Annotated in this window: 416 protein-coding genes, 1 tRNA gene, 7 pseudogenes, 2 riboswitches and 1 other annotated feature (1 of these 427 only partly in view); of the genes and pseudogenes, 102 read left to right on the top strand and 322 right to left on the bottom strand. The window is 42.7% G+C overall.

Features of this window, described 5'->3' with window-relative positions; genetic code table 11:
- Positions 1–152: 152 nt before the first annotated feature.
- From AC6IZR_RS04340 to AC6IZR_RS04325, 4 genes are read right to left on the bottom strand one after another with little or no spacing between them, the layout of a single operon-like run.
- Positions 153–986, bottom strand: a complete 834-nt coding sequence (locus tag AC6IZR_RS04340) for a carbohydrate ABC transporter permease (RefSeq protein WP_497848866.1) — start codon at positions 984–986, stop codon at positions 153–155.
- A gap of 13 nt (positions 987–999) precedes the next feature.
- A complete protein-coding gene (locus AC6IZR_RS04335; RefSeq protein WP_023022883.1) occupies positions 1,000–1,866 on the bottom strand; it encodes a carbohydrate ABC transporter permease in 867 nt (288 codons plus the stop codon).
- A gap of 13 nt (positions 1,867–1,879) precedes the next feature.
- Positions 1,880–3,139 (bottom strand): extracellular solute-binding protein, encoded by a 1,260-nt coding sequence (locus AC6IZR_RS04330; RefSeq protein WP_118228040.1) that lies wholly within the window; start codon positions 3,137–3,139, stop codon positions 1,880–1,882.
- Between the two features lie 14 nt (positions 3,140–3,153).
- Entirely contained in the window at positions 3,154–5,316 is a 2,163-nt protein-coding gene (locus tag AC6IZR_RS04325) for an alpha-galactosidase (RefSeq protein WP_497848865.1), read from the bottom strand.
- Between the two features lie 162 nt (positions 5,317–5,478).
- Between AC6IZR_RS04325 and AC6IZR_RS04320 the strand changes: the two genes are divergently transcribed.
- The 5 genes from AC6IZR_RS04320 (at position 5,479) to AC6IZR_RS04300 (ending at position 11,095) form a co-directional block, all read left to right on the top strand.
- A complete protein-coding gene (locus AC6IZR_RS04320) occupies positions 5,479–6,312 on the top strand; it encodes an AraC family transcriptional regulator (RefSeq protein WP_497848864.1) in 834 nt (277 codons plus the stop codon).
- 67 nt (positions 6,313–6,379) lie between these two features.
- Complete coding sequence (locus AC6IZR_RS04315) at positions 6,380–7,387, top strand: LacI family DNA-binding transcriptional regulator (RefSeq protein WP_497848863.1); 1,008 nt, start codon at positions 6,380–6,382, stop codon at positions 7,385–7,387.
- Between the two features lie 8 nt (positions 7,388–7,395).
- Complete coding sequence (gene birA / locus AC6IZR_RS04310) at positions 7,396–8,337, top strand: bifunctional biotin--[acetyl-CoA-carboxylase] ligase/biotin operon repressor BirA (RefSeq protein ID WP_070587220.1); 942 nt, start codon at positions 7,396–7,398, stop codon at positions 8,335–8,337.
- 963 nt (positions 8,338–9,300) lie between these two features.
- Complete coding sequence (locus AC6IZR_RS04305) at positions 9,301–10,404, top strand: ABC transporter permease (RefSeq protein ID WP_497848862.1); 1,104 nt, start codon at positions 9,301–9,303, stop codon at positions 10,402–10,404.
- Between the two features lies 1 nt (position 10,405).
- Positions 10,406–11,095, top strand: a complete 690-nt coding sequence (locus AC6IZR_RS04300) for an ABC transporter ATP-binding protein (RefSeq protein WP_070587216.1) — start codon at positions 10,406–10,408, stop codon at positions 11,093–11,095.
- Between the two features lie 184 nt (positions 11,096–11,279).
- Here AC6IZR_RS04300 and AC6IZR_RS04295 read toward each other — a convergent pair whose 3' ends face one another.
- The 9 genes from AC6IZR_RS04295 to AC6IZR_RS04255 all read right to left on the bottom strand — a co-directional run bounded on the left by AC6IZR_RS04295 (position 11,280) and on the right by AC6IZR_RS04255 (position 21,231).
- Positions 11,280–12,605, bottom strand: coding sequence for a sensor histidine kinase (locus AC6IZR_RS04295; protein WP_497848861.1), 1,326 nt, complete (start codon positions 12,603–12,605; stop codon positions 11,280–11,282).
- Positions 12,602–13,255 (bottom strand): response regulator transcription factor, encoded by a 654-nt coding sequence (locus tag AC6IZR_RS04290; RefSeq protein WP_049491949.1) that lies wholly within the window; start codon positions 13,253–13,255, stop codon positions 12,602–12,604. Before AC6IZR_RS04290 ends, AC6IZR_RS04295 begins: the two co-directional genes overlap by 4 nt.
- 72 nt (positions 13,256–13,327) lie before the next feature.
- Positions 13,328–14,704 (bottom strand): ABC transporter permease, encoded by a 1,377-nt coding sequence (locus tag AC6IZR_RS04285; protein ID WP_497848860.1) that lies wholly within the window; start codon positions 14,702–14,704, stop codon positions 13,328–13,330.
- A 12-nt stretch (positions 14,705–14,716) separates the two neighbouring features.
- A complete protein-coding gene (locus tag AC6IZR_RS04280; RefSeq protein WP_070506320.1) occupies positions 14,717–15,358 on the bottom strand; it encodes an ABC transporter ATP-binding protein in 642 nt (213 codons plus the stop codon).
- Between the two features lie 6 nt (positions 15,359–15,364).
- Entirely contained in the window at positions 15,365–16,627 is a 1,263-nt protein-coding gene (locus AC6IZR_RS04275; protein ID WP_070506324.1) for an ABC transporter permease, read from the bottom strand.
- 459 nt (positions 16,628–17,086) lie between these two features.
- Entirely contained in the window at positions 17,087–17,725 is a 639-nt protein-coding gene (locus AC6IZR_RS04270; protein ID WP_070506327.1) for a YesL family protein, read from the bottom strand.
- A 104-nt stretch (positions 17,726–17,829) separates the two neighbouring features.
- The gene (locus AC6IZR_RS04265; protein ID WP_070506330.1) at positions 17,830–19,392 is read right to left on the bottom strand and encodes a type 2 periplasmic-binding domain-containing protein; all 1,563 of its coding nucleotides are present in this window, start codon (positions 19,390–19,392) and stop codon (positions 17,830–17,832) included.
- 9 nt (positions 19,393–19,401) lie between these two features.
- Positions 19,402–20,298 carry a carbohydrate ABC transporter permease gene (locus AC6IZR_RS04260; protein WP_049475288.1) on the bottom strand — a complete coding sequence of 299 codons (897 nt, stop codon included), beginning with the start codon at positions 20,296–20,298 and terminating at the stop codon, positions 19,402–19,404.
- Between the two features lie 15 nt (positions 20,299–20,313).
- Positions 20,314–21,231, bottom strand: a complete 918-nt coding sequence (locus AC6IZR_RS04255) for an ABC transporter permease (protein WP_021153492.1) — start codon at positions 21,229–21,231, stop codon at positions 20,314–20,316.
- 195 nt (positions 21,232–21,426) lie between these two features.
- Here AC6IZR_RS04255 and AC6IZR_RS04250 point away from each other — a divergent pair, with 195 nt between their 5' ends.
- Entirely contained in the window at positions 21,427–23,094 is a 1,668-nt protein-coding gene (locus AC6IZR_RS04250; protein WP_155198845.1) for a sensor histidine kinase, read from the top strand.
- Positions 23,075–24,619, top strand: coding sequence for a helix-turn-helix domain-containing protein (locus AC6IZR_RS04245; RefSeq protein WP_497848859.1), 1,545 nt, complete (start codon positions 23,075–23,077; stop codon positions 24,617–24,619). Before AC6IZR_RS04250 ends, AC6IZR_RS04245 begins: the two co-directional genes overlap by 20 nt.
- Positions 24,620–24,661: 42 nt before the next feature.
- Here AC6IZR_RS04245 and AC6IZR_RS04240 read toward each other — a convergent pair whose 3' ends face one another.
- The 7 genes from AC6IZR_RS04240 to AC6IZR_RS04210 all read right to left on the bottom strand — a co-directional run bounded on the left by AC6IZR_RS04240 (position 24,662) and on the right by AC6IZR_RS04210 (position 32,760).
- Positions 24,662–24,859: a DUF3272 family protein gene (locus AC6IZR_RS04240; protein WP_497848858.1), complete on the bottom strand. Its 198-nt coding sequence runs from the start codon at positions 24,857–24,859 to the stop codon at positions 24,662–24,664.
- A 38-nt stretch (positions 24,860–24,897) separates the two neighbouring features.
- Positions 24,898–26,574, bottom strand: coding sequence for a DNA polymerase III subunit gamma/tau (dnaX, locus tag AC6IZR_RS04235; RefSeq protein ID WP_497848857.1), 1,677 nt, complete (start codon positions 26,572–26,574; stop codon positions 24,898–24,900).
- Positions 26,574–27,071, bottom strand: a complete 498-nt coding sequence (locus tag AC6IZR_RS04230; protein WP_497848856.1) for a GAF domain-containing protein — start codon at positions 27,069–27,071, stop codon at positions 26,574–26,576. The genes dnaX and AC6IZR_RS04230 overlap by 1 nt, the downstream gene beginning before the upstream one ends.
- A gap of 482 nt (positions 27,072–27,553) precedes the next feature.
- Positions 27,554–28,234 (bottom strand): YoaK family protein, encoded by a 681-nt coding sequence (locus AC6IZR_RS04225; protein ID WP_070588872.1) that lies wholly within the window; start codon positions 28,232–28,234, stop codon positions 27,554–27,556.
- 193 nt (positions 28,235–28,427) lie between these two features.
- The gene (udk, locus tag AC6IZR_RS04220; protein ID WP_003014641.1) at positions 28,428–29,066 is read right to left on the bottom strand and encodes a uridine kinase; all 639 of its coding nucleotides are present in this window, start codon (positions 29,064–29,066) and stop codon (positions 28,428–28,430) included.
- A 648-nt stretch (positions 29,067–29,714) separates the two neighbouring features.
- Positions 29,715–32,126, bottom strand: coding sequence for a flavocytochrome c (locus tag AC6IZR_RS04215; protein ID WP_070506358.1), 2,412 nt, complete (start codon positions 32,124–32,126; stop codon positions 29,715–29,717).
- Positions 32,127–32,151: 25 nt separating this feature from the next.
- Positions 32,152–32,760, bottom strand: a complete 609-nt coding sequence (locus AC6IZR_RS04210) for an NADPH-dependent FMN reductase (RefSeq protein ID WP_070506362.1) — start codon at positions 32,758–32,760, stop codon at positions 32,152–32,154.
- Positions 32,761–32,991: 231 nt separating this feature from the next.
- Between AC6IZR_RS04210 and AC6IZR_RS04205 the strand changes: the two genes are divergently transcribed.
- Entirely contained in the window at positions 32,992–34,191 is a 1,200-nt protein-coding gene (locus tag AC6IZR_RS04205; protein ID WP_070506367.1) for an L-lactate MFS transporter, read from the top strand.
- 74 nt (positions 34,192–34,265) lie between these two features.
- A complete protein-coding gene (locus AC6IZR_RS04200; protein WP_070506372.1) occupies positions 34,266–35,144 on the top strand; it encodes an AraC family transcriptional regulator in 879 nt (292 codons plus the stop codon).
- A 266-nt stretch (positions 35,145–35,410) separates the two neighbouring features.
- Here AC6IZR_RS04200 and AC6IZR_RS04195 read toward each other — a convergent pair whose 3' ends face one another.
- The 9 genes from AC6IZR_RS04195 to yghU form a co-directional block, all read right to left on the bottom strand.
- A complete protein-coding gene (locus AC6IZR_RS04195; RefSeq protein WP_497848855.1) occupies positions 35,411–36,523 on the bottom strand; it encodes a hypothetical protein in 1,113 nt (370 codons plus the stop codon).
- 126 nt (positions 36,524–36,649) lie between these two features.
- Positions 36,650–37,696, bottom strand: coding sequence for a dTDP-glucose 4,6-dehydratase (gene rfbB, locus AC6IZR_RS04190; protein ID WP_070506387.1), 1,047 nt, complete (start codon positions 37,694–37,696; stop codon positions 36,650–36,652).
- A gap of 191 nt (positions 37,697–37,887) precedes the next feature.
- A complete protein-coding gene (locus AC6IZR_RS04185) occupies positions 37,888–38,481 on the bottom strand; it encodes a dTDP-4-dehydrorhamnose 3,5-epimerase family protein (RefSeq protein ID WP_003007862.1) in 594 nt (197 codons plus the stop codon).
- Entirely contained in the window at positions 38,481–39,350 is an 870-nt protein-coding gene (gene rfbA, locus AC6IZR_RS04180; protein ID WP_049488821.1) for a glucose-1-phosphate thymidylyltransferase RfbA, read from the bottom strand. The genes AC6IZR_RS04185 and rfbA overlap by 1 nt, the downstream gene beginning before the upstream one ends.
- Before the next feature lie 92 nt (positions 39,351–39,442).
- Positions 39,443–40,267, bottom strand: a complete 825-nt coding sequence (locus tag AC6IZR_RS04175) for a ZIP family metal transporter (RefSeq protein WP_497848854.1) — start codon at positions 40,265–40,267, stop codon at positions 39,443–39,445.
- A gap of 224 nt (positions 40,268–40,491) precedes the next feature.
- On the bottom strand, positions 40,492–41,607 hold the full coding sequence (locus AC6IZR_RS04170; RefSeq protein WP_155198841.1) for an NAD(P)/FAD-dependent oxidoreductase: 1,116 nt from the start codon (positions 41,605–41,607) through the stop codon (positions 40,492–40,494).
- A 9-nt stretch (positions 41,608–41,616) separates the two neighbouring features.
- Positions 41,617–42,414 (bottom strand): Nif3-like dinuclear metal center hexameric protein, encoded by a 798-nt coding sequence (locus tag AC6IZR_RS04165; protein ID WP_497848853.1) that lies wholly within the window; start codon positions 42,412–42,414, stop codon positions 41,617–41,619.
- On the bottom strand, positions 42,401–43,090 hold the full coding sequence (locus AC6IZR_RS04160; protein WP_070506408.1) for a tRNA (adenine(22)-N(1))-methyltransferase: 690 nt from the start codon (positions 43,088–43,090) through the stop codon (positions 42,401–42,403). Before AC6IZR_RS04160 ends, AC6IZR_RS04165 begins: the two co-directional genes overlap by 14 nt.
- Positions 43,091–43,171: 81 nt before the next feature.
- Positions 43,172–43,963 (bottom strand): glutathione-dependent disulfide-bond oxidoreductase, encoded by a 792-nt coding sequence (gene yghU, locus AC6IZR_RS04155; protein ID WP_070506414.1) that lies wholly within the window; start codon positions 43,961–43,963, stop codon positions 43,172–43,174.
- A gap of 138 nt (positions 43,964–44,101) precedes the next feature.
- Here yghU and add point away from each other — a divergent pair, with 138 nt between their 5' ends.
- Positions 44,102–45,145, top strand: coding sequence for an adenosine deaminase (gene add / locus AC6IZR_RS04150; RefSeq protein ID WP_497848852.1), 1,044 nt, complete (start codon positions 44,102–44,104; stop codon positions 45,143–45,145).
- 18 nt (positions 45,146–45,163) lie between these two features.
- On the opposite strand, the gene AC6IZR_RS04145 is transcribed toward add, so the two are convergent.
- The 13 genes and pseudogenes from AC6IZR_RS04145 to miaA form a co-directional block, all read right to left on the bottom strand.
- Positions 45,164–46,351, bottom strand: a complete 1,188-nt coding sequence (locus tag AC6IZR_RS04145; RefSeq protein WP_214254830.1) for a glycerophosphodiester phosphodiesterase family protein — start codon at positions 46,349–46,351, stop codon at positions 45,164–45,166.
- An 18-nt stretch (positions 46,352–46,369) separates the two neighbouring features.
- Positions 46,370–47,053, bottom strand: a complete 684-nt coding sequence (locus tag AC6IZR_RS04140; protein ID WP_214254829.1) for a DnaD domain-containing protein — start codon at positions 47,051–47,053, stop codon at positions 46,370–46,372.
- 9 nt (positions 47,054–47,062) lie between these two features.
- Positions 47,063–48,007, bottom strand: coding sequence for a homoserine O-acetyltransferase MetA (gene metA, locus AC6IZR_RS04135; protein WP_497848851.1), 945 nt, complete (start codon positions 48,005–48,007; stop codon positions 47,063–47,065).
- A gap of 101 nt (positions 48,008–48,108) precedes the next feature.
- Positions 48,109–48,621 carry an adenine phosphoribosyltransferase gene (locus AC6IZR_RS04130; RefSeq protein ID WP_021153512.1) on the bottom strand — a complete coding sequence of 171 codons (513 nt, stop codon included), beginning with the start codon at positions 48,619–48,621 and terminating at the stop codon, positions 48,109–48,111.
- A 158-nt stretch (positions 48,622–48,779) separates the two neighbouring features.
- Positions 48,780–49,375 (bottom strand): annotated as a pseudogene (locus tag AC6IZR_RS04125) (TipC family immunity protein).
- A complete protein-coding gene (gene recJ / locus AC6IZR_RS04120; RefSeq protein ID WP_497848850.1) occupies positions 49,372–51,597 on the bottom strand; it encodes a single-stranded-DNA-specific exonuclease RecJ in 2,226 nt (741 codons plus the stop codon). The pseudogene AC6IZR_RS04125 and the gene recJ overlap by 4 nt, the downstream one beginning before the upstream one ends.
- Positions 51,598–51,948: 351 nt before the next feature.
- Positions 51,949–52,353, bottom strand: coding sequence for a GNAT family N-acetyltransferase (locus AC6IZR_RS04115; RefSeq protein ID WP_070587188.1), 405 nt, complete (start codon positions 52,351–52,353; stop codon positions 51,949–51,951).
- 1 nt (position 52,354) lies between these two features.
- Positions 52,355–53,065: a class I SAM-dependent methyltransferase gene (locus tag AC6IZR_RS04110; RefSeq protein ID WP_070587186.1), complete on the bottom strand. Its 711-nt coding sequence runs from the start codon at positions 53,063–53,065 to the stop codon at positions 52,355–52,357.
- Between the two features lie 10 nt (positions 53,066–53,075).
- Complete coding sequence (locus AC6IZR_RS04105) at positions 53,076–53,831, bottom strand: SDR family NAD(P)-dependent oxidoreductase (RefSeq protein ID WP_070587184.1); 756 nt, start codon at positions 53,829–53,831, stop codon at positions 53,076–53,078.
- 1 nt (position 53,832) lies between these two features.
- Positions 53,833–54,762 carry a ribonuclease Z gene (gene rnz, locus AC6IZR_RS04100; RefSeq protein ID WP_014713571.1) on the bottom strand — a complete coding sequence of 310 codons (930 nt, stop codon included), beginning with the start codon at positions 54,760–54,762 and terminating at the stop codon, positions 53,833–53,835.
- Positions 54,763–54,765: 3 nt separating this feature from the next.
- On the bottom strand, positions 54,766–55,395 hold the full coding sequence (locus tag AC6IZR_RS04095; protein ID WP_070587182.1) for a cystathionine beta-lyase: 630 nt from the start codon (positions 55,393–55,395) through the stop codon (positions 54,766–54,768).
- Complete coding sequence (hflX, locus tag AC6IZR_RS04090) at positions 55,379–56,626, bottom strand: GTPase HflX (protein WP_268683462.1); 1,248 nt, start codon at positions 56,624–56,626, stop codon at positions 55,379–55,381. The genes AC6IZR_RS04095 and hflX overlap by 17 nt, the downstream gene beginning before the upstream one ends.
- Positions 56,619–57,506 carry a tRNA (adenosine(37)-N6)-dimethylallyltransferase MiaA gene (gene miaA / locus AC6IZR_RS04085; RefSeq protein WP_497848849.1) on the bottom strand — a complete coding sequence of 296 codons (888 nt, stop codon included), beginning with the start codon at positions 57,504–57,506 and terminating at the stop codon, positions 56,619–56,621. The genes hflX and miaA overlap by 8 nt, the downstream gene beginning before the upstream one ends.
- Positions 57,507–57,589: 83 nt before the next feature.
- Here miaA and AC6IZR_RS04080 point away from each other — a divergent pair, with 83 nt between their 5' ends.
- Entirely contained in the window at positions 57,590–57,760 is a 171-nt protein-coding gene (locus AC6IZR_RS04080) for a DUF3042 family protein (protein WP_003014881.1), read from the top strand.
- Positions 57,761–58,281: 521 nt separating this feature from the next.
- On the opposite strand, the gene AC6IZR_RS04075 is transcribed toward AC6IZR_RS04080, so the two are convergent.
- The 3 genes from AC6IZR_RS04075 to rexB are packed head-to-tail and all read right to left on the bottom strand — an operon-like array spanning position 58,282 to position 65,531.
- On the bottom strand, positions 58,282–58,599 hold the full coding sequence (locus AC6IZR_RS04075) for a DUF4298 domain-containing protein (RefSeq protein ID WP_497848848.1): 318 nt from the start codon (positions 58,597–58,599) through the stop codon (positions 58,282–58,284).
- A 3-nt stretch (positions 58,600–58,602) separates the two neighbouring features.
- Positions 58,603–62,268, bottom strand: coding sequence for a helicase-exonuclease AddAB subunit AddA (gene addA / locus AC6IZR_RS04070; RefSeq protein ID WP_497848938.1), 3,666 nt, complete (start codon positions 62,266–62,268; stop codon positions 58,603–58,605).
- Positions 62,265–65,531 (bottom strand): ATP-dependent nuclease subunit B, encoded by a 3,267-nt coding sequence (gene rexB, locus AC6IZR_RS04065; RefSeq protein WP_497848847.1) that lies wholly within the window; start codon positions 65,529–65,531, stop codon positions 62,265–62,267. The genes addA and rexB overlap by 4 nt, the downstream gene beginning before the upstream one ends.
- Before the next feature lie 159 nt (positions 65,532–65,690).
- On the opposite strand from rexB, the gene AC6IZR_RS04060 reads away from it, so the two are divergent.
- Positions 65,691–66,173: a glutathione peroxidase gene (locus AC6IZR_RS04060; protein ID WP_497848846.1), complete on the top strand. Its 483-nt coding sequence runs from the start codon at positions 65,691–65,693 to the stop codon at positions 66,171–66,173.
- 468 nt (positions 66,174–66,641) lie between these two features.
- Here the strand turns inward: AC6IZR_RS04060 and AC6IZR_RS04055 are convergent, their stop codons facing one another.
- From AC6IZR_RS04055 to AC6IZR_RS03990, 14 genes are all read right to left on the bottom strand, one after another.
- On the bottom strand, positions 66,642–67,109 hold the full coding sequence (locus tag AC6IZR_RS04055; RefSeq protein WP_048788724.1) for a GNAT family N-acetyltransferase: 468 nt from the start codon (positions 67,107–67,109) through the stop codon (positions 66,642–66,644).
- 119 nt (positions 67,110–67,228) lie between these two features.
- Positions 67,229–67,531 carry a helix-turn-helix transcriptional regulator gene (locus AC6IZR_RS04050; RefSeq protein WP_295592321.1) on the bottom strand — a complete coding sequence of 101 codons (303 nt, stop codon included), beginning with the start codon at positions 67,529–67,531 and terminating at the stop codon, positions 67,229–67,231.
- Positions 67,532–67,900: 369 nt separating this feature from the next.
- Positions 67,901–69,769, bottom strand: coding sequence for an ABC transporter ATP-binding protein (locus AC6IZR_RS04045; RefSeq protein WP_270299585.1), 1,869 nt, complete (start codon positions 69,767–69,769; stop codon positions 67,901–67,903).
- On the bottom strand, positions 69,759–71,504 hold the full coding sequence (locus AC6IZR_RS04040; protein WP_497848845.1) for an ABC transporter ATP-binding protein: 1,746 nt from the start codon (positions 71,502–71,504) through the stop codon (positions 69,759–69,761). The genes AC6IZR_RS04045 and AC6IZR_RS04040 overlap by 11 nt, the downstream gene beginning before the upstream one ends.
- 393 nt (positions 71,505–71,897) lie before the next feature.
- Positions 71,898–73,685 (bottom strand): glycerophosphoryl diester phosphodiesterase membrane domain-containing protein, encoded by a 1,788-nt coding sequence (locus AC6IZR_RS04035; RefSeq protein ID WP_497848844.1) that lies wholly within the window; start codon positions 73,683–73,685, stop codon positions 71,898–71,900.
- A gap of 232 nt (positions 73,686–73,917) precedes the next feature.
- A complete protein-coding gene (locus AC6IZR_RS04030) occupies positions 73,918–75,063 on the bottom strand; it encodes an FtsX-like permease family protein (protein ID WP_070661963.1) in 1,146 nt (381 codons plus the stop codon).
- A 3-nt stretch (positions 75,064–75,066) separates the two neighbouring features.
- Entirely contained in the window at positions 75,067–75,747 is a 681-nt protein-coding gene (locus AC6IZR_RS04025) for an ABC transporter ATP-binding protein (protein WP_003007931.1), read from the bottom strand.
- A complete protein-coding gene (locus tag AC6IZR_RS04020; RefSeq protein WP_070661960.1) occupies positions 75,744–76,319 on the bottom strand; it encodes a TetR/AcrR family transcriptional regulator in 576 nt (191 codons plus the stop codon). Before AC6IZR_RS04020 ends, AC6IZR_RS04025 begins: the two co-directional genes overlap by 4 nt.
- A 148-nt stretch (positions 76,320–76,467) precedes the next feature.
- Positions 76,468–77,391, bottom strand: a complete 924-nt coding sequence (locus tag AC6IZR_RS04015; protein WP_070661959.1) for an aldo/keto reductase — start codon at positions 77,389–77,391, stop codon at positions 76,468–76,470.
- Positions 77,392–77,488: 97 nt separating this feature from the next.
- On the bottom strand, positions 77,489–78,703 hold the full coding sequence (locus tag AC6IZR_RS04010) for an ABC transporter permease (protein WP_497848843.1): 1,215 nt from the start codon (positions 78,701–78,703) through the stop codon (positions 77,489–77,491).
- Positions 78,700–79,593, bottom strand: coding sequence for an ABC transporter ATP-binding protein (locus AC6IZR_RS04005; RefSeq protein ID WP_003007952.1), 894 nt, complete (start codon positions 79,591–79,593; stop codon positions 78,700–78,702). Before AC6IZR_RS04005 ends, AC6IZR_RS04010 begins: the two co-directional genes overlap by 4 nt.
- An 11-nt stretch (positions 79,594–79,604) precedes the next feature.
- A complete protein-coding gene (locus tag AC6IZR_RS04000) occupies positions 79,605–80,402 on the bottom strand; it encodes a DUF3169 family protein (RefSeq protein ID WP_497848842.1) in 798 nt (265 codons plus the stop codon).
- Between the two features lies 1 nt (position 80,403).
- Positions 80,404–80,613, bottom strand: a complete 210-nt coding sequence (locus AC6IZR_RS03995) for a helix-turn-helix transcriptional regulator (protein ID WP_024056334.1) — start codon at positions 80,611–80,613, stop codon at positions 80,404–80,406.
- Positions 80,614–80,626: 13 nt separating this feature from the next.
- Positions 80,627–80,935 carry a hypothetical protein gene (locus tag AC6IZR_RS03990; protein ID WP_070661953.1) on the bottom strand — a complete coding sequence of 103 codons (309 nt, stop codon included), beginning with the start codon at positions 80,933–80,935 and terminating at the stop codon, positions 80,627–80,629.
- 236 nt (positions 80,936–81,171) lie between these two features.
- Here AC6IZR_RS03990 and AC6IZR_RS03985 point away from each other — a divergent pair, with 236 nt between their 5' ends.
- Positions 81,172–81,642 (top strand): GNAT family N-acetyltransferase, encoded by a 471-nt coding sequence (locus AC6IZR_RS03985; RefSeq protein ID WP_497848841.1) that lies wholly within the window; start codon positions 81,172–81,174, stop codon positions 81,640–81,642.
- A 53-nt stretch (positions 81,643–81,695) separates the two neighbouring features.
- Here AC6IZR_RS03985 and pheT read toward each other — a convergent pair whose 3' ends face one another.
- From pheT to trpX, 5 genes are all read right to left on the bottom strand, one after another.
- Complete coding sequence (gene pheT, locus AC6IZR_RS03980; RefSeq protein WP_497848840.1) at positions 81,696–84,101, bottom strand: phenylalanine--tRNA ligase subunit beta; 2,406 nt, start codon at positions 84,099–84,101, stop codon at positions 81,696–81,698.
- A 157-nt stretch (positions 84,102–84,258) separates the two neighbouring features.
- On the bottom strand, positions 84,259–84,774 hold the full coding sequence (locus AC6IZR_RS03975) for a GNAT family N-acetyltransferase (protein WP_497848839.1): 516 nt from the start codon (positions 84,772–84,774) through the stop codon (positions 84,259–84,261).
- A gap of 2 nt (positions 84,775–84,776) precedes the next feature.
- The gene (gene pheS / locus AC6IZR_RS03970; protein WP_270299551.1) at positions 84,777–85,823 is read right to left on the bottom strand and encodes a phenylalanine--tRNA ligase subunit alpha; all 1,047 of its coding nucleotides are present in this window, start codon (positions 85,821–85,823) and stop codon (positions 84,777–84,779) included.
- A 313-nt stretch (positions 85,824–86,136) separates the two neighbouring features.
- Positions 86,137–86,556, bottom strand: a complete 420-nt coding sequence (locus AC6IZR_RS03965; RefSeq protein ID WP_497848838.1) for a chromosome partitioning protein ParB — start codon at positions 86,554–86,556, stop codon at positions 86,137–86,139.
- Positions 86,557–86,679: 123 nt separating this feature from the next.
- Entirely contained in the window at positions 86,680–87,681 is a 1,002-nt protein-coding gene (trpX, locus tag AC6IZR_RS03960; protein WP_497848837.1) for a tryptophan ABC transporter substrate-binding protein, read from the bottom strand.
- Between the two features lie 132 nt (positions 87,682–87,813).
- Positions 87,814–88,046 (bottom strand) — a binding site (T-box leader).
- 150 nt (positions 88,047–88,196) lie between these two features.
- On the opposite strand from trpX, the gene AC6IZR_RS03955 reads away from it, so the two are divergent.
- Entirely contained in the window at positions 88,197–89,858 is a 1,662-nt protein-coding gene (locus tag AC6IZR_RS03955) for an Rqc2 family fibronectin-binding protein (protein ID WP_497848836.1), read from the top strand.
- A gap of 235 nt (positions 89,859–90,093) precedes the next feature.
- Here AC6IZR_RS03955 and budA read toward each other — a convergent pair whose 3' ends face one another.
- From budA to AC6IZR_RS03940, 3 genes are all read right to left on the bottom strand, one after another.
- A complete protein-coding gene (budA, locus tag AC6IZR_RS03950; RefSeq protein ID WP_049486420.1) occupies positions 90,094–90,810 on the bottom strand; it encodes an acetolactate decarboxylase in 717 nt (238 codons plus the stop codon).
- Between the two features lie 71 nt (positions 90,811–90,881).
- Positions 90,882–92,111, bottom strand: a complete 1,230-nt coding sequence (locus AC6IZR_RS03945; protein ID WP_497848835.1) for a tetratricopeptide repeat protein — start codon at positions 92,109–92,111, stop codon at positions 90,882–90,884.
- Complete coding sequence (locus AC6IZR_RS03940) at positions 92,101–93,276, bottom strand: AI-2E family transporter (protein WP_497848834.1); 1,176 nt, start codon at positions 93,274–93,276, stop codon at positions 92,101–92,103. Before AC6IZR_RS03940 ends, AC6IZR_RS03945 begins: the two co-directional genes overlap by 11 nt.
- Before the next feature lie 165 nt (positions 93,277–93,441).
- On the opposite strand from AC6IZR_RS03940, the gene AC6IZR_RS03935 reads away from it, so the two are divergent.
- Entirely contained in the window at positions 93,442–94,452 is a 1,011-nt protein-coding gene (locus tag AC6IZR_RS03935; protein WP_497848833.1) for a lactonase family protein, read from the top strand.
- A 95-nt stretch (positions 94,453–94,547) separates the two neighbouring features.
- Positions 94,548–94,733, top strand: a complete 186-nt coding sequence (locus tag AC6IZR_RS03930) for a hypothetical protein (protein WP_200773155.1) — start codon at positions 94,548–94,550, stop codon at positions 94,731–94,733.
- A gap of 105 nt (positions 94,734–94,838) precedes the next feature.
- On the opposite strand, the gene AC6IZR_RS03925 is transcribed toward AC6IZR_RS03930, so the two are convergent.
- Entirely contained in the window at positions 94,839–95,741 is a 903-nt protein-coding gene (locus AC6IZR_RS03925) for a DMT family transporter (RefSeq protein ID WP_497848832.1), read from the bottom strand.
- 185 nt (positions 95,742–95,926) lie between these two features.
- Here AC6IZR_RS03925 and AC6IZR_RS03920 point away from each other — a divergent pair, with 185 nt between their 5' ends.
- The 4 genes from AC6IZR_RS03920 to gap all read left to right on the top strand — a co-directional run bounded on the left by AC6IZR_RS03920 (position 95,927) and on the right by gap (position 98,584).
- The gene (locus AC6IZR_RS03920) at positions 95,927–96,403 is read left to right on the top strand and encodes an RrF2 family transcriptional regulator (protein WP_497848831.1); all 477 of its coding nucleotides are present in this window, start codon (positions 95,927–95,929) and stop codon (positions 96,401–96,403) included.
- A gap of 154 nt (positions 96,404–96,557) precedes the next feature.
- Entirely contained in the window at positions 96,558–96,986 is a 429-nt protein-coding gene (gene lacA, locus AC6IZR_RS03915) for a galactose-6-phosphate isomerase subunit LacA (RefSeq protein ID WP_200773153.1), read from the top strand.
- 11 nt (positions 96,987–96,997) lie between these two features.
- Positions 96,998–97,516, top strand: coding sequence for a galactose-6-phosphate isomerase subunit LacB (lacB, locus tag AC6IZR_RS03910; protein ID WP_497848830.1), 519 nt, complete (start codon positions 96,998–97,000; stop codon positions 97,514–97,516).
- A gap of 51 nt (positions 97,517–97,567) precedes the next feature.
- The gene (gene gap / locus AC6IZR_RS03905; RefSeq protein ID WP_497848829.1) at positions 97,568–98,584 is read left to right on the top strand and encodes a type I glyceraldehyde-3-phosphate dehydrogenase; all 1,017 of its coding nucleotides are present in this window, start codon (positions 97,568–97,570) and stop codon (positions 98,582–98,584) included.
- 268 nt (positions 98,585–98,852) lie between these two features.
- Here gap and eno read toward each other — a convergent pair whose 3' ends face one another.
- On the bottom strand, positions 98,853–100,157 hold the full coding sequence (gene eno, locus AC6IZR_RS03900) for a surface-displayed alpha-enolase (RefSeq protein ID WP_497848828.1): 1,305 nt from the start codon (positions 100,155–100,157) through the stop codon (positions 98,853–98,855).
- A 211-nt stretch (positions 100,158–100,368) separates the two neighbouring features.
- Here eno and AC6IZR_RS03895 point away from each other — a divergent pair, with 211 nt between their 5' ends.
- Entirely contained in the window at positions 100,369–100,821 is a 453-nt protein-coding gene (locus AC6IZR_RS03895; RefSeq protein ID WP_497848827.1) for a DUF1694 domain-containing protein, read from the top strand.
- 42 nt (positions 100,822–100,863) lie between these two features.
- Here the strand turns inward: AC6IZR_RS03895 and AC6IZR_RS03890 are convergent, their stop codons facing one another.
- From AC6IZR_RS03890 to AC6IZR_RS03850, 9 genes are all read right to left on the bottom strand, one after another.
- The gene (locus AC6IZR_RS03890; RefSeq protein ID WP_342986996.1) at positions 100,864–101,979 is read right to left on the bottom strand and encodes a glycerate kinase; all 1,116 of its coding nucleotides are present in this window, start codon (positions 101,977–101,979) and stop codon (positions 100,864–100,866) included.
- Positions 101,964–102,632 (bottom strand): phosphoserine phosphatase SerB, encoded by a 669-nt coding sequence (gene serB / locus AC6IZR_RS03885; protein WP_049486078.1) that lies wholly within the window; start codon positions 102,630–102,632, stop codon positions 101,964–101,966. Before serB ends, AC6IZR_RS03890 begins: the two co-directional genes overlap by 16 nt.
- Positions 102,633–102,743: 111 nt before the next feature.
- On the bottom strand, positions 102,744–104,468 hold the full coding sequence (ezrA, locus tag AC6IZR_RS03880; RefSeq protein WP_049486077.1) for a septation ring formation regulator EzrA: 1,725 nt from the start codon (positions 104,466–104,468) through the stop codon (positions 102,744–102,746).
- Positions 104,469–104,554: 86 nt separating this feature from the next.
- Complete coding sequence (gyrB, locus tag AC6IZR_RS03875; RefSeq protein WP_049472422.1) at positions 104,555–106,504, bottom strand: DNA topoisomerase (ATP-hydrolyzing) subunit B; 1,950 nt, start codon at positions 106,502–106,504, stop codon at positions 104,555–104,557.
- Positions 106,505–106,516: 12 nt separating this feature from the next.
- Positions 106,517–107,080 carry an HAD-IA family hydrolase gene (locus AC6IZR_RS03870; protein WP_041826389.1) on the bottom strand — a complete coding sequence of 188 codons (564 nt, stop codon included), beginning with the start codon at positions 107,078–107,080 and terminating at the stop codon, positions 106,517–106,519.
- A gap of 164 nt (positions 107,081–107,244) precedes the next feature.
- Complete coding sequence (locus tag AC6IZR_RS03865; RefSeq protein ID WP_049486074.1) at positions 107,245–107,796, bottom strand: DJ-1 family glyoxalase III; 552 nt, start codon at positions 107,794–107,796, stop codon at positions 107,245–107,247.
- 19 nt (positions 107,797–107,815) lie between these two features.
- A complete protein-coding gene (locus tag AC6IZR_RS03860) occupies positions 107,816–109,045 on the bottom strand; it encodes an FtsW/RodA/SpoVE family cell cycle protein (RefSeq protein WP_497848826.1) in 1,230 nt (409 codons plus the stop codon).
- Between the two features lie 33 nt (positions 109,046–109,078).
- A complete protein-coding gene (locus AC6IZR_RS03855; RefSeq protein WP_497848825.1) occupies positions 109,079–110,059 on the bottom strand; it encodes a YeiH family protein in 981 nt (326 codons plus the stop codon).
- Between the two features lie 4 nt (positions 110,060–110,063).
- Entirely contained in the window at positions 110,064–112,517 is a 2,454-nt protein-coding gene (locus AC6IZR_RS03850; RefSeq protein WP_497848824.1) for a bifunctional DnaQ family exonuclease/ATP-dependent helicase, read from the bottom strand.
- Positions 112,518–112,635: 118 nt separating this feature from the next.
- Between AC6IZR_RS03850 and AC6IZR_RS03845 the strand changes: the two genes are divergently transcribed.
- Positions 112,636–113,271 carry an MBL fold metallo-hydrolase gene (locus tag AC6IZR_RS03845; RefSeq protein ID WP_497848823.1) on the top strand — a complete coding sequence of 212 codons (636 nt, stop codon included), beginning with the start codon at positions 112,636–112,638 and terminating at the stop codon, positions 113,269–113,271.
- A 73-nt stretch (positions 113,272–113,344) separates the two neighbouring features.
- Here AC6IZR_RS03845 and ftsX read toward each other — a convergent pair whose 3' ends face one another.
- The 3 genes from ftsX to prfB form a co-directional block, all read right to left on the bottom strand.
- Positions 113,345–114,271 carry a permease-like cell division protein FtsX gene (ftsX, locus tag AC6IZR_RS03840; RefSeq protein ID WP_049491098.1) on the bottom strand — a complete coding sequence of 309 codons (927 nt, stop codon included), beginning with the start codon at positions 114,269–114,271 and terminating at the stop codon, positions 113,345–113,347.
- Positions 114,264–114,956, bottom strand: coding sequence for a cell division ATP-binding protein FtsE (gene ftsE / locus AC6IZR_RS03835; protein WP_003008021.1), 693 nt, complete (start codon positions 114,954–114,956; stop codon positions 114,264–114,266). The genes ftsX and ftsE overlap by 8 nt, the downstream gene beginning before the upstream one ends.
- A gap of 44 nt (positions 114,957–115,000) precedes the next feature.
- A protein-coding gene (gene prfB / locus AC6IZR_RS03830; protein WP_497848822.1) for a peptide chain release factor 2 occupies positions 115,001–116,096 on the bottom strand; the annotation gives its coding sequence in 2 pieces (ribosomal slippage) (positions 115,001–116,023 and positions 116,025–116,096; 1,095 coding nt in all).
- A gap of 175 nt (positions 116,097–116,271) precedes the next feature.
- Here prfB and AC6IZR_RS03825 point away from each other — a divergent pair.
- Positions 116,272–117,129: a metallophosphoesterase gene (locus AC6IZR_RS03825; RefSeq protein ID WP_497848821.1), complete on the top strand. Its 858-nt coding sequence runs from the start codon at positions 116,272–116,274 to the stop codon at positions 117,127–117,129.
- A gap of 31 nt (positions 117,130–117,160) precedes the next feature.
- Here the strand turns inward: AC6IZR_RS03825 and AC6IZR_RS03820 are convergent, their stop codons facing one another.
- The 3 genes from AC6IZR_RS03820 to AC6IZR_RS03810 all read right to left on the bottom strand — a co-directional run bounded on the left by AC6IZR_RS03820 (position 117,161) and on the right by AC6IZR_RS03810 (position 121,231).
- The gene (locus tag AC6IZR_RS03820; RefSeq protein ID WP_497848820.1) at positions 117,161–117,829 is read right to left on the bottom strand and encodes an MIP/aquaporin family protein; all 669 of its coding nucleotides are present in this window, start codon (positions 117,827–117,829) and stop codon (positions 117,161–117,163) included.
- 121 nt (positions 117,830–117,950) lie between these two features.
- A complete protein-coding gene (locus AC6IZR_RS03815) occupies positions 117,951–120,635 on the bottom strand; it encodes a cation-translocating P-type ATPase (protein ID WP_497848819.1) in 2,685 nt (894 codons plus the stop codon).
- Between the two features lie 212 nt (positions 120,636–120,847).
- Positions 120,848–121,231, bottom strand: a complete 384-nt coding sequence (locus tag AC6IZR_RS03810) for a YwiB family protein (RefSeq protein WP_497848818.1) — start codon at positions 121,229–121,231, stop codon at positions 120,848–120,850.
- Between the two features lie 115 nt (positions 121,232–121,346).
- Here AC6IZR_RS03810 and AC6IZR_RS03805 point away from each other — a divergent pair, with 115 nt between their 5' ends.
- The 4 genes from AC6IZR_RS03805 to AC6IZR_RS03790 are packed head-to-tail and all read left to right on the top strand — an operon-like array spanning position 121,347 to position 125,910.
- Complete coding sequence (locus tag AC6IZR_RS03805; protein WP_497848817.1) at positions 121,347–122,657, top strand: HD domain-containing protein; 1,311 nt, start codon at positions 121,347–121,349, stop codon at positions 122,655–122,657.
- Positions 122,647–123,453 (top strand): sugar-phosphatase, encoded by an 807-nt coding sequence (gene yidA, locus AC6IZR_RS03800; RefSeq protein ID WP_497848816.1) that lies wholly within the window; start codon positions 122,647–122,649, stop codon positions 123,451–123,453. The genes AC6IZR_RS03805 and yidA overlap by 11 nt, the downstream gene beginning before the upstream one ends.
- A 3-nt stretch (positions 123,454–123,456) precedes the next feature.
- Positions 123,457–124,668 carry an aminoacyltransferase gene (locus AC6IZR_RS03795; RefSeq protein WP_497848815.1) on the top strand — a complete coding sequence of 404 codons (1,212 nt, stop codon included), beginning with the start codon at positions 123,457–123,459 and terminating at the stop codon, positions 124,666–124,668.
- A gap of 6 nt (positions 124,669–124,674) precedes the next feature.
- Positions 124,675–125,910: an aminoacyltransferase gene (locus AC6IZR_RS03790; protein WP_497848814.1), complete on the top strand. Its 1,236-nt coding sequence runs from the start codon at positions 124,675–124,677 to the stop codon at positions 125,908–125,910.
- Between the two features lie 76 nt (positions 125,911–125,986).
- On the opposite strand, the gene tpiA is transcribed toward AC6IZR_RS03790, so the two are convergent.
- The 4 genes from tpiA to ftsW all read right to left on the bottom strand — a co-directional run bounded on the left by tpiA (position 125,987) and on the right by ftsW (position 132,490).
- Entirely contained in the window at positions 125,987–126,745 is a 759-nt protein-coding gene (tpiA, locus tag AC6IZR_RS03785; RefSeq protein WP_070661871.1) for a triose-phosphate isomerase, read from the bottom strand.
- 164 nt (positions 126,746–126,909) lie between these two features.
- Positions 126,910–128,106: an elongation factor Tu gene (gene tuf, locus AC6IZR_RS03780; protein WP_003008055.1), complete on the bottom strand. Its 1,197-nt coding sequence runs from the start codon at positions 128,104–128,106 to the stop codon at positions 126,910–126,912.
- Between the two features lie 278 nt (positions 128,107–128,384).
- Positions 128,385–131,210, bottom strand: coding sequence for a phosphoenolpyruvate carboxylase (gene ppc / locus AC6IZR_RS03775; protein ID WP_497848813.1), 2,826 nt, complete (start codon positions 131,208–131,210; stop codon positions 128,385–128,387).
- A 38-nt stretch (positions 131,211–131,248) separates the two neighbouring features.
- Positions 131,249–132,490: a cell division peptidoglycan polymerase FtsW gene (ftsW, locus tag AC6IZR_RS03770; RefSeq protein WP_497848812.1), complete on the bottom strand. Its 1,242-nt coding sequence runs from the start codon at positions 132,488–132,490 to the stop codon at positions 131,249–131,251.
- 250 nt (positions 132,491–132,740) lie between these two features.
- On the opposite strand from ftsW, the gene AC6IZR_RS03765 reads away from it, so the two are divergent.
- From AC6IZR_RS03765 to AC6IZR_RS03755, 3 genes are all read left to right on the top strand, one after another.
- Positions 132,741–133,616, top strand: a complete 876-nt coding sequence (locus AC6IZR_RS03765; RefSeq protein WP_497848811.1) for a GH25 family lysozyme — start codon at positions 132,741–132,743, stop codon at positions 133,614–133,616.
- 141 nt (positions 133,617–133,757) lie between these two features.
- Positions 133,758–134,231, top strand: a complete 474-nt coding sequence (locus AC6IZR_RS03760; RefSeq protein ID WP_497848810.1) for an aminoacyl-tRNA deacylase — start codon at positions 133,758–133,760, stop codon at positions 134,229–134,231.
- A 22-nt stretch (positions 134,232–134,253) separates the two neighbouring features.
- Complete coding sequence (locus tag AC6IZR_RS03755) at positions 134,254–134,877, top strand: histidine phosphatase family protein (RefSeq protein ID WP_497848809.1); 624 nt, start codon at positions 134,254–134,256, stop codon at positions 134,875–134,877.
- Positions 134,878–134,913: 36 nt separating this feature from the next.
- Here AC6IZR_RS03755 and lysS read toward each other — a convergent pair whose 3' ends face one another.
- The 4 genes from lysS to AC6IZR_RS03735 form a co-directional block, all read right to left on the bottom strand.
- Positions 134,914–136,404 carry a lysine--tRNA ligase gene (lysS, locus tag AC6IZR_RS03750; RefSeq protein ID WP_049515026.1) on the bottom strand — a complete coding sequence of 497 codons (1,491 nt, stop codon included), beginning with the start codon at positions 136,402–136,404 and terminating at the stop codon, positions 134,914–134,916.
- Between the two features lie 268 nt (positions 136,405–136,672).
- Positions 136,673–138,016: an ABC transporter permease gene (locus AC6IZR_RS03745; protein ID WP_497848808.1), complete on the bottom strand. Its 1,344-nt coding sequence runs from the start codon at positions 138,014–138,016 to the stop codon at positions 136,673–136,675.
- Positions 138,016–138,711, bottom strand: a complete 696-nt coding sequence (locus AC6IZR_RS03740) for an ABC transporter ATP-binding protein (RefSeq protein WP_003002759.1) — start codon at positions 138,709–138,711, stop codon at positions 138,016–138,018. The genes AC6IZR_RS03745 and AC6IZR_RS03740 overlap by 1 nt, the downstream gene beginning before the upstream one ends.
- A complete protein-coding gene (locus AC6IZR_RS03735) occupies positions 138,695–139,852 on the bottom strand; it encodes an efflux RND transporter periplasmic adaptor subunit (RefSeq protein ID WP_155198819.1) in 1,158 nt (385 codons plus the stop codon). Before AC6IZR_RS03735 ends, AC6IZR_RS03740 begins: the two co-directional genes overlap by 17 nt.
- 179 nt (positions 139,853–140,031) lie before the next feature.
- Here AC6IZR_RS03735 and gorA point away from each other — a divergent pair, with 179 nt between their 5' ends.
- The gene (gene gorA / locus AC6IZR_RS03730; protein WP_155198818.1) at positions 140,032–141,381 is read left to right on the top strand and encodes a glutathione-disulfide reductase; all 1,350 of its coding nucleotides are present in this window, start codon (positions 140,032–140,034) and stop codon (positions 141,379–141,381) included.
- 193 nt (positions 141,382–141,574) lie between these two features.
- Here gorA and AC6IZR_RS03725 read toward each other — a convergent pair whose 3' ends face one another.
- The 3 genes from AC6IZR_RS03725 to AC6IZR_RS03715 all read right to left on the bottom strand — a co-directional run bounded on the left by AC6IZR_RS03725 (position 141,575) and on the right by AC6IZR_RS03715 (position 143,834).
- Positions 141,575–142,306: a cyclase family protein gene (locus tag AC6IZR_RS03725; RefSeq protein WP_371611022.1), complete on the bottom strand. Its 732-nt coding sequence runs from the start codon at positions 142,304–142,306 to the stop codon at positions 141,575–141,577.
- A 12-nt stretch (positions 142,307–142,318) separates the two neighbouring features.
- On the bottom strand, positions 142,319–143,461 hold the full coding sequence (locus AC6IZR_RS03720) for a 5-methyltetrahydropteroyltriglutamate--homocysteine S-methyltransferase (RefSeq protein ID WP_497848807.1): 1,143 nt from the start codon (positions 143,459–143,461) through the stop codon (positions 142,319–142,321).
- 160 nt (positions 143,462–143,621) lie between these two features.
- Complete coding sequence (locus AC6IZR_RS03715; RefSeq protein ID WP_003002541.1) at positions 143,622–143,834, bottom strand: YdbC family protein; 213 nt, start codon at positions 143,832–143,834, stop codon at positions 143,622–143,624.
- Positions 143,835–143,924: 90 nt separating this feature from the next.
- Here AC6IZR_RS03715 and AC6IZR_RS03710 point away from each other — a divergent pair, with 90 nt between their 5' ends.
- Positions 143,925–144,257: a hypothetical protein gene (locus tag AC6IZR_RS03710; protein ID WP_003008097.1), complete on the top strand. Its 333-nt coding sequence runs from the start codon at positions 143,925–143,927 to the stop codon at positions 144,255–144,257.
- Positions 144,258–144,520: 263 nt separating this feature from the next.
- Here AC6IZR_RS03710 and AC6IZR_RS03705 read toward each other — a convergent pair whose 3' ends face one another.
- On the bottom strand, positions 144,521–144,850 hold the full coding sequence (locus AC6IZR_RS03705) for a winged helix-turn-helix transcriptional regulator (RefSeq protein WP_013903886.1): 330 nt from the start codon (positions 144,848–144,850) through the stop codon (positions 144,521–144,523).
- 102 nt (positions 144,851–144,952) lie between these two features.
- On the opposite strand from AC6IZR_RS03705, the gene AC6IZR_RS03700 reads away from it, so the two are divergent.
- Positions 144,953–145,078, top strand: a complete 126-nt coding sequence (locus AC6IZR_RS03700) for a 3-hydroxyacyl-ACP dehydratase (RefSeq protein ID WP_013903887.1) — start codon at positions 144,953–144,955, stop codon at positions 145,076–145,078.
- 40 nt (positions 145,079–145,118) lie between these two features.
- Positions 145,119–146,489 carry an MFS transporter gene (locus AC6IZR_RS03695; protein ID WP_150906377.1) on the top strand — a complete coding sequence of 457 codons (1,371 nt, stop codon included), beginning with the start codon at positions 145,119–145,121 and terminating at the stop codon, positions 146,487–146,489.
- Between the two features lie 182 nt (positions 146,490–146,671).
- Here the strand turns inward: AC6IZR_RS03695 and AC6IZR_RS03690 are convergent, their stop codons facing one another.
- Both AC6IZR_RS03690 and AC6IZR_RS03685 read right to left on the bottom strand, forming a co-directional pair.
- The gene (locus AC6IZR_RS03690; protein ID WP_003002878.1) at positions 146,672–147,958 is read right to left on the bottom strand and encodes a peptidase U32 family protein; all 1,287 of its coding nucleotides are present in this window, start codon (positions 147,956–147,958) and stop codon (positions 146,672–146,674) included.
- A gap of 95 nt (positions 147,959–148,053) precedes the next feature.
- Complete coding sequence (locus AC6IZR_RS03685; RefSeq protein ID WP_223325080.1) at positions 148,054–148,983, bottom strand: peptidase U32 family protein; 930 nt, start codon at positions 148,981–148,983, stop codon at positions 148,054–148,056.
- A gap of 129 nt (positions 148,984–149,112) precedes the next feature.
- On the opposite strand from AC6IZR_RS03685, the gene AC6IZR_RS03680 reads away from it, so the two are divergent.
- The gene (locus AC6IZR_RS03680; protein ID WP_223325082.1) at positions 149,113–149,406 is read left to right on the top strand and encodes a DUF3270 family protein; all 294 of its coding nucleotides are present in this window, start codon (positions 149,113–149,115) and stop codon (positions 149,404–149,406) included.
- A gap of 131 nt (positions 149,407–149,537) precedes the next feature.
- Here the strand turns inward: AC6IZR_RS03680 and AC6IZR_RS03675 are convergent, their stop codons facing one another.
- The 8 genes from AC6IZR_RS03675 to AC6IZR_RS03640 form a co-directional block, all read right to left on the bottom strand.
- Entirely contained in the window at positions 149,538–149,996 is a 459-nt protein-coding gene (locus tag AC6IZR_RS03675) for a YtxH domain-containing protein (protein ID WP_497848806.1), read from the bottom strand.
- 14 nt (positions 149,997–150,010) lie between these two features.
- A complete protein-coding gene (locus AC6IZR_RS03670) occupies positions 150,011–150,394 on the bottom strand; it encodes a DUF948 domain-containing protein (RefSeq protein ID WP_315377450.1) in 384 nt (127 codons plus the stop codon).
- A gap of 3 nt (positions 150,395–150,397) precedes the next feature.
- Positions 150,398–151,180: a prolipoprotein diacylglyceryl transferase gene (gene lgt / locus AC6IZR_RS03665; protein ID WP_497848805.1), complete on the bottom strand. Its 783-nt coding sequence runs from the start codon at positions 151,178–151,180 to the stop codon at positions 150,398–150,400.
- Positions 151,177–152,109 carry an HPr(Ser) kinase/phosphatase gene (gene hprK / locus AC6IZR_RS03660; protein ID WP_347112486.1) on the bottom strand — a complete coding sequence of 311 codons (933 nt, stop codon included), beginning with the start codon at positions 152,107–152,109 and terminating at the stop codon, positions 151,177–151,179. The genes lgt and hprK overlap by 4 nt, the downstream gene beginning before the upstream one ends.
- Positions 152,110–152,288: 179 nt before the next feature.
- Positions 152,289–152,657, bottom strand: a complete 369-nt coding sequence (locus AC6IZR_RS03655) for a hypothetical protein (RefSeq protein ID WP_497848804.1) — start codon at positions 152,655–152,657, stop codon at positions 152,289–152,291.
- A gap of 12 nt (positions 152,658–152,669) precedes the next feature.
- Positions 152,670–152,948, bottom strand: coding sequence for a PspC domain-containing protein (locus AC6IZR_RS03650; RefSeq protein WP_257739024.1), 279 nt, complete (start codon positions 152,946–152,948; stop codon positions 152,670–152,672).
- A gap of 74 nt (positions 152,949–153,022) precedes the next feature.
- Positions 153,023–153,478 (bottom strand): SprT family protein, encoded by a 456-nt coding sequence (locus AC6IZR_RS03645; protein ID WP_497848803.1) that lies wholly within the window; start codon positions 153,476–153,478, stop codon positions 153,023–153,025.
- The gene (locus tag AC6IZR_RS03640) at positions 153,465–155,621 is read right to left on the bottom strand and encodes a Tex family protein (protein WP_497848937.1); all 2,157 of its coding nucleotides are present in this window, start codon (positions 155,619–155,621) and stop codon (positions 153,465–153,467) included. The genes AC6IZR_RS03645 and AC6IZR_RS03640 overlap by 14 nt, the downstream gene beginning before the upstream one ends.
- A 148-nt stretch (positions 155,622–155,769) precedes the next feature.
- Between AC6IZR_RS03640 and AC6IZR_RS03635 the strand changes: the two genes are divergently transcribed.
- From AC6IZR_RS03635 to zwf, 4 genes are all read left to right on the top strand, one after another.
- On the top strand, positions 155,770–155,919 hold the full coding sequence (locus AC6IZR_RS03635) for an SPJ_0845 family protein (protein ID WP_301355455.1): 150 nt from the start codon (positions 155,770–155,772) through the stop codon (positions 155,917–155,919).
- Positions 155,919–156,824, top strand: coding sequence for a permease (locus AC6IZR_RS03630; protein ID WP_014713646.1), 906 nt, complete (start codon positions 155,919–155,921; stop codon positions 156,822–156,824). The genes AC6IZR_RS03635 and AC6IZR_RS03630 overlap by 1 nt, the downstream gene beginning before the upstream one ends.
- Complete coding sequence (locus tag AC6IZR_RS03625; RefSeq protein WP_497848802.1) at positions 156,821–157,636, top strand: TIGR03943 family putative permease subunit; 816 nt, start codon at positions 156,821–156,823, stop codon at positions 157,634–157,636. Before AC6IZR_RS03630 ends, AC6IZR_RS03625 begins: the two co-directional genes overlap by 4 nt.
- A gap of 204 nt (positions 157,637–157,840) precedes the next feature.
- Positions 157,841–159,307: a glucose-6-phosphate dehydrogenase gene (gene zwf / locus AC6IZR_RS03620; RefSeq protein ID WP_257739021.1), complete on the top strand. Its 1,467-nt coding sequence runs from the start codon at positions 157,841–157,843 to the stop codon at positions 159,305–159,307.
- Positions 159,308–159,398: 91 nt separating this feature from the next.
- Here the strand turns inward: zwf and ftsY are convergent, their stop codons facing one another.
- Genes ftsY through rnc form a run of 5 tightly spaced genes read right to left on the bottom strand, consistent with a single transcriptional unit; the run spans position 159,399 to position 166,900 of the window.
- Entirely contained in the window at positions 159,399–161,057 is a 1,659-nt protein-coding gene (gene ftsY, locus AC6IZR_RS03615) for a signal recognition particle-docking protein FtsY (RefSeq protein ID WP_497848801.1), read from the bottom strand.
- Positions 161,058–161,879 (bottom strand): Cof-type HAD-IIB family hydrolase, encoded by an 822-nt coding sequence (locus tag AC6IZR_RS03610; RefSeq protein ID WP_497848800.1) that lies wholly within the window; start codon positions 161,877–161,879, stop codon positions 161,058–161,060.
- Positions 161,876–162,682: a Cof-type HAD-IIB family hydrolase gene (locus AC6IZR_RS03605; RefSeq protein ID WP_497848799.1), complete on the bottom strand. Its 807-nt coding sequence runs from the start codon at positions 162,680–162,682 to the stop codon at positions 161,876–161,878. The genes AC6IZR_RS03610 and AC6IZR_RS03605 overlap by 4 nt, the downstream gene beginning before the upstream one ends.
- On the bottom strand, positions 162,672–166,208 hold the full coding sequence (smc, locus tag AC6IZR_RS03600) for a chromosome segregation protein SMC (protein WP_497848798.1): 3,537 nt from the start codon (positions 166,206–166,208) through the stop codon (positions 162,672–162,674). Before smc ends, AC6IZR_RS03605 begins: the two co-directional genes overlap by 11 nt.
- Entirely contained in the window at positions 166,199–166,900 is a 702-nt protein-coding gene (gene rnc, locus AC6IZR_RS03595) for a ribonuclease III (protein ID WP_497848797.1), read from the bottom strand. Before rnc ends, smc begins: the two co-directional genes overlap by 10 nt.
- A gap of 304 nt (positions 166,901–167,204) precedes the next feature.
- Between rnc and AC6IZR_RS03590 the strand changes: the two genes are divergently transcribed.
- Positions 167,205–167,729, top strand: coding sequence for a DUF8453 domain-containing protein (locus AC6IZR_RS03590; protein WP_497848796.1), 525 nt, complete (start codon positions 167,205–167,207; stop codon positions 167,727–167,729).
- Between the two features lie 31 nt (positions 167,730–167,760).
- Here AC6IZR_RS03590 and AC6IZR_RS03585 read toward each other — a convergent pair whose 3' ends face one another.
- The gene (locus AC6IZR_RS03585) at positions 167,761–167,904 is read right to left on the bottom strand and encodes a hypothetical protein (RefSeq protein ID WP_497848795.1); all 144 of its coding nucleotides are present in this window, start codon (positions 167,902–167,904) and stop codon (positions 167,761–167,763) included.
- Positions 167,905–167,918: 14 nt separating this feature from the next.
- Positions 167,919–168,092 carry a helix-turn-helix domain-containing protein gene (locus tag AC6IZR_RS03580; protein WP_497848936.1) on the bottom strand — a complete coding sequence of 58 codons (174 nt, stop codon included), beginning with the start codon at positions 168,090–168,092 and terminating at the stop codon, positions 167,919–167,921.
- 158 nt (positions 168,093–168,250) lie between these two features.
- Here AC6IZR_RS03580 and AC6IZR_RS03575 point away from each other — a divergent pair, with 158 nt between their 5' ends.
- Complete coding sequence (locus AC6IZR_RS03575) at positions 168,251–168,469, top strand: hypothetical protein (RefSeq protein ID WP_049497371.1); 219 nt, start codon at positions 168,251–168,253, stop codon at positions 168,467–168,469.
- A 188-nt stretch (positions 168,470–168,657) separates the two neighbouring features.
- Positions 168,658–169,308, top strand: a complete 651-nt coding sequence (locus AC6IZR_RS03570; RefSeq protein ID WP_070466323.1) for a hypothetical protein — start codon at positions 168,658–168,660, stop codon at positions 169,306–169,308.
- Positions 169,309–169,588: 280 nt separating this feature from the next.
- Here AC6IZR_RS03570 and AC6IZR_RS03565 read toward each other — a convergent pair whose 3' ends face one another.
- The 5 genes from AC6IZR_RS03565 to yycF all read right to left on the bottom strand — a co-directional run bounded on the left by AC6IZR_RS03565 (position 169,589) and on the right by yycF (position 173,575).
- On the bottom strand, positions 169,589–169,975 hold the full coding sequence (locus tag AC6IZR_RS03565; protein WP_070466325.1) for a YbaN family protein: 387 nt from the start codon (positions 169,973–169,975) through the stop codon (positions 169,589–169,591).
- Positions 169,976–170,008: 33 nt separating this feature from the next.
- Positions 170,009–170,554: a hypothetical protein gene (locus tag AC6IZR_RS03560; RefSeq protein WP_497848794.1), complete on the bottom strand. Its 546-nt coding sequence runs from the start codon at positions 170,552–170,554 to the stop codon at positions 170,009–170,011.
- A 157-nt stretch (positions 170,555–170,711) separates the two neighbouring features.
- Complete coding sequence (gene walJ, locus AC6IZR_RS03555; protein WP_049475139.1) at positions 170,712–171,521, bottom strand: exodeoxyribonuclease WalJ; 810 nt, start codon at positions 171,519–171,521, stop codon at positions 170,712–170,714.
- 7 nt (positions 171,522–171,528) lie between these two features.
- Positions 171,529–172,881, bottom strand: a complete 1,353-nt coding sequence (vicK, locus tag AC6IZR_RS03550; protein ID WP_497848793.1) for a cell wall metabolism sensor histidine kinase VicK — start codon at positions 172,879–172,881, stop codon at positions 171,529–171,531.
- Entirely contained in the window at positions 172,874–173,575 is a 702-nt protein-coding gene (gene yycF / locus AC6IZR_RS03545; protein WP_049483721.1) for a response regulator YycF, read from the bottom strand. The genes vicK and yycF overlap by 8 nt, the downstream gene beginning before the upstream one ends.
- An 886-nt stretch (positions 173,576–174,461) precedes the next feature.
- Here yycF and AC6IZR_RS03540 point away from each other — a divergent pair.
- Positions 174,462–175,511 carry a DUF389 domain-containing protein gene (locus AC6IZR_RS03540; protein WP_295348921.1) on the top strand — a complete coding sequence of 350 codons (1,050 nt, stop codon included), beginning with the start codon at positions 174,462–174,464 and terminating at the stop codon, positions 175,509–175,511.
- A gap of 193 nt (positions 175,512–175,704) precedes the next feature.
- On the opposite strand, the gene AC6IZR_RS03535 is transcribed toward AC6IZR_RS03540, so the two are convergent.
- The 5 genes from AC6IZR_RS03535 to ccpA form a co-directional block, all read right to left on the bottom strand.
- Positions 175,705–177,056 (bottom strand): IS3 family transposase gene (locus tag AC6IZR_RS03535; RefSeq protein ID WP_497848792.1). Its coding sequence is split into 2 segments (ribosomal slippage): positions 175,705–176,615 and positions 176,615–177,056, totalling 1,353 coding nucleotides; the frame shifts between segments, so codons are not numbered across the junction.
- Between the two features lie 108 nt (positions 177,057–177,164).
- Positions 177,165–179,108 carry a threonine--tRNA ligase gene (gene thrS, locus AC6IZR_RS03530; protein ID WP_497848791.1) on the bottom strand — a complete coding sequence of 648 codons (1,944 nt, stop codon included), beginning with the start codon at positions 179,106–179,108 and terminating at the stop codon, positions 177,165–177,167.
- Positions 179,109–179,461: 353 nt separating this feature from the next.
- A complete protein-coding gene (locus AC6IZR_RS03525; RefSeq protein WP_049485662.1) occupies positions 179,462–180,784 on the bottom strand; it encodes a glycosyltransferase family 4 protein in 1,323 nt (440 codons plus the stop codon).
- A gap of 1 nt (position 180,785) precedes the next feature.
- On the bottom strand, positions 180,786–181,784 hold the full coding sequence (locus tag AC6IZR_RS03520; protein WP_003008161.1) for an LTA glycolipid anchor biosynthesis glycosyltransferase, IagA/BgsA family: 999 nt from the start codon (positions 181,782–181,784) through the stop codon (positions 180,786–180,788).
- Between the two features lie 141 nt (positions 181,785–181,925).
- Entirely contained in the window at positions 181,926–182,930 is a 1,005-nt protein-coding gene (gene ccpA / locus AC6IZR_RS03515; RefSeq protein ID WP_497848790.1) for a catabolite control protein A, read from the bottom strand.
- Positions 182,931–183,090: 160 nt separating this feature from the next.
- On the opposite strand from ccpA, the gene AC6IZR_RS03510 reads away from it, so the two are divergent.
- Complete coding sequence (locus AC6IZR_RS03510) at positions 183,091–184,173, top strand: M24 family metallopeptidase (RefSeq protein WP_049518429.1); 1,083 nt, start codon at positions 183,091–183,093, stop codon at positions 184,171–184,173.
- A 240-nt stretch (positions 184,174–184,413) separates the two neighbouring features.
- Here the strand turns inward: AC6IZR_RS03510 and AC6IZR_RS03505 are convergent, their stop codons facing one another.
- From AC6IZR_RS03505 to AC6IZR_RS03490, 4 genes are all read right to left on the bottom strand, one after another.
- Positions 184,414–184,863 carry an Rrf2 family transcriptional regulator gene (locus AC6IZR_RS03505; RefSeq protein ID WP_023918737.1) on the bottom strand — a complete coding sequence of 150 codons (450 nt, stop codon included), beginning with the start codon at positions 184,861–184,863 and terminating at the stop codon, positions 184,414–184,416.
- Positions 184,864–184,975: 112 nt separating this feature from the next.
- The gene (locus AC6IZR_RS03500; protein ID WP_497848789.1) at positions 184,976–185,818 is read right to left on the bottom strand and encodes a metallophosphoesterase family protein; all 843 of its coding nucleotides are present in this window, start codon (positions 185,816–185,818) and stop codon (positions 184,976–184,978) included.
- 165 nt (positions 185,819–185,983) lie between these two features.
- Complete coding sequence (locus AC6IZR_RS03495; protein WP_497848788.1) at positions 185,984–188,707, bottom strand: FtsX-like permease family protein; 2,724 nt, start codon at positions 188,705–188,707, stop codon at positions 185,984–185,986.
- 13 nt (positions 188,708–188,720) lie between these two features.
- The gene (locus AC6IZR_RS03490) at positions 188,721–189,422 is read right to left on the bottom strand and encodes an ABC transporter ATP-binding protein (protein ID WP_347112454.1); all 702 of its coding nucleotides are present in this window, start codon (positions 189,420–189,422) and stop codon (positions 188,721–188,723) included.
- 168 nt (positions 189,423–189,590) lie between these two features.
- Between AC6IZR_RS03490 and AC6IZR_RS03485 the strand changes: the two genes are divergently transcribed.
- Both AC6IZR_RS03485 and AC6IZR_RS03480 read left to right on the top strand, forming a co-directional pair.
- The gene (locus tag AC6IZR_RS03485; RefSeq protein ID WP_003013089.1) at positions 189,591–190,937 is read left to right on the top strand and encodes an Nramp family divalent metal transporter; all 1,347 of its coding nucleotides are present in this window, start codon (positions 189,591–189,593) and stop codon (positions 190,935–190,937) included.
- A 334-nt stretch (positions 190,938–191,271) separates the two neighbouring features.
- A complete protein-coding gene (locus tag AC6IZR_RS03480; protein ID WP_462128947.1) occupies positions 191,272–191,814 on the top strand; it encodes a TetR/AcrR family transcriptional regulator in 543 nt (180 codons plus the stop codon).
- 417 nt (positions 191,815–192,231) lie between these two features.
- Here AC6IZR_RS03480 and tehB read toward each other — a convergent pair whose 3' ends face one another.
- From tehB to AC6IZR_RS03410, 14 genes are all read right to left on the bottom strand, one after another.
- Positions 192,232–193,092, bottom strand: a complete 861-nt coding sequence (gene tehB / locus AC6IZR_RS03475; protein WP_462128177.1) for an SAM-dependent methyltransferase TehB — start codon at positions 193,090–193,092, stop codon at positions 192,232–192,234.
- Positions 193,093–193,222: 130 nt separating this feature from the next.
- Complete coding sequence (smpB, locus tag AC6IZR_RS03470; RefSeq protein ID WP_129824036.1) at positions 193,223–193,690, bottom strand: SsrA-binding protein SmpB; 468 nt, start codon at positions 193,688–193,690, stop codon at positions 193,223–193,225.
- Complete coding sequence (gene rnr / locus AC6IZR_RS03465; protein ID WP_497848787.1) at positions 193,653–196,013, bottom strand: ribonuclease R; 2,361 nt, start codon at positions 196,011–196,013, stop codon at positions 193,653–193,655. Before rnr ends, smpB begins: the two co-directional genes overlap by 38 nt.
- Before the next feature lie 96 nt (positions 196,014–196,109).
- Positions 196,110–196,343: a preprotein translocase subunit SecG gene (secG, locus tag AC6IZR_RS03460; RefSeq protein WP_003008189.1), complete on the bottom strand. Its 234-nt coding sequence runs from the start codon at positions 196,341–196,343 to the stop codon at positions 196,110–196,112.
- 41 nt (positions 196,344–196,384) lie between these two features.
- Positions 196,385–196,534, bottom strand: coding sequence for a 50S ribosomal protein L33 (gene rpmG / locus AC6IZR_RS03455; protein ID WP_003005699.1), 150 nt, complete (start codon positions 196,532–196,534; stop codon positions 196,385–196,387).
- Positions 196,524–197,723, bottom strand: coding sequence for a multidrug efflux MFS transporter (locus tag AC6IZR_RS03450; RefSeq protein ID WP_227223626.1), 1,200 nt, complete (start codon positions 197,721–197,723; stop codon positions 196,524–196,526). The genes rpmG and AC6IZR_RS03450 overlap by 11 nt, the downstream gene beginning before the upstream one ends.
- A 16-nt stretch (positions 197,724–197,739) precedes the next feature.
- Positions 197,740–198,336 carry a dephospho-CoA kinase gene (gene coaE / locus AC6IZR_RS03445; protein ID WP_462128180.1) on the bottom strand — a complete coding sequence of 199 codons (597 nt, stop codon included), beginning with the start codon at positions 198,334–198,336 and terminating at the stop codon, positions 197,740–197,742.
- Positions 198,337–199,161 (bottom strand): DNA-formamidopyrimidine glycosylase, encoded by an 825-nt coding sequence (mutM, locus tag AC6IZR_RS03440; RefSeq protein ID WP_462128181.1) that lies wholly within the window; start codon positions 199,159–199,161, stop codon positions 198,337–198,339.
- A 45-nt stretch (positions 199,162–199,206) separates the two neighbouring features.
- Positions 199,207–200,106, bottom strand: coding sequence for a GTPase Era (gene era, locus AC6IZR_RS03435; RefSeq protein WP_006595864.1), 900 nt, complete (start codon positions 200,104–200,106; stop codon positions 199,207–199,209).
- A 29-nt stretch (positions 200,107–200,135) separates the two neighbouring features.
- Entirely contained in the window at positions 200,136–200,534 is a 399-nt protein-coding gene (locus tag AC6IZR_RS03430) for a diacylglycerol kinase family protein (RefSeq protein ID WP_003008202.1), read from the bottom strand.
- A complete protein-coding gene (ybeY, locus tag AC6IZR_RS03425; RefSeq protein WP_003005431.1) occupies positions 200,515–201,012 on the bottom strand; it encodes an rRNA maturation RNase YbeY in 498 nt (165 codons plus the stop codon). The genes AC6IZR_RS03430 and ybeY overlap by 20 nt, the downstream gene beginning before the upstream one ends.
- Positions 201,013–201,108: 96 nt before the next feature.
- A complete protein-coding gene (gene tetB(46) / locus AC6IZR_RS03420) occupies positions 201,109–202,845 on the bottom strand; it encodes a tetracycline efflux ABC transporter Tet(46) subunit B (RefSeq protein ID WP_462128182.1) in 1,737 nt (578 codons plus the stop codon).
- Between the two features lies 1 nt (position 202,846).
- The gene (tetA(46), locus tag AC6IZR_RS03415) at positions 202,847–204,571 is read right to left on the bottom strand and encodes a tetracycline efflux ABC transporter Tet(46) subunit A (RefSeq protein ID WP_497848786.1); all 1,725 of its coding nucleotides are present in this window, start codon (positions 204,569–204,571) and stop codon (positions 202,847–202,849) included.
- A 507-nt stretch (positions 204,572–205,078) separates the two neighbouring features.
- A complete protein-coding gene (locus AC6IZR_RS03410; RefSeq protein WP_497848785.1) occupies positions 205,079–205,315 on the bottom strand; it encodes a zinc-ribbon domain-containing protein in 237 nt (78 codons plus the stop codon).
- Positions 205,316–205,467: 152 nt separating this feature from the next.
- On the opposite strand from AC6IZR_RS03410, the gene AC6IZR_RS03405 reads away from it, so the two are divergent.
- Together AC6IZR_RS03405 and AC6IZR_RS03400 are read left to right on the top strand one after the other, a co-directional pair.
- Positions 205,468–206,481, top strand: coding sequence for a hypothetical protein (locus tag AC6IZR_RS03405; RefSeq protein WP_497848784.1), 1,014 nt, complete (start codon positions 205,468–205,470; stop codon positions 206,479–206,481).
- Between the two features lie 473 nt (positions 206,482–206,954).
- A pseudogene (locus AC6IZR_RS03400) lies at positions 206,955–207,545 on the top strand (IS982 family transposase); the annotation flags it as partial.
- A gap of 555 nt (positions 207,546–208,100) precedes the next feature.
- Here AC6IZR_RS03400 and AC6IZR_RS03395 read toward each other — a convergent pair.
- A complete protein-coding gene (locus AC6IZR_RS03395) occupies positions 208,101–209,315 on the bottom strand; it encodes an MFS transporter (RefSeq protein WP_497848783.1) in 1,215 nt (404 codons plus the stop codon).
- A gap of 132 nt (positions 209,316–209,447) precedes the next feature.
- Between AC6IZR_RS03395 and AC6IZR_RS03390 the strand changes: the two genes are divergently transcribed.
- Positions 209,448–210,293, top strand: coding sequence for a helix-turn-helix domain-containing protein (locus AC6IZR_RS03390; protein ID WP_049472913.1), 846 nt, complete (start codon positions 209,448–209,450; stop codon positions 210,291–210,293).
- Positions 210,294–210,938: 645 nt separating this feature from the next.
- Here the strand turns inward: AC6IZR_RS03390 and AC6IZR_RS03385 are convergent.
- Both AC6IZR_RS03385 and AC6IZR_RS03380 read right to left on the bottom strand, forming a co-directional pair.
- A tRNA-Thr gene (locus tag AC6IZR_RS03385) sits at positions 210,939–211,011 on the bottom strand.
- A 50-nt stretch (positions 211,012–211,061) separates the two neighbouring features.
- The gene (locus tag AC6IZR_RS03380) at positions 211,062–211,631 is read right to left on the bottom strand and encodes a GNAT family N-acetyltransferase (RefSeq protein ID WP_497848782.1); all 570 of its coding nucleotides are present in this window, start codon (positions 211,629–211,631) and stop codon (positions 211,062–211,064) included.
- Positions 211,632–211,831: 200 nt separating this feature from the next.
- Here AC6IZR_RS03380 and ald point away from each other — a divergent pair.
- Positions 211,832–212,943 (top strand): annotated as a pseudogene (ald, locus tag AC6IZR_RS03375) (alanine dehydrogenase).
- A gap of 304 nt (positions 212,944–213,247) precedes the next feature.
- On the opposite strand, the gene AC6IZR_RS03370 reads toward ald, so the two are convergent.
- The 8 genes from AC6IZR_RS03370 to rplK all read right to left on the bottom strand — a co-directional run bounded on the left by AC6IZR_RS03370 (position 213,248) and on the right by rplK (position 219,987).
- Positions 213,248–214,246, bottom strand: coding sequence for a PhoH family protein (locus tag AC6IZR_RS03370; RefSeq protein WP_045759724.1), 999 nt, complete (start codon positions 214,244–214,246; stop codon positions 213,248–213,250).
- Positions 214,247–214,325: 79 nt separating this feature from the next.
- Positions 214,326–214,541: a YozE family protein gene (locus AC6IZR_RS03365; protein WP_497848781.1), complete on the bottom strand. Its 216-nt coding sequence runs from the start codon at positions 214,539–214,541 to the stop codon at positions 214,326–214,328.
- Between the two features lie 10 nt (positions 214,542–214,551).
- Positions 214,552–215,406, bottom strand: coding sequence for an RNA-binding virulence regulatory protein CvfB (gene cvfB / locus AC6IZR_RS03360; protein ID WP_003005366.1), 855 nt, complete (start codon positions 215,404–215,406; stop codon positions 214,552–214,554).
- Positions 215,407–215,505: 99 nt separating this feature from the next.
- Positions 215,506–216,063: a ribosome recycling factor gene (gene frr / locus AC6IZR_RS03355; protein ID WP_003005165.1), complete on the bottom strand. Its 558-nt coding sequence runs from the start codon at positions 216,061–216,063 to the stop codon at positions 215,506–215,508.
- 19 nt (positions 216,064–216,082) lie between these two features.
- On the bottom strand, positions 216,083–216,814 hold the full coding sequence (gene pyrH, locus AC6IZR_RS03350) for a UMP kinase (RefSeq protein WP_003005706.1): 732 nt from the start codon (positions 216,812–216,814) through the stop codon (positions 216,083–216,085).
- A gap of 389 nt (positions 216,815–217,203) precedes the next feature.
- On the bottom strand, positions 217,204–218,646 hold the full coding sequence (locus AC6IZR_RS03345; RefSeq protein ID WP_070587069.1) for an APC family permease: 1,443 nt from the start codon (positions 218,644–218,646) through the stop codon (positions 217,204–217,206).
- Between the two features lie 128 nt (positions 218,647–218,774).
- Positions 218,775–219,464, bottom strand: a complete 690-nt coding sequence (gene rplA, locus AC6IZR_RS03340; RefSeq protein WP_003005355.1) for a 50S ribosomal protein L1 — start codon at positions 219,462–219,464, stop codon at positions 218,775–218,777.
- 97 nt (positions 219,465–219,561) lie between these two features.
- Positions 219,562–219,987 (bottom strand): 50S ribosomal protein L11, encoded by a 426-nt coding sequence (rplK, locus tag AC6IZR_RS03335; RefSeq protein ID WP_003005369.1) that lies wholly within the window; start codon positions 219,985–219,987, stop codon positions 219,562–219,564.
- A gap of 160 nt (positions 219,988–220,147) precedes the next feature.
- Here rplK and AC6IZR_RS03330 point away from each other — a divergent pair, with 160 nt between their 5' ends.
- The gene (locus tag AC6IZR_RS03330; protein ID WP_070587068.1) at positions 220,148–220,492 is read left to right on the top strand and encodes a DUF3397 family protein; all 345 of its coding nucleotides are present in this window, start codon (positions 220,148–220,150) and stop codon (positions 220,490–220,492) included.
- Positions 220,493–220,681: 189 nt separating this feature from the next.
- Here AC6IZR_RS03330 and AC6IZR_RS03325 read toward each other — a convergent pair whose 3' ends face one another.
- From AC6IZR_RS03325 to AC6IZR_RS03290, 8 genes are all read right to left on the bottom strand, one after another.
- On the bottom strand, positions 220,682–223,000 hold the full coding sequence (locus AC6IZR_RS03325; RefSeq protein ID WP_497848780.1) for an HAD-IC family P-type ATPase: 2,319 nt from the start codon (positions 222,998–223,000) through the stop codon (positions 220,682–220,684).
- Between the two features lie 8 nt (positions 223,001–223,008).
- On the bottom strand, positions 223,009–223,395 hold the full coding sequence (gloA2, locus tag AC6IZR_RS03320; protein WP_371585185.1) for an SMU1112c/YaeR family gloxylase I-like metalloprotein: 387 nt from the start codon (positions 223,393–223,395) through the stop codon (positions 223,009–223,011).
- A 66-nt stretch (positions 223,396–223,461) separates the two neighbouring features.
- Positions 223,462–225,822, bottom strand: a complete 2,361-nt coding sequence (locus AC6IZR_RS03315; RefSeq protein ID WP_497848779.1) for a DNA translocase FtsK — start codon at positions 225,820–225,822, stop codon at positions 223,462–223,464.
- Positions 225,823–225,921: 99 nt separating this feature from the next.
- Positions 225,922–226,464 (bottom strand): hypothetical protein, encoded by a 543-nt coding sequence (locus AC6IZR_RS03310; protein ID WP_497848778.1) that lies wholly within the window; start codon positions 226,462–226,464, stop codon positions 225,922–225,924.
- Positions 226,465–226,589: 125 nt separating this feature from the next.
- A complete protein-coding gene (locus AC6IZR_RS03305; RefSeq protein WP_497848777.1) occupies positions 226,590–227,339 on the bottom strand; it encodes a hypothetical protein in 750 nt (249 codons plus the stop codon).
- A gap of 32 nt (positions 227,340–227,371) precedes the next feature.
- Positions 227,372–227,854 (bottom strand): hypothetical protein, encoded by a 483-nt coding sequence (locus AC6IZR_RS03300; RefSeq protein WP_371585189.1) that lies wholly within the window; start codon positions 227,852–227,854, stop codon positions 227,372–227,374.
- Between the two features lie 63 nt (positions 227,855–227,917).
- Positions 227,918–228,682 (bottom strand): hypothetical protein, encoded by a 765-nt coding sequence (locus tag AC6IZR_RS03295; RefSeq protein WP_497848776.1) that lies wholly within the window; start codon positions 228,680–228,682, stop codon positions 227,918–227,920.
- A 211-nt stretch (positions 228,683–228,893) separates the two neighbouring features.
- Positions 228,894–229,814 carry a DMT family transporter gene (locus AC6IZR_RS03290; protein WP_414333647.1) on the bottom strand — a complete coding sequence of 307 codons (921 nt, stop codon included), beginning with the start codon at positions 229,812–229,814 and terminating at the stop codon, positions 228,894–228,896.
- A gap of 174 nt (positions 229,815–229,988) precedes the next feature.
- On the opposite strand from AC6IZR_RS03290, the gene AC6IZR_RS03285 reads away from it, so the two are divergent.
- Positions 229,989–230,834, top strand: a complete 846-nt coding sequence (locus tag AC6IZR_RS03285) for a peptidylprolyl isomerase (RefSeq protein ID WP_414352620.1) — start codon at positions 229,989–229,991, stop codon at positions 230,832–230,834.
- A 324-nt stretch (positions 230,835–231,158) separates the two neighbouring features.
- Here AC6IZR_RS03285 and AC6IZR_RS03280 read toward each other — a convergent pair whose 3' ends face one another.
- Positions 231,159–232,700 carry an ABC-F family ATP-binding cassette domain-containing protein gene (locus tag AC6IZR_RS03280; RefSeq protein ID WP_371585193.1) on the bottom strand — a complete coding sequence of 514 codons (1,542 nt, stop codon included), beginning with the start codon at positions 232,698–232,700 and terminating at the stop codon, positions 231,159–231,161.
- Positions 232,701–232,907: 207 nt separating this feature from the next.
- Between AC6IZR_RS03280 and AC6IZR_RS03275 the strand changes: the two are divergent.
- The 3 genes and pseudogenes from AC6IZR_RS03275 to AC6IZR_RS03265 all read left to right on the top strand — a co-directional run.
- A pseudogene (locus AC6IZR_RS03275) lies at positions 232,908–233,138 on the top strand (YkgJ family cysteine cluster protein); the annotation flags it as partial.
- A gap of 206 nt (positions 233,139–233,344) precedes the next feature.
- Positions 233,345–235,249 carry an LPXTG cell wall anchor domain-containing protein gene (locus tag AC6IZR_RS03270; protein WP_497848775.1) on the top strand — a complete coding sequence of 635 codons (1,905 nt, stop codon included), beginning with the start codon at positions 233,345–233,347 and terminating at the stop codon, positions 235,247–235,249.
- A 181-nt stretch (positions 235,250–235,430) separates the two neighbouring features.
- Positions 235,431–236,560: pseudogene (locus AC6IZR_RS03265) on the top strand (IS3 family transposase).
- A gap of 54 nt (positions 236,561–236,614) precedes the next feature.
- Here AC6IZR_RS03265 and AC6IZR_RS03260 read toward each other — a convergent pair.
- From AC6IZR_RS03260 to tmk, 7 genes are read right to left on the bottom strand one after another with little or no spacing between them, the layout of a single operon-like run.
- On the bottom strand, positions 236,615–236,968 hold the full coding sequence (locus tag AC6IZR_RS03260) for an arsenate reductase family protein (protein WP_003013024.1): 354 nt from the start codon (positions 236,966–236,968) through the stop codon (positions 236,615–236,617).
- Positions 236,969–236,973: 5 nt separating this feature from the next.
- On the bottom strand, positions 236,974–237,465 hold the full coding sequence (locus AC6IZR_RS03255; RefSeq protein WP_414333652.1) for a methylated-DNA--[protein]-cysteine S-methyltransferase: 492 nt from the start codon (positions 237,463–237,465) through the stop codon (positions 236,974–236,976).
- Positions 237,449–238,030 carry a GNAT family N-acetyltransferase gene (locus AC6IZR_RS03250; RefSeq protein ID WP_003008260.1) on the bottom strand — a complete coding sequence of 194 codons (582 nt, stop codon included), beginning with the start codon at positions 238,028–238,030 and terminating at the stop codon, positions 237,449–237,451. The genes AC6IZR_RS03255 and AC6IZR_RS03250 overlap by 17 nt, the downstream gene beginning before the upstream one ends.
- A 17-nt stretch (positions 238,031–238,047) precedes the next feature.
- Positions 238,048–238,905 carry a 16S rRNA (cytidine(1402)-2'-O)-methyltransferase gene (rsmI, locus tag AC6IZR_RS03245; protein ID WP_214254701.1) on the bottom strand — a complete coding sequence of 286 codons (858 nt, stop codon included), beginning with the start codon at positions 238,903–238,905 and terminating at the stop codon, positions 238,048–238,050.
- A 2-nt stretch (positions 238,906–238,907) separates the two neighbouring features.
- Positions 238,908–239,228 (bottom strand): DNA replication initiation control protein YabA, encoded by a 321-nt coding sequence (yabA, locus tag AC6IZR_RS03240; protein ID WP_003005416.1) that lies wholly within the window; start codon positions 239,226–239,228, stop codon positions 238,908–238,910.
- Positions 239,229–239,237: 9 nt separating this feature from the next.
- Positions 239,238–240,131: a DNA polymerase III subunit delta' gene (locus tag AC6IZR_RS03235; RefSeq protein WP_497848774.1), complete on the bottom strand. Its 894-nt coding sequence runs from the start codon at positions 240,129–240,131 to the stop codon at positions 239,238–239,240.
- Positions 240,128–240,766 carry a dTMP kinase gene (gene tmk, locus AC6IZR_RS03230; RefSeq protein ID WP_205011643.1) on the bottom strand — a complete coding sequence of 213 codons (639 nt, stop codon included), beginning with the start codon at positions 240,764–240,766 and terminating at the stop codon, positions 240,128–240,130. The genes AC6IZR_RS03235 and tmk overlap by 4 nt, the downstream gene beginning before the upstream one ends.
- A 149-nt stretch (positions 240,767–240,915) precedes the next feature.
- On the opposite strand from tmk, the gene AC6IZR_RS03225 reads away from it, so the two are divergent.
- A complete protein-coding gene (locus AC6IZR_RS03225) occupies positions 240,916–241,803 on the top strand; it encodes a YitT family protein (RefSeq protein ID WP_254727188.1) in 888 nt (295 codons plus the stop codon).
- 41 nt (positions 241,804–241,844) lie between these two features.
- Here AC6IZR_RS03225 and AC6IZR_RS03220 read toward each other — a convergent pair whose 3' ends face one another.
- The 15 genes from AC6IZR_RS03220 to AC6IZR_RS03150 form a co-directional block, all read right to left on the bottom strand.
- On the bottom strand, positions 241,845–242,501 hold the full coding sequence (locus AC6IZR_RS03220) for a CBS domain-containing protein (protein ID WP_497848773.1): 657 nt from the start codon (positions 242,499–242,501) through the stop codon (positions 241,845–241,847).
- 150 nt (positions 242,502–242,651) lie between these two features.
- Entirely contained in the window at positions 242,652–243,890 is a 1,239-nt protein-coding gene (locus AC6IZR_RS03215; protein ID WP_049516198.1) for an MFS transporter, read from the bottom strand.
- A gap of 209 nt (positions 243,891–244,099) precedes the next feature.
- Entirely contained in the window at positions 244,100–244,966 is an 867-nt protein-coding gene (locus AC6IZR_RS03210; protein ID WP_049516195.1) for an Rgg/GadR/MutR family transcriptional regulator, read from the bottom strand.
- 443 nt (positions 244,967–245,409) lie between these two features.
- Positions 245,410–246,120 (bottom strand): ABC transporter ATP-binding protein, encoded by a 711-nt coding sequence (locus AC6IZR_RS03205; protein ID WP_003008277.1) that lies wholly within the window; start codon positions 246,118–246,120, stop codon positions 245,410–245,412.
- Positions 246,120–246,884 (bottom strand): ABC transporter ATP-binding protein, encoded by a 765-nt coding sequence (locus AC6IZR_RS03200; RefSeq protein ID WP_003005595.1) that lies wholly within the window; start codon positions 246,882–246,884, stop codon positions 246,120–246,122. The genes AC6IZR_RS03205 and AC6IZR_RS03200 overlap by 1 nt, the downstream gene beginning before the upstream one ends.
- On the bottom strand, positions 246,884–247,831 hold the full coding sequence (locus tag AC6IZR_RS03195) for a branched-chain amino acid ABC transporter permease (RefSeq protein WP_048689708.1): 948 nt from the start codon (positions 247,829–247,831) through the stop codon (positions 246,884–246,886). Before AC6IZR_RS03195 ends, AC6IZR_RS03200 begins: the two co-directional genes overlap by 1 nt.
- A 3-nt stretch (positions 247,832–247,834) precedes the next feature.
- Entirely contained in the window at positions 247,835–248,704 is an 870-nt protein-coding gene (locus AC6IZR_RS03190) for a branched-chain amino acid ABC transporter permease (RefSeq protein ID WP_049515409.1), read from the bottom strand.
- A gap of 81 nt (positions 248,705–248,785) precedes the next feature.
- Positions 248,786–249,943 carry an ABC transporter substrate-binding protein gene (locus tag AC6IZR_RS03185; protein ID WP_061455012.1) on the bottom strand — a complete coding sequence of 386 codons (1,158 nt, stop codon included), beginning with the start codon at positions 249,941–249,943 and terminating at the stop codon, positions 248,786–248,788.
- Positions 249,944–250,051: 108 nt separating this feature from the next.
- Positions 250,052–250,330, bottom strand: a complete 279-nt coding sequence (locus AC6IZR_RS03180) for a DUF2129 domain-containing protein (RefSeq protein ID WP_347112403.1) — start codon at positions 250,328–250,330, stop codon at positions 250,052–250,054.
- Between the two features lie 277 nt (positions 250,331–250,607).
- The gene (clpP, locus tag AC6IZR_RS03175; RefSeq protein WP_214254694.1) at positions 250,608–251,198 is read right to left on the bottom strand and encodes an ATP-dependent Clp protease proteolytic subunit ClpP; all 591 of its coding nucleotides are present in this window, start codon (positions 251,196–251,198) and stop codon (positions 250,608–250,610) included.
- 129 nt (positions 251,199–251,327) lie between these two features.
- Positions 251,328–251,957 (bottom strand): uracil phosphoribosyltransferase, encoded by a 630-nt coding sequence (gene upp / locus AC6IZR_RS03170; protein WP_003005574.1) that lies wholly within the window; start codon positions 251,955–251,957, stop codon positions 251,328–251,330.
- A gap of 219 nt (positions 251,958–252,176) precedes the next feature.
- A complete protein-coding gene (mgtA, locus tag AC6IZR_RS03165) occupies positions 252,177–254,837 on the bottom strand; it encodes a magnesium-translocating P-type ATPase (protein ID WP_347112400.1) in 2,661 nt (886 codons plus the stop codon).
- Between the two features lie 207 nt (positions 254,838–255,044).
- Positions 255,045–255,202: riboswitch (M-box (ykoK) riboswitch) on the bottom strand.
- 35 nt (positions 255,203–255,237) lie between these two features.
- On the bottom strand, positions 255,238–256,401 hold the full coding sequence (locus AC6IZR_RS03160) for a MalY/PatB family protein (protein ID WP_201036728.1): 1,164 nt from the start codon (positions 256,399–256,401) through the stop codon (positions 255,238–255,240).
- A 1-nt stretch (position 256,402) separates the two neighbouring features.
- Positions 256,403–257,500 carry a cystathionine gamma-synthase gene (locus AC6IZR_RS03155; protein ID WP_049471747.1) on the bottom strand — a complete coding sequence of 366 codons (1,098 nt, stop codon included), beginning with the start codon at positions 257,498–257,500 and terminating at the stop codon, positions 256,403–256,405.
- A gap of 138 nt (positions 257,501–257,638) precedes the next feature.
- Positions 257,639–259,267 carry a putative polysaccharide biosynthesis protein gene (locus tag AC6IZR_RS03150; protein ID WP_003013325.1) on the bottom strand — a complete coding sequence of 543 codons (1,629 nt, stop codon included), beginning with the start codon at positions 259,265–259,267 and terminating at the stop codon, positions 257,639–257,641.
- 87 nt (positions 259,268–259,354) lie between these two features.
- Between AC6IZR_RS03150 and AC6IZR_RS03145 the strand changes: the two genes are divergently transcribed.
- On the top strand, positions 259,355–260,800 hold the full coding sequence (locus AC6IZR_RS03145; protein WP_021153677.1) for a UDP-N-acetylmuramoyl-L-alanyl-D-glutamate--L-lysine ligase: 1,446 nt from the start codon (positions 259,355–259,357) through the stop codon (positions 260,798–260,800).
- 34 nt (positions 260,801–260,834) lie between these two features.
- On the opposite strand, the gene AC6IZR_RS03140 is transcribed toward AC6IZR_RS03145, so the two are convergent.
- From AC6IZR_RS03140 to AC6IZR_RS03115, 6 genes and pseudogenes are all read right to left on the bottom strand, one after another.
- A complete protein-coding gene (locus AC6IZR_RS03140) occupies positions 260,835–261,485 on the bottom strand; it encodes a DUF1803 domain-containing protein (RefSeq protein WP_195529716.1) in 651 nt (216 codons plus the stop codon).
- The gene (locus AC6IZR_RS03135; protein WP_021153679.1) at positions 261,469–261,981 is read right to left on the bottom strand and encodes a YiiX/YebB-like N1pC/P60 family cysteine hydrolase; all 513 of its coding nucleotides are present in this window, start codon (positions 261,979–261,981) and stop codon (positions 261,469–261,471) included. The genes AC6IZR_RS03140 and AC6IZR_RS03135 overlap by 17 nt, the downstream gene beginning before the upstream one ends.
- Positions 261,982–262,044: 63 nt before the next feature.
- Positions 262,045–262,980 (bottom strand): manganese-dependent inorganic pyrophosphatase, encoded by a 936-nt coding sequence (locus AC6IZR_RS03130; protein ID WP_021153680.1) that lies wholly within the window; start codon positions 262,978–262,980, stop codon positions 262,045–262,047.
- A 124-nt stretch (positions 262,981–263,104) separates the two neighbouring features.
- Positions 263,105–263,899 carry a pyruvate formate-lyase-activating protein gene (gene pflA / locus AC6IZR_RS03125; RefSeq protein WP_497848772.1) on the bottom strand — a complete coding sequence of 265 codons (795 nt, stop codon included), beginning with the start codon at positions 263,897–263,899 and terminating at the stop codon, positions 263,105–263,107.
- Positions 263,900–264,113: 214 nt separating this feature from the next.
- Positions 264,114–266,426 (bottom strand): DUF8508 domain-containing protein, encoded by a 2,313-nt coding sequence (locus tag AC6IZR_RS03120; RefSeq protein WP_497848771.1) that lies wholly within the window; start codon positions 266,424–266,426, stop codon positions 264,114–264,116.
- A 128-nt stretch (positions 266,427–266,554) separates the two neighbouring features.
- A pseudogene (locus tag AC6IZR_RS03115) lies at positions 266,555–267,319 on the bottom strand (alpha-amylase family glycosyl hydrolase); the annotation flags it as partial.
- Between AC6IZR_RS03115 and treR the strand changes: the two are divergent.
- Positions 267,293–267,871 (top strand): annotated as a pseudogene (gene treR / locus AC6IZR_RS03110) (trehalose operon repressor); the annotation flags it as partial. The pseudogenes AC6IZR_RS03115 and treR overlap by 27 nt on opposite strands.
- Before the next feature lie 185 nt (positions 267,872–268,056).
- Here treR and AC6IZR_RS03105 read toward each other — a convergent pair.
- The 6 genes from AC6IZR_RS03105 to AC6IZR_RS03080 form a co-directional block, all read right to left on the bottom strand.
- Positions 268,057–268,860 carry an ABC transporter ATP-binding protein gene (locus tag AC6IZR_RS03105; protein ID WP_049474005.1) on the bottom strand — a complete coding sequence of 268 codons (804 nt, stop codon included), beginning with the start codon at positions 268,858–268,860 and terminating at the stop codon, positions 268,057–268,059.
- A 9-nt stretch (positions 268,861–268,869) separates the two neighbouring features.
- Positions 268,870–269,763 carry an ABC transporter permease gene (locus AC6IZR_RS03100; protein WP_013903975.1) on the bottom strand — a complete coding sequence of 298 codons (894 nt, stop codon included), beginning with the start codon at positions 269,761–269,763 and terminating at the stop codon, positions 268,870–268,872.
- Positions 269,764–269,773: 10 nt separating this feature from the next.
- A complete protein-coding gene (locus AC6IZR_RS03095; RefSeq protein ID WP_497848770.1) occupies positions 269,774–270,751 on the bottom strand; it encodes an ABC transporter substrate-binding protein in 978 nt (325 codons plus the stop codon).
- 408 nt (positions 270,752–271,159) lie between these two features.
- The gene (locus AC6IZR_RS03090) at positions 271,160–272,509 is read right to left on the bottom strand and encodes a hemolysin family protein (RefSeq protein ID WP_024054783.1); all 1,350 of its coding nucleotides are present in this window, start codon (positions 272,507–272,509) and stop codon (positions 271,160–271,162) included.
- 115 nt (positions 272,510–272,624) lie between these two features.
- Entirely contained in the window at positions 272,625–274,106 is a 1,482-nt protein-coding gene (locus AC6IZR_RS03085; protein WP_049516125.1) for an AcpB/EbpR/MafR family transcriptional regulator, read from the bottom strand.
- Between the two features lie 136 nt (positions 274,107–274,242).
- Positions 274,243–275,370, bottom strand: coding sequence for an AI-2E family transporter (locus AC6IZR_RS03080; protein ID WP_070449283.1), 1,128 nt, complete (start codon positions 275,368–275,370; stop codon positions 274,243–274,245).
- 74 nt (positions 275,371–275,444) lie between these two features.
- Between AC6IZR_RS03080 and AC6IZR_RS03075 the strand changes: the two genes are divergently transcribed.
- Positions 275,445–276,245 (top strand): ABC transporter ATP-binding protein, encoded by an 801-nt coding sequence (locus AC6IZR_RS03075; RefSeq protein WP_497848769.1) that lies wholly within the window; start codon positions 275,445–275,447, stop codon positions 276,243–276,245.
- 201 nt (positions 276,246–276,446) lie between these two features.
- Here the strand turns inward: AC6IZR_RS03075 and AC6IZR_RS03070 are convergent, their stop codons facing one another.
- The 7 genes from AC6IZR_RS03070 to trmL all read right to left on the bottom strand — a co-directional run bounded on the left by AC6IZR_RS03070 (position 276,447) and on the right by trmL (position 282,587).
- On the bottom strand, positions 276,447–278,501 hold the full coding sequence (locus AC6IZR_RS03070) for a cation:proton antiporter (RefSeq protein ID WP_497848768.1): 2,055 nt from the start codon (positions 278,499–278,501) through the stop codon (positions 276,447–276,449).
- A 12-nt stretch (positions 278,502–278,513) separates the two neighbouring features.
- Positions 278,514–278,768, bottom strand: a complete 255-nt coding sequence (locus AC6IZR_RS03065; protein WP_003005673.1) for a hypothetical protein — start codon at positions 278,766–278,768, stop codon at positions 278,514–278,516.
- Positions 278,761–279,318 carry a tRNA 5-(aminomethyl)-2-thiouridylate-methyltransferase MnmM gene (gene mnmM / locus AC6IZR_RS03060; RefSeq protein ID WP_497848767.1) on the bottom strand — a complete coding sequence of 186 codons (558 nt, stop codon included), beginning with the start codon at positions 279,316–279,318 and terminating at the stop codon, positions 278,761–278,763. The genes AC6IZR_RS03065 and mnmM overlap by 8 nt, the downstream gene beginning before the upstream one ends.
- Positions 279,302–280,261 (bottom strand): tRNA modification radical SAM protein MnmL/YtqA, encoded by a 960-nt coding sequence (gene mnmL, locus AC6IZR_RS03055; RefSeq protein ID WP_497848766.1) that lies wholly within the window; start codon positions 280,259–280,261, stop codon positions 279,302–279,304. Before mnmL ends, mnmM begins: the two co-directional genes overlap by 17 nt.
- A gap of 53 nt (positions 280,262–280,314) precedes the next feature.
- Positions 280,315–280,965, bottom strand: coding sequence for a phosphatase PAP2 family protein (locus tag AC6IZR_RS03050; protein WP_223325612.1), 651 nt, complete (start codon positions 280,963–280,965; stop codon positions 280,315–280,317).
- Positions 280,955–281,527 (bottom strand): ECF transporter S component, encoded by a 573-nt coding sequence (locus AC6IZR_RS03045; protein WP_014713735.1) that lies wholly within the window; start codon positions 281,525–281,527, stop codon positions 280,955–280,957. The genes AC6IZR_RS03050 and AC6IZR_RS03045 overlap by 11 nt, the downstream gene beginning before the upstream one ends.
- A gap of 201 nt (positions 281,528–281,728) precedes the next feature.
- Positions 281,729–281,963: riboswitch (FMN riboswitch) on the bottom strand.
- An 81-nt stretch (positions 281,964–282,044) separates the two neighbouring features.
- A complete protein-coding gene (trmL, locus tag AC6IZR_RS03040) occupies positions 282,045–282,587 on the bottom strand; it encodes a tRNA (uridine(34)/cytosine(34)/5-carboxymethylaminomethyluridine(34)-2'-O)-methyltransferase TrmL (RefSeq protein WP_003008338.1) in 543 nt (180 codons plus the stop codon).
- A 333-nt stretch (positions 282,588–282,920) separates the two neighbouring features.
- Here trmL and trkA point away from each other — a divergent pair, with 333 nt between their 5' ends.
- Together trkA and AC6IZR_RS03030 are read left to right on the top strand one after the other, a co-directional pair.
- Positions 282,921–284,276, top strand: a complete 1,356-nt coding sequence (gene trkA / locus AC6IZR_RS03035) for a Trk system potassium transporter TrkA (protein WP_497848765.1) — start codon at positions 282,921–282,923, stop codon at positions 284,274–284,276.
- 5 nt (positions 284,277–284,281) lie between these two features.
- Positions 284,282–285,721 carry a TrkH family potassium uptake protein gene (locus AC6IZR_RS03030; protein ID WP_497848764.1) on the top strand — a complete coding sequence of 480 codons (1,440 nt, stop codon included), beginning with the start codon at positions 284,282–284,284 and terminating at the stop codon, positions 285,719–285,721.
- 223 nt (positions 285,722–285,944) lie between these two features.
- Here AC6IZR_RS03030 and yidD read toward each other — a convergent pair whose 3' ends face one another.
- The 14 genes from yidD to AC6IZR_RS02960 all read right to left on the bottom strand — a co-directional run bounded on the left by yidD (position 285,945) and on the right by AC6IZR_RS02960 (position 295,388).
- Positions 285,945–286,187 (bottom strand): membrane protein insertion efficiency factor YidD, encoded by a 243-nt coding sequence (gene yidD / locus AC6IZR_RS03025; protein ID WP_013904013.1) that lies wholly within the window; start codon positions 286,185–286,187, stop codon positions 285,945–285,947.
- Positions 286,184–286,915, bottom strand: coding sequence for a pseudouridine synthase (locus AC6IZR_RS03020; RefSeq protein WP_013904014.1), 732 nt, complete (start codon positions 286,913–286,915; stop codon positions 286,184–286,186). Before AC6IZR_RS03020 ends, yidD begins: the two co-directional genes overlap by 4 nt.
- Positions 286,905–287,474, bottom strand: coding sequence for an SMC-Scp complex subunit ScpB (gene scpB / locus AC6IZR_RS03015; RefSeq protein ID WP_497848763.1), 570 nt, complete (start codon positions 287,472–287,474; stop codon positions 286,905–286,907). The genes AC6IZR_RS03020 and scpB overlap by 11 nt, the downstream gene beginning before the upstream one ends.
- Positions 287,458–288,177, bottom strand: coding sequence for a segregation/condensation protein A (locus tag AC6IZR_RS03010; RefSeq protein WP_024055478.1), 720 nt, complete (start codon positions 288,175–288,177; stop codon positions 287,458–287,460). The genes scpB and AC6IZR_RS03010 overlap by 17 nt, the downstream gene beginning before the upstream one ends.
- Entirely contained in the window at positions 288,177–288,908 is a 732-nt protein-coding gene (gene xerD / locus AC6IZR_RS03005; protein WP_003005319.1) for a site-specific tyrosine recombinase XerD, read from the bottom strand. Before xerD ends, AC6IZR_RS03010 begins: the two co-directional genes overlap by 1 nt.
- Complete coding sequence (gene cbpB, locus AC6IZR_RS03000) at positions 288,905–289,366, bottom strand: cyclic-di-AMP-binding protein CbpB (protein WP_003008353.1); 462 nt, start codon at positions 289,364–289,366, stop codon at positions 288,905–288,907. Before cbpB ends, xerD begins: the two co-directional genes overlap by 4 nt.
- Positions 289,363–289,884: a metallophosphoesterase gene (locus AC6IZR_RS02995; protein WP_150906426.1), complete on the bottom strand. Its 522-nt coding sequence runs from the start codon at positions 289,882–289,884 to the stop codon at positions 289,363–289,365. Before AC6IZR_RS02995 ends, cbpB begins: the two co-directional genes overlap by 4 nt.
- Positions 289,857–290,837 carry a nucleoside-triphosphate diphosphatase gene (locus AC6IZR_RS02990; protein ID WP_009731509.1) on the bottom strand — a complete coding sequence of 327 codons (981 nt, stop codon included), beginning with the start codon at positions 290,835–290,837 and terminating at the stop codon, positions 289,857–289,859. Before AC6IZR_RS02990 ends, AC6IZR_RS02995 begins: the two co-directional genes overlap by 28 nt.
- Positions 290,834–291,628, bottom strand: a complete 795-nt coding sequence (gene racE / locus AC6IZR_RS02985; protein WP_003008361.1) for a glutamate racemase — start codon at positions 291,626–291,628, stop codon at positions 290,834–290,836. The genes AC6IZR_RS02990 and racE overlap by 4 nt, the downstream gene beginning before the upstream one ends.
- A gap of 77 nt (positions 291,629–291,705) precedes the next feature.
- Positions 291,706–291,951 carry a YneF family protein gene (locus AC6IZR_RS02980; RefSeq protein WP_024055201.1) on the bottom strand — a complete coding sequence of 82 codons (246 nt, stop codon included), beginning with the start codon at positions 291,949–291,951 and terminating at the stop codon, positions 291,706–291,708.
- A 55-nt stretch (positions 291,952–292,006) separates the two neighbouring features.
- Positions 292,007–293,257 carry a diaminopimelate decarboxylase gene (locus AC6IZR_RS02975; RefSeq protein ID WP_497848762.1) on the bottom strand — a complete coding sequence of 417 codons (1,251 nt, stop codon included), beginning with the start codon at positions 293,255–293,257 and terminating at the stop codon, positions 292,007–292,009.
- A 95-nt stretch (positions 293,258–293,352) separates the two neighbouring features.
- Positions 293,353–294,039 carry a Bax inhibitor-1/YccA family protein gene (locus AC6IZR_RS02970; protein ID WP_003008369.1) on the bottom strand — a complete coding sequence of 229 codons (687 nt, stop codon included), beginning with the start codon at positions 294,037–294,039 and terminating at the stop codon, positions 293,353–293,355.
- Between the two features lie 28 nt (positions 294,040–294,067).
- Positions 294,068–294,559, bottom strand: a complete 492-nt coding sequence (locus tag AC6IZR_RS02965; RefSeq protein ID WP_009731511.1) for an HDIG domain-containing metalloprotein — start codon at positions 294,557–294,559, stop codon at positions 294,068–294,070.
- Positions 294,560–294,641: 82 nt separating this feature from the next.
- Positions 294,642–295,388, bottom strand: coding sequence for a TrmH family RNA methyltransferase (locus tag AC6IZR_RS02960; RefSeq protein ID WP_497848761.1), 747 nt, complete (start codon positions 295,386–295,388; stop codon positions 294,642–294,644).
- Positions 295,389–295,461: 73 nt separating this feature from the next.
- Between AC6IZR_RS02960 and AC6IZR_RS02955 the strand changes: the two genes are divergently transcribed.
- Both AC6IZR_RS02955 and yidC read left to right on the top strand, forming a co-directional pair.
- Positions 295,462–295,740 carry an acylphosphatase gene (locus AC6IZR_RS02955; RefSeq protein WP_497848760.1) on the top strand — a complete coding sequence of 93 codons (279 nt, stop codon included), beginning with the start codon at positions 295,462–295,464 and terminating at the stop codon, positions 295,738–295,740.
- Positions 295,741–295,817: 77 nt separating this feature from the next.
- Positions 295,818–296,735: a membrane protein insertase YidC gene (gene yidC / locus AC6IZR_RS02950; RefSeq protein WP_003008377.1), complete on the top strand. Its 918-nt coding sequence runs from the start codon at positions 295,818–295,820 to the stop codon at positions 296,733–296,735.
- A gap of 154 nt (positions 296,736–296,889) precedes the next feature.
- Here the strand turns inward: yidC and greA are convergent, their stop codons facing one another.
- The 18 genes from greA to AC6IZR_RS02860 form a co-directional block, all read right to left on the bottom strand.
- Positions 296,890–297,372 (bottom strand): transcription elongation factor GreA, encoded by a 483-nt coding sequence (gene greA, locus AC6IZR_RS02945; protein ID WP_013904027.1) that lies wholly within the window; start codon positions 297,370–297,372, stop codon positions 296,890–296,892.
- A gap of 57 nt (positions 297,373–297,429) precedes the next feature.
- Entirely contained in the window at positions 297,430–298,959 is a 1,530-nt protein-coding gene (mltG, locus tag AC6IZR_RS02940; protein ID WP_457853204.1) for an endolytic transglycosylase MltG, read from the bottom strand.
- Positions 298,960–299,018: 59 nt separating this feature from the next.
- The gene (locus tag AC6IZR_RS02935; RefSeq protein WP_497848935.1) at positions 299,019–299,528 is read right to left on the bottom strand and encodes a GNAT family N-acetyltransferase; all 510 of its coding nucleotides are present in this window, start codon (positions 299,526–299,528) and stop codon (positions 299,019–299,021) included.
- A 12-nt stretch (positions 299,529–299,540) separates the two neighbouring features.
- The gene (locus AC6IZR_RS02930) at positions 299,541–299,957 is read right to left on the bottom strand and encodes a GNAT family N-acetyltransferase (protein WP_302692439.1); all 417 of its coding nucleotides are present in this window, start codon (positions 299,955–299,957) and stop codon (positions 299,541–299,543) included.
- Positions 299,958–300,038: 81 nt separating this feature from the next.
- Positions 300,039–301,373 carry a UDP-N-acetylmuramate--L-alanine ligase gene (gene murC, locus AC6IZR_RS02925; RefSeq protein ID WP_003008389.1) on the bottom strand — a complete coding sequence of 445 codons (1,335 nt, stop codon included), beginning with the start codon at positions 301,371–301,373 and terminating at the stop codon, positions 300,039–300,041.
- 9 nt (positions 301,374–301,382) lie between these two features.
- A complete protein-coding gene (gene zapJ / locus AC6IZR_RS02920) occupies positions 301,383–302,033 on the bottom strand; it encodes a divisome accessory protein ZapJ (RefSeq protein ID WP_003017389.1) in 651 nt (216 codons plus the stop codon).
- Positions 302,034–302,088: 55 nt separating this feature from the next.
- Positions 302,089–305,187, bottom strand: coding sequence for a pilus expression-regulating Snf2 family helicase (locus AC6IZR_RS02915; RefSeq protein WP_497848759.1), 3,099 nt, complete (start codon positions 305,185–305,187; stop codon positions 302,089–302,091).
- Between the two features lie 563 nt (positions 305,188–305,750).
- Positions 305,751–307,061 (bottom strand): ribosome biogenesis GTPase Der, encoded by a 1,311-nt coding sequence (gene der / locus AC6IZR_RS02910; protein WP_031575509.1) that lies wholly within the window; start codon positions 307,059–307,061, stop codon positions 305,751–305,753.
- Positions 307,062–307,118: 57 nt separating this feature from the next.
- A complete protein-coding gene (locus AC6IZR_RS02905; protein ID WP_070466415.1) occupies positions 307,119–307,832 on the bottom strand; it encodes a nitroreductase family protein in 714 nt (237 codons plus the stop codon).
- Positions 307,829–308,728, bottom strand: coding sequence for a primosomal protein DnaI (gene dnaI, locus AC6IZR_RS02900; RefSeq protein WP_003008404.1), 900 nt, complete (start codon positions 308,726–308,728; stop codon positions 307,829–307,831). The genes AC6IZR_RS02905 and dnaI overlap by 4 nt, the downstream gene beginning before the upstream one ends.
- Positions 308,729–309,907: a replication initiation and membrane attachment family protein gene (locus tag AC6IZR_RS02895; protein WP_497848758.1), complete on the bottom strand. Its 1,179-nt coding sequence runs from the start codon at positions 309,905–309,907 to the stop codon at positions 308,729–308,731.
- A complete protein-coding gene (gene nrdR / locus AC6IZR_RS02890) occupies positions 309,908–310,381 on the bottom strand; it encodes a transcriptional regulator NrdR (protein WP_003005476.1) in 474 nt (157 codons plus the stop codon).
- Between the two features lie 164 nt (positions 310,382–310,545).
- Positions 310,546–311,358 (bottom strand): endonuclease/exonuclease/phosphatase family protein, encoded by an 813-nt coding sequence (locus tag AC6IZR_RS02885; protein ID WP_070586988.1) that lies wholly within the window; start codon positions 311,356–311,358, stop codon positions 310,546–310,548.
- An 85-nt stretch (positions 311,359–311,443) separates the two neighbouring features.
- Positions 311,444–313,636 (bottom strand): PTS transporter subunit IIBC, encoded by a 2,193-nt coding sequence (locus AC6IZR_RS02880; protein WP_480992721.1) that lies wholly within the window; start codon positions 313,634–313,636, stop codon positions 311,444–311,446.
- A 234-nt stretch (positions 313,637–313,870) separates the two neighbouring features.
- Entirely contained in the window at positions 313,871–314,569 is a 699-nt protein-coding gene (locus tag AC6IZR_RS02875) for a response regulator transcription factor (protein WP_021153723.1), read from the bottom strand.
- Between the two features lie 9 nt (positions 314,570–314,578).
- On the bottom strand, positions 314,579–316,003 hold the full coding sequence (gene gnd / locus AC6IZR_RS02870) for an NADP-dependent phosphogluconate dehydrogenase (RefSeq protein WP_150906446.1): 1,425 nt from the start codon (positions 316,001–316,003) through the stop codon (positions 314,579–314,581).
- A gap of 168 nt (positions 316,004–316,171) precedes the next feature.
- Complete coding sequence (locus AC6IZR_RS02865; protein ID WP_371585219.1) at positions 316,172–317,650, bottom strand: SPFH domain-containing protein; 1,479 nt, start codon at positions 317,648–317,650, stop codon at positions 316,172–316,174.
- A gap of 124 nt (positions 317,651–317,774) precedes the next feature.
- A complete protein-coding gene (locus AC6IZR_RS02860; protein ID WP_371585220.1) occupies positions 317,775–318,314 on the bottom strand; it encodes a YceD family protein in 540 nt (179 codons plus the stop codon).
- Between the two features lie 200 nt (positions 318,315–318,514).
- Here AC6IZR_RS02860 and AC6IZR_RS02855 point away from each other — a divergent pair, with 200 nt between their 5' ends.
- From AC6IZR_RS02855 to AC6IZR_RS02845, 3 genes are all read left to right on the top strand, one after another.
- Entirely contained in the window at positions 318,515–319,375 is an 861-nt protein-coding gene (locus AC6IZR_RS02855; protein WP_485767579.1) for a helix-turn-helix domain-containing protein, read from the top strand.
- A gap of 394 nt (positions 319,376–319,769) precedes the next feature.
- Positions 319,770–319,946, top strand: coding sequence for a hypothetical protein (locus AC6IZR_RS02850; RefSeq protein ID WP_497848757.1), 177 nt, complete (start codon positions 319,770–319,772; stop codon positions 319,944–319,946).
- On the top strand, positions 319,943–321,163 hold the full coding sequence (locus AC6IZR_RS02845) for an MFS transporter (protein ID WP_497848756.1): 1,221 nt from the start codon (positions 319,943–319,945) through the stop codon (positions 321,161–321,163). Before AC6IZR_RS02850 ends, AC6IZR_RS02845 begins: the two co-directional genes overlap by 4 nt.
- 299 nt (positions 321,164–321,462) lie before the next feature.
- On the opposite strand, the gene htpX is transcribed toward AC6IZR_RS02845, so the two are convergent.
- Together htpX and AC6IZR_RS02835 are read right to left on the bottom strand one after the other, a co-directional pair.
- Entirely contained in the window at positions 321,463–322,359 is an 897-nt protein-coding gene (gene htpX / locus AC6IZR_RS02840) for a zinc metalloprotease HtpX (RefSeq protein WP_195424034.1), read from the bottom strand.
- A 1-nt stretch (position 322,360) separates the two neighbouring features.
- Positions 322,361–322,921 (bottom strand): LemA family protein, encoded by a 561-nt coding sequence (locus AC6IZR_RS02835; protein WP_070466430.1) that lies wholly within the window; start codon positions 322,919–322,921, stop codon positions 322,361–322,363.
- Between the two features lie 70 nt (positions 322,922–322,991).
- Here AC6IZR_RS02835 and rsmG point away from each other — a divergent pair, with 70 nt between their 5' ends.
- The gene (gene rsmG, locus AC6IZR_RS02830) at positions 322,992–323,705 is read left to right on the top strand and encodes a 16S rRNA (guanine(527)-N(7))-methyltransferase RsmG (protein ID WP_497848755.1); all 714 of its coding nucleotides are present in this window, start codon (positions 322,992–322,994) and stop codon (positions 323,703–323,705) included.
- A 215-nt stretch (positions 323,706–323,920) separates the two neighbouring features.
- Here the strand turns inward: rsmG and AC6IZR_RS02825 are convergent, their stop codons facing one another.
- The 29 genes from AC6IZR_RS02825 to AC6IZR_RS02685 form a co-directional block, all read right to left on the bottom strand.
- The gene (locus tag AC6IZR_RS02825; RefSeq protein ID WP_497848754.1) at positions 323,921–324,823 is read right to left on the bottom strand and encodes a carbohydrate kinase family protein; all 903 of its coding nucleotides are present in this window, start codon (positions 324,821–324,823) and stop codon (positions 323,921–323,923) included.
- Positions 324,824–324,905: 82 nt separating this feature from the next.
- Positions 324,906–325,658: an SDR family oxidoreductase gene (locus AC6IZR_RS02820; protein ID WP_497848753.1), complete on the bottom strand. Its 753-nt coding sequence runs from the start codon at positions 325,656–325,658 to the stop codon at positions 324,906–324,908.
- Positions 325,659–325,662: 4 nt separating this feature from the next.
- Positions 325,663–326,493 (bottom strand): energy-coupling factor transporter transmembrane component T family protein, encoded by an 831-nt coding sequence (locus tag AC6IZR_RS02815; RefSeq protein ID WP_070586981.1) that lies wholly within the window; start codon positions 326,491–326,493, stop codon positions 325,663–325,665.
- On the bottom strand, positions 326,465–328,168 hold the full coding sequence (locus AC6IZR_RS02810) for an ABC transporter ATP-binding protein (RefSeq protein ID WP_070586979.1): 1,704 nt from the start codon (positions 328,166–328,168) through the stop codon (positions 326,465–326,467). The genes AC6IZR_RS02815 and AC6IZR_RS02810 overlap by 29 nt, the downstream gene beginning before the upstream one ends.
- On the bottom strand, positions 328,169–328,942 hold the full coding sequence (locus AC6IZR_RS02805; RefSeq protein WP_497848752.1) for a nucleoside phosphorylase: 774 nt from the start codon (positions 328,940–328,942) through the stop codon (positions 328,169–328,171).
- 157 nt (positions 328,943–329,099) lie between these two features.
- Complete coding sequence (locus AC6IZR_RS02800; protein WP_070586976.1) at positions 329,100–330,005, bottom strand: DUF4299 family protein; 906 nt, start codon at positions 330,003–330,005, stop codon at positions 329,100–329,102.
- A 99-nt stretch (positions 330,006–330,104) separates the two neighbouring features.
- Positions 330,105–331,088: an oxygen-dependent tRNA uridine(34) hydroxylase TrhO gene (gene trhO, locus AC6IZR_RS02795; RefSeq protein ID WP_497848751.1), complete on the bottom strand. Its 984-nt coding sequence runs from the start codon at positions 331,086–331,088 to the stop codon at positions 330,105–330,107.
- Between the two features lie 150 nt (positions 331,089–331,238).
- Positions 331,239–331,730, bottom strand: a complete 492-nt coding sequence (locus tag AC6IZR_RS02790; protein ID WP_497848750.1) for a DUF6773 family protein — start codon at positions 331,728–331,730, stop codon at positions 331,239–331,241.
- Positions 331,731–331,740: 10 nt separating this feature from the next.
- Positions 331,741–332,223, bottom strand: coding sequence for a DUF6773 family protein (locus AC6IZR_RS02785; RefSeq protein ID WP_497848749.1), 483 nt, complete (start codon positions 332,221–332,223; stop codon positions 331,741–331,743).
- A 28-nt stretch (positions 332,224–332,251) separates the two neighbouring features.
- Entirely contained in the window at positions 332,252–332,446 is a 195-nt protein-coding gene (locus AC6IZR_RS02780; RefSeq protein ID WP_003005328.1) for a helix-turn-helix transcriptional regulator, read from the bottom strand.
- A 136-nt stretch (positions 332,447–332,582) separates the two neighbouring features.
- Positions 332,583–333,134 (bottom strand): ECF-type riboflavin transporter substrate-binding protein, encoded by a 552-nt coding sequence (locus AC6IZR_RS02775; RefSeq protein ID WP_049472837.1) that lies wholly within the window; start codon positions 333,132–333,134, stop codon positions 332,583–332,585.
- A 14-nt stretch (positions 333,135–333,148) separates the two neighbouring features.
- The gene (locus AC6IZR_RS02770) at positions 333,149–333,997 is read right to left on the bottom strand and encodes an SAM hydrolase/SAM-dependent halogenase family protein (protein WP_214259965.1); all 849 of its coding nucleotides are present in this window, start codon (positions 333,995–333,997) and stop codon (positions 333,149–333,151) included.
- The gene (locus AC6IZR_RS02765) at positions 333,987–334,583 is read right to left on the bottom strand and encodes an MptD family putative ECF transporter S component (protein ID WP_342983251.1); all 597 of its coding nucleotides are present in this window, start codon (positions 334,581–334,583) and stop codon (positions 333,987–333,989) included. Before AC6IZR_RS02765 ends, AC6IZR_RS02770 begins: the two co-directional genes overlap by 11 nt.
- 12 nt (positions 334,584–334,595) lie before the next feature.
- Positions 334,596–335,288, bottom strand: coding sequence for a methionine ABC transporter permease (locus tag AC6IZR_RS02760; RefSeq protein ID WP_003008487.1), 693 nt, complete (start codon positions 335,286–335,288; stop codon positions 334,596–334,598).
- Complete coding sequence (locus AC6IZR_RS02755) at positions 335,285–336,352, bottom strand: methionine ABC transporter ATP-binding protein (RefSeq protein ID WP_070662629.1); 1,068 nt, start codon at positions 336,350–336,352, stop codon at positions 335,285–335,287. The genes AC6IZR_RS02760 and AC6IZR_RS02755 overlap by 4 nt, the downstream gene beginning before the upstream one ends.
- Complete coding sequence (locus tag AC6IZR_RS02750) at positions 336,345–337,718, bottom strand: M20/M25/M40 family metallo-hydrolase (protein WP_497848748.1); 1,374 nt, start codon at positions 337,716–337,718, stop codon at positions 336,345–336,347. Before AC6IZR_RS02750 ends, AC6IZR_RS02755 begins: the two co-directional genes overlap by 8 nt.
- Before the next feature lie 72 nt (positions 337,719–337,790).
- Complete coding sequence (locus AC6IZR_RS02745) at positions 337,791–338,648, bottom strand: MetQ/NlpA family ABC transporter substrate-binding protein (protein WP_485777621.1); 858 nt, start codon at positions 338,646–338,648, stop codon at positions 337,791–337,793.
- A 24-nt stretch (positions 338,649–338,672) separates the two neighbouring features.
- Positions 338,673–339,500, bottom strand: coding sequence for an amino acid ABC transporter substrate-binding protein (locus AC6IZR_RS02740; RefSeq protein WP_497848747.1), 828 nt, complete (start codon positions 339,498–339,500; stop codon positions 338,673–338,675).
- Between the two features lie 126 nt (positions 339,501–339,626).
- Positions 339,627–340,766 (bottom strand): amidohydrolase, encoded by a 1,140-nt coding sequence (locus AC6IZR_RS02735; RefSeq protein ID WP_497848746.1) that lies wholly within the window; start codon positions 340,764–340,766, stop codon positions 339,627–339,629.
- Between the two features lie 145 nt (positions 340,767–340,911).
- Positions 340,912–342,000 (bottom strand): DUF4352 domain-containing protein, encoded by a 1,089-nt coding sequence (locus AC6IZR_RS02730; protein ID WP_497848745.1) that lies wholly within the window; start codon positions 341,998–342,000, stop codon positions 340,912–340,914.
- A gap of 155 nt (positions 342,001–342,155) precedes the next feature.
- Positions 342,156–343,067 carry a DMT family transporter gene (locus tag AC6IZR_RS02725; RefSeq protein ID WP_272157540.1) on the bottom strand — a complete coding sequence of 304 codons (912 nt, stop codon included), beginning with the start codon at positions 343,065–343,067 and terminating at the stop codon, positions 342,156–342,158.
- A gap of 94 nt (positions 343,068–343,161) precedes the next feature.
- Entirely contained in the window at positions 343,162–344,205 is a 1,044-nt protein-coding gene (locus AC6IZR_RS02720) for a 2,3-butanediol dehydrogenase (protein ID WP_049487948.1), read from the bottom strand.
- 126 nt (positions 344,206–344,331) lie between these two features.
- Positions 344,332–344,748 carry a hypothetical protein gene (locus tag AC6IZR_RS02715; RefSeq protein WP_014713786.1) on the bottom strand — a complete coding sequence of 139 codons (417 nt, stop codon included), beginning with the start codon at positions 344,746–344,748 and terminating at the stop codon, positions 344,332–344,334.
- Positions 344,749–344,848: 100 nt separating this feature from the next.
- A complete protein-coding gene (gene gatB, locus AC6IZR_RS02710; RefSeq protein ID WP_485781176.1) occupies positions 344,849–346,291 on the bottom strand; it encodes an Asp-tRNA(Asn)/Glu-tRNA(Gln) amidotransferase subunit GatB in 1,443 nt (480 codons plus the stop codon).
- Positions 346,291–347,757, bottom strand: a complete 1,467-nt coding sequence (gene gatA, locus AC6IZR_RS02705; RefSeq protein ID WP_497848744.1) for an Asp-tRNA(Asn)/Glu-tRNA(Gln) amidotransferase subunit GatA — start codon at positions 347,755–347,757, stop codon at positions 346,291–346,293. Before gatA ends, gatB begins: the two co-directional genes overlap by 1 nt.
- Positions 347,757–348,059: an Asp-tRNA(Asn)/Glu-tRNA(Gln) amidotransferase subunit GatC gene (gene gatC, locus AC6IZR_RS02700; RefSeq protein WP_497848743.1), complete on the bottom strand. Its 303-nt coding sequence runs from the start codon at positions 348,057–348,059 to the stop codon at positions 347,757–347,759. Before gatC ends, gatA begins: the two co-directional genes overlap by 1 nt.
- A gap of 132 nt (positions 348,060–348,191) precedes the next feature.
- Positions 348,192–348,764, bottom strand: a complete 573-nt coding sequence (locus AC6IZR_RS02695; RefSeq protein WP_003018298.1) for a cysteine hydrolase family protein — start codon at positions 348,762–348,764, stop codon at positions 348,192–348,194.
- A complete protein-coding gene (gene codY / locus AC6IZR_RS02690) occupies positions 348,764–349,552 on the bottom strand; it encodes a GTP-sensing pleiotropic transcriptional regulator CodY (protein ID WP_003018323.1) in 789 nt (262 codons plus the stop codon). The genes AC6IZR_RS02695 and codY overlap by 1 nt, the downstream gene beginning before the upstream one ends.
- A gap of 190 nt (positions 349,553–349,742) precedes the next feature.
- On the bottom strand, positions 349,743–350,957 hold the full coding sequence (locus AC6IZR_RS02685; protein ID WP_049473129.1) for a pyridoxal phosphate-dependent aminotransferase: 1,215 nt from the start codon (positions 350,955–350,957) through the stop codon (positions 349,743–349,745).
- A gap of 209 nt (positions 350,958–351,166) precedes the next feature.
- On the opposite strand from AC6IZR_RS02685, the gene AC6IZR_RS02680 reads away from it, so the two are divergent.
- Positions 351,167–351,619, top strand: a complete 453-nt coding sequence (locus AC6IZR_RS02680) for a universal stress protein (protein WP_214260318.1) — start codon at positions 351,167–351,169, stop codon at positions 351,617–351,619.
- A gap of 36 nt (positions 351,620–351,655) precedes the next feature.
- Here the strand turns inward: AC6IZR_RS02680 and AC6IZR_RS02675 are convergent, their stop codons facing one another.
- Positions 351,656–353,056: a Cof-type HAD-IIB family hydrolase gene (locus AC6IZR_RS02675; RefSeq protein ID WP_045759800.1), complete on the bottom strand. Its 1,401-nt coding sequence runs from the start codon at positions 353,054–353,056 to the stop codon at positions 351,656–351,658.
- Between the two features lie 62 nt (positions 353,057–353,118).
- On the opposite strand from AC6IZR_RS02675, the gene AC6IZR_RS02670 reads away from it, so the two are divergent.
- On the top strand, positions 353,119–354,081 hold the full coding sequence (locus AC6IZR_RS02670) for an asparaginase (protein ID WP_497848742.1): 963 nt from the start codon (positions 353,119–353,121) through the stop codon (positions 354,079–354,081).
- Between the two features lie 614 nt (positions 354,082–354,695).
- On the opposite strand, the gene recG is transcribed toward AC6IZR_RS02670, so the two are convergent.
- The 8 genes from recG to manA form a co-directional block, all read right to left on the bottom strand.
- Entirely contained in the window at positions 354,696–356,711 is a 2,016-nt protein-coding gene (gene recG / locus AC6IZR_RS02665) for an ATP-dependent DNA helicase RecG (protein WP_497848741.1), read from the bottom strand.
- A 60-nt stretch (positions 356,712–356,771) separates the two neighbouring features.
- Complete coding sequence (gene alr / locus AC6IZR_RS02660) at positions 356,772–357,884, bottom strand: alanine racemase (RefSeq protein ID WP_497848740.1); 1,113 nt, start codon at positions 357,882–357,884, stop codon at positions 356,772–356,774.
- The gene (gene acpS / locus AC6IZR_RS02655) at positions 357,871–358,236 is read right to left on the bottom strand and encodes a holo-ACP synthase (RefSeq protein WP_003005615.1); all 366 of its coding nucleotides are present in this window, start codon (positions 358,234–358,236) and stop codon (positions 357,871–357,873) included. Before acpS ends, alr begins: the two co-directional genes overlap by 14 nt.
- Positions 358,237–358,322: 86 nt before the next feature.
- Positions 358,323–359,351: a 3-deoxy-7-phosphoheptulonate synthase gene (locus AC6IZR_RS02650; RefSeq protein ID WP_497848739.1), complete on the bottom strand. Its 1,029-nt coding sequence runs from the start codon at positions 359,349–359,351 to the stop codon at positions 358,323–358,325.
- Between the two features lie 51 nt (positions 359,352–359,402).
- Positions 359,403–361,922: a preprotein translocase subunit SecA gene (gene secA, locus AC6IZR_RS02645; RefSeq protein WP_414345927.1), complete on the bottom strand. Its 2,520-nt coding sequence runs from the start codon at positions 361,920–361,922 to the stop codon at positions 359,403–359,405.
- Between the two features lie 174 nt (positions 361,923–362,096).
- Positions 362,097–363,941, bottom strand: a complete 1,845-nt coding sequence (locus tag AC6IZR_RS02640) for an APC family permease (protein ID WP_497848738.1) — start codon at positions 363,939–363,941, stop codon at positions 362,097–362,099.
- Positions 363,942–364,314: 373 nt separating this feature from the next.
- Positions 364,315–365,055 carry a MerR family transcriptional regulator gene (locus tag AC6IZR_RS02635; protein WP_347089955.1) on the bottom strand — a complete coding sequence of 247 codons (741 nt, stop codon included), beginning with the start codon at positions 365,053–365,055 and terminating at the stop codon, positions 364,315–364,317.
- Between the two features lie 125 nt (positions 365,056–365,180).
- Positions 365,181–366,125 carry a mannose-6-phosphate isomerase, class I gene (gene manA, locus AC6IZR_RS02630; protein WP_497848737.1) on the bottom strand — a complete coding sequence of 315 codons (945 nt, stop codon included), beginning with the start codon at positions 366,123–366,125 and terminating at the stop codon, positions 365,181–365,183.
- A gap of 115 nt (positions 366,126–366,240) precedes the next feature.
- On the opposite strand from manA, the gene queG reads away from it, so the two are divergent.
- Positions 366,241–367,380 carry a tRNA epoxyqueuosine(34) reductase QueG gene (queG, locus tag AC6IZR_RS02625; RefSeq protein ID WP_497848736.1) on the top strand — a complete coding sequence of 380 codons (1,140 nt, stop codon included), beginning with the start codon at positions 366,241–366,243 and terminating at the stop codon, positions 367,378–367,380.
- Between the two features lie 21 nt (positions 367,381–367,401).
- Here the strand turns inward: queG and AC6IZR_RS02620 are convergent, their stop codons facing one another.
- The 8 genes from AC6IZR_RS02620 to AC6IZR_RS02585 form a co-directional block, all read right to left on the bottom strand.
- Entirely contained in the window at positions 367,402–368,028 is a 627-nt protein-coding gene (locus tag AC6IZR_RS02620; protein ID WP_497848735.1) for a GNAT family N-acetyltransferase, read from the bottom strand.
- 83 nt (positions 368,029–368,111) lie between these two features.
- A complete protein-coding gene (locus AC6IZR_RS02615) occupies positions 368,112–368,627 on the bottom strand; it encodes a phosphatase PAP2 family protein (RefSeq protein ID WP_497848734.1) in 516 nt (171 codons plus the stop codon).
- Between the two features lie 707 nt (positions 368,628–369,334).
- On the bottom strand, positions 369,335–371,095 hold the full coding sequence (locus AC6IZR_RS02610) for an ABC transporter ATP-binding protein (RefSeq protein ID WP_497848733.1): 1,761 nt from the start codon (positions 371,093–371,095) through the stop codon (positions 369,335–369,337).
- Positions 371,088–372,890: an ABC transporter ATP-binding protein gene (locus AC6IZR_RS02605; protein ID WP_497848732.1), complete on the bottom strand. Its 1,803-nt coding sequence runs from the start codon at positions 372,888–372,890 to the stop codon at positions 371,088–371,090. The genes AC6IZR_RS02610 and AC6IZR_RS02605 overlap by 8 nt, the downstream gene beginning before the upstream one ends.
- On the bottom strand, positions 372,887–373,333 hold the full coding sequence (locus tag AC6IZR_RS02600) for a MarR family winged helix-turn-helix transcriptional regulator (protein WP_298620032.1): 447 nt from the start codon (positions 373,331–373,333) through the stop codon (positions 372,887–372,889). Before AC6IZR_RS02600 ends, AC6IZR_RS02605 begins: the two co-directional genes overlap by 4 nt.
- Before the next feature lie 135 nt (positions 373,334–373,468).
- Positions 373,469–373,879, bottom strand: a complete 411-nt coding sequence (locus AC6IZR_RS02595; RefSeq protein ID WP_497848731.1) for a peptide deformylase — start codon at positions 373,877–373,879, stop codon at positions 373,469–373,471.
- Between the two features lie 247 nt (positions 373,880–374,126).
- A complete protein-coding gene (gene scrK, locus AC6IZR_RS02590) occupies positions 374,127–375,026 on the bottom strand; it encodes a fructokinase ScrK (protein WP_023918997.1) in 900 nt (299 codons plus the stop codon).
- A gap of 160 nt (positions 375,027–375,186) precedes the next feature.
- The gene (locus tag AC6IZR_RS02585; RefSeq protein ID WP_497848730.1) at positions 375,187–377,079 is read right to left on the bottom strand and encodes a sucrose-specific PTS transporter subunit IIBC; all 1,893 of its coding nucleotides are present in this window, start codon (positions 377,077–377,079) and stop codon (positions 375,187–375,189) included.
- A 378-nt stretch (positions 377,080–377,457) separates the two neighbouring features.
- Between AC6IZR_RS02585 and AC6IZR_RS02580 the strand changes: the two genes are divergently transcribed.
- A complete protein-coding gene (locus tag AC6IZR_RS02580) occupies positions 377,458–378,912 on the top strand; it encodes a sucrose-6-phosphate hydrolase (protein WP_497848729.1) in 1,455 nt (484 codons plus the stop codon).
- Positions 378,893–379,858, top strand: a complete 966-nt coding sequence (locus AC6IZR_RS02575; RefSeq protein WP_462128248.1) for a LacI family DNA-binding transcriptional regulator — start codon at positions 378,893–378,895, stop codon at positions 379,856–379,858. The genes AC6IZR_RS02580 and AC6IZR_RS02575 overlap by 20 nt, the downstream gene beginning before the upstream one ends.
- A gap of 350 nt (positions 379,859–380,208) precedes the next feature.
- On the opposite strand, the gene nusB is transcribed toward AC6IZR_RS02575, so the two are convergent.
- The 5 genes from nusB to uvrA form a co-directional block, all read right to left on the bottom strand.
- Complete coding sequence (gene nusB, locus AC6IZR_RS02570) at positions 380,209–380,640, bottom strand: transcription antitermination factor NusB (protein WP_497848728.1); 432 nt, start codon at positions 380,638–380,640, stop codon at positions 380,209–380,211.
- Complete coding sequence (locus AC6IZR_RS02565) at positions 380,633–381,022, bottom strand: Asp23/Gls24 family envelope stress response protein (RefSeq protein ID WP_003005404.1); 390 nt, start codon at positions 381,020–381,022, stop codon at positions 380,633–380,635. The genes nusB and AC6IZR_RS02565 overlap by 8 nt, the downstream gene beginning before the upstream one ends.
- A gap of 36 nt (positions 381,023–381,058) precedes the next feature.
- On the bottom strand, positions 381,059–381,619 hold the full coding sequence (gene efp, locus AC6IZR_RS02560; protein ID WP_003005479.1) for an elongation factor P: 561 nt from the start codon (positions 381,617–381,619) through the stop codon (positions 381,059–381,061).
- A gap of 290 nt (positions 381,620–381,909) precedes the next feature.
- Positions 381,910–382,977 carry a M24 family metallopeptidase gene (locus AC6IZR_RS02555; protein ID WP_497848727.1) on the bottom strand — a complete coding sequence of 356 codons (1,068 nt, stop codon included), beginning with the start codon at positions 382,975–382,977 and terminating at the stop codon, positions 381,910–381,912.
- On the bottom strand, positions 382,974–385,799 hold the full coding sequence (gene uvrA / locus AC6IZR_RS02550) for an excinuclease ABC subunit UvrA (protein ID WP_497848726.1): 2,826 nt from the start codon (positions 385,797–385,799) through the stop codon (positions 382,974–382,976). Before uvrA ends, AC6IZR_RS02555 begins: the two co-directional genes overlap by 4 nt.
- Before the next feature lie 121 nt (positions 385,800–385,920).
- Here uvrA and AC6IZR_RS02545 point away from each other — a divergent pair, with 121 nt between their 5' ends.
- Complete coding sequence (locus AC6IZR_RS02545; RefSeq protein WP_497848725.1) at positions 385,921–386,865, top strand: magnesium transporter CorA family protein; 945 nt, start codon at positions 385,921–385,923, stop codon at positions 386,863–386,865.
- A gap of 27 nt (positions 386,866–386,892) precedes the next feature.
- A complete protein-coding gene (locus AC6IZR_RS02540; RefSeq protein ID WP_497848724.1) occupies positions 386,893–387,570 on the top strand; it encodes a DUF1129 domain-containing protein in 678 nt (225 codons plus the stop codon).
- 321 nt (positions 387,571–387,891) lie between these two features.
- Here AC6IZR_RS02540 and AC6IZR_RS02535 read toward each other — a convergent pair whose 3' ends face one another.
- The 6 genes from AC6IZR_RS02535 to rpsF all read right to left on the bottom strand — a co-directional run bounded on the left by AC6IZR_RS02535 (position 387,892) and on the right by rpsF (position 392,340).
- Positions 387,892–388,266: a hypothetical protein gene (locus tag AC6IZR_RS02535; RefSeq protein ID WP_497848723.1), complete on the bottom strand. Its 375-nt coding sequence runs from the start codon at positions 388,264–388,266 to the stop codon at positions 387,892–387,894.
- A gap of 11 nt (positions 388,267–388,277) precedes the next feature.
- Complete coding sequence (locus AC6IZR_RS02530) at positions 388,278–390,353, bottom strand: ATP-binding cassette domain-containing protein (protein WP_497848722.1); 2,076 nt, start codon at positions 390,351–390,353, stop codon at positions 388,278–388,280.
- Positions 390,354–390,620: 267 nt separating this feature from the next.
- Complete coding sequence (locus AC6IZR_RS02525) at positions 390,621–391,142, bottom strand: GNAT family N-acetyltransferase (protein ID WP_497848721.1); 522 nt, start codon at positions 391,140–391,142, stop codon at positions 390,621–390,623.
- Positions 391,143–391,250: 108 nt separating this feature from the next.
- Entirely contained in the window at positions 391,251–391,490 is a 240-nt protein-coding gene (rpsR, locus tag AC6IZR_RS02520; RefSeq protein WP_000068664.1) for a 30S ribosomal protein S18, read from the bottom strand.
- 41 nt (positions 391,491–391,531) lie between these two features.
- Positions 391,532–392,029 (bottom strand): single-stranded DNA-binding protein, encoded by a 498-nt coding sequence (locus AC6IZR_RS02515; RefSeq protein WP_497848720.1) that lies wholly within the window; start codon positions 392,027–392,029, stop codon positions 391,532–391,534.
- Between the two features lie 20 nt (positions 392,030–392,049).
- Positions 392,050–392,340, bottom strand: coding sequence for a 30S ribosomal protein S6 (gene rpsF, locus AC6IZR_RS02510; RefSeq protein WP_003005040.1), 291 nt, complete (start codon positions 392,338–392,340; stop codon positions 392,050–392,052).
- A 302-nt stretch (positions 392,341–392,642) separates the two neighbouring features.
- On the opposite strand from rpsF, the gene AC6IZR_RS02505 reads away from it, so the two are divergent.
- From AC6IZR_RS02505 to AC6IZR_RS02495, 3 genes are read left to right on the top strand one after another with little or no spacing between them, the layout of a single operon-like run.
- Entirely contained in the window at positions 392,643–393,695 is a 1,053-nt protein-coding gene (locus AC6IZR_RS02505) for a GtrA family protein (protein ID WP_497848719.1), read from the top strand.
- Entirely contained in the window at positions 393,682–394,584 is a 903-nt protein-coding gene (locus AC6IZR_RS02500) for a phosphodiester glycosidase family protein (protein WP_031576920.1), read from the top strand. The genes AC6IZR_RS02505 and AC6IZR_RS02500 overlap by 14 nt, the downstream gene beginning before the upstream one ends.
- Complete coding sequence (locus AC6IZR_RS02495; protein WP_497848934.1) at positions 394,565–394,972, top strand: hypothetical protein; 408 nt, start codon at positions 394,565–394,567, stop codon at positions 394,970–394,972. Before AC6IZR_RS02500 ends, AC6IZR_RS02495 begins: the two co-directional genes overlap by 20 nt.
- A 64-nt stretch (positions 394,973–395,036) precedes the next feature.
- On the opposite strand, the gene AC6IZR_RS02490 is transcribed toward AC6IZR_RS02495, so the two are convergent.
- The 3 genes from AC6IZR_RS02490 to hutI form a co-directional block, all read right to left on the bottom strand.
- Complete coding sequence (locus AC6IZR_RS02490; protein WP_497848718.1) at positions 395,037–397,145, bottom strand: surface-anchored 5'-nucleotidase; 2,109 nt, start codon at positions 397,143–397,145, stop codon at positions 395,037–395,039.
- A gap of 388 nt (positions 397,146–397,533) precedes the next feature.
- Positions 397,534–399,918, bottom strand: a complete 2,385-nt coding sequence (locus AC6IZR_RS02485; RefSeq protein ID WP_497848717.1) for a phosphoketolase family protein — start codon at positions 399,916–399,918, stop codon at positions 397,534–397,536.
- Between the two features lie 290 nt (positions 399,919–400,208).
- Complete coding sequence (hutI, locus tag AC6IZR_RS02480; RefSeq protein ID WP_497848716.1) at positions 400,209–401,456, bottom strand: imidazolonepropionase; 1,248 nt, start codon at positions 401,454–401,456, stop codon at positions 400,209–400,211.
- 199 nt (positions 401,457–401,655) lie between these two features.
- On the opposite strand from hutI, the gene hutU reads away from it, so the two are divergent.
- The 8 genes from hutU (at position 401,656) to hutG (ending at position 411,807) form a co-directional block, all read left to right on the top strand.
- Positions 401,656–403,686, top strand: coding sequence for a urocanate hydratase (gene hutU, locus AC6IZR_RS02475; protein ID WP_497848715.1), 2,031 nt, complete (start codon positions 401,656–401,658; stop codon positions 403,684–403,686).
- Between the two features lie 84 nt (positions 403,687–403,770).
- Positions 403,771–404,670: a glutamate formimidoyltransferase gene (gene ftcD, locus AC6IZR_RS02470; protein WP_049515960.1), complete on the top strand. Its 900-nt coding sequence runs from the start codon at positions 403,771–403,773 to the stop codon at positions 404,668–404,670.
- A gap of 11 nt (positions 404,671–404,681) precedes the next feature.
- Positions 404,682–405,311: a cyclodeaminase/cyclohydrolase family protein gene (locus AC6IZR_RS02465; RefSeq protein ID WP_497848714.1), complete on the top strand. Its 630-nt coding sequence runs from the start codon at positions 404,682–404,684 to the stop codon at positions 405,309–405,311.
- A gap of 31 nt (positions 405,312–405,342) precedes the next feature.
- Positions 405,343–407,016 (top strand): formate--tetrahydrofolate ligase, encoded by a 1,674-nt coding sequence (locus AC6IZR_RS02460; protein ID WP_497848713.1) that lies wholly within the window; start codon positions 405,343–405,345, stop codon positions 407,014–407,016.
- A 15-nt stretch (positions 407,017–407,031) separates the two neighbouring features.
- Positions 407,032–407,610 carry a HutD/Ves family protein gene (locus tag AC6IZR_RS02455; protein WP_070586926.1) on the top strand — a complete coding sequence of 193 codons (579 nt, stop codon included), beginning with the start codon at positions 407,032–407,034 and terminating at the stop codon, positions 407,608–407,610.
- A 21-nt stretch (positions 407,611–407,631) separates the two neighbouring features.
- Positions 407,632–408,975, top strand: coding sequence for an APC family permease (locus tag AC6IZR_RS02450; protein ID WP_049483793.1), 1,344 nt, complete (start codon positions 407,632–407,634; stop codon positions 408,973–408,975).
- 215 nt (positions 408,976–409,190) lie between these two features.
- Complete coding sequence (gene hutH / locus AC6IZR_RS02445; protein ID WP_070595442.1) at positions 409,191–410,732, top strand: histidine ammonia-lyase; 1,542 nt, start codon at positions 409,191–409,193, stop codon at positions 410,730–410,732.
- Positions 410,733–410,814: 82 nt separating this feature from the next.
- Entirely contained in the window at positions 410,815–411,807 is a 993-nt protein-coding gene (gene hutG, locus AC6IZR_RS02440; RefSeq protein ID WP_480992689.1) for a formimidoylglutamase, read from the top strand.
- 140 nt (positions 411,808–411,947) lie between these two features.
- Here the strand turns inward: hutG and AC6IZR_RS02435 are convergent, their stop codons facing one another.
- The 10 genes from AC6IZR_RS02435 to AC6IZR_RS02390 all read right to left on the bottom strand — a co-directional run bounded on the left by AC6IZR_RS02435 (position 411,948) and on the right by AC6IZR_RS02390 (position 426,928).
- Positions 411,948–414,884 (bottom strand): ATP-binding protein, encoded by a 2,937-nt coding sequence (locus tag AC6IZR_RS02435; RefSeq protein ID WP_480992688.1) that lies wholly within the window; start codon positions 414,882–414,884, stop codon positions 411,948–411,950.
- Positions 414,885–415,016: 132 nt separating this feature from the next.
- A complete protein-coding gene (gene metF, locus AC6IZR_RS02430) occupies positions 415,017–415,892 on the bottom strand; it encodes a methylenetetrahydrofolate reductase [NAD(P)H] (RefSeq protein ID WP_003005168.1) in 876 nt (291 codons plus the stop codon).
- A 113-nt stretch (positions 415,893–416,005) separates the two neighbouring features.
- Positions 416,006–418,255, bottom strand: coding sequence for a 5-methyltetrahydropteroyltriglutamate--homocysteine S-methyltransferase (gene metE / locus AC6IZR_RS02425; protein WP_497848712.1), 2,250 nt, complete (start codon positions 418,253–418,255; stop codon positions 416,006–416,008).
- A gap of 317 nt (positions 418,256–418,572) precedes the next feature.
- Complete coding sequence (locus AC6IZR_RS02420) at positions 418,573–420,180, bottom strand: alpha-glucosidase (RefSeq protein ID WP_497848711.1); 1,608 nt, start codon at positions 420,178–420,180, stop codon at positions 418,573–418,575.
- A 68-nt stretch (positions 420,181–420,248) separates the two neighbouring features.
- A complete protein-coding gene (locus tag AC6IZR_RS02415) occupies positions 420,249–422,480 on the bottom strand; it encodes a glycoside hydrolase family 31 protein (RefSeq protein ID WP_497848710.1) in 2,232 nt (743 codons plus the stop codon).
- A 147-nt stretch (positions 422,481–422,627) separates the two neighbouring features.
- Complete coding sequence (locus AC6IZR_RS02410) at positions 422,628–423,386, bottom strand: CPBP family intramembrane glutamic endopeptidase (RefSeq protein WP_497848709.1); 759 nt, start codon at positions 423,384–423,386, stop codon at positions 422,628–422,630.
- A gap of 122 nt (positions 423,387–423,508) precedes the next feature.
- The gene (locus AC6IZR_RS02405) at positions 423,509–424,174 is read right to left on the bottom strand and encodes a potassium channel family protein (RefSeq protein ID WP_003008667.1); all 666 of its coding nucleotides are present in this window, start codon (positions 424,172–424,174) and stop codon (positions 423,509–423,511) included.
- 9 nt (positions 424,175–424,183) lie between these two features.
- The gene (locus tag AC6IZR_RS02400) at positions 424,184–425,566 is read right to left on the bottom strand and encodes a TrkH family potassium uptake protein (protein ID WP_497848708.1); all 1,383 of its coding nucleotides are present in this window, start codon (positions 425,564–425,566) and stop codon (positions 424,184–424,186) included.
- Positions 425,567–425,597: 31 nt separating this feature from the next.
- The gene (locus AC6IZR_RS02395; protein WP_013904125.1) at positions 425,598–426,362 is read right to left on the bottom strand and encodes a nucleoside phosphorylase; all 765 of its coding nucleotides are present in this window, start codon (positions 426,360–426,362) and stop codon (positions 425,598–425,600) included.
- Entirely contained in the window at positions 426,359–426,928 is a 570-nt protein-coding gene (locus AC6IZR_RS02390) for a sugar O-acetyltransferase (RefSeq protein ID WP_497848707.1), read from the bottom strand. The genes AC6IZR_RS02395 and AC6IZR_RS02390 overlap by 4 nt, the downstream gene beginning before the upstream one ends.
- A gap of 178 nt (positions 426,929–427,106) precedes the next feature.
- Here AC6IZR_RS02390 and AC6IZR_RS02385 point away from each other — a divergent pair, with 178 nt between their 5' ends.
- Both AC6IZR_RS02385 and AC6IZR_RS02380 read left to right on the top strand, forming a co-directional pair.
- The gene (locus AC6IZR_RS02385; protein WP_497848706.1) at positions 427,107–427,850 is read left to right on the top strand and encodes a DeoR/GlpR family DNA-binding transcription regulator; all 744 of its coding nucleotides are present in this window, start codon (positions 427,107–427,109) and stop codon (positions 427,848–427,850) included.
- A gap of 12 nt (positions 427,851–427,862) precedes the next feature.
- The gene (locus tag AC6IZR_RS02380; protein ID WP_497848705.1) at positions 427,863–428,672 is read left to right on the top strand and encodes a Cof-type HAD-IIB family hydrolase; all 810 of its coding nucleotides are present in this window, start codon (positions 427,863–427,865) and stop codon (positions 428,670–428,672) included.
- Positions 428,673–428,762: 90 nt separating this feature from the next.
- Here the strand turns inward: AC6IZR_RS02380 and AC6IZR_RS02375 are convergent, their stop codons facing one another.
- Together AC6IZR_RS02375 and AC6IZR_RS02370 are read right to left on the bottom strand one after the other, a co-directional pair.
- Positions 428,763–429,710, bottom strand: coding sequence for an AEC family transporter (locus AC6IZR_RS02375; RefSeq protein ID WP_070665571.1), 948 nt, complete (start codon positions 429,708–429,710; stop codon positions 428,763–428,765).
- 83 nt (positions 429,711–429,793) lie between these two features.
- Positions 429,794–431,419, bottom strand: coding sequence for a malolactic enzyme (locus tag AC6IZR_RS02370; protein WP_497848933.1), 1,626 nt, complete (start codon positions 431,417–431,419; stop codon positions 429,794–429,796).
- Positions 431,420–431,811: 392 nt separating this feature from the next.
- Here AC6IZR_RS02370 and AC6IZR_RS02365 point away from each other — a divergent pair, with 392 nt between their 5' ends.
- From AC6IZR_RS02365 to AC6IZR_RS02350, 4 genes are all read left to right on the top strand, one after another.
- Positions 431,812–432,162: a helix-turn-helix domain-containing protein gene (locus AC6IZR_RS02365; RefSeq protein ID WP_003008684.1), complete on the top strand. Its 351-nt coding sequence runs from the start codon at positions 431,812–431,814 to the stop codon at positions 432,160–432,162.
- Between the two features lie 111 nt (positions 432,163–432,273).
- On the top strand, positions 432,274–433,149 hold the full coding sequence (locus AC6IZR_RS02360) for a LysR family transcriptional regulator (RefSeq protein WP_049490394.1): 876 nt from the start codon (positions 432,274–432,276) through the stop codon (positions 433,147–433,149).
- A gap of 301 nt (positions 433,150–433,450) precedes the next feature.
- Entirely contained in the window at positions 433,451–434,869 is a 1,419-nt protein-coding gene (locus AC6IZR_RS02355; protein WP_241672890.1) for a VWA domain-containing protein, read from the top strand.
- A 289-nt stretch (positions 434,870–435,158) separates the two neighbouring features.
- Entirely contained in the window at positions 435,159–436,433 is a 1,275-nt protein-coding gene (locus tag AC6IZR_RS02350; protein WP_497848704.1) for a hypothetical protein, read from the top strand.
- A gap of 97 nt (positions 436,434–436,530) precedes the next feature.
- On the opposite strand, the gene AC6IZR_RS02345 is transcribed toward AC6IZR_RS02350, so the two are convergent.
- A complete protein-coding gene (locus AC6IZR_RS02345) occupies positions 436,531–437,412 on the bottom strand; it encodes a LysR family transcriptional regulator (RefSeq protein ID WP_049483781.1) in 882 nt (293 codons plus the stop codon).
- Between the two features lie 120 nt (positions 437,413–437,532).
- On the opposite strand from AC6IZR_RS02345, the gene AC6IZR_RS02340 reads away from it, so the two are divergent.
- Together AC6IZR_RS02340 and AC6IZR_RS02335 are read left to right on the top strand one after the other, a co-directional pair.
- Positions 437,533–438,576: a threonine aldolase family protein gene (locus AC6IZR_RS02340; protein WP_155199869.1), complete on the top strand. Its 1,044-nt coding sequence runs from the start codon at positions 437,533–437,535 to the stop codon at positions 438,574–438,576.
- A 65-nt stretch (positions 438,577–438,641) separates the two neighbouring features.
- The gene (locus tag AC6IZR_RS02335) at positions 438,642–441,356 is read left to right on the top strand and encodes a DEAD/DEAH box helicase family protein (protein ID WP_497848703.1); all 2,715 of its coding nucleotides are present in this window, start codon (positions 438,642–438,644) and stop codon (positions 441,354–441,356) included.
- A 58-nt stretch (positions 441,357–441,414) separates the two neighbouring features.
- Here the strand turns inward: AC6IZR_RS02335 and AC6IZR_RS02330 are convergent, their stop codons facing one another.
- Complete coding sequence (locus AC6IZR_RS02330; RefSeq protein ID WP_497848702.1) at positions 441,415–442,452, bottom strand: zinc-binding dehydrogenase; 1,038 nt, start codon at positions 442,450–442,452, stop codon at positions 441,415–441,417.
- 75 nt (positions 442,453–442,527) lie between these two features.
- Positions 442,528–443,430 (bottom strand): cation diffusion facilitator family transporter, encoded by a 903-nt coding sequence (locus AC6IZR_RS02325; RefSeq protein ID WP_497848701.1) that lies wholly within the window; start codon positions 443,428–443,430, stop codon positions 442,528–442,530.
- A 132-nt stretch (positions 443,431–443,562) separates the two neighbouring features.
- On the opposite strand from AC6IZR_RS02325, the gene AC6IZR_RS02320 reads away from it, so the two are divergent.
- The 3 genes from AC6IZR_RS02320 to AC6IZR_RS02310 are packed head-to-tail and all read left to right on the top strand — an operon-like array spanning position 443,563 to position 444,955.
- Positions 443,563–444,102, top strand: coding sequence for a TetR/AcrR family transcriptional regulator (locus AC6IZR_RS02320; RefSeq protein WP_003008700.1), 540 nt, complete (start codon positions 443,563–443,565; stop codon positions 444,100–444,102).
- A gap of 15 nt (positions 444,103–444,117) precedes the next feature.
- Entirely contained in the window at positions 444,118–444,588 is a 471-nt protein-coding gene (locus tag AC6IZR_RS02315) for an HXXEE domain-containing protein (protein WP_302692534.1), read from the top strand.
- Positions 444,589–444,622: 34 nt separating this feature from the next.
- Positions 444,623–444,955: a glucuronide permease gene (locus AC6IZR_RS02310; RefSeq protein ID WP_302692533.1), complete on the top strand. Its 333-nt coding sequence runs from the start codon at positions 444,623–444,625 to the stop codon at positions 444,953–444,955.
- 48 nt (positions 444,956–445,003) lie between these two features.
- Here the strand turns inward: AC6IZR_RS02310 and AC6IZR_RS02305 are convergent, their stop codons facing one another.
- Positions 445,004–445,942, bottom strand: coding sequence for an AEC family transporter (locus AC6IZR_RS02305; protein WP_049497945.1), 939 nt, complete (start codon positions 445,940–445,942; stop codon positions 445,004–445,006).
- 224 nt (positions 445,943–446,166) lie between these two features.
- On the opposite strand from AC6IZR_RS02305, the gene AC6IZR_RS02300 reads away from it, so the two are divergent.
- Positions 446,167–446,328: a hypothetical protein gene (locus tag AC6IZR_RS02300; protein WP_173018768.1), complete on the top strand. Its 162-nt coding sequence runs from the start codon at positions 446,167–446,169 to the stop codon at positions 446,326–446,328.
- Positions 446,329–446,552: 224 nt separating this feature from the next.
- Here the strand turns inward: AC6IZR_RS02300 and AC6IZR_RS02295 are convergent, their stop codons facing one another.
- The 5 genes from AC6IZR_RS02295 to AC6IZR_RS02275 all read right to left on the bottom strand — a co-directional run bounded on the left by AC6IZR_RS02295 (position 446,553) and on the right by AC6IZR_RS02275 (position 450,856).
- Positions 446,553–447,353 (bottom strand): energy-coupling factor ABC transporter ATP-binding protein, encoded by an 801-nt coding sequence (locus AC6IZR_RS02295; protein ID WP_371496220.1) that lies wholly within the window; start codon positions 447,351–447,353, stop codon positions 446,553–446,555.
- On the bottom strand, positions 447,340–448,176 hold the full coding sequence (locus AC6IZR_RS02290; RefSeq protein WP_497848700.1) for an ABC transporter ATP-binding protein: 837 nt from the start codon (positions 448,174–448,176) through the stop codon (positions 447,340–447,342). The genes AC6IZR_RS02295 and AC6IZR_RS02290 overlap by 14 nt, the downstream gene beginning before the upstream one ends.
- Positions 448,152–448,943 (bottom strand): energy-coupling factor transporter transmembrane component T, encoded by a 792-nt coding sequence (locus AC6IZR_RS02285; protein WP_187538884.1) that lies wholly within the window; start codon positions 448,941–448,943, stop codon positions 448,152–448,154. The genes AC6IZR_RS02290 and AC6IZR_RS02285 overlap by 25 nt, the downstream gene beginning before the upstream one ends.
- Positions 448,943–449,545: an ECF transporter S component gene (locus AC6IZR_RS02280; protein ID WP_371473071.1), complete on the bottom strand. Its 603-nt coding sequence runs from the start codon at positions 449,543–449,545 to the stop codon at positions 448,943–448,945. Before AC6IZR_RS02280 ends, AC6IZR_RS02285 begins: the two co-directional genes overlap by 1 nt.
- A 285-nt stretch (positions 449,546–449,830) precedes the next feature.
- Positions 449,831–450,856: an acyltransferase family protein gene (locus tag AC6IZR_RS02275; protein WP_497848699.1), complete on the bottom strand. Its 1,026-nt coding sequence runs from the start codon at positions 450,854–450,856 to the stop codon at positions 449,831–449,833.
- Between the two features lie 118 nt (positions 450,857–450,974).
- Here AC6IZR_RS02275 and pabB point away from each other — a divergent pair, with 118 nt between their 5' ends.
- From pabB to AC6IZR_RS02255, 4 genes are all read left to right on the top strand, one after another.
- The gene (gene pabB / locus AC6IZR_RS02270; protein WP_497848698.1) at positions 450,975–452,702 is read left to right on the top strand and encodes an aminodeoxychorismate synthase component I; all 1,728 of its coding nucleotides are present in this window, start codon (positions 450,975–450,977) and stop codon (positions 452,700–452,702) included.
- Entirely contained in the window at positions 452,702–453,316 is a 615-nt protein-coding gene (locus AC6IZR_RS02265; RefSeq protein WP_497848697.1) for an alpha/beta fold hydrolase, read from the top strand. The genes pabB and AC6IZR_RS02265 overlap by 1 nt, the downstream gene beginning before the upstream one ends.
- Positions 453,317–453,601: 285 nt before the next feature.
- Complete coding sequence (locus AC6IZR_RS02260) at positions 453,602–454,510, top strand: ABC transporter ATP-binding protein (protein WP_497848696.1); 909 nt, start codon at positions 453,602–453,604, stop codon at positions 454,508–454,510.
- 54 nt (positions 454,511–454,564) lie between these two features.
- A complete protein-coding gene (locus AC6IZR_RS02255; protein ID WP_497848695.1) occupies positions 454,565–455,317 on the top strand; it encodes an ABC transporter permease in 753 nt (250 codons plus the stop codon).
- Positions 455,318–455,337: 20 nt separating this feature from the next.
- On the opposite strand, the gene AC6IZR_RS02250 is transcribed toward AC6IZR_RS02255, so the two are convergent.
- A complete protein-coding gene (locus AC6IZR_RS02250; RefSeq protein ID WP_497848694.1) occupies positions 455,338–456,225 on the bottom strand; it encodes a sensor histidine kinase in 888 nt (295 codons plus the stop codon).
- Positions 456,225–456,914 (bottom strand): response regulator transcription factor, encoded by a 690-nt coding sequence (locus AC6IZR_RS02245; protein WP_070586883.1) that lies wholly within the window; start codon positions 456,912–456,914, stop codon positions 456,225–456,227. The genes AC6IZR_RS02250 and AC6IZR_RS02245 overlap by 1 nt, the downstream gene beginning before the upstream one ends.
- Before the next feature lie 203 nt (positions 456,915–457,117).
- Between AC6IZR_RS02245 and AC6IZR_RS02240 the strand changes: the two genes are divergently transcribed.
- Positions 457,118–457,651 carry a hypothetical protein gene (locus AC6IZR_RS02240; protein WP_070586881.1) on the top strand — a complete coding sequence of 178 codons (534 nt, stop codon included), beginning with the start codon at positions 457,118–457,120 and terminating at the stop codon, positions 457,649–457,651.
- 114 nt (positions 457,652–457,765) lie between these two features.
- Here AC6IZR_RS02240 and AC6IZR_RS02235 read toward each other — a convergent pair whose 3' ends face one another.
- The 3 genes from AC6IZR_RS02235 to spxB all read right to left on the bottom strand — a co-directional run.
- On the bottom strand, positions 457,766–459,205 hold the full coding sequence (locus tag AC6IZR_RS02235) for a 6-phospho-beta-glucosidase (RefSeq protein ID WP_070586879.1): 1,440 nt from the start codon (positions 459,203–459,205) through the stop codon (positions 457,766–457,768).
- A 188-nt stretch (positions 459,206–459,393) separates the two neighbouring features.
- On the bottom strand, positions 459,394–459,741 hold the full coding sequence (locus tag AC6IZR_RS02230; RefSeq protein WP_070586877.1) for a VOC family protein: 348 nt from the start codon (positions 459,739–459,741) through the stop codon (positions 459,394–459,396).
- Positions 459,742–459,995: 254 nt separating this feature from the next.
- A protein-coding gene (spxB, locus tag AC6IZR_RS02225) for a pyruvate oxidase (RefSeq protein ID WP_497848693.1) crosses the window boundary here: on the bottom strand, positions 459,996–461,373 show its 3' portion. The gene runs 398 nt beyond the window's last position; 1,378 of the gene's 1,776 nt are visible here — the last part of the coding sequence; the start codon falls outside the window, past its right edge; it ends in the stop codon at positions 459,996–459,998.

The raw sequence follows: 461,373 nt of genomic DNA, 5'->3' as shown, positions 1-461,373 counted from the left end.
CTACAGAAATTTTCAGCAAGCTGAATCGTCCCTTTGTATACGGAATTGAACACGCCCTAAGCTCTGTGTGAAAAAGATGAATCTTCAAAGAAGCCAAGGCTTCTTATTCAGATTCCCTATTTTCACTGTGAGCTTTTGACGGGCTTTGTATCTTATTTCACTGCGCCGTTGCTCATTCCTGCAATGATATGGCGTTGGAAGAAGAGATAGACAATGGTGATACTGATGATACCGACCACGTAAGAGGCAAAGCTTGGTCCGTAGTCGTTGAAATATTGGCCTGCGTAGTTGTATTGGAACAAAGGCAAGGTCCACATTTTGGAATCGCGGTTCAAGACAAGGAGTGGCAACATGAAGTCATTCCAGAACCAAAGGGCATTGATAATCATGGTTGTCGCATGCATGGGTTTCATCATTGGGAAGATGATGCGGAAATAAGTTGTAAACTTATTAGCCCCATCGATCTCTGCTGCTTCATCCAGACTTTCTGGGATAGAGATTTTGATATACCCTACATAGAGGAAGAGCGTCTGTGGAATCGCATAGGTCAAGTAGAGCAAGATCAAACCAAAGGTGTTAGCCAAACCGAGTTTACTCATCATAACCGTAATCGGAATCATGATGACTTGGAAAGGTACGAAAATCCCAAGGATCAAGAGGGTGTACATGATGGTAAAGGCTTTTCTCTTACTCATATTACGAGCGATGGAGTAGGCTGCCATAGGGATAAAGATCATTACTGCAAGTAAAGACAAGACAGTGATGACGACTGAGTTCCAATAATAGCCTCCGATTCCATCAGCCAAGAGACGGCTAAAGTTGTCCCATGTGAAATTGGTCGGGAATCCAAAGAAATTGTCTACGATATCCTTGGTTGGTTTGAAGGAACTAAAGAGGGTGGCAAGGAGTGGCACTAAAATCAGAACCGATCCTAGAATCAATAGAATGTATTTGACAATCAAGGCTTTTCTTTCATCTTGTTTCATCGTGCTTCTCCTCTTAAATTTCAAATTTCTTAGATACTCTCAATTGGATGATTGAAATCACTACAATCAAGAAGAACAAGATTACGGCAATGGCATTGGCATAACCGAATTGGTTATTTTTAAAGGCATAGTTATAAACCAAGAGTCCAAGTGAGGTTGTGGCATTGTTTGGACCACCACCAGTCATGGCAAAGACTTGGTCAAAGGCGGTAAGCCCACCTTTTAGGGCTAGGATAAAGACCATAGAGACACTTGGTAGTAAGTAAGGTAATTCAACATTCCAGAAGACTTGCTTGCTAGTCGCTCCATCAATTCTTGCTGCTTCTGTAATCTCAGTTGGAATGGATTGCAGACCAGCTAGGAAGATAATGATGGGCATGGCTACCCCTTGCCAAAGAAGGACAAAGACAGCCGCAAAGATCGCTCCCCACTTGGTCCCTAACAGACTGGTTTGGAGAAACTCGATATGAAGGGCATTCCCAATCGCTGGTAGACCGTAGTTGAAGACTTGTTTGAAGATCAAAGCCACTGTCAAACCAGACAAAACAGCTGGGAAGAAGAACCACGCACGGAAGAAGGTTTGGCCTTTGATTTTAGAGTTCAAGACACGCGCGATAAAGATCCCAAGGGCAATCTCACCAACCACCATGGCAATCGTGATGATGGCAGTAAAGCCAATCGCATTCATGAATTTTGGATCCATAAAGAGGAGCTTAAAGTTGTTCAAGCCGACAAACTTGTAGTTATAGGTCAAACCTGTCCAGTTGGTAAAACTGTAAAAGGCTCCTTGGAACATTGGCACATAGAAGAAAATTGCTTGTAATAAGAGGGGAATGACCACAAAAGCCCAAGCCCAATATTTTTGTAATACTTTTTTCATCGTCTCTCTACTCCTAATCCACATCCGCTTTCATCGGGTTAAAGAAGGCATTCAAATCATTGACCATTCCTTGTTTATCACCTGTCAAGACATAGTTCATCGTCAAGGTATGGAAGTCTGCTTCACTGGTCCAGTATTGTTGCAACCACACCAAGTGACGATCCGTAAAGGCATATTTGGTCATCCCAGCAAGCGGTGAATCCTCTCCTGCTTGTTTGACCCCTTCGATCGCTGTTGGAGATCCGTCCACATCATAGTACTTTTGCATGACTTCTGGACGGGTCATGTATTCCACAAAGGCATTGGCTTCTTTTGGATGTTTGGTAGTAGCTGAGATAGACCATGCTAAGTCTCCCGCACCAACGGTTAAGCTTTGTCCTTTTTCTTTCCCTGGAATCATGAAGGTCCCAATCTTAAATTTTGGTTTTTGTTCATTGATCGCGGTGATAGCCCAAGATCCATTTGGTGTCATGAGGACATCCCCACGCGCAAAGGCTCCGATAACGTCTGTATAACCTGCCCCTTCCCAGTTCTTTTGCTTCGAACCTTTAATGCGAAGAATATCCATGACCTTGATGTCATCTTTCATAATCGGATCAGACAATTTAATGGAATTTGGCTTAGAATAACGAAGGTATTGGTTGGCTTCTTTTCCTCCACCTGCTGCTGTCGCAAAGGCCAATTGATTGTAACCATTGAGGGTCCAAGCTTCTGCTCCTGCAATCCCAAATGGGGTTTGTCCTTTGGCAACGATGTCTTTTACCAACTGTTCAAATTCGTCCCAAGTTTCAGGAACCTTCAAGCCCAATTCTTCGAATTTATCTTTGTTGTAGTAGATTCCGTAAGCATTGGCTGTGAAAGGAACGTTGTAGACTTTTCCATTTACGGCATATTTTTCAGCGTAGCCGTTTTTCACGCGTTTGAGATAGTCTTTATTGCTTAAATCTTCGAAGACACCCGCTTTTGCCCATTCTTGCAATTCGATGGACTGTGGGTAAATATTGACCACATCTGGCACATCTCCTGCGAGGACACGTGTTTTCAATACTTCACCACCATTTGGTACATTGACAACTTTGACCTTGACCTTTGGATTTTCCTTTTCAAAATCACGCGCGATTTCTTCCAAGGTTTTGGTCATTTCTTTTTTCTGGTTGAAATACTCGATGGTCACTGTGCCATCCGCAGATTTTCCATCGTTGGAGCAAGCACCGAGCCCAAACAAGGCTAGGCCTGTAGTCGCAAGAAGTCCGATTTTTTTATACCATTTCATTTGGCTGTCTCCTTTTATTTTTTGACAAAAACATATTGTTTAGTGAGGAAATCTCCCTGAGGAAGAACGACGGTTAAGCCGGCGTACATGAGCTCAGCTCCTGAATAGACTTGGTCCGTCCCTTTTAAGCTATAGAGCGCATCTTCTTCCAATCCTTTGAGTTTCAGGGTCGGCTCGATCTCCTCAACCGTTGATAAGACCCGTACATAAGTTACAACCGTGCGATCTTGATAAGTGAACTGGACGGCTGCTTGATTGCTACCTTGGCTTGGATTGATCAAGCGGTAGTGTTGTCCGAATTGGACAACTGGTCGAATGGTTTTGTAGTGAGCGACTTGAGATGCGATCCTATCCAACTCTTCTTGAGAAAGGCTGGTCAGATCCAATTCATAGCCAAGATTTCCCATCATGGCTACATGCCCACGCGTTTCAAGCGGTGTGATCCGCCCCATCTGGTGATTTGGCACAGCTGATACGTGGGCTCCCATGGAAATGGTTGGATAGAGGTAGCTAGATCCATACTGGATGGGAAGTCTGGCCATGGCATCCGTATTGTCACTTGCCCAGACCTGAGGGAAGTAACGCATCATACCCAGGTCATTGCGACCACCACCACCTGAGCAAGACTCGAAGAGGATGTTCTCGTACTTCTCTGTTAAGGAAGAAACCACTTCATAGAGACCCAAGATATAAGCATGGGATTGCATCTTGGTTTCAAGGTAGGTTTTACCATTTCCAAGTTTGGTGATATTGCGGTTCATATCCCATTTGATATAGTCGATCTCATGCTTTCCAAGTAAGTCATCCAAGACCTGCTTGATATAAGAAACCACTTCTTTATTTGCGAAATCGAGTACTAGTTGATTCCGTGAATAGGTGTGTTCATAGCCTGGGACTTGAATAGCCCATTCCGGATGAGCCCGGTAGAGGTCGCTATCAACAGAAATCATTTCTGGCTCCACCCAAAGGCCAAATTGAAGTCCCTTGTCATGGATGCCTTGGATCAATTCTGCTAGGCTTCCTCCTAATTTTTCTTCATTAACAGTCCAGTCACCGAGAGCCCGGTTGTCATCATAGCGATTGCCAAACCAGCCATCATCAAGAACGAAGAGTTCGATTCCCGCTTTTTGAGCCTCATCTGCCAGCTCCAATAATTTTTCTTTCTTAAAATCAAAGTAGGTCGCTTCCCAGTTGTTGATGAGAATTGGACGTTCTTTATGAGCAAAGGGGCTAGGAATGATATGGTCTTGGACAAATGCTTGACTCTCTTGACTGAGACCAGTCAATCCCTTATGGGAGTAGCTAATCATGGCTACCGGCGTATCAAAGCTCTGATTCGGTGCCAACTCCCAGGAGAAGTTTTCTGGATTGATTCCCAATCCAACGCGAACTTCATTGAGTTGATTCTTTTGAACAAATCCTTCAAAATTCCCACTGTAGAGCAGTTGGAAGGCAAGGGCAGAACCGGCATCTTCTGTCACTTCATGGTCAGCAAGAATGAGGGCTGGAGTCTGGGCATGTCCAGAAGCACCACGGTTGGAGCTGATGGAGAAGATTCCTTGTTCCACTTGTTGACGGCGGACTGTTTTTTCTCTCGCATAGGCTCCTTGAAGGGTGATGACATCGTAGTCACCTGCTGGGATATCGGCCAACACACTAAGAGCCTTGTGGATCACAACGGTTTCATCACTCCAGTTTTCAATCTTTGAAAAGCTAGTGATGGTTGCCCGATCTTCGTAGGCTGTGTAATAGAGGGTCAAACGCAGGGCCGCTTGATCATCTTCAAAGACCAAGGACAAGGTTTCAGCACTATCTACTGTATGTGGATTCGGAAGACCAGTTGCCTCGACACTGCCAGAGTAGATATTGGCTCCGACATAGAGGAAATCCGTCACCTCTGTGGCACCGTGCTGGATTTGAATAGACGGCTTTCGAAAATCTCCAAGCCCATGCTGTCCCAAAACCTGACGCTGGGTATCTAGACTAAAGATGCGATTGTCAGGTGTTGGATTTCCAGAGAAAGCATGATCCTTCTCATGTACGGTATTGGAAAAATGATAAGACGGGATCGGACGTCCCAGATGCTTGAGCATTAGGTAGCCATCTCGATTTTCAAGGATCAGGCTCAGTCCCTTACTTTCTACATAGAACAAATTCTGTTCAATACGAATTGCCATATCTTCCTCCATTGGACCCCAAAAAAATATCACTATGTATTTTTATATTCAGTTCCAATATTTTTCTTTTTTTACATGTCTTTATTTTACTTGATGTAAACGCTTTCGAAAATAGAATTTTGTTGGACATATATGGTAAAATGTTAGGTAGGAGGTTTCCCTATGTTAGTCTTTTCTGAATACCAAACTGATACCATTGACCTAGCCCTTGATTTTTATGGCTACGAAGATTGTCCTAAAAACTATGAATTTGGTCCTAGCGTTCGGGATAATTTTGTTCTGCATTATATCACCAAGGGAAAAGGTGTCTTCCGCTTCAATAAGAAAGTAATCCACCTTGAAGCTGGGGATCTCTTTCTCCTTCCCAAAAATAAGGTGACCTACTACAAGGCCGATGCAGAAGAACCTTGGTCCTACTACTGGATTGGCATCAGTGGCACCAAGGTGAGCGATTTCATGCGTTTTTCAACCCTGCATGAAAAAGGCTTTTTAAAGAAAACAGAGGTGGAAACAGAAAAGATCGGCCAGTTTATGGAGCGACTCGTCCATAAGGCGGAAGCAGCGAAGCTGTCCCCACACTACCAACTCCACCTACTCTCGCAGATCTATGAACTGCTTTATCTCATTGGAGAAATAGCTCCCAACGTACAAAAGAGCTATCTCTCTCCGACCTATCAACTCTACCTGACCTGCAAGCATGTGATTGAGACGCATTACAATAAAGAGCACTTGAGTATTCAAGAGATCGCTGATGACCTCAATGTCCATCGCTCCTATCTGACAACTGTCTTTAAGGAGTTTCACCAGATCTCTCCCAAGGAATTCTTGCACTCGGTCCGCATGCAGCGTGCCCAACAGTTACTGACCAATACGGACGAAAGCATTAAGATTGTAGCTTACTCAGTGGGATTTTCAGATCCCCTCTATTTTTCAAAGGCTTTTAAGGCCTATAGCCAACTGACTCCTAGCCAATATCGCAACAAACATAAAATTTAGTAAAATTTTATTTCTTTTTACTAGTTTTTAGAGTATACTGGAAGTAGAAATCAATAAAGGATGAACTATGGCAACGATTAAAGACATTGCGGAAAAAGCAGGCGTTTCTCAGGCAACGGTCTCTCGCGTCCTCAACCAGGATGCGACCTTATCGGTCAGTGAAGACACGCGCAATCGGATTCTTCGCATCGCTGAGGACCTGCATTACCAAAAGAAAAGCCGCAAAACAACGCCTCAACCAGTTGAGGATTTTCATAAAATCGTCATCTTTGAATGGTACACGCGTGAAGAAGAATTAGATGACCTCTACTACTATGCCATTCGGATGGGGTTAGAAAAACAAGCCCAGGAATTAGGCTATGAGATCTTTCGTATCTTCAATAATGACGATTGGTCCTTGATTCAAGAGGCAGACGGCATCATCGCTCTTGGGAAATTCAGTCCCAAAACCATTCGAGATCTAGAAAGCTACGGCAAACCCCTTATTTTTGTCGATAGCAATACCCTCTATTTAGGCCACTCCTGTGTGACGACCGATCTAGAAGATTCTGTTATCACCGCTCTCGAGCATTTCCTTGAGCATGGCCACAAGGAGATCGGGCTCTTGGTCGGGCAGGAAGAGACAGCAGATGCGACACCACTTCAGATGGATCCCCGTCAACGGACCTTTCAACAGTATCTCACGGAGAAAGGGCTTTATGAGGAGCGCTTTGTCTCTGTTGGGCAATTCTCGACCGAGTCGGGTTATCAGATGATAGAGCAACTGATTCAAGCATTGGGTGACGACTTGCCAACTGCCTTTTTCATGGCTAGTGATGCCTTAGCTGTCGGAGCCCTGCGGTCCCTTCAGGAGCACCAAATCGCAGTTCCTGATCGCGTCAGTCTCATTTCCTTCAATGATACTTCCATCGCCAAGTATGTCTTTCCTGCCCTTTCTACAGTGACCGTCTACACAGAAGAAATGGGCAAGCAAGCCATTCAAATGTTGCGACAGACCTTTCAAGGGAATCAACCAAGTGTTCCCTATATGGTCAAATTAGCTACCAAACTAACTATTCGAGACAGCAGTCGCTAGGAGGTACTATGAAAACACATGAAATCCTCTTTCAAACCCTTTCTCAGGCAGATGATTATGTCAACGGGGAGCAGCTGGCGCAAGAACTAGGCGTTTCCCGTACCTCTATCTGGAAGGCCATCCAACGACTAGAAAAAGATGGGGTCGTCATCGAGTCCCTCAAAAAGAAGGGCTACAAACTGGTCTCAGGCGATATTCTGCTTCCTGAAGTGATCGCAAAAAATACCCAATTGACTGTTTCCTTAAACGAACAATGTAGCTCCACCCAATTGGATGCCAAATTAGGCATAGAAAGCCATCAAGAAGGCAAGGCGCTCTATCTGGCCAATTCGCAGGCTGCTGGAAAAGGCCGCTTTGGTCGGGACTACTACTGTCCCGATCAAGGGGGCATCTACATGTCCCTTCATCTCAAGCCTCAACTGCCCCCTGCAGAGCTCCCTCCTTATACCCTCATGGTCGCTGGAGCCATCTACAAGGCTATTAAAAACCTGACCCTGATCGATATCGATATCAAATGGGTCAATGATATTTACTACCGCCATAAAAAAATTGGGGGAATCCTCACCGAAGCTATCACCTCGATTGAAACCGGTCTTGTCACGGATGTCATTATCGGAGTCGGTCTCAATTTAGCCATCCCTACTTTCCCAGAAGAGCTAGAAAGTAAGGCTGGTTCCTTATTTGAAGGACCTTGTCCCATCACCCGCAATGACCTCATCAGTGAGATCTGGAAAGAATTCTTCCAAACGGATGTCGATGAACTGGTCTACCTCTATAAAGAACGCTCCTTGGTCTTAGGACGAACTGTCACTTTTGAGCAGAACCAACAGACCTATCAAGGCCTTGCCAAAGACATCTCTGATACCGGCCAACTCTTGGTCCAATTAGACAATCAAGAAGAAATCTGGCTCAATAGCGGAGAAATCTCCCTCAAGCAGTGGAATCTATAAAACAGAGATCACAACTCACAAAAGAGTCTGAGACAAAACGCTGTCTCAGACTCTTTTGTGTGAAGAAATATCAAAAATTTTTAAACCAATTCTTGATAAATTCTAAGCATATATCTAGTAGGAATTTGATAAATAATAATACAATTCCAATCTTCACAAACATGTAATATTTAAATGTGGTGTCATCAAATTCACTAACAAAAATCGGAAAGGTGAGAATTTTAGATGGACTGATAAGAAAATAAAGTGAGATACAAATGGATAAAACCAGCGCTACTATAAAAATTTTTTTATGTATTTGCATTTTTTACCTTTTCCTTTCTTGGTTTACAACATTAAATACCAATCACCAATTTTATATAGCCTGATTAATTCTTTCATTCCCCTTTCTAACAGGCTATTTTATAGTTCTTACACCTTCATCATATACAAATTTCAAAATAATACAAGTCTGTTTTTCTAATTATTTTCATGACATAATAATAAAGTTTGAATATAAACAAAAAAACTCAGTAACTATTCCAACAAACTCTATAAAATTAACTTTTTAGATAGCGCCATGATATATTTAAGCTACTAAACAGTTCACTTCAGTATGTTTTTTGCCCTACTTTTTAATCATGATATTGTAAATACCTAAAAGCGCCTTCCGAAATTCAATTAAATTTCAACATTTTTAATTACTCTCAATATGAAAGTTCTTTCCAAATCCATGCAGGGGGCATCTAAATCAACAGGAAAAGCCTTGAAATCAAGGCTTTTTTTTCTTGTCTATAGCAGATTTATTTTTGTATTCATTAACAATTAATAATTGAGAATCAAATTGAACACAGTAAACAAATACGATTCCTTCATACTCTACCAAACACCATCCCCCTATTATCCCTCCACTTATGGTATGATGATAGAGTATGTTTAGGTGCCAAGCTACTTGAGCACCTCCGTGCTAAAAGGAGAACGAATATGAAAATCGCATGGAATGAAATGAAATACCAACCCAAGAAGTTTATCCTGATTGAACTCCTCATTACCATCCTCATGTTTATGGTGGTGTTCTTGTCCGGTCTGACAAATGGACTGGGGCGTTCAGTATCGGCCCAAATCGATAACTATGGGGCCCTGCACTACATCCTTTCGACGGATTCAGAAGGGATTATCCCCTTTTCAACTATTACGGCGAAGGATTTAGATGAGGTCCAAAAGATAGAGGGGATGGACTATTCGGGTTTGTCCATCCAGCGGGCAACCGTCTCAAAATCAGAGGATTCCAACACTCTGGATATCACCTACTTCGCGACCGATCACAATGAAGAAGAAATCCTCAATCCAATCATGGAAGATACAGACCTCAAGATCTCCGACTTAAAGAAAAACGAGGTCATTCTGGATAGTTCTTTCAAAGAGGACGAGGGAATCCAAGTCGGCGATCAAGTGATCGATAAAACCTCTAAGCAAAAACTCAAGGTCGTGGCCTTCGCGAAAAATGCCAAATACGGCTACAGCGAGATTGGCTTTATCAGCTCTGAAACCTACACAGGCCTGCGGCAAAAAACAGATCCAAGCTATCAATGGCAAGCCCAAACCCTTGTGACCAAGAAAAGCATCCCTTCTAGTGATCTAGCCAGCAATTTGATGGTGGCGGATAAGAAGCAGGTGATCGATAAAATCCCTGGCTACAAGGCTCAAAATCTGACGCTACGGATGATCACGTGGGTGCTCTTACTCGCTTCTTCTGCTATCCTAGGGGTCTTCTTCTATATCCTCACCCTGCAGAAGTTGAAACAGTTCGGTGTCTTGAAGGCTATTGGCATGTCCATGAGCCAGATTACCTATGTCCAACTATCCCAGCTCACCATTATCTCCCTCATCGGAGTGCTGCTGGGACTTGGCTTGGCAACCATAATGGCGCCATTTTTACCCAATAGCGTCCCTTCCTTTATGACCCTGAAGGACAATCTCACCATCTCGGTTAGCTTTATCCTGACTTCTATTTTGTGTGGTGCCTTGTCCCTTGTCAAAATAAAAAAAGTAGATCCAATCGAAGTCATTGGTGGAAATGGAGAATAAGATGGCCATTATTGCATTAGAAAATATCAGAAAATCCTACGCCGATGGTAGCCAGATGCACCATGTCCTCAACCAGCTTAATTTAAGCGTCGAACCCAACGAATTCGTCGCCATCTTGGGCCCTTCAGGATCCGGTAAATCCACTCTCTTAGCTATCGCTGGCTTGCTTTTATCAGCGGATGAGGGGCAGATTCGTATCGCTGGCCAAGACTTGACCGGCCTCAACCAAGGCCAGTGGACGCAAAAACGGCTGGAATTGCTCGGCTTTATCTTTCAAGACCACCAGCTCCTCTCCTATATGAAAATCGGTGACCAGTTAGAACTGGTGGCCAAATTAAAAGGGGAAAAGGACAAGAAAAAACGCCAAGAGGAAGTCAAAGCCTTGTTGGCAGATCTTGGCATCGAAGCTTGTTACCACCAATATCCGAATCAGATGTCCGGTGGGCAAAAACAACGGGCAGCCATTGCTCGGGCCTTCATCGGAAATCCACAGGTCATTTTAGCCGATGAACCAACGGCTAGCCTAGACCCTGATCGGGGACAAGAAATCGCCCAATTGATCCAAAATGAAGTCAAATCTAAAAACAAGAGCGCCATCATGGTGACCCATGACCGCTCCATCCTGACCTATGTGGATACCATTTATGAATTAAAACATGGCCAACTGCTAAAGGTAGAAAAGGTTGATTAAATACAAGAGAGTGGGACAGAAATCGGTAGTTCGTTAGAATTCGATTTCGTCGTCCCACCTCCGCACAGTTGAGTAGGGCTGTAAAAGCTGATGAAATCAGCGTAGTAGAGCCCACTCAACCACTGCGTCTTGCTCAACAAACCAAAAATAATTGAGAGGCTAGGACTTTTGTCCCAGCCTCTTTTTATTCTTGTGGATCTTTGGGCAACTCCATACGGAAGAGCAAGCCCATAGCCGTTTTATCAAATTGATAAGCTAGTTCTTCATGATCTAGCAAGTGTTGGACCACAAAGAGCCCTAGGCCACCTTCCTTCTTCTGGCGGCTAGCGGTCATTGGCATCTCAGCAGTCTCTACCATTTCCTGGCTGGTATTTTCAACCGCCAAGTGCGTCCCTTCCTCTTCGAGGCGGAGCTGGATCTCTCCACCGGCATCCGAATGCTTAACGGCATTACTGATGACATTTGAGAGGACCAATTTCAGAATCGCTGGGTCCATATAGACTGCTTTGTCAGGAATCTGATTGTCAATCGTGAGCGCGCGGGATTGAGCCAAGACCTTGTACTGGTCGAGGATCTGTTCTAAAACTTGATCCAGCTGGATCCAATCCTTGTCTCCGGCCAATTCTTGGACAGAGGACAGGGACAGGATTTCTAGGACGATCTGGTTCATCTCATCGACGATATCGAGGGAGACCGACAGGTAGTGGTCCCGGTCCTTGTAGCGGCCGATCTTATCCCGCATATTTTCAAGGATAATCTTTAAGCTGGCCAGAGGGGTCTTGAGCTCGTGCGAGGCCCCCCGTAGGAATTCGACCTTCATCTGCTCCAACTTCAGATTTTCCTGTTTCTGCTGCTCTAGATTGTCGATCACCTCTAGGAGATGGTGATAGAGGTCGTTGATCTGTTGCTTGAGGACGCCGATCTCATCCTGTGAATGAATGGGGAGACTGGCTGTCCGATCCAAGCGCTTCATCCGCTTGGTCATCTGCTTGATCTCCAGGATCGGAGCAGAAATCAGGCGGGCATAGAGATAGGAGGCAAGCAGTGACAGAACAAAGGAAGCAAGGAGACTATAGGGAAGAAAGCCCAGACTGATGTCCCGCGCTTCCTTTTGCGAATCGACGGTCGCTAAGAATTGCAAGGTCAAGTCCTTCCCCTCTTTGGTCTGAATTTTTCGCTCTTCAATAACCAGAGAATTGTTCTGGCTGTCAGGGTTCAGGAGCAAGTCATCCTTGACCTCTAGGGCATTTTGTTTTTCCTTGCCCTTAATCGAGACCTTGATATCATTGGTTTTGGAATAAAGGTCGATGACCGACTCAATGGTCCCTTCTTCCTGGCCTTGGAAACTCTTGGCTAGGGCCTGTGATTTCTTCAAAATCGTCTGGCGCTGAGACTCGATATAGGTCGACGGGAAAATAAAGTAAACCGAAGCATGTAGAAGGATGACTAAGCCACTAAATAGGGCAAAGGTTATCAGAAAGATCTTTGCAAAGATACTTCGTTTGGTCATGGTCTCTCCAATTTATAGCCGACATTGCGTACCGTAACGATACAGTCCAGCTCTAGTTTTTTTCGTAGTTCCTTGATATAGACATCGATCACCCGGTCAAAAGGAATCTCCTCTGTCTCCTTCCAGACGGCATCGAGGATCTGAGAGCGGGTCCGTGCCTTGCCCTCATGATGGAGCAAGTATTCCAAGATTTCCAACTCCTTGGCATTCATAGAGATGGCTTGCCCAGCTAGACTGGCTGTGTAGCTCTCAAAATCCACCCGTGCCTCTCCATAGGTGAAGACCCGGGAAGGCTGGAGCTTTTTAAAAATAGCTTCGATACGGACCTTTAAAAGTGACAAGGAGAAAGGTTTTTCCAGGTAGCCATCTGCCAACTCTCCAAAGGCCGTCAACTTATAGTCCTCGTCATGGAAGGCCGTCAGCATGAGGACAGGGACTGAGCTGGTCTTCCGGATGGTCTTAAGGACCTCCAAGCCATTGAGGATAGGGAGCTGGATATCCAGCAAGACCAGATCTGGCGCCTCTCTGTGAAAGAGGTCCAGGGCCTCCTGCCCATCTCCTGCTTCAAAGACTTCATAACCACATTCCATGAGATAGTCGCTCATCCCTTCGCGAATCAGGACTTCATCTTCTACGATTAGTATCTTCATACACTTTCCTTTTATCTAAGAAACTTCTTCTACCTCCTATTATACCCTATTTCTATTTTAGGAAACAATCTCTTATTCGACATCCACCAAGAGATCTTTTGGTTTCTTATGCAAGAGCCATTGAGAAGAAAGGATGGATACGAGAATCAAGAGGAGGCCGCCAACCAAGACAATCACCAGCAATTGGCTCGGTTGGATGTCCATATGGAGGTCTGTCAGGGTCTTACTGAAGCTTTCTGCCTCAGCTCCTCCACCAAGGTTGGCTGCAGAGGATTCTTGAGCCATTTGTTTGGCAATGCCACTGGTTACATTTTTAAGCACCGTATCTCCCACTGCTTTGGCAAGAAGACCTGCGACTCCATAGGAAAGGAGGAAGGCTGGGATGGAAATCATGACTAATTCTGCCACGAATTGTCTCGCAATCTGTACCTTAGAAAGTCCTAGAGCCAATAAGATTCCCACTTCTCTGCGACGGGCATTTAGCCACAAGACGAGGAGAAGGGTGAGAAGCAAGCTAGCAAAGATAAGGCTACCGATAAACAAGTAGTCCGCCACTTGGAACATGCTGCTGATAGATTTTTGCAAGGCTGGGTAGTTAGAAGAACTCTTGACTAGGTCATAGAGGTTCCAGTCAATGTCGAGTGCTTTGATTTTTTCGATCAAGGCATCCAGGTCCTGATCCCCTTTGGCAAAGAAGGTCGCATCCTCATAGGTAGCTGTTTGGACGGTATTGCCGTAGAGCTTGGCAGCTGTATCCAGGTCAGAAATGAGGGTATCTTCATACAACTCTTGGGCGTAAGTTAGAGGAGCTTGGTTCTTCCCTGAGAACAGACCCTTAATGGTCACTTCGACGGTTTCATTGGCCCCTTTTTCATTGTCAGCATCGTAGAGATTGGACTTGAGACGCACCTTATCGCCCACCTTGAGGCCATTCTTTTTCGCCAAATCTTCGTGCATGAGGATTTGATTTTTGTCCTTATCGGTCAGGTGCTCTCCTTGGACCAGCTTGTAGGCTCCAGAGACAAACTTATCTTCTTTAGAAGAGTCATTGACCCCCGTCACCATCAGGGTGTTTTTAAAGTATTTGGCCCGCTCTGGAGATTGATTTTGCAGGGTTTCTTCAGTCTCAATGATCTCGTGGTCTATGATATCTGCGATGGCATTGATCCGCCTGATGGAGGAAGTGATCCCCTCTACCTGGCTGATTTTTTCAATATCTTCTCCTCTGAGATTCCCAGCTCCCCGAGGGGTTCCCGGATTGGTCCTGCGGTTGATCTGCATGGAGAAGCTATTGGTGATGGATCCCAGACTTTCCGATGAAGCTTTTTGGGTCGCTCCCTTCATGGAGAGTCCGATCAAGCTCAAGGTCCCCATGAGGAGAATGATGGCAAAGAGCAAGAGAGACTTGGGCCATTTACGTGTGATATAAGCAAAAGCATTGCGCAACATAGCATTCCCTCCTTACTTGCTCTTCTCAACGAGGCTACGGCGACTCAATTCCAAGACCACATCGGAGGCCTCTGCCACTTCCTTACTGTGGGTGACGACGACGACACATTTTTGGCGTTCCTTGGCCAACTTCTTCAAAATGGCAATGATGTCACCGGCTGTTTGTTCGTCAAGGTTTCCTGTCGGCTCATCTGCCAAGATGACAGGCGCTTCTGAAACAAGCGCACGCGCAATAGCCACCCGCTGTTGCTGCCCTCCAGATAGTTGCAGGACATTGCGTTTGATTTGCGTTTCGTCCAATCCCAACTCCAAGAGAATGTCTTTCCCAGCTTGTTTGTTGACCAGACGGACATTTTCAAGTGGCGTCAAATAGTCAATCAGATTGTAATTCTGAAAGACCAGGGAGACATGGTGCTTGCGGTGGTAGCTAGACCCTTTGGTCTGGATGTCCTCCCCATCAAAGAGAACCTGCCCCTTCTTGGGATTGTCCAGACCAGCCAAGAGTGAGAGGAGGGTCGATTTCCCTGCTCCAGACTGACCGATAATGCTGTAAAATGTCCCATTTGCGAACTGATAGTTCACGTCTGAGAAGATCTCTTCTTGGTAGCTTTGGTAACTATAGGATACATGTTTGAGTTCTAACATAGGTGTCATTTCTCCTTAACTCATTTTTGTTAATATTTCTTTTGGACTCTTACGCCAGATCATGCTGGTCGTTACACCGAGCGACAGAAGGATCAAGCACAAGAGGCTAGCATAGGCAATTCCTAAGGAAAGGCCTTGAGGGATTTGGTTGAGTAATTCTAGAGTCTGCTGTTGACCCGTCTGTCCGACAAACTGCTCTAAGAAACGATGGCTGACCATCCGACCGATGAGAAAGGCTGGGATCACTGCTAGTAAGGATACCAGCACCACTTCCAAGAGGAACTGTCTAAAGATCCGGCCCTTGCTCTTCCCAATGGATAAGAGGACCCCGATTTCGTGGATCCGCTCCCGTGTCCAGAGACTGAGTAAGAGCGATAGGGCACCAGCTCCTGTCACCAGGAGGACGATCATCATGATCCGTACCAGGCCTTCTAAGGTCTGAGAGGATTCCTTCATCTGGTCAAAGGCCTTGCGATCTTCGACCACGCGTAGCAATTGCCAATCCAGATCCAAACTTTTGACTTGCTTCAAGAGGGCATCGATTTTCTCAGGATCTTTGACGCCAAAGGTGACCTGGGTCACTTCTTGCTGACTGAGACCAAGAAGCTTAGTCGCATCCTCATAAGGGAGGTAGACTTGGTTTTCACTCAAATCAGAGGTCATTCCTGTGAATTTTTCCTGTTTCTTACCCGAAAAGATCCCAACGATTTTAAAGGTTTGCTCTTTGGTAGGAGTCTCCCCCATCTGAAAGCTGGATAAGGTCAAGGAATCTCCGACCTTTAGCTTGTTCTTCTTAGCCAACTCTTCGTGGATCAAGATCTGTCCGCGAGCCTTGTCGGATAAGTGTTTGCCTTGCACCAGTTGGAAACTGCTACTCCGGAAATCCAGGTGATGGTCTGTCTTCTGAGTAAAGACAGCACCTAGCGCTTGCTTGGCTTCCTGACCCAGATCATCCCGCTCTACCGACTGCTGTCCAGTCACCGCTTCTTTACCAAGAATACGAACGGGACTTTCATATTGAGGAACCATGGATCCTACCCCAGCTAACTGCTGCACCTTTTCAGCTTCCTTCAGAGCAAAGGGAGTATCCCCCTGCTTACTGGTCAGGGCAAAGCTAGTCCCAGCCGACTGTTTGATATGGTCCTCCAGCCTTCCTCCCACTTGCATCAGTGAAAAACAGAAATACAAGCAAGAGAGGATTAAGAGGAGAATCAAAAAGAGAACTAGATTCCTCGTTCTTTTTCGAGAAATATAGGCGATTGCCTGTTGTAAGAGCATGATCTCACCCTCCATTTCAAGGTCCACGACAATACAATGTGGACGCTTTCATCATTTGTTATAGTTATTATAGAAAAGAAATGTGAAATGTTTATGAAATAGAAAAAGTTTCCTAGATTTTCTAGGAAACTTCGGATTGAGAAAAAGTCACCAGAGAAACTTTCCTTAGGTGAGGTCGGACGTCAGCGAACTTCTTCGAAGTTCCATGACTTAGTTTTGGACCTAAAGTTCCAAAACTCCCGAGTGCTAGAAACAATTATGTTTCTAGCACTTTTCTCACAGCGGAAAGTTTCAGCATATGTTTGAATAAGGCTAAAAGTCTATATCATTTATTCTTTTCAGCATCACTTAGTTTTTTAGCAAAAAAAGTTGTGCTACTCTCTATCGTTTCCTAAAAACTAGGAAACTTTATTCGATTTAAATAATATTCTGTAAAACATACGTCCCACTTGCTTGACTTTATTTTTCAAAGATTTCTCTTTCTTGGATCCTTGAAAAGATATGATCGGTCAGTCGAACATTCAAGAAGCTCCAAAGAGCAAAACCACCAAAGGTAAAGAGATAAATAGCTGTCAGTAACCGTTCAGGACTACTGAGACTGATATAAACCACTGCCAGATTGAAGAAGATAAGAAAGATGATTTGAATAGGATTTAAGAGAGCAATGAGGAAACTATTCAGACAGACCTTTTTTGTAGGATCTTCAAAGAGGCCGATATAAGGGAAGATCAAGGTCATCCCTCCACATAGAAGGACGATAAAGGGAAGCAAGATCCAAATCCCATACTCACTTAAGAAAGCCGTATTTGAAAAAAGACAGTAATCCAGATAAAGAAGGGCAGATAGTCCTAGGCAGGTCAGCCAAATCACCGTCGCTTGCTTGAAATTAGCTCGAAAGAGACGGAAAAAATGAAAGACGAGATCCGTATCTTCCCCTTTCAACAAGCGGTGCCACATGGTTGCTAAAGCCGTAAGCGATGCACCGATCGTGAGAATCGGAAGGCAGCAAACGATAAACAAGGTATTCAAGATAATGATGTCTGTCAACCGGGTCAAAGTCTTGACCAAGCGTCCATCCAATGAAAATAATTTTTGCATCTTCTTCTCCTTGTTCTTCATCTCAATTTCTGCTACTTCCTCTAGGGAAGCACTCAGGGGCTCTACGCCCCTGAGTTACTTACTTGAATCCATTTAGCCCCCTGTTACTTCACTTCTTTTTGGTAACGATCATAGGCATCCTGTTGAATCTTCATAAAGTCATCAATGCCCATCTTCTTCAAGGTTGCTTTGTAATCATCCCAATCCTTTTCGACGCCACCTTCTACTACCCATTTAGAAGCTTGTTGGGTAACATAGGAGTTGATATCGACATAAATAGAGGACAATTTGTTCAATTCTTCTTGAGAGTAGATGACATTTGGATAAGCTGGCAAAGCATATTGTTTCAATTCTTTGTCCATCTTCAATTTGAGACCATCACCTTGTGTTTGGTCGATGTCGACATGACTATTGATATCATCTGACACATATTTTGGTCCAAAGTCACGAAGGGAATTGATCCAAGCCCATTCATCGGCAGATTTACCATCTTTTGGAGCCAAGACCTTGTACTTATCGCCATCTTTTTCAGTCGCAATACCAAAGGATCCATAGAAGTTTTGGATGCTGGCATCATCCGTGTAGAATTTATCCAACCATTTGAGCAATTTTGCAGGGTCCTTGCACTTATTCGTGATCAGGATTTCATTGCGTCCATAGTTCAAATGATCTGGGTCAGAAATGACATATTGTTTGCCATCTGGGCCTTTCAATGCTGGAAGAGGAGCATATTCGCTGGCATGTTGGCCAAAGGTTGCATCTGCTGTCCAACCACTTGATACACCGACACGCGCCACTCCCTTGTCCATCCGTTTGGCAACAGACATGGAGGTATCTTCTGTAAAGAGTTCAGGGTCGATCAAGCCTTTCTTGTAGGCTTCATGCATAGCCGCTATCCCTTGTTTATAACTTTCTTCCGTCCGGAGGTAGACCGGTTTGCCATCTTTGACGGACATTTCATAGGTATTATCTCCACCCAGACGGTTGTTGAATGGCAAGATATAAGAGAAGGTCGGATCAAAGTTACCAGAGCCAAATGGAATTTCATCATTGACATCCCCATTGCCATTAGCATCCTTGTCCTTAAAGGCTTGTAAAACAGTCACCAATTCGTCATAGGTTTCCGGCATCTTCAAGCCAAGGTTGTCTAACCATTTCTTATTAATAAAGAGCTGGTTGCCGACGATTGGCCGCATTGGCAATTTCTTAGGTAGGCTGTAAATATGACCATCTGGGTTGGTCACCATAGCTTTTAATTTTGGTTCTTTTTCAAAGGCCTTGTTCAAGTTGGGCATATTATCCTTGATCAAATCTTCCAATGGAATGAACATATTTTGGTTCTGAGCGATTTCAGAATCCGTGAAGGCATTGGATCCCAAGAAAGCATCTGGTAAATCTCCACTGGCAACAAGAACGGATTTCTTATCAGACCAGTCTGCAGCCACCATGGTATCCCATTTGATCTTGATACCTGATTCCTTGGCTGAATCATCTAGAAAACCTTTGTGATAGTCTTCCCCCCAATCCGACCAACGAACGGTCGTGATCTTGAAGGTATTTCCATCATTCTTGTCGTTGCTTGATTTATTTGTGGAAGCTCCACAAGCCGTCAAGCCAGCTAAAGCAGCTGCTCCAAAGAGCAGATAGGCAAATTTCCTGTTTTTCATGATCTTCTCCTATTCTTTCAAGGCCCCTATCATGACACCTTGATTAAAGTATTTTTGGACGAATGGATACAGCATCATAATCGGTGCTGTTGAGATAACGATGGCTGCATATTTCATCATATCAGCCTTGATACGGAGGTCAGAAGCTACCTCCCCTGTTGCTTGCGATTGCAACATTTGATTACTAATTAAGAGACGGCGCAGGATCAGTTGTAGGGGTTGGAGATTTTCATTGGTCAAATAAATCAGGGCATTGAACCAAGAATTCCAGATCCCTACTGCTGTCCAAAGTCCAATAACGGCAATAATAGCCTTGGACAAGGGGAGCACGATCTTTCTGAAGTAATGAATGGTTCCGCACCCATCGATCTGGGCGGCTTCCCACATCCCTTCTGGAATACTATTGTTAAAGAAAGTTCGAGCTACAACGATATTGTAAGGAGATACTGCAAACGGTACAACCATCACCCAGAAGGTGTCTACCAATCCCAATTGTTTCACTGTCAAATAAATGGGAATCAAGCCCCCAGAGACGAACATAGGAACGATAAAGAAAACACTGACCCATTTCTTAGCAAAGAGGTCCTTTCGCGACAAAGCGTAACCAGCCGGGATATTAATGACCAGGGCAACGATGGTCCCTACAACCGTGTAGAGGATGGTGTTGAGATAGCTCTTTAGAAACAAAGGCTGTTCAATCAAGCGTTGATAGCCATCTAGTCGCCATTCCCTCGGGATAAACCAAACCTTACCAGTTGCCACATCAGACGGATTACTGAAGGAGGCAATAATGACAAACCACAGAGGGTAGACAATCAAGAGAATCAAACAAATCGCTAGACCATAGATAAAAACATCAAAGAGGATTTCTGACTTGGTCTTTCTCGCATGTTGAAACAATTTCACAATTTCTCCTCCTTTCTAGAACAATCCTGTCTTGGTATAGCGTTTCGCAAACCAGTTGACCGACAGTAAGATAATCAAGTTAACCAAGGTATTAAAGAGACCGATCGCTGTCGAATAACTATATTGAAAATTAATCATCCCCACTTTGTAGACATAGGTCGAAATGATTTCACTTCCTGCCAGATTGAGTGGATTTTGCAAGAGCAAGACCTTTTCAAAACCAACACTGAGTAGGCTTCCTGCTCTGAGAATCAAGAGAATCATCGCCGTTGGTAACAGTAAGGGTAAGTCAATATGACGGATCTTTTGCAATCGACTCGCCCCGTCCATAGTCGCTGCTTCATAAAAGGTCGGATCAATGGCCGATAGAGCGGCTAGATAGATGATACTATCCCAACCAATATGTTGCCAAACATCGCTCCAGACATAGACACCTGCAAAGCTACCCGGTTTAGATAAGAGGGCAGGCATCTTTAAGCCGACCAATTTGAGGACATTGGCTAACAGTCCACTACTTGGAGAGAGAAAAAGAATAATCATCCCACACATGACCATGGTCGAGATAAAATGAGGCAAATAAGTTGTTACTTGAAAGATTTTTTTGAACTTGCCCACACGAATTTGGTTGCAAATGATGGCTAGAACAATCGGCAAGGGAAAACCAACCAGAATACTGTAAATAGAAATTTTCAAGGTATTCTTCATGGTTGTTGCAAATTGGAAGGATGAGAAGAACTGGTTAAAATACTTGAGACCAGCCCAAGGACTTCCAAATATCCCAGTAGCGGGAGAGTAATCTTTAAAAGCGATGACTAGACCCGCCATAGGGATATAGGCAAATAAAATCAATAAAATAATCGATGGTAGGAGCAGCACATATAAAGGAATATTTTTCTTAAATTTGCTCTGCTTCGCATTTACTTCGCTTTTCATAAGGCCCTCCTTTTCTTTCTCCTATATTTTATAGGAATCCTTTCCATCTTTATAGAACTTTTTCGTGCATCTTCATTCACTTTTCCGTTTTCTCCACACAAAAACATGCACTTTCCCGATTTTTTTTACTTTATTATCGGTTTTGTTCATGAATCCGTTTTCAAATAGTGCTATAATATATGTGAGGTGCTCATTATGAAAGCTATTCACAGAAGTACACGAGATCACTCGATTCAATTTTTTTCGCGCCTACTCTTTCTCCTCTTAGTCGTCAATACCTTGATCAACCTTCTGATTGGCGGGATTAGCCGAAATTTTATTAAACACCAAAATATGCTCCATTTAGAGGACTCCATTCATATCTATGCGGATTCTTTAAATACAGAGCTTCACTCCGTTGAGCGTTTTATGTACAGTACCATTAGCCACAATGACTATTTGACAGAACTCAATACCCCGCTTGATTTCACGGATTTTCATGAAAATCTAAAAAAACTGCGGATCGATTTCACGGAGTTTCAGTACCAGATGGATAGCCCCATTACCTTTTTCATAGAGACAAAAGATATCCCCCATTTTTTCAATGCTTCCAGTCTTCAACTGCCCTACCTGGACTATGTACAATTGAAAGATCATCTTAAAACCTATGACAAAGAAACAGACAAAACCAGTCAAAAATGGCAACGAATCAGCCTGAACCAGCATGATTATCTCTTGAAATCCCTCCATTACAAGGGCAAGGCTATCTATGCCATCATTTCTACCCAGGATATTTTAAAACCCTTGCAAAAGCTCAATATTGGAAAAAAAGGGCGCTTATCCATTGAACGGCCCAACCAGATCCATGCTACAGATTCCGTCATTCAAGCCGATAGCAATCAAACCCACCTGCCTTTTGATCTGTATGTGACGGTCGATTACGGAGACGTTTTCCGTACAAATATCGTACTGGAAACCCTTCTCTCCTTGGTCCCTTTGATCATCGCCGTTCTCTCTACCATTCTGATCCTTTATATTCGTCAACGGATGATCCAGCCGATGAAACGACTCACCCAACGTCTTTCGCAACTAGATGCTGCTTCTACCAAGCTAGATGTGATCGAAGACCAAGGGATCTTAGAGATCGATCAGGCCAATCACAAGCTCAATCAGGTCCTGATCCATATGAAAGATCTCCAAATTCGAGCCTACCACGCGCAACTCAATCTCAAAAAAGTCGAACTCAATTACCTCAAAAATCAAGTCCGACCCCATTTTTACCTCAACATGCTTTCCATGATTCACAGCATGCTCCAAACCAAGGACTATAAGGAAATCGAGGAGTTGACCAAGGTGACTTCCAACTACTTGCGTCACCTCTTTCAAGCCAATCAAGATTTTAATCGCTTAGCAGATGAAATCCAACATATCCGAAATTACCTTGAGATTCAGAAAATCCGCTATGGCGACAGCATCCACTTTGACCTGGACTGGGATCCTGGTTTGAAAGATGTAGCTATTCCCCCTCTGCTTTTACAAACCTTTGTGGAAAATGCCATCAAACACGGCTTTTCTTTCCAAGATTCCTTCCACATTCAGCTATCCATTCATGAAGAAGCAAACCAACAGCTTTCCATTTCCCTTCAGGATAACGGTCCTGGTTTTAGCTCAGCTATCTTACAAGATCTAGCAGAGAAAAAATCCTTAGTCACAGAAGATGGCCACCACATTGGTTTGACCAATGCACGGGAGCGACTGGATCTCCTCTATCCAGATCACTATACGCTTCAATTTTCAAATGGATCCCAAGGAGGGGCCTGCATCCAACTAAGCCTTCCTTATGAACCCTACAAAGGAGACACACATGAATATCCTACTCGTTGACGATGATCGTTTTATCATTAAAGCCCTACAGGAAACCATCCATTGGGAAGCCTTGGGCATTGAGCAGGTATATACCGCCTCCAGTCTGAGCCAAGCCCAAGCCATCATTCAAAGTCACCCGATTGCCCTCATGATCAGTGATATCGAGATGCCACAAGGCAGTGGGTTAGATCTCCTAGCCTGGGTCCGGTCAGAAAAATATGACATTCAAACGATCTTCCTCACCAATTATGCTGATTTCAATTATGCCCAAAAAGCCATTGAACTCCAAAGTTTTGAATACTACCTCAAGCCGATTGACCCCGACCGCTTAGAATTTATCATTCAAAAAGCCCTCAATAAGATCAAGCGCCACAAGAGTGCGGCCCAATTAGCCCAGCAAGGACAAAAAGAAGCTGAATTTTGGCATGACTACTTGCGAAAACCACGTCCATCTCAGGCAGAACAGCTCCTTCAAGAAGTGACAAAACGAGGCTATAGCCCCAAACCACATGAAGACTACCTCTTAGTCCTCATCACTCTCCACTTATTTGAAGAAGACTTTCACCCCAGCGTCCCTTCTTGGCGCTTGCAGCTCCGCCATTGTATCAAGGATCTCTCCCTGGATTTCCCTGTCCACTACTGCGCCCTCAGTAAAATCGAAAGCCAGACCGATCGCTACCTCTGCCTCTTCAAAAAGAATCAGACTACAGAGTGTGCAGACTTCCTAAAAGCTATCCAGCAGAAGATCCAGCAAGACTTAGACCGATCCTCTATCCTTCTCTATTCAGATGCCATTTCCCTTGAGACGCTCTTGATAAAGGCTCTGCAACTTTGCCAATACAGTGAAGAACAAGTCTTCCATTGGAAGAGTATCCACTCCTATACTTCTTTGGATGCACAACCTCAAAAGCCCGCTCATCGGACATCGCTCACTTTTACAAATCAACTAGAGACGGAACAGCTCCTCCAAATCATCCATAGCTTAGAGACTCAAGATCGCATCCCGCTCTCAGCTCTGAGTGAACTCCAGCTAGACTGGACCCAGCAAATTGGGATTTATCTGGACAAGAACGGCATTCTCGCCCACAAGTTATTTCAAAACAAACACCATCAATTTCTCTTCGAACGGCGGTTTCATGCCATCGAAGCTTTTGAAGCCTATATCGGGGATTACTGGAGCTCTGCTCGCCATTATGTGATCGATCTAGAACACCAATCCAATCTCATCCAACGGATCACTGACTACATCGATCACCATTACAAGGAGGATATCAGTCGCACCAAGCTGGCCGAAATGGTTTTTCTTAGTCCAGATCATCTAGCACGGGTGTTTAAGCGCGATACCGGCGAAACACTGGTGAAATACATCACCGATAAACGGATGGCCGCCGCAAAAGAGATGCTATCACAAAGCGATACCCCCATTTACCAAGTCGCCCTCCAGGTGGGCTATGACAACTACTCCTACTTTACAAAGGCTTTTAAACAGAAGGTCGGCCTCTCCCCAGGAGATTACCGCAAGCAATGCCAAGAAGCCTTTTAAAACAAGAAAAAACCTTTGAAAAAGGATTTCTTTTCAAAGGTTTTATTTTCTTTTCTTTCTGATTTCTTTTTCAATGACACTAGCAATCTTCTCCACCATATAGGCCGTCTGGAGATTGCGTAAGATCAAGAGGGCCCAAAAACATGCAAAGAGCATTTGACCCGCCATGGTCGCTTCATTGAAAAAGTATGTCTCCATAGCAGTAAAGACTGCTATCACTGCAAATTGTTTTCTATTCATAAAATTATTTTACCATGATTCAGTAAAAAATTCATGTATTAATCGTCTTGCAGGGTGATTTTATCGGATAAAAAGTGAAATTCCTCAGGGATGACACTTTCCTCTTCTTCTACCACTTCCGCTTTTTGTCCACGCGCCTTAGCCGAAAACTCTGCCCGAATTTGGGTCCATTCTTCCATCGAAACAGCTAAAATTTCTGGCGAGAAGCCCGCAGCATTGCTGAGAATATTTCCAAACATGGTATTGAGGTTGTCCCGCTTCATGGTCTGTTCAGCATTAAAGGCAGACTCAAAGGCTAAAATAGCGTGATTTTCATTGGCAGCGACCGGCTGAGATCCGATTAAGAGGGCCTTATCCGCACCTGCCAAGCTCTCGATGATTTCCCCCCAAGCGTTCTGAAGACGGATCAAGTTGGTCCGTGCCAACTCTGGGTTTTCAACCGCCTCTTGTAAAATCGCATTGACCTTGTTTCGATCCGCACGGTAGCCCTTGTTCGACTTGGTTGGACGAGCTACTGTCGGTTTTGAAGCAGGAAGACTGCTACCTGATTGCGCTAACTGTTGCTTGAGTTGAGCGACTTCCTTCTTCAAGTCCTCCAGCTGAGCTAACACATTGGAAGGAACCTCCACAGCTGCTGAGTTAGTAGCTTGGCCCGTGCTTTCAGCCAATTTAATGGTCATCATTTCAGTATAGATACGAGGTTGCAGACTATTTTTGATGTCCGCTAGACTAGTCGTCGCCTGGTCAATCAGGGCAAAAAGACGGGCTTGATCAACTTCAAGATTCGCCGCAAACAAGTCACTAGCGTGAGTGTTTTCTCCACCTGTTTGGACAATCAAAAGATCTCTCAGGTATTGAAGTAAGTCCGTGACGAAACGGGCCATATTCTTCCCATTATCAAAGATAATCGCCAGCTGATCCAGCGCCGCTGTCGCATCATGAGCCAGGATGGCAGCCACGTACTGATCGAGCGCAGCTAGACTGATGGAGCCCGTAATCTCTTCAGCGATTGCTGTCGTCAACTCACTACCCGCAGTCAGACTCAGGGCTTGGTCCAAAATGGACAAGGCATCCCGCATCCCACCTTCAGCGCGCCGAGCAATGATCTGGACAGCATCTGCTTCATAGGCAATGCCTTCTGTAGCTAAGATGCTTTCCAAATGGTGAACGATATCCGGTAGTTTGATGGATTTGAATTCAAAGCGTTGCACCCGTGACAGAATAGTGGCTGGAATTTTGTGCAATTCCGTTGTTGCAAGGATAAAGACCACATTTTCCGTCGGCTCTTCCAGCGTCTTCAACAAGGCATTAAAGGCCCCTGTCGAGAGCATGTGGACCTCATCGATAATGTAGACCTTGTGCTTGGCTAGACTCGGAGCATAGGTGGATTTGTCGCGAATATCCCGAATTTCATCGACCCCATTGTTGGAGGCCGCATCGATCTCGATGACATCTTCTAGGCTCCCATTGGTAATGGATTCACAGATATAGCAGTCGTTACAAGGCTCCCCATTGACTTGATTAGGACAGTTCATAGCCTTAGCAAAGATCTTGGCTACACTGGTTTTCCCAGTACCACGAGGACCAGAAAAGAGATAGGCATGGCTGATCTTCTCCTGCTCGACAGCCTGTCTCAATGTCCGTGCCACTACTTGCTGGCCGACCAATTGGCCAAAGGTCTGGCTACGGTATTTCCGATATAAAGCTTGATACATTAGTTCTTAACTCCAAACATCTTAAAGTCCCAGTTTGTCTTATCGATCAAGAGAGCGACAAACTTTTCCAAATACTCTTGATCCAGCTGATCATAGTCAGAGACACACTCTGAATCCAGGTCTAAAACCCCAAGGAGCTGACCGTCCTTGACCATAGGCACCACAATCTCACTCATAGCCCGGCTATCACAGGAAATATAGTTGGCATGTTGGCGCACATCATCGACAATCATGGTTTCCTGCTTTTGAGCTGCTTCTCCACAGACACCCTTTCCGAGTGCGATATGGACACAAGAAACACCTCCCTGAAAAGGTCCCAAGATCAATTCCGTTTGGTCATACAAATAAAAGCCTGCAAAGACCGAACGAGGCAGGGCTTGATTTAAGAGCGCACTGGCATTGGACATATTAGCCAAGGCATTGCTTTCTCCTGTTAAGAGAGCGTCTAACTGAGCCAGCAAGAGCTGGTATTGTGATTCTTTTTCCGAATGTTTCATACCTTCCATTATACCAAATCTTTGCCCAAAAATTAAGCTTCAAACAGCGAAAGAAAAGAGCGTGGGACAGAAATCGGTAATTCGTTAGAATTCGATTTCGTTGTCCCACCTCCGCACAATTGAGTAGGGCTGTAAAAGCTGATGAAATCAGCGTAGTAGAGCCTACTCAACCACTGCGTCTTGCTCGACAATCCAAAAATAATTGAGAGGCTAGGACTTTTGTCCCAGCCTCTGGAATATTGATAAAGTTATCTGAAAAACTTTCCTTAGGTGAGGACGGACGTCAGCGAACTTCGAAGAAGTTCCATGACTAATTATTGAGCCTAAGGTCTCAATAATTCCGAGTGCTAGAAACAATCGTGTTTCTAGCACTTTTCTCACGGCGGAAAGTTTCAATATATTCTTGATTCATTTTAAAAATGAAATCTCAGTTTTATTTCTTTGCAAAATCATTTAACTCATTCTTCTAAAAATGATTTTATCTATTCATGTCGCCGATTGAAGTGAAAGACCTCAAAATACTGAATGGCACGATAGATTAAAAAGATAGTCAAGATGATGGACACCAGCCAAATGGTCTCTAATCCATAAAACTGGATCAAATAGGTCGAAAAAATGGCCCCAAAGACGAAACTCCCGATCAAGCAGGTCATAAAGATGGCTTCCCAGAGGAATTTCTTCTCCTTTTCTCTGACAAAATTCCCATAAGCCACCATGGTTTTCTTGAGATTTCCCGTCATGAAGGAATGATTATAAGCGTAGCCATCCACTTCTCCAAAAGAAGTCGCAACGATTCCTAAACTCAAGCCAAAAAAAGGCACGATGAAGACATTTTTTACCGATGCTGGCAAAAATCCCGTCACCAAGGTCGTGAGGATAAAGGGCACCAAGGTACTGAGGCGCCAGACTGAATTGTCAATCAAACGCCGCAAAACCGTCATCAAAAAGATTCCCAGCATAAAGGCCAACATGGTCGCTAACTTTACTTCTACATCTGAGATCTGCTGGCCAATCAAACCAACCGATAGAAAGACCACATTTCCCGTCTGGCCTGCCGCCAAGGTCCCACCCCGACAAATAAAAGTATAAGCATCTGAAAAACCAGCACACATGGTCAATAAACAAGCGAACGCCTTGGTCCGCGAATGAAACTCCCTTTTCATTTCCACTCTCCCTAGGAAAAAGAGGGAGTGGTACAGAATGTTAAAAACCATTTCTCGTACCACCCCCGCAACATTGATTGAGAACTCTTTCGAGCTTTTAGGCGAATGACGAGTCTCACCAACTACTGCGATATTCCGTAATTCCAACTATTGTTATTGGATTGGAGATCGATTTCCCTCTTTCTCCCTATTTTTATTTTCCTTCACGCGCTCCGTTGAGGATTTTTTCAATCTTGGTTGTGATCAAGTCAATCGCAACTGTGTTGGTCACGCCCTCAGGAATGATCACGTCCGCATAACGCTTGGTTGGCTCGATGAACTGGTGATACATCGGTTTTACTACACCAAGGTATTGCTCAATGACACTATCAAGACTCCGGCCACGCTCCTCCATATCGCGCTTGATCCGGCGAATAATCCGCACATCATCATCCGTATCAACGAAAATCTTGATGTCCATCAAGTCCCGAAGACGCTTGTCTTCAAGAACTAAGATTCCTTCCACGATGAAAACATCTTGTGGTTCCTGACGATAGGTCTTGCTGCTGCGCGTATGTTCCGCATAGTCATAAGTTGGGATATCCACCGGACGACCCTCCAAGAGTTCATTGATCTGCGCAATCATCAAGTCCGTATCAAAGGCAAAAGGATGGTCATAGTTGGTCTTGATCCGCTCCTCAAAGGTCAAATGACTCTGGTCCTTGTAATAAGAATCATGCTCAATCATGGCAATCTTTTCATTCGGGAAATTAGCCAAAATGGCACGAGACACACTGGTCTTTCCACCACCAGAACCACCAGTAACACCAATAATAATAGGTCTATTTTGCATTTTCTACTCCATTACTTGTAGTCGCCTGAGAAACAATAGACATCTCAGACACATCTTATCCATTTTACCATATTTTTGTCTAGACATGAATAGTTTTTCAGTAAGAAGTTTGGAAACAAAAACTCTAAGCAGCCTCAGCCTGCTAACTCATGAAAGAAAAGAAAGTGTGGTTTAAAATAAAGGTGAACAATAGAATTCCGCGGTCATTAATAGGGCTTTGCCCTAGTTCATATGAAAGTGCCGGCATTAAAAAACCCTCACACCTCACACCAAGAATACGACAAAGAAAAAGTGCTAGGACTGAGGCGACAGTTCTAACACCAAAATTTTTAAAAATTTCAATTACAGTATCGTACAAGAAGAGTATTTTTTGCGCTCTTTTTGATGTTTTTTTCAAATAAAAAGTCACCGAATTTGGTGACTTCATTAGGAGATTATGATGAAAAAAGTTTTAGGATTTCATTAAATGAAGGTTACTCAATGAAAATCGAAATCAGACTAGGCAGAGCGACGCAAACATAACTAAAGTTAGGTAAGTCGAATTTAACGAAGTATGGTGAGATTTTCGAAGAGTAATAAGAGATCTTCATTTAATGATGACAAGATACATGAACAGACTTAAAGTTAGCTAAGATTTTAAATCCACCACTAACAATTTTCTTTAACAGCTGTTTGACCTGCAATCCGTCCAAAAGTAAAGATATCCGTAAGCGAATTTCCTCCTAGACGGTTACCTGCGTGAAGTCCTCCTGCAACTTCTCCGGCAGCATACAAACCAGGAATAATCTGACCTTTTTCATTCAAAACATGTGTTGAAGTATCAATCTTGAGACCACCCATTGTATGGTGAACAGCTGGTTTTCTTGGTGTTGCGTAGAACGGTGCGACCTCACACTTGAGATCAAAACTACCCTTGTTAAATTCAGGGTCAAATCCCGCATCCACATAAGAATTGTACTTTTTGATTGTATCTGCTAAAACCTGTGGATCCATGCCAATCTGAACAGCCAACTCTTCTATCGTATCTGCACGGTATAGAGTGCCTGCTTTGACTTGGGCATCGATTTTTTCTTGGCTAGTATTATAGGCTGTTGCCTTGATGCGATCATCTGCAATCAAGTAGAACAAGCCTCCATTATCAATCGCTGCTTGAGATAGCTTGTCTCGGCTACCGTACTCATCTACAAATCGTTTCCCTTCAGTATTTACCATGATGAAATTAGCTGGAGGAACTTGAAGTCCTGAGAAGAGAGCACCTGTCACTGGATCAGATACCGGCATCATTTGACTAAAGCCCATCCCCACTAGATCTGCACCTACACTTTGACCTAAGAGGATTCCATCCCCTGTTACAGCTGGTGTATTAGAGGTAGCAATATCATCCGCAATTTCGGTCCAGTAGGTATTGTATTTTTGTAGCATCTTAGTATTGGCACCAAATCCTCCAGAAGCTAAAACAACAGCATCTGCATGAACGAGGATGGTTTGACCGTTTCGGCCTTCTGCTCTAACACCCTTGACAGTCCCTTCTTCTACAAGCAATTCTTTAACTGGAGAGTCCGTCAAGATCTTGCCACCATTTTCTAGAACATATTTTTGTAGAACTGAGATAAAGGCATAACCCATGGGTTGAACCGGCTTATGACCACGACGCCAAAGAGCTCCAACTGGCATTGTGACTTCACTACGAACAAATTCAACACCGATGTCTTCCAACCAGCGAACAGACTCAAGGGCTCGTTCGGTCAATACAGAAACTAAATCATATTGACCATGAATTTCATGTCCTTGTAAATCTTTTCGTTTTCCACCGATATAGGTTTGGATACGGTAAAGTAAAGTAGAGTCAAACAAATAGCTAGGGTCCTGCAAATACTGCTCAACCTCAACTTTCAAGGCTCTAAAGTCTTCTAAATATTCTGGGTCAATCGTTGATTCATCTATCGCAATCAATTCTTGAAGAGTGTTTGCCTCACCTGGATGAGCTTCGAAGGTTCTTTGCCATACTGGATCTGGTGCGTTCATTGGACCACCCGCACGAACGGTATTTCCTCCAATTGCTGGGAATTTCTCTACAACAATTGGCTTCTTACCAGCTTGTAATACTGCAGCAGCTGCAGCTAAACCGGCTCCTCCACCTCCGACAATGACAACGTCGGCCTGATAAGTTTTATCTTCTTTATCTAGGGCAGATGGTGCTTTGGAACGTTTCCGTAAAACATCTGGATTTGCACCGGCTTGTTTGACCGCACGTGCAACTCCGTCCAAGACACCATTTGAAGTTACAGAAGCACCTGACACCGCATCAACATTTAAAGTTTGTCCCTCAATGATTTCTGCTGGAATACGAGTGAAAACAACATCTGCGATTCCTGAAGATTCTCCAGAAGAATCAATTTCAATTTTTTCAATACGGTCCTCAGAAACTGTGACGTCCATTGGCAATTTACCATTATGACCTTCAGTTGTAACGTGATAAGTTCCTGGCTCAAATCGAATTTCTTCAGGAAGATTTAGTTGGTTTGCAACAGATACAAAGCGAAGGAAACGATAGAAACAACTATCTAAGAAATCGATAGTTCGCTCATCAACCAAATCCCCATTTGCATCAAATGCTCGATGAGCTCGGCCAAGTAAGAATTCACTTCCTGGCATAACTGTTGCATTTACACCAGGTGCATCCAAAATCTGACGAAGATGAAGTTGGGCACGTGAAGAACCTTGAACATCATAAGAAGCCCCTACAATCATGGTTGGTTTTCCATCTAGTGGATGGATGTTAAAAGACAACCACTCGATCAAGCTATTCAAACTTGATGGAATCGTATGATTGTGTTCAGGTGTCGAAATAATCACACCGTCTGCTTCCGAAATCGCTTGGTTAAACTTCTGAATAACAGGTGTAACTGTTTGATCATCGGTTTCATTGAACATCGGTACATCGGTAATTTCTAAAATCTCAATATCCGCTTTGGTTGCAAAATGTCTTTGCATAAATTGCAACAAACTACGGTTATAAGATTGTTTGGCATTGGTACCAACAATAGCTACTAATTTCATGGATTGTACTCCTTTCTTGAGACGCTTATGCTTTCAACCATTCTTCCCAGATGAATGATTTCTTACGGTTTGTATCTTCTGGTTTGACCAATGCTTTTGTTAGTTCAACAAAATTTTGGAACTCTGAAAAATGTTCTTCCAACTCTGCAACTTTTTCAGGATTGTTCAAATGATTGTCATCATCCAATACTTGTTCAGAATGACCTAGGAGAAATTCTGTCCCTGGCATCACTCTTGCTTTCAGTTCAGGCGCATCAAGAATCTGACGCAAGTGCGCTTGGGCTCTAGATGTTCCAAGCAATCCAAGAGAAGCTCCGACAATCATCGTTGGTTTGTTAATCAAAGCGCGACTAGTGTAGGCAATCCATTCCAAAGCTGAAGCCAGAGGTGCCGGTATGGTGTGGTCATACTCAGGTGTTGAGATAATCACACCATCTGCAGCAAGGATTTTTTCTGAAAAAGCTTGAACTTCGGCAGGTGCTAGCTTATCCTCAGGTTCGTTAAATGCTGGCAATTGTTTGATTTCCAATACCTCAATGTCAGCTTTATCTGAAAAATGTTTTTGCATAAATTTTAAGAGTTTCCGATTGGTTGAGCGGTCAGAATTTGTTCCAACGATAGCAACTAGTTTCATCTTGCTACCCCCTTTATTTGTTTGATTTCATATCTTTAATATCATTATACAACTTTGGCCTTTCTTGTGAATCAATAGCCCTAAAAGATTGTGTTATCCTATCAGTTTATCTTAGTTTAGTATAACTTAGTGAAAAAAATAACAATATTTTTTGAGAAAGTATTGACCCTCATTTTTAACTATGTTATAGTCTTTGTGAAAATATGTATTAAGTTAGTGGAGGTTTTTCTTATGAAAGAGACATTCAATCGTTGGCAAGTTTTAGCTGCATCAACTGCTATTCTCCTCTGTACAGGGGCAGTCTATTCTTTTTCCGTTTTCGCTGGGCCTCTAAGTTCTTCAACAGGCTGGTCAATGTTCGAAATCATGCTCGCATTTGCAATTAACTCAGCAATCGGACCTATCCCCATGATTCTCGGAGGTTATTTGGTAGACAAGGGATATGTAAAATGGACAATTGCCCTTGGTGCACTTCTCTTTGCTAGCGGTTTTTACCTGACTGGTTATGCTAGTTCACCAGCCATGCTTTATCTGACCTATGGGTTGATGGCAGGTCTCGGTCAAGGATTTGCCTATTCAGGAGCCCTCTCAAATTCACTTCGTCTCTTCCCTGATAAACGTGGCTTAGCTTCTGGGATTCTAACAGGAGGTATGGGGTTTGCTGCAGTTATCGCGTCACCAGTTGCAAGTAGTCTCATTCAAAAACAAGATGCCTTCTTTGCTTTTCGAACAATTGGACTGGTCTATATTGTTGTTATTATCTGTGGAATTTTCTTCATTAAGGCAGCCCCAAGTGGTTACCAACCTACAGATTGGAAAGCTCCAGTACAAACTAAACAAGTACCTGCTAATAAAAACTGGAAAGAAATGCTACAAAGTCCGCTATTTTACATTATTATCAGCATGTTCTTTGTCGGTGCTTTCTCTGGTTTAATGATTGCCTCTCAGGCATCCCCAATTGGTCAATCAATGTTTGGCCTTTCAGCTGGAACAGCAGCTCTCTATGTTTCTCTTTATTCAATCGCGAACTCTAGTGGTCGCTTTATCTGGGGATCACTCTCTGATAAAATTGGTCGTTCTCAGACTTTATTGATTATCTATTCAGTCATCGTATTGGCACTCTTCTCTTTAACAATTATCCCTGGACAACTTGGTTTCACTCTAGGAATCCTCGGACTTGGTATCTGCTTCGGTGGTGTTATGGGAGTCTTCCCTTCCATTGTCATGGAGAACTACGGACCTACAAATCAGGGGGTCAACTACGGCATCGTCTTTACAGGATATTCTTTAGCTGCATTTTTTGCACCTAAAGTTGCGGTTCAAATGGCAGCAGCCAACAATGGAAATTACAGTGCTGCATTCTACGTCGCTATCGCTTTAGCAGTTGTTGGGCTCCTTCTCAACCTTCTATATATGAAGAAGAAAGGCTAAAAAAGAGAACTTCCTATATAAGGAAGTTTTTTTGATATAATAAAACTAGAAATAGTTTATCGGGAGGATTTATCATGGCTCAATATTCACGACATTTACGAGATAACCCATCTGATTTCCCCTACGATTTTGAAAAACAAATCTTATCTAAGCAATCAGCTGATACCATTTATCATTGGCATCCTGAACTTGAGATAATCTATGTCAAAAAAGGAACTGCTACCTTGTATATCAATTCTGAGCACTTTGAAAGTCATGAAGGCGATATTTTTCTGATTCAGCCAACATCTCCTCATGCTATCTACGCTATTGAAAATCAAGAACAAATTTCTACAGTTTTTCGCATCCATCTAGATTTCCTAGGTAGGAATCAAATAGACAGTTTTAGCCAACGCTATATTCAACCAATATACTCTGGACATTTTTATCTCACTCCTCGGATTTCGCCAGACGATCATGCTTATGAACCAATTCGCGATTGTCTTTTTTCTCTCTTTTCTATCCTTGAAGAACAGAGTATTTACTACGACCTCCTATTAAAGTCTAAACTCTATGAATTTTTCTATCTTCTCTTTAAGCACAGGTATGTCAATCGACACTATACAGATGATACGTATCAAAAATATCAGAAATTAAAAGAAATGATTGGTTATCTTGAGCATCACTATGCAGAGCCCATTCAAATTGATCATCTTGCTACAACATTTGGATATAGCAAAAATCACTTTATGAATATATTCAAACAACACACTGGGACAAGCTGTATGGATTATCTGATACGAATGCGTTTAGAGAAGGCTTGTGAAAAGCTCGTTCAAACCAATCAAAGTGTTCAAGAAATAGCAAGCCAGGTCGGCTTTACTAACCTCTCAAACTTCAATCGACAATTCAAACAGCATTTTCACTTGACTCCTAGACAATATCGAAACCAACAACTCAAAAAAGAATCCTAACCATATCTCTCCTTAGAATCTTACTTGGGAAACTTTTCTTTCTCAAATAAAAAGGACCTTGCAGTCCTTTCAGACTGAAGAAAAGTCCATTTTGGACAATTTTCTTCAGTCTTTTTTAAAAATAGAGAAAGTAAAAACTCTTAAGAATAGCGCTACACCAGCATTCCTAAGAGCTTTCATTATATGGTATCCAACCTACAAAATGGCAATGTTTCTATTGCTGGTAGGGTTTGTCTACGTTCTAAAAGGACCTTACGGTCCTTTCATTATTTCACTTTTTCTAATTTTGCAGCAAATTCATTCCCACCATGTAAGACGAGTATATTCTTTCCACCGTTGACAGGTACGAAACAATAATTTGAATTAGCTTGTATATAGACTTCCTTAGCACTCTTCACTTGATAGCCTTGTGATTTCACCGCTTCTTGAATTACTTCAAATGTGTGTTCGATCTCTTCTTTAGAAGTCGTGTCTCCATCATACTTTTCTGAATCAGCTAGAGAATAGAATGCGTAAGCCTTGCTATCGTAATACTTATCACTAATAATTCCGTGATCTGAAATCTGAACAGTTGTATTATCTCCTTCTGTCACATTCTTCCATTTTCCAATCATGGCCTTTGGTGTTTCAACCTTATGATAGACCAAATTATCTTCAAAGTTTCCTTTGTATGATTTATAAGTTTTCAAGTCGAATAAATCATTTCTTAAAATAATATTGCTTCCGTCTTTTTGGAGCAAGTTATAGCGTGTGTTCCCACCAGACTTAATAACAACTATTTCTGTCGTATTCAGGTTAAATTTCTTATCGACATCCGCAAGTGAATGCAAGTCAGTTGCATTCAACAAAGAAAGTGCTGTATTAAATTCTTTTTTCGCTTCATTGCCCTTGAGAACCTTTTTGATGGTCTCATCGCCATTGACTCTTTGTTTCTTTCCGCTTAGTTCATAAGTGACCGGACTTGAATCCGTATCTCGCAACCAAACGCCATCTACACTTGGTCCACCTAAAAAGAAAAAGAACCAAGCAAAAGCAATCACTGCGACAAGTCCTCCAACTGCACCCCCAATCTGTGCTTGTTTATTGAAAGAAAATGTCAATTTTTTCGGTCTTGGAACAGGTTGCAAGGTTTTCGCAGATGGTTGTGGTTGGACAAAAGCAGTCTGCTCTTGTGAAATAGGTGCGCTAGGTGCAACAGGTGCTTCTTGAGCAGGAGCCTGCGCTTCAGTTGCTGGAGCTGGTGCCTCAGTTGTTGGAGTCGGCGCTTCTGTTCGCTCTACGACAAACTCCCCTTTTTCACGCGCTTCTTGAAATTCTTGCATAGTCGGTTTGCGACCATTGATCGCTTCAAAGTATTCAACCCAATCTCTTTGATTCATTTTAACTTCCTCTTTTGATTCAGTATAGAAACTACTCTTATTATACCATAAATCAATTCCCTATTTAGTGACTTTTTTAGAAAAGCAAGAAAAAGCCCAAGCGGTTTCCCACTTGGACTAACATCATTATTTCAAAACTTTTTGTGTTTTCGCGTAGTTGGCTTCGACAGCTTCTTTTTCAGCTTTCCACCAGTCTTGGTGGTCTGTATACCACTTGATGGTGTCTTCCAAACCTGCTTCGAAGTTTGTGAATTGTGGTTCCCAACCCAATTCTTCACGTAATTTTGTTGAATCGATGGCGTAACGCAAATCGTGACCAGCACGGTCTGTTACACGGTCGTAAGCATCTTTTGGTTGACCCATTTTTTCAAGGATGAGTTCAAGCACTTCCTTATTGTTCTTTTCACCGTCAGCACCGATCAAGTAGGTTTCACCGATACGGCCCTTAGTGAGGATAGCCCAAATACCAGTTGAGTGGTCATTAGTGTGGATCCAGTCACGGACGTTCTTTCCTTCACCATAAAGTTTTGGCTTGATGCCAGACAAGATATTGGTGATTTGACGTGGGATGAACTTCTCGATGTGTTGGTATGGTCCATAGTTGTTTGAGCAGTTTGAAATCGTTGCTTTGACACCGAAGGAACGGACCCAAGCCTTCACGATCAAGTCTGAAGCAGCCTTGGTTGATGAATAAGGGGATGATGGGTTGTATTTGGTTTCAGCAGTGAATTTTTCACCAGGACCTTCCCCATGTCCAGGAAGATCCTCACGCAATGGAAGGTCTCCATACACCTCGTCTGTTGACACGTGGTGGAAACGAATATCGTACTTACGAGCCGCTTCCAAGAGTGTATAAGTTCCAACAAAGTTTGTGTAGATAAATGGAGATGGATCTTTGAGAGAGTTATCATTGTGGCTTTCAGCTGCATAGTGGACAATGGCATCAGCCTTAGCAGCCAATTTATCAACTAATGCAGCATCTGCGATATCTCCCACAACCAATTCAACACGATCCCCAAGGATTTCTTCAATATTGGCACGGTTACCAGCGTAAGTGAGTTTGTCAAGGACAGTCACATGTACATCTGGATGGTTGTTGTAGACATAGTGTACGAAGTTTGAACCGATGAAACCAGCGCCACCGGTTACGATGATGTTTTTATATTCAGTCATTTTTTCTCCAAATAGTTTTTAGTTTTGATTGTTCCTTTAGCTAGTGAGGGACGCCAGCACCCCTTCGGTTTCATGGCTAAATCCGAAGCCGTAGTCTCCGGATTCCCCTACAAGATTCCCTACGGCAATCTTGTTTCCACTAGGACAGGAACGATCCTACCAGGCTCCTTGCAGCTATGCAAGGCTCATTTTTACAAATCTTCTGCTTTAAGGGGTTTAACGTCTTTGAGCAGTGGGTGATTTTTGTCTGCTTCTGAGACTTCTGCTTCTTCCAAGTTTTCCCACTGGATGTCTAGGCTTGGGTCTGCGTAATTAACAAATGCATATTTTGGCTTGAGCTCCAATGCCCAGTAGTCATTGACTAAGTAGGTATAAGCCACTTTATCCGTCAAAACTTGGAATCCATTGGCAACACCACGAGGGACAAAGATTCCTTTAGAAGCATCAATCACAGTTTGGTAAGTGTTCCCAAAGGTCTCACCTTCACGAAGGTCTACCCAAGTACCGAGAACCTTTCCTTCATCTGCTACAGAGATGTACTTGTCCCAGGGTTCTGCATGCAAGCCACGCAATACATTCTTACGAGAGAATGAAATGTTATTTTGCAACTTGCCTTCCGCAAAGAAGCTTTCTGGAAAACCAAGAGGAAGCATCTTCTCTTTTTGGAAGTTTTCCTTGAACCAACCACGGTTGTCTCCACGAACTGGAATATCAAACTCCATCAAACCTGGGATCGCTTCAATCTTGCGGGCTGCTAATTCTTTCTCGAAAAATTGTTCTGTCATTAAGCTTCTCCAATCAAACGGAGCAAGTATTGTCCGTATTCGTTTTTCTTCAGTGATTGCGCTAATTCATGGACTTGTTCTTTGTTGATATAACCCATGCGATAGGCGATTTCTTCAAGGTTGGCTACTTGGACGTTTTGCAAGCGTTGAACCGTCTCGATATATTGAGAAGCCTGCAAGAGACTTTCATGAGTTCCTGTATCCAACCAAGCAAAGCCACGGCCCATGAGCTCAACAGAGAGATCTCCACGCTCCAAATAGGCCTTGTTGACATCGGTGATTTCAAGCTCTCCACGAGGACTTGGTTTGATGTTTTTGGCAATCTCTACCACATCATTGTCATAGAAGTAAAGACCAGTCACCGCAAAGTTTGATTTCGGATGTTCTGGTTTTTCTTCGATAGAGATGGCGTTCATATCCGCATCAAACTCTACCACACCAAAACGTTCTGGATCTTTGACTTGGTAACCAAAGACAGTCGCGCCTTTTTCTTTCGCTTCCGCCCGTTGCAACATGGCTGTCAAGCCATTTCCATGAAAAATATTGTCCCCAAGAACGAGGGCAACATGATCATCCCCAATAAATTCTTCTCCAATGATGAAGGCTTGCGCCAAGCCATCTGGGCTTGGTTGCTCTGCATAAGAGAGGGAAATTCCTAGTTCAGAACCATCTCCAAGAAGCTCTTCAAAACGAGGAAGATCCTGCGGAGTTGAGATGATTAAGATTTCTTTGATCCCTGCCAACATAAGGGTTGACAGTGGATAGTAGATCATTGGTTTGTCATAAATGGGCATCAACTGTTTGGAAGCCGCACGAGTCAAAGGATACAAACGAGTACCTGAGCCACCAGCTAAAATAATACCTTTCATAATGTTAGGCCTTTCTACGTAGTCATTACCCTTATTTTATCATGTTTATATAAAAAAGTCACCTTGTTTCCATGCTACAAGGTGAGGACACTTTATCCAAGAGCGACATCTAAGATCATCATAATCACAAAGCCAACCATGAGGCCGAGGGTCGCAACGTCCGTGTTGCCATTGGTCTGCGAATCTGGGATCAACTCTTCAACCACTACCAAGATCATCGCACCTGCCGCAAAAGAGAGGGCATACGGCAAAATGGCCGTCATAGATAGGACTGCTACTGCTCCTAGCAGGGCTCCTACTGGCTCCACGATAGCTGACATAGATCCCCAATAAAAGGCATTGAGACGAGATTTCCCATCCGTCCGAATCGGGATCGAAAGGGCAGCCCCTTCTGGGATATTTTGCAAACCAATCCCAATAGCTAGGCCAACCGCCCCGATAAAGGCTTCTGGACTAGGATTACTCGCGAGGGCTCCGAAGGCCACTCCGACTGCCAAGCCCTCTGGGAAATTGTGGATGGTAATGGCTAAGAAAAGAAGGGTCGTTTTCGACAACTTCTTCTCTCTCGGCGTATGGATGCTCTCGGCCTCTTCAATCTCCTTACTCATATGAAGGTGAGGGACGATAGCGTCGATCAAGCGGAGGAAAAATCCTCCAGCTAGAAAACCAACGGCCGCTGGCAACCAAGCCAAACTTCCATAGGAGTTTTCCGCATACTCAATAGACGGTTGCAAGAGCGACCAAAACGATGCCGCAATCATGACCCCTGCCGCAAAGCCCATCATGATGTCCAGTAATTTTCGACTAATATGCTTGAAGAAAAAGACGATGGCGGACCCGACAATGGTACAGCCCCATGTAAACAATCCTGCGAGAAAGGCCTGTAAGACCACGGATTGTGATTGAAACCAATTCATAACAACTCCCATTTTCTTGTTAATTCACTTGTTCTATTCTACTATTTTTGTCCGAATGAAGGAAGGTCTTTCGAAAAAAAGAGAGTGGGACAAAAGTCCTAGCCTCTCAATTTTCTTTGGATTGTCGAGCAAGACGCAGTGGTTGAGTGGGTTCTACTACGCTGATTTCATCAGCTTTTACAGCCCTACTCAACTGTGCGGAGGTGGGACGACGAAATCGAATTCTAACGAATTACCGATTTCTGTCCCACTCTCTTCTTCACGTATTGTTCAACTGGATAATCTGCTGGATCTAGGCGCAAGTCTCCCACTGTCACTAGTTGGGCCAGATGCCAACCAATGAGGGGACCTGTTGTGAGGCCAGATGAACCGAGACCACTTGCAACATAAAGGCCTGCTTGATCAGGAACAGCTCCCCAAAATGGTGAAAAGTCACTGGTGTAGGCCCGGGTTCCCACGCGCTCCCTGATAACTTCGGCTTGAGCTAGTTTTGGATAGTAGGTCAAGGCTTCTTCTTCCATTTGATTGAGTAAAGCTTGATCCACCGACAGGTCAAAGCCCATCTCATTCTCATGAGTAGCTCCCATACTGATCTTGCCTTGCTGGAAGGGAATGATATCCAGCTCTCCTTCTGGCATAACCACAGGATAATTATCCGTATCTAGGTCTAGCTGATAATCCCTCAACTGTCCTTTTTGCGGACGGACATCCACTTGGTAGCCAAGTGGCTCAAGGATTTGCCCCAACCAGGCTCCTGTTGCTAGGATGACTTGGTCATAGCTCTCTCCTGCAATCTGATAGCCATGATCCAAGATTTTGAGAGCAACCTCTTCCTTGATCACTCTTGCGCCACTGGCTTTGAGAAGAGTTTCCGTTAGAAGGGCTCCTTCTACATGGGCCCCACCTGAGGCATAAAGGAGCTGTTCAAAACCTTGCAGACCTGGGAATTGTTGGGCCACTTCTTCTTTGGTTAAAATCGATAAGTCTCCGATTAAGGGAGATTCTTCCCGTCGACTCAGCGCCAACTGATAGAGTTCATCTAATTTCTCTTCCTTTTTCTTAAGGAGATAGACCCCTGTCTGCTGGTAAAAGTCTGTTTCGATTCCGTCTTTGTCCAGGTCCTCTACTAATTCTTGGTAGAAATCAGCTCCTAGCCGAGCCAGACGATACCAGGCCTTGTTTCGCCGCTTGGAAAACCAAGGGCTAATGATCCCAGCCGCTGCCTTGGTTGCTTGGCCAACTCCGTGATCATAGACGGTGACATCCACTTGTGCTTCCTTTGATAAATAATAGGCTGCAGTGGATCCTACGATCCCTGCACCGATAATAGCAACTTTCATGATAACCCCTTAGATATGGTAAAAAGGATTGGTGTTGGCTTGACTGCCCAGCACTTCGATATCCCACGCTTCTTCAGACTTCCACTGATTGAGTTTTTCGACTAGTTTCGACACAAAGAGAACTTCGATATGGTGCCCTGGATCCAAGGCCAAGAGCCCATCGCTCAGCATGTCTTGAGCCGTGTGGTAGTAGATATCTCCTGTGATGTATACCTCAGCCCCCTTAGCGAGAGCATCTTTGTAAAAGGATTGGCCACTTCCGCCACAGATAGCGACGCGCTCAATGACCCGTTCTAAATCCGCCTGGTCATAACCAACCAAGCGCAAAGCATCTAAGCCAAAAGTTTCTTTTACCTTATGAGCCAACTGGCCAAAGGTTTGGGCGCGCACTTGACCGATGCGGCCGATTCCGAGTCCTTCTCCTGTCATACTGAGGGGCTCTGTATTTTCAATTTCTAAAAGTTGGCAGAACCAATCGTTGAGCCCATCTGGGACGATATCAATATTGGTATGGCTGACATAGACCGCAATATCATGCTTGATCAAGTCAATGTAGATCTGATTCTGAGCCCGATCGGCTACCAGATCCTTAATAGGACGAAAAATGGGCGCATGCTTGACGATGATCAAGTCCACTCCATGGTCAATGGCTTCTGCCACCGTCTGCTCCCGGATATCCAAGGCTACCATGACCTTATGGATGTCTTTTTGCAGCGTCCCGACCTGTAAGCCACAGACATCTCCCTCCATGGATAGTTCCTGAGGACAGTAAGCTTCATAGCGTTTGATGACTTCACTTGCTTTCATTTAGGACCTCCTTGATTTGAGCGATACGGTCTTCTAACGATGCTCTGGCGGATTGATTCTCAACTGGGACCTGCTCCAAGGCAAAGGCTAATTTCTCCACTTCCTTGGACCACTTTTGGACAAATGCTGGAGCTTGTTCCCGCATCAAATACGGACCAAAACGCAGTTCCTTAGCTGACAACTCTTGAGAACCCTGTTCCACCACAAGGATCTCATAGAACTTCTCATTTTCTTCCAAGATAGCTTCATCAACAATGAGGAAATCATGGTCTACTAACCAAGCCCGCAGTTCATCCTCCCGATTATTGGGTTGCAAGACCAAGCGGGAGACACCGGCTAATTTCTCAAGTCCTGCTCCTAGGATATCCGCAATCAAGCGCCCGCCCATCCCTGCTATGGTGATGCAAGAAATGTCATCGGACAGTTCAAATGCCGCCAAACCATTGGCTAGACGGACCTCGATTTTGGCATCTAAGCCATTATCTGCCACATTTTGGAGGGCAGACTGGTAGGGTCCCTCAACTACCTCACCCGCAATAGCAGCCTCAATCTTGCCTTCCTGTAAAAGAGCGATTGGGAGATAAGCGTGGTCACTTCCCACATCTAACAGACGCGCTCCAGCTGGGACAAAGCTGGCCACCAAGTCCAATCGATTTGATAATTTTGTAAATTCCATGTGCTTCTTTCTATACTTTTATTCCACCCTTAAGTATACCATGTTTGCAACATTAAAAAAAGGCGCAATGGCGCCTTTTCCTTATGCATCAATTTCTTTATATTCTACTTCCAAGCCACGTTGCACTGCTGGGCGATTAGCAATTTTTTCTGTCCAAGCTTGCAAATGCTTGTATCCCTTCACATCTAGGAAAATTCCAGCACGATCCCAGACCTTGTCTTGGGCTAGACGGCCATACCAAGACCAGATGGCAATATCTGCAATGGTATAGTCCTCCCCTGCGATATAAGGTTTGGTCGCCAATTCCTTGTCCAGTAGGTCCAATTGGCGTTTGGCTTCCATGGCAAAGCGGTTGATGGCATACTCGATTTTTTCAGGAGCGTAGTGGAAGAAATGGCCAAAGCCTCCCCCTAAGAAAGGTGCAGCCCCTGTCTGCCAGAAGAGCCAGTTAAGCACTTCGGTCCGTTTAGCAGGATCTGTCGGAATCAATTGTCCAAATTTCTCTGCTAGATACAAGAGAATATTGGCTGATTCAAAGACCCGAATGGCTTGGTCACCTGATTGATCCAACATGGCTGGTATTTTCGAGTTTGGATTGATGGCTACAAAGTCACTGCCGAATTGATCCCCATCACCAATCTTGATGCGATAAGCGTCATAGCCCGCATCTACACCCAACTCTTTTAGTTCTTCCAGCATAATGGTCACCTTGATCCCATTTGGGGTTGGAAGGGTATAGAGTTGGAAAGGCTGGTCGCCTTTTGGAAGGCTTTGTTCAAAGCGGGCTCCTGCTCTTGGTTGGTTCAAACCTCCCCAAGCTCCTCCCATTTGACTCGGCGCTTCCCATACTTCTGGTAATTGATAGTCTGACATCTTTCTTCTCCTTTATTTCGCTACTCCTAGCATATCAAATCCAGGCGTTACTTTCAAAAATCTGCTACGCTAGCTTTACTTGACTTTTCTTGGCAAAATGATAGTATAGAAAAAATACATTTTTGAAGGAGAAAAATCATGTCCACGATCGACTTTCATAGTTTGGCAAAGACGGAACTCCACTGTCACTTAGACGGTTCCTTGTCTCTTCTGACTATTCGCCAATTGGCAGCCCTGGCCAATATTGACCTCCCTGCTAGCGATGAAGAGCTCAAACACCATGTCACTGCTCCTGCCCACTGTGAGAATCTCTTGGACTATTTGGAGGCCTTTGACTACATTCGTCCCCTCCTTCAAACCAAGGAAGCCCTGACCCTTGCTGCTTACGATGTCGCTAAGCAAGCGGCTCTGGAAAATGTCCTCTACATCGAGGTCCGCTTTGCCCCAGAATTGTCCATGGACCAAGGACTTACCGTCCCAGAAACCATCGATGCTGTCTGCGACGGTCTGCGCCAAGCCCAAGAAGAGTTTGGCATTACAGCCAAAGCCCTCGTTTGTGGCATGCGCCAGTCAGATCAAGAACTCACCTCTCGCATTCTTGCAGAAGCCAACCAAGTTAGCGATCAGGAATTTGTCGGGTTTGACTTTGCCGGGGATGAGCACAATTACTCTCCAGAAGATATTCGACCTCTAATTGAGCAAGTCAAGAGTTACCATCGGCCCATGACGCTTCATGCAGGTGAGTGTCATTGCCCACACTTTGTTGCTCAATCGATTGCATTTGGCATCAAACGCAATGGCCACGTGACAGCTCTATCTCATGAACCAGCCTTACTCCAATCCTTTATTGAAAATGGGGTCACCGGTGAACTCTGCTTGACCAGCAACTTACAGACAAAAGCAGCACCTACTATAGAGGATTTCCCTTATCTGAAGATGAAGGCAGCCGGAGCTCGGATCAGTATCAACACCGATAACCGGACTGTATCTGATACGGATTTGACCAAGGAATATGCCCTCTACCATCAGCATTTCCAAACCAAGGAAGCTGACTTTTACCAGCACAATGTCGATGCCATCCAGGCTTCCTTTGCTAGTGACAAGGAAAAACAAGAACTCCTCACCAAACTAGAAGAAGCCTACGCAGACTATTTAAAAAACGAAAAAGCTAGCACCTTATGAAAGGGCTAGTTTTCTGTTTTATTTTGATACGGATTCATACACGGCCATATCCTGTGGAGTCAATAAGCCAGTGTAAAAGCCATCAACATTGATCGCAGCATACTTAGTTAGGCTCTCATAGGTTTGAATGGTATGAACATAGACCCGTTTTCCAAGTTTATGTACCTGTTCGATAAACTTAGGAGTTAAGCGAGAATCGTCGATAGGGACGGTCACCGCCTCGATTTCCTTGTGCTTGGCGATAAAATCCAGCACTTCTTCTCCACTATCTGGTGAGGCGTAGAGCGTATAGATCACGTGCTTGAAAGGATAAATAGATTCGATTTCTCCGAACATCTCTTGATGATAAATTTGTGGAATCACACGATCCAATAGTTCTTTGTCTCGCTTGTTTGCTTCTGAAACAAGTTCTTTAAATTGTGTAATCCTATCTTCCTTAGGGATTTCCATCGATTTGGTATCTGTCACCAACACCATATCTCGATTAATTATCATTTGATCAAACACATCCCCTATTAACATGGTCGTAAAGCGACTTGGTGTTTCTGGGGAACCATAACCCTGAAATTTCTTCCATTCCTTAGAAGAAGGTGCGACATCATCTTTGTTTCCAAAATGGTTCCAATCATGAACTGCAGCTAATTTCTTGTCACTAGTCAAATTAAAATCCATTTCAAACAAGCGATGGCCGAGATTGTAATTTTGCCGTAAAGCCTCTAAGGAATTGGTATACTTCGTATTGTACTCCTTCTCCCGGACCGTCCCTCCAGCGTGGGCTATTAGTCTTGGAGAAACCCTTAGCCAATCTTTCTTATTAACCTTGGTGTACTGCACGAAACCATATTGGTTAGACAGCTGGCCATTGGTCAAACGTTCAAGTGTTTCCTTATCCACATAGGTTGTCTTCCAGAAAGTTGTCTCTTGATGGGCTTTAAAGCGATAATGATTTTTATCAAATACCTTTGTTTTTGCGTTCCACTGGATGTCAATGATTACATTGGCATCTTTTTTACGAAATCCTGTCTTCGTTTTGGTATAGCCAGCCTCTAGTAGAGTCTCTTCTACTGGGTACAGGCCCGAAGTTAATAGGTTGGTCCGTACGTAGTAAAAGCTGATCATGCCAAACAATAAAAACAATCCGACCACTAACATAGTCGGATAGAGCCATCTAAATCGTCTGCGTCTGTTTTTATCTCCCCATTTCAATTGATCAATCGTCTCCTCTTAATCCTTCCACAAATCCATGGCCTTCAAGAAATCGTCTGAAACCGTTACATTGCGTGGGTTGGTTTGCTCACGTTCTTGTAGTTTCGCCTCTACTTGGGCCAGGCTGTTGATGCCTTCACTGCGCCAGTTGCGTAAAATGGCTTGGATATATTTCCAGTGAGGCTTGCCGTTAAAGACAGCTTCTCGTAGGGCTGCCTTGATCACATCTGGATCTGTCTGATCCTCGCGCACGGTCTTGGTCAAATCTTCAATCTCAAAAGGCGTCAAGAGTCGTCCCAGTTCTTGTTGGAAGGTTTCCACCAAATCCTTGATGACATTTCCCTTAGCAGGCGCGCTCTGTGCCTTCCCTTGTGTCTGGGCTTCTATAATCTCATCCAAGCGCTCCAGAGCAATGGTCGCATCAAAGATGGCTTCAATCTCGCCATTGAGCTCAATAGTACGGTATTGAAGAAGTCCCTTGGTGGTCAAATTGGACATAATCCGATTGACCTCTGTCACCGTTTTTCCTAGATGACTAGCAATCTGATTGGGAGTTAAGGCCTCTTGGCCAGTCGTATTTTGAAGGAAGAAAAACTGCCAAACCAAGTAGTCATCTGCTTGGTCAAACAATTCATGATAATGAAAAAGCAAGGCACTTGGAAGAACCAAGTTGCCATACTTAAATGCTTGTGAATATGTCATAATTCCCCTTTATAGGTAACCATAAAATGAAATATCTTTTTCCAATTCTTCCAAGCGGTAGGGTGTTTCTTGATAAACCGCATAGTTGATCCAATTACTAAAGAAGGTCGTTGCAGCTAGATTCCAACGAATGCGAGGCTCTGTATTAGCGTCATCCCCATCAAAATAATTCTTGGGAACGTCCGGATCCAAGCCCGCCTTGACATCTCGGTGGTATTCTTTTGCCAGCGTATCGCGATCATACTCCAGATGGCCAAAGCTATAAACCTCACGCATGTCTGGACTAGCAATGATGGAAAGCCCAACTTCATTTCCCTGAGCGATCACTTGAAGATTGCTCTTTTCAAGGACTTCCTTCAAAGGAATATCTGTATAACGAGAATGAGGGGCAAGGAAGCGATCGTCAAAGCCTCTCATGAGCAGACTTTCGGGACGCACCACTGCTTGGTCATAGATACCGGATAGCTTGTCACAGAGCTCTACTTTTTGAATCCCGTAACGGTGGTACAGTCCAGCCTGGGCTCCCCAACAAAGGTGCAAGGTCGAAAAGACATGCCGCTTAGACCATTCAAAGATCTGGGTCAATTCTTCCCAGTAGTCTACTTCCTCAAAGTCCATCTTTTCGACAGGCGCCCCTGTCACAATCAAGCCGTCATAGTAATTATCCTTGATATCCTCAAAGGTCTTGTAGAAGCTCTCCAAATGCTCTGCCGCTGTATTCTTGGATTCATGGCTCGCCATATAGAGGAAATCTACATTGATCTGCAAGGGCGTGTTGGCAAGGAGCCGTAAGAGCTGGGTTTCTGTTGCAACCTTGGTCGGCATCAGATTAAGAATGAGAACATTCATCGGCCGAATATCCTGGTGAGTCGCCCGAACATCATCCATGACAAAAATATTTTCTGAACGAAGGATATCGACTGCTGGTAATTTTTTATCTAGAGTAATTGGCATAAAAAGCTCCCATCTTACAAGTTCTTAACTAACATTATATGATAGGAGCTTATAGTTTTCAATTATGGTTTTTCTGTAGCCAGTTATAGTATTAGACTATATTAGTAATGCATCAAGACTTTGTAGTCGTAATCGCCGATCGCTTCGCGACCTTTCAAGTCGTCCAACTCGATCAAGAAGGCACAACCTGCAACAACTCCACCGAGTTTTTCGATCATTTCGATGGTTGCTTTCACCGTACCACCAGTCGCCAAGAGGTCATCAACGATAAGGACGCGTTGACCTGGTTTGATGGCATCTGCGTGCATGCAGAGGGTATCAACACCGTATTCTTTTTCGTAGTCAGCAGAGATGACTTCACGTGGCAATTTACCAGGCTTACGAACAGGCGCAAATCCAATTCCCAACTCAAAAGCGACCGGACATCCAACGATGAAGCCACGCGCTTCAGGACCAACGATCATATCGATTTTCTTATCTGTCGCGTATTGAACGATTTCACGAATCGCATAACTATAAGCATTGCCATCTGCCATCAAAGGGCTAATATCACGGAAGGTAATTCCTTCTTGTGGATAGTTTTCAATGCTTGCAATGTAATCTTTTAAATTCATGGTTAACTTTCTTTCATAAAAAATTTTTTACATTCCATTATATCATGAATTCCACTAACTTGCATCATTTTTTGCCAAATCATTTTCCCAAGCTCCCGCGTCAAAAGCAAAAATTCCACATTCAAAAAAGATGTGGGATTGGGTTCGAAAAAAATCTATTACTTCTCTTCTAACAATTCATTGTACTGGATTTTCATATTGCCCAAGTTTTTCATGGAATAACGTGAACTTCCATTCTTAAACCAGGTGTCAAGAATGTATTGCTCAGCGACCTTCTTACTTTGCTTTTTCAACCAAGCACGATCTTTGCCGTAGTCAGAAAGTTTCTTTAGAAAATCACTACCCTCTACTTCTTGATCATCTGCATAAAGATAGACATCACTTTGGAGAAACACCTTATTTGCAGAATCGTATTTGAAAGACATACGAACGTATGCATTTTCGTTTAGATGGTATTCATACCAGTAAACCCATTCAGAACTGTCTCGAAACATCATGACGGATAGGTCTTCCTGACCACTAACGATTTTATCTGAATAGGGTAGATTTGAAATCCCTCATCTTCTTTCCAGATACCATCATTTCCTATCGTTTCTGTAAAGGGCTTAAACATCACATAGCGCATCCATCCACCATTTTCGGCATAGTTGATTTCTTCCATGGGATTATTTAGGCTCAGGTAGATTCCCAAACAATAAAGGCAAAAAAGTAGGATAGGAGTGAGCCAGAGAGATTTTTTTAGGTATCTTTTCATGAGGCCTGACCTGTCAGGTAGTCGTAGATTTCACGAACCGTTCCAAGAGCCATCAACTCCTGCTCTTTCACCGTTTGTTTGAGGTTTTGGTAGATGTTGCTTTCTGCGATCTCTCGTTTTTCTGCTTCTTTATTGACCTTCATGATACCATTTTCAATGGTCACGAAGCCCAACTCTTGGAAGATCTGAATCATTTTGACCAAGAGGATCTGCTGGATCTTGAGATAGGCCGCTAGGTCTTTGAGTTTGTAGCGGACATCAAACTCTGGATACTGATAGATGGTCTTATAGAGCCTGGCATACTGGTCCCTGCTACCGTATCCTGTCAGATAGTAGGCTTTGGCGATCTCATTTTTGAAATAAACGGCCTGAAAATCATGCTCTTGGAAGATTTGCCGTAGTTGCTCTAAATCCTCAGGGATATTTCCAACTACAACAGCGGGTGCTCCAGATAGATCTGGCAGTTCTTGGGTAAAATCAAGAACGGGAACACCTGCGGGGAGGCTGGCATTTTTAGAGCGGATATTAAAGAGCTGTACACCATCCACACGCGCGTCAACCAGCATGAGCTGGAGAGTCGTTTGACCATTCCATTGGTTGACCGACAACTGAACAGCTAGCTCTAGGTCTTGCGCCTGTGCAAACTCTGCCTCTAAGCTTCCCAAACCAAAGGCAACCACCTCAAAGGTCGCATCTTCTTGAGAAATTTTGAGTTTCAAGTGGGTATTGCCAGCTCCCATCGAGCGTGCCCCTTCTACCTTGAAATTACGGACCAGAAAGACTGGCTTTTTATTGTCCATGCCAAATGGACTCAAGCGATCAAAGCTTTTCAAGGTCTCAAGCGTTAGTTCTGTTAGATGCAGTTCCTCGTCGATGGCTAGGGTGGACTTGCTACTAAGGTCAATCTCTTGCTCTCTAATGTAATCCGTAAGAGCCTGAGACAGGGCAGGAAGTTGGTCCACCTCGAGCGTCATTCCTGCTGCACCAGCATGTCCTCCAAATGCGACAAAGAGCGACCGGTGGGGATCGAGGGCATCAAAGATATTGACCGACTCAGGACTCCGAGCGCTTCCTTTAGCCCGTCCATCTTCGATACTTAAAACAACGACCGGCTGATGAAGCTCTTCTAATAAACGACCTGCGACAATGCCAAGGACCCCTGGATTCCAGCCTTCTTTGGCCAAGACTTGGGCGGATAAGCTCGGATCGACCATGGTTTTAGCTTCGTCATAGATGGCTTGGACAATCTCTTTTCGTTCTTCATTCTTCTGATGAATCATAAGGGCAATCTCGTGCGCCTCTTCATCGTCAAATCCTGTTAGGAGTTCAATGGCAGGATTGGGATCATCGAGGCGGCCAAGGGCATTGAGACGAGGAGCAATCTGAAAACCAACTGTTTCTTCATTGACATCCTCCGGACGAATCCCTGCGATCTCCAAGAGCTCCTGCAAACCCATGCGCTGGGTATGTTGGAGAACACCCAGACCGTATTTGACCAGGATCCGATTCTCATCCGTCAGACTGACCATGTCTGCAATGGTCCCAATCGCGACCAGGTCTAAGAGATCGACTGGTACTTCCTCTAAGAGGGCGCAGGCCAACTTAAAGGCCACACCACATCCTGCTAGATAATGGAAGGGATAATCCGCATCTGGATGCTCCGGATGAATGATCGCATATGCATCCGGTAAAACCTCCGGCATAGAGTGGTGGTCGGTCACGATGACATCGACTCCCATTGCTTGGGCCATGGCAATGGCTTGATTACCCGCCACACCATTGTCCACCGTAACAATCAGGGAAATGCCTTGCTGCTCGATAAAGTATTTATAGACACTCTCATTGGGACCGTAGCCGTCTGTGAAGCGGTTGGGTAGGTAGACTTGCACCTCTGCTCCCATCTGCTCCAAGGTTTCCTTCATAATGGAGGCTGAGGTCATCCCGTCCGCATCATAGTCTCCGTAGATGAGGATCTGCTCATAATCTTCGATGGCCCGTCGGATGCGCTCCACTGCCTTGTCCATATCATGGAGCAAATAAGGGTCGTGAAGTTTCTCTAACTTGGGCTCTAAAAAGTCTTCTAAATCCTCTTTGGTCTGAATGCCACGCTCATACAGCAAGGTTGCTACGGACGCTTCCAGGCCTGCTTTTTTGGCAAGGGCTAAAAAGGCGTCATCTGCACTTGGCGAAGCTAACTGCCAATCGTATTTTGAAGTGATCATCTAGCTTTTGGTCTCCTCTTTTTCTTATCTGAATATTATATCATGAAAGGCTAAAATGGCGGGAAATAAAAGGTCAGGTAATAGTTGGAATATTTGAAAATACAAAATATTTAAAAATAGTTGCTATCGTATTACTTAGCTCTATCCCTATTCCCCCTTTTGTCAGTCAAATAGATAAGGCTGGGACAAAAGTCCTAGCCTCTCAATTGTTTTTGGATTGTCGAGCAAGACGCAGTGGTTGAGTGGGCTCTACTACGCTGATTTCATCAGCTTTTACAGCCCTACTCAACTGTGCGGAGGTGGGACGACGAAATCGAATTCTAACGAATTACCGATTTCTGTCCCACTCTCTTATTTCATATAAATCATCCCTGTACAGGCTTGCTCTGAAAGTTCGACAAAGCCTAAGGATTGGTAAAAGGCTAAATTTTTCTCGCTACGTTCTGTGACGAGGAGCCGTTGATAGACAGTGGGGAAGGTCGCTAAAGCCTCTTCTAAGAGTTTCTTTCCGATGCCTTGACGCTGGTGATCTGGTTGCACCAAGAGGTCCTGCACCAAAAGAACCGAGTGGCCATCTCCTACCAAGCGAATGTAGGCAACGAGCTCTTTCTCATCATAGACGGCCAACTGCCAGAGACTGGCTTTGACAGCTTCTTCCAGCATAGCTGGGTTGTTGGTATAATTGGTCCAGCCGACTGAGCTATAGAGTGCGAGTAAGTCTGCTAACGCTGGAATTTCTTGTTTGTAATGTACCATCTTAACTCCTTTTTAAGGTATAGTGCTGGAAGAAGGCGATATCCCGGTAAGGCGGCTCTTGGCAAACGGCCAGCTCCATCTTAAGCATAGACTCTCGCCAGCCTTCTTGGCCCTTGAAGCGATTGTCCTGCAAGGCATAAAAGACTCGAATTCCCTGATAGTCCTGAACTTTGAGGGCTAGATCTTCTACTACTCTATCTAGATCATAGGCCTGTGCCAAACCCATGGAGTGAGTTTCCAAGTCCTGACCTGCTAAGAGATCAAGCGCCTTCTGAGGATCATTTTCAAAAACGACGGTCTGTAGGACGCGGCCAACCTCATTGTGCTTGACGATAGAGAGCAGGCCTCCTGGTTTCAAGAGACGAGTGAATGCCTTTAGAATCACCTTGCGATCCTCTACATACTCCAAGACATTGTGGCAGAGAATGACATCAAAGCTAGCATCCTCAAGACTTGCTAACTGATCCAGACTTCCGACCAGTTGCTGGTAGGGATGGTCCTGGGCCCGCAAGGCGACCATTTCTTCATTTGGTTCTACAGCAAGGACCTCATTGTCTTGCGCTAGGTGATTGGCTACAAGGCCAAAACCACTGCCAAAATCAAGGACTCGCTTGCCTTTGATGTCTTTTAATTGTGCAAAAAGGATATCATAATAGATCTGTCCCCAAGGTTGCCGGAGGTTTTCTAAATAGGCTTGAATATTCGCTGCCATCTATCTCCTCCTATTTGTAATTGAACATCTTGCAGGCTAGCTTGTCCGAGATGCGAGGGAAAAGGGTATAGAGCTTGTGGGTCAGGTTCAAAAGCCAAGGCAGATTGAGCTCACGTTTTGCTTTTCCAAAGTTTTTGACAATTTTCTTGGCTACAAAGTCCGGTTCCAAAATGTAGCGATCCACAGCTTTGACATAGCTTCCGTCTGGGTCTGCCTGATCAAAGAAAGTGGTCCGAATGGGGCCTGGATTGACCGTCGTCACATGGACACCAAAGGGCATGAGTTCTAACCGCAGGGCATTCGAGAAGCCAATGGCCGCAAACTTGGTGGCCGAATAAAGGCTGGATTTGGCAGTTGCGACGAGTCCCGCCATGCTGACGATGTTGACGATGTGCCCCTTGCCTGCTTCCTTCATGTGCGCACTCATCAAGCGTGAAAGCTGCATGAGGGCAAAGGTATTGACTTCAAACATAGCATGAATTTGCTCATTGGTAATCTGGTCAAACTCTTCAAAGATCCCATAGCCTGCATTGTTGACCAAGATATCGATCTGCCCGTAGCGCTGATAGAGCTCTTCTACCAAATCTTGGACAGCTGAGGAATCAGTGATATCGATCCCGATGCATTCAGCTTGAGGATGACTGGCATAGAGTTGTTCCAGTTTTTCTTGATTTCTACCTAGGAGAATCAGCCGGTCTTCAGGGAGGAGCTTGACCATTTCTTGGGCCAAGCCTCCACTTGCTCCTGTTATGAGAATGGTTCGCATCTTAGATCTCCACTTCTTCCAAATCTTTGACGACATAGACATTTTCAAAAATGCTGGACGCATCCTTGCGCAATTGGCTGATGTCTTTTGATAAGAAGCGGGCACTGATATGGTTGAGAAGAAGGCGCTTGGCTCCAGCTTCACGCGCTACTTCTGCCGCCTGCATATTTGTCGAGTGACCGTGTTTCTTAGCAATCTTCTCATCACCCTTGCCATAGGTAGACTCATGGACGAGGACATCCGCATTGACTCCAAGGCGGACGCTGGCATCCGTCTTTCTGGTATCTCCAAGGATCGTGATAATCTTACCAGGCCGAGGGGCTGAAATATAATCCGCTGCAATGATCTTAGTCCCATCTTCCAGGGTGACATCTTGTCCATTTTTGACCTGGCCAAAGAGCGGTCCAAATGGGACGCCCGCTGCCTTGAGCTTGTCTGCGTCGAGTGTCCCTTCCAAGTCCTTCTGCATGATCCGGTAACCCACACAGAAAATGGTGTGGTCCAAAGCTTCCGCATAAACCGTGAATTTATCGGTTTCTAAAATCTTACCCAGAGAATGTTCATCGAATTCATGAAAATGGATGCGGTAAGGCAGACGAGAGCCTGATACGCGAAGACTGGTCATGACAAAGGATTTGATGCCTGCTGGACCATAAATATCCAGATCTGTCTGCTCTTCATTGGCCTGGAAGGCCCGGCTAGAAAGGAAACCTGGCAAACCAAAAATATGGTCTCCGTGTAAGTGAGTGATAAAGATCTTGCTAACCTTTCGCGGACGAATGGTCGTTTCTAAAATTTGATTCTGTGTCGCTTCGCCACAATCAAAGAGCCAGACTTCATTGATCTCGTCCAGCAATTTGAGCGCCAAGCTCGATACATTACGGGCTTTTGAGGGTTGCCCAGCTCCCGTTCCTAAAAATTGAATGTCCATTGTCTACTTTCTATCTATATAAATCATGGCCGTCCTGTTTTCTGAACGGAAAGAAAGGTTGCCTGGGTAGGCTTGCGCTAGCTCGAGGAGTTCCTCTTGGTTATATCCTGACAGTTTCAAGCGTCCATCTTCCAAGGTCATCAAGTCAGTCAGGGCTGAGAGGACTTCTGTTTTGGTGACCACTTCTGGGCTAGCATCTTGCAAGCAGATCTTGCCATCTTTTTCAAAGACCAAGCAATGCGGAAAGATCTCTGCGATTTCAAATAAAATGGCGGGAGTGATAGCCTCTGCTGGATGTTCAGCAAAGACACAGGCTAGCTCTTCATTTACGTAAGCCAAGCCATAAGACTTCCCAGATAAGTTGAGGCGGATAAAAGGCTTCCGTTCGTCAAAGCTTTGCTGAACTGTGAATAAGTCAAATGCCCGGCTCAGGTCCAAGAAATAATCCATGGCCTCCTTGGGGCTCTTCTTTTGATAGAGCTCAGCAAAATAGGCGTTGATCACACTTGGGGGAGGCGTAATCACACGGAGACGCAATTCCTCAGGGATCGTGCTTAAAAGATTGGTCAGATAGACCCGATCGAGGCTGGTATAGCCTCCATATTTTATTGCTAAATCAACGTAATCCGTCATAAAATTCTTCCAACTTCCACTTATTTTTCTCTGCGATATAGCCCTGAATGACCTCGACGTCCTCTTCAAATTCGCGCTGGTCAATGATCGCAACTGTTTCTAGATCATGTGTCCGATAAGATTTTGAAAAGGGAACGCGAATGGTAAAGGGAACAAAGAGTTCTCTCAGTTTTTCTAGGAGCAAAGCCTGGAGATCTTCACGGGCTGTCTCAGAGCGCGCTGAAATCAGGCTAAAAGGTGTCTGGGTTGGGGTAAAGTCCGCTACTTTATCCGCTTTGTTGTAGAGGGTTAAGCGAGGAATCTCTAGCATATCTAAGTCTTTCATGATAGAGAGCACGGTCTTTTCATGCTCTTCATGATTGGGATCAGAAGCATCGATGACATGGACCAAGAGATCCACATTCTTACTTTCTTCCAGGGTCGACTTAAAGCTTGATACCAACTCTGTCGGCAAGTCCTGAATAAAACCAACCGTATCGGTCAGCGTCACTTGCAGATTGCCTGTTAGATGGATGCTCTTAGTTGTTGCGTCCAAGGTCGCAAAGAGTTCATCGGCTTCATACTGGCTCTTACTGGTCAGCTGATTCATAATGGTCGACTTTCCTGCATTGGTATAGCCGATCAAACCAATCTTAAAGACAGGTGATTCCAAGCGTTTTTCACGAAGGGTTTCCCGGTTCTTTTCAACTACCTTGAGCTGGCGCTCGATATCGGTGATTTGATTGCGAACGCTCCGGCGGTTCAATTCCAACTGACTTTCCCCTGGTCCACGAGAACCAATTCCCCCAGCCTGACGGCTGAGCATGATCCCTTGACCAACAAGGCGTGGCAAGAGGTATTTGAGCTGGGCCAAGTGCACCTGCAACTTACCTTCATGACTCCTAGCCCGCATGGCAAAGATATCTAAAATCAACTGCATCCGGTCAATGACCTTAACCCCTAGGATTTCTTCTAAGTTGACATTTTGACGGGGGGTCAGTCGGTTATTGACCACTACCGTTGTAATCTCATCTGCTTCGACCATTTGTGCAATTTCTTCTAGTTTTCCTGAGCCGACAAAGGTCTTAGTATCGTATTTCTCCCGCTTTTGTGTGTAGGAGCCCCGAACATCTCCACCGGCTGTTTTAGCCAGGCTCGCCAACTCCTCCATAGACATGTCAAAATTGTCCATGCCTTGAAGTTCCACACCAACCAAAAGGATGCGTTCTTGTTTCTTTTCTGTTTCAATCATGCTGTAAAAACTCCTTTACATCTGCAAGAACCTGCTCCTTGAAGTGGGGGGCAGAAATGGCGTAAAATTTAACTTCCATTCGATTTCTAAACCAGGTCAGCTGCCGTTTGGCAAAACGACGCGTATTGCGCTTGAGGATCTCACTGGCTTCCTCAAGGCTCTGTTCTCCCTTAAAGTAAGGAAAAAGTTCCTTGTAGCCAATGCCTTTAGCTGCCTGAACTTCCGGATGGTCATCATAGAGCAACCGAGCTTCATCCAGCAAGCCCTCCTCTAGCATGCGATCTACTCGGCGATTGATGCGATCATAGATCAAGGACCGTTCATCATCTAGACAGATGAGATAGGGTTCATAATCGGTCTCTTCGTTTGCGAGGTCCTGCCCAAAATGCGCAATTTCAAGAGTCCGCATGGCCCGACGGCGATTGAGCTGAGGAATCACAAGTTCTTGCTCCGCTACCCTTTGGTACAAGTCTTCATCCGACAATAAGTCCAATTGAGCGCGATAGGCAAGAATCTCTTCATGAGGAACTTCACCACCTAGATGATAACCTTCGAGCAAACTTTGGATATAAAGGCCCGTCCCACCTGCAATGATAGGAAGCTTGCCTCGAGCTGTGATATCCTCAATCGCAGTCTTAGCTTCTCTTACAAAATCAAAAGCCGAGTAAGACTCGGTCACCTCCCGCACATCGATCAAATGATGGGGAGCTGCAGCTTGCTCTTCTGGTGTCGCCTTGGCTGTTCCAATATCCAGCTTGCGATAGACTTGTTGACTATCGCCACTGATAATCTCACCATTGAGAGCTTGTGCTAAATCGATCGCAAGAGCTGTCTTTCCAACAGCAGTCGGTCCCACAATCACAATTATCTTGGTTTTCATCGTTTTTCCTTGCAAAATTCACGTTTTTTCGTTACCATATATTATAACATAAATATTTAAAGTTCAGAAAAGGAGAAATTCACATGGCTAAAGGATTTGGTAAAGGTTTTGTTACTGGTGTTGCTGGTACAGTTGCTGCTGTCGCAGGTGCAGTTTATACATTCAAGAAAAAAGTAATCGAGCCAGAAGAAAAGAAAGCAGCTTTCATTGAAGAAAACCGCAAAAAAGCAGCACGTCGCCGTGTCTCACACTAATCATTCAAAAAGCCCCGGGAAACCGGAGCTTTTTTTGCTGAAGAAAAAGTCCATTTTGGAAAATTTTCTTTTACTGGTAGGGTTTGTCACGATATGCTAACACAAGTAATGCTAAAAGAATTAGAATGATATATATTATGTTTATTCAAACATATACTGAAACTTTCCGCCGTGAGAAAAGTGCTAGAAACACTTTTGTTTCTAGCACTCGGGAGTTTTGAGAGTAAAACAGTTCGGGGAACTGTTTTAGCCTGAGCCCAGAAATTAAAGAGCGAAGAGGTTCAAAACTAATTGAACACGGACTGCGGATTGTGTCAAAAAGATAAGTTCTCCTAGAATCGAAAGATTCTGCGTCAAACTTCCTATTTTGACTTTATCCGCAGACGCCCTTTGTATCTTGATTTAGTCATGGAACTTCTTCGAAGTTCGCTGACGTCCGTACTCACCTAAGGAAAGTTTCTATGATGACGTTAGTCTTCAATCTAAAAACTCCGGTTTCCCGGAGCTTTTAGATTGAAATTTCACCGTTCTTTGATCATTTTCGTTGCGATCTCCAAGAGCTCCACTCCCATCTGAAAATGCTCGTCTAACAAATCATAGACGGCATCTTCGGACAAGACACCACAAGGAAGATCTTCTGGAAAGTCAGCCTGATTGGACAAGTCCAAATCATCAAAATAGGCCTGACTACTATAATAATCGCGCAGTTGGATATAGCTTTCTTGATGCTCTCTTAGCTGATCCACTGCTTTTTTGGTTTCTTCCAAAGTTTTAGCATAGTCATTCAAATAGCTTTCCATTTTTTGGATCCGTTCGATGTTTTCCTGTGCAATTGCCATGATTTACTCCACTTTCACCACTTCTAGATGGGGACCACCTAGAAGCACCAGGTATTTTTCAACTTGCTCTTTGCCGTAAGAACGACGAAGAGCTTCTGCGTAGAGATCGAGCTGATCCCGGTAGCGTTCAACCAACTGGCTAGGAACCTTGTAGTGATCCGTCTTGTAATCAAAGAGCAGGATCCGGTCTTCTAGCACCAAGTAACCATCCAAGATCCCCCGCACGACAAAGTTCTCTCCACTAGCTGGATCTTTCTTCAGCATGGCAAAGGGAGCTTCACGCCGGACTCGAGAGGCCTCTTTTTGAAGCAAGGTTCCCAAAGGGGTCTCATAGAAAGCAAGGATGGCCTCTAGCTTGATGCGGGCTTTGACCGTTGGCTCTGCTTGAACTTGCTCCAAGGCTTGATGCAGCGTATCTAGCGTGATTTCTTCTTCAAGAGGCACGCGCTGCATGAGTTCATGGACAGCACTACCGACCTGGGCTCCTGTCACGGCTTTTTCTTGACCAAAAGTTGGAAGCTCAAAGTCAGGTGTCACAGTCTTTGCATCCATGATCTGGACGCCATTGGCATCCATGACTGGCTCGTAGAATTTCTTGATCTGACTAGGGGTACGGACACTTGGCAAATGAATAGCCGGAGCATAGAGCTGATTGAGCCGATCAACATTTTCCAAGATATCCAAGGCCCGACGAATATCCTCTGACTGACGGACATCCTTGAGCTGATCCAAGCGGGAATCCTTCTCCTTCTCTAGTGGTTCCAACTGGTCTGGTGTCAGGTCTTCGTCTGTCACAAAACGCGTGTCATAGGCCAGGGTATTCTTGGCAAACACATCTTGAATGGCAAAGAGCCAGTCCTGATAAGAGGTCCATTCTTTTCGCTTCTCTGGATCTAGCTTGCCATTGCGACTGGTCCCCCAATCGGCATCACGCAGTTTGTCCTCCCGGCCTTTTCCAACCAGATAGAGCTTGAGCTCAGCCCGTGTCATAGCGACATAAAGAAGACGCATCTGCTCAGAAATCGTGGCCAATTTTGTTTCTTCCACATTGCGTTGGTAGCAAGGCGTTTCGATCTGCAGGCGAATGGATTCTGGAGCAGCAGGATTCTCTGTCTCAACCGGCAGGTTCGCAATATATTTAAAACCAATCCCTTTTTGACGACTGAGGATAATCGGCCCCGATTGATCCTTACGGTTAAAGGCCTTGTCCATATTGAGAATAAAGACATACTTGAATTCCAGCCCCTTACTCTTATGGACGGTCATGAGCTGGACGGCATCTTTGGGTGCTGCAAGAGGGACGCTGGCCAAATCGTGTTCATTTTCGATCACCTTGTCGATCATGGCAATGAAGCGCGACAAACCCTTAAAGCTGGCTTTTTCGTAATCATTGGCCCGAAGCGTCAAGGCATAGAGATTGGCCTGGCGCTGGGCCCCATTTGGAAGGGCGCCAACATAGTCATAGTAATAGCGATCCTCATAAATTTTCCAAAGCAAATCATAGAGCGAAGAGGTCTTAGCAGCAGCCCGCCAAGTAGATAAAACTTTGAGGAAGTTCTTGATTTTAGCTGAAAGCTTGGCATCGATCAACCGCGCCTGCTCTGCAGTTTTCTCAAGGGCTAACTGGACCTTGTGGTAGAAGGCCACTTGTTTTTGTTCTGGAAGCGTCTGCAAGGAAATCCGTGCCAATTCATCTTCATCAAAGTCAAACATGGGGGATTTCATGAGAGCAACCAAGGGATAATCATGCAAGGGATTGTTAATGGTCCGCAAGGTATCCAACATGACCATCACTTCCAGTGACTCAAGATAATGCGCCTGTCCGCTATCTGCCACAATTGGAATATGGTATTGGTCAAAGGCTTCTAGAATCGCATCATTTCGCGTTCGAGTCGCCGTTAAGAGCGTGATCTCTTTAAAAGGCACTTTTTCCACCCGATGGAGGCGTAAAATCTCTTTGATGACTAGGAGAATTTCTCCCTTGGAAATCGACTCGACTCCAAGGGAAGCTTCCTCGTCTTCGGTCTTTTCTTCCTGATCTTGGGAGCCATCATAGAGCAAAAATTCTGCCCGATGTTGCGGCAAAGCCATCCGCTGCTTGTCACTTCCTGCAACCAGATAATGGGTTTGATTGTAGTCAATCTCGCCCACCTCTTCATCCATCAAATGGCGAAAGACATCATTGGTTGCGTCCAATACCTCCACATGACTACGGAAATTTTCCTTGAGGAGGATCAACCTCCCTTTCGCCCCTTCTTCCTGGTAAGCCTTAAATTTATCATTGAAAATCTGTGGATCTGCCTGACGGAAGCGGTAAATCGATTGCTTGATATCCCCCACCATGAAGCGATTGTGGCCATTTGACAGCAAGTCCAACATCCGCTCTTGGGTGTGGTTGGTATCCTGGTACTCATCGACCATGACCTCATGATAGCGCTCTTGAAAGGCTTGTCTCACCTCTGGGAATTGCTCTAAAATTTGAATCGCAAAATGACTGATATCCCCAAATTCATAAGCTTTTTCTTGGATTTTTCGCTCCAGATAAGCGCGAGCAAAGTCTCTGATAAAGTCCCGGAGCAAGGAGAGCATGGGGCCTTCTTCTTGGTGGAAGGTTTGTTGAAATTCCAGCTGATAGAGCTGATTTTCCAAGTCTCTGAGGCGATTGATATGTATGGTTTTATCCTGGTTATAAGCCGTAACTAGGTCTTTTAGCTCTTCCTTACGGGCTCTATTGGTCAAGGCTCCCCCATTTGAAGCCCGACTAATCGCAACGACTGCCTTTAGGACAGAGGTCACTTGCTCTTTATTGGTGCGACCTGTCAGGCTTCCAATCTGATCGAGCACCTCTTCTACAGCTTCCAAATACTTTGCCTTGCCAAATGCTTGGCCTTCATTGGACAAATGAAAGGCAAAAAAGCTCTCTGCCTCATAAAGGGCCTGCTGGATGCTCTCCATCAGAGTAGCTTCCACCTGGTCAAAATCGGTCTCTTCATAGCCTTTTAGGAAATGCTCTTCCAGCCATTTCTCCGGATCACTGGTCGACTGAAGAAAGTCATAGATCTGGTAGACCTGTTCTTTAAACAAGGTCAAATTTTTGCGTTGCCCCGTGAAATTCTTGACCATCTGCACAAAGGCTTCTTGGTTTTCCCCCTGGTAATAGCGGTCAAAAACAGCTTGAAATACTTCATTTTGTAAGAGGCGTTGCTCACTGGCGTTTTGTAAAATGCGAAACTGAGGCGCCAACCCAAGCAAATAGCCATAGCGCGTTAGGACCTTTTGGGTAAAAGAGTCCATGGTTCCGATATCGCTGGTGGGGACATCTGCGATTTGACGGGCCAGGTGTTGCTTGAGTTCAGGATCATCGCTCGCTTGCAGGGCTTTCCCAAGTTCACTTTCCAAACGCTCCTTGAGCTCCCCTGCTGCCTTGACCGTAAAGGTCGAGATAAAGAGTTCCTTAATCGAAATGCCACGCTGCATCTGATCCAGTATCCGCTGCACCATGACAAAGGTCTTTCCTGATCCAGCAGAGGCCGACACCAAGATATTGGTCCCCGAACTATAGATGGCATCGATCTGTTCTGGCGTCCGCTTTTGCTCTTTAGTAGAGCCTGCCTCTTGGTCCTGAAGGGCCTTGATTTCTTCTCTTGTCAAAAATGCTTGTTTGATCATTTGTTCAAGACCTCCTTCATCTTCTCGATCCAAGCGGCTTTCACCTTTTCACCGCGTATTCCTTTTTGGTCTAGTTTGGTCAAGAACCGTGCCTGACCGAGGTGACGATCCGCTTCAAATCCTGTGATGGATTTAAACTCCTCCACAAATGGTGCGATATTGCGACCATTTTCACTATAGGGATTGATGGCAAATTTCCCCTTGAGGATCCCTTCTGCTGCTGTTTTATAGAGATAAGCGTTGTACAAGAGAAGTAAATCCAGCTCTTCCTTACTCAGCATCATGGCCTTGTTCTTATCATAAGCCTCGCCTAGATAAGGGGCCTGATCTGCCATAAAGAGCCCCTTGTACTGTTGACTTTTCATGGTTTGGTTGATGGCATCATCGACCGTCTTTGTCTTTTTCAGATCCACTATGGGATCTCCCATTTCCAAATACATGGCTCCAAAAATCCCTTGCTCCTCTTGGTATTCCTTCAAATCCTGAATCGCAGAAAGATAGGTCGGCAATTGAGAATTTAGTCCATTAAAGAACTTGTCATAGTGGAACTGCGTCAGACTGGACTTGTAGTCCACGACTCCGAGGGCTCCCCGATCCCTCAATTGATCAATGCGGTCCACCTTGCCTCGTAGCTGTAAGAGACGGCCATCGGACAATGGATAAGAGGTGTGGGTGCTTCCACCAAAGAGGGTCTCCTCACCGATGGTCTCGATCCCATTTTGCTGGGCGAGGACCCGCCCCGTTGTTTTCGCGGTATCAAGAAGCAAGTTGCGAATAAACTCGGTCTCTCCGTTTTCTCCATACAATTGCTGGAACTCTGCTTCCTGGCTGGTTTCTCGAATCGCCTCGTTTAAACGCTGATCAAACGCTTGGTCGGAGCTATCTTTTAAGACTCTTTCAAAAATCCGGTGCAAGAAATTCCCATGACTGCGGGCGTCTGGCCGGATGGTTTCATCCTCTTGTAAGCCCAAGACATAGCGCAGATAAAAGGCGTACTGGTGCTTGTAGTATTCATTCAAGGCCGAAGCGGATAAGGTCAAGGCTTTTCCTTCTGGATAGAGCGCTTGAAGCGTATCCGACTGAAGCTGACGGCTCTTTAATTCCGTTGAAATCTGAGGAATCTGGATGCCTTCAGCGGCTAATTTCTTGCGCAAGACCCGTACCGCCACACCCCAAAAGCTGGCTTCTTCAGGAGACAGCTCACTAGTGATCTCCTCTTGATGGAGTTCGATCACGCGCGCCAAGAGGGCTCGGTAGGTCCCAATGTCATCACTCGAAGCTTGGGCTTGTTTGGTCGTCCACTCGATGGCAATGGGCTCCTTGGCCAATTCGACAAGGTAAGGAGAGACACTATCTTCCATTTCATTGACCAAACTAGGGGCCGATAGGACCAGTTGGTTGGTGGCAGCATTGAGGAGAGAAACCGCCACAAAGCGATTTTTCTTGAGATTTTCGCTGGTCACCACCTGGAGCTCTGCTCCTTCTTGGGTGGCCTCATTGAGCTGCTGGCGCTCTTCTTCACTGAGCAAAGAGGTGTTCTGAGCAATCTTTGGAAAACGCTCCTGGGTCAGCCCGATCGCGTAGACATAAGGCGCTGTCAAGGGTTCAATCAAGTCATAGGACTGAACCGTCACCACATCGACAGTAGCAGGAATCGTCCGGTATTGAGACAATTGCATCCCCGATAAGAGGAGGGCCAAAAAGTCATCTACGGTCAGCTCTTGGTCCTCAAAGACCAGGTTCAACTCCTCTAAAACATGGAGAAAGGCCTTCCAGACCTGGTCATAGCGCTCCTGCTCCTCCAAGGCTAGATCCTTTATCAAAGCTTGTAGATTCTGAGAAAGCTGGGCCTCTTGCAGAAACTCTGTAAAGGCGGTTAAGAGTTGGGTCACCTTTTGTTTGCGCTGTGAAAAGAAAGGGGCTAGAGGTTCTACGACGCGTTGCCGGAGAGTATTGAGCTCTTCCAGATTAAACTTACCCTGACGATTGCTAGTAAAAGGCTTGTGAAATTTTGTAGCACCCTTTACTTCCGCAAAGCGAAGGTACTGCTCAAAAGCATCGACTTCTTCTTGCGTCAGATCACTATACAGACTCGTTTTCAACAGATTGATGACGTCTTCTGTCTGGTAATTGAACTGCTTGATCCGCCCTAGCGATTCAATGACCTGAATCAAGGGATGGTGGACCATGGCTTCACTTCGTCCCAAGTAAAAGGGGATCTGATACTGGTCAAAAATGGTCTTGAGCTGCAGTTGATAAGCTTCTACATCGCCTAACAAGACCCGAATATCCCGATAGCGGGCCCCATCATGAAGACGCTGACGGATGGATTTGGCGACAAATTCCAACTCTTCTTTTTGCGTGTTGGTTTGCCAAAGTTGGACAGCTGTTCGATCTTGGTCCTCCAGCTCATTTTCCACTTGTGAAAAATCGTAGCGCGCTTCTAGCATGCGGGTAATACGACTAAAGGAGTCTTCGATCGCTTGCCCACAATACTGTGGCTGAACTTGAAAAGTCTTTGCCAGCTGAAGGAGAAAGTCAACACTGGCTTGGTAAAGATTTCCCTCTCTAAAGGTTGCCCGATAAGCTTTTTCACTGGCATAGACCCCGATGACAATCTCCACTCCTTTTCGGTGAAGGAGACTAATCAAGGCCTCTTCTTCTGCAGAAAAACGCGTGAAGCCATCGACGACGATCGCCACATTCTGTAATTGCTCTTCCAAGTGCCCTTCTTCAACCTGATTGAGGAAAAAGGGAATCTTGGACTGGGATTCATACTGATGCTTGACCAGCATCTCAGAGACCGCTTCAAAAATCGCCAAGAGGTCCTCTCTTTTTTCAGCTTCCTCGAGCAACTCCAAATCGGTAAAATCCATCTGGGCCGTCTGCAATTCATGATAGAGCTGGACTAGTTGCTGGATAAACTGAGGATCCTTACGCAGGGCCCCGTAAACTTTGAGATCCTGTTCCTTCATCTGGGAAAGAGCTTTAAAAAATAGCATGCCGAGACCGATATCATCCAAGGGTTGCTCCTCAAAGACCTGGTTCAGGATGAAATAACGAGCCATTTGGGCAAAGCGCGTGACGGTAATGGCAAAAGAAGCCTGACCTTCTAAATAGGACAAGACCTTGGCTTCTTTTTCAAAGGAAAGAGAGTTGGGCGCAATGTAAAATACACGCTTGCCATCTTCTACTAACCCTACGGCTTCTTGTGTCAGGACCTGGGTCAAGGGGGTCCGAACATCCGTATAGAGTAATTTCATCCGATCCGTTCTCCTTTTGGCATTTTCTTGAGAGCTTGTTATCTTCTTATTATATCATTTTCACAGGAGGGACTAAAGCAAGAAGTCATGCTCCTCTAGGCCCAATATTAGGAGATTTGTGCTACAATAAAAGCTGAAGAGACAGAAAGGATACCACCTATGACCAGCATTTATGATTTTTCTTTAGAAAACCAACAAGGAGAGGAGATTCCCCTTTCCCACTACCAAGGCAAGGTCCTCATCGTGGTCAATACAGCAACAGGCTGTGGATTGACCCCGCAATACCAAGGACTGCAAGATCTCTACCATCGCTACCAAGAAAAGGGGCTGGAAATCCTAGACATCCCTTGTAACCAATTTATGGGGCAGGCACCAGGAACTGCAGAAGAAATCAATAGCTTCTGCAGCCTCAACTACCAGACCAACTTCCCACGATTCGCTAAAGCCAAGGTCAATGGTAAAGAAGCCCTTCCTCTCTATGACTGGCTTAAAAGCCAAGTAGCCGGGCCACTGGGCAAACGCATCGAATGGAACTTCGCAAAATTTGTCATCGACCGACAAGGCCAAGTCGCCCAACGCTTCTCCTCCAAAACAGAACCAGCTGCTATGGAAGACTTGATCCAAGAATTGCTTGAGAAATAAGCCAAAAAAGAGGCTGGACAAACACTGTCCAGCCTTTGATGCTTGATAGAAATAACAATATGACGCAGTGGTTGCTTGGCATCTTTGTTCGCTTTTTAGGCTCCAAAGATAACCTAATGAGGGAAACCTAGTTTCCTTTATCTTCAACCTCCAACAGTCTCCCAGACTGTTGGAGCTATGCAGGGGTGGGAAAATTGAAAAGGTTTGGGGAACCTTTTCAACCTTATTAAATTTTACAGAGTTCTTTCCCACTCCCTTTTTCTAATTCCGAGAATACATTTGAAATAAAAAAGAATGCTGATAAATCAACATTCTTTCTAAGTATTATTTGCAAAAAACAAGATATTTTGTCTGTTTAGCTACCAAAAAGATACCAATAGACTTTTTTATTTCTATCGTCTTTAATACTTTATATTCCGTTCGACAAACTGGAAGCTGTCTTTCCGTTGTTATCAAGAAAGCCTCAATTTATCTATATTTTTCCAATCTCAATAACCCTTCTTCGTCCGGAAGAGTAATCCCATTCTTATAATTATATCCCATCTTCAAATAAAAAGGAGTTGCAGTTATAGAAGCTGGAATTTCTACTCTTTTTGCCCGAAGGAAAAATTCATCTTTCTCAAGTGTTTCAATAATCAGTCGCCCCACACCTTTTCCTTGATAATCCGGTAGTACAAAAATAGTGAAAAGACTACTTTCATCTTCTTTATCCCAATATGGTCCTATCGCACCACACCCAACAATCTTTTCAGCATCACATACCACATAAAAATGCATCCAGTTAGCTCTTTCTAAAATATTTTGTGGTTGCAAATTCTTTACATCATTTTCTATATACTCTAATGAATAATCTTTGATATTAGTAGTTCTTAAAGTTGTTACAACTAATTCCGACACTTTTTCTGCATCTTTAGGTTCAAATCTTCTCACAAACATCTTATTTTTTCCTCTACACCTTCAAATTTGTCTTATTATACCATATTTATCCCTGTCACATAAAGCTATAACAGAAAAATATTACAATCTTGTAATTACTGTAAGTTCCTCGCACTATATTAATTTTTCTTGTTAGCAAGAAAATTTTCTAAAAAAGTAATAATTTCTTGTTTGTCTTCTTCAGTTAGTTCATACTTTTTCAATAAACTAACAATTTCTTCTAGCCCGTCATCGCGTCCTTTTAAAATCTCAAAAGACGTACCAAAGATTTCAGCTAATTTTTCTACTGTTTCATCTTTCGGATTTCTCCCTCCGTTTTCCCACCTAGCATATTGTGCTTGAGCTACACCCAATTTTTCAGCAACTTCTAATTGAGTAAGTCCTGCATCTAGTCGGGCTTTTTTTATATTGTCTTTTAACATTTTAAAATTCCTTTCGTTTTTCTATTGACTTATAACCAAAATGGTTATACAAAAACAAAGCATGCAAAATAGGTAATACTAGTTAGCTTATGAATATGCAAAAACACCTCAGAAAGCTCTGCAAAGCGTTTCTGAGGCTTTCGTTTAAAACCAATACAATTATACCAAAATGGTAATACAAAGTCCATAAAAAGCGAGAAATGGCTAGATTGAGGATATTACGAAATCTACACAATATGCAATAAAAGAAAATAGCACTGACAACAATTGAACTGCACCCCAAAAGTTAGACAGAAAAAATCTAACTTTTGGGGTGCAGTTCAAAATCCTTATTTAAAAGGGCTTTTTTCTTATTTTCCCACTATTTCTTTAATCAATTTCAAGTCCACCGGTGTAGAGGCGGTAATAGGTGCCACGTTCTGCCATCAAGGAAGCATGGTTGCCTCGTTCGATAATGCGTCCGTGGTCCATCACCATGATGACATCGGAATTGACAATCGTCGATAGACGGTGGGCAATGACAAAGACTGTCCGACCTTCCATCAGGCGGTCCATCCCTTCTTGCACCATCTTCTCTGTCCGCGAGTCGATCGAAGACGTCGCTTCATCCAGAATCAAAACTGGCGCATTGGCAAGGGCCGCACGTGCAATGGCGATCAATTGTCGTTGACCGTTTGAAAGGCCAGCCCCATCATCCGTCAAGACTGTCTCATACCCCTGATCCAAGTGCTTGACAAAGGAATCCACATTGGCAATCCGAGCTGCTTCAAGGATTTCTTCCCGTGTTGCATCAGCACGGCCATAAGCAATGTTTTCTGCAATCGTACCAGTGAATAAGTGGGTATCTTGAAGAACGATTCCGAGGGAACGACGCAGAGAATCTTTCTCGATCAATTTAATATCGATTCCATCATAAGTGATCATTCCTGACTGGATGTCATAGAAGCGGTTGATCAAGTTGGTAATGGTTGTCTTTCCTGCACCAGTCGCTCCGACAAAGGCCACTTTTTGCCCCTTATCCGCGTACAAGTTGATACCATGAAGGATTTGTTTCTTCCCATCATAAGAGAAATCAACATCATCAAAGACCACATTTCCGACCATCTTGACAAGCTGGTAATCCCCATTTGGACGTGGGTGTTTCCAAGCCCATTTGTTGGTTTTCTGATCGGTTTCGACCATTTCTCCATCGACCAGTTCATAATTGACCAACGTCACTTTTCCTTGGTCGACTTCTTCTTCTTCATCCAAGAGATCAAAGACACGATCTCCACCAGCCAAGGCCATAAGGACAAAGTTCAATTGTTGAGAGACCTGGGCAATCGGACCTGTGAAGGAACGGTTCAATTGTAAGAAGGCCATGAGACCACCAATGGTTAAACCACCGACGCCGTTTAGCGCAAAGAGCCCACCGATCAAGGCTGTCAGAACAAAGGAAACATTTCCCAAGTTCCCAAGAATTGGCATGAGGACATTGGCATAGCGGTTGGCCTGGTAAGAAGACTCAAAGAGTTGGTCATTGATCCGATCAAAATCTTCAATGCTTTCTCTTTCATGCACAAAGGCCTTGACCACTTTTTGACCAGACATCATTTCTTCAATAAAGCCGTTCTCAATCCCCAAGTTCTTTTGTTGGGCGCCAAAGTAACGACCTGATTTACCAGAAACATCCTTGATGATAAAGACCATGACGATAACCATGAAAAGAACAATCAAGAACAAGAGTGGACTAACCGTCAGCATGGTAATCGTTACCCCAAGGATGGTAATCGATGAGGATAAGAGTTGAGGAATGGATTGTTCAATCGCTTGGCGAAGAGCATCAATATCATTGGTATAGATAGACATGATGTCCCCGTGTTGGTGGGTATCAAAGTAACGAACTGGCAGTTTTTGCATGCGGGCAAACAACTGATTTCGAAGACTTCTAAGTGAGTCTTGTGAAACAGTCGCCATAATCAAGGTAAAGCCATAGTTGGCAAGTACCCCGATCAAACAGATTAAACCAACCCGTGTCAAGAAGGACAAGAGCGGTCCGAAATCATGGCTGTTGCTTGTCAGCATGGGCTCCACATAGACGTCGACCAAGGACTGAATCGAAGCTGTTACATTGACCGTCGCGAGAGACGATAGAATGATTAAGATAAAGGAAACAATCAAGGACACCTTGTAGTTTTTCCAAAGGAAGTCGAGCAGGCGAAGGATAGAGCCTAGATTTGCTTTTTTCTTAGTTTTCATCTGCTTCTCCTTTCCCTTGTGTTTGCATTTCATATACTTCTTGGTAGATGGCATTGGTCGCAAGCAATTCCTCGTGACGACCGATGGCATCAATCTGACCATCATTCATCACGATAATGCGATCTGCATCTTGAATAGAGGAAATCCGTTGACCAATGATGATTTTGGTAGTCTCTTTCAAGCTGGTTGCCAATCCTTGACGGATCAAACTATCTGTCTTGGTATCGACTGCCGAAGTCGAATCATCCAAGATCAAAATCTTCGGATTCATGAGAAGGGCACGCGCGATACAGAGACGCTGGCGTTGGCCACCGGAGACATTGGATCCCCCACGCTCAATCATGGTGTCATAACCCTCTTTGAAATCTTGAATAAATTCATCGGCTTGGGCAATCTTACAAGCTGCGATGATCTCTTCATCTGTCGCATCCTTATTTCCCCAGCGCATATTTTCTTTAATCGTACCAGAGAAAAGGACATTGGTCTGAAGAACCATGGCCACTTGCTTACGAAGGGAATCAAGATCGTATTCTTTGACATCGTGGCCTGCTACTGTCACCCGACCAGACTCGACATCATAAAGACGAGGAATCAACTGAACCAAGCTTGATTTCCCTGATCCTGTTCCTCCCAAGATCCCAATCACTTCCCCTGAACGAATGGAAAGATTAATCCCTTGTAAAACATGGGTCTTATCGCCATTTTCATCAGTATAAGCAAAGGTCACATCCTCAAAGTTGATGGATCCATCAGCGACATTTTTGATCCCATTTTCTGGAGAGTCAATCGTCGTTTTGGTCGTTAAGACTTCATTGATCCGCTCAACAGAGGCCATAGAAATCGACAACATGACAAAGATCATCATAAACATCATGAGCGACATGAGAATGGTCATGGTGTAGCTAAACATAGAGGTCAAATTCCCAGTGGAGAGTTGACCACCAACAATCAGATGAGCCCCGATCCAAGAAATCAAAAGGAAAGAAGCATACATGGAAAGCATCATAGCCGGGCTACTCAAGACAACGACACGGATAGCCTTCATAAACATGTTATAAATCAAACGCGAAGCCTTCTTGAATTTAACGGTTTCATCTGCTTCCTTAACGTAGGACTTCACCACTCGCATATTGGTGATGTTTTCCTGAATGCTGTTGTTGAGATTGTCATAAGCTTCAAATACTTCTGTGAAGAGCGGATACACAATCTTCATGATGATGCTTAAGACAGCTGCCAAAAAGATGGTCACATAGACAAAGATCATGGCCATTTCCGCATTGATCATGAAACAAGCTACAATGGCAAAGATCAAATTGAGCGGTGCCCGAACACAGATCCGAATGACCATTTGATAGGCATTTTGCACATTGGTCACATCCGTCATCATCCGAGTGACTAACCCACCTGATGAGAACTGATCAATATTCTCAAATGAGAAGGTTTGAACCTTTTTGAAAATGGCCCGACGAAGGTTTTTGGCAAAACCAGCCGATGCATAGGCGCCATAACGGGCAGACTGCATCCCACAAAAGAGGGAGAGAAAGGCACAGACCAGCATGAGCCCACCGTAAAACAAAATATTATTCATGTTTCTTTGTTGAACACCTTGGTCCAAAAGACTCGCCATGACAAAGGGAATCGAAATCTCAAACATGACTTCAAAGACCATGAACAAGGAAGCCAAAATCGAGGGCTTCTTGAATTCTTTGATCTCGGAAATTAAGGATCGAATCATTATTACCTCCAATGTTATTCATACTTTTTCCTGCGGTAGAAGCAAGCTTCTTTCCATCGAAAACAGGTCAAAACACACAAAATTCCCTGAGGGAAAGACCCTAGGGATTACGCGTTTTTTATAGTCTTCATTGTAACCTAAATTGCAAAAAAATGCAAGATTTTTAGACAGCATCCGTTTTTCTGTTGATCTAGTACAAAAGAGGCTGGGACAAAAGTCCTAGCCTCTCAATTGTTTTTGGATTGTCGAGCAAGACGCAGTGGCTGAGTGGGCTCTACTACGCTGATTTTATCAGCTTTTACAGCCCTACTCAACTGTGCGGAGGTGGGACGACGAAATCGAATTCTAACGAATTACCGATTTCTGTCCCACTCTCTCTATGCGTATCCTGTCTTATTCTTCCTTAGACGTAGCGACTAGATTCAAGAAGCGATCAAAGTAGGACTTGTTTTCTTTCAAATCCTTTTTCAGTCTTTGTGCCTCTGTCAATTCATCCGTAATTAAGCCATCAATGGGTTGTTGCAAATACTTCGTCAACTTTTGCTTGTCATTGATGGTCCAGACATAGAGCTCTTTTTTCATCTCATGGGCCTGGGTTACCAAATTCTTTTGATAAGAAAAGTCTTCAATGGCAAAAAAGTCAACTGAGACCTTTTCAAAGCGACCGAATTGAATAGGAATGACGTAGCCGGTCTTGATCTCAGGGGCTTTCTTCTCGACCTTTTCCATAACCGACAGATCCAAAGACATAGCCGGATAGTCCTTCTCAACCCCTAAATCCCGCATCTTCTGCACGAAAAGATCCACATAATTAGCAGGCTCTCCACCATGAGACTTAAGCTCGACCAAGAGCTTCATCTTCAATTCTTTGGCCCGTTTGACATATTCCTCAAATGAAGGGATATGACTCGTGTGACCATCCTGTTGAATCTTGAGGCCTTGCACCTCAGCTAGGGTCATGTCTTTCACATCCTTGTCCACCCCAGCAAGGCGCTTGAGATTGTAGTCATGCATGACGACAAATTGATGGTCCTTAGTGAGAAGAATGTCCATCTCTGCATAAGCTGCCTTTTCCTTGGCAGCTGCTTCTAAGGCTTCCAGAGAATTTTCTACCCCTTTAGAGACATCGCCACGATGGGCGATGAGCTTGATCTGGTCATTCACCTTTAGGGTTGCCAGTTCATAGGCTGATATACCCGATTGGACCATGAGAAAGACCACTGTCAGGGCAAAGAGCCCCTTCATCTTTCGACTGCCTTTCGAGCGCATGACCGATCGGCTCGGTACTTCCCATGCAGAATCCAAGATAATGCCGAGCGACCCCACCTTTGTCAAGACTGTAAAAATAAATAGGAAGGTCCGAATCAAGACCAAGAAGATGGTCTCCACCCAGAAATACTGGCCCTCTTTATCGATCACGGTCAAGGTAAAGACCAAACCCAAGATCAATAAAATCCCTAGAAAGGTTAAGAGAAACTCAAAGGACAGAATTCTCCATAAGAGTCGAAAGCCTCCTCTTTTGGTCATGCTCCAGCTTTTTTTCAAAGCACGACCAAATGGCAATTCCTCCACCACGAGGTTGGGGACCGTATAGATGAGGCGAAGATTGAGATAGATAAAGGTAAGCTGCACCACAAAGAGTCCGATGGAGCCCATCGTAGTCTTTTCAAACTCCCCTGTGATAAAGCTTGGAATATAAAGCCCATCTGTCAAGGTCGATCCAATCAAGACACCTGCGACAGGCAAGGTCAAAAGAAGATAGAGCAGAAAGTAAAGCAGGTTTCTCCCCGACAAATCCTTCAAACGACCAAATGATTGCCGCAAGACTTTTTTAAAGGACAAGTGTCGGTCGGTTCGCGATAGGTAAATGACCGAAATCAGGGTCCGCATCTCCAGCATAAACAAGAAAGCAAAGACCATGATAAAGACCAAAAGAGCCAGCAAGCTCAAGGGATGGCTCATAACAGAGACAAGGTTGTTCTTATCGATATTAGCCTGACCCGCAAGCAAGACTGCCAGATGAAAGAGCCAAGTCAAGGCCGCAGCCCCAATACCAACGACAAATTGTAGCAAAATTCCAATCGCGATAAAGGACCATTTGTTGCGCCAGATCAAATAAAAGGCCCCCTTTAAGTCTTGCCAGTAAGTCCGTTTCATCTCAATCCCTTTCCTTTCTTTCATTCCCTTAGAATAGCGGAAAAGCCTTCTCTTGTCAATGCGTTTCAAAAGAAAGAGAGTGGGACAGAAATCGGTAATTCGTTAGAATTCGATTTCGTCGTCCCACCTCCGCACAGTTGAGTAGGGCTGTAAAAGCTGATGAAATCAGCGTAGTAGAGCCCACTCAACCACTGCGTCTTGCTCTACAATCCAAAGACAATTGAGAGGCTCGGACTTTTGTCCCAGACTCTTCTATTTATTCAGCTAAGAGCACTTCTTTAATCGTTTGTTTTTGGAGTTTTCTGTTGGATAGATAAAAGAGGCTTTCATAAACCACCACAAAACCTATTAAAGTCCAAAAGCACACATTCCCATCAAAGTGATGCTCAATCTTTTCAGGAACCGTATCTTTGATCACACCGATCAAAATTTCCATGATGCCATATTGATAAGCTGTCCCAAGAACAAATCCTAAATAAGCCCAGAAACGATAGGGAGCGAGAATATGATTTTGGCATTCCCGATCAGTGTAGCCAAAAGCCTTCATAAGAGCCAAGGTTTCCCGACTTTCAGAGACAACAATTCCCAATGACAAAAAGAGAATCGAGAAAGAAAGGATCAAACCAATCATGATCATCATGGTTTGGATGATATCATCTGTGTAATCCCTGAGGCCAAAGGACAATTGAACCATGGCCGCAAAACACATGGAGCCAAAGACTACAAAAAACAAGATAGATTTTCTTCCCCAAATCAGTGACGAAGCTAGCTCTTTTAAGAAGTCTTTCTCTTTCTTAGGAGCCCTCTTTCTCCTTTGGACCTTGATTGGTGTTGGAGATTTTTTCAATAAGCGAAGCGCTGGCGTTTGTAGTTGTCTTCTAGCATAACCAATCGCGAGAAGCATAAAGAAGGTCGTTGGCAGGATCACCAAGGCAAGCAAGAGCTGCCAATGAAAGTGAATGGTAATTTCTGGCAAAATCCCCTTCTCATTACGGAAGTCGTAAAAATGTCCCATCATGAGAAATGAAGCGAAATAGCCAAGAAGCGCTCCAGCTCCAAAACTGAGCCCGAAGGCCCAAAACCGTTTAGCTAACTGGCCATTGCTGTATCCCAAAGCCTTTAAAATCCCTAATTGTTCCTTGTGGTCATCAACAAATTGTTTGATATAAAAACACATGAGAAGGACCGACGTCAAGGACAAGACAACCCCACTGACCATGGCCACCATCCAGGAAAGCGAAACCTGGGCATCATAGTAGGTCTGCATCATGGGATTGGTTTTCGAAATCTCCAACTGCTCGATATCCAGGTAAAAATTCAAGAAGAGATTGGCCACAAAGACCGCACAAACCCCAATGATACTGACGACAACTAATTTACGAATATCTTTTACTGAAAACATGGCTTACCATCCAATCTCATAAGCAGTCTGAGGCTGATCATTGGTCACAACTTCGGTAATCTTGCCACTATTAACTCGAATGATGGTTCTGGCCATATCCGCAATATTTTGGTTGTGCGTCACCATGATGAGGGTAAAGCCCAGCTTTTCCTTCAGTTTCCAGATATAGTCCAGAATCTTGCGCCCTGTTTCTTCATCGAGGGCTCCCGTCGGCTCATCTAAGAAAAGAATCTCAGGCTTTTTGGCCAAGGCCCGGGCAATAGAGACTCTCTGCTGTTCCCCACCCGACAATTCACTCGGATACTTATCTAGCTTATCGCCAAGTCCCAAATCCTCGATGATCTGCAAAAAATCATGATTGTCTGCCAGGTCAGCTCCCATCTTTACATTTTGTCTGACCGTTAGATTCGGCAATAGATAATACTGCTGGAAAATAAAGGCAATCTTCTCACGTCTAAAGGCTGTCAATTGAGCATCCGTGAGTTGTGATAAATCTTGTCCTTGAATGAGGATATGCCCCTCGTCTACCTTTTCTAAGCCTGATAACACATTTAAGAGAGTTGACTTGCCCGATCCAGAAGGACCAAGGATAACCACATCATCCTGGTCTTGAATCTGCAAATCAATTCCCTTTAAAACCTTGGTTTGGCCGTAACTTTTGTGCACATTTTCTAGTTGAATCATTTCTTTCCTACCATTTCTTTGATGAGAGATTGACAAACCTCTGTCAGTAATCCAATCACTTCTTCCATGCTGAACTGGTAAATACCAGAAGCAACCATAGAGGCCATCCCGTGCGAGTAGATAAAGAGATGCTGGTACAAGCGACCAGCCTCCTCTACAGTCAAAGGATAGTCTGCGACAATCGAAGCCAGAACCAATTGGTAACTATGATCCTTCATGGGAAGAAAATCTTGAAAGCGACGAATCGGCTCTTTGCTAGGATTTTGGAAAAGCAATTGAAAAAGTTGGGGCTCATTTGAGGCGAAAAGGATATAAGCAACCCCGACAGATCGGAAAGGCTTCTCATCTTCTAAGGCCTTACGAATATACTCCACCACGACCATCTCCGCCGCAGCAATAACCTCTGTCTGTAACTCAGCCATATTAGCAAATTGCCCAAAAATGACTCTCGGTGTGGCTCCTAGTTTCTCCGCTAATGCTCGAGCTGTCAAGCTAGCCATGCCCTCTTCTCTCACCAATTGTAAAGCTGTCCCAATGATAGCCTCTTTACTAAATTTAACCTTGGGTGGCATAAGACTCCTTTCAAGCAACGTACGTTGCGCAACACTTGTTGCATAAAGATTACCATAAAAAAGAAAGACTTGTCAAGAAAAAACTGAAAACTACAAAACAAAATACCAGACCACCGATAATAGTGAAATCTGGTTTACTATCAAGATTCTAAGGCAAATCATTTCCCGCCGCCAGGTAGATTTGGTACCATTCCTTGCGCGTTAGGGTAACTTCTGCTGCTTTTCCTGCTTCAAGGACATGCTGGGGTTTGGTCGTTCCGATGACAGCCTGCATCTTTCCTGGATAGCGGAGGACCCAGGCAAGGGCGATAGCTGTCGGTGTGACCTGATATTTTTTCGCCAAGTCAGTAAGGACGTGATTGAGGGCCGCAAACTCTTCCTTGCCGACAAAATTCCCCTTGAAATAACCATGCTGGAGGACAGACCAGGCCTGAATCACCGTATCAGTTAAGCGACAATACTCAAAGACACTACCATCTCGCACGGCTGCTTTAGGGCCTTCCATGTTGACATGAAAACCAGCTTCAAAGCTCGGTGTAAAGGCGGCACTCAACTGCAACTGGTTGACCTTGAGAGGTTGTTTGACAGCCGTTTTGAGCAATTCCATCATCATGGGATTTTGATTGGACACCCCAAAATGACGAACCTTGCCCGCTTGCTCCAAGTGATCAAAAGCTTCCGCCACCTCTTCAGGCTCCATGAGGGCATCCGGTCGATGAAGGAGAAGACTATCTAAGCGCTCGATCTGCAGACGCTCGAGAATGCCATCGACAGAGCCCAAAATATAGTCCTTGGAAAAATCAAAATAGGTAAAGCCGTCTTTGCGAATCCCACACTTGGACTGGATCCACATCTGGTCCCGAAGATCCGGACGACGCTTGAGAACCTTACCCAGCAGTACCTCACACTGGCCATCGCCATAAATATCTGCTAGATCAAAGGTGTTGATCCCAATCGACAAGGCTGCCTCCACCAAGGCCTCCACCTCTTCTTCACTCATCTGACTGATCCGCATCATCCCAAGGACAATCGTGGACAGACGCTCATTTTCAGCAAACTCAATATAGTTCATGTCCGCCTCCTTTTCTGTAGTTCTATTGTAGTGAAAAGGCTTGCAAAAGTCAATTTGCAATCAAAAAGCCCTCAGCTGTTTCTGAGGACTTGTTTGATTAGCGATAGCTAAGAGCACGTTTGATGGTCTTCCATGGTCCGAGGTCATCGGTCTGAAGGATCAGGCTCGCATAGATACGGGCAATGAGAACTGTTCCCACGATGGTAAAGAGAACCGCAATTCCCAATGAACCCCAAGATTCAAGACCAGACGCATAGCCATTAATGGTACGGAAAGGCATGAAGAAGGTTGAGAAGAAAGGAATGTAGGAACCGATCTTCAATAAGAAGACGTCACCGGCACTTCCCAAGGTGGTTACCCCAAGGAAGCTAAAGATAACTAACATCATCAGTGGTGAAATCGCTTTTCCTGAATCTTCTGGTCGTGCAACTGTAGAGCCTAAGAAGGCAGAGAGCACCACATACATAAAGATCCCAAGGATAATGAAGAAGACGGTATTAAGCGAGATCGCTTCTGCTAGGTGTTGGGTTATAGGAGAGTTTGGAGCGAGAAAATCCTTGACAACTGGGATATCTGCTCTAAAGATCCAAACCGCTACTAGACCAACAACATAGACAAAAATATGGGTAAAGATCACTCCGAAGAGTCCGAGCATGCGTGCGAAGAAATAGTCGGTTGCTTTGATACTAGAGAAGACCACTTCCATGATCTTAGTTCCCTTTTCACTGGCCACTTCTTGGGCTGTGATACTAGAGTAGAAGATCAAAATCATATAAAGCAGCATTCCCAGACCACCTGCAACCATGGTTTGCACCATTTTCAAGCCTTCTTTTTTCTCGTCAATTTTTTCTTTGAGAGAAACCTGTTGAGACAAGGCTGTCAGTTGCTCTTTGCTTAGATTAGCACGGGCCATATTGATCCCTTGTTGGACTTGGCTTAATTTCGCAGCGACAAGCGATTTTAAATCTGTTTTCATGGCTTGATCGCCAACATAAGTCGCTTCTAGCTGGCCATCTTTTTCATCGACCATTAGGTAAGCAGCTGCTTTCTCGTCCTTGATGGCTTTTTTAGCTGCAGCTTCATCCTTGTAGTCCAAGGTCAAGCCATCGGTTCCTTTGAGGCTTTCTTTGACAGCTGGCACTTCTGTCACCAAGGCCACTTGGTTTTTGGCATCTGTAGAAGAACCTGTCAGATAACCGATTCCAATGCTCAATCCCAAAAAGAGGAAGGGGCCAAAGACCATGAAGAGGAAACTCCATGATTTCACTTGTCTGATATAGGTTTCTTTCATTACGACAAACATCTGTTTCATACTTCTACTCCTGATTCAAGTTTAAAGATCTCATCAATAGTTGGGGCTTGGTGGTCAAAGGTCGCAAGGTAGTGGCCCTTGGTCAAGCGGTCAAATAATTCTGGTCCAGCTGACGCATCATCCAAGATCAGCTTCCAAGTCCCTTGCTTGGTCATGCTGACCTTGGTCACGTGTGGCAGAGCTTCTAGCTCTTCTTTGCTAAAGTCGTTAGAGACAAAGAGGCGAGTCTTACCATAGCTATTCCGGACCTCTTGGACAGGCCCTGAAAGGACCACCGAACCATCACGGATCATTAGGATATCATCACACAACTCTTCGACGTTGGTCATGACGTGGTCAGAAAAGATAATGGTGGCTCCACGCTCTTTTTCTTCAAAGATGACCTGCTTGAGCACTTCTGTGTTGACCGGATCCAATCCGCTAAAGGGTTCATCTAAAATGATCAATTTAGGCTCATGGATCAAGGTGATGATCAGTTGAACCTTCTGTTGGTTCCCTTTTGAGAGGCTCTTGATTTTATCAGTCAATTTCCCTTTTACTTGGAGTTTTTCCATCCAGGTCGGTAATTTTTCCTTGACCTCGGCAGTGCTCATTCCTTTTAAGGCAGCCAAATAGCGGACCTGCTCAAAAATCGTGAGTTTTGGCATGAGACTGCGCTCTTCCGGCAAATAACCAATTTCTTTGTAAGTTTCTTGCGTAATCGCTTTGCCATCTAGGCGGATCTCACCGCTATAGTCCAAAAAACGCAGGATGCTGTGGAAAATGGTGGTTTTTCCGGCCCCATTTTTCCCAACCAAACCAAGGATATGCCCTTGTTGAGCTGTTAGATCCACTCCAAAGAGGACCTGCTTATTGCCAAAGCTTTTTTCTAAATGTCTAATTTCTAACATGAATGACTCCTTTACTCTTTATAATAACGTTTGGTAATTTTGTATTGTGAAATAAGGATATAAATATAGATGATGGATACAACGAACAAAGCTAAGAGGATATCCGTATTGAAGGCAATTCCAATGATTAAGAGAGCAATGAGAAGGCTCGGCAAGATATAATTGCTTAACTTAACCACCACTTCAAAATTTTCCTCGTAGCTAATCTGTTTTTCAGCTTCATCCATCATACTCATCAAAAATTCCCGCACTTCCTTGGCATTGGCATTGCGAGGAATCGGTTTTCCATAAAGCAAATGGAAGGTCTTGCGAAAGAAGGTATCCGATAAGAAAAATAAAGCAATCAAAACGAGAAAGAGATAGAGCATGGTAAAAGTTCCAAAGATAAAAGCCAAGTGCCCTGTGGAAGGTCTATCCATATACACCAATTGACTATAAAAGATGATGACTAAAAAGTATGGCAAGATCATGGTACCTTTAAAAATGGTCGCTAACCCATACAGTTTTTTATTTTGAATGTCATAGTGATAGGCTTCGTCTTCGTCTTCTATCTGAAGCATTTTTTGATGGACTTTTCTCGCGCTTATTAGTAAGGCTATCGTGACCATAAACAAGATAAGAAACAAAAGTATTGAACCCAAAAGGAGTACTTCTTTACTAAAGAAGGATTGGATTTCAAGGGGTTTTTCGGATCCGAACATGCCTGTCAAAAAACCAATGACTCCTCCAATCAAGCCGGAAACTGTAATGATTCCGACATTTCTCCAAAACCGGTAACGAGCGGATCGTTCTTGTTGTTGCTTTTTCATATTATTCTTCTCCCTCTACTAGACTAAAGACATTCTCCACTGGTTCATTGAAGATCTGGGCAATGGTCATGGCGATAATGACAGAAGGTGTATACTCACCACGTTCCAAGAGACTGATGGACTGGCGCGAGACCCCTGCTAGCTTGGCTAGCTCGGATTGGTTGAGTCCATCACGCGCCCTCAGCTCTTTCAATCGATTTTTTAAGATCATGGCTTTCGCCCCCTTATAGTTGAATATCTTGAATATCTTCGATACGGACTAATTTGGTTTCTTTTTGTTGTTTATTGGTCTCACGACTCAATTTGACCCAATCTTCATCGATATCCATAATTTCATATTTGGTTCCAAAACCATTTACTGTGACAGTGACCGTTTGGCCTTTCAATTCTTCTAAAAGTCTAGACATGTCTTGATTTCCTTTCACTTGTTTTTCTAATCTTTTGATACGTTTGTTCAACCTTTTTATCTTCTTTTCTGAGCTTGCATAAATGATAACCAGAAAAGGGATAAATAGAATCCATATGGCTCCCATAAGAAAACCTCTCCTTCTTTCAACTAAAATCATTGTAACACTTTTTTCTCTTTTTGACAAGCATGTTTGTCAAAAAAATAAAAATATTTGTCAAAAATAGAAGGATGGTTGACATGGATATTTTGAGATAAGAAATAAAAAGCCCGCATTTGCGCACCTTTTAACGATCCTTTTTCCATTGACAAGCTCTGTAAAAAATTTTTATAATATAGAAAATACGACTAAGGAGAACCTACATGACGATTCGTTTAGCGCAACCAAAAGATATTCCTGCTTTGATTGGTCTCTTAGAACAGATTCTTTCCGTTCACCACCAAGCTCGTCCCGATATTTTCAAAGGAAGTGGCGGCAAATATAGTGAAGAAGAATTGGAAAAGTTAATGACGCAAGAGCAGACACCGATTTTCGTCTATGAAAATGAAGGTGGCCAGATCCTGGGACATCTCTTCGTCACCATTAAAGAAGTCTCTGACAATCCTGTGCTTCATCCCATTAAAACCCTCTTTATCGAGGATTTGTGTGTCGATCAAGCAACGCGTGGGCAAAAGATCGGTGATCAACTTTATCAATTCGCTGTCAGCTATGCCAAGGAAATCGGCTGCTACAACCTGACTCTTAATGTCTGGAATGACAATGAAGGAGCCCTTCGCTTCTATCAAAGACAGGGCATGAAACCTCAAGAAACGGTCATGGAAACCATCTTGTAAAATGAATTTTAAAAACCGTTGATGAGTCATCAACGGTTTTTTCTATACACATTTTAACGCACTTCTGCATTGACTTTTTCTTCAAGTGAAGCTTGGATTTTTTCCATGTAGCGTGCGACTTCTTCGTCTGTCAAACTATCTTCTGGATTTTGGAAGGTCAAACTGTAGGCCATAGACTTCATGCCAAGTCCTAGTTTTTCACCTGAGAAGACGTCAAAGAGTTTGATGTCTGTTAAACGTTTCACGCCAGCAGCTTGAATGGCATCAACCACCTCTTGGTGAGTCACTTCTGCTTTGAGGAGAAGGGCGATATCACGGCTGACTGCTGGGAATTTAGTAATTTCCACAAAGGCTGCGGCTGGTTGAAGGGCTGCCTCAATAGCAGATAAGTTCAATTCTGCCACATAGGTTTCTGGGATATCATAAGACTTAGCTGTTACAGGATGCACTTGCCCCAAGACCCCAATCACCTGGTCACCAAGTGAGAGCAAGGCTGTACGTCCTGGGTGAAGGCTAGCGATTTCAGAGGTTGCTGTATAAGTCACTTCAAGACCCAAGCGAGCAAAGAGGGCTTCCAAGATTCCCTTAGCATAGAAGAAGTCAACTGGAACAGCTGCTGTTTGGAAATCTTTTTCAGCAACTAAACCTGTCAAAGCAAAGGCAAAGCTATTGATTTCGTTTGGCAAGTCTTCTTTTGGATTGCCTGTCTGTTCAAAGACTTTTCCGATCTCATAGAGAGCCAAATCTTTGTTCTTACGAGCGACATTATAAGCTACAGTATCCAAGATTCCTGAGATCATATTTTGACGAAGGACTGAACGATCCACAGTCATTGGCCACATGAGCTCTGTTAAATTGCTTGGCGAAGTCGCAAATTCAACGGCTTTTTCAGGAGTTGTTAAAGCATAAGTAATGATTTCAGTTAAGCCTGCTCCTTCAGCAATAGTCCGAACTTGACGACGGAGTTTTTGAGTCGCAGTCAATTCACCGGCTGTCCCATCATCTTTTGGAAGGGTTGCTGGTAATTTGTCATAGCCATAAATCCGAGCGATTTCTTCAAAGAGGTCCGCTTCAATCGTGATGTCCCAACGGCGACGAGGAACGCTGACTGTGAAGCTTGCTGCATTTCCAGAAAGGCCAAAACCAAGACGACGGAAGACATCTTCGACATCTGCGTAGGAAAGCTCTGTTCCAAGGACACGGTTCACATCTGCAAGAGTGGAAGAAACTTCCACATCTGAAGTATCCAACTGGCCTGCTGAAACGATGCCCTTACGCACGGTCGCACCAGCCAATTCAGCAATCATGCTCGCTGCTGCATCAAGGGCTTCATTAACGGTTGCCACGTTGATCCCTTTTTCAAAGCGAGAAGATGATTCAGAGCGTAGGTTGAGACGACCACTTGTCTTACGGATCGATTTGCCATTGAAGACAGCCGCTTCAAGGACGACACGAGTAGACTTTTCAGAGATTTCTGTAGCCTCTCCACCCATGACACCGGCAAGGGCTACTGGTTTGTCAGCAACCGTAATCACGAGGTCACTTGTTTCCAACTCACGCTCTTCCCCGTCCAAGGTCACCAATTTTTCACCAGCACGCGCTTCACGCACACGGATATCAGTCCCTTCAAAGGTATCCAAGTCAAAGGCATGCATAGGCTGACCAAAGTAAAGCAGGATATAGTTGGTCACGTCGACCACATTATTGATGGGACGGATACCTTCATTCATGAGGAGGTTTTGCAACCATTGTGGACTTGGTGCAATGGTCACATTGTCCAAAATACGAGCTGCATAATAAGGAGCCTTGTCTGTGTCAATGCTGACAGAAAGAGCATCCACTGCAACTTGGTCTGTTTCGGTCAAGGTAAAGTCTTTGAAGCTCACTGCCTTGTCATAGATGGCTGCTACTTCATGTGCTACCCCACGCATCGAAAGGGCATCTGCACGGTTTGGAGTGATAGAAAGCTCGATGATTTCATCATCCAAGTCTAGATAAGAGAAGACTTCCTCACCTGGGACAGCATCTTCTGGCAAGATTTGGATCCCATCTGCAAATTCTTTCGGTACAACGGAATCAGAAATGCCCAACTCACCAAGTGAACAGATCATCCCAAGGGATTCCAAACCACGGATTTTCCCTTTTTTAATCTTGTAGTTATCTGCGATGCGAGCACCTGGAAGAGCCACCATAACCTTGATGCCTGCACGCACATTTGGTGCTCCACAGACGATTTGACGGGCTTCTTCTTCCCCCACATTAACTTGGCAGACATGAAGGTGTGTCTCTGGCACATCTTCACAAGACAAAACTTCTCCGACGACAATTTTTGAGAGACCATCAGCAGGCGATTCCACACCTTCTACTTCGATCCCTGTAGTTGACATTTTTTCAGCCAACTCTTGTGATGGCACATCAATGTCCACCAATTCTTTTAACCATTTATAACTAACTAACATATGTAAGATACCAAGGGCTAAGCTGAAATCTATATATCTTTCCTAGATCTCCATCCACCCTCGTTTTGATCCTTTCATTTTGTGTTTTCCAGCTCGAGGCTGGCTTAGGAAGGTCTAGTAACCTCCCCTTCTCTAGAATAGAAGTTTCTTGTTCCTTCTAGATCAATTTCTTTCTCAACAACCAGTCTGTATCCACGGTATCTCCGGTGATATACTGGTGTTCACTAAATCGTTCAAATCCAAAGCGGTAGTAAAAATCTTGTGCCTTAAAGTTGCGTTCCCAGACACCTAGCCAGGCCCACTCAAAGCCCCGACTCTTGGCTTGATCCAGGGCAAAGATAAACATTTCCTTGCCAAAACCAGCCCCATGCCATTCCTTTTTGACATAGATCCGTTGGATCTCAAAGGACTTGTCCATCTCTACTGGCTCGGTCTGTGCTTGGCCCCAGTTGATCTTGAGAAAACCACAGATTTCTTGTTCTTCATTGAGGACAAAATAGGTTTCAGATTCTGGATCTCGCAGATCCTTCTCGATTTGCTCCAAAGAGAGCACGGTGGAGAAGTAATCTTCCAAATCTTTCTCAACAATATAGGGACCAAAGGTATCCCGATAGGTTTCCACCTCTAGGTCACGCAGGGTATGTGCCTGGTCGATTTTTACTCTAACTAACATGATTATTTAAACTGTTCTGAGAAGCGAACATCTCCTTGATAGAAGCCACGGATATCATTGATTCCATAACGAAGCATGGCTACACGCTCCTGACCAAGTCCGAAGGCGAATCCTGAATAGACTGTTGAATCAATGCCACTCATCTCAAGCACGCGTGGGTGAACCATACCGGCCCCCATGATTTCGATCCAACCGGTCTTCTTACATACATTACATCCCGCTCCGCCACACTTGAAGCAAGAAACATCGACCTCAACAGAAGGCTCGGTAAATGGGAAGTAAGAAGGACGCAGACGGATTTGACGTTCTGCACCAAACATCTTTTGCACGATCAACTGAAGCGTTCCTTGAAGGTCCGCCATAGAAATGTTTTTCCCAACGACCAAGCCTTCGATCTGATGGAATTGGTGGCTGTGGGTCGCATCATCAGTATCCCGACGGAATACACGCCCTGGAGAGATCATCTTCAAAGGTCCCTTGCTAAAGTCATGCGCGTCCATCGCCCGCGCCTGTACTGGTGAGGTATGGGTCCGAAGCAAGATTTCTTCTGTGATATAGAAGGTATCCTGCATATCCCGCGCTGGGTGATCTTTAGGCAGATTCATGCGTTCAAAGTTGTAGTAGTCTTGCTCCACTTCAAAGCCGTCCACGACTTGGTAGCCCATCCCGATAAAGATATCTTCGATTTCTTCACTGGTTTGGGTCAAGATATGACGGTAACCACTAGCAACCGGACGACCGGGAAGGGTCACATCGATGCTTTCGCTAGCTAGTTTCGCTTGGACTTTCTTTTCTTCCAAGAGTTTGGTTGTTTCTTCAAAGGCAGCCGTCAAAACATCGCGGGCTTCATTGACGTGTTTCCCGATAACCGGACGCATCTCAGCAGAGACATCTTTCATCCCTTTGAGGATCTCAGTCAGAGATCCTTTTTTCCCAAGGACAGAGACCCGTAGTTCTTGCAATTCTTTTTCATTTTCAGCAGAGATCTGCTTCAAAGCTGCCAGCGTTTCTTCGCGAAGCGCTTTTAATTGTTCTTCAATCGTTGACATATTTCCTCCATCATGGTCCCTCTACAGACATAGAAAAAACCACGCGCCAACACCCACATTCGGAGCGTTGACACGCGGTACCATCCGTTTTTATCTGTAAACCAGACCTTAATTTCTAAATCCTTTACGCAAGTGAATTCACTCAGCTTTCATGCAAAGAGCTTTCAGTCACGGCCCTTCTCCCTGTCGCACTTCCCTTGAGATACTAGTCTTGCAGATTTCTATTCGATTACTACATAGTTTATCAGATTTTTAGTTAAAAAACAAGTTAGATGAGACCAATTCACTAGAAAAAGGAACAAGAGACAGTACATTATCTATTTGCCTTGTCTATTTCATCTGCTTGCCTTTCCAATAGAAGAGTTGTTGCTTGGTTAAAACCATCACACCAGTTATACCATTTTGCTTCATACTCATCTTGAGGCAAGATACGATGTTTTAAATCCAAAACAGAGGTTATCTTTCTTTCCTCGCAAGCTTGCGCATAGAGAGCATACAACTCATCGCCACCATCTCTATCAAACTCAGCAGTAATCGTATCCCGATCTGCCAATAAAGCCTGATAAGCCCTGTGATGCCCGTCTGTAATCAAGAAGCGATTTCCAAATGCAAGAACACTAATTGGATCCACATTGATGATGTCTGCCGACTGATCCAGCATCTGGATAGCTTGTAACTTCTTTTCTGATAAATATAGTTGGGTCGGATGAAGATCTGTTATCTTGACTTCCATTTCTTTCTCCTCTACCATGAGTAACATAGTTGGTCATGAGCACTGGTAGACATTTTTAAAGGTCACGATTTAAAGACCTGCCAAAGCCAAATTCCCCTGCCATTCTTGTGATTCGTTTCCTTTTTATTTAATGACTTGTCCAGCATCTTTCAAGACAGATTCTGGAATAGTAATGCCCAATTCATCTGCGACTTTTTTATTGATGACAGATTTTCCTTGGCTAAAGATTTCAACAGGTGTATCCGCAGGTTTTTGACCTTTCAAAATCTTCGCAGCCATTTTACCAGTTGCTACTCCAAGATCATGTTGGTCGACAACGACTGAACCAAGACCACCAGCTTCTACCATAGCTGTCGCACTTGGGAAGATTGGTTTTTTAGCTGTTTTGTTTGCTTCGACAACTGTTGAGAAGGCTGAAGCGATGGTATTGTCGATTGGAACCCAGATAGCATCCACTTTACCTGACATAACAGATACTGTTGAAGCAATTTCGTTTGTAGAAGGAACTGAATACGGAACCACCTTGTAGCCTGCTTTTTCAGCCAATTTTGTAAATTCTTCTACTTGAGATTTAGAATTGTCTTCACTGGTTGAGTAAAGGGCACCGATTGTTTTTACGTTCGGAGTCAATTCTTTGATCAATTTCAATTGTTGCTCCGTTGGATTGTGGTCAGATACCCCTGTGATATTGCCACCTGGTTTTTTCAAATCTTTGACCAAGTTTGCACCGACTGGATCGGTGATGGCTCCCATGACAATTGGTTTGTCTTTGGTTGCACTAGCCAAACCTTGAGCAGATGGAGTTGCAATCCCAATCAAGACTTGGTTATCCTTGTCTACCAATTGTTTACTCATGGTTGCAACCTTGTTTTGGTCGCCTTCTGCATTGAGGAAATCAATGTCCACTTTGTCTTTGTCATAACCTTCTTCAGCCAAACCATCTTGAATTCCCTTGTAGATCAAATCAAGCGAAGGGTGGCTGACCAACTGCAAGACCCCAACTTTAGCCTTTTCATTGCTAGTTGCTGCCTTGTTGTCTTTGCCTGCTGTAGCTGAATAGATCGCTGTCCCAATGACTGCTGCTGCAATCAAACCAATAATTCCCATTAACCGTTTATTTTTCATTTTTAATACCTCTTCTATCTTTTTATTTTCTTCTATTTTTCATCCTCTAAAGAATGCGACGCCATCGTTTCTTCATATCTTTTCTCCCTTCTCATCTAAAACAAAAAACACGCCCACACATAGCAAAAGCTATGTGAGGACGTGTCATCGCGGTGCCACCTCACTTATGGGAAAAGGATAGTCTCTCCCCATATCTCTGTCTTGTCTAGCAACAAGTTGCACGATAAGGTGTGCCAACCGAATTTTTATTGTTTCAAATTCATCTCATCATTAGTCCAATTTCATAAACTGCCGCTACCCACTCTCAGCAACCGTGGGCTCTCTTGAAACTTTCATTTACTACTTTTCTAATTTCTTACATTTTAAAGTTTTCTTTCAAAAATGTCAATACTTTTTCAGTATTTTTTTGGAAACGTTCGCATTTTCTATATTACATCCCCTTGCTTCTTTCTGGGATTTCCGCTCTATTTTTGATATAATTTACTAGAATAAACGCTAGAATGATGAGGAATCCCATGTCTTTTGATGGATTTTTTTTACACCATATGGTCCACGAATTGAAGGCTGAACTCTTAAGTGGTCGCATTCAAAAAATTAATCAACCTTTCGAGCAAGAATTGGTACTCCAAATCCGAGGCAATCGGAAAAACCAAAAACTCTTGCTCTCTGCCCATTCTGTTTTCGGACGGATCCAACGGACCCAGACCAACTTTGAAAATCCTGCCTTTCCTAATACCTTTATTATGGTCATGCGTAAATATCTTCAAGGCGCTGTCATCGAAGGGATTGAGCAATTGGAGAACGACCGGATTCTCGAAATCCGTGTCTCCAATAAAAACGAAATTGGAGATGCTATTTCTGTCAGCCTCATGATCGAAATCATGGGCAAGCACAGTAATATTATTCTCCTAGACCGGACCAGCAATAAAATCATCGAAGCCATCAAACATGTCGGCTTCTCACAAAATAGCTACCGGACTATTCTTCCTGGATCAACCTATGTAGCCCCTCCGAAAACCGACGCGGTCAATCCTTTTACAATTGGAGATGAAGCCCTCTTCGCCCTTCTTCACAAGGAAGAGTTAAGCCCCAAAAACCTTCAAAAATGTTTCCAAGGTTTGGGGCGAGATACAGCTCAAGAATTAGCCAAGCGACTTGAGACGGATGAAAAATTAAAGACCTTCCGTGCCTTTTTCAAGGCACCTTCTGAGCCTCGCCTAACGACCAAATCCTTCTCGGCTATCCCCTTTGCAGATGCGACCAGTCAAACGTTTGAGACACTTTCAGATCTGCTAGATGACTATTACCGAGACAAGGCTGAGCGCGATCGGGTGCAACAACAGGCCAGTGAATTGATCCGCAAGGTCGAAAACGATCTTGAAAAGAACCGGAAAAAATTAGCCAAACAAGAAGCCGAGTTAGTAGCGACCGACAATGCAGAAGAGTTCCGCCAAAAAGGAGAATTGCTGACAACTTTCCTCCATCAGGTACCAAACAACCAAGACCAGGTTGTCCTGGACAATTACTATACCAACGAACCCATCACCATCCAACTCAATAAGGCTCTGACCCCCAATCAAAATGCGCAACGCTACTTCAAACGCTACCAGAAGTTAAAAGAAGCCGTCAAACATTTGACCATCCTCATTCAAGAAACCAAGGAAACCATTTCTTATCTTGAAACGGTTGAAACGGCCCTTTCTCAAGCGAGCCTGGCTGAGGTGGCAGAGATTCGTGAAGAGTTAATCCAGACCGGCTTTATCAAACGGCGCAACCGAGAAAAAATTCATAAACGGAAAAAACCAGAAAAATACCTGGCTAGTGATGGCAAAACCATCATTTTAGTGGGTCGCAATAATCTGCAAAACGATGAACTGACCTTTAAAATCGCTAAAAAAGACGAACTCTGGTTCCATGCCAAAGATATCCCAGGCAGCCATGTCGTCATTACCGGAAATCTCGATCCGACGGATGAAGTGAAGACTGATGCCGCAGAGTTGGCCGCCTACTATTCCAAGGCCCGTCTCTCAAATCTGGTCCAAGTAGATATGATCGAAGCCAAGAAACTCAATAAACCAACCGGCGGAAAACCAGGCTTTGTGACCTATACCGGCCAGAAGACTCTGCGGGTTACCCCAGAAGAAGAAAAAATCAAAGCCATGAAACTAACAGACTGATTTTCAAAAATAAAATGAGGTCTACTTTTAGGCTCATTCAATATATATTGAAACTTTCCGCCGTGAGAAAAGTGCTAGAAACAATCTTGATTCTAGCACTCGGGAGTTTTGGAACCTTAGGTCCAAAACTAAGTCATGGAACTTCTTCGAAGTTCGCTGACGTCCGTTCTCACCTAAGGAAAGTTTCTTAAATAATATTATCTTCAATACGAAAGGTTGAGCGACGCTCAACCTTTTATTCTGCTTTATTGATGTCTTCTTTGACCTCATCGACATTGAATTTGGCAAAGAGGTACTGACGGTCTTGGACTGGGAAACGTTGATCCAGCTGATCGATAGCCCCCACCTCTACAATCCCTTCTGAGATGACAAAATCCATCACATGGCCACCAAAGGTGTGGTCATCTGAAATAAAGTGCAAATGGTATCCTGCCACACTCACGCCATGGAAAATTTCTGGTGTCCAAAAACCGACGATGGTCCCTGTGACATTTTCCCGTGTATACTCTGGCTGATGGGTTGCAACCTCTGCAAACTTCATCTCTGGTGTTGATTTTGGAATCATACGGACATGCATCTTGACAAAGTCACCACGAATCTTAATGGAGCGAAAAAGATTTTCGCCATCGTAATAAGACTCAATACGAGCTTCCAATTCCTCGTCCGTCATTTCAAAGCGTTGACGGAAAATCACTTCTGCTTGGTGAGGAACAACTGCCGCATAAGGAACCTTGGCATCAGGAGAAACTTCGACAATTTCAGGATGGTCGCCTGATCCCTTAGCCTGATAAGCCTTTCCATCTAATACGATCAACTCTCCATCAATAGAATCAAGCGTTCCAACTCCTAGATCCCCATGTTCCAAGAGTTCTCCAATCGTAAATGAACCCCCGTACAGACCTGCCATTAGGGCACCCAAGGTATTGTATTGAAAAAGTTTCACTGGTTCCATATTTTTCTCTCCTCATTCTATCTTCTACCAGTATACCACAAACTGTTCCGAAACTTCACGATATAGTTTTATTAGAGGCTATCATAGATGGTTTGCATCTGCACATCGTCTGGTACGATCGCCAAATACTGATTGGCCACTTCACGCGCCCTTGTCACATCGCCAGCTTCACGCAACAGATAAACATAGGTTTCGAGGAATTCTGGATTGTCCTTCAAGTCCTCATAGAGCTCTTGGTAGGCTGATACGGCTTCTCCTGTTTTCTCTAAGGCAGCCAAAGCACGGGCAATGTTCCAACGGGTGACAACCGTTTCGACTTCTTCATTTTGCCAATCTAAGACTTCGTCAAAACGCTCCTGTTCTAAATAAAGGGTAGTGAGGCGAAGAGCAATCTCTTCGATATCATCTGCCACTTCTTTAGCTTCTAACAGATAAGTTTCTGCCTGTTCAGGCTGGTGGAGCTCATAAGAAAGCTGAGAGGCAAGGAGCTTCAACTGTGCGTCAAATGGATTCTTCTCAATCCCTTGTTTGGCGATTTCAAGCGCTTTTTCACGGTCATTTTCTGCCTGTAAGGCCAAGGCATACCCGTACTCATAGCCTTCAAAATCAGGCGACAAGGTGTCAATTTGTTTGTAGTAGATCAGGGCTTTTTGGTATTCTTCTTGATCAGACAATAAGGTCGCCAATTCGTAGGCAATCTGGTCATCAAACTCAATCTCCAGAGCTTTCTCTAAGAAGGGCACAGCTGCTTCAAACCTACCAAGATTGGCATAGGCAAAACCAATCCGTTGATAGGTAGAAATCCCTGTCGCTTCCAAAATCTCCCGATTGTCCAACTGGGCATACTCTTGGATAGCCTCTTGGTAGCGTTCCAATTCCAGATCGATTTCTGCAAGCCCTAATTGAATGATCGGATCATCAGACAGACTGGCTGCTTCAACTAATTTTTCACGCGCCACATCTGCGAGACCTTCCAGCTGATAGAGATCTGCCTTGACCAAGAGACTGGCTACATACCAGTTAGACTCAGGGCCAATTTCTTCTAAATAAGCAAAGGCCTCTTCCGTTTGCCCTTCCTCTGCAAGGATGGTTGCCAAACTCAGATATACTTCTGGATAGGTTTCTGCAATCTGTTCATAAACCTCTTTTGCCTGAGGGTAAAAACCAATACTTTCAAGATATTGACCCAAATCCAATAGTTGCGCTTCACTATCTTCTAACAAGGCCTTTTGAAATTGAACTTCTGCTTCTTCTAGCTCTTGCTGATCAAGAGCTTCTACCATTTGTTGACTATGACTCACTGTGTTTTTCCTCTACTAATTCATGCTCTTCTTCATACAAACCACTGACTTCCTTGTACCACTCAAAGATGGCTCCGATCACCACCTTGGCAGATGCATAGACCGGAATCCCAAGGAAAACGCCCCAGATACCAAACATTGAACCCGATGTCAGTAAGACAAATAAAATGGTGATTGGATGGATATTCAACTGGCTTCCCAAAACCAAGGGCGATACAAAACGTCCTTCAATGGTTTGTTCCACAGCAAATACAATTAAGACCTTGATAAACATCTCTGGTCCTGCTACCAAGCCTAAGACTAAAGCAGGTAACATGGCTAAGAAACTACCCAAGTAAGGGATCAAGTTCAAGATCCCCGCAGAGATCCCAAGTGTCACTGCATAGCGTAAGCCAATGATCTTAAAGAAGATGATAAACATAATGGCCACGACAATAGCCACCGTGATTTGCCCCCGAACATAGTTGGAAAGCTGGGTATTGACGTCCGAGAGAACTTGTTCAGCTGATGTCCGAATCTTCGTTGGCAAGAAACGAACAATATGACCCTTTAAGTTTTTTCCATCACGAAGAAGATAAAAGACAATAAAAGGCATGATGATCAAGGCCACAATGACTTGTGAAGCAACTCCGATCAAGTTGCTGACCCAATTGACAGCCCGCCCAGAGATCGAACTGGCCCAAGTAGTAATATTTGCAGACAATTCCTTAGTGATCTCATCTAACTGAGGTTTGATATCTGAGGAGACGCGATTGTCTAGAAAATCATCGATGGTTGCATTGGCCTTCTCCAAATAAGTTGGCAGATTATGAAAGAAACTAATAACTTGTCGTTGGACAGCTGGAATCACGACAGCCAAACCCCAGATTAACAGGACTGCAATCAAGAAAAAGACGAAGGAAATCGCAAAAATCCGCTTAAGACCTTTTCTTTCAAGAAAGTCGACAATAGGATTGAGCAAGTAATAGAGCAAACCAGAAATAATGACTGGCAGCATGACAGCTCCTGCAAACTCAAAAATCGGAATAAAAATAAAGGTGATTTTACTCAAGACCAGAAGATTCAGACCCAAGAGCAAGGTGACTAAAAATACGGTAATGGCCTTATTGTCTAAAAACCATCTAAAAAACCAGGACATACTAAACTGTTTTTCTTTATTATCCACAGGGAACTCCTTTTCATTTCAATCTGTTTCTATTTTAGCATTTTTTGAGCGCGAAGTTACGAAAAAACTAGTAAAATCAGAAAGACCTCTCCCTTCTTCAACTAGCAATTGCCTTCCAATAGGACCTTTGATATAATAAACCTAACAAATCATACGAGGTGACCTATGTCTCAATCTATTTATTTCGGAACCTATACCAAAAAAGAATCCAAAGGAATCTACAAGGCGCAATTTGACCCTGAAACAGGGAACTTGAGCGATCTCCAACTCGTTGCCAGTGAGCCTAATCCAACCTTTATCGCTTTTTCAGAAAAAGGGAATCTTTACAGTGTCGGTGCCAAAGACGGAAAAGGTGGCATTGCCAGTTTTACAGCGGATTTTCAACCACTCAATCACGTTGTTGAAGAGGGGGCTCCTCTTTGTTACGTCTCAGTAGATGACAAACGCCAACTCGTCTACGGAGCCAACTACCATAAAGGCCAAGTCCTCGTCTACAAGATAGAAGCCGATGGCCAGCTGAGCCTCATCGACCAAGACACTCACGAAGGCAAGGGACCACACGAAAATCAAGCCAGTCCCCATGTTCACTTCGCTGATCTAACACCAGATCAGTACTTGATTACCTGTGATCTGGGTACCGATAGCCTGCATACTTATGAGGTTAGTGATCAAGGAAAACTAACCCTTCTCCATCACTACCAAACGGCACCAGGGGCAGGACCTCGACACCTTGTCTTTCATCCCCATCATAAGATCGCTTATCTGATCAATGAATTAAATGCTACCATTGATGTGCTCTTCTATGATGGCATGGGCGAATTTGAACACTTCCAAACCGTTTCAACCCTCCCTGAAGATTATGACGGCCAAAAATGGGCTTCCGCCATTAAGCTCTCAGCTGACGGAAAATTCCTTTATGCCTCTAACCGTGCACACAATTCCATTGCTGTATTTGAAGTGATCGCTGACGGGAGCTTAAAACTCATCGAGATCATCCCAACAGATGGCCTCAATCCTCGTGATTTCACTCTCAGTCCCGATCAACACTACCTCATTGCAGCCCATCAGGATTCCCCAAATGCCACTGTTTTCAAACGTGATCCAGAGACTGGACGGTTGTCTTCATTATCCCATGACTTTTACGTTCCAGAAGCCGTTTGTACCGTTTTTCACTAAGTCGTTTCAGTTGTCAAACCTTTCAAAAAATGATTAAATAGATGAGAAAACGGCAGACGCCTGACTTCATACATTTTATTTTAGGAGATCCAAGCATGAATCCAATGGACTTATTTAATCAAGTAAAAGAAATGATCGAAAAGAAAGATTTCGATGCTGCAAAGAAATTTGTCGAAGACAACAAAGACAACCTCGGTGACTACCTTGAACAAGCAAAAGGACTGGTTTCAGGAAACGAAATGGTCAGCGGTGCCTTGGACAAACTGAAAGGTTTGTTCTAAGAAATTATTTTTATGAAACTCACAATCATTCCATTTTAAGGAAGAATTCTCTGATCAAAAAATGTTGGGTAAAATTGCCCAACATTTTTTATTGTATACTTAATTTCACTGCTGCTTCCAATTTACCAAAATTAAAGCAAATACTACCATTGCACCACCAACCAACAAGTTTAACGTAAAGGCTTCATGCAAACCTACAATTGAAAAGAGCGTAGAAAACACCGGAACTAAGAATAAGAAACTACTAGCTGTCGTTGCTCCTTTTTGACCTAGACTAAAGAACCACAATCCAAAAGAGCCCACAGAAGCAGGTATAATTAACCAAACAAACCAAACCCAGCCCCAAAATCCTAGATGTACAAAATTATAACTTTCATGTAAGGGTAATGAAAATAGATAGAGGAAAATACCTCCTAGCAATAATTGCCAACCGGTAAAAATCCAAGGTCCATTATCAAATGGGACTTTTTTAGTGATAATCGTATTGACAGACCAACAAAAAGAACCAAGTAAGGCAAACAAGGCTCCTAAACTAAAAGCAGAACCATCCCATCCAATGCATGTCACAACTCCAGCAATTCCTAATAGTAGAGCGCTAATTTTTTTGAAGGTCAGTTGATCCTTTAGAAGAAAATGAGCTAACAAGGCTAACCAAAGAGGATTGGTAAAGAGGATAATCGATGACATAGAGGACGACAGACCATAAGCTAAAGCAAGATTCAAAAACCCCATCGTTCCAGCTGTTTGCAAGAGTCCAATTATCATTACAAGAACAAAACCCTTACCTATTCTTGCTCCACTCTTAGGAATAATAGAGGACCAGTTCCCATGTAAACATTTTAAAGCTAACATCAAGGCTCCCGCAATCATGAACCGCACACCTCCAATTAATAGAGGGGGCGTCTGTTCAACGGCGATTAAGTACTTCCCAGTTGGGAAAGAGGATCCCATAAAAATCGTTGTCAATAATATAGCTGACAAAAAGATAAGATTTGATTTATTTTTCATGACTGCTCCTTTACAAGATATTAAAGATAATATTTGTCTTTTATTTTACTCGTTTTAAACTAAATGTCAATAGATCTCCAAACAATTGCAAAAATCTTTTATCCTCCTGTATATTGAGAAATCATTAAAAAAAGTCTATACTGGTAGTATGGATATGAATTATCTTTATATACGGAGGTGCACAGATGCATTTATCATCTGGATGGGAACAGTCTATCTACGTTCTACTCATGCTTGATCAACTACCAGAAGGAGAATATATCAATTCCATTTTCTTGAGTGAACGATTAGGGGTTTCAGATTCCTATTTAAAAAAAATTATTAAACTATTAGATAATGAAGGATTAGTAAAATCCGTTCGAGGAAAAAATGGAGGCATTGCTCTTTCAAGACCTCTGAGCCAGATTAGTTTTTATGATGTCTTTGTTGCTATAGAAGGGAAGAATCGTATTTTTGAAAGTCAAAATCTTCTAAAAAGATTCTTGGGAGAGGAAGAAGGGAAAAAGGCCAAGAGATGCGTTGTCACCGATTCACTGGATGTCATTGAAAATACACTGGTCTCTACTCTCACTTCTATCACGCTCAGTCAAGTTGCTTTTCAGGCTGAAATGAACTATGATTTAACCGATATCCGAGACTGGATCCATCATCATCAAAAATAGTTGGGGAATTTTTTCCTCAACTTTTTTATATAATTTCTTGACAAATATTTTCATAGGGTCTATACTTTAATTGACGATAAAATATATCTTCTATATCGTCAAAAAATGCTTATTGCATTCTTTCCTATAGCTAACGTAAAGAAAGGAGGTTCTTATGAAAGTCATTTTAGCTACTGACCGTGATGGTTTCCAATTAAAAGAAACTGTCAAAAACTTTTTGCTTCATTCCGGTTATGAAGTTATTGATCTCAACTCTACACACGGTTCAGAGGATTTTGTAGACTCTACTGTCAATGCCGTTCAAGAATTCCGCAAACATGAACACGCTCGTGCAATTCTTTTCGATAAGTATGGTCATTCCTTTATGCCTGCCAACAAGTTTAAAGGAATTATCTGTGCAGCTGTTTCCGATGAACACTCAGCCATGATGACTATCCGACACAATTCCACTCCAATTATTAATCTTGGATCTGGAATAACTGGAGATATTCTTGCGGTTGAAATTGTGAAAACCTTTTTGGAACATGATTATGATGCAGGACGGCACCAAGTCCGCATTGATATGCTAAACAAACTCTGCTAGGTGGTAATACTATGAAAATTGCACTCGGTTGTGACCATATTGTAACAGATGTAAAAATGAAGATTTCTAAACACCTCAAAGAACAAGGACATGAAGTTATTGATGTCGGTACTTACGACTTTGTTCGTACCCACTATCCTATTTACGGCCGCTTAATTGCTGAAGAAGTTGTGAAGGGACATGCCGACTTTGGTGTTGCCCTTTGTGGTACAGGTGTTGGTATTGCAGTTGCTGCTGATAAAATCCCTGGTACTCGAGTAACCCTTGTTGGAGACGTAGTAACAGCTCGTGCTACACGTGAAAATCTTAATGCAAACATTGTAGCCTTTGGTGGAGCCATTCTTGGTATTAATTTTATTAATAACATTGTAGATGAATTTATCAATACTAAATATGAGTCAAATCCAGAAAAAGAAAAGTTGATTGCCAAAATCGATCAGCTTTCTGAAGTGAGTCCAGAGGTAGCTGCTAATGATCATATCTTTGACGAAGAAAATGCCAAATGGGCTCGAGGGGAATATCACGATTAGTTTTTCAACAATCTACTTAGATGTTGAAATAGGATAAAGGAGGAGAATAAAATGGTTGTTAAAGTTGGAATAAATGGATTCGGTCGTATTGGTCGTTTAGCCTTACGTCGTATTCAAACACTTGAAAATATTGAAGTAACACATGTTAATGATTTAACTGATTCAAAAATGTTAGCTCATCTTTTAAAATACGATAGTACCCAAGGAAAATTTAAGGGAACAATTGATGTTAAAGAAGATGGTTTTGTTATTAATGACAAGTTTATCAAAGTAACTAGTGAGCCTGATCCTGAAAAAATTGATTGGGCTTCATCTGATGTAGATATTGTGCTAGAAGCAACAGGCTTCTTTGCAACAAAAGAAAAAGCCGAAAAGCATCTTCATAAAAATGGTGGTGCAAAGAAAGTCATTATTACCGCACCTGGTGGAAACGATGTCAAAACTGTCGTGTTTAATGTAAACCATGAAACCTTGACTGGTGAAGAAACAGTAATCTCACCAGGTTCATGCACAACGAACTGTCTCGCACCAATGGCTAACACTTTAAATAAGAAATTCGGAATTCTAGTTGGGACTATGACAACAATTCATAGCTATACTGGAGATCAAATGACGCTTGATGCTCCTCATCGCAAAGGAGATTTACGACGTGCGAGAGCAGCCGCAGTAAATACAGTTCCAACTTCATCTGGTGCTGCCAAAGCTATTGGGCTTGTTATTCCGGAATTAGATGGTTTACTAAAAGGCCATGCACAACGTGTAGCAACTCCTACTGGCTCTCTTACAGAGCTAGTTAGTCTCGTAAAAACACCCGTCACTGTCGAAGAGGTAAATGCTGCAATGAAAGCTGCACAAAATGAAAGTTTTGCCTATAATGAGGATTTCATTGTCTCTAGTGATATTATCGGTGATACCCATGGTTCAATCTTCGATGCAACTCAAACAGAAGTTACTACAGATGGACAAAACTATCTTGTGAAAACGGTGGCTTGGTATGATAATGAAATGAGTTTCACAGCTCAATTAATCCGCACTCTAGAATATTTTTCTAATATCTCTAAGTCATAAAATCTATCTATTATATGATATGCTTCAACTTGTAAATAGCTATAAAACAAATCACGTTCATTGTTTAAGACAACCTCGGTGACTACCTTGAACAAGCAAAAGGGCTTGTTTCTGGAAATGAAATGGTCAGCGGTGCCTTGGACAAAATCAAAGGCTTGTTCTAATAACACTACTCCTCAACGCTGTAGTTGAGGAGTTTTTGTTTGAGCTGATCGCAAAAAAAAATCCTTGAGAAAACTCAAGGATCTTTTTAGTCTAGTAAACTAGCTTATTTTTTCAAGTTGTAGAATGATTTCAATCCACGGTATTCAGCTACTTCACCAAGTTGATCTTCGATGCGAAGCAATTGGTTGTATTTAGCGATACGATCTGTACGTGAAAGTGAACCAGTCTTGATTTGTCCTGCGTTTGTTGCAACTGCGATGTCAGCGATTGTTGAATCTTCAGTTTCACCTGAACGGTGTGATACAACGGCAGTGTAACCAGCTTCTTTCGCCATTTCGATAGCATCGAATGTTTCAGTAAGAGTACCGATTTGGTTAACTTTGATAAGGATTGAGTTAGCAGCACCTTCTTCGATACCACGTGAAAGGTAATCAGTGTTTGTTACGAAGAAGTCGTCACCAACCAATTGAACTTTCTTACCAAGACGTTCAGTAAGAGCTTTCCAACCTTCCCAGTCGTTTTCATCCATACCATCTTCGATAGTGATGATAGGGTATTTGTCAACCAATCCTTCAAGGTAAGCGATTTGTTCTTCAGCAGTACGAACAGCAGCGCCTTCACCTTCGAATTTAGTGTAGTCGTATACTTTACGTTCTTTATCGTAGAATTCTGATGAAGCACAGTCAAATCCGATAAATACATCTTTACCTGGAACATAACCAGCAGCTTCAATCGCAGCGATAATAGTTTCTACACCATCTTCAGTTCCTTCGAAACGAGGAGCGAATCCACCTTCGTCACCAACGGCTGTTTCAAGACCACGACCTTTAAGGATTTTCTTAAGTGCGTGGAAGATTTCAGCACCCCAACGAAGAGCTTCTTTGAATGTAGGTGCACCAGCAGGTACGATCATGAATTCTTGGAAAGCGATTGGAGCATCTGAGTGAGATCCACCATTGATGATGTTCATCATTGGAGTTGGAAGAACTTTAGTGTTGAATCCACCAAGGTAGCTGTAAAGTGGGATTTCAAGGTAGTCAGCAGCAGCACGAGCTACAGCGATAGACACACCAAGGATTGCGTTTGCTCCCAATTTACCTTTGTTAGGAGTACCGTCAAGAGCGATCATTGCACGGTCAATAGCTTGTTGGTCACGTACATCGTAGCCGATGATTGCTTCAGCAATGATGTTGTTTACATTGTCAACAGCTTTTTGAGTTCCAAGACCACCGTAACGAGATTTGTCACCGTCGCGAAGTTCTACTGCTTCGTGTTCACCAGTAGAAGCTCCTGATGGAACCATACCACGTCCGAAAGCACCTGATTCAGTATAAACTTCTACTTCAAGTGTTGGGTTACCGCGTGAGTCTAGGACTTCGCGAGCGTAAACATCAGTAATAATTGACATTTCTTACTCTCCTTATTGAGTTATATTTTTTACTCCTCTATCATATCGTAATTAGGCTATTTTTTCAAGAAAAAACAAGGAAATCTACGAAAATTGAGAAGTTTTTAACAAGAAAACGGTTCCACCGTCTTATTTTCTTCCATTTCCCCTCCTTATTTAATTTTTTAGCATTCCTCTACTCTTCTGCTACGCTTTATGCTATACTAAATTTATGACAGATATTAATAAAACGATTTTAGAAAAAGCTGCTGGTCCTACTCGGTTCAATCCTGATGAACAGCGTCGATTTTTGGAGACATATGAGGAGCGTGTGATTGCTTCATGTACCTTGGAGGAGGCAAGGAACAAGATGTACCTGGAGCAGTATTCGATAATCCTCACTGATATTTCAGATCGCTTTCATCCTGTTTTGGTCAAGATCTCCCCAGCTTTAGATGAAAGCAGCCAGCTACAATATTTGAAAAAAACCAAGGATCTTGGACTTGTGGCAAGCATCGTTTCGGATGACTGCCGTCATTCTCCCTTTGGTCTCATCATCCATACTGACCACCCATCTGGAATTTCTCCAACAGATATGAGTCTCCAGTATCCAAATTTATTTGAAAAGAAAGAAGAGACTGCCAGTCCAGAAAAGAAATCATTTTGGAAACGTCTCTTTAGCTAAAGAAAAACCAATGGAAGGGAACATCTCCTTTCCATTGGTTTTTTAGTTTGCTTTTATTTTCAAAAGGTTCCCAATATTTCGAGCGCAGGAAATTAAATTTCTTTCAGCGTGAGCGAGTGCATCTGCTACCTCACAAGGACCATTTACGATAGAGAAGGCAGCATCAATGTGATGACTAGGAAAAGCAGGCAAATCCTCCGCTAAGCTACCACAAATAGCAAGCACTGGGATCTTCTCTGGTGTTCGTTTGGCTACCCCGACAGGAGCCTTCCCAGAAAGAGATTGGAGATCCATCCTACCTTCCCCAACGACGACCAGATCAGCTTTTTGTACTTTGTGATCAAAGTCAATCAAATCGAGGCTTTTTTCAATTCCTGAGGAAATCTGACCTCCCGCAAAAACAACCAAGCCAGCAGCCATGCCACCTCCAGCTCCGGCGCCAGGCATGGACAATATTCGTGCATCAGCAAGCTGGTAAAAATCCTGCATAGCCTGATCAACAGCTGGAAACAGAAGGGGATTCAATCCCTTTTGCCCACCAAAGATATAGGTCGCTCCTTGACTGCCACAGAGAGGATTGGTTACATCCGTTAAGACTTGGAGCTCGATGTCTTGTAAAGCTTTTGGAACCGCACTGGTATCTATTCTAGCCACACGACCGAGCGAAGCCCCTACAGGACGAAGCAGATGGCCTTGATCATCATAGAAGGCTACCCCTAATCCAGCTGCCATCCCAATCCCAGCATCATTCGTTGCAGAACCGCCAATTCCCACACAGATCGTTTTAACCCCTTGGTCAACCAATTGCAAAATAAGTTCACCAATTCCTCGTGTTTCCAGTTCAAGAGGATTTCGTTTTTCAGCTGGAATCGACCCTAAACCGACAAGAGACGCCATCTCAAAAAAGGCCATCTCATCTTTTTGGTAGTAAGACATTGAAACAGGCTGTCCAAATGGTCCGGTTACTTGCGTTTGGTACTCCGTTACATCCAGAACTCCAGCTAGGGTTTCCATGGTGCCTTCGCCACCATCCCCTATAGGAAGGAGGTCAAAAGTTGCATCTGGTAGAGCCTCTTGAAATCCTTTTTTCAAGGCTTCTGCTACTTGTTTGGCAGATAAGGATTCTTTAAATGAATCCGGTGCTAGTAGGATATGCATGCTGTTTCCTTTCTATGCTGGTCTAGAATTTCAAGAACAAAGCTTAAATCCCTCTTCTCGATACGATATGGGGCTCGCTCAGCGACGATTGGCTTGGCCATAAAGGCAATCCCGATACCGGCTGTTTCAATCATCGGAAGATCATTGGCACCATCACCCATCGCAATCGTCTGACTTTGTGGGACATGATTTTCTTTCGCCCAGGTCAGGAGAGATTCTTTTTTCCTTTCAGGAGTTATAATTTCACCAAGGACTTTCCCTGTTAAATGGCCATCAGAAACTTGCAAACGGTTGGCTCGGACTAGATCAATTCCTAAAGACCTCGCGATGGGGTCGATGACTTCATGAAATCCTCCGGAAACAAGGCCAACCTTGTAACCTCTTTGATGCAGTTCCGTGATTAAGCTTTCAGCACCCGGTGTGACTTCAATCTGCTCCAAAATTTTCGGAAAGATAGAGGTCTCTAATCCCTTCAATAAAGCAACACGCGCCTCTAAAGATGCTGCAAAATCCAGCTCCCCATTCATTGCTTGGGCTGTAATCTCTGCCACTTTTTCTCCCACGCCAGCTTCTTGAGCTAGTAGATCAATTCCTTCCTGTCTTATCAATGTTCCATCCACATCCATAACGAGGAGACCTGTTACTTTTTTCATCGCTTTCCTTTCTTATTTCTCCCTTACTATATAAAAATAGGGTTTAAATTTCAAGTTTCAATGATGATTTGAAGATAAAAAAATGACCTCCTAAAAGGTCATTTTCTGTTATTAGAAGCGAATTTGCTCCCGGGTTTTTTCATATGAAGTAACAAAGCGATCGGTTACGCCTGCTTCTACCATTTCTAAAGCATCTGAGATGACTTTGAAGGACGCCGCATAGTCATATTCTCTTTCGAAAATATAAAGGGACTCATCAAAGGCTGCCTGTACATGATCGTCAAATGAACGGTAACGGTTCGAGTATTGCAACAATTGTTCTGTCAATGTCGCATTTTGAACAATTCGATACGCCGCTTCTTCCAATTCATTCATATCATTGGTCAAGATTTCCAACAAACGATTGGTTGATTCGATGTTGATTTTATCCCCTTCCAACTCATCCATCAAAGCTTCTGTATTGTTACTTGCAGTGAAGAAAATTTCTAAGAATTCTTGAGGAATTCCTGGCAAGTTCCGTTTGTCCATATAGCGTTTAATGGCATGCAAACGGTTGGCATAGATGTTAACTTTTTGGCGAGCATTGGCATCGTCTTTTTCAATTTTTGAAAGGGAATCACTTAAACCAATTTGCTCATCTTCGATTTCTTTCAAGCGAGCTTCAATAGCTTCTAACTCTTCTTCTACGATAGAATAGGCCTTTTGTGTTTCAGATGAATCTTTCAAGGCATCTTCTACCACATTTTCTTGTGAAGATAGCTCAGCTTCCAACTCTTTTAACTGTTGGCTAAAGCTTTCATTCAAGACGAATGTTTTACCGAGACGTTCCACTTCTGCCGCAAGCTTGCTATTGTTATCTTTAGCATGTTTCAAATAGCCAGGCAGTTGTTTCACTAACTTCTTCACAACTTTTTGTGATTCAATTTCACGGGTAAAGATGTGATACAAGGCATCGATTTCTTCTTGAATTTGTTCATTTTCGTAAATGGCATTGTCCAATTCAAGTGCGGATACATTTGCCATATTGTTCTTCAAGGAAGCATGCAACTGTTGGAAACGAGATTCAATATCTGTTTCAGTGAAGTGGTATCCAGATTCCAAAAGCTTGCGGTAGCCACTTTCCAAATCCTCTAATTGATCTGGAAGTTTTGCTTGAAGAGCAGTGACAATTTCTGGCACACGCTCAACAATTTGTTTTAAGGCTACAATATGATTTTCAGCTGTATCAAGGATTTCAGCCGCTTCAACAGGGTCACCTGAAGAATTCAAGGTTACAAATTGTGAAAACTCAGATTGAATATTTCCAATTTGTTTTTCAATTTCAGGAAGCGCACTGCCATAACGATCTGGGTCTGAAGTGACTTCTTTTTGAAGTTCCTCAAACATATCCAAGGCATGAACCACACGTCCGCTATTCTTTTGTTCCTGCTCTTCCAGATCAGAAAGGGCTTTGCGAATCGCCTTGATATCTTCGTCGATCAATTGGATCTGACTTTCGATATTGTCAATGGCTTGTTTGGCCTTCATGAAACGGAAAGAATTGTTATAGCCTTCCGCTTCAAACAGATTGTTTTCAATATCAGCAAATGAATTTAAGGATAAATCTACCCATTTTTGATTCCATTCACGAAATGCAATTTGACTTTGACCAATCAAATGCATGTTTTTTACGGCCTCTACTTCATCGTTGACCGGAAGGTTGTATAACTTTTCTTTTCGTTCTTCCAGTGCTGCCAGTAAGGCTTCATTTCGTTTTCTCAAAATGACTGCAACCACATATCCTACAATCAAGATAAGGGCGACAATAAAGATGAGAACAATTAGTCCACTAGACATATAAAAACTCCTTCATCGTATTACTTGAACGTAATCCTAGTAATTATACCATAAAATATCCATTAATGGGAAGCGTTCGGTGAATTTTATACATCGAGTGTACTATATTCAGCGTTTTCTTCGATAAATTCACGACGTGGTTCCACGCGATCACCCATCAACATATCAAAGATCTTATCTGCTTCCGCAGCATCGTCTACTGATACTCGTGCCATCAAGCGGTGTTCTGGATTCATGGTTGTTTCCCATAATTGGTGATCATCCATTTCTCCAAGACCTTTATAGCGTTGGATGGTTGGTTTTGAGCGACCTTCTGAATAACGTTCCAAAGCTGCAGCTAATTCGGCTTCTTGGTTGGCACCAGGTTGGATATATTCTTTGATTTCACTACCGACTTTGACCCCATAGATTGGTGGTTGCGCAATATAAACATATCCCGCTTCCAAGACTGGTTTCATATAGCGATAGATCAAGGTCAATAGAAGGGTTCGGATATGAGCGCCATCGACATCGGCATCGGTCATGATGACTAATTTTTGATAACGCGCTTTTGTAACATCAAATTCGGCACCAAATCCAGTTCCCATAGCAGTAAATAAACTACGGATCTCTTCATTGGCTAGAATTTTGTCCATACTTGCTTTTTCAACGTTCAAGATCTTACCACGGATTGGTAAAATCGCTTGGAATTCCCGATTTCGACCAGATTTTGCAGATCCTCCGGCTGAATCCCCTTCGACGATAAAGAGTTCTGTTTCTTGTGGATTATTTGAAGAACAATCTGCCAATTTACCAGGTAGATTGGAAATCTCAAGCCCTGATTTCTTACGGGTTACCTCACGCGCTCGCTTAGCAGCCACTCGAGCTTTCGCCGCTAAAATCCCTTTTTCGACGATTTTCTTAGCAATTTGCGGATTTTCCAAAAGGAAATCAGAAAAGGCATCACTAAAGAGTCGGTTGGTAATTTTAACAACTTCTGAATTTCCAAGTTTGGTCTTGGTTTGTCCTTCAAACTGTGGATTTGGATGTTTAACCGAGATCACTGCTGTTAAGCCTTCTCGAACATCTTCCCCGGTTAGATTGTCTTCGTTTTCTTTTAAGAGTTTATTCTTCTTAGCGTAATCATTGATCACACGAGTGAGAGCTGTACGGAAGCCCTGTTCATGCGTTCCACCTTCATGGGTATGAATGTTATTCGCAAAACTCATGACCGTCTCATGGTAGCCTGTGGTATATTGCATAGCTACTTCAACTGTAATATCATCCATTTCACCATCTGTGTAGATTGGTTTTTCAAAGATGACATCTTTGTTTTCATTGATGTATTCGACGTAACTTGAGATCCCACCTTCGTAGTGGTAATGCTTTTCTTGCTCTAGGCCTTCTCGCTTATCCGTCAAAGAAATACGCAAGCCACGATTCAAAAAGGCTAGTTCTTGAATTCGTTTATTTAATTTTTCAAAATCATACTCGGTGGTTTCCGTGAAGATTTCTGGGTCTGGAATAAAGTGAACAGTTGTCCCTGTCCGATCTGTCTCTCCGATGACTTTCAAATCATCCACAACGTGTCCACGTCGATACTCTTGGTAATAGATACTGCCATTTTTATAGACGCGAACATCGAGGGATGTGGAGAGGGCATTCACAACGGATGACCCGACCCCATGAAGACCACCAGAAACCTTGTAGCCGCCTCCGCCGAATTTTCCTCCCGCGTGAAGCACGGTAAAGACAGTTTCAACGGCAGGTCGGCCTGTCTTTTCTTGGATATCCACGGGGATCCCACGACCATCATCGACAACCGTGATAGAATTATCTGCTTCAATGAAAACTTCAATATGGCTAGCAAAACCGGCTAAGGCTTCGTCAATCGAGTTATCTACGATTTCCCAGACCAGATGATGAAGACCTTCTTTTGAGGTAGATCCAATATACATCCCCGGACGCATCCGAACGGCCTCTAGTCCTTCCAAGACCTGAATCTGACTGGCGTCATATTCTTGTGCTTGATTTTCTTGCTGTTTATCCTCTGTCATAATTTCCCTTTTCTATTCAAATATAAACTGGTGTAAGTGTGGCATGGAATCAAATAAATAGGTCGAAAGCCCTGCAGCCTCCCCAGCTTCTATATCGATCGGACGATCTCCGATGACCAAACCATCTTGAATGCCATATTTTTCCTTCAAATAAAGCATAGAGGCTGGATCTGGTTTTCGAGGAAATCCCTCGTCTGCTGTTACAATCTCCGTAAAGAAGGGGGCAATGCCTGTCTGTTCAATAAGGGTCAGAACTTGGCGATCCCGATGAGATACCAAAAAATGGCGTCCTCCATGTGCTTGGATCTCTTCTAGTAACTCTTTTGCTCCCTCAAATAAGACCGGCTCTTGCAAGCCCAAGGCTTCTTTTTTCTTGTATTCCGTACGAAAATTGGAAATATGAGGTGCAAAGGTTTGAATTGCATCCTGTGTTGAGATTTTTAATGCTGCATAAACAGAATCATGATCGGCTTGGATGTGAAAGTCCTTCAATGTCGCTACAAAGGCATTTGTGGACGTTTCGTAATTATCCAATAGCGTCCCACCAAGATCCCATATAAAATCATGATAATTCATAGTCAATATTATACCACAAATGGACAAAAAAATAAGCTAAAACCCTCATTTAGGGGGGATTTTAGCCATTTTTCACAGTCATTTCATTTTAAATCATAGAGAAGTCATTTCCCGTCATAGAATGTGATCTTTCACCAGAAAAAATGGTGTCCAAAAGAGCTCTTTTAAGCATCTCCAAAGACATCTTGATAGAGCATTCCTTGACGAAGGCTTTGGGCATCTCCTCCAAATTGCTCTACCAAGGCATAAGCTAAAGCAAGCGCAGTTGAAGGACCACGACTGGTCAAGAGATTCCCGTCTTTCACTACTGTTTCTTTCTGATAGTGTCCATCTTGAATCTCTTCTTCAAAACCATCGTAACACGTATAGTGTTTATCTTTTAAGAGGCCGGCACGCGCCAAGACAATTGGTGCTGCACAAATCGCAGAAATGATTTTTCCTTTCCTACTTTCTTCTTGAAGAGCTGCAATCAATTCCGGATTATCTCGCAAATTTGCAGCTCCTGGCATCCCACCTGGTAAGAAGATTCCATCATAATCTGACAGATCCCCATTCCAGAGGCGGTCGACTTCCACTGTGATCTGATGGGAACCTGTGACCGTTTCTTCCATACCAACGAGGTCACAGTCGATCCCAGCCCGTCTCAAAACATCGACAATGGTCAAGGCTTCAATTTCTTCAAAACCGTTCGCTAAAATCGTTGCTACTTTTTTCATTTTCATTCCTTCTTTCTATCTATTGCGCCTTTTTAAGGACTACTTTTTTACGGATTGGAGGCCCTTCTTCTGGCTCTTTCTTTTTGCTACTATGATTATATATTGATAGGACCAAACCAATACCAATCAGATTACTAATAATAGACGATCCACCTTGTGAGATAAAGGGGAGGGGAATCCCCGTCAAGGGGAGAAGACCCGTTACCGCGCCAACATTTTCAAAAATATGAAAGACCAGCATCATGATAAATCCAATGGAAATATAAGTATAAAATTGGTTATTGGACTGGAGGGTTATTTTTAAAATGCGGTAAATCAGGGTCACGTATAAAATCAACAGCACCAGAGCTCCAACAAAGCCAAAGTCTTCTGCGACGACCGTAAAAATCATATCGCTTTCCCGTACGGGAACCAATAAATTGGAGACATTAAAGCCTTGACCAAAGAGGCCACCACTAGCAATAGCTAGCTGTCCTTGTGCCTGCTGGTAGGTGGTGGTTTGTGCATAGTCAAAAGGATTTAACCAGGCTAAAATACGGTTCATCTGGTAGGTTGGCATCCCGACTTGCTGGTGCAGAAAAGCCCGACCCCCTTCTGAAAGAAAGAGGAAGAGAAAGCCTGCTAACCCACCTGCTAGAAGCAAGATGACCGGCAAGATAATTTTCCAGGAAACTCCTGAAACGAGCACTAAGCCCGCAAAAATGGCCAAGAATACTAAGGCCGTTCCCAAGTCCTGCTGGAGAGCCAATAAGGCAAAGACCGGAATCGTATAGATGGTCAACTCTAGAATCAAAAACCAATCTTGTCGTAATAATCGCTCACGCCCCTTATTTCTTTGCAAAAATCGGACAATAGAGCGTGACAGCATCAGGATGAAGGGGATCTTCATAAATTCTGAGGGCTGAAATAAGGTGATGTTCCCATAAGCCACCCAGTTTTTAGCACCTGTTGAAGCTACCAAGTTGGGATTATAAAACACAAGGGGAAGAACCATCAAGGCTAGGCCAAGCAGGTAAAGAAAGGGAGTGATTTTCCAAAGAAATTTCGTGCTAAAAATCGTCACAATCAGGCAAATGACACATCCCACACCAATCCAGGCCAATTGCTGCCCTAAAAAAGGCCACACCATTTGGGGATAGTCATGAGAAACTGCTACATAAACAGATAAAATCCCAATCATGAGAAGGGCGAAGACAATCCCAATGATCGAATAATCCAGGTGAATCGTCCAAAAATGATTTTTCTTCATTCACGTTCCTTTCTGTGAGAATCATCAAATTAATTAATAGAACAACATCTGTAGAATCAAGCTAGATCCTGCCACACAAAACCAAGCAATCAAACCTACCAGAAGGGGGGCTGCTCCTGCCGCACGGAACTGTTTCCAAGAAACCTTGCTTCCGATTCCAACCAAGGCCATGGCCATAAAGAGGTGAGAAAGGTCATTTAGGTAAGGTAGGACCACTTTAGGTACCAGGCCAATAGAAGAAAGAATGGAAGCCACAATAAACCAGATAATAAACCAAGGAATAATTTTCTTTAACATTCCTTTGTTTCTTCCTTGTTGTTTACTCCGATACCATTTTAAACCGATCAAGCCCAAACAAACTGGTACAATCATCAGGGCGCGTGTTAACTTAACAATTGTAGCCATTTGCCCCGCTGCTTTACTGTAAGAAAATGCTGCTGCTACAACAGATGACGTATCGTTAATGGCTGTTCCTGACCAGAGGCCAAATTGGAAATTAGACATATGCCATAAATGCCCTAATACTGGAAAGATAAAGACAGCCAAAATGTTGAAGAAGAAGATAGTTGACATAGATAGGGCAATTTCCTCTTCGTCTGCTTCAATGATCGGCGCTGCTGCTGCAATAGCAGATCCACCACAAATAGCTGTACCAAACCCAATTAAGGTCCGTAGATGAGATTTCAGATGGAAGACTCTCCCAAAAATAATAGCTGCAAGAAAGGCAACGGTTATCGTTGGCAGACTAATCTTTAAAGAAGACAAACCTGTAGAGGCAACCGTCGCAATGGGCAAGCTAAATCCCATGAAGATAATCGAATACTGCAACAATTTCTTACCGGACCAGTTCAAGCCTGGTCGTGAATTCTCCGGTAAATCCACAAATTCATTCAGGACAATTCCTAAAATTAAGGCAAAAACACTGGAGCCAATAATGGGGAAGAAATTTCCCAACAACATAGCACAAAGTGCCAGTACAAATGCAATTGCAAGTCCAAATCCTTTATTTTTCATTCTCTCAATTCCTTTCAAAAAAGTCAGCTGCTTGCTCAATAAGCCGCTCTCTCAATGTCGTGTGAAGGGGCAACACCTGTTGCAACCCGTCCAAAATTTGTTTTCCATATCGCTTGGTTACCACCCGCTGATCTAATAAAAGCACCAAAGATTCCTGATCTTGAAAACGGCTGGTTCTCCCAATAGCCTGTTTGAGTCTTAAAATCGCGACTGGAAGACTATAGTCATAAAAGGGATTTTTCCCCTGTTCTCTGAGTTTTGTATTCAGCTTTTGAACCATATAATCTTTAGGATTGTCAAAAGGAAGGCGCGTGATGATTTGAATCACTTCTTTTTGTTGGGAGAAATCGACTCCCTCCCAGAAGCTTCCCGTCCCCAATAAAATAGAGCTTTCTCCTCTGTCAAATCGTCGCTTAATATTAGCTGCATCTCCATTTCGATACTGGGCCAAGTGGGGAAACTTCAATGCGTTTGACGTCTCCAGTAACAATTCTTTTGAAGTAAACAAAAGAAAAATTGGCTTTCGTAAAGGAAGGAGTTCACCGACGAGCTGACAAATCTCCCCTGCGTACTCCACTGAAGATAAAGAAACAACATCTGGGAAATCTATCGGCACCAACAATTCCTGGTGTTGTTTGACTGTTATTGGCACCCGGTAGATTTGCTGCTCTTGGTATCCTAAAAGAGCAGGCAAATGCACCTTTTTACTAATAGCGATCGTCGCTGATACAAAGAGCACGGTCACTTCTTCAGGTACAAATTCCTTAAAGGATAGTAAGTCCTCCACTCCTCCATGGAGACGAAGAATCTGGTGGCTTTCAACCACTTCTTTGCCTATCCAAAAGGTATGGTAGCGCTCATCAAATAATTCCTTTAGATTCTCTAATGATTCGTTTTTTAATTCTGAGACATCCTGTCGAATTTTTGCCACCGTTTGATCTGATAAAACTGCCGTTTTTCCTTGCACGACTTCTTTGGAGCAGGCATTTAACTCAAATTGAATACTCTCCAGCAAACGTCGTTGTAGAAGATCTTTTTCCTCTTCAATAGCGTGTTGCAAGTTTAAAAGAAGAGATTGCAAGTTTTCTTCTCTCTGTGAAAATTGCTCTAAAGCAAAGAAGAGTTTTTGCGCTTCATCCACGACCAGAACAGACTCTTGAAGTAGACTCTTATCATCTTCTAGACGGGTTAGCAGATAAGCATGATTGGTCAAAATCACCCGGCTGGTTTTCACTTTTTCCTGACCAAGACGCCAAAAATCTTCCTGATAAAATAGTGAACGTTTCGACAATTGACCATCGTGGCAAATGTCAGCTACAAAATGGACATGACGATAGAGTTGGCCAATTTCACTGAACTCTCCTGTTTCAGTCATGGTCAGCCAAACCAACAGTTGCATTTTAAAGCGTCGAATCATCCCATTATCTGACTCACTCTGTAAGGTCTCATAAAATTTATCGAGTTGGATATAATCCTTGGGACTTTTCAGGCTATGAAAGGGAATTTGGAAAAGATCCTGGATGGTCTTTCCTTCTTTCTTCATAATTTGATCCTGAAGAATTTTAGTTGGAACACTCACAAGAATGCGCTTAGAGGTTTTGGCCAAAAGCGTTAACAGATAAGCGTAGGTCTTCCCAATTCCCGTTGGCGCCTCGATAAAACTTGGAAGCGGCTGGTGCAAACTGTCCTCGATATAGGCAACAAATTCACTCTGCTCTGGATAAGCTTCCATTCCCAACAACTGCATATTGAGTTCAAACTGTTCAGACAAATAGTGACTTTCTAAGAACTGCTGTGGCTTTCGCAGGTAGAGTCCATGAACTTCTACTAAATGAGCTGGTAAAAAAAGACTACTGTCTTCAAGCGCATCTTCTATTAAGAGTCGCGATTCATAAATCAAACAATCTGCCATCGAAAGAAGTTTTTCAATCAATCCTCTTGGTAAGCTCGCAATTTTCTCTCTCAATTTCAACAGCAGCTGGGCTGTTGCCATAGCATCCGCTAGAGCGGAGTGAGCATGGTGTAACTCAATTTCCAGTTCAGTCGCAAGCGCTCCTAAATTGTAGCGTTCTAAAGTCGGATAGAAAATTTGAGACAATTCAACCGTATCAATTCGAGGAGTCGTTAGTTCGAATCCTTCCCAAAAGAGAGCTTCTGCCAATAAATTCGCATCAAATTTGACATTATGAGCCACAAAGACGGCATCTTCTATTAATTCAAAAATTTCCTTTGCCACTTGTGCAAACTCTGGTGCTTTCCGTAAGCGAGCATCTGTCAGGCCAGTCAGTTGTTTGATATGCTCATCCAATCGTTCATGGGGATTCACATCCGTCTCATAGGATTGCGTAATCCTTCCATCTTCGATGATGACAATCCCAACCTGAATGATCTTAGCATTACTTCCGGCACTGGTGGCTTCCAGGTCCACAATGGCATATTTCCGTTTCTGTCTTGTCATAATACTTAAAATTATATCACGTTTGAGCAAGCTCTGCAGATTTTTTTCTCCTTTGAGGCTGACTTCAATCCAGTTATTTTCTTCGCAATTTGATACACTATTCTAGAAAGGAGTCCTTATGAAAATCTATCGTACTGTTAATCCTGTAGCTTATGAAAACACCTACTACCTTGAAAATGAACACTCCCTCATTCTTGTTGATCCAGGTAGCGACTGGGCGACCATTCAAAAACAAATAGATCGCATTGAAAAACCAATTGTAGCGATTCTTTTAACCCATACGCACTACGATCACATAATGAGTCTTGAAAAGGTTCGTCAGACGTATCATTTCCCACCAGTCTATGTCCATTCGGCAGAAGCCAGTTGGTTGTCTTCTCCTGTCGATAATTTATCTGGTTTGGATCGTCATGCGGATTTAGAAGATGTTGTATGCAAGGAGGCCGACTTCCTTTATGACATTCGCTCCGATTACCAAATAGCTGATTTCCACTTTTATGTTCTGGAGATACCAGGCCACTCTGCCGGAGGGGTTTCCATCGTCTTTCCTCAGGATCACCTGGTTCTATCTGGTGATGCCCTTTTTCGCGAAACCATTGGACGGACCGATCTTCCAACAGGGAACGCAACACAGTTACTTAGCAGTATTAGAGAAGAACTCTTTACCCTTCCATCTTCCTACACTGTCTATCCCGGTCATGGCCCTGAAACCTCTATTGGTCACGAGAAGATGTTCAATCCCTTCTTTAGATAATCCTAAAGAATCCTTATCATCCTTCCTGTCCTCATAAAGTAGACAAAAAAAGCAAGTGCGAACTTGCTTTTTATTATATCTTAAGAAAACGTCTCATGGAGATTGAAGAACCAATCGCCCCAATCAAAATTCCTAATCCAAAGAGGCCACCGACCATGATCGGTACCAAGAGATGAGGACTATAGAGATACAAGTTTTGATCTGCCAAGTTATTGTTCATAGATGTATAGACAACATTATAAACGTAGAAGACCAAAACTGAAGGAACCAAGGCTCCCAAGAGACCGATCCAAGCACCTTCTAAAAGGAATGGTGCACGAATATAGCCATTTTTTGCTCCTACCAGTCGCATAATCTTAATCTCACGACTACGTGAAATGATGGTAATCCGAATGGTATTTGAAATCAAGAAGACTGCGATGAAGATCAATAAAGCTACTCCAATCAAGCCCCAGTTTCGGATGAAGGTTCCAAGAGCAAACAAGCGTTGGGTATCGACCCCACCATCTTTAACCTCAGAGACCCCTTCAATTTTTTTAGCATCAGCCGAAACTTGCTTTACATATTTAGGAGCCGTTGTCTCTACATAATAAGCATCATAGAGAGGATTGGCATCTCCATCAAAAATCTTCCAGTTGTTCCCAGCCGTTTTGATCAGTTTATCATACTGTTCTTCCTTGCTAGAAAAATCAACCTTATCGACATGCTTCATGGCTGTCAGAGCATCATAGACCTTATGGTAGTTTTCATTGGTCACGGTTTGACCGTCTTTTTCAATCTGCTCGCTCTGATCTTGAATATCCTTGCGCATGTATACTACAACCCGCACACTGTTTTGAATATCATCTGAAAGCTTGATGGTATTGGCAATAACTGAGGCGAAAATAGCAACCAAGCTAAGGGTAATCATAACCGAGCTGACCGCTGCAATCGTCATCCAACCATTTCGTTTCAAGCTTTTAAGCGATTCGATTAAGTGTCGGAAAAATCTTCTAATCATCGTATCCGTACTCTCCTTCCGCTTCATCACGCACTACACGACCATTTTCAATCGCGATGACACGGTGACGTAAAGTATTTACAATCTGGCTATTGTGGGTCGCCATCAATACTGTGGTCCCTTGCAGATTAATCCGCTCCAAAAGATTCATGATTTCCCATGAATTATCTGGGTCCAAGTTCCCCGTTGGCTCATCCGCAATCAAGACTTTCGGATTGTTGACGATCGCACGAGCAATCGCAATCCGTTGTTGCTCTCCACCGGACAATTCATTCGGGAATGAGCGGACCTTGTGTTTCAATCCGACAAGATCCAAAACTTCCATAACACGCTTTTTAATATTGCGACGGCGCTCACCGATAACTTGCATTGCGTAGGCAATATTTTCATAAACGGTTTTCTTTGGAAGCAATTTATAATCTTGGAAGACCACTCCCACATTGCGTCGCAACATAGGAATATCGCGTTTTTTGATTTTATCCAAATCAAAATCAGCTACTTTCAAACTTCCTTTATCGTGTTTGACTTCACGGTATAAAAGTCGAATAAAGGTCGACTTCCCTGCACCAGAAGGTCCTACGATGTAGGCAAATTCTCCTGGTTCAATTTGGACAGAGACCCCGCGAAGGGCCGTCGTCCCGTTGTCATACTTTTTGACAACATCTTTCATTTCAATCATTGACATGTAATGAAATTCCTTTCATTCTTTTCTGGTTGATTCCCTCTAGGTTATTGGAGACGCCATTTAAGGTAGGCATCGATAAAGCCATCGATATCTCCATCCATCACCTTGTCCACCTGCGCTACTTCGTAGTTGGTCCGGTGATCCTTAACCATCGTGTAAGGGGTAAAAACATAGGAGCGGATTTGACTTCCCCAGGTGATTTCTTTTTTATCCCCTTTTAGAGAATCCACTTCTGCTGCTTTTTTCTCTTGCTCTAATTGGTAGAGTTTAGCTTGCAACATCTTCATCGCACGATCACGGTTCCCGTATTGGGTCCGATCCACGGTGGACGCCACTACAATCCCTGTCGGAATGTGGGTCAAGCGCACCCCTGTAGAAACCTTGTTGACGTTTTGTCCACCAGCTCCACCAGAGCGGAAGGTGTCCATCTTGATATCATCATCACGAACTTCGACTTCGATGGTATCGTCTAATTCGGGCATGACCTCAACAGATGTAAAGGAGGTATGACGACGTTTAGCGGAGTCAAATGGAGAGATCCGAACCAAACGGTGTACCCCCATTTCAGATTTCAGAAGACCGTATGCATGTGGCCCTTCAAAGGATAGGGTCACAGACTTGATTCCAGCCTCATCTCCAGCCTGATAGTCCAAGACTTCAACTTTAAAGCCGTGGGCATTCCCAAAACGAGTATACATCCGAAGAAGCATGTCGCCCCAGTCCTGAGCTTCTGTTCCTCCTGAACCTGGGTGGATTTCTAAGATGGCATTATTATTGTCATAGGGTTCAGACAATAGCAAGGTCATCTCATAGCTGGTCATACGTTTATCCAGCTCCTCCAACTTATCGATCAATTCTTCCTTGACCGAATCGTCTTCTGCCAAAAAGTCCAGTAAGATTTCTGACTCATCAAAGAGATCCACCATTTGATGGAAATTTTCATAGGTCTGTTTGAGTTCATTTAATTCTTGAGATCTCTTTTGCGCAGCAATGTTATCATCCCAAAAATCAGGTTCTGTCATTTTATTTTCTAAAATGGCAATTTCTTCTTCCAACGCCTCTAAGTCAAAGAGACCCCCTGAAAGAAGCTAATTTTTCACGATTTGCGTCAATTTTTTGACGAATTTCTGAAATGTCCATAAGTACCTCTTTCTATGTATCTAGTCTATTATATCATAACCTTCACTATTTGCCCACCTTCCAATATTGGATCTGCTGGTTGACCACCACCAATCCAGCTGATTTTCAGCATTTTTTCTATTCATTTGTAACCTAATTGTTAGAAAAAAAGATCCTCTTATGCTAGACTGGTAGCATGACAACAGTAGCTTTTATGTCCGATTTACATATTGATTCGAACAACTTCGGCAAAGACGAAATAGAGACCCTGATCACTCTTTTCAAGGACAAAAAAATTCAACATCTCCATATTGCAGGAGATATTGCCAACGGCTTTGAAAAGACGTCACAGGAATTTTTAGACCAACTTCAATGTCACCTTCCTGTGACCTTTAGCTTGGGAAATCATGATATGCTGGGCCTATCGGAAGAAGCCATAAGACCGTTTGAATTTCAAAAAATTCCCTTCTCCAATCATACGCTTCTTGCTTTTTCGGGCTGGTATGACTACAGCTTTGTTCCTACCATCTCTCCCCAAAAACATCTCCAAACCAAGAATCTGTTTTGGTTTGACAGACGCCTCCAACGAATGGGATCTGATCCAGCCATTACCCAACGTCTGTTGCAAGAGCTCGAAACAGAACTCATGCGTGTAGATCAACCCCTGATCATCGCCATGCACTTTGTTCCTCATAGTCAGTTTCTCCTACGCCACCCTTATTTTGAACGCTTTAATGCTTTTCTAGGAAGCCAAGCCTTTCATGAGCTCTTTAGACAATATCCTGTCAGAGAGGTGATTTTTGGTCATAGCCACCACCGAATGCCAGCAACAACTATTGACACTATCACCTATCATGCCAGACCTTTAGGCTATGTCCGAGAATGGGATCTTTGCAAACAATTTTTCGAAGCTTTTCCTGAATATGATTTTCCAAAACGATACGATCCCTACAAACGCTATCGCAGAATCAAAGACCTCCCCGAATTTAATGCATACAAGAAAAAACAGCTCTCTCATGAATTTTCTCAAGCCATGACGATCCTTGAACTATAATAAAAAATTGGTCCCTCTGGGACCAATTTTTTTACTCTTCTGTATCCAAGAGATTTTTTGCAACGATTGCAGCCAGAACACCACCGACAATTGGAGCCAAGATAAAGATCCAAATTTGTTGAAGAGCTGCACCACCAACAAAGAGGGCAGGTGCCAAGCTACGAGCTGGGTTAACAGAAAGTCCTGTAATGTTTAAACCAACAAGAATAATCAAAGTCAAGCTCAAACCGATCACAAAACCAGCGATCTTCCCATTACCTTTGGTAGCTGATGTCACTGTCATGATAACCAAAATAAAGATAAAGGAAGCAATCACTTCAAACAAGAAACCGCCAAATGGAGTCACTCCTTTAGCCAAGGCATTTTCACCAAGACTAGCTGTTGACATACCTGAATTTGACAAGAGGAATAGTACTGTTGCAGATGCGAGAACCGCTCCCACTACTTGCGCTGCAATATAATTAACCAAGTCTTTAGATGACAAGCGTTTGTTTACAAACATGGCAATCGAAACAGCCGGGTTCAAGTGGGCACCAGAAACAGTCCCAATTGAGTAAGCTGCTGCAACAATGGATAAACCGAATGCAAAGGCAATTCCTAAATGTCCCAGACCTTCCGTTCCATTTCCAAAAACAACTACGCCAGTCCCGATAAAGACAAGCATAAATGTGCCGATTACTTCAGCAAAAAACTTTTTCATAATTAAGTTTCCTTTCTTCAAACTGTTGACTAGTTTATCAAAAAACCACACGTACCTCAAGAAATATGCCCAGTCTATTTTGCCCGCAAAAAAAGCCATCCGAAGATGACTTTTTTTATCCTTAAATGGCGTTTTTATCTTTTCCAAGTGCACGTTGAACGGCTTTTACAATCTCAACGAGAACAACAATCAAGAGCGAACCAATCATAACAGCTAACCATTGTGTCAAACTCAAATGAGAGACATGGAAGAGTTTGTTAAATCCAGGGACAATGATGGTCGCCATCAAGAGAACAAAAGCAACTGGAATCGACCAGTTAAAGGTCTTGTTCTTGAAGAGTCCCACTTTAAAGATGGATTGGTAAACCGATTTAACGTTAAAGGCATGGAGCAATTGGATCAAACCAAGAGTTGCAAAGGCCATAGTCAAAGCGTCTGCATGGATTTCGGCACGAGTCGCATGTTCTGGAGAGAGTAAGGCCCAGCCATAAACACCAAGAACTAGCATGGTTTGGAAGATTCCTTGATAAAGAATGGCTCCGAAGACCCCACCGTCAAAGAAGTTAGATTTACGTCCACGAGGTTTGTGGGTCATAACACCTGGCTCAGCTGGTTCCACACCAAGAGCGATGGCTGGAAGAGTATCGGTTACCAGGTTAATCCAGAGAAGATGTACTGGTTGCAACACATCCCAACCAAAGAGGGTTGCAAAGAAGATGGTGAAGACCTCAGCCATATTGGCAGACAAGAGGTATTGGATAGATTTTTGGATATTGGAGAAGACCTTACGTCCTTCTTCTACCGCTACGATAATGGTTGCAAAGTTATCATCTGCAAGGACCATGTCTGAAGCTCCCTTAGAAACTTCTGTACCTGTAATCCCCATACCGATACCGATATCAGCTGTCTTAAGTGATGGTGCATCGTTGACCCCATCCCCTGTCATGGCAACAACTTTTCCTTCATTTTGCCAAGCTTTCACGATCCGAACCTTGTGTTCAGGTGATACACGCGCATAGACAGAGTATTGTTTGAATACTTTTTGGAATTCTTCGTCAGAGAGTTCGTTCAACTCAGCCCCTGTGAAGACATGGTCTTCTGTATCATTTGGATCGATGATTCCAAGACGTTTAGCAATCGCCTCTGCTGTATCTTGGTGGTCACCCGTGATCATGATCGGACGGATACCCGCTTCCTTAGCGACACGGACAGCTTCTGCTGCTTCTGGACGCTCAGGGTCAATCATGCCGACCAAACTAGAGAAGATCAGGTCAGACTCAACAATTTCAGACTCCAAAGTTGGAATTTCCTTGCTTGTCTTATAAGCCATCATCAAGACACGAAGGGCTTGTTTAGCCAAGTCTTTGTTGGTAGCAAGGATAGCTTTCTTATCTTCATCTGTGATAGGACGAACTTCCCCATTGACTTCAATACGCGTCACACGTTTGAGCAATTGGTCAGGAGCTCCCTTAACAGCGATAAAGTAGGTACCATCTGCTTCCTTATGAATGGTAGACATAAGCTTACGGTCAGAGTCAAATGGCAATTCAGCTACACGTGGCTCGTCCTTCAAGACTTCACGAACGTCAAAGTTATGATCCAAACCAAACTGTACCAAAGCAGTCTCTGTTGGGTCCCCAATCAACTTGCCAGATGGATCCACCTTAGTATCATTGGCAAAGTTCATGATACGAAGGGTATTGTTGCTAGCAGCAATCTCAGCTGCTGAGCTTTGCAATTGACCGTTGGTGTAGACCTTCTCAACAGTCATTTGGTTCATAGTCAAAGTACCTGTTTTATCAGATGCGATGATTTCTGTTGAACCAAGAGTTTCAACCGCTGGTAATTTACGAACAATCGAATTGCGTTTGGCAAGGGTTGTAGTTCCCAAAGATAGAACGATAGTTACAATGGCAGGAAGTCCTTCTGGAATGGCCGCAACCGCAAGGGCTACCGCAACCATCAAGCCTTCTAATGGATGCTCTCCACGAACGAAGACACCAACTAAGAAAGTAATGACCGCAATCACAACAATTAAGTAAGTCAAGGCTTTAGATAATTGTTCCAAGCTTTGCTTCAATGGTGTTTCAGTCTCATCGGCATTAGCCAACATATCTGCAATCTTACCAACTTCTGTATACATACCAGTGTTTGTTACGACACCAATACCACGACCATAAGTTACATTTGAGTTTTGGTAACCCATATTAACGCGGTCCCCAATACCAGCATCTGCTTCAACAAGTCCTGTCACATCTTTTTCAACTGGCACAGACTCCCCTGTAAGAGCTGCTTCTTCAATTTTAAGAGAAGCTGCTTCAAACAAACGCATATCTGCAGGAACCACATCTCCAGCTTCCAGAAGAACGATATCACCTGGGACCAATTCTTTAGAATCAATTTCAATCACGTGACCATCACGGCGGACACGCGCTAATGGACTAGACATGTTTTTCAGTGCTTCGATAGCTGCTTCGGCTTGTCCTTCTTGGTAGACACCAAAGGCTGCGTTCAAAACAACAACGGCTAAGATGATCATGGCATCTGTAAGGCCGTCCATTCCTTCTGTGATCACAGAGAGAGCTGCAGCGATCAACAAGATGATGATCATCAAATCTTTAAACTGATCGATAAACTTAGACAAGAGGCTACGTTTTTCACCTTCGTCCAGTTCATTATGACCATAAATCGCTAAACGTTCTTGAGCTTGAGCAGTTGACAAGCCTTCAATTGAAGAGTTCAATTCCTTTAGAACTTCTTCTTTACTCTGTGTATAAAACAAAGCTTTATTTTGTTCTTTTGACAAAATAATTTCCTCCTTATAGCTTTCTACTAGGTCTCTTTTGCACAAAAAAGAGACCTGTTTGAAAAAACAAGTCTCGCCGTTTAATATAGTGCCGGAAATAATTTCGTAATGACGACACTATCGCGGAAAACCGCCAGCTACTCCCTTGAGTGGTTTTATTATACCATTTTTATAGAATAAAGCAAGCGGGATCTAGAATAATTTAATGAGGATTATTCTTCCCATTCCACCAGTAATTGATAATTAGCAAATTCCTGTTCTCCATCGAGAGTTAACAAGCGATAAGAGACTTTCAAATGACCTGCTTCTAATTGAAAGAGGTCTGTTGTAATCAAAAACTGCTGAATGCCCATCGGAGTTGGGATGATTGCCCCACCATCTTCATTTTTGTAGAAACGCATGATGGATTTAGGACTTGAGAATCGTGTCATGACCAATTCATCATTGGAAAATTTCAAAGCAATCTTTTCATCTTCTTCATTGGTATACAAGAGATATTGAAAACCTGCTTTTTCCTTCCATTCACCTTGATAGTACTGATCAACAATTTCCATTTCTTCTCCAAATCGAATCGTATTTTGAATATGAATCTGCACCTTTGTCTCCTTCTCTTCTTTCATTGCTTCTCTATTCTATCAAATTTTACGCTTTTTGACTGCCCTCATTAGCCTCTAGATCGCAAAATAGGCTTTTTTTTGCTATAATAGACCCATGAATGAAAAAGTCTTTCGCGATCCCGTACATGATTATGTTCACGTGGATCATCCCATCATTTATCAATTAATTAATAGTAAAGAATTTCAACGACTACGCCGCATCAAACAACTGGGGACATCTGGTTTTACCTTCCACGGTGGGGAGCATAGTCGTTTTTCTCACTGTCTTGGCGCCTATGAGATTTCAAGACGCATTCTCTCAATTTTTGAAGAAAAATATGCAGATCAATGGAATTCTGATGAAAACTTACTGACCATGACAGCCGCCCTTCTTCATGACATCGGACATGGTGCCTATTCCCATACCTTTGAAGGACTTTTTGGGACCGATCATGAAAAAATGACCCAGCTCATCATCACCAATCCTGAGACGGAGGTCAATCAAATCCTCTTACAGGTGGCACCTGATTTTCCAAATCGTGTAGCCAGCGTCATTGACCACACCTATCCCAATAAGCAAGTGGTGCAGTTGATTTCCAGTCAAATTGATGTGGACCGAATGGATTATTTACTACGAGATGCCTACTTTACAGGTGCTTCCTATGGGAAATTTGACTTGACCCGCATTCTTCGCGTCATTCGACCGATTGAAAATGGCATTGCCTTCCAACAAAATGGGATGCATGCCGTTGAAGATTATGTAGTCAGCCGTTACCAAATGTATATGCAAGTCTACTTCCACCCAGCTACTCGTGCGATGGAAGTCCTCCTTCAAAATCTACTCAAACGCGCTCGAACTATCTATCCAGATCAGAAAGAGTATTTCCAAGTGACTTCGCCTCGCTTGATTCCTTTTTTTGAAGAAGAGGTGACCATTGACGATTACCTGAATTTGGATGACGGTGTGATGAACACCTATTTCCAAGTCTGGATGGAGAGCCCGGATACCATCCTGTCTGATCTTGCTCAGCGCTATATCAATCGGAAAGTCTTTAAATCGATTCTATTTACAGAAGATAAGCGAAAAGACTTAGCAATCCTTGGAAAACTGATCAAAGAGGTTGGGTTTAATCCTACTTATTACACCGCCATCCATAAGAATTTCGATCTGCCCTACGATATTTATCGACCGGAGCTTGAAAAACCACGTACTCAGATCGAGATGATCCGAAAAGATGGTAGTCTAGCTGAATTGTCTCATTTGTCCCCACTCGTTGCAGCTTTAGCTGGAACCCGCTATGGGGACAACCGTTTCTATTTCCCAAAAGAAATGTTGGAAGCCAATGGACTTTTCAGTAAGCAAGTAGAGGAATTCACTTCCTACATCACCAACGATTATTTTACAGGAGAGATGAATGGCCATTAAATTAGTCGCGATCGATATCGATGGTACGCTACTTAATTCAAAAAAAGAAATTACACCTTCCGTTTTTGAAGCAATTCAAGACGCAAAAGCTGCAGGTGTGAAAATCGTGATCACAACTGGTCGTCCCATCGCAGGTGTCTCAAACTTGTTAGCACAACTTCATCTCACGGATCCTGAGGATTATGTCATTACTTTTAATGGGGGCTTGGTCCAAGAAACTGCTACTGGAAAAGAAATCATCAAGGACCTTTTAGATTATGAGGACTATCTCGATATCGAGTCTCTGGCCAACAAACTCCAGATTCACTCTCATGCCATTACAAAAGACGGTATTTACACCAGTAATCGAGATATCGGACGCTATACTATTCATGAGTCTCAACTGGTCAATATGCCCCTTTACTACCGGACGCCTGAAGAAGTGCGAGAGAAAGAATTTGTTAAAGCCATGTACATCGATGAACCAGAAATTCTGGACGCTGCGATTGCAAAAATTCCAAGAGAATTTCAGGACCGCTTTACTATGGTTAAATCAGCTCCATTTTATTTAGAAATTCTCGGGAAAACGACCAATAAAGGAGCTGCCATTCTCCATCTGGCTGAACAACTTGGAATCAAACAAGAAGAGACCATGGCTATTGGAGATGAGGAGAATGACCGCTCCATGTTAGAAGTTGTAGGACATGCTGTCGTTATGGAGAATGGCAATCCTGCCCTTAAAAAAATTGCTACAACTATTACCAAATCAAACGATGAATCGGGCGTAGCCTACGCCCTTAGAAAGTGGGTATTATAAGAAATGTATCATTACCAGCTAGGAATTTCTGCCACTGAGCATGATAACTTTGTTATTCAGAGTGACCAGACTAATCTCTTACAAAGTAGCTCATGGGCAAAAATCAAAGATAATTGGGGAAATGAACGGGTTGGTTTTTATCAAGAAAACCAATTAGTCGCTGTTGCAAGCGTCTTGATTCAACCCCTACCACTTGGCTTTTCCATGCTCTACATTCCTCGAGGCCCGATCATGGATTACCAAAACAAAGAGCTGGTTTCATTTGTGATCCAGTCCCTTAAAAATATTGCCAAACAATACAAGGCCTTGTTTGTGAAATTTGATCCAAGTCTTTTCTTGAGTAAACACTTGATTGGACAAGAACAGACGGAAGCTCCTGCTGTGCAAGCGGTGATCGATACCTTAACTAAAGAAGGGGTTGAATGGACTGGCCGAACCAGTGATATGGCAGAAAATATCCAACCACGCTTTCAAGCGAATATCCACAAAGAGTTTTTCACCGAGCAAGATCTTTCAAAATCTACTCGACAAGCCATCCGAACTGCTCGAAACAAAGGGATCCAAGTCCAATTTGGCGGGACCGAATTGTTAGAGGACTTTGCTTCTCTCATGAAAAAGACTGAAGCTCGTAAAAGCATTCATTTGCGTGGAAAAGACTACTACGAAAAACTACTCACAACCTATCAAGGACAATCTTACATTACTTTGTCTACTCTAGATCTCGAAAAACGGAAAAGCTCCCTTATAAAAGATCTTGAAAAAAACATGGCTGAGGCTGAAAAATTCACAGAAAAAACAAAGCCTGGCAAGGTTGAGAATAACCAAAAAGAAAAAGAGCGGATAGAGGAAGAACTGCAATTTCTTGAACAGCATCTCCAAGTAGGTAGACAGGTTGTTCCTTTATCTGGGACCTTAACCCTTGAATTCGGTGGGACGTCTGAAAATGTTTATGCAGGGATGGATGAAGAATTCCGCCGTTACCAACCTGCTATCCTCACCTGGTATGAAACTGCCCAACACGCTTTCGACCGTGGTGCTTCTTGGCAAAATATGGGGGGCATTGAAAATTCACTCGATGGTGGTCTCTATCATTTCAAGTCTAAATTTAATCCAGTCATTGAAGAATTTGTTGGGGAATTCAACCTCCCAACCAGTCCACTCTATCCACTTGTAAACAAAGTCTACAAGATCCGGAAAAAATTAAGGAGTAAATAAAGTTACATGACTCTTACGACAATTTCAAAAGAAGAATTTACCTCATTTGCAAATACTGTCTCCCATCGCTCTTTTATCCAGTCTGCTGAAATGGCAGATCTGCTTGAAAAGCGAGGAAACACGGTCCAATTTATCGCTTGGAAACAAGAAGATCAAGTCCAAGTGGCAGCGATCTTGTACAGTCTTCCTATGACAGGTGGTCTCCATATGGAAATCAATTCTGGCCCCCTTTACCAAGAGGAGGCTATGCTAGAACCCTTCTATGCAGCCTTAAAAGACTATGCGAAAGAGAATGGAGCTATTGAACTCGTTATCAAGCCCTATGATACCTATCAAACCTTTGACAGTGACGGCAATCCAACCAGTGAAGAGCAAACCCATTTTATGGATACCCTTAAAAACTTGGGCTATCAGCATGATGGTTTAACAACAGGTTATCCAGGTGGAGAAGGTGATTGGCATTATGTGAAAGATATGGAGGGCATCACCGAAAAAAATCTTCTCAAGAGCTTCAGTAAAAAAGGAAAGCCACTTGTCAAGAAAGCCAAATCTTTCGGTATTGAACTGAAACGATTAAACCGAGATGAACTGCAACTCTTTAAGGATATTACTTCTTCTACCAGTGACCGTCGCGACTATCAGGATAAGACCTTGGATTATTACCAAACTTTCTATGACAGTTTTGGCGACAAAGCAGATTTCATGATCGCAACGCTGAACTTCCACCATTACTACACGAATCTTGAAAAAGACCAAGGAAAACTAGCTCAGAAGATTGAGAAATTACAGAAGGATCTTGAAGTCAACCCCAATTCAGAAAAAAAACAAAATCAACTTCGTGAATTCTCTAGCCAGTTTGATACCTTTGAGGTGAGAAAGAAGGACGCAAAAGAATATATTGAAAAATATGGAGATCAAGACGTCATTCTTGCAGGTAGCCTCTTCGTCTATATGCCACAAGAATCCACCTATTTATTCAGTGGCTCTTATACAGAATTTAATAAGTTCTATGCTCCTGCTGTTCTCCAAGAATATATGATGCTTGAAACCATCAAACGTGGTATCCCAAGATATAACTTCCTGGGTATTCAAGGAATCTTTGACAGGTCAGACGGTGTTCTTCGTTTCAAACAAAACTTCAATGGCTACATCGTTCGTAAGATGGGGACCTTCCGCTATTACCCAAGTCCTCTGAAATACAAACTGATTTCTCTCATTAAGAAACTATTAGGACGTTCCTAACTCAAAAGACCAGCTTTGTAGCTGGTCTTTTCTTCTATAAAAAAAGACGAGAAACCTCTCGCCTTTTTATATGTCATTATTTAACAAAGTCAAGCAATGCCAAGAAGCTTTCTGGGTCAAGTGATGCACCACCTACAAGAGCTCCGTCAACGTCTGGACAAGCCATGTATTCAGCAACGTTTTCAGGTTTCACTGAACCACCGTATTGAACACGTACTTTGTCAGCCACTTCTTGACCAAAGTCAGCAGCTACAACGTCACGAACAACTTTACACATTTTTTGTGCGTCGTCTTGTGAAGCTGATTTACCAGTACCGATCGCCCAGATTGGTTCGTATGCGATAACTGTTGAAGCGACTTGTTCTGCAGTCAATCCAGCAAGAGCAGCTGAAACTTGAGCTCCTACGAATTCTGCTGCTTTACCAGCTTCGTAAGTTTCAAGGCTTTCACCACAACAGATGATTGGAAGCATACCGTTCGCAAAGATTGCTTTTGCTTTTTTGTTGATATCTTCATCAGTTTCATGGAAGTAGTCACGACGTTCTGAGTGACCGATAACAACGTAGTCAGTACCGATTTCTTTCAAAACTTGTGGGCTAGTTTCACCAGTGAAGGCACCGGCATTTTCAAAGTAAGTGTTTTGGGCAGCAACTTTAAGGTTTGAACCTTTAGCAGCAGCAAGAACAGTTGTCAAGTCAACTGCAGGAACTGCGATACCAGCTTCAACAAGGTCAGCTGAAGGAAGTTTTGATGCTACAGCTTCAACGAATGCTTTTGCTTCTTCTGGATTTTTGTTCATTTTCCAGTTACCAGCGATAAATGGTTTACGTGACATTTCACATACCTCTTTTTTCTAATTTTATACTATCTATTTTACCATAATTTTCGTCATAATGAAAGGTTGCACAAGCTCATTTTACTTTTTACCAAAATAAAAACCCCGTCTTCACGGGGTTTTCTGTCTGTCTATATAATTGTTAATCTGGGAACTAGATCGAATTAAGCTTCGATTTCAGTAACCATACCTGAACCAACAGTACGTCCACCTTCACGGATTGAGAATGTAGTACCTTGTTCAACGGCGATTGGGTGGATCAACTCAACGTCGATAGTCACGTTATCACCAGGCATTACCATTTCAGTTCCAGCTGGAAGTTCGATAGATCCAGTTACGTCAGTTGTACGGAAGTAGAACTGTGGACGGTAGTTGTTGAAGAATGGAGTATGACGTCCACCTTCTTCTTTAGTAAGGATGTAAACTTCACCTTTGAATTTAGTGTGTGGGTTGATTGAACCTGGTTTAGCGATAACTTGTCCACGTTCGATTTCATCACGTTGGATACCACGAAGAAGCACACCAACGTTATCCCCTGCAAGACCTTCGTCAAGTTGTTTACGGAACATTTCAACACCAGTAACAACTGCTTTTTGGATTTCGTCTTTGATACCAACGATTTCGATTTCGTCGTTGACACGAACAACACCACGGTCGATACGTCCTGAAGCAACTGTACCACGTCCAGTGATTGAGAATACGTCTTCGACTGGAAGAAGCAATGGTTTGTCAGTATCGCGTTCTGGTTCTGGGATGTACTCATCAACAGTATCCATCAATTCCATGATGATATCTTCATATTTAGAGTCACCTTCAAGAGCTTTAAGAGCTGAACCTTGGATAACTGGAAGGTCATCACCTGGGAAATCGTATTCTGAAAGAAGGTCACGGATTTCCATTTCAACCAATTCAAGCAATTCTTCATCGTCAACCAAGTCAACTTTGTTCATGAAGACGATCAAGTGTTTAACACCAACCTGACGTGAAAGAAGGATGTGTTCACGTGTTTGTGGCATTGGTCCGTCAGTTGAAGCTACTACAAGGATAGCTCCGTCCATTTGAGCGGCACCAGTGATCATGTTTTTAACGTAGTCCGCGTGTCCTGGAGCGTCGATGTGAGCGTAGTGACGTTTAGCAGTTTCGTACTCAACGTGTGCAGTGTTGATAGTGATACCGCGTTCGCGTTCTTCTGGAGCAGCATCGATAGACGCATAGTCTTTAGGTTGGTTAACTGATGAAGGCAAGCGACGTGCCAAAACAGTTGTGATTGCTGCAGTTAGGGTAGTTTTTCCGTGGTCAACGTGTCCGATTGTACCGATGTTAACGTGCGGTTTACTACGATCGTATTTTTCTTTTGCCATTTGAGTAAAAGCCTCCAATAAAATATATTTTATAGATAGACAGTAGGCAATACAGTCTAACTTTCCTTACTATTCTATCGAATTTTAGATAAAATTGCAAGCCTTTTACCTATATTTTCTTAATTATTCCTCTTCTTTTCTTTTATTTTATCAGCTTGCTGAAAGATCCTGTTCTAGCTTTGAAAATTCTCATTTGAAATCTTCTATTTAAGCCATTACATACCTTTTGGTCCTTTAATATCAGGGACTAAAAAAATCGGAACAATGTTCCGATTTTTTTAACCTGAATTTCGTAATCCTGTAGCCACTCCATTGATCGTAATATGGATTAGCTTGTCTTGATCGGCTGGTAGTTGTCCAGTCCTTTGACGTCGAATCAATTCTAACTGAATATAGTTCAAGACGTTAAAGTATGGCATCCGATAGTCCAAACTTTCTTTCAAATAAGGATTTTCAGCGAGCAACTCGTCTTGTTCCTCAATCATCAAGATGATGTCCTTGGTCAATTGCCATTCATGTAAGATAATCTGATAGATATTGCGAACTTCTTCTTCTTCACACAATTGCGCGTACTCAAAGGCAATATCCATATTAGCTTTGGATAAGACCATATCCACATTTGACAAGAGAGATTGGAAGAAAGGCCAGTTTTTATACATGTATCGAAGGGTTTCGATATTCTCAGGATCCTCATCGATAAATTCCTTAAAGCTAGAACCTACTCCATACCAACCAGGGAACATCACCCGACTTTGTGACCAAGAGAAGACCCAAGGAATAGCACGCAAACCACCAATTTCTGTAATGGTCTTACGAGCAGCTGGACGTGAACCAATATTAAAACTTGAAATTGCTTTGATCGGACTTGATTCAAAGAAGTAATCATAGAAGTGCTCATTTCCAAAGACCAAATCACGATAGATATCGTAACTACGGTCCACGACTTTATCCATGACTTCCCCGAAACGATCAAACATAGAGAATGGACTCTTTTGTTCGGCAATCATTCGGTTAATGGTTGCAGAAACGAGCATCTCAAGGTTGTAGTAGGCAGCATCTTTATTTCCATATTTATTGCCGATCACTTCCCCTTGCTCAGTTAAGCGGATACGGTCATTAATGGATTTCAACGGTTGAGAAGTGATGGCTTCATAAGTAGGACCTCCACCACGACCAACAGTACCACCACGACCATGGAAGAAGGTAATCTTCACTCCAAACTCATCTCCGATAGCGGTCAATTGTTGTTGGGCTTTAAAGAGCGTCCAGCATGAAGACAAGTATCCACCATCTTTGTTGGAATCAGAGTATCCTAACATAATCTCTTGGTAGTTGTTCTTAGAAGCAATCCAACGTTTGGCAATCGGAAGAGACAAGTAACTTCTCATGGTTTCTTCTGAGTGATCCAAGTCTTCGATCGTTTCAAACAACGGTACGATTTGAACGCGAGCTTTTTCCGTATCGACTAAGCCCACTTCTTTCAACATCACAGCCAATTCTAACATATCTGACACACTTGTTGCATGAGAGATGATGTTTTGACGAATGACTTCTTCTCCTAAACGATCCTTCAATTCACGGGCCGTTTGGAAAATCGCTAATTCTTTTTCAAGCAGTTCAGATTTTTCAGCATGAGTTGCTGATAAAATACGTGGATCTTCTAAAAGTTCTTTCAAGAGAACTTGACACTTTTCATCCTCTGATAATTCAGAATAGTGGTCATTAATCCCTGCTGATTTCAGCAATTCTGCCACACAGGCTTCATGTACACTCGAATCCTGACGCATATCAATAGAGGCCAGATAGAATCCAAAAACATCGATGGCTTCTAGAAGTTCTGCAAACTCACCAGAAATTAAATACTCTGATTTGTTTTCTAACAAGGAATCTTTGATCTTTTCAAGGTCTTCTTTAAATTCTTGAGCTGATGCATAAGCTGGAGCTTCTTTCTCAGAAATTTTCTTTAGAGCTCCAGAGATACGATTGCCAATATAATCAGAAACTGGCCCTTGTTGATGAGCATTTGCTCCTAATAACCTCTCGACAGCATAACGATCTTCTCTGGTTTCTCCCACCATCGTCCATTCTTTTAAATTGACCAAGGTTTGGATCAATTTTGATTGGATATAGTGGAAAGCCCGACGGTAAGGTTCTTTTTCACGAAAGACGGAGGTATCACTTGATAGGGCAGCCATTTCAGCTACTGCTTCACTTGTTTTAGAAAGACTAGTTGAAAGGGAGAAATGACGGTATAATTTAGAAATCTTTTCGATGTAATAGTTCAAAATGACTTCACTTTGAATGGTTGCTGAACGTTTCAAGGTCTCAGCAGTTACAAACGGATTTCCGTCCCGGTCTCCCCCAATCCACATGCCCATTGTAATCGGACGTGGTTGTTCAAGCTCTAACCCATGTTCTTTTGCCAAGCGTTTGTATTCCAACATTAGGTTTGGAACAGCTTGTAAGAAAGAACTATTGTAATATTCCATGACGTTGGTGATCTCATTAGTAACCTTCAATTTTTTGTCACGAATCATATCCGTTTGCATCATGATTTCGATATTACAACGAAGGTTGTTGTACCACTTATTCTCATTCATTAAACCAGCTTTAACATCCCGGTGCTGGCGAAGAAGAGCATGAATATGATTGGTTAAATCCAGCATGGTTTTTCGTTGCACTTGAGTTGGATGGGCTGTTAAAACAGGTACAATATTGAGATTTTCAAGAATTTCTTGTGCATCTTCATTTTTCGCAACTTCTTTGATGGTTGAAGAAAGTTTTCCGAGGTATTCACCATCCACGTTATTCAAATGATTGATTTCATAGGCCAAATCGACATCTTCTGAGATGTTAATCAAGAGTGGTAAAATGGCAAAATAACGTGAAATCACTGTCATTTCTTCATTTGTCAATTGTTCCACTATTTGATTCAACTCACGATAGTTCTGTGTTTTTGATAGATCCTTCAACTGCGTAATTTTATCAAAGGTTTCCGGACGAACCAAATTTTTCGTAATATCATCTAATAAATTGGTTAAGATTTCGGCTTCTTCTTTGATAATATCTTTATTTGTGAAGTTCTCTAATTTTTGTAAGACCATTTTTTCTCCTTTTTGAATAGCCATTCAACAATTCCCTTTTAATAATAAGGTTTGATTTTACCTTTTTCTTCAAAAACCATGCCTTCTTGTTCCATCTTAGCCCGTTTTTCACTAGCATCGATATTCAAAACGAAAGCAATCGCTACGGATAAGACCCATAAGCTATTTCCCCCTTGGGATAAGAAGGGGAAGGTCACTCCTGTAGACGGAATCAAACCAGAAATTCCTCCGATGTTAATGAAGGTTTGCACTAAGATCATCCCACCGATCCCAATGGCCATCATCGAATTAAAAGGATTCTTTGCTCGAATACCGACTAAAATGATCCGAAGAATTAAGAAAAATAGGAGAGCAAGGATCAAGCTAGCTCCAACAAAACCTAATTCTTCAATCACGATCGCAAACACAAAGTCTGTGTGCGCTTCTGGTAAGTAACCTTGTTTTTCAATGGAATTTCCTAGCCCCAAGCCAAACCAACCACCGTTACTCATTGCATAGTAAGAATTAGCTAATTGGTGACCTGCGCCAGACAAGTCATTAAAGGGGTTAAAGAAGGCACTAAAACGTTTGGCTACATAACCAAAGACAGGAATTTTAGCGACACGGTCCACACCGATAATCCAAATTGAACCAAGGACAATGGTGGATGCTCCTACAACTAAACCAAGTAAAGAGGTAAACCAACGATAGCCCACTCCACTAGCCGTAATCATGATCAAGACCGTTAAGGCCAAGATCGTCGCATTTCCCAAGTCCGGCATAATCACAACGATTCCAATCAGAATCAAGGTCAGCCAACGCCAATCGTTTAAATTCCTTGGAATCCATTCATTATGGGTCAAGGCTTGATAATCATAATCACGGATTTCATCTTGTCGTTTCGAAAAGATCAAGGCCAGATACCAGACTAAGATCACCTTGAGGTATTCAGCCGGCTGGATACTAAAGCCTCCAGGAATCGTCAACCAACCGTGAGCTCCATTGACGGTATCTGTGATAAACCTAGACAAAATCAACAAAATCACTTCAGCAAAAATGACAACAGCCAGTACTTTTTTATTTCGCAGGAAGTCTAGGCTAAATTTATAAATCAAGGCAATGGTTAGGAGACTAAAGATGAAGAAGAGCCCCTGTGTCCGTACCATTCGAATCGAACTCACTCCACTTTGAATTGCCAAGGCACTTGTTGTCGAATAGACTACAATCAAACCAATAATGGATAAAATCAAATAGGGAATGAGGATGGAATAATTTAAAAGATGTCTTTTTTCAATTTTCATAATTCACCATATTTTCCTAATGTTCAACCTCCATTATATCATTTTTAAGAAGCAAAACCAAGGAAAGGCTAGAAAAGATTCGGCTTCTTCCCCATTTTCAAGAAATATTCTTAATATCTTTCTTATTTTCATATATTTTTATCCTTTTTCGATGAAAAGATTCCTTTTTTTTGAAAATAATGGCTGAAATTGGGATCTTTTAAGCATTAAGTTTTGCCTTTTCGTTTTTTTTACGGTAAAATGACTCTGTATGAGAAAAAGGATAAAACCCGTTGTTCTCTTGGTCTTTTTTATCGGTTTCATTTCTTTTCTGGTTCTTTCACGAACGATTGCCGATCTGCAAGCCAGAGAGCAACAAGCAACAACCAAAACCATTCCGAACTCCAATACACCTAAAAAAACAACCACTGCAAGCTCTTCTTCTAAAAAAGAAGAAGACATCAATCCAGAACTGGTTGGCCGTCCAATCATTGATATCTCAGGCTGGCAATTGCCTAGTGAAATTGATTACGATGTTCTCTCCCAAAATGTGGGAGGTGTGATCGTTCGTGTCCATAGTGGGGCTCAAGCTAAAAAGGAAAATGCGGCGACCCACTTAAATGGTCTGGATAAATCCTATAAAACCCATATCCAAGAATTCCAAAAACGAAATATCCCAGTCGCGGTCTATGCTTATGTCGCTGCTAAGGATAAAAAAGAAATGGAAAAAGAAGCAGAAGAATTTTACAAGGCTGCTTCTCCTTACAAGCCGACCTACTATTGGTTAGATGTTGAGGAAAAAACCATGAAGGATATGAACGCAGGTGTTGAAGCTTTCCGAGCAAAACTACAAGCTTTGGGTGCCAAAAATATTGGACTCTATATCGGAACCTACTTCATGGAAGAACATAGTATCTCCACTGATAAATTTACGGCTCTTTGGATTCCTACTTATGGATTTGATGATGGCTATTATAATGCTGCGCCAGATACCAACACGGAATACGACTTGCATCAATATACCTCTCAAGGGCAATTAAATGGATTCTCACACTACTTGGATCTCAACCAAATTGCTCCGACGCAAGACCAAGAAGCAATTTATCGGAAACTATTCAAGGTACAAAAAGATGGCTCTTCCTCATAGCCTTAAAACAGCAGATCAAGTGATCTTCACTTTTTCTGCTGTTTTCTATGTTTAGAGGTTGAGACAATATCGCTGCTATTATATGTTATAATGGTCTAATGAAATCTGATTTTGTAGAGAAAAAGAGAAAAGGAGAAAGCCATGGCAAAAAAAAATAAGGTGAAGAAAACCTTGGTCGAGCAGATCTTGACTAAAGCAAAAATTGAGCACATAGGCTTACAAATCAACGCTTTAGAAGGGATCTTACCAGAAAGAATTGATCGCTCTACTATTTTCAAAACCCTAGCTCTCAAAGGAGATAAAACGGGGCCCGTGATTGGGATCATTCCTATTACAGAGCATCTTTCAGAGAAAAAGTTAGCCAAATTATCAGGGAATAAGAAAATCGCTATGATTCCTCAAAAAGATCTTGAAAAAACAACTGGTTATATTCATGGGGCCAATAATCCGGTGGGCATTCGTCAAAAGCATTCTTTCCCAATCTTTATCGATGAATCAGCCCTTCAGTTAGAAACCATGATCGTATCTGCTGGGGAAATCGGCCATAGTATTCAAATCAAACCACAACTTCTAGCAGACTTCGTACAAGCGACTTTTGCAGATATTTTAGAATAATGACAGAGAAGGAGACAAGATTGTGAAACTATATTTTATTCGACACGGACGGACAGAATGGAATGAAGAAGGACGTTTTCAGGGATCAAATGGCGATTCTCCGCTGTTACCAGCCTCTATTCATCAGCTTGAAAAATTAGGAAAGCACCTGGCTACTGTTCCTTTTGATGCAGCCTTTGCAAGCGATCTACCACGAACAGTCCATACCGCACAGATCATTCTCGATCAATTGAAGACACCTCTAAAATTGCAACCAACGCCTGCTCTTCGTGAGTGGAATTTGGGAAAATTAGAAGGAGCTAAAATTTCTACCATTTCGGCCATCTATCCCCAACAAATGGATGCGTTTCGACATAACCTAGCTCGTTTTCAAAATGAAATCTTTGATGCAGAATCTGTTTATGAAACAACCAAACGTACCTGTGATTTTGTAAAAAGTCTAAAAGGGAAAGAGCTCGATACCGTTCTCATTGTTGGACACGGAGCTAATTTGACAGCTTCTATTCGAACCTTGCTCGGTTATGAAATCGGAGAACTCCGCAAAAATGGCGGACTAGATAATGCCAGCGTGACGATTCTAACAACAGATGATTTTGAGCACTATCACTTAGATACTTGGAACGACACCTCTTATATGGAAGACTAAAAAACACTGATCGCAAGATCAGTGTTTTCTTTTAGCTTATTTCATGGTTGGGAAGAGAAGAACGTCGCGAATCGTTGTCACATTGGTCAACAACATAACGAGACGGTCAATACCAATTCCAAGTCCACCTGTTGGTGGCATACCATATTCAAGGGCTTCAACATAGTCATAGTCGATGCCTGTAGCTTCGTCATCTCCCAATTCTTTCGCACGCGCTTGCGCTTCAAAACGTTGCAATTGATCGATCGGGTCATTCAATTCTGTGAAGGCATTGGCATACTCTTTGGTCATGATGAAGAGTTCGAAACGGTCAGTGAAGCGTGGGTCTTCTGGATTTTTCTTAGCCAAAGGTGACACTGCTACTGGGTGACCATAAACAAAAGTTGGTTGCGTCAAGGTTTCTTCAACAAATTCTTCGAAGAAGGCATTGATAATTTGTCCCACTTCTGTGTAGTGTTTTTCAACTGGTACATGTTTTTCGTTTGCAAGAGCTACAGCTTCTTCAAAGGTCATGTCTTGCCAGAAGTCAATACCTGTGATTTCTTTGATCGCATCAACCATGTGAACTCGTTTGAAAGGTTCGTTGATTTTGATTTCTGTTCCTTGATAGTCAATTGGACCATCTCCATGGACCGCTTTCGCAGCATGTTGGATGATACCTTCTGTCAAGTCCATGATATCGTGGAAATCAGCGTAAGCTTGATACACTTCGATCGAAGTGAATTCAGGGTTGTGAGTAGCATCCATTCCCTCGTTACGGAAAATCCGTCCGATTTCGTAAACACGTTCCATCCCACCAACAATCAAACGTTTCAAGTGAAGCTCCGTCGCGATACGAAGCACCATATCAATGTTTTGTGCATTGTGATGAGTGATAAATGGTTTAGCAGCCGCACCCCCAGCTTCATTGTGAAGCACTGGTGTTTCCACTTCAAGGAATCCTTGACCATCTAAATAACGACGGATTTCAGAGATGATTTTTGAACGGGTTACAAAGCGTTCGAAGCTTTCACGGTTTGAAATCAAATCCAAATAACGTTTGCGATAGATGGTTTCAACATCTGAAAGTCCGTGGAATTTTTCAGGCAAGGGACGAAGGGCTTTTGACAAGTGAGTGATATGAGTTGCTTTAATCGAAAGTTCACCCATGTCTGTGCGCATGATTTCCCCTTCAACACCAAGGAAATCACCAAGGTCTGCTTTTTTGAAGATTTCGTAGTTTTCTTCTCCAACAGCGTCCTTACGAACGTAGATCTGAATTTGACCTTCACGGTCTTGAAGATGGGCAAAGCCAACCTTTCCTTTTCCACGTTTTGTTACGAGACGACCAGCAATAATAGCTGTTTCGTTCAAGTCGTGGAGTTGTTCTTTATCTAATTCTGAATATTTTTCTTTTAATTGACCTGAATTTGCAGTGCGTTCGAATCGCTTCCCAAATGGATCGATTCCTTGTTCACGAAGGGCCGCCATTTTCTCACGACGGACAATCTGCTGGTCATTCAATTCTTCCATGTGTTCAGTAGTCATTTGGAACCTCCTAAGTTATTCTCCCCTATTCTATCATATTTGGACCAGAAATTCACTAATATTTACCAATTAAACAAAAATAAGGCTAGGTAAAATGTAACCTCTCGAAGCTATACTCAAATAATATCCGAAAACTGTCGTTGACTGCTTAAACTGTTTAACCTGTACAGGGCGAGATAATTGAAAAGGTTTCGACAAACTATTCAACAACAGCAGCAAAAAGGAGCGTGGAGAATCTTAAACCATTCATCCTGACTCGCTCCTATTTTTATTCATAACGCAGTGCTTCGATCGGATTTAACTTAGAAGCCTTATTCGCTGGTAAAATTCCAAAGATGATGCCTACAAAAGCAGAGAAAATAATACTGCCGATAGCGACATTTAAGGAAATAATCGGTGGGCCTTCTAGGGAGGCTGCTGCGAGTGTAGTAATCAAGCTATTCACACCATAAGCAAGTCCAAGTCCAATCAGCCCACCAATGATGGTCAAGACCATCGACTCAATCAAAAATTGAACCAGAATCTTACCTCGAGTTGCTCCCAATGCTTTGCGAAGACCAATTTCTCTCGTCCGCTCTGTCACAGAAACCAACATGATATTCATGACTCCAATCCCGCCAACCAAAAGGGAAATCCCTGCAATGGCACCGATCACTGACGTCATAATTCCTACTACTTTTTTGGTTTCCTCTAGGATGCTATCCAAATTAAAGATTTGAAATTCTCCTTGGCGAACACCTGAAAGTTCTGTTAACTTTTGAGCAGCCTCAATCCCAACGGTTTTAATCTGCTTCACATCTGGCACATGGACGACAATATTTTGAATTTCATCCGTTCCGAATTCAGAGGCGAGTTGGGTATTGGCCATCAAGGCACTTCCACCTGAGGAAGCTCCGTAAAGAGCTTTTCCTGCATTTGGATCCTTGAAAATACCAACGACGCGATAATTGTTATCCCCAACAGAGACCACCTGATTCAGTGGATTCTCCGTTCCAAATAATTGTTGGGCCAATCCTTCATCAAGGAGCACCACCCGGGAGAAATTACTATAGTCTGAAGGGGTTAATTTTCGTCCAGATAAGAGCTCAACCTTTTTGACAGAAAAATAGGTTTCATTTACTCCTTGGATGTTTACCCCTTCTGCTTTTTTCTTTTGAAAAGCAATGGTTGCATTGGAGGTATTGCTAACATAGTAACCATCGATGCCTTGAATCTTGGTTAATTCCTTAACCCAAGATTCTTGCACAACTGGTGGTGCTTCTTGGACTTGACCATCAACATCTTCAGCGTTTTCCCCATCGATATCCGATGGAGCAGCCATCCCTCGGTCTTCAGCTGCAGGGCCACTTTCGCCTCCGCCTTCTCCTTCTCCAGTATCATCAGAAGGGCCAATATTGATCCCAGTCACATAGCCACTCTTGTTGGGAGAATAAGAGATTTGTACATACTCTTGGTCCTTGGTGAAGGTCTTGGTGACACCAGCTTTCATACCATCTCCCAGAGCCATGATGACAACCACAGAAGCGACCCCAATAATGATCCCCACCATGGTCAAGAAAGACCGTAATTTATGGCTCATAATTGAGCTGATCGCAAATTTCCAATTTTGCATTAGGTCCCCCTTTCCAGCTTGCTATCTGAGGAGATCACTCCATCACGAATGACGATGCGACGATGCGCAAAGGCTGCAATTTCTGGCTCGTGTGTAACCATGATAATGGTTTTTCCTTCTTGGTTTAGCTTGGTTAACAAGTCCATTATTTGCTCCCCTGTCTTGGTATCTAGGGCTCCAGTCGGCTCATCTGCTAAGACGATGGCTGGCTGATTGACGAGAGCTCGAGCTATCGCAACCCGCTGTTTTTGACCCCCTGAGAGCTCTGAAGGCAAATGGTGCATGCGAGAATGGAGCTCTACCTTTTCAAGGTACTGCTCAGCTAATTCCTTCCGTTTAGCAGGATGAACTCCTGCATAAATGAGAGGCAGTTCTACATTTTGAAAGGCATTGAGCTTGGAGAGAAGAAAGAATTGTTGAAAGACAAAACCGATCTGTTCATTTCGAACACGTGCTAATTTTTTCTCACTGAGATTTCCAACCTCCTGACCTTCTAGGAAATACTCTCCACTGGTCGGGCGGTCCAACAAGCCAATGACGTTCATCAAGGTCGATTTCCCTGAGCCAGATGGACCCATAATGGCCACAAATTCTCCCTCTTCGACTTCTAAATCGATGTCTTTTAAGACACGAAGTTCCTGATCCCCATTTTTATAGGTTTTATTGATTCCTTTTAGTTCAATCAATTTTGTCATATTTTCCGATCTCTTTTCCATCTTCCAGTTTCTCATTAGGATTCACAATAACTTGAGCATCTTTCTTCAAGCCTGACAAGATTTCCTGGTTTTCAGCATCGGCGTTACCAAGCGTTACTTTTACTTTCTTAGCCTTGCCATTTTCGACCGTCCATACATAACTCGTGTCCCCATCAGCCATGACACTTGTCACGGGAACAAGGGGATGTTGAGTAGAACTTTTGACTTCAATATTGACAGAAAAGCCTTGTTTGAGTTCTCCAATTTCACTGGTAATATCTACTGTGAATGGGTACTTGGCTCCTCCGCTTCCTTGTGTTCCACCTGCTGCATTGGCACCTGCTTGACCCGCGTCGGTCGGATAGTTGGCTACATAAGAAATCTTTCCTGTCCAGGTTTTATCCGGATATACCTTGGAAGTGAGGACCACTTCCTGACCTTCAGAGATATTGGCCAAATTGTATTCAGACAATTCCCCTTTGACTTGTAAATTTCCGTTGCTCACAATGTGAACCAAAGTTTGGTTGGTCCCTGTAGTCGATTTTGAAACATCTTTATTGACTTCGACCACGGTACCATCTGTATTACTCCTAACTGTTGTCGCATCCAGAAGAGCCTTAGCCTTGTTCATATTATCGACCGCATCCGACTTAGCATCTCGTAAATCGCTAGCTTGAGAATCGACTGTTCGCTGGGTCTGCGAAGCTGATTTGGCATCTGCTTCTTCATCGCCTGTCGTATCAATGGTCACACCATTTGTCAGTAAGTCATTTAACTGACGATCTGCCTTATTGACAGCACGAACGGCTGCATCATAAGCGGTTTGGGCCTCTGTACTACTATACTGAACAATTGGCTGACCGGCCGTCACTTGATCTCCTACATTGACCAAAATCGACTGCAAATCCCCTTTGGTTCCATCAAAATAGACATACTGTTCCTGGTTGGCAGTGACTTTCCCAGTTAACAAGACTGAAGAAGCGATCGATCCATCCTTGACCGTTTGCACCATTGGAGTTTCTTTCGTGATTGCTTGATCAGGAGTACTTGGGTGCGAAAACATCATCACACTTCCTGTTCCAATCACCACAATTGCTGCACCTGCAGCTGTAAATAGTTGCCATTTTTTCAATTTCTTCATCGTTTTTCTCCATCAAAGAAAGCGTTTTATTCTATACCATAGTATACCATATTTCCTTACTTTTCTATCTAAAATTGATACGGCAAAATGAAATTTAAATGCTTGGTAACATGCTAAACCCTTGACTTTTGTAACAGTTGATATTACAATCAAACTGAAATCCCATTTAGGAGGAAAACATGAAAGAATTTGATATTATTTCAATCGGTGGAGGTAGTGGAGGAATCGCTACGATGAACCGGGCTGGAGAGTACGGAGCGAGCGCTGCTGTCATTGAAGAAAAACAATTGGGTGGCACCTGTGTCAACAGAGGATGTGTGCCTAAAAAGATTATGTGGTATGGTGCGCAAATTGCAGAAGCTATTCGCGATTATGGACCAGACTATGGATTTACTTCTGAACAAACAAAATTTGATTTTGCAACCTTAAGAAAAAATCGCGAAGCCTATATTGACCGTTCCCGTAATTCCTATGATGGCAGTTTCAAACGCAATGGGGTTGAACGAATTGAAGGACGTGCTCGTTTTGTGGATGCTCATACGGTTGAGGTAAATGGAGAAACCATTAAGGCCAAGCATATCGTAATTGCGACCGGTGCCCATCCTTTTATTCCTTCTGTTCCTGGAGCTGAATTTGGCGAAACGTCTGATGATGTCTTTGCTTGGGAAGAACTTCCTACATCTGTTGCCATTATTGGAGCTGGCTACATTGCAGTGGAACTAGCCGGTGTGCTCCATGCCCTAGGTGTTCAGACCGATCTCTTCGTTCGCGGTGATCGTCCCTTAAGAAAGTTTGATTCCTACATTGTCGATGGCTTAATGGAAGAAATGGAAAAACAAAACCTTCCGCTTCACAAACATAAGGTTCCCATGAAGCTTGAAAAATTTGAAGACGGTCGTGTGAAGATTTATTTTGAGGATATGACCAGCCACGTGGCAGATCATGTTATCTGGGCAACAGGGCGAAAACCAAACGTCCAGGATCTCAATCTAGAAGCTGCAGGCGTCACCTTAAATGAAAAAGGATTCATTGCAGTGGATGAATACCAGAATACAGTTATTCCAGGAATCTATGCTCTTGGGGATGTTACAGGAGAAAAAGAATTAACTCCTGTCGCTATTAAAGCTGGACGCACTCTTTCTGAACGACTATTCAATGGAAAAGTCAATGCCAAAATGGATTATACAAACATCCCAACCGTTGTCTTTTCTCACCCTGCTATTGGAACCGTTGGCCTAACGGAGGAAGAAGCCCAGCAAACTTATGGAAAAGAGAATATCAAAGTCTATACTTCTCAATTTGCTTCCATGTACACTGCTGTTACCCAACACCGCCAGCAAGCAAAATTCAAACTCATCACTGCTGGTCCCGAAGAAAGGGTCGTTGGCCTTCATGGTCTTGGCTACGGAGTGGACGAAATGATCCAAGGATTTGCAGTTGCTATCAAGATGGGAGCGACAAAAGCCGATTTCGACGCAACCGTCGCCATTCACCCAACCGGATCCGAAGAATTTGTGACCATGAGATAAAAAATAAGAGAGTGGGACAGAAATCGGTGATTCGTTAGAATTCGATTTCGTCGTCCCACCTCCGCACAGTTGAGTAGGGCTGTAAAAGCTGATAAAATCAGCGTAGTAGAGCCCACTCAACCACTGCGTCTTGCTCGACAATCCAAAAACAATTGAGAGGCTAGGACTTTTGTCCCAGCCTCTTTTTCTTTGTTTATGGTAAGATGGCAATGGCACGGACAGGTGAACCAGTTGCCTTGTCCCAGTGAGGGAAAGCAATCGAAATCAAAGCACCTACAGCTGGAACTTGGTCCAATTGGTTCAAGACTTCAACTTGGTAGATATTTTGTTCCAAGAGGTAGTATTCATTGACCAAGCCATGCTCTGCTGCTGGAATACCTGCATCGGTATCGAAGGTTTCATGACCCACAGCCTTGACATGGCGTTCATGAATCAAGAATTCCAAGGCTTCACGGCTCCATCCTGGACTTTGTTGAACCCCATTTTCATCAAGATTGCGCATAGCATCTTGATCTGGCCAACGTTTTGACCAATCACTACGGAAGGCAACAAAAGCTCCTTCTGTAATTTGTCCATGCTCTGCCTCAAAGTCTAAGATATCTTGTTTGCTCAAGATAAAGTTTGGATTGGCTGCAACTTCTTTAGACTTGTCGATAACATAGAGTGGCAAGAGGAGATCTTTGAGGTCAATCTCATCCAACCAACGACCCCCTTCTACAAAGTGAATCGGCGCATCAATATGCGTTCCGTATTGACCAACCACTGTAAATTTTTGAACATGGAAACCATCTTTTAATGTGAAAAGATCTTCTTGCTGCAAGGCAGGAAGGGCTGGGAAGTGTGGACTTTCCGCATTGATTTGGTGGCTCAAGTCCACCCATTTTTTAGCTTGCAATTCTTTATAAATACTTAGTAAATCTGACATGTTTCTTCCTCCTTATTCGCCCCAAACTTCAGCGACAATTTCCTTAATCAAACCGATTTTTTTCCATTGGTCTTCTTCTGTCAAAATGTTTCCTTCTTCTGTCGAAGCAAAGCCACACTGAGTAGATAGGTATAGATTTTCCAACGGTACATACTGACTCGCTTCTTTAATACGAGCAATCACTTCGTACTTGTTCTCCAGTTGACCACTCTTAGATGTCAAGAGGCCTAATACCACTCCTTTTCCAGGGGTTACTTCCGCAAGTGGTTCAAAACCACCAGCCCGATCAGTATCAAACTCTAGGAAGTAAGCATTGACGGCTTCTTCTCCAAGGAGTTCTTTTGCAATCGGCGCATAGCCACCTGATGAAGCCCAAGTAGAATGGAAGTTCCCACGACAAACGTGCGTATTGACGGTCAAACCAGCTGGAACATTTTGGTAGACATCGTTGTTAAAGGTCAAGAAGAGATCAGCGAGTTCTCGGCGAACCTCATCTTTTGACTTGCTTTGAGCTGCTCCCCAAGCCGTCAAGAAATTATCATCTACCAAGACACCCCAAGTACAATCATCTACTTGAAGAGTTCGAAGACCTGCATCATACAAATCTTGAATCACTTGAAGATAGGCTTGCTTGATGTCTTCACGAACAGCCGCAAAATCAGGATAGATGGTATTCAATTGTTCTACATGTTCTGCATCACGGATCAATTCAAAATAGAATTGCGCAGGTGCTGGAATGGTATATTTAGCCTCTACACCATCTACATCTGCTACAAGATCCCGCAAGAACTTGTAATGCTCTACAAATGGATGATTGGCTCCTGTGATTTTTCCAACGACAAGCGCTGAATCCGCCTTGGTTGTTTCATCATGGAATTGATAGCCTTGAGCAGCTTGTACATGATCAATGCCACCAAAGCCCCAGAAGAAATCCAGATGCCAATAAGCTCGGCGGAATTCTCCATCTGTTACTGACTTCAGACCTGCAGCAATTTCTTTTTCAACGAGGTCACGAATCGCCTGATCTTCTACTTTTGTTAAGTCAGCCTGACTGATTTTTCCAGCTGCGAAATCTTCACGAGCTTGAACCAAAGCGGCTGGACGAAGAAATGAACCAACATGGTCTACACGATAAGGTGCATGTGTATGTGTCAATATGATTCCCTCTTTCCTATAAGTTTTACATTAATTCATCAATGCAACCATTATAGCAGTCTAAAACTTGATAAACAAGGGTTTAGGATAATCTAATATCTTTGACATCTATATAGCCTTAGACTATAACAAAAAGAAGCCCTTGAAGGACCTCTTTTTCTTAATTTTTAAATGCATCGAGCATGACTTGGAACTCTTCGTTCGTGAGTGTAATGCCTTTTCCCATCTTTGTATGGTCGGGACTCCAGGTCCGGATATCATACTTAGCAGGAGCACCATTAAAACTCACACGGTTCAATTCTTTGGTCCAACCCTTGTCATTTTCTGACAAGACCAGCAAATGTTCTTCGATTTGGAATGAAAATTCTGCCATTTCACGACTCCTTTCTTGCCTTCTCATCTCTAATATTCGTAAATCATTTACAAAATCGTTTAAATTATCTATAATATATTGTATCAAGTTATGGAGAATTTAGCTATGAAAAAATTTCTCGAGATCGTTAAAGACCGAGCAAATGAATTTTTCAATGGAAAAGTCAGTACCCCTGCCCCATTAGAAGATGAGAGAATTATTGACATCATTCAACAAGCATTGCGAAAAAAACAAGGGGTACATGTTATTTTTTCAAATAAGAGTTTTACAGGCGACATTGTCAAGTATGACCAAGAACGCCGACAACTGATCGTGAAAAATTTTAAAAAGAGTATGTCCACGATTATTCGGATTTCTGAGATCCAGAAAATCAGTTTGGTCCCCAATAATATTCGCATCGCTCAACAAAAAGGAGAGGTTTAACCCTCTCTTTTATATTGAAAACAAACGTCATTTTTGGCGTTTGTTTTTATTACTTTTAATCTCATTTCTAAATTTATTAGAGTATCAAAAAAATTCTATCAAATTTTAACTTTAACTTTTGAACCTAGTAAAAAGTTAAAGTTCCAGTACATACTACTAGTATTGACGTTGCCTTGATTAAAAAGGTCACCAAATCTTTCATAATTACATTATCTATTTAAAGAAAAATATTAGTAATAAATTATGTAAATTCAATCTAATCTCTAATCACCATAAGTATGCTCCCATTTTTTCATTTCTTCAACGATACTTCTTAGAGCAATACCTTTTTTTGTCATTTTATATTCAACCTGTGGAGGCGATGTCGGTAAAACTTTTCTTGATAAAATACCTTCTTGCTCAAAATCATGTAATCGTTGAGCTAATATTCTAGGATTAATACCTTCTACACTACGCAAAAGACTACTATAATGTATATTACCATCAATAATTTCAGATAAGATCTCAAGAGTAAATTTACCTTTTAGTAAATTCAAGACCCTTCTTGCTGGACAAATTGATTTTTTCAAAGATTGCTTCTTGCAAGTCTCCATTCATTTCCTCCTTTTTTGATAGTTACTATACTTTTTTTCCCTTCTTGTTTCAGAAATTATTACATGATAAGCTAATTATATCATTTGAAAGGGGAAATTACTATGGATATTACAACTAAGTTTGACCGTATCAAAGATATTCTCGGTTGCGCTGATGGAAGATACTTTGGCACTGGATATACTCAAGTAAAATATTTTCAGAAAGTTAAATATATTGCTTTTGATTGATAAATGAAAATTGGTTTGATGAAATAACGGAGGAAGCTTGATGAAAAAAACAAATACAAAAGCGCCAGCTTATCTACTTTTTATTCTTTCACTAGGATACATTATGGCGGTCCTAGATACAACCGGAGTGGTTCTTGCTGTTCCCCATATTGAAACAGCTATGAGCGTCTCATTAGAGCAATCCATTTGGATTATTAACGCCTATACACTAGCTTTAGGCTCTTTACTCCTACTTTCAGGAAATCTAACAACAAAATATGGTGCTAAACGAATTTTATTATTTGGAATGACAATTTTTACACTTGCCTCATTTGGGTGCTCTTTTTCACCAAATATTGAAACATTAATCATACTTAGATTCGTTCAAGGTTTCGGTGCTTCTTTGTTTATGCCTAGTTCATTAGCACTTTTATTCATTTCATACCCTGATTCTACTAAAAGAGCACGTATGTTAGGAATTTGGACAGCAATTATTTCTGTTGCAACCGGTACTGGTTCTTTTATTGGTGGACTAATTATTAACTACTTCGGATGGAGGGGTATTTTCTTAATCAATATTCCATTGGGAATTTTGACAGTAATTTCAATATTACTTCTTGTGAAAAACAATATTGCCAATCCAAAGACTAGAATTGACATTTTCAGTAATATATTTCTTGTTGCAACTATCGGAAGTCTAGTTATTTACCTTGTTGAAGGGAATCAATATGGCTATAGTAACCTAAATCTTTTATTGTTTCTTCTCCTGTTTATATTATTTACTGTTGGTTTAGTAGTCCACGATAAAAAAAGTAAAGCACCTATTGTTCCCCACCAACTATTAAAAAATGCTAAGTTTATTGTCTCTAATCTGTTAGGTTTAGTAGTTAACATTTCATTATATGGTATTGTTTTGGTGCTAGGACTTTATTTTCAAACTTATTTAAACCTCTCCTCAATGGTTTCTGGACTCCTCATTCTACCAGGAATGATTGTCTTAATTATTGGTAATTTATTTTACGCACGTGCTGTAAAACGATTTTCCGTGGGAAGCCTCGCTACTGTCTCAATTATTTTTGCCATTGTAGGAGCAGCAGGAATTTTTGGAATTGGAGTCCTTTTTCATGAAATTCAACTATACATCCTAATCCCTTTATTTTCTTTAATGAGCCTTGGTATCGGAGTGTTAACTCCAGCAACTACTACCATTCTTATGGAAGCTGCTGGTCAAGAATTATCTGGAATTGCTGGTGCAACTTTAAACGCTAACAAACAAATTGGTGGACTTTTTGGTACAACAATTATGGGGATTCTAACTACTAATTTATCCCATAATTGGAATATGGTTATCGTTGTCGCATTTTTGGTTAACGTGATAATGTATATTGCTACTTGGTTAATTGCTAGTCGTTACCTTTATGGAAAAGAATAAAACCAAACAGAATGCATTCAATTAAAAGTTGATTATACAGATTGAAGAAAAAGTCCATTTTGACAATTTTCTTCAATCTTTTTTCATAATTATATAAAGAAAAAACTCTAAAGGAGAAGTTTTTCTAGTCCTAATAGAGTTTTTCTATATTCTGAAGAGAGATTTAACCCTCTCTTTTTTTGTTATACTCGAACAGTTTTACTTGCCCCATCTTTTGAGTAGAGATTGATTAAACCTTCCTGGCAAGAACGAATCATATCTCCTGGCTTGACTTCTTGTGGAACGGTGATCGTAAGAAGTTCCATCGGATTTGGTGCGCGATCAATCTTCACTCCATCCTTATCATGCAAGTCTTGGATCTGGCATTCAAAATGACGGAAGCCTGGTCCGTAGAATTCCACTTGGTCGCCTTCATTGATGACATTCCGTTGGCGAATCGTCGCAGTCATGGTAGATGGATCAAAGTCCACCACTTCTCCTACAAATTTGTATTGCGGAATCTTACGACGTGCCCCAAACAATTGTTCATTTTCAGTCGGTGTTTGGTAGTAGAATCCAGTTGCTAATTCACGTTGAGCGACTTTCCACAATTCATTGATCAAATCATCCTTAATGGCATAAAAGGCTTCTGGACTTTCCATATAGGCATCACAAGCTGCCTTGTAACAGTTGGCAACTGTTGATACGTAATGGACAGATTTCATCCGACCTTCGATCTTCAAGCTATCAACCCCATTGTCAATCATGTCTGGAATATTTTCGATCATACACATGTCCACGGCTGACATAGAATATTCTTCTGGGACTTGTCCTTTGATACTCTTGCGTTCTTGGCCAAATGGCATATCATAGAGATCGTATTTCCAACGACAAGATTGAGAACAACCACCACGGTTGGCATCCCGGTCAGACATGTGGTTAGAAAGGGTACAACGTCCGGAATAAGAAATACACATGGCTCCATGAACGAAGGCTTCGATCTCAAGATCGGTACGCTTACGGATCTCTGCCAACTCTTCCATGGATACCTCACGGGCCAAGACGACACGGGTCAAGCCATATTCTTTCCAGAAATGGAAGGTCTCCACGTTGGTTGCAGAAGCTTGCGTAGACAAGTGAATATTGAGTCCAGGTGCATAAGTTGCACAGATTTCAATCAAGGCCGGGTCTGAGACGATCACGGCGTCAAGGCCCATATCTCGTAATTCACGGAACCATTCACCAGCCCCTTGTTCATTTCCCTCATGGGTCACCATGTTCGAAGCCACGTGTACATCTACGCCACGTGCATGCGCATATTCGATACCTTCACGAAGCTCATCCATGGTAAAGTTTCCAGCACGGCTACGCAAACCATAGGCTTGTCCACCGACGAACACTGCGTCTGCCCCATAATTAACGGCAACTTTTAATTTTTCTAATGTTCCAGCAGGTACCAAAACCTCTGGACGTTTTTTTGTATTTGTCATGTTTTCTCCAATTTACAAGATTGTCGATATGATGAATAGCCTCTTCGTTCCCTGAAAAAGGAAAACTCACAAATGAAGAAGCCCTAGTTTTTTTATTATTTTACACGATCTGGTTCATAATCATAGAAACCAGTATCCAAACCACGATTAGCTGGATGCAATTTGCGGATTTCTTCATCAAACAGATAGGCTTGATCCTGTGTAAATGTTCCTTTTTGAATCAAATCACGGGCCTTGACAAAGTACTCTGTAATCTTGACAAAGTTTTCACCCGGACAGTAGACACCATCGAGTTTCCAATGATCAAAGCCATGTTCTACCAACTCAGACAATTTGGTCATCATATTCAAGTCATTATTTGAGAAGATATGGGTTCCATGTTTGTCCTCGTAGACCGAATAATGAGAATTTGGATCTCCTGGTTCTGCTAGGAACAAATCACGCTCCTTGGTCACAGAGTCCTCTGTCTTGATGAAGTTGTAATAATTCTGAAGAAGAGGTCGTTTCGAATGGTGAATAATGCTAGCACCATAGACCAATACTTCTGCTGGAATCTGAAGATTCTCAGCCATTACGAATAATTCGGCAGATGGAATCTCACGAGCCAGAACAGCTTCAGAAGCTCCTGCTTGTTTTCCCCAGAAATTGATCTGGCGGCTAGAAGTGACCATGGTTGATGCATCGTAGATGGTTTTGAATGGATAGCCATCTCGTTTCAAGACATAAAAAACGCCCGCATCTCCGACAGTAATATAATCAGCCTGAATTTCCTTTAGAAAATCTAGGAAAGGCTTGATTGAATCCATCATCGATTGGTGCATGAGTGCATTTACAGCTACTGTCAATTCTTTGCCAGCAGCATGGACCAGTTGGGCAATTCGATTTATTTCGTCATAGCTTAAAGTTTGAGGCAATCGTAATCCGTAGTCTTTTTCACCGACATAGATTCGGTCAACCCCTGCATCAATCAGGGCTTGCGCTTGCTCAACACTCTCTGCTGTTGCTGTAATAATAATATTTTTCATAGAACCATTATAACAAAAATTCCGATATTCTAGAAAAATATATTCATTTTGTAAAATTTGTAACATTTTTGTAACATTTATATACCTGAATTCATGATAGAATAATAGAGTACTGTTAGGAGAGAGAAAATGCCCGTAAGAAATTTAAGACACCATGAAGAAGAATTCGATTATATCGAATTAACCAAACAAACCCAAGAAACCCCTATTCAGGACTATGCTCCTGAAGTTGAACCCGCACCTCAATTAAGTGAATTGCTATATTTTTTAAATATTGCTATTTTCTGTGTGTTGACGGTTGTATTTAGTTTTGTCTTTTTAGCAACGAAAATGAATACCTTCTTTGCGTTTGCTTTAGCGATTGGTTCTAGCTTTGCTAGTATTCAAGGGTTCCGAATTTACTACAATAAACGAAAAAAATAAAAATCAGGTTTTCCTGATTTCTTTTATTTACTCGAATTTTTTTAATTGGAATAACAGTTGGAAGATAAAACTTAACTGCCAATTGCCATCTTACCTTCCATAAAAAATGAGGCTCACTGAGCCTCATTTTTTTATGCTTCTTTTGTTTCTTCTTCAGCTACTTCTTCAGAATCTTTTTCATCCAACTCTAACACGATGTCTTCTGATTCTGTTTGTTTGCGAATGGATTGAACCAAGTCATTGCCACTTAGATTTTCTTTTTGAAGTTTATCCTTAAATGAGTGATAGACTTCTTGAGATTTTTCAACCACATCTTGCGTTTTTTCTTTGACAGATTCCAAAACAGTTCCTGTCGTAATTTCTCCAGATCCAACTTTTTCTTTGGTTTGTTGGATGACTTCTGCTGCTTGTTTTGAAACATCTTTAGCAGTTTGTTTAACTGATTCATGCACTTCTTGAGGATCTTCTTGATAGTCTTTTACAAAGCGCACAACTTTTTTAGTAAATTTCTTACCTTGCTCAGTTGACAAATAGTAGGCTGCTGAAGCACCTGAAATCACACCAATTAATAAACTAGATAAACGTCCCATCTTTTTCCTCAATTCTATTTAAATAATTTTGAAGCCATCTGAATCGCTTTTAATCCGATAGAGGCTTTTACAGTTTTCCCACCAGCTGATGCAGCTTTAACACTCAATTGACGCGCTTGGTCATTCAAATCTGAGACAGACTCTGAAAGATCTGCTACAGCTGTAAAGAGTGGGTCAATCGTTGCAACTTTTTGATTCAAATCATCTGTTAAAACATTGACTTTTGCCAATAGATCATTGGTCTGATGCAAGGTGACATTGACATCCGATGTTAAGACTTGGATGGTCTTTTGCGTCTCATCCACGACTTTTCCAATCTTTGAGAGGAAGAAAATCAGGTAAATGACTAACGCTACTAAAGCAAGGCCTAAGAGACCGTATGCAATTTCAATAAACATATGTTACTCCTTTACTTCTACATAATAAGGGGCTTTTTTGCGCCGCTGATAAATAATAATAACGAGTCCAACTAGAATTAGAATCATTGATAACCATTGAGAAACACGCAGACCCGCAAACATCAGGCTATCCGTCCGCATTCCTTCGATGATCATTCGCCCAAATCCATACCAGATGAGATAAAAGGCTGCGATCTCACCTTGCCTCAAAAAATGAGGTTTTCTACGAATAAGCAAGATCAAGAGAAATCCTAACAGATTCCAACTGGATTCATATAAGAAAGTTGGCTGACGATAACTGCCATCTATATACATTTGGTCTCGAATAAAAGAGGGCAGGTAGTTGAGACTCTTAACAGTAGCCCCATAAGCTTCCTGGTTGAAGAAGTTCCCCCAGCGACCAATGCTCTGGGCAATCATGACGCTTGGGGCCGCAATATCTAAAAAGTCGATCGGTTCAATCAAACGTCTACGAGAGAAAAGATAAAGAACTAAAGCACCCGTTAAGAGACCACCATAAATCGCGATTCCTCCGTTCCAAATAGCAAAAATCTCACCAAGGTGCTGGCTATAATAGCCCCATTCGAAAGTAACGTAATAGAGTCTGGCACCCACAATCGCAAGAGGAAAAGCAATCAGAATGAAATCAATGATGGCATCTGGATCAATTTTCTTACGGGGCGCTTCTTTCATGGAAAGATAAACAGCTAGAATCAAACCAGAGACAATACAAATTGCGTACCAACGAATACTGATCGGACCTAATTGAAGGGCTACTGGATTCATTCCTTCACCTCATTTTGACTAATCAACTGGGACAAACGTTCTTCAAAGGTTTTAGTGGCATCATAGCCCATTTGTTTGGCACGAACATTCATGGCTGCTGCTTCAATCACGACCGAAATATTTCGACCTGTCTTCACTGGAATGCGAATACGAGGAATGGTGACTCCACCGATTTCCAACTCTTCTGCGTTGTTACCAAGACGATCATAAGTTTGGTCCTTAGTGTAATTTTCCAGGTAAACGTCGATTTGAACTTGTGAAGAATCCTTCACAGCACTCGCACCGTATAGACTCATGACATCGATAATCCCGACACCACGGATTTCTAGTAGGTGACGTAGGATTTCAGCAGGCTCTCCCCAAAGGGTCATCTCATCTCTGGCATAGATATCGACTCGGTCATCCGCTACGAGACGGTGACCCCGCTTGACAAGTTCCAAAGCTGTCTCGCTCTTACCGATCCCGCTATCTCCTTGGATCAAGACCCCCATCCCATAAATATCCATCAAAACACCATGAACACTGGTACGTTCTGCCAAGCGGCTATCCAAATAACTGGATAACTCACCAGACAAACGGCTCGTCGCAACATTGCTCTTTAAAATAGCCAGCTGCTTCTCTTCCGCAGCCCGTAACATTTCTTCTGGAATGTCCAAATTCCGCGCGACAATGATGACAGGTGTCTCTGGCTGGAACATCTTGCGCAAAACTTGATGTCGGTTGTGAGAGCTCATCTTCACCAGGTAGGACCATTCTTTCATTCCTACAAGCTGAATCCGCTCAGGTGTGTAATAGTCAAAATAGCCCGTCATTTCAAGACCTGGACGTGAGATGTCCGCAGTCGTAATTTCCTTGCTTAAGAGGTTATCATCCCCATAAACAACTGACAGACGAAGCTTTTCCTGTATATCGCGAACAGTAACTGCCATATCATTCTCCCTTTTAAAATTCTCTCTCTATTATAGCAGATTTTCTCTTCAGACGAGAGACTGAAGTGTCATTTGAATGATCCATTTTCAACTCCTTTTTAATGCGACTAAAAAGAGGCCAAGACAAATGTCTCTAACCTCTAGGAAATGATGGTAACATCTGAAGAATGCTCCAGCCTTCAGCCTTGCAAGAAATCTTTAATCATGGATTTGATTCCAGTCGAGACAGCATAGACCACCGCATTTGAAGGAAATGCGATCAAGCCCAGTATAAAGGCGGTAGGTCCTCCCCCCAACAAGGACAAAACCAGGCACAACATCGGCAGAAATAAAATCGAAAACCGATAAATTTGTGGCTTTCTAGCCATTTCTGTTGACAGAAACAAGAGGTAGAAGAGACTATTCCAAATGCCCAGTGGATAAAGGGCCATTCCGATAAAAACTGTTCCAACTCCTTCACCAAAAACACGATTTAAAATGAAAAACTGTCCTATAAAACTGAAGAAGAGATATAGAATAAAAGCAAGGTAATAGAACTTCTGCTTCACCCGGATCTCCTTTTAGAAAAACGGACTATCATTCTGATCATGGATGGGTTCAGCCTCTTTTCTCCGACGAGGTCGAGGGCCATCGTCAAATATTTCCTGCTCCTCTTCCTTATAAGGTAAGGTCGTATCTAACAGTAAGTAGATAATCACACCGATAAAGGCATGAGAGACCGTAAAAAGAATAAACAAGAAGCGAAGTAGCGTTACACTCAGACCAAATTTATCGGCCAGCCCAGCTAGCACACCTGAAACCAGGCGGTGGCGTTTTGATTTGTAAAATGATGATGTCATTTGATTTTCCTCTTTCTAGTTAGACCTATTTTAGCAGAGTCTAACTAGAAAGAGATCCGCCTAAAGACCGATTCTCATTCCTGTCTCATTTCAAGGAATTGCAGACGACCGTGACAGCGACCGCAAGCATATTTCTTCAGATCGATTTTTCGCTTTCGCCTATACTCTTGACCACAGTGAGGACATTGATAGAAATAGATCCGCTTGACTCGTCCAGTCTTTTCTGGTAGAGGTGGTGTAAATCGAAGTCCATCCACTTGCTGAAGGAGCTGTTTAAAGGCTGGATCTTTGTGGCGATAGCCTTTTCCTTGATCGTAAAGATGGTAATGGCAGAGCTCATGGCGGACGATTTTCCGAAAGGTCTCTAATCCGAACGTCTGATAAATCTTGGGGTTGAAATCAAGATGCCGATCCTTAGGAAAGAAACGGCCTCCAGTGGTTTGCAGACGCGCATTCCACTCTGCTCGATGGCGGAATTCTCTCCCAAAATCTTCTTTGGATACTTGGCGCACATACTCAGTCAGATTCATTCGGAGCTACCAAACTGAGATTGACTTTTTCGCGTTCCACATCAATCTTCTTCACCCAGACCGTCACTAAATCTCCTACAGAGACGACTTGGCTTGGATGCTTGATAAACTGCTTGCTCATATGGGAGATATGAATTAAGCCATCCTCGTGAATGCCAATATCGACAAAGGCTCCGAAGTCAACCACATTGCGCACAACCCCTTCTAATTTTTGGCCAATATGCAGGTCTTTAATATCCAAGACATCCTGGCGGAGCACAGGTGCATCAAAGGAATCCCGCAAATCGCGACCTGGTTTTAGGAGATCGGCAATGATATCTTTCAAGGTTTCTGGTCCCAGATCCAGCTGAGTAGACATCTCCTTTATGTTCACAGCTTTTAATTTTTCCTGAGCTGATGCATCGAGTTCGGTAATTTCAAGAAGTTGAAAAAGTTTTTCAACTTCCTTATAACTTTCAGGGTGAACCCCGGTATTGTCCAAGATGTTTTTACTTTCAGGGATGCGTAAGAATCCAGCAGCCTGCTCGAAAGCCTTGGCTCCGAGGCGAGGAACTTTTTTAATCTGTGCTCGTGAAAGAATCATTCCTTCTTCTTCCCGGTATTTCACGATATTTTCAGAGATGGTTTTATTGAGTCCTGCTACATGCGCTAAGAGAGAAGGACTAGCCGTATTGATATTGACCCCAACTTGGTTGACCACGGTATCTACCACGAAATCTAAACTTTCCGTCAGTTTTTTCTGATTGACATCGTGCTGGTATTGACCGACACCGATGGATTTGGCATCGATTTTCACCAATTCTGCTAGCGGATCTTGTAAGCGACGGGCAATGGAGATGGCCGAGCGTTTTTCAACGGTTAGCTCTGGGAACTCATGACGGGCCAACTCACTAGCTGAATAGACAGATGCTCCGCTTTCATTGACAATAACATAGCGAACTCCTGGATGGTCATGAAGCACCTCTGCGACAAAGGCCTCACTTTCACGGCTGGCGGTTCCATTTCCAATCGCAATAATTTCTACGCCAAACTCCTTGATCAAGGAGGACAGATCCTTTTTAGCCTGCTCGATCTGAGCTGGTTTTGCAGGAGCAACTGGATAGATGACCTGGGTGGCAAGCATCTTTCCTGTCTCATCGACAACGGCTAGTTTAGCACCAGTCCGAAAGGCTGGGTCAAATCCAAGGACCACGCGCCCTTTTAATGGAGGAATGAGCAATAGATTCCGTAAATTCTCAGAGAACAATTGAATGGCTCCGTCTTCTGCCACCTCCGTCAACTCTGTCCGAATCCGACGTTCAATCGCAGGAACGATTTTTTTCTTAACCGCTTGTTGAATAACCTCATCGACATAGGCATTTTTAGTTTTAAAACGAGCCTCAAAAATACGAATGATTCGATCCAAATGGTGCTCGAATCCTACTTTAAGAACGCCCAATTTTTCCCCACGATTGAGAGCTAGAGTCCGGTAGCCTTGCATATTCTTGATCTTTTCAGAAAAATCATAGTAGATTTCAAAGGTTCTCTTAGGATCTAAACTTTCATCCTTCAAGGTTGACGTCATGAGGGAATGCCCATGAATTTCTTGATAGGTGAGGGCCCGTAATTGGGTATCCTCTGAAATAGCTTCTACCAGAATATCCACTGCACCAGCTAATGCTGCGGTTTCTGTTGGGAAGGCCTCGCAGGTAAATTTCCGAGCCTCTGCTTCCAAGTCTGGACTATTTTGCAAAATGAGACGTGCCAGGGGGAAAAGTCCTGCTTCTCGAGCAATCGTCGCCTTGGTCCGTCGTTTTTCCTTATAAGGGAGATAAAGTTCTTCGACATCCGCTAATTTTTCAGCAGCTTCAATAGCCTGCTTGAGCGCCTCTGTCAGTTTGCCTTGTTCCTCAATCTTAGCAAGGACGGTTTCCTTTCGTTCAGCTAGAGCCGTTAACGATTTGTCCCGGTCAATAATGGCCTTGATCGCTACTTCATCTAAATTTCCCGTCATATCTTTTCGATAGCGGGCAATAAAAGGAATGGTTGAGCCTTCTGCGGTCAGACTCAATACAGTATCGATTTGTTTTAAGCTAACACCCAATTCCTGGGCTATTTTTTCATATTTATCCATAGCTTCTATTATAGCATATTTTGCTACCATCAAGGGGTGAGATCGCCTGTTCTGGTCTCTGTTTCAGGGATTTTTCATAGAATAATTTTGACCCTCATGTTCTTTCCTTTTATGCTCCATTTCCCCCTTGCTCTTTCCTTTTTGTTATAATGAAAGAAAATAAAAAGGAGGCCCAACAATGGCTATTAAATTCTCAAAAACAGATGATCTTGATAAAATGTTTGAAAACTTTGCAAGTTTTCCAGATGTAGAAAAAACAGTCGAATTCCCCGAAGAAAAAAAGAAGTCAGAAACTGCTACAACTAAAGAAGCAAAGAAGGTTAAGTAATGACATTCTTTCAACACCTTCCCTCTAGCGTCTTGCAGGCTGGGGCTATTTTTCTCTCGATTATTATCGAGGCCCTACCTTTTGTCCTAATCGGAAGTATCATTTCAGGGATTATTGAGGTCTATATCACCCCCGAGAGGGTCTACCGCTTTCTTCCTAAGAATAAATTTGGGCGGATCTTCTTTGGGACCTTTATCGGCTTTATCTTTCCTTCCTGTGAATGTGGAATTGTTCCCATTATCAATCGCTTTCTAGAAAAGAAAGTCCCAAGTTATACTGCTGTTCCCTTTCTGGTGACAGCACCGGTCATCAATCCTATCGTTCTCTTTGCAACCTACTCAGCCTTTGGGAATTCTGTCAAGATGGCCCTCTACCGCGCCCTTGGTTCCCTACTGGTCGCAACGGTACTTGGAATCTTTCTTGGTTTTATTCAGACAGATTCGATCCAAAAAGAACATCGTAAGGCTGTACATGAACATGATTTTAGGGACTTGAGCAAGGGTCAAAAGCTCTTCCAAGTCTTGGTACAAGCCATTGATGAATTCTTTGATACGGGACGTTACCTGGTATTTGGTTGCCTCTTTGCCAGCCTCGTCCAAGTCTATGTCCCAACACGGATCCTCACTTCGATCAGCGCGACACCGGTTATTGCTATTCTCCTTCTCATGGTCTTGTCCTTTCTCCTCTCACTTTGTAGCGAGGCGGACGCCTTTGTTGGATCCTCTCTTCTAACAAGTTTTGGAGTAGCGCCTGTTCTTGCCTTTTTGGTGATTGGGCCTATGCTTGATGTCAAAAATCTCCTCATGATGAAAAATTATCTCAAGACCCGTTTTATCTGGCAATTTATCGGAATTGTGAGTGGAGTCGTGCTCCTTTATGCTTGGTTTGTGGGGGTAGTGCTATGATTCGTTTCTTGATATTAGCTGGCTATTTTGAGCTCACCATGTACCTGCAATTATCTGGTAAGCTCAATCAATACATCAACTTACACTATTCTTACTTGGCTTATATTTCCATGTTCTTGTCCTTTGTTTTAGCTCTTGTGCAGCTGATCATCTGGGTCAAGCAGATGAAGATCCACAGTCATCTCTCTGGCTTCTGGGCAAAAGTGGCGAGTATCTTCTTGCTCTGTATTCCTTTGTTTGTCGGGCTATTTTTCCCTACAGTGACACTGGATTCCCAAACAGTCTCTGCCAAAGGCTACCACTTTCCGGTTGCGGCCGGTTCTTCCAAGGAAATCCAGCAGGACGAAGGGACAACAACCCAGTATCTCAAACCAGATACTAGTAGCTATTTTACCAAATCTGCCTATGAGTCAGAAATGAAGCAGGCTGCAAAGAAATATGTTGATAAAAAAGTAATCCAGGTGACCACTGAGAATTACATGGAAGTCATGGAAGTACTTTATGATTATCCTGACCAATTTGCAGGAAAGACAATCGAGTTGACCGGCTTTGTATACAATGACCCCAATAACAAGAACAGCCAATTTCTCTTTCGCTTTGGGATCATCCACTGTATCGCAGACTCGGGTGTCTACGGTCTTTTAACAACCGGTGCTCCGCAGCATTTCGAAAACAACACCTGGATCCATGCGAAAGGAACCTTGTCCATTGAATACCACAAGCAACTCAAGCAAAGCTTGCCTGTCCTCCACATTAGCGATTGCCAGACCATTACGAAACCGGCCAATCCATATGTCTACCGCGTATTCTGATGGAGTCACCAAGTTTCTTCGGTGGTCGATCCAAACATTTTATAACAGCTCAAGCTAGAATCCACATTGGTTCTAGCTTTTTCTATGCTTTCCTCTCAAATCCTCTAATCCAAGCGGAAAATATTCGGAACAACGATTCCATCAAAGAAATCTTGTAGATTTTATGGTAAAATATGGTTAATAAAATAGGAAATAGGTACTTAAATGTCTTCAAAAGTTATTGTAACCATTTTCGGGGCCAGTGGAGATTTAGCCAAGCGCAAACTCTACCCATCCCTTTTTAGACTCTATAAATCAGGAAATCTATCTGAAAACTTTGCGGTTATCGGAACAGCCCGCAGACCATGGAGCAAGGAATACTTTGAATCAGTTGTGGTAGAATCTATCACAGATCTGGCAGATAGCCCTCAACAAGCTCAAGAATTCGCTAGTCATTTCTACTACCAAAGCCATGATGTCAATGATACCGAACATTACATCGCCCTGCGCGAATTGCAAAACAGCTTGGATGAAAAATACCAAACGGAACACAACAAGGTTTTCTTCTTGTCCATGGCTCCTCAATTTTTTGGAACCATTGCCAAACACCTCAAATCAGAAGGCATTGTGGATGGGCAAGGCTTTGAGCGCTTGATCGTTGAAAAACCTTTCGGTACAGACCTAGAAACGGCAAGTCAGCTCAACAAGGAATTGGAAGAAACCTTTGATGAAGAACAAATCTTCCGGATCGACCATTACCTTGGAAAAGAAATGATCCAAAATATCTTTGCCATTCGTTTTGGAAATCTTATTTTTGATAATCTTTGGAACCGAGATTTTATTGACAATATCCAAATTACTTTTGCTGAACGCTTGGGGGTTGAAGAACGCGGTGGCTACTATGATCACTCGGGGGCCCTTCGAGATATGGTGCAAAACCATACCCTTCAGCTTTTGTCTTTGCTTGCTATGGATAAACCAGCCACCTTTACTAAGGATGCGATTCGGGCAGAAAAAGTTAAAGTTTTTGAGCAATTGCACAATCCAACAGATGACGAATTAAAGAAATTCTTTATCCGTGGTCAATACCATTCAGGTACGATCGAAGGGAAAAAAGATATCTCTTATCGCAGTGAACCCAATGTCGACCCTGAATCTACTACGGAAACCTATGCTTCTGGTGCATTCTTTGTTGATAGCGATCGCTTCCGCGGAGTACCTTTCTTCTTCCGTACCGGAAAACGCTTGACGCAAAAAGGAACCATGGTCAATGTGGTCTTCAAGCAAACCGACTCCATCTTTGGACATAGCTTGCAACCAAATGTCCTGACCATTTATATCCAACCAAATGAAGGTTTCTCATTGAGCATCAACGGAAAAGAGGTCGGAGAAAAATTCAGTATCGCACCGATTTCCTTTGATTACGAAACAGATGCGACCGCAACTGGGGCTTCACCAGAGCCTTATGAAAAATTAATTTTCGATGTTTTGAACAATGACTCAACCAATTACAGCCACTGGCACGAAGTCCGTGCTTCATGGCAATTGATTGACCGGATTGAAAAACTATGGGCCGAAAATGGAGCACCACTCTATGAATACAAGTCTGGATCCATGGGACCAACTGCATCCGATGATCTCCTTGCAGAATACGGAGCCGAATGGGTTTGGAAACCTGAACCTAAGAATTAAGGAAAGCCACCTTCGGGTGGTTTTTTTGATAGCGCAAGGAAACAAAAAGACAAATTGTCCTTCCAACAATTTGTCTTTTTCTATTCGACTCTTAAATCAAGCCTTCCAAGAGGCCTCTCATGAAGTTTTCTGAATGGAATGGTCCGATATCATCAATCTTTTCTCCGAATCCAATCAACTTCACTGGAATGTCCAACTCTTCACGAATCGCAAGGACGACCCCACCTCGAGCCGTTCCATCGATCTTGGTCAATACAATTCCTGTCACAGGCGTAATTTTTGAAAATTCTTTGGCTTGCACCAAGGCATTTTGACCAGTCGATGCATCAAGGGCCAGCAAGGTTTCATGCGGTGCATCAGGTACCACACGCTTGATAATGCGACCGATTTTTTCCAGCTCCGCCATGAGGTTGTCCTTGTTTTGCAGACGACCCGCCGTATCAATCATCAGAACATCAATGTTTTCAGCGATTGCACGTTCCATTCCATCAAAGACGACGCTAGCAGGATCTGATTTTTCAGGACCTGTTACAACTGGAACATCTACGCGGCGTCCCCATTCTGCCAGTTGAGCTACTGCTCCTGCACGGAAAGTATCTGCTGCAACCAACATGACTTTCTTGCCTTCTTGTTTGTAGCGGTGGGCTAACTTCCCGATAGAGGTTGTTTTACCAACTCCATTGACCCCAACAAAGAGCATGACCGTAAGACCATCTTGAAAACGAATGGCTTCATTAAATTGGCCATCCTTTTCATACAAGTCCACCAATTTTTCGATGATCACGCGCTTGAGAGCATCTGGTTTTTTGGCATTTTCCAAACGGGCTTCATAGCGCAACTCTTCGGTTAAATTAGAGGCCACTTGAACCCCAACGTCACTCATGATCAAGAGTTCTTCCAATTCCTCAAAGAATTCTTCATCGACTGAACGGAAATTGGCAAAGAAGGCATTGAGGCGTGCTCCAAATCCAGTCCGTGTCTTTTTCAAGCTACGATCGTATTTTTCCTGAATGGTTTCTTGCTCTGGCTCAACCTCGTCTGGAATTGGCTCTTCTGCCTCTTCAACAGTTCTTTCCTCAACGGCTGAAGCAGCTTCTCCTTGAGGAAGTCTGGACTCGGCTTCTGCCACTTCTGAAGTTTCCTCCACTTGAGCAATCGCTTCTGATACTTCAGGTTCTGAAACCTCATCCTGAGCTTCTACTAGTTCTGGAGACTCCTCTTCTGTCGTGCTCCCTTCTACTAGCTCAGCGTCAGATGATGGAGAGGCAATTGGTGACTCTTCTTCCATTTCTGAACCGTTAGCCCCATCTGCTTCCTCACCATCTTCAGTTTCTTCCGCTTCAATTTTCACTTCTTCAAGAGGCTCAGTTTCCGTTTCATCAGCTACAGGTGAAACTTCTTCAGGAGTTGTTTCTGTTTGAGCGGGTTCAAAGACAACCGGAGACTCCTCTCCCGCTGCTTGGTCTTCATGAGTCTCTGAAGTCACATTTTCTTCAACAAGAGGTTCCTCTGCCAGCTCTTCTTGAGCAACGGTTGAAACAGGTTGATGAGTGGCTGCAATTCGCGCTTTGAGCTCTTGGTAGTAAGCCTCCATATCAGAGATTTTTTGCTCTTCCTTGTCATTTAAGGTAGCCGTCGGCTCCTCTTTGACAGTTTCTTCAACCTCCGTACTTTCCGTCACTTCTTCAGAAGACGGAAGCACTTTTTCAGTATCTTCTTTTTTTCCAAATAAACGATCAAATAATCCCATTTATTCACTCTCCTTTAGCACATAATTTTCAATTGCCCATGCGACGGCATCCTGGTCATTAGTCACAGGAGCCACAAGCGCTGCAACTTCCTTCACTGCTGGAATCGCATTGCCCATGGCAACCCCCAGTCCAGCCCACTGGATCATAGACAGGTCATTGGCTTCATCTCCACAGGCCATGACTTGATCTGCCTTAAGGCCCAAAATAGCTGCCAGCGCCTCTAAGCCCGTTGCCTTGTGAACATTTTTAGGGCACCATTCCAGCAACATTTCCCGAGATTTAAAAATTTCATAGTCTTGAAATAAGTCCGGCTTGATCTGCTTGATCGCTGCATCTAAAAAGTCTTGATCGACGGCTGTCACACACTTGTTGTAGGAAATCGTGGATGGCAGGTCTTTAAAATCTGTCTCAATAAAGTTCAGGTAGGGATTGTAAAGGGAATAGAGAGACTTTCGATCTGCATGAATCTCATAAACCGTTCCCTCACTGATAGCATCCAGCGGAAGGCCTAGACGGGCTGTTTCATTATGAATGGTTGCGACATCTTCTGGCGCCAAGACAACTTTTGAGAGGATTTCTCCATTATTTCGCTGCACTAGACCACCGTTGAAGGTAATCGTATACTCTTCTTTGAGGCCTGCTGTTCCCAATTCTTCCAAAAGAAAATCCATGGCTTTCAAGGGGCGACCAGTGGTTAGAACCACCTTGACACCTTGGGCCTGTGCAGCAGCGAGGGCTGCTCTATTGCGAGGGGAGATCTTTTTTTCTGAATTGAGAAGGGTCCCATCTAAATCCAGCGCAATCAAGGAAATCTGACTCATACAATTTCCTCCATGTAGCGGAGGACAGAACCAGTCGCATGGTGGCCGATGACTGTTTCAGCAATCGATAAGATTTCAGGACGTGCATTTTCTGGCGCTACAGGATGGCCCACGACTTGCATCATATGGAGGTCATTTAGGTTATCTCCAAAAGCCATCACCTGATCCATCGAGATCCCTAGTTTATCCGCTAAGGCAGTAATCGCCACTCCCTTATCAACATAATCGAGGACAATATCAATCGATTCAAAACCTGTCGTCATCGCTTTGACACCGGGGATATTCTCAGTGACCCATTGTTCACCTTCGAGTACAAGAGCTGCATCAAAGTTGGTGGTCAATTTGAAAATTTCATCCTGAATATCTGCTAGGCTTTTCACTTTTTGAATATTTTCATTGTAGTGCTGACTCAAGGCCAGATAGTCGGGATCTACTGTTTCCAAGACATAGCTCCCCTTTTTCCCTGTCAAAAGCAATTTATTCGGGTCTGCATAAGGGGAGGATTTCAAAGCCTCAAAAACCCCCAAATAAAAGTCCTTGGACATGGTCGCTTCGTAGAGATCTTCTCCATGAAATTCTACCACACTACCATTTTCAGCAATGAAAATCATCTGGTCTTCAAATCCTTTAAAGAGGGATTTGAGTGAAAGGAGGGCACGGCCACTTGCAGCAGCAAAATAAATTCCTTTCTTTTTGCAGCTTGCTAGCACCTTGCGTAAAAGGTCTTGATCGTACTGATGTTGGTCATTTAAAAAGGTTCCATCCATATCCGTAGCGATCAATTTAATATCTTTATTCTTCATTTTCTAAGTCTTTCAATTTTACTGAGACGATTTTAGAAACCCCAGATTCCTGCATAGTCACACCATAGATGGAATCTGCAGCTGACATGGTTCCCTTCCGGTGCGTCACGACAATAAATTGGCTTTCCTTATCAAAGCGGTTGAGATAATCACCAAAGCGCTTGACATTGGCCTCATCCAAGGCGGCCTCTACCTCATCCAGAATGACAAATGGAATGGTCTTGACACGAATGATCGAGAACAAGAGGGCCAAGGCAGACAAGGCTTTTTCTCCACCACTCATGAGGTTTAAGGATTGGATCTTTTTACCAGGTGGCTGCACAGAAATCTCAACACCAGCTGTCAGAAGATCTGGCTCTGTCAGAATCAAATCAGCAGAACCCCCACCAAACATTTGACGGAAAGTGACTTTAAAGGATTCACGAATGGCTTCAAAAGTTGATTTAAAACGTTCCTTGACTTCGTCATTCATGTCGTTAATGGTAGACAGAAGCATATTTTTCGCAGCCAAGACATCCTCGCGCTGGCTGGAAAGGAAATCAAAGCGCCCCTTCACCTCATCGTACTGCTCGATCGCATCCACATTGACTGGACCAAGTGCCTTAATATCTTTTTCGATGCTCTTGAGCTGGTTTTCAGCTGCAGCAAGATTTTCAACAGGTTTGGCCTGCTCTTTGGCTTGGTCAAAGCTTTGCATGAATTCATCGGTAATTTGCGTTAAGAGCTTGTTCAAACGATCCGCATGCTTTTCACGTGTCGCTTCAGCCTTGGCTTGTTGACGAATCCACTCTTCGTTTTTCTTGCGCGCTTGTTCCATCTGTTCAGCAACATCTTCGGCCTGGCCTTCCAAATCATCCAGCTCAAAGCGTTTCCGAATGACTCCTTGTTCCAAGTCCGTTTTCTTGGCTTGTGCCTGTGCCAATTGATTGGCTAGTTGCTCCACATCCACCGTCTGAACTTGGGCCTCGCCTTGTTCAATCAGCAATTGTAACTGATGCTCTTCTACTTCCAACTGGGAGATCGTTTCTTCCAAGCGACGAGCATCTGTTTGCTCATAGCTTTGTTGGCTCTTACATTCCGTCTGTTGAAGTCGCAATTCTGCCAATTGCTCTTGCAGGTTTTGCACTTTTTGTTGCAGAACATCTTTGTCCGACTTCATGGTTTCAATGTCGCGATTCAAATTTTCTTTTTGAAGCTCAATTTTTGCCAATTGCTCAGTAAGGGATTCCAGCTCTTCTTGGAGAGACTGGGTCGCATCTGTTGCCAATTCTGACTTCAAAGCTTCTAAGAGTTCCTGAATTTCTTTCAGTTGCTCTTGGCTTTGTTGGTAGGCCAATTGGGCCCGCTGTTGCTCCAGACGCGCTTGCTCACCCTGGCTTTGAATAGAAGCCAAGTATTCTTGCGCCTGCTTGAGCAGATTGTCCTTGGCCTCAACCTCCTGCTCTGCTTCTCTTAAACGAGCATCCAGAGCTTGCATTTCCTGCTTCAAACTATCCAATTCTGGTTTGACAAAGACCGTATTTTGGGAGCGATTGGCACCACCGGCATACGATCCTCCGGTCCGCAATTCGGTCCCATCCAAGGTCACCATACGAACTTGATAGTTGACTTTACGAGCCGCCTCACGCGCATGCTCCGTCGTGTCAAAGATGGCCGTTACGCCAAGCAGGTTTTGGAAAATCTGTTCAAACCGATGCTCATAGGTCACTAAGTCACTCGCAATTCCTAGAAATCCTGCACTGGCTTGAATCAATTCCAGATTCCGAGGGGATAGTTGACGGGCTTTGATGGTCGTTAGCGGAAGGAAAGTTGCCCGTCCCAAGCGATTGCGTTTCAAGAAATCGATCGCTCGCGTTGCAGCCTTTTCATCCTCGACAATGATCTGTTGGCTGCTAGCTCCCAGAGCAATTTCAAGCGCTGTCTGGTAGTCTTTTGAGAAACTCAAATTCTCACTAACAGCCCCACAGATGCCTCCTAACCGTTCTGCTTCTTGCAAAACGCTCTTGACGCCTGCATAGAAGTTACTATGATTCTTCTGAATAGCTTCCAAGCTATTAATCCGCGCCCGCTTATTCTTGCTCTCATCCATCAAGTCAAACATGGCCGCTTGAGCCTCTTGGTAGGCAGCTTTGGCCTGCTCCACTTTTACCAATTGCTCTTGGTATTCTGCTAATAGGCCTTTGACCGTCGCTTGTGCCTGATCCAACTCTTCCAATTGTCGGACTTCTTTTTCCTTGGCAGCTTCAAAGTTTGTTTGTGCTTTGGTCAAATCCTCTTGACGATGGCTTGATTCTTGCAGGAGTGCTTGGATCCGGCTCTCAATCGCTGTCCGCTCATTCGATTTTTCAGCCTCTGTCTGCAAGAGCGCGACATACTGCTCGCGTAGATGCTCAATGACTTGTTCCGGATCTTCTTCGTAGTTGGCTAATTCTTTTTCCAACTCTTCTTGTTGCTGACGGTTCTCTGTCAGTCTTTGTTGGAGCACAGCTAGCGTCTCTTGTTTTTGCGCCAGCTCTTGTTTCGCTTCTTCCAGACGGGCCAAAACAGCATCCAGCCGCTCAAGATTTTCCCTGCGACTATGGGCTGCTTGACTCGATTGCAACTTAGCTACTTCGATTTGCTTTTCCAAATCGCTGATCAAACGAGTAACCTCAAGCAAGCTGGCCTGGTCCTCAGCTAAACTCTCATCCAAATGATGGCGGGCTTTCTTGATACGTACATTATCTTCTTCTAAGACCTGACGACGTTGGTAATAAGAAGCCAACTGTTCTTGAATGGCCTTTTCTTCTTGATCAGCCTTTTCATAAAGGTCCTTTGTCAAATCGACTTGAGCAACTAAAACATCCAGCAAGAGAACCTGCCGTTCTTGGTCTAATTCCAAGAAACGGCGAGCGACAGTCGCTTGCTTTTCAAGAGGTTGGATTTGTCCTTCTAATTCATAGAGGATATCCTCCAGACGGTCCAAATTCTCCTGGGTTTGGTTGAGTTTGGTCTCGGTTTCCTTGCGCCGCGTCTTAAATTTCAAGACACCTGCAGCTTCTTCAAAGATAGCCCGGCGTTCTTCCGGTTTGGAGTTAAAGATCTCCTCTACCCGTCCTTGGGAAATAATAGAGAAGGAATCACGTCCCAATCCCGTATCCATGAACAAATCATGAACATCTCTGAGACGTACTTTCTTGCCATCGATCTTGTACTCGCTGTCTCCCGAGCGATAAATATGCCGTTCAACACGAATTTCTTTCCCTGCCTGCTGGATAAAACCATCTTGATTATCTAAGACAACTGTGACACAGGCATAATTCAGCGGTTTACGCGATTCTGTCCCTGCAAAGATGACATCGGGCATCTTGCCCCCACGTAGACTCTTGACACTGGATTCCCCCAGGGCCCAGCGCAAGCTCTCCGTGATATTTGATTTTCCAGATCCATTAGGCCCTACAACGGCAGTGACCCCTTTGTCAAATACGACTTTTGTCTTATCCGCAAAGGATTTAAAGCCTTGGATTTCAATCTCTTTTAGATACATGGCCCATCATTCCTCGTTTCAACTGCATTGCGGGCTGCTTCCTGCTCCGCTAATTTCTTGGAACGACCATGACCATGTCCCATCGTTTGACCGTTCACGAACACTTCCACTTCAAACTCCTTTGCATGAGCGGGACCAGACTCATTCACCACTTGGTACTGGATCTCCACATCCCCGTGAACCTGTAACAGTTCTTGCAGGCGGGTCTTGTAGTCAATGACTTGAGAAAATTGACCCGTTTCAACCTTTGGAATCATGACCTGATAGATGAAGCGTTTGACTGCTTCCACTCCTTGATCCAGTAAAAGAGCACCTAAAAAGGCTTCAAATAAGTCACCAAGAATCGTATCACGGTCCCGACCACCAGATTTTTTTTCGCCCTTGCCTAGTTTGATGAAATGATCAAATTGGCAATCCCGAGAAAAGCCAGCCAGACTTTCTTCACGGACAATCATAGAACGGAATTTGGACAAATCTCCCTCCGGTCTGTTTGGGTGTTCCTTATACAAATATTCGGAAATAACTAATTGAAGAACAGCGTCTCCTAAAAATTCCAAACGTTCGTTATGTGAAATTTTTAAGAGGCGGTGCTCATTGGCATAAGACGTGTGTGTAAAAGCTGTATCTAATAAACTGCTATCTGAAAAAACGATCTGAAACCGTTCCGATAACAGGGCTTGTAATTTCTCCATAGGAAGCCTACTTTCTAATAAATTCATACCTTTAAGTATACCAAAATTTTAATATGATTACCATTAGATATCTATTAGATACTATTGGTTGTTTTTGCTATATTTTAGGTGTGTTTGGATATCGATCAAATAAGTTAAATACCACGTTTTGTAAAATTACTCCATGAATTTTAACTTTCTTCAACTGGCGCATTTCTATATATTACCAACTTAACACCCATTTCTTATAGTAGGTTTTATTTCTTGCACTTACCTATTTTTTTACCCCTTTCTGGTATAATGATCTCAGAAAGGAGGACTTGATATGCCTTTTACTGAACTTGAAGTCCAAACTTGGACATTGTATACAACTGTAGTTATTGCTCTAGTAGGGTTCTTTTTTAATATTGTATTCCTTCATCGCACAAAACGAGCCGAGGAAGATATGGCTAGGCCATATGTAAATATTTTTGTCGATGTATTTGAAATAAAGGACCGACAAAGAGTTTATGTTATTAAAAATTTTGGTAAGACGCCTGCCTATATTACCGACATAACCGTCAATGGAGATCTAGGTATCTATAATCAGCATAATTTTAAATCTCTTATTGGAAATATGATTGCTCCTGGTCAAAAATTCACTTCTAATATTGAAGATGATTTTAAAGGATCATCGAAAATCACGATTTCATACAGAGATAACAATAGGAAAGTATACCAAGATACTTTTACACTGGATACAAATATAGGTTTGACTATGTCATACACTCTAAATGAATCTAACAAAACAGATGAGATTCCAAGCACTATAAGACAATCTACAATGGCGCTGTTACGTGCGTTTCGCTAATTTTAGTTCCATTGTCATAACGAACTACAGTTCAAACATCTCTACTTGTTTTAATATTGATACGTACTTTTTCATCGTCAAGCGTGTTGGCGATGATTTTATTTTTTGCATCAATAGCGTCATTAATATTATTTGCATAAATTTCGTATACAACATCAACATTTGCAGTAGCCATGTAATTTTCACCTCCTATCTAAATTCGTCCAAGCTGACCTCCAGTGCATCAGCTAATTTGCACATATTCGTCCAAGACATCTCTTTCAATTTTCCAGTCTTTAAGTTGGAAAAATTCGATTGAGAAATACCTAACTTTTTAGCTAGTCGATACACCGACCAGTCCCTTGATTTTAATTGTTGTTCAATCTTTCCCTACATTTTAAACACTATATGTTGTGTATGTGTAACATATTTAATCCTTTCTATCACTATATATTGACAAATAATGTTTGTTATCGTATAATATATCTTGATTGAGACCTCTCACCGTTTTAGTCAAGAGTTCAATAGAAAGGAGAAACACTATGTCAAAATTACGACCTAGACCTCAAAAGAATTATCCTAACTATAACTGGGATGATTTAGATCGCACCATTCAAACAATTCTAAGCGATCCATTATATAAGGTTTGTCACATAGATCCATCGCTTTATGCAATTCCTAAAGATGAAATTATTTCCGAGTGCATAAGTGCAGGTTATACAGTTGAAGAATGTGAAGATGGAATTCTGAATATTTCGTGACTTGCCAAATTGGCTGCTTTTACTTCAAAAGCGCTAATTCTTGTTAGTAAGTCTATCGACACCTCGATAGGCTTTTTTCTTTTTCCGCTATACGGATATCGTTTAGGTTTCATTCTTTCACCTTCTTATTATTTAATTCCCTATCGTTATTTGGTATAATAAACTAAAAACGATTGGGGTTAGTATTTATGTCTGATAAAGTTTGTTTCATTATAAGCGCAATTGGGGAATCTGGTACTCCCACAAGAGAACGGGCTGACAAAGTATATAAATACCTTATTGCTCCAGTTTGCGAAGATTTAGGTTATAAACCGATTCGCGTTGACCATGTCAATGCAGTAGACAATATCAATGAAACGATTATAAACTACCTAAAAACTGCTCATATGGTTGTTGCGGATATGACAGAACACAATCCAAATGCATTTTACGAACTAGGTTTTAGACAAGCGCTAGAGCTTCCACTTGTACCGATCATAGAATCTGGTGGAAAACTTCCTTTTGATGTCATCACGACCCGTACTACTTTTTATGATACAGATGTGTCAAGAATCGAAGAATCAAAAGTTGACCTCAAATCTAAAATGCAAAGTTTTGAAAACTTTAAAATGCCTATTAGCCGTCTTGACAAAGCTACAACTCTCGAATCTATTGATAAAAAGTTAAATCAAAAGTTAGATAAAATTTTATCATTGCTAGAACGTTCAGATTACAATCTGATCACATCTAATACTTTACGTTTTCGAGATTCTGATTATAAAGAAAATGGTCTTATTTTATCGAGCATTAAGGGTCTTGATCTTTTGCATCAAGAACACCACGAAGATAAAAATAGCTAGATCTTGTTGACGTTGTAATTCAATGATTTCTTCAAACCTTTTATTAATTAGTGTAACAGTCCTCAACACTTCATTGATGGCTGTTTTTTCTACTTCATTTGCCATTTTTTCTACACCTCTTTTTCAATTTTTGATTCAAGCGCTCGCAGTTCAATTTCGTGAGCAACGTTGGCCATTAATTTCATGCATTTGGCTTTTTCCTTCACTGTAAGTTTCAGATACCAAAAAAGAAGCACGAACGCACTTCTTTTCCTAGTTCTAGGTCCTGAATTCTCTATTTTTACTCAGGATGTTCTTCTGTTGGTTTTTCAGGCTTATTGGGGATCACTTTTAAGAGATAAAAGGTGATAAAAATCGTCAAAGTTCCTAAAGCGAGCTTCACCCAAATAATCGGGGCCAGATAGATGGAAATGCCCATCAGAATGTAGATCTGAAGAAGGATCCATTTCTTCCGTTCTTTGGCAATCGATTTGGTCTCTCGGTAATCCGCTACATAGGTTTGATAAAGCTTGGTTTGGTAGAGCCAAGTTTCAAAGCGTTTGGAACTTTTAGCAAAGCAGGCCATCGATAGCAGTAAAAAGGGAGTCGTCGGTAAAATCGGCAAAGGAATCCCAATAATTCCTAATCCCAAAGACACAAAACCAATCGTAAGATAAACAAGGCGCATTTACTTCTCCTTTGTATGTTTCTTTTTTCGTAATCACTCTACAGCATTCACATCTGACATTCGAAGTATCATCTTAGAAGGGTCTGACATTCCATCGACAATCTTCATTTGCTCCTCGTTCAATGGTAATAATATCATAGTTGCTGTATGAGAAGGTAATTCCCCACTATCCTTGATAAAATAGCTAACCTTTTGATTGTCAAGAATAGATTTTCCATCATAAGACCAAGAAATCGAAAAATTCAAATCTTTCTTGATATCCACATCTGTCTTATTGACCAACATGAGTGCCGCTCTTCCTTCAGAAATAGCTCCCGTGAAGTAGAGCGCCATATTACCTTCACTTCCGAGTTCAGGATGTTCCTTGACCAATTTTTTTCCTAACTCAATTAGCTCAGATGTTTTACCTTCATACTGAGGTGCTACCACAAATTTCAATTCTTTTTCTTCTTTAGAAGACTCTGATACTTTTGTTTCCTTCGCCGTTTGAGTGGAGGTTGACTCTTTCGTATCTTGCTTAGACTGACTACAAGCTGTTAAAGCAACTAAACTTGCCAGTAATAACATCATCTTTTTCATTTCTATTGTTCCTCTTCTTTGATCGTACAAAACATGACTCTCATTCAGAATTCACTCTTTCTTATCATACACAAATTTAGGGCAAAGAGCAAATTCATTACTAGATGAAAGGATTTTCAACAGCTATCAAAAAACCACCCGCGGGTGGTTTTCTATCTTATATCTTCGTCAAAGGGGTCGCGGTGTCTGGTGAGGTATCCAGCACCTCAAAATCATGACCGACTGCTAGATCTGCTCTGGCCAGTTGGTTCTCCATGGTCATATGGGCTAATTCTTTGATATTGTTCTCTTTTGACAAATGCCCCAGATAAATCTTCTTGGTACGATTTCCCAAGGTCCGGATCATGGCATCTGCCCCATCTTCATTAGAAAGGTGACCCAGATCAGACAAGATCCGTTGCTTCAAACGCCAAGCATACGAACCTGCTCGAAGAATTTCTACATCATGGTTGGACTCAATTAGATAGCCATCCGCATCCGCGACGATTCCTGCTAAGCGATCACTCACATAGCCCGTATCCGTCAGCATGACAAAGCTCTTCCCATCCTTCATCAAGCGATAGAATTGAGGGGCTGCAGCATCGTGACTGACCCCAAAACTTTCGATATCGATATCGCCAAATGTTTTGGTCTTCCCCATTTCAAAGATATGCTTTTGAGCATCATCGACCTTTCCTAGATACTTGGTACCTTCCATAGCCTTCCAAGTGGCTTCATTAGCATATAGATCCATCCCATATTTCCGCGCTAAAACACCCACACCATGGATATGGTCTGAGTGTTCGTGCGTAATCAGAATGGCATCTAAATCTTCTGGTTTGCGATCAATTTCAGCCAATAGTCCCGTAATCTTTTTCCCTGAGAGCCCTGCATCAATGAGCAGTTTTTTCTTTGGTGTCTCAAGGTAAAAAGAATTTCCACTAGAACCTGAAGCTAAAATACTGTACTTAAATCCCTCTTCTGTCATTGACTCCTTATTCTTCCTCTTCTGTATCCCAGTCGTCTTTAATCGCATCTTTGTCGTACGGCAAGACAATGGTAAAGGTAGATCCCTTACCATATTCACTCTTGGCCCAAATAAAGCCTTTGTGTTGCTTAATGATCTCCTTAGCAATGGCTAAGCCCAGACCCGTCCCACCTTGGGCCCGACTACGCGCCTTATCCACTCGGTAAAAGCGATCAAAAATGCGTGGCAAGTCTTTCTTGGGAATTCCCAAGCCCTCATCTGAGATAGAGATAATCAACTGGGCATCTGTTGTTTTCATCCCTACCCTGATTTTCCCACCATCGGGTGAGTATTTGATGGCATTATTCAAGATATTGTCGATTACCTGGGTCATTTTATCCGTATCAATTTCAACCCAAATCGGGGTGATTGGATATTCACGGATCAGTTCATACTTCTTGGTATCTTCTTGCGATTGACTCTTGATCTTATCAAACCGGTTTAAAATAAAGGTAATAAAGGCTGTAAAGTTGGTCAACTCGATGTCCAACTGACTAGTTTCATTATCGATTCGTGACAAGCTCAAAAGATCTGTGACCATGCGCATCATGCGGTTGGTTTCATTCAGTGAAACCTTGACAAAATCTGGTGCCACCGGCTCTGACAAAGCGCCATCATCTAGGGCTTCCAGATAGGATTTCACACTGGTCAAAGGTGTTCGCAGTTCATGACTTACATTGGAGACAAAGAGGCGACGTTCCCGTTCTTCCTTGTCCTGCTCTGTCGTATCGTGCAAGACAGCTACCAGACCAGAGATAAAACCTGATTCGCGACGAATCAAGGCAAAGCGCACACGAAGGCTTAAGTACTCCCCATTTTCATCCTGGGAATCGATGGTTAACTCTGGTACTTCAGTAATCAAGCTTCGCAAATCATAGTCGTCTCCAAGCGAAAGCAAATCAAGAATACTGGTATTGAGAACCTCGTCCGGATTGACGTTCAATTGCTTGGCTGCCATTTCATTGACCATGATGATCTGACCCCGTCTATTGGTCGCAAGCACTCCATCTGTCATATAGGCTAGAATACTAGTCAGCCGCTTGGTTTCCTGCTCTAGGTTTTCATGCGTCAGACGAATGACCTCAGATAGATCATTGATACTGTTGGTCATATCGGTCAGCTCTGGGCTTCCTTGCATGTCGACCACTTCAGAGTAATCCCCAGCAATCAGATCTTTAATTTTGGCGTTTAGTTGTCGGAGCTTGATATTGTCCCTACGGTTTTCTAGGAGAAGCAAGGCAACCACAATGATAAACCCAACCGTAATCAGAACAAAGACAAAGTTCGACGACATGACAAATTGTTTTATTAGATCAATCATTGTTTCTCATATAATATCCGACACCACGGCGGGTCAAGATATATTCTGGACGCCCCGGTGTATCCTCGATTTTTTCACGCAAACGACGAACCGTCACATCCACCGTCCGAACATCACCAAAGTAATCATAGCCCCACACCGTCTCAAGAAGGTGCTCACGAGTCATGACTTGACCGACATGGGTCGCAAGGTGATAGAGCAATTCAAACTCACGATGGGTCAAGTCCAATTCTTTGTTGGCCTTTTGAACCAAGAAAGCGTCTGGAAGGATGTGAAGATCACCAATTACAATTTCCGTATCGGCCTCATTTTCAAGCTGAGGATCAGCCGCAAACTCCGAACGACGCAACAAGGCCTTCACACGTGCTTGCAATTCTCGATTAGAGAATGGCTTAGTCACATAGTCATCCGCACCAATTTCAAGTCCGATCACCTTATCAAATTCCGTATCTTTGGCAGAAAGGACAATGATGGGCACATTGCTGGTCTTGCGAATCGTACGCGCCACTTCCAGACCATCAATCTCTGGCAACATCAAATCTAGAATAATAATATCCGGATTCTCAGCCGCAAAGACTTCCAAAGCTTCTCGGCCATCAAAGGCTGTCAAGACTTCATAGCCCTCTTTTGCCATGTTAAATTTGATAATATCTGAAATTGGTTTTTCATCATCAACTACTAATATTTTTTTCATCTTACATACCTGTTTCTAATGCTTCTTTTCCTAATCAATCTCTATCCTCTTATTATATCAAACTTATGAAGAAATGTGGAGCCTCAATTGCTGAACTTTCCAATAAGAAAGGGTAAAAAAGACCGAGAAGTTAAAATCTCAGTCTCAGAAAAAACGAATGATATGTAGAAGATAAAATCACTTGAATGATTCTAAAAAAAGTTAATTTCCTACTTGTTAGAATGAATGAATCATTTATTAAAAACTTTCCGTCGTGAGAAAAGTGAGAGTGGGACAGAAATCATAGCCTCTTAATTGTTTTTGGATTGTCGAGCAAGACGCAGTGGTTGAGTGGGCTCTACTACGCTGATTTCATCAGCTTTTACAGCCCTACTCAACTGTGCGGAGGTGGGACGACGAAATCGAATTCTAACGAATTACCAATTTCTGTCCCACTCTCACTCGGGAGTTTTGGAACTTCATAGAAGTTCGCTGACGTTCTTACTCACCTAAGGAAGGTTTTTTAGATTGTTTTATCCTCAATCTTTTTATTTTTTCATTATTTCTCAACACGTGATTTGTTGGCGATATCTGCTAGGATTGCTGCTACAAACTCATCATGTTTAAACATCAAAACGGTATCTACTTTCAGAGGAGATATCGTTTTTCTTCCTTCTTTGAATAAGAATCTAAAATTTCTGGCTTTCTCTATCTGTTCAATTGATAGATTTCTTCAGAGAAAGACTGTAAAATTTTTGATATAATATCAAGGATGGACTGATGGATATTTAAAAGATAATGTTCAAAAGAATCACAGGTAAGAATTAAAAACATGTCAGTTTGGACAGAAGTCTCTCTACCATCATCCATGCAGAAACAAGATTATATGAAATAAAAGGAGTAACCAATGTCCGGAAACTATTCAACACGTGAATTCCGCGAGAAACTATATGATGACCTTCATGTTCGATTAAGAGATACAATGATTTTGATGTGTTCGATTTTTATTGCCTCTATAGGTCTAAATATGAATTCAACAGCTGTCATTATTGGAGCCATGCTGATTTCCCCTCTTATGACACCGATTATTGGACTGGGGTTTGGTTTAGCTATTTTTGATACGCGTTTAATCAAGCAATCTCTAGGGGTTTTATTTACTCAAGTATTGGTCAGTTTGCTTGTCTCGACTCTATATTTCTGGATTTCTCCCTTATCTTATGCAAGTAGCGAATTGATCGCACGAACCTCTCCAACCATTTGGGATGTTCTCATTGCTATTGCGGGTGGGATAGCAGGTGTCATTGGTTCAAGAAAAAAAGAAGCAAACAATATCGTGCCAGGAGTAGCCATTGCAACAGCTCTGATGCCACCTATCTGCACTGCAGGTTATGGTTTAGCTAATGGAAATGTACGATTTTTATTTGGGGCTCTCTATCTTTTCTTGATCAACTGTGTCTTTATCATGCTAATCAATATTGTTGGAACAAGAATTATGATGAGACAATCTCCCTTAAGTTCATTTAAAGAGCTAAACATGAAAATGAGAATTGGGTTGATATCCTTGATTGTATTATTGGTTCTTCCAGCCAGCTATTCAGCAGTCACTCTGACGATGGATCAAGCACGAAAAGAAGGGATCAAACAGTTTGTAGGAAAAGAGTTCGCCAATCATACGATCATTAATCAAGTCTACAAGTCAAGCAGCAATGAATTGGTCTTGACAGTTGTTGGAGATCCGATTTCAGAAGAAGAATTAGAAACCATTCGCCAAAAACAAGACTCTTACGGTATTCAATCTGTTCAATTGAAAGTCAATCAAGTCCATAATTCGACAAAATTAGACAGTGAGACGACCAAGGAATTTTACGAAAACATTGACAAGTATATCGATCAAAAACTCTCTGAAAAAGATTCACAAAACGATCTCGTAAAAGAAAATGAAGCAGACAAGGACTGAGGATAGTCAACTTATCTAACTCATGGAAGCAAATCTTAGGAGGATATCCTATATCCAAAAGTTAATGGATAGAAAGGATTGTTGATAAGGATACTATTTGTGGTGGTTTGACCAATCACTACTAGCTCAGGTTAAACAAAATAGAAAAAGCAACAACTGAAATGTATTGACCCCAAAAAGTTAGACAATTAATTTATCCAAAGGATTTAGTTCTGTATTGCACAGGACTGAGTCCTTTTAGTTTTACCTTAATTCGTTTGTTGTTGTAATAATCAATATAGTCTACAATAGCTTGCTCCAATTGCTCAAGTGAGTGAAATGTCTTCTCATAACCGTAAAACATCTCAGACTTAAGAATGCCAAAGAAGGACTCCATCATGCCATTATCTGGGCTGTTTCCTTTACGTGACATGGACGGTTGGATTCCTTTATCCTCTAAAAAATGATGATAATACTGATGTTGATACTGCCATCCTTGGTCACTATGGAGAATAGTATTTGTGTAATGATCCTCACTGAAGGCCTGGTCTAACATAGATTTCACTTGTTCTAAATTTGGTGAAGTCGAAAGATTATAGGCGATAATTTCGCTATTAAAGCCATCTAAAACCGGCGATAAATAGAGTTTTTGACTGCTTGCTGGAATGGTAAATTCTGTCACATCTGTGTAGCACTTTTCTATTGGTTTGGATGCTTCAAATTGGCGTTGAATAAGGTTGGCTGCTTTCTTTCCAATCTCTCCTTGGTATGAAGAATACTTCCGTTTACGACGAATTCGAGCACTTAAACCAAGGACCTTCATCAGGCGTTGAACTCTTTTGTGATTGACCACATAACCACGATTTCTCAATTCAAGAGTCATTCGGCGAAAGCCATAATTTCCTTTGTGCTCAGTAAAAATAGATTGAATTTCAGCTTTAAGATCTTTATCTTTGTCAAACCTATCCAGTTGCTTCAACTGATAGTAGTAAGTTGAGCGAGGTAAACGAGCCGCTTCAAGAAGTAAATCTAGTCGAAATCCTCCTGAAGCCATTTCTCTAATTGTCTCTGCCTTTCTAGTTGTAAGGCTTCGTCCCTGACTTCTAGCTCTTTTAACTTTTTTAAGTAAGCCACCTCGGTACGTAAGCGTTCATTCTCTTCTTGGAGCCGCTCTAGTTCTGTCATTTCTTCCCAAGTTTTCTTACGTTTACGTCCCATTTTAGGTACTCTCCCTCTTGTTTTCTCAACAATAGTATACCCGTTTTTCTTGTATTGTGCCATCCAATTTGGAAGCATACCACGATTTGGGAGAGCATATTCGAGAGAAACTCTATCTTGAGACCAGTTTTCATGTAGAACTTTATCAATCATTTCTTGTTTTAATTCAGGAGAGTAGTAACGATTTTTTCCTTTTTTGACGAACTCTATTCCATAACAATCAATCAATTTAATCATGTACCTAAGATTAGAATTGTTTATCCCAAATTTATTTGAAAGTTGCTCTAAGCTATATCCTTGTTTTCTAAGTTCATAGATCTGAACTTTATCTTTATAAGTCAATTTCATAATAAAAACACCCCAAAAGTTAGATTTTTTCTGTCTAACTTTTGGGGTGCAGTTCAAAATAGTTGTTGCTTTTTCTTACAAAAAAATATTTCTCAGACTGTGATCGTTTTATTTCTCAACACGAGATTTATTTGCAATATCTGCAAGAATCAATTCTACAAATGCATCTACCGGCATGGTTTCTGTTTCTTTTTGACCATAACGGCGAACGTTTACAGCCTGCTCTTCCATTTCCTTGTCCCCAACGATCAATTGGTAAGGAATCTTTTGTGTTTGAGAAGCACGGATCTTGAACTGCATTTTTTCATTGCGTTCATCCACATCGGCACGAACACCACGATCACGAAGTTTCTTAGCTACTTCCCAAGCGTAGTCCACGTGTTTTTCGTTCGATACTGGGATGAGGGTTACTTGGTGTGGCGCAAGCCAGGTTGGGAAGGCACCCTTGTAATTTTCAATCAAGATCGCTGTGAAGCGTTCCATGGTTGAGATAACCCCACGGTGGATCATAACTGGACGGTGTTCTTCTCCGTCTGCTCCAATGTAATGAAGATCAAAGCGTTCTGGAAGCAAGAAGTCTAATTGGATAGTAGAAAGAGTTTCTTCTTTACCAAGAGCTGTTTTCACTTGGATATCCAATTTTGGTCCGTAGAAGGCTGCTTCCCCTTCAGCTTCATAGTACTCAACACCCATATCATCAACGGCTGCTTTCAACATGCGTTGCGCATTTTCCCACATTTCATCGTTGTCAAAGTATTTGTGTTTGTCTTCAGGATCACGATAAGACAAGCGGAAACGGTAATCCGTCAAGTTAAAGTCTTCATACACATCGATGATCAATTGAAGGATCTTCTTGAATTCTTCCTCGATTTGTTCTGGAGCCACAAAAGTATGACCATCATTCAGAGACATTTCACGGACACGTTGCAAACCAGTCAGAGCACCAGATTTTTCATAACGGTGCATCATACCAATTTCAGCGATACGGATTGGCAATTCACGGTAAGAGTGCACATGGTGTTTGTAGACTTCAATGTGGTGAGGGCAGTTCATTGGACGAAGAACAAACTCTTCTCCATCCCCCATATCCATTGGTGGGAACATGTCTTCGCGGTAGTGATCCCAGTGACCTGAAGTTTTATAAAGTTCTACAGAAGCAATTGGTGGAGTGTAGACGTGTTGGTAGCCTGCTGCTACTTCTTTATCAACGATGTAGCGTTCCAACTCACGACGGATGGTCGCACCATTTGGCAACCAGAATGGAAGACCTTGACCAACTTCTTGAGAAATCATGAACAAATCAAGCTCTTTCCCAAGTTTACGGTGGTCACGTTCTTTAGCTTCTTCACGCATTTGAAGGTAGTTCTTCAAGTCTTTCTTGTCAAACCATGCTGTACCATAGATCCGTTGCATCATGGCATTGTCGCTATTACCACGCCAGTAAGCACCAGCAACGTTAAGAAGGTGGAAGATTTGGATGCGACCAGTTGATGGGACGTGTGGGCCACGGCAAAGGTCAACGTATTCACCTTGACGGTAGATGGTCAACCCACCTTCGTCTTCTGAATGTTCTTCGATCAATTCCAATTTGTACGGATCATTTTTGAAGATTTCACGCGCTTCATCTTTGGTCACTTCTTCACGAACAGATGGGAAGTTTTCTTTCACGATTTTCTTCATTTCTTCTTCGATACGAGGAAGGTCTTCGTTAGAGATTTGACCAGCTTGGTTGTCTGTATCGTAGTAGAAACCATCTTCAATCGCTGGACCAACACCCAAGTGGATATCTGGGAAGAGGCGACGAGCTGCTTGGGCAAACAAGTGAGCTGCTGAGTGACGCAAGATGGGAAGAGCGTCTTCGTGATCAGGTGTCACGATTTCAATGCTTCCATCTTCGGTGATGGCACGAGTTGTGTCAATCAATTTGCCGTTGAATTTACCAGCAAGAGCTTTTTTAGCCAAAGAATTGCTGATAGATTGGGCAATTTCAAAAGTAGTAACGCCAGATTCGAATTCACGAACAGCGCCATCTGGGAAAGTAATCTTAATCATGATTTTCTCCTTATAAAGTTTTTAGTAGCTAAATGGGTGGGAGGTGTCTTTGAACATTGGAATCGTCACTCCTTTTGATGTCTTCATGAAGAAATCAAAAAAGCGACCTCCTCGAAAGGACGTCGCAACGTGGTTCCACCTTCATTTATGTTCCTCAAAAAAGAGGGACACCTCTGATTGGCTCTAACGTAGCCACCGTTTTATGTTTGCATAAAAGAATCACGAGTAGTCCCAAACCTATCCTCTACGCGATTTCCAGCCCCACGCGCTCTCTATCAGATTTCCTAGATTTGATATGTCTCTGTCAGTTATTATAGCACGATTGAAAAATTTTGCAAGAAAAAGTTTCATTTTCAATCAAAGAAATGCGTGATTTTACGGATTTTCTTCACTTGTTTGACCGAAGCCTTCATCATCTTCACAGATCCATTGACCGGAAGAGCAATCACCTTGGTCGGAATTTTCACAATGGTCTTAGACATCCGCTTAACCCGACTTTGCTCAGGATTCAAATCATTTGAAAAGTCTTTAGAGATGATTTTATCCAAGTAAAATTCGTAGACCCGACGGCCAAAGGTTGCTGCAGAAATATCATCAATCTTTTCTGCCCACTTGGTCTCATCAATTGCAGGCATCTCGTCAATCGCTTCAAGAATCGCTTGTGCCAGATCGCTCTCCTCATAAAAGAGCTTTCCAAACATAGGGTCATCAATCACATGATCGAGATAAGGATTTCCATGAGCGATAATCGGAGTACCACTTGCAATACTCTCTAAATAGGTCAACCCTTGCGTCTCACTCGTTGAAGCTGAAATAAAGAAGTCAGCCGCCTTATAGTAGAGAGCGGTCTCATTTGGTGGGATCATCCCTGTAAAGACAACCGCATCTGAAATCCCCAGTTTCGCCGCTTGTTTTTTCAAATCATCCAAATAAGGACCATCTCCAGCCACGATCAACTTAACTTTTGGATTGACCTTGAGGACATCAGGAAGGGCCGCAATAACAGCCTGAATATTCTTTTCATAAGAAACCCGCGACAGACTCAGTAAAAGCGTTTCATCTTCTGCGACTTCATATTTTTCACGAAGGGCTGCTGTCTCTGTCGGAGTGATTTCTGGCCGGTCAAACTTGGCTAAATCAATCCCTGTCGGAATAATGCGTTTTTCTGCCTTGACCTTGTACTTTTGGAGCAAGTCATAAACGATCTCACTAGGACAGATCACTCCGTCCAGATCATTCATATAACTTCTCACAATGTATTTGACCATACTTGGGCGAATGACCATGCCTCTTGCAATATAGCGGACATAGTCCTCATATTGGGTATGGTAGGTATGAATGACTGGAATCCGCAACTCACGTCCAATCCACACTCCCAAAAGGCCCAGTGAAAACTCAGTCTGGGTATGGATAATATCCAGTTGGTATTGCTTGGCAATGGCAAGCGCCTTTGAGAAGCCACGATAAGCGACCCGACGGTCTTTAAAGGCGAAGAAAGGCACACTTGGAATCCGAATGATCTGCCAATCTTCATAGCGGTTGACATCTTTATCCGTTGTCGTAAAGATAAAGACCGTGTGACCCAATTTTTCTAATTCTGTTTTGAGCGTCCGAATACTGGTCGCCACTCCCGAAACTTGCGGGAAATAGGTATCTGTAAATAACCCTACACGCATCTTACATCTCCAAAACTGTTTGATAGGCTTCGACCAATTGATAAGCCACTAAGTCGATCGAACGACTTTCAGCAACCTTGTAGCCCGCCTCCCGCTTGTCTACTTGACCGTTCAAGACCTTGTTTAAGGAATCCACAAATTCGTCTACATTATGGCACAATTCAGAAGACGTCTCGTCGATCCAGCCATTGTATACTGGAATATCCCGCAAGACCGTGTGCTGATGACTGGCCAAGGCTTCCAAAACAACGATTCCTTCTGTTTCTTCATAAGATGGGAAGAAGAAAGCATCTGAACCCGTCATAGCCCCTTGGAAGACCGCTCCCTTGAAGTAGCCAGGGAATTCCACATTACTCGGATGATCCTTTTCCACGATACGACGAATCTTACGCGGAATGATCCATTTGTTGATAGAACCTAGCCAAATAAAGCGCACATCCGGCATGCGACGGGCCACTTCTACAAAATCTTCAATCCCTTTGCGTTTAAAATAAAGCCCTGCACAGATGACAACCTTTTGGCCTTCTTGGATATTAAAATGCTTGCGGAAGACCTCTTCTTTTTTCGGATCCTTCTTGTATTTTTCCAAATCAATTCCATTGGAAACCGCGATAATCGGTGTAGTCACCCCATAAGACTGAATCAGGTGTTTGGAATACTCAGATGGCGTGATCACATAGTCTGCCTTTTGGTACATGTGAGCCAAATACTTTCCAAACAAGGGCGCAAAAAAGTTAGACCCGATAAAGGAATTTTCAAAATCCTCACGGGTTGAATGCCCATGCATGATGACTTTCTTTCCACGACGCTTTGCTGCATGGAGCAAAAGGAAACTCCGTGGGCCATAGGTATTGATATGCACCACATCATAATCTCCTAAAATATCTGTCGTATACGGAATCCCAGCCAAATCAAGCGCATGCATTTGATGCTGCAAGGCTCGACCAATTCCTGATTTTTGTAATACGGATTTTCCTTCTAAATACAGTAAAACTTTCATACTTTCTATTATACCGAAATAAAGAGTGCCCAGCAAGTCTCTACCTGTTTGCAGTATAAAAAAGAGGCTAGAACAGTTCTGTTCTAACCTCTCAGACTAGTAGACACGTCTTCCCATGTCGAGACTCTAGTCTACTAATCCTTATTTTTTGGTCGTTCCACGTTGGTTGATCGTATGAGACAACAGTACTTCGCGTTCTTCCAACTCTTCTTTATGCATGATCTTGGTCAACATGCGCATACTGATCGCACCAAGGTCATACAAAGGTTGACCAATCGTTGATAGATTTGGACGCGTGTAACGAGTTACTTGTGAATCATCACTGGTGATAATTTCAAAGTCTTCTGGTACCTTGATCCCCTTATCAGACAAGCCGTTCAAGAGACCTGCAGCCAATTCATCCCCTGTTACAAAGGCAGCTGTTGCTTTTGACGCAATGATGCGTTCTGCCAAGTTGTAACCTTCATCATAACGGTACTTGGATTCAAAGACAAGTCCTTCGCTATAGCTCAATTTTTTCGCTTTCAAAGCTTCTTTGTAGCCCGCCAAACGGATTTTTCCATTGATATCATCCACCAATGGGCCACTTACAAAAGCAATTTTCTTGTTGTGTTTTGCCAATTGTGCAACAGCATCCACAGTCGCTTGCTTGTAGTCGATATTGACACTTGGTAATTGGTGTTCAACATCCACTGTCCCAGCAAGGACAACTGGCGTCCGAGAGCGTGAAAATTCTGAGCGAATCTTTTCAGTCAAATGATAGCCCATGAAAATGATCCCATCCACTTGTTTTGAAAAGAGGTTATTTACCACTGAAACTTCTTTGTCATCGTCTTCATCGCTATTTGCAAGAACAATATTGTACTTGTACATTTCAGCAATGTCATCGATCCCCTTAGCCAATGTAGAGAAATAGCTATTCGTGATGTTCGGAATCACAACACCGACTGTTGTGGTTTTCTTGCTAGCAAGACCACGCGCAACAGCATTTGGACGGTAATCCAAGCGTTCGATCACTTCTAAAACTTTTTTACGTGTATTTTCTTTAACGTTTTTATTCCCATTTACTACACGACTAACGGTTGCCATTGAAACCCCTGCTTCACGGGCGACATCATAAATCGTTACTGTATCGTCTGTATTCATAAGATTTCCTTTCATTATTGAAAATTTCGTTTTCACTCTCTAATTAATCCTATTTTATCATGTATTGTAAACACTTTCAAGTATTTTGGTAAAATTTTGTAAACTCTTGCTTTTTTGGGGAAAATTTGACAAAATAGATCCATAGAAAGAAGGTAGCATTATGTCTAAATTAGATCAAATCGTCGATTTTCTTGAAACTGAAAAAACAGATGTCGCTGTTGTATCCGATCCTGTCACCATCAATTACCTGACTGGATTTTACAGTGATCCCCACGAACGCCAACTCTTCTTGTTCGTTTACACAGACCACGAACCACTTCTTTTCGTTCCTGCACTTGAAGTGGAACGGGCGACTGCAGTTGTCGATTTCCAAGTGGTTGGCTATGTGGATTCTGAAAACCCATGGGAAAAGATTAAAGGAGCTATCGCAAAACCCGATGCCAAAACCGTTGCACTTGAATATGATAACTTGATCCTTACCAAATACAATGGCTTGCGCACAGTCTTTGAACAGGCTCAATTCACCAACTTGACACCACGGATTAACCGGATGCGCTTGATCAAATCTGCTGATGAGATCCAAAAAATGTTGGTGGCAGGTCAATACGCAGATAAGGCTGTCAATATGGGATTCGACGCTATCTCACTGGATAAAACAGAAACTGATATCGTAGCAGAAATCGACTTTGGAATCAAACGCTTGGGTTATGAAATGAGCTTTGAAACCATGGTCTTGACTGGAAATAATGCAGCTAACCCACACGGAATTCCTGGAAGCAATAAAGTCGAAAACGATGCCCTCTTGCTCTTTGACCTTGGCTGTATGGTCAATGGTTATGCGTCAGATATGACTCGTACTGTTGCTGTTGGAAAACCAGATGATTTCAAAAAAGAAATCTACCACTTGACGTTAGAAGCTCAACAAGCAGCTATTGACATGATCAAACCTGGTGTAACAGCACATGACGTCGACCGTGCTGCACGGAGCGTCATCGAAAAAGCTGGTTATGGTGAGTACTTCAACCACCGCCTCGGACACGGGATCGGAATGGACGTGCATGAATTCCCTTCTATTATGGAAGGAAATGACATGGTGCTTGAAGAAGGCATGTGCTTCTCAGTCGAACCAGGAATCTATATTCCAGGTAAAGTCGGTGTCCGTATCGAAGATTGTGGTTACGTCACAAAAGACGGATTTGGACTCTTCACTGAAACCAGCAAAGACTTACTTTACTTTGACTAATCCTTTAGTCGTTTCAATATATAACAAACATCTTGTTTCGTTAATAACTATAAAAAATGAGGCTGGGACAAAAGTCCTAGCCTCTTAATTATCTTTGGATTGTCGAGCAAGACGCAGTGGTTGAGTGGGCTCTACTACGCTGATTTCACCAGCTTTTACAGCCCTACTCAACTGTACGGAGGTGGGACGACGAAATCGAATTCTAACGAATTACCGATTTCTGTCCCACTCTCATTTTTCTTATGAAACCGATTCGAGATTCATTCTTTTCTGCGTATCTTCTACGACGTCTTTTAAAGTGGTTTGGGACATTTCTTTTTCCATAGCAGTCTGAATGTCCTCAAGCTTCCCATCTAAAACATTGTGGATATTGTGGCCAATTGGGCAGGCTGGATTCGGATTGTCATGAAAACCAAATAATTGACCTGTCGAACCTAAGCATTCTACCGCTTGATAGATATCCAGCAGGCTGATCTCATCGGCTGCTTTTGCGAGCTCCGCTCCGCCTGTCCCACGCGCTACATGGATCAATCCAGCTTTCTTCAACTGAGACAAAGTCTTTCGAATAATAACAGGGTTCACGCCGACACTTCCTGCCAAAAAATCACTGGTTACTTTTGTTTTTTCTCCTTGTAGAGCAATCATGATCAAGACATGAGTCCCAATGGTAAAGCGACTCGAAATTTGCATAACTTCACTCCTTTCTACCCGTTTTTGAAGGTAGAGTCTATTGAACAACCGTCAAGGGACGACTTTCGTTATTCCTATTATACTCTTTTTAGTTGTAATGTCAACAGTTACACTATTGGAAGAAGTCCTCTAGCCAAGCATCGATTTCTCGATCATGACCTTCTCTCTGCTCAATTTCATGAAGGAGCTCATGATTGTGGGTATGATGAATGCCATTGACCAAACTTTCATAATACACTTGGTAATATGGAAGATGGAGGACTTTTGCAAGTTGCAGTTCTTTTTGGACATCATAGTCCACCCGTCTAAAATCTACATCTTTTAGCCCCATTTGATCAAATTCAAGAATGGCATACATGGCCCGAAGGTCCTTGCGAAGATTCTTTTCCAGAAAGAAAGGCTGACCGATCGAGCCAGGATTGATGATCAGTTCTCCGCCTGTCCCGTAACGGAAAAACTGCTGGTGAATGTGTCCGTAGACTGCAATATCACAAGACGGGTTTGTCACCAAGCGATCAAAATCCTTCTGCTCACCAATGTGGATCAATTCGCGACCCCAATTCTTATCAGGTAAGTGGTGGGTAATGCCGATCTTTAAACCTGCGATTTCTCTATGGACCTGCATGGGCATTTTCTGCATGTCTTCAATTTCCTGGGGCGTGATTTCTTCAAGAATATATTGACACTGGCGCATGAGGTAGCGATGACTGGGTCTGGTCTCATCCAACATCCCCCTCATGGCCCGCCAAAGACTATCTTCCCAGTTTCCAAGGACTTTAACCGTAATCGGTAACTCCTCTAATATCTCCAAGAGGGCCCGTCTCCCTGTCCCAGGCATCAAACTATCTCCTAAGAGCCAATATTCATCCACCTTGGCTTTTCGACTATCCTCTAGGACAGCTTCCAATGCTGTAGTATTTCCATGAATATCTGAAAGTAAAGCAATTTTAGTCATGATCTTCTCCTTCTCTCCATTATAACAAAGAGAAGAAAAACTTCCACCCAAAGGTGAAAGTTTTATGAACATTCCATGCTACCAGAAATGAAAACTCAGGCTATAAGCGGAAGCTTCGTCGTTGGATTTATCTTTTTCCAAAGAGTTGCTTAACGGCTTTGTATCTTAGTCTACTGATTTGAGGGCTTCGAGCATGTCTACTTTTCGAAGATAATGGTCAACATAAATTCCTAACAGGATCAAGAGAAGGATCATTCCTCCGACAGGGAAGAGGAAAACGCCAAGTCCCACTTTAGGGTAAAAGAGAATGGCATCTGGTGCAATCATAGCAATGAGGAATTGATGAAGATAATAACCACCCACTAATCCCAAAAGGATCCCTATGATAGACAATAAGATGGTTTCGCGGTAAATATAGAGCGTCACTTCCTTATTATGGAATCCTAAGACCTTAATGGTCGATAATTCACGGATCCGCTCTGCCACATTGATATTGGTTAAATTATACAAGATCACGATGGCTAGCAAGATCGATACGACTACTAGAATCATCATAGTAGTGTCCAAGGATTTGGCAACTGAGTTAAAGAGGGAAATCATCGAAGCATTTTGGCTGACTGCCTTCACAGCTGCAAGTGCCATCATGTCCCGACTGACAGCCTGCACTTGTCCTGTAGAAGGATTTTTCAACTGCACCAAATAGCTATTTGCTGAAGTCCGCTTTCCGTAGATTTTTTGGTAACTTGCCTGATCCATATAGACAAAATGGCCGACATAATTTTCAGTGATCCCTGCTATCTTAAAAGTATGACCATCTAAGGTCAATCGATCACCGACTGTAACCCTGGCTAGTTGTGCTAGCTTACTACTGATGATGACCCCTTTCTTGAGAGACAAGGACTCTCCTTGCTTGAGAGAACGTAAGCTGACAAAGGGAGAAAAATCTGTACGATCCGTTACCATCATCGTAATGGTCTGCTTGTCGCGTCCACCCTTTAAAGATGCTTCGATGACCTTACTATAAACGGCTCGATAATCTTTGATATCTGATTTTTCCAGACGATTGGTTAGTTCCTTGCTTTCTTGGCTTGATAAATTCGTTTTTTTGGCTACAATCATCTCATAAGATAGGATCTCTTGAAATTGGCGTTTGGAAACCCCTCCTACAGAAGATTGAATCCCTAGCCCTGCGAAGAGAAGAGCAATAGAACCTGCCACTCCAAAAATGGTCATCAGCATCCGTTGTTTGTAACGAAAGAGATTACGAGCAGTGACCTTGTGGGTGAAACTCAGACGCTTCCAAATAAAATGGAGACGCTCCAGGAAAATCTTCGAACCGGATACGGGTGGTTTAGGAAGCAATAAAAGATTAGCTTCTTCTTTTAATTCCTTACGAGAAACCCAGTAAGCTGGAAGCACACTCGCGACGAAAGACAGTCCGAGCGCAATCAGAGTCATATCCCCATAAAAATACTCTCTGCTCTCTCCAATCACCATCCCTTGCGTAATAATGTTGGAAATGATCCCCGATAGGAAATAATGGCCCAGCAAGGTTCCTAGAAGGGTACCGATCGTCCCTGCAAAGAATCCATAGAGGACAAATTTGAGAATGATGTCCTTGGTACGATAGCCCAGTGCCTTAAAAATACCTGCATTGGTTCGCTCTTCATCAACAAAGCGGGTCATCGTGGTAAAGGTCACCATGGCTGCTACCAGGTAAAGAACAACCGGAAAAATATTTCCGACAGCGGAAATACTACTACTAGCATTGCTATACATCAGGTAACCTTGTCCGCCTGGCATGGTCTTGCGGTCATAGACATGATAAGTTGGAATTTCCAGCTGATCTCGCTCCCTTTGCGCTTTTTTCAGCTCCTCCTCTTTTTTTGCGAGCTCTGTTTCACCTGCAGTCCAGTCCTTCTTTTTCTGTTCCAGTTGTTCTTTGGCTTGATGGATCTTTTCTTGACTGGCTACTTGCTCTTTAGCTGGCAGAATTGGAGCTAGTTTCTTGAACTGCGCCTCCTGCAAGTCTAATTGCTTTTGAGCCTGATCGATCTGATTTTTAGCTGACTGGAGGGTTTCCTTGGCACGACTGAGTTCTTTCTGGCCTTTTTGAATCTGCCCATCCGCCTCCTGCTTGAGTCTTTGATAGCGGGCCTTTCCATTGTCTTTCAGAAGTTTTTCTAACTCTTCTTGATGAGCTTTGAGCCCTTTTTGGTAGACTTGCGAAAAAGAATCTAAAGACTTCAGATCATCAAACTGGATCCGCGCCATCGCGGGAAGTTTAGTCGTAAAGACCTCTTTTGAAACTAGTGCATAGGCATCTAGATTTCCACTACCACTCATGGCAGTGCCTAAATTCTTTTGAGACCACATCTCAGAGGATTGAACAAAACCAACAATGGTGAATTGCTTTCGCTTTAAACTAGAGCGAGTTCCAGCCTTTTCTTCAAGTGTGAGGGTATCCCCTATCTGATAGCGATCCTCCCAAAAACTTGCTAGGGCCAGTTCCCCTTCTTTTTGGGGCAGGCGCCCCTTGGTCACACGAAAGGAAGAAAGACTTTTTGGGGCAGAAAAAAGTCGAATCGCCTCTCCTGTTCCTTTCACTGTCAAATCCAGCAGTGAACCAAATTCGACACGCGCCCCTTTGACTCCTAAAAGCTCCTCTTGGTCTTCCTGGTCTAATCCCAAGTCCCCCATGACAGCAAGATCTAGCATCTTTTGTTGCTGAATAAACCGGTTAGCCGTTCGGTGCATATTTGGAGTGGTCACCTTTAAGCCAACCAAGGCCAAGCTTCCCAATAACATCAAGGTTAAGATGGAGAGAAAACGTCCTTTTGAATGTGTAAAAGAACCAAATAGATCCTTCCAATAGACTTTTCGTTTCATGCTACCACCTCTTCTAATATTCTAGTGTAGCAATATCTTGAGGAAGCTCGTTGATTTCTACCGACTTGACCTTGGCATCATGCATGCGAATCACACGGTCTGCAATCGGAGCTAGAGCACCATTATGGGTCACGATGATGACCGTTGCTCCCTTTTTTCGAGACATATCCTGTAAAATCCCCAATACTTGCTTACCCGTCTGGTAATCCAAGGCTCCCGTCGGCTCATCACAAAGGAGGATTTTAGGGTTTTTAGCCACTGCCCGAGCGATCGCCACCCGTTGTTGCTCGCCACCTGACAATTGGGCAGGAAAATTATCAAGACGATTGCCGAGTCCTACTTCTTTCAAAACAGCTTCCGGATCTAGAGCATCAGAAACAATTTCTGAAGCCAACTCAACATTCTCCTTAGCTGTCAAATTAGGGACCAAATTATAAAATTGAAAGACAAAACCAACATCATCTCGTCGATAATTGGTTCGTTGATGGGCATTGAGTTTTGCAATATCCACTCCATCAATCAGAACCTGACCCTCGTCATTGGTGTCCATCCCTCCTAAGATATTGAGAACCGTTGATTTTCCAGCTCCTGACGCCCCTAAAATAATGACCAACTCGCCTTTTTCAATCTCAAAGGAAACATCCCGGTTAGCGAAAATCTCTGTCTCTCCACTCGTATAGCGCTTGTAACAGTGCTGCATTTCGATGTAGGCCATTTCCTCTCCTCCCTCCTACTTCCTATCTATATTATAGTCCTTTTCTGATAGATTACAAAGAAATCGAGGTAGTAGAAAACAAGGTTATCCTAAATTATCATGAACTATTATAAATTTTATGCTATAATTAGAGACAAATTTGATTTATTCTTAGAAAGAAGGCTCATTGTGAGTTTACAACAGTTTGAAAGGAAATCACTTCAAGAAATCAACCAATCTATTGACGTGCCAAAAGGAATCCCTTTTTGGAAGACCCTCCTGCTCTTTTCAGGACCAGGAAGTCTAGTAGCTGTCGGCTATATGGATCCGGGAAACTGGATTACGAGTGTCGTTGGAGGGGCCCAATACCGCTACCTCCTCTTATCAGTGGTTCTTCTCTCGTCTTTAATCGCCATGCAGTTGCAACAAATGGCTGGTAAACTAGGGATTGTCCATCGTAAGGATCTGGCCCAAACAACTGCCCATCATTTACCCAAATGGCTTCGCTATACCCTTTGGATTGTGATCGAGCTTGCCTTGATGGCGACAGATTTAGCAGAAGTCATCGGCTCAGGGATTGCCCTTCACCTTCTTTTTGGCTGGCCCTTGCTCTTTTCTATCCTGATCACCATTTTTGATGTCTTCCTATTACTAGGACTCATGCATCTAGGATTTCGAAAGATCGAGGCCATCGTATCAACCTTGATCCTCACGATCCTTGCAATTTTTGGCTATCTGGTATTCCTATCGAAACCAGATATCGGAGGAATCTTCGCTGGCTTCCTCCCTCAAAAAGAGGTGCTAGGAATTGGACTTCCAAAAGGAAATGAAGCCTTAACCTTGGCGCTTGGAATCATCGGGGCAACAGTAATGCCCCACAACCTCTATCTCCACTCTTCCATTTCGCAAACGCGAAAGGTGGACTACAAAGATCCAGCAGATATCAAACGGGCAGTGCGCTTTATGACCTGGGATTCAAATATTGAATTGAGTTTGGCCTTCGTCGTCAACTCCCTCCTCTTGATTCTTGGAGCAGCCCTCTTCTTTGGTCACGGAGATAAGATCGGTGCTTTCTCTAGCATGTATAATGCCCTCAAAGATAATCATATTGCCGGTGCTATCGCTAGTCCCTTCTTGTCCACCCTCTTTGCCATCGCTTTGTTAGCCAGTGGTCAAAATTCAACCATTACCGGGACCCTAACCGGTCAAATCGTTATGGAAGGTTTCTTGAGATTCCGCCTGCCACAATGGGTCGTTCGTCTCATGACTCGGATCATTGCCCTTCTTCCTGTCATCATCGTTGCGATCTTATTTGGAGATCAGGAACATGTCCTTGATGACCTTCTGGTTTATTCTCAAGTCTTCCTATCAGCGGCTCTTCCATTCTCCATCTTCCCTCTGGTTTATTTTACCTCCAACAAGGAAATCATGGGAGAGCATGTCAATGCGAAATGGAATACTTTCTTAGGCTATCTCGTTGCGATTGTCTTAACTATCTTAAATTTCAATTTGATCGTGACAACTTTTATCAAATAAAGAAACCAGCACTTAAACGGTGCTGGTTTTTTTGTTCGTCCCTTCATCTTGTTCCTCCTTTTCCTAAAAATTTCCTGACCATTTTTTTAGGAGGGAATTATTTTAAATCACTAATTGTTGTGAAGTTTTCACAAAATCTTGCCAGTGCCCATCACTCATAAACTTGTAAAATTTTTGTACATTTTTCGTTATCTGTACAAAAATGAGAATTGTTGTCTAATTTATTCTTTTGGAGTATAATGCTCTTTGTTAGTGTCGTGAAATTATTTAATATATAAATTATTTTAACGTCAAATAAATAAGAATAAATTTATACAACTACAGAAAGGAACATATGGTACGCCAAAGACAAACAACAACCAAGTCAGACTTACGAAATGCGCTCTCAAAACTCCTCTTGCAACAACCTTTTGAAAGCATCACTATTCGACAATTAACTGAAACCGCTGAGATTAACCGCGGGACCTTCTACTTGCACTATGTCGATAAATACGACATGTTTGAGCAAATGAAACTGGACATGATGCAAGAATTGGATAGCCTCTTCGTTGAAGGAAGCCCTGTCAAGGTAAACTTTCTCAATGTCTTGACCGCTATTAAAGAGAATTATGATTTTATTTATGCATTGTCCCAATCCTGCTGCTCAGACTTCCGTAAATTGGTAAGAAGTTTTACCCTCCATGCATTAGACGATACTCCCCATGCGAAGGAACATATCATTTCAGACTTTCAAGTTCCATACAAGTATGGTCTAGAAATTTTCATCGCTACCATCGAATCTGTGATTGTGACCTGGCTAGAATCCGGTGCCAAGGAAGAGCCAATCGAAATCGGGACGATCATTCTTAGTGTCTGCGACTTTGCTAGCTGGAACTAAATTCCCCAACCTTTTCCTACCATTATGGAGAAGGTTTTTCTTTTTGGCAAATGAACAACATTCAGATCACCTTGTTCAACTTGTTTGTAGAAAGCAAAAAAGCAGGATGCTAGGATCCTGCTTTTAGAATGTAGACAAATTACTTTAAAGTAAAATAAGTTCAGCGATTTTGCAAAAAAAAAATAAAGATGAGTTCCAATTTTTAAATCGATTCAAGAAAATACCGAAACTTTCAGCTGTGAGAAAAGTGCCTGAAACAATAACGTTTCAGGCACTCGGGAGTTTTGAGACCCTAGGCTCAAAACTAAGTCTTGGAACTTCGAAGAAGTTCGCTGACGTCCGTACTCACCTAAGGAAAGTTTTTTATATAACTTTGTCTTCAATCTGAAGGCAGAATCTTAACATCCTGCTTTTTCTTTATTTTTTCTTTGCCAACATGGTTGCAAATCGAAGTTGAATCCGATTGCCATTCTCATCTCGACGATGAAGATGGCCTGGATTTTCATTGTACTTGACCAATTCCCAATCCTTGTAATACTCCGCCAATTCTCCTTCTTTAAAGGTGAACGAGAAGGGCATATGGCAAGGATAATCTTCCGTATCCATGGCACAGACAATGAGATTGTAGCCCCCTGGATTGGTATGCTCTTGCATATTGCGGATGATCACCGGGATTCGATCAGCCTCTAAAAACATGAGGACCACAGTCGATACGATGAAATCATAGTTTTGGGTAAGAGCTGCAGCATTGATATCATAGAGTCCCACTGGCATCTCTAGATCTTCCTCAGCGACAATACTTTGTAAGATCTCAAGAGCCAGTTCATTTTGATCTACTGCTGTCACGTCAAAGCCATGTTGGGCCAAAAAGAGGGCGTTGCGGCCTTGCCCGCATCCTAAATCCAATGCCTTTCCAGCTGGGACAATTTCCACTGCTTCTAGTACTTCTGAATGGACAGGATTGGTGTTGTATTTTTTTGGGAAATAGTCTTTTGGCTCACAGTAAAATTCCAAGTACCACTCCACATCGTCCGTCGCTGCTTCCACACGGTGCCAGGCCTGGGGCTCGGCCATGGGGTTCTCTGCTCCTGCTTCAAAGAGGTGGCTCGCGATTTCTTCCCCCTCTTCGGTCAATTCAATAAATCGTAACTGACCTTTCAAAACAGTAATCTTCCCCCAGGTTCCTACCTTGGTATTGTGCTTTCTTTGAAGAGCTTCTGGCATGGTACCCTTAGTCCAGATAGGCATGCGTTTGTAAGCGATCAATTTTTGTGTCATGCTGCTTCTCCTTTTTCTTTCACTACCCTTATCATACAGAAAAAAGCCCCTTTTTACAAGTTAGAAAAAGGAGAGCCCATCTCTAAGAAAAAAGACAGATCTGAAACAAGTTTCAAAACTGTCTTTTTCTTTAACGTGTATTGTATTGTTTCATGACCCGTGCAATATCCCGGTTTTGTTCTCGACGTTTGATAGATTCACGCTTGTCATAATCATGTTTCCCTTTAGCGAGCCCCAAAAGCAATTTGGCATAGCCGTCCTTGAGATAGACCTTCAAAGGCACCAAGGTCATTCCGGTCCCTTTGGTGTCTTGGTCCAGCTTTTGGATTTGCTTTTTATGAAGAAGGAGCTTGCGACGACGGTCTGGATCTTGGTTCCAGATATTGCCTTCCTCATAAGGGGCAATGTGGACATTGCTAAGCCAAACTTCGCCATTTTTTACTTGTGCAAAGCCATCTTTCAAGTTAATGTGTGCTGCACGGACACTTTTGATCTCTGTCCCCGTCAGCACCATCCCTGCTTCAATCGTATCCACGATGGTGTAGTCATGTCTCGCCTTTTTATTTTGCGCGACTACCTTTCCTTCGCCCTTTGCCATGTTTGGCTCCTTTCTTTGCTACTTCCTTGTAAAATGGTTTCTTCCCTTTTTTCTTTTTGGATTTAGAGGAAGAATCTTTCCGCTTGTCATCTTTTCTAGCGGTTGATCCCTTAAAAACTTTTTTGTCCTTGCGTCTGCGATCTCTACGATTGCCATCTCGGTCACGTCCTTTAGACTTGAGGCCTTTTTCGACGACATCCCATTCACTTGGAATATAAGAGAAATCAATCTCTCCTGTCATCTTGTCAGCTCTTTCTACCTTGATTCGGATTTGCTGACCGACACGGAAGGTTACTCCTGATTTTTCCCCGCGAAGGGTTAGATCTCGTTCATTAAAATGGTAGAATTCAGAGAGATTGGTAATATGGATCAAGCCTTCAACCGTATTTGGCAACTCCACAAAGAGGCCAAATTTCACCACACTGGAAACCACGGCATCGTATTCTTCCCCAACATAGTCTTCCATGTATTCAGCCTTCTTCATGGCTTCTACTTCGCGCTCCGCATCAATAGCCCGGCGTTCCCGACTAGAGGATTGGCTGGCAATGTCTGGAAGGACTTGTTCAAAGTGCTCTGCCACTTCTTGGGATTTTCCGTATTCGCGCACCATTCGATGAACCATCAGGTCCGGGTACCGACGGATGGGACTGGTAAAGTGAGTATAATACTCAGCAGCAAGCCCATAGTGGCCATGGTTATGCTCTGAGTAGCGAGCCTGCTGCATCGAGCGCAACAACATCATCGAAAGGACATCTGCATAGGGTTCCCCTTCGACCTTGCGCATAATTTCTTGCAGGGCTTCTTGGCTCATCTCACTAGCCGTTCCGTAGATTTGGATCCCGAAGCTAGAAGCATAATCGATAAACTTCTGTACTTTTTCTGCCTTTGGATCTTCGTGGATCCGGTAGATGAACGGCAGTTCTAGTCGTGTAAAGTGCTCCGCCACTGTTTCATTGGCAATCAGCATAAAGGACTCGATCATCCGCTCGGCAATTCCTCTTTGACGAAGGACGATATCGACCGGTTTTCCTTCTTTATTGACCAGGATTTTAGCCTCATTGGTATCAAAATTAAGGGCGCCGCGACGAATCCGCATGCTTTCTAGAATGCCATGCAAGGTGGCCATTTGATGAATACTTGGGACAATTTTCTTAAAGGTTTGAGCCTTTTCTTCGTCGCCCGCTAAGATATCATTGACGTCGCTATAGGTCATTCGGAAGGTTGTATTGATCACTGTTTGGGTAATGGTATGCTTGACGACCTTGCCATGAGGATCGATCTCCATGATGGCAGACTGGGTCAGGCGGTCCACATTCGGATTTAAAGAACAGATCCCATTGGAGAGACGCTCTGGCAACATGGGTACTACTCGGTCGGTCACATAGACAGAAGTCGCCCGATTTAGAGCTTCCTTGTCGAGTGCTGAACCTTCTGTAACATAATAAGAAACATCTGCGATGTGAACACCCAGCTCAAAGTTGCCGTTCTTGAGTAGCTTGATATGGACCGCATCGTCCAAGTCTTTGGCATCTGCCCCGTCGATCGTAAAGGTGATCTCCTCTCGCAGATCCAAGCGTCCCTCTAAATCCTTTTTAGACGGTGCATCTGGAACATTCTCAGCCTCTTTCAGCACTTCTTCTGGAAATTCTGAGACAATGTCCATGGATTCTAACACTTCCAAGACATCGATTCCTGGATCTGTTACATGACCGACCACATCCCGCACAGTCGCCACAAAATAATTGTGCTTGCGGCTCGGGTATTGATCAATTTCGACCTTGAGGATTTCGGTCCCTTCCAATTGGATGGCTGGCTTCTTCACATAGATCAGCTGGCTGATCTTTTGATTTTTCGAACGAATGTAGCCGGCATATTTAGGCTTTTCCTCATCCAGAACGATTTGTCCAACTACCGTTTTGATGCTATGCTCCAAGACATCAATAATCTTAGCCTCTGCTGCCGTTCCCTTGTTTCGGTCTGCCACCTTGGTAATGACGATCTCAACGGTGTCACCATCGATGGCGTGGTTGACATCATTTCGGCCAACAAAGAGGTCCTCTTCTTCGCCTTCTAAACTGACAAAACCAAAGCCATTCTTATGGGCATGAAAGATCCCCTTGAGCGTAATGGCTGGGGCCTTCTTTTGAGCCAAACGAAGAGAGCCATCATCCTCGAATTTCAACTCATGACGGCGTTCCATCAGAGAGATGGTTTTGACCAAGTCACGGAAATCCTTAGACCCTTCTTTTCCTAGAGCTGCTGCCAGATCATTGATCTGGACTTTGTCATGCTCTTGTAAATATTCTTTAATACTTGTTTTCATTGATTTATTTGCTGGTTATCCAGCCTCCTTTTTTCTATCTACTTGTGTCTTTGTTTTGCAAAATAAAAATAGGCAAAGACATTGTCTGAGCCTATCTTATCTACTAGAAAGTACCATTAAGATCATCGCGATCAATAACCAAAAGAAGATCATAATAGCTGTTAAACGCTGCATCACGGCTTCAAACCCGCGCGCTTTTGAACGTTCAAACAAGTCATTTGAGCTTGCGTCAAAGACGTTGCTCGATTGGTTTTTTGTTGGTTGCATAAAAATTGCGATAATAATCAATACTGATAATACTAGTAAAATAGTTGTTAATGCTCCGCTCATATTCAAAACTCCTTAAAATCTCCACTATTATACCATGAAAATCATTTTGATTCAATATGTAAGGTTACTTTTCTTTCCTTGGGACAATACTTCAAGACCTCGATCTTTTCAGGATGGGTTTTGGTATTTTTACTGGTCAAATAATTCTGACTCCCACAGCTAGTGCAGGTCAATTGAACTTTAATTCGCACGTACGTCTCTCACTTTCAAATACTTTCTAAATAAGAATAAGAGGAACATCAAATCGGTAAAGGCCAAAAGGGCTGTACCGTAAAATACCCAATGATAGCCAAAATGCATGAAAATACTCGATCCCATCATTGGCCCTAATACACCACCTAAGTAATAAAAGAGCTGGTTGTAGCTAAAGATCCGAGAAATCCCTTCAGGAGGGGTTAAACGATTCAATAATGCAGAAACTCCTGGTAGTAGGGCTCCTGTCCCGATCCCAAAGAGGAAGCGTAAAATCCCTAATTGCAGAGGTGTTTGCGCTTGGGCACAAAGGATATAGAGACAGCCACTATAGAGAAGGGCGATTAACAAGAGCCGGTGATTCCCGATTCGGTCTCCGAGTTTTCCCATCCAACCTGAAAAGAGCATACTAGAGACTCCCATAGCCGAAACAATCATCCCCGATACAAAGATCAGGTTATCTCTTTGTCCCAAAGCCCGCACATAAAGAGGTAGGATCGGAGAAATAGATTGGGCGATCATTTGAATGGTCATACTGGTCAAAAAGAGGCCCAAGAGGATATCTTTTTGCTGAATGGACATGAGCAACTCCCAACTGGATTTTTGTTCTTCTTTTGGAAGGGGCTCATAGTCTTCCTCAATGCCCCAGAAGGTTAAGAGGGAAACCAAAAATAAGAAGAAGCCGACCAAGAGAAAGACATTGCGCATGCCTAGATTTTCAGCAATGAGTCCCCCAATCAAAGGGCCCATCAAGGTTCCAGCCACGACACCGGTCGACAAGGTCCCTAGAGCATAGCCAGATTGGTCCTTGGGAACTTGACTGGCAATCAAGGCTGTACTATTGGGAACAAAGCCTGAAAAGACTCCATTGAGCAAGCGCAGGACCAAGAGCCAAAAGACAGAAGGGACAAAGGCAATGCCTCCCATGGTCAGCGTCATGGCAATGGAAGCTCTAAGCATCATGGGTTTTCGACCATAGCGGTCGGCCAGGCTCCCCCAGATGGGAGACATGATCGCAGAGGTTACAGAAGAACTTGCGACGGCAATCCCAGCATAAAGGGGAACAGCCTTGCCCGTAACACCCAACTCTTCCACAAAGAGGGCCATAAAAGGGACGACTAAAGAAAGGCTGGCTCCGATGAAAAAGCACCCGATCCAGGCAATATATAGATTTTTACGCCAATTGATTTCTCTTGTGATAAAATCATCTTCTTTCTAATTGTTGTAGGGCTGCATCTAATTGGGCATAGAGGGCAGTTAGATCATCATTATTGTCTAAGACCAGATCTGCATGGGCTCTTTTTTCATCTAGCGGCATTTGAGACGCGATGCGTTCTTGGGCCTGCAGTTCTGATAAGTGGTTGCGTTCCATCAGGCGCTTGAGCTGGGTTTCTTTTGATACAGCTACCAACCAGACAGATTCAAACCACTCTTCATAGCCTTGCTCGATTAAGAGAGGAATATCCATAAAAAAGAGACCGGATTGGGCAGCTTGTCTATCTCTTACCTCAGCTAGAGCCTCACGAATAAGCCTGCCTTGGACGCGATTGGACCAGTCTCGTTCACTAGGATTTGAAAAGATCCGCTGACCCAAAGCGACGCGGTCCAGCTCTCCTTCTTTGGTAAGGATCTCTCTACCAAAATGATCTACTAAGACACGGTAGAGGGCTCCTCCTGGTGCTTGCAAGTCATGGACCACTTGATCCGCATCAATGACAGGATACCCTTTTTCTCTCAGATAGGAGGTCACAGTGGACTTTCCTGAAGCAATCCCTCCTGTTAATCCGATGATTCTTTCCATCTAGTTCTCCTTTTGGCAGTGGGGGCAAAAATGGGTTCCGCGTCCCCCCAGCTGGATTTTCTCAATCGGTGTCCCGCAGCGCAAACAAGGTTGGCCTGTTTTCCCATAGACCTGGTGTTCTTCCTGCATGGTGCCGTCTTCTCCAAAAGCATTGCTGTAGGAGCGAATGGTAGAGCCACCCTTTTCAACAGCCTGAGCAAGCACGGCAATCGTTTCTTTGCGGATTGCTTTGGCTTCTCTAGCAGTTAAGCTTTGACCCAAGCGGGCTGGATGAACCTTGGCTCGATAAAGGACCTCATCCACATAGATATTGCCCAGACCAGCCACTAATTTTTGGTCTAAAAGAGCTGATTTAATGGGTTTCTTTGATTTTTTAAGAGCTGCTTGGAAAGTTGGTGCTTTAAAATCCGCTTCTGTCGGCTCTGGACCAATCTTTTTCGCAAAAAAATAGCTGTCGACAAGCTCAGGTATGAGGACTTCCATGGTCCCAAACTTGCGGACATCCTCATAGACCAGAGTGCTACCATCTGTAAAATGAAAGAAGACATGGGCATGCTTTCGAAGAGAGATTTCGTCTGGATAAAAGAAATACTTGCCTTCCATCCGCAAATGCGAGATGAGGACCATATCCGTCAGATAAAACAAGAGGTATTTCCCACGGCGCCCCATGGCTCGAATTTCTTGACCTGGAAGATCTTGACAAAAAGCATCTAGATCCGTCTGAATCATCTTTGGATACTTTACTTCCACTGACTGGATAGTTTTTCCAAGAATTAATTTCTCAAGACCGCGTCGAACCGTCTCTACTTCTGGTAATTCAGGCATAGAACTCCTTTCAAAAACAAGAAGCAGGCTTCTGCCCACCTCTTCTTAATATTCTTTTTCGTTGTATCCGAAATCGGCAAGATCCAATTTCTTATCCCGCCAATTTTTCTTGACCTTGACCCATGTTTCTAGGAAGACCTTGTCTCCTAGCATGAGCTCAATATCCTTACGCGCAAGGGTCCCGATCTTCTTAAGCATGGCGCCGCCTTTTCCGATGACAATACCTTTTTGGCTATCGCGCTCGACCATGATGGTTGCACGGATATGGACCTTATCTGTCTCTTCATCCCGCTTCATAGAATCCACCACTACTGCCACAGAGTGGGGAATTTCTTCCCGCGTTAAATGCAAGACCTTTTCACGGATCATTTCAGAGACCAAGAAGCGCTCTGGGTGGTCAGTGATTTGATCGGCAGGGAAATATTGGAAACCTTCTTCTAAGTTTTCACTTAAAATATCAATCAAACGCGAAACATTGTTTCCTTGGAGGGCTGAAATCGGCACGATTTCCTTGAAATCCATCTGACTACGGAAGTCATCGATTTGCGCCAAGAGTTGGTCTGGGTGCACCTTGTCGATCTTATTGACCACCAGAATAACCGGCACCTTAGCAGCCTTGAGGCGCTCGATGATCATGTCATCGCCCTTGCCACGCGCTTCATCTGCTGGCACCATAAAGAGAACCGTATCCACTTCTCGAAGGGTGCTATAGGCCGACTCCACCATGAAGTCTCCAAGAGCTGTCTTGGGTTTGTGAATCCCTGGGGTATCGATAAAGACGATCTGTTCCTTATCCGTCGTATAAATCCCCATAATCTTGTTGCGCGTTGTCTGCGCTTTGTCACTCATGATGGCAATTTTTTGCCCCATGACGTGGTTCAAAAAAGTTGACTTCCCAACATTGGGACGTCCTAAAATGGCTACAAAACCTGATTTAAATGTCATATTATCCTTTCACGAGGGCATACTCCCTCTTATCCAAATACCAAGGCCCAGAATTTGGGCACAAAAATCACCAGTCCTGTCAGTAGGGCAAAGCCTGATACGACGAGGACTGCTCCAGCTGCCATGTCTTTGGCATTCTTTGCCAACATGGAGAAATGGTAGTTACTAGCTAAATCCACCACATTTTCAATGGCTGAATTCATAATTTCAAACGCAATCACCAAGGTGATGCTGAGCAATAAAAAGAGCCATTCTGTCGCAGAAATCCTAAATACCAAACCAGCAAGAATTGCTACAAGGGCTGATAAGGCATGCTTGCGCATATTGCGCTCTTCTTTGATCGCCGTGAAAATTCCTGTTATCGCAAACTCCAGGCTTGAAGTGAAGTCCCGATTTTTCCATTTTCGCTTATTGTCTTGTGAGTCCATAGGCTGTCAAAATCTCTTCCTGTAAGCCAAACATTTCCTTTTCTTCTTCCGGCGTATAGTGATCATAGCCATTGATGTGAAGAAAACCATGCACTGCTAAAAATCCCATTTCGCGCTCAAAGCTGTGGCCATATTCTTCGGCTTGCTCACGCGCCTTGTCAATTGAAATAAAGAGCTCACCAATATAGGTATCGAACTCAGCCATCATCTCTGCCAATTCTGGATTTTCTGCAAGGTCTTCCTCGTCAAAAGAAATCTCCATCTCTGGCTTGTATTCTAAACTGATGACATCCGTCGGACGATCCGTATCACGGTATTCAAGATTTAGTTCATGACTGCGTTCATTGGTCACAAAAGTCACAGCCATTTCCTTGTCTTCTTTCCCAATTTTTTGAGCAGCAAATTCTAAAATTTCTTGCGTTTGTTTTAAGATTTCGTCAGAGACTTGACCAGTCTCATCTACCATTTCAATATACATCTGGATCACCTCACTATTATCACTTCATTATAGCATAAAACCAGCCTATATACTAGATACAGGCTGGTTTTCAATCTTTTTCTTTGCAGGACAATCTTACACCACTGTTTGCTGGATGGCATTCATCTGGGCATAGATCCCGCCTTGTGCGACTAGTTCCTCGTGTCTACCACGCTCCACAATACGTCCTTCGGATAAAACTAAGATCTGATCCGCATCTTGGATAGTGGACAAGCGATGGGCAATGATAAAGGTGGTCCGGCCCTTTTGCAGGACTGCCATAGCCTTCTGGATGATTTCTTCTGTTTCCGTATCAATGTGAGAGGTTGCCTCATCCAAAATCAGAATTTGCGGATTCATATAGAGCGTCCGCGCAAAGGAAATCAACTGGCGTTCGCCACTTGAAAAGGCCGATCCTTTTTCTACGACTGGATGGTCGATCCCCTTTTCAAGGCGCTCTACAAAGGGCCATGCTCCGACTTTTTTCAGCGCTTCTTTGACCGCCTCCCGGTCAATATGATCCTGACTCATGGCTACATTACTCGCAATGGTTCCTGTAAATAGATAAGGATCCTGCAAGACAATTCCCATGTGGCTTCGCAGGCTCTCACGAGAAACTTGGCGAATATCTTGACCATCGATCAAAATCGCTCCTTCTTGAGGATCATAAAAACGATAGAGCAGGTTCATAATCGAAGACTTACCTGATCCAGTATGGCCCACAAGAGCGATGGTTTGACCTGGACTTGCTTGAAAGGCAATATCCCGCAGAACAGGCTTGCCTTCTTCATAAGCAAATTGAACATCGTCAAACACGACTTCTGCCTTTTCTATCTTCAGTTCCGATACACCATCATCCTCTAAGGGTTGATCTAAGAAAGCAAGGACGCGACTCCCCGTTTCTAAGGATCGCCGAATATTTGGGAATTGACGACTGAGATTGGCCATGAGATCAAATAGATTAATCACATAGTTAATATTGATAAATAAGAAACCAGCCGTCACACCGATATTGCCCTCTAGGAAAGAAATCCCAGCAATGGTCAAAATGCCTGCAATCACTAAAAACTTGAGCAATTCCGTCAAGGTCCAAGAAGCAATAGAATCAGCTAAGAGAATTCGATCATTGGCTCCTAACATCTTCTGAGTAGTGGCTTCAAACTCCTCCACCACACCAGGCTCTTGATGATAGAGTTGAATCATACTAGCACCATGCAAGAGTTCATTGACCTGGGTATTGACCTCGCTTCGCGCATCAAAGAAATCCTTCATAGGCTGGTCCGTCATGACCTTGTAGAGATACTGGATCCCATAGAAAATCGGAAAGACCAAACACAAGAGAAGGCCCATCATAGGACTCAGGTAAAAGAGAATCCCTAGGATAAAGAGGAAACGCACCAAGTAGATGACTAAAATCATACAAGAGTTATAAAACTGGGTCCGCAAGGTCTCCGTATCATTGACAATTCTTGTCGCGATCTTCCCAGCCGGCTTATCATCAAAATAAGAAATAGGCAGTCCTTGCATGACTTGAAAGGCTTGGTCTCTCAGATTAGCGGTTACTTGATTACTTCCATGTAGCAAGATCCGATTGCCCATGTAGCTTATCAGCTGCCCTAGGCTCAAGACCAAGAGATAAAATCCTCCCATCTGAAGCAAGTCCCCTTGCCCGCCACCATGGGTCAGTGCGGTCAAAGGCCCATCGATCATCTTTTGGAGAAGAAAGGGAGACAATTCAGAAAAAATGGTGGCTAGTAAGAGGCAAATAAAGCCAGCAAGAAAGACAGTTGGATAAAGCGTAATCCTCGATAATAATCGTTTTAAAACTTTCATCTTATTCTCCTTCCTGTTTTTGTTGCCGTTGGTATTGTTCATAATACCAGCCTTCTTGAGCCAATAAATCACTAGCCCTACCTTCTTCTACAATACGACCTTGATCCAAGACGATGATCCAATCAGCCTGATGAACAGCCGACAAGCGATGGGAAACAATGATGGTCGTCTTGTCTTTTCGTTCCTTTTGAATCGTGTCAATAATGGCCTGTTCAGTCTTCGCATCCACTGCCGAAAGGGAATCATCTAACAGCAAGAGCTCAGCATCTCTTAAGAAGGCACGCGCCAGAGAGATCCGTTGTTTTTGACCTCCTGATACAGAGACCCCTTTCTCACCGATCAGGGTATCCATTCCATGTGACATCCGCTCGAGATCATCCGCAAAAGCAGCTTGGGCTATTGCTTCTACCAAGTCTTCTTGGCTGGCTCCTTTTTTACCAAGCGCTATATTCTCACGGATAGACTTAGAAAATAAAATATGTTCTTGAGAAACATAGCCAATTTTATCTTCAATGGAGCTTCGATTGTAGTCCACGATCGGTTGCTGGTTGATCAAAAACTCTCCCTCACCAACTGGGTACTGCCGCAAGAATTGTCGAACCAGGGTAGTCTTTCCTGCTCCGGTACGACCAACAATCCCAACCGTCTGTCCTTTCTGAATGGTCCAATCAATGCCTAACAGGCTCTTTCGCTCAGCACCAGGATAGCTGAAAGAATAGTCCTTAAACTGCACCAAATCAATCTGCTCTAGGTAGTGAGAACCATCTGGCTCCAGATCATCTGTCTCATCAATCACTTCTTTTAATTTTTTATAGGACATTTGCCCTGTCTGGTAGACCAAGATCAAGTCCGCCATCATCCACATAGGCTCAATTAAAAAGACCAAATACAGCTGTAAAGCCAATAACTTGCCAAGGCTCAACTGTCCGCTTGCTAGGGACCGGCCTCCAAATAGCAGGAGCAAGACTGTCGAGAATCCAATAAACAAAAGGGCTAAAGGTCCAAAAGAATACTGGATAGAAGCAATTTTGTCCCCTGTTTTGGATAGACTGGCTGTTTTCTTCTGAAACTGTTTGACTTGCTGGTCCCGTCTACTATAGGCCCGCATGACACGGATCCCTTCGATGGACTCCAAGACTTCATCGTTCAACTGAGCGACCGCTTCCCGGTTTTGCTCAACATACTCCTCCTGCTTTCTACTCAAAAAATAGGTAGAGACGACGAGGAAGATCATAGGAATAAAGGAAATCAAGGTTAATTGCCAAGAAATGAAAAACATGGTCGGAATAATAAAGGCAAACAAGCCACCGCCAAACAGGAGCACCATCATCCCGTAACCAGCCATATCAGCCATGCCATCCACATCTGTCGTGAACCGCGTCAAAAGATCCCCTGAACGGAATTTCTCAAAAAAGGGACGCCGCATAGCTACTAGCTTACGAAACGCTTGACCCTGAAGGGTCGCCTTGAAATGGACTGACGACTGAAAGAGTCGCAACTGCCAATAAAAAGCCGTCAAATAATTGAGGATGGCTGACCCTACCAATAGGACCATATCCCATACAAAGTTCGATTGCGTCAGCGTCTGCTGACTCAAATGATCCACTAAGCGCTGGATGACTTGCGTCGGGATCAATAAAGTGTAATCATAAAGAATCAGGACCATAGCGATCTTCACATATCGCCACTTGCGCTCCCTGATATAGTCCCAAATAGCTCTGATCATATATTCTCCTTTTCAAAATGGCACAGAAAAACCCAAGCAAGGAGCTGAGTACGTGCTCAGTCCACACTTGGGCCTTCTGATGCCTATCACCAATTCAGTTAAGGCAGGCAAAAATGCATACAAAAAACCCAAGACAGACTCCTCCATCTTGGGTTCCATTTATAGTTTACATCGAACTCAACTGAGATTGGAGAAGCTGTGTATTCAATTGTGTCATCAAAACATCTACTTTGTTCATGATGGTTTTCTCCTTTCTCTTTGTTGTTCTAACTTTACCACGTATTTCCTTGCTTGTCAACGTTTTTTTGAAAATTGTTGAAATGGTGTATAACCAAAAAATTTTTTTAGAGCTAATTATTCTTAATTATGTACTTTATTTAAGTGAATACTGGAAATCTTAAAAGCTATCCATCTACTGTAATATGTACTTTATCTAACTGAAAACTGAAAATTTTTCAATTGTACATTTTGACAATATAAAAACACTTTATATTACTTAAAGTGTTCTTATTTTTTTATATCTTTTTTAAACTGTATAAAATGTTCTTGCTTTCTTCTGTAACCTTTGCAAATCGAACACTCCTTTTTATTTCGTTTTCTATACGCCATTCTTTCATTAACTTGAATTTTATAACGATGATCTGGGTTTTCCTGACATATCCACCATACAGACATATTACTCAACTCTGTGATTTCAGTTGGACTTGCTATCAAGAAGTTATTTACATAATCCCACTCGTTCATTAGACTTTGTTGAGTTGTTGCTAAGTCGTTAAATCCTTTTAAAACTTTTTGATTCGTGCACAAGTGTGTAAATATTGTAAAACAATTTCAAAATGTGGTAGACTAGATATGAATTTTGATGGACGATAATTATGTCAGAAAAAAGGTTACAGATGGAAAGATTAGTTTTTATCGGAATGCTAGTTTTCTTGGCATTTGTGTTTATTGGAATATTGTTTTGGCTGCGTTATAGAATGAAGAACACCTTTGAGAACGGTGTTCCAGTGTACGATGCCCCAGCAAATAATCAGACTAGGACGAGTAAGCTAAGCGTAGGAGAGTATGCAGTGCACATAGTTTTAATACTAATTAGCGCTGTAATTGCCTTTAAGGTCATGGGCATGTTCCGTCATGGGGCAGCGCCAATTGGTGCTGCTATAATCACGCCTTCTATAATGGCGCTTTTCAATGCACGAAGGAGAACCGGGAAATCTTGGATAGGTATCGTTGCAGTGCTTATGGTATTTGTATTTTTGATGTTCGCATACATACTGATAGGTTTACCTGATAACGCACCTCCACTTAAAATTGACGGAACTGAAATTCATCTTACAGAGACTAAGATTTCGGATTTAATAGACCAGGGATTTGAAATCTATGTGTCAAATGGTAGACATGATTATCCTAATTATAATGAGCTTTTGACAACGGGAAGCTATTCTAAATACCAAGGATCGGGGGTTAGCGTACCAAACGGCTTTAAGCCATATGACTCAGCAGTTACGCGATCGACTTATCTTCTTGTAAAGAAGAATGTAGTTCTCGGATGTATAGGTGTTTACGGAGATAAGAGGAAGAGTACGGAGCTGAAGGACTGTGTAGTTACGCAGGTTTGCTTCGATTCTGAAAGCACAGCTGCTGCTAAAAAATATGGAATTTCATATAATATAGATGGTATAGATTTGCTAAAGAAGCTTGACGAAAACGAGTTCACGAAAGTATTTGGGAAAAAAATATGGCTGACTCCAAGCGAGCCAAGAGATGAATATTTGGGTCATTATGGCGTGCAGTGGGGAGCAGGTAACAATGAATTCTTTTGGAATCATTATTTTATGAATTTAGACCTTGATTCGAATAATGATATAGTTAATTTTAATTTTAGTTCTAATATTGCAGCAGAGCGATAGAAGAATTTGCAGGGATAATTAGGCAAAATGAAAAAGAAAAAAGTACTAAGTAAGACAAAGTATGCTATTTATCTTCTAGTGGTCCACCTTATATGCATACTTTTCACTATAAGCAAAATAGTGATACCTTCATGGGGTCACTGGTTAGAGACGACACGCTTTCTTTGGACAAGCATTCCTACCTATGTATGAGTGTTAATAGCCATTTTCCCAATAGTATGCTTTTGGCCATATTTGATTAGTGCAGATTTTAAGCCAGGTACATCAAAGACCTTGCTTGCTACTTTTGGTCTAATAGTAGGTAACGTGACTCTGATTTTGATATATACGACTATTTTGCACAAGGTATTATAGGTATAAAAGAATCCCTTTATAGGGATTTTTTGATTGCTTCAAGTAGCTCGTCATATTCTTCAAATGCTGGAACCTCAGGATGCTCCTTCTTGATTGATTCGGTGCTTCTAAACAAGAATCCTTGTGGGTGTCTCCTTGAAAGAAGTCGGTTTAATCGACGGTCAAGGCAGTTGATTTGGTTAGTCCAAATTATTCGGCAAGCCATAAATACTCAAATTTCTCCCAATAACATTGTCATCATAGATAGTTTCCCCTTATCACTTTGTCAACTAGTCCGTAACCGTAGAGCACATGTTTTTAATGAACTAGCCGACATTGGTTACAATTCCTCTAAGCACCTTTGGGTCTATGGATTCAAAGTACATATGCTGGTCACCCTATCAGGCTATATTCTGAATTATGTTGTAACGCCTGCCTCAGTACATTATATTAGGGCAGTTGATGACTTACTAGAAAATTGTTCTCAACCCTATGTTTTAGCTGATTTAGCATATCTTAACTATGTACTCAGAGAACAGTTGAAACAGAAAGGTTACCATCTTTGGACGCCTTTACGTCAAAATATGGTAAGAGCTAAACAACATAATCATTGGAAACTAATGGCTATGAGACGGACTATTGAAACTCGATTTTCAGAACTTTGTGCTTTTTTTGATGTCGAACAAACACTAGCTAGAGGCTTAACAGGATTGCAGTTGAGAATGGAGTAAATTGTACTGACTTATAATCTGAGATACTTTGAGATTAACTAGCACCACGAGTAAAAATCTATATCTTACTATCAATAAGACCTTAAATGAGTAGCAAAAAATGTACAATTGAACCACTACTTCTTCTGCACCTATTAGAGTAAAAATGTACAAATCAATTCCTTAAATCAGATGATGTTATGAACTAGAAAATATACAAAATAACACTTCAAAATAATGTACAAAATAAAAATAAAGTACACTCCTTAAAGAATGTACTTTATGCTTCTAATTCAGTTGTATCAATGGTTTAAGTCTTGTTTAGTCAATTGTACATAAACTTTTAGTTTTAAAGCCGGACTATTACCTCAAATCGTAATGGGTTCTTCCTATTTCGACTATAAATAATTCTTAGTTAGCTACCAAGTTTATTAACGGTAACTATAGATAACAGGTGTTTATAAAGCAATCAAAATACCATATGACAAATATATTTATATGGCATAATTTCCTCTATCGTGATTATTATTTATAAATTAAATAGATCTGATCTATTTGTGAGACTATACTCAATTTTCATTCCAAACCATTAGGTTCATTTTCTGATGACTGTTTAGAATTAACAAAAGAAAGCAATATCTTTATAAAAAGACAGAATAAAACTTGGAATAATGCAATAATAGAGAAAATCACTGCAGAATGAATTTTCAAAATAGAAAAAACAAAAGTTCCAACTGGAGATAAGACCAAAGATAGTAATGAAACAGTACTAAAAACTCTACCTAAAAATTCTTCTGAGATCTCTGATTGAATTTTTGAAAATATTTGAACATCGAATATCATAATGAATAAAGAGCTTATTCCAAAAAGCAATATTATTAAATAAATATTATCAATAAAAACAATTGGAACCAATGCAATTGAAGACATAAGCAAAAAGTTACAACATTCAGACATAGTGAAATCATTCTTAAAAAACTTATTGATGTACGCTCCAAGTATTTTCCCAATAGTTTGAACTGCTAATATATATCCATACATATAGGAAACATTAAAAAATTTATTTATAAATGGCAAGTAAAGTTCTATACCCGCGACGAAAAAATTAAGTACGGATACTAATATCAAAATAATGAAGAACTCTTTTCTTTGAAGGATATAACAAAATCCCTCAATGATACTTTTCATTATATCTACTTTTTTAGCAGTTTTTTGATTTTTAAAACCTTGACTTTTAATAACAAATTTTGATTCTATAATCGCAGAGATGGCAAAACTTAATGAATTTAGTAACATTGAAACTTTGAAACCAAATAGAGAAATAATCCAAATTCCAAAAAAGGGAACTAATATATTAAAAATCTCTGCTAAACTTCTACTGTATGAATTATATATGTATATGGAGTTTTTATCCAATAGGTCTCTAACTATTACTTTGTAAGCAGGATTGTTAAAAGAATTTAGAATAGCTAGTATGATATTAACAATTATTAACACTATTGCACTATTAGGCATATCTAGAAATAAAAAAGCAACAAATGTTGAAATAGCAGCAACGATATCCGTTAAAATAAGTATTTTTTTCCTATTTCCAAAATCTGCAACAAAACCTCCTATTAAGTTAAAAAATATTTGTGCTATTACCTCTGTTGATTGATAAACTGACATAAAAAATACTGACGATTTTGGTAATGTAGAAATGAATATTTTATTTGCGTAGTCATATACCCTATTTCCAAAATTATTAGTTTGTCCCCTAGAAATAAGTAATATTATATTTTTTTTACTCATATCTCTACAATCTCCCTTCAAAAATTGATTAATAAAAATTTAAACAAATTTTCATATCAATTTTCCTTTTCTTTTTTAAGTATTGTATAATAAATAAAAACTATTTAAACTTTTGTTGTGAAAGTGGGAAAAATGAAATCTAAACTTGGTCAAACACTTAGAAAAATACGCAAGAGTAAACAAGTAAGTATCTGTGCTATCGCAGACAAACATCTATCAAAATCACAGATTTCCAGATTCGAACGTGGAGAATCTGAGATATCTTGTATTAGACTTATCAACATTTTAGATAAATTACACATCTCATTGGATGAATTTCTTATTCTTCATGATACTGAATATACCCAAACGATATCATTTGGCAACTTAATGCAATATATCCGTAAAGAGTATTCCCTACAAAATGTTGATAACATTAAATCCTTACTCACTAATTCTACAATTTATCAACTCAATTCATTGGAACGAACTATGGTAAAATCAATAATCTATACATTGGATAATAAGATTTCACCATCCGAGGCAGAATTAGAATCTTTGACTGATTATTTGTTCAAAGTTGAAACTTGGGGATACTATGAAATTATATTATTAGCAAATTGTATCCGAACCATTCAATATAATTCTGCTTTTTTATTAACAAAGGAAATGATAAAAAATTTTATTTACTCAACATTGAATAAGACTAATAAAAAACTCGTTACTCAGCTGGCAATTAACTGCTTAATTGTAAGCATTGACAAAAGAAAATTTCAAAATTGTTCTTATCTAATTTACGAGATCAAAAAATTATTAAATAATGAGTTCAACTACTATGAACAAACTGTATTTCTATATGCTACAGGCTACTATGAATTTAAAATAAATAATAGAAGTGGTCTAGAAAAAATGCAACAAGCTCTAAAAGTGTTTGAAATTTTAGGAGAAAATAGTATCAAGTCACAGTATCAGCAACATTACAATGAGCATGTGGAATAATATCTTTTATTTATTAAATAGTTCGCACAGAAATTCTGTACCCATGTCTTAAAACAGGATGTATAATATAGGGTGTAGAAAAACTGTTCTTTTTTTACAAATCCAATAAATTCTATCAAAATAAAAGAATTTATTTGTTAGAATTATTCAACCATCTACAAAAACTTTCCGCCGTGAGAAAAGTGCCTGAAACTATTATGTTTCAGGCACTCGGAATTATTGAGACTTTAGGTTCAATAATTAGTCATGGAACTTCATAGAAGTTCGCTGACGTCCGTACTCACCTAAGGAAAGTTTTTAAGAAGACCTTTTCCTCAATCTGATAATATAAATTACTTTGTCCAATAAACAACTAATCTTAATAAGATTAACATCCATATGACTTTCATTACTTAAAATATAAGTCATAATATTTTCAAGACTCACTTCAGGTAAATTAAATTGTGAATTGGATTATTGTACTGTATCCAAAAAATTTGACAAATACGGTCTGTGTGTTGGCTTGGATAGAAAAAACTTAAATCTTGTTAGTTAAACTTTAATTCAATAGCTATTATGACAGTTAAAGTAGCCATTAAGTTTTTTCGAACCTTTTAAGACACAAAAAAGAAGCCTAGATCCTCTCTAAGCTTCTCTTTTCTGCTATGCTAGTTGCCGGGATTGAACCGGCGACCTCATCCTTACCATGGATGCGCTCTACCGACTGAGCTAAACCAGCAGTACCTATCTACTATATCATGGAGATAGGTCTTTTGTCAATATCCTGACTCATTTTTCTGCCAAATATTCTTCCTTAGTGAGGACATAATGAACTCTCGTCACCATTCTCCCTTCTTCATGCAAGTCTAACATCGCGTAGGGCTCCTCGTGAGAATACTTCATACCTGATTTGGCCATCACCCGTCCAGAAGCTGGGTTGTCCTGATCATGAACAGCAATGAGCTTGTTCATCCCTAACTGTTCAAAAGCCAAGGCAATGACTGCCTTGGTAGCCTCTGTCGCAAGACCTTGGTTCCAATAGTCTTTATTCAGAACATAGCCGATACTCCCCTTCTTCAGACAAAGATCCAAATCCAGTAAATCAATCGTCCCGATAAATTTTCCATTCTCTTTGAGCTCGATCCCCCATCTTCCAAGTGGGCTCGCTAGGTAAAAGAGGGCAATATTATTACGCGTCTCTTCTATACTTTGATTGGTTGGAAACGTATAGCGCGTAACTGTCTCATCAGAAGCATACTCAAACATAGCTGGTGCATCATCCAGAGTGACCGGACGCAAGTGCAAACGCTCTGTCTCCACTTCACGATAAGCCGCTAACTTCACATATAAATTTTCCATTTGACACTCCTTCTTTAGGGATTAGTTTAGCAAATAACCTAAAGGAAGGCAAGATCAAATTTTTCTTGCTTTTTAACCTACTTTTCTATACAATAAAATCAATCAAAACAATCGGATAAGGAGTGAAAAGGTCATTGAGTCAAGAGAGCAATCTCACACCAATGGCCTTTTTACACCTAAATCTGAGCAAGGAGGCAAGAATGCTCATTGGAATTCCTAAAGAAATTAAAAACAACGAAAATCGGGTCGGTTTGACTCCCGCAGGCGTACAAAGCTTGGTCAAGAAAGGACATCAAGTTTTGGTAGAAACAAATGCCGGACTTGGTTCTGGCTTTGCGGATGAAGATTACACGAAGCAAGGGGCAACCATCGTTGCGACTGCTGCAGAAGCTTGGGCCGCTGAGATGGTGGTCAAAGTCAAAGAACCTCTCGCTGAAAATATGACTTCCTTCGTGAAGACCTCTTGCTCTTCACCTACTTGCACATGGCTGCTGCACCAGAATTAGCGGACGCAATGGTCTCAGCTAAAACAACAGGGGTGGCCTACGAAACGGTGCGTGACTTTGATGGACAATTGCCACTCTTGGTGCCAATGAGTGAGGTTGCTGGACGGATGGCTGTGCAAATCGGAGCCCACTTCTTGACTAAACCAGAAGGAGGATCAGGCGTCCTCCTAGGTGGGGTGCCAGGTGTTCCCAAAGGAAAAGTCACCATCATCGGAGGTGGGGTCGTTGGAACCCATGCTGCTCGTATCGCCCTTGGACTCGGTGCCCAAGTGACCATCTTAGATATCAGCGCTAAACGTTTGGCTGTTCTAGAAGATGTCTTTGGTCATCAAATCCAAACCCTTATGTCCAACCCATTTAACATTGAAGCCAGTGTCCGTGATGCCGATGTTGTCATCGGAGCTGTCTTGATTCCTGGGGCTAAAGCTCCTAAATTAGTGACAGACGATATGGTCAAACAAATGCGTCCCGGTTCTGTCATCGTCGATGTGGCCGTTGACCAAGGTGGGGTTATTGAAACAGCAGACCGTGTCACAACGCATGCGGAGCCAGTTTACGAAAAACACGGCGTGCTCCACTATGCCGTTGCCAATATTCCAGGGGCCGTCGCTCGTACCTCTACCATCGCCCTTACCAATGTGACCCTTCCTTATGTTGAATCCCTAGCTGACAATGGCTTCCACAAGGCAATTGCCCTCGATGAAGGCTTGCGCCAAGGTGTCACTACTTACCAAGGTCACATCACTAGCCAACCAGTTGCTACTGGTTTAGAGCGCGACTTCACACCAATTGATGAATTGGTTTAAACTATCATAAAAGAATTACCATCGAAAAAAACAAACAACTTATTTTTTTCATATGAACTAATTAAAAATGTTTTGGAAAAAACAAGTTGTTTTGAATTTTTTAAATCATTTTCAGAGACTTTCCGCCGTGAGAAAAGTGCTTGAAACAATTTAGTTTCAAGCACCCGGAATAATTGAGACCTTAGGCTCAATTATTAGTCATGGAACTTCGAAGAAGTTCGCTGACGTCCGTTCTCACCTAAGGAAAGGCTAAGAGATGATTTTATCGTCAATTTAAGGCAAAGATCCGATGATCTTTGCCTTTTTATTCTGCTTCTTCTTCCACATCCAGTTTTTCTTTGAGGACTGGATTTGGGATTGGCTCGTAGGCCCGGATAATCTCTGCTACTACTGGATGACGAACGACATCCTTGGCAGAGAAATGCACAAAGTCAATTTGAGAAATGTTCTTCAATTTCTCCTGAGCATCAATCAAGCCGGATTTGACATTTCGAGGGAGGTCAATCTGGCTGGTATCTCCATTGACAATCATCTTAGAGTTAAACCCAAGACGGGTCAAAAACATCTTCATCTGCATGATGGTGGTATTTTGCGCTTCATCGAGAATGACGAAAGCATCGTCCAAGGTCCGCCCGCGCATATAAGCCAAAGGCGCAATCTCGATAATCTCCCGCTCCATCATCCGAGTGGTTTGGTCTTTCCCTAAAATCTGGTAAAGAGCATCATAGACCGGTCGTAGATAAGGGTCCACTTTTTCTTTAAGATCCCCTGGTAGGAAACCAAGACTCTCTCCAGCTTCTACAGCAGGACGCGTCAAAATGATCCGTTTGACCTGACCACGCTTGAGGGCAGTCACAGCCAAAGTCACTGCTAGGAAGGTTTTCCCAGTCCCCGCTGGTCCAATCCCAAAAGTGACATCATGGTTCTTGACACTATCGACATAGATCTTTTGACCAAGCGTTTTAACCCGAATGGGCTTGCCGTAACTATCCTTGATAATCTCTTCTTCATAGAGAGCGATGAACTTATCCAATTCACCATTTCTCACCATGGTAATGGCGGTCACCACATCCGGCGTTCCAATGGTCATGCCACGGTTGACGAGGACCAAAAGAGCCTGAATGACTTGACGAACCTGCTCGCAGGTTTCTTCTTCCCCAATGATTTGGACGATTTCTGTCCGGGCGTGAATAGTTACCCCAAATTCTTGCTCCATCAAACGAAGATGGCGTTCGTTAGATCCAAACAAATGAAAGAGATCGTCTGGATGCGTTAATGTAATTTCAACTGAATGTTCTTGCAAATAAAGAACCTCTCTACCTGTGTTTTTCTATTATTATAACAAAGAGGCCGAGAAAAAACCATCCTCGACCTGTCCTTTTCTAGTGGGCTTGGTATTCATCCCAAATTGCATCAAAATCGCCAAGATTAAAGGAAAAGCTGGCATGCTCTTCTAGATAGCGACTGACCTCGTCGAAGTCATCTGTATGCTTGGGAAAAGCAGACTCGTGAAAAGCAAGATCTGCTAGAATGGCTTTAGGAGCATTGCTTTTAGGATTGCGCTCCGTCATCAACCAAGTATAAAATGATTTTCGCATAAGCCTCCTCTTAGATCAACTCTGTTCCAAACTGGTCTTGCTTGATTTTTTTGGCCTTCATCAGCCCCCCCAAAGCCTTTTTGAACTGCCCTTTTGAAATCCCAAAGGTTGCCTTGATCTCTTCTGGAGATGACTTATCATTCAGGGTCATAAAGCCTCCATTGGCTTCCAAATAGGTCAGAATCATTTGGGCATCGTTTTCAAGCATTTCAAAAGAGCGTGGCTTCAGCGACAAGTTCAAGGTCCGATCCACTTCACGAAAACCGATGACGCGAGCATTTAAGACCTCTCCCAAACGAGGTTCTGCATAGCGCTCACTTGGGTGGATAAAGCCCAGCATATTGTTCTCTGGAAGGTAAACAAAGGTTCCAGACAATTTCAAGCGGTAGACAATGGCTGGCCAGTTTTGGTTTTGCATATTGTTATAGGCTGGACGAGCCAAACGCTGGAAATCTTCCTGGTAGGCTAAGATCCCCCAAATCCGATCTTTCTTATCAACTTCTAGTCGAATATAGAGACGATCGCCCTTTTTAGGCCATAGATCTTTGATCTCCGGTAGGATATCTAGTGAGACAACAATCTGCTTATCTGGAAGCCCTGTGTCCACAAAGACTCCCAAATCCTTGCGTACTTCCGTAACCGTTCCCCAGCCAAAGCTTTCTTGAGTTGCTGTGACTTCAAGTGTCGTGAGTCGGAGCTTTTGCTTCATATCTGTATAGGCAAAGCCCTTGACACTTTCTCCGACTTGATGGGGGCCTTCTGCTTTATCAAGCGCGTAGGTCTGGCCATCTTTTTGAACAAAATAGAAGTGATCATTTTCATCAATGACCATTCCCATGATGTAGCTTGCTAGATTCGTATTCATGTTTCCTTCTTTCCTCTTGCCTCTTCACAAGAATAATGGAAATAAAACCCAGCCAGCAGTGCCAACTGAGTCTTTCTTTCCTGTAATGGTTGGGATGGATTAAACTTCCATCAATTCTTTTTCTTTGTGCGCTGTCATTTCATCCACATGTTTGACAGCATCATCCGTAACTTTTTGGATCTCTTTTTCAAGACCTTTCAATTCATCTTCTGTGATTTCTTTTGCTTTTTCTTGTTTCTTGGCTTCATCCATAGCATCACGACGAATGTTACGGATCGCTACTTTAGCATTTTCACCCACTTTTTTCACTTCTTTTGCCAAGTCACGACGAGTTTCTTCTGTCAAAGCTGGGATAACCAAGCGGATAACAGATCCATCGTTGGCTGGAGTGATACCAAGGTCAGAAGCATTGATGCTGTGCTCGATGTCTTTCAAAGATGATTTATCAAATGGTGTGATTAACAAGACACGTGCTTCTGGAATAGTGATAGATGCCAATTGGTTCAATGGAGTCTCTACTCCGTAGTATTCTACGAAAATACGATCCAAAAGACTTGCGTTTGCACGTCCAGCACGGATGCTACCAAATTCACGTCCCAAACTTTGGTGAGACTGGGTCATTCTTTCTTTTGCTTTTTCTACGATTGGGTTTGCCATAATCTTCCTCTATTTTCTATTATTTTTCTACGTTATTCGATACGGTTGTACCGATATTTTCACCAAAGACAACGCGTTTGATATTGCCTGGTTCATTCATATTAAAGACAACCAAGTCAATGTCGTTGTCCATGGAGAGAGTAGAGGCTGTTGAGTCCATGATGCGAAGACCTTTGTTGATCACATCACGGTGAGTCAATTCCTCAAATTTCACAGCTGAAGCATCTTTTTTCGGATCGGCATTGTAAACACCATCGACCCCATTTTTAGCCATGAGAATGGCATCTGCTTCAATCTCAGCTGCACGAAGGGCTGCTGTCGTATCTGTTGAGAAGTAAGGAGAACCGATCCCTGCACCAAAGATCACGATCCGATCTTTTTCAAGGTGACGGAGGGCACGACCACGGATATATGGTTCTGCAACTTGTTGCATCGCAATCGCTGTTTGAACACGGGTATCCACGCCAACTTGTTGAAGCGAATCAGCCATCACAAGGGCGTTCATGACAGTACCGAGCATACCTGTGTAGTCTGCTTGGACACGATCCATCCCTGCTTCAGCAGCAGGTTCTCCACGCCAAAGGTTTCCCCCTCCGATCACCAAGGCAATTTCAATTCCAAGTTCATGAACTTCCTTGATTTCTTGGGCCATATTTTGGACAGTTTTGATATCGATTCCGACACCACGTTCGCCAGCAAGGGCTTCACCAGATAGCTTGATTAAGATACGTTTATACTTAGGTTCTACCATTTTCTCTCTCCTTTTTTGATCTGTATTATTTTACCATAAATTACGCTTTTTATATAGTCATATCTATCAAAATTTTTCATTTTTCCAAAGCCCTTTGACAAGTGAAAATCCCAGTCCGAAGACTGAGATTTTAATTTGCTCTCTAAAACATTATAGAAACTTTCCTTAGGTGAGTACGGACGTCAGCGAACTTCTTCGAAGTTCCATGACTTAGTTTTGAACCTAAGGTTTCAAAACTACCGAGTGCTTGAACTATTATTATTTCAAGCACTTTTCTCACGGCGGAAAGTTTCAGAACATGCTTTAACCATTATAAAAAGAATATTTTAATCTTTTGCAAAAAATCTTATTATATTTCTTGTAAAAAAGTTGTCTTTTTCAACAATTTTTTAGGCTTTTTTCTTTTCACGACGGGCGATCCAAGGCAGGATAATCCCTAAGGCAATCAGGACAAGCGGAGTCAAGATATTGGTCAATAGAGAGAATTGCCAAGCAACTGGGTCCACCTTAAAGTCGACTTTTGGAACCATCCCCAAAATACAGGCAAAAGCCGTAAACAGGAAGCACCAAGCCCCTATGATAAAACCAAGATTTGGGCTCTTGGTCATCTTGTATTCTGCATCCTTGTACTTCTTCCAAGCACGATTGAGCATAATATAGGCAAAGAAAACCCAGAGATACCGCATTGGCATCACAACAGAGTTCAGATTGGTCATCCATTTTACCAAGCCATCGATTTCTTGAATCCCAAAGAGGGGAACAATGATGAGGAGACTAACCAAAATCCCTGTCAAGAGGTAACCATTAGTCAAGACACCTTTCTTGCTGCGTTTGCGAAGCCAAGAAGGAATATATTCTTCGTCCGCATTATGGAGCAAGATTTGAAGAGGAGCATCAATCGAAAAGGCCAGGGCTGCGATTTGTCCAATCATATCTGTAAGAGCATAAATAATCACCAAGACATTCCCAACTCCCCAGTGTTTCCCAAGAATTTGGAATGCTTGGAAGGCTCCATTTCGCATCAAATCTTCTGGAATATGTCCACTGTCAAAGAGCATCCCCATAGCTAAGGAACCAAGGATGGCAGAAAGTCCAACCATGATCGCCATGACAATCATTCCTTTCGGAAATTCACGCGCAGGATTACGGGTTTGATTGACGTAAGGCGAGATCTTCTCAGCCCCACCTACCGCAAAGACTAAGAGAGAAATGGTCGTGAAATATGAAAAGTCAAAATTTGGAATATAGGTGCTCACCTGATCCATATGTTGGGTTGCAAACTTCATACCTGGATTGATGAAAGGAACTCCAACTGCCAAAAGGACAAAGAGGAAGGACATGATCAGCATGGCACTACCAGCTAAGCCACCAATGACTTTCAAGGTCGTCAAACCTTTGGTAGAGAGATAGAGAAAAATTCCAAAAATGATCAAGCAAAGGATAACCACCCATTGGATACTTAAGCCACTCACAAATTTGTCATTCCCTTGGAGAACCCAACCGAGAGAGATCAAAATCCGTTGAGGCTTTTGAGCTAAATAGGGAATGTGTACAACCCAGTAGGTCCAGGCCGCGAAATAGGCAAGGCGCTTTGTAGAGGTCTTTTCAACCCACTCGCTGACACCACCCCCACTTTCTTTAAAGGTTGAACCCAGTTGACCAACAATCAAAGCATAGGGGATGAAATAGATGGCCAAAATCAAGATCCAAGAAACAATAACAGAAATGCCTTGGGTCGAATAGTTATTCACGACATTTCCCAATCCCCACACCATATTAAAAGCAATGAGTGAGACCATGAGCCAATTTAATTGGTTGTGATCTTTCTTCATAATAGATCTCCTTATTTTTTGATAGATCTAGTATAACATTTGACTTTAAATTTGTAAGCGTTTTCTGCAATTTTTGTTAAAACTTTTTGATACAAAAAAAGCTACCCGAAGGCAGCTTTTCATTTCAATTAAAGTGAGTTAACATCCACTTTGATACCAGGACCTTGAGTTGTAGTCAAAGTCAAGCTAGTTACGTAAGTACCTTTAGCTGTAGCTGGTTTTGCTTTTTGGATTGTGTCGTTGAAAGCTTTAAAGTTTTCAACCAATTTAGTATCATCGAATGAAACTTTACCGATGATCGCTTGAACGATACCTGCTTTATCAGCACGGTAAGTGATTTTACCACCTTTAGACTCTTCAACTGCTTTCGCAACATCCATTGTTACTGTACCAGTTTTAGGGTTTGGCATCAAGTTACGTGGTCCAAGGACACGTCCAAGACGTCCAACAAGAGCCATCATGTCAGGTGTAGCGATAACAACGTCGAAGTCCAACCAACCATCGTTGATTTTCGCAACAAGGTCATCTTCACCTACGAAGTCTGCACCAGCAGCTTTTGCTTCTTCAGCTTTTGCACCACGTGCAAATACAAGTACGCGAGCTGTTTTACCAGTTCCGTTTGGCAATACCATTGCACCACGGATTTGTTGGTCAGCTTTTTTCACGTCGATGTTCAAGTTGTAAGCAACTTCTACAGTTGCGTCAAATTTTGCAAAGTTAGTTTCTTTTGCAAGAGCTACAGCTTCTTCTACGCTGTAGACTTTTGTGCTGTCGATTTTTTCAAGAGCAGCACGAAGTTGTTTGCTTTTTTTAGCCATTTTATCTTTCTCCTTGTAATGTGGTCATATCGATTTTCATCTCCCACGTCACTCGTCATTTGATCAAGTGTATTGCGGGCAAATAGGATTGTTACAATTAGTCAGTAACAGTGAATCCCATAGAACGAGCAGTACCTTCGATCATACGCATTGCAGACTCAATGTTTGCAGCGTTCAAATCTGGCATCTTAGTTTCAGCGATTTGTTGTACTTGTGCACGAGTTACAGTTGCAACTTTCGTTTTGTTCGGTGTACCTGAACCTTTTTCAACACCTGCAGCTTTTTTCAAAAGAACAGCAGCTGGTGGTGTTTTTGTAACGAAATCGAATGATTTGTCTTCATAAACAGTGATAACAACTGGGATGATCATACCAGCTTGATCAGCTGTACGAGCGTTAAACTCTTTAGTGAATCCCATGATGTTGATACCTGCTTGACCAAGCGCTGGACCAACCGGTGGAGCTGGAGTAGCTTTACCAGCAGGGATTTGCAATTTTACAAGTTTTTCGACTTTTTTAGCCATTTCTTAAATCCTCCTTTGTGGTTTTGGCGGTAATTACAGATTTTTACCTCCCACAAGTATGCTTTGTGCATACCTTTCTATTATACACGATTTCTCTTTTTTTGCAAGAAAAAATTAAAATATAGTAAACTTTTTTTTCGTTTTATGATAGAATGAAGCTATGTTAATCAAAGTTGCTTCTGTATTATTTATTTTTTTAACGCTGATTCTGAGCGGCATCATTGTTCACCTCTTTAAACTCCAAAAAAGAGGATGGCGATCCACCGATATTGCCTTTCCTTTATTTGCATTGGAGTACTACCTGATCTCAGACAGTGCCTTTTACCACAGCCTCTTACCACTGCTAGCCTTGAGCCTTTCGCTTTTGGCCTTGGGGCTAACGATTTATTTCTTAAAAAAGAAAAAGAGTTTTTATTATCCGAAATTTATCAAATACTTCTGGCGCGCTGGATTTCTGGTTACCTTCTTCCTCTATCTGATCCTAACCGCTAGTTTGTTTATCTAATACCAAAGAGGCTGGGACAAAAGTCCTAGCCTCTCAATTATTTTTGGATTGTCGAGCAAGACGCAGTGGTTGAGTGGGCTCTACTACGCTGATTTCATCAGCTTTTACAGCCCTACTCAACTGTGCGGAGGTGGTGGGACGACGAAATCGAATTCTAACGAATTACCGATTTCTGTCCCACTCTCTCTTTTATTTCTTCCGATGAAAGAACCAGCCCACCAACTTCTTGAAGATTTGAATCAAGACGAGAGCAAGAACTGCCATGATGGCACAGATGACTAGCGTTTGAAGCCTCAAGGGGCTCATGTTAAAGAATCTACCTAAGATACTACTTGAAACCAGGAAGGCTAGGATATTTCCTAGAAGAACCAGTCTCTTGTAGTGATTGAGAGGCTGGGATTCTTGGTAGATGATGGTAAAGCCAACGAAGGCCATCAAGCAGATGGCTGCACTTGAGAGCTCTTCCGACCTCATGCCAAATGTAGAAGAGAGCAATACCAGACTGAAGATCAGTATAAAATCCGTCAAGGCAGCAGGTAGTGCATTTTTAAAGACCGTTTCGATAAAACGCCCTTTGATGCGCTCGCTATTGGGCTCAAGCGCTAGGAAGAATCCTGGAATCCCAATCGTAAAACCACTGATCAAAGACATCTGCGACGGCATGATGGGATAGGTAAAGGCTAAAAGCGTCACTGAGATGGCCAACAAAATGGAAAAGATATTCTTGATCAAAAAGAGACTGGCTGATCGTTGAATATTATTGACCACTCGCCGACCTTCTGCCACGATAGACGGCATCTTCCCAAAGTCAGAATCCAGTAAAACCACTTGCGCCATCTTCTTGGTCGCATCGTTTCCAGATTCCATCGCAATACTACAATCCGCTGTTTTGAGGGCCAGAATATCGTTTACTCCATCTCCAGTCATGGCGACTTTATGCCCCTTTGCCTGCAAGCCTTCTACAAGGCTTTTCTTTTGCTCTGGTGTCACCCGACCAAAGACCGTATATTGGCTCGCCGCTTGGTGCAAGCCTTCTTCCGTCAGTAAGGTTCTGGTATCGATTAGATCCTCTGCTCCTTCAATGCCTGCTTTTTGTGCAATAGCTGAAACTGTAGCAGGGTTGTCCCCTGAGATAACCTTAATGGTCACTCCTTGTTGTTTAAAGTAGGCGAAGGTTTCTTTGGCATTTTTTCTCAAAGGATTGGAGAGAATAATCCAGGCTACCAAGTCTACAGGAGCCTCTAAAGTCTCTCCCAGGTGATCTCCCTTATATTTCCCAAAGGCCAAGACCCGATTGCCTGCCTGAGTAGCAGGAGCTATCTCTTGTTCAACCTCAGAGAAGCCCTCTCGTAAAACAAACTCTGGTGCACCTAATACATAGATCCCCGATTCAAAGGCAATCGCCCCATACTTTTTCTTAGACGTAAAGGGCTGAATGTCGAGAGCCTTCCAAGGCTGGCTGACTGGAGTCTTGTGAAATTTTCGGATGGCATCCATGGTATCGTTTTGATCCATACTAGCTCCTACATACTGAGCTAGAGCTTCCAAGTCTTGAGCGTCTTTAACTGGACGAATCTCTGTTACTTCCATACCTGGCTCTGTAATGGTCCCTGTCTTATCGACACAAAGGACATCCACGCGCGATAAGGTCTCAATCCCCTTCATGCTATTGAGCAGGACCTTTTCCTTGGCTAATCTGACAGCACCCAGAGCCAGTGCCAAGGTCATCAAGAGATACAAGCCTTCCGGAATCATACCGATCAAGGCACCGACTGTTGAAGTCACACTGAGCTTGAGGCTATCGCCTAGGCTGATATAGCTGCGAAGAAAAAGGAGCGAACCTAGCGGAATGATGAGAAGGCCGATGATCCCCACAATGCGATTGACCGCATGAACCATATCGGACTCCTCATGAGACTTAACCTGCTTGGCTTCCAGGCTCAATTGGTTGATGTAGGAGTCGTTCCCAACTTTTTCTAGTCGCGCTAAACCTTGACCAGCGATCACAAAACTACCTGACATGAGCGCATCTTGCGCTCCTTTTTTGACCTCATCGGCTTCACCTGTCAATTGCGACTCATCGACTTTTAGCTCGCCCTCCAGCAAGACCCCATCCGCATAGATCTGATCTCCAGCTTGAAAGCGAACCAGATCGCCCTCCACCAGCTGATCGATCGGTAGAGCGACTTCTTTTCCTTCTCGAAGAACGATCGCCTCACTCATATGCAGAAATTGCATCTGACGCAAGATCCGTCTCGAGCGGACCTCCTGCACAATTCCTACCAAGGAGTTGACCACGACGACCGGGACAAACAAGAGATTGTTCCAAGACTTCACTGCTACCAGCAAGACCGCCAAGACCAGGAAAATCAGATTAAAGTAAGTAAAGACATTGTCTCGAATGATCTGCCCAATACTTTTTTCTGTCTTAATCGTGACCTTATTTTGCTTGCCCTCTTGGATCTTTTTCGCTACTTCTTCCTGACTGAGTCCTTCTAATCTAACCATTGCTTTCCTCACTCATGTATTTCCAAGGGCAATCCTTCTGGATCAAAGAAAAATGCCATCTTCTTGCCATCAAAATCATCATAGCGAAGGCCTGTATTCTCAATACCTAGCTGATCCAATCTAGCTAGATACGCCTCTACATCGTCCACTTTAAAGGCCAGGTGACGCAGTCCCGCATGCTCGGGCAAGGGGAGCTTCGGCCGTTCTGGGGCTGTCAGTTTGATAAAGAGTTCTAAAGTCAGCTCCCCCTGGCGGAGATTGATCAAGATATCTCCGCGTTCGGGACGGTCATACTCACTGACAATCGCAAAGCCCAACTGGTCCACATAAAAGTGCAACATGGCATCGCGATCCCGTCCAATGATGGCAATATGATGAATCGTGTCTAACTTCATCTGGTCCTACTTTCTATTTTCTATAAAAAGAAAAGGGAGTGGGGCATATGCCCTTTTTCCCTATCCTTATGATTGTTGCAATACTTTTCGAGGCTTGGTCCCTTCAGCTGGTCCAATCACACCCGCTGCTTCCAACTCTTCCATGAGGCGAGTCGCCCGATTAAAACCAACCGATAAGCGGCGCTGGATCATCGAAGCACTGGCTTTTTGGGTCTCGATGACGAGCGCTTTGGCCTCTTCAAAGAGAGGATCGCCTTCGTCTGAGCAACCCATGCCTCCATCAAAGTCTGACTCGGATACTTCTCCTGGATCAAAGGCATCATCATAATCGGCTTCTGCCTGCTCTTTGACAAAGTTGACAATCCGCTCCACATCGTCATCTGAGATAAAGGATCCTTGTAGACGGATTGGATGATTTTCATCGATCGGTTTAAAGAGCATGTCTCCCCGACCGAGCAATTTCTCTGCCCCATTTTCATCCAAGATGGTCCGTGAGTCAGTCCCAGATGATACCGCAAAAGCGACACGGGAAGGCACATTGGCCTTGATCAAACCTGAGATAACATCAACCGATGGCCGCTGAGTCGCAAGGATCATGTGGATCCCCGCTGCACGCGCCTTTTGTCCAAGGCGAATAATAGCATCTTCCACTTCTTTACTTGCGACTATCATCAAGTCTGCCAACTCGTCGACAATGACCACGATCAAAGGAAGTGGCACTTGCTTCATCTCAGACTGGGCATTGTACTCAGCCACCTTGGCATTAAAGCCAGCAATATTGCGAGCCCCTACTTTCGAGAAGAGCTCATAGCGATTTTCCATCTCATCAACGACCTTCTGCAGGGCCCGACTGGCCTTACGTGGGTTGGTCACCACTGGAATCAAGAGGTGAGGAATATCATTGTAGACAGAAAGCTCCACCATCTTTGGATCGACCATCATAAACTTGACTTCGTCCGGACGGGCCTTCATCAAGATACTCGAAATAATCCCATTAACCGCTACTGACTTACCAGATCCGGTAGACCCCGCTACCAAAAGGTGGGGCATCCGAGCCAAATCAAAGGTCCGAGCCGAGCCATCTACAGCCTTCCCAAGAGGAATCTCAAGGAGTTTAGCTGGATCTGTTTTGGACTGCTCCCACAATTCACGGAAGGAAACGGTCGCAATCTCTGAGTTGGGCACTTCAATCCCGACCAGAGACTTCCCTGGAATCGGTGCTTCAATCCGCACATCCTTGGCTGCTAGGGCCAAGGCCAAATCATCTGCTAGATTGGAGATACGGTTGACCCGCACACCGACCGCTGGCTTGACTTCATACTTGGTAACAGAAGGGCCGATTTCCGCCCGCTCCACTGTCGCCTTGATATTGAAGCTTGCAAAGGTTTCTTCCAAAATGCGGATGTTCTGGCGAACGATGTTTTTCTCTTTGGATTGATTTTTGGGCTTGTCAGGTGCGAAGAGATCAATGGTTGGAAGCTTGTACTGGAGGAGTTCCTTAGGTGTGAAATCCACTTGAACTTCTTCCCCATCGTCCTCGAATTCTTCGGCTTCCGGAAACTCTTCGTATGCTTCAGGCTCTTCAGGCCATTCTTCATCTGGCAGGTAGATCTCTGGTGTTGCTGGTGCGACAATTTCGGCTTCTGGGAAGGACTCTGTGAACGGCTCTTCCGCCAACACCTCTCCCGTTTCAGGGTCTACAGGATGCCCTTCCATTGAAAGGGGAGTTGGAAGAACTGCACTTGCTTCTTCTTGCTCTCTTTCAGCTGCAGCAGCTTCCTCGGCAATTCTCGCTTCCTTTTCAAGGAATTTCTGCTCGCGACGTTCCTTGCGTTTTTCCATAGAAGCGTGGAAGGCTTCCGATCCCTTTTCAAACAAATCATAGATGGAGTAAGGACTCATCAAGAGAATCCCCAATCCAATAAAGAGAAGGCCAATAAAATAAGAGCCAATATTTGAAAAGAGGAAGGAAATCGGAGCATAAAGAAGGGCACCGATCATACCACCACCAGCAAAACTCTCCACTCGCAGATGAATCAAGTCTGCCATGATTCTTGAAAAAGTGACCTTGATTCCATTATTGTCTAAATGAAGGGAGGATACAAAGAAGGCCTGAAACATCAAGAGAGCCCCAGCAAAGAAGCTTAGGAATCCTGAAATAACCCCTTCGTGTTTGTCCAGCCATTTAAAGGCATAGAGGTAGAAAAAGGTCGCTAAAATAGCCAAGTAAGCCAAACTCCCAACAAACAGTCGGATTAAGTTGTAGGCCAAGACCCCTACCGCTCCCAATTTCAAGGCCGCAAAGACTAAAACCAGACTAATCAGAATGGTCACAATCATGCGGTGAATTGCTTTTTTTCTTTCTAATTCTGCTTTGGACAGTCGTCTCGTCGACCGTGTTTTTTTCGATTGATTATTGTTTGCCATAACCTTTATTATATCACATTTCTATGCCAGTTCTCTAGTAAAATCATTTCCTCAATTTTTCAGAATAAAGTAAAAAAACAGCACCGATTGGGCACTGTTTTAGATGTTTTTCTTAGGGTGGCGGTCAATGATGGCTTGATAGTCTTGCAGCGCTTGCTTTCCTTTGTCCGTCAACTGATAACCCCGAATTGTGAACTGCTCCGCCAGTTCTTCCTCCGTAAAATGTTCAGCCAAAGCTTGGTTCAAATCGGCCGCTTTCATCTTGGACAACCCCGCAACTCCCTTCTTTTTGAGAATGGCTTTTTTCATAGTCGCATTGATATGGTCCAATGAATCAAAGGCTGATTCAATAAAAGCATAGCCCTTATCCACCAAAACCTTCACGTGTTCCGAAGCATGAATCCCATAAGTATATTCGAAGTACTTAGGAAACCAAGTCTCTGTCGTAAAGGTTCCAAAATGGATTCGCCACAAGAGAATAATATCCCCTGCAAGCAAGCCATCTCGAAGGAGCTCCATATTTCGTTTAGAAACGGGCTTTGGATCCAACAACCAGGTTTCCAAATCCCTCTCAGGCGAAATATAGGGTTTCACCTCGTGATCGGCGTAGAATTTTTCCATTACATCTGAAATAGTCGTCATAAGTCTCTCCTATCTATCATTGATTGTATCATAACAAAATAAAAAGAACCTGTCGATCAAGAAAGCTTCCTAATGTCGAGGTTTCTATTGTGAAATAGATCTTACTTACACTTTTTCCTATTTTGTTAAATAGATTTTAAACTGTCATATTTTTCTTTGTATTGTTCGTAGTACAAAAATAGGTAGTAACCCCCTACTATTTCTAAAAAGAATACATAAAGAGCGACAGCCATAATAGCGGGGCAGAATGGCGTTAAGATAGCATCAATGCTTCCTCTTACATTTGTATGATTTGAACGATCAAACAATACAAAACCCGCTGTAACTCCACTTCCTCCCCAGATCAATAATTGATCTGTTATTTTTTCTGTTGCTAGGGCAGCCAAGGAAGCATAGGGTTTTCTTTTTTCAACCGCAGCCTTTATCTTTTTCGGGACCGTCCTAAAGAGATATGTCACAACAACTATCGTTAATCCTGCTGATAAAAAACCGAGAAGTTTTCTGCAAAAAATCCCAATTAATACAAATCCTAATTCCATAAATAGTAATAGAAGGTACATATAACAATAAGTGAGATATTTCAAGATCATTTTTTTCTTTCGATATTTAAACGAATAAAAAATGTAGACCAAATAAAATAAAAGTAGAACAAACAAAAGAGGTAAATTTAACCATTGATAGGCAACATCCCCATCTCCATCTAGTCTTATTCCCTTAAAGACTGCTGGAAGAAGAATATAAAGTAGATAGACTATTGCAGAAAATAAAGGCATACCAATAAATCTTTTCCAATTTCCCTTATCGTTAAAGCGGCTAATAATGGTCTCATTTACGAAGGATTGACTTTCTTCAAATGAGTAAGTAAAAAGTTTCATATTTCTCCCTTTTAGATTCAATCTGTCACTCACTAGTCCTGACTATCACTCGTAGGCACTTCAATATCAGGCACATCGATTACATTATTGACTTGGATATTATCTTGTTGATACTTCAGATTTGTCTGCGAGATTTGTGGTTTGTATAGTGAGAAAAAGCATACTCCAATCACCAATAGACTCGCTCCAAGGACGCAAAGTCTTTTGACATGCCAAGCCACAGGCAAGGGAATTTTCGCTCGAATCCCTGATTTCTTGACCCAATCCGGGTGGTCTCGCATGACACGATTTGCTGCCATCAGAGGCATCAGGTATGCAAAGAGCGCAATGACCGTTGTCAAGCCAATCACCCGAAAACGATTCTGATTGGATGGAGAAACATGATTCACTTCCATCAAGACCATTCCCACAATCACTAAAATAATGACCAGCAATAGTCCCAAAGATCTCCATAGACCTTCCCTACGGTAGCATTTCAATTCATCAAACGACATCTCGTTAAAATTCTTATCCATTTTTTAATAACTCCTTATATTTTTTCAGGCTCTTTCAATTAATCTCTATTTTGATTGGAGGATTTACAGATGACTGCCTTCATCCTTCAAGTATTTTTTAGCCTTTCGAACGATATAGAGCGACTCATCTTCTGAGGCTAACTTGCGAAAGAGATCATTGGCTCTGTGCTGATCGCCTTTAAGAGTAGCATTCAAGGCTTGGTAGTAGATAATTTCCAACTGCTGGTACTTGAAGTCATTGCTTAAACCTTCAAAATAATCATTGCTTTGGTGCGCAATGGTTAAATCATAAAGAGCGAGACAGACCATTTTTGTTTTCTCAGCCAGTGTCGGGTCTGTGATAGTCAATTTATTTAATCGAGCCTCTAGCTCTTCTCTAGTCAAATCAGGATCTGTGAGAACAGTAGATCGCATGAGATAACTCTCAAAAAAGTTCTTATATTTCTGCGGACAATCCGTCTGACTTATTGCTTCTCTAGCTTCCTTTATAACAGTATCAAAATCTCCCATCATAAACGAATAGGCAACCGATGTCAGCTTAATATCTATCTGTAAAATGGGCTTTTTCACATTCTTGTTCAACTGAAGGTATTGCTGCCAAAAAGCTAAATCTAAGTCTACATGGAGCGAGGTGTTGCACTTGTTGGTATAGCTCTTCTTGAGCAATTGGATGAATAAAAACAAGCCTGCAAGGACCAATAAGAGCGCAGCAGTCTGAAGAAGAGTATCTCTGACCACGAACCCAATACAAATAATGAGAAGCATTGCCAACAAGCCAGCAGATCTAATATAGAGTCTATAGTTTTTTCGTAGAGTTTTATAATCCAATTTGTAGCCTCCTATTCATGATACGGTTTTTGAGGGAATTCGTTCATTTCCCAACAAATTAACATATCTCCCATCATACCGAATTTTCTATCTCTGTGCAACTTCCTTCTTAATTAGTGATTTAGACCAAAAAGAAAACACCCGCGTGGGTGTTAGCATTGATAGACTGAACCGCAATATCATTTTTGAAGTCCTACTTTTCTACCACTATCTATTCAGAAGAAGTCATCAGACTATTTCCTACTATACCGATGATCACAATGAAAACCCCTAAAAATCCTAGTGGGGTTGGGATCTGATCTCCCAGGAAGAGACAGCCTCCAAATAGGGTGAAGAGGACCTCGCCGGCCTGGGTAGCTTCAACAACGGCTAACTGCTGATGGTTGTGTTTCACCAAGTTGGTTGCTTCAAAAAAGAGCATGGTCGCGATGACTCCTGAAAATACAGCTACAATCAAGGATTGGAGCATTTGCCCACCTGATGGCAGGCCTGCATCTACTCCTGCAAAGACGGATAAGAGCAACCAAAAGGGAACACTCATTAAGGTCATCCCAAAGACCCGTTGGGTCGTTGATAATTGCTCTTCTTTACAATAAACCAGCATCTTGCGATTTCCCAATGGATAGGAAAAAGCAGCGATCAAAATTAAGATACTAGCTCGCACCACACCTTCTCCGAGACCTCGTCCAAAATATGGAATTTGTATCAATACGATTCCTAACAAAATCAGCAAAGTCATTCCAAACTGTTTTCCTGGAATCTTTTGGCCAAAAAGTGGTGTCAGAAGGAGACCTGCTAAAATCGTGATCTGCCAGGTCGCAGCCACAAACCATGATTCTCCATAGATAGAAGCCATCGATAAGGGCGCATAAAAGAGACCAAAGCCGACCGTACTCCAGAGCAACCAAGTCCACGGGGCCCGTGCAATTGCTGACAAGACACCCTTCAACTCGCCTTTCTGCCAGACTAAAACAGCCATCATAGGCAAACTAAAAAGGTAGCGCAAACTAGCACTCCACATCCAGGAACCACCTGCCAGGTTCATACTTCGATTAAAAATAAAGGTAAATGCAAAAAAGAGAGCACCTAGGATACCAAACCAGAGGGCTCTCGCAAAATGTGATGATTTCATTTTTTGATGATCGTTCTCCTGTAGTCATCCTATTATACAAGAATTCGGAAATACTTTCATCTGTTTTCTGCAAATTTTCAGAATAGTGTTTTCGACTTAAATTTTATCCAGATTTGAAAGTATCGCAAAATTAAGGTACAATAGAGAAAGACAACTATGTTGGAAAGGAAGAATATGAAAAAATTAATCGCACTACTATTATTTTCCGGCTTGGCTTTAACAGCTTGTTCGTCTAATAAGACTGACGCTAACTCTTCAAGCTCAAGCAAAGAAAAGACAGAGCAGACAGCAACTTCTAGCTCTAGTGAAAAAGATCAAAAGAAAATTGAACAAGAACAAAAGAAATTAGAACAACTGCGCAAAGATTTTAACGATGCCATGACCAATGAAAATGCTGTCTTCCCACAGCTCTCAAATGAAGTGGCTGAAGACGAAGCAGAAGTTAAAATCACAACAACTGAAGGCGACATCACTGTCAAGCTCTTCCCTAAATATGCCCCACTTGCAGTTGAAAACTTCTTGACCCACGCAAAAGAAGGCTACTACAATGGCTTGCTTTTCCACCGTGTTATTAACAACTTTATGATCCAAACTGGGGATCCTAAAGGAGACGGTACGGGTGGCGAATCTATCTGGAAGGGCAAAGACAAATCCAAAGATTCAGGTACTGGTTTTGAGAATGAGTATTCTCCATACCTTTACAACCTTCGTGGAGCCCTTGCAATGGCCAATTCTGGTCCAAATACCAATGGTAGTCAATTCTATATCAACCAAAATAAGGATGATATTTCAAGTAAACTCCCAACTGACCGCTTCCCAGCTAGGATCATCGATGCTTATAAAAATGGTGGAAATCCAACCCTCGATGGTGGTAACTACACTGTCTTTGGCCAAGTCGTCGATGGTATGGATGTGGTCGATAAAATTGCATCTACCGAAACCGATGATAAGGACAAACCAAAAACAGATATCAAAATTGAAAAAATTGAAATCTTAAAAGACTATGATTTCAAGAAATAATGAAAAGAGAACCGAGAGGTTCTCTTTTTAAGATATTGATAAACAATTTACATAAAATGAGCTAATAGATTCATTGGTAAAAAAAATGAATTCTAATTATTTAAGACATTCATCTACTGAAACTTTCCGCCGTGAGAAAAGTGCCTGAAACAGATTTGTTTCAGGCACACGGAATTATTGAGACCTTAGGCTCAATAATTAGTCATGGAACTTCCTGGATTGCTGAAATCATCCACTGGATAATTTCACCTAACGTCCGTACTCACCTAAGGAAAGTTTCTAAGAAGAATCTGAAAAGAGAACCATGCGGTTCTCTTTTTGTCTTTACGTCAATTCATTAAAGTCCCAGATTTGGTCCATCCAGCCTTCATAGAAGTCTGGCTCGTGGCAAACCATGAGAATCGATCCCTTGTACTCTTTCAGAGCCCGTTTCAATTCATCTTTGGCATCCACATCCAAGTGGTTGGTTGGTTCGTCCAGTACCAAGACATTGTTTTCACGATTCATCAAGAGACAGAAGCGTACCTTGGCTTGCTCCCCACCGGATAACACCTGGATTTGGCTCTCGATATGTTTGGTGGTCAAGCCACAGCGGGCAAGGGCGGCACGAACTTCTGCTTGGTTGAGAGATGGAAAGGCATTCCAGACTGCTTCAAGCGGTGTCTGGCGATTGCCCCCTTCGACCTCTTGCTCGAAATAGCCAAGCTCTAGGTAATCTCCCCGCTCGACTTCACCAGCGATTGGTGGGATGATTCCCAGCAAGCTCTTCAAGAGAGTGGTTTTTCCGATCCCGTTGGCCCCGATGATGGCAACCTTTTGATTGCGTTCAAACGTTAGGTTCAAAGGCTTGGTCAAAGGACGGTCATACCCAATCTGGAGATCCTTGGCCTGGAAGATAAAGCGACCAGGAGTCCGGGCATTTTTAAATTCAAAGGATGGCTTTGGTTTCTCACTTTGTAACTCAATGAGTTCCATCTTGTCCAGCTTCTTCTGACGAGACATGGCCATATTCCGTGTAGCCACACGCGCCTTATTGCGGGCTACGAAATCTTTCAAATCAGCAATCTCCTTTTGCTGACGCTCATAAGCCGCTTCCAATTGCGATTTCTTCATTTCATAGACTTCAAGGAATTGGTAGTAGTCTCCTGAATAGCGGGTTAACTGCTGATTTTCCACATGGTAGACGATGTTGATCACATCATTCAAGAATGGAATATCGTGGGAAATGAGGACAAAGGCATTTTCATAATTCTGCAAATAGCGTTTAAGCCAATCGATGTGCTCTGCATCCAAGTAGTTGGTTGGCTCGTCTAGTAGCAAGATATCTGGTTTTTCTAGCAAGAGTTTGGCCAAGAGGACCTTGGTCCGTTGCCCACCTGACAAGGAGGTCACATCCGTGTCCATGCCAAAGTCCATGACCCCAAGAGCACGCGCCACTTCATCAATCTTGGCATCCAAGGTATAAAAATCACGACTTTCTAGACGCTCTTGGAGTTCTCCTACTTCTTCCATCAAAGCATCGACATCGGCTCCCTCTTCCGCCATGGCCATATAGAGGTCATTGATGCGAGCTTCAGCTGTGAACAACTCATCAAAAGCGGTCCGTAAGACATCGCGAACCGTTTGTCCTTCTTCTAAGACCGAATGCTGATCCAGGTAACCTGCCGTCACATACTTAGACCACTCAACCTTCCCTTCGTCGGGTTGCATCTTGCCGGTCACGATGCTCATGAAGGTGGATTTCCCTTCACCATTGGCTCCAACCAAACCGATATGCTCTCCCTTTAACAAGCGGAAAGACACATCCTCAAAAATAGCCCGGTCTCCAAAGCCGTGGCTTAAATTTTTCACCTCTAAAATACTCATGATTGACTCTCTTTCATTGATTTCACTCGTATGATTATATCATCTTCACAGCAAAAATTAAAGGGACTTCAACTTCCTTTAGAAATTTAAAAAAATATTTTTTAAGTAAAATATGTTAAGCGATTTTGTAAAGAAATCAACATAAGATCTAACTTTTAAATTTGATTAAGAATATACCGAAATTTTCCGCCGTGAAAAAAATCAGAGTTTTTGCGGGTAGACGAGGATGGGGTTAAGATCTTCAAATCTATGCCCTGTCCATTTTTAGGAGGTGACAATCTCTGATCTATCTATGATATCCGTTCCAAATCCTGTCATGAGTTCTCACATACAGATCGTTAAAAAATCTATCAAATTAATAATCTAATGATCAAAAACACTTTAACCTGTCCAGCAGCCTATCTCTTTGTTGAGAAATTAAAAGAAAATATTGAATAAAAGAGCCTTAATTCGTTTTTTCTATATTTTATGATAGATTATTTGTGGATTTTACGCGTTTTTAAATAAAAAACGAATAATTTCTTAATTTATTAGGAAATCGCTTGCAAACTAAGCGCTTATATAGTACAATGTGTGTGAAAATAATATCAATGACTAGGATTTTGCTTATGCATGAGCCCTTTCATATTAAGGAGAAAAAGTGTATGAAAAAACTCACTAAATTTGGCATCATTACAATGTCTGTCTTTGTTCTAAATTTGGTTTCACAGTCAGTAGTTCAAGCTGATGAAACTAATAGCGAACCAGCAAATGTTTCAGTGACATCAGGTATTACTAATTCAACTGATGCTGAGAACACTTCTTCAGTAGACAATAAGGTTGCACCAGACCCTACTAGTGACACCTCACTAAAATCAGACGAAGAGGGTGCCAATGCTTCCTCACCAAAAACTGAAGAAATCTCAACTAATAGCGAAGCTACAACTGGCGGGAAAGAAGATTCAACTGGTAGCAATATCATTGATGAAGGTGGTTACGTCAATGTTGAAGGACTTCCAGCACATTTAAGTGAGGATGGTAAAAGTGTAGTCTACAATTACACTGTAGCCTTCAAAGAATTGCACTCAAGTGATCAAGGTCAAGCTGTTCGCGGTGTTCGTATCCGTATTCCTAATATTTCAGGTGCAAAAGCTAATTTCACTTTGATCGGAACACATGATGCCAATGGAAATCCTGTAGATGTTAATGTTCCAATGAAAGAGGTTTCGTATAATGAACCTGTTGATGAAGAAAGGGGGAATGTTCCAACTGCTGAGGAACTAGCAGCTGGTAAGAAACCTTCCGTTATTAATATGAAGGATGTTGACGGTAATCTCACTGATCCAACCTCTACTGATGATGCAGTTAATTTATATGCTGTTGTTTCAAATACATTTAGATCAACAGCTTTTCGAGTTTCTGTGACCGTACCCTTGGAGGAAGCTAAGAAAATCAAGTACTTACCAATCGACGCGAGATTTGCTTGGAAATGTTCTCAAGATGGTGGTGGGGTTGGTTCATATGAAGAAGGTTGCCAAAGCCTAGAAGAATATCATCGAATTCAACCATATTATCCAGACAACAATGGGGAAGCAACTTATGGTGCTCTAGGTAATCCAAGTTTAGTAGATGATACTTATGTTCAGAATGACCATCTAATTAGGTCAGTTTCAAACCCAGCTACTCATATCACACCAAATAACGGTGACTGGAAAACTATTCCTCATGATGTTAATATTAATCCTGAGACCTTCTTTAGTTATGTTAAAACTTTTTCTTTGAAATACAATCGTGCTGTTAAATACTATGCTTCAGAATTTGAAGATATGGCTGACCAGGATGTTTCTACGCTTCACTATGGAGATGTAGTGGTAGATTATGTGATCAAAGGAACAAATCAGTCTATCAAGGAAACATATAAAGACACACCATTAACTTCTATTTATGGATCTGATGGAAATCTTGTGACCTATAATGCTGCTGAAAACGCAGATGAGCGTCCGTCTTCTATCACTGTAGATGGTAAAAAATACAATCTAGTTGGTGTTTCTTCAACATCTGCACCTGAAACAGGTCAGTTAAAAGAAGGTACAACTCATGTTATCTATGAGTATGAGAAAGAACCAGATCCTAAACCAACACCAGATCCTAAACCAACTCCGGATCCTAAACCAACTCCAGATCCTAAACCTACTCCAGATCCTAAACCTACTCCAGATCCTAAACCAGCTCCGGATCCTAAACCAACTCCGGATCCTAAACCAACTCCGGATCCTAAACCAACTCCAGATCCTAAACCAACTCCAGATCCTAAACCAACTCCAGATCCTAAACCAACTCCGGATCCTAAACCTACTCCAGATCCTAAACCTACTCCAGATCCAGAGGTAGCTCCAAAGCCTGTTCAACCAGAAAAAGTTCATTCTTCTGAGAAAAAATCAGCTCCGGAAAAAGCTCAGTTACCAAATACAGGAACTTCTGATTCGCCATTAGCTATGAATCTTCTTGCTATTTTAGCTGGAATCTTTGGTATTTCACTTTTCAAAAAGAATAAAAAATCAGAGAACTAAGTAAATAGTTTTATAAAAGAGTCTGGGGCAATAATCTCTTGGCCCCAAAAAAAGCAACGGATTGAACTGCACCCCAAAAGTTAGATAGAAAAAATCTTACTTTGGCACTGTACCCATAAAATGAGACACAAGAAAACACTCCTGTTGAAATCTGGTAAACTAGAAACAGGAGTGTTTTGTTATGGTCAAAGAAGCATATTCGGTAGAAACTAAGCTAGCCTGTATCGAAATGAAGAAGGCAGGTAAATCAAATAAGGTTATCATGGATACCCTCGGTATCAAAAATGCTACTCAGGTGAAAACCTGGTGGCGTTGGTATCAGAATGATGAATTGTACTGTTTCCACCAACCTGTGGGGAAACAATATACTTATGGTAAAGGAATGAAACAATTATCTGAAGTCGAACAGTTACGTTTGCAGGTAGAATTACTAAAAAAGTATCAGAGCTTGGTAAGAAAATCGACAAAGTAAGTCTTATCAAGCTAGTGGAAGAGTAAAAGAAAACGTGCCCTGTATCTATTATTTTAGAGTGTTTCGGCGTCAAACGCTCCACCTTTTATCGCTGGAAACAGGAGTGTAAGAATTCTCAGAAAAGAGACGAAATAGCAGATAAAATCGAACAACTCTGTATGGCAAATCGCTTTATTTACGGCTATCGAACCATCACTCGCTTACTAAAGAAAGTTTATAACCTCGCCGTTAATCGCAAGAAGGTCTATCATATCATGAGGGAAAAGGGCTACCTTTGCCGTGTCCGTCCCAAGAAGGGACCTAAATTAGGGAAGCCTTACCATGTAACAGACAATAAGCTGGATCGTGATTTTCAGGCAGACAAGCCGATGGAGAAGCTTGTCACAGATATCACCTACCTCTACTTTGGAAACTGTAAACTTTATCTATCTTCAATCATGGATCTCTATAATCGTGAAATAGTAGCTTATAGCATCTCCGAGTGTCAAGATACGGACTTTGTGCTCGACACACTTCATCAACTTGAGCTACCTCAAGGAGCACTTTTACACAGCGACCAGGGATCTGTCTACACCTCAAAAGCCTACTATCAAGCTTGTACAGAAAAAGGCATCACCCGCTCTATGTCCCGAAAAGGAACACCAGCAGATAATGCACGTATCGAATAGTTCCATTCTGTTCTCAAGTCTGAAACCTTCTATCTCCATAAGTGGAGAAACCTAACTAAAGATAGTATAATAGATATTGTCAAAAATTACATCATATTTTATAATGAAACTAGAATTCAACAAAAATTAAATGACCAGTCTCCTGTAAATTACAGAAAACTGGTCGCATAAGAGGGGGTCTCTTGTCCCATTATTGGGGTGCAATGCCTCCAACTCCCTTTTCAATTACAAGCCTAAGTCTGCGTAAGGTTTTCGGTAGCCCACTTGAACAACTTTTCCGTCTTTGACAAGCAGAGGCCGCTTGATCAGCATACCGTCTGAAGCAAGGAGATCCGCCGCTTCTTTCACTGTCAGTTGATCCACCTTATCTTTCAAACCAAGTTCTCGGTATTTCATTCCGCTAGTATTGAAGAAAGACTTGATCGGTAGGCCAGAAGCTGCCATCCAGTCTTGCAATTCTTGGCTAGTCGGTGTTTCTGTGACAATATTTTGGCTTTGAAACTCACATTGGAGACCATCCAATTCTGATTTAGCCTTTCGACAAGTCGAACATTTTGGGTATTCAATAAAGGTATACATTGATTTCACTTCTCCTTCCAGGTAATTCCTTCATGGTGTAAGAGCCAGCGTTTGCGATCGAGTCCAGACGCGTAGCCCGTCAGTTGTCCATCTTTTCCCATCACACGGTGACAAGGGACTAAGATCGTCAAGGGATTACGTCCGACAGCCTGTCCCACGGCCTGGGCTGAACCACAAGAAAGATCCTGGGCCAGCTGGCCATAGGTCTTGGTCTCACCATATGGGATCTCTCGCAATAACTGCCACACCCGCTCTTGAAAGGCTGTTCCTTGCGGCGCTAGTGGAAAGCTGATAGCGATTGGATCTCCCGCAAAATAGTGGTCCAACCACTCCTTCACCTTCTCATGGTGGGGATGGATCTGTTCCAGCGCCCCATAGGGATCAGGCGCCTCCTCTTTTGGATCATAAAAATCAAGCTCTACAAGGCCTTCTTCACTGACAATGATCGAAAGAAGCCCCATAGGGCTTTCATAAAATTGTTTAAGATAGAGAGTCATTGTAGGCCGCTTCTGCTCTTTGGTCCCAGCGATCTTCTTCTGAGACCACTTGGAATAGACTCGTTTCTGCTTTTCGTTTGATCTTTTGATAAGCCAGACGGACGCCATCAATGGGAACCTTTCCACAATAATGGTAACCCAATTTTTCAAGCAAATGTTGCATGACCAGATTATCCGGGTGGGTATCGCAACGGAAATCTGGCCCTTTTTCTCCTTCGATTAAACCTTGAAGGAAGGTCTGAGCCACCCCTTTGCCAGCAGCTTCTTTGGCTACAGCCACGCGGTGAAAAGTGACATACATATAGTTGTCATGCTCCCACTTGCCATCGTAAATCTCATTATAGGCCGCTTCGTTGCCCTTGTAGACAGCTGCATAGGCGACAACTTCCTGATCTTCAACGGCCACATAGCCACGACTTTCTAGAATATCCTCAAAAATGATCTCTTCATCTGGATAGCCATCCTGCCACTGGTCGACCTGTCTTTGAGCCAGGCTTTCCTTGGCATCTTGGATGATTTCCATAATTCGCTTGATCTCGTTGGGATAAGCCATTCTAATTTCCATCCTGCTTCCAACCTTTCCTAGTCTTGATGGTAACGAGCATAGAGCTCACTCTTTTGCAGGCCGTATTGTTTGGCGACCTGTTTAATTGCTTGATTCTTCTTCATCCCCTCTTGGACCAAGGTATCGATCTCTTGGATCAAGTCGACCTCTTCTAGGTCTAGCTCTTCTTCCTTGGCTCCTTCGACGATCAAGAGACACTCCCCTTTGAGAGGATTTTCTTCAAGAAATGCGACTAACTCAGAAATACTGCCGCGAGTATATTCCTCGTAGATCTTGGTTAATTCACGAACCAGGACAACAGGACGATCCCCATAGACAGCCAACATATTCTCTAAGGTTGCCTTCACTCGATGGGGCGATTCATAAAAGATCTGGGTCTCCGGATAGGCCACTTTTTCTTGGAAAAATGCCTTCTGTTGCCCCTCTTTGCGAGGCAGAAATCCATAAAAAATATGAGGTTGAGGGGCTAGGCCACTGGCAATCAAACCCGTTATACCTGCACTAGGACCAGGCACAGCTACGACAGGAATCTCGCGTTCAATCGCTGCCTTGACCAAATCATGGCCAGGGTCAGAAATACTAGGGAGTCCTGCATCTGAGACTTGCGCTAAGTCTTTTCCAGATTCTAAATGGGCGATCAGATCTGGAATTTTCTCCATGGCATTGTGCTCATGAAAGCTGGTCTGGGGTGTCGTAATCTCAAAATGCTTGAGTAAGAGGCCTGTATTTCTAGTATCCTCAGCTGCGATCAAGTCCACATCCTTTAGGGTCTGGACCATGCGGTAACTCATATCCTCCCGGTTACCGATCGGTGTTGGAACCAGGTAAAGCACCCCAGTTTTCTTTTCCCCTTTAAAACTTCGTTGGATCTGCATGTTTACTCCCTAAATAACAACTCGTCACAAAACATACACTCTTCATCGTTCTCACGGCGTTGACCGTAGGAATAAGTGCAGATATGAAAACCGTCATTGTAAATACGTTGCAAATTTTCACGACCATGGTGTTGTGACTTTGCGGATGAAGTCTTCTCCACTTCCCCCAAACGCTCTCTCAATTTATCATTTTCTAAGCGAAGAGCTGTATTTTCTTCGATGACTTGTTTCAAATTTTTCTTGATGGCTTCGACTTCAGCCAAGGTGACCAACAAATTCTGAGAAAAGCCGTCTAAAGCATCAAATAATTCTTTTTTATTCATTCTGACTCCTTAACTTTCTAAGCTCAAAACCATATATTCTAGAGCATTTTGAAAAGAAACATTGGCCTTCCACATCCTGCGAACAAGACTCAATTTCTCAAGCAACTGCTGGGATCGACTCAAGCGCAACTGCTCTTCTAAAGCCAACTCCATCAAACGAAAGGCCTGGCTTTGTTTTTCCTTATCATCTGCTAAGCTTACCAATCGAGTCACTTCCAAATAGGCGCGATTCAAATTGGATTGACAACGTTCGATGAACTGATCACAAACTTTTGCTAGTTCAAAAAACGTAGCATTCTTTTTTTGTTGCTCTGCTTCTTCGAGACTAAAACTAAAACGAGCTACTAAATTTGCCTGTGATTTGATCAAGCCTTCTTTTTCTAGCAGTTCTGTTAGGTAGGCTTGCTTTTTAGGAAAATGGACCTGCTGGGCCCGACTCTTGATAGTCGGTAAGATCAAGTTTTCATCGGATGTCAACAAGAAGAGATAGATCTCACTCTGGGGTTCTTCCATGACTTTTAAGAGAGAGTTGGCCGCATTGGTATGCATCTTATCCGCATCTTGGACGATAAAGACCTGCCGACTTCCTTCAAATCCTGATTGAGAAAAGTCTTGAACCAGCGAACGAATGCGGTCTGTCTTAATGATCTGGTTGACTGGACGCACGATTTTCACGTCTGAGAATTCTTCTTCTTCAATCAAGCGGCAGGAACGGCATTTGCCACAAGGCCAGACTCCCTGCAAATTTTCGCAAAATTGACTTTGAGCTAGCAAGAGGGCCATCTCAAAACTAGCAAAAGAACCTGTAAAGAGATAAGCATGACTGAGCTGTTTGTGTTCTAAGATCTGGGTGAAGCGCTCCACCAATTCTGGCTGGAGCTGTTGGATCTCTTCTAGATTCATTTCAATGTCCCCAAGCGATTTTCTAAAACAGCCAAGACATCCGTAAAGACTGCTTCAAAAGATTGACTGGCATCGATTTTCACGATGCGCTCTGGTTCCTTTTCATACAAGGCTAAATAACCTTGTCTGACTTTTTGGTGAAGCTCCAATCCTTCCAAATCCAAACGATTGACTTCCCGCTCTTGGTTTTTCGCAATTCGTGCGAGCCCTTCTTCGACATCCAGATCAAAGTAAAGGGTTAGGTCTGGCTTAAGACCATCTGTCGCGAATTGATTGAGCCACTCGATATCTTCCACACTCAGACCGCGACCATACCCTTGATAAGCCACCGAGCTATCAATAAAGCGGTCCATCAAGACAACCTTCCCAGCTGCAAGGGCTGGCAAGACACGTTCCACCAAATGCTGCCGGCGACTAGCAATATAGAGCAACAACTCGGTCTTGGCATCCATACTAGTATGGTCTGGATCCAAAATGACTTGGCGGATCTTTTCGGCAATGTCGACACCACCTGGTTCACGGGTTGTAATAAAAGGAATTCCTTTTTCTTCAAGTAGAGGCAAAATGGCTTCTAGGACCGATGATTTTCCCGCTCCTTCTGGACCTTCAAATGAAATTAATGTACCGTTTACCATAGTATCCTCTTTCTGTTTTTCTTCTTTTTATTTTACCAAAAATAAGGGTAAAAATCTTGTATTTTAGGAGAGAAAATTTTTCAAAGTCATTTTCATTTTTTCACTTTTTTGTTACAATATTCTTATAAAGTTTTAGGAGACAACCTATCATGTTTAAATTTAAAGATATTCTGGCTATCATTTTTGGGGCCGGCATTTTTTCGTTTGGGATATATTTTTTAGTCATTCCCTTTCACTTCTATGAAGGAGGAGCGACAGGGATTACCTTGATCACCTATTACCTTTTCAAAATCCCTGTATCCATCATGAACTTGCTGATCAATATCCCTCTCTTCGTTTTGGCTTGGAAGCTCCTGGGCAAGAAATCTCTTTATCTGAGCTTACTGGGGACCTTTTCGGTTTCGGCTTGGATGGCTATTTTTGAAGCCATGCCCCTCAGCCACCGCTACCATCACTTCATCTTTGACGCCTTTAAAGGAGATATTCTGCTTGCCTGTATTGCCTCAGGGGTTGTGCTTGGTTTGGGGCTAGGTATCATCTTCAATGCTGGAGGAACTACTGGAGGAACAGATATCCTCGCTCGCATCTTTAATAAATACACTTCCCTCAGTATGGGAAAACTCATGTTGATTGTAGATGCCATTGTTCTGACAACTGTTGTCGTAGTCTTCCAAGATGTCCGTACCGCCATGTATACTCTCTTCTTCATCCTGATTGACACCCTTGTGATCGACTTGATTGGAGAAGGTGGTTTTGCTGGAAAAGGCTTCCTCATCGTTACATCTAAACCAGAAGAAATTGCCCAAAAGGTATCTGACGATCTGGGTCGCGGGATTACCTTTATCCGTGGGATGGGCTATTACAGCCGTAAGGACCTGGATATCGTCTACTGTGTCGTTTCGCGGAATGAGATGAAACAAATGAAAGATATCATCAATCGTATTGATCCATTCGCCTTTATTACGATTTCCGAAGCCCATGAAATTCTCGGCGAAGGCTTCACTTTAGATAGAGAAAAACAACCCATTACTCGTTAATACAAAAATCAGACTGGATGATCATCCAGCCTGATTTTTTATTAAATAGCTTTTGCGCTAGTTCGAATGATTTCATCGACTTTCAAACCGTTGGCTTCAAATTTACTACGGATTCCTTCTAGATTTGTCACCCCATCAATTTGGACTTCGATAACGACACGATCGTCTTTGGTTGGGATATTGACTGTATTGGCGATGTTATACCCTTCTTCTACAATCAAGTGAATGATTTGCTCGAGAACGCCAACCTTATCTTCCGTCACAAAGCGTACACGGACTCCTTCTTCTCCATAACCGGACACTTCAAGGAAGGCACGGAAAATATCACGATCCGTGATGACACCGGATACTTGCTCATTGTCCACGACTGGAAGAATTCCCACCTTGTTCTTATACATGAGGTAGGTCGCATCTTCTAAGCTAGCAAATTTTGAGATGGTAATGACATCGCGAAGCATGACATCTTTGACCTTAGTTTTGTTCAAGAGATAGTTCATCTCATAAATCGACAAGCTGGTTGCTTTAGATGGACTTGCTTCTGCAATCGTACCTTCTGTCACCAAGCCAACTAATTGATCATTTTCAATGACTGGCAAACGGTGTAAGCCTTGTTCGCGCATCAAATCTGCCGCGTGGGCAATTGTCGTATCTGGACTAATGTAAACCACTTTACGTGTCATAAAATCTTTAACAGCCATAACAAGTTCTCCTATGTTTTTATTAGTTTTATTATACTTGATTTTAAAGATGATTTCAAACGCTTTCAGCAGTTTTCTCTTGTTTTCAAAATTTAGAAAAATCAAACACACGTACCTTTTTATTCAACATTTAAATCTTGCAAACTAGTCTTAGTCACTAGTAACCGATTTATTAGAAAATAAGGAAAGTACAAATACCACAATAGATAATAATATGAATGCACCCCAAGCAAACTGAAAGTTCCAAATGGATAAACTTGTAAACAAAATAGTTGCTAATGGCATTGATAATACTGATATAACCTTAAAAAAACTACTAGTTTGTGCAAGAATTTCCGGTGGAAGTTTTGCCATTAATAGACTATTTAATTTGGGATTTACCTTACTACTAAGATACATCATAAATGCCAACACACTAAAGGAAATAATTTCCAAACCATTTATCCAACCACATATTCCTATTAAAATTAATAATCCACTATCTATTTGAAGTATTTTAATAAGTGAAAGCTTAGAAAAATAATCATTAGGGGTCATTCCACCAATTAGGGCTGAAACAAATAATATTGTTTGAAGTAAAAACACCGACTGAGCAAAAGATAAACCAAAGGGAGTTATTTCTGTAAATTTCAAATTGTACATTATTAAAATAGCACCGCCTAGCGAATTTAATCCTAAAATTGAAAAAATCATTAGACCAAAACGTACTTTCTCTTGATATTTAAATATACTTTTACTATTTTTGTAAAGGTTCTTAATTTGTGAGATAAACCCATTTTCTGGTGAATAATTAACTTCTGGATGTGTCAATTGTCTTTGAATTTTAAGCAACACCATCGATGATAATAAGAAACTTATAGCATTTATTGTAGCTAAAAAGAAGAAATTATTATGAGAAATCGTTAGTAACCAAACTCCCAAAGTTTGACCAGAAATCAAAGTTATTTGACTAATTACTTGATCAAAAGAGTACGCTTCCATCAGTTCTTCTTCGGGAATGTGGGACTGAAACATAGGTAACACTAGGCCTCTTCTGTACTCTGCAATACAATCTGATAGGATGTTAATGAAACATACAATTGAGAAAACTAGCCATGAATTTTCTTTCGATAAGAACGCAACCATAATAAATAATACTGCTTGTATATATCCTAATAATAGCAACCACAATTTCTTATTCTTTGTTTTGTCAGCCTGCATTGCAATAAAAAGAGCAAAAATCGTTGGAATATATTGTATAAAACTCGCTACACCAACCGCCAATTTACTATTCGCCATACTTGCTGCAAAAACCACAAAAACAAGATTATAAATAGTTGATCCTAAATCATCGAAGAAACTAGACAACACCAGATTCCTAAAAAAAATATTTCTAAAAAAGACTTTCATCTGCAATACCTTCTTAGTAGATACTTAATAGACATGACTTAAATTCTAATAAAAATATTTATTATTAGAATTATTTTATTCTTCTATATGAATTAACAAAATATCGAAGGATTTAATTGTTATATCTAAATATAGTTTACTACTAAATTTTAAATATTTAACAGAGTTTCAAATATGAAATATCCTATCTCATACATCTAATCTTTTGCCTAATTTATATGTATCCCAAACTGGTCCAATTTCACCTCTAAAATATTAATCAGTTGACTATCACCAACAACTCGAAGAGACTCTATAAACTGTTTAATTTCCTTTTTAGAAATTTTTGACTTTAAATAACCATTTACTAATTTTAAAAATTTTAACAACATGATTTCTAGCATATCATATGGGAAAAGAAGCTTTTCTAGCTCGAGTATAAACAATGGAACTTGAGTATCAATTTTTCTTAAAATTAATTCACCAATTAAATTTATGTACGTTAATTTTAAAGAACTTAAATTGTGTTTAAGAAAATTATAATCTTTAGTCCTTTCCGCAAGCTGATCCCCAAAAAATAATAGATCTTCATCTGAAATTAAAGTCATTGTATTTCCAAATACATATAATTCAAACCATGTCCAAGATTCAATTGAAAATAGATAATCTACCAATACTTTTCTATCTTCTATATTTATTTCATAATTTTGATCTAATGAATGTATCGCATTTTCAATAATGAATGACTGAATTCTTTGATATCGATCCGTCTCTTCACTCTGTAATACTTCGGTTAATAGATACTCTAATCCTTTAATATCCTGTTTCAAAAATAAAGTGGATATCTTCTTACCTAAAATAATATCTTTAGGTAATTCATAATTATTTAATTTATGGCCAAACTCTTCAAAAGTCATGTGGATTGATTCTATCGCTATTAATAATTTATCAGCACTTAACATCGTTTGCCCATTTTCAAATTTAGACAATTGTGCTATGCTCAATCCTTTCCTAGCAACATCCTTTTGTTTTAAGCCTCTGGCAATTCTTAGTTCCTTATATAATTCACCCAATTGAATTTTTCGATCTATATGCATAACTTATAATCCATTTCAGTCATTAGTAATTACGTTTATTTTACCAAATTAATAAAGGAAATTATATATTTTAAATTATTTTACTAAGAAAAAATCTCAGCCAGTAAAAATGAAAAAAGAAAGGCCTTCAGGACCTTTCTTTCGAATATTGTAAAACTATCTTTCCTATAATATAAGATTAATAATTCTTCATAATAGAAATTATGCTATTTTTTGAATCATTTGGGAGTATATTGAAACTTTCCGCCGTGAGAAAAGTGCTTGAAACAAGATTGTTTCAAGCACTCGGGAGTTTTGAGACCTTAGGCTCAAAACTAAGTCATGGAACTTCGTAGAAGTTCGCTGACGTCCGTACTCACCTAAGGAAAGTTTCTAAATTTTCTTTGTCATCAATACGAAGAAAGGTTTCGCTATCTTTTCCTTTCAAACAAACTTTAGAAATCTTATCCACCAAGGTAAGCCTTGCGGACTTCTTCTGAGGCTAAGAGTTCTTTTCCTGTTCCGGAAAGAACGACTTTCCCTGTTTCCAAAACATAACCGCGGTCCGCGATGGCAAGGGCCTTGTTGGCATTTTGCTCAATCAAGAGAACGGTTGTTCCTTGTTTTTGAATATCTTGGATGATATCAAAGATTTCTTGGATAAAGATTGGGGCCAATCCCATAGAAGGTTCATCCAAAAGCAAGAGTTTTGGCGTCGACATGAGGGCACGACCCATTGCGAGCATTTGTTGTTCCCCACCAGATAGGGTAGCGGCATCTTGGTTCTTCCGTTCTTCCAAACGTGGGAAACGTGAGAAGACTTTCTTCAAGTTAGCTTGATTTTCTTCTCGATCTTTCTTCAAGAAAGCTCCCATTTCCAAGTTTTCCATAACGGTCAAGCCTGGAAAGACGTGGCGGCCTTCTGGAACCTGAGAGAGTCCTGCAGCTACAATCTTTTGAGCCGGAACCTTTTGAATCTCCTGCCCCAAAAACTCAATTTTCCCAGCACTTGGACGCACTAAACCTGAAATGGTACGAAGAATAGAGGTTTTCCCAGCACCATTGGCACCGATAAGAGAAACAACTTCTCCTTCATTGACTTCAAAGCTGACATCTCGGACAGCCTGGATCATGCCGTAGTGTACGGAGAGGTTTTCAACTTTTAACATAGACATTAGGCTTCACCTCCAAGATAGGCTTCGATTACGCGTTTGTTTGTCTTGATTTCATCTGGCGTACCATGGGCAATCAAGCGACCGTATTCCAATACATAAATCCGTTCGGTTACTTCCATGACCAAGCTCATATCGTGTTCGATCAGCATGATCGTAATATTGAATTCTTTTTGAATGCGACGGATCAATTGGGTCAATTCTGCTGTTTCTTGAGGGTTCATTCCTGCAGCAGGTTCATCCAAGAAGAGGATTTTTGGCTCTGTAGCAAGGGCACGAACGATCTCTAAGTGACGTTGTTGTCCGTAAGCTAAATTCTTGGCCAAAGTATCTGCTTCTTTTTCCAAACCAAAAATGGCTAACAATTCAAGAGCTTTTGCTTTCAAAGCTTCTTCATTCTTATAATAGCTTGGCAAGCGGAAAAGACTAGCAAAGACATGTGGTTTGTGGTGATTGGCAAAGGCAATCAAGACATTGTCCAAAACGCTCAAGTCTTTAAAGAGACGAATATTTTGGAAAGTCCGTCCCAGACCACCTGCAGCGATTTTATAAGGTGCTTTACCATTTAGTAGCTGACCATCTAAGGTAATGGTCCCTTCACTTGGTTCATATACCCCTGTTAGGAGGTTGAAGAGGGTTGTTTTACCGGCACCGTTGGGTCCGATCAAACCAACCAATTCCCCTTCATTGAGTTCCATGGTCACATCCCCAACGGCTGTCAAACCACCAAAGTTTTTTGTTAAATTTTTTACTTCAAGAAGTGCCATTAGTTAGCCTCCTTTTTTGAGAGTAGTTTTTTCAAGCTGAATTCCCATGTTCCTAGAAGACCACCTGGACGGAAGATCATTACGAGAATCAAAGCCAATGAGTAAATGATCATACGGACACTTGAGAAGTCTTGAAGCACCATGTTCAAGATCCCCAAGACGATAGCTGCTACAACTGTTCCTGACATTGATCCCAAACCACCAAACACGACAATGATCAAGACATTAATGGTATTGGTGAAAGAGTAATCTTTAGGAACAACAGAACCGATAAAGCCAGCTTGAAGAGATCCAGCAATCGCCGCTGTGATCGCACCAAATACAAAGGCAATGACTTTAACCTTAGTCGTATTAATCCCAACAGATTCTGCTGCGATTTCATCTTCACGAACAGAAAGGGTAGAACGCCCAATTGGACTGCGTAAGAAGTTAATCGTAAAGATCGTTGTAATCACGACAAAGAGGTAAACCAATTGCCAAGTTGTAAAGGCTGGTAAACCAAGGATCCCAGCGGCACCATTTGTTAGAGTACCACCATTGACGATCAAGATCCGGATAATTTCAGAAACCCCAAGTGTCGCAATCGCAAGGTAATCCCCTTTCAACCGAAGGGTTGGAACCCCAACGATCAAGGCAACGAGACCTGCAATCAAGGCCCCTAAAACCATAGCGCCAAAGAAAGCACCGTAGGTTGGTGATTTAGAACCAAGAATAGCAGCAGAGTAGGCACCAATGGCCATAAATCCGGCATGTCCGAGTGAGAATTGACCTGAGAAACCAACAATGAGGTTCAGGCCAACTGCAAGGATAATGTTAATCCCGATTTGTTCTAAAATTTGGATATAGAAGAGGTTGAGCACACCCGCTGCAACCAAGACTTGGATCAAGGCAAAACCTGCGACCAAAAGACCAAGCCAGACTAAATTCACTTTTAAATTTTGTTTCATGGCTTACACCTTCTCTTTCACATTTTTACCGAGGATACCTGCAGGACGGATAAGCAAGATCACAATCAAGATGGCATATACAATGGCATCACGGAAGTCTGAAAGACCAATCGCTGTAGCGAAGGTTTCCAACAAACCGATAACAAATCCACCTAGGGCCGCACCTGGAATGATTCCGATTCCTCCAAGAACGGCTGCGACAAAGGCTTTGATCCCTGGTGTCATTCCCATCAAAGGTTCAATCGAGTTGTAATACAAACCGATCAAGACACCACCAGCACCTGCCAAGGCTGATCCCAAAGCAAAGGTAAAGCTGATGGTACGGTTTACGTTAATCCCCATCAATTGAGCCGCATCACTATCGACAGATACAGCACGCATGGCTTTCCCCATCTTTGTCTTTTGGATAATAAATTGAAGAGCGACCATCAAGAAAACAGACACTCCCAAGATCATCAACTGAATGTTGGAGATGGAAATGGGACCGAAGTTGTAACGAACCGTGTGAATAACTTGAGGGAAGGAACGGGTATTAGCACCTACAAAGAAGACCATCCCATATTCAAGCAAGAAGGAGACACCGATGGCTGTGATCAAGGCAGCAATCCGAGTCGAATGACGAAGCGGACGATAAGCCAGGTATTCAATCACAACCCCTAAAATAGCTGTCCCAACCATGGCTAGAAGCAAGGCTACAAAGAAGTTCACTTTCCATGAATTCAATAAGAAATACCCCATAAAGGCACCTACCATGTAGATATCCCCATGGGCAAAGTTGATCAATTTGATAATTCCATACACCATGGTATAACCAAGGGCCAAGAGTGCATAGACACTTCCCAAGATTAGACCGTTCACTAATTGCTGGAGCATTTGAACCATCCTTTCTAACAATAAAGAGCGAGGCCAGGAATTTTTATTCTCCCAGCCTCTTGTACAAACAACAAATGATAATTATGGTTTAACAGACTCAACAGATTTGACTTTACCATCTTTCAAGCCAATCATAAGAGCTGATTTAACCGGGTTGTGGTTCTTGTCGATTGACATTGTACCAGTCACACCTTCCAAGTCTTTCAACTTGGCAAGGTTGTCTTTCAATTCGACAGAGTTCTTAGCACCTTTAGATGCTTCTGCAACCATGTAAACTGAGTCATAAGCCAAAGCTGCGAACATTGAAGGTTCTTCATTGTATTTCGCTTTGTATGCTTCTACGAATTTCTTGGCTTTATCAGTCATTTCACCTTCAGTAGAGAATCCAGCTACGTAGTAGATATCTGTAGCTGCAGCAGGTGTTGCTTGTTCAACGAACTTCGCATCGCTAAATCCATCACCACCAATGATTGGTTGTTTGATTCCCATACCACGCGCTTGGTTTACGATCTTACCAGTTTCAGTGTAGTAACCTGGAAGAACAATGGCATCGAAGTCTTTATCTTTGATTTTTGTAAGAGCAGCTTGGAAGTCTGTATCCTTAGATTGGAACGTTTCTGTTGCTACGATTTCACCTTTATAAGATTTCTTGAAGGCTTCAGCAATCCCTTTAGCATAGTCAGATGAGTTATCGTAGTAAAGAACGACTTTCTTCGCTTTCAAGTTATCAGTTGTATATTTTGAAATGATTTTTCCTTGGAAGCTATCGATGAAGGTTGCACGGAAAAGGTAATCTTGACCTTTTGTCAAATCATCTTGAGTTGCAGATGGTGTTACCAATGGAACACCTGCTTTACCAGCATTGGCAACGGCTGCTGCAGTTGCACCAGAAGTTGCAGGTCCTACAAGAGCGTTTACTTTTGATTGAGTGACAAGGTTTGTAGTGACTGTTGCTGCTTCAGCTGTTTCAGATTTGTTATCTTTATCTGTGACAACGATCTTCTTACCGTCAGCTCCACCCTTAGCGTTGATTTCATCAACGGCCAATTGAGCACCTTTTTGTTCAGCACTACCGTAGGCTGCTACTTCACCAGTTTTTTCAAAGTTAAAACCGACTTTTAGTTCTTTACCGATTTCGTTACCAGTTGTGTTTGAACCTGAAGTAGAAACTTCACCACAAGCCGCAAGAAGAGCGACACTTGCAATGGTTAAAAATGAAAGAGCAAATTTTTTCTTCATTTGTAATGATCTCCTTAAATGAATCTTAAATTAAATACATTAAGAATATACCGAATTATCTGACAATTGTCAATAAAAAAAACGCAATCCATCAAATGATTGCGTTTTCTATCCTTCTGTGACCACGGATGGGACCTCCAATCGCTGCAAACTCCCCACAAAATCCGTATCTAAATCTTTGAGATGGCAAGGCAAGACCTTTTTGACATAACGTTCTTTCTTTAAGTCTTCCATGACTTGATCGGCCTTGTCACTGTCCACATACAATTGGACATAACGGCATTTCTTAGAATGGTACAAGACATCTCCGACAGATTGTAATTTTTTCCCATCTCGATTGTAATACAACTTGACAATCAAGCCTGTTCTTTCTTGTTTCTCAAACATGGTCAATCCCTTTCTCGTTCTGTTACTAGTATATCAAATTTCAAGAAAAAGAACTACTCTTTTATGAGAGCAAAAAAGAGAGTGGGACAGAAATCGGTAATTCGTTAAAATTCGATTTCGTCGTCCCACCTCCGCACAGTTGAGTAGGGCTGTAAAAGCTGATGAAATCAGCGTAGTAGAGCCCACTCAACCACTGCGTCTTGCTCGACAATCCAAAAATAATTGAGAGGCTAGGACTTTTGTCCCAGCCTCTTGACGGACCTTCCCACAGGATGGTTTAGCCCAAATTATTGTTGGCCATGATTTCATCAATAAAGCCATATTCAAGAGTTTCTTGCGCGCTCATCCAATTGTCACGTTCAGCATCTGCATGCACTTTTTCAATGGATTGACCTGAATTTTCCGCAAGGATTTTTTCCAAGTTATTCCGTGTTTTGAGCAAGTGTTCTGCTGCAATGGCCATATCAGTTTGTTGGGTACCGCCACCAGTACCACCCATTGGTTGGTGAATCATGTACTCTGCATTTGGCAACATGAAGCGTTTGCCCTTCGCACCGCTTGAAGCAATGACAGTCCCCATAGAAGCTGCCATCCCCATGACAATGGTTTGAACATCTGACTTGATAAAGTTCATAGTATCTACGATGGCGAGACCTGCAGAGACAGAACCCCCTGGTGTATTGATATACATATAGATATCTTTTGTATTATCTTGGGCATCCAAGAAGAGTAATTGAGCGATAATGGAGTTAGCCATTTGGTCCTCAACTGGTCCTGTTACCATGATAATTCGATCTTTCAACAGACGGGAATAAATATCGTAAGAACGCTCTCCGCGACTGGTTTGTTCAATAACTACTGGAATCATCTATTCTTCTCCTTTAGCATCCATTCATTCTCACGATTCGTGAGGTTCAAAGTATATGTGCTATTATAAACTAATGGTCAAAAAAGGTCAAATCTTAAGCACCTTTCGAACTTATAATGAATGGTTTCTTTATTTGGTACCGAATAAACGGTCACCTGCATCTCCAAGACCAGGAACAATGTAGCCATGTTCATTCAAATGATCATCGAGGGCTGCTGTAAAGATATCAACATCTGGGTGAGCTTCTTGAAGAGCTTTCACCCCTTCTGGCGCTGATACCAAGCAGACAAACTTGATATGGCTAGCGCCACGTTTTTTCAAGGAATCAATAGCTAGAATAGCAGATCCACCCGTAGCAAGCATCGGGTCTACTACAAAGATACGACGTTGATCAATATCTTCTGGCAATTTCACCAAGTATTCAACTGGTTTCAAGGTTTCTTCATCACGGTACATCCCGATATGGCCAACCTTAGCAGCTGGTACCAAACTCAAGAGACCATCGACCATCCCAATCCCTGCACGAAGAATTGGGACAATAGCCAATTTCTTCCCTGCGATTTGCTTTTGAACGGTTTTAGTAATAGGAGTTTCAATCTCAACATCTTCAAGAGGCAATTCACGCAACACTTCGTAGCCCATCAACATAGCAATTTCATCTACCAATTCACGAAAGGCCTTCGTAGAGGTATCCGTGCGACGGAGAATAGACAATTTGTGTTGAATCAGTGGATGTGTAATAACTTCTAATTTTCCCATTTTGAGATCCTTCTTTCTAAGCTGTTATTATTCAAAAAAGAGCTATGATAAAAGCGGAGTCAAGCTCTACTCTTTCTTTCAGTCCCTCTTTGATACTCACAGCACATGGAAATCTTCATTTCCAACTTTACATTCTTCTTATTATACCAAATTTTACCAAAAAAAGAGAGCCCTTACACTTAATTTTTTAAGTTCGGACTCACTCTTTCTATCAATCAATTACAACCATTCTTTGTATTTCTTAATATAGATACGTTTGACAACCGTCACACTCAGCATATAGAGGACGATAATCGCAAACAATAGAACAAAGTACAATCCATTTAGTTGGCTCAACTTCAAGATAGAAGCCAAAGGACTATATGGAAGGGAGGTTACAAAGAAGGCTGCTGCTAGGGTCGTCACCACGACTGAGAAGGCTGGACGACTTTGGATAAATGGAAGTTTTGGTGAACGCAACATATGGATAACCATGGTTTGAGACCACATAGATTCGATAAACCATCCAGTTTGGAACACCATGATAAAGGCTGCTGCATCTGCTGCTCCATGGTTGTAGCCATGACCTAAAATCATAGGAACAACAAGGAAGTAAAGAAGCATGTAGGTAATAATATCAAATACAGATGAAATTGGACCAATCCAGGCCATAAAGCGCATGATAGAGTTTGCTTCCCAGATACGAGGTTTCTTGAGAAATTCCTTGTCGACATTGTCAAAAGGAAGGGCGATACAAGAAAGATCATAGATAAGATTGAGCACAATCAAATGAACGGGAGCCATTGGAAGGAAAGGCAAAAAGATGCTGGCAAAGAGAAGAGAGAAGATGTTCCCGAAGTTAGAAGAGACCGTCATCTTGATGTACTTGGTCATATTGGCATAGACCTTGCGGCCTTCGACCAAGCCTTTTTCAAGAACCATCAAGTCCTTATCTAGAAGGATGACATCTGCTGTTTCCTTGGCAATATCCACAGCGGTATCCACGGAGATCCCAACGTCTGAGACCTTCATGGATGGAGCATCGTTGATCCCATCTCCCATGTAACCAACCTTGTGGCCATTATTCTTGAGGCAGAGGATGATCCGCGCTTTTTGATCTGGTGATAATTTGGCAAAGACCGTTGTTGTTTCCACAACTTGTGCTAACTCTTGGTCTGTCATCGTATCGATTTCGCTTCCCAAAAGAATCCGCTCGACATCTAGTCCTACTTTTTCACAGACAGCTTGGGTGACCTTTTCATTGTCCCCAGTTAAGATCTTGGTGGTTACCCCATATTCTGCAAGAGCTTTGATCGCTGGAGCTGCAGAAGGTTTTGGTGGATCAAGAAAGGCAAGGTAACCAGTTAGGATCATGTCTCGTTCATCTTCAACACTAAAGATGTCATTTTCGTCCAAATCGGTTTTGTAGCTAACACCCAAAACACGAAGTCCTTGTTCATTTAACTGAGCAACTTCAGCGAGGACCTCTTGACGAACTTCATCTGTCAGGCGTTTAATCTCACCTTTGTATTCAACATAAGTCGATACAGAAAGCATTTCTTCCAAGGCACCCTTGGTCACCATGCTGACCACACCGTCTTCGTCTTTGACAATGACACTCATGCGACGACGTTCAAAATCAAAGGGCAATTCATCAATCTTATGGAAGGTTTGATCCAGGTCGCGAACAATTTCATGTTTCTTGGCTTCTTTCTGGGTCCGATTGATAATCGCTCGGTCCATCAAATTTTTTAGCCCGGTTTGGAAATAGGAATTCAAGTAAGCCCGGCGAAGGACTGATAGATCCAACTCGCCATGGATATCAAGCGGATACTCCAAAACGATTTCATCTTGGGTCAAGGTTCCTGTCTTATCAGTACACAAAATATCGATAGCGCCGAGGTCTTGGATGGCATTGAGCTTTTTGATAACGACTTTTTCTTTTGCCATAATGATGGAGCCCTTAGCAAGACTCGCTGTAATAATCATCGGCAGCATTTCCGGAGTCAAACCAACCCCAACGCTGAGGGCAAAGACACCCGCTTCTAACCAGTCACCATCTGTGAGGCCATTGATCACAAAGACAATGGGCACCATCACTAACATGAGCCGAATTAAGAGCCAAGAGATGGTATTCATTTCTCTCTCAAATGAGGTTGGTTCGTCATAAGTGTTGATGGTTTGCTCAATAGCTCCCATCATGGTTTCATCTCCCACGACCAAGACCAAGGCTGTCGCCCGTCCGGAGATGACATTGGTCCCCATAAAGGCCAAACTTTCACTTTCCAAGAGACTATCTAGATTTTGACTGTCGGCTTTTCTGAGACAAACCTTTTCAACAGCATCACTTTCCCCCGTGAGACCAGATTGTTGGACAAAGAAGTCACGGGAATCAATCAAGACCACATCTGCTGGAATCATATCGCCGGCACTCAGTTTGATCACATCTCCTACGACGATTTCATCGATCGGAATTTCTTGTTCCGATCCATCACGCAGAACGGTCGCTGTATTGACAATCATACGTGATAAGTTGCTAGCTGCTTTGTCGCTCCGCAATTCTTGAATGAAGCGGATACCACCAGAGATCAAGACCAAGGTCACAATGATGATGGAGGTCGTTGGATCCTGTTCACCTGGTTTTGCTAGCCAGACATTAGTAATGAAGGAAACCAGCGCAATGACCAACAAAATCACCGTAAAAGGATTGATGATCGATTCGTAGATCTTTTTGATCATGGAATCTTCTTGACCTTTTGTGATGACATTTTCGCCATAAATATCACGGTTTTCTTCTACTTTATCGTCAACCAAACCAAGGGCACTGGTTTTGTAGTTGGCAAAGGTGCTTTCAAGTGGTTCTTGAAGAGCAGCAATGAGTCTTTCTTTATTTGTTTGCATTAGTATCTCCTTTTTCAATCAGGAGCCAATCACTTTTGGAGTCCCTACGACACAAATCAGCGATTGGCTGGTTCGGTGCGGTTCGGGATGATCGTCGATTTGTATCATAGCTCTCTCCTTTCTCTTTTCTTGGTAAGGCATAAAAAAGAGTCCTACCCTCGATCGGTAGGACTCATGAAACTCGTCATTTATTTTTCAATCAAAACTCTCAAAAAACTGACCGTCCAAGCTTTAGCTCCACAAGGCAATGAAATGAACTTAGTCTTGACCTTTGCGATCAGAACTGTTGACCAACGAGTAGTGTCTCCACTGCTTTGCGGTAGTCATCCGTATCCTTGTGGTAGCCTCACCTACCGTATTTCGAGTATATTGTACTCCTTCACTTACAGAAAGTCAACACTTATTTGTGAAAAGTTTCCACCAAGCGTTTGGTGATTTCTTCAATGAGGGTGAAGGGAGCTGCCACATTGAGGCGGGCATGCAAGGTTCCTTCTTTTCCGAAATCTGTTCCACGGTTCAAAATCAATTTGGCTTGGTCATGGATTTTAGCATGCAGCTCATCATCGGTATAAGGATAGGCTGAAAAGTCCAACCAAAGAAGATAGGTGCCTTGGGGTTTCATGACACGGATTTTGGTTTTTTCATGCAATTCATCTACCACATAGTCGATGTGTTTTTCAAAGACTTGCTTGAGCTCTGTCAACCAAGGTTTACCATGGCGATAAGCCGCTTCTGTTGCAATATAGCCCAAGCCTGAAATTTCATGTTGATTATTGGCCAATTGCCGTTGTTTAAAAGCCGTACGAAGCTTTGGATTTTCAATGACCACATAGGAATTTTTTGTTCCTGCAATATTGAACGTCTTGGTTGCACTAGTTAAGATCAAGCTGAAATCTTTAAAGCTTGGATCAACCGTATTAAAGCTAGTATGACGGTGGCCAAACAAGGCCAAATCTTGGTGGATCTCATCTGAAACGAGAAGGACACCATGTTTTTGACAGAGGTGGCCGATTTTTTCCAAGACTTCACGATCCCAAACACGGCCTCCAGGATTGTGCGGATTACACAAAACATAGAGTTTAACCTCTTGCTCCACAATGTCTTTTTCCAGCTGATCAAAATCAATTTGGAAAAGACCATCCTTTTCAACTAATGAATTTTCGATCAATTTTCGACGATTAAGCTTGACACTTCGGGCAAATGGAGGATAGACCGGCGTATTGATTAAGACAGCATCCCCTTCCTTAGTAAAGGCTTGAATAGCTGTTGAAATGGCTGGAACAACACCTTCGATAAAGACGACAGCTTCCTTGTCAAAGGAATAGCCGTGCTCTTCTTTTTCCCAATCAAGGATAGACTGGTAGAGGCTATCCGATGCATAGGTATAGCCGTAGACCATTTGGTCAGCATAGCCGATAACAGCTTCTCGTACTTCTGGAATGACATTAAAATCCATGTCCGCGATCCAAGCCGGAATGATTTCTGGATCTGTCTCAGTTTCTTTCCACTTGTAGGTATGGTGGGTCAAGCGATTCGGTAAAGTCGTGAAATCATATTTGGTCATCTTAAGCCTCCAATGCTTGTTTCAAATCTTCAATCAAATCATCCGCATCTTCGATTCCGATGGACAAACGAAGAAGATCATCTGTCAAACCATATGAATGGCGAACTTCTGCAGGAATGTCCGCATGGGTTTGAGTGGTAGGATAAGTGATCAAACTTTCAACTCCGCCAAGGCTTTCTGCAAAGGTAAAGACTTGAAGGGAATTCAACAAGTTGGGAATTTTTTTCTCATCTTGAATTTTAAAGGAGACCATTCCACCTTTTCCAGTGTAGAGGACTTCTTTGACCTGAGGGGAGGTTTTCAAAAACTCGACTACCTTGCGGGCATTCTCAGTGGAGCGCTCCATCCGGATAGAGAGTGTCTTGAGACCACGGATCAACAGATAGCTGTCAAATGGGGAAAGAACAGCACCTGTCGTGTTCAAATTGTAAAAGAGTTTGTCATACAAGTCTGCCTCATTTGTCACGACAACACCAGCCAAGACATCGTTGTGACCAGCCAGATACTTGGTTGCTGAATGAAGAACAATATCTGCTCCCTCTTCAATTGGGCGTTGATAGATCGGGCTATAGAAGGTATTGTCCACCACAACTTTGGCACCTTTAGCATGGGCCAATTTGGCTAAATGAGCAATATCAAATTCCAACATCAATGGATTGGTTGGTGTTTCAATATAGAGGACATCCACTGGATCATGATCTAGATGGTGGATCAATTCTTCTTCTGTATTGGCATAGGTGAAAGAGAAACGACCCTCTTGCTCTTGTTGGTTAAACCAGCGGAAAGAACCTCCATAAAGGTCACGAACGGCCAAGACTTTTGAACCAACTGGGAAAATGCTAAAAGCAAGCACAATGGCTGACATTCCAGAGCTTGTCGCCAAAGCATAGTCTGCACTTTCGATAGCCGCCAAAGTCTTCTCAGCTGTTGCGCGTGTTGGATTTTTCGTACGGGTATAGTCAAAACCTGTAGACTGACCAAATTCTGGGTGTTGGTAAGTCGTAGAGAAATGCAAAGGAGTCGTCAAAGCTCCCGTTGCTTTATCCGACTTGATTCCTGCCTGTGCCAAAATCGTATTGATATTGCGTTTTTTACTCATATTGCCCTCCGATAAACATTCAATCTAACTGATTACTATTTTATCACTATTATGAGGAGAGCGGTTTTCCCATTTTCAAGACCTAGCTATAGTTTCAAACTATAAGAAAAGGCTGGTCATTTATGTCCAGCCTTTGATTTATTTAATCCGGAATTTTTGTCTGAGACGTGCAGCTTGACCTCCGATAAAGCGGTCAAAATACCGTAGCCATAATCCTAAGGCTCCATAGATAACAACTCCTAATCCGCCAATGACGATAATATAAATCATGCTCGATACACGGCCATTTGGTGGGAAAATCCAGCCCAAAATCAAACCAGCGATCAAGACTCCAAGTAGCATCACCACGGTCAGAATGGAACCAAGCAAGGTCCGCTTGAAGACGATGGTGCGATTAAACTGAGTAATGGTTTGGATCTCCCGATACATGAGAACGATTGGGACCATTAAGGCAATGGTCGTTGACAAAAGCGGACCATAAGAACGAAAGACCAAAATAAATGGAATTTGTAGGACCAATTTCACCACTACACCATAAAGGAAGTAGCGGATGGCCTTACGATTTTGAAAGAGGGCTTGAATCATTGGCGATAAGACCGTGTAAAGACCGAGAATTACGGTCTGCAACATCGCTACGATGAAGAGTCCTAAGGCCAAGCCATCTGGTTGCCCATAAAATACCGTATAAAGTGGTTTTGCGACTGCTACTGCACCAAAGGTGGCTGGAAGCAAGAAAGCTAGCAACATGGTCAAGTTATCCTGTACAAGCTTTCCAGCCGCTTTTAGGTCCCCCTTCACATAATTCTCTGTCAACAGAGGAATCCCAACTCCCCCAATCGAAGTCGCTACCGCAATCAAGATCATGGTAATTTTGTTTGGATTAGCAGAGAAATAACTAAACATGACCAAGAGCTGCTTTTGACTATAGTCTGTGAACCAAGACATGACATTGATAAAGGTCATCTGGTCAACAATTTGGAAGAGCTGAATCGCGGAACCTGTGATGATAAAAGGAATAGCCTCACGAATCGTATCGATCAAGAGAGCCCGAGTATCAATCCCATCACTTCCCTCTTGCTTTCTAAAAATAGAAGAGAGCAAGCCTGTCTTTGCAAGGTAATAAAAGAGCACCAGAAGGCTCGCTCCCATCCCAATAAAAGCAGCAAAGGTCGATTGCGTCACAGCTTGCACATAATCACCTGAGCCAATCTTCATAATGAAGAAGGTCGTGAGCAACATCCAGATGACCCGAATGACTTGTTCTGCAATCTGGCTAATGGCGTAAGGCTTCATGTTGTTAAAACCTTGGAAAAATCCCCGAATGACACTCATCGAAGGAAAGATCAGGACAGCCCAAGAAAGGCTCTGCATGATCGGAATCAACTCTTTTCCCCCACCTGAAAGACTCGCAAAGACAGGAGACAAGAGATACATGAGAATGGCAAATCCAAGGCCTAGAATTCCCATGAATTTCAAGAAGCCCCGAATCAAAGCAAAGCTATGATCGGCTTGGTCCCGGGTATTGTACTTGGCTACTTGCTTGGCAACAGCTACGGGTACTCCGGCTGTCGAAATCAAGAGAAACCAAGCATAGATATTGTAGCCCATTGTAAAAAGACCATTGGCTTGTGGCCCATATTTTCCCATCCAAATATACCAAGGAATAATATAAGCAGCTCCTAGCAAACGGCTGATAAAGTTGCTGGCTGTCATCCAGGCAGTCCCGCGTAGCATCTGGGCTTGCTGGTCATTTTGTTCGTGACTCATAAACGTCCTCTTTCGTTTCTTCTTCTCTTCATTATAAACTTTTCCATGTTACTTGTAAAATTCAGACTTTCGGTTTACAATAGTTTTATGATTACAATTGAACAAACCCTCAACATTTTAAAACAAGACCAAAATTTCCGAGAAGTTCTAGTAAATGGTGAATACTACTACCATCTAGAAGGAACAAGTTTTGATGCTATTAGCTATGATAGCCGTAAGGTTTCTGCTAGTACCCTCTTTTTTGTTAAAGGGGCCAACTTCAAAAAAGAATACCTGGAACAGGCTATTTCTAATGGACTCGGCTTTTATGTCTCTGAAAAAGATTATGAAGTTGGTATTCCTGCCATCCTCGTCAATAATATCAAACAGGCCATGAGCTTAATCGCCATGGAGTTTTATGGACACCCTGAGAAACAATTAAAACTATTGGCCTTCACAGGGACTAAGGGAAAGACAACCGCGGCCTATTTTGCTTACCATATTTTGGAACAAAGTCACCGACCAGCTATGCTGTCGACCATGAATACAACACTGGATGGTAAAAACTTCTTTAAATCGACCCTGACAACTCCAGAGAGCTTAGATCTTTTTGCCATGATGGCTGAGGCAGTAGCCAATGATCGGACCCACCTCATTATGGAAGTTTCCAGTCAAGCTTATCTAGTGAAACGGGTTTACGGTCTGACCTTTGACGTTGGTGTTTTTCTCAACATCAGTCCTGACCATATTGGACCGATTGAACACCCAACTTTTGAGGATTATTTCTACCACAAACGTCTCCTCATGAAGAACAGCCAAGCCGTTGTCATCAATAGTGATATGGATCATTTCCAAGTTTTAGCGGACCAAGTCGCGAAGCAAGACCACGATTTTTATGGAAGCCAGTCTGAGAATCAAATTGAAAACTCTAAGGCCTTCAGCTTCTCAGCCACTGGTAAATTAGCTGGAAACTATGAAATCCAACTGATTGGACATTTCAACCAAGAAAATGCTGTGGCTGCCGGACTTGCCTGCCTTCGCCTAGGTGCGAGCCTCGAGGATATCCAAAAAGGGATTGCTAAGACGCGCGTTCCAGGCCGAATGGAAGTCTTGACTCAGAAAAACGGCGCTAAGGTCTTCATCGACTACGCCCATAATGGAGATAGCTTGAAAAAACTGCTCTCAGTTGTTGAAACCCATCAAACCGGGACCATTTCACTGGTCCTTGGATCAACTGGGAATAAAGGAGAGAGCCGCCGCAAGGACTTTGGCTCACTCTTAGAAGACCATCCTGAAATCCAAGTCTTCCTCACAGCGGATGATCCCAACTATGAAGATCCTTTGGCTATCGCTGAAGAGATTAGTAGTTTTATCACGCGCCCTGTCGAGAAAATCGCAGATCGCGAACAAGCCATTCAGCTGGCTATGGCGACAACCAGCAAGCCTGAAGATGCTGTTATTATCGCTGGAAAAGGAGCAGACTGCTACCAAATCGTAAATGGCGTTAAAGAAGAGTATCCAGGTGACGCCGCCATCGCTGAACGTTATCTATAATCAAAAAAAACAAGGCTAGGAAAATTCCTAGCCTTTATTTTTTTATAAAAATGAATCGTTCTTTATCAAATTCGACAGCTAACTCATACTTTCCATCTTCATTTTGAATGATGTAGCCCAATAAAACTAAACTGTCGACAAAGATGTCCTTGCGCTTTTGCTGGACTACTTCTTTTTTGAGGAACTTGAGCAAAAAGCTAGTCATATACTTGAGAGCATACTCAGGATTGACATCTCCCAAAATAGCATAGAGCTTTTCTTGCTCCTCTGTCAATGGATATTGGTGAGCAACCTTGTAGAAGTAATTGGAAAGGGTCTGTGCATGTCGCGCAAAGTCCGTCTCCTCTATGAGAATCGCTTCATTGGTAGTATTGCGGAGTTCCGTTTGGAAGACCTTGGCTTTTAATTCTTGATAAACTGCACTGTCCTCTCGGACAAAGACCTCCTGATCCAAATCGACAAGATCAGCTGACTCCAAGAAAGGCAGGTTGAGGGTGTAGCGTTTATTTTCTCGAAGGATAAAGCCCGCTTTGATATATTCCTCCATCAGCTTATCCACTGGTTGATCTGGAAATTGGGCCTTGATTTGCCGCAGGATCACATCGTCGTGCTGATCCAAAAAGTTGATCAAGTCCTTGAAAAATGGCTGACGTGTCAAACGTGTGGGATTAATGATTGTAATCATCCAAATACCTTTCTTTAAACTGTAGCTGTAGTGATTGGGCTAACTGACTAGGATTGGTCCCGGGCTGATCCAAAGGAACCGCTAGACCAAGCTCTCTGTAGTAATCTTCCCAAAACGGACTAATCTCTTGTTCTCCTTCCCCAAACCTCATGGGAATGGTCTCAAAAATAGGAAGTAGTTCGGCAATGAACTGGGAACAGTAATAACCATCTCCATCCGGGTAAAAGGAAGCATTGTAGGGAGCACCTAAAAGACTCTCTGCCCGCTTTTTGACTTCTTTGAGATCGATTCCCGAATAGCGATAAAGGTCATAGACTTTCTCAGCTTCAAAGAAATCTTCAGGGGATTGGGCAAGGACGCCACCTTCTACCGTGGCATGATAAATGAATCCGTCCAAAAAGATGGCCACATGGCTATAGTTGCCAGTTGATGCCTGGATGGCCTGCCCCATTTCTGTATTTTCACTGACAAAAATCAAATCGCCCGTCTCCAACATGGTCTTCTCCTAGCAAAAAAGGAGCCGAAACTCCTTTTTAACGATGGGTTTCCCCATTTATCATTAGCCATTAAAGCTTTCAGTCAATTGAGGTACCACTTGTTTCTTACGTGAAACAGCGCCTGGAAGGAAAGCGTGGTTGTTTTCAAGTTTGAAGTTGAAAGCTGCTTCTACCTTGTCCATATTAGCACCAAGGGCAAGAATTTCTGAGTTTGAGTTGACGATGTCTGTAATCATCAAGACAAAGTCAGAGTACCCGTTAGCTGCATTGGCAGCTTGGATGGCTGCTTCGATTTCAGCTTGGCGTTCCAAAACTTCAGCAATATCAACTGTGTTCACTTGAGCCACACGAACGTTATTTCCGTTCAATTCAAAAGTCTTAGCATCGATATCGATCAATTCTTCTGCTGATTTGCTTGCCAAGTTGGTACCAGCCTTGAGCATGGCAAGACCGTATTCTTCCAAGTTGACACCAGCCAATTCAGCCAATTCTGGCGCAATCACCTTATCAGATGGGTGTGTTGTTGGAGATTTCAAAAGAAGGGTATCTGAAATCAAACCTGAAAGCATCAAACCTGCCAATTCTTTTGGCACTGCTACACCGTGTTCTTTGAACATGCGGTATACGATAGAAGATGCTGATCCAACTGGTTCCAGACGCATGTATAGTGGGCTAGCAGTTTCAAAGTTTGCCACACGGTGGTGATCCACTACACCGTAAACTTCTACTTCAGCGATATCTGAAACAGATTGTTGGAATTCATTGTGGTCCGTCAAGATGACTTGCTCTGCCCCTTCTGCTTTAGCTGATGTGATGACGCGTGGTGCTTCCACACCAAAATAGTCCAATACGAAAGCTGTTTCTTCATTTGGAGTTCCAAGAGCCACTGCTTCTGTATCCAAACCATAAGCTTCTTTTGCAAGATAAGCAAAAGCTACAGATGAGCCGATAGCATCTGAGTCAGGATTTTGGTGACCAAAAACGAGAATTTTTGACATATTTCTACCTCTTTATTTCATTTATAGATTCACTCTATTTTAACACGTTTTTCCGTTTAAAGAAAGGGAAGAACAATGCATTTCACTAGAAAAAACAGTTGGGATTGCCAACTGTTTTTCTTCTTTATCCTTTGACCCGTTTCAGGTAATCTTGGTAACTTTCTGTTTCCATCAAATCTTTTGCATTTTGGACCCGTTCTTTTGTCGGTGGTTTCACACCCTCCAATTTGTACGGAATTCCCAATTCACGCCATTTGAATTCCCCCATAGTATGGTAAGGAAGGATCTCAAATTTATCAACATTTTTAAGGGTTTTAACAAATTTCCCAAGTTCGATCAGGTCATCATCTCGGTCTGTAAGCTCAGGCACCAAGACGTGGCGAATCCAAACGGGCTTGCCAATATCAGACAAATACTTGGCACAAGCTAGAATCGTTTTATTGGTATGGCTGGTCACAATTTTGTGACGTTCATCATTGATTTCCTTGATATCAAGAAGCACCAAGTCTGTCACCGCCATCAAGCGGTCGAATTTTTCCAAATAACGAGGTGTATTCCGGAAAGGAAGGGCACAGGTATCCAAGGTACAATGAATGCCCAACTCTTGAGCCTTGGTGAAGAGGGCAATCAAAAAGTCAATCTGCAAGAGGGCTTCTCCACCACTGACAGTGATTCCCCCTTTTTCGCCCCAAAATCCACGATAACGGAGGGCTTCTTCTAGGACATCATCCACGGTCCGTTCACGGGACTTGTTGGTTTCCATTGCCCAAGTATCTGGATTGTGGCAGTATTGACACCGCATTTGACAGCCTTGAAGGAAGACAATAAAGCGGATCCCAGGCCCGTCTACTGCCCCAAAACTTTCTGTTGAGTGTACCATTCCTGTTACTTTTCCATAGTCAACTGTTTCATTTTCCATTGAGGAACCTCTTCTCTTGAAAACGTTTTATGGTTTTATTATAACACGATTCCATCTATTTTAAAGAGTTTAAGCTTCTTTTTGAAAAGAAACTGTTCTTTTCAGTATGTTTCATTGTCCTAGTACAGTTTCTAATTTGGCACTATCTGTCCTGTATTTTAGGAGAAAAAAAGGAGCCAGCGACTCCTTTTTTAGATCTTTCTTATGAAACACGTTAGTGAGTAGTCCTTTTCTTCTTATACCAGACAAGACTCATCGTAGCTACTGCCACTCCAAAAAGGGCTAGATAGCTTGTTTCTTGTCCAGTTGATGGAAGGATTTTCCGCTTGCCTGGTGTCTTGGTTTGTGTTGTTGCCTCTTCCTTGTCATCTTGCTTCTCATCTTCGTTCTTGCCCTTCTCTTTGCTTTCAGATGTTGAACTCTTTTGTTCATTAGCTTGGGCCTGATGAGGGACTAGTTGAGATCCTGTATTCGATGAAGAAGGGCTAGTTTGATCCGTTGCTTGACCTGTATTTACTTGTTGATCATCCGTCGGCGTTCCTGGAGTTTGTGCTCCACTAAAGTCGATTTGGACCAAGACAGGATCATGGTCTGATGCACGACCGTGTTCCTTCATAAAGGAAGCATTGATATGGACTGGTTCAAACCTTGCTTTAGCTGCCATGTTGTTTGAGATAAAAATATTATCCAAAACCTGATTGCTTCCACGGTAGAAATAAGAATAGCGATCGCCTGCATCATGTTGGGCCATTAAGTTTGTTAGTTCGTTGCCAGCAAGGATCTGCGCCGTGGTTGAGAAATCGTAGTCATTAAAATCACCCGTCAAAACAAAGGTGGTCTTCGGATTTTGCTTCAAGCCTTCTTGAACGAATTGATGGATGACACTAGCTTGTGCTTCACGAGTTGGCAAGGTATGTTCCACTGCTGGTTGGCTTGCCCCATAAATAGCATCATCTCCGATTTTTGATTTCAAGTGATTAGCAATCACCACAACTGGTTGACCTTTGAATTCAAATTCAACAGCTAAGGACTTGCGAGTATGATCAAACGATGGGTCATTAGGGGCAATCCGAGCTGGATTTTTAACCAGGTGTCCCTTGTCAAATTGCGCTGCCTCGTTGCTAGTTGCTGCCTCTTTTTTGGCTAAGGTTACGCGTTCTGGATTGTAGAGGATTCCCAAACGAATATTGGAACCAGGCTTTCCTCCGTCAGCGCCATCTACTGGAGCAACCTCCGTATACTCATAGCTCTTGCCACCCAATTCCTTGATCCGATTGGCTAGTTTGCGTCCACTTTCAACACCACTGGTCGTTCCGTCATCCACACTACCATTATTGTCCTGCACTTCGATCAAAGTAATGATGTCTGGATTGTGAATTTCATGGATAAAGGAATTGGCAATCAGCGTCACCTTATCCTCTGGGGTTTCATTTTTGGCATTGTTGGCCGAGAAATTTTCAATATTGTAGGAAGCGATGGTCAGCTTGTCCTCACTTGGTTGGGTTTGAGCTGCTTGACGCTGCAAACCACCATCTTGGACTGTCAACTGTTGAGTAGGTTCTAACTTATAAAAGCTATTCCGATACGTTACCACTCCTGTTACGTCTTCTGTAAAGTAATCCTTGGCTTTTGCGACAAATTGATTCCCAACATAAATCGGGATCGTCGCTGTATTTTGCGCATGTGGCCGTAGATTCAGACCTCCAATATTGTTTAAAGGAAGGCCAGTAAAATCTTCTCCCAAGACATAGATATCTCCTTTATACTGGGGACCAAGGACATGCGGTTTCTTCACCACCGTGAGCATTCCTTCCAGGCTTTCCCAATAATCGAGGGCATCGGTTTCTGGAGTATAAGCCGTCGGATTAGGCTTCACTTCTGCTGGCATCTCCGCAGTGATATTCACAGCTTCTGGAAGAGGGGCTGACCCATCTTTGGTGATCCAAGTGTCAACCAGCATGGTCACCGTTAAACTATTCGTCGGTTCCTTAAAGGTCTTCCCGGCTCCCAAAGTGACTTCCTCCATATAGCCTTCCTTGACGGTACCGGTGATTTTCACCTTATCGCCGACTTTCACCTTGTATTTGGAAACAACATAAATCCCATCTGAAGTACGGCTATTGCCATCCGATTCAATATCTTGGGCATAAAAACCATAGCGGTCTGTCTTAGTCACCACTGCATTTTTGATGGCTACCTTTTGGCCTTCCAGTGGAGAGCGTTGCGCTTCCCCTTGAATGTCCCCGATCTTAACCGTTTTCTCCTCAGCAGCGTCTGAGGAACTGCTAGATGTCTCTTCTTTATCACTCGAAGCTCTCGTCGTAGCGTCTGTAGTTGTTGTTGTAGCAGAAGTCGAACTATTTGTCGAGCTTTCCTCGCTGCTAGTGTTCGTCACAAGCGCTGGCTCTGAAGTCGAAGCTGTGGTCTCGTCTGCAACTACCGTGAGGGCACTGCTAAAGACCCCCAACTGACTAGCCAATAAGGTGGCTACTCCCAGTAGGCGAATCTTTTTACCGTTTTTTCTCATGCGTTTCTCCATCCCTAAAAAGTTTTCCTCTTTTATTATAAGGGAATGACTTTGTATTTTCAAGCGCTTTCAAAAATATTTTTCAAAAAAAAAACACTTCGACCAAAAAAGATCGAAGTGTCAAGAACTTAAGCTAAAATTGCCAGTGTCTGATACGGTTTCAGAATTACTTTTTCAGAAAGCTTTACATTCTCATAGTTGGACAAGAGCACGCGCCCTGCTTGGTAGTCTTTTGGAATCGCTACTTCGACTTCACTTCCATAGAAATGATTGAGTACCAAGAGTTTTTGACCGTCTAAGTGGCGTTCAAAGGCATAGACTTCTTGACTATCTTCAAGTGCTGGCTGATAGCTGCCTTCTGAAATGATCCGCATTTCTTTACGCAAGCGAATCAATTTTTTATAGAAAGTAAAGATTGGTCCGTCGATCTCCTTTTCAACGTTGATGTCTTTATAGGATTTCCCAACTTTCAACCATGGGGTCCCTGTTGAAAAATCAGCATTTAGAGAAGCATCCCATTGCATGGGTGTACGAGAATTATCTCGTGACTTAGCTTGGATAATCTTGAAGGCTTGCTCAGGTGACTTGCCTTGGTCCAAGAGCATTTGGTAAGCATTAATGGACTCCACATCCACATAATCTGCCATCGAATCATAGTCTGGATCAATCATGCCGATCTCTTCACCCATGTAGATATACGGAGTTCCACGTGACAAGTGAATGCTGTCAGCGAGCATGGTCGCTCCTTCATTGCGGAAGTTCTTGATATCCACAAAGAGATTCAAAGCACGAGGTTGGTCATGGTTATTCCAGAAGAGGGCACTCCAACCACCTCGTTCACTCATTTCCTTGCCCCAGGTATGGTAGAGACGCTTGAGCTCTTGCAGGAGGAAGGCTTTATCGAGACTGTTCAAGGGATGGGTTCGCAAGTTTCTAGACAAGCGAACTTTGACTTCCCCGTTTCCCAATTAACCAGCTACCAAGAAATCGTCAAAGCTTCTGTTCTTCACTCAGAAACCAATATCATTCGTTTGGAAAAGATCAGTATCGATGAAAAAGGCACTAAAAAGACAGGTTTCCCCCTTCACCGATTGGTTTGGAAAGTAACCCGGCAACGGGTGGTGGATGGTGTCTCTTCTGTCTTAGATATTGATTACCTAGACAGAGAGCTCATCCCTGGCCTGACCAAGGAAATTGCCCAGCACTCTATCTACCAATATATAGAAGAAGACTTGGAATTGCAGATTAGCTATGCCAAAAAAGAAATTTTGATTTCACCAATCGATAATCGTGACAAAATCTTACTGGATCTTGGAAAAGACAAACACGTGGTGACAGTCCGTTCCCAAGTTCACCTAGCAGACGGACGACAATTCCAATTCACCGAAAGTCGACACATATTAGACAAGTTTCATTTTGTCGACTATGCAGAGCGGAGGAAATAAAAGGAGGCTGGGACAAAAGTCCTAGCCTCTCAGTTATCTTTGTATTGTCGAGTAAGACGCAGTGATTGAGTGGGCTCTACTACGCTGATTTCATCAGCTTTTACAGCCCTACTCAACTGTGCGGAGGTGGGACGACGAAATCGAATTCTAACGAATGACCGATTTCTGTCCCACTCTCTTTTATTTTATCCCAAGACCAATTCATCACTCACCAAAGTTTCACCACTGTTTTGTTGGAAGAGGCGCATCAAATCTTCAACCGTTAGGTTTTTCTTTTCTTCTCCTTTGACGTCGACAACGATCTTGCCTTGGTAGAGCATGATCAAGCGGTTGCCGTATTCGATAGCATGGTTCATATCATGCGTAATCATCAAGGTTGTCAAATCATGGCTTTCCACGATCTTTTGGGTCAATTCCATGACCATTTCACTAGTCTTTGGATCGAGCGCTGCGGTATGTTCATCCAGAAGCAAGAGTTTTGGTCTAACCAAAGCTGCCATGACCAAGGTCAAAGCTTGACGTTGCCCACCAGACAAATATTGGGTATCTACCTTGAGACGATTCTCTAAACCGATATTCAGTTCCTTCAAGGCTTCACGGAACAATTCGCGATCTTTCTCCCGAACTCCCCAGCTCAAACCACGAGATTTCCCCCGACGTTGGGCAATCGCCATATTTTCTTCAATGGTCAAACGAGAAGCCGTCCCCATCTTAGGATCTTGGAAGACACGCGCAATATCTTTCGCACGCTTCCGAACACTCGTATTTTTAATGGAGTTACCTTCTAGCAAGATATCCCCTTCATCCACGACTAGATTTCCTGCCAAGATGTTCATCAAGGTTGATTTCCCAGCTCCATTTCCACCGATAACCGAAATGAAATCTCCTTCTTCCACTTGGAGATCCAAGCCTTTTAAGACATGGTTTTCATTAACCGTTCCTGCTTCAAATGTCTTATGAATGCCTTCAATTGATAATAATGTTGCCATACTTTTCTCCTACTTATTTCCTAACTTCAATCCACGAACACGAAGACGTTTTTGCGCCTCAGGAGCGAACAAGACAATCGCAAGCAAGATCGCATTGAAGAGACGGACCATATTTTGATCGAGATTTGGGATCTCGTAAATATTTAAGATAATCAAACGGTAAACAATGGCTCCAACCCCGATTGAAAGCAAGCGCCAACCAATGGTCAATTCGTGGATCAAAACTTCAGCGATAATCACAGCACTCAAGCCGACTACGATCGTCCCTGTCCCAGAAGTCACATCTGAGAAACCATCATTTTGTGCAAACATGGCTCCACACAGGGCAATCAATCCATTTGAAATCATGTAGCCCAACATCTTCATGTTATCTACATTGACCCCGTTGGCCTCACTCATTGGAATGTTATCACCAGTCGAGCGCAAAACCAAGCCAAGTTGCGTCTTCATTAAGAGGGTCAATAAGATACAGACGATGATCAAGCAAGAAATGCTAATCAAAAAGACAGCTTCTTCATTAGAAAGACCTAATTTCATCACACTCTTGAAAATGGTACTAGAATCTCCGATAGAAAGGTTAGGAACCCCTCCCATGATTTTGATATTGATAGAGTAGAGACCGGTCAAAGTGACAATCCCTGTCAAGAGGGCTGGAATTTTCATTTTTGTATGGAGAATTCCAGAGACCAATCCTGCGATCATTCCGGCTAGGAAGCCTAAAAAGGTTGCAAGCCAAGGATTTCTTCCGGCTTGAATTTGGGATGCTACAACTGCTGCCCCAAGTGGAAAGGCTCCTTCTGCCGTCATATCAGCAATATCTAAAATTCGAAATGTTAAGTAAACACCGATCGCCATGATCGACCACAATAAACCTTCTGATAAACTTGATAAAACAAAATTCATCTCAAACCTCCTATTTTTCTACCTTCAACGAGCTAATATCAATTCCAAGCTCTTTAGCCATCTCTTTATTGGTATGCAATTCTAATTTTTCAGGTGTTTCAACTGCGACTTTTCCAGGTTTCTCACCCTTCATGATGCGAACAGCCATCCGAGCAGCTTGTCTTCCCAATTCCTCATAATCAGTACCAAAGTTGTACAAACCACCAGTAGCCACCATCTCAGCAGACCCACCAAAAACTGGCACCTTATGGCTGATAGAAATCTGTTTGACAGTGTCCATTGTAGAAGAGATAATATTGTCCGTCGGAACAAAGACGATATCTGCCTCTGACATGATACTGTCTGCTGCAGCTTTCACATTGTTACTATCAAGAATTGTTTTTTCAACCACTTGATAGCCCTTAGCTTCTAGGATCTTCTTCGCATTGTCTTTTTGGACGACGGAGTTAGGCTCACTTTGCGTATAGAGAATCCCAACTGTTTTCGCCGTTGGAAGCACTTGCTTAATCATGTCTACCTGTGTAGCGATCGCATCTTCTGACTGGTCACTTGTCCCTGTGATATTGCCACCTGGTTCTTTCAAGTTTTTCACCAATTTCGCTACCAAAGGATCTGTGACAGCTGAGAAGACAATAGGTGTTGATTTAGTGGTATTAGCCAAACTTTGTGCAGAAGGGGTTGCAATCGCAAAGACTAGATCACTTTCTTCTGCCAATTGTTTAGAAATATTTTTCAGATTTCGTTGCTCCCCTTGAGCATTTTGGAAATCGATCTGAATATTTTTCCCATCTACATAGCCCTCTTTCTTCAACTCCTCGATAAAGCCTTTTCGTGTCGCATCAAGCGACTTATGGGTGATGTACTGGGAAATCCCAATTCGAAAGACATTCTCTTTTTTAGTATCCTTTAGGTGGTGTAAGGTCACCAATGATGTTAACAGAAGTCCTACAACCAGGACAGGTGCTAGCAATTTTTTCACTACTTTCATTTTTTGACTCCTTTTCTGCAAAATAAACAAAAAATCCGCTTAGATGATTCTCTAAACGGATGCTTGAAATTCTCCAACAAGTTACAAAACCTCGGTCCATTTAGATACTAGCTCTATGGACCATCATCAAAAATCTTAGCCACATAGATACAAACAAATTGCTTGGGTTGTTTGCATCCATGAGATCATGTCTACAAACACTATCTAAAGTAGCTAAAGTAGAATTTTTGAATAGAAATGGCTTGTTGTTTCATGTTTATTTTCTGCTTTCTTTATTTATGGGTATTATCTTACCGTAATTTATTTTTGATGTCAAGACTATTTCAGAAATTTTTGAAATTTTTTGAAAATTCAACTGGTCCTGACAAGAAAAAAACAGAGGCTGGAACACATCCAGGCCTCTATTTTCTAATCTTCTTTTGATTTAGTTTCTTCATCTTCCTCGACGATTTCAGAAATTTCAACTTTCACCTTGGTCACACGACCATTTTTTACTTTGTCATTTGTCAAAATGAGGTGTTTCTTTTGACTATCGACTTCACAGCTGAGTCGCTCTTTCAAGGTTGGAATTCGCCCAACCTCTGTCAGATAATACCCTGCAATGGTATCCACATCATCACTTTGCAACTCAACATCAAAATATTCGTTAAAGTCATTTAGTGACATGGCTCCTTGTACGACATAGGTATTGTCCGCAATTTCAAAGACATCAATTTCTGCTTTGTCAGTCTCATCGTCAATTTCACCGACGATTTCTTCCAAGAGGTCTTCAAGAGTAACCAAACCAGACATCCCACCATATTCATCAAGCAGAATGGCCATTTGATTTTGGGTATTGCGCAATTCCTTCAAAAGATCATCCACAAAAATGGTCTCTGGAACAAACAAAGGTTCTTGTAAAATTTTTCTTAAGACAATATTATCAAAGCCATTGATAAATCCTTCGTTCAAGAGACGTTTGGTATGGATGAGACCGATGACATTGTCCTTGTCATCATCATAGACAGGAATCCGTGAAAAGTTTTGCTTAAGGATACTTTCAATGATTTCTTTGGTATCATCATTGATATCAACCATGAAGGCATCTGTCCGTGGCACCATGACTTCACGCGCTACCATTTCATCTAATGAAAAGATCCCTTGGAGCATCTCAATCTCGTCCGCATCTAGTGTTGCTTCACTATTGGTCAGCATATACTCGATTTCATCCCGCGTCATCTTTTCATCCGGATCATCGAATTCCATTGGCGTGATACGGCTCAAAAGGTTGGTCGACGCTGAAAGCAACCAAACAAAGGGGCTAACAATTTTTCCTAATAAAATGACAATCGGAGCCGTTCGAACAGCTAACTCATCTTTCAGGTTCATAGCGATTCGTTTCGGATAGAGTTCCCCAAATACGATCGAAATATAAGTCAAAAACGCTAGAGATAAAAAGCTTCCAGCTGCAATAGCCGTTTTAGTATTGCCCATCCATCCAGCAATAACATGACCAAGGCTATCTGCAAGACTCGCCCCAGATAAGATGGTAATCAAGGTGATCCCCACCTGAATAGTGGATAAAAAATGGTTGGGCTGTTCCAAAACGCTAAGAAGACGAATGTATTTTTTATCTCCTTCTTCAGCCTTTTGCACTACACGAGAACGATTCAACGATACCATTGACATTTCGGTTGCCGAGAAAAAGGCGTTCAATAATGTCAAAACAATCAATAAAATAAATTCCAGTAAAATTTCCTGACTGCCAGGGTCTTCCATGGATACTTTCCTCCAGTATATAATATCGTATATTATACCACAAAATATGAGAGCCTGCATTCTTCTATGTCATTTTCTTTTTTTACCATCAAAAAATCAGGACCAGGTCCTGATTTTAGTGCTCTGCACTGGTAAAATCATAAAAGAAGGCATTGAGTTTTTCAACCAGCTCTAGCGATGAGAGACTACTTGTACAGATAAAAGGTTTTTTCTTTAATTCCGGCATCATAAAGTTGGCCACCACGACATCTGCATCTGAAGCTTCGATATCCTCTACTGTTAGATTATACTTGATCATCTGAGTAAATTCAAAGTTATCCGTACAGTAGAAATCTAGAAAATCGATCATGGATTTAGCATGGTGGTCATCAAAACGACTGATAATCAAGACCTTAATGGACTTCCGGCGGCGCAATAATTGTGGTAAGAGACGTTCCCAGTGAGTGTAGACCGTGTAGATCATGTGCTTGATAATTTCTTCATTCAGATTATGCTTCATGGTCTTCATATAAGTGATGATATGGTCTCTCAAATCATCATAGAAGGCTGGGAAGATGCTCATAAAATCTTCGTTGGTATTGGTCTTGGTATCAAATAAGAGGAACTCCGAGAACAATTCCTTCCGACCTAAGTGAGCTGTATTATGAACGTGCATCAACATCTCATCAAGATTTTCGATATCTAAATCATAGGTATAGCATAGATCTTTGAACATATCTTTAATGAGTCTAGTGGATTCTTTTGCATAAGGATCTGTTTCTGCGGCCTCAATCAAGCTTTCTGGGCTGAAATAGAAATTTTCTTGAATAAAGATGATGAAGAACTGCTCCAGCACTTTTTCATTTAACTCGACACCCAACTGCAAGCTAAAGTAGCGCAACATCTCCTCAACATTGGTCACCCCTTGATATTGATCTTTATAGGCTTCAAAGGTCGTTGGAATGTCGATGAAATAGCCTTGCTTAATACGTGATAAGTACACTGTCAAGAGAACTTTGTAAGACTTAATGACAGAGAAGGTCAATGGATAGCCATAGAGCTTGAAGAAGAAGGTGATCAAATCGGTCACGGCCTCTTCCTTAAATTCTGGGAAAGGCCACTCCATATAGTAATAACGTTCCGCAAAATACTGGGCATAGAAGAAACGAACATCTACTTCATCCCCGACAAGATTCAAGGGTTTCAAATCAATCTTTACATTGTATTTAGTTTGAAGCTTCTGATTAATCGTCCGAATCAAGCGGTAGAAAGACTGGTAACTCAGATCAAACTTTCTGCAAATATATTCATTGGAAACATCCTTGTGGAAGAAGAGGTATTCAATCAAGGCGAAGGCTTGTGATTCTTTAAAAAAGTGATGGTAAATCACCTCAAGACCAACCGAATCTTCATAACTGATCTTGATCCCATTGGTAGAGGATTCAATTAAAAAATCATCAAATGTACTACGAAGATTAGACAAATCTTCTTTTAATGAACGTTCTGTACAATCCAAACGCTTGGCCAACTCTTTCAAGTGGAACCATCTTTTTTCCTTAATCAAGATTTCCAACAATTGCAATTGGCGTCTCTGTTTTTTGGATAAGAGGAGTCTCATCTTTCCCTACCTTTTCATATTTTCTTTCAAAATCACTTATATTTTAACACATTTCATAACACTTGTTGACTTTTTTACGGTATTTTTTCAAAAAAATGTACAAAAAAGACTCCAAGGCCCATATAGGCGCTAGAGTCTAAGATTTATTAATGATTCCAAATTCTTCTTTTTTCTTCTGCTCCTTCGCAGCACGGTGGTTATCATAAAGATTTACCAAGAATTTTACAATTTCTTTCCCAATCGAATAGACTGGAATCGCGACGACCATCCCGATAATGCCGTAGATATTACTTGAGAGCAGTAAGAGAACCATAATGGTAATCGGGTGAACCTTCATCACGCCTCCAACAATACGCGGATAAAGAATATTGCCATCGATCTGCTGGATGATCAACATGTAAATGACTGCTTTGATCATCATATCCATATCGGTAAAAGCATAAGTGATGATCATCGGAATCAAACCGATGGTTGGTCCTACATAGGGAATCAAGTTGGCCAGCCCAGAAAAAATGGCAAAGACCAAAGCATACTTCAATCCAATAAAACTATAGCCAATGTAGGCTAGTGTTCCAATGATCAAAGCATCGATCGAAATACCACTAATATAGCGAGAGACCGTTTCATTCAAACTAACCAAGAGGCTTGAAATGTGGAGTTTGTCATTGCGTAAAATGGTCCGTTCTAACATCGGCAACAATTTCTTGCCATCAATCAAGAAATAAACCAAGAAGACAGGGGTCATGATTAAGATAAAGACCGTATTGACAATGGTGTTAACCACACTTCCTAAACTGTTGGTCACACTATTCAAGAGATTTTGTAGGATATCCATATAAGAGAGATTCAACTGCTGAATCGTCGACTGGATATTTACATTCTGGAACAAAGGATTGGTTGAGAGTTTTCGAACCAAACTTTGGACTTCCCAGTAGAGCCCTTGAGTCGAATTGATCAAGCTGGTTAACTGATTGATCAAGATGGGGAGCAGATAAAAGATCCCTAGACCAATGATCCCAAACAACAGTACTAAGGTGATCAAAATCCCAAACACACGCTTGATTTTTAAGTGTTTTTCTAACAATTCAACAATCGGGTTGGTGATATAGTATAAAAAACCTGCAATTAAAAATGGTAAGAGGATGGTATTCAGAACAGATACAAATGGAGAAATTAAAGTCCCCATTGATTTCCAAATATAGAAAATCACCGTCAATAATAAAATTTCACATGTCCAGAATAACAATTTACTATTTCGAAACATTCCTTACCTCCTGTTTTCTATTCTACCATATTTTATGTTAGAATAAAGGAGATTTTAATCAAAAGGATGAAGTTATGAATAATTTGATTGAACTACAAGACGTCAATTTGATCCGCAATGGAAAAGCCCTTTTAAAAGAGGTTAACTGGCAAGTGAAAGAAAATGAATGCTGGGCGATTTTAGGCCTCAATGGAGCAGGAAAATCGACCCTCCTCAAACTGTTGATGTCTGAATACTGGGCTAGTTCGGGACAGGTAACGGTCCTTGGAACTCGCTTTGGAGAAGGGGGTATTCCTGAGTTACGGAAGCGTATTGGGATCGTTAGCTCCTTTATTTCAGAAAGACTGCCAGAGCATCTTTTGACAGAACAAATTGTCCTAACCGGTCAATACAAGAGTAGTATTTTATATGCTGCATACGGGAAGGAAGAACTAAACTGGGCACGGGATATGCTGACTTCGATTGGGGCTAGCTCTTTGATCGGTCGCAAATACCGGGAGCTCTCCCAGGGAGAAAAGCAGACGGTCCTCATTGCACGAAGCCTCATGGACCAGCCAGATCTGATCATCTTTGACGAAGCTTCAAGTGGATTGGATCTCTTTGCCAGAGAAAAGCTCCTTCGTCAGATCCATCATATCAAACAACTGGATCACGCGCCAACCATGATCTACGTCACCCACCATGCAGAAGAAATTACAAAAGATATGACCCATGTGCTCCTGCTCAAACATGGCCAAGTGGTCGAACAAGGGCCAAAGGAAAACATCCTAACTCCTCATGTCCTTAGCCAGTTTTACGAAGCACCAGTATCCCTTATTGATCTAGGCGATGAGCGACTCTTTGTCAAACCAGAAATAACACACAGAAGACCCTGAATAAATCAAAAAGAGGCTGGGACAAAAGTCCTAGCCTCTTAATTGTTTTTTGATTGTCGAGTAAGACGCAGTGGTTGAGTGGGCTCTACTACGCTGATTTCATCAGCTTTTACAGCCCTACTCAACTGTGCGGAGGTGGGACGACGAAATCGAATTCTAACAAATTACCGATTTCTGTCCCACTCTCTTTTACTTTTACGCTTATCGATTTTGTGCATACTCGATCATATCGTATGGAAGAGTGTTGGCACTTTCTCTTAGGGAGTAGCTTTCTAATTCATTGACATTTTGACGCATACGGCGTGCCTGCTTGGCAGTAATCAGGTGTTGCGCTTCATATTCAAAAATAATCTTACGCTCCAAATAATAGCCTCTCAACATTTCATCGATATTATTCGGTTTCACCCGGTTAATAACCCGCTCCACAAAGGCTCCACTAGTAATAATGGCCGTCTCTCTCAGACGAGATTCTTGCAGGTAAGAGATCAAACTGCTCCGATAAACCCCTTTGAGGTCTTCCAAACTTTCAATGATGATTTCCGTATTGGCCAAATAAAGGGCCGCAATCTGGTCATAATCAATGGCTTCTAACTTTCTATCTTCTCGGTTCCACCAAGTTCGAAAGCCAGAACCTAATGTTAGGATTTCATGGACCAGCAAACGCAAGAGGCGGAAAGAAACCAAGAGGTAGTATGTTAGACGAGACGAAAGGTTGCGATTGACCCGTTGCTCCATATTACGAAGATAGCGTTGGTAGACGCGGTAGCCCCGCTCGCGCATCTTTCCTTCTTCGTAGGCTTGTTCCAAGCCGTCACTTTCAATACTCAAAATCAAGAGCTTCAGCTGTTCCCAGTCCTTTTGAATGAGCTTGTTTTCTTGGCTTAGAATCAAATTTTCAATCCGACCATGGTAGTTATCAATCGCCGCATACAAGGGACCCTTGTGCTTACTGTTCTTTAGGTCTGCTTCTAATTCCATGACAACATCATTTAAAATCGCGATCTGCATCAGGTAGTTATTGGTTTCTTCCTTATCTTCTGATAATTTTGGAAGTACCACTAAGCCAGCAATAAAGCTGACAAGGGTAACTCCTGCCACTAAAAAGAGTAGGACGGGGTATTCTTTTTCGATTTTGGTTGGAATCAAAAGGATCGTTGCAATCGAAACTGTTCCCTTCACACCCGAAAAGGTCAGCAATAAGGCATCTTTCAAATAATTTCTCAATGATTTTTTTAGTCGAACCGTTCGGAACCAATAAAAGAGGTAAACCATGACAAAACGAATTAAAAAGAGCAAGATTGTCAAAAGAAAGACAGAAAGAACTAAAAGAAGATTGTTGTAAATGGGACTACTTAAGATGGGCTTGGCGATCATTTCTAGTTCCATTCCCAAAATCACAAAGACCGACCCATTTAAGATAAAGTTGACCGTATTCCAGACGGTATGGCTCACAGTATCCACCCGGGCTTCAAGAAGGGTAATGTGCTTAAAGCGACTGGCTTTTAGGATCCCTGACACAACCACAGCGATGATACCAGACACATGGAGTTCTTCTGCTAGGAAGAAGGTCAACAGCGGGAGGCTCAGTTCTAATAACAATTCACTGGCAATATCACTAGCGCGAACACTCAAGAGTAAGGTTTGTAGCCAACGGTTCACAAAGGCCGTCAAGATCCCCACCGCAAATCCTCCAATGATGGAGATTCCTAAGGAAATCCCTGCTTCTCCAAGGGAGAAACTTCCGGTCGCAAGGGCTGCCAAGGCCACTCGAAAGGCAACTAGACCTGAGGCATCATTTAGTAACCCTTCTCCTTTTAAGATATTCGAAACCCGCTTTGGAAAGGTAAAGCGCTCAGACAGGGAAGCAAAGGCTACTAAGTCTGTTGGACCTAGAGCTGCCCCTACAGCCATACAAGCTGCTAAAGGAAGGCTCAGCCACAAGGAGTGAGCTGCCCACCCCAAACTAATGGTTGAGATAAAAATTACTGGAAAAATCAAATAAAGAATGATGCGCCAGTGCTTTAAGACAGAAGTAATATCTGCTTCTTCTGCCTCTCGAAATAACAGAGGGCCAATGACCAAAGCCAGAAAGAGCTCTGTATCCAAATGAAAATTTTCTTCTGGAATAAAGAGGGCCCAACCAATGCCCAGTAAGATTTGGAGCAAGGGCAGAGGAAGACTCGGCACAAGTTTATTGGTGACATTTGAGACGATCAAGATCATCGAGAAGATCACTGCATAAAGGAGTAATTCCATCTTCCTCCCTCCCTAACGTTCTTGGCAGCAAGTCTCAAATTGCTGTTTTAACTCCGCAATCTTTTGGTCTGTCTTGGTTACATCCTTGTGCTCAATCTTCTTTTGGCACCGTTCCATCTCAAGCGCAACCAATTTCTTTTTTATTTTGAGCATCTTTTTGGTCATATGGGCTTCATCATAAAAACCGATTGCACGCTCGTGAATGGTTGATTCAACAAAATGGTGTCTCAATCCTTCAATTTTATTTTTTAAATATTCTTTATCCATGACGATAGCTTTCTAATTTTTCAATCATGACCAAAAACGGTGGTTGGTTCACTTGATTCAGTGTCCGGTAGATCGTCGCTGTGTAATCTTTTTGAGGGAGCTGACTGACAAAATCTAGCACTGCATCACGCTCCATGTCTCCTCCCTCATGACCATAATAGATCATCAAAGCCATTCGACCACCTTTTTCTAGGCGAGCACAGATTTTTTCCATCGCTTCAATAGTAGTAGCCGGAAGAGTAATGACCGATTTATCTGCAGATGGCAGATAACCTAGATTAAAAATAGCTGCTTTGAGAGTCTCCACATATTGGTCCACATGCTGGTGGCCATCTAAAATCAACTGAACATGCTGAAGCCCCAACTTTTCCAATCTTTCTTGGGTATTTACAAGGGCCTGTTCTTGAATATCAAAGGCATAGACCTGGCCTGCTAGTTGGGCTAAAAAAGCCGTATCATGTCCATTTCCCATGGTGGCATCCACCACCACATCTTCTTTGGTGATGACTTCTTCTAAAAATTGATGGGCCATTTCAAGTGGTCGAAGCATTGGCACTCTCCTTTTCTTCTAGCTTACATCCTTGGGTACTTCCACGACGACGCATCTCAGTTTCAATAGCGTTTAGGACTTCCCATTTGTTGAGGCTCCACATAGGGCCAATCAACATATCCCGTGGTGCGTCTCCTGTAATCCGGTGGATGACGATATGTTTGGGGATAATTTCTAACTGGTCACAGATGACCTTGACATATTCTTCCTGGCTCATGAGTTGGAGTCGTCCTTCATGATAGTCTCGTTGCATCCGTGTATTGGTCATCAAATGCAAGAGATGCAACTTGATACCATCAATTTCATTATCGGTCACACAACGGCGAACATTTTCTACCATCATCTCATGCGTTTCCCCCGGAAGGCCATTGATCAAATGGGACACGATCTCAGCCTTCGGCACCTGTTGGCGAATCCGCTTGACTGTTTCAACATAGAGGTCATAACTATGGGCCCGATTGATTAATTGAGACGTCGCTTCATAAGTCGTCTGAAGCCCCAACTCAATCGTCACATGCATGCGATCGGTCAGCTCTGCTAGATAGGCCAAGGTATCATCTGGTAAACAATCCGGACGCGTACCGATGTTGATTCCTACTACTCCTGGTTCATTGATGGCCTGCTCATAACGCTCTCGAATGACGTCCACCTTATCGTGGGTATTGGTGAAATTTTGAAAATAGACCAGATACTTCTTCACATCCGGCCATTTCCGATGCATAAAGTCAATCTCTTTGTAAAATTGTTCTCGAATCGGAGCTTCTGGGGCCACAATGGCATCTCCTGAACCCGAGACCGTACAAAAAGTACAGCCACCGTGGGCGACTGTTCCGTCTCTATTGGGACAATCAAAGCCTGCATCAATAGGGACTTTAAAGGTCTTTTCTCCAAATAAGGTTCGATAATAATCATTCAAGGTATTGTAGGATTTCATACTTTTCATTATAGCAAAAAAAGAGTCGAACTCAAAACACGAGTCCAACTCCTAGTTGTTAGTTATTTTTGCTTCCCTGTAAAGCGCCATTGAAACCGCAAGCGATCGTACAAGGGGTACTCAAATTGCAAGACAGCAAGGCCCAAAATCATACTGCCGAGAACGTCTGATGGATAGTGGACCCCGACATAAATACGGGAGACCACAATGGTCACAATTCCCATAACCAGCAAGCCTTGAAGACAATAGCGGGCTGTTTTATGTTTTACATGTTGGCCGATTATGATGATCAAACTTCCCAAAACAAGGGTAGACGCCAGTGAATGACCACTCGGGAAAGAAAAGCCCTTTTCCTCTACAAGATGAAGAATACTTGGTCTCGGTCTCTGATAGATATTCTTTAGAAGAAGAACCAAAAGACCAGTCAATACCAGATTGCTCCCAAGAAAAAGAGCTTCACTGTACCATTTCTTATAGGCAAAGACCGCTAGCAGAAGACCCACCCAGATGACAATGATCTTGGTATCCATGACGTGGGTCACCTTGGTAAAGAAAGCCGTCAGTGGTGCAGGCAGATCGCCTCGAATAGTAGATTGAATCGCGCTATCAAAACCAGTTAATTGTTGCGGGTAAAAACGAATCATATACCCGAGAATGACAAAAATGAGAAGGGCGAAGCTTGCCTTCGCCCAATGTTGTTGTTTATTTTTCATATTTTTTCAAAATCGGTTGCAAAAGAGTGTAGATCAAACCAAATGCGATGGCCCAAATCACTCCTTCGATCAGGTTAAACGGTGCAACCATTGCAGCTAAATAGTGGACAAGCCCTAGTGTTTTCGAAATATCATAGTTCATAAAACGAGCATACAAAGGGATTGCATAGACATAATTCACCAATACCATCGTGATACTCAAGCTGATCGTTCCAATAATCGTAGCCAGGATAAATCGGCCATGGGTCCGTTCCTTGTTCCAAATCCATGCAAAAGCAAGGACAAAAACAAGAACTCCAATGATATTGATTGGTAGTCCGATCAAGGTCTCAAGCCCCTTATTATTAAGAGCTAATTTAAGAACAGATCGGATCAAGGTCACCCAAACAGCACTTTTAAAATCCAACAAGACCAAAGCCAACAAAATGGCGATGATACTCAAATCAATTTTGAAGAAATCTATCAAGAAAGAAAATTGATAGAACATCAAAATAAAAGATAATGCGGATAAAACAGCCACTAGGGTCAGTTTACGTGTATTTGTCATAACAGGTTCCTCCAATTTTTTAAAAATTAGAGAAGCTGGAAAGACGTCTACCCCATCATTCTACTCTAAACTATTTAAACAAAGCTTAAACTAGAGAACATTCTAGTCACTTTAGCTGGTCCCCATTGAAAATACCGCTAGTCAATCATAGCACCTAACGTCTTATTCCTATGCATCAGCTCTAAACAGATCAGAATAGCTGTCAGTCTATTCGTCTCTCGTCTTCTCCCATCCAGACTATACTGTCGGTTGTGGAGTCACACCACATCAGCTTGCGCTCGCGGACTTCTTTTAGAATATGGAGATGGAGATTTTTCTTTTAAACGATACGACAAGCTGTAGGCATAACTTCTCGTTAAGCAAAGCTTGGCAACAAAGTATAAAAGGAAAAGAACATTTCCTAGTAAAAGTCACCGCCGGTCGGGAATCTCACCCTGCCCTGAAGACCTTTTCATGATAACAAAAAAAACTTGCCTAGGCAAGTTTTTGTAACGTCATGGATGACGTCGTTCGGATGTTTGGTTTTTATCGGCTATTTGAGCTTGTCGTGCTCATAACGATGGCTCAACTCCAGCCCCTTAAAACCTTGCTGGCGGAGTGCCTCATAGACAATCATGCAGACGGTATTGGAGACATTTAAACTACGGACATGCTCATCATTCATCGGAATGCGAATGGCCTTCTCTTCGTGCTGGCGCATAAAATCTTCCGGCAATCCTTTGTCCTCGCGTCCAAACAAGAAATAATGGGATTTCCCATCCTGATAAGAAACGTCCGAATAAGTCTGATTTGCAAACTTAGACACCAAGTGCACCTGACCGTCACGCGCTGCTTCCATAAACTCTTCTAAGCTATCATAGAAACGAACATCCAGCTTGTCCCAGTAATCGAGTCCTGCTCGCTTCATCTTGCGATCATCGATCGGAAAAGCCATGGGACGAATAATATGTAAGGGAGAATTGGTTGCCGCACAGGTCCGTGCAATATTGCCAGTATTTTGTGGAATCTGAGGTTGGAACAAGACGATGTGGTTTTGAGCTGCTGACTCTTGGTAGTCCAGTTCTTCAATATTCATACTCGATCTCTTTCTGATAAAAAAATAGCCACACTGCCCGGAGTCAAGCTCAGCAAACAGCGTGGTTACAGCTTCATTAACTTAACTCACAACAGGTTTGAGGTAAATCAACGAAGGTACTTTTTAAGTATATCACTTTTGAAGCTCCTGTCAATAGTTTTTTTAGATTTTTTTAAGAAACTTTATCAAAGTTTTCGATCCCTCCTCATTCTTCTATTTTGACAATTTTTCCCACTTGTTCTTAGCTTGGTAAGATTCCTCCAGAAAGTCCTTAAAATAGATGAATTTTTCTTGAAAATAGAGTATGATAGAAGCATACTCTGGAGGTAATCTATGAAAATTATTGTTGTTGGTGGAGGAAAGGTCGGAACGGCCCTTTGTCGTTCCCTCGTTGCTGAAAACCACGATGTTATTTTGATCGAAAAAGACGAATCCGTTCTCAACCATATTACCAAACGGTTTGATATCATTGGGATTTTAGGAAATGGTGCAAACTTCAAGGTCTTGGAGCAAGCAGATGTTGAAGACTGCGATATCTTCATTTCCATGACCGAATACGACGAAGTGAACATGGTTTCTGCTGTTTTAGCTAAAAAAATGGGAGCCAAAGAAACCATCGTTCGGGTGCGGAATCCGGAATATTCCAATTCCTACTTCAAGGAAAAAAATATCTTGGGCTTCTCCCTGGTTGTCAATCCTGAATTGCTGACAGCTCGTTATATTGCTAATATCATTGACTTCCCAAATGCCCTTTCTGTGGAGCATTTTGCAAACGGCCGTGTTGCCTTGATGGAATTTAAGATCAAGCCAGATAGCAATCTCTGCAATATGAGCCTCTCCCAATTCCGAAAGAAATACGGAAACGTCATTGTTTGTGCGATCGAGCGTGGCAACGAACTCACGATTCCAAATGGAGACTTTGTTTTGCAGCCCCAAGACAAGATTTTCGTGACAGGAAATAGGATCGAGATCGTTCTCTTCCACAACAATGTCCGACCTCAAGTCATTAAGAGCATGATGATGATTGGTGCCGGAAAAATTGCCTACTATCTGCTCAATATTCTCCAGGATGTGCGTCGCAAAATCGATCTCAAGGTCATCGAGGTCAATCGCGAACGAGCTGAATTCTTTAGCCAAGAATTCCCTGACCTCTATGTCGTCCATGGAGACGGAACCGCTAAAGACATTCTTTTAGAAGAGAGTGCCAATAACTTTGATGCTGTGGCTACTTTGACAGGGGTCGATGAAGAAAACATCATCACCTCCATGTTCTTGGATTCTGTCGGAGTCAAAAAGAACATTACCAAAGTCAACCGAACCAGTCTGTTGGAGATCATTGGCGATCAGGATATGACCAGTATTGTCACTCCAAAACGCATCGCTGTAGACACCATTATGCACTTTATTCGCGGGCGCTACAATGCACAATTTTCAAACCTAGAAGCCTTGCACCATGTCGCAAACGGCCGGATTGAAACCTTGCAGTTTCAAATTAAGGAAGACAACAAACTAACCCAATATCCCCTCTCTGAATTGAAATTGAAGAAGGGCGTTTTGATCGCTGCCATTATTCGAAACGGCAAGGCTATTTTCCCTAATGGGGATGACCGTTTGATGGTCGGGGATCGGATTATCGTGACCACCTTGATTCAAAATGTCACTAAAATCTACGATCTACTTGAGAGGTAAGCCTGATGAATAGAAGCATGATTCGTTACCTCTTATCCAAACTCCTCTTAATCGAGGCAGGTCTCCTAATCGTTCCCCTAGTGGTCGCTGCAATCTATCGGGAACCTGCCAAGATCTTTGTCTCTATTGGAGCAACCATGGCCATCCTACTTGCGTTTGGCCTCCTTGGTAGTTTTCACAAACCAAAGGATTTTCACATCTATGCTAAGGAAGGAGTCCTGATTGTAGCACTTTGTTGGATCCTATGGTCCTTCTTTGGTGCCCTTCCCTTTGTCTTTTCGGGCCAAATTCCAAACATTATCGATGCCTTCTTTGAAGTCAGCTCCGGCTTTACAACAACAGGGGCAACGATTTTAGACGATGTGGGTGTCCTCAGCCACTCTCTCCTCTTTTGGCGTAGTTTTACCCACTTGATAGGGGGGATGGGAGTATTGGTCTTTGCCCTTGCGATTATGGACAATAACAAGAACAGCCACCTTGAAGTCATGAAGGCAGAGGTTCCTGGTCCAGTGTTTGGCAAGGTCGTTTCCAAATTAAAAAACACGGCTCAAATTCTCTACTTCTTGTACTTGGGTTTGTTCTTCCTCTTTGTGGTTCTTTATTTCCTTGCTGGCATGCCCCTGTATGATAGTTTTGTCATCGCCATGGGGACAGCTGGTACTGGGGGCTTTACTGTCTTTAACGATGGGATTGCCCACTACAATAGTAGTTTGATCACCTATTTGGTCAGTATCGGGGTCTTGGTCTTTGGGGTTAACTTTAACCTCTACTACTTCCTCATGATCCGAAAATTCAAGGCCTTCTTTAAAGATGAGGAATTGCGGACCTACATCACTATTGTAATCCTATCTAGCGTATTGATTGCCTACAATTGCCTTCATCTCTATGCTAATGTTGCGAAGAGCTTTGAGATTTCCTTCTTCCAAGTGTCCAATATCATCACCACCACCGGTTTTGGTTATGGAACGACGGAAAAATGGCCTCTCTTTTCTCAGTTCATCCTCTTGATGCTGATGGTGGTCGGTGGGTCTGCTGGCTCGACCGCTGGGGGGTTAAAAGTCATTCGGTGCTTGACCTTGTGGCGAATCGCAAAAAATCAGGTTCTTTCGACCTTGTCTCCAAATCGCGTTTTGACCTTGCATGTCAACGATACGGTACTCGATAAGGATACCCAACATCAGATCCTCAAGTACTTTACAATATACAGTTTTATTACGATCGGCTTACTCTTTGTAGTGAGTCTAGACAACAATAACTTCATGACGGTTGTCAGTGCTGTCTTTAGTTGTTTCAACAATATTGGACCTATGATTGGTACGGGTCAAACCTTCTCCATCTTTAGTCCGATTTCAAAACTGTTACTTTCCTTAGCCATGATTGCCGGACGGCTTGAAATCTATCCAATGATTCTGCTCTTCCTTCCTAAAACATGGTCTAAACGCTGATAAAACGAGAGTGTTATAAAAAAATGAGGCTGGGACAAAAGTCCTAGCCTCTTAATTGTTTTTGGATTTTCGAGCAAGACGCAGTGGTTGAGTGGGCTCTACTACGCTGATTTCATCAGCTTTTACAGCCCTACTCAACTGTGCGGAGGTGGGACAACGAAATCGAATTCTAACGAATTACCGATTTCTGTCCCACTCTCATTTCTGTTTATTTGTGATCGTCCTACTTTGATTCTTCATTTCGTCTCAGACTAAAGTGGTCTGGCAGAGGGTCTGGTCCCGCTTGGGTACCAGGATGGCATCGCAAGATTCTCGCAACCCCCATCAAGACACCTTTCACACCAAAGCGTTCAATCGCTTGGATCATATAATTGGAACAGGTCGGTTGAAAGCGACAAGAAGGCGGAAATATGGGAGAGATCCATTTTTGATAGCCTCTGACCATAGCAATCAGGATTTTTTTCATGATTTTTTAGATTTAGTCACTGCTAGATTGTGCAACTGGCTAATTTCTTTTTTGTTCAAGCGACGGTATTCACCCGGACGAAGTCCTGAGACATCTAGGTTTCCAAACTGGGTTCGGGAGAGTTTGTCCACTAAAAGTCCTACAGCTTCAAACATCTTTTTAACCTGGTGGTTGCGCCCTTCATGAATGGTCAACTGAACCACTGAACGGTTCTTTTCAACATCCACTTTTAAGATCTCGTAAGTCGCTGGCTTGGTTTTCTTGCCATCAATGGTCACCCCTCGTGTTAAGGGACGCAAGTTTTCCTTATTGGCAATCCCTTTGACACGCGCCACATAGACCTTATCAATCTCATTACGTGGGTGAATCATCTCATCTGTAAAATCACCATCATTGGTCAAAATCAAGACACCAGATGTATCCCAGTCCAAACGTCCTACTGGATAGATGCGCTCTGGCACTTGAGATAAAAGGTCAACGACTGTTGTCCGCCCTTTATCATCAGACACACTAGAGATGACGCCACGTGGCTTATTTAAAAGATAGTAGACCTTTTCTTCGTTATAGATTGGAGTGCCTTCTACTTCAACCTGATCACCGGTCTTAATAATGGTCGCTAATTCACGCACAACTTGGCCATTTACTGTAACCAAGCCTTGCTTGATCAGTTCTTCGGCCTTGCGACGACTAGCCACGCCTGCATGGGCAATGTATTTGTTAATTCTCATCTAGTTCCTCTGTTCTCTCTGAAAATAATTGACCTTCCTCTGGATCGACGTCCACTTCCTCAACCTTTGGTAATTCCTCCAAATGATTGATCCCCATATAATCCAAAAAATACTCCGTCGTGACATACAAATTGGGACGCCCGAGGACTTCTTTTTTCCCATCCTCTCGGATCAGATCAAATGACAGTAGTTTGGTAATGGCACCGCTGGAATTGACACCCCGGATATCATCGACCTCCACACGGGTGATCGGTTGCTTATAAGCAATAATTGATAAGGTTTCGAGGGCAGCCCGAGACAAACTTTGGTTCATGGGCGTTCTAGAATAGTCTCGTAAAACCGAAGCGTAGTCTGCCTTTGTCACCAATTTATAACGGGAAGCTGTCTCCATCAAACAGAGACTGGTATCTGTATCCTCCTGGTATTTTTGGCTTAATTTTTCTAAACTTTGCACCACACCTGTCGGAGGTAAAGAGAGAAGGTCTGCGATTTGTCTGGCAGTAATTCCTTCTTCACCCGCTACAAATAAGAGTGCTTCAATTTCAGCTAATTTGCTCATGTTCAATCCTATTTAAGTAAATTTCTCCAAAAGCCCTATCCTGTACCACCGTGACCTCTTGAATCTTGATTAATTCAAGGGTTGCAAGAAATAAGGTAATGACCTCTTGGAGATCCGCTGCTTCTAGAAACAAGTCCTGCAAGAGAACTTGTGAGCGATCGTGGAATCGGTGACGCAGCTGGTCCATCAGATCCTCAATCTTGTATTCATCCTTTACAATGGTTGTATGGTTCTGGCGGAATTCTTCTTTTTTCTTGGTCAATAGTTTTGAGAAAGCCAAGAAGAGATCCACCGTGGTGCGATCATGAAGTAATTCGGTATCGTCATAGACCAATTCCATCTTTGGTTTCGAATAATAGAGGGCGCGCTCCTCGTGCTGCGAGGCCATCAACTCTCCTAATTGCTTGTAAGTACGGTACTCTTCCAATTGAGAAAGGAGGTCCTGCTCTAGATCCTCTGCTTCATCCATCTCCTCTGCGACCTTAGGAAGAAGTCTACGACTCTTGATCAGGGTTAATTGACTAGCCATCAGCATGTATTCCCCAGCTACCTCTAGTTTCATAGCTTGGAGAGTCGCTAGATAAGCCAGGTACTGTTCGATCACCTCAATCAAGGGGACCTCATAGATATCCATCTGGTATTTAGAGACCAAGTGGAGCAAGAGGTCCAAAGGCCCTTCAAAATCTTTAATTTTAATATCCATTATTTATATTTTTCTAATGTCACCATGGTTTTTAGGCCCAATTCACGCGCAATACTAAAGAGATCCACACCGAGTTCCCGTTGTTTCAAAATATACTGCTCACGAATCGATTGTGCCGAAAGGTCTTGGTTGCCTTTTTCGATCAAGAAGGCTTCTAATTGTCGGAATCCCCACTGACGAGAGTATGATTTTCCTTTATTATCAAAGAGATAGACACCATCCAGGAAGAGTTGCAACTCATCCAGTAAAGGCTCTGGAACTTTTAAAACCCGTTTTTGGCCATCTTTGCCCACTCGAATGACATGAAAGTCCAGCTGAATATCTTCGACCTTGACTTGGAGGATCTCACTTGGCAATAAGCCCATCTCCAGAATCAATAAGGCCATCAATCGTCCCTGTGGATTGGTTGATTCTTCCCAAAAATGGGTCAGATCCAACAATTCACGATCATGGGTCTTGGCCGGTTGAATTTTAGGCAAGACCAAACGATGGTATTCAGAAATAAAGCGTTCTTGATACAAATAATATAAAAATTGGTTAACAGCGGATAATTTTCGTTTTTGAACCGCCGGTTTAAAATCTTTTATCGAAGCTTGGTAAATTCTCAAATTCGTCGGCGTCACTTTTCCATGAATTGATTCAATAAATTGGTCCAAATCATAGAAATAGGCTGACTGAGAATTTTCACTTAGTTCTTTTTGATCAATAAAACTTGCAATAAATTCTTTCATTTTGGAATCATCTCGTATTCATTTGAAAAATTATGCATGAGCGAATTGATGGCTTTGAGGATCGATTTCCGCGTAATAATCCCTTGGAAATACCCTTCTTCATCCACCACTGATAAGAAGGAGTCATCCACTAACTTGTGAAGGACTTCTGTCAAATTGAAGTCTAAGCCGATGACCCCGACCTCCTTCTTTGCAACGTCTACGATATCCATCGAAGCAAAAGTCTCCTCAGGAATCTCGTGTTTCAATTGATAAGATAGAATATCCGTTAGGGAGATCGTCCCCACAAACTTGCGTTCATCCGTTACTACTGGGATGCGACTATAGCTAATCTGGCTCAATAGCAAGACCGCATGGTCTACATTGTGGGTATCAATCAAGACCGCTAAATTTTTGGCAGGAGTTAAGAACGTCTCTTCCTGCGCCAGCAAGAAACGTTCAAATTCCTTTGCTATCATCTACTAAACTCCTTTGTCAATTCAGGGTACAATCCATGATCTCGCGTATAATACTCTACCTTGAAGTTCGAATCGGTAATCTCTATCTTGGCATACAAACACTCGCGAATCAGACCACGAGGTTGGCTAACAGATCCAGGATTCACAAAGAGGGTTCTTCCTTCCTTCCAAGCATCTGGGATATGAAGGTGGCCGTAAAGACAGATATCTGCTTCCTCCTCTTGGGCCCACAGATCCAATTTTTGAAAACTAAAATTGATCTGGAAGAGATGCCCATGGGTCTGGATGATCCGTGTTGGACCTAGTTGGGTCACCAAGCGTTCCGGATAGCCATCATAAAAATCCATATTTCCTTGGACAACGTGGATCCCTTCCCAGACAGGATCGTCACTTTTTAGCTCAGAATCCCCATTGTGAAAGATCCCATCGACCTTGCCCAGGTATTTTTCTTTAATAGCTTCAACAATGGAGCGGTCTCCATGCGAGTCACTCATAACGATGATTGTTTGCTTTGCCATGATGGAAATACCTCCAATAACTTTTTAACAGCTAAAGCACGATGTGATTGTGTATTTTTTTCTTCAAGCGTTAATTCAGCAGCAGCACGGCCCGTTTCCCCAACTAAGAAGAGAGGGTCATAGCCAAAGCCGTGTTCCCCTTTGGGCTCAAAATTAATATACCCTGGCCAATCTGCTTCCACCACTAGGCTTTCCTTGCCTGGTCTTGCAACCACCAAGGTCGTATGGAACTGAGCTGAACGATCTTTCAAGTCAAAAACCATGGCCAATTCGTGCAACAATTTCGCATTGTTTTCCGCATCTGTCGCACCAACTCCCGCAAAGCGAGCTGACCAAACTCCTGGTAAGCCTCCCAAGATATCCACCTTCAAACCTGAATCATCCGCTAAGACTGTTTTCCCAGTTAGCTCTGCAATGGTTTCAGCTTTTAGGCGGGCATTCTCTTCAAAGGTCATCCCTGTTTCTTCGACTTCTGGAAGCTCTGGGTATTGATTGAGATTTTCCACTTCAAAGCCCAGCTTTTCAAACATATTACGGAATTCTTTGGTTTTTCCCTCATTTCGAGTCGCAATAAGAATCGTATCTTTGACCTTGTCTTGACCCAAGAAGGCTTCCACATCCACCCCATCACTTGGCAAATGCAAGTAAAGCAATTTCCCTTTTTCAACCAAGAGCAAGGCTCCTTGACGCTGTACGATTTCAAAAGCTCTTCCCTTGACTTCATTCAAGATTTCGGTCAAAAAGGTCAGAAAACGAAAGGCTGAACCATAGCGCATCACCGATAGATTGAGAGGGAATCCTTCAGGATCCTTGGCAAAGAGAAGTTCCAGCTGATCTAACAGAGTGGAAGCTTCCGCAGGCACTTGACTAAATTGGTTGTAGTCTGCATCTTCTCCCCATTGGGCAATATACCAATCTTGGGGATCTTTGTATTCAAATAGTTTGTCACTCATAAATTTACATGCTCCACATTCACTGAACGTTCTAGCCATTTTTCGGCAATCGCTGCAAAGCTATTGGCATTTGCAGTGGTATAAAAGCGGTGGGTCTGCTCTAAGAGTTCGCGACTCTTATTGAGCTCAAAATAGTTTAATAAGACGGAAATATCCCGAACACACTCTGCCCCACTATCAATCAATTTGACATCCGGTCCCATCACATTTTGAATGATCGGTTTTAAAAGGGGATAATGGGTGCATCCCAAGACCAAGGTATCAACCTTTCCAACTAGTGGTTTTAGGGTTTCGTAAACCACCTTTTTGGTCACACTGGATGCCAACTCGTTTGATTCTACTAAAGGAACAAACTTGGGACAAGCTAAACTGCTGACTTCCATGTCTGGTGCCAGACTTTGAATCTTCTCTTTATAAATTCCAGAAGAAACCGTCATCGGTGTCCCAATGACCCCAATTTTTTGATGGGTCGTCGATTTAATGGCTGCAGAAGCTCCGGGCAATATCACTCCCAAAACGGGAATATCAAGTTTCTCCTTGACTTCTTCCCAAACCACTGCCGTCGCTGTATTACAGGCTAAGACAATCATCTTGACATTTTTGGTCAGAAGGAAGTTCACCATCTGCCAAGTATACTCGCGAATTTGATCTGCTGGTCTAGGACCATAAGGTGCACGCGCTGAATCTCCAATATAGACGACATCTTCGTGAGGAAGCTGACGGAGCAATTCGCGGACAACAGTTAGGCCCCCTACTCCAGAATCTAAAAAACCAATCGGTCGGTTATCCATATCTCTTCCTTCCAAAAGGAGGGACTAAGAAATTCCTCCAAGCCCCTCTCATTTATTATCGTGAGATTGCCCCACTCTTATTTTTTCTTGTTTTTCACCATTGCTGATTTTTGTTGGTTCACAATTTGGCGATAGACTTGTTGAACTTTTGCTTCGCTTGGACGTTGGCCGCTGGCACCTAAAAGCGTACGGACTGCTTCAACATTCAAACGTGGGTTCGATGCAAATTCTTTTTCAAACTGACGACGAAGCAAGAACATTCCTGCAACCATCCCACCAAAGAAAGCTAAAATAATCAACAAAATTCCTAAAAAGAGATTCATAAAATTTTCTCCGATCCATTATTTTTACATAACTATCATTATATCAGACAATCGCTTATTTTTCAATGTCAAAGCCGTAGAGTGTCGCAAGATAATCTTCTGGTTTTTCTGCTCGACGAATCAAACGGGCCTGCCCATCTTCTTGAAGCAAAACTTCTGCCGAACGCAACTTAGCATTGTACTGATACCCCATTGAAAATCCATGGGCTCCCGTGTCATGGATCACAAGTAAATCTCCAATCTCCGTCACGGGTAGTTCTCGTTGTTTGGCAAATTTATCGTTATTTTCACAGAGACTTCCCACGACATCGACCACTTCAGTCGGTTCCTCTGGACGATCCATATTGGTGATATGGTGATAAGCACCGTACATAGCCGGTCTAAGAAGGTTCACAGCTGAAGCATCAACCCCGACATAAGTCCGGTAAGTTTTCTTTTTATGCGTCACTCTGGTCACCAAAAGACCGTGTGAAGCCAGCATAAAGCGACCAAGCTCGGTATAGATTTTCACATGACCAAGTCCTGCCGGTTTGAGAATCGCATCAAAGACGCGATGTACGCCCTCCCCAATAATGGCAATATCATTTGGTTCTTGTTCTGGCTTGTAATTGACCCCAACCCCACCAGAAAGATTGATGAAGCCCAAGTGAACACCTGTTTTCTCGACGACTTCCACTGCCAATTCAAAAAGTTGACGCGCCAACTCTGGATAGTAGTCGTTGGATACTGTATTAGAAGCCAATAAAGCGTGAATGCCAAACTCTTCCACACCTAGTTTTTTCAACTCGATAAAGGCTTGGACCAATTGCTCCTTGGTCATGCCAAACTTAGCTTCTTCCGGATTGTCCATAATATCGGTTCCCAGTTCAAAAACTCCACCAGGATTATAGCGGCAAGAAATGACCTTGGGGATGCTAGTCACAGACTTCAAGAAAGCAATGTCTTCATAGGCGTCCAGATTGATCGTTGCCCCTAATTCTCTAGCATAGACAAATTCATCAGCTGGCGTATTGTTAGAAGAAAACATGATCTCTTTTCCACTAAAGCCCAGTTTATCCGCCATCAACAATTCCACGTAGCTGGCAGTGTCAACTCCACAGCCCTCTTCTTGCAAAATTTTTAGGATCGATGGGTTCGGAGTCGCCTTGATGGCAAAGTATTCTTTAAATCCTTCATTCCAAGCAAAAGCTCGATGGAGGGCACGAGCCGTTTCACGAATTCCCGCTTCATCATAGAGATGAAAAGGGGTAGGAAATTTTTGGGTCAGGCTTTCTAATTGTTCACGGGTTACAAAAGGTGTTTTCATAAGTACTCATTTCTATTCTTTAGTCACTATTAGTATAGCACAAGTCGGAAGACAAAAAAAGCCGAGGCTATTGCCCCAGCTCAATCTCTCTTTGATTAGTCGTTTCTTCCGAAGATACGAAGAAGGCTGATAAAGAGGTTGATAAAGTCAAGATACAGTTCCAAAGCCATGGCCACTGCCCAGCCTGTCGCAGGTTGACCATTGGTTTGATCATAGACATAGCGGATTTTTTGGTTATCCCAAGCTGTCAATCCTGCAAAGAGGAAGACAGAGATAATACTCAAGATATAATCCATACCAGAACTTCTCAAGAACATGTTCACAACAGAAGCGATGATCACACCGATCAAGACTCCCATCAAGGCACGTCCCATTCCAGAAAGGTCTTTTTTCACGACGCGTCCGATAGCACCCATGACAATAAACATCAAGGCACTGACCAAGAAAGCCTTATAAACCGTCGCTTGCATGTAGCGAGCAATGATAAAGCTCAAGGTAAAGCCATTCAAAGCTGAGTAGATCAAGAAGATCGGAAGAGCAGACGGGCTATTTTTAACAGCCTTCCCACTGGCAACAAAGACCAAGATCAATTCTACAACAACTGCTGCATAGTAAACCATTGGTGCTGTTGTCAAGATTTGAACGAAGAAATCTTGAAAGACTGTCATCATCAGGCCAGACACAAGGGCTGAAATCCCAACACCAATTCCTACTAATGAATAGATTTTGTTATAAAAAGCATTCAATCCACTTTGTTCTTGGATTACTGAATCATTATACATATAAACAAGTTCCTTTCAAATTTGTTTACTATGATTTTAACATTTTTCGATGAAAAAATCTCCTTTTGGCCATCTTTTTACGCCAAGGTTCTGAAGCTTCCTTAACAGCCCAGTATTTATCCACCATGGTCACCACGAAGGATTCTTTGTAGCGAGGCGGAGCAAGGGTAGCTCCCCACATGTGTTTAACAATGATGTCTTCTTCCTTGGCATTGAGGTCTGTAATCTTTCGCGCATTTCTCACAGCAATGCGTGGATGGATCCAAGCATGACTCTTGGTAAACTTGGTATCACGCCAATCATAGTAAAAGAGGTCATGCAAAAGGCCACCCCGAGCAGTGCTTTTGGCATCCCAACCAAATTTTTTAGCTAGTTTATAACTGGTATAGCTAACATGAATGGAATGTTCCAAGCGATTGGAATGAATATGATGGGGGATGTCAGCTAATTTTTGAACCTTAGGGTGCTGGATCAACTGTCCCACATAGGTCATGTATTCTTTGTCACGATGATATTGCATCAGATCACCACCTTTTCTTGATAGGCTCTCCCAATATGATTTCCACCAATTTCTTTTTTCAACTTAAGTATACTGCTTTTTCTCAAAAATTCCTTAAATGAAACATCAAAATTCCGGCAGCTACTGCAACATTCAAACTCTCAGCCCGACCCGGCATGGTAATATGAACCAGCTGGTCGGCTCGTGTAGCCATTTCTGGACTGATGCCCTTGCCTTCATTGCCCATTACCAAAATCAATTGATCAATCTGAGGGAGTTGACGGTAATCGATGGAAGCTTCTGATAGCGTCGTTGCGAGGACCGCTAGATTGGATTGACTAGCTCGTTCAAACAGTTCTTCTCGGTCCAGTTTCCAGATAGGAAGATGGAAATGACTGCCCTGCATGGATCGAAGAGTCTTGAGACTATAGAGATCTGCGGATGCTTTCGAAAGCATGACACCATCAAAGCCGGCTGCATCTGCTGTTCGAATCATGGTTCCCACATTACCTGGATCTTGGACATCCTCCAAATAGAGGTAACGACCTTGTAACGGATATGGAAGGACGGGTTGCTCTAGAAGAATCTCTGCGACAATTCCTTGAGGGGTCTTCGAATCAGCCAAGAGACTCAAGATCTCCGAAGTCACGACAGTGACGTTTTGGATATTCTCTACCCGGTCTAAATTGGCTTCTAAAACAAAGACCTGACGAATCTCCGCCTGATTTTCTACTGCCTCTTCAAAGAGATGCCAACCTTCAATGAGATAGGAATCTGTCCGATATTTTTTTTGATGTAATTTTTTAGCATTTTTGATTACATTATTGGATTTAGACGTTATAATATTCATAGACCTATTATAGCATAAAGAAAAAGAAGAAATCATACCTCAGATAGATTTCTTCGAGTCAAGGAGGATGAACATGCAAAAGGTAAAAATGATTGCCCAAGGACGGGTTCAAGGAGTTGGTTTTCGCTGGGGAGTCTACAGTCTTGCCTTGGAGATTGGTGGGATCACTGGCCGTGTCTGGAATAATGACGATGGGTCGGTTGGTATTTTAGCTCAGGCAGAGTCTAGCAATCAAATGGCCAAATTCATCCAAGAAATTCGCAAAGGTCCTACGCCTTTTGCGCATGTGACTTATTTAGATGTTACGCTCGCAAACTTTGAAAACTATACAGACTTCAAAATTGCAAATTAAGACTAGAGAACTATTGTGTATTTTCAAAAAAAACAGTAGAATAGAAAGGTAACATTAAAAAAAAGAAGGAACTATTTGTGAAAAAAAATAAACTTGCATTACTTGCATCGATGGGACTAGCTTCGCTTGTCTTCTTATCAGGATGCGTGAGTGTCGATCGGAAAACTGGAAATCCGACTGGATTGATCTGGAATCTTCTTGGCCGTCCAATGGGCGAAGCCATCAAATTCTTTGCCAACAACCTTGGCTTAGGCTTTGGGATCGGGATTATTATCGTCACCTTGATCGTACGGTTAATCATCTTGCCACTTGGTTTGTACCAATCATGGAAGGCAACCTACCAATCTGAAAAGATGAACTACTTAAAACCTATCCTTGGGCCAATCCAAGAGCGCATGAAGAACGCTAGCACACAAGAAGAAAAGCTATTGGCGCAACAGGAATTAATGGCTGCTCAACGTGAAAATGGAGTTAGCATGTTTGGTGGAGTTGGGTGTTTGCCACTCTTGATCCAAATGCCATTCTTCTCAGCTCTCTTCTTTGCAGCTCAGCACACCAAAGGGGTAGCAGATAGTAGCTTCCTTGGCATTGCTCTCGGCAAACCAAGCTTGCTCTTGACAGCGATCGTAGCAGTTCTTTACTATATCCAAAGTATGCTTTCTCTTCATGGAATTGAAGATGAAACCCAAAAGGAAAGCATGCGCAAAGCATCACTGATGAGTCCGATTATGATCGGTGTCTTCTCATTGATCTCCTCAGCCGGAGTGACTCTTTACTGGGTAGTCGGTGGGGTGATCCAAATTATCCAACAATTTGTCATCAACTACTTGATTCGTCCAAATCTTCGCAAACGAGTCGCTGAGGAATACAAAAACAATCCTCCTAAAGCGACTAGTCACCGCGTGAAAAAAGATGTCACACCTACTGCAACGACACAAATCCAACACAAACCAAAAAACAACCGCAATGCAGGAAAACAACGCAATAGAAAGTAGTACAAACTACTAATTCTAGCGGTATACAGTAGCACTTGAACCCAAGGTTCAAGTGCTTTTTTTGATATCGTTCAGTCAGCAAAGAATTTTCACTCTCACAAAAAGATTAAGAGCACAAAAAAACAAGCCCTCTTGGAGGGCTTGCGTTTTATAGTTACGCTGTTTTTTCTACGTTCAAAATTTTCACTTGGTAGCTTCCAGCTGGTGTCTCAACAGTGACAACGTCACCTGTCTTCTTACCAATCAAAGCGTGACCGATTGGGCTTTCGTTAGAAATCTTTCCTGCAAAGGCATCTGCCCCTGCTGAACCAACGATGCTGTATACTTCTTCATCTGTTTCGCCAACTTCTTGAACTGTAACGGTTTTTCCGATCGCTACTTCGTCTACTGCAACAGCGTCACTATCGACGATTTCTGCATAACGGATTTTTGTTTCCAAGCTAGAGATTTGACCTTCAACAAAAGCTTGTTCATCTTTTGCCGCTTCATACTCAGAGTTTTCTGAGAGGTCACCGTATGAACGAGCGATCTTGATCCGTTCTACGACTTCAGGTCGACGGACCAATTTCAATTCTTCTAATTCTAGTTCTAATTTTTCTTTTTCTGCTAGGGTCATTGGGTATGTTTTTTCTGCCATTATACTTCTCTTTCTATTATTTGAATGAAAAAGCTGTGGACGCGCCACATGCTTTTTCTAGTTTGAACTTGCTTGTGTCAATTTACTATTGACGTGTTCTTCTACATTTTTATTGTGTTCTTCGTATGTCTTAGCGAAGAAGACTTCACCATTTTCGACATTTGCGACAAAATACAAGTAGTCTGTCTTACTTGGGTTCACCGCCGCTTCGATCGCTGATACTCCAGGGTTATCCACTGGGCCAGGCATCAAGCCGGTATTCTTATAAATATTATAAGGTGAATCCAGCTCTGTATTGATCGTTGCATCTTCTTTTAAGGTCGTCTTTTGACCAAGTTTCCCTTCTGCATAAAGAATTGCAATATTACTTTGCAAAGGCATGTCTTGGTTCAAGCGGTTATAGAAGACACTCGCGATATCTTTGCGGTCCTGATCCGTCGCCCCTTCTTTTTCAACCAAGGAAGCAAGAGTCAATACTTCGTTTACATTGATGTTCTTGCTCTCAAGTGTTTCATAGTATGGGCTTAAGTTTTGATCCATTGCCGCAAGCATCTGATCGATCATCTCTTTCACTGTGGTATCTTTCCCATAGTTATAAGTTGCTGGGAAGAGATAACCTTCTAAACGGTAGCGAACACCAGAATCCTTACTTGGCAGATTCGCCAAGAGCTTAGGATATTTGGCCACCATCTTCTCAATAAAGGCATCGTCTTGGACAGCCTTCAAGAAATCTTCTTTCTTAAATGGAGTCTTGCCTGCCTTCTTAGTGGAGACATTGGTGGTGATAGCCGTCGCAATCTGATCGATCGTATAACCTTCTGGAATCGTGACCTTTCCAAGAACTGGAGCCTGAGGAGTTTTGGTTCCCTCTTCTTGCAGTTTTTGGATGATGGTTTCTAGATCCATGCTCTTTTGCAAATTGAAATAACCAGATTTGAAATTGCTATAGTTCTTGAACTTGGTATAGTAGTTAAAGAACTGACCATTTTTCACGAGTCCTTTTTTCTCAAGGATCGCGCCAATCTCACGATTACTTGAACCTGCTGGAATCTCAACCGTTACGAATTCTGTTGCATTTTTATCCATCGGCTTGACAGCTGAATGGATATAGGTCACAGCAAAGATCCCTGTAGCTACGATCACAATCAGCAAAAGGCTGACTACTGTCCGCACAATTCGTTTAGCGATTTTATTTTGTTTCTTTTGTTTTTGTTGGCGCTGGTTACGAGAAGAGCGCGATAAGCTTTCCTCTACCGGTTCCTGACTTGGTTCTTTTTTAGCAGGCTTTGTAAGCTCACTCTTTTCTTCCACAGCAGGAGTCGCCTTTACCGGCTCCACTGGTTCTTCTTTGGGAGCCAACGCAGATTCTTCTACTTTTGGAGGTAGTGTTGCTTCTTCCTCCTCTTTCAGTGAAGAAGGGGTTTCAATACTTCGATCAGGTAGATCATACTCTTTTTCGATTTTTAGAAGTTGCTCATTGGCCTCTTCTAAGTCTCTGAGGATCTGCTCTTTGAAGCTTAATAACTTCTCACTGTCTTGTGATTTATCAGTCAAATAATTGACCTCCCTCATCATAATCCTTAATATTATATCTTAAAAGATTTAGAAAAGCAATACAAATCGCCTTTCTTCTTTAAAATACCTATTTAATCAAGTTTTTCATTTTCCCAGACCAGATTGTACCAAACTTCACCCGCATATTGGGATTCTGACCGGCCTTCATTGGTAAATCCTTGCTTTTCATAATAAGGAATCAAATAATCATGACAGGTCAAATTGATCCCTTGGCGATGATCTTTCAACACAATCTCTTTGAGCGCATCAAGCAAGAGGGTTCCAACCCCTAGTCCTTGGGCTTCTTTGGCAATGGATAGACTCGTGATAGAAATAAAACCCTGTTCTAGATGGCTTAGATCTTCAACCTTTGAAAAAGAGGAATCGATCAAATAGCGCTCCGGTCTAACAGGTCCTTCTAAATAGCCTAAAATCTGACCCTGGCACTCTGCTACAAGAAATGTCGTTTGAATCTTTTCGATGTGATCTTTTAAAATCTCACGCGCAATCGCTTCTTCTTCTGAGAAATTCTCAAGCTCAATGCGCTCGATGGCATCCAAATCCTGCAGCTCTGCCTGTCTAATGTGAATCTTTTCTTTCATCATTTACTCCTTCTATCGTTCCCAAACCATATGGACACCTCGATCAGACTCAGCTTCATCTCGAAATCCTTGCTGGGAAAAATAAGATAGTAAGTCTTCTGGGCAATCGATCCAAATGGCTTCCTTTTCCTTTTGAACAGCTAGATCCTTTAAAGCAGCGATCAAAATAGAACCATAGCCTTGACCTTGAAAGGCTGGTCTCACTGCTAGTCGCAATACAATTAGGTCTCCTTTTAAAGGCTGGTCTTCTGTCGCAAACAAGTAAGCCACAGCATCCCCCGCCTGCTCTGCAAGCAAAGAAATGGCTTCCTTCGAACCTAGCGCTTCCTCAAGAGTGGCCTTGTGCTTCTTTTCTTCATTGTCATGAAGTTCTTCTTCTAGCAACAGCAACTGTTCTTGATCAGCTGGGGTGATTGATCGAATCATCATCCTGCTTTCCTCATCTCATACTCCTTCAGTGGACAGATAAATTTAAGTCTGGAACCAATCGATTCCAGACTCAATCATCTCTTATTGTACACTATGTGTCAAACTAGATAATAAACGCTCAAATGAGTATTCATAGGTTTGAATATCTCCTGCTCCCATAAAGACATAGACCGCATTTTCATGGTCAAGAAGAGGAGAAACATTCTCAGCTGTAATAATCGCTGAACGTTTGACAATTTTTGCTTCCAAATCTTCAACTTTCACATCGCCGTGATCGACTTCCCGTGCAGAACCATAGATCTGTGCCAAGTAAACAGCATCTGCTTGATTCAAGGCTTCAGCAAATTCATCCAACAAGGCAATGGTCCGTGTAAAGGTATGTGGTTGGAAAATAGCCACAATCTCTTTACTTGGGTATTTTTGACGGGCAGCATCCAAGGTTGCAATAATTTCCGTTGGATGGTGCGCAAAGTCATCGATGATCACTGTTCCATTGACTACTTTTTCAGTAAAGCGACGTTTCACGCCAGCAAAGGTCTTCAATTGCTCGCGGACTAAATCTAAATCAAATCCTGCAATGTAAAGCAAACCAATGACTGCTGTAGCATTCATGATATTGTGGCGACCAAAAGTTGGGATATGGAATTGCCCCAAATCTTCTCCACGGAAATGAACGTTGAAGGTTGAACCAGTCGTTGAACGAAGCAAGTTGCTTGCCACAAAATCGTTCGTCTCCTTATCAAAACCATAGTAATAAATTGGTGCTGATGAGGTAATCCGACGCAATTCTTTGTCTTCTCCGTAGATGAAGAGGCCTTTGCTGATTTGTTTGGCATAATCGTTAAAGGCATTAAAGACATCTTCCAAGCTCGTGAAATAGTCTGGATGGTCAAAGTCAATATTGGTGATGATGCTGTATTCAGGATGGTAAGGCATAAAGTGGCGTTCATACTCATCTGATTCAAAGACAAAGTATTTGGCTGCTGCAGAGCCACGACCTGTCCCGTCACCAATCAAATAACTGGTGTCAGTGATATTTGATAAGACGTGAGAAAGCATCCCTGTTGTCGAGGTTTTTCCGTGTGCTCCGGCAACCCCCATGCTGACGAAGTCACGCATAAATTCACCAAGGAATTCATGGTAGCGTTTATAAGTTAGGCCATGCTCATCTGCATAAGCAATTTCCACATTGTTATCTGGACGGAAAGCATTCCCGGCAATGAGGATCTTGTCGCCTTCCAAATTTTTCACATCAAATGGATAAATTTGAATTCCTGCTTGTTCCAAGCCACGTTGCGTAAAGTAATACTTCTCAACATCTGACCCTTGAACCGTATGTCCCATTTGGTGAAGCATGAGGGCTAAAGCACTCATCCCTGCTCCTTTAATTCCAATAAAATGGTATGTATTAGACATGTTTTCTCCTTATTCTTGATCTAGATGGGTTAAATCCAATTCTTGTTTGATTGGCTGTGGTTTCAACTTGTGCTGATCTTTATTGTATATTTGGCTAGTCTTTAAGAAATCATAATTGTTTTTCTTTTCAGTCGGTTCTGCCACTTCTGGTTCTCCTGCAGATTCGAACTCTGCAAGGATCAACTGATCTTGTCGTAATCGTTTGCTATATTTCAATAATTCACCCGGATTTTCCTTTTGGAAGGGAGCCGTTGGCTGACCAGGTTTTCGTTCAGAAATAAATGGTTTTTTCCGTTTACTTGTAGTAGCTGCTGGATCCGTTGTCAGATAGGGGGCTGTGCGTTTCTTTTTCAGATCTTCACGAGCGCGCTCTCTCGCTTCCTCTGCATAACGATTGGCTGGGCTTTTTTTATCAATCGGCTCTTTAAAATCAGGTTTTCTTACTGGCCGTCTTTTCGGTAGGGGCTCTTCTAGTGGTTGGTGGTAAGGATGCTTAGGTTTGGTATTTTCAGCAATCGGTTGCCATTCCAAATAATTTTTATCCACATAGTCGCCTGTAATGTTACTAATCAAGTCTGTTTCATCATACAGGTTCATGTGGGGCATCTCTGTTAACATCAACTCATTATCCCCTACTTGAGGAAAATATTTTTCTGTCATGCTTTCTTCCTTTCGACACTCCATTAATTATAAACTATTCACAGAATTTTTCAAGCTATTCTGACTGAATTCCAAGAATCTCACGAATTTCCTCAACCGATAAACTGGATCGTGTTTCCGTTCCATCTAAAATCGTTGAGACCAAGTGTCTTTTGGAAGCTTGTAGTTCTTGGATTTTTTCTTCAATCGTACCACGAGTAATCATGCGGTAAACTTCAACATTTTGTTCCTGTCCCATTCGATGGGCACGTCCAATAGCCTGGTCTTCCACTGCAGGATTCCACCACAAATCGACTAAGATGACCGTATCGGCACCAGTGAGGTTCAATCCAACCCCTCCAGCCTTCAGAGAAATGAGAAAAGCATGGCGCTCACCTGCATTAAAAGCATTGGTCATTTCTTGACGATCTTTAGCGGGAGTGGATCCCGTGATTTTAAAGGAGGTCATGCCAAGCTGGTCAATCTCCTGCTCTAGGATATCCAGCATGCCTCTAAATTGAGAGAAGATCAAAACCCGGTGTTCGCCATCCTTGATTTGACCCAAAAGATCTCGAAGGCTCTCCAATTTCCCACTATCTCCCTGATAGTCTTCCATAAAGAGGGCGGGGGTATCACAGATTTGGCGAAGGCGCATGAGACCCGAGAGAATTTCCACCTTGCTCCGATTTAGTTCTTCCTCACTAGAGGTTCGAACCCGATCTTGAATTTGTTTTAATTGAGCCAAATAGATCGTTTTTTGACTTTCATCCAACTCATTGTGATAGGTTGTTTCAATCAAGTCCGGTAATTCTTGGAGCACTTCATCTTTTTTCCGTCTCATGACGAAAGGTTTGACAAATCGCGCAATGGTCTCAGGACTCAATTTTTGAAATTCTTTTTTAGCTGGGAAGAGCCCTGGAAGGACAATTTGGAAAATGGACCAGAGTTCACCCACATGGTTTTCAATCGGTGTCCCAGATAAGGCAAACACGTGCGGAACCTCAAAACCACGTAAGTGTTGGGCAATCTTGGTTTGGGCATTTTTCATGACCTGGGCTTCATCTAGAATCAAGTACTCATACTGGTTCTTCTGGTATTCCTCCACATCTTGACGGAAAGAAGCGTAACTAGTGATAACCACCTGTGGATTGGTTGCAATAAGTTCATCTCGGTGCTGCTTGAGACCGTATACGACTGCCACTTCCATCTTAGGAGCGAATTTTGAAAATTCTTGTTTCCAGTTGTAGATGAGACTAGATGGAGCTAGAATCAAGATTTTAGTTTCTTTTTTTGCAACACTGGTCAAAAAGGAAATGGTCTGCAGAGTTTTCCCAAGCCCCATATCATCCGCTAAAATACCACCAAAACCATAATGATTTAGCATGGAGAACCATTTGACCCCTGTTTCTTGGTAATCCCTCAGGGTCGCTTGGATTGTCATCTGAGGGAGTTGGTAATCTTCTGGATGAGTCAGATCATGAGCCAAATTTTGAAAGTCTTCTGAAAAATGAACATTGTCTTGATCTGCTAACAAATCAGCTAGCTGATAAGCAGCAATCCGGCGGGCTTGTAGTTTCCCACCCTTGCTCATTTTCGCCCGCAGATCTGCTAAGGCTCGACTGATCTTCTTGGTTTCTTCATCAAAAACAAGAACCTTCCCTGTATGGCTGACAAAATAGTCTTTTTGCCCTACTAGAGCTTTGAGGACCTGGTCCACTTCGGCTGGATCCACACTTTCAAAGTCAAAACCGATCTCCAGTAGACTGCCATTGGTTTTAACATCAATTTTTGGACGCTCCACTTGATAAAGATCTAAAAGGCTATCAGAGAGGGTAACCTCTCCTAAGGCTTCAAAAGTCGGGATCTGTTGGTGAAAGAATGGATAGATTTGCTCACTTGATAAAGGACTTCTTTGGGAAGAAAAGTCGTCTGTAAAACCTGCTACTAGCATGGTTGAAAAGACTTCTTGCTCCTTATCGAAATCACTAGAATAAGGAAGATTGAGAAGTTCCTCACGCGTGGTCACCACACGATCCTGGTATTGAAAGACAACATCCAGTAATACAGTCTGATCCTGTGCTAGATCAAAATGAAATTCCGGAGTGAAATCGTGGATTAAAAAGCTGGTCGGGGCTGTTATTTGTCCCAGTTTTTTGAACTCTTTTAAACTATAGGAAAGCTTTGTTTGGTCCGTTGGATCAAAATGCAGGCGTTTTTTTCGATCTTGATCCATTGGTAAGTCTTGAATCGCCTTCCATAAGGTCCGCTGTTGGGGCGTCAGGTGATAGAAGACACCATTTCGAAACAGGTAAACAGCAGACTCGACAACCTTCACTTGTGGCTCAGTAATGATCAATTCGTAAAAATCACCATGGTCTTCCACCTGAAAATGAAAGAGATCTTCCTCCCCATGGACATCCTGAAAATAGACTTCAGAAAAATCATACAAGCTGTATTGCAAGAGGAAGGAATCCAAATTCATTAGTAATTCTACAGCTTCTTCAAAGAGAGTCGGTGGAAAATAAAGATGGCGCCCAGCATTGGGAAAGAAATCTTGCTCTTTCGAGCCACTATCTGTGACCAAGCCTTGTAGGAAATTGATCACATCCTGACTAGGTCCATCAAATTCTAAGTAAGAAATAGGTTCATAGTAACTTTTGCCAATTGCAAAGTGGCCTTCTTTCTGAAGGGTCTGCAAAAAAGCTAGCACATCTCTGATCACATAAGAACGCTCGTCTGGCAAGCGACGAATGCGAAGGGTCCACAAGAATTGACCAGAGTATTCATCCTCCTGCCCAACTGCCGATAAGACATAGCGTGTTTCTTTTTTTTCGATTTTTGGAAGGACCTGGTCTAAAAACAAACTTCCAAAAGAGACCTTCTCCTGCGTTTCTTCAGTCGCCGTGGCATCTTCTTCAAGGCTTGTAAGAGCTGCTTTCCCACTGTCATCATTCTTCAAAAAAGCTTCCACAGCTGCTAGATGTGTACAGAATTTTTTCTTTTGAAAGAAAGCACAGCTACAAAAAACAGCATCGTCGTCCAAACTGTACCGCAAGCTTTCTTCTTCCACCCGAAAATATAGGTATTTTTCTTTTACTTCCTGAAGGGAAACTTTCCCAGCTTCATAGAGAAGGCTCCCTTGTGAACGAACCTTCCCAGGAATTAATTTTGCCATGTTTACCACCTTAGATTAATCCCTTTATTATACCATATTTAAGCAAAAATTAGAAAAAATAGTTATCATCTTGAAAGGATTTTAGCCCGTTTTTCACCTGATTTCGTAATAGAGTTACCTCAATCAGCTATCCATGATTTTTCTCTTTTAACCGTCTGAGCGAACAATAGACAGAATAGCTAAATAGAGAGGAGAAAGATCCCGATAGCCCACAAAAAATACGACCTATTTTTTAATAAATCCCCAACAATAGGATCAAGAGCTCCAAGCTTACGATCGAACCGAGAAACAAGAGATACAGATAGATTTTAAATAATAAGTACACAAACCTAAAGCTCTCATGATCTTCATGAGTTTACTCTTCTCAACCTTAAAAAAAGCTAAGGAATAAAGCATATCCGGACTATGATACTACGCATCTGACTATCCTCCACTTCATTTTACCAGCTTATTAAAAAAAGCAACGCTTATGCGCTACTTTTAGTTGTTTTCATAGTTGGAAGGATGAGCATTTTATCATTTGAAATATCCTTCTCCACTTTGATCCATTTGTCTCGTATTCCCTACTTCCGTTTTCGCGCAATCAAATGGATTGGAGTTCCTTCAAAAACAAAGGCCTTGCGAATTTGGTTCTCCAAGAAACGGAGGTATGAGAAGTGCATCAGTTCTTCTTCGTTAACAAAGACCACAAAAGTTGGCGGCTTGGTTGCCACTTGTGTCGCATAGAAGATCTTGAGACGTTTTCCTTTGTCGGTCGGCGTTGGATTAATGGCAATGGCATCCATAATCACATCGTTCAAGACAGCTGAAGGAATCCGTGTATTTTGACTCTCACTGATCTGTTTGATCATCTCTGGCAACTTGTGCAAGCGTTGTTTGGTCAAGGCAGAGACAAAAACAATCGGCGCATAAGAAAGGTATTGGAATTGATCGCGAATATCATCTTCCCACTGCTTCATGGTATGGTTGTCTTTTTCAATAGTATCCCATTTATTGACAACAATGATCATACCTTTACCAGCTTCATGAGCAAAGCCAGCGATCCGCTTGTCATACTCCCGAATTCCTTCTTCGGCATTAATAACCATCAAAACCACATCTGAACGGTCGATGGCACGCATGGCACGCATGACAGAATATTTCTCAGTGTTTTCATAGATTTTACCAGATTTGCGCATACCGGCTGTATCGATCATGGTAAATTCTTGGCCATCTGCATCGGTAAAATGGGTATCGATGGCATCCCGTGTAGTTCCAGCAACAGGGCTTGCGATGACCCGGTCTTCTCCAAGGATCGCGTTGATCAAGCTTGATTTCCCAACATTTGGGCGACCAATCAAGCTAAATTTGATGATATCTGGATTTTCTTCTTCTGTGTCATTCGGAAGGTTTTCGATGATGGCATCGAGCACATCCCCAGTTCCGATCCCGTGGACAGAGGAGACCGGTAGTGGCTCACCCAGTCCCAAGGCATAAAAGTCATAGATATCATTGCGCATCTCTGGGTTATCCACCTTGTTGACTGCAAGAATCACCGGTTTATGGGTCTTATACAAGATACGAGTGACATATTCATCCGCATCCGTGATCCCTTCTTTTCCAGAAACAACAAAGACGATCACATCTGCTTCGTCCATAGCAATTTCTGCTTGATGCTTAATTTGCTCCATAAATGGGGCATCTACGTCATCAATCCCCCCCGTATCAATGATACTAAATTTTCGATTCAACCACTCAGCTGTTGCATAAATGCGGTCACGAGTGACTCCTTCTACATCCTCAACGATGGAAATCCGCTCACCGGCAATCCGGTTAAAGAGTGTAGATTTTCCGACATTGGGACGGCCTACAATCGCAATAGTTGGTAGGGCCATGATTTCCTCTTTTCTAATGAAAGGCGAGACCTCGGTTCAAGAACGCCTCTCTTCATTTCATAATAGTTTGTGTTTTTCTAGTAGTTTTTTGGTCTCTTCTTGTTCAGGTTGACCAAATTGAGCTGCAAGACGCTCGCTCCAGCTGTCGGTTGCACGCGCTCCAGCATAATCTGCCTGAACCTTGTCATAGGCAGTCACAACTGATAGGTCTTGTTCTTGGTATTCTTCTTCAAAAGCAACCTGCTCCAACGGCAAGCGTGGTTTCACCGCATGCTGCTGATTAGGTACTCCGAGAGCAATCCCAAAAACAGGATAGGTATAGTCTGGCAGACGGAAGAGTTCTGCGACTTCTTCTGAACAGTAGCGCAACATGCCGATAATCACTCCACCATAGCCGAGACTTTCAGCTGCCAATAGTGTATTTTGAGCTGCTAGAGCCGCATCCACTGAGGTGATCAGTAAGTTGTCCACACCTTCAGGATGAAAATCCTGCTCATGAAGTTTGACAGCTTTTTCAGCACGGTTTAAATCCCCAACAAAGAGAAGAAAGACGGCTGATTGGCGAATCGCTTCTTGAGGAAGCAAGTCGTAAAGAGCTTCTTTCTTTTCCTTGCTTTTGACCACAATCACAGAATAAGACTGAAAGTTTTTCCAACTTGATGCCATCTGCCCAGCTGATAAAATTTCCTTGAGGTCAGCTTCTTTGATGGCTTCTTCCTTAAAACGTCGAACAGAAAAATGAGATTTCATTAAACGGATGGTTTCATTCATCGGCGATTGACTCCTTCCAGATGGATTTCCTTGGCTAAAAATTTCACGCGCTCCATGACACGTTTGGCCTGCCAGGTTTCATCTCCATTGCGCGAAGCCGCAAAATGACGTTCCAACTCTTCAAAATTAAAGTTAGAAGTAAAGAAGGTTGGGAGATTTTCCTGCATTCGGTGCTGCAAAATCACTTGTAAGATTTCATCTCGCACCCAGGCTGACATCTGTTCCGCACCGATATCATCGAGAATTAAAATTTCGGCTTTTTTCACCTGATCGACGGTTTCTTTGACCAAGCCTGAACTGATGGCATTTTTAACATCGATAGCAAAACTTGGAAAATGAAGTAGGGTAGTAGAGGCCTGGCGTTTTTCGGATAAATCATGAGCCAAGGCTGCCATCATGTAGCTCTTTCCTACTCCAAAATCACCATAGAGGTAGATCCCCTTTTGATATTCAGGATAGTTGGCCACAAAATTGGCTAATTCTTCAAAGGCCTCAAATCGTCCCTTATCATCGAGCTCTACCTTAGCTAGACTCGCCTCTTTCAAGGTTGAAGGGAGATTGATCAAGTTGAGACGTTGGTTGATCGCAGCTCGTTTTTGGGCTTCGATTAACTCCGGTGTTTCCTCATAAGCGACATCCGCATAGCCTTCATTCATGGTGAGGATGGGCTTATAACCTTTGGCAATATAATCCGGATCTCCCAATAAGAAACGGTTGCGTTCACTAATGTATTGATTAAATTTTGAAATACTCCGTCGAATTTCTTGTTCAGACAAAGACTGGTCCTTGATAAAGGCAGCCACTTCTTGGTCTGCCAAGATCTGTGCGACCAAATCCTCATAGTTAAATTGACGCGCACGGTTCATGTGAGACATTGTTTGACCTACACTTTCCATCTACTCACCTCCTTGATTCAGTTTTTCTAACAGGCGTTGTTTCTCTTTAGCAAGATCCACCTTTTCTGCTTGACTGGTTTGATTTTGATAGTTTGGTTGGCTCCACTTGGGAACATTGCTGTGCTTGCTCTTGGCTGATGTAGGACTCGTTCCCTTGTTTCCTTGAGCCTTAGCTTGTTCCTGGCGTTCTCGAACTTTTAAAATCGCCAGTTCTGCACTGTTGACCCCTTGATAAGAAAAATCATTTCCTACCTTCAAAGCATACTTTTCATTGAGATTAGCAGACTGGGTCTTATTAAAGGTCAACAATAAGATGATATTGATCACCTCATCTAATAAGCCTAGATCAGCTAACTTGGATAAAGTCTTGCGTTCGCTCTGAGTAATGGTCGCATTGCGCGCCTTCTTAATCTCTGCTAGAAATTGTAGGCTTGATTTTGCCTTAGCTTCCCTCAGAATGGTTTCTTCCTGACGGCTATAGGACATGCGGGGTTGCTCTTGGCTCGCCTGAGCCAACTTTTGCTTCATTCTCTTTGGAGAGACAATCCGGTCTACAGCCGTTTCTTTTGCTAGGAGATAGGTTTCATACCAGGTCCATTGTTGTTCTTCTGCGATGGCAAAGAGGGCTAAGGTTGCTTCTCCTTCATCCGCAAAACGAAGTCCATCACGCCCCATCATTCGCTTAAACATCTCCATATCAAACTGCTGTTTCTTGCTTGGAAGAACGGTCGCCTCCCCAACATTTAGTCCAAAGACTTGCGAGAAGGAAACTTGCCGTCTAGTCCCTAAAGAGTGTGCTGGGAGCAGATCCTCCACGGCCTTTTCCCCAATTTTCTTTTCAAGTAAGCGTTTAAAAACAGCATTTGAAAAAAATTGTTCTGCCTCAAGAGGAGCATGTAACTGAATGGTGATCCCAACTTCTTCCTCATAGAGATCGAGCAAACCCATGGCAATTAAACGATCAAAGGCTAGTAGCAACTGTGGAAATCCTATATTCAAGTGATTGAGGATTTGAGCAAGTAAATATTGTTTTTCACCCTGATCATAAGAGGCCAGCAGATAACGATAAACTGCTACCGTTTCCGTCTCCAAAATAGGCAGGTAATACTGCTCCAATGCAGCCCCTGCCGGTGGAAGAAGATTATTTTTTAAAAATGCGAAAGGCGTATTGGGCTTCATCTATTTTTCCTTTTTCTTCTTGGTTCCCTTCGTAATTTGTTTCAAGAGGGTCTCTAACTCACCGACATCCTTGAAACTCCGGTAAACACTTGCAAAACGGACATAGGTAATCTCATCTAGATCTGCTAACTCATCCATAACCAAAGAACCAATATACTCACTGTTAATTTCATTATCACTTTGGCTGCGAACCTTTTGCTCGATCCGGTTTACAATTTCTTCGATTTCGTCACTAGAAACCGGCCGTTTTTGAGCTGAGCGGATAATACCATTAAAGATTTTATCACGAGAAAATTGCTCGCGTGTCCCATCTTTTTTGACGACCACTAGGGTCCGCTCTTCCACTCGTTCGTAGGTAGTAAAGCGATAATGGCATTCTTCGCATTCCCTGCGACGACGGATGGTGTTCCCATCTTCAGCTTGTCGACTATCCACCACACTAGACTTACTTCCACCACATTTTGGACAACGCATTTGCTACCTCCTTAAACTGTTTTAACACTTCATTTTACCATAAATTGAATCGTAAAGAAAGCAGAAGAACAGGAGAATCCTCTATGCTTGCTCCTCATTGATCCATAAAAAAGAGTCGAAGGACGATTGAATAAAATCGTTTTCCTTTCGACTCTCCATTTATATTAAAGCGATAATTCAGCTTCTAAGCCATAGTGATCACTGACATGGGGTTTATTTTGACCATCAAAAATGACATGTAGACGCTGGATGTCCCATTCTGGACTTGCAAAGACGTAATCGATTCGCAATGGAACTTGATTGTCCGTCCAGCCATCGATTCCAGGTCCTACAGTATAAGTCCCCTTTGTTTCTTTGGCTTCAATAAAGCTGTCTTGAAGCTTAAGGGAACTGGATAGAATCGTCTCATACCCTTCTTGACCAGCAGGATTATTGAAATCACCAGCTAGAATAAAGGGTTTGCCTACTTGGCTGAAGTAGTTCTCAATGCGTGGCCACTCAAATTGGAAACCTTTGTCCCACCAAGAAAGATGGACGCTGGCAACAGCAATCTCTTTGCCATCTACACTTGTATGGGCAACGGCTACTCGACGAGTATGGTAGTCCGTTGGATCATCCATATTGGATACCAAAATCTCATCCGCCTTCAAGGGTTGACGCGAAAGAACGGCCACACCCTCATTGAGGTGATCATAGCCAATATGGTTGTAGGCCCAAGTCCAATAATAGTGGAGTCCATGAGCAGCTAACTCTTCTACCAATACGCGAACAAAGTGATCCTTGTGAATCGCTACAGATGATGGCAAAGCTTGATAATACTCATCTGTTTCGACTGTTTCTGAGGCCATTTCTTGATTGACCTCTTGGAAACAGATCACATCATATTGCGCTTCTAAAATTTGTTCCTTGAGGGTTTCAAATTTTTGCTGAGCATTCTCTTCCATCCAACTATGGGAATTTAATGTTAAAAATTTCATCCCCTGATTTCTCCTTCTCTCCAAATCAAGAAACGGCAAGAGGCCGGGTGCACTGCCCCAACCTCATTTTCTTTGCCGACGTCTCTTATAATTCTACTGTTGCAACTGGCGCATTTGCTGCCAATTTACCAGTATGTTCGACCTTAACGGATTTAATCGCATCTGCATTTGTGAAGACAACAATTGTTGAAGTTTCACGACCAGCTGCACGGATTGCATCAAGGTCTGCTTCCACCAAGAGGTCTCCAGCAGCCACTGTTTGACCTTCAGAAACTTTAACCTCAAATGGTTTTCCTTCAAGACTAACAGTATCTAGACCGATGTGAACCAAGACTTCCAAACCATTATCTGTTACCAAACCAAGGGCATGTTTGGTTGGGAAGACACTAGTAACTTTACCAGCAACTGGTGAAACGATGTGGCCATTTTCAGGCTCAACCGCAAATCCGTCACCCATCATTTTTTGTGAGAATACAGGATCTTTCACATCTTCGATGTTGATCACTTCACCATCTGCAACAGAGTTAACTTCATCAGTTACCCCTTTAAAGGTTGCTTCAGCCTTTTGAACTGCTGTCATTTGGCTAGGAAGTGTTTCAGGAATGACTTCACCTGAATCAAGAACGTCTTGGATATCAGATTTCAATACGTCAGCTTTAGGTCCGTAGATCGCTTGGACCCCTTGTCCTTTCATGACAAGACCCATAGCGCCTTCAGCTTTCCATTGTTCTTCTGTTCCGACTTTTTCAGCGTCCTTAACGGTTACACGAAGACGAGTCATACATGCGTCAACGTCGACGATGTTAGCACGTCCACCAAGTAAGTTGATAATGTTAATGACTTGTGAGCTTGCTGAGCTTGTAGCAGCACCTGCTGCTGCACCATCTCCTGCAGGGGCATCATCATTTTGTTCATAGTTACCGTTACGTCCTGGAGTTGCATAATTGAATTTCTTAATCATGAAGTTAGCAATGAAGTACATGATAAAGGCAAAGAGGACTGTTACCCATACAAAGTTAAAGATATCTAATGCCAAACCAGCGTTGATGGCCATTGGGGTACGTGTCAAGAACTCGATTGAACCGAATGAGTGGACACGAAGGTTAACCAAGTCAGCCATTGCAAAGGCAGCACCTTGAACAAGAGCATAGATGATGTACAATGGTGTAGCAATAAACATGAACATGTATTCAATTGGTTCTGTTACACCTGTCAAGAATGTTGCAAGGGCAGTTGCAAAAAGCATCCCTTTGTATTTTTCTTTTTTATCTGGATCCACATTGCGGTAGATGGCAACCACGATCCCCATCAAAATACCAAATGATCCGATCATTTGACCAACTTTGAAACGAGCTGGTGTGTAGGCATGAAGCAAGTGTTGGTATTGGCTAGGATCAGCTTTCTTCAAGTTAACAAGGTCTGTTACCCAAGCCAACCAAAGTGGATCTTGTCCAAATACAGTTGTTCCTTTGGCAGCACCTGTAAGAACTTGGTAGCTACCACCCAATTGAGTATAGTTGATTGGAATAGTCAACATGTGGTGAAGACCAAACGGCAAGAGAAGACGTTCCAAGGTACCAAACAAGAATGGTGCCAATACTGGAGCTGTTGATTGTGAGTTGGCGATCCAAACACCAAATCCATTAATTCCTGATTGAACTACTGGCCACAAGGCTGACAAAACCAAGGCTGTAAGAGCTGAACGAACGATAACAACGAATGGTACAAAGCGTTTCCCGTTGAAGAAAGAAAGGGCTTCTGGGAGTTTACGGTAGTTGTAGTATTTATTGAAGGCAGTTGCTCCAACAAAACCTGAGATAATCCCTACAAATACCCCCATATTAAGGGCTGGTGCTTCAAGAACACTGATGAAATAATCCGCAACTTTAATCGATCCACCGAAGATTGTGTGAACCGTTGCAGATTTATCAGCTAACATTGCAGATGTCACTCCGAAAACTGCACCGGTAATACGGTTAATTAAGATGAAAGAGAGACCAGCTGCAAAGGCACCTCCTGCACGTTCTTTGGCCCAGCTACCACCGATAGCAAGGGCAAAGAGGATGTGAAGGTTTCCGATAACCCCCCAACCGATTTGTTCGAGAATTCCACCTGTAATAACAAGTGGAGATAAATTCGGGTTGATCATAGGGATAGATTTCCCGATTGAAATCATCAACCCAGCCGCTGGCATGACAGCGATAACGACCATCAAGGCCTTACCGAACTTCTGCCAGAATTCAAAGCTAAATAAACTTTTGAATGATCCTTTGTTCATCATTCAACCTCCTTATATTGTTTAAGGCTTTGTTTTAAGAAAACGTTTGCGCTTAATTTGTTTCTAGTATACCATATTTTAAAAATTTGTAAAGCCTTACATTCATTTTTTTCTCCAAATTTTATCTTTTTTTATCTTTTTTAAGCCAAATTCTTTTTAAAACTCATTCTTTTTCGACGCAAACGTTTCCCTTGAAGTATAAAAATATTCGAACCCTCTAAGGGTTCGAATATTTTATTCTAATGCGTCTTGCATGGCATAGCCAATCCCACGAACGGTCTTAATATAGCTTTTTTGACCTGGTAGATCAATTTTGCCACGAAGATACCGGATATAGACGTCAACAATATTAGTCTCACCTGTACTCTCGTACTTCCAGACACTCTCCAATAACTGATCTCGTGTCACCACTCCTTTGCTTCCCATCAAGGTCGCCAAGAGGTCGTATTCTCTGCGGGTCAAACTAATCATGTCTTTCCCACGATAGACGGTATGGTGTTCCACATCAATGCGCAAATTGCGGTATGACGTTGGGATTTTCATCTGGCTACAATGTTGGTCAATATAATCACGTCCTCTAAAAATGGCTGTGATCTTATCTACCAAATCGCTGATAATAAAGGGTTTGACCATATAGGAAACAGCAAAGCGCTGAATACTCTCTTTGTGCTCAGCAATTTTTTCGCGGCTATCCAAAACAATCAAAACAGAAGCTGGGCGAATCCGACTGATTTCCTCTGCGAATGTTTCACCAGACATATCTGACAAATCGTAATTAAACAAGATCAGATCATATTTGGTCGCAGCAATCAAAGCCAGACCCGCTTTTCCATCCTCGACCACATCAACTTGGTACCCTTCTTTTTGAAGTTCCAAATCAATGAAGCGAGCGATTTGCTTCTCATTTTCTACTAGTAGAACTCGTTTGACCATAGAGCAAGATTATTTTTCGTCGTACCAAGAATAGTGGAAGGTACCTTCTTTGTCTTTACGTTTATATGTGTGAGCACCAAAGTAGTCACGTTGTGCTTGGATCAAGTTCGCTGGAAGATCCGCTGAACGGTAGCTATCGAAGTAAGTGATGGCTGCTGAGAAGGTTGGTACAGGTACACCTGCTTGAACAGCAAGAGCTACAATGTCACGAACTGATTGTTGGTACTTAGCAGTGACATCCAAGAAGTACTCATCCAATAGAAGGTTAGCAAGATCTGCATCGCGGTTGTAAGCATCTGTGATCTTTTGCAAGAAACGAGAACGGATGATACATCCATCGCGCCAGATAGATGCGATGTCCGCAAATGGCAAGTTCCAGTTGTTTTCTTTAGAAGCAACACGCAATTGCGCAAAACCTTGTGCGTAAGAGATGATTTTTGAGAAGTAAAGGGCTTGACGAATTTTTTCGATCAACTCAGCCTTGTCTCCTTCAAATTTGAATGCAGCTGGTTTTGGAAGAACCTTGCTAGCGTGTACACGTTCTTCTTTGTAGGCAGAGATGTAACGAGCAAATACTGACTCAGTGATGAGTGACAATGGTACACCAAGGTCAAGCGCTGATTGGCTAGTCCATTTACCAGTTCCTTTGTTTCCTGCAGCGTCCAAGATGTAGTCTACGATTGGTCCATCTTGACCTTCATCGTCTTTGCGTTTCAAGATATCAGCTGTGATTTCAATCAAGTAGCTGTCCAATTCACCCTTGTTCCATTCAGTGAAGATTTCAGCCATGTCTTCTGCAGAAAGGCCAAGCAAGTGTTGCATGAGGTCATAGCTTTCTGCGATCAATTGCATATCCCCGTACTCGATCCCGTTGTGGACCATTTTCACGTAGTGACCAGCTCCATCAGGACCGATGTAAGTCACACATGGTTTCCCATCTTCAGGCGCTTTTGCAGAGATTTCTTCAAGAACGTCAGCTACCAAGTCATATGCTTCTTTTTGTCCACCAGGCATGATAGAAGGACCTTCAAGGGCACCTTTTTCACCACCAGATACACCTGTACCGATAAAGTTAATCCCTGAGTTCGCCAACTCTTCGTTCCGACGGATGGTATCTTTGTAGAAAGTATTTCCTCCGTCAATCAAGATATCGCCTTTATCCAAATGTGGAAGAAGGGCTTGGATGGTTGCATCTGTACCAGGTCCTGCTTGAACCATGAGCATAATACGACGTGGTTTTTCGATAGAGTTTACGAAGCTTTCGATATCATAGCTAGGTACAAAATTTTTATCAGGATGGCAAGCAATCACATCTTCCGTTTTTTCTTTACTACGGTTAAAAATGGCAACTGTGTAGCCACGAGATTCGATATTAAGGGCAAGGTTACGACCCATTACGGCCATACCAACAACACCAAAGTTTGCTTTAGTCATGTGACACTCCTCTTTATAGTTTGCCTATATTCTACCATTTTTTGACATCAAATGAAAGCAGAAAATAGCTTCCCACTTCTCCAAGAGCGAGAAGATCATGCAAGTCATTTGATCTTAAAAACAAAAGTGCCCGAGAAACAGTTCTCAGACACTTCCTTATGAATGGCATTAATCTTCTTTTGAAGCTAATTCATCCGCTTCAATGACCGGATGTTCTCCTTCTTTGAGTTTGTTGACCGTCATATTGACCCCAAGAGCTCCTGCTAGCAATTGACGAATATCAAATCCAGCTCCTTGAGAGACTTGGTCGATACTTTGCATAATATCGCCCACCATCTTAGAAGCATTGCCTTCGCCATACATGGTGATTTTATCCACCTTGGTTAATGGTTCAGCGACAGCACGCGCAATTTCAGGCAACTTGTCAACGACCATTTCAGTAATGGCTGCTTCTTGCATTTTCTTCATTGCTTCGGCCTTTTGGTCCAAACCTTTCGCTTCAGCTTCTAGTTTCAAGCGAATGGCTTCAGCTTCTGCACGACCTTTGGCTTCGATAGCTTCAGCCTCTTGTAGTTGAGCAAATTTCTCAGCTTCGGCTTGGGCTTTCCGAGCTTCGGCTTCTTTTTGTGTTTCGAAGAGTTCTGCTTCTGCCTTGCGTTGGCGTTCGATCAATTCTGCTTCGGCTGCTTGTTGACGCGCATACTTTTCAGCTTCGGCTTGCTTACGGATGTTGGCATCCAATTCTTGCTCACGAACCTTAACTTCGCGTTCTTTGACTTCCGCTTCTTTTTCTTGTTTCATGATATTGGCTTCAGCTGCCACGCGCTCTTGTTCACGACGTTGCACTTCTGCCTCAATCCCTTTAGCGGCATCTGCTTTTGCTTGGGCAATATCTGCTTCTTGTTTGAGGGCTGCTTGTTTGAGTTTTAATTCGTTTTGTTTTTGCGCAATTTCAAGATCGGCTGCAACACGTTTGTCGTTGGCCAATTTATCTTGTTCTGCTTCGACTTCCTTGCGTTCGCGTTCTGCTTTGGCTTTGGCAATCAAGGCATCTTTCTTAATGGTTTCAACATTTTCAATCCCGAGGTTGTCGATGACTCCCCCTTCATCAGAGAAGGATTGAACCGTAAAGGCGATGACTTCAAGCCCCATTTTAGCCAAATCTGGCGCTACGTTGTCTTGCACCTTTGAAGCAAACTCTTGACGGTCGTTGACCATCTTACGGAGCTCCATCTGACCGATCACTTCCCGTAAATTCCCTTCCAAGACATCTTGGACAGAATTGGAAATATCCGTTGTATTCCAGTTCAAGAAGTTCTCTGCAGCCCGGGCAATCATCTCATCGGTTGTACCGATTTTTAACTTAACAGCTGCATCGGCACGGACGTTAATGAAGTCCAGTGTTGGGACTGCTTCAGATGTCCGAACATCTGTCGAGAATTGCTCAATATCAAGATAAGAGCGTTGTTCGACAAAGGGAATCATAAAACCAGCTTTCCCGCGTAAGTGGCGTTGCTTCCGAAGACCTGTAATAACCACGACTTCGTTGGGTTTAGCGTTGACATACCCTTTGACCAACAAGATCAATACAAGAATGGCTACGATTACAAAAGTAATCATCCAACCTGGAATAAATAAAGTATCCATACTTTTTCTCCTTTTTTAGAGGTCTCCCCTCTGTTGTTTATTAATCCTAGTATATCAAAAGAAGGCCTTTCCTCAAAGAAAAGACCTGTATTTATGTTGAGATTTTTAATATGTCATCCCTAGCCTATTCTTCCTCAAATAAACCTTGGAGACTAGCAAAGGGACTGTTTTCTTCTTTCTTAACCGCTTGAGCTTCTTGGTACTCTTCTTCTGTCATGATTTTCCAATCATTGCCCTTGATAAAGCCTTGCCCGGCCTCTTCTTCCGGAGTGAGAACCTTAAGAGGAATATTGAGCAGGATATTATCTGCCACGCTTTCACTCAGATCAATTTTGCCCCCTTCAATGGGAAGGATCAGATCTTCCTCAAGAGCTTCGATATCTGCCTCTGACTGTGCGTCCTCAGCGAACACCTCTGTCACAGGATAGCTCTCTTGAAGCTCAACGGGTTCCATGCTTCGGCTAGAGGCAAGGACGATGGTATAGGTCAATTGGTAATCCAAGACATAGAGACCTGTATCATAGGCTACTCGCCCTGTCGCTGTCACATCCTTTAAATCAAGAATTTCTGGATTGCGCTTTTGCAATTCCTTTAGCAAATCCAATTCTTGATCAAAAGCTAGTCCTTCAGGGTTTTTACGGATTTCTTGTGTGTATAAGTTCATTCTTTTATCCTCAAATCTTCTAGATACTACTAGTATATCATGAAGCCGCCCCTCAACCAAGAAGTCTCTTCAAAAATTTGTTATAATCATGAAAAAAGATACATAGTACTAGGTATTGTACACAAGGATCCCGCAATCTCTCGAAAAAAAAGAGGTTCACTTGCTAAGGCATTGGTCATTGTATAGATAGAGGAGAAGGCATGAAAGAAATCGGAGCAGTTTTTAGGCAAATACGGGAAAGTCGCCATATTTCATTAGAAGAAGCTACTGGTGGGGAATTTTCGCGCTCTATGCTATCTAGATTTGAAAGAGGAGAAAATGATCTAACGACCCAACGTTTTTTTCAAGCCCTTCAACAGATCAAAACGAGTCTCAGTGAGTTCTCTCATCTAGCAGAAATCGATCAGCACTCTTTTATCCCCAAATTGTTGAAAGAGCACTATGAAAACATGAGCTTGGAACATGATCAAGCCTTGTACCAACGCTACCAACTAGCCTATCAGAAAGATCACAAAAAAGAAGACTTCTTAGCCAGCATTATTCTCAAGGCCCAAATGCTTGGCAACTATCCTGAGGTAGAGTTAGCTGCTAGCCAAGAGGAACTAGATTTCCTCTATGACTACCTCTTCTCTGTCATGGTCTGGGGAAATTTTGAGTTAAGCCTATTTTCACTGACCTCTCCTCTTTTCTCTAGTCAGCTCTATCGACAATACACAGAGGAGTTGGTCCAAAGAGATGATTTCAAGCTTCTCCTAGACTCTTCTCGTCCTGCCCTCAATTCTATATTTCTCAATGGTTTCTTTCTGTCCATTAGTTCAAATGAATTTGAAGATGCATCTTATTTTGATCAGCTGATCAAGGACCACTTTTACTCTGAAAACGAAGCTTACCTTCGGACGGTTTATCTCTATGCCAAAGGGGAATTTCTTTATCGAAAGGGAGAAAAAGAAACTGGTCTTGAAAAGATGGAACAGGCCATTCAGGTCTTCTCTATTCTGGATTGTAAGGACAGTGCCAACTACTACAAACAGGGCCTGCAAGAACTGATTAAGGAAGCCTGAAAAACTCACAGAATAGATTTATGAGTTTCAGATTGAAGACGAAGTCATCTAAAAACCTTTCCTTAGGTGAGTACGGACGTCAGCGAACTTCGAAGAAGTTCCATGACTTAGTTTTGAACCTAAGGTTTCAAAACTCCCGAGTACTTGAAACAACATTGTTTAAAGTACTTTTTCTCACAGCGGAAAGTTTTGGTGGTTTCTTGATTCATTTTAAAAATTTGAACTGATTTTTATTTCTTTCCAAAATTGCTTTCCTTATTTTTTAACTAGTTTGTCTACATTATAAAACTCACAGATCTAGTCTGTGAGTTTTATGTTGAAAATATGCAACTTTTTGTTTTCCATATTTTTGAGGTCTACAATAGAATCATCAAGAAAAGAAAGAGGTCCCAGCATGATAAGCAGACTAAAGAATCGTCTCCTTCATTATTTCCTTAAACAGACTAGTTTTTATGTTAAAGAGGAAAAATTAGAACTGACGGAAGAAGAGAAACTGTCTCTTATCAAGCAGGCCTTGCAACATTTAAGAGAAGTTATTTTATCTGCTAAGCATAAGGAGGAAAGCTTATGAAACTCTTATTTCGCAATCATATCTTTGCCTTACTCAGTCTTTCACGTTTTTTGAATACCATTGGTGCTGCAATTTACAACCTTGTCTTTGTGGTCTTCGCGGCTAGCATGCCTCACCCTAGCCTGTCAGTTGGGATCGCTAATCTCATTGTTTTTATCCCAAGTCTTTTCACCATTTTCATTGGAATGAAGGCCGATCACACCGCTAAAAAAGCCGACTGGCTGATCCGAATGGGCTTTCTGCAAGCTATCCTTTTCGTCATCATTGCACTGATGACAAAGATTCCGGGTTACTTGGCCTTTTCAATCGTTTGCTTCCTGAATATTGTGTCAGATTGTTTAAGTGATTATCGCGGGGGATTGCAACTTCCCATTATGCAGAAGAACATTCCTAGCGAGGATCTGATGGAAGCCTATTCCTTCAATCAACTGCTTAGTATGGTTTGTTCAATTTCAGGTCAAGCACTGGGAGTCTGGCTTTTAGCTATCAGTCACCAAAACTTTGCACTTGTTGCTTCGATCAATGCCCTGACATTTCTCCTGTCTTCCACTTGTCTTTTCATCCGACGAAGTCAACTAACCCACGAACCGATTCAAGTGGATTCAAGTAAGAAAGTTTCTTTCCTTCAAGAATGTCGAGACATATATCGCAATGTCACCACTATCTTTGCAGATGAAGAAGTTCACAACTTTGGAAAACTTCTCCTATCCTTAATTTTCATCAATGCTTTGGGAGGATCCATCTCCGGCATCTATAATTTGCAACTGCTTCACTCCCCCTTCTTTCATTTGAGCTTTAGCCAATCGCTCTTGATCTTAGAAGCAGTAACTATTTTAAGCATGGTCTGGGCTAGCCTGACACCTCACGATTATTTTTCCAAACAAACCCTCCACCATACTCTACTGTGGATTGCAGGTGGTCTGACCATGCTTGGCCTCACAAATACTCTGGTCCACTGGGATATCCTTTCCCTTCTACTCATCACTTTTCTTGGTTATCTTGTTGCAAAAATCAACCCAAAAGTTTCTAGTCTTTTAATGAGCAAACTACCAGCTGAGAAATTAGCCTCTACCTCTAGCTTTTTGGGTCTGATGGTAAGCTTTGCCATGCCTCTTGGAACAGCCCTTTTTTCTGGCCTCGCTATTTGGAACCTCGCTCTAGCTTGGGGAATCTTTGCCATCCTTGGTTTCACTACCCTCCTCTTAACTACCAAATAAAAAATCCACCGTTTGGTGGATTGAGCTTAAAGACAAAGTTATCTTAAAAACTTTCCTTAGGTGAGGACGGACGTCAGCGAACTTCTTCGAAGTTCCATGACTTAGTTTTGGACCCAAGGTTCCAAAATTCCCGAGTGCTAGAAACACAATTGTTTCTAGCACTTTTCTCACAGCGGAAAGTTTCAATAGATGAGTTAATAATTATAAAGAATAAATTTCTTTTATTTGTATAGAATTTATTAGATTTATAAAGAAAAAACAGTTTTCCCACACTCTCAATCCTACTAATGGTGGATTTTTTACATTTTTCTTAGGCGAGCCACCCGCTCAGCAATGGGTGGGTGGGTATAAAAGAGTTTTTGAAAGCCGGATTCCTTTTTGGGATCGTTGATAAAGAGAGCACTACTTGCACTATCGACTTCTCGCTGCATGGGTGCACTATGATCCAGTTTCAAAAGAGCATTGATCATTCCTTGAGGATTCCGTGTCAATTCGACACTTGAAGCATCCGCCAGAAACTCCCGTTGGCGAGAAATAGCTAACTGTACCAAGGTCGCCGCTAACGGAGCTAATACGATGGCAATCAAGGAAAGGATCAGAATAATAATTTCTAAACCACTGCCTCCTTCTCGATCATCATCCCGTCTACGGCCACCGCCCCACCACATCATCCGGCCACCAATGCTTGATAGCATGGTGATGGCACTAGCAAGGGCAACTGCAATCGTAGAGATGCGGATATCGTAATTGCGAATATGGCTAACTTCGTGTCCAATGACTCCCTCCAATTCCTCACGATTCATCACAGCTAGAAGACCTGTCGTTGCTGCAACAGCCGCATTTTGAGGATTGGACCCTGTCGCAAATGCATTCATGGACGGATCGTCTACAATATAGACACGGGGCATAGGAATCTGAGCCACCATGGCCATGTCTTGGACAACATGGTAGAGTTGAGGAGCTTGATCTTCTGTCACCTCGCGTGCACCATTCATCCGCATCACAACTTCCGTTGATTGAAAAATCATGCTAAAGGCATAGATGCCACCAATAATCAAAGCTAGAATGACACCACCAAGAGAGGAGCCTAACCAGAGGTAGCCAACGGCTGCTCCGATGAGGGCCAAGAGTATGAAAAAAGCAATAAGGAGAATCCAAGTTCTCCTTTTATTGCTTGCAATTTGGTCAAACAGCATATTAGTCTCCTAATCCGCTAAAATCCACCTTTGGTACAGCTTTTTCTTCTTCAGGCACTTGAAGGAACTCAGCTTGTCTGAAGCCAAACATTCCAGCAATCACATTTGTTGGGAAAGTTTCCAATTTCACATTGTAGTTGCTTGTGACACTGTTATACAATTGACGAGCATAAGAAATTTTATTTTCTGTATTGGTCAATTCTTCTTGCAATTGCATGAAGTTGGTGTTAGCCTTCAAATCTGGGTAGTTTTCAGCAACCGCAAAGATGCCTGCAACTTGACGTGAAAGAGCATCACTGGCTGCCATTGCTTCTGCAGGTGAAGATGCTTGAGCTACTTGTTGGCGAAGTTGAGTGACCTTAGCAAGTGTATCTCCTTCGTACTTGGCATAGCCTTTAACCGTTTCGATCAAGTTTGGAATCAAGTCATTCCGACGTTTCAATTGTACATCGATTTGACTCCAAGCTTCGCGAGTTTGCATCCGACTTTTCACCAAACCGTTGTAAACTCCTACTACCATCAATACAAGGACCACAAGGATCCCAAGAATAATCCAAATCATTTTATTGAATTCCTTTCATTTCTTTCTACCAGTATATCAAATTTCTCTTATTTTGTGGTAAAATTATCTTATGAAACCAGAAGAATTTTATACCCGTTTAGCCGACCTCGGCTTCCCATTAACTGATCGACAAAAAGAACAATATGAACGCTATTTTGAGTTATTGGTTGAGTGGAATGAAAAGATCAACCTCACTGCTATCACCGAAAAAGACGAGGTCTATCTCAAGCATTTCTATGATTCAATCGCCCCCATCTTGCAGGGGTTGATCGAAAACAAACCCATCCGTCTTTTGGATATCGGAGCTGGTGCTGGCTTTCCAAGCCTTCCTATGAAGATCCTTTTCCCTGAGTTGGATGTGACCATCATTGATTCCCTCAATAAGCGGATCAACTTTCTCCACCTACTAGCTGAAGAGTTGGACTTGAGAGGGGTTCATTTCTACCATGGACGAGCTGAAGACTTTGCGCAAGATAAGGCCTTCCGTGCCCAATTTGACCTCGTAACTGCGCGCGCCGTTGCTCGGATGCAGGTCCTTTCTGAGCTGACCATTCCTTATTTGAAAGTAGGAGGGCGCCTCCTCGCACTTAAAGCTAGCAATGCTCCAGAAGAGTTGGAGGAAGCCAAAAACGCCCTGAATCTGCTATTTAGCAAGGTTGAAGACAATCTACAGTATGAATTGCCAAATGGGGATCCTCGCTACATTACTGTTGTGGAGAAGAAAAAAGAAACACCCAACAAATACCCAAGAAAAGCAGGCATGCCCAATAAGCGGCCTTTGTAATAAGATACAAAGGGCCAAGCGGATAAAGTCAAATAAGAGGCTGGGACAAAAGTCCTAGCCTCTCAATTATTTTTGGATTGTCAAGCAAGACGCAGTGGTTGAGTGGGCTCTACTACGCTGATTTCATCAGCTTTTACAGCCCTACTCAACTGTGCGGAGGTGGGACGACGAAATCGAATTCTAACGAATTACCGATTTCTGTCCCACTCTCTTTTTTATTTTTGTTTCAATTCTGTTCGCAGGGCTTCTTGCTGCTCTTTTGTCAGATGAACGCCCTTACTTGCAACAATCTGGCTAGAGACTTTGTTGGCAAAGCTTAAGGCTTGCGCGATGTCTAAGCCTTCTAGACGAGCGGATATAAAGGCTCCTACATGGCTATCTCCAGCGCCTACTGTATCGACGACTTCTGTTGGAAAACCGTCTGCCTCATACCAGTTGCCATCATAGGCAACCGCTCCGTTTTCACCCAAGGTGACAATGACTAATTGTCCCGTTCTCTGATACAAGTGTTCGATGGCTGGCTGGATCTCTCTACACCCTGAAAAAGCCAGTGCTTCAGCCTCATTAACATGGAGAATCGGATGCAGATCATAAATTGCTTCCAGTCGATCCTTTGGAATCAAGAGCCCGCGTGGCCCAGGTGCGAAAATCACCTGGCCTTCTAGTTGCGAAACAGACTGGACCAATGCAAGACCGGTTGGCTCCTCAACTTCAAGGCCACACAAGTAGATGTAATCAAACCGATCTGTCTCAATCTCTTTTAGCCACTCTGCTTGGAAGCTATACTCCACTCCGTGGTCCGATAAGAAGGTCCTCTCACCATCAAACTCTACAAAGCAGTAACAGCAACCATTGGCCCCTTCTAATGAGATGCTAGAGGAAATCCCTAATTGTTTTAGCTCTCTCCGAATAAAATCACCATACATCCCAGAACCGACTGGAGAGACAAACTGGTAGGGTTGCGACAAAAAATGAAGGATATTAACGACATTAAAGGCACAACCTCCCACTGACCATTGCTGGTGATCAATATGGGCATCTCCTTCACGACTCGGCAAACGATCCAAGTAAATCATCACATCACAAACTGTAGAACCAATAATTAACGCTGCTGTCATCTTCTTCTCCTTACTTTGCCTTCTATTATACCAGAGGAAAGATAAAAAACAACCAATCCCTTGTGGAGTGGTTGCTTCTCTTTTAATCACGATAAACAGGTTGAGGGCCAAAGGTTTGGGAAACCGGCATGATTTCAATCCGATTGACATTGACATGCTTGGGCTGTTGGATCAACCAAGCTACAGTGTTGGCAATGTCTTCAGGCTGAATGGCATGGGCATCTCGATAGAGGGCCTCTACCCGTTTTTCGTCTCCTTTAAACCGAACAGAAGAGAACTCTGTCCCTTCGCAAAGACCAGGTTCAATATTGCTGACACGAATCTTCTTGCCAGCTAGATCCGCCCGAAGATTGAGGGAGAATTGCTTGACAAAAGCCTTGGATGCCCCGTAAACATTGGCCCCTGGATAAGGCACAGTTCCTGCTGTAGAGCCCAAATTGATAATATAGCCATCATTTCGTTCCACCATCTGGGGCAAGATTTTCCTTGTCAGATAGGTCAAGCCGACAATATTAGTCTGAATCATGGTCAGCCAGTCTGCGACCTCTGCTTCATAAGCTGGGGCGAGGCCTAGGGCCAAGCCAGCATTATTAACCAAAACATCCACTTTCTCCCAATCTTTTGGCAAACTGGAAAGTGCATGATCTACCTGAGAAAGATCCGTCACATCCATTTGCAAGGGATAAAAAGCTTCTCCCAGTTTTTCTTGAAGAGCCTGTAATTTATCGATGCGTCTAGCTGACCCGATCACACGGTATCCATCTGCTACTAAGCGACGGCAAATCGCTTGACCAAAGCCAGCTGAAGCTCCTGTTACTAAAATCGTTTCTGACATGTCATTACCTCCATGGATTGTAAAAACGTCCCTGATTGACAAAGATCAGGACAATACTCAAGACCAGAACAGCTAAGGCTGATAGAATCATCCCATAATCTTTCATTTCCATGGCTTGATGAGAATACCAGGTCCGCTTTTTATTTTTACCAAAGCGACGTAATTCCATAGCTGTAGAAATGCTGTCAATCCGCTCAAGTGAGCTAAAGATTAAGGGAGAGATGATTTGCAAATTGCCTTTGATCCGCTTGATCAGCTTGGCCTTTTTGGACAACTCCACCCCTCTGGCTTCCTGAGACAATTTAATCGTTTGATATTCTTCTTGTACGTCAGGAATGTAACGCAGAGTCAAGCTAACAGAATAGGCAATCTTGTAGGATACGCCAATTTGGTTGAGGCTTGAAGCAAACTGACTAGGATGGGTCGTCATCAAAAAAATCAAGGCTAGAGGTATGGTACAGACATACTTAAGAGCTAGATTAAAAAGATAAAAGAGTTCCTGCAAGGTGATACTATAGGAGCCCCACCCCTTCATCAGTACTGTCTTTGCCCCGTAAATCTCTACACCATACTGGGGGGCAAAGAGATAGACCATGACAACATTTAACAGTGCAAAAACAAAAGCAAATGCAAGTACAAATGAAATATCTCGAAATCGAATACGAGCTGTAGAGAATAACAGCAAGGCGCCCACACCAATTCCTAGAAGGAGCCGGGTATCATAACTCAACATGGCCGCAAGAGATACAAAAAGAAGAAAGAGTAACTTACTCGCACCTGAAAGACGATGAAGAAAACTCGTCCCCTCATGGTAGCCGACTAATCGATGCTTCATGACCTGCTCCTTTCTGTTGCATATAAAACTGCGTTAGCGCCAAGGGATCCATTCCTAATCGATTGGCTAAGGCAAAAATCGAAGTCTCTTTTAGATTAGCCTCTTGTAAAATATCCGGATGAGTGAACAGCTCTGCAGGTGAGAGATCTGCTAGAATTTGCCCATCTGATACTACAAGTGCACGATCAGAATAATCCAACATCAGTTGCATATCATGGGTAATCATGACAATGGTATGACCTTTTTCTTGCAAGCTATCTAGAAATTCCATGATTTCAGTGTAATTGCGCTGGTCCTGACCTGCTGTCGGCTCGTCCAAGACCAAAATTTCTGGTCCTAAAACTAGTATAGAGGCGATGGTCACCCGTTTCTTTTGCCCATATGAGAGAGCAGAAATCGGCCATTTACGAAACTCATAGAGACCACAAGTTTTCAGCACTTGATAGACACGCTCTTTGATATCTTCTTCCGATACCCCCCGCAAGCGCAAACCTAGAGCGACTTCGTCAAAAATCATATTGGTCGAAATCATTTGATTGGGGTTTTGCAGGACATAGCCGACTCGCTCAGCCCGTTCCTTGACACTCTCCTGCTTGATATCTTCGCCTCTAGAGGTGTATTGCCCTTCTGTGGTAATGAAGCCACAGATGGCTTTCGCAAGAGTTGATTTCCCTGCCCCATTCTTCCCGACAATCGCTAAGCGCTGCCCTTTCGGAATCGTGAGGGATATATCTTTTAAGATCGGATGATCCTTTTGATAAGCAAAGGAAATCTGCTCCAACTTCAATAGTTCTTCTGCTTCACCCGTTTTAGTAAAGGTCGCTTCTGGAATGGAACGATTCACACCAGTAAGCTCGATATCTTCTAGACGATCTAGATGCTCCAATTGATCGATATCCTGCCCTAGCTGGCGAAGAGTTGTTAAATACAGAGGTTCTCGAATCCCATTTTCAGCCAGCAGTGTCGTTCTCAACAACTCATCGGGTCGACCATTAAAGAGAACTTGTCCTTGATTGATCAAGATAACCCGATCGACAGGACGGTAGAGTACATCCTCTAAACGGTGTTCGATAATAATAGTGGTCGTCCCCTGTTCTTCATGAATCTGATCAATCAGATCAATAATATCCTGACCCGACTTGGGATCTAGATTAGCCAGTGGCTCATCGAAGAGCAGGATCGGACTTTCGTCAATCAGAACACCTGCTAAGCTCACTCGCTGTTTTTGCCCACCGGACAAATCTTGTGGCCGATGATCCAAGAGCTTCATCAAATCCAAGCGTTCTGCCCAACTCCGCACACGCTCTTTCATCGTTCCCAGATCCACCATGTCATTTTCAAGAGCAAAAGCCAAGTCTTCTGCAACACTCAAACCGATAAACTGGCCATCTGTATCTTGCAAAACCGTACTGACCAAGTGAGATTTCTCATAAATACTGAGATCAAAGGCTTCTTTCCCCTGAATGAGGAATTGCCCACTACTGGTTCCCTTATAGATATTGGGGATAATCCCATTTAGACACTGGCCAATCGTTGATTTTCCAGAACCAGATGGCCCAACAATCAGAACCTTTTCCCCCTTATAAATGGTTAAGTTGAGATTTTTCAAGGTTGGTTCAGACTGTGCCTTGTATTGGAAGGAAAAATCCTTCAGTTCAATCATTGCTTCTTTCATTTAGTTTGCCTTTTCCCAAAAGAGCGCAAATTGGATGGCTAACTCCGCGATTCGATCCTTGCTATCTAAATCCTCATGACTAGATAAGTTTCGGATATCCCATTTTTCTTCCGAGAGGTGGTCTGCTGCGTAGAAGAAATGGCAGAGCTCAAAGCCCCTATAAGCTGCTAAGGCTGCCACTGCCGAACATTCCATATCCACACAGATGGCTCCTGCTTCCTTTCGTCGCTTCATCTTGTCGATGGTTTCCCTGTACGGTGCATCTGTCGTCCACACTTTTCCTGACTGATAGGAAACCTTGTGGCTGTCCAGAAAGGCTTGGAAGAGAGGAAGGGTTTTCTTGTTTACTTCCACTTCATCACTAGCCGGAAGATAGTGGTAACTAGTCCCCTCGTCGCGAAGAGCAGCTGTTGGAATGATGATGGAGGTTGCTTCGATATCACGGTCTAAAACCCCACAGGTCCCAAAGAGCACCAGTTTTTCCATCCCAAATTGAATCAGGTCCTCTATAATCCCCACACAGGAAGCAGCCCCAACTGGTGCATTAAAGGCACCAATCTGTTGGTCTCCAATAGTGATCCCATAGACCACGACTTCAAAATTAGCCATAGAGGTTCTTGCAATGACCTCATGGTCATAATTCTCAAGGAGGCGCGCAAAAGTTACTCTTGAAAAGCAAGAGATGACTACTTTGGGAAATCCTTCAATTGGTTGGTGTAAGTCTTGTGGATTGATAATCGCCTGTCGATTGGCATCAAATTCTTCTAACAGCATTTCGTGCACCTCTTTCATTCTACTTCTAGGCCCCTATTATACCACAATTAGCCTAGTCATTGGTTTTTGATCAAAGGAATGGCATAAAAAAGAACTGCTCCCAGACGTTAGATTTTTCGGATCAAACGTCGGAGGGACAGTTCACTATGATATTTTTTTACTTGTTCTCCAATTGCGCTAATTCTAGCAAGCGTTCTTTGGATAATTTTTTAATTTCAATTTGACTAGCATCTAGCAGCTGATATTCATCTGGCTCTAGCGCTTCTATAAGTTTCTTCAGAGCAAGAGAACCAATTGGATGGTAGTTTTCTGGCTTATCCGGATCTCCATCGATCGCAACCAAAAGAACTTGCCAATCAATGATACCCGCTAAGCCCACAATTTCTACATATTCTGCAGGAACATGTGGCACGCTTGGCAAGACCGTATCCGTATCTTCTGTCAAGCTATAGCTAGCTAAAAATGCTCCTGTCTCCTCCTGTTGATAAAAACGGACTTGACTGAAATAAGCTGCACTATATTGAATCTTCTTGATAAAGGCAGAGTAGGCTTCTAGTGGATGGACATGGTTCAAGACTTCCTGCACTGTATCCCGATCCAAATAGACTGGATGAGCGAAGCCTTGTACTTCAAACTCTTTTAGATCTTTTTCTTTCGTCACATTACCCAGCGTTTCTAGGATGACGACTTCATAATCAAAATGGAAAACAGAATCTGGAGTATAGCTCACGCCGTCACTGGCCACAATCTCCGTTCCTAATACTTCTGCGAGGCGACTAAGCCATCGAAGGGCCAACTGCCAATCTTCTTCTATCGCAAAAGAGGGCACCTGAATCTGATAAGACTCTTCCTCATCAAAATAGCGTAACTGCAGAGGAAGACCGCTCTTACCAAATACGATACAGTTCAAGCCTTCAAAATCATTTAAGGGACGATGAAGGGTGGCAGGATCATAGTTGTAAGTTGTTAACCCTTCAACTAATTTAAGAACTTCCTGTGCTGCGAGTACTTTCTGATAGCCAAATAAGCTCTTTTTATTTTTGATTGAAAACACGATACTCATTTGTTTTCTCCTTTGTGAAATCGCTTACCTAAAGTATAGCACAATTTTCAATCAATTTCCATATAAAAACAGCCTGAGCTTTCAGACTGTTTGTTTCCATTATGCAGGTGCTCCATCAAGCGTCTCACCGATAACGGCCAAACGCTCAGCAACCTCTGCTTGTGACAAGTTGTGTTCTTCAACATAACGATTGCGAGGGTGAACCCGGCACTCATGTGAGCAGCCACGGAGATACTTGTCTTCGTTTTCTTCTGAGGTCAAGATGCGACGGTTACAGAAAGGATTTCCACAGTTGACATAGCGTTCGCATGGTGTTCCATCAAACCAGTCTTTTCCGACAACGCTTGGATCGACATGGTTGACATCGACTGCAATCCGCTCGTCAAAGACGTACATTTTCCCATCCCACAGTTCGCCTTGAACTTCTGGGTCTTTCCCGTAAGTGGCGATTCCGCCATGCAATTGACCGACATCTTTGTAGCCTTCACGCACCATCCAGCCTGAGAATTTCTCACAGCGGACTCCACCAGTACAGTAGACGACAACACGCTTGTCCATGAATTTTTCCTTGTTATCACGAACCCATTGTGGCAATTCACGGAAGTTGCGGATGTCAGGACGAATAGCGCCACGGAAGTGACCAAGATCGTACTCGTAGTCATTCCGAGTATCAAGGACAACGGTATCTTCGTCGAGAAGAGCTTCTTTAAACTCTTTTGGTGACAAGTAAGCACCTGTTGTTTCAAGAGGATTGATGTCATTATCGAAATTATCATCTTCTAAACCAAGGTGGACAATCTCTTTCTTATAACGTACAAACATCTTCTTGAAAGCTTGCTCTTCTTCCTCATCAATCTTGAACCAGAGGTCTTCCATACCTGGAAGGCTGTGAACGTAGTCCATGTATTTTTGTGTTGTTTCGTAGTCACCAGAAACAGTTCCATTGATTCCTTCGTCAGCGACTAGGATACGTCCTTTGAGGCCGATTGATTTACAGAAGGCCAAGTGGTCGGCTGCAAATTGTTCTGCATTTTCAATGGGGGTATAGAGGTAGTAGAGTAATACGCGAATAGGTTTTGCCATAATATTCTCTTTTCTAAGATTAAATTATCAGAATTTTTCATTCAACTATACCAGTATACTCTCCCAAGAAAACGAATGCAATTTATTTGACTGAAAAATAAAAGCCTGGTTTCCCAGACTTTTATACGACGAAACCAGGATTCCAACTTCCTACTCTTCCTTTTCCAACTGATCTAGATAGGCTTCATAGCGTTTTTTCTCAACTTTTGCAAGAAGCATTACAAGGGTATTCACTCCCCATACAATTGGAAGATTCAGTAAAAAGGTAATAGGAAGTACTAGTAAGAATTTTGAATGAAAAGGATTTGCCTGATAGACAGTTTGGTTTAATTGAAAATTTTGAGCCCAGATGAACAAGGAGAGAATAGAGGTTACTGCTACAATTCCCGTCACATTTAGATAGCTATAACTGATAAATTTCACACCCAATCGTTGACAACGAACAGAGTAATACAATCCTGAGACGATGAGTAAGGCTACCACCACGATTGGACTGAGCCCCACTTTAGATGTAAAAATGGATCCCACACTAAAAGCAGTTAAGGCAAGGAAAAGAAAACCAGCCGTCTCCGCACCAGCCTTATGAGCTAAGCCTTCTTCTCGTTCATCTATGATTTGTTTGTTCAGCAATTGTAATCTCATCTCTTCCTCCTTATTCTTCATCCTCTAATTCTGCCTCGATCTTCTCTTGTTTTTTCCGATTGATAAGAGCAAGTGGTTTTTCAAGCAGATCTGTCAGGATGGCAAAGACGAGAATTTCTAATAAAATTTTGACCAGATACTTGGGACTCAAGATAAAGCTCATTGCTTCTCTCTTTCCAATCACATCCATAGCTGTCACAAGCACAGCAAAGAATAGACCTGACCCAAGGCGACTCAACCAGCTATCTTTTTCTAACATATCTCGGATATCAATCCCTGAACTGATCCTTCTTAGCAGAGCATAAATCCCCATGGCAATCAGAAGGAACATCTCAGGTAGATAAGTTAGTAGGTCTAAGTCCAGGATACTGGATTTCACAAAGGCAGATAGGGCAATAAAGCAGGTCATGCCAAGGACAAGTTCTCCTGCGATTTTTCCATCAAGTAGCATGGTCCGTTCATCTTTTACAATTGGTTCTTTCTTTTGTTTCATATGTTTCGTCTTTCTATTATTAAAACTGTTACTCCCAGAACAGTTGATCCAGCGTCTTATCCAAGGTCTTACAAATGGCAAGGCAGAGGCTGAGGGTCGGATTGTATTTCCCTGCCTCAATCAGGCCAATGGTCTGGCGTGTCACCCCGATGGCATCTGCAAGATCCCCCTGGGTCATATCATGTTCGACCCGGGCCATTTTTAATTTGAGATTTTTCGCCACATGCTTTTCCTTTCTTGTTTTATAGCTTTATTATACACTATATTTTCTATTTTGCAATATATATCTTACATTTTGTAAAAAATATTTTTTACAAAACAAAAAAAGCCTGGTTCCCCAGACTTACTCTTCTGTACGTTTAATCTTTTGTCAAACTTCCATCTTTTGTTTGAGTCCGTGCATAAGCGATCAAGAGAAGAGAACCTGCAACAGCCACTGTTAATGCATTAAAAGAACCCGCAACAACACCTTGTAGGAAGACTTTATTGGCACTTTCCTTGTAGATCAAGACATCTCCAACCGGAGCAATCAAGCCCCAGATCACAAGGTTGGATACGATTTGAACGATGTTAAAGACAATTAATTCTTTCTTTGTCACTTCCCCTTTGAATTCACCGATTTGTTTGCGGAAGAAACCAACAAAAAGTCCAAACAAACCACTTGAAATGATCCAAGTCCACCAAAGACCACCTGACATAGCATCCTTAATGGCATGACCAATCAAGCCGATTAAGAAACCGACAATCGGACCAAAAACTACACTAAAGAGAGCTTGAAGGGCATATTGCAACTGAATGCTCGTATTCGGTGCAGGTGCAGGGATTTGCAACATAGCAATCACGACAAAGAGGGCTGCTCCAACCCCAATAGCTACAACATCTTTAATTGAAAATAATGATTTCTGTTTCATTCTGATATCTCCTATTAATTTTCCATTTTTCTAATCTCGATATGCCAAGAAGCCCCAACTCCTACATTATAGGCCTTGGCAAAGGATCCCTGGTTGATGGCAAGACCAACACGGTAAAGGGAATTGATATAAAGTATTGGCTGTCCAATTCGCACATCGGCGAAAGACTTGCCGTAGGTTACTTGGTTTTGGTAAACCAGCATGTCATTGTTATAGATGGTTACTTCAAAACGTTCCCCAAATTTAGGTGACAAATGATTGAACTCTTCCCGAGTAATGGAAGTCCAAAGAGAACCAAAGCGTACATCTAGGATGTCAACTGCACCTTTAACAAGATTGTCCTCAAGAACTGTCTCAACCACTGGGATTTCCACAATATGTTCGACACTGAGTTCTGGTCCGACTTCTTCAAAACTAATATGGCCACTGGCCAACTTAGCTCCTGTATAGGCATAGACATCACGCCCATGGAAGGTATAAGAAAACTCTGTATTAGCTCGACGATTCTTCACTTCTGAAATCTCACGGATAGCAACAATCCCTACATGTTTCTTGATAAAAGAGAGAGTTCCATTATCCGGAGTGACAATGTATTGATTTTTCGCCGTTTTAGCTACGACACTCTTTCGTTTGGAACCGACACCAGGATCGACCACCGAAACAAAGGTTGTCCCTTCTGGCCAGTAATCTACTGTCTGAAAGAGACGGTAACTCCCTTCAAAAATATTGTAGGGGGTAATATCATGAGTTAAGTGGTGAATTTTAAGGGTTGGTGATTCTTCTAAAGCAACCCCAATCATAGCTGATACTGCTCCATCCACCAAACCAAAGTCTGACTGAAGAACTAGTAAATTATTGTGCATCTTTATCTCCTTTTTTGGCTAATAATGGAAGAAGGATGTTCGATAGTCCCCATCCTAATCCAGCACCCAGTATAACTGTGAGGACAAACCAAGTGATGGTCGCTAGATCTGGTGATACCATCACCCGATTGACATAGTCTATCGATTTACCACGATCCAGTAACGACATGCGGTAACTGGCTGGATAGAACCACATCATAAGAATGGGCCCTGTTGTCGCAAAGGCAAAAATAACAAAAGACAAGGCATTTCGTAAATTCGAGCGAAAACGACCACTTGAGGCGACCATCTCCGCAAAACTTCCGGCGATCAAGGCTGGAATAAAGGCCCCTGCGCCGTGACGTGAAAAGAGGAAGAAGGATCCGATCACGCAGCCAACTATAAAGATAGATCCAACTCCTTTTATTTTTTCTAGATAATAGCGGTAGATCGTCCCGCCAAACAAGGCTGAAAAGGCAGGAGCATAAAACATATTTCCTTGATGATCGACCAGATTTCCAACTAAGACCCCCAGTCCAATCGCAAGAAAATAGAGGAAAGTGAAGGCTCCAACTTGTTTTATTTGATTCACGTTTATTCTATTCATTGGATACTGATCCTAACGGTGGCTAATTTTCTTCGAAAGGAAGTCCCCGATAAATTGGACCAGAACGATCAGAATCAGGATCAATAAGGTCGCCACAAAGATGACATCATTGTTAAACATATTTTTCCCGTAGTTGATGGCCAAGGTTCCTAATCCTCCAGCACCAACGGCACCCGCCATGGCGGTTTCTCCGATCAAGGAAATGATGGTCACTGTTGTCACACGGATCAAATCAGGAAGCCCTTCACGCAGGTAGACTCCGACAATATCCCAGAAGGTTGCCCCACTGGCTTGCGCTGCTTCAATCACGCCTCCATCCAACTCGGACAAGACCACTTGGACTTGGCGGGCAAAGAATGGAAAGACAGCCAAGGATAGCGGAACAAGGGCTGCTGTAGGACCGATGGTATTTTTCAAGAGCAAGTAGGTCAAGGGATTAATAAAGGCCAACAAGATAATGAAAGGAATGGCGCGGAACAAGGAAGTAATCTTATCCAAAATTTGGAAAACGATTCTATTTTCGATGACACCACCTGGACGGGTCAAGACTAACAAAAGTCCTGTCACCAAACCTAAAAATCCACCAATAATGAAGGAAATAACGGTCATGTAAAGAGTCAAGTAAATAGCGGTTCCCCATCCATACTGGCCAGACCACCCTAATTTATAGACATTTGGTAAATATGTTTGAATTAACTGGATCATGCTTTTCTCCCATCTTTCACAATAGTCACGGAAACTCCTGCATTTTCTAACTCAGCTTTGGCCGTTTCCAGATTTTGAGTCTCACCTGATAAGATGACCACCAATTCTCCGACAGGAGTGTGATCAAGGATCTCGATGTTCCCAAATAAAATGTTGGCAGATACTTGGTACTGCTTGTAAATATCATTGATGATGGCTGTATCTGTCACAGAACCTGCATACTTAAGATGCGCTAAAATCGAATCATCAGGCAAGTTCTTCACAATCGCTTGTTGATTGATTTTCACCATGGCTTCATCGATTCCTGTTGCAACCGTGATAAAGTCTTGCGTCAAAGCATTTTTCGGATTCGAGAAGATATCTAACACAGACCCTTCTTCAATCAGTTCGCCATTTTGCATGACAGCTACCCGGTTGGCAATATCTTTGACAATTTGCATCTCATGGGTGATCAAGACAATGGTTAAACCAAGTTTTTTGTTTAACTCTTGCAACAAAGCTAGAATTTGTTTGGTCGTCTTTGGATCCAAGGCTGAAGTTGACTCATCTGAGATCAAAATTTTTGGATCGTTGGCAAGGGCACGCGCAATCGCTACCCGCTGCTTTTGACCACCAGACAATTGTGCTGGGTAATTCTCTGCACGGTCAGCTAGACCAACCAATTCCAACAATTTCGCCACTTTCTCATTCTTTTGTTCTTTGTTTAATTTAGAATGTTTAAGAGCAAAGGCTACATTTTCTGCGACGGTCATTTGAGCCATCAAGTTGAAGTGTTGGAAGATCATTCCGATATCCCGACGTTTCTCCCGAAGGGCAGCCGGTTTTAAAGTCACCTGATCTTGATAAATCACATCCCCGTCCACAGTGATGGTTCCGGCGCTAGGCACTTGCAAGAGATTGATCACCCGAACCAAGGTCGATTTCCCCGCTCCGGAATACCCTACAATCCCATAGATATCGCCTTCATTAATATGAATGGTCACATCTTTGACGGCTTGGATCTGACGTTTCTTTTGCTGGAAGGTCACATCAATGTGGTCCAGCTGAATCATTGCTTTACTCATAACTTGCTATTAACTCCTTTATCAATTCAATATGGGTGTAATAATCGGCAATTTTCACATTTTCGTCGCCCCCATGATCACGGCTATTAGCATTGCCAATTCCAAAGGCTGCCATCGGTACCTGCAAAGCCTCAAATACCGTATGCATTGGCCCTGTCCCCGCTGTTGTTGGAAGAACAGAGACTCCTTCTCTATAGAAATCTTTGGCCAGCCGAATGACATTTAAAATCGATGGGGCACTCATATCACTTCGGTAACTCATTTCACCGAGAGTATAGACCAATTCGACCTGATCATAACCGTTCTTCTTCAATTGTTGCTTGATCTTTTCTAAGATATCCTTGGGATCCAGTCCAGGAACCAAACGCACCTCCATCTTAGCACGCGCCTCTGCTGGAAGAATCGTTTTGACACCTTGACCTTGGTAACCAGAACCAAAACCTTCAATATTCAAAGCTGGTTCAAAATAGAAACGGCGCAAGAATTCTTTCCGGTCTTCCTTCAAGACGGGGAGAGTAAGACCATAGGTTTCTGCAACATCTTCTGGGCCTTTGTTGGCATATTGTTCAATCAAAGCGAGCTCGCGTTCATTGGGTTCTTGTATCTGATCGTAAATCCCATCCACCAAGATTCGACCTTCTTTGTCACGTAGACTTGCAATGGCATTTAACAAATACCAGGAAGCAGAGTCTACGACACCACCATAGCTGGAATGGATATCCACTTCTGCACTCTTCACCACCATATCAAAGGTGACGATCCCTTTGCTACCACCAGAAATTTCCAACTGACCCTGATGATTTCGGGTACCTTGTTCCCAAACTAGGAGGTCTGCCCCACGCAAGTGTTTCTTATGTTTAGCTAAGTATTTATCCAAGTCAGTCGATGCAGACTCCTCTGCCCCTTCGATGATAAAAGTGATATTGACTGGCAAATCGCCACTTTCACGAATGTATTTTCGAAGAGCTGTGAGACGAGCTGTGATATGTCCCTTGTCATCATCAACCCCTCGACCGTACATGGTCCCGTAATGAACAGATAAGGTAAAAGGATCTCCCGTCCAAGGTTGGTCTCCATCCGCTGGTACTGTATCATAGTGGTTATAAAAGATGATGGTTTTTGCGTCTGGATTTGGGGAGAAAAATTTGGCAATCACAAAAGGGGCTGTGTAGCTATCATCAACTTCGACTTTGGCTCCTGCAGCTGTAAAAATTTCCCCCAAATAGTTGGCCACTTCCTTGAGACCTACTTGTTGAGCAAAGATGGATTTTTTTGAAATCAAGGTTCGCAACACTTCAAAATAATGTTGTGCGACCTCATCATTTTCAAATTTACGAATTTGTTCCGCTTCTGTTGCAAAAGGCATGCATTCCTCCTAATACACGATAAGAGGTAGAGAATTGCTTCTCCACCTCCTTCATACACTTGAGATCGAATCTTAGAAGACTGGTTGGTCCATTCCTTCTGAAGATTCTTCGATCGCTTTTTTCACATTGTCTTTGTGATAGGCATCGATGATTTCTTTGATTGCTTTTGCTTTGTCAGATTTTTCCCAATCTTTCTTAGCAGCAATCAAATTGTACCATTGTTTTGAGTTGTTGTCTTTCTTTTCAACATAGATCGCTTTTTTGAAGTCAACCCCTGCTTCACGAACGAAGGTATTGTTGATGACTGCAGCATCTACTGAAGGAAGAGCAGAAGGCGTTTGAGAAGCATCCAATTCAGAAATCTTCAAATCTTTTGGATTTTCTTTGATGTTTGATACGTTTGCCAATTGTCCATCTTTGGTATCCAACTTAATCAAACCTGCTGATTGCAAGACATACAAGGCACGGCTTTCATTTGTTGGGTCATTTGGTACGGCAATGGTTCCACCTTTTGGAATTTCTTTGATAGAAGTGTATTTATTTTTACCGTTTTCTGTACCAGAGTAGAGACGGATTGGAGCAATGTAAGTATCCGCTACAGAGACAAGCGCATCATCATTTTTAGAATTCCAGTTATCCAAGAAGTTGTGGTGTTGGAAAGCATTGATATCTACACTACCATCTTTTACAGCAACGTTTGGTTGTGAGTAATCTGTAAATTGGGTGAATTCCAATTTAATGCCTTTTCCTTTGAGGTTTTCTTCGACTGCATCCCAACGAGCTTTTTCAGTGTCACTCAAAGTCATGACACCCACTTTAACTGTTGTTTCGCCATCTTTGCTAGATGATTTTGAAGAACCACATGCTGCAAGAGCAACTGTTGCGACAGCTGCAAGAGCTGTTAAACCAAGAATTTTTTTCAATTTCATTTTAAAATCTCCTTTAATTAAATATTATTCTTTAATATCTTTTGCTTCTGGTAGGTAAGAACCACCGAAGTATTTTTTAGACAATTTTTTAAGGGTTCCATTGTCATAGAGTTCCTTGATGCGTTTGTTGACAAATTTTTGAAGGTCTTTATCTTCTTTTGCAATAATTGGATAAACATAAGGTTGTTGGTCGCTTGGAAGCTCGATAACCTTCAAGTTGTCATAGCCTTGATCACGAATGATGGTATCTACAGAAATCCGTTCGAAGATCTTGTAATCGGTACGACCATCCGCTAGATTGGCCATGATGGTTTGAATCGTTCCATCTGTGTATTGCAAGTCGGTTGGATTATCTGAATGTTTTTTATTGTAATCTTCTAATTGTTTAGCAGTAGATGTTCCTTGAACAACTTCTGTTTTCTTGCCACCAATGTCATCCAAAGATTTAATAGAAGAATCTTTTGGTACGACCAGTACTAATGGATTACGAGCATATGGATTTGGATAGAGGTATTTTTCTTCCCGCTCTTTTGAGTAGCTGATGTTGTTGGCACCGATTTGGAAACGGTCACTATCCAATCCAGCAAAGACTGAAGACCACTCTGTCTTGTTAAAGTTCACTTCGTATTTATCTGAACCTTTAAAGATTTCACGCAATACTTCGATCTCATAACCAGTTAGCTTACCGTCTTTTTCTTCATAAGAGAAGGGTTTGGTTGTTCCAACCGTCCCAACTTCAATGGTTTTCTTCCCACTGGCTGATTTGCCAGATGAACATGCTACTAAAGCACCGGTTGCAAGGACTGCAACTAATCCTAAAGCAGAATACTTAATCACTTTTTTTAGATTCATAGGATCTCCTTTTTGGTTTCAGGCACATAAAACGCCATTTTAAAAGTATTTTTTTATTTTATCAGAAAAACATTCACTTGCCTAATATATATTTTTTATGGAGGTGATAGTTTTTCTTTATCACACTTATTTTTCTTTGAAATACCGCAATAAAGCTTGCGCATTTTCAACATAATAGGGAACGGATACCTCAAAGGCTGCATCATCGATGGTCATGTGATCATGATGGAGGTCTGGCGCATCCGGATCTCCATTTGAACCGATAAAGGCAAAAACTCCAGGAATTCGTTCTTGGTAAAAGGCGAAGTCTTCTCCAGCTGTAGATGGATTTGCTGGAAGCACCTCAGCCAAGTCTTGTGAAGCTTCCCAAACGACTTTGGTCAATTCCTCATCATTAAAGGTAACAGGCGGGGTCACTCCCCACTCAAAAGCCACATCCACTTCCAGGCTTTTTGCTATATGACGAATGATCGAAATGAAATGTTCCTTCAACTCTCTTTGCACACTCGGATTAAAGGAGCGAATCGTTCCTTCAAAATAGCCTGATTTTGGGAGTACATTCCAGGTTGAACCTACATCCAAGTGAGTAATAGACAAAACAGCTGTTTCAAAAGGAGAAACGGTCCGTGAAATTAATAATTGTACATTCTGAACCATGGTTGTGACGGCTGTTACCGTATCAACTCCCAAGTCTGGTCTCGCAGCATGGCTACTAACCCCTGTTACAGTGACCTTAAATTTCTCTACCCCTGCCATCATAGCTCCAGCATTCAAAGCAAGTTGTCCTGCTTTTAGCTGAGGCATATTATGAAATCCAATAATTCCTTGAACATCCTCCAACAGTCCTGTTGCTAGAACGTCAGAAGCACCTTCTGAAATTTCTTCTGCCGGTTGAAAGATCAAGCGTATTGTTCCTTCCAGCTGATCTTCTTTTTCCTTGAGAAGAGCTGCTGCTCCTAGAAGACTGGTTTGATGAAAATCGTGACCACAAGCATGCATGACACCTGGATATTGACTTTGGTAGGGAAGATTCGTTTGTTCCAAAATCGGAAGGGCGTCGATATCTGCACGTAGCGCCACCACTGGTTGGCCGGACCCAATTTCTGCAATCAGACCAGTTTTTAACCCACTCTCTAAAATACGAATCCCCAACTCTTCCAAACGTTCCCTTATAAAGGCGGTTGTCTGGTATTCTTGACCAGACAATTCAGGGTGTTGGTGGATATAGTGGCGAATCTCTGCTAACTCTTCATAAGAAAAAGACACAAGCCTTCATCTCCTTTCAAACTTAAAATTATTCTATCACTAATAGGTGTTTCCGTCTAATTCCTGTTTCTTGGGTTTTGATATAGTTTCAAACTATAGATAAAAACACTCCTAGATTCATTTCCTAGGAGTGCCAACTTCAGCCTTAAGAAAGATTTCCCTCGAATTTTTCCATAAAGCTATCACTATTATAGGCTTTTTCCACTTCCCACTTGCCATCTTTCTTAACAAAGGTCAACTGGTAGTCGTACCGATCCGGCGTCGTTAAGGGACGATCTGCAAGAGAAGCCATCATTTCCTCTCTATAGGCTTTGTTTTGAGCCTGATTCGCTTCGATGATCCCTGGGTAGTCTTTACGATGTTCTTGATAGAAGGTCTGCATGTGGTTTAAAATCGTCTTTTCCATGCTGACAGTCTCAGGATTTAAACTAATGACCACCTTGTCCGGGAGATATTGTTTCACCTTATAGGTTAATTTAGCACGCTTTGCATTTTCCTTTTCATAAGCATCAATAAACTGGGTCACTTCTTCTTCTGGAAATTGGTAATCATGCAATTGACGGGTAAAATCAGCCGCAAATTTCGCACGGAAATCACTGGCTTCCTTTTTCAAATCAGTTCCCAAAACAAAAGCATTATCCTTTTTGACCTTTCGTTGGCCACTAAAGTAAACTTGATTGATGTATTCATCAGCTAGAAGGGTGGAAGCTTCCACCTTGTCCTCATAATGAGAAGAATCCACCACAAATTTTAGAGGCTTCGTTTTTTTATCAGAGCTATAGGTTTTTCGTTCATACTGCACTTCGTATTTTTTGCCTTTTTCGACTGGAAAGACTATATAGCCGGTTAATTTTTTATCTTGGGCCAACTGATCACTCTTGAGCAATTGGAAGGCTTCCGTTTGGTCATAAATTCCTGACTGCAATTTGACCTTGTTATTCTCCGCATCGTAGATGGTGATATCTGAATCTGACACGTTGATAGATTCTTTGGAAACATTCTTAAATTCTAATTGAAGGGCCAAATAAGTGCCGTCTTCTGAGTCATTGAGGACAGACGGTTTGATGTATTGCCCTCCTTTTAGGCTCAGCTCTACTTGACCGTCAGATGCAGAGCTTTTCGCTGCTTTTTCTGTCTTTGCTTGCTGTGAATTTGTCTTTTGAGCAGTAGTTCCACAAGCTACTAGACTCAAGGTCGCCACAGCAAATAAGGTCCATTTAAAAATCTTTTTCATTCTCATCTCCTTAAAAAAGTTTTGTTCTATTTTAACATCTTTTTCTAGCTATGTATACGCTATATAGTGATAACTCTTCCCTCAAAGGGCGAGGATCACAAAAAGGCTAAGACCTTCGTCTCAACCTTTTAACTGAAAAATAATTGATCTTGGTTTTACAAGATTCCTTTTTCTTTTTGAATCATGAGATCCTTGAGGGAAATCAAGAGGACCGCAAAAAGGATCATAGCCATCCCTATAAAATCAATGGCAAAGAAATGTTCATTCATAATGGCAAAAGCAAAGAATACGGCTGAAATAGGCTCAATAGCTGCAAGAAGGCTACCTTTGACCGGTCCAATCAGAGTTGTCCCTTTCAAAAAGACCGTATAGGCAAATATGGTCCCTATCACCACTAAGCCAACTAAGCCCATTAGATTATCCATGCTATATTGGCCATGAAAAAGTCTTCTTCCTGTGAAGGGAATCATCACAAGTCCTGGAATGAGCATACCGATACCAATCACCAACATACTACCCCATTTTTGAATTAACTGAATAGGCAGAATGATGTAGAGGGCATAGGCAAAGGCAGAAACAAGTCCCCAAGCTAGCCCTTTAGGAGTGATTGCCAATTGATTAAGTTGACCATGGGTTGCAATGAGAAAGGTCCCTGCGATGGCTAAGATCATCGAAATGATTTCAGATACCGTAGGAGCTACCCGATCCTTAACACAAGAATAGGCCAAAACTCCAATGGGACAGAGATATTGCAAAACAGTTGCAGTACCTGCATTAGTCGCATCAATCGCTTCTAGATAAGTCAATTGGGTCATTAACAACCCTAAAAAAGCAAATAAGAACAAGGAAAGGTAGGACGAGCGGTCTGTTAGAAAAGCCTTTACTTTTTCCTGGTCCGCTAGATATGCAAGAAGCAGTAGTACAGCTCCTGAAAACACTAAACGAATCGTTGTCAAACCGATTGCTGTAAATCCATGAGCCATCAGGTACTGGCCACAGGCTCCTGACAAGCCCCAAGCGATCCCAGCAATCAAGGTCATGAGCGTTCCTTTCATCGTCTTTGACATAGTCCCCTCCAAAATCTATTCCTTACTTTTATTGTATCATAAAAGGCCGAAACGAAACGTTTCAGCCTCATATATTTCATATAAAATTATTCGCTTATTCAGGTTGAACCAAGATCTTGATTTGAGATTTATCTTGTGTCAATTCAACAAATCCTTCTTCAACGATATTTTCCAATTTGATTTTCTTAGTAACCAATTTCTCAGCAGAGAAGTATCCTTGTTCCATCAATTCCAAGACTTTAGGGAAGATGTGGCGGTAGGCAATAATTCCTTTGAGGGATTTTTCTTGAATAGCGAATTCATTTGGATTGATGCTGGCTTCACGTTCCCAGATAGATACGACCATACATTCCCCAGCTTTATGAACGGCTGCAAGGGCTTGGCCTAAAACAACTGGAACCCCAGTGACTTCATAAGAAACATCTGCTCCACCACCTGTCAAACGATGGATGGCTTCTACGACTGTTTCTCCTTCTTCTGGGCGAACAACGATCGCTCCCAATTCTTCTGCTTTGGCTTGGCGTTCAGGAGACAATTCAACCGCATAGATTTTTGATGCGCCTGCTGCACGAAGGGCTTCAACGATCAAAAGACCAATTGGGCCTAAACCAAAGATAACTGCTGTATCACCAGTTTTCAAAGCAGATTGACGGACAGCATACACAGCTACAGCAGCAGGTTCTGTGAGAGCGGCTTGTTCATAGCTCAAGCTGTCTGGAATCACATGGACCAGATCACCATCAAGAACACAATATTTAGCAAAACCACCATCTGCAGCGAGGCCGACGAAGTTCAAGTTTGGATCAAGGTTATAATCACCAATTAAGTTGTGCTCTGCAAGAATTGGTTCGATGGTTACACGATCCCCAACTTTGACACGAGTGACATCACTTCCGACTTCTACAATTTCACCAGAGAATTCATGTCCCAAAGTAACTGGTGCTTTTTGACCAGAATAAACATGTTCTTCTGTTGGAATGAAGATTGGGCCGTCCAAATATTCATGCAAGTCTGTCCCGCAAATCCCCGTGAACTTAACTGCCACCTTTACTTGATGTGGTTGTACTTCAGGTACCTCCACCTCTTCGATACGAACGTCTTTTGCTGCATGCCAGCGTGCTGCTTTCATAGTAGCCATAGGATGGTCTCCTTGTTTTCATGATTTTTAGTTTTCTTTTCAGGAAACTTTATACACCATATTGTAAACGTTTTCTTTTTGCTTGTCAAGGAAAAACTGAACAAAGAAGACAATGAAGAAATAAACCTAGTGATGACTTCTTTTCCTCTCCACATTACAAGACTTTTTCTGTATCCGACAAACCTCCAATCTCCACCCCAAAATCCAACCAAGGACCAAGAGATAATTTTCAAGCGCACCGATCCCATTGACTGGCAAATGATAGTTGAGATAAGCAAATAAATGATTCGTCCCAATTCCAATCCCACCTAGGATCAAAGCCAATAGAACCGTCCGAAGATAAAACCAATCGTATTTGAGATTGACAGCAATGAGAATCACAAGAACTGCCACATTCCAAATCCCAATCTCCCGTTGCCAACCGACAGAAACACCATATCCCGAATGACTTCCCATATAAGATGGAAAGAACAGCTGGAAGACAATCGCTCCAGACATGGCGATGATAACCAGGACAAATAAGACTCTTAAAAATTTGTTCATGTAACTCCTCCTAATGCCAGTTGATATGTAATGATCTTTCCTATTCTAACACAATTTTATGGATAGTAAAAACCAACCTCTCGGCTGGTTTTTTTCTCTATTACTCTTCTTTCAACTTCGCCAATTCTTGGGCAAGTAACTTGAGGGCTACTTGTGGGTTGGCTTGGCCTTTGGTTGCTTTCATGAGGAAGCCGGTAAAGGCCTTGTCCGCATTCCGCTTCCCTGACTTGAAGTCAGCTACGGCTGCTTCATTGTCTGCGAAGACTTGGTGGATGATAGGGATCAAGACTTCTGGATCTGAAATCTGTACCAATCCGGCTTTTTCGACGTATTCACGCGCACCGCCACCGTTTTTTGCCAAGTGAACGAAGACTTTCTTGGCAATCTTAGAAGAGATGGTTCCATCCTCGATGATGGCAATCATTTCGACCAAGTTTTCTGGTGTCAATTGGATTTCTTCCAGCGTTTTACCTTCTGCGTTCAAGAATTGAGCCACTTCACCTTGGAGCCAGTTAGACACTTGTTTAGCGTCTCCGCCAAGGGCTACGGCTGCTTCAAAGAAGTCAGATGTGACCTTAGTAGCTGTCAATTGGTTGGCATCATAGTCAGACAAGCCAAGCTCTGCCACATAGCGAGCACGGCGGTCTTTTGGAAACTCAGGCAATGATGTGCGCATTTCCTCGATCCACTCATCTGAGATTTCAAACAAGGGAAGGTCTGGTTCTGGGAAGTAACGGTAATCCGCTGCTCCTTCTTTGACACGCATAAGAATCGTGCTCTTGTTAGCTTCATCATAACGACGTGTTTCTTGGCGAATGACACCACCTGAACGCAAGATTTTCGCTTGACGCTCAACTTCGTATTCAAGACCTTTACGGACGTTTGAGAAAGAGTTCAAGTTTTTCAACTCAGTCTTGGTACCAAATTCCTCTTGACCGTATGGGCGAAGGGAAATGTTGGCATCGACCCGCATCGATCCTTCTTCCATCTTGACATCTGAAATACCTGTGTATTGGATGACTTCTTTCAGAGCTGTCAAATAAGCGTAGGCTTCTTCTGGAGAACGCATATCTGCTTCAGAAACGATTTCGATCAAGGGCACCCCTTGACGGTTAAGGTCTACATAAGAGAAGCCATCTGTTCCGTGGGTGTTCTTACCGGCATCTTCTTCCAAGTGGGCCCGTTCAATCCCGATTTTCTTAGTTGAGCCGTCTTCCAATTGCACTTCAATCCAACCGTTGTAACCGATTGGCTCGTCAAATTGCGAAATTTGGTAGGCCTTTGGATTATCAGGGTAGAAATAGTTCTTCCGGTCAAAGTGCATGTGCTGATGGATATCCATATTCAGCGCCAAAGCAGCCTTGATACCAGCATCCACAACACCCTTGTTCAAGACAGGAAGCACCCCTGGGAAAGACCAGTCAATCACATTGGTATTGGCATTTTGCTCGTTCCCAAAGTGGGCAGAGGTTGGTGAGAAAATTTTTGAGTTTGTATTCAATTCAACGTGGACTTCAAGTCCGATGACTGTTTCAAAGTTCATTAATTGTCACCTCCGAAAATTAGGGGTTGTTGCTTGTGGTAATCCGTCGTTGCTTCAAAGGCAGCTGCAGCTTGGTAGATGGTTTCTTCAGAATACTTAGGACCGATCAACTGCAAACCAACTGGAAGACCTTGCGCAAAACCTGCAGGAATCGAAATCCCTGGAAGACCTGCCAAGTTGACTGGAATAGTCAAGAGGTCCGCCAAGTACATGGCAACCGGGTCATGGTTGAGCGAATCCAAATCAAAGGCTACACTTGGAGCTGTTGGACCAAGGATAAGGTCGTAATCCGCAAAGACTTTTTCGAAGTCTTGGATAATAAGGGTACGGACTTGACCAGCTTTCTTGTAGTAAGCATCGTAGTAACCAGATGACAAACTAAAGGTACCAAGCATGATCCGGCGTTTGACCTCATCACCAAAGCCTTGACTACGAGTGTTCACGTAGATATCATCCAAGTTTTTAGCATCTTCCGCACGGAAACCATAGCGAATCCCATCGAAACGTTGCAAGTTTGAAGAAGCTTCAGATGAAGCGATGATGTAGTAAACGGCAACCCCATATTTAGAGTGTGGAAGGCTAACTTCTTCGACAGTTGCTCCCAATTTTTCAAAGTGTTTGGCCGCATTAAGGATGGTTTCTTTGACTTCTGGGTCAATCCCTTCACCAAGGTATTCCTTAGGAAGGGCAATCTTCATACCTTTGATGTCTTGACCAATCTTAGAAGTAAAATCGGCTACGCGCACTGGCGCTGAAGTTGAATCTTTAACATCTTCACTGGCAATAACATTGAGCAAGAGGGCATTTTCCTTGACCGTTGGTGCAAACGGTCCGATTTGGTCAAGTGAGCTACCAAAAGCAATGAGACCAAAACGGGAAACCGTTCCATAAGTTGGTTTGAGACCAACAATCCCATTAAAAGCAGCCGGTTGACGGATGGAACCACCTGTATCTGAACCAAGGGACAAACGGACTTGCCCTGAAGCGACAGAAGCTGCTGAACCACTAGAAGATCCACCAGGCACCTTGCTGTGGTCCCAAGCATTCTTGGTTGGTCCATAGTAAGAAGTTTCACCAGACCCCCCCATGGCAAATTCATCCATGTTGGTCTTCCCGATGACAATCATATCTTTGGCCTTGGCATTGGCAACAGCTGTCGCATCAAAGATTGGCTCGTAGTTGTAGAGCATTTTTGATGCCGCAGTAGTCAAGATGCCATCTGTTGAGATATTGTCTTTGACAGCGAGTGGAATCCCTGACAAGAGGTTATCTGCATCGATTCCTTTTTCATCAATAGCTTTTGCTTGCGCAAGGGCCGCTTCTTCGGCCACCGTTACAAAGGCATTAACCGCTTCTTCACGTGCCTTGATATCGTCAAGCGTTGCTTGTGTCAATTCCGTTGCCGAAATTTCCTTAGAAACAAGGAGGTCGTGCAACTCTTCAATGGTTTTATGGTTGAATGACATTAGGCATCTCCTCCATCTTCTAGGATAGCTGGTACCTTGATGTAGTAATTGTCTTTTTCAGGTACATTTTTAAACAAGCGGTCACGGTCCGTCCCTTTCTCAGCAACATCCGGACGCAATACTGTCTTGCGGTCAGCCAGGGTCGTTGTTGGGGCAACACCGGTTGTGTCCACTTCTTCCAACAATTCCACCATGTCGACAATTTTCGATAAGGTTGTCGCAAACTCAGCTGTCTCTTCTGGAGAGAATTTCAATTTTGAAAGATTGGCAACGTGGGTTACCTCTTCTTGCGTAATTTTCATCTTGCTTCCTTTCGTGAAATGATGATTTCCAATACCTTCTATTTTATCATAATTTTAGCTTTTCATGTTGCATTAAAATAAGAAAAAGAGATGAGACTAATTGAGAACTACACTCAACTAATTTCATACTCTTTATTTATTTTCACTTAAAGTTTTATCTACCAAGCTTGCCCCTAAGACATGCTTGAAATGATTCAAGGCAAATTGATGATTTTCAGGAGTAAGCGATGCCACTGCAGGTTCCACGACTTCAATCTGATAGCCGAGGTTGTAGGCATCAACCGCTGTATGGAGGACACAGATATCAGTCAAGACACCTGTCAAAATAACGGTATCTACATGACGTTCTCGAAGGCGGATATCTAGGTCCGTTCCTGAAAAAGCAGAATAATGACGTTTGTCCATCCAAAAGACGCGTGGATCCGCTTTGTGCTCCCGATAAAAATCTGCCAAAGGGCCGTACAAATCACGTCCGCTGGTCCCAATGATATTATGAGGTGGGAAGAGCTTGCTTTCAGGATGAAAAGGATCCTCTACATCATGCGCATCAATGGCAAAAAAGATATAGGCTCCTTGGTCAAAGGCCAATTGGGTCACCTGAGCAATGGTCTCGGAAATGGCTTGTGCAGGAGCACCTGCCGTAAGCTTACCATCATCTGCTACGAAATCGACAGTGTAGTCAATTGAAATCAAGGCTTTGGTCATTAGTAATCTCTTTTCTTAATTTCTTCAAAGATATCTGGAATCAACACTTTGAGATAGGTTCCCTTCATTCCAAGAGAACGGCTTTCAATAATGCCAGCTGACTCCAATTTCCGAAGTGCATTGACAATCACAGAGCGGGTAATCCCAATACGATCCGCGATGATAGAAGCGGTCAACTGCCCCTCGTTTCCTTTCAATTCACTAAGGATAGCAGATACGGCCCGCAATTCAGAGTAAGATAAGGTATTGACGGCCATATTCACTGCTGTCCGGCGACGAATATTCTTCTCATCTTCCTCGCGTTGGTAGTTCAACATTTGAATTCCTACCACGGTACTAGCAATCTCAACCAAGATCAAATCATCGTCGTCAAACTCTTTATCATTCCGCCAAATGATCAAAGACCCCAAACGAATCCCAGAAACATGAATGGGCGCAATGGTGGTCAAGCCATCAGGAAATTCAGACTTGGTCTCTACTGGAAAGACTGTCAAATCATGCTCGATGGGAAGGTTTGCTTCTGTATCATAAACTAAGCTTGCTGCCTTGGCATAATCTTCTGGTAATTTTTTATTTTGAAAGAAAGCTTCTACTCGGTCATTGTTAGTCTTGTAACGCATGAAATAACCAAGAAGGGTTCCCTTGCTATTAATAATACAAGCATTACAATTGATAATATCCGCCAATTGTTGGGCAATATCATTGTAAGGCATCTCGACTTGCAACTGCTCATCAGTCCGTTTCAAGATGGATGTAATTTTACGTGTCTTTTCTAATAAGTTTGCCATAATAAACCTCGCATATAGTCAGCTAAAGTATATCATATAAGTGTGGGAATTTCAATCAAATTATCTGAAAATTATTTATTTTTCCTACAATTATGCGCAATTCAGAAAAATGTCGATTCGATGGCATGGAATTTATAGAATGAATCAAAAAAAAAGATTGAAGACCTTCATCTTCAATCCTTCATGATAATTAGCGTTTGTATTGTTTCAAGAAACGAGTCATTTTTTCTTGAATTTGAGCCAATTCATCCACACGTGGGAGGTAAACGATCCGGAAGTGATCTGGGTCCTTCCAATTAAAGCCACGGCCATGAACCAAGAGAATTTTTTCTTGCTTCAAGAACTCTAAAACAAATTGCTCGTCATCATCTACGCGGTACATGTCCCGATCAATCTTAGGGAAGATATAGAGACCAGCTTTGGGCTTAACAGCTGAGAGGCCTGGAATATCATTGATAGCTTTGTAAATAAAGTTGCGTTGTTCGTAGATTCGACCACCTGGAAGCAAGAGTTCATCCACGGATTGATAGCCTCCAAGAGAGGTTTGCACAACTTGTTGAGCCAAGACATTTGAACAAAGACGCATATTGGACAACATATTCAAGCCTTCGATATAGCCCTTCACATGATGCTTGGGACCAGATAGAACCATCCAACCAACACGGAAACCGGCAATCCGGTGAGATTTTGACAAGCCATTCATACTCACACAGAAGAGATCCGGCGCTAAACTTGCAATAGCCGTGTGTTTTTCACCATCCATGACCAAGCGATCGTAAATTTCATCCGCAAAGATGATCAAATTATTTTGGCGAGCGATCTCTACAATCTCAAGCAGGATCTCATCTGGATAGAGGGCACCTGTTGGGTTATTCGGGTTGATGACAACGATAGCCTTGGTGTTTGAGGTGATTTTCGACTTGATATCTTCAATATCTGGATACCAGTTTGCTTCTTCATCACAAAGATAGTGAACAGCATTCCCACCAGCTAGGCTGACGGCTGCTGTCCAAAGAGGATAGTCCGGCATGGGAACCAAGACCTCATCCCCATTGTCCAAAAGTCCTTGCATGGACATGACGATCAGCTCACTCACTCCATTCCCGAGGTAAATATCATCAATATCCACATTTGGAATTTTTTTCAACTGGCAGTACTGCATGATGGCCTTGCGGGCTGAAAAAATCCCTTTTGAATCTGAATAACCTTCACTATCACGCGCATTCATGATCAAATCATGGATAACTTCATCTGGAGCTGTAAAGCCAAATTCAGCAGGATTCCCTGTATTCAAACGTAGAATTTTTTCTCCATTTGCTCGCATGCGCATCGCTTCTTCCAAGACTGGACCACGAATATCGTAAGCGACATGTTCGAGTTTGCTTGATTTATTATATTCCTTCATATTCTGCCTCGATTCACGAAATTATCTCTATTATACCACTAGTTCAAATAGAGTACAAACCGAGGACTTTAAAAATTCAGCAAAAATATACTAGAAAAAGCGAGACTTTACCTTTACATTCTAGCCTAAAAGGGATAAAATATAAGTGTATAAGGAATAGGATTCCCTTCTATTCTATCCATATTTTCAAGCTATAAGGAGGTAGGATTATGTCTCAAAAATACGAAAACATTATGGTCGCTGTCGACGGTTCTCATGAAGCAGAATTAGCCTTTGAAAAAGGGGTTAACGTTTCTCTTCGCAACGGCTCTAAATTGACTATTGCCCACGTCATCGATACCCGTGCCCTTCAAAGCGTCTCAACTTTTGATGCTGAGGTCTATGAAGAATTGCAAGACGAAGCCAATGAATTGCTCAAGGGCTACAAGGAACGTGCTGAAAAAGTCGGGGTTCAAAATGTTGCGACTGTTGTAGAAATGGGAAATCCAAAGGTCCTCTTAGCTAATGATATCCCAAGTAAAGAAGGGGTTGACCTCATTATGGTCGGGGCTACCGGACTTAATGCCTTCGAACGGTTAATGGTCGGATCCTCCTCAGAATATATCCTTCGCCACGCCAAAGTAGACTTACTAGTGGTACGTGATAAGGATAAAACCATGTAAGAAAGAAAAAGTTTGGAACAAAGGTTCCAAACTTTTTTAGTTGTCTTTTTTTGCTTCTTTTTGTTTTGCATGTTTTTCGTAGGCCTTGAGCTGGCGATCGAGTTCTTTTTTGATGGCTGGTTCTGGGGCGTATTTTTCTTCCCAATCATCTGGCTTCAGAATTTTGTGGGTTACTGGATCAAAGTGCGCCTTTCCATCTGGGAAAATCTTGCCCATATTGGCCCGGTGAACAATCTCAAAGACCTCTTCAGGATCGACCCCCATTAGTACAAAGCTACCATAAGTCAGATAGAGGGTATCAATTAAGGCATCAACCTGCCCTACCATGGAGATCTCAGCTGGATGCTTGCCACGAACTTTATCTGCAGCCTTATCCAAGGCTTCGTGAAGAGCGGCTACCGAGCGGTCAAATTCTTCCTCACTTGTGCTAGCTGCTCGGACAAATTCTACCAACTCCTCTTGCTTGAACATGGTTCGATAAAGGGCGTCTTGAGGCTGCCAGACAACAGGTTTCTCCTGGGTTTCTCCATCCATCACACCATGGAAGGTTTTGACCTTATTGAAGTGATCATCCTTAGAAAGAAAGAGTTCTTTCTCTGAGAGAATACCAAAGTGTTGCAGGGCCTTTTGGATGCCATCCTTGCCATTACTGGTCGTTGTATGCTTGGCAATCGCCTTGACACTGGTCGTCCCATTTCCCATCGCAATGGACAAACCAACACCTGACAGCATCTCTAAGTCATTATCCGAATCTCCAAAAGCCATCACTTCATCGATGTCAAAGCCGAATTCCTGACCAACGATGCGGATCCCTTCTAACTTGGAAATTCCTGGGTTGAGGACATCTGCTGCAAAAGGACTAGACCGTGTGAATTTCAGATCCGGAAACTCTTTTTCAATTTTTGCAGTCTCTTCTGGACTCGATAAAATCAACACTTGGTAGATTGGTTCTTGCGCTAGTGCATAGAGGGTGTCCTGATCTTGTGGGACGACCTTGCTGACCACTTTGTTAAATCCTCGACTGACGGTACGGGCCATTTTGCGGGGAACAAACCGACTAGACCAGGTTGAAATAGGACTCATCCCAAAACTCATGATTCGAGAACCAAATACCCCATCCTTGGTACCGAGAGCAATTTCCTTGCGGTGTTCTCGAGCATAGTCAATTAGTTGGTGCAGACTCTTTTTATCGATTGGGCTGGTAAACAGTACGCGGTCCTTGGTCAAAATATACTGACCATTATAGGTCACTGCAAAATCAAAACCATAGCGTTCCATAAACGGTTTGACAAAGGCCGGTCCCCGACCTGTCGCAAGACCTACATAGATCCCTTCTTCCTTTAAAGACTGAATGGCTTTTTCTGTTGATTTGAGGACCGCTCGACTATCATTCACCAAGGTTCCATCGATATCAAAAAAGACTGCTTTTATTTCCATGTCTACTGTTTCTTTCTTTTTATGATAAAATAAATTATATCACATATTTCAAGGAGCTTCACATGTTTAAGAAAATTTTAGCACTACATACCGGAGGGACCATTTCGATGGCGGCAGATGACTCTGGGGCAGTGATTACCAATGAAGTCAATCCCATGACCCAAGTTACTTCACCAATTGAAGGAATTGCAGTCACCTCAGAGGACTTCTTCAACCTTCCCAGCCCTCAAATGACTCCTCGTCACATGTTAGCTCTATATCAAAAAATCAAAGAGGAAGCTCACAACTACGACGGCATCGTTATTACCCACGGAACAGATACGCTGGAAGAAACAGCTTATTTCTTGGATACCATGGAGTTACCAGAGATCGCTGTGGTCATTACAGGAGCTATGCGAAGCTCCAATGAGCTAGGAAGCGATGGCGTCTATAATTTTCTGACAGCCCTTCGAGTGGCTGCCGATCCAAAAGCACGTGATAAAGGGGTCTTAGTCGTCATGAACGATGAAATTCATGCGGCTAAGTACGTCACCAAAACCCACACCACCAATGTCAGCACCTTTCAGACACCAACCCACGGCCCACTAGGTTTGGTCATGAAAAAGGAAATCCTCTTCTTTAAAACAGCCGAGCCAAGGGTGCGCTTTGATCTCGATACCATCGATGGGTTCGTTCCGATCATCACTACCTATGCAGGGATGAAAACCGATCTGCTGGACATGCTGGATCTTTCAATGCTTGATGGCCTCATTATCGAAGCCTTTGGAGCAGGAAACATCCCTAAAGAAACGGCACATAAACTCCAAGAGTTTATAGATGCAGGCCTTCCAATCGCTTTAGTATCCCGTTGCTTCAACGGAATCGCTGAACCCGTCTACGCATATGAAGGAGGAGGCGTCCAACTCCATCAAGCAGGTGTCTTTTTCATCAAAGAATTAAATGCCCCCAAAGCGCGCATCAAACTCCTCATTGCCCTTAATGCAGGCCTGAAAGGACAAGAACTCAAAGACTATATCGAAGGGTAAACTAAGATACAAAGCCCGTAAAATGCCAAGTGAAAATAGGAAATTGTCGCCGAGAGCGAAGCTCACAAGAGAATTTATCTTTTTCACACAGCATTTAGGGCGTGTTCAATTAATAAGATACAAAGGGCGTAGCGGATACAGCCAAAATAGGGAATTCGACGCAGAATCATTAGATTCTAGGAGGATTCATCTTTTTGACAAAATCCGCAGCCCGTGTTCAGTTAATAAGATACAAAGCCCGTAAAATGCCAAGTGAAAATAGGGAGTAGGACAGAAGCGATACTTTGGCGGACGCTTCGTCGTCCTACCCCCACAAGGCTGATTAAGATTCTTCCGAGCTCATAAAGCGAGAGAAGAGTCCAATCAGCTACTGTGTCTTGGATTTAATACTAGTATAGTTTGCGTTTTTTCACACAGCATTTAGGGCGTGTTCAATTCGTGTAACGGCAAGCACTATGGTGCCTTGCCTACACGACTCACTAACTCCTCAGGCGGATGGTATCGATCCACCTTCGTCCTGTCGCAGTTCAACAAGATACAAAGCCCGTAAAATGCCATCTTAAAGGGAGTAGAGTGGAATCCAAAGAATTTCCACTCTACTCCCTTTTTATGCTCTAATCTAAATGTTCTTTCTTTTCTAAATGAAGTGAGAGCAAATGCCAATCGGGGTGTTCGCGCCAATCTGGCGTGGCTACGATCTGGCTGGCAACTTTCCTTGCTTCTTCCAGAATGGGATAATCTTCTACCAAATCCGCCACTTGAAATTCTGGGATCCCAGATTGGCGGGTTCCAAAGATTTCACCTGAACCCCGCATTTTCAAATCTTCTTCCGCCAGCACAAAGCCATTGGTCGTCTCTGTCATGATTTTCATGCGCTGCTTGCCACTATCTGTCTTAGGATTGGCTACTAGAATAGCATAGGATTGCTTGTTTCCCCGCCCAACCCGACCTCGAAGCTGGTGAAGTTGGCTAAGACCAAACCGATCTGCATCCATAATGACCATAACGGTCGCATTGGGCACATTGACTCCTACTTCAATAACGGTCGTAGACACCAAAACATCGACTTGGTGCTCTTTAAAGGCCTGCATGATGGCATCTTTTTCTTCACTTTTCATCTTCCCGTGAAGAAGAGAAACGCGTGCTCGCTGTCCAAAGAAGGTCTCTAGCTCTTCTTGGAGGGCAAGGGCATTTTTCAAATCTAGCGCCTCTGACTCCTCAATCAATGGAGAAATAAAGTAGGCTTGAGAACCTTTGCCAAGTTCTTTGACTAACCAGTCGAGGACCACTTCTAACTGCTCATGCTTGACCCAACGTGTGATGATTTCCTTGCGTCCAGCTGGCATCTGATCAATGATGGACACATCCATATCTCCAAAGGCTGTAATAGCCAAGGTCCGGGGAATAGGGGTAGCCGTCATCATCAGAACGTCTGGATTTTGTCCTTTTTCTCGAAGAATACGACGTTGGGAAACCCCAAAACGGTGCTGCTCATCAATAATGACCAAGCCTAGATCTTGGTAGTGAACTCCCTCTTGAATCAAGGCATGTGTCCCCACAATCAGTTGAGCTGTTCCTGATGCGATCTCTTCTAAGACTTCTCGTTTCTCAGCCGCCTTTAATCCTCCTGTTAGAAGAGCAATTGGCAAATCTGGAAAAAGATTTTGCAAGCTTTCCTTGTGTTGCTCTGCCAAAATCTCCGTTGGAACCATCAAGGCTGCTTGCTTCCCAGCGCTTAAGGCTGCATACATGGCAAGACCGGCCACGACTGTCTTCCCGCTTCCTACATCCCCTTGAAGCAAGCGGTTCATATGATAAGGAGAAGCCATATCTGTCAAGATTTCATTCAAGCTGTTTTCTTGAGCTTGCGTTAGCTCAAAAGGAAGCTGCTTTTTTCGTTCTGCTAATTTTTCTGGATCCCAGGCCAAGGAAATCCCTTGGCTGGCATCGTGGTTTTCTTCTTTTAGCACTTGGAGTTGAAGCTGGAAAAAGAGGAGCTCTTCAAATTTTACCCGGCGAAGAGCTTGCTTGTACTCTACTAGATCCTTAGGAAAATGCATAGCTTGCACTGCTTGGGAACGAGACATGAGTTGATAACGATCTCGTAAGATTTGGGGTACATTCTCTTCTAAAAGCTGGTCCAAGCCCTGGTCGAATGCTATTTTGATCAATTTCACCAGGCTGTTTTGGCTGACTCCTTGCGTCACTCGATAGACCGGCTGCAAATCATCTTCCACTTGAGCCAGGAGCTTCATTCCTGTCAAACTGCCTTTGGTCTTGTCCCATTTCCCAAAAATCGCCACTGTCTGCTGAACCTCAATTTTGTCTGCTAGATAGGGTTGGTTGAAAAAATTAACCGCAATGACCTGGTCTCCCTGTTTGATCGAAAAACGCAAGCGATTTCGTTTGTAGCCATAATATTGGACATTGGCTGGTGTTGCTACCACTCCAGAGATGACGGCTTTTTCCCCATTTTCCAACTCTAAAACATTGCGCGTTTTGAAGTCTTCATAACGAAAGGGGAAATACAAGAGTAGATCTTCTAAGGTTTCAATCCCTAACTTTTTAAATTTTTCCGCCGATTTTGGACCGACTCCAGGCAGTACGGATAAGGGTTGGTGTAGATTCATTTCTCCTCCTTTCTTTTATAAAAAAGCAGGTCCATCCGGGAAAATCCCACCTGCTTCTTCTTATTCTTCACCTGTATAGTCACGAGGAATCCGATCACTCAAGAGACAGACCACTTCATAATTAATGGTACCACGGTAATCTGCAACCTCTGTTGCAGTGATTTCTTTCTCGCCCTCTCGTCCAATCAGGGTAACCTTGGTCCCCAGAGGAAATTCTTCAGGAAGGCGAACCGTTACCTGGTCCATCGAAACTCGACCAACAATGGGACAAAACTCACCCTTGATCAGTACATGGAAATTTTGCATCTCTCGGATCCAGCCATCCGCATAGCCAATAGGAATCGTCCCGATCCATTGGGGTTCTTCTGTCGTATAGGTTGCCCCATAGCCAATATCTTGACCAGCTTCTAACTGTTTCACATGAACTAATTCGCTCACCAAACTCAAAGCTGGCTTGATTTCATAAGGCAAGGCTAGCACAGAACCACTCGGATTCAAACCATACATGACATCTCCCAAGCGCACAGCTGTGAAAATCGTATCCGCATGCCACAAAGAGGTGGCAGAATTACTCGCATGGACAATGGGAGGAAGGGTTTCAAGGGCAGCCAATACTTCTTTGAAAAACTGGTATTGCGCTTGGAATTTTCGATCATCTGCCTCATCTGCTGTCGCAAAATGAGTAAAGATTCCTTCAATTTCAGCTCCAGCTGCTAAGAGAAGGCGTTCAGCTTCTTTGATCTCTTCGATTCTACGAAATCCAATCCGCCCCATTCCAGAATCCACCTTGATATGGACCTTCAATCCTGAAAGATCTGCTTCTTGTCCAAGCAATTGGTCCAACCAAGCAAGACTCGCCACTGTTAAGCGGATGTCATGCACTTTGGCTAGATTCACTGTTTCACTTGGCACAACTCCCAAAATTAAAATAGGGTGTTGCAAGCCTTCTTCACGAATTTCAAGGGCTTCATCCATATTGGAAACACAAAAACCATCTACCTGAGGTGCCAATTTTTTGGTCACCGCAACAACCCCATGACCATAGGCGTTGGCCTTGACGACTGCATATTTCAAGGCTTGACTCGGAATATGCTCACTAACTTGTTGCACATTAAAGGCAATGGCATCCAAATCGACTCTTGCAACAGTTGGTCTATGTTTACTTGCTTTCATTTTCTTCCTCCAAAATGACACTGGTCGACACTAGGTCTCCCTTGTGACTGATCGAAATCCATACCTTCCCAGAAAAAGGAGACTTGGAAAAATAGGGAGCTCCGTGGGCATCATTTAAAATTTCTAAATCTTGAAAACCAACTGGTCCAATCCCTGTTCCCATTGCCTTTGAAAAGGCTTCTTTGGCGGACCATCGGCCCGTTAAATATTCCATCTTCCGTTTTCCAGACAATTCCTCAAAACGCTCTCGCTCAGCCTCGGTTAAGACTTTTTCAGCGAATCGAGTATTCTTCTGATAGGCTTTTTCAATCGCAGCGATCGATTCGATATCGATGCCATGTCCTTTGATCATCTTGTTTTATCCTTATTTATCGTTTCAGTATCGTTTTACTGACAAAAGAGAAGGGGCTAAAGAATCACTCCTTCCGCCCCTGCCTTTTACTTATTCATCGTTGCAATTTCTTTGACCAAGGCCTGTGTTTTTTCCCAACCCAGGCAAGGATCTGTGATGGATTGACCATAAACCACTGGTTCATTTTGACGGCCATCTTCTAGATAGGATTCAATCATGAAACCACGAACTAAAGTTGCCAAATCCTTGTTCCAAGCACGGTTCATCATGGTTTCTCTCACGATGCGTACTTGCTCTTCGAATTGTTTGCCAGAATTGTCATGGTTGGTATCCACCAGGATGAAGGGATGTTGCAAGCCCATTTCGCTATAGCGTTTTGCTGCCGCTAGCAAATCTTCATAATGGTAGTTTGGAACATTCTTACCACTCGCATCCAATCCTCCACGAAGGATCGCATGAGCTAAAGGATTTCCTGATGTTTCCACTGCTTGGGCATTGAACAAAAAGTTTTGGGGATGTTGGGCTGCATAAATCGCATTGAACATAACAGACAGATTTCCAGAGGTTGGATTCTTCATGCCTGTCGGAGCAGAGATCCCACTAGATACAAAGCGGTGCTCCTGGTCTTCAACTGAACGCGCTCCAATGGCATGATAAGAAATCAAATCCTCAACATACGGAAGACTTGCTGGATAAAGCAACTCATCCGCAGTTGTCAAACCAGTTTCTGTAATCACACGGTAGTGGAGATGTCGGACCGCTTTCAAACCGTCCACAAAGCTTGGTGCTGCATGTGTATCTGGTTGGTGCATCAAGCCTTTATAGCCATCCCCGTTGGTCCGAGGCTTAGCCGTATAGACCCGCATCACAATGAAAATCTGATCTTTGACTTTCTCTTGCAAGTCTGCCAAACGACGAGCATACTCCATCACAGCTTCTTCATTATCAGAAGAGCAAGGTCCAATCACAAGAAGAATTCGTTTGTCTTCCCCTTTGATAATCGCTGCCAATTCACGGTCACGCGCTTCTTTGCGCTCCAAGGCTGAACCTTCCAAGCGGTAAAGCGAAGTAATCTCTTGCTCATCAATCTTATTGCTCTTCGTAACGAATACCATACGGCCTCCTTATGCTAGCTAGACCCATCCTCTTTCTATTCAGAGGAGCTCTTAAAATTTACGTCCGTGACAGTTTTTGAATTTCTTACCTGAACCACAAGGGCACAAATCGTTGCGTTTCACTTGTGACAAGTCAATATCTGCTGGAATATCTTGTTGTTGCGCTGCAATGTTGCGAGTCGCAGTTGTTGAAATACTGTGTTCCGTACGTGGACGTTCTTGTTCGTGAATTTGGGCTTTCATCATGAGACGAGTCACATCAAATTCAATCGATCCAATCATATCGTTAAACATACGGAAACTTTCTGATTGGTATTCTACCACTGGGTTATTTTGCGCATACCCACGGAGTCCAACCGCATTTCGCAATTGATCCAAAGCATCGATATGGTCCGTCCACTTGCTGTCCACCACACGAAGGATCAAGACTTTTTGGAATTCTTGCACAGACTCTTCGTCACGCAATTTCGCTACTTGGCTAGCATAGATTTCTTCTGCACGTGCATACAAGTAATCGATAACTTCCTTGTCAGATTTTCCTTCAATATCGCTTGCAGAAATGGTATCTTCCGGAACCAAATTGTATTTGGCAAAGTTCAGAATCGCTTCAACGCGTTCTTCCTTACTTGAGTGGCTGGCTCCTTCAACAATCCGTTTGATGGTCCGTTTGATCATGGCCTTGATTTCAGGTGCCAAGTCACGGTTAGCTGTGATGACATCATAGCGTTCAGCGTAGATAATTTCCCGTTGTTCCCGCATCACGTCATCGTATTGAAGGACTTGTTTACGGGTGTCGTAGTTGTTTCCTTCAACCCGTTTTTGAGCACCCTCTACCTGACGGGTGAACATGTTTGAACGGATCACCGATTCTTCTTCGCTCAACTTGAAACGATCAAGCACTGCTTTGATCCGTTCAGAACCGAAACGACGCATCAATTCATCTTCAAGAGACAAGTAGAATTGAGATTCACCTGGATCCCCTTGACGTCCTGAACGTCCACGAAGCTGGTTATCAATCCGACGGCTTTCGTGACGTTCTGTCCCGATGACACACAGTCCACCGAGTTCGCGAACACCTTCACCAAGCTTGATATCGGTACCACGCCCGGCCATGTTGGTCGCGATGGTAACAGCACCACGTTGACCAGCGTTCATGATGATTTGCGCTTCTTTGTAGTGGTTTTTCGCATTCAAAACTTCGTGAGGCACACCTGCTTGAACCAACAATTGAGAAAGGTAATCACTGGTTTCAACGGCAACGGTACCGACTAGGACTGGTTGACCTTTTTCATGACGAGACTTGACATCTTCCACAACTGCCTTGAATTTTGATTTCAAGCTTGGGTAGAGAAGGTCTGGATGGTCAATACGGGCAATCGGACGGTTGGTTGGAATTGGAATCACGCGAATGTTATAAATTTCACGGAATTCTTCTTCTTCAGTTTTCCCTGTCCCTGTCATCCCTGACAACTTCTTGTACATACGGAAGAGGTTTTGGTAAGTAATCGACGCAGATGTTTTGGTTTCTTCTTGAACTGGAACACCTTCTTTGGCTTCAATCGCTTGGTGAAGTCCATCAGAATAGCGACGTCCTTCCATGGTCCGACCAGTAAATTGGTCGACGATCAAGATTTCTTGATCTTCGCTGACCACATAGTCGATATCCAAAATCATGATGTAGTTGGCACGAAGGGCATTGTCGATAAAGTGAGTCAAAGCTACGTTCTCAATATCGTACAAGTTTTCAAGATTAAAGTAGCTTTCTGCCTTATCGATTCCTGAATCAGACAAACCGATGGTTTTAGATGGGACATCGATAATGTAATCGTCCTCTGTCAAGGTCTTCACATAAGCATCCGCCATGTGATAGAGCTGGCTCGTATCAGAAGCTGTCTGACCAGAAACGATCAACGGAGTACGGGCTTCGTCAATCAAGATGGAGTCTACCTCATCGACCAAGGCATAGTTCAATGGACGTTGAACCATGTTTTCTGCACGCACAACCATGTTGTCACGCAAGTAGTCAAAACCAATCTCTGAGTTGGTTGAGTAAGTGATATCACAGAGGTAAGCTTCTTTTTTCTCAGCTGGAGATTTTGCTGCAAGGTTGATCCCTACTGAAAGGCCAAGCCATGAGTATAGTTCTCCCATCTCTGTTGCATCCCGCTCAGTCAAGTATTCATTGACGGTGACAACGTGCACCCCTTTGCCAGACAAGGCATTCAAGTATACCGGCATGGTTGCTGTCAGGGTTTTTCCTTCCCCTGTACGCATCTCTGGTACGTCACCATGGTGAAGGACGATTCCCCCCATGACCTGAACCTTGTATGGGAACAAACCAAGAACCCGTTTTGCAGCTTCACGAACAACTGCAAAAGCCTCGTACAAGAGATCATCCAAAGACTCACCATCTTGGTAGCGTTGCTTAAACTCAACTGTTTTCGCTTTTAATTCGTCATCCGTCAAAGCTGCCATTTGGTCTTCATAAGAAAAGACCTTATCAGCCATTTTTTCAAGGCGTTTGATTTCGCCTCGATCATTTTCAATAATTGTTTTTACTAAATTTGCCATTTTTTTCCTTACTTTGAATTTTTCAAAATCTAAAATGTTCTTTTTATTCTAGCATTTTTTTAACATTTTTTCAAGATCAAGGCTGTATCTTACAAGACTTTCGAGTGGTTTTTTTCGTGTGAGAAAATCCAAAAAGATGCCTGCTCAAGCAGACATCTTTTCTATATACGGTGTTTATTCAGACAAATGGTAAGAATAGCTTGCCACAACCACTTCTTCATGCCAACGAAGTGCATACTTCAATTTCAAACTCATTTGGTTGTGGAGAATATTTTGCCAATGTTTTTTAGGGATAAATTGAGGGACTAAGACTGTAACGGTGTTGCCTTTTTCCTTGGCCTCCTCAGCTACTTTTGAGACAAATTCAACTGTTGGCTGGATAATATCCCGGTAACTCGTCATGACATTTTCAAAGCGAATATGAGGGAAATAACGCTTAAATTCTTCTGCTACCTCAGCGTCTTTAACCTTGGTTTCTTCCGTTGAGACGTGCATAGCTATAACATCGTTTCCTAGGCTATTTGCATAACTCATAGCTCCCACACTTACCTGAGTAACATTCCCAACAAGGACAATCACGGTATTGCCCGCATAACTTGTCTTTTCGATCTGACCTCCCAAGCGCAATTGGGCCGCAACTTTATCATAGTGATTACGGATACTCAAGAACATCCAAAGCAAGAGACCAATAATAGGGAAGAAGGGCCAGATCTCACCCAAACGGAATAATAAGAGGATCAAGACAATCCCATAACAGATGGCTGCCCCCAGGATATTGGCAAGCGAATACTTAAGAAATCCTTTTTGATATTGGCGTTTCCAGTGAATCACCATCCCTGTTTGAGAAAGGGCAAAAGGAATGAAGACCCCAATGGTATAAAGCGGAATCAAGCTTTCTGTTTGTCCATCAAAGATCAAGAGCAAGACGATGGCACCAATCGCCAAGGTCAAAATCCCATTAGAATAGCCCAGACGATCCCCTTTTTCCATATACATGTGCGGCATGTATTTATTTTTAGCCATGTTAAAGGCCAACATTGGAAAGGCAGAGAAGCCTGTATTAGCCGCAACTGCCAAGATCAAGGCTGTTGATAATTGAAAGACGTAAAAGAAGGCTTGACCGACTGGGGAATTCCCTAAGATAGCTTGGGCCATTTGGGCTAGAGTTGTTATCCCTTTAGCTGGAACGACACCCACCCAGTAATTGAGGAAGGTAATCCCCGCAAACATGATCCCCAAAATCAAAGCCATAATGGTCAAGGTAGAGGCTGCATTCTTTGCTTTTGGTTTCTTGAAGAAAGGAACCGAATTGGAGATGGCTTCAACCCCTGTTAGGGAAGCGGATCCACTCGTAAAGGCCCGCAATAAGAGAATGATACTAACCCCTGAAATGGTTTGACCCACATGAGCAGTTGCGTTATAGGCCAAATGGCCCGTCAAGATTTGGATCACACCATAGCCGATCAAGGCAATGGTACTGACAATGAAAAGATAGACCGGAATCATCAACGATGTCGCTGATTCGCGCAATCCCCTCAGGTTCATCAGCATCAAGATCAAGACCAATAAAATGGAAATGTGAAGATTATAAGGATGAAGAGATGGAATCGCTGACGTAATGGCATCTGCACCGGAAGACACAGATACTGCTACTGTCAGCATGTAGTCGACCAAGAGACTACCACCAGCAATCAACCCCGCTTTGGGAGACAAGTTCTCCGTAGTCACCATGTAGGCCCCTCCCCCTTGAGGGTAGGCATGAATGACCTGACGATAAGAAATCGTTAAACTGGCTAGGAGAACCAGGACCACAATCCCAATCGGAATAGACCACCAAATGGCTCCCGCTGAAACGGTCATCAAGACCAGGATAACTTGCTCTGGACCGTAGGCGATAGAAGAAAGCGCGTCACTAGAGAGCATGGCCAAGGCCTGCATTTTCCCAAGCAATCCGCCTTCACCTTCTGCACCAGATTTCAACGGACGGCCAATAAACCATTTTTTCAATGTTGAAAACATAAAAAACTCCTTGAAAAAAGATCATGAGGCCGGGAATTCCCTGCCTCTTTTCATAAAACAGGGGTTATTCTACTCCTTTTTTTCAAGACTGTCAACCGAAATTATGAAATTTTCATAAAGTTTTCATTGTGGTCATTCATTCAAGCACTCTTAGATCGGTCCGCTTCTTTTCAAATTGATCCAGCAAAAAACGAGGCTGGGACAAAAATCCTAGCCTCTCAATTATTTTTGGATTGTCGAGCAAGACACAGTGGTTGAGTGGGCTCTACTACGCTGATTTCATCAGCTTTTACAGCCCTACTCAACTGTGCGGAGGTGGGACGACGAAATCGAATTCTAACGAATTACCGATTTCTGTCCCACTCTCACTTTTTTATTTTGCTTGATTTTCGACATAAAAGGCAATAACATCCGAAGTGTACTGGGCTGTGCCAGCTCCAAACTTGTCGATGTTTTCCTTGAATTCTGGATTATAGACATAGCCTTTGCCGATATGGCCAAAAACCTCTATAGAGCAGTCAAATCCATACGTTCGAATCGCGTCTAAAAGTTTAGCGGCTTGATCTTGGTTTTCATTTGCTGATACGGGTAGTCCATCTTTGAGATTTTGAGCCAAAGCTTGAAAAACTTGGTTGAAGACTTCCGTAGCCTCATCTTCACGCCCCTTTTGGCGCTCGAGAGCCTGGTCCATGACTTCTTGACCATATTTCTCTACTGCTTCTTGGTGGTATTTTTGATTGTCTTGATAGCTAAATCCAGTGAATTTTTCCTCAATGGTCATTTTTCTTTCTCCTTTTTGTTCTTGAATGGTTTTTTGCAAGGTGGCAATCAAGGTATCCAGATGTTGCCTTTCTCGAATTAGATAGTCCAACTGCCTGGTCAAATGGGGCAACAAATCTGTCTGTTCTTCCTTTAACAGCTCTGCTATTTTTTCTAAAGAAAAGCCTAGATATTTATAATACAGAATGACCTGAAGTCGTTCCAAATCCTCTTGACTATAGATTCGATAGCCGTTTTCCGACTTTAACGGAACCAAGAGCCCTATCTTATCGTAGTGATGCAGGGTCTTGACAGAGACACCTGACAGCTCTGCAGCTTCTTTGATATGGTACATGATTTCCTCCTTACAAGGAAAGTATAATCCCTCCTCTTAGGTCAGAGTCAAGGCTTAACATAAAAAAAGTTTTCAGATAAAAAGGCTTGAGTTATTCCACAGCTTTTAACTCAAACCCTTTCTTTTTATGGATGACTTACGATCAATTCTAAACCTTGCCCTTCCAAAGTCCAAGATTCAACATCGCTCGGTAAGATAAAGTGGCTTCCTTTTTGAATAGGATAATCCTTTCCATCTACAGTCAATTTCCCTTCTCCGGCTAAGACGCTCAATAAGCTGTAATCAGCGGTCTTTTCAAAATCAGCTTTTCCAGTCAGTTCCCACTTATAAACAGTGAAGAAATCACTGGCAACCAAGGTGGTCATACGAAGATCATCGATCACAACTGTATCTGGATGGCTATTGGCAGGCTCTCCAATGTTCAAGACATCAATTGATTTTTCAAGATGAAGCTCCCGCAAGTTTCCTTGAGCATCCTTGCGGTCAAAATCATAAACCCGGTAGGTGGTATCACTCGACTGTTGGGTTTCAAGGATCAAGATTCCAGATCCAATCGCGTGCATGGTCCCGCTTGGCACATAGAAGAAATCTCCAGCCTTGACAGGAACCTTTCTCAGTAAGGCATCCCAGTTCTTGTCCTCAATTTGCTGACGGAGTTCTTCTTTTGACTTGGCATTGTGTCCATAGATAATCTCGGACCCTTCATCGGCCGCAATCACATACCAACACTCGGTTTTTCCAAGTTCTCCTTCATGCTCCATCGCATAGGTATCATCTGGGTGCACCTGTACACTAAGACAATCGTTGGCATCCAAAATCTTTGTTAATAAAGGAAAGACAGGCTCTTTACGATTACCGAATAATTCCCGGTGTTCTTGATAGAGCTGGTCCAATCCCATTCCTTCGTATGGACCATTGGCTACTTTAGAAACTCCATGTGGATGGGCTGAAATCGCCCAAAATTCCCCGACATGGTCGCTCGGAATTTCGTAACCAAATTCTTCTTTCAGACGAGTTCCTCCCCAAATTTTTTCCTGCATGACTGAATGTAAAAATAATGGTTGTCCCATAATATCCTCCTCGCATTTCATGTTTCTATTATACAAAAAAAAGAAAGTTTTTGAAAGCCCTTTCCATTATTTTCCTCTCTCGCCAGAAACTTCATTTTTGTGTATAATGAAAGGGATGACACTAAAAGAAAACATTATCCAACTGGCGCATTCTATTGGGATATCAAAAATTGGCTTTACAACTGCTGATGACTTCGCTTATTTGGAAAAATCGCTCAGCTTGGCCGTTGAGGAAGGACGGAATTCTGGATTCGAGCATAAGAATATTGAAGAGCGCATCCAACCCAAATTAAGTCTCTCCTCCGCCAAGACCATCATCTCAATCGCTGTCGCCTACCCCCACAAACTCAAGCAACAACCTCAAAAAACAGCCTATAAAAGGGGAAAATTCACTCCCAACAGCTGGGGATTAGACTACCATTATGTCCTTCAAGACAAGCTCAACCGTTTAGCTGCTGGGATTGAAGAAATGACGCAAGATTTTGAATATAAAGGCATGGTCGATACTGGAGCACTGGTTGATACGGCTGTCGCCCAACGAGCTGGGATTGGCTTTATCGGAAAAAATGGCTTGGTCATTTCAAAAGAATACGGTTCTTACATGTTTTTGGGGGAATTGATTACCAATCTCGAAATTGAACCAGATCATCCTGTAGACTATGGTTGTGGAGACTGTCGACGTTGTTTAGATGCATGCCCAACCTCCTGTTTAATCGGGGATGGCTCTATGAATGCCAAACGCTGTTTGTCCTTCCAAACTCAGGACAAGGGCATGATGGACCTAGAATTTCGCAAGAAAATTAAAACGGTCATCTATGGATGTGACATCTGTCAGATTAGCTGCCCTTATAACAAAGGGCTAGATAATCCCTTAGCAACAGAAATCGATCCTGATCTGGCTCATCCAGAGTTGATTCCCTTTATAGAACTGTCCAACGGACAATTTAAAGAAAAATTCGGGCATATTGCTGGAAGCTGGCGAGGTAAGAATATCCTCCAACGCAATGCTATTATCGCACTAGCCAATGCCAATGACCGCTCGGCCATCCCTAAACTCCTGAACATCATCGAAACCTCGCAAAATCAGATTCATATTGCAACGGCTATCTGGTCTTTAGGTCAACTGCTCCGTGAAGTCACGCCGGACCTTGTTGAGCTCTTACGGAATATCAAACATCCGACCGATGCTATCATAGAAGAACGAACTGCTTTCTTTGAAAAATTCGGCATTCAAGCAGATTCACAGCTACAATGAAAAAACACTTAGGTTGTATCCTTAGTGTTTTTTTAGTTCCTTCAAGAAATACCAACTACCCATCTCTACTTGGTTAAAGCAAATCTCACTTGAATAGACTTCCTTGTAGCCATTTTTTGTATAAAAATAGACATTTCCTTTGGTATTGGTATAAAAGGCTAGTTTTTCACCTTTGATCTCTTCCAAGAAAGGCTCAATTCCTTCTGTCATAAAGCGACTGCCATAGCCCTGCCGTTGGTGTTTAGGGGCGACTGCGAGAAGCATCAAATACCAATCAAAATCTACATTTTGCTCCAATTCCTTATCCGTGTCCTCCATAAATTTAAAGTAGTACAACATATTCTTCAAGGAAATAAACTTGAGCAAACCGAATCCCCCATTTAAGAGATAGGCCCGAAAAGGAATCGGTCCCTTTTGCAACAAGGCAACTGCATAAATTTCATCATTTTTTTCTGCCACAAGGCAAATATGGTGCTTGAGAAAAACCTTCACCAAGATGCACATCATTGCCTCAACAAAGGCAGAATACTGCTTGGGATCACGCACCAAATCCTTGATGACTTTTAAAAATAGATAGTCCTCAAAAGCTGTACTGGCTACTCGAACCACCTGATCCAGATCTGCTTTTTTTGCTTTTCTGTACTTCATCTTCTCTCCTATTCTAAGTCCACTTTCCAGTATACACTATCCCTCGCTCTTAGACAAAGGTCAATTTTCAGCAATTTGTTCATTCAAGCCAGCAAAAAGAGTCCTCCCCAGACGAGTCCCAGCCCCCAAGCGACGAGGACATCCTTGGGATAATGAACCCCTCCAATAACTCGGATAAGGGCTAATAGAAGAGATAGGAGCATCGAGCACATTCCTAGCGGAAGAGACAACTGACAGACACACATGGAGATAATGGTGGCCGAAAAAACATGTCGGCTAGGAAAGGAATGACCGGATGAATTCTTTTCTAATAAGGGTTGAATCTCCCATTTTTCATAAGGTCTCGGAACATTGACCCAATGACGAAAGAGGCTAAACAAGACAAAACCCGAAGCAGGGATCCAAATAAAAGGCCAGATGCCTCCCATTGAAGTTTTCTTAAAAAACAGCCAACAAAAGACCAGGCCGTAGATGCCTGGCATGGCGAACGTCAGGATTCGATTCATCCTTTGAAGGACCTGCACACGATGTGGCTTTCTCGTAAAAGGCAGGGTTAGCCAACGATAAAATTTCGGATAATCTTGAAGATTGGGCTTCATGTTGGCACTCCTGTCTATCATCTCGTTTTTGTACTACTAGTATACGCGATCCTAAGAAAGCCTGTCAAGCCAGGCTTCTTTTTTATCCTTTCTTTCTTCTTTTTCACATGATTTAGCACTAAAATCTGATGATTTATCATTTTTCTGTCTCCAAGAAACGGCTTTTCCATTACTATTATCGATAAAAAAATGAGGCTGGGACAAAAGTCCTAGCCTCTCAATTATTTTTGGATTGTCGAGCAAGACGCAGTGGTTGAGTGGGCTCTACACGCTGATTTCATCAGCTTTTACAGCCCTACTCAACTGTGCGGAGGTGGGACGACGAAATCGAATTCTAACGAATTACCGATTTCTGTCCCACTCTCATTTTTTCACTTTACATGTTAAGGGCTTTGTATCTTATTTTGGATTGCGACAGGACGAAGGTGGATCGATACCCTCCACCTGAGGAGTTAGTGAGTCGTGTAGGCAAGGCACCATCGTGCTTGCCGTTGCACGAATTGAACACGCCCTAAATGCTGTGCGAAAAACGCCAACTATACTAGTACTAACTTCCAGACACAGTAGCTGATTGAACTCTTCTCTCGCTTGATAAGCTCGGAAGAATTCTAATCAGCCTTGTGGGGGTAGGACGACGAAGCGTCTTCAATCGTATAGCTTCTGTCCTACTCCCTGACTGTATACGCTACGCCCTTTGTATCTTGTTGTTAAGCCACTTCTTCTGTGAATTGACTATTGTAGAGATCGGCATAGAATCCATTTTGGCTCATGAGTTCTTGGTGGTTGCCTTGCTCGATAATATTTCCATCTTTCATCACGAGAATCAGATCTGCATTACGGATAGTGGACAAGCGATGGGCAATGACAAAGGAGGTCCGGCCTTCCATGAGTTTGTCCATGGCTTTTTGAATCAACTCTTCCGTACGAGTGTCGACAGATGAGGTTGCTTCATCCAAGATAAGAAGCGGAGCATCCTTCAAGAGGGCACGCGCAATGGTCAAGAGTTGCTTTTGACCAACGGACAAGGTCACTGAATCATCTAATACAGTATCATAGCCATTCGGCAAGGTCCGAATAAAGTGATGGACACCAACCGCTCGGGTTGCCACTTCGACCGCTTCGTCTGAAATATCGGTTTGATTAAAGACCAGGTTTTCCCGAATAGTCCCTTCAAAGAGCCAGGTATCTTGCAAGACCATCGAAAAGGCATCATGAACTTCTTCGCGACTCATGGCCTTAGTATCCACACCATCGATGGTAATTTTACCAGCTTGAATGTCGTAAAAGCGCATCAAGAGATTGACCATGGTGGTCTTACCAGCACCTGTTGGACCAACAATAGCGACCTTTTGTCCTGGCTTCGCTTCAGCTGTAAAGTCATGGATAATAGTCTTGTCTGGTGAATAGCCAAAACGAACATGCTCAAATTTTACATGACCTTTTGTTGTTTCCAATTGACGTGTTTTTTGGGATTCGTCTTCCATTTCTTCTTCGTCTAAGAATTCAAAGACACGCCTCATAGCAGCACTAGCTGATTGTAATTGGGTAATTCCTTGGGCCATTTGACCAATTGGTTGGGTAAAGATACGGACATAGGTCATAAAGGCCACAATGGTCCCAATGGTAATATCTCCATTAATGGTGAGGGCAGCCCCTACGATACAGACCATGACATAACCAAAATTCCCTACAAACTGCATCAAGGGCATCATAATCCCAGAGAAGAATTGGGATTTCCACATGCTTTGATACAAATCTTGATTGATGGCATCAAAATGATCTTTGGCTTGATGACGGCCATTGTAGGAAATAACAACATTATGTCCACTATAGATTTCTTCAACATAGCCTGAAACTTTGGCAAGATTATCTTGTTGCTGTTTAAACAAAGGCTGACTTTTGACCATAATGATGCTAGAAAGAGCAAAGCCTGCAAAGACGGAAAGGATAGCGGTCAAAGCTAAGTGCCAGTCCGTCTTAAACATCATAAAGATGGAGCCAATCAATAAGACAATAGAGGAGACCATTTGAACCAAACTTTGGTTAAAGGATTGAGTCATCAAATCCACGTCATTGGTCACACGAGACAAGGTATCTCCTTGTTCATGGCTATCAAAATATTGGAGAGGTACACGATTGATCTTCTCAGCAATGGCATTGCGCAAGCGTTCTGCGAAGCGCTGAATCATGGTTGAGATAATGAAACTACTGCTGTAGGACACCAGTGCTCCAACTCCATAAAGGATGGCTAAGGTCAGGGCAATCGAAGTGATCTTATCAATATCAATGGCGCCTCCCATCCCTTTTGTAATGGTATCTGTAATTTCTTTTAACTTATCCGGTCCAATAACCGTGATTACACTCGATACGACCGAAAAGAGGATAGCAATTCCAAAAAATAGGTGGAAGCCCTTCAAATAGGGAGAAAGTTGGCTCCAAAGGGATGTTTTTTGTTTTGTCTTACGCATATTCCAACTCCTCCTTAGATAATTGTGAATAGGCAATTTCTTGATAGACTTCATTGGTCGCAAGCAATTCCTTGTGGGTACCTTGACCGACGACCTTCCCTTGATCCAAGACCAAAATCAAATCTGCATCCATAATAGTCGAAATCCGTTGGGCAACGATCAATCGGGTCGTATCTGCAAGCTCTTCTTTCAAGGCTTGGCGCAAGATACGATCCGTTTTGTAATCCAGGGCTGAGAAGGAATCATCAAAGATGAGGATCTCAGGTTTGCGAGCCAGGGCCCGTGCAATGGCCAAGCGTTGCCGTTGACCGCCAGAGAAGTTGCTTCCTCCTTGCGCTACTTCTGTATCCAAGCCTTTTTCTTTTGCGGAAACAAACTCTTTGGCTTGGGCCAATTCAAGAGCTTTCCAGATGGCTTCATCCTCTAATTTTCCTTGACTACTTTCTCCAAATTCCATATTAGAGCGAATAGTACCGCTAAAGAGCACAGCTTTTTGGGGGATATAGCCGACTTTATTATTCAATTCTTGGTGGCTATAATTCTTGACATTCACCCCATCCACTAAGATCTTTCCTTCTGTCGCATCGTAAAAACGTGGAATTAAGTTGACCAAAGTGGATTTACCAGAACCAGTCGACCCGATGAAGGCAACGGTTTGTCCTTTCTGAGCTGAGAAGGTCACATGCTCAATCACAGCACGAGAAGTCCGTCCATATCTAAAGGAAACATCTTGAAATTCTACGGTACCTGCTTGGTCTGATTTTTCTTTTGACTCACTTGGGAAGGCTACAGACGGTTCAAGAGCCAAGACCTGATTAATCCGTTTTGCGGATACCAAGGCACGAGGAAGAATAATCAAGATGGCCACCATCATCATAAAGCCAACGACAACCTGCATAGCGTAAGAAGAGAAGGTGATCATATCTGAGAAGACCTTGGCCCTATCCGCTAAGGCAGAACTCACCGCAAGCTTTGTAGGATTTGTTGGCATGGTGATATCATTGATCAAGTGCGCCCCAATCCAGTAGATAGCAAGGGTCAAGCCACTTGATACCACTGTCATGACAGGGTTCATCAGAGACATCAAACGATAAACAAAGAGATTTAGACGGGTTAAGCCCTTGTTTTCAGCCTGGAATTTCTCATTTTGATATGCTTCCGCATTGTAGGCGCGAACGACCCGCACCCCAGTCAAACTCTCCCGCGTCGTCGCATTCAAGGCATCGGTCAAGCCTTGAACCTTTTGCTGGCGCGGAAAGGCAATAAGAACCAGAACAGAGAGCAGAATCAAGACCATCAAGACCGCAATCCCAACAGAAGTTGTCCAGGCACTGCTCTTGCCCCAAATCTTAGTCAAAGCCCAAATCGCCATAATAGGCCCACGCGTCACGACCTGCATCCCCATGACAATCATGATTTGTAACTGGGTCAAATCATTGGTTGTACGAGTTAAGAGAGAGGGAACGGAGAATTTCTTGATCTCTGCATCAGAGTAATCCATCACCTGGTGGAAAATCTCTCCTCGAAGCCGCGTCGTAAAGCTGGCAGCGACTCGTGAAGCCAAAAAGCCCACAAGAACTGCCATCAAAAAGCTTCCAAAAGAGAAGAGCAACATCTTACTCCCTGGCTCCATGATATCAGAAACCTTGGTCCCCTCCTTAGCTAAGAGGGTCGTAATATCGGATAAGTATTCCGGGGTCTTTAAATCCATCCAAACTGCCAGACAGATAAAGACCGTACTAAGGGCAATCATGCCCCATTCTTTGGCGGTTAAGCGCCGAAATATATTGATCATTCCTCGCTCCTTTTTTTCATATTCTCATAAAATTGATGCATAACCTTGAAAAAGATAGCCAATTCTTCTTCTGATACACCCGCTACTAGACTCCGTTCTACCTCTTCAAAGAATTGCTTCATGTCATTCAAATTGGCTTTCACACTGTCTGTTAGGTAGACATACTTGGCCCGTTTATCTGTCGGACTAGCCTCTAAATAAATAAACCCATTTTTCTCCATTCGCTTGATCAGATTACTGGTCACGGATTTTGTGATATGAAGTTCCTGTTCAACATCCCGAATTAAGGTCACTTTTCCCTCCTTTTCACGATGAGATAAGAATCTCAATACCTGACCTTGTGGTCCTGCGCTAAATTCAAACCCTCTCTTCTTGGCCTCTCTTTCCACCATGAGGTGAATGAGATGGCCAATTTTTTTTAATTCTTGTAATGGCTTTTCCATCATTCCTCCAAATAGTTCTCATAAGAACCTTAAAGTTACTATGAGAACTATTTTAGCACAAAAAAGATCCCTGTCAAGAAAAAAGTTTCTATAAGAACTAAAAAAATGGAGCCCAATCGACTCCATTAATGACTTCTAGATAATAATGCCTTCTAGATGATCCATTTCGTGCTGACAGATCTGGGCCGGAAAGCCTGACAAATGAATTGTTTTTGCTTTCCAATTCACATCTCGATAGGTCACTGTAATCTCCTCATAACGGGTGGTCGGCCGACTCCCTACCAAGGACAAGCATCCTTCCTCTGTTTGGTAAGGTTTTTTCTTTTCAAGGAGAACAGGATTGAACAGGACCAAATTTTCACTTCCTATTCGGATGATAATCGCCCGTTTTTTCACCCCGATCATATTAGCCGCTAAACCAACACACTCAAGGAGATGAGCATTTAAGGTGTCCTGCAAATCCAAAGCCAAGGTGCGATCCTCAGGTGTCGCTTCTTCTGACTTTTGACCCAAGAATAAGACATCCTTTACAATATTCTTTTTCATTCCTTCCTCACTTCTTGATAGATAGACGAAAGAAGAGAGTGGGACAGAAATCGGTCATTCGTTAGAATTCGATTTCGTCGTCCCACCTCCGCACAGTTGAGTAGGGCTGTAAAAGCTGATGAAATCAGCGTAGTAGAGCCCACTCAACCACTGCGTCTTGCTCGACAATCCAAAAATAATTGAGAGGCTAGGACTTTTGTCCCAGCCTCCTCGCTCTTGTTTCTAACCTCTAAGAGACAATTGCTTCTTATTTTTTAAGCTTTTCGCTCACTTCTTTTGCAAGGACAAAGTTCCCCAAGGTCGCTGAACCATTGCCGGCAACTGCAGGTGTCACAATATAATCTCTCACATCTGGTACAGGGAGGTAACCGTTCAAGAGGGCAGTAAATTTCGTGCGAACACGATCTAACATATGTTGTTGAGCCATTACTCCCCCTCCAAAGACAACGACGTCTGGGCGGAAGGTAACTGTCGCATTCACTGCTGCTTGTGCGATGTAGTAGGCTTGAATATCCCATACATTGCTGTTGAGTTCAATGTTTTCCCCACGAATACCCGTACGAGCTTCGAGACTAGGACCAGCCGCAAGACCTTCCAAACAGCCATTGTGGAAAGGACAAACACCCTTGAATTCTTTTTCCACATCCATTGGGTGTTGAGCCACATAGTAGTGCCCCATTTCTGGGTGTCCAGCTCCCCCGATAAACTCGCCACGTTGGATGACACCAGCTCCGATTCCTGTTCCGATTGTATAGTAAACCAAGTTTTCGATATGGCCACCCGCGTTATTGCGTGCGACTACTTCTCCATAGGCAGAACTATTTACATCTGTTGTGAAATAGATAGGTACATTCAAGGCACGACGGAAAGCCCCAACGATATCTACATTGGCCCAATTTGGTTTTGGAGTCGTTGTGATGAAACCATAAGTGTTTGAATTTGGATCGATATCAATTGGTCCAAATGAACCAATCGCAAGCCCAACTAGATCCTCAAATTTTGAGAAAAATTCAATACACTTATCAATCGTCTCAATTGGCTTGGTTGTTGGAAATTGTACTTTTTCCACAACATTATAGTTTTCATCACCAACCGCACAAACAAATTTTGTACCGCCAGCTTCCAAACTTCCATATAATTTTGTCATGTTGGCTCCTTTTTTATTATGAAAAATATCCTGTATTTATTATAGCATATTTTGTAGTCAATCTTTTTCTCTTCTCTAAAGAAAAAACACACCTTTTTTTGAGAAATAAAATTCAAGGACTGGAGATGATAGACCAGTCCTTGAGAACTTATTGTTTCGATTAAGCTTTGACTTCGATGATCGCATCACCCTTCGCAACAGATCCAGTTGCAACAGGTGTGACAGAAGCAAAGTCAGCCGTGTTAGTGACGATCACCATAGTTGTGTCTTCAAGACCAGCTGCGGCAATTTTCGCTGCATCAAATGTACCAAGGACATCACCAGCTTTGACTTTATCGCCTTGAGCTACTTTTTGATCAAATCCTTCACCGTTCATTGATACTGTATCAATCCCAACGTGGATCAAGATTTCAGCACCATTAGCAGTCTTCAAACCGTAAGCGTGACCAGTTGCGAAAGCAATCGTTACTTCAGCATCAGCTGGTGCATAGACAACGCCTTCAGTTGGTTTGATGGCAATTCCTTGTCCCATCGCTCCACTTGAGAAGACAGGATCATTCACATCAGCAAGTGCTACTGTACTACCAACGATAGGTGAGATAATGGTTTCGTCTTGAAGAGACGCAGGAACATTTCCAGTTGTTTCTTCTTCAACCAGACGTTCAGTTGTCGCATTTTCAGAAGCAACCACAGGAGCTTCATCTTCATAACCAAACATGTAAGTCAATGCAAATCCAAGCGCAAATGAAACTGCTACCATAAGCAAATATTGAGCAAGTTGACCATTACCAATATAAAGCATTGTACCAGGAATGATAGTGATACCATTACCTGTTCCAGCAAGTCCAAGGAGAGATGCCAATCCACCACCGATTGCACCTGCGATCAATGAAAGGAAGAATGGTTTACGGAAACGCAAGTTAACCCCGAAGATAGCAGGCTCAGTAATACCGAGGAAGGCAGAAAGTGCTGCTGGGAAAGCTAAAGCTTTCAATTTTGCATTTTTAGTTTTCACAGCTACTGCAACTGTCGCAGCACCTTGGGCTGTCATTGCTGCAGTAATGATCGCATTAAACGGATTAGCATGATCGGCTGCTAACAATTGAACTTCAAGCAAGTTAAAGATATGGTGGACACCAGATACGACAATCAATTGGTGAACTCCACCAATGAGCAATCCACCAAGACCAAATGGCAAGTTAAGAATTGCTTTTGTACCAATTAAGATATACGTTTCAACTACGTGGAAAACTGGCCCAATAACGAATAATCCAAGAATTGACATCACGAAGAGTGTCACAAATGGAGTAACCAAAAGATCTAATACATCCGGAACTACTTTTCGAAGTGATTTTTCAAATTTTGCACCAAGAACCCCGATAATAAAGGCTGGAAGAACAGACCCTTGCAAACCTACAACCGGAATGAAGCCAAAGAATTTCATGGCAGTCACTTCACCACCACTAGCAACAGCCCAAGCATTTGGAAGTGAACCTGAAACAAGCATCATACCAAGTACAATACCCACTGCCGGATTTCCACCAAATACACGGAAAGTTGACCAAACAACAAGACCTGGCAAGATAATAAAGGCTGTATCTGTTAAGATTTGGGTGTAAGTTGTGATATCTTCTGGTAGAGTCACACCAAGTGCATTCACTAAACCACGAACACCCATGAAAAGACCAGTCGCTACAATAACTGGAATAATTGGTACAAAGACATCACCGAAAGTACGGATCGCGCGTTGGAACCAATTTCCTTGTTTAGCTGCTTCAGCTTTCATCTCAGCCTTCGTTGAGGTTGGTAAGCCAAGAGCTACTACTTCATCGTAGATCTTGTTTACAGTACCAGTACCAAAGATAATTTGGTATTGACCTGAGTTAAAGAAAGCACCTTGTACTTTTTCGATATTCTCAACAACATCTTTGTTGATTTTTGATTCATCTTTTACCATCACGCGAAGACGAGTCGCACAGTGAGCAACACTGCTAACGTTCTCAACCCCACCGATTGCATCGATGACCTGCTTTGCAATTTCTGTATTTGACATTTTGCAAAAATCTCCTTATTTTTTGTAATGTAAACGGTTAAATCGTTTCTACGTTTTTAATTGTACCATGTATTGAAAATATGTCAAGCGTTTTGCAGGATTTTTTTGAAACTTTTTAAACTATTTTGACAGCTTTTGATAGAATGTAAGGATTTTCATTTGCGCAATCGCTTTAATAACGCCGCAAAAGGGTGCTTCCTAGCTTTTTTGTTTTCAAAAACTTTCATATTTTCATTCATTTTCATTTTCAAACCTCTTTAAAACACCTTCTTTCAGGTGTCAAGCGTTTGACATTTTTAGCTGTTTTTTCCATTTATCACTTGCATTTTTAATGGGAAATCTGTACTATGGAAGTAAGAAAAAATTCGGAGGAATAAAATGGAATGGACAACTGAACGTCGTTACCGACGTTACGAAGACTGGACAAGGGAGGAAAAGCAAGCCATCCAAGATCTTATGGCGAAATCTCCTTGGCATACACACTATCATGTTGAGCCAAAAGCTGGTCTCTTAAATGATCCTAACGGTTTTTCCTACTTTGATGGAAAATGGATCTTGTTTTACCAAAATTTCCCATTTGGTGCAGCCCATGGGTTAAAATCATGGGTACAAACAGAAAGTGAAGACTTGGTTCATTTCAAAGAAACTGGGGTAACGCTTCTTCCAGACACAGATCTGGATAGCCACGGAGCTTATTCTGGTTCTGCTATGCAGTTTGATGACAAACTTTTCTTATTCTATACTGGAAATGTTCGTGATGCTGAATGGGTCCGTCATCCCTACCAAGTCGGTGCTTTAATGGACAGAGAAGGAAAGATTGAAAAAATTGACAAAATCTTGATTGATCAACCGGCTGACTCCACTGATCACTTCCGTGACCCACAGATTTTTAACTTTAAAGGCCAATACTACGCCATCGTTGGCGGGCAAGACCTTGAGAAGAAAGGATTCATCCGTCTCTACAAGGCTGTAGATAATGACTATACCAACTGGGTTGAAGTCGGTGACTTGGATTTTGCAAATGACCGGACAGCTTATATGATGGAGTGTCCCAACCTCGTCTTTGTTGGAGACCAACCCGTTCTCCTCTACTGTCCTCAAGGATTGGACAAATCGGTCCTCGATTATGACAATATCTATCCAAATATGTACAAGATTGGGGCAAGCTTTGACCCAGAAAAGGCCAAAATCGTCGATGTATCTGAATTACATAATCTTGACTACGGTTTTGAAGCCTATGCCACTCAAGGATTCAATGCACCTGATGGGCGTGCCTATGCTGTTAGCTGGTTAGGTCTTCCTGACGTTTCTTATCCAACCGATTCCTATGACTACCAAGGTGCTTTTTCGCTGGTCAAAGAATTAACCATCAAAGATGGCAAGCTCTACCAATACCCAGTTGAAGCGATCAAGGATTTGCGCGCTGAGAGTGCGGAATTTGCCAACAAGGCACAAACCAAGAACTGCTATGAATTGGAATTGCAGTTTGAAAAAGATAGCCTGAACGAAATCGTCCTCTTTGCAGATGCAGAAGGAAAGGGCTTAGTTCTCACATTTGATCTAGCTAAAGGATTGGTCACAGTGGATCGTAGCCAGGCCGGCGAGCAATATGCCCAAGATTTTGGTACGAGCCGTAGTTGCACGATCGCTAACCAAGCTACAACTGCTAATATTTTCATTGACAATTCGATTTTTGAAATCTTTATCAACAAAGGAGAAAAAGTATTTTCTGGTCGGGTTTACCCACATGCAGATCAAACCGGCATCTTGATCAAAGCTGGAACCCCTACTGGAACTTACTACGAACTTGATTATGGTCGCAAAGCTAACTGATGTCGCCAAACTTGCTGGCGTCAGCCCTACTACTGTCTCACGGGTGATCAATAACAAAGGATACCTGTCTGAAAAAACGATCCAAAAAGTCCAAGAAGCCATGAGAGAATTGGGCTATAAACCCAATAATGTCGCACGTAGCTTGCAAGGAAAGTCAGCCAAGTTAGTTGGCCTAATCTTTCCCAACATCAGTCATGTTTTCTACGCTGAATTGATCGATAAATTAGAACACCAACTTTTTAAACATGGCTATAAGACCATCATCTGCAATAGTGAACATAACTCTGAAAAAGAGCGCGAATATATTGAAATGTTGGAAGCGAATCAGGTAGATGGCATCATTTCAGGAAGTCACAACTTAGGAATCGATGATTATAACCGGGTGACCGCTCCCATCATTGCCTTTGACCGCAACCTCTCCCCAGAAATCCCTGTTGTCTCTTCAGATAACTACGCCGGCGGGGTCCTAGCTGCAGAAACCTTAGCTAAAACAGGTTCCCAAAACATCATCATGATCACAGGAAATGATAATTCGAATTCCCCGACAGGTTTGCGTCATGCTGGCTTTGCTTCCGTCCTTCCTGATGCTCCAATCATTAATGTTTCCAGTGATTTTTCTCCTATTCGCAAAGAAATGGAAATCAAACAGATCTTAACCCACCAACAACCAGATGCTATTTTTGCATCAGATGATTTGACGGCTATCTTGATCATGAAAGTCGCAAAAGAGTTAGAACTCCAGATTCCTCAAGATCTTAAAGTAATCGGCTATGATGGCACTCAATTTATCGAAAATTATACTCCTGAACTGACAACCATCCAACAACCTCTTAAAGATATTGCGATCCTCATGGTGGATCTTTTACTTCAAAAAATTGAAGGAAAAAAAGTAACGACAACGGGTTATTTCTTACCTGTTAGCCTCCATTCTGGAAAAAGTGTCTAAAACAACCCCTACAGTTCTATACTGTAGGGGTTATTATTCGTCAAAAAAAGGCTGGGCAAAAACTGTCTAGCCTTTTATATTTAATAGAAATAACTGTATGACGCAGTGGTTGATTGCTCAAAGCACTGCTTTGAGGTGGTGGATAGGACTTGCGAAGCAAGTTTCCTAAGTATTTGTTCGCTTTTTAAGCTCCAAAGATGACCTAATGAGGGAAACAAAGTTTCCTTTATCCACAACCTTCAACAGTCTCCCATACTGTTGAAGCTATGCGTGGGTGGGAAAATTGAAAAGGTTTGGGGAACCTTTTCAACCTTATTTAATTTTAAGAGTTCTTTCCCACTCCCTTTTCATTATTCTTCTGTTACAAATTGACTGAGGACACCATTAACAAATCGTGAAGAGGTTTCATCTGAAAAGGCTTTGGCCAATTCCACCGCTTCATTGACTGCAACGATCTGTGGTGTATCAAACTCTGTTATTTCATAAATTCCAAGACGAAGGATATTTTTCTCCACCAAGGTCAAGCGCTCTACTGTCCAACCAGTTTTCAAATGTTGACCGATTTGTTTATCCAATTGGTCTTTAGACTGATAAACACCCGTCACAAGGTTCATGAGAAAGGCAGGAAGATCGACTTCTTTGTCTTCTGCTAGGTCCTTGTCATGTAAATAAGCAAAGCGACAAGCTTCCACAATGTCTCCATCGTATTCCAAGGCCATCAAGGCTTGGAAGGCACGCTCGCGCAGCTCTCGACGTGATTCTAATAAAATTTCATCAGTCATTGAGGAAGTCCTCGTTAAACAAGTCTTTCAAGTCTGGTTTTGGAGATTTTTCCGTCGCGATACCGACAACGTGAATGTTAACAGCATCCAAGGTTACATCTGCCATATCATAAACCGCAGACTTGACCGCTTTTTGAATCGCTACCGCGACAGATGGCACAGCAACTCCATACTCCAAATAGAGATAGATGTCTACTGAAACTTGACCATCTTCTTCCGTATGAAGGTAGACGCCACGTCCAAGTGAGCGTTTGGATAAGCTATCTGAAACACTCTTATTTTCAAGTGAATAGACACCCTCTACTTTTGCTGTCGCAATCGCAATAATTTTTTCTAATACACGTGGTGCAATAACGATGTCACCAAATTGTTCAGTTGCCATAGAAGTTCCTTTCTATTTGACACCCTGAGATGTCTCTTATGCACGAGAAACGTAAGTTCCTTCAGTAGTGTTAATGACCAATTTTTGTCCAGCTTCGATGAAGTCAGGAACGTTTACGACCAAACCTGTTTCCATTGTAGCAGGTTTACCAGAACCAGTCACTGTAGCACCTTTGATAGATGGTTGAGTTTCTGCAACAGTCAATTCAACAGTTGTAGGAACCGTTACACCGATCACTTCGCTTCCGTAGAATTGAATTTTTACTTCTGAGTTTTCAAGGATGTAAAGCAATTCTTGTTCTACGTTCACCACTGGAATTTCATATTGGTCATATGTTTCAGTGTTCATGAAGTAGGCTGTATCATCCATTTTGTACAAGTATTGAGCTGGAACAGTTTCGATAATTGCTTGTTCAAATTTTTCTTCTGGACGGTAGCTTGTATCAAATGTTGAACCAGTACGGACATCACGCAATTTCATACGCATGATAGTGTTTCCTTTACCTGGTTTGTGGTGGCTTGCTTCCAAAACGCGGATCAATTTTCCATCAGCTGTTTCAAAAGTCATACCAGCTTTCAATTTACTTGCTTCGATCATGTTTTATTACCTCTTTTTTAAAAATAGATTACTCTTTATTGTAACACACTATTTGATTTTTCTCAAACAGCAATCTTCTCTTTTTGAGAAGAAAGGATTGCTATGGACCGCCCCTGATCCATACACATCCAAATTCCCCTTTGCTTCTTTCGTGTTTTGTTATTGTAGTTCCTATACCAAAATGGATAGGGCTCTAAATAAGATGTCTGGGAGAAGAATTACTCTACAATTCATTTCATAGTCTTCTCTTCACATCTCTGTCTAAATAGAAGTTAAGAAAAACGTATATCTTAAAGGACAATCAATTCTTTAGGAGCAAGAGTCAAGACTTCACAGCCTGTTTCTGTGATCAAGAGGTCATCTTCGATGCGCACACCAGAGAGACCTTCAATGTAAATCCCTGGTTCATCTGTTAAAACCATCCCTGCTTGAATAGCTTCTTTAGAAGTTTGGCTAAAGTAGGGTTCTTCATGGATATCTAGCCCAATTCCATGACCGATTCCATGAGTAAAGTATTGACCATAGCCGGCTGCTTCGATCACATCACGTGGGATTTTATCAAAATCACGGAAGCCAAGTCCATCTTTAGCAGCAGCAATCAAGGCCTGATTGGCTTTTAAAACCGTTTCATAAATTTCTCTTTCCTTGTCGCTGACATGTCCAGCATAGATGGTCCGTGTCATATCGCTGACATAGTGGTCATACAAGCAACCAAAATCAAGGGTCAAGGCATCTCCTGCTGAAATCACCCGGTCACTTGGAGTCGCGTGAGGCATAGCAGAGCGTTCACCAGCTGCTGAAATAATATCAAAAGATACACCAGAAGCTCCCAACTCCCGCATTCTAAAATCGAGGAAAGTTGCTGCTTCCAACTCTGTCGTTTTCCCTACCTTGATATAATCCAAAATATCATGGAAGGCTTGGTCAGAGATACTACAAGCTTTTTTAATGGCCGCAATCTCCGTTTCATCTTTAATCAAGCGCAATTCCATCACAAAGTTCGCTAGGGATTGAAGGGCAATGCCACTGAAAACAGAAGCCATGCGGGCATGGTAGGCCACCGTCACTTCGTCCTCAAAACCAAGTTCTTTGATTCCAAGGTCTTTAACGATCTCTGCCGCTGCAGTCAACTCATCGCGGGTTTCCACAATTTCTACAAAGGGGAAACAAGTCGCATGAGCATGAATGGTATAGCGCGAATCCGTAAAGAGGACCACGCGTTCTTCTGTCACCAAAGCGGTCCCATTTGAACCCCAGAAATTGGTCAAATAGTAAACATTTTTCAAATTGTTAATCAATACCGCTTTGAGGTTTTTGACTTTCATTTTGTTTCTTAAGTTGCTGATCCGTTGATTCATTGTAATTTTCCTTTCAAATACTGTCCTGTGTAGCTAGCAGGATTGGCTGCTACTTCTTCTGGCGTTCCGGTCGCAATAATGGTTCCACCACCGATACCACCTTCTGGTCCTAAATCGATGATATGGTCTGCTGTCTTAATGACATCCAAATTGTGCTCAATCACAAGGACCGTATTGCCATCATCCACAAATCGCTCTAAGACTTTGATCAAGCGAGAAATATCTTCGGTATGAAGTCCTGTCGTTGGTTCATCCAAGATATAGAAGGATTTTCCTGTAGAGCGCTTGTGCAATTCAGAAGCCAACTTCATCCGCTGCGCTTCCCCACCTGAAAGGGTGGTCGCTGGTTGCCCCAGTGTTACATAGCCCAAGCCCACATCCTGGATGGTCTTGAGTTTGCGTTCAATTTTCGGAATGTGCTTGAAGAATTCGACTGCCTTATTGACCGTCATATCTAGCACTTCTGCGATATTTTTTTCCTTGTAGTGGACTTCGAGGGTCTCACTATTGTAGCGACGTCCATGGCAGACCTCACAAGGAACAAAAACATCTGGCAAGAAGTGCATTTCAATTTTTATGATGCCATCTCCTGAGCAGGCTTCACAACGCCCACCCTTGACATTGAAACTAAAGCGACCTTTCTTATAGCCCCGAATTTTGGCTTCATTGGTCTGAGCAAAGAGATCTCGAATGTCATCGAAGACGCCTGTATAAGTTGCTGGATTGGAACGAGGGGTCCGACCGATCGGGCTTTGATCAATGTCGATCAAGCGATCGATATGCTCAATCCCCTGAATGGTCTTGTATTTCCCTGGTTTTTCCGAATTACGGTTGAGCTTTTGAGCGATGGCTTTTTTCAAGATGCCATTGATCAAGGTCGATTTCCCAGAACCGGAAACTCCAGTGACTGCGATAAATTTGCCCAAAGGAAAACGCGCTGTGATATCTTGTAAGTTGTTCTCACTGGCCCCTGTAATTTCAATAGAACGACCATTTCCTGAACGGCGCTCTGTTGGAACCGGAATCTTGCGCTTGCCGGACAAATATTGGCCGGTAATGGATTTACTATTACGAGCCACCTGCTTTGGAGTTCCCGCAGCAACGATCTCCCCACCAAAGACACCGGCACCTGGGCCGACGTCGATCAGGTAGTCTGCCTCTCTCATGGTATCTTCGTCGTGTTCGACGACGATCAAGGTATTGCCTAAATCACGCATCTTTTTGAGACTGGCAATCAGGCGGTCATTATCCCTTTGATGGAGGCCGATTGACGGCTCATCCAAGATATAAAGGACTCCAGAGAGGTTGGAACCGATCTGGGTTGCCAAGCGAATGCGCTGACTCTCTCCACCTGACAAGGTCCCAGCTGAGCGTGACAGGGTCAAGTAATTAAGGCCTACATTGTTTAAGAAGGTCAAACGATCTTTGATCTCTTTTAGGATCGGTCTTGCGATCGTAGCTTCATTGTCCGTTAAGACCAGCTGGTCCACGGCTTTTAAGTGGTCCGCAATCGATAGATCTGACACTTCCCCGATATGCATCCCTTTCTCCCCACCGACACGAACAGAAAGAGCCTGGTCATTGAGACGGTAGCCATGGCAGGTCGCACAGGTCAATTCGTTCATATAAGAGCGCATTTGGTTGCGGGTGAAGTCACTATTGGTCTCACGGAAACGACGGTGAATGTTGTTTACGACCCCTTCAAAAGGAATCTCAATATCCCGAACCCCACCAAACTCATTTTCATAGTGGAAGTGGAATTCTTTCCCGTTTGAACCATAGAGAACCAAGTCCTTTTCTTCTTGAGAAAGATCTGAGAAAGGCTGATCCATATCAATGCCAAAATGGATCATGGCCTGCTCCAGCATCTGAGGATAGTAGTTGGAAGAGATCGGATTCCAAGGAGCAAGAGCTCCTTCACGAAGGGTTAAGCGATCATCTGGCACCACCAAATCTAAGTCCACCTCCAGCTTAATGCCTAACCCATCACAGTCTGGACAGGAGCCGAAAGGCGCATTGAAAGAAAAGAGACGGGGCTCTAATTCAGGAACGGTAAAGCCACAGACTGGACAAGCATAATGCTCCGAAAAGAGCAGTTCCTTTCCATCCATAGTATCAATCACCACATAACCGTCCGCTATCCGAAGAGCTGCCTCAATCGAATCAAAGAGACGCGAGCGGATGCCCTCTTTGATCACGATCCGGTCCACCACCACTTCAATCGTGTGCTGTTTGCTTTTAGACAGTTCTGGGACCTCTGTCACATCATAGATCTCACCGTCAACTCGGACCCGAACATAGCCGTCTTTTTGAACTTTTTCAATGATATTCTTGTGCTGGCCTTTTTTCTTGCGGATAATGGGAGCTAGAATTTGCAGGCGTTGGCGCTCTGGTAATTCCAAAACTTGATCGACAATTTGCTCAACCGAAGAAGCGGTAATAGCGCCATGTCCATTGATACAATAAGGCGTCCCTACACGCGCATAGAGCAGGCGCAGGTAGTCATTGATCTCTGTTGCCGTCCCCACTGTAGAACGTGGGTTTTTACTGGTCGTTTTTTGGTCGATGGAAATGGCTGGACTCAAGCCGTCAATAGAGTCGACATCTGGTTTTTCCATATTTCCCAAGAATTGCCGGGCATAGGCCGATAAGCTCTCCACGTAGCGGCGCTGACCTTCTGCATAGAGGGTATCAAAGGCCAGACTGGACTTTCCAGATCCAGACAAACCCGTCACCACGACTAATTTGTCCCGTGGAATTTCCACGTCTATATTTTTTAAATTATGGGCACGTGCCCCATGAATGACAATTTTATCTTGCATGTTCTTACTCTAATCACCTTTTTGTTAACCTCCATTATAACAAATTTTTTAGTATTCTTTTATCCAAAACCGTCCTTTTTCTGATATAATGTTAAGGTGTAAAAAAACAAGGGGAGGCACCATGAAACAGGTCTTTTTATCGACAACGACTGAATTTAAAGAAATAGAGACACTGGAACCTGGTAGCTGGATCAACCTTGTCAATCCTTCCCAAAGTGAATCGATGGAAATCGCCTCTGCTTTTAACATCGATATTGCCGACTTACGGGCACCACTCGATGCGGAAGAAATGTCTCGTATGACCATTGAAGATGAGTATACCTTGATCATCGTCGATGTCCCCATCAAGGAAGAGCGGAACAATCAGACCTACTACGTGACCATTCCGCTAGGAATTATCCTGACAGAAGAGGCTATCATCACGACCTGCTTGGAGAAATTGCCACTTCTTGATATCTTTATCAACCGACGCTTGCGGAATTTCTATACTTTTATGCGGTCGCGCTTTATCTTTCAGATCCTCTATCGCAACGCTGAACTCTACTTGTCTGCGCTTCGTACATTGGATCGCAAAAGCGAGCAGATTGAGAGCCAATTGCACAAATCAACGCGTAATGAAGAGCTGATTGAGTTGATGGAGTTGGAAAAAACCATCGTCTACTTTAAGGCCTCTCTGAAAACCAATGAGCGCGTGATCAAGAAATTGACCAGTGCCACTAGTAACATCAAGAAATACCTAGAAGATGAGGATCTGTTGGAAGATACCCTGATCGAGACCCAGCAGGCCATTGAGATGGCGGATATTTATGGAAACATCCTCCACTCCATGACCGATACCTTCGCATCGATCATCTCAAACAACCAGAACAATATTATGAAGACCTTGGCCATGGTAACCATTGTCATGTCCATTCCAACCATGATTTTCTCAGCCTACGGGATGAACTTCAAGGACAATGAATTACCGCTCAATGGAGAACCAAATGCCTTCTGGCTCATTATCTTTATTGCCTTCGCCATGACCGGATCCCTCGTCGTCTACCTCATCCATAAAAAATGGTTCTAACCAAACTTATATATCAAAGGAGTAACTATGTCTCACATCGATCTTAGCCAACTTAGCAAGAAAAACCAAGAATTTATCCGAATCGCTAAACACCAATTGCTTGAAAATGGAAAAACTGCAGAAGAAGCAGAAAACCTCCTCCAAGAAATCCTTCCAACTATCCACGAAAACCAAGGAAAAGGGATTCCTGCCCGGACCCTTTTTGGAGCACCAACTGTATGGGCTAATTCCTTCAGTGAGAAAGAACGCTACGAAAAAGAGCATCCTGCTTTGAACGATGCTCCTTCTCTCATGATTTTGGATTCCTTCCTCTTTATCTTTGGTGTCTTTGCTGCCATTAGTGCTTTCATGAACTTGGTTGCACCGCGTCGTACTGGCTATGGTTTGATTACCTTGATCCTTGGAAGTTTGACAGGGGCTCTGCTCCTGTATCTCATGTACTACTTCTTCTATCAGTACATGGATGGCACAAAAGATCGTAGTGAGCGTCCCTCTCTTTGGAAATCTATGCCGATTCTTGTTGGCGTCATGTTCCTTTGGGTCATCGTCTTATCCTTTACTTCATTACTCCCACAAGTCCTCAACCCAACCATTCCAGATATTCTTGCTATCGTTTTAGGAGCTTTAGCGCTCGCCCTTCGCTACTACTTAAAAAAACGCTACAATATCAAGAGTTCAAGTACAGCACCCGCAACTCGTCGTTAAAAAACGGATGAATTTAAACTGCACCTCAAAAGTTAGACAGCAAAACTCTAATTTTTGAGGTCTTTTTATTATGAAATTGACTTATGAGAATAACTTCAGCTCTATGAACCTAGAAAATAAGGAGATAGCTTAAAGCAACTCTCAAAAAAATTTTGGATAAACTTTTGAATCAGACCACATGGTTAAGTCGATTCATCATTATGGAAACAAGATTGTCAAAAACGAAAAGAAACATTACTATTCTCCTGATTGTGGGGGATAAAAAACTCACTGCTGTTTTTCCAGCAGTGAGCCATTCATCCTATCTAACCATAAGAAATTCTAAAAATCTAGAGAATAATAATGCTGACCTCCCCATAGGTTAACAGCTCCCCACGGAGAGTTTACTCCTACACCGATTAACACAGATCCGTTGGCTCGCTGACCATAAGGAATATATGACTTCCATGTTGAACGATTACTTATTGTATTTGGCCACCATGCCCAATCTGTGAAATACATGTTACTAACACTTCCACTATTAGCATATGAATACCCTGAAGCATGAAAAGTTACGTTTAGCACATTTAATCCTACTAAACTATAACCGTTAGTACCAGTTGACTTACTTACATAGCCTGCATTTACTTTTCCGGTGAAAAGAAGAATTATCATTCCAGTCAGCATCACAAGAGCTTTTTTATATTTTTTTGCCATGTCCAATCACCTCATCTATTTTTACGAATGGCATCAACAATGGACTGTTTCCCTGTCATATAGATAGGAATGAGACCACTAATCATTAGTACAGCAAACGTAAGGAAAATTAATGAAATTATAGAAGTTAGATAGAAATGAATGATATCAACTACTTCTAATTGAAGCATTTGAATAGCTAATATAGTTAGTATTAAAAGCAGAACACTTGATAAAATAATGATTTTCTTTCCATAGTTTAATAACTCAAGGATAAATAATCTAAAAACATGTTTTGTACTGTATCCCATAGCCTTTAATACGCCAACTTCGTATTTTCTCGTTCTATTTATCAAAAAGAAGACAAAAGATAAGATCGCAACTACGAGCACAAGCATGACAAGCGAGATTATAATCAAAAAGTTTTTTATGTATTTTAAGCCTTTATTAAATTCTTTATAATTCTCGAAAGAGGAAACAATCGAAAATTTATCCGAAATTTTTTTAATACGATTAATTTCTCGAGGGACATCTTTGCTATCCTTCACAGTAACATGTACTGCACTTGGTGCCCATTCTTTTACAGGAAGATCATCAATTGTTTCTCTCCGTTTGCTTTCTGCACCTATATATTTGCTTTGTATTTTTAGCATCTCATCACTCGCCATGAATAAGGTGTTATCATTTACAGAATAGTTAAACGGATACTCCTCTTTTACGATCCCAAGTATTTTAAACGTTTGTTCCTCTTTTACATATATGTCTCCGTCAGATTTATAATAAGTTCCTTCTTTATCTATATGAGATTCATAAATACTAATTGGGACATAATATGTAAGTGTCATCTCCGACCCAGCTACAATGTCTTCTAGTTTTTGTTCTTTGATAAATGATTCCGAAACAAATATCCCCTTATTCGTAGTCCTATCAAAGTATTTAATCTGTCTCTGAGTTGTGTTCGTATCAAATAACGGTTGCACACTGTAATTCTTGGATAAATTAATATTCTTACCATTAATGGATAGATTCGGTGAAAAATCTCGACTAATTTTTAAATAGTTTTCAGCATTTTCAAAAGTCATTCCCATACTAGGAAATTCAATATATGGTTCCAGTTTGTATACATTACTGCTATCAGAAATTTGATGTATTTCCTTATTTGATATTGATCGGAAATCATCAATTACCTTACTCGTTCCAAGTCCTATGGAATCATTAATAACCAAAAAACCATTTTCTAATGAATTACTAATTAATCTCTGATACTTAGAAGAAAATAATGATTGAATATTTATAGAACCAACTGCAAGAGAAACTGTGAAGGAAATTAATATTAATAAAAGTAGAGGTAAAGGAGGTACCTTTCTTTTCTTTTGGACCTTTAACCGAATATGTTTCTTTAATTTACTAGCATGCCACTCTTCTTGAGAATTACAACCTGCCTCTTCTTTCATTCCAATTAATTTTTGGTCTTCAAAATGTAGCTTTATATCTCCTTTATTAATAACATATTCATCATGAGACACCACAATAACAATTTTATTATACTTGTTTGCAAGTTTTACCAGTAAAGATGAAACAATCTCTCTATTTTCAGAATCCAAAGAATTTGTAGGTTCATCAGCTAAAATAATATGCTTATCTGTTATCATCCCTCTAGCAATTGCAACACGTTGTTCTTCTCCTCCTGATAAATCCTCTGGATATACATCCTTCAATTCTAAAATTCCTAACTCACTTAGAATATTGTCAATTTTATCCTCTATTTCTTTAGTTGATAATTTGAAAAAATTTAAGGAAATTTTCAAATTATCATAAACAGTCAAGTCTTTTATTAGATTATGACTTTGAAATATAAAAGCAATATTTTGCGCAATAAAGGATGAAACAACCTTCTTGTTACTCGTATCAATTTTAGAGCCATCGTAAATATAAGTTACTTTAGGATCATACTCCGAAATCAGTCCAATTTTATTCAACAACGAGGATTTTCCAACACCTGATTTTCCGTAAATTGTATATAATTTTCCTTCTTTGAACTTTAGAGATGTTGGAAGCAACAATGTTTTTTTGCCATACTTAATGGACAGGTTATGAATTTCAAACATAAATGGACACCTCCATATGATAACGCTTACTTTCAATGCTATTATAGCTTTTTTTTTTATACTGTGTCAATTTAAATGAGTAAATTATTTTTATATGAAATGAAGTTTAATTTTTAGTTGATAGCAACAACTAAAAAATTTACTTTCACATAAAATATAGTTAATAGACAAACAAAAAAACTGCCCAAAGGCAGGTCTTACAAATTAATCTAATTCTATAATTTCTGTGGGTGGGTAAAACCACTGTAAGAATTATAGAGCATTGTTTTACTGCATATCATTGTTCAATCTTTTTGAAAAATAGAGGACTAAGTCATCATTGTTTTCACAAGAACTGTAAGGGTCCAAGGGCTGATCCCTAAACCAAACGCCAGATCCATCTGGGATATAGCCCCGTTTGACATACAGTCTTTGAGCTGGGCCATAACCCGAGTGTAAACCAACCCCTAAAGTAACACTCTCTGACAGTAGGCAGATTCTTTTTTCTGCCTCCTCTAAGAGTTGATTCCCAATTCCTCGATTTCTAAATGGCTCAAAAACATTAAAATCAGATAGTTCAGGATAGACTCCCACGAAAGGACCGTGCTTGGCATGAGGCAATATAGTGATATAGCCTGCCACAAATCCATCCGACTCAGCTACTAATACTTCCCTCTCTCCATTCTCCTGATCCTGCAAATAGTCAGTCAAGATATCCTCTCTACCCGGCCACCCTTGGTGGATAAAGGCTTGAGAGATGTGCTCAATATCTGCCTTTATCATCCTCCTGATGATCGCACCTTCCTTCATGGTTTCCCCCCTTGATACATTTCTTCCCTCATTATAACATGATTAGAGCTCGGGAAAGGTCAAAGAGGTCCAATGGACCTGAAAAAAAGACCCGTAAGGGTCTTTTCTTTAATCTTCGTTTACGAAAGGCATCAAAGCCATTACGCGAGCGCGTTTGATAGCTGTTGTTACTTTACGTTGGTTCTTCGCTGAAGTTCCAGTTACACGACGAGGAAGGATTTTCCCACGTTCTGAAACGAAACGGCTAAGAAGCTCAGTATCTTTGTAATCGACATATTCGATTTTGTTTGCTGCGATGTAATCAACTTTTTTACGGCGTTTGAATCCGCCACGACGTTGTTGAGCCATGTTTAATTCTCCTTTATAGTTTTAATTCGTTAAACCCATTCTTAGAATGGAAGATCGTCGTCTGAGATATCCATTGGATTCGCTCCAAATGGATTTTCTTCACGACCAAAGTTTGGCGCTGCATTGCTTGGTTCTGATCCACCAAAGCTTGGGGCTGCGTTTCCAGCAAAACCACTGTTGCCTGATGAATAGCCACCAGCTGCATGCCCTTCGCGTGCTGCACGGCTTTCCAATAGTTGGAAGCTGTCTGCTACGACTTCAGTGACATAAACACGTTGACCTTGCTGGTTTTCGTAATTACGTGTTTGAATGCGACCGGTAATCCCAATCAAAGCACCTTTCTTAGCCCAGTTGGCTAAGTTTTCTGCTTGCTGACGCCAGATCACACAGTTGATGAAATCGGCTTCGCGCTCTCCATTTTGACTCTTGAAGTTGCGGTTGACAGCTAGGCTGAAAGTAGCAACTGCTTGATTGCTTGGAGTGTAGCGAAGTTCAGCATCACGGGTCATACGACCGACAAGTACAACATTGTTAATCATAAGTCACCTCGGATGATTTCTTACGCGTCAACTTTTACGATCATGTGACGAAGAATGTCACCGTTGATTTTTGAAAGACGGTCGAACTCGTTAAGAGCTACAGCGTCGTTCGCTTCAACGTTTACGATGTGGTAAAGTCCTTCACGGAAATCTTGGATTTCGTATGCAAGACGACGTTTTTCCCAATCTTTTGATTCAACAACAGTTGCACCGTTGTCAGTCAAGATAGAATCGAAACGTGCTACCAAAGCGTTTTTAGCTTCTTCTTCAATGTTTGGACGAATAATATAAAGAATTTCGTATTTAGCCATTGATAATGTTCCTCCTTTTGGACTAATGACCCCCTGTCTTTGCAAGGGGTAAGTGAGGTTTACTCACAAGAAACTATTATACCAGACTTTTCGAACAAAGGCAAGAATTATCTTTAGGATTTGAAAAATGATTCTGGACGTCCCCTTCGAGAAAAAAGAAAGAAATGTCCTAAAAAATGACATTTTATAGTAGAAATATTCCCACTCTTCCTCTCCTTTCCTTAAAGAAAACTGATATCAGTTAGCTTTAAGCTTGAGTCTTTATACTAGCTACAACAAATCTCAAGAAACGAGGAACGATTATGAATTATCTTATCATCCCCGCCTATCAACCGGATCTGAATCTTGTCAAACTGGTTCGCTTGGTCCACGCTAAGAGCGATCTCCACATCATCGTGGTCGACGATGGGAGTGACGCTGACAAGAAAGTGATTTTTGACAAATTGGAGGGTCTTGCGACAGTTCTGACCCACGAGCACAATCAAGGAAAAGGGCAAGCTCTCAAGACTGCTTATGCCTACATCCTAGAAAGAGGCACCTATGGAAGCATTGTTACAGCTGATGCAGACGGTCAGCACAAAATTTGGGATATTTTCAGGGTTGTTAACCAATCTCAAGAGCATCCTGGATCACTTATTCTAGGAGCACGCGCCTTCTCTGGAAAAGTTCCTTTGCGTTCTGCTTTCGGGAATAAATTGACCCGCTTTCTCTTCAAACAACAAACCGGAGTGGCGGTCAGCGATACCCAAACGGGCTTACGGGCTTTCACTACGAATCTCTTGCCTTTCATGCTTGAGGTTGAAGGACAACGGTATGAGTACGAAATGAATGTGCTCCTCGCAGCAAGCAAGTCCTTCCCCATCGTGGAAGTTCCCATCGAGACGGTCTACATCAATGACAACGAAGGCTCCCACTTCCGACCTATTCGAGATGGCCTCATGATCTACAAGGATATGTTCAAATTTGCCCTCTCCTCTCTGAGTAGTTTTATCGTTGACTATCTGGTCTACGCCTTCTTCCTCTTCGTGATGATGGCCGTGCCCATTAGTCTGCGTATTCTCCTAGCGAATGGGATCGCTCGTGTGACGAGTTCCATCTTTAACTACTCAACCAATAAGCACCTAATCTTTAAGAACAAAGACAGCGTCGCTAAAACTGGAAGTGGCTACTTTGGCCTAGCCCTCGGCCTCTTTATTCTCGATACGCTCTTGATTCGACTCTTCTATACTGCTTTCGGGCTCAATCTCCTGATCAGTAAGATTGTTGTCGGCTTCCTCCTCTTTCTGGTCTCATGGGTGATCCAGAAAAAAGTGATCTTCAAAGAAAGGACTGCTCCCCACCATGAAATTCTTTAAAAAATCCTACACCTATGCTGCCTGCTTTGGCCTTCTTTTGACCAGCAGTTTTAGCTACTCTATGCTCAAGACCTTTGTCTTATCCGATGCTATCCAAACCGTAAAAGCTACGACTACGGACACCAAGGCAGCCAAAAAAGCAGCTGCATCGGCTACAACGACCGATACCAGCTATTCAGATGACAATATCCAGGTGACTTTAACAGAAAAAACGGTTGAAAATACCCAGGTTTACATCGCAGATATCACAGTCAGCTCATCTGACTACCTCAAAACAGCCTTTGCACAAAACACTTACGGAACCAACGTGACTGCTAAGACCTCTGTCACAGCTGCCAACAACAGTGCCATTCTAGCAGTGAATGGTGACTATTACGGGGCTAACAGTACAGGATACGTCATCCGAAATGGAGTGGTCTACCGCGATACCGTTCGGGAAGATTCAAGCAATGGTGACCTAGCCATTTACAAGGATGGATCCTTCAAAATTATCTATGAAGATGAGATATCTGCAGATCAATTGGTCAAGGACGGGGTCGTCAATCTCCTCGCTTTCGGTCCTTCCTTAGTTGAAAATGGAGAAATTACCGTCGATACCAACTCAGAGGTCGGGCAATCTATGGCATCAAATCCACGGACAGCGATTGGGATCATCGATGAAAACCACTACATTATCGTCGTGTCAGACGGACGGACCTCAGAAAGTGAAGGCCTGTCTCTCTACCAATTAGCAGAAGTGATGAAGTCTTATGGCGTTAAAACAGCCTATAACCTGGATGGGGGTGGATCTTCTACCCTTTACTTCAATGGCCAAGTTATTAACAAACCAACAACAAATGGTACTATCTCAGAAAGGGCGGTGAGTGACATTGTCTACATCGGTTACTAATCCTATTAAACAACGCTTGAAAAAAACGATTCTCTGGTACACTCTGATTTCAGCTTTCTTCTTCGTTGGAAGTCGCATCTATGAACACTTTAGTTTTGGAGAAACCTCAGCCTTCATGCACTATCTCTTCTTGATTCCTTTGATCGGTGGCGTCCTACTAGTGCTTCTACAGTTGATGGTGAAAGGCTTCTCTCGCCTGAGTCTCAATCTTTGGAATTCAGGAGTGGCTACGCTCACAGCTGGAGCCCTCTACCGAGGGATTGTCAACCTCTCTGGTCGATCTACCACAATGGATCAACCCTATTATTACCTTGGAGTCGCCTTTCTAGCACTAGCTCTGATCAGCCTCTTCTTTGTCCGCAGTGTCTGGGTGGAGAAAACAGCCTAAGATCAAAAACGTCCGTTTCTTAAAAGAACGGACGTTTTTTAGGGTAAGTTAACGGATGAACAACTTAGCCTTCACGTTTTTTGCTAGCTACAAATCCTGCTAAAGCTAGTGAGGTCATGCCAAAGAGGCTAAGGACGGTTGAAGCCAATTCATCTTGACCTGTCTTTGGAAGACCAGTTGCTGGTGTAGCAGCTACTTCTGTTTGTCCACCCGTATGATAAGTGACAGCAACTGGTTTGTTTGTTGCCACTTCTTTTGTTTCGCTTGCAGCTGGTTGAGCTGGAGTTACTGGGCTTTCAGGTTGAGGAGTTGGGGTAGTTGGGGTAGCAGGAGTTACTGGAGCTACAGGATGGACTGGATTTACAGGACTTACTGGATCAACTGGCGATGGCTGTGGTTCCGGTTCTGGAGTTGGTTGTGGTTCTGGAGTTGGTGTTTCTTCCACTTTTTCCACAAAGGTCTTGTTACCCAAGATTGAAGCAGATAACTTCTTCCCTGCCTTATTCACATCTTCGATGTATTGGATAAAGACTTCAGTATCTGGATTAATCGCACCGATCAATTTTGTATCGCGGAAGACTGAGAAGCCATCTCCGCCACCATACAAGAAGTCGTTGATAATCGCCTTGTAGGTCTTGTTGCGATCAATTTCAGTTCCGTCTGCCTTGTAAGCTTTCACGACCTTATAAGGATTTTCTTCCGTTGCATCGGCTGGTTTCGTATAGGTGTACTTGATCCCTGCCATTTGCAAGAAGTAAAGCTCTTTCTCATCATATTGTTGGTCCAAAGCTTTATAGATTTGGTCCCCAGTGATTTCTACTACTTGGAGGATATTTCCAAATGGTTGCACCGCTTGAGCCGCACCCCAAGTGACTGTTCCGTCTGGTTTCACCACGAGGTCTGCACGGATTCCTCCATTATTAGTGAAGGCAAAGTCAACATCTGGATAACCTGATTTTTTGGCAATATCTAGTTGCGCTGCTGTGACCAAATCTCCAACAGCACTTTCTTTTTGCGCATTCAATTCACGGGTAATATTTTCAGCCTTGTCTGCTGTACCGATTTTTGCTTCTGTTACCTTTTTAACCGTCGCATTAGCATCATCGATGATCGCTTGAACCTTGGCATCTTTTGCTTTGCCTTTCGATGGATCTACCGCAATAATCTTAGCAGTTGGAGCTTTGACAAAGTCAGCTGTATCCGTATCTAGGATCCCACGGACATCCGAGTAAGCTTTCCCTTGAGACGTACCTTGAACAATCAAGGTATTTCCAACCATCCCGTTTGTATATTGGTGGTTATGACCTGCAAAGACGATATCCACTGAGTTTTCAGGATAGATTTGATTTAATTTTTTGATCATGTCTGCAGCAGGACCTTCTGCTACACCATTCTTACTAGTGGCAGCAACGTGAGCCAAGACAGCGATAGCATGCACACCTTGGTCATTTAATTCACGCGCATATTTAGCAATCGATTCTGCTTCATCCAAAACGCGGTATTGTTCATGATTTTTACGCAAAACAAGATTTGGGAATTCTGTCGTAACAACCCCGATAAATCCGACCTTAACGGTCTTGTCATTGACTGGGATTTCTTTGATGGTATAAGGTTTCCAGTCAAATGGGATTTTATTGGTATCTTTGTCAACCAAGTTGGCAATGACGACTTCTTGTTTGGAAGCTTCATGAGGATACTCATCTACGATCTTATTGAATTGACCAGGTGTTGGGGCTTCTCCCTTCATGATCCGGTTGAATTCACCAAGTCCTTCGTCAAACTCGTGATTACCAAGGGTTCCGTATTCAAAGTTCATTTCATTGAAGACTTTTACAGTTGGTTCATCTTGAAGGAGGGCAGAGTTAGCTGGACTAGCGCCGACCATATCTCCCGCTTGCACACGGATGCTGGCATTAGGCGTTCCTGCATTCTCCGTTTCAAAGTCTTTTTGCGAATCGTTCAAATAGGTTGCCAAAAGTGGGGCTGTTCCTGCATTTTTCACAGTTTCGCCTTCTAAACGAGCTGTCCCTGTTTGTTCCAAGGCACCGTGGAAGTCATTGACGCCCATGAACTGCACAGGCAATTCGTCTGCAAAAACGCTATTGATCGCAAAAACACTAAGACCTGCAGCGACCGCTAGGATACTGCTTTTCAAGATAATTTTTTTCTTCATAGAATACTCCATTTTCTAATGTAGAACACTTCTCCAAAAAGGAGAACGCAGAACAGTTGATTGCTGAAATCAGCTCTTCCATTTTACTATTTTTTCGGTCTTACTTCAATATTTTCCTAGAAACTCTTACATTTTTCTTAGAAAACGCTTGATTTCCGAACATCTATTCTCATCCTCTTCCTTTTGTTACTTGCTGTTCATCACAAAAGAGGCTGGGACAAAAGTCCTAGCCTCTCAATTATTTTTGGATTGTCGAGCAAGACGCAGTGGTTGAGTGGGCTCTACTACGCTGATTTCATCAGCTTTTACAGCCCTACTCAACTGTGCGGAGGTGGGACGACGAAATCGAATTCTAACGAATTACCGATTTCTGTCCCACTCTCTTTTCTTATTTATTCACGTTTTCCCATTTCCAGTTTTGAACTTCTGGAATGTCGTCTCCATTTTCACGGATATAGGCGTTGTGGAAGGCTACTGTTTCATCCATTTGAGCTGCAAATTCAGCTGCTTCTGCTCCAAGAGCTGCATTAGCAGCATCTTGTGCCAAGTGGAAGCGATCCAACTCAGACATGACACGCATATCGAATGGTGTTGTGATATCTCCGTTTTCACGGTAACCATGCACACGCAAGTTGTGGTTGTGACGGTTGAAGAAGATGTCACGGATCATGCCTTCGTAACCATGGAAGGCAAAGATCACAGGTTTGTCAGCGGTGAAGACCTTGTCGAACTCTTCATCTGAAAGTCCACGCGCGTCGACTGATGGGTGACGCAATTTCAAGATGTCTACAACGTTAACAAAGCGGATCTTCAATTCTGGGAAGGCTTTGTGAAGAATCGTTACAGCTGCAAGTGCCTCTAAGTTTGGCTCTGTACCTGCTGCTGCAATAACTAGATCTGGTTCTTCATCTGCTGAAACAGTTGATGCCCAATCGATCACCTTGTATCCTTCACGAACCAATTCTTCTGCTTCAGCTGCTGAGTAGAATTGAGGTCGCGGGTGTTTAGAAGAAACGATCAAGTTGATCACATCTTCTGCCTTGAAGGCTTGGTCCATCACTGCAAGCAACGTATTGGTATCTGCTGGCAAGTACTCACGGATGTATTCAGGAGTTTTCTCAGCCAAGTGAGTCAAGATACCTGGATCTTGGTGAGTGTAGCCATTGTGGTCTTGTTGGAAAACAGTTGAAGTCGCAATCAAGTTCAAGGCTGGGTAGTTTTTACGCCATGTCGTGTGAGTCTTAGATTTACGCAACCATTTGAAGTGTTGAGTAATCATAGAGTCTACAACACGAAGGAAGGATTCGTAAGATGCGAAGAATCCATGACGACCTGTCAAGACATATCCTTCGAGCATTCCTTCTGCTTGGTGTTCTGACAATTGAGAGTCAATCACACGTCCAGCAGGGCTCAAAGCTTCATCGTAGTCTGGTTTCATACGTCCTAACCATTGACGGCTTGTACGAGTAAAGACTTCTTGAAGACGGTTTGATTTGGTTTCATCTGGTCCAAAGATACGGAAGTTGTCTGGGTTCGCATCCACCAAGTCTGCTGCATACTTACCAAATTCGATCATATCTTGCGCCATGATAGCACCTGGTCTTTCAATCTTGAAGGCATGTTTCTTCCAATCAGCTGTGTTCATTGGTTTGATCACACCAGCATTTGTGATTGGGTTCATCGCCATGCGACGGTCACCTTTTGGTGCGATCTCAGCAATTTCAGGAAGTAATTTACCAGTTTCGTCAAACAACTCAGCTGGACGGTAAGATTCCAACCATGAAAGAAGGGCATCCACATGCTCCATGTGGTGAGCATCTACTGGGATTGGAACTTGGTGCGCACGGAAGCCACCCTCGATTGGTGTTCCTTCCCAAGCTTTTGGTCCAGTCCAACCTTTAGGAATACGAGCAATCAAGACAGGGTATACTGGTTGAGTTGCTTCTTCTGCAGAACCTTTACGGGCTTCTGCTTGGACTTTCTTGATTTCTTCAATCGCTTCGTCCAATTTCTCTGCAAACAAAGCGTGAGCAGCTTCGTGGTCATCAGAAATAGCGGTTACATTTGCAAAGATTGGTTTCCAACCAAGACCTTCAAAGAAGAGTGCCAATTCTTCGTCTGTTTTGCGTTCGAAAATCGTTGGGTTGTGGATCTTTCCTCCGTTGAGGTAGAAGATTGGAAGAACAGCACCATCATTGACTGGGTTCAAGAAGGTATTTGACAACCATCCTGCCATCAATGGACCTGTTTCTCCTTCACCGTCACCGATCACTGTTGCAGCAATCACATCTGGATTATCCAATACAGCCCCTGCAGCGTGAGAAAGGGCATAACCAAGTTCTCCCCCTTCATGGATAGATCCTGGTGTTTCAGGCGCCGCGTGAGAAGCGATCCCTCCTGGGAATGAGAAGATCTTACACAAGTGTTTGAAACCTTCTTCGTTTTGAGGGATAGTTGGATTCAATTCAGTATATGAACCATCTAAGTAAGAGTTAGATACCATTACTTGTCCACCGTGACCTGGTCCTTCAATGTAGAACATATCCAAGTCGTATTTGTTGATGGTACGGTTCAAGTGAGCATAGATAAAGTTTTGCCCTGGTACAGTTCCCCAGTGCCCGATTGGGTGAGCCTTCAAGTCATTTTCAACGACTTCACGCTTCAACAATGGGTTATCTTTTAAGTACATTTGAGCAGCTGAAATGTAGTTGGCTGCACGCCACCAAGCGTCTACTTTATCCAAGTAAGCTTTGCTGTTATAATCGACAGTCATCTTGTCTCCTCACAATTTCTAGACAGGTCTGTTGAACAACCTGTTCGTTTGATGAATAATATAAACACTCTGTTTTCAAGATCAAACAGATGATATTGAAGAAAATATTCAATATTACTTCTATTCTATCAAGAATTTCTATTTTTGTACATCAGAAAGTAAGAAAAATATTCTTTGATGATCAAATTTTTATTATCCGATAAAGCGTTCCCATTTACTGTGGAGATCTGATAAAAAAAGACTTTGCTGATTTTTACAAACCAGCAAGGTCTCGACTGAAATGGAGTAGTTTAAATGACTTTTTGACCTTTCTTGTAGACATCTGTCACTAGATTTGTCGCAAAGAAATAGAAGAGATAGTCTAGATTTGGCGCATCAAAGATGGTAATGTCAGCCTGCTTGCCAGCATCGAAAGAACCGATCGTTTTGGCACGATCTACTGAGTAGGCTGCATTGATGGTCACTGCATTGAGAATTTCCACTGGAGTTAGGCGCATCATGAAGCAACCCAGATGCATGGCAAACTGGAGATTGGCTGTCGGACAAGACCCTGGGTTGCTGTCCGTTGTTAGGGTAATGGCCATGCCAGCATCCAACATCTTACGAGCCGGTGCATAAGTATCTTCCATGAGGCTAAAGGTTGTGGCCGGCAACAGATTGCCGATAACTTTTGCCTTGGCTAGTTTTTCGATCCCCTCATCAGTAATCACCATCAGGTGTTCTGCGCTGGTGGATTGCAATTCAGCCGCTACGTCAACACCTCCAATAGACTCAATTTCATCCGCATGGATCCGTAACTTGAAGCCCATTTCCTTAGCTTTCGAAAGAAGATAGCGAGATTCATCTGCTGTAAAGACCCCTTTTTCACAGAAGATATCACAGAACTCAGCTAACTGTCCTTCTTTCACTTTTGGAAGCATTTGTTCCACAATGAGATCTAAATATTCTTGGGAACGGCCCTTGTACTCTGTAGGAATCGCATGGGCTGCCATAAAGGTAGATACCAAGTCTATTTGATGATCCCGATCCAGTGCAGCGACAACATCCAACTGGCGTTTTTCAGTTTCCCAATCCAAACCATAACCGCTTTTCGCTTCAACGGTTGTCACCCCATGGCGCAACATGTAGTCCAACAGTCGTTTGGACTTGTCATAGAGGGTGTCAAAGGAAGCTTCCCGTGTCGCCCGAACGGTGCTTAGAATCCCTCCGCCTTGGGCGAGGATGTCTAAGTAAGAAACACCTGCTAATTTTTTAGCAAATTCATGCTCCCGACTGCCTCCATAGACTAAGTGGGTGTGGCAATCAATCAGGCCAGGGGTCGCAACTTTTCCTTCACAGGATTTTACTTCTGTATGGTCATCGATCAGTTCTGGGGCTGGTTGCCCTGTCCCAACTGCAAGAATCTTTCCATCTTTAATGGCGATATAAGCATCTGAAAGAATTTTTGCCTCTGCCATCTCCTTACCATAGAGGGGATGACCCAGATCATTTGGACAAAACAATTGGTTAAAGTGGGTTAATAGGATATCAGCTGTCATATGAAACATTCCTTTCTATTTCCATCGTTATTCATTTTACAATTCTACAGAAAAAGCGTCAAAAAAAAGTCAAAAAGTTTTCCCCTCATTTTTTTTTGCTTTATTAAAAATTATATTTTTTTTTGACTCTTTATTGACGTTTCTTGGATACAATAAAGAAAATACAAATTCACAGTCCAACTATAAGGAGGGTTCTGCTATGTCATTTATAGACGAGAAAGAAATTGCAGCTGCTATGTCTGTCAAACTTGACTTTGATGTCCTACCTGAAAAGGCGACTTTTCAAGAAGGCATTCGTCGTGCACCGGATAGAGGCTTCCGCTTAACGCAGGCTCAGACCGAAATTGCCCTTAAAAATGCTTTGCGTTACATTCCTAAAAAATTCCACCAAGAGTTGATCCCAGAATTCCTAGAAGAACTGAAAACTCGCGGTCGGATCTATGGCTATCGCTTCCGTCCAAAAGATCGCATCTATGGAAAACCAATTGATGAGTACAAAGGAAAATGCACTGCTGCTAAAGCTATGCAGGTCATGATCGACAACAACTTGAGCTTTGAGATTGCCCTTTATCCTTATGAATTGGTTACTTATGGAGAAACAGGATCTGTCTGTGCCAACTGGATGCAATACAACTTGATCAAGAAATACTTGGAAGTGATGACAGAAGACCAAACCTTGGTCGTTGAATCTGGTCACCCTCTTGGCCTCTTTAAATCGAAACCAGAAGCTCCTCGCGTTATCATTACCAACGGTCTCTTGATCGGTGAATATGACAACATGCGCGACTGGGAAATCGCTGAAGAAATGGGAGTAACCAACTACGGTCAAATGACGGCTGGTGGTTGGATGTACATTGGCCCTCAAGGGATCGTTCACGGTACCTTCAATACTCTTCTCAATGCTGGTCGTCTCAAACTCGGTGTGCCTGATGATGGCGACTTGACTGGTAAACTCTTCATTTCATCTGGTCTCGGTGGGATGAGCGGCGCTCAAGGGAAAGCAGCTGAAATTGCAAAAGCGGTTGCCATTGTCGCTGAAGTGGACCGCTCTCGGATCGAAACGCGTCACTCTCAAGGCTGGATTAGTCAAGTGACCGACAGTGCCGAAGAAGCTGTGAAATTGGCTCAAGCAGCCCTGGAAGCTTGTGAATCAACTTCGATTGCCTACCATGGTAATATCGTAGACTTACTCGAATATGTCAACGAACACCAAGTTCACGTTCATCTCTTGTCTGACCAAACTTCTTGCCACAACGTCTATGATGGTGGCTATTGCCCAGTTGGTATCAGCTTTGAAGAACGGACACGTTTGTTGGCAGAAGACAAAGAAACCTTCCATCGTTTGGTCGATGAAACCTTGGCTCGTCACTTCGCAGTGATTAAAGATTTGACGGCTAAAGGCACCTATTTCTTCGACTATGGTAATGCCTTCATGAAATCCGTTTACGACTCGGGCATCAAGGAAATTTCTAAGAATGGTTTGGATGACAAAGACGGCTTCATTTGGCCATCTTATGTAGAAGATATCATGGGACCTATGCTCTTTGACTATGGTTATGGTCCATTCCGTTGGGTCTGCCTCAGCGGTAAACACGAAGACTTGATTGCAACTGACCATGCAGCTATGGAAGCGATCGATCCAACTCGTCGCTACCAAGACCGTGATAACTACAACTGGATTCGCGATGCTGAAAAGAACCAATTGGTGGTTGGTACCCAAGCTCGTATCCTCTATCAAGATTGTATGGGTCGTGTCAACATTGCTTTGAAATTCAATGAACTCATTCGCCAAGGCAAGATTGGACCGGTCATGATCGGACGTGACCACCACGACGTATCTGGTACAGATGCTCCATTCCGTGAAACATCAAACATTAAAGATGGATCAAACGTTACTTGTGATATGGCGGTTCAATGTTACGCCGGTAACGCTGCTCGCGGTATGAGTCTTGTTGCTCTCCACAATGGTGGTGGTACTGGTATCGGTAAAGCTATCAACGGAGGATTTGGTCTTGTTCTAGATGGTAGTCACCGAATCGACGAAATTATCAAATCTGCGATTTCATGGGATACCATGGGCGGGGTTGCTCGTCGGAACTGGGCACGGAACGATCATGCTATTGAAACAGCGATCGAATACAACCGTCTCCATGCAGGAACAGACCACATCACTATTCCTTATCTTGCAGACGAAGATTTGGTCAAAGATGCGGTTCAAAAATTGTTTTAACATCAAAAAATAAAAATCTGAGAAAGGGGAGGAAAATGCAAAAGACTCCTCCTCCCCACTTCTCCTATAAAAAGAGGTAATTATATGGCAAAAATTGTTGAGTGTATTCCGAACTTTTCTGAAGGACGCAATCAGGCTGTGATCGACGGATTGGTAGCCACAGCAAAAAGCATCCCAGGTGTCACTTTACTCGACTACTCGTCTGATGCTAGTCATAACCGCAGCGTCTTTACACTCGTTGGGGATGAAGAAAGCATTCAAGAAGTAGCTTTCCAATTGGTGAAATATGCATCTGAAAATATCGATATGACCAAGCACGAAGGCGAACACCCTCGTATGGGGGCAACAGACGTTTGTCCATTCGTTCCGGTCAAAGATATCACTACAGCTGAATGCGTTGAAATCGCTAATAAAGTGGCCGAACGCATCAATCGCGAATTAGGTATTCCAATCTTCCTTTACGAAGATGCCGCAACTCGTCCAGAACGGAAAAACTTGGCTAAAGTGCGCAAAGGACAATTTGAAGGAATGCCAGAAAAATTGTTGGAAGAAGACTGGAAGCCAGACTACGGCGAACGCAAGATTCACCCAACTGCAGGGGTTACAGCCGTTGGTGTCCGTATGCCACTCGTTGCTTTCAATATTAACCTTGACACAGACGACCTAGATATTGCCAATAAAATTTCTAAAATCATTCGTGGATCAAGCGGTGGATACAAATACTGTAAAGCGATCGGTGTCATGCTAGAAGATCGTAACATCGCCCAAGTCTCTATCAACATGGTCAACTTGGAACAATTCCCATTGTATCGTGTCGTTGAAACCGTTCGTTTCGAAGCACAACGCTACGGGGTTCGAATCATCGGAACAGAACTCATCGGACTGGCTCCTGCTAAAGCTTTGATCGACTCAGCTGAATACTACTTGCAATTAGAAGACTTTGACTACAGCAAACAAGTCTTGGAAAATCACTTGTTGGGTTAGAAAGGGGATCTATGAAACTAGTTGACTTAAGTATTACAGAGTTTGCCAAGGTCCTTGGTTCAGATGCTCCAGCTCCAGGTGGTGGTTCTGCCGCTGCCCTATCCGCTGCGAATGGGATTTCCCTTACAAAAATGGTCTGTGAACTGACCATTGGAAAGAAAAAATACGCAGAATTTGAAGACCACATCAAAGGGGTTCACGAAAAAAGCGCTCACCTCCAAGACCAATTACTAGAAGCTATTGACAAGGATACAGAAGCTTTCAATGTCGTATCAGCTGTCTTTGATCTTCCAAAAGAAACGGAAGAAGAGAAAGCCGCTCGTCGTGAAGCCATGCAAAAAGCTTTGAAACAGGCAACTGAATCTCCTTTCTCTATGATGGAGCTCATCGTTGAGGCGCTTGAAACCACCAAAGAAGCTGTTGGCAAGTCCAACACCAATGCGGCGAGTGACCTAGGGGTGGCTGCTCTCAACCTTAAAGCTGGCCTTCAAGGGGCTTGGCTCAACGTCCTGATCAACATTTCAGGAATCAAGGACCAAGACTTTGTCCAAGAATACCACGGCAAGGGTCTCGAACTCCTCCAAACAGGCTCTGATCTTGCAGACAACATTTACCAAACCATTTTAGAAAGTCTATCATAAACCTAACAAACAAAAAGAAAGAAGGGATTCTATGGTTTTATCGGATATTGAAATTGCCAATTCTGTCCAAATGAAGCCCATCACCGATATCGCTGCTGAACTTGGATTGACCGAAGACGATATTTCGCTCTACGGAAAATACAAGGCAAAAATTGATAGCAACCAACTGGAACAACTCAAGGATAAGGAAGATGGAAAGCTGATCCTTGTGACAGCCATCTCTCCGACACCTGCTGGAGAAGGAAAGACAACCACCTCTGTTGGCTTGGTCGATGCTCTTTCAGCTATTGGTGAAAAAGCCGTCATTGCTCTCCGCGAACCTTCTCTTGGCCCTGTTTTTGGGATCAAGGGTGGAGCTGCCGGGGGCGGGTACGCCCAAGTGGTTCCAATGGAAGATATCAACCTTCACTTTACCGGAGACTTCCATGCCATCGGGATTGCCAACAACCTGCTTGCAGCCGTGATTGACAACCATATCCATCACGGCAATGAGTTGGGCATCGATTCTCGTCGCATTACCTGGAAACGAGTGGTCGATATGAACGACCGTCAACTCCGTCATATTGTCGATGGCCTTCAAGGAAAAACAAACGGGGTTCCTCGTGAAGATGGCTTTGACATCACAGTGGCTTCTGAAATCATGGCCATTCTCTGTCTCTCAGAAAATATCCTTGATCTCAAAGAACGTCTTGATCGCATCATTATCGGCTACAACTACCAAGGACAACCGGTCACAGCCAAAGACCTCAAGGCTGGAGGGGCCATGGCAGCTGTCCTCAAAGATGCCATCCATCCAAACTTGGTGCAAACCTTGGAGCATACTCCTGCCATCATCCACGGCGGACCATTTGCCAATATCGCCCATGGCTGCAACAGTGTGCTGGCTACTAAACTAGCCCTCAAATATGCAGACTATGTCGTGACAGAAGCTGGCTTCGGAGCAGACCTCGGTGCTGAAAAATTCATCGATATCAAGTGCCGCATGGCCGGGCTCAAACCTGCTGCCGTTGTCCTCGTCGCAACCATCCGTGCTCTCAAAATGCATGGTGGGGTTGCCAAGGCAGACTTGGCTACTGAAAATGTCCAAGCCGTTATCGATGGACTACCAAACCTAGACAAACACTTGGCCAACATTCAAGAAGTCTATGGTCTACCAGTGGTCGTTGCCATTAACAAATTCCCACTGGATACAGAGGCTGAACTAGAAGCTGTCTATGAATCTTGTAAGAAACGCCATGTAGATGTGGTCATTTCAGATGTCTGGGCAAAAGGTGGAGCTGGTGGTCGTGACTTGGCTGAAAAAGTCATTCAACTGGCTCAAGAAGAAAACCACTTCTCTTATGTCTATGACGAAGAAGACAGCATTGAAACAAAATTAACCAAGATCGTCACAAAAATCTATGGTGGTAAAGGCATCAGCTTAACACCAGCGGCCAAACGCGAACTCAAAGAATTGGAAGCTCTTGGCTTCTCGAACTACCCAATCTGTATGGCCAAAACCCAATATTCCTTCTCAGACGATGCGAAGAAAATGGGAGCACCAAAAGATTTCACAGTTAAAATCAGTAACCTTAAGGTGGCTGCCGGAGCTGGCTTCATCGTAGCTCTCACTGGTACCATTATGACCATGCCTGGCCTACCTAAAGTTCCTGCCAGTGAAAAGATTGATATCGATGCCCACGGCAATATCACTGGTCTCTTTTAAGAAAGAAGGCGTCCTATGGTGACTCTCCTTCATCTTACCCCCGCAGATTATCAAATTTCTACCTGGTCCGGTGGCCAAACCACCCAACTCTTTCTCTCCCCAGAGGGAGGAAGCTATCCAGATCGGACCTTTGACTTCCGCCTCTCTACTGCAACGGTAGAGGTTGAAAAAAGTAACTTTACCGATCTCACGGGCTACCACCGAATCTTGATGCCCTTGAATGCCTCCATTAGGCTCACCCATCACCATAAAGAAGTGGTTTTGAACCCCTTTCAAAGCTACTTCTTTGATGGGGGAGATCCTGTATCTAGCCAAGGGACTTGTCAAGACTTTAATTTGATTTACAAACCTTCTTATCAGGGGCATATGAGTGCTATATCCCCAAAAGAGAGTGTCAAAAGTCAGAGTCGCTATCAATTGATCTATGCTCTCTGTCCACTAACACTCAAATGGGGAACCAATCATTCTCAAACTCTCCAAACTCACGAGCTCCTGGTGATCGAACAAGCATCTCCTTTTCAAGAGATGACAATCACGTTTTTACCCCATCAGTCTGGGGAGCAACCGATTGCTATCTGGACTGGACTACAATAATGTTCACAAAGGAGAAACATTATGAACGGAGCACATAAACAGTCGATTGAGGAACAAGAAAAAGCGAAATTCAGCTTTAGCGGTGCCACTCTTTACGGTATCAACGCCGTAATCGGATCTGGTATCTTCCTCCTCCCTCAAAAAATTTATTCTGGCCTCGGACCAGCTTCTCTAGCTGTCATGTTCGGGGTTGCCATTCTCGTCATGCTACTATCAGCCTGTCTGGCTGAAACAGCTGGCTACTTCGACAAAAACGGTGGAGCCATGCAATACTCAAAAGCCGCTTTCGGAGACTTCGTTGGCTTTAACGTTGGGATTCTCGGTTGGGCCGTTACTGTTATCGCTTGGGCTGCCATGTTAGCCGGCTTTGCTAAGATCTTCATCATCACCTTCCCAGCATTTGAAGGCTACAACCTTCCGATCAGTATCGGTATGCTGATTCTCTTGAGTCTGATGAACATTGCTGGTCTGAAAACCTCTAAGATGTTTACTCTGACAGCTACTGTTGCAAAATTAATTCCAATCGTCCTCTTCTCACTCTTTGCCATCTTCTTCATTTCTGGTGGCGTGAGCAAGGGCAACTTCACACCTTTCCTTCAATTGGAAAGTGGAACAAGCCTCTTCAGTTCTATTTCTAGTACAGCCGTCTACATCTTCTACGGTTTCATCGGATTTGAAACCATGTCTATCGTTGCAGGGGAAATGCGCAACCCTGAAAAGAACGTTCCCCGCGCCATTCTAGGTTCTATCAGTATTGTATCTGTTCTCTACATGTTGATCATCGCAGGAACAATCGCCATGCTTGGTGGTCGCATTATGCAAACTGGTGCACCAGTACAAGACGCATTTGTCGAAATGATTGGCCCTATCGGAGCTCCCCTTGTTTCTTACGGAGCCCTCATTTCAATCGCCGGTCTAAACATCGGTGAATCCATCATGGTCCCTCGTTTTGGTGCCGCATTAGCAACTGAAAAACTCTTGCCAGAAGGGCTTGGAAAAACAAACTCTAAGAATGCCCCTGTCATTGCCATTATCATCTCTGGTATCTTCGCTTTCTTACTCTTGTTATCTGGCTCTTTCGAATCATTAGCAACCTTCAGTGTTGTCTTCCGTTTCTTCCAATACATTCCAACTGCTTTGGCAGCCATCAAACTCAGAAAAATGTACCCAGACAAAAAGGTTACCTTCCGAGTTCCATTTGGTCCTGTTATCCCAGTTCTAGCTGTTGTCATCAGTATCTTGATGATTGCAGGGGACAACATGATGAACTTTGTTTGGGGTGCCATCGGTCTAGTGATCGCAAGTGGACTCTACTTTGTTTTCCACGGTGATAAACTACATAAATCTAAAGCCCTTCCTCACTAATTTTCTTTACACACTGGATGGGAACAGAGACGGGAGCGAAGCTCAGTTTTGCTCCCTAACCCATCTAGGACTCCACGAATGTCAAACCTGAGCCCTTTTCTCTATGACTCTTTTCAATTTTTTAGATCAATAGACAATGGGCCCATGTTTGGTATTCAAACCGAAGTAAACAACACTACTTCCACAGAACAACTATTCATAATCGGAGGTTTTATATGACTCAATTGATTCATTTAGATGGTAATAGCTTAACACTCGAAGAAGTCATCGCTGTAGCTCGGCACGGTGCCCAATGTGAGCTTGATGAACAAGCCAAAGAAGCCGTTATCGCATCCCGTAAAATCGTTGATGACATTGTCCGGGAAAAACGAGTCGTCTATGGTGTAACCACTGGCTTTGGTTCCCTCTGTAATGTCAGCATCTCTCCAGAAGATACTGTTCAACTGCAAGAAAACCTGATTCGAACTCACTCATCTGGCTTCGGTGATCCACTTCCTGAAGATGCCGTTCGTGCCATCATGCTGATCCGTATTAACTCACTATTGAAAGGTTATTCTGGCATTCGTCTGTCAACCGTTGAAAAACTGTTAGAATTGCTCAACAAAGGAGTCACTCCTTATATCCCTGAAAAAGGCTCTCTCGGAGCTTCTGGAGACCTTGCTCCTCTTTCTCATATGGTTTTACCAATGTTGGGTCTTGGACGTGCCTATTACAAAGGAGAACTTCTCAGTGGTCAAGAAGCCCTAGATCGTGCTGGAATTGAAAAGATCCAATTGGCTGCCAAAGAAGGGCTTGCCTTGATCAACGGTACAACTGTTCTAACCGGTATCGGTGCTCTTGCGACATATGATGGTATCCAATTGCTCAAACTATCTGACATTGCCGGTGCTCTCTCAATGGAAGTCCACAATGGAATTACCAGTCCATTCGAAGAAGATCTTCATACCATCCGTCCTCAAAGTGGACAACTGGCAACTGCTCGCAATATCCGTAACCTCCTGGAAGGAAGCAAGAACACAACCGTTGCGACTCAACAACGGGTCCAAGATCCTTATACACTCCGCTGTATCCCTCAAATTCATGGAGCCAGCAAGGATTCTATTGCTTACGTAAAAGAAAAAGTTGAAATCGAAATCAACTCTGTAACAGATAACCCAATCATCACCAAAGAAGGCCACGTCATCTCAGGAGGTAACTTCCACGGTGAACCGATGGCGCAACCATTTGACTTCCTAGGCATTGCCCTTTCTGAAATTGGGAACGTATCTGAACGTCGGGTGGAACGCTTGGTCAACAGCCAACTCAGTAAATTACCATCCTTCTTAGTCAAACACCCTGGACTCAACTCAGGCTTCATGATTACCCAGTATGCTTGTGCATCCCTTGCATCGGAAAATAAAATTTTGGCTCACCCTGCTAGTGTCGATTCTATTCCATCTTGTGAAAACCAAGAAGATTTCGTCAGCATGGGAACGACTGCCGCTCGTAAAGCAGCAGAAATTCTTAAAAACTCACGTCGCATCGTTGCTACTGAAATCATGGCAGCTTGCCAAGCCTTGGATCTCAAGCCAGAAAATCATGAACTTGGTAAAGGGACAAAACCAGCTTATGAGCTGATTCGTCAAAAACTGAACTTCATTGAATTTGACAAAGATATCGAAATCTTTGAAGAACTTAATAAAGCATCTGCTGTTGTCGAAAGCGAAGAATTCTTAGCAACCATCGAAAAAGCAGTTGACTTAAGCATTCAATACTGATACAGTAAGAATAAAGCAAAACAGAGGCTGGCGATCTTCTCAGCCTCTGCCTGCTTTCAGAAAAATAAGGGAGGCGACAAGCTTGCTCACAAACTACTATCCAATGACCTACAGCTACTACCAAGGTAGCATCGAGGACAATCCCTACACGGCCAAATGGGGAATGGTCACCAAATTTTTAGACCTAAACGACGAGACCCTCACTCCATTTGAGGGGATGACCTTTGGGATCATCGGCTTTAAGAGCGACAAAGGAGTCTATATCAATAATGGGCGTGTAGGAGCAGTCGAGGGCCCTACAGCCATCCGTTCTCAAATCGCTAAACTTCCATGGCACTGGGGAACCAATGTGACAGTGTATGATGTGGGAAATATTGACGGGCCTAACCATTCACTAGAAGAACTCCAAGAAAGTCTCTCACAAGCGATCCAGCGCATGTACCAATTAGGGATCCAACCCATTGTCCTAGGAGGCGGTCACGGAACTGCTTACGGCCACTATCTAGGGATTCAATCCAGTTTGGAAAAAGATGAACAACTGGCTGTGATCAATCTGGATGCCCACTTTGATTTGCGACCTTACGACCAAACCGGTCCCAATTCTGGAACAGGTTTTCGTCAAATGGCTGATCATGCGAAAGAAAAAGGTCAGGACTTCCCTTACCTCATCCTGGGGATCCAAGAGCACAATAATAACCTCTTCCTCTTTAATTACGTTGCTAAAACACCAAGCATTGATTTTTTAACTGGCCAAGATCTCTTCCAGATGAGCCACCAAGCCATTCTGGATCGAATCGATCAATTTTTAGAAAACCAAACCGCAATCTATCTGTCTATCGATATGGACTGCTTTGCGGTCGGTTCTGCTCCAGGTGTTAGCGCCATCCAATCACTTGGTGTCGATCCTAAACTAGCCCTCCTGCTTCTCCAACACATTGCTGCTAGTGGTAAGCTAATCGGATTTGATGTCGTGGAAGTTTCTCCTCCTCATGACATTGACAACCATACTTCAAACCTTGCTTCGACCTTTATCTTTTACTTGACCCAAATATTGGCGCAACAAAAACTGAACTAGGAAGATTTCTACACACACAAAAAGCATAGAAATACCCATTACTAGGGTATTTCTATGCTTTTTTCATTTTCAGCACAATGATCTTTGCCTGAAAGGAGGCATGGCCTCTTATCCTTCACTTATGATTTAGATAAGAGACACTACAGGTCTTTTAATTTCTTAAGAAACTGACGATCTCTGTAAGGATTCAAGTGTTGTTCTGCCACCTTCTTGTAGTAATTCTTATCTTCTTTCAAGAAGGTCCTCAGGGCAGGATCGAGCTCTTCTCCATTCTCCTTTTGATTAGATAAGAAAGCTAATAGATAATGAACCATCCCCTTATCCCGTGAATTAGCAGATGGTTTCATCGTCCTTTCTTTTCGAGCCAGATAATCCGCAACCTTCTCCTGATCCCCTTGCTGACAAGCAATCAAGGATTGGTAAAATTCGAGCAACTCTTCCTTCCAAGGGAAGCGAACACTGGACAAAATCTTCTGAGCTCTGTCAAAACAGAGGCGAGCTTGGATCAAATCTCCCTTCCAATAATAGGCGATCCCAAGATCAATATCAAAGACAACACGGACGGAATCAACAGCTTGATCCCCCACTAAGCGCAAAACCTCTTCTAAGTGGGTGACGGCTACTTGGAAATGGCCTCTCACTTGCTCGATTTCAGCGAGATAGGCCAAAGAAGCCGCAATTTGAATGGCATACTTGGCCTGCATGCTATTGGTCAAACTAAAGCAATCAATGGAGCGATACAGATGCCGGGTCGCCTGCTCCTCATCCCCAACCATCAGGTGATACAAGCCTTTCAAACGCAACTGGATCGCGATGACCTCATGATTATTAGCTTGGATGGCATCTTCCAAAGCTAAATCTGTATAATAGGCCATCTCAGAGATATTCTCCGTTTGAATGCAATAATAAATGATTTGCCGATAACCCTCTAAGAGGAAGTCGGATTGCTTGAGTTCCCGCGCATAGGAGATGACTTTTTGGATATCATGAATCCCCTTTTGATACTCCCCACTTCGAATAAAATAGCGACCTTCTAGGTACAAGTAACGCAGTTGTAAATGCTTGTATTCTCTATCTCTTTGGTGCCTTGAAAAGAGGTTATCTAATTCTTGGCGAATGCGGGATAGCTCTCCAAAAATGTCCAAATGGCTATTTGTACCATCTGATAGGAACCCCTCATCTACCTTGGAATAAATCGGAAACAGCTCATGCTCCAGCTGAAGGATTTCTTCTAAATAGGTCAACTCAAAAGATAAGGAACGCAAAAGATTTTGCGATCGCTTATATTGGTAGGCAATTTCCTTATAAAGAAGAAGGTCCGTCGAATCTTCTAAGCTTTCTTCCAATTTTTGCGCAATTTGTTGGTGGAAGAGCCGCCGTCTAGCTGGCGAAAGAAGATGGTAAAAGTACATGGCTACCAATTGCTTGCAAAATTGAACCAAGAGAGCCTCGCCTTCTTCTACGATTGAGACGATCGCTCTTTCAGATAAAGGCTCGATTAATTCTGTCAAAACAGGAAGCTCTGTAGCCGTCAATTCTGCCAAGATAGACAGAGAAATTGGCTTATGAAAACAAGATAGGTAGTGTAGAAGAGCTTCTTCTTCACTGCTCATATCCCCAAGTTCCTGAGAAAGATAGGCTTGAATGATATCAGGCAAGGGTTCTAAATTTTCATTTTCTTTCCACTCTTCGATATAGCTGGACAGTAAGAACGGACTGCCTTCACTCCATTCGACCATCTGCTCCATCACTGCCGGCTCTATCTCTCCCAGTTCCCCTTTCAAGAGAGCACGACTTTCACTTGGATCAAAATTGGTCAACTCTAGTTGAGACAACCGTTTCTCTACCTTCAAGCCCCCCAAGAAGTTGACGAAGAAAGCTGGCAGAGGATCTTCAGCTGTAAAAATTAGTTGCCATTTTTCCTGGTTTCTTCTCTCCTCTAGTTGTTTCACTTTTTCTAGAGACACTGCATCGAACCACTGGGCGTTTTCAAGCAGGATCAGGAGCGGTTTTTCTTTGCTAAGGCTCTGAAGCTGATTCCATACCGAAATGAGATCATCCTCCTCTTCCAGAAGGGAAATTCCCATCTCATCCCCCAGTTTCTCTAGCGCTTGTCTGAGATCATTCCAGGCGCTTCCTTCATAGCGCTGACTAGTAGCTCTTCCTTCCACCTTGATAAAATTAAAACTGCGATTGGACATCAAGACCAACTGTCGCAAGAGACGTTTCTTACCTGTTCCAGATTGCCCCATCACGAGAAAAGGACCTACCGCTTCACCTGTCTCGACTAAGGAAAGGTATTCCTCGAGTTGCGAGAGTTCTTGTTTGCGGCCAAAAAAGGAAAGTTCACGGATATTCAAGCGATTGGTCAGTTTATGAGTTCGTTTGGCTTCCAAAACGGAGTGATAAAGTTCCTCAATCGCTCGACTGGGACGCACACTGAGCTCGCGATCCAATAAATCGACTAGCTTATAATAGGTCTCGAAAAATTTGCCTAGCTGATGATGGAAGCTATAATACTCCATCAAGAGCTGGTAGTTTTTCTCTTCAAATTCATCCAGCTCTACCAAATGATGGAGCAAGAGTTCTATACTAGGATCTGCAAAACCGACCTGCTCAATTTTTTGATAGCAACTTTCGACATAGAGCTTCCTATAAGCATCTCGTTTGCGAGAAGCCCACTGGTCAAAGTCTTCATCATCCTTGACATAGAAGCCCTCTAGAAAGTCTCCCCGATAAAGATCCAAGGAACTTAGTGGATCTCTTTCAAAGAGCTGAACATCCAAAGAAAGACTCAACTCAGGATTAAGAGCCAAACTACTTCGGCTTGGTGAGACAATGATATCTCCTTCAAAGATTTTATTGGCTTGGTAAACCGTATTCCGTAAGTTTTTGCGAGCTACTTGGTTTTCCTTATCTCCCCAAAGGATACCGGCTATTTCATCACGGTTGACTTGGCCCATGACCGCTAAATAATAAAGCAAGGCCTCCATCTTCGAAAAAGAAAACCGAATATCTTTCTGATTGAAAACAACCTTAGGGGGTCCAAATAACTTTAACGTGAGATCTTTCTTCATTGCAAGCGCCTCCAAAATCGTCTTAGTTATACTATAAAAAAAAAGTTGGCTTTTAGCAAGTGATTTATCCAAATAAAAAGAGATTGAGAACGATTCTTTCTCAATCTCTACACTTCCTACTAAAAGTGTTGATTAATTCACTTCAAAATTCGGTTGATGATCAAATAACGCCTTTGTTGCTTGGTAGACGTGGTAAGCGACATCTTCATTGTTCATGGTGTAAAGGTGGACACCTGCCACATCTTGAGTGACCAAATCAACGATTTGATCGACTGCATAAGCCAAACCAGCTGCGCGAAGGGATTCTGGATCATGCTCGTACTTATCCAGAATGGCTTTAAACTTCCGTGGGATATGAACATTTTCACAAGTCTTAAGGAGACGAAGGGCCTGATTGCGATTGAGAATCGGCATCACTCCTGCATGAATAGGAACATTGATCCCAGCCAAGGTACACTTATCCTGAAAATCATAGAAACGCTCATTGTCAAAGAAAAGTTGAGTGACCAAGCTAGAGCACCCTGCATCTACCTTCTTTTTAAGATTTTGAATATCTGAAATTTGGTTTGGAGAATCTGGGTGTCCCTCAGGATAGCAAGCACCAATTACCTCAAAATGGGGAGCTTCTGTTTTGATAAATTCAATCAGATCCGTTGCATAACGAAAGTCTTTTAAAGGTTCCACACCAGGGATAATATCCCCACGAAGAGCCAAAATCCGATGAACCCCTACTTCATCTAACTCATGAAGAGTATCGGCCACTTTTTCCTTGCTCAAATAGACGGCTGGCAAGTGAGCAATCGTCGGAATAGACAATTCATTTTGAATGTAATTGGCTAAAGCAACCGTCGTCTCTTTGATATTGTATTTATTATTGCTAGCGGTCACACTAATAAAGTGAGGAGCTAGCTCCTGCATATTTGCCAAGGCACGTAAGAGTTTGGCATTGCCTACTTCAGGATTTGGAGGAAAAACTTCAAATGACAGAGACGGTGTGTGTTGTGACATATTCTATCCTTTTCTTTTGTTTCTTTGATCAAGAACTCTGAGCCACTATTTCTAGGATAAGGGAACGATTCGAAAACCCTCTACACAATGATAGAAGGTCCTCGAAACATTTCTTACAAGTGTTCACGCGCTTCTTTAGCGGCATTAACCAGTTTGATCAAGCTTTCTTTTGTTTCTTTAATTCCGCGAGTCTTCAAACCACAGTCAGGGTTGATCCAAACTTTGCCACTTGGTACTTTAGCCAAGATTGCTTCGATGGTGTGATCAATTTCACCGTCTTGTGGGACACGTGGTGAGTGGATATCGTAAACCCCAGGTCCAACTTCTGTTTGGAAGTTTTTCGCTTTCAACTCATCCAAGATTTCAAGGTTTGAACGGCTTGCCTCAAATGAGATAACGTCTGCATCCAAGTTGTCGATAGCTGGGATGATATCTGTAAATTCTGAGTAACACATGTGAGTGTGGATTTGTGTGTCTGGCGCTACTGTTGAGTGTACCAAACGGAAGGCTGGAATCGCCCAATCAAGATAGTCTTCGTACCAGTCGCTACGACGAAGTGGCAATTTTTCACGAAGAGCAGCTTCGTCGATTTGGATGATTTTCACGCCTGCAGCTTCAAGGTCAAGAACTTCATCCTTGATAGCAAGAGCGATTTGAAGAGTAGAATCCTTGATAGAGATATCTTCGCGTGGGAATGACCAGTTAAGGATGGTAACAGGTCCAGTCAACATCCCTTTAACCGGTTTGTCTGTACGGCTTTGTGCGTAGCTAGACCATTTCACAGTGATTGGGTTAAGACGAGTCACATCACCCCAGATGATTGGTGGTTTAACCCCACGCATACCGTATGATTGTACCCAACCGTTTTTAGAGAAGAGGTAACCAGACAAGTTTTGACCGAAGTACTCAACCATGTCGTTCCGCTCGAATTCACCGTGTACAAGCACGTCAAATCCAACTTCTTCTTGCCATTTGATCCATTCGTCGATCGTTTTAGCAAGGAAAGCATCGTATTCTTCTTGTGTCAATTCACCCTTACGGAAGGCCAAACGTTTAGCACGAACTTCCTTGGTTTGAGGGAATGAACCGATGGTAGTTGTTGGAAGCGCTGGAAGCTTGAAGGCTTCTTTTTGGATTTCTTCCCGTTCTGCGAAAGCTGGCAAACGAGTGTAGTCTGCTTCTGTCAAAGCTGCGATACGAGCATGAAGTTCAGCATTTGCTCCGACACGTTCAGTTGCAAAGAGTTCTTTGTTGGCAGCAAGAGCTTCTGCACCTTGACCGTTACGGATGGCATCCAAGTCACGCAATTCACCCAATTTTTCAACTGCAAAGGCGAAATGGTTCAAAATAGCTGGTTCAAAATCTTCATTAGCAGTTGTAAATGGCACATGAAGAAGGGAGCAAGAAGTCGTCAAGACAACCTTTTCAGCTGGAACTTGATCCAAGATTTCCAAGCTCTTTTCATAGTTGTTGCGCCAGATGTTTTTCCCATTCACAATACCAGCATAAAGGGTCTTATCAGCTGGGAAGCCACCTTTAACGAGTTCAAGTGTTTTCTTGCCTTCAACAAAGTCAAGACCGATACCATCTACTGGTAAGTTTACAAGGTCATTGTAGACATCACGAACATCACCAAAGTAAGTTTGGATCAAGACTTCAAGGCCTTTCTTGTCAGCCAAGAGTTTGTTGTAGAGGTTCAAGAAGAGAGCTTTTTCTTCAGCTGTCAAATCTTTAACAAGAGCTGGCTCATCGAGTTGGATACGAGTCGCACCAAGCTCAGCCAATTTGGCAAAGACTTCTTGGTAAGCAGCAACCAGGCTGTCTACGAAGTCTTCAGCTTTCACACCATCTTCAAAGTCAGATAATTGAAGGAAAGTGAATGGTCCAACCACTACCGGACGAGTATTGATCCCCAATTCTTTGGCTTCTTGGTACTCATCAAAAATCTTGTGACCAGCCAATTTCACTTCTGTTGTTTTTTCAAATTTAGGAACGATGTAATGGTAGTTGGTGTTGAACCATTTTTTCATTGGAAGGGCACGCACATCCCCTTTTTCACCTTGGTAACCACGCGCCAAAGCGAAGTATTGTTCAAGGTCTGTCAAATCCAAGTTTTGAACAGATGCAGGCACAACGTTGAAAAGGAAGGCTGCATCAAGGAAATTGTCGTAGTGTGAGAAGTCATTTGAAGGAATCTCTGAGATGCCTTGTTCTTTAACAATGTTCCAGTGTTTAGCACGCAAGTCTTTAGCAGCTGCCAAGAGCTCGTCTGCTGAGATTTCTTTTCTAAAGTATTTTTCAGTTGTAAATTTTAATTCACGGAATTCACCCAAACGTGGGAAACCGATAATTGTAGTTGACATGTTGTGTCCTCCAAAAATTCTAATTGACACTATCATATCAGAAGATAGCCGTCTTGTATAATTGCTTTTACACGAATTTTGATATAGCCAAAAACTATAACACAGATTTAATGGGCCTTGAGAGCAGAAATCAAAATCAAAAACTAGGACTTCTTATAAATATTTCCTATAGCCCAAGCGTCCCCCGAAGCATTTTTGAGCGGATTTTGAGCGGATTCTGCTAGAAAAACAGCCCCTAAAAATAAAGCAGGCCTTCTCTATCGAGAAAGACCTGCTTCTACGAGGAAGTAATTTCCCCTATTTTTTCATTTGCTTCATTAGGCTAATTTAATACAGAAGGCATCCCAAGGGGCCAACCTGCCTGATTCGAGGACTTGTTCTACTTTGGTATTGGCAATGAGAACCTCTTCAACCCCATTGACGAGCGGTAAGTCTTGCTCTTGACTGGAGAGATTGACAACCACCAAATAGGCGTGCTCTCCTTCTACCCGCTTGTAGGCAAAAACCTTGTCTGCTGCGTCCACCAATTCATAATCAGCTGTCACAAGCCAAGGGTGCTCTTTTCTCAAAGCAATGAGGGCTTGGTAGGTATAGAAAATAGAGTCTGGATCTGCTAGGGCAGCCTCCACATTGATCTCTTTGTAGTTTGGGTTGACCGCAAGCCATGGACGACCTGTCGTAAAGCCAGCTTCTGCTTCACCATTCCACTGCATCGGTGTCCGTGCATTGTCCCGACCAATATGGCGGATTTGATCCATGATCACTTCAAGCGGAACCCCTTTTTCTAAGGCTTCATGAGCATAGTTGATCGACTCAATATCTTCTACGTCCTCAAGGCTCTTAAATGGATAGTTGGTCATCCCGATTTCTTCCCCTTGATAGATATAAGGAGTTCCCTTCATCAAGTGAAGCAAAATCGCTAAAGCCTTGGCAGATTTGACACGATAGTCGCCATCATCTCCCCAAGTTGATACAATCCGTGGCAAATCGTGGTTGTTCCAAAAGAGGGAATTCCAGCCTTCCTCTTCTCCTAATTCCGTCTGCCACTTGGTGAAAATTTCCTTCAATTTAGGCACATCCAATTCCTTCGCGTAGTGCCATTTTGGTTGACCTGGTTGGTATTGAAGGCCAATGTGTTCAAATTGGAAGACCATGGACAATTCTTGATTTTTTGGGTTGGAGTATTGCTTGGCAATCTCTGGAGTCGCCCCCCAAGTTTCCCCCACTGTAAGCAGATCCTTATCACCAAAGGTTGCTTGATTCATTTCCTTCAAGTAAGGATGGAGCATGGGACCATTGCTGATGATTTCCTGATCTGGAATCTTACCGATCATATCGATCACATCCATACGGAAGCCACCAATTCCCTTGTCAATCCAGAAATTCATCATGTCATAGATCTGATGACGGAGCTCCTCATTTTCCCAGTTAAGGTCTGGTTGCTTCTTACTAAAGTTATGCAGGTAGTATTGGCCTGAAGCTTCATCGAACTCCCAAGCAGAGCCACTAAAAGCAGAAATAATGCCATTGGGCTCATCGCGCCAAATATAGAAATCCCGCTTTGGACTGTCTGGGTTTTCACGTGCCTCAATAAACCAAGCATGCTCATCAGAGGTATGGTTGACCACCAAGTCCATAATGATTTTGATCTTGCGTTTATGACCTTCTGCGATCAATTCTTCCATATCTTCCATGGTACCAAAGATGGAGGCAATATCCTCGTAATCCGAGATGTCATAGCCGTTATCATCCATGGGACTCTTGTAGACTGGTGAGAGCCAGATGGCTGTAATCCCAAGCTTTTCCAGATAGTCTAGCTTGCTCGTGATCCCCTTGAGATCCCCGATGCCATCGCCATTACTATCCTTGAAACTTTTTGGATAAACTTGGTAAATTACGGCATTATGCCACCATTTTTGTTCCATTTTTTCTTCTCCTTTATGATTGTGAAATCACTTTCATCATACAAAAATAGGGGTGAAATTGCAAGAATTTAAAAGTCTTCATTCTCTTCACTGGAGTAAATCACTTCAAAGAGACGTTGGCGCAAGCCTTCCTCCAAAGGCGTGATGACCTTCATCAACTGTTTCCAATCCTTGGCTCTTGAACAAGCCGCAAATAATTCATTTTTCCTATCGTAGGCCAGGTTGGCAGATTTTAAGAGCTCAAACATCCGATCTTCTTTGGCAATCGGACGCGATTGCAGCTCACCCATCGCAATTTCCTGACTTTGATTGTCCACTATGATAGGGTCCGTCTCAAAGGAATGGAGCAAGAAACGGTGCTGTCTCTTTTCAGGAAGCAAGGCTAGATCACCTGTTAAATCCAGCCTAATCTTTCTTTCATCCCAATCGACTGTTAGGCGGGTTTCAACCTTGCTAGCTCCTTCTCCTTCGACGAGTACGAAGGAACGATTGTCACCTGGGAAGAGATGCCAGTCCAGCATTTCTGGAAGGTCCACTCCTGTCTGTGCTTGTGCATCCATAGGGATGATAGCTCCCGCACGTGCAAAGACTGGAATATCCTGGCTGGTCCTAAAGACCGTGAGCTTGCCTCTTCCTTCATACTTCCAATCATGGAAGAAATCATACCAAACGCCGTCTGGGAACCAAACGCTCACAGAAGCACTATGAAAGACCGGATCCAGCGCTTCGGTAATTGGCACCACCATGAGTTCACTGCCAAAGAAATATTGATTCTTCGCTTCATAAGCCTCTTCTTCATTTGGGTAGTGGTAATAGAGGGGTTGAACCAAGGGTAGCCCTTCTTCGTGCGTCGCCACATTCATGGTGTAAAGATAAGGCAGTAAGCTGTGACGCAGGCGCAAATACTGCTTCATCCAGCGACAGGTCTCAGGCGAGTAAAACCACGGTTCCTTGCTGTTAAAGGCATTACAAGAACTATGGAGACGATTGATCGGGCTAAAGACCCCAAATTGCAACCAGCGAAGAGCCAAGTCTTCATCATAGTAACCCCGCATATGGCCACCAATATCGTGACTCCACCACGTATAACCGATATTGGAAGCTGTGCTAGTAAAATAGGGTTGAAAGGCTAGGGATTCCCAAGTCACAATGGTATCCCCTGAAAAACCGATCGGATACCGGTGGCTTCCAGGACCCCCATAACGCGATAAGATGAGACCAGCTTGGCCTTTTCGGCAATTGTCTAGATAATGATAGTGATTTAACAACCAAAGGGGATCCATCTTGCCATGACTACCTTGCTGCCAATCAATCCACCAAAAGTCCACTCCTTGATCTTCCAAAGGATGGTGGACATCTTCAAAATAAGCTTCGCGAAAGGCCGGACTATAAAAGTCAAAGCTAGCCGCTTCTTCTTTTTCCGCATCCAGTCCCAAGCGTTTTGCGACCTTCGGATAAGCATCTTCGAAAGCGCGAATTCCATCTGCCGGATGGACATTTAAGGTCACCTTTAAACCACGCTCATGCAGGCCATTTAAGAAAGCAGCTGGATCAGGAATCAAATCCCGGTTCCAACTATAGCCAGTCCAACCACTTCCAAAGCGAGCTGGAATCGCCGTCTTGTGCCAATCCATATCGATCACACTGACTGCTAGAGGCACCCCTTCTGCTTTGAAACGATCCATCAAATCTGTGTACTCCTGACTGGTATAAGGCCAATAGCGGCTCCACCAGTTTCCCAGAGCATAACGTGGCAAGAGGGGTGGCTGTCCTGTCAGATGGTAAAAATCTTTCAAGGCACCTAGATAATCGCGCCCATAACCGAAGAAATACAAATCCACTTCTGGATAGGACCGTGCTCTATATCCGCTTTCGACATCATACAAGTAGGAACTGGAATCATCCAAAAGAGCATAACCGTCCTTGCTCAAGATCCCATCTTCCAACTCCATAGCTCCATCGACCTCGTCAAGCGTCCGACTGGTCCCTTTCAAGGTCTCAGGCTGATCTCCATAGTGCCACCGGCTACCATAGACTGCATACTGACCCTTGAGCTCGATAAAAAGCCGATCCGGTGTAAAAGGTCCCTTTTCAAAATGAAGGTGGAGATGCTCCGTATGCAGATCGAGGACCTCTTCTGTCTCTACGACCTCATAAGCAACAGGTCCAAAATCACGATTTTGCACAACTTGCGTCTGACCATCTTCAAAAACACCATCCTCTGAATATTCCAAGCGCACCAAAGATTCCGTTAATACGGAGATTCGGTAGTTTTCTCCCTCTATGACTGGTCCTGCCATTTGTCTGTCCTCCTCTTTTTATAGGGCATCTGACTCGCCCTCTTTTCATCTGCTTCGCTTCACTAGGTAAGCGCTTACGATTTTACTATAGCACTCAAAAAAAGGCCTGTCAACACTTGACAGAGCCTTTCCTAAAATTTTATAAGATCAACTTCCCCAATTGATCAAGAGATACATAAGACTCGAGCCAAACATATCTGCCAAGGCATGCATGAGGAAAAATGGCAAGAGATTCTTGACGACCTTCTTGTACATGAAGTAATAAAAGAGTCCATAAATGACGCCAATCACAAGGGCCCAGAGAAGCCCCTGATAGGTGTGGAAAGAAAAACGGATCAGAGTTGAAAAGGCCAGCGCCTTCCATTTGTTCTTCTCACTTACCGAAGTCATTAAGCCCAAAAAGAAAAATTCTTCATAAAATCCATTGAGTAAGCCATAAGCAATCGCCATGGGACTCAAAGCCATGAACTTATGGAGGATCTGCATAGGGTCGATAAAGGGCCAAAGACTCGGACTTAGGTAATTGTATTCACCTGAGACCGTTGAGATCACATCCCCAAAAAGTCCCATCGCTGCAAAGAGCAGGGGCACCCAGATCAAGGTGGACCACTTGAAGCGGATCGGCAATTGTTTAAAATCAAAGCGACGGAGCAGCAAGTAAAGAAGGGCTAGAGTCAGCAAGATCAATTGCAAGGTCATGTTGCTCGAATAAGCAGCTCCTTCACTTGCGGTATTGCTACTGCTTGTGGCTACTGCAGTCTGCGCGACTGGCTGAAAACTGGCTAAAAACAGCTGGGTCGAGCGGATAATGAATTGCCCAAAGAGAATGACCGTCACAATGCCAATATCAAACCATTTGAGCTCTTTTAAGGGCTGTTTGGGTCGTATTCTGTTAAAAAATGTCATCTTTCATCCTTCTATTCCCACAATGGAAGTATTTTTGTTTCTCTTACTTTAGCAATCAATGCTTAAAGAAGAGTTAACCTAGAGAAGAAAAAAACGACCTTTGGGCCGTTTCCATTACACTATTAGTCTAACAAATCTTGGATTCTATCTAAATATTGGTTGTCTGTCACTGCCATCACGCGCACCCCTTCAGGCCAGATAAAGTCGGGACCAATCTGAATATGAAGCGGTTGGTCTTCCGCATCTCGATAGCCGATAATATTGAGATGGTACTCCTCTCTGACAGCCAAGTCCTGAAGGCTTTTTCCTACCCAGCTAGCTGGAACCGTAAACTCAGCCACCACCACTGCTTCATCCAACTGGAAGACTTCAATCCCGTGTTGGAAGAGGATCATCTTAGCGAGGGACATCCCCGCTTCTACCTCTGGTAGGATGACCAAATCAGCTCCAATCTTCTCAAGGACTTCCTTGGTCACTTCATTCTTGACCTTGGCAATGACGTGCTCGACGCCAAGTGCCTTACAGTGCATGACCGCCAGGACACTTGATTCCAAGTTTTCTCCCGTCGCAATGACGACTGTGTCACAGTTCCCAATATCTGCCGCATCCAAGAGGTCCATTTCCGTAATGTCTCCAACAATCCCAGTTGTAATCATAGATTCATACTGGTTGATCACATCTTCATGATCGTCAATTGCAATGATATCCACATCCTGGTCCTGCAGGGTTTTTAAGACACTCTGTCCAAAAATCCCTAATCCCAGAATTCCAATGGTTCGATTTGCCATAAGTCTCTCCTATCCGATAATGATGTCTGCCTTGGCATATTGCAAGGCATCTGCCTTTTTGGCCTTGTAATTGTTCAAGCTGACCATAAGGGTCAAGGGGCCGATCCGCCCAATAAACATGAGCAGCATGATGATGCCCAGCCCTGCTCCATTTAAGGTCGAGGTCACATTAGCCGTCACGCCCACTGTCGCTAAAGCCGATACCACCTCAAAGACCAAGTACAGAAAACGTTGACCATCCGGCGTCACAAGACAAAGGCCAAAGAGCCCCAGGATAAAGGTCAACTGGAAAATCACTGCTGTGCCCAAAGAACGTTGCACCAAGTCTGGTGCGATGGTTCGTTTGCCTAGGTTGGTATGAGGCAACCCTAGCAATTCCTTGCGAGCTAAGAGGATCAAGACCAAGAAGGTGGTGATCTTCATCCCTCCTGCTGTCCCACCTGGTGCCCCACCTAGGAACATCTGGAGGATATAGACAAAGAGTGTCACAGGTCGGACTGCTGTATAATCCAGTGAGGCAAAGCCAGCCGTCCGCATACTGACCGTTTGGAAAAAGCTGACCAAGATCTTCTCTCCCAATGGCAGGGACCCAATCGTTGCCGGATTATTAAACTCGGTCAAGAGGCTGGTTACTGTCCCAAAGAGGAGAATCGCAGCTGTTAACCAGAGAACCACCTTGGTATGAAAGCGAAGAGTCCGTCGTCCTGATTGGTTACGGGCCTTGGTAGCTAGGTCAAACCAGACCATGAAGCCCAAGCCCCCAGTAATGATCAGAGCAGATAAGGTCAGATTGACCAACCAATCGGTCTGGAAACTCATCATACTATCGCCCCCAAAATTATCAAAGCCCGCATTACAAAAGGCGGAAACCGCAACAAAGATGGAGTTGAAGATCCCATGACCCCAGCCAAAGCGAGGAATAAAGCGAGTCATGAGAAGCAAGGCCCCGACACCTTCGATGGTAAAGGTGGTAATAAAGATGGAGCGGACAAAACGGGCCAAACTTTGGTTATTGCTAAAACTAAAGCTATCCCGAATGGTCTGCCGGTCCTTGTAACTGAGCTTTTGTCGGCTCTCCATAAAGAAGAGACCGATAAAGGTCAAAATACCTAGGCCTCCGATCTGGATCAAAAGCATACAGATCAATTGCCCCCAGCCATTATAGGTCGAAGCCACCGACTGGGTAAAGAGCCCTGTCACACAGACCATGGAAACCGCTGTAAAAAGATGGTCGATATAGCCTGCTGTTGAGCTTGCTTGCTGGACAAAGGGCAGACTCAGTAAGAGCGAGCCGATCAAGATGACTAAGGCAAAACTGAGAAAGATCCGCCTTGCTGGAGACAGGCCTTTAATCTTGGACTGCCATTGTTTAAAAAATGATTTGACTAACATAGCTTCATTGTATCATAAAAGTGGATTGGACTCACAAGTGATGAACCATTTCTAGGCATAATTCTAAGGCCTTCTCGAAAGCTTCTGAACCCCAGTCACGCTGGTCATAATTTTCCAGGTCTGCAAGCGAATCTGCCGTAAATAGGAGCAAGCCCCAAACCGCCCCACGAAGTTGGGCCACTGCAGCAAGGGAGGCACACTCCATCTCCACCACACTACACCCTTCTTCGATGCGATAGGCCACCTTGTCAGGTGTTTCCCTATAAAAACCGTCGGTCGACCAGGTCATGACCTCTTGATAAGGAATGGACTCTTGTTTGAGAACTGTTTCAATAGCAGTCAGGGCACGACCGTCCACCTCTATATAACGGGAGGGCGCGACATAATGGTAACTGGCTCCCTCATCTCGCAAGGCCTTGGTCGGGATTAAAAAAGCATTTTCTTCTATATCCACCAAGACCCCACAGCTACCTGCCGATATAATCTTCTTCACTCCATAGCCAATCAACCAATCCATGAATTGAGCAGCAGCTGCAGAGCCAACTGGTGCTTGCGCCAAGCAGATTTCCTCTCCTTGGTGCTCCATGACATAGACCGGATAGGTCTTGGTAGCTGAGACAAAGCTAGCTACTTGTTTGGCTCCGACAGTTTCCGCAAAGCGCTCAATCTCATCTTCCAAGAAAGCATAGATGCATTTTTCAGGTAGGTGCAGATCGAGTCCCTCATGAGTCGGCATAATGACTGCTTGCGGATTGTCATCAAACTCTAAAATGGGTATTTCATGTCGATGGATCATTCCTTCTCCTTTTTGACGGGTATTTCTTTGATGACACGGGCTGGATTTCCTGCAAGGACCACATTGTCTCCAAAGGACTTGGTGACCACTGCTCCTGCGCCAGCAACCACATTGTCACCCAGCGTCACACCAGGAAGAATGGTGACACCTCCTCCTGCCCAGAAGTTGTCTCCTATCGTAATCGGCGCCCCGTATTCGAGACCAGAATTGCGCTCATCTGGATCCAGTGGGTGCAAGGGCGTCAAAAATTGGCAATTGGGACCAATCATGGCATTATTGCCGATCGTAATGGGACAAATGTCCAACATGGTCAAATTGTAATTGGCATAGAAATTTTCTCCCAGATGGATATTGACCCCATAATCTACAAGAACCTGTCGATTAAGATAGAGGTTTTCACCGGTTGATCCAAACCACTCTTTGATGATGGATGCCCCTTTTTTGGGATCCACCTCTTGGTTAAAAGCTTCTTGTTTCTCCCGAGAGACTTGGGCCAAAGCCCGTAATTCAGGGTCCGCAGGTCTATAATAGTCACCCGCAATCATTTTTTCATATTCACTGGTCATAAGGAAACCTCCACGTTATTTTGACATATTATAGCAGAATTCCCACTTTAAAACAAACGTCAGAATAAGGCTTTGCAAGAAAAAAAGATCATAAATACTTAAAAATAATTAAAAACACTTGAATTAACTTAATAAATGATGTAGAATATAGGCAAGAACAGAAACAAGGAGCGAGCTCATGTATCAGGAACAACGACTCGAAAAAATATTAGAACTCTTAGAAGAGCGAAAACAGCTATCCGCTAAAGAAATGGTCGACTATTTCAAGGTCTCAAAAGATACTATTCGCAGAGACTTTGCCCTTCTTAGCCAACGCCAGCTGGTTCGCAGGACACACGGTGGTCTCCTTCCCTTAAACAAAGAACCTGGCCCTTCTTATCTAGACCGCAGTCAAAAGGCTAATAAGGAAAAGACTGCCATGGCTCAAAAGGCTCTGCAATTGATCCAAGATGGACAAGTGATTTTTCTCGACGTTTCCACCTCGATGACCCTGCTTGCTGGCATGCTGAATAAGGAAGTTACGGTCTATTCGCATTCCCTTGACAATGCCATCCAGCTCAGTAGCCATTCCCAGGTTGACGTTCATCTCTTAGGCGGGAAATTCTACCCTAAAAACCGCTTCTACTATGACGCGAATCAAGCACACATACTGGACAATCTTCGCTTTGATCTTGCTTTTTTTGGAGCGAGTAGCTTAGCCAATGGCGAAGTCACCTTTGAGGATGCTGAAGACGTTGCAGTCAAGTCTCTCGTTTTTGAGCGGACTCGTACCAAGGTGCTGGTAGCAGAAAGTGCCAAGTTCCACCAACATGCTAACTACTATCTCGCTCGTCTCAAGCAATTTGACTATTGGATTACCGATCAAAAACCAAGCCCTGAAATCCTTAAACAAATCGGCAGTGAAACCACTATTCTCTATTAGGAGGTCCCCATTATGTCTCACATTCGTCTCATCATCAGCGACATCGATGGCACCATCTTAAATGATCACCATCAGATCGATCCACAGTTGGCAGCATTGATCCCAGATTTAAAACGCGAAACCATTCCTTTCGTACTGGCTTCAGCTCGTTCTCCAAAAGGGATGGCTCCCATTGCCAAAGAACTCGGCATAGAAGACTGCCCCATGGCCTGCTACAATGGGGCCTTGATCCAAAAAGGAGAACAAGTTCTTTTCGAGCATCCTTTGGATAAGACTGAGGCCCGGAACTTTATCGACTGGGTCAACCAACACTTCCCTCAAGTTTCGATCAACCTCTATAGTGGAAAAGACTGGATGACCGATCATCTCGACCAATGGAGCCAAGAGGAGGCCCGGATTACAGGGGAAAAACCTCTCATTCTCCCCCTATTGGATCCTTTGCTGGATATGACAAAGCCCCTCCACAAATTGCTCTTAATTGGAGAAGCAGAAGAGATCCAAGCCCTCTATCGTGCAATTCCCGCCGACGACTTTCCTTCTACCGCCTTTTATCTCTCCAAAGCCAACTACCTAGAAGTCACTGCTAAGCACGTCTCTAAAGAGGATGCTCTGGTTGAACTCGCCAACCACTACCACTTGAGCTTAGAAGAAGTCCTCACCATGGGGGACAACTTCAATGACCTTCCTATGCTCAAAAAAGCAGGCATCGGTGTCGCTATGGGCAACGCTCCTCAAGAGGTGAAAGACGGAGCAACAGTCGTGACAAAGGACAATAATGAAAATGGGGCTGGGCAAGCGGTTGAAACCTATGTGTTGATCTAGTCATCCGTTTAAAAAGGACGTCGAGTATAATACCCGACGTCCTTTTTGACGAATGTATAGCACTAAAACTACATCATTTTCATATAAATGCTATCCCAACAATGTCTGCAGAATTGGAACCACAATCACAAATAAGACTGTGCTGAGAGTGACCACATTCGTTGAAAACTCAACATCGCCTTTACCTTGATTGGCAAGGATAGGAAGAACTGCCAAGGCTGGTGTTGCTGATTGAATCATAAAGGTTCTAAATTCTGGTGCCACCATATTTGGAGAGAAGAACTTCAGAACCAAGAGCATGATGACCGGTGCAAGAATAAAACGACCAACCAGTGTGATAATGGTATCTTTATCAAAGCGAATCGTCTTAAGTCCTGCCTTAGCTAGGACGATACCGATATAGACAAGAGATAAGGGCGTTGTTAAACTACCAATATAAGTCAAGGTACTTTCCGCAAAACTTGGAACAGGAATACGTAACACCAAAAAGACGAGGGCTACGAGAAAACCTAATAAAGGAGCTGGGAAAAGCTTCTTCCAATTAAATTTTTGAGCCTGTTTTGAAGCCCCTTCTTTACTATCAGAAGTCATCAGATAGACACCTAATGTCCAAGTAGATACTGTATTTGTAATATAATAAACCAAGAAGTAAGGAAGGGCTTGATTTCCAAACAGAGCGATATTTAAAGGCAAACCAATAAATATGGTATTGGCATTGACAAAGGTATTAATCATGGTTCCTCGGCGTCCTGGGCGCACTCTAAAAACTTTCACCGCGATAAAGGCCGCTAGGTAACCAAGAATGAAGGCGATAAACGTATAGAGCAAACCGCCAGACAAGCTAATCAGCTTATCTAAAGTCAAATATTTAAGAACAGAGGTGAAAATTGCAACGGGCATGGCCACATTCATAATAAGTTTAGACAAGTCATTTCCGAAACTCTCTTGGAACCAACCGCGGACTTGCAAGAAATAACCAAGAATGATGATGACGATAATGGGTACAATACTCTGAATTGACGTTATAAAGATTTCCATAGTCTCCCTTTCTATATAATAGGACATACAGCAAAAGGCGTACGAGGCATCCAGCCGCACTCGTACACCCCAATTAAATTTACTTATTTATACTCTGGATACCACTTCAAATCACGAACTGCTTTGGCCATATCTGTTTCCTTAGCATGCGCAAGACCTTGCTCTTGTGCTTTTTTAGCGACTGCTTCTGCTACTTTAATAGAAACATCTGCTACATACTTGAATGGTGGCAAGACAGGAGCTCCTGGTTGGCCTGGATTGACAATACCACTCAATGAATGAGCCGCTGCTCCAATCATTTCATCCGTCAAAAGACTTGCTTCAGAAGCCAGCATACCTAGACCAAGACCTGGGTAAATCAAGGCATTGTTGGCTTGACCAATCACATAGTCGACACCTTTATAAGAAACTGTATCAGCAGGAATTCCTGTTGCGACAAAAGCTTTGCCATCTGACCATTCAATCAAATCTTTGGCACTAGCTTCTGCTAGTTTGGTTGGATTTGACAAAGGGAAAATCATCGGACGTTCTGTGTTTTCACACATAGCTTCTACTATTTCTTTAGTGAAGGTATTAGGTTGTGTTGAAGTTCCTACAAGAATGGTTGGCTTCACAGTCTTCACTACTTCAAGCAGGTCAGTCAACTTGTCTGCATTACTAAAGTCAGCACGTTTCTTAGCAAACGGTTTTTGTTCAGGGGTTAGGTCATCCATGTCATCAAAGAGAAGACCTTGTTTATCAACCATAAAGAAACGTTTATAGGCTTCTTCTTCAGAAAGACCTTCACTCACCATTTCACGAAGAACACGAGAGGCAATTCCTGCACCCGCAGTACCACCACCATAGCAGAGATAAACTTGATCTGTTAATTTTTCACCACTAATATCCAGTGAACCAAAGATACCACCTAGGGTAACGATTCCTGTACCTTGAATATCATCATTAAAAGTTGGAATTTGTTTCCGGTATTTTTCAAGAATATTGGCTGCATTCAAGCGGCCGAAGTCTTCCCAGTGAAGGTAGAGTTTAGGAAAGAGACGTTCTGCTGTTTGAACAAATTGGTCAATGAAGTCGTAGTAACGATCTCCGCGGACCCGTTCGTGACGATTCCCTAAGTAATTAGGATTGTTACGAAGTTCTTCACGGTTCGTCCCTGCATCAATAACTAAAGGAAGGACCATAGAAGGATCGATTCCAGCAGCACCCGTGTAGACCATCAATTTCCCAACAGAAATATCGACACCATTTGTTCCCCAGTCACCGATTCCAAGGATGCCTTCTGCATCTGTTACAACAATGAGACGAATCTCGCGATCCCCAGCAGCATTTTTCAAAGTTGCTTCGATATTTTCAGGATGATTGATATCAAGATATGCGGCATATTGTGGATCTACAAAGAGATCGCTATACCCTTCAATGGTATCAGCAATAGTTGGATCATAGACAATTGGGTTAAACTCTTCCAAATGTTGAGCAAATAGGTAGTAAAATAGAGTACGATTTGTATTAAAAATTTCCATTAGGAACAAACGTTTTTCCAAATCATTAACCTTTGTTTGCATTTGCGCATAAGTTTGCGCTGCTTGTTCTTCAATAGTTTGGACGTAAGGTGGCAGGAGGCCAATGAGACCTAGTTGCTTACGTTCCTCTAAAGTAAAGGCAGTTCCTTTATTGAGGAAAGGGTTGTTTAAAATATCATGTGCAGTCATCATGTGACCTCCTTATTATTTTATTTTATTATACCACTTATTTGCATTAAATTACACTTTGTTCTATATATGATACAATATGAATGAATCAGTCAATGAAAGTTCAGGCGATACAACCGAAAATGATGCGATTTCAAAAGATAACAAAATAATAGGCTTATCCATCACTTCCTAGATAGTCATAGTCATCTCTTAAAAAAGCCTGTTCCTTTCCACCTTTTAGAAGGTTATTCTCATCAAAAGATCCACTGTTTTCAGGTATTCTTTTTTCTTCTTATGATGATCAATACCTATAAAAACCATAGATAATAAATCCAAAATATGTTTGTTATAAGATACTTTGTTTTGTTTAAGGTGTTATTTTTGTCATTTAAAACTTGTATTCTGGTTACATGAAAACAAAACATTATTTACAACGGTATATAGCGCAAAAGGTCAAATATTTGCGAAAAAAACAAAACATGAGTCAAGAGGAGCTATCGGAACGGGCAGATCTTGGATTAAAATACATCAATCAATTGGAAAATCAAAACGTGAATCTGACCATTCACAGTCTTGAAAAAGTCATTTCTGCTCTTGAGTTAACGCCTGAAGAATTCTTCAATTTTAATTCACTTGAATCATCTTCAGATCCTAACGACAATCTTTCACTTAAGAGAGTAAATATGAAAATTAAGCAACTTCCAGTTGGAAAAAGGGAGAAGATCCTAACGATTTTCGAAGATCTTTTAGATAGCCTTTAATTGTCCTCTGACTCACCTCAGATTGTAACAAACAAAAAATCATATAGTCAAATTAGCTATCACGGATAATTTTTGCTTATCCATGTCTGTCTATTTAGAAGAGGGAGCCCAATGAATCTTAAGGACTTTTATTATTTTCTTGATCTTAGTCAACAGCAATCCTTTACTGGGGTTGCCCAAAAACACGGGATCAGTCAACCATCCGTTTCCTATGCGATTAAACGACTAGAAAAGGAATTTCACTGTCCATTAATCGCGCACGATCCTTCTCATCGTACTTTCAAATTGACGCCCCAAGGAGAAATCTTGCTACGACATATTCAAAAGGTCTTACCTGAGATTCAAGGGGCTAAAAAAGAGATCCTCCGGAGTCTCTCTCAATTCAATACGGTTGGTTTCCCACCAATCATCATTGACTATCTTGTCCGAAAACAACCCGCCTTTATCAGTAATGTTGCAGCTCTTCAAAGTATCCATCCTGTCCAAGAAGGATCTGTTGAACTTTTAGAAATGCTTTCCAAAGGAGAACTAGATGCTAGTTTTTTAGGGAGTTTAGAACCGATTAAAGATCATCGCTTCCAGGTAAGAGAAATGGCCAAACGAGATCTCTTCTATATCCTTCATCACAACCATCCACTAGCCTCAAAAAAAGTATTACAATTTTCAGACGTCATCGATGAAGATTTTATCATTCCAGACGAGCACTTTGTTCATTTAAAAGCCTTTGAACAGTTGAATGAGCGCTATCACCATGAGGCTACGCCCTTCTTTCAGACGGATGATATTCAGCTTCTAAAACAACTCCTTCGTAAACAAGTGGGGATCAGTTTACTAGCAGATCTTGCACTAACAGATGGTGAAGAAGAACTGATCGCGATTCCGATGGCAGAAAATGAACGGATCAGCTTTTACGTTTCACTAGTTGAACCGAAGGAAAGTAATCTCAAACCGGAGGTCATCCAATTCTTTGAAAAATTACTAAACTAGTCGTAGTCTTTGTTCTTAGTGCTAATGCAGAAACATAAATAAAGTGACTAGCTAGTATTTTTTACGACTAAAAAATAGAGTAGAAATGCCGATAAAATAAGGATTCCTGCAAATTGCTAGGAATCCTATTTTCTTTCGCATGTATTGTATAATTAAATTATTTTGTGTATATTTCACTTATTCGACTTTTTATTAATAATTAGAGATATAAAAAGCTCGGAAACCCTTGATTATTATACCGTTGACAAGTTTTTCAAAAACCTGTATGATAGAAAAAAGTTTATTAAAAAGGGGACGTATTTTGAAAAAATATACTATTTCACGTAAACAAACTTTAACTTTAGCTTCCGTTGTTTTAGGAACTGTCTTCACAGGAACGACTATTGCTTCTGCTGATGACGTTGCACCTAGCACAACCCAAGCTGCTCCTGCAGCCACTACAGCAGCAAAATCACCTATCACGGCTGCAACAGAAGAAATCAACGCCAAAGCCAATACACCAGTTGTTCCTGCTGATAAAGCAAAAACTGGGGATATCATCGCTGTGGACGTCAAAAAAACTGGCCCATCTGCTAAAACAGACGGTGCAGACACCACCACTACTTCAACAGCAACCATCAAAACGACTAGCTTAGCAGATCCAAACACACCTGTTGGCACTTCAAAACCGGTCTCATCTACTAAGACAGCTACATCAACCAAGGAAACAGCGGACTACACTGAGACAACAACTGAAACAGTTAATAAAACAACTGTAGTCGAAGTGACAAAAGAAGCCGATGTGGTCAATAAAAAAGAAGTTCAAGCAACATCAGACATCGTCTTTGTCATTGACAAATCAACTTCAATGGATTCTCACATCAGGGATACGATGAAGAATGTCGAGACCTTCGTTCGCAATCTATCGGCAAAAAATATTCAAGCTCGTTTAGGATTGGTTGAATACGAAAGAGCTAGTGAAGTTAAATACCATGATTTCAATGGATCTAAGTTCACAAGTGATCCAGAAAGTTTCATTTCTGCTTTGAAAACCATCAAAACTAAAGGCTACTATGAAAATGCTACTGTTCCATTGCATCATATCGCTACTTCAGGAGACTACAACTGGGGGACTGGGGCAAACAACCATCGCTTTGCTTTCTTGATTACAGATGAGGACATTGATCTTACAAAGGATACACCAACCAAAGAAGCGACACTGAAAGCCCTTCAAGATGCTGGTATCTCTTTGACAGTGGTTGGTGAAACACGTGAAAAAAAAGACTTTGATCCATTGGTCAATGGAACAAATGGTCTCTACCTAGATATCGACAAAAACTTTGCTAACTTGTTGAACGTTCAATTTGCCAATAAAGTCGTTGAAACTGTCCAAAAAGGTCGTGTCTTCAAAGTCCAAACAGACAAGTATGAGTTGATCTCAAAATCTCATCGTGTGGCGAAAGCAAAACCACAAACATCTAGCATCCAAACGCCTGCAACACCGACTCCTACTCCTCAAAAACCGGCTGTTGTAACACCTGCGAAACCGACCGTATTTACACCTGCTAAAAACGAGCCTGTGAAAACGGAAGTTTATATCGCACCAGCAGCTCTTCCTCAAAAAGAAGCAAGTCTTCCAAATACAGGAAGCAAGACCTCAATTGCCTTGACAACTCTTGGCCTTGGTCTTCTTAGCATGGGTGCTGCCTTCGGCCTCTCTCGTAAAACAAAAAAAGACTAAAGCGAAAAGCCTAATTAGTTGATGAACTGCACCTCAAAAGTTAGACAGAAAAATTCTAATTTTTGGGGTGTTTTATTATGAGATTTAGTTATAAAGATCAAATCCCAATCTATGAACTAAAAAAGCAATCAAAAAATATGGGGTAAACCTTTCAAATCTTAGATCCTTCATCTGATTGAATTCTATTCTCAACTAAGTGTTGTTCTTGAATTTGGGCTTCCATGTAAACGCTCTATCTCCAACTCTAGATGTGCTATAATCTAGTTAATAGTAACAAGGAGGTTCTCCTATGAATTCCTATAAAATCAGCTTATTCCGACTTGGTATGCTCTTACCAGCGTATTTTATTTTTAATTATGTTTATTCTATCATTTATAACTCTGCAGGATTTGCTTTTACCATTTTGTGGCCGATATATTACTTATCCTTTGTGATGATTCTGCTAGGAAATATTTTTATCTTTAGAGATCTCTCAAAAATAAAATCATCCGTCGAAGATGATGGGTTTATTCAAAAGACTTCTACTATACAGTTAGTTCTAGCTACAATTGGAGCTTTCATACAAATAATAGGTTTTCCCCTTAATTACATCGAAAACTATTCCCTACTAGCTAGCGCCAGTATTGTCTACTCTATTATCCTCATTATCGGAATTTATCAGAAAGTCATACTTGAGCAAGATAAAGATGTTTCATCTATACTTGGTTTTGTCTTTGGAATTACAGTTCTTTTTCTCTCTAACCTAGTACTACTCACCACTCCTTCTCCAATAGCCAAATACTCTACTTCTTCATTCAGACAAGAATTTCAATCGCTTGGGCTAAAGGGTAAAGTTGAGTTAATTGACCAACACAGAGAGATCGAAGCCTTTAATGGAACAGTATACAAGTTAACATATACTGAACATTTATCTGACGGAACTATTTTAAAAGAAGATACTACCGCAAAAATTCATAAAATAAGCGGAGAACATTTATCAAATTTCTTTCTTCTTTCAGGAACAGATCTTGAAACACTTCTTAATGATAAAGAAAAGGCACTGTTTCACACTGTCAAACAAGATGAATTCAGTTTCTTACTAGATGTATACAAAGAAAGGCCGAATTTCCAACAAGAAGAAGAGCGTATCAAAAATGCTACTGCTGAAAAAATAGATAAACTCTTTACGACACCAATAACTTCTAGTTTTAAATTTGGAAAATATCCAATAGAAAACTACTATGTTGCAATTATGGCGCAGGCTGTCAGCAATCGAGAAAAAGGAGATTTTGACGCAGCTGGCTTTTATAATATTACAACAAAAGATCTCATGAAAAACAAGGGACTTACTCTCGATTTTGATTGTGGCCTTACGAAAATCAAGGCAGAAAATGGTAGTCCTTTAGATACCTTTAAGGAAAAAATCTTATCTTTACCAAAAAATTCATTTTCCGATGGAATCTATAACATCAGTTGTTCTTATGATGAAAATGGAATAAAAAAGAAAGTTACTTGCCCATTTGTTGTTGAAGATGGTGTGGGACACTTTGAAAAGGATGTCATCGAAGGAAATCAAACAAATTAGTTATTTTTGATACTAAAACAGGCAATACTGATACGACTTCTACTATCTGCAACCCTCGTAAAAAAGCCTAATCAAATGATTAGGCCTTTTTCAATCTCTATTTCAAAAACTCTACCATCCATTGTTCGAGACAATCCATAAATCGTTGGACAGCTGGTGACACTTTCTCTTTTTTAGGGAGGGCCATCCCAAGGGAAACGAAGCGCTTGGGACTAAGAGGAACTTGTGCCACTTCTTCTTTCCAGTCTCTTGCAATCATGGCTTGGTTAAAGCTGACTCCTAGACCAGCCTTGACCATCTGATAGGTCGTAAAGCCGTCCTTGGTGGTGAATCTGGTCTGCAAATTAAGGCCTTCTTGCTGTATTAAGCGGTCTTGGTCTGTATCTTGACCAGGTAAGGTATGGATAAAGTCTTCTGCTTCCAGATCTTTAATCTTATAATTCTTTTGTTTGGCCTTGGGATGTTCTTTGGGTAGCCAAACCACCAAGGGGTCTCGATACAATTCTTTCCAGCTGTACTCTCCACTATCCTGAGGCTCCGCGCATAGACAAATATCGACAGATTTCTCGGCTAGCCATTTGGCAATCTCCTTATTACCACCTTCTAAGAGAGTGATCTGAATGGATGGATAGGTTTCTGAGAATACCTTTAAGAGGCTAGGCATCCACATAGAGGACACGCTAAAGTAGCAGCCAATCGTGATGGACCCTCGAATGACTCCCTTAATGTCCTCACTGACTTCGAAAGCTACCTGATTGGCAGCCACAATCTCTCTAAAATAGGGTAGCATCAATTGACCGTTTTCCGTTAAGCGAACGCCCTTTTTATTACGGATGAAAATCGGAAACTCCAACTCCTCCTCTAAACTCGAAATCATTCGTGTAATCCCTGACTGGGTATAGTTTAGCTGTTCTGCAGCTGCTGAAAAAGAGCCGGTCTCACTTGCTACTATGACAGCCTGGCATTTACTAGCGTCCATAAGTTTCTCCTTCATTTTATCCATTCCATTATATCATAGATAAGATGAGTTTTTGCCATTTGTGTTATATCAAAATTTATTTTAAACTATTACCATCAACAAAGAAAGTGAAACATTCAAATGAAGAAACAACTGAATTTTGCCAACGACTATTTACAAGGAGCACATCCGAACATTCTCAAACGGATGGTGGAAACCAACCAAGTGGAAATGACAGGTTACGGGACGGACCCCATTACCCAAAGTGCCATCGAACGAATTCGCGAGGCCTGTGCCTGTCCCCAAGCGGAAGTCCGCTTTCTCATAGGTGGGACCCAGACCAATCAAATCATGATTAATAGTCTCCTGCAATCCTATCAAGGGGTGATCGCTGCAAAAACTGGTCATGTCAGTGTCCATGAGGCTGGGGCTATTGAATTTGGTGGCCATAAGGTTCTAGAACTCGATACAGAAGACGGAAAATTGACCGCCCAACAAATCAAAGAAACCATTGAAGATTACTGGGCAGATGGCAATCACGAACACATGGTCATGCCAGGCATGGTTTATATCTCACAACCAACGGAACTAGGAACGCTCTACAGCAAAGCAGAGCTGGAGGCTATTTCACAAGTCTGCAAAGAGTACACCGTTAAACTCTTTGTCGATGGAGCCCGTCTGGCTTATGCGCTGGCCTGCCCTGAAAATGATGTGACTCTAGCTGATCTCGCGCGCCTCTGTGATGCTTTTTACATTGGAGGCACCAAGTGTGGGGCCATGTTTGGAGAGGCTGTTGTCATTCCCAATCCTCATCTTCTTCCTCATATGACCACCATTATCAAGCAACACGGTGCACTCTTAGCCAAAGGCAGACTGTTAGGGATTCAATTTGATGAATTGTTCAAGGATCATTTATATGACAACATCGGCCAAGATGCCATCACCTGTGCCAATCAGATCCGTCAGGCTTGTAAAAAAGCGGGACTCCCTCTCCATTTTGAAAATCCAACCAACCAGATTTTTTGCTTAGTAACTAAAGAGCAAATGGAAAAACTCTCTGAAAAAGTGGTCTTCTCATTCTGGGAAAAGTATGATGATGAACTAACCGTCATTCGTTTTGCGACCTCCTGGTCCACTCGGAAGGAAGATGTAGAGGCCTTGTGTCAGGTGATTGAGTCACTCTAGGGCCTGAAGGAATCGGTCACCCACCTCATTTATGATATAATAATCCTGATAGAGGGAGGAAACCAATGTTACAAGAACTAGCCTTTACAGGGCAATGGAGACACTATCAAAAACGCGTTCTCGATAAGAGTGACGCTTTTATGGCGGATGGCCACCTGCATTTGGTAGCAGCTCCTGGCTCTGGAAAAACAACCCTGGGAATCGAATTTATCAGACGCTTCGGCCAGCCAACCCTGATCTTGGCTCCAACGGTCACCATTCGTCAACAATGGGTGGACCGGATTATCCAGGCATTCTTGAGTGATGAAAGCCAAGCGGAGCAATTGATCTCTCAGGACCTCAAACATCCTAAGCTGATTACAGTAGCTACCTATCAGGCCCTACACAGCGCCATGAACCAAGTCGTCGGTCAATCGCAAGCTGAAGATACTGATGACCAGGCAGAGATTGAAACGTTTGATTTCAAAGGTTTTGATATCTTCTCTACTTTCAAAGCCATCTCACTTGGGACCCTTTGTTTAGATGAGTGTCACCACCTGCGCAATGAATGGTGGAAAAGTCTAGAAGCCTTTCGTCAGGCCTTTCCTGACTTAAAGATGATCTCGCTCACCGCTACCCCTCCCTATGAGGGGGATCCTGCCCTTTGGGAACGCTATATCCGCATGTGTGGGGAGATTGATGAGGAAATTACGGTTCCCGAATTGGTCAAAGAAGACACCCTTTGTCCCCACCAAGACTATGTCTACTTTGCCTTTCCAACCAAGGAAGAGCAAGAGCAGTTGGACGCCTTTAGCCAACAAAAGAATGCTCTCTTACAGCAACTGACTTCCGATCCCCTCTTTTGCCAATACCTCCAAAACTGCCAAGCCTTATCGGGTCAGATCAGCGATGATGAATTGCTCAATGATCCCAAGTATCTCTCTGCTACCCTGATCTTTCTTCGAAGCAAGGGAATCGTCTTTCCCAAACGTTTCCAGGACCTTTTAGGAGCTAAGAAACTACCTGCTTTCACCCTGGACTGGCTTGAAATTCTCCTGCAAGGTCTGCTCTTTCAGGTTCCTCACTGGTACAATCTACCAGAGGAATACGAGAAGCAAGTCCTCCATGAACTAAAAGCAGCCAGCTTGATCGATCGAAAACAAGTTAAACTAATCCGCAACAAAAAACAAGACCTACTGCTCAACCAATCCCTCGGAAAACTCAATGTGGTTCGAGAGATTTTCAAGGCGGAATACCAAGCTCTTGGAAACCGACTGCGCCAACTGGTCTTAACAGACTATATCCGCCAAGATTTTGAAGTTCATCTCGGGGATAAGGACGCCCAATTTACTCAATTGGGAGTACTCTCTTATTTCGAATCCATTCGCAGGGAAAGCTTAGAGCAAGCAACTCCTCCTGCCATCGCTGTCTTGACCGGTAGCATCGTCATCATCCCGACGATCGCTAAGCCAAGATTAGAAGTGCTTCTTGGAGCGGACAGACTAACTTACCAAAGTGTCGGCCAATTATCTCCTGATGACTTTCTCAAGGTTCGCTTGGTAGGTTCTCAACATGATTTGGTGACAGCTGTGACCCAGCTCTTTCAAGAGGGACTCATCCAAGTCGTGATTGGAACCAAATCTCTTCTGGGAGAAGGCTGGGATGCTCCTTGTGTCAACTCCCTGATCCTAGCGAGCTTTGTCGGTAGTTTTATGCTTAGCAACCAAATGCGAGGCCGTGCCATTCGAGTGTGGCCTGAAGATCCAGACAAGACCAGTAACATCTGGCATCTGGTCTCTATCAACCTTTCCCTGAAGAAATGGTATGAAAAGTCCGATCTTGAAAAAGAAGAGATCGAAGCCATCACTGATCAGCTGAAACAATACAGTCCTGATCTGGAGCTCTTAGAAAGACGGATGAAGCAATTTTTAGGTCTCCATTACAAGGAGCCCTTCATCGAATCCGGTATCGAACGCCTAGCCTTTGACAATATCCGCTATACCAAAAAACAGTTGCAAAAACTCAATGAAGAGACCTTAGAGCGCTCCACCCATCGTCAAGAACTCCGAGACGGCTGGCAAAAAGCTCTTCCGATTCTGGAGAATATGGAGATTACAAATGAGGTCCAAGTGGATAAACACTTCCTGCCTCTAGCCCTATTTTTTGACGCTAGAAAGCTGGCTCGATGGCTGACGGCCGCCGCTTTGACCGATGCTTTCGCCAACCTTTTTTACTATTCACATAGAGGAGGAGGGAATAAAGCGTCTCTAATTCTTCTAGTCGTTTTAGCTGTTCTCGCTCTCCTTGCTTGGCTCCGCTACTATCTCTATAAGAGTCCTTATAAACGGTTAGAAGTCTTCGGCCAGGCTATTCACCAAGCCCTGCTCCTTTCAAGTCAGATCCAGACTCAAGCAACCCGCATCCAAGTCGTACGAGATCGAAAGGATGCCATCAACACGCTGATTTATTTGAAGGGCGGAACCATGCGGGAGAAGGAACTCTTCTCGCAAACCATGATCGAATTCTTTGCACCGATTGAAAATCAGCGCTATATCTTGAAAGCACAGGAAAAAGTATCCGATCAGACAGAATATTTCGCTGTACCAAGCCTCTTTGACAAACGTAAAGAAGATGCCCAAGCCTTTGTGGAGCAAATCCGAAAGAGCCTGGGCAAGTATGACCTGGTCTATACTCGAAGTGCCGAAGGTCGCGCTATTCTCCTTGACGCGCGCATCAAGGCCTTAGCTAACAAACAAGAGCGCACCTTCACGAAGAAACAAGTGATGTCGGATTTGAAATAAGAATTTATTTCACAATAAAAGAAAAGTCTAGTAGTTTCATTTCTACTAGACTTTTTCATTACTCAAGCACAATCATAGCCTTAATAGTCTTGCGTTCATCCATATCTTTGTATGCCTGATCAATCTCGTCCAAGCTATAACTATGAGTGAAGACGCGACCTGGATTGATGTCGCCATCAAGAACAGCCTTGAGCAAGAACTGTTTGTCATAGGTGGTGACAGAGGCTGCTCCTCCTGCCACGGAAATATTTTGCGCAAAGGTAGAACCAAGAGCACGGTTCTTGTAGTGAGGCACACCGACAAAACCTAAGCGCCCTCCATTGTGAAGAACCCCAAGGGCTTGGTCGACAGCTGCCGCGGTACCGACACATTCAAGAGCGGCATCTGCTCCTCCACCAAGGATTTCACGAACCTTGGCAATCCCTTCTTCCCCACGCTCCGCTACGACCGCTGTTGCACCAAATTCTATAGCCAATTGTTGACGGTCCTCATGCCGGCTCATGAGGACAATTTGCGATGCTCCCCGCATCTTAGCTGCAATCACAGCACATTGCCCTACAGCTCCATCCCCGATGACGACAACCTTGTCACCTTTTTGAACATTAGCCACACGCGCTGCATGGTAGCCTGTCGGCATGACATCTGCTAGCGTCAAGAAGGATTTGAGCATAGCTTCTGTATAATCAGACGGTTGCCCAGGAATTTTGACAAGGGCCCAGTTGGCGTATTCGAAGCGCATGTACTCCGCTTGCACCCCGTCAGACCAGTTGCTGCCGATATGGCGGTCACATGTTCCATCATAACCTGCACGACAAGCATCACACTCCCCACAGCCATGGGTGAAAGGCGCAATCACAAAGTCACCCGGTTTGACCGTTGTAATAGCTTCTCCAATTTCTTCGACGATTCCAATGGCTTCGTGACCACTATTTTGGTGCCCCTCTTCAATATCTGGATTGCGGTAGCTCCAGAGATCGGATCCACAGACACAGGTGCGAACGATGCGGAGAATGACATCATCTGGTGCCTCGATGTGTGGACGCTCCACTTCTACTAGACCCACTTGCCCAGCTTTTGTATAGACTGTTTTCTTCATAAGGACGACCTACTTTCTATTGCTTACTTGACTATAGTATACACTTTTTCTTAGGCTTCTGCTCGTACCAACTCTTCATGAATGGTGGTGGTGTTCATGTCCGCTCTGACTCTCTATAGCATGGATATCCCGTTTATGGCAGGCATGGCTAGCTTGATCGCTATCCACTTCGATGGTGACATTTTGAAAGCCCCTCTCTTTGAGCAAGTCTCGGATTGCTTCTTTGCAGACTTCCATCTGCTCCATCCGCTTGAGACAAACATGAACAATAGCATTTTTCTCTAAGCCATCCATGGTCCAAAGATTAAGTTGATTGATACTAGCGACATTGTCCAACTGCTCTAAGTCATTCTTAACTTGCTTGATATCTACCCCTTCTGGCACAGCATCCAGGAAAATCTTGAGCGTGCTCCAAAAACGTGGAATGGCTTTGGACAGAATAAAGAAGGAAATAGCAAGAGACAAGAGGGGATCTAGGATATACCAGTCCGTAAATCGGAGGACAATGGCCATCAAGATGACAGCGACCCAACCCAAGGTATCTTCCAAAAAATGCAGGCTGAGAATGGATTCATTCTTGGTTTGCCCCTTGTGAATGACCAGACTCGCCAGCACATTGACACTGATAGCAATCATTCCCAACCAAAGAAGCCCTTCGTCATTGACGGGCTGAGGGTGGAAAAGCTTGCTTACATTTTCTAAAATCACCATACCAGACCCGGTCATCAGAATGACTGCCGTTACTAAAGCCCCTAATAAGCTAAAACGCTTGTAGCCTAGGGTATAGCGACTATCTTCTTGACGATTGGAGATCGTTTCTAGAAAGGCCGAGAGGCCAATGGCTAGAGCATCCCCCAAGTCATGGACAGAATCAGCGAGAACAGCACTGGAACCAAAGATTCCCCCTGCAATAAACTCAACAATGGCATAACTCAAATTCAAGAAAAAAGCGATCCAGACCGCATGTTTTGTCTTCATAATCCTATTTCCTTTGTTATAATAGATTCATGAACATCATGTTCATTATCATTATCTAACATTCACAACAGAAAGGATAGGAGCAAACTGTTTAGGGTGTCCGTTACTGAACAGTTTGTTCTAAGTGTCCATATGACAGCACAGGATCGTCGCATCACCAAAACTCGAAAAGCTATCTATCAAGCTTTTTTACAATTACTCAACCAAAAAGACTACGAGGCCATCACGGTTCAGGAAATCATTGACTTAGCCGATGTGGGGCGATCAACCTTTTACAGCCATTACGAAAGTAAGGAATTATTGCTAGATGAACTCTGTCAAAAGCTCTTTCACCATCTCTTTGAGCGTGCTGAACACCTCTCACCACAAGACTATCTGGCTCATATCTTTCAGCATTTCAAGAAAAATCAAGATCATGTGACCAGTCTCTTGCTCTCTAAAAACGATTATTTTATCCGGCAACTGCGAAAAGAACTAGAACACGATGTCTACCCAATGGTTGCCGACGAACTCATCAAGGCCCATCCAACTCTCCCTCACTCTTACCTCAAACACTTGGTCGTCAGCCATTTCATCGAAACCCTCAGCTGGTGGTTGAAAAAAGGCAAGTCCTACACCGAACAAGAAGTGATCCAATTTTATTTGGAGATTTTAAAAGTGGGCTCGAACTAGAAGGGAGTATTTTCAATGACCAGCGTGCAATTTTACTTTCTATTTCCATCACTCTTCATGCTTCACGAACTTGAAGAAATCATTTGGATGCCATCCTTTGTCAAAAAATTATCAGCACAGTTTCCAGATAATCGAATCCCATCTTGTTACACTCCTTTTGCTTTCAATGCCATTGTCTTGGAGCAATTTCTGATCCTAATGACGTCGCTATATCTTAGTTACCAGTTTAACAACTATAGCATTTACGCAAGCATCATAATCGCTTATATCTACCATGTGTTCGGACATCTGATTCAGACAGTCGTTATTCGAAAATATGTGCCTGGGTTGTTAACGGGCATTTTAACAAGTTTGTTTGCTCTTTGCAATCTCAAAAATGAATTTCCAATTAAACTTTATGGTTACTCTCTTTTTACCTTCTTGGTTATTATTTTAAATCTTGTAGTATCATTTATGATTCTTCATAAAATCAGTCATAAAAAATAGTACTCAGGCAATCATATCTTAGAAAGGAAACCCTATGTTCTTCCCCATTCTTCTCGGCTTTTTTACAGCCTTCTTTGCCCTTGCTTTTGTTCTTCTTCACTTATTGGCCTCCCTTTCAGAATTTAAAAAGGGAAATCACACTTTAGGAAATACATTTCTCCTCATCGGAAGTAGCCTTGCGACCTTATCTCTCATCCTCTACTTCTTTTTACCGATTGTCTCTCTAGTCCTTTGGCTGATCGGATGTGGTTTGATTTGCTACGGAGCCTATTGGAATGGAAAACACAAAGGAAACTTCCACCCAGTCCACCACCTGATTCGGATGGGCATCGCTCTGGTGATTACAATTTTATTAGCTCTCATATAAGAAAAGCTCAGGTTTTCAAAAAACTTGAGCTTTTGTAGTTTCTATTTATTATGCCATCAACAGCATGAGAATAGGAATCACCACCATGGTTGCAAGGGTCGTTTCTGTCACCATGACGGCTGCATAGTCACTATCAGCTCCATAGAGTCTGGCAACAACTGGCGCATTGGTCATCACAGGCATAGCGGACTGGATGATAAAGACCTGCTTCATCAAACTTGGAAGAGGCACCCAGTAGACGATGGAGGCCATCAAGAGAGGGGCAACCAGAAAGCGACCTAGTAGAATCAATAGTTGCTCTTTTCCCAGAACCAACTGCTTCACACCTACATGAGACACTGACAAACCGATGAATATCATGGATAAGGGGGTTGTTAAATTGCCCAGGTACTGTAAATCACTGGCTAGAAAAGCTGGCAACTTGATCTGTAGCATCACCAAGACTAGTCCCAAGAGAAAGCCCATAAGGGGCGGAGAAAAGACTTTTTTCAGACTGGTTTTGAGATCAAACTGAGCTTCTCCCTCACCATCTCGCTGAATGAGATAAGTTCCCAAAGTCCAGAAAAAGGTCGTATTACACATGTAATAGATCAAAACATAGGGAATACTGGCATCTCCAAAGAGGGCTTGGTTAATGGGGAGTCCCACGAAGATGGTATTGGAGTTAAAAAACATGGAAATAAAGAGGCCACGACGGTCCTGTCTTACTGCAAAGATCCTTGCTACCCCTGTCGCGATGCCAAGTAAAATAACCATAGACAGGGCAGGAAATCGCAAGGCTGGCAACATTTTAAGTAGATCTGCTGCTGTGAAGCGTTGCGTAATGGTGTAGAGCATATAGCAGGGAAGAGCAACTTGAGTGACCAATTTAGCGAGTAGGCCACGCGACTTGTCATCGAACCAGCCTTTTTCACCAATGATAAAGCCCACTAAAATCATGCCCAGGATGACGAGAATCCCTGATATGCTCCTCAAAAAGATGTCCATGTTCTCCCCTTTTCTTTTTTAAATTTGAACTAAAAAAAAACATTTTTTACAAGTCTCAAAAACTACTCTAGTATATCATAAAAAGAGGTGGGGCAACATGCCCAACCTCATGCATTTTATTAATTGTCACTAATAACCCTTCTTAGCTGCCTTACTCCATTGGTACCAACCAACGAGACTGTTGATAAAGTAAATCAAGAAAAACCAATAAAATGGTGGGGACTATGGCGAAAATAGATGATTCAGTTAAAAAGAAAGTTCCAGAATTGCGATTTAAAGGATTCACGGATGAATGGGAACAGCGTAAGTTGGGAGACAAAGTTCGAATAGTGATGGGACAGTCTCCTAATTCAGAAAATTATACTGATGATCCTAATGGGCGCTAAAAATGCGAAGACCTATGAAGACCTATTTTGTATTAGTCAAACAAAAGATCCAAAAGAAATGGTATATGATTATGACCATGAAATAAAGTAAAACCAAACCGAGTGATCTGAGGAAGCACCCGATGATCATGAAACGTTATTAAACACAAAAGTCACCCATGTGAGTTCTTGCCAGAAGCTGAAGTTAATCCTTCAACCTGGAAAACCCGCAGAGGTGACTTTTTCTATACATCTCGATTTTTCTGGCAATAATCATTAACCGATAAATATGTCTGTGAATCACCCAGCGACTTCGCTATGTCCATAATCCGCGGTGGTAGTAATCCCACTCGCTGGACAAGTTCGTGATCGCTGAATAATTCCCGTGGACTGCCGGCGAAGCCAAACTTCCCGTGTTCCATAACATACACCGACTCAAACTCGGCGGCGACCCAATCCATGTCATGGGTGATGGTCACAACTTGGTGGCCCGAATCAGCCAACTGATGGAAAATTGCGGTCAACTTGCGCCGGCTTTCCCAATCAAGCGACATCATCGGCTCATCAAATAAATAAATCGCCGGATCCACTGCCAAAACTGTGGCAACGCTCAACAGCTTGCGTTCCGACAATGACAGGTCATATGGACTTTCAGCTGTTTTATCATCCAAGCCAACTCTTTTTAGAGCCGCTAAAGCCCGCCTCGTAATCGTGTCGTGGTCATCCATGACCTGCGCGACACTCCACTCCACCTCTCGTTGAACGGTCGGGTTGAAAAGCTGATCGTCAGGATTCTGAAAAGTAATCCCAACCTTCAGTAACTTTTCGACTGGTTTAAGATCATTAAAATTTTCTCCATCGATCTTAATCACACCGGTTTGTGGTGTCAGCAAGCCCGTCAACAATTTGAAGAGCGTTGATTTGCCGGCACCATTTTGGCCGACAATCGCCACCATCGGATCGGCGAAGTGTTTGTCTTCAACATCCAAGCTAAAGGACCGTTCCGGATAAGTGAACGTCAGGTGGTTCAGTTCAATTGTGGACATAAAAAACCTCCTTCAGTTCAGCGTCATTCACCGGATACCGGCCATCAGCCAAGTGCCAATCCATTTTTTGAGCAAGTTGCTGGATTGTCGGGGCTGGAATCTGCCAGTCAGCTGCCAAATGATTAAACACCTCACCCGGCCTGCCCTGGGCTACCATTTGACCCTCGTGCAGCACCCACACAACGTCGGCAACTTCGCACAAATCGTCAATTTCACTGGTGACAATGAAGACAGTCGTCTCTTTGACTTGGGCCAGCCATTGGAAAAATTGTCGGCGGCCAAGGGGATCCATCTGACTGGTCGGATCATCCATAATCAAAACAGCCGGGTTAGCCGCAATCGCCGTGGCAATTGCCAACCGCTGGCTCTGACCACCGGAAAGGCTATCGGGACGCAAATTCAGCTGTTCAATCAGCCCCATTTGCGTGGCAACTTCTTCAACCCGTTTTTGAATCAGTACTTCAGCCATTCCCTGATTAATCAAGTCAAAGGCGATTTCATCGGCAACTGTGTCTGCCAACCCGCTTAGTTGGCCAGCTGGATTTTGCAGTACAACTCCATTCATGGCATTATAAACGGGCCAATTGTCGGACACTCGCTGGCCAAACATGTGCCAGTCGCCCTCAATCTCAGCAGACACCATTTTGGGAATGACCCCTGCCAGAACACGGCACAAAGTCGATTTGCCGGAGTGACTATTCCCGATAATCCCAACCACCTGGCCGGTATGAACCTCCGCGTTAATCTGACGCAGTTGTGGTTGCTCAGTACCCGGATAACGGGTGGTCAAATTTTCAATTACAATCCGTTTATCTTCGTCCATATCTTCCATCCAATCAATAAAATTGCCAATCCAGTCAGACCAATGTGCAGCGTCCGCGACAGGCGATACACGCGCTGGGAGGTTCTGACAGTCCGGTTGAGATTATCAAAACCTCTCAGCTGGAGAGAAATCGACCGCGTCATCGATTGATCCAAGGTCTTAATCACCAATGGAATTAGAACCGGCAGGACTGACTTTAATTTCTGAATCAACGTTTTTTGCGGATTGGTTCCGCGAACTTTTTGTGCCTGCTGGATTTTCCGCATATTGCGCATCATTTCCGGCAAAATATAACACACCGACATCAGAACGTAGACGGTTTTATAAGACAATCCGGACAGTTCCAAATAGGCCGCGTTTTCTGAAATACTCGTGGTCACCATAAAAAAGCCACTGGTCAAAATAATCACCAATACTCGACAACCCAGAGTGGTGGCGTAAATCAGGCCTTCTTTGTAGAACGACACCCCAAGCACAGAAAACAGCACAGTTTGATTCCGACTGTAAAATAACCCTTGGATGATCAGCATGGTGCAAATCATAAACAGGCTGAATCCCAGCGCCTTAAAGATGGTAGAACTCAATTTGGAAAATAACAATAGCAGTGTTGCGACAAGAATTAATCCGGCCTGAAGCAATAAATTCATACTGGCAAAGCTCAACAACGTCATGTCCAAGATGAACAAGAGCTTAGTAATCGGATCGATCACCTGGTACCACTTGAGCTTGACCCGTGGCGCTCCAGAAATCAATGTTTGATCAGTCATCATTTATCACCGCTAAAGAAGTGCACCATCCGCTTCGGCAGCTGACGATAGATGAAGAATGCCAGGTAGGCCACACAGACTTTATCCAAAATATCCAAGACAAACTCATCGGTAAATGAGGCCAGCCACTTTGGTGCATGATTGGCGGACATTACCGCAAACAATGAGTCACCCCAAGCGATACCGGTCTGACCACCCCAAAAGATGAGGTTGAGTGGCGTTGAAATGGCAGCTGAAATGATGGCAATAATAATAGCAGAAACAAATACTCGTCGCGCTGACGAGAACCACCCATTGGCGTGCAAAACTCCGACAGCAATCCCAATTCCGATGCTGGTAATCGCATACACGGTTGAAATTGGCGATAAGGTCAGCCCATAGATCACGTTGTTGATGAAACCACTGATGGCACCGGCAACCGGCCCAGCCAACATGCTGGCAAGAAAGGTTCCCAAAGACCCCAGCCAAACGGGCAACTTTAACCCCTCCGCCAAGGCTTTGGCAACATAGTTAATCCCCACGGCAGCGGGAATCAAAGTCATGGTGGCAGCACTTAACTTAAATTTCCACATACTGGTACGATGAATCGGTTCTGTTTTCATAATCTTCTCCTTTTGTTTTTAAAGAGCCGTGTCTGTTTAGACTTTCGGACGCAACGCTCTATAGATTTTTGATTTGAACCGCTTCTCCTTTCACAGATCCCTTAGTCGACATCAGGGATTCTCTTGAAAAGGATTGTTCAACAGTTCACAACTAATCATACGCCGATTTTCATAGAAGTCAAGAATTTTCTGAAGTTTTCTTGAAAACGTTCGGGAATTGAAAAAAGCTACACAAAGCTAGAGGAAATTGCCCTTACTAAGTCATAAAAAAGACTTCATCTTATCCTAGATTGGTGAAGTTTTTTGATTTTTCTTCTTATCTCGTACCCACAGCATAGCTAGTCCAAAAAGGTGACTACCAAACAAGGCAGTCACAAAAATCAGCTTACCCCTATCTGGATAAGTAAGGGGGAGGCTGCTAAAGCCATAGCGAGCCCACTCGATAAAGATCGGATGCGAAAAGTAAAGGGCTATACTCATTTGCTTTAAATACTGTAAATCATAGCTTTTCAAAAAGGACGATCGCAGGCAGGAATTGACCAAATAAACGGTCACAAAAGGAAGAAGAAAGAAAAAGTTCTTATCAATTCCTTCGTGTTGAAAAATGATGATTCCTTCTAGGCAGAGCAAACCAAAAGCAAAGGCTAGCTTTTGCCAACGGTGAATGCTAAAAGCTTGTGCATGAAAATGATCATACAAATAGTAACCCATATAGATAAAAATGGGCGTGTAAAAGAGACCATTTCGCGCTGTAAAAAATAAATTGCTGTAGAGCTGGTAACCCTTGAGAAGACTTGTGGTGTCCAGATAAGCCGAATAGGTCTCGATCAAGCCCCAGCAGTAAAGAAGAAAAGTGATCACCCCCGTCCAAACCATGCCTAGGCGTTTGACTAATTGATTGACCAAAAACAAGCCCAGTAGAAAGGCCGGAATATACCAGAGTTGGTAGCACATTCCCAAGTAGATCAGAGCTACGAACACACCAGCCGGAAAGAGATAAACAGGAAGATGAAGACTAGAGAAAAAGAGCCAAGCATAAGGAAGGTAAACAAAACTCCAAAACAAATAGGTTTTTACAATTTTGGCCAGATAGGCCTTCATTTTCTGAGAATTCCCTAGTGATTGCCTAAGGAAAAAGCTGGCACTGACGATAAAAAATGGCACCGCTAGCCGGCCGAGCATACTCTTAAGACCAAAATGCAGTGGCTCATAGGAGGTCAAGCGACCACTATGCACCAATATCACTGCAATCGCAAACAGGTATTGAAAGAGACTAATACTAGAAGTATTATAGAGGGGATTTTTTGGCATGTTCCTACTCCTTGCCCAAAGCAGTTTCTATGGTTATTTTAGCATGAAAGGGAAGGTCAAGCAAGGAATCTTACATCCTTATCTACCTTTTTTCCTCTATTTTTGATATACTCAAAGCATGCATAAACAAACCATCATTGATTTTAAAGAGCTTGGTTTACGCCACCTTTTCACCAAGCCCATAAAGGAATTAAAAACTAGAAACCTCGACCAGGTAGAGGTTCTTCTTAAAGAAGTCGAAGCCTACCAAGAGAAAGGCTTTTATGCAGTCGGCTATGTCAGCTATGAGGCTGCTCCTGCTATTGAGAAGAAGTTTGCTGTCCATCCAGCCCCTCTCATGGGAGAGTATCTCCTCTATTTTACGATCCACGAGGAGGTCGAAACCCTTCCTTTTCCAGAGGACTATGAAGCAGTGGATCTTCCAGCCAATTGGAAGGAAGAGGTAGAGGCACCTGCTTATCAAGAAGCTATCGAGACCATCCATCACCATATCCGCCAGGGAGATACCTACCAGGTCAACTACACTGTCCAGCTTTCTCAAGAGCTAAAGTCTGACCCTTTGGCCATCTACAACTGCTTAGTGGTTGAGCAAAAGGCCCATTACAATGCCTTCATCCAGCACGATGATGTCTCCATCCTCTCCATTAGCCCTGAGCTCTTTTTTGAGCAAGACGACCGGCTACTGACCACGCGCCCTATGAAGGGAACGACGCGCCGTGGTCTCACAAACCAAGAGGATCTTCAAGAGGCTGCTTGGTTAGAAGCCGATCCGAAAAATCGAGCAGAAAACATGATGATCGTCGACCTCCTCCGCAATGACATGAACCGAATTTCGGAGATTGGAAGTGAGCAGGTGACCCATCTTTGCCAAGTTGAGCAATACTCCACCGTTTGGCAGATGACCTCGACCATTGAAAGTCGCTTGCGATCTGAGATCGACCTGGTCCAAACCTTCCGAGCTCTCTTTCCTTGTGGCTCGATTACAGGGGCACCGAAGATCTCCACTATGGAAATCATCCAAAAGACGGAGAAGGCTCCTCGAGGTGTCTACTGTGGAACGATCGGCATCCTTCTTCCAAGAGGGAAACGGATTTTTAATGTAGCCATCCGGACCCTTCAAATGCAAGGAAATCAAGCCATCTATGGCGTAGGAGGAGGCATCACTTGGGACAGTAAGTGGGAAAGTGAATACCAGGAAACCAAGCAAAAATCGGCTGTTCTTTACCGGCAAGAGCCTCGCTTTGAGCTCCTGACGACTGGCCGCATCCACCAAGGAGAGTTGACTTTCCTGGAGCAACATCTAACCCGTTTGAGAGAGGCTAGTCGCTACTTTGCCTATCCTTATGATGAGCAAAAACTCCTGAAAGAACTTCAAGAAGAGCTTGCTCATTTGGAGTCCAACCTTGACTATCGTTGTCGGATTGCCTTGCAAAAAAACGGTACCTTCCACCTAGAGATCACAGAGCTGACCGACTTGCCAGCTAGCTATCTACAGGCCCAACTGACCGAGCAGAAGCTTAATTTAGCGACGCCATTTACTTATTTCAAAACGAGTCAGAGAGACCATCTCTGCCAGTCAGATCACGAGCAAATTTTCCATCTGCCAGATGGAACCTTACTGGAGACGACGATTGGCAATCTGGTGCTGGAGATAGAGGGACAACTCTATACCCCACCAGCTCACCTCCCCTTACTCGATGGCATTTATCGGCGCCATCTTCTTGAGACCCAGCAAGTTGAAGAAAAACTCTTAACTCTGAACGATTTAACAGACGCTGATCGTATTTATGCCTGCAATGCTCTTCGTGGTCTCTACGAACTCGATTTTCAAAGAAAGGATTCCTGATGAAACTGATTTTTTTACATGGACTAGGGCAAGATGTCCTCTCTTGGCAAGGAGTCCAATTTGCACTTTCACCCTTGCACTCCAAAACTTTTGATATTTTCTCCCATCCAAAAGAAAGCTATCGGGAAGTCAAAGAAAGGTTGACGGAGCGCCTCCAGCAAGAAAGCGAACCCTTTATTCTGATAGGACTCTCACTAGGTGGCGTGCTCGCTCTTGATCTCTCCAGACAAGACTTCCCGCAACTCAAGGGCTTGGTCCTTGCAGGAACACAATACAAACTCAACACCAATCCCCTCTATCGGCTCCAGATCCTTCTCTTTCGTCTACTTCCCAAGCATGTCTTTGAAAAACAAGATGCCAATAAACAACAGATGCTTCAAATCTTGACCGAATTAAAAGGACTCAATTTAACCGATACCGTTAAAGCTTGCCCTCTCCCTAGCTTGGTTGTTTGTGGTAGCAAAGATTGGGCCAATCAATCTTCTTCTAAAAAATTGGCCAAACTCCTGCCAAAAGGTCGCTATCAAGAAATCGCAAACGGAGGCCATCTACTCAATACCGAGAAACCCTATGAACTGGCCCAAGCCATCAAAGAGTTTGTCGCTGGGTTTTAAAATGAAGAGGCTGGGACAAAAGTCCTAGCCTCTCAATTATTTTTGGATTGTCGAGCAAGACGCAGTGGTTGAGTGGGCTCTACTACGCTGATTTCATCAGCTTTTACAGCCCTACTCAACTGTGCGGAGGTGGGACGACGAAATCGAATTCTAACGAATTACCGATTTCTGTCCCACTCTCTTTTTTTAGAAATATTTGAGAATTGCTTGATAGTTATTTGAAAAGCAAGCTGTATACTAAGAGTGTAAAGAAAACAACTAGTCATTTGGACGAAGGAGAAAACCATGGAAAAAGTATTAGAAATTTCCCATTTGAGTAAAAAATTTGGTCAACAATACGCCTTAAATGATGTGAATCTCACCATTCGCAAAGGCGACGTCTACGGCCTGATCGGTAAAAACGGGGCTGGGAAAACCACCCTCATCAAAGTCATCACCCAGCTGATTCAAGAAACTGACGGAAGCGTCTCTCTCTTTTCTTCTACAAATCGCTCCCAGTGGACCCAAGCTCTGAAACGGGTCGGATCCGTGATTGAAAGTCCCGTGGCCCACAAGCATATGACCGCTTATCAAAACCTAGTCTATTATTGCAAGGCTCGCCATATTCCCAATCCCGACCAGGTCATCAAAGAAAACCTGAACTATGTCGGCCTGAATAATACGGGTAAGAAGAAATTCCGCGATTTTTCACTAGGGATGAAACAACGGTTGGGAATTGCGATTGCGCTCATTGCCAAGCCCGATTTCCTCATTTTGGATGAACCCATCAATGGTCTCGATCCAGTCGGAATCAAGGAATTCCGTCAGATGATCAAGCGCCTCAATGATGAACTCGGCATGACCATCCTCATTTCCAGTCACATCCTCTCTGAACTCTATCTTGTTGCCAATCGTTTTGGTATTGTCGACCAAGGACACCTGATCAAAGAAATTAGCAAGGCTGAATTCGAAGAACAAGGAGAAGACTACATCATCCTCAAGACCAGTCAGCTAGCCCTTGCGAGTCAATTGATCCAGGATCAACTCCATCACCGTATCAAGGTCATCGATAAGGATGGAGAAATCCATATCTTCGGACAGACTCACGATATTAAAGTCATTGTCAAAGCCCTCGTTCAAGCGGATATTGACGTGGACGAAATCTACTATGCCCGCCAAGATCTGGAAAAATTCTTTACGGACTTGGTAGACTAATCAACCCACCGTCTTGTATTACTTATCCCACATATTTCATTTAGGAGATTTATCATGTTGCATACCATTCAAGCAGATTTTTACAGACTTTTTCGCTCCAAAGGTTTTTGGATTACAGAAGCCATTCTCGTTCTCAACATCCTGTTTGGAGTCATCTTTGGAGCTACCGGCCACGTCGGCGTCAATACGGAATCCAAATTACCCCAAGCAACCGAAGTTTGGACAGGCTTTAAAGCTTTGACCAACTACTCTTCCAGCATCAGTGTGACTATCCTCTTTACCATTATTGTCATCACCTTGGTCCTGGGAACAGACTTAACGCAAAACTTATACAAGAATAGCCTGGCCTATGGTGTTTCGCGTACCAGCTACTACTTTGCCAAAAGCGCCGTTGTCCTGACCATTGCTCTCTTTCAATTTCTTGTTTCTTATGGTCTCGTCTTCTTGATCGCGACTCTCTACAATGGACTTGGCACCATGCCAGAGCACTTCCTTGCTCATTTTGGACTGACCGTGCTGATTCAGTTCCTTTCCACCTTGGCTTGGGTCAGTATTATTTCCTTCCTCCTCTACGCTAGCCAATCCATCACCTTGGCCTTCGTTGGCTACTTCATTGGAAATATCCTCTTAAGTCTACCTGCGCTTTTCTTTAAAGATATTGATATTCTCCACTATTTAAACTTGGAATTCCAATATTCCATGGTTCAAAGTACGACAGCAACGAACAACACTCTCTCGATTGCCCTTGGATTCATCCTTGTTTTTGGCTTCCTAGGACTGACTACTTTCAAACACAAAGATTTATAACAAAAAGGCTTGAGCGGTGCTCAAGCCTTTTTTCTTAATGTAATGTTCAAAACAAACCAATCTGCCTCCGTTGCCAATTGCAAGTCCCCGCCTAAGATCTCTACAAAATTTTGAATAATGTAGAGACCCAAGCCAGAAGACTCCTCTGTATCCGAGAGATTTTCAGAGTAGAATCGACTAGCCAATTGGTCTAAGTGCTGGATCGGTTGTTGCACAATATTGCGCAGATCGACCCGAATCGTGTCCGCGTCTGAGGTCAAGGTCAAACGGGCCTGCTCCTTTCCATGTTTGAGGACATTGCTGAGCATATTTTGCAAGAGGCGCTCCCAGAGCTCTGGATCCGTAGCATAATGAAGATGCTCCTCCATCTCCACTTCTAAGTCAATCCCCGCTTCAGACAAGCTATCATAATACTGGAACAACTGCTGGGTCAGGACTTGGCTGAGATCGACGTCTGAAATCCGAGGCTGAATTGCTCCCTCCATCAAGCGTCTGTATTCCAAGAGAGATTCCAGGCGTTTTGAGACGACTTGAAGATTGGAAGCAATTTTCTTCAGCTTTTCCTCCTCCTGCGTCCCACCCTTGATGATTTGTTGGGTATAGCCAGATGCAATGGTCAAAGGCGTCCGAATATCATGAGCAATATTACTGATGGCCATATCCAAGGTCTTTTTCTCTTGAAAGGCAATCCGATTGGTCCGCTCGATCTGATCAAAGAGATCACTGACCTGCTTGGTCAAGGCGACCAATTCTTTTTTTGAAACACGTGACGTTAACCGTACTCCACTCCCATTTTGGAGCTTCTGTTGAATCTGCTCCTGCAAATCTTTGAGAGCAGAGAGTAGGCGAAGGTAGCCCAGTCCCAAGAGAAGGACAAGGACGACAAGAATTAGAACTAAAACCCACATTACTTGTCTCCTTTCAAGCGAACACCCAAGCCCCAGACCGTTTCAATATAGTCCTCATCTGGGTCAAGCTGGGCAATTTTCTTTCGAAGATTGCTTAATTGGGCATTGAGGGTATTGTCTCCAGGCAGATAGACTTCTTCCCAGACAGCTTCATACAATTCTTCTTTGGTGAAAATCTTCTTTGGATGCGCCAGCAAGGTCTCAAAAATTTGAAATTCTTTTTTGCCCAATCGAAGCGTCTGTTCGCCGGACTCCAGTTCAAAGGTTTCTGGATTTAAGACCAAATTCTTAAAGGATCGCTTTTGCGACGCTTGAGATTCCTGTGCTACCGTCGGTTGATTTCTCAACTGCACCGTCACCCGAGCCGCCACTTCGTCCAGATTAAAGGGCTTGACAATATAATCATTGGCACCTGCAAGGAGATACTGGCTAATGAGGTGTTTGTCTCCCAGAGCGGTCATCATGATAACCGGTGTCTGACTCTGCAAACGGATCTCCTCAAGGACCTGATCCCCATTTTTCCCTGGAAGCATGATATCCAGAAGGACCAAATCAACGGCTTCTTGCTGGAAGAGCCGCAGCCCTTCTGTACCTGAAAAAGCCTGAAGGACCTCATGATCTTCACTTAAGAGACTGTATAAAATTTCTTGGATATCATTATTATCCTCGATTAATAAAATCCGTGTCACTTGCCTCGCTCCTTTTTTCTTTTCTTGCGAAATCAGTTCTATTCCCCTAGCCTATCAAATAAAGGGACCTTCGTCAATGAAAATCTGATAAAATTCTATTGTACCCAGCTAGATCTGCATGTTAGATCATCACAAGATGAACTTGACGATCTTTTCTTTCAAAGGGTATAATAGGACCAATGACACAATAGGGAGACTCATCTATGAAAAATAATGCTAAAACTAAAATCAGTCTTGTATCCATCCTTGTCATCCTGGGCGTTGCTGCAAGAATGATGCGAGTCATCCACCGCCAGCAAATCAGGGAGCAAAACAGACAAACCATTCAAACGACTAAAAAGGTTGCAGAGTTTCAGAAAACACTAGACGAGGAAGAAACGAAGAAACGCAACGAAACCTTCAACAAGATTTATAATGAATCCCTTGTTCGGAATAAGTTTGAGAATTGGCAAAAAGTCGATGAACTCCATGGTTTGGGACAAAGAACTGGGCAATTTTATATCTATAACTTTGAAAAAAAAGAAGAGATTCTCTTAGAGAATACTGATCAAGCATTTGTTCTACCAATTCGAGACAAGAGTGATAACGTCACATTTCAGGCTATCTTTGCCCACAAGGACGGTCAGTGGCACATCATGAAGCCAGACGGAAGTTCTCAGTTGCAACTAGGAGCAGCCAACATTTCCGCTGAATCTAAGTTTGTCATCGAGAACAATGTCTTAGATTACGACCAGTAAATCCGTAATGACTTGGCTAAACTACATACAAAAAGCTTAGGACCCCAGCTTGTGGTTGGGATTCTAAGCTTTTTCGTTGAGAGGAGAAAGTCGGCCAGCAAGTACCGAAAACTTTTATTCAACAGAAGCCCCATTGGTCGCAATGACTTCTTTGTACCAATAGAAGGATTTCTTACGTGAGCGGGCCAAGCTTCCCTTGCCTTCGTTGTCCCGGTCGACATAGATAAAACCGTAGCGCTTCTTCATTTCTCCTGTCCCGGCAGAGACGAGGTCAATACAGCCCCAAGTCGTATAGCCCCAGAGGACAACACCATCTTCATGGATGGCCTCCCGCATGGCCTTGATGTGGGCAGCCAGGTAATCAATCCGGTAGTCATCCTCAATCTCCCCGGCTTCATTTGGGGTATCAACGGCACCTAGTCCATTTTCTACGATAAAGAGAGGTTTTTGATAACGATCCCAGATGGTGTTCAGCGTAATGCGGAGACCAAGAGGGTCAATCTGCCAACCCCATTCTGAGCTTTCTAGGTAGGGATTCTTCAGAGAGGCAAAGATATTGCCCGCTGTTTTTTCCCTTTCAGCTGGATCCCCTGAAGCGACCCGACTGGCATAGTAGGAGAAGGAAATAAAGTCAACTGTATGGTCTTTCAACAATTGAAGGTCCTGTTCCGTCATCTCGACCGTGATCCCCTGACGCTCCCACTCTTTCTTGGCATAGTTAGGGTATTCCCCACGCGCCTGCACATCGATAAAGAAATAGTTCTTACGATCTTCTTCTAGACCAGCCCATACATCCCGCGGAGCACAGGTATGCGGATAGTTTTGACCCGCTGCTAGCATACAGCCGACCTTATTGTTAGGATCAATCTCATGGGCTAGCTTGGTAGCAATGGCTGAAGCGACCAATTCATGGTGAGCCGCCTGGTATTTGACTTGCTCCTCATTCTCCCCTTCTTCAAAGCAGAGACCCGCTCCCATAAAAGGCGCATGGAGGATCATATTGATCTCATTAAAGGTTAGCCAGTATTTGACCAAGCCCTTGTAGCGAGTGAAGAGGGTCCGACAGAGACGTTCATAACATTCCAACATCTTACGACTGCGCCAACCTCCATACTCGGTAATCAAATGCATGGGACAGTCAAAGTGGGTAATGGTCACCAAGGGTTCAATGCCATACTTGTGGCACTCCTTAAAGAGGTCTTCATAGAACTGTAGCCCTGCTTCATTCGGCTCTAGTTCATCTCCTTTAGGGAAGATCCGAGACCAGGCAATGGACAAACGATAGGTTTTAAAGCCCATTTCCCCAAAGAGGGCAATGTCTTCCTTGTAGCGATGGTACATATCAATGCCATCTTTAGCCGGATAAAAATAGCCCTCTTCAAAGTCGAACATCTTTTTCTGACCCGTAATAATAGCATGCCGATCAGGCCCAATCGGCACCACATCCACATTAGCCAAGCCACGGCCATCTTCATTATAAGCTCCCTCACACTGGTTAGCAGCCGTCGCACCACCCCAAAGGAAACCATCTGGAAATTGAAGTTTGTCGGTCATCTCTCTGCCTCACTTGATTTGATAGTTCTATTATACCCTTCTCTTTCCAAAAAATCCTACAAGATCCTATGAAAAACTGATACTATTCTAAGGTATTTGCTACTCTCATACAAGAAAAAAGACCGGATTGCTCCGACCTTTTTAAGTTCCACTCCAAGAACGTTTAAATTTTTTGATAATAGAATTACCTATTTCATACGATAAAAATCAATCACTAGACCAGCAGGGCCTTTAACTAGCAGAGATTCTGTTCCCCAATCGGTTACAACTGGACCGTTTAAAACCTGGATACCAAGCTCTTTCAATCGTTTGTAGTTCTGGTCTACATCCTCAACCTCGACATGAAGAATGATTCCTGACTGGAAATTTTCCAAAGGTATCAAATGGTTTTGGGATAACATGAGACAGTGACTGCCAATCGTGAACTGAGCAAAATTTTGGTCAACATAGTCCGCCTTTTTGTCCAAGATACGTTCCAAGCTAGCACAGACTTGAGGAACATTTGAAACGATAATATCTAATTGATTTAAATTCATTTACTATCCTCCAGAAAAAGACCGGATTGCTCCGATCTTTTAAGTTCGTCTCTATGAAAATCAATGAATAAACAAGGCGGAACCAAGTTTGATGGTAAAACTTTGCTCATCAAACTACGAAAAATCCTTTGGGACTTTTTCTAGGCTCCGCACTAGATTCCATCATTGAAAATTAAGGTTTCAATGATGGAATCGTCGGCAGTAACCTAATAAAGAAGTCTACAATATTTACATTTGATTTTCGACGAGCAGAATTATTTGATTGCGCGTGATTGCAACCCTTCTTCTTCCAAGAAGAGACGGAATGGTACAAGCTCTTCAGCTTCGTATTTTTCTTTGAAGGCTTTAATAGCTTCTTCTGAGTGTTGTTTTGGATCCAATTCAAGTACTTCTACTGGAAGTGGACGATGTGGAGTGATGTGAGCATCGATAACAACAGTTTTACCTTCTTTGTTCAATTTAACAGCTTCAGCAACGACTGCGTCGATGTCTTCGATACGGTCAACTGTAAATCCAATAGCTCCTTGAGCTTCAGCGATTTTCGCATAGTCAGCATTAGGGAAGTCACAACCAAACAAGTGTTTGTTTGTGTCTTCGTATTTGTCCTTGATGAAGGCATATTTACCATTTGAGAAGACAACGTTGATAACTGGAAGGTCGTATTGAACGTTTGTGATAACGTCTGGGTAGCACATGTTGAATGCACCGTCACCCATGATGTTCCATACTTGGCGATCTGGATTGTCTTTCTTAGCAGCGATACCACCAGGAAGGGCAATACCCATTGTCGCAAAGAGTGGAGATGTACGCCACATGTTCTTAGGTGTCATGTGAAGGTGACGAGTAGATGTTTGAGTAGTGTCACCTACGTCGATTGAATAGATCGCATCTTGATCAGCATGTTTGTTGATTGCATTGTAAACTTGATACAATTGCAATTCACCCTCAGTTTTACCTTCGAGTTTGTTCATGTAATCACGCCAGTTTTGGTTATTCTTAACGTTTGCACGCCACCATGGAGTAGATTCAACTGGATTCACTTTGACAAGGATTGCTTTGGCTGCTTGACCTGCATCCCCAAGGATTGAAGCGTCCAGAGCATGGCGTTTACCAAGTTTGTAAGGATCGATATCCACTTGGATGAATTTTTCAGTGTTCTTGAAGGCTTCGTAAACTTCAGCAAATGGGAAGTTTGAACCAAGGAAAAGAACAGTGTCTGCTTCAAAGACCACTTCGTTGGCTGGTTTCCAACCAACACGGTATGCAGAACCTGTCAAACCTTCGTAGTTCCATTCGAAGGCCTCGAAGTTTTTACCAGTTGTAATGATTGGTGCTTTAATTTTACGAGACAATTCAGTGATCACATCACCCGCACCAACTCCACCGAAACCAGCGTAGATCACTGGGCGTTCAGCATTGTTCAAGATTTCAACAGCTTTATCGATTTCCACTTCGTTCAAGGCAGGAGCGATAAAGTGACGTTCATAAGAACCTGATCCGTAGTAAGAGTTTTCGTCGATTTCTTGGAAACCAAAGTTTACTGGAATTTCAACAACGGCTGGACCTTTTTTAGAAACGGCAGCACGGCAAGCTTCATCGATTACTTTTGGCAATTGTTCTGCGTAAGCTACA

It is taken from the genome of Streptococcus mobilis (assembly GCF_059727625.1).
The sequence above is the reverse complement of the archived record's forward strand: the minus strand, read 5'-3'. Positions and strand labels throughout refer to the sequence as shown.

What these genes read in the sequence shown, in the direction of transcription:
- AC6IZR_RS02980 (WP_024055201.1), bottom strand. Translation starts at nt 291,951, where the DNA reads ATGAATCTCTTTTTAGGAATTTTGTTGATTATTTTAGCTTTCTTTGGT.
- gorA (WP_155198818.1), top strand. Translation starts at nt 140,032, where the DNA reads ATGAAAGAATTTGATATTATTTCAATCGGTGGAGGTAGTGGAGGAATC.
- AC6IZR_RS02810 (WP_070586979.1), bottom strand. Translation starts at nt 328,168, where the DNA reads ATGAAAGAAGCAATGATTGAACTGAAGGATTTTTCCTTCCAATACAAG.
- scpB (WP_497848763.1), bottom strand. Translation starts at nt 287,474, where the DNA reads ATGAGCAAATTAGCTGAAATTGAAGCACTCTTATTTGTAGCGGGTGAA.
- budA (WP_049486420.1), bottom strand. Translation starts at nt 90,810, where the DNA reads ATGGAACCAGTGAAACTTTTTCAATACAATACCTTGGGTGCCCTAATG.
- AC6IZR_RS03135 (WP_021153679.1), bottom strand. Translation starts at nt 261,981, where the DNA reads ATGTTGGAGACGGGCGATTTGATTTTTGTCAGTGAAAATACAGAAATG.
- AC6IZR_RS02685 (WP_049473129.1), bottom strand. Translation starts at nt 350,957, where the DNA reads ATGAAGGAATATAATAAATCAAGCAAACTCGAACATGTCGCTTACGAT.
- AC6IZR_RS03305 (WP_497848777.1), bottom strand. Translation starts at nt 227,339, where the DNA reads ATGAAACTTTTTACTTACTCATTTGAAGAAAGTCAATCCTTCGTAAAT.
- AC6IZR_RS04110 (WP_070587186.1), bottom strand. Translation starts at nt 53,065, where the DNA reads ATGGCAGCGAATATTCAAGCCTATTTAGAAAACCTCCGGCAACCTTGG.
- AC6IZR_RS03585 (WP_497848795.1), bottom strand. Translation starts at nt 167,904, where the DNA reads ATGGCTACTGCAAATGTTGATGTTGTATACGAAATTTATGCAAATAAT.
- pheT (WP_497848840.1), bottom strand. Translation starts at nt 84,101, where the DNA reads ATGTTAGTTAGTTATAAATGGTTAAAAGAATTGGTGGACATTGATGTG.
- AC6IZR_RS03765 (WP_497848811.1), top strand. Translation starts at nt 132,741, where the DNA reads ATGAGAAAAAGGATAAAACCCGTTGTTCTCTTGGTCTTTTTTATCGGT.
- AC6IZR_RS02530 (WP_497848722.1), bottom strand. Translation starts at nt 390,353, where the DNA reads ATGTTTGAAATTCATAACCTGTCCATTAAGTATGGCAAAAAAACATTG.
- AC6IZR_RS02230 (WP_070586877.1), bottom strand. Translation starts at nt 459,741, where the DNA reads ATGAATTTAAATCAATTAGATATTATCGTTTCAAATGTTCCTCAAGTC.
- AC6IZR_RS04165 (WP_497848853.1), bottom strand. Translation starts at nt 42,414, where the DNA reads ATGAAAGCAAGTGAAGTCATCAAACGCTATGAAGCTTACTGTCCTCAG.
- cbpB (WP_003008353.1), bottom strand. Translation starts at nt 289,366, where the DNA reads ATGATAGCAAAGGAATTTGAACGTTTCTTGCTGGCGCAGGAAGAGACG.
- pyrH (WP_003005706.1), bottom strand. Translation starts at nt 216,814, where the DNA reads ATGGTAGAACCTAAGTATAAACGTATCTTAATCAAGCTATCTGGTGAA.
- AC6IZR_RS02765 (WP_342983251.1), bottom strand. Translation starts at nt 334,583, where the DNA reads ATGAATAGAATAAACGTGAATCAAATAAAACAAGTTGGAGCCTTCACT.
- AC6IZR_RS02315 (WP_302692534.1), top strand. Translation starts at nt 444,118, where the DNA reads ATGACCAGCGTGCAATTTTACTTTCTATTTCCATCACTCTTCATGCTT.
- AC6IZR_RS02450 (WP_049483793.1), top strand. Translation starts at nt 407,632, where the DNA reads ATGAACGGAGCACATAAACAGTCGATTGAGGAACAAGAAAAAGCGAAA.
- AC6IZR_RS02785 (WP_497848749.1), bottom strand. Translation starts at nt 332,223, where the DNA reads ATGAAACAAAAGAAAGAACCAATTGTAAAAGATGAACGGACCATGCTA.
- AC6IZR_RS03090 (WP_024054783.1), bottom strand. Translation starts at nt 272,509, where the DNA reads ATGGAAGACCCTGGCAGTCAGGAAATTTTACTGGAATTTATTTTATTG.
- AC6IZR_RS03935 (WP_497848833.1), top strand. Translation starts at nt 93,442, where the DNA reads ATGTCTCAATCTATTTATTTCGGAACCTATACCAAAAAAGAATCCAAA.
- AC6IZR_RS02725 (WP_272157540.1), bottom strand. Translation starts at nt 343,067, where the DNA reads ATGTCAAAGACGATGAAAGGAACGCTCATGACCTTGATTGCTGGGATC.
- thrS (WP_497848791.1), bottom strand. Translation starts at nt 179,108, where the DNA reads ATGATTAAGATTACTTTCCCAGATGGCGCTGTTCGTGAATTCGAATCT.
- AC6IZR_RS03790 (WP_497848814.1), top strand. Translation starts at nt 124,675, where the DNA reads ATGACTCTTACGACAATTTCAAAAGAAGAATTTACCTCATTTGCAAAT.
- rsmG (WP_497848755.1), top strand. Translation starts at nt 322,992, where the DNA reads ATGAAACCAGAAGAATTTTATACCCGTTTAGCCGACCTCGGCTTCCCA.
- AC6IZR_RS02395 (WP_013904125.1), bottom strand. Translation starts at nt 426,362, where the DNA reads ATGATCCATCGACATGAAATACCCATTTTAGAGTTTGATGACAATCCG.
- AC6IZR_RS03670 (WP_315377450.1), bottom strand. Translation starts at nt 150,394, where the DNA reads ATGTTTATTGAAATTGCATACGGTCTCTTAGGCCTTGCTTTAGTAGCG.
- AC6IZR_RS02695 (WP_003018298.1), bottom strand. Translation starts at nt 348,764, where the DNA reads ATGACCAAAGCCTTGATTTCAATTGACTACACTGTCGATTTCGTAGCA.
- AC6IZR_RS03605 (WP_497848799.1), bottom strand. Translation starts at nt 162,682, where the DNA reads ATGAAGAATAAAGATATTAAATTGATCGCTACGGATATGGATGGAACC.
- xerD (WP_003005319.1), bottom strand. Translation starts at nt 288,908, where the DNA reads ATGAAAGAATTTATTGCAAGTTTTATTGATCAAAAAGAACTAAGTGAA.
- AC6IZR_RS02370 (WP_497848933.1), bottom strand. Translation starts at nt 431,419, where the DNA reads ATGACTGCACATGATATTTTAAACAACCCTTTCCTCAATAAAGGAACT.
- rnc (WP_497848797.1), bottom strand. Translation starts at nt 166,900, where the DNA reads ATGGAGAAATTACAAGCCCTGTTATCGGAACGGTTTCAGATCGTTTTT.
- AC6IZR_RS02955 (WP_497848760.1), top strand. Translation starts at nt 295,462, where the DNA reads ATGCAAAAGGTAAAAATGATTGCCCAAGGACGGGTTCAAGGAGTTGGT.
- AC6IZR_RS02880 (WP_480992721.1), bottom strand. Translation starts at nt 313,636, where the DNA reads ATGAACAAAGGATCATTCAAAAGTTTATTTAGCTTTGAATTCTGGCAG.
- AC6IZR_RS03705 (WP_013903886.1), bottom strand. Translation starts at nt 144,850, where the DNA reads ATGGAGACTTGCAAGAAGCAATCTTTGAAAAAATCAATTTGTCCAGCA.
- AC6IZR_RS03490 (WP_347112454.1), bottom strand. Translation starts at nt 189,422, where the DNA reads ATGGCCTACATCGAAATGCAGCACTGTTACAAGCGCTATACGAGTGGA.
- AC6IZR_RS03700 (WP_013903887.1), top strand. Translation starts at nt 144,953, where the DNA reads ATGGATATTACAACTAAGTTTGACCGTATCAAAGATATTCTCGGTTGC.
- AC6IZR_RS04170 (WP_155198841.1), bottom strand. Translation starts at nt 41,607, where the DNA reads ATGAAAGTTGCTATTATCGGTGCAGGGATCGTAGGATCCACTGCAGCC.
- tpiA (WP_070661871.1), bottom strand. Translation starts at nt 126,745, where the DNA reads ATGTCACGTAAACCATTTATCGCTGGTAACTGGAAAATGAACAAAAAT.
- recJ (WP_497848850.1), bottom strand. Translation starts at nt 51,597, where the DNA reads ATGATCACTTCAAAATACGATTGGCAGTTAGCTTCGCCAAGTGCAGAT.
- AC6IZR_RS04240 (WP_497848858.1), bottom strand. Translation starts at nt 24,859, where the DNA reads ATGAATAGAAAACAATTTGCAGTGATAGCAGTCTTTACTGCTATGGAG.
- upp (WP_003005574.1), bottom strand. Translation starts at nt 251,957, where the DNA reads ATGGGAAAATTAGAAGTTATTACACATCCACTGATTCAACACAAATTG.
- AC6IZR_RS04275 (WP_070506324.1), bottom strand. Translation starts at nt 16,627, where the DNA reads ATGCTCTTACAACAGGCAATCGCCTATATTTCTCGAAAAAGAACGAGG.
- smpB (WP_129824036.1), bottom strand. Translation starts at nt 193,690, where the DNA reads ATGGCAAAGGGCGAAGGAAAGGTAGTCGCGCAAAATAAAAAGGCGAGA.
- AC6IZR_RS03610 (WP_497848800.1), bottom strand. Translation starts at nt 161,879, where the DNA reads ATGAGTCAGATTTCCTTGATTGCGCTGGATTTAGATGGGACCCTTCTC.
- AC6IZR_RS04285 (WP_497848860.1), bottom strand. Translation starts at nt 14,704, where the DNA reads ATGTTGCGCAATGCTTTTGCTTATATCACACGTAAATGGCCCAAGTCT.
- AC6IZR_RS02790 (WP_497848750.1), bottom strand. Translation starts at nt 331,730, where the DNA reads ATGAGATTACAATTGCTGAACAAACAAATCATAGATGAACGAGAAGAA.
- AC6IZR_RS02485 (WP_497848717.1), bottom strand. Translation starts at nt 399,918, where the DNA reads ATGACTGTCGATTATAACAGCAAAGCTTACTTGGATAAAGTAGACGCT.
- metA (WP_497848851.1), bottom strand. Translation starts at nt 48,007, where the DNA reads ATGCCAATTACTCTAGATAAAAAATTACCAGCAGTCGATATCCTTCGT.
- ftsW (WP_497848812.1), bottom strand. Translation starts at nt 132,490, where the DNA reads ATGAAAATTGAAAAAAGACATCTTTTAAATTATTCCATCCTCATTCCC.
- AC6IZR_RS03855 (WP_497848825.1), bottom strand. Translation starts at nt 110,059, where the DNA reads ATGAAAAATAAAGGATTTGGACTTGCAATTGCATTTGTACTGGCACTT.
- AC6IZR_RS03380 (WP_497848782.1), bottom strand. Translation starts at nt 211,631, where the DNA reads ATGGAAAATTTATATGTGAAGTTAGCGGCTTATCGTGAAGTGGAGACA.
- AC6IZR_RS04320 (WP_497848864.1), top strand. Translation starts at nt 5,479, where the DNA reads ATGTTAGTCTTTTCTGAATACCAAACTGATACCATTGACCTAGCCCTT.
- greA (WP_013904027.1), bottom strand. Translation starts at nt 297,372, where the DNA reads ATGGCAGAAAAAACATACCCAATGACCCTAGCAGAAAAAGAAAAATTA.
- AC6IZR_RS04295 (WP_497848861.1), bottom strand. Translation starts at nt 12,605, where the DNA reads ATGACCAAACGAAGTATCTTTGCAAAGATCTTTCTGATAACCTTTGCC.
- AC6IZR_RS04015 (WP_070661959.1), bottom strand. Translation starts at nt 77,391, where the DNA reads ATGAACTATATTGAGTTTGCTGAAAATGAGCGTCTGTCCACGATTGTC.
- AC6IZR_RS02885 (WP_070586988.1), bottom strand. Translation starts at nt 311,358, where the DNA reads ATGAAATTTTTAACATTAAATTCCCATAGTTGGATGGAAGAGAATGCT.
- AC6IZR_RS02515 (WP_497848720.1), bottom strand. Translation starts at nt 392,029, where the DNA reads ATGATTAACAATGTTGTACTTGTCGGTCGTATGACCCGTGATGCTGAA.
- vicK (WP_497848793.1), bottom strand. Translation starts at nt 172,881, where the DNA reads ATGATTGATCTAATAAAACAATTTGTCATGTCGTCGAACTTTGTCTTT.
- AC6IZR_RS03715 (WP_003002541.1), bottom strand. Translation starts at nt 143,834, where the DNA reads ATGGCAGAATTTTCATTCCAAATCGAAGAACATTTGCTGGTCTTGTCA.
- AC6IZR_RS03650 (WP_257739024.1), bottom strand. Translation starts at nt 152,948, where the DNA reads ATGACATCATCATTTTACAAATCAAAACGCCACCGCCTGGTTTCAGGT.
- hutI (WP_497848716.1), bottom strand. Translation starts at nt 401,456, where the DNA reads ATGACAGCTGATATCCTATTAACCCACTTTAACCAATTGTTTTGTCCA.
- AC6IZR_RS02525 (WP_497848721.1), bottom strand. Translation starts at nt 391,142, where the DNA reads ATGAAGGAAGGTGCGATCATCAGGAGGATGATAAAGGCAGATATTGAG.
- AC6IZR_RS03095 (WP_497848770.1), bottom strand. Translation starts at nt 270,751, where the DNA reads ATGAAAGTAGTGAAAAAATTGCTAGCACCTGTCCTGGTTGTAGGACTT.
- AC6IZR_RS03215 (WP_049516198.1), bottom strand. Translation starts at nt 243,890, where the DNA reads ATGAAAGTCTTTTTTAGAAATATTTTTTTTAGGAATCTGGTGTTGTCT.
- dnaX (WP_497848857.1), bottom strand. Translation starts at nt 26,574, where the DNA reads ATGTATCAAGCTTTATATCGGAAATACCGTAGCCAGACCTTTGGCCAA.
- AC6IZR_RS03525 (WP_049485662.1), bottom strand. Translation starts at nt 180,784, where the DNA reads ATGCGTGTAGGGTTATTTACAGATACCTATTTCCCGCAAGTTTCGGGA.
- AC6IZR_RS02595 (WP_497848731.1), bottom strand. Translation starts at nt 373,879, where the DNA reads ATGAAAAAGAATATTGTAAAGGATGTCTTATTCTTGGGTCAAAAGTCA.
- rpsF (WP_003005040.1), bottom strand. Translation starts at nt 392,340, where the DNA reads ATGGCTAAATACGAAATTCTTTATATTATTCGTCCAAACATTGAAGAA.
- AC6IZR_RS02960 (WP_497848761.1), bottom strand. Translation starts at nt 295,388, where the DNA reads ATGAATATTATAACGTCTAAATCCAATAATGTAATCAAAAATGCTAAA.
- AC6IZR_RS03685 (WP_223325080.1), bottom strand. Translation starts at nt 148,983, where the DNA reads ATGAAAAATATTATTATTACAGCAACAGCAGAGAGTGTTGAGCAAGCG.
- AC6IZR_RS03540 (WP_295348921.1), top strand. Translation starts at nt 174,462, where the DNA reads ATGTCCGGAAACTATTCAACACGTGAATTCCGCGAGAAACTATATGAT.
- AC6IZR_RS02965 (WP_009731511.1), bottom strand. Translation starts at nt 294,559, where the DNA reads ATGCAATATCATCGTGACAAAGAATACATGACCTATGTGGGACAGTTG.
- AC6IZR_RS02390 (WP_497848707.1), bottom strand. Translation starts at nt 426,928, where the DNA reads ATGACCAGTGAATATGAAAAAATGATTGCGGGTGACTATTATAGACCT.
- AC6IZR_RS02300 (WP_173018768.1), top strand. Translation starts at nt 446,167, where the DNA reads ATGGCGAAAATAGATGATTCAGTTAAAAAGAAAGTTCCAGAATTGCGA.
- efp (WP_003005479.1), bottom strand. Translation starts at nt 381,619, where the DNA reads ATGATCGAAGCAAGTAAATTGAAAGCTGGTATGACTTTTGAAACAGCT.
- AC6IZR_RS02995 (WP_150906426.1), bottom strand. Translation starts at nt 289,884, where the DNA reads ATGGCAAAGCAAACAATCATCGTTATGAGTGACTCGCATGGAGACCGC.
- rpsR (WP_000068664.1), bottom strand. Translation starts at nt 391,490, where the DNA reads ATGGCTCAACAACGTCGTGGCGGATTCAAACGCCGTAAAAAAGTTGAT.
- AC6IZR_RS02555 (WP_497848727.1), bottom strand. Translation starts at nt 382,977, where the DNA reads ATGAATCAACGGATCAGCAACTTAAGAAACAAAATGAAAGTCAAAAAC.
- hprK (WP_347112486.1), bottom strand. Translation starts at nt 152,109, where the DNA reads ATGGCAGTTACTGTTCGCGATATACAGGAAAAGCTTCGTCTGTCAGTT.
- recG (WP_497848741.1), bottom strand. Translation starts at nt 356,711, where the DNA reads ATGAATCTACACCAACCCTTATCCGTACTGCCTGGAGTCGGTCCAAAA.
- AC6IZR_RS02365 (WP_003008684.1), top strand. Translation starts at nt 431,812, where the DNA reads ATGAAAACAAAACATTATTTACAACGGTATATAGCGCAAAAGGTCAAA.
- AC6IZR_RS03345 (WP_070587069.1), bottom strand. Translation starts at nt 218,646, where the DNA reads ATGAAGAAAGATCACAACCAATTAAATTGGCTCATGGTCTCACTCATT.
- AC6IZR_RS03010 (WP_024055478.1), bottom strand. Translation starts at nt 288,177, where the DNA reads ATGGATATTAAAATTAAAGATTTTGAAGGGCCTTTGGACCTCTTGCTC.
- AC6IZR_RS03405 (WP_497848784.1), top strand. Translation starts at nt 205,468, where the DNA reads ATGGAAAGATTAGTTTTTATCGGAATGCTAGTTTTCTTGGCATTTGTG.
- AC6IZR_RS03285 (WP_414352620.1), top strand. Translation starts at nt 229,989, where the DNA reads ATGAAAAAATTAATCGCACTACTATTATTTTCCGGCTTGGCTTTAACA.
- AC6IZR_RS02970 (WP_003008369.1), bottom strand. Translation starts at nt 294,039, where the DNA reads ATGTATAATGATTCAGTAATCCAAGAACAAAGTGGATTGAATGCTTTT.
- AC6IZR_RS02845 (WP_497848756.1), top strand. Translation starts at nt 319,943, where the DNA reads ATGAAACTCTTATTTCGCAATCATATCTTTGCCTTACTCAGTCTTTCA.
- AC6IZR_RS02650 (WP_497848739.1), bottom strand. Translation starts at nt 359,351, where the DNA reads ATGGTATTCGTTACGAAGAGCAATAAGATTGATGAGCAAGAGATTACT.
- AC6IZR_RS03630 (WP_014713646.1), top strand. Translation starts at nt 155,919, where the DNA reads ATGACATTCTTTCAACACCTTCCCTCTAGCGTCTTGCAGGCTGGGGCT.
- AC6IZR_RS02585 (WP_497848730.1), bottom strand. Translation starts at nt 377,079, where the DNA reads ATGTCAAATACAGAAATTGCAAAGCAGGTCATCGATGCAATCGGTGGG.
- AC6IZR_RS04045 (WP_270299585.1), bottom strand. Translation starts at nt 69,769, where the DNA reads ATGAAAACTAAGAAAAAAGCAAATCTAGGCTCTATCCTTCGCCTGCTC.
- AC6IZR_RS03365 (WP_497848781.1), bottom strand. Translation starts at nt 214,541, where the DNA reads ATGCGAAAATCATTTTATACTTGGTTGATGACGGAGCGCAATCCTAAA.
- gatC (WP_497848743.1), bottom strand. Translation starts at nt 348,059, where the DNA reads ATGAAAATTACGCAAGAAGAGGTAACCCACGTTGCCAATCTTTCAAAA.
- AC6IZR_RS02835 (WP_070466430.1), bottom strand. Translation starts at nt 322,921, where the DNA reads ATGATTTGGATTATTCTTGGGATCCTTGTGGTCCTTGTATTGATGGTA.
- clpP (WP_214254694.1), bottom strand. Translation starts at nt 251,198, where the DNA reads ATGATTCCAGTAGTTATTGAACAAACCAGTCGCGGAGAGCGTTCTTAC.
- walJ (WP_049475139.1), bottom strand. Translation starts at nt 171,521, where the DNA reads ATGACAGAAGAGGGATTTAAGTACAGTATTTTAGCTTCAGGTTCTAGT.
- AC6IZR_RS03130 (WP_021153680.1), bottom strand. Translation starts at nt 262,980, where the DNA reads ATGTCAAAAATTCTCGTTTTTGGTCACCAAAATCCTGACTCAGATGCT.
- AC6IZR_RS03250 (WP_003008260.1), bottom strand. Translation starts at nt 238,030, where the DNA reads ATGGAAATTAGAATGGCTTATCCCAACGAGATCAAGCGAATTATGGAA.
- AC6IZR_RS03735 (WP_155198819.1), bottom strand. Translation starts at nt 139,852, where the DNA reads ATGAAGAAATTGAAAAAATGGCAACTATTTACAGCTGCAGGTGCAGCA.
- ppc (WP_497848813.1), bottom strand. Translation starts at nt 131,210, where the DNA reads ATGGTCTTACAAAAATTAGAGAACTTCACAAATAAAGATATTATCAAA.
- AC6IZR_RS04305 (WP_497848862.1), top strand. Translation starts at nt 9,301, where the DNA reads ATGAAAATCGCATGGAATGAAATGAAATACCAACCCAAGAAGTTTATC.
- AC6IZR_RS02360 (WP_049490394.1), top strand. Translation starts at nt 432,274, where the DNA reads ATGAATCTTAAGGACTTTTATTATTTTCTTGATCTTAGTCAACAGCAA.
- AC6IZR_RS03395 (WP_497848783.1), bottom strand. Translation starts at nt 209,315, where the DNA reads ATGAGTAAAAAAAATATAATATTACTTATTTCTAGGGGACAAACTAAT.
- AC6IZR_RS04140 (WP_214254829.1), bottom strand. Translation starts at nt 47,053, where the DNA reads ATGACATATTCACAAGCATTTAAGTATGGCAACTTGGTTCTTCCAAGT.
- AC6IZR_RS04335 (WP_023022883.1), bottom strand. Translation starts at nt 1,866, where the DNA reads ATGAAAAAAGTATTACAAAAATATTGGGCTTGGGCTTTTGTGGTCATT.
- AC6IZR_RS03100 (WP_013903975.1), bottom strand. Translation starts at nt 269,763, where the DNA reads ATGAATTTTGTTTTATCAAGTTTATCAGAAGGTTTATTGTGGTCGATC.
- AC6IZR_RS03260 (WP_003013024.1), bottom strand. Translation starts at nt 236,968, where the DNA reads ATGTATACCTTTATTGAATACCCAAAATGTTCGACTTGTCGAAAGGCT.
- AC6IZR_RS03145 (WP_021153677.1), top strand. Translation starts at nt 259,355, where the DNA reads ATGATTACAATTGAACAAACCCTCAACATTTTAAAACAAGACCAAAAT.
- AC6IZR_RS02385 (WP_497848706.1), top strand. Translation starts at nt 427,107, where the DNA reads ATGTATCAGGAACAACGACTCGAAAAAATATTAGAACTCTTAGAAGAG.
- AC6IZR_RS02865 (WP_371585219.1), bottom strand. Translation starts at nt 317,650, where the DNA reads ATGGATACTTTATTTATTCCAGGTTGGATGATTACTTTTGTAATCGTA.
- AC6IZR_RS03895 (WP_497848827.1), top strand. Translation starts at nt 100,369, where the DNA reads ATGACAGATATTAATAAAACGATTTTAGAAAAAGCTGCTGGTCCTACT.
- AC6IZR_RS02825 (WP_497848754.1), bottom strand. Translation starts at nt 324,823, where the DNA reads ATGACAGCAGCGTTAATTATTGGTTCTACAGTTTGTGATGTGATGATT.
- rplA (WP_003005355.1), bottom strand. Translation starts at nt 219,464, where the DNA reads ATGGCTAAAAAAAGCAAACAACTTCGTGCTGCTCTTGAAAAAATCGAC.
- ybeY (WP_003005431.1), bottom strand. Translation starts at nt 201,012, where the DNA reads ATGTATATTGAAATGGTAGATGAGACTGGTCAAGTCTCTGACGAAATC.
- zapJ (WP_003017389.1), bottom strand. Translation starts at nt 302,033, where the DNA reads ATGACAGAAAAATATTTTCCTCAAGTAGGGGATAATGAGTTGATGTTA.
- AC6IZR_RS03430 (WP_003008202.1), bottom strand. Translation starts at nt 200,534, where the DNA reads ATGGACTCACAAGACAATAAGCGAAAATGGAAAAATCGGGACTTCACT.
- acpS (WP_003005615.1), bottom strand. Translation starts at nt 358,236, where the DNA reads ATGATCAAAGGACATGGCATCGATATCGAATCGATCGCTGCGATTGAA.
- AC6IZR_RS04325 (WP_497848865.1), bottom strand. Translation starts at nt 5,316, where the DNA reads ATGGCAATTCGTATTGAACAGAATTTGTTCTATGTAGAAAGTAAGGGA.
- AC6IZR_RS02345 (WP_049483781.1), bottom strand. Translation starts at nt 437,412, where the DNA reads ATGGACGCTAGTAAATGCCAGGCTGTCATAGTAGCAAGTGAGACCGGC.
- AC6IZR_RS03255 (WP_414333652.1), bottom strand. Translation starts at nt 237,465, where the DNA reads ATGACTCTCTATCTTAAACAATTTTATGAAAGCCCTATGGGGCTTCTT.
- rsmI (WP_214254701.1), bottom strand. Translation starts at nt 238,905, where the DNA reads ATGCAGATCCAACGAAGTTTTAAAGGGGAAAAGAAAACTGGGGTGCTT.
- AC6IZR_RS02895 (WP_497848758.1), bottom strand. Translation starts at nt 309,907, where the DNA reads ATGAAGCCCAATACGCCTTTCGCATTTTTAAAAAATAATCTTCTTCCA.
- AC6IZR_RS03140 (WP_195529716.1), bottom strand. Translation starts at nt 261,485, where the DNA reads ATGATTACAATCATTAATCCCACACGTTTGACACGTCAGCCATTTTTC.
- AC6IZR_RS04245 (WP_497848859.1), top strand. Translation starts at nt 23,075, where the DNA reads ATGAATATCCTACTCGTTGACGATGATCGTTTTATCATTAAAGCCCTA.
- ftsY (WP_497848801.1), bottom strand. Translation starts at nt 161,057, where the DNA reads ATGGGATTATTTGATCGTTTATTTGGAAAAAAAGAAGATACTGAAAAA.
- AC6IZR_RS03985 (WP_497848841.1), top strand. Translation starts at nt 81,172, where the DNA reads ATGACGATTCGTTTAGCGCAACCAAAAGATATTCCTGCTTTGATTGGT.
- yabA (WP_003005416.1), bottom strand. Translation starts at nt 239,228, where the DNA reads ATGAATAAAAAAGAATTATTTGATGCTTTAGACGGCTTTTCTCAGAAT.
- AC6IZR_RS02805 (WP_497848752.1), bottom strand. Translation starts at nt 328,942, where the DNA reads ATGCTGTTAGAAGAATTTGATGCCAATCGACAGGCGATTATCAATCCA.
- mnmL (WP_497848766.1), bottom strand. Translation starts at nt 280,261, where the DNA reads ATGAAAAGTATGAAATCCTACAATACCTTGAATGATTATTATCGAACC.
- AC6IZR_RS04265 (WP_070506330.1), bottom strand. Translation starts at nt 19,392, where the DNA reads ATGAAAAACAGGAAATTTGCCTATCTGCTCTTTGGAGCAGCTGCTTTA.
- AC6IZR_RS03710 (WP_003008097.1), top strand. Translation starts at nt 143,925, where the DNA reads ATGGAGAATTTAGCTATGAAAAAATTTCTCGAGATCGTTAAAGACCGA.
- AC6IZR_RS04000 (WP_497848842.1), bottom strand. Translation starts at nt 80,402, where the DNA reads ATGAAAAAGCAACAACAAGAACGATCCGCTCGTTACCGGTTTTGGAGA.
- AC6IZR_RS03220 (WP_497848773.1), bottom strand. Translation starts at nt 242,501, where the DNA reads ATGGCTGTTAAAGATTTTATGACACGTAAAGTGGTTTACATTAGTCCA.
- AC6IZR_RS02755 (WP_070662629.1), bottom strand. Translation starts at nt 336,352, where the DNA reads ATGAGTAAAGCAATGATTCAGCTGGACCACATTGATGTGACCTTCCAG.
- AC6IZR_RS02605 (WP_497848732.1), bottom strand. Translation starts at nt 372,890, where the DNA reads ATGATCAATATATTTCGGCGCTTAACCGCCAAAGAATGGGGCATGATT.
- trkA (WP_497848765.1), top strand. Translation starts at nt 282,921, where the DNA reads ATGAAAATTATTGTTGTTGGTGGAGGAAAGGTCGGAACGGCCCTTTGT.
- manA (WP_497848737.1), bottom strand. Translation starts at nt 366,125, where the DNA reads ATGGGACAACCATTATTTTTACATTCAGTCATGCAGGAAAAAATTTGG.
- AC6IZR_RS03845 (WP_497848823.1), top strand. Translation starts at nt 112,636, where the DNA reads ATGAAAATCTATCGTACTGTTAATCCTGTAGCTTATGAAAACACCTAC.
- AC6IZR_RS03500 (WP_497848789.1), bottom strand. Translation starts at nt 185,818, where the DNA reads ATGACTAAAATTGCTTTACTTTCAGATATTCATGGAAATACTACAGCA.
- cvfB (WP_003005366.1), bottom strand. Translation starts at nt 215,406, where the DNA reads ATGAATACGAATCTAGCAAGCTACATCATGGGAATGGTCATTGATGAA.
- pheS (WP_270299551.1), bottom strand. Translation starts at nt 85,823, where the DNA reads ATGTCAACGATTGAAGAACAATTAAAAGCGCTTCGCGAAGAAACGCTG.
- der (WP_031575509.1), bottom strand. Translation starts at nt 307,061, where the DNA reads ATGGCCCTACCAACTATTGCGATTGTAGGCCGTCCCAATGTCGGAAAA.
- secA (WP_414345927.1), bottom strand. Translation starts at nt 361,922, where the DNA reads ATGGCAAATTTAGTAAAAACAATTATTGAAAATGATCGAGGCGAAATC.
- AC6IZR_RS02350 (WP_497848704.1), top strand. Translation starts at nt 435,159, where the DNA reads ATGAATTCCTATAAAATCAGCTTATTCCGACTTGGTATGCTCTTACCA.
- AC6IZR_RS02415 (WP_497848710.1), bottom strand. Translation starts at nt 422,480, where the DNA reads ATGGCAGGACCAGTCATAGAGGGAGAAAACTACCGAATCTCCGTATTA.
- rnr (WP_497848787.1), bottom strand. Translation starts at nt 196,013, where the DNA reads ATGAAAACAAGTATTAAAGAATATTTACAAGAGCATGACAAAGTCCAG.
- trhO (WP_497848751.1), bottom strand. Translation starts at nt 331,088, where the DNA reads ATGGCAAAACCTATTCGCGTATTACTCTACTACCTCTATACCCCCATT.
- ftsX (WP_049491098.1), bottom strand. Translation starts at nt 114,271, where the DNA reads ATGATTAGAAGATTTTTCCGACACTTAATCGAATCGCTTAAAAGCTTG.
- AC6IZR_RS03410 (WP_497848785.1), bottom strand. Translation starts at nt 205,315, where the DNA reads ATGAACGAGTGGGATTATGTAAATAACTTCTTGATAGCAAGTCCAACT.
- AC6IZR_RS02580 (WP_497848729.1), top strand. Translation starts at nt 377,458, where the DNA reads ATGGAATGGACAACTGAACGTCGTTACCGACGTTACGAAGACTGGACA.
- AC6IZR_RS02295 (WP_371496220.1), bottom strand. Translation starts at nt 447,353, where the DNA reads ATGTCCACAATTGAACTGAACCACCTGACGTTCACTTATCCGGAACGG.
- gloA2 (WP_371585185.1), bottom strand. Translation starts at nt 223,395, where the DNA reads ATGAAGTTAGACACGATTCATCATATTGCCATCATTGGACGGGATCGC.
- AC6IZR_RS04205 (WP_070506367.1), top strand. Translation starts at nt 32,992, where the DNA reads ATGAAAGAGACATTCAATCGTTGGCAAGTTTTAGCTGCATCAACTGCT.
- hutH (WP_070595442.1), top strand. Translation starts at nt 409,191, where the DNA reads ATGACTCAATTGATTCATTTAGATGGTAATAGCTTAACACTCGAAGAA.
- AC6IZR_RS02715 (WP_014713786.1), bottom strand. Translation starts at nt 344,748, where the DNA reads ATGAACAAATTTTTAAGAGTCTTATTTGTCCTGGTTATCATCGCCATG.
- AC6IZR_RS03210 (WP_049516195.1), bottom strand. Translation starts at nt 244,966, where the DNA reads ATGCATATAGATCGAAAAATTCAATTGGGTGAATTATATAAGGAACTA.
- ftcD (WP_049515960.1), top strand. Translation starts at nt 403,771, where the DNA reads ATGGCAAAAATTGTTGAGTGTATTCCGAACTTTTCTGAAGGACGCAAT.
- AC6IZR_RS02310 (WP_302692533.1), top strand. Translation starts at nt 444,623, where the DNA reads ATGTTCTTCCCCATTCTTCTCGGCTTTTTTACAGCCTTCTTTGCCCTT.
- AC6IZR_RS02875 (WP_021153723.1), bottom strand. Translation starts at nt 314,569, where the DNA reads ATGGTCAAACGAGTTCTACTAGTAGAAAATGAGAAGCAAATCGCTCGC.
- AC6IZR_RS02405 (WP_003008667.1), bottom strand. Translation starts at nt 424,174, where the DNA reads ATGGCAAATCGAACCATTGGAATTCTGGGATTAGGGATTTTTGGACAG.
- AC6IZR_RS03625 (WP_497848802.1), top strand. Translation starts at nt 156,821, where the DNA reads ATGATTCGTTTCTTGATATTAGCTGGCTATTTTGAGCTCACCATGTAC.
- ccpA (WP_497848790.1), bottom strand. Translation starts at nt 182,930, where the DNA reads ATGAATACAGACGATACAGTAACGATTTATGATGTCGCCCGTGAAGCA.
- AC6IZR_RS03080 (WP_070449283.1), bottom strand. Translation starts at nt 275,370, where the DNA reads ATGTTTCGAAATAGTAAATTGTTATTCTGGACATGTGAAATTTTATTA.
- AC6IZR_RS02335 (WP_497848703.1), top strand. Translation starts at nt 438,642, where the DNA reads ATGTTACAAGAACTAGCCTTTACAGGGCAATGGAGACACTATCAAAAA.
- AC6IZR_RS03325 (WP_497848780.1), bottom strand. Translation starts at nt 223,000, where the DNA reads ATGGTTAGATTAGAAGGACTCAGTCAGGAAGAAGTAGCGAAAAAGATC.
- trpX (WP_497848837.1), bottom strand. Translation starts at nt 87,681, where the DNA reads ATGAAAAATAAACGGTTAATGGGAATTATTGGTTTGATTGCAGCAGCA.
- metF (WP_003005168.1), bottom strand. Translation starts at nt 415,892, where the DNA reads ATGTCACAACACACACCGTCTCTGTCATTTGAAGTTTTTCCTCCAAAT.
- AC6IZR_RS03105 (WP_049474005.1), bottom strand. Translation starts at nt 268,860, where the DNA reads ATGGCAACATTATTATCAATTGAAGGCATTCATAAGACATTTGAAGCA.
- AC6IZR_RS03330 (WP_070587068.1), top strand. Translation starts at nt 220,148, where the DNA reads ATGTTAATCAAAGTTGCTTCTGTATTATTTATTTTTTTAACGCTGATT.
- AC6IZR_RS02620 (WP_497848735.1), bottom strand. Translation starts at nt 368,028, where the DNA reads ATGAAGTACAGAAAAGCAAAAAAAGCAGATCTGGATCAGGTGGTTCGA.
- AC6IZR_RS03020 (WP_013904014.1), bottom strand. Translation starts at nt 286,915, where the DNA reads ATGAGAATTAACAAATACATTGCCCATGCAGGCGTGGCTAGTCGTCGC.
- pflA (WP_497848772.1), bottom strand. Translation starts at nt 263,899, where the DNA reads ATGGAAAATGAAACAGTTGACTATGGAAAAGTAACAGGAATGGTACAC.
- AC6IZR_RS03990 (WP_070661953.1), bottom strand. Translation starts at nt 80,935, where the DNA reads ATGGGAGCCATATGGATTCTATTTATCCCTTTTCTGGTTATCATTTAT.
- yidD (WP_013904013.1), bottom strand. Translation starts at nt 286,187, where the DNA reads ATGAAAAAAATCCTGATTGCTATGGTCAGAGGCTATCAAAAATGGATC.
- rexB (WP_497848847.1), bottom strand. Translation starts at nt 65,531, where the DNA reads ATGAAATTACTCTATACGGATGTTCGGACCCCCTTGACCCAGGTCCTG.
- hutU (WP_497848715.1), top strand. Translation starts at nt 401,656, where the DNA reads ATGTCATTTATAGACGAGAAAGAAATTGCAGCTGCTATGTCTGTCAAA.
- AC6IZR_RS04280 (WP_070506320.1), bottom strand. Translation starts at nt 15,358, where the DNA reads ATGACACCTATGTTAGAACTCAAACATGTATCCTATAGTTACCAAAGC.
- AC6IZR_RS04060 (WP_497848846.1), top strand. Translation starts at nt 65,691, where the DNA reads ATGACCAGCATTTATGATTTTTCTTTAGAAAACCAACAAGGAGAGGAG.
- uvrA (WP_497848726.1), bottom strand. Translation starts at nt 385,799, where the DNA reads ATGCAAGATAAAATTGTCATTCATGGGGCACGTGCCCATAATTTAAAA.
- AC6IZR_RS02330 (WP_497848702.1), bottom strand. Translation starts at nt 442,452, where the DNA reads ATGAAGAAAACAGTCTATACAAAAGCTGGGCAAGTGGGTCTAGTAGAA.
- lysS (WP_049515026.1), bottom strand. Translation starts at nt 136,404, where the DNA reads ATGACTACTGAACACATGGAAGAATTGAATGACCAGCAGATTGTCCGT.
- AC6IZR_RS02490 (WP_497848718.1), bottom strand. Translation starts at nt 397,145, where the DNA reads ATGAAGAAAAAAATTATCTTGAAAAGCAGTATCCTAGCGGTCGCTGCA.
- ezrA (WP_049486077.1), bottom strand. Translation starts at nt 104,468, where the DNA reads ATGTCTAGTGGACTAATTGTTCTCATCTTTATTGTCGCCCTTATCTTG.
- AC6IZR_RS02680 (WP_214260318.1), top strand. Translation starts at nt 351,167, where the DNA reads ATGTCTCAAAAATACGAAAACATTATGGTCGCTGTCGACGGTTCTCAT.
- AC6IZR_RS02750 (WP_497848748.1), bottom strand. Translation starts at nt 337,718, where the DNA reads ATGCCTTTTGCAACAGAAGCGGAACAAATTCGTAAATTTGAAAATGAT.
- racE (WP_003008361.1), bottom strand. Translation starts at nt 291,628, where the DNA reads ATGGATAACCGACCGATTGGTTTTTTAGATTCTGGAGTAGGGGGCCTA.
- AC6IZR_RS04130 (WP_021153512.1), bottom strand. Translation starts at nt 48,621, where the DNA reads ATGAATTTAAAAGATTACATTGCAAGCATTGAAAACTATCCACAAGAA.
- AC6IZR_RS03480 (WP_462128947.1), top strand. Translation starts at nt 191,272, where the DNA reads ATGGTACGCCAAAGACAAACAACAACCAAGTCAGACTTACGAAATGCG.
- AC6IZR_RS04050 (WP_295592321.1), bottom strand. Translation starts at nt 67,531, where the DNA reads ATGTTAAAAGACAATATAAAAAAAGCCCGACTAGATGCAGGACTTACT.
- AC6IZR_RS04040 (WP_497848845.1), bottom strand. Translation starts at nt 71,504, where the DNA reads ATGATTCGATCCTTAATTTCCGAGATCAAAGAATTCAAGAAGCCCTCG.
- AC6IZR_RS02905 (WP_070466415.1), bottom strand. Translation starts at nt 307,832, where the DNA reads ATGAATGAAACCATCCGTTTAATGAAATCTCATTTTTCTGTTCGACGT.
- AC6IZR_RS04095 (WP_070587182.1), bottom strand. Translation starts at nt 55,395, where the DNA reads ATGACGGATTACGTTGATTTAGCAATAAAATATGGAGGCTATACCAGC.
- AC6IZR_RS03150 (WP_003013325.1), bottom strand. Translation starts at nt 259,267, where the DNA reads ATGAGTCACGAACAAAATGACCAGCAAGCCCAGATGCTACGCGGGACT.
- AC6IZR_RS03675 (WP_497848806.1), bottom strand. Translation starts at nt 149,996, where the DNA reads ATGGGACGTTTATCTAGTTTATTAATTGGTGTGATTTCAGGTGCTTCA.
- AC6IZR_RS03795 (WP_497848815.1), top strand. Translation starts at nt 123,457, where the DNA reads ATGTATCATTACCAGCTAGGAATTTCTGCCACTGAGCATGATAACTTT.
- AC6IZR_RS02320 (WP_003008700.1), top strand. Translation starts at nt 443,563, where the DNA reads ATGACAGCACAGGATCGTCGCATCACCAAAACTCGAAAAGCTATCTAT.
- AC6IZR_RS02600 (WP_298620032.1), bottom strand. Translation starts at nt 373,333, where the DNA reads ATGGAAAAGCCATTACAAGAATTAAAAAAAATTGGCCATCTCATTCAC.
- scrK (WP_023918997.1), bottom strand. Translation starts at nt 375,026, where the DNA reads ATGACAAAATTATATGGAAGTTTGGAAGCTGGCGGTACAAAATTTGTT.
- AC6IZR_RS02455 (WP_070586926.1), top strand. Translation starts at nt 407,032, where the DNA reads ATGGTGACTCTCCTTCATCTTACCCCCGCAGATTATCAAATTTCTACC.
- AC6IZR_RS03965 (WP_497848838.1), bottom strand. Translation starts at nt 86,556, where the DNA reads ATGGAAGTCAAGATAACAGATCTTCATCCGACCCAACTATATTTATCA.
- AC6IZR_RS04020 (WP_070661960.1), bottom strand. Translation starts at nt 76,319, where the DNA reads ATGCCACCCAAGGTTAAATTTAGTAAAGAGGCTATCATTGGGACAGCT.
- tehB (WP_462128177.1), bottom strand. Translation starts at nt 193,092, where the DNA reads ATGACACAAAAATTGATCGCTTACAAACGCATGCCTATCTGGACTAAG.
- AC6IZR_RS03300 (WP_371585189.1), bottom strand. Translation starts at nt 227,854, where the DNA reads ATGGATAAGAATTTTAACGAGATGTCGTTTGATGAATTGAAATGCTAC.
- AC6IZR_RS02670 (WP_497848742.1), top strand. Translation starts at nt 353,119, where the DNA reads ATGTTTAAGAAAATTTTAGCACTACATACCGGAGGGACCATTTCGATG.
- lacB (WP_497848830.1), top strand. Translation starts at nt 96,998, where the DNA reads ATGAAAATTGCACTCGGTTGTGACCATATTGTAACAGATGTAAAAATG.
- AC6IZR_RS02820 (WP_497848753.1), bottom strand. Translation starts at nt 325,658, where the DNA reads ATGTCAGAAACGATTTTAGTAACAGGAGCTTCAGCTGGCTTTGGTCAA.
- murC (WP_003008389.1), bottom strand. Translation starts at nt 301,373, where the DNA reads ATGTCTAATACATACCATTTTATTGGAATTAAAGGAGCAGGGATGAGT.
- AC6IZR_RS03850 (WP_497848824.1), bottom strand. Translation starts at nt 112,517, where the DNA reads ATGACAAGACAGAAACGGAAATATGCCATTGTGGACCTGGAAGCCACC.
- ftsE (WP_003008021.1), bottom strand. Translation starts at nt 114,956, where the DNA reads ATGTCAATGATTGAAATGAAAGATGTTGTCAAAAAGTATGACAACGGG.
- secG (WP_003008189.1), bottom strand. Translation starts at nt 196,343, where the DNA reads ATGAGCGGAGCATTAACAACTATTTTACTAGTATTATCAGTATTGATT.
- AC6IZR_RS02575 (WP_462128248.1), top strand. Translation starts at nt 378,893, where the DNA reads ATGGTCGCAAAGCTAACTGATGTCGCCAAACTTGCTGGCGTCAGCCCT.
- AC6IZR_RS02860 (WP_371585220.1), bottom strand. Translation starts at nt 318,314, where the DNA reads ATGAACTTATACACACAAGAAATCCGTAAAAACCCTGAAGGACTAGCT.
- AC6IZR_RS03085 (WP_049516125.1), bottom strand. Translation starts at nt 274,106, where the DNA reads ATGAGACTCCTCTTATCCAAAAAACAGAGACGCCAATTGCAATTGTTG.
- AC6IZR_RS04185 (WP_003007862.1), bottom strand. Translation starts at nt 38,481, where the DNA reads ATGACAGAACAATTTTTCGAGAAAGAATTAGCAGCCCGCAAGATTGAA.
- AC6IZR_RS03510 (WP_049518429.1), top strand. Translation starts at nt 183,091, where the DNA reads ATGTCTAAATTAGATCAAATCGTCGATTTTCTTGAAACTGAAAAAACA.
- AC6IZR_RS03570 (WP_070466323.1), top strand. Translation starts at nt 168,658, where the DNA reads ATGTCTGATAAAGTTTGTTTCATTATAAGCGCAATTGGGGAATCTGGT.
- AC6IZR_RS02930 (WP_302692439.1), bottom strand. Translation starts at nt 299,957, where the DNA reads ATGATGATTCGATCAATCACCCCAGCTGATCAAGAACAGTTGCTGTTG.
- AC6IZR_RS03290 (WP_414333647.1), bottom strand. Translation starts at nt 229,814, where the DNA reads ATGAAATCATCACATTTTGCGAGAGCCCTCTGGTTTGGTATCCTAGGT.
- AC6IZR_RS03160 (WP_201036728.1), bottom strand. Translation starts at nt 256,401, where the DNA reads ATGACCAAATATGATTTCACGACTTTACCGAATCGCTTGACCCACCAT.
- AC6IZR_RS03995 (WP_024056334.1), bottom strand. Translation starts at nt 80,613, where the DNA reads ATGATCTTAAAAAATCGATTGAAAGAGCTGAGGGCGCGTGATGGACTC.
- AC6IZR_RS03070 (WP_497848768.1), bottom strand. Translation starts at nt 278,501, where the DNA reads ATGGAATTACTCCTTTATGCAGTGATCTTCTCGATGATCTTGATCGTC.
- AC6IZR_RS03030 (WP_497848764.1), top strand. Translation starts at nt 284,282, where the DNA reads ATGAATAGAAGCATGATTCGTTACCTCTTATCCAAACTCCTCTTAATC.
- AC6IZR_RS04075 (WP_497848848.1), bottom strand. Translation starts at nt 58,599, where the DNA reads ATGGCAATTGCACAGGAAAACATCGAACGGATCCAAAAAATGGAAAGC.
- queG (WP_497848736.1), top strand. Translation starts at nt 366,241, where the DNA reads ATGACACTAAAAGAAAACATTATCCAACTGGCGCATTCTATTGGGATA.
- AC6IZR_RS02915 (WP_497848759.1), bottom strand. Translation starts at nt 305,187, where the DNA reads ATGGCAAAATTAATTCCTGGGAAGGTTCGTTCACAAGGGAGCCTTCTC.
- rfbB (WP_070506387.1), bottom strand. Translation starts at nt 37,696, where the DNA reads ATGACTGAATATAAAAACATCATCGTAACCGGTGGCGCTGGTTTCATC.
- AC6IZR_RS03520 (WP_003008161.1), bottom strand. Translation starts at nt 181,784, where the DNA reads ATGAAAGTTTTACTGTATTTAGAAGGAAAATCCGTATTACAAAAATCA.
- AC6IZR_RS03745 (WP_497848808.1), bottom strand. Translation starts at nt 138,016, where the DNA reads ATGCAAAATTGGAAATTTGCGATCAGCTCAATTATGAGCCATAAATTA.
- AC6IZR_RS02500 (WP_031576920.1), top strand. Translation starts at nt 393,682, where the DNA reads ATGAAATTCTTTAAAAAATCCTACACCTATGCTGCCTGCTTTGGCCTT.
- gyrB (WP_049472422.1), bottom strand. Translation starts at nt 106,504, where the DNA reads ATGACAGAGGATAAACAGCAAGAAAATCAAGCACAAGAATATGACGCC.
- metE (WP_497848712.1), bottom strand. Translation starts at nt 418,255, where the DNA reads ATGTCAACTACAATTATCGGTTTCCCACGTTTGGGTGAATTCCGTGAA.
- AC6IZR_RS02730 (WP_497848745.1), bottom strand. Translation starts at nt 342,000, where the DNA reads ATGAAAAAGATTTTTAAATGGACCTTATTTGCTGTGGCGACCTTGAGT.
- AC6IZR_RS03740 (WP_003002759.1), bottom strand. Translation starts at nt 138,711, where the DNA reads ATGACAAAATTGATTGAACTAAAAGGAATCAATAAAACCTATAAAAAT.
- mgtA (WP_347112400.1), bottom strand. Translation starts at nt 254,837, where the DNA reads ATGCAAACAAATAAAGAAAGACTCATTGCTGCTCTTCAAGAACCACTT.
- AC6IZR_RS03925 (WP_497848832.1), bottom strand. Translation starts at nt 95,741, where the DNA reads ATGAAAAATAAATCAAATCTTATCTTTTTGTCAGCTATATTATTGACA.
- AC6IZR_RS02610 (WP_497848733.1), bottom strand. Translation starts at nt 371,095, where the DNA reads ATGCGTAAGACAAAACAAAAAACATCCCTTTGGAGCCAACTTTCTCCC.
- AC6IZR_RS04030 (WP_070661963.1), bottom strand. Translation starts at nt 75,063, where the DNA reads ATGTTTTCAGTAAAAGATATTCGTAAATTAGTTGTCGTCAGTATCATT.
- gatB (WP_485781176.1), bottom strand. Translation starts at nt 346,291, where the DNA reads ATGAACTTTGAAACAGTCATCGGACTTGAAGTCCACGTTGAATTGAAT.
- AC6IZR_RS03225 (WP_254727188.1), top strand. Translation starts at nt 240,916, where the DNA reads ATGTTTAAATTTAAAGATATTCTGGCTATCATTTTTGGGGCCGGCATT.
- AC6IZR_RS04250 (WP_155198845.1), top strand. Translation starts at nt 21,427, where the DNA reads ATGAAAGCTATTCACAGAAGTACACGAGATCACTCGATTCAATTTTTT.
- add (WP_497848852.1), top strand. Translation starts at nt 44,102, where the DNA reads ATGTCCACGATCGACTTTCATAGTTTGGCAAAGACGGAACTCCACTGT.
- AC6IZR_RS04340 (WP_497848866.1), bottom strand. Translation starts at nt 986, where the DNA reads ATGAAACAAGATGAAAGAAAAGCCTTGATTGTCAAATACATTCTATTG.
- AC6IZR_RS03575 (WP_049497371.1), top strand. Translation starts at nt 168,251, where the DNA reads ATGTCAAAATTACGACCTAGACCTCAAAAGAATTATCCTAACTATAAC.
- AC6IZR_RS03640 (WP_497848937.1), bottom strand. Translation starts at nt 155,621, where the DNA reads ATGGTAGCAAAATATGCTATAATAGAAGCTATGGATAAATATGAAAAA.
- addA (WP_497848938.1), bottom strand. Translation starts at nt 62,268, where the DNA reads ATGATCAAACAAGCATTTTTGACAAGAGAAGAAATCAAGGCCCTTCAG.
- AC6IZR_RS03725 (WP_371611022.1), bottom strand. Translation starts at nt 142,306, where the DNA reads ATGTCAGATTTACTAAGTATTTATAAAGAATTGCAAGCTAAAAAATGG.
- AC6IZR_RS04175 (WP_497848854.1), bottom strand. Translation starts at nt 40,267, where the DNA reads ATGAATTGGTTTCAATCACAATCCGTGGTCTTACAGGCCTTTCTCGCA.
- AC6IZR_RS02255 (WP_497848695.1), top strand. Translation starts at nt 454,565, where the DNA reads ATGTTGCATACCATTCAAGCAGATTTTTACAGACTTTTTCGCTCCAAA.
- AC6IZR_RS03280 (WP_371585193.1), bottom strand. Translation starts at nt 232,700, where the DNA reads ATGAGTATTTTAGAGGTGAAAAATTTAAGCCACGGCTTTGGAGACCGG.
- gap (WP_497848829.1), top strand. Translation starts at nt 97,568, where the DNA reads ATGGTTGTTAAAGTTGGAATAAATGGATTCGGTCGTATTGGTCGTTTA.
- AC6IZR_RS03870 (WP_041826389.1), bottom strand. Translation starts at nt 107,080, where the DNA reads ATGAATTATCATGATTTTATATGGGATCTTGGTGGGACGCTATTGGAT.
- AC6IZR_RS02250 (WP_497848694.1), bottom strand. Translation starts at nt 456,225, where the DNA reads ATGTGGGTTTTAGTTCTAATTCTTGTCGTCCTTGTCCTTCTCTTGGGA.
- AC6IZR_RS02935 (WP_497848935.1), bottom strand. Translation starts at nt 299,528, where the DNA reads ATGAAAGAAAAGATTCACATTAGACAGGCAGAGCTGCAGGATTTGGAT.
- AC6IZR_RS03645 (WP_497848803.1), bottom strand. Translation starts at nt 153,478, where the DNA reads ATGAATCTGACTGAGTATGTGCGCCAAGTATCCAAAGAAGATTTTGGG.
- hflX (WP_268683462.1), bottom strand. Translation starts at nt 56,626, where the DNA reads ATGATTGAAACAGAAAAGAAACAAGAACGCATCCTTTTGGTTGGTGTG.
- AC6IZR_RS02240 (WP_070586881.1), top strand. Translation starts at nt 457,118, where the DNA reads ATGAAAAATAATGCTAAAACTAAAATCAGTCTTGTATCCATCCTTGTC.
- AC6IZR_RS03075 (WP_497848769.1), top strand. Translation starts at nt 275,445, where the DNA reads ATGAATAATTTGATTGAACTACAAGACGTCAATTTGATCCGCAATGGA.
- AC6IZR_RS02565 (WP_003005404.1), bottom strand. Translation starts at nt 381,022, where the DNA reads ATGGCAACTGAACAATTTGGTGACATCGTTATTGCACCACGTGTATTA.
- eno (WP_497848828.1), bottom strand. Translation starts at nt 100,157, where the DNA reads ATGTCAATTATTACTGATGTTTACGCTCGCGAAGTCCTAGACTCACGC.
- AC6IZR_RS03235 (WP_497848774.1), bottom strand. Translation starts at nt 240,131, where the DNA reads ATGAATCTAGAAGAGATCCAACAGCTCCAGCCAGAATTGGTGGAGCGC.
- AC6IZR_RS03955 (WP_497848836.1), top strand. Translation starts at nt 88,197, where the DNA reads ATGTCTTTTGATGGATTTTTTTTACACCATATGGTCCACGAATTGAAG.
- AC6IZR_RS04215 (WP_070506358.1), bottom strand. Translation starts at nt 32,126, where the DNA reads ATGAAATTAGTAGCTATTGTTGGTACCAATGCCAAACAATCTTATAAC.
- AC6IZR_RS02265 (WP_497848697.1), top strand. Translation starts at nt 452,702, where the DNA reads ATGAAACTGATTTTTTTACATGGACTAGGGCAAGATGTCCTCTCTTGG.
- AC6IZR_RS04025 (WP_003007931.1), bottom strand. Translation starts at nt 75,747, where the DNA reads ATGATTCAACTAGAAAATGTGCACAAAAGTTACGGCCAAACCAAGGTT.
- AC6IZR_RS02275 (WP_497848699.1), bottom strand. Translation starts at nt 450,856, where the DNA reads ATGCCAAAAAATCCCCTCTATAATACTTCTAGTATTAGTCTCTTTCAA.
- AC6IZR_RS03860 (WP_497848826.1), bottom strand. Translation starts at nt 109,045, where the DNA reads ATGAAGAAAAATCATTTTTGGACGATTCACCTGGATTATTCGATCATT.
- rfbA (WP_049488821.1), bottom strand. Translation starts at nt 39,350, where the DNA reads ATGAAAGGTATTATTTTAGCTGGTGGCTCAGGTACTCGTTTGTATCCT.
- AC6IZR_RS04080 (WP_003014881.1), top strand. Translation starts at nt 57,590, where the DNA reads ATGGCTAAAGGATTTGGTAAAGGTTTTGTTACTGGTGTTGCTGGTACA.
- trmL (WP_003008338.1), bottom strand. Translation starts at nt 282,587, where the DNA reads ATGAATATTGAAGAACTGGACTACCAAGAGTCAGCAGCTCAAAACCAC.
- AC6IZR_RS02850 (WP_497848757.1), top strand. Translation starts at nt 319,770, where the DNA reads ATGATAAGCAGACTAAAGAATCGTCTCCTTCATTATTTCCTTAAACAG.
- pabB (WP_497848698.1), top strand. Translation starts at nt 450,975, where the DNA reads ATGCATAAACAAACCATCATTGATTTTAAAGAGCTTGGTTTACGCCAC.
- AC6IZR_RS03635 (WP_301355455.1), top strand. Translation starts at nt 155,770, where the DNA reads ATGGCTATTAAATTCTCAAAAACAGATGATCTTGATAAAATGTTTGAA.
- AC6IZR_RS02815 (WP_070586981.1), bottom strand. Translation starts at nt 326,493, where the DNA reads ATGAAGCATCGATTAGTCGGCTACCATGAGGGGACGAGTTTTCTTCAT.
- AC6IZR_RS02460 (WP_497848713.1), top strand. Translation starts at nt 405,343, where the DNA reads ATGGTTTTATCGGATATTGAAATTGCCAATTCTGTCCAAATGAAGCCC.
- AC6IZR_RS03195 (WP_048689708.1), bottom strand. Translation starts at nt 247,831, where the DNA reads ATGAAACAAAATTTAAAAGTGAATTTAGTCTGGCTTGGTCTTTTGGTC.
- AC6IZR_RS04160 (WP_070506408.1), bottom strand. Translation starts at nt 43,090, where the DNA reads ATGGAATTTACAAAATTATCAAATCGATTGGACTTGGTGGCCAGCTTT.
- AC6IZR_RS02615 (WP_497848734.1), bottom strand. Translation starts at nt 368,627, where the DNA reads ATGAAGCCCAATCTTCAAGATTATCCGAAATTTTATCGTTGGCTAACC.
- gnd (WP_150906446.1), bottom strand. Translation starts at nt 316,003, where the DNA reads ATGACTAAAGCAAACTTTGGTGTTGTTGGTATGGCCGTAATGGGTCGT.
- coaE (WP_462128180.1), bottom strand. Translation starts at nt 198,336, where the DNA reads ATGGAAAGAATCATCGGATTAACAGGAGGGATTGCTTCAGGAAAGTCC.
- AC6IZR_RS02855 (WP_485767579.1), top strand. Translation starts at nt 318,515, where the DNA reads ATGAAAGAAATCGGAGCAGTTTTTAGGCAAATACGGGAAAGTCGCCAT.
- yghU (WP_070506414.1), bottom strand. Translation starts at nt 43,963, where the DNA reads ATGTCAGACTATCAATTACCAGAAGTATGGGAAGCGCCGAGTCAAATG.
- htpX (WP_195424034.1), bottom strand. Translation starts at nt 322,359, where the DNA reads ATGCTGTTTGACCAAATTGCAAGCAATAAAAGGAGAACTTGGATTCTC.
- AC6IZR_RS02285 (WP_187538884.1), bottom strand. Translation starts at nt 448,943, where the DNA reads ATGACTGATCAAACATTGATTTCTGGAGCGCCACGGGTCAAGCTCAAG.
- AC6IZR_RS03180 (WP_347112403.1), bottom strand. Translation starts at nt 250,330, where the DNA reads ATGTTTGAGAAACAAGAAAGAACAGGCTTGATTGTCAAGTTGTATTAC.
- AC6IZR_RS03050 (WP_223325612.1), bottom strand. Translation starts at nt 280,965, where the DNA reads ATGAAAAATAAACAACAACATTGGGCGAAGGCAAGCTTCGCCCTTCTC.
- lacA (WP_200773153.1), top strand. Translation starts at nt 96,558, where the DNA reads ATGAAAGTCATTTTAGCTACTGACCGTGATGGTTTCCAATTAAAAGAA.
- AC6IZR_RS02505 (WP_497848719.1), top strand. Translation starts at nt 392,643, where the DNA reads ATGAATTATCTTATCATCCCCGCCTATCAACCGGATCTGAATCTTGTC.
- AC6IZR_RS03560 (WP_497848794.1), bottom strand. Translation starts at nt 170,554, where the DNA reads ATGAAAAAGATGATGTTATTACTGGCAAGTTTAGTTGCTTTAACAGCT.
- AC6IZR_RS04255 (WP_021153492.1), bottom strand. Translation starts at nt 21,231, where the DNA reads ATGAAAAGCGAAGTAAATGCGAAGCAGAGCAAATTTAAGAAAAATATT.
- frr (WP_003005165.1), bottom strand. Translation starts at nt 216,063, where the DNA reads ATGGCAAACCCAATCGTAGAAAAAGCAAAAGAAAGAATGACCCAGTCT.
- AC6IZR_RS03690 (WP_003002878.1), bottom strand. Translation starts at nt 147,958, where the DNA reads ATGACAAATACAAAAAAACGTCCAGAGGTTTTGGTACCTGCTGGAACA.
- AC6IZR_RS03065 (WP_003005673.1), bottom strand. Translation starts at nt 278,768, where the DNA reads ATGGATAAAGAATATTTAAAAAATAAAATTGAAGGATTGAGACACCAT.
- AC6IZR_RS03270 (WP_497848775.1), top strand. Translation starts at nt 233,345, where the DNA reads ATGAAAAAACTCACTAAATTTGGCATCATTACAATGTCTGTCTTTGTT.
- tuf (WP_003008055.1), bottom strand. Translation starts at nt 128,106, where the DNA reads ATGGCAAAAGAAAAATACGATCGTAGTAAACCGCACGTTAACATCGGT.
- AC6IZR_RS02305 (WP_049497945.1), bottom strand. Translation starts at nt 445,942, where the DNA reads ATGGACATCTTTTTGAGGAGCATATCAGGGATTCTCGTCATCCTGGGC.
- AC6IZR_RS03315 (WP_497848779.1), bottom strand. Translation starts at nt 225,822, where the DNA reads ATGGCAAACAATAATCAATCGAAAAAAACACGGTCGACGAGACGACTG.
- AC6IZR_RS03695 (WP_150906377.1), top strand. Translation starts at nt 145,119, where the DNA reads ATGAAAAAAACAAATACAAAAGCGCCAGCTTATCTACTTTTTATTCTT.
- era (WP_006595864.1), bottom strand. Translation starts at nt 200,106, where the DNA reads ATGACATTTAAATCAGGTTTTGTAGCCATTTTAGGACGTCCCAATGTT.
- alr (WP_497848740.1), bottom strand. Translation starts at nt 357,884, where the DNA reads ATGAAAGCAAGTAAACATAGACCAACTGTTGCAAGAGTCGATTTGGAT.
- birA (WP_070587220.1), top strand. Translation starts at nt 7,396, where the DNA reads ATGAAAACACATGAAATCCTCTTTCAAACCCTTTCTCAGGCAGATGAT.
- AC6IZR_RS02290 (WP_497848700.1), bottom strand. Translation starts at nt 448,176, where the DNA reads ATGGACGAAGATAAACGGATTGTAATTGAAAATTTGACCACCCGTTAT.
- AC6IZR_RS04115 (WP_070587188.1), bottom strand. Translation starts at nt 52,353, where the DNA reads ATGGTACATTACAAACAAGAAATTCCAGCGTTAGCAGACTTACTCGCA.
- AC6IZR_RS04330 (WP_118228040.1), bottom strand. Translation starts at nt 3,139, where the DNA reads ATGAAATGGTATAAAAAAATCGGACTTCTTGCGACTACAGGCCTAGCC.
- yidA (WP_497848816.1), top strand. Translation starts at nt 122,647, where the DNA reads ATGGCCATTAAATTAGTCGCGATCGATATCGATGGTACGCTACTTAAT.
- AC6IZR_RS02545 (WP_497848725.1), top strand. Translation starts at nt 385,921, where the DNA reads ATGAAACAGGTCTTTTTATCGACAACGACTGAATTTAAAGAAATAGAG.
- AC6IZR_RS04315 (WP_497848863.1), top strand. Translation starts at nt 6,380, where the DNA reads ATGGCAACGATTAAAGACATTGCGGAAAAAGCAGGCGTTTCTCAGGCA.
- AC6IZR_RS02635 (WP_347089955.1), bottom strand. Translation starts at nt 365,055, where the DNA reads ATGTACCATATCAAAGAAGCTGCAGAGCTGTCAGGTGTCTCTGTCAAG.
- nrdR (WP_003005476.1), bottom strand. Translation starts at nt 310,381, where the DNA reads ATGCGTTGTCCAAAATGTGGTGGAAGTAAGTCTAGTGTGGTGGATAGT.
- AC6IZR_RS04270 (WP_070506327.1), bottom strand. Translation starts at nt 17,725, where the DNA reads ATGCAAAAATTATTTTCATTGGATGGACGCTTGGTCAAGACTTTGACC.
- tmk (WP_205011643.1), bottom strand. Translation starts at nt 240,766, where the DNA reads ATGGTAAACGGTACATTAATTTCATTTGAAGGTCCAGAAGGAGCGGGA.
- mutM (WP_462128181.1), bottom strand. Translation starts at nt 199,161, where the DNA reads ATGCCTGAATTACCAGAAGTAGAGACGGTTCGACGCGGTCTTGAGAAA.
- AC6IZR_RS03680 (WP_223325082.1), top strand. Translation starts at nt 149,113, where the DNA reads ATGCCCGTAAGAAATTTAAGACACCATGAAGAAGAATTCGATTATATC.
- AC6IZR_RS02740 (WP_497848747.1), bottom strand. Translation starts at nt 339,500, where the DNA reads ATGAATCTAAAAAAAGTGATTAAGTATTCTGCTTTAGGATTAGTTGCA.
- AC6IZR_RS02990 (WP_009731509.1), bottom strand. Translation starts at nt 290,837, where the DNA reads ATGAGTGACAAACTATTTGAATACAAAGATCCCCAAGATTGGTATATT.
- AC6IZR_RS02435 (WP_480992688.1), bottom strand. Translation starts at nt 414,884, where the DNA reads ATGAAGAAAGATCTCACGTTAAAGTTATTTGGACCCCCTAAGGTTGTT.
- rnz (WP_014713571.1), bottom strand. Translation starts at nt 54,762, where the DNA reads ATGGACATTCAATTTTTAGGAACGGGAGCTGGGCAACCCTCAAAAGCC.
- AC6IZR_RS03825 (WP_497848821.1), top strand. Translation starts at nt 116,272, where the DNA reads ATGACAACAGTAGCTTTTATGTCCGATTTACATATTGATTCGAACAAC.
- gatA (WP_497848744.1), bottom strand. Translation starts at nt 347,757, where the DNA reads ATGTCATTCAACCATAAAACCATTGAAGAGTTGCACGACCTCCTTGTT.
- AC6IZR_RS02770 (WP_214259965.1), bottom strand. Translation starts at nt 333,997, where the DNA reads ATGCACAATAATTTACTAGTTCTTCAGTCAGACTTTGGTTTGGTGGAT.
- AC6IZR_RS03865 (WP_049486074.1), bottom strand. Translation starts at nt 107,796, where the DNA reads ATGAAAAAAGTAGCAACGATTTTAGCGAACGGTTTTGAAGAAATTGAA.
- AC6IZR_RS03805 (WP_497848817.1), top strand. Translation starts at nt 121,347, where the DNA reads ATGAATGAAAAAGTCTTTCGCGATCCCGTACATGATTATGTTCACGTG.
- miaA (WP_497848849.1), bottom strand. Translation starts at nt 57,506, where the DNA reads ATGAAAACCAAGATAATTGTGATTGTGGGACCGACTGCTGTTGGAAAG.
- AC6IZR_RS02420 (WP_497848711.1), bottom strand. Translation starts at nt 420,180, where the DNA reads ATGGAACAAAAATGGTGGCATAATGCCGTAATTTACCAAGTTTATCCA.
- AC6IZR_RS03930 (WP_200773155.1), top strand. Translation starts at nt 94,548, where the DNA reads ATGAATCCAATGGACTTATTTAATCAAGTAAAAGAAATGATCGAAAAG.
- AC6IZR_RS04195 (WP_497848855.1), bottom strand. Translation starts at nt 36,523, where the DNA reads ATGAATCAAAGAGATTGGGTTGAATACTTTGAAGCGATCAATGGTCGC.
- AC6IZR_RS03590 (WP_497848796.1), top strand. Translation starts at nt 167,205, where the DNA reads ATGCCTTTTACTGAACTTGAAGTCCAAACTTGGACATTGTATACAACT.
- AC6IZR_RS04035 (WP_497848844.1), bottom strand. Translation starts at nt 73,685, where the DNA reads ATGAAAGAAAGGAAAGGGATTGAGATGAAACGGACTTACTGGCAAGAC.
- AC6IZR_RS02280 (WP_371473071.1), bottom strand. Translation starts at nt 449,545, where the DNA reads ATGAAAACAGAACCGATTCATCGTACCAGTATGTGGAAATTTAAGTTA.
- smc (WP_497848798.1), bottom strand. Translation starts at nt 166,208, where the DNA reads ATGTATCTAAAAGAGATTGAAATCCAAGGCTTTAAATCCTTTGCGGAT.
- AC6IZR_RS04225 (WP_070588872.1), bottom strand. Translation starts at nt 28,234, where the DNA reads ATGAAAAGGGAGTTTCATTCGCGGACCAAGGCGTTCGCTTGTTTATTG.
- AC6IZR_RS04300 (WP_070587216.1), top strand. Translation starts at nt 10,406, where the DNA reads ATGGCCATTATTGCATTAGAAAATATCAGAAAATCCTACGCCGATGGT.
- AC6IZR_RS02410 (WP_497848709.1), bottom strand. Translation starts at nt 423,386, where the DNA reads ATGACATTTTTTAACAGAATACGACCCAAACAGCCCTTAAAAGAGCTC.
- udk (WP_003014641.1), bottom strand. Translation starts at nt 29,066, where the DNA reads ATGCAAAATAGACCTATTATTATTGGTGTTACTGGTGGTTCTGGTGGT.
- AC6IZR_RS03920 (WP_497848831.1), top strand. Translation starts at nt 95,927, where the DNA reads ATGCATTTATCATCTGGATGGGAACAGTCTATCTACGTTCTACTCATG.
- AC6IZR_RS02640 (WP_497848738.1), bottom strand. Translation starts at nt 363,941, where the DNA reads ATGTTTTCAACATTGAAAAAATGGTTTATTGGCCGTCCGTTGAAATCT.
- AC6IZR_RS03975 (WP_497848839.1), bottom strand. Translation starts at nt 84,774, where the DNA reads ATGTTAGTTAGAGTAAAAATCGACCAGGCACATACCCTGCGTGACCTA.
- nusB (WP_497848728.1), bottom strand. Translation starts at nt 380,640, where the DNA reads ATGACTGATGAAATTTTATTAGAATCACGTCGAGAGCTGCGCGAGCGT.
- AC6IZR_RS02380 (WP_497848705.1), top strand. Translation starts at nt 427,863, where the DNA reads ATGTCTCACATTCGTCTCATCATCAGCGACATCGATGGCACCATCTTA.
- AC6IZR_RS02720 (WP_049487948.1), bottom strand. Translation starts at nt 344,205, where the DNA reads ATGGCTACTATGAAAGCAGCACGCTGGCATGCAGCAAAAGACGTTCGT.
- AC6IZR_RS02800 (WP_070586976.1), bottom strand. Translation starts at nt 330,005, where the DNA reads ATGAGTATCGTGTTTTCAATCAAAAATAAAAAGAGCTTATTTGGCTAT.
- AC6IZR_RS03205 (WP_003008277.1), bottom strand. Translation starts at nt 246,120, where the DNA reads ATGTCTATGTTAAAAGTTGAAAACCTCTCCGTACACTACGGCATGATC.
- AC6IZR_RS02400 (WP_497848708.1), bottom strand. Translation starts at nt 425,566, where the DNA reads ATGTTAGTCAAATCATTTTTTAAACAATGGCAGTCCAAGATTAAAGGC.
- zwf (WP_257739021.1), top strand. Translation starts at nt 157,841, where the DNA reads ATGTCTTCAAAAGTTATTGTAACCATTTTCGGGGCCAGTGGAGATTTA.
- AC6IZR_RS03200 (WP_003005595.1), bottom strand. Translation starts at nt 246,884, where the DNA reads ATGGCACTTCTTGAAGTAAAAAATTTAACAAAAAACTTTGGTGGTTTG.
- AC6IZR_RS03190 (WP_049515409.1), bottom strand. Translation starts at nt 248,704, where the DNA reads ATGCTCCAGCAATTAGTGAACGGTCTAATCTTGGGAAGTGTCTATGCA.
- AC6IZR_RS03505 (WP_023918737.1), bottom strand. Translation starts at nt 184,863, where the DNA reads ATGCAAATTTCGAGTCGCTTTACCATTGGGACTCATGTCTTGATCATG.
- dnaI (WP_003008404.1), bottom strand. Translation starts at nt 308,728, where the DNA reads ATGGAAAGTGTAGGTCAAACAATGTCTCACATGAACCGTGCGCGTCAA.
- AC6IZR_RS02235 (WP_070586879.1), bottom strand. Translation starts at nt 459,205, where the DNA reads ATGACCGACAAACTTCAATTTCCAGATGGTTTCCTTTGGGGTGGTGCG.
- codY (WP_003018323.1), bottom strand. Translation starts at nt 349,552, where the DNA reads ATGGCAAACTTATTAGAAAAGACACGTAAAATTACATCCATCTTGAAA.
- AC6IZR_RS03310 (WP_497848778.1), bottom strand. Translation starts at nt 226,464, where the DNA reads ATGACGACTATTTCAGATGTAATGGAAAAATTCTACGCCGATCACGAG.
- mnmM (WP_497848767.1), bottom strand. Translation starts at nt 279,318, where the DNA reads ATGCTTCGACCACTTGAAATGGCCCATCAATTTTTAGAAGAAGTCATC.
- AC6IZR_RS04005 (WP_003007952.1), bottom strand. Translation starts at nt 79,593, where the DNA reads ATGTTAGAAATTAGACATTTAGAAAAAAGCTTTGGCAATAAGCAGGTC.
- AC6IZR_RS04200 (WP_070506372.1), top strand. Translation starts at nt 34,266, where the DNA reads ATGGCTCAATATTCACGACATTTACGAGATAACCCATCTGATTTCCCC.
- AC6IZR_RS02260 (WP_497848696.1), top strand. Translation starts at nt 453,602, where the DNA reads ATGGAAAAAGTATTAGAAATTTCCCATTTGAGTAAAAAATTTGGTCAA.
- AC6IZR_RS03565 (WP_070466325.1), bottom strand. Translation starts at nt 169,975, where the DNA reads ATGCGCCTTGTTTATCTTACGATTGGTTTTGTGTCTTTGGGATTAGGA.
- AC6IZR_RS02760 (WP_003008487.1), bottom strand. Translation starts at nt 335,288, where the DNA reads ATGATCCAGTTAATTCAAACATATTTACCAAATGTCTATAAATTAGGG.
- AC6IZR_RS02375 (WP_070665571.1), bottom strand. Translation starts at nt 429,710, where the DNA reads ATGGAAATCTTTATAACGTCAATTCAGAGTATTGTACCCATTATCGTC.
- yycF (WP_049483721.1), bottom strand. Translation starts at nt 173,575, where the DNA reads ATGAAAAAAATATTAGTAGTTGATGATGAAAAACCAATTTCAGATATT.
- AC6IZR_RS02325 (WP_497848701.1), bottom strand. Translation starts at nt 443,430, where the DNA reads ATGAAGACAAAACATGCGGTCTGGATCGCTTTTTTCTTGAATTTGAGT.
- AC6IZR_RS03820 (WP_497848820.1), bottom strand. Translation starts at nt 117,829, where the DNA reads ATGAAAAAGTTTTTTGCTGAAGTAATCGGCACATTTATGCTTGTCTTT.
- AC6IZR_RS03120 (WP_497848771.1), bottom strand. Translation starts at nt 266,426, where the DNA reads ATGAGAAAAAACGGTAAAAAGATTCGCCTACTGGGAGTAGCCACCTTA.
- AC6IZR_RS02745 (WP_485777621.1), bottom strand. Translation starts at nt 338,648, where the DNA reads ATGAAATTGAAAAAAATTCTTGGTTTAACAGCTCTTGCAGCTGTCGCA.
- lgt (WP_497848805.1), bottom strand. Translation starts at nt 151,180, where the DNA reads ATGAATCCAGTAGCCCTTCAATTAGGTCCGATCAGTATTCGTTGGTAC.
- AC6IZR_RS04105 (WP_070587184.1), bottom strand. Translation starts at nt 53,831, where the DNA reads ATGCGAACCATTCTCATAACAGGAGCAAGTGGAGGCTTGGCCCAAGAA.
- AC6IZR_RS02775 (WP_049472837.1), bottom strand. Translation starts at nt 333,134, where the DNA reads ATGAAACAGAAATCATTATTTTCAATTAAAGATGTTGTAGCTATTGGG.
- AC6IZR_RS02465 (WP_497848714.1), top strand. Translation starts at nt 404,682, where the DNA reads ATGAAACTAGTTGACTTAAGTATTACAGAGTTTGCCAAGGTCCTTGGT.
- AC6IZR_RS03155 (WP_049471747.1), bottom strand. Translation starts at nt 257,500, where the DNA reads ATGAGTAAAAAACGCAATATCAATACGATTTTGGCACAGGCAGGAATC.
- AC6IZR_RS03185 (WP_061455012.1), bottom strand. Translation starts at nt 249,943, where the DNA reads ATGAAGAAAAAATTTGCTCTTTCATTTTTAACCATTGCAAGTGTCGCT.
- AC6IZR_RS04210 (WP_070506362.1), bottom strand. Translation starts at nt 32,760, where the DNA reads ATGAAACTAGTTGCTATCGTTGGAACAAATTCTGACCGCTCAACCAAT.
- AC6IZR_RS02975 (WP_497848762.1), bottom strand. Translation starts at nt 293,257, where the DNA reads ATGAAAACACCTTTTGTAACCCGTGAACAATTAGAAAGCCTGACCCAA.
- AC6IZR_RS02340 (WP_155199869.1), top strand. Translation starts at nt 437,533, where the DNA reads ATGAAGAAACAACTGAATTTTGCCAACGACTATTTACAAGGAGCACAT.
- AC6IZR_RS02540 (WP_497848724.1), top strand. Translation starts at nt 386,893, where the DNA reads ATGTCTCACATCGATCTTAGCCAACTTAGCAAGAAAAACCAAGAATTT.
- AC6IZR_RS04055 (WP_048788724.1), bottom strand. Translation starts at nt 67,109, where the DNA reads ATGTTTGTGAGAAGATTTGAACCTAAAGATGCAGAAAAAGTGTCGGAA.
- AC6IZR_RS04010 (WP_497848843.1), bottom strand. Translation starts at nt 78,703, where the DNA reads ATGAAACAGATGTTTGTCGTAATGAAAGAAACCTATATCAGACAAGTG.
- AC6IZR_RS03890 (WP_342986996.1), bottom strand. Translation starts at nt 101,979, where the DNA reads ATGCATATCCTACTAGCACCGGATTCATTTAAAGAATCCTTATCTGCC.
- AC6IZR_RS04290 (WP_049491949.1), bottom strand. Translation starts at nt 13,255, where the DNA reads ATGAAGATACTAATCGTAGAAGATGAAGTCCTGATTCGCGAAGGGATG.
- AC6IZR_RS03495 (WP_497848788.1), bottom strand. Translation starts at nt 188,707, where the DNA reads ATGAAACGAAAAGTCTATTGGAAGGATCTATTTGGTTCTTTTACACAT.
- AC6IZR_RS03390 (WP_049472913.1), top strand. Translation starts at nt 209,448, where the DNA reads ATGAAATCTAAACTTGGTCAAACACTTAGAAAAATACGCAAGAGTAAA.
- AC6IZR_RS02675 (WP_045759800.1), bottom strand. Translation starts at nt 353,056, where the DNA reads ATGGAAATAAAAGCAGTCTTTTTTGATATCGATGGAACCTTGGTGAAT.
- AC6IZR_RS04230 (WP_497848856.1), bottom strand. Translation starts at nt 27,071, where the DNA reads ATGAAACATTCGGAAAAAGAATCACAATACCAGCTCTTGCTGGCTCAG.
- serB (WP_049486078.1), bottom strand. Translation starts at nt 102,632, where the DNA reads ATGAAAAAAGTAACAGGTCTCCTCGTTATGGATGTGGATGGAACATTG.
- AC6IZR_RS02535 (WP_497848723.1), bottom strand. Translation starts at nt 388,266, where the DNA reads ATGGCAAAAAAATATAAAAAAGCTCTTGTGATGCTGACTGGAATGATA.
- AC6IZR_RS03760 (WP_497848810.1), top strand. Translation starts at nt 133,758, where the DNA reads ATGGCAAAAAAAAATAAGGTGAAGAAAACCTTGGTCGAGCAGATCTTG.
- rplK (WP_003005369.1), bottom strand. Translation starts at nt 219,987, where the DNA reads ATGGCTAAAAAAGTCGAAAAACTTGTAAAATTGCAAATCCCTGCTGGT.